The organism is Pelagibius sp. CAU 1746, from assembly GCF_039839785.1.
In the GTDB taxonomy this organism is placed as follows: Bacteria; Pseudomonadota; Alphaproteobacteria; order Kiloniellales; family Kiloniellaceae; genus Pelagibius.
The window spans coordinates 2,861,881-3,316,680 of the sequence record NZ_JBDOQT010000001.1 but is presented as its reverse complement, the minus strand read 5'-3'; the positions used below and the strand labels follow the sequence as shown (position 1 = coordinate 3,316,680).

The 454,800-nt window shown below is 65.4% G+C and carries 423 protein-coding genes, 10 tRNA genes, 1 pseudogene, 1 CRISPR repeat array and 1 riboswitch (1 of these 436 only partly in view); of the genes and pseudogenes, 220 read left to right on the top strand and 214 right to left on the bottom strand.

The window, feature by feature from the left end; all coding sequences use genetic code 11:
- Positions 1-131 precede the first annotated feature (131 nt).
- The 9 genes from AAFN88_RS15785 (at position 132) to AAFN88_RS15745 (ending at position 11,786) form a co-directional block, all read left to right on the top strand.
- On the top strand, positions 132-788 hold the full coding sequence (locus tag AAFN88_RS15785) for a protein-L-isoaspartate O-methyltransferase (RefSeq protein ID WP_347521351.1): 657 nt from the start codon (positions 132-134) through the stop codon (positions 786-788).
- 191 nt (positions 789-979) lie between these two features.
- Positions 980-2,368: a TolC family outer membrane protein gene (locus tag AAFN88_RS15780; protein ID WP_347521350.1), complete on the top strand. Its 1,389-nt coding sequence runs from the start codon at positions 980-982 to the stop codon at positions 2,366-2,368.
- Between the two features lie 156 nt (positions 2,369-2,524).
- A complete protein-coding gene (locus tag AAFN88_RS15775) occupies positions 2,525-3,442 on the top strand; it encodes a DUF2497 domain-containing protein (RefSeq protein WP_347521349.1) in 918 nt (305 codons plus the stop codon).
- Between the two features lie 188 nt (positions 3,443-3,630).
- Complete coding sequence (locus AAFN88_RS15770) at positions 3,631-6,327, top strand: valine--tRNA ligase (RefSeq protein ID WP_347521348.1); 2,697 nt, start codon at positions 3,631-3,633, stop codon at positions 6,325-6,327.
- Between the two features lie 53 nt (positions 6,328-6,380).
- Positions 6,381-6,806, top strand: a complete 426-nt coding sequence (locus AAFN88_RS15765) for a DUF6314 family protein (RefSeq protein ID WP_347521347.1) — start codon at positions 6,381-6,383, stop codon at positions 6,804-6,806.
- A gap of 53 nt (positions 6,807-6,859) precedes the next feature.
- Positions 6,860-7,477 carry a biotin transporter BioY gene (locus AAFN88_RS15760; protein WP_347521345.1) on the top strand — a complete coding sequence of 206 codons (618 nt, stop codon included), beginning with the start codon at positions 6,860-6,862 and terminating at the stop codon, positions 7,475-7,477.
- Positions 7,478-7,669: 192 nt separating this feature from the next.
- Positions 7,670-9,403: a dihydroxy-acid dehydratase gene (ilvD, locus tag AAFN88_RS15755; protein ID WP_347521344.1), complete on the top strand. Its 1,734-nt coding sequence runs from the start codon at positions 7,670-7,672 to the stop codon at positions 9,401-9,403.
- A 22-nt stretch (positions 9,404-9,425) separates the two neighbouring features.
- Positions 9,426-10,949, top strand: coding sequence for a M81 family metallopeptidase (locus AAFN88_RS15750; protein WP_347521343.1), 1,524 nt, complete (start codon positions 9,426-9,428; stop codon positions 10,947-10,949).
- 261 nt (positions 10,950-11,210) lie between these two features.
- Entirely contained in the window at positions 11,211-11,786 is a 576-nt protein-coding gene (locus tag AAFN88_RS15745; RefSeq protein ID WP_347521342.1) for a PilZ domain-containing protein, read from the top strand.
- 6 nt (positions 11,787-11,792) lie between these two features.
- Here the strand turns inward: AAFN88_RS15745 and AAFN88_RS15740 are convergent, their stop codons facing one another.
- The 3 genes from AAFN88_RS15740 to erpA all read right to left on the bottom strand — a co-directional run bounded on the left by AAFN88_RS15740 (position 11,793) and on the right by erpA (position 13,775).
- The gene (locus AAFN88_RS15740; RefSeq protein WP_347521340.1) at positions 11,793-12,572 is read right to left on the bottom strand and encodes a rhomboid family intramembrane serine protease; all 780 of its coding nucleotides are present in this window, start codon (positions 12,570-12,572) and stop codon (positions 11,793-11,795) included.
- A 6-nt stretch (positions 12,573-12,578) separates the two neighbouring features.
- Positions 12,579-13,358 carry an exodeoxyribonuclease III gene (gene xth, locus AAFN88_RS15735; protein ID WP_347521338.1) on the bottom strand — a complete coding sequence of 260 codons (780 nt, stop codon included), beginning with the start codon at positions 13,356-13,358 and terminating at the stop codon, positions 12,579-12,581.
- Between the two features lie 69 nt (positions 13,359-13,427).
- The gene (erpA, locus tag AAFN88_RS15730; protein WP_347521337.1) at positions 13,428-13,775 is read right to left on the bottom strand and encodes an iron-sulfur cluster insertion protein ErpA; all 348 of its coding nucleotides are present in this window, start codon (positions 13,773-13,775) and stop codon (positions 13,428-13,430) included.
- 178 nt (positions 13,776-13,953) lie between these two features.
- Here erpA and AAFN88_RS15725 point away from each other — a divergent pair, with 178 nt between their 5' ends.
- The 17 genes and pseudogenes from AAFN88_RS15725 to AAFN88_RS15645 all read left to right on the top strand — a co-directional run bounded on the left by AAFN88_RS15725 (position 13,954) and on the right by AAFN88_RS15645 (position 30,408).
- A complete protein-coding gene (locus AAFN88_RS15725) occupies positions 13,954-15,171 on the top strand; it encodes a deoxyguanosinetriphosphate triphosphohydrolase (protein WP_347521336.1) in 1,218 nt (405 codons plus the stop codon).
- Positions 15,168-16,922 carry an arginine--tRNA ligase gene (gene argS, locus AAFN88_RS15720; RefSeq protein ID WP_347521335.1) on the top strand — a complete coding sequence of 585 codons (1,755 nt, stop codon included), beginning with the start codon at positions 15,168-15,170 and terminating at the stop codon, positions 16,920-16,922. The genes AAFN88_RS15725 and argS overlap by 4 nt, the downstream gene beginning before the upstream one ends.
- Positions 16,923-17,981 carry an SPOR domain-containing protein gene (locus tag AAFN88_RS15715; protein ID WP_347521334.1) on the top strand — a complete coding sequence of 353 codons (1,059 nt, stop codon included), beginning with the start codon at positions 16,923-16,925 and terminating at the stop codon, positions 17,979-17,981.
- Positions 17,981-19,015 (top strand): beta-N-acetylhexosaminidase, encoded by a 1,035-nt coding sequence (nagZ, locus tag AAFN88_RS15710; protein ID WP_347521333.1) that lies wholly within the window; start codon positions 17,981-17,983, stop codon positions 19,013-19,015. Before AAFN88_RS15715 ends, nagZ begins: the two co-directional genes overlap by 1 nt.
- Positions 19,015-19,716, top strand: a complete 702-nt coding sequence (locus tag AAFN88_RS15705) for a site-2 protease family protein (protein WP_347521332.1) — start codon at positions 19,015-19,017, stop codon at positions 19,714-19,716. Before nagZ ends, AAFN88_RS15705 begins: the two co-directional genes overlap by 1 nt.
- A 42-nt stretch (positions 19,717-19,758) precedes the next feature.
- Positions 19,759-20,568, top strand: a complete 810-nt coding sequence (locus AAFN88_RS15700; RefSeq protein WP_347521331.1) for a ScpA family protein — start codon at positions 19,759-19,761, stop codon at positions 20,566-20,568.
- Positions 20,569-20,828: 260 nt separating this feature from the next.
- Positions 20,829-21,362, top strand: a pseudogene (gene scpB / locus AAFN88_RS15695) (SMC-Scp complex subunit ScpB); the annotation flags it as partial.
- Between the two features lie 467 nt (positions 21,363-21,829).
- Positions 21,830-22,897, top strand: a complete 1,068-nt coding sequence (locus tag AAFN88_RS15690) for an ABC transporter ATP-binding protein (RefSeq protein ID WP_347521330.1) — start codon at positions 21,830-21,832, stop codon at positions 22,895-22,897.
- A 91-nt stretch (positions 22,898-22,988) separates the two neighbouring features.
- Entirely contained in the window at positions 22,989-23,237 is a 249-nt protein-coding gene (locus AAFN88_RS15685; RefSeq protein WP_347521328.1) for a twin-arginine translocase TatA/TatE family subunit, read from the top strand.
- 50 nt (positions 23,238-23,287) lie between these two features.
- Positions 23,288-23,794, top strand: coding sequence for a Sec-independent protein translocase protein TatB (gene tatB, locus AAFN88_RS15680; RefSeq protein ID WP_347521327.1), 507 nt, complete (start codon positions 23,288-23,290; stop codon positions 23,792-23,794).
- Positions 23,791-24,681 (top strand): twin-arginine translocase subunit TatC, encoded by an 891-nt coding sequence (gene tatC / locus AAFN88_RS15675; RefSeq protein ID WP_347521326.1) that lies wholly within the window; start codon positions 23,791-23,793, stop codon positions 24,679-24,681. The genes tatB and tatC overlap by 4 nt, the downstream gene beginning before the upstream one ends.
- A gap of 98 nt (positions 24,682-24,779) precedes the next feature.
- Positions 24,780-25,850 carry a YeeE/YedE family protein gene (locus tag AAFN88_RS15670; protein ID WP_347521325.1) on the top strand — a complete coding sequence of 357 codons (1,071 nt, stop codon included), beginning with the start codon at positions 24,780-24,782 and terminating at the stop codon, positions 25,848-25,850.
- Between the two features lie 241 nt (positions 25,851-26,091).
- Positions 26,092-27,384, top strand: a complete 1,293-nt coding sequence (serS, locus tag AAFN88_RS15665; RefSeq protein ID WP_347521324.1) for a serine--tRNA ligase — start codon at positions 26,092-26,094, stop codon at positions 27,382-27,384.
- The gene (gene surE, locus AAFN88_RS15660) at positions 27,377-28,159 is read left to right on the top strand and encodes a 5'/3'-nucleotidase SurE (protein WP_347521323.1); all 783 of its coding nucleotides are present in this window, start codon (positions 27,377-27,379) and stop codon (positions 28,157-28,159) included. The genes serS and surE overlap by 8 nt, the downstream gene beginning before the upstream one ends.
- A complete protein-coding gene (locus AAFN88_RS15655; protein WP_347521687.1) occupies positions 28,156-28,842 on the top strand; it encodes a protein-L-isoaspartate(D-aspartate) O-methyltransferase in 687 nt (228 codons plus the stop codon). Before surE ends, AAFN88_RS15655 begins: the two co-directional genes overlap by 4 nt.
- Entirely contained in the window at positions 28,839-30,062 is a 1,224-nt protein-coding gene (locus tag AAFN88_RS15650; RefSeq protein WP_347521321.1) for a M23 family metallopeptidase, read from the top strand. The genes AAFN88_RS15655 and AAFN88_RS15650 overlap by 4 nt, the downstream gene beginning before the upstream one ends.
- Positions 30,063-30,081: 19 nt before the next feature.
- Positions 30,082-30,408, top strand: coding sequence for an antibiotic biosynthesis monooxygenase (locus AAFN88_RS15645; RefSeq protein WP_347521320.1), 327 nt, complete (start codon positions 30,082-30,084; stop codon positions 30,406-30,408).
- Positions 30,409-30,473: 65 nt separating this feature from the next.
- On the opposite strand, the gene AAFN88_RS15640 is transcribed toward AAFN88_RS15645, so the two are convergent.
- Entirely contained in the window at positions 30,474-31,349 is an 876-nt protein-coding gene (locus AAFN88_RS15640; RefSeq protein ID WP_347521319.1) for an ATP-binding protein, read from the bottom strand.
- 234 nt (positions 31,350-31,583) lie between these two features.
- Between AAFN88_RS15640 and yajC the strand changes: the two genes are divergently transcribed.
- The 5 genes from yajC to AAFN88_RS15615 all read left to right on the top strand — a co-directional run bounded on the left by yajC (position 31,584) and on the right by AAFN88_RS15615 (position 37,116).
- The gene (gene yajC, locus AAFN88_RS15635) at positions 31,584-31,958 is read left to right on the top strand and encodes a preprotein translocase subunit YajC (RefSeq protein WP_347521318.1); all 375 of its coding nucleotides are present in this window, start codon (positions 31,584-31,586) and stop codon (positions 31,956-31,958) included.
- A gap of 41 nt (positions 31,959-31,999) precedes the next feature.
- A complete protein-coding gene (gene secD / locus AAFN88_RS15630; protein WP_347521317.1) occupies positions 32,000-33,574 on the top strand; it encodes a protein translocase subunit SecD in 1,575 nt (524 codons plus the stop codon).
- A gap of 278 nt (positions 33,575-33,852) precedes the next feature.
- On the top strand, positions 33,853-34,794 hold the full coding sequence (secF, locus tag AAFN88_RS15625) for a protein translocase subunit SecF (RefSeq protein ID WP_347521316.1): 942 nt from the start codon (positions 33,853-33,855) through the stop codon (positions 34,792-34,794).
- 48 nt (positions 34,795-34,842) lie between these two features.
- Positions 34,843-35,220: an Mth938-like domain-containing protein gene (locus tag AAFN88_RS15620; RefSeq protein WP_347521315.1), complete on the top strand. Its 378-nt coding sequence runs from the start codon at positions 34,843-34,845 to the stop codon at positions 35,218-35,220.
- 102 nt (positions 35,221-35,322) lie between these two features.
- Positions 35,323-37,116 carry an adenylate/guanylate cyclase domain-containing protein gene (locus AAFN88_RS15615; RefSeq protein WP_347521314.1) on the top strand — a complete coding sequence of 598 codons (1,794 nt, stop codon included), beginning with the start codon at positions 35,323-35,325 and terminating at the stop codon, positions 37,114-37,116.
- A 72-nt stretch (positions 37,117-37,188) separates the two neighbouring features.
- Here the strand turns inward: AAFN88_RS15615 and AAFN88_RS15610 are convergent, their stop codons facing one another.
- Positions 37,189-37,773, bottom strand: coding sequence for a superoxide dismutase (locus AAFN88_RS15610; protein WP_347521313.1), 585 nt, complete (start codon positions 37,771-37,773; stop codon positions 37,189-37,191).
- A 257-nt stretch (positions 37,774-38,030) separates the two neighbouring features.
- Positions 38,031-38,627, bottom strand: a complete 597-nt coding sequence (locus AAFN88_RS15605) for a urate hydroxylase PuuD (RefSeq protein ID WP_347521312.1) — start codon at positions 38,625-38,627, stop codon at positions 38,031-38,033.
- Between the two features lie 202 nt (positions 38,628-38,829).
- On the opposite strand from AAFN88_RS15605, the gene AAFN88_RS15600 reads away from it, so the two are divergent.
- Positions 38,830-39,669 (top strand): phytoene/squalene synthase family protein, encoded by an 840-nt coding sequence (locus tag AAFN88_RS15600; RefSeq protein ID WP_347521311.1) that lies wholly within the window; start codon positions 38,830-38,832, stop codon positions 39,667-39,669.
- 108 nt (positions 39,670-39,777) lie between these two features.
- Here the strand turns inward: AAFN88_RS15600 and trmFO are convergent, their stop codons facing one another.
- Both trmFO and AAFN88_RS15590 read right to left on the bottom strand, forming a co-directional pair.
- On the bottom strand, positions 39,778-41,166 hold the full coding sequence (gene trmFO / locus AAFN88_RS15595) for a methylenetetrahydrofolate--tRNA-(uracil(54)-C(5))-methyltransferase (FADH(2)-oxidizing) TrmFO (RefSeq protein WP_347521309.1): 1,389 nt from the start codon (positions 41,164-41,166) through the stop codon (positions 39,778-39,780).
- Between the two features lie 60 nt (positions 41,167-41,226).
- A complete protein-coding gene (locus tag AAFN88_RS15590; RefSeq protein WP_347521307.1) occupies positions 41,227-42,489 on the bottom strand; it encodes an adenylate/guanylate cyclase domain-containing protein in 1,263 nt (420 codons plus the stop codon).
- 158 nt (positions 42,490-42,647) lie between these two features.
- Between AAFN88_RS15590 and AAFN88_RS15585 the strand changes: the two genes are divergently transcribed.
- Both AAFN88_RS15585 and AAFN88_RS15580 read left to right on the top strand, forming a co-directional pair.
- On the top strand, positions 42,648-43,847 hold the full coding sequence (locus AAFN88_RS15585) for an efflux RND transporter periplasmic adaptor subunit (protein WP_347521306.1): 1,200 nt from the start codon (positions 42,648-42,650) through the stop codon (positions 43,845-43,847).
- 9 nt (positions 43,848-43,856) lie between these two features.
- Complete coding sequence (locus tag AAFN88_RS15580) at positions 43,857-47,027, top strand: multidrug efflux RND transporter permease subunit (RefSeq protein ID WP_347521304.1); 3,171 nt, start codon at positions 43,857-43,859, stop codon at positions 47,025-47,027.
- A gap of 3 nt (positions 47,028-47,030) precedes the next feature.
- On the opposite strand, the gene AAFN88_RS15575 is transcribed toward AAFN88_RS15580, so the two are convergent.
- The gene (locus tag AAFN88_RS15575) at positions 47,031-47,528 is read right to left on the bottom strand and encodes a GNAT family N-acetyltransferase (RefSeq protein ID WP_347521302.1); all 498 of its coding nucleotides are present in this window, start codon (positions 47,526-47,528) and stop codon (positions 47,031-47,033) included.
- Positions 47,525-50,377, bottom strand: coding sequence for an excinuclease ABC subunit UvrA (uvrA, locus tag AAFN88_RS15570; RefSeq protein WP_347521301.1), 2,853 nt, complete (start codon positions 50,375-50,377; stop codon positions 47,525-47,527). Before uvrA ends, AAFN88_RS15575 begins: the two co-directional genes overlap by 4 nt.
- Positions 50,378-50,644: 267 nt before the next feature.
- On the opposite strand from uvrA, the gene AAFN88_RS15565 reads away from it, so the two are divergent.
- The 6 genes from AAFN88_RS15565 to AAFN88_RS15540 all read left to right on the top strand — a co-directional run bounded on the left by AAFN88_RS15565 (position 50,645) and on the right by AAFN88_RS15540 (position 58,798).
- Positions 50,645-51,148: a single-stranded DNA-binding protein gene (locus AAFN88_RS15565; RefSeq protein WP_347521300.1), complete on the top strand. Its 504-nt coding sequence runs from the start codon at positions 50,645-50,647 to the stop codon at positions 51,146-51,148.
- Between the two features lie 240 nt (positions 51,149-51,388).
- Positions 51,389-52,546 carry a TRAP transporter substrate-binding protein DctP gene (gene dctP, locus AAFN88_RS15560; RefSeq protein WP_347521299.1) on the top strand — a complete coding sequence of 386 codons (1,158 nt, stop codon included), beginning with the start codon at positions 51,389-51,391 and terminating at the stop codon, positions 52,544-52,546.
- Positions 52,543-54,855 carry an ATP-binding protein gene (locus tag AAFN88_RS15555; protein WP_347521298.1) on the top strand — a complete coding sequence of 771 codons (2,313 nt, stop codon included), beginning with the start codon at positions 52,543-52,545 and terminating at the stop codon, positions 54,853-54,855. Before dctP ends, AAFN88_RS15555 begins: the two co-directional genes overlap by 4 nt.
- A 459-nt stretch (positions 54,856-55,314) precedes the next feature.
- Positions 55,315-58,011 carry a DNA gyrase subunit A gene (gene gyrA, locus AAFN88_RS15550; RefSeq protein ID WP_347521686.1) on the top strand — a complete coding sequence of 899 codons (2,697 nt, stop codon included), beginning with the start codon at positions 55,315-55,317 and terminating at the stop codon, positions 58,009-58,011.
- A 50-nt stretch (positions 58,012-58,061) separates the two neighbouring features.
- Positions 58,062-58,613 carry a pantetheine-phosphate adenylyltransferase gene (coaD, locus tag AAFN88_RS15545; RefSeq protein WP_347521297.1) on the top strand — a complete coding sequence of 184 codons (552 nt, stop codon included), beginning with the start codon at positions 58,062-58,064 and terminating at the stop codon, positions 58,611-58,613.
- 109 nt (positions 58,614-58,722) lie between these two features.
- A tRNA-Lys gene (locus tag AAFN88_RS15540) sits at positions 58,723-58,798 on the top strand.
- A gap of 45 nt (positions 58,799-58,843) precedes the next feature.
- On the opposite strand, the gene AAFN88_RS15535 is transcribed toward AAFN88_RS15540, so the two are convergent.
- Complete coding sequence (locus AAFN88_RS15535; RefSeq protein ID WP_347521296.1) at positions 58,844-59,419, bottom strand: GNAT family N-acetyltransferase; 576 nt, start codon at positions 59,417-59,419, stop codon at positions 58,844-58,846.
- Between the two features lie 295 nt (positions 59,420-59,714).
- Between AAFN88_RS15535 and AAFN88_RS15530 the strand changes: the two genes are divergently transcribed.
- A complete protein-coding gene (locus AAFN88_RS15530; protein ID WP_347521295.1) occupies positions 59,715-60,914 on the top strand; it encodes a ferredoxin reductase family protein in 1,200 nt (399 codons plus the stop codon).
- A gap of 112 nt (positions 60,915-61,026) precedes the next feature.
- Here AAFN88_RS15530 and AAFN88_RS15525 read toward each other — a convergent pair whose 3' ends face one another.
- Positions 61,027-61,293 (bottom strand): hypothetical protein, encoded by a 267-nt coding sequence (locus AAFN88_RS15525; protein WP_347521294.1) that lies wholly within the window; start codon positions 61,291-61,293, stop codon positions 61,027-61,029.
- Positions 61,294-61,644: 351 nt separating this feature from the next.
- Between AAFN88_RS15525 and AAFN88_RS15520 the strand changes: the two genes are divergently transcribed.
- Positions 61,645-61,863 (top strand): hypothetical protein, encoded by a 219-nt coding sequence (locus AAFN88_RS15520; RefSeq protein ID WP_347521293.1) that lies wholly within the window; start codon positions 61,645-61,647, stop codon positions 61,861-61,863.
- 138 nt (positions 61,864-62,001) lie between these two features.
- On the opposite strand, the gene AAFN88_RS15515 is transcribed toward AAFN88_RS15520, so the two are convergent.
- The 5 genes from AAFN88_RS15515 to AAFN88_RS15495 all read right to left on the bottom strand — a co-directional run bounded on the left by AAFN88_RS15515 (position 62,002) and on the right by AAFN88_RS15495 (position 64,682).
- Positions 62,002-62,451, bottom strand: coding sequence for a hypothetical protein (locus AAFN88_RS15515; protein WP_347521292.1), 450 nt, complete (start codon positions 62,449-62,451; stop codon positions 62,002-62,004).
- Between the two features lie 232 nt (positions 62,452-62,683).
- On the bottom strand, positions 62,684-62,992 hold the full coding sequence (locus tag AAFN88_RS15510; protein ID WP_347521291.1) for a hypothetical protein: 309 nt from the start codon (positions 62,990-62,992) through the stop codon (positions 62,684-62,686).
- Positions 62,993-63,212: 220 nt separating this feature from the next.
- The gene (locus AAFN88_RS15505; protein WP_347521290.1) at positions 63,213-63,689 is read right to left on the bottom strand and encodes a hypothetical protein; all 477 of its coding nucleotides are present in this window, start codon (positions 63,687-63,689) and stop codon (positions 63,213-63,215) included.
- A 4-nt stretch (positions 63,690-63,693) separates the two neighbouring features.
- A complete protein-coding gene (locus AAFN88_RS15500) occupies positions 63,694-63,951 on the bottom strand; it encodes a TraR/DksA C4-type zinc finger protein (protein WP_347521289.1) in 258 nt (85 codons plus the stop codon).
- 497 nt (positions 63,952-64,448) lie between these two features.
- Positions 64,449-64,682 (bottom strand): hypothetical protein, encoded by a 234-nt coding sequence (locus tag AAFN88_RS15495; protein WP_347521288.1) that lies wholly within the window; start codon positions 64,680-64,682, stop codon positions 64,449-64,451.
- Between the two features lie 216 nt (positions 64,683-64,898).
- On the opposite strand from AAFN88_RS15495, the gene AAFN88_RS15490 reads away from it, so the two are divergent.
- The 4 genes from AAFN88_RS15490 (at position 64,899) to AAFN88_RS15475 (ending at position 67,827) form a co-directional block, all read left to right on the top strand.
- Positions 64,899-64,985, top strand: a tRNA-Leu gene (locus AAFN88_RS15490).
- Positions 64,986-65,038: 53 nt separating this feature from the next.
- Positions 65,039-65,125 (top strand) — tRNA-Leu (locus AAFN88_RS15485).
- Positions 65,126-65,245: 120 nt separating this feature from the next.
- The gene (locus AAFN88_RS15480; RefSeq protein WP_347521287.1) at positions 65,246-66,127 is read left to right on the top strand and encodes an alpha/beta hydrolase; all 882 of its coding nucleotides are present in this window, start codon (positions 65,246-65,248) and stop codon (positions 66,125-66,127) included.
- A 218-nt stretch (positions 66,128-66,345) separates the two neighbouring features.
- A complete protein-coding gene (locus AAFN88_RS15475; RefSeq protein ID WP_347521285.1) occupies positions 66,346-67,827 on the top strand; it encodes a DUF502 domain-containing protein in 1,482 nt (493 codons plus the stop codon).
- Positions 67,828-67,839: 12 nt separating this feature from the next.
- Here the strand turns inward: AAFN88_RS15475 and AAFN88_RS15470 are convergent, their stop codons facing one another.
- Positions 67,840-68,328, bottom strand: coding sequence for a PAS domain-containing protein (locus AAFN88_RS15470; protein ID WP_347521283.1), 489 nt, complete (start codon positions 68,326-68,328; stop codon positions 67,840-67,842).
- A 165-nt stretch (positions 68,329-68,493) separates the two neighbouring features.
- A complete protein-coding gene (gene recG, locus AAFN88_RS15465) occupies positions 68,494-70,578 on the bottom strand; it encodes an ATP-dependent DNA helicase RecG (RefSeq protein WP_347521282.1) in 2,085 nt (694 codons plus the stop codon).
- Between the two features lie 60 nt (positions 70,579-70,638).
- On the opposite strand from recG, the gene AAFN88_RS15460 reads away from it, so the two are divergent.
- The 7 genes from AAFN88_RS15460 (at position 70,639) to AAFN88_RS15430 (ending at position 79,919) form a co-directional block, all read left to right on the top strand.
- A complete protein-coding gene (locus tag AAFN88_RS15460; protein WP_347521281.1) occupies positions 70,639-70,917 on the top strand; it encodes a succinate dehydrogenase assembly factor 2 in 279 nt (92 codons plus the stop codon).
- Between the two features lie 31 nt (positions 70,918-70,948).
- Positions 70,949-74,464, top strand: coding sequence for a transcription-repair coupling factor (gene mfd, locus AAFN88_RS15455; RefSeq protein ID WP_347521280.1), 3,516 nt, complete (start codon positions 70,949-70,951; stop codon positions 74,462-74,464).
- A gap of 161 nt (positions 74,465-74,625) precedes the next feature.
- The gene (locus tag AAFN88_RS15450) at positions 74,626-76,212 is read left to right on the top strand and encodes an ABC transporter substrate-binding protein (protein ID WP_347521278.1); all 1,587 of its coding nucleotides are present in this window, start codon (positions 74,626-74,628) and stop codon (positions 76,210-76,212) included.
- 87 nt (positions 76,213-76,299) lie between these two features.
- Positions 76,300-77,322 (top strand): ABC transporter permease, encoded by a 1,023-nt coding sequence (locus AAFN88_RS15445; RefSeq protein ID WP_347521685.1) that lies wholly within the window; start codon positions 76,300-76,302, stop codon positions 77,320-77,322.
- Positions 77,319-78,251 carry a nickel transporter permease gene (gene nikC / locus AAFN88_RS15440; RefSeq protein ID WP_347521277.1) on the top strand — a complete coding sequence of 311 codons (933 nt, stop codon included), beginning with the start codon at positions 77,319-77,321 and terminating at the stop codon, positions 78,249-78,251. The genes AAFN88_RS15445 and nikC overlap by 4 nt, the downstream gene beginning before the upstream one ends.
- Before the next feature lie 10 nt (positions 78,252-78,261).
- Positions 78,262-79,110: an ABC transporter ATP-binding protein gene (locus AAFN88_RS15435; protein WP_347521276.1), complete on the top strand. Its 849-nt coding sequence runs from the start codon at positions 78,262-78,264 to the stop codon at positions 79,108-79,110.
- A gap of 23 nt (positions 79,111-79,133) precedes the next feature.
- On the top strand, positions 79,134-79,919 hold the full coding sequence (locus tag AAFN88_RS15430) for an ABC transporter ATP-binding protein (RefSeq protein ID WP_347521274.1): 786 nt from the start codon (positions 79,134-79,136) through the stop codon (positions 79,917-79,919).
- A 133-nt stretch (positions 79,920-80,052) separates the two neighbouring features.
- Here AAFN88_RS15430 and AAFN88_RS15425 read toward each other — a convergent pair whose 3' ends face one another.
- Positions 80,053-80,703 carry a DsbA family oxidoreductase gene (locus AAFN88_RS15425; protein ID WP_347521272.1) on the bottom strand — a complete coding sequence of 217 codons (651 nt, stop codon included), beginning with the start codon at positions 80,701-80,703 and terminating at the stop codon, positions 80,053-80,055.
- Positions 80,704-80,842: 139 nt separating this feature from the next.
- Here AAFN88_RS15425 and AAFN88_RS15420 point away from each other — a divergent pair, with 139 nt between their 5' ends.
- The 6 genes from AAFN88_RS15420 to AAFN88_RS15395 all read left to right on the top strand — a co-directional run bounded on the left by AAFN88_RS15420 (position 80,843) and on the right by AAFN88_RS15395 (position 86,325).
- Positions 80,843-82,501, top strand: coding sequence for an acyl-CoA synthetase (locus AAFN88_RS15420; RefSeq protein ID WP_347521271.1), 1,659 nt, complete (start codon positions 80,843-80,845; stop codon positions 82,499-82,501).
- A gap of 2 nt (positions 82,502-82,503) precedes the next feature.
- Entirely contained in the window at positions 82,504-83,271 is a 768-nt protein-coding gene (locus tag AAFN88_RS15415; RefSeq protein WP_347521270.1) for a glucose 1-dehydrogenase, read from the top strand.
- A gap of 17 nt (positions 83,272-83,288) precedes the next feature.
- Entirely contained in the window at positions 83,289-84,485 is a 1,197-nt protein-coding gene (locus AAFN88_RS15410; protein WP_347521268.1) for an acyl-CoA dehydrogenase family protein, read from the top strand.
- Positions 84,482-85,540 (top strand): phosphotransferase family protein, encoded by a 1,059-nt coding sequence (locus tag AAFN88_RS15405; protein WP_347521266.1) that lies wholly within the window; start codon positions 84,482-84,484, stop codon positions 85,538-85,540. Before AAFN88_RS15410 ends, AAFN88_RS15405 begins: the two co-directional genes overlap by 4 nt.
- Positions 85,537-85,905 carry a DUF6285 domain-containing protein gene (locus AAFN88_RS15400; protein ID WP_347521264.1) on the top strand — a complete coding sequence of 123 codons (369 nt, stop codon included), beginning with the start codon at positions 85,537-85,539 and terminating at the stop codon, positions 85,903-85,905. Before AAFN88_RS15405 ends, AAFN88_RS15400 begins: the two co-directional genes overlap by 4 nt.
- 219 nt (positions 85,906-86,124) lie before the next feature.
- Complete coding sequence (locus AAFN88_RS15395) at positions 86,125-86,325, top strand: hypothetical protein (RefSeq protein WP_347521262.1); 201 nt, start codon at positions 86,125-86,127, stop codon at positions 86,323-86,325.
- A gap of 92 nt (positions 86,326-86,417) precedes the next feature.
- Here the strand turns inward: AAFN88_RS15395 and AAFN88_RS15390 are convergent, their stop codons facing one another.
- From AAFN88_RS15390 to AAFN88_RS15365, 6 genes are all read right to left on the bottom strand, one after another.
- Complete coding sequence (locus AAFN88_RS15390; protein ID WP_347521261.1) at positions 86,418-86,795, bottom strand: PilZ domain-containing protein; 378 nt, start codon at positions 86,793-86,795, stop codon at positions 86,418-86,420.
- 137 nt (positions 86,796-86,932) lie between these two features.
- The gene (locus AAFN88_RS15385) at positions 86,933-87,700 is read right to left on the bottom strand and encodes a PAS domain-containing protein (RefSeq protein WP_347521260.1); all 768 of its coding nucleotides are present in this window, start codon (positions 87,698-87,700) and stop codon (positions 86,933-86,935) included.
- A gap of 32 nt (positions 87,701-87,732) precedes the next feature.
- Positions 87,733-89,154, bottom strand: a complete 1,422-nt coding sequence (locus tag AAFN88_RS15380; RefSeq protein ID WP_347521259.1) for a CoA transferase — start codon at positions 89,152-89,154, stop codon at positions 87,733-87,735.
- Complete coding sequence (locus AAFN88_RS15375; protein ID WP_347521258.1) at positions 89,151-89,354, bottom strand: DUF2783 domain-containing protein; 204 nt, start codon at positions 89,352-89,354, stop codon at positions 89,151-89,153. Before AAFN88_RS15375 ends, AAFN88_RS15380 begins: the two co-directional genes overlap by 4 nt.
- A 13-nt stretch (positions 89,355-89,367) precedes the next feature.
- A complete protein-coding gene (locus AAFN88_RS15370; RefSeq protein WP_347521257.1) occupies positions 89,368-91,002 on the bottom strand; it encodes an FAD-dependent oxidoreductase in 1,635 nt (544 codons plus the stop codon).
- A gap of 177 nt (positions 91,003-91,179) precedes the next feature.
- Complete coding sequence (locus tag AAFN88_RS15365; protein ID WP_347521256.1) at positions 91,180-92,136, bottom strand: MBL fold metallo-hydrolase; 957 nt, start codon at positions 92,134-92,136, stop codon at positions 91,180-91,182.
- A 236-nt stretch (positions 92,137-92,372) separates the two neighbouring features.
- On the opposite strand from AAFN88_RS15365, the gene AAFN88_RS15360 reads away from it, so the two are divergent.
- Both AAFN88_RS15360 and AAFN88_RS15355 read left to right on the top strand, forming a co-directional pair.
- Entirely contained in the window at positions 92,373-93,965 is a 1,593-nt protein-coding gene (locus tag AAFN88_RS15360) for a gamma-glutamyltransferase (RefSeq protein ID WP_347521255.1), read from the top strand.
- Positions 93,966-94,083: 118 nt separating this feature from the next.
- Positions 94,084-95,433 (top strand): TAXI family TRAP transporter solute-binding subunit, encoded by a 1,350-nt coding sequence (locus tag AAFN88_RS15355; protein WP_347521254.1) that lies wholly within the window; start codon positions 94,084-94,086, stop codon positions 95,431-95,433.
- 49 nt (positions 95,434-95,482) lie between these two features.
- Here the strand turns inward: AAFN88_RS15355 and AAFN88_RS15350 are convergent, their stop codons facing one another.
- The 3 genes from AAFN88_RS15350 to AAFN88_RS15340 all read right to left on the bottom strand — a co-directional run bounded on the left by AAFN88_RS15350 (position 95,483) and on the right by AAFN88_RS15340 (position 98,295).
- Complete coding sequence (locus tag AAFN88_RS15350) at positions 95,483-96,157, bottom strand: SCO family protein (RefSeq protein WP_347521253.1); 675 nt, start codon at positions 96,155-96,157, stop codon at positions 95,483-95,485.
- A 55-nt stretch (positions 96,158-96,212) separates the two neighbouring features.
- Positions 96,213-97,514 carry a selenium-binding protein SBP56-related protein gene (locus AAFN88_RS15345; protein WP_347521252.1) on the bottom strand — a complete coding sequence of 434 codons (1,302 nt, stop codon included), beginning with the start codon at positions 97,512-97,514 and terminating at the stop codon, positions 96,213-96,215.
- A gap of 364 nt (positions 97,515-97,878) precedes the next feature.
- Positions 97,879-98,295: a hemerythrin domain-containing protein gene (locus AAFN88_RS15340; RefSeq protein WP_347521250.1), complete on the bottom strand. Its 417-nt coding sequence runs from the start codon at positions 98,293-98,295 to the stop codon at positions 97,879-97,881.
- A 255-nt stretch (positions 98,296-98,550) separates the two neighbouring features.
- On the opposite strand from AAFN88_RS15340, the gene AAFN88_RS15335 reads away from it, so the two are divergent.
- Positions 98,551-98,979: a DUF3574 domain-containing protein gene (locus AAFN88_RS15335; protein WP_347521248.1), complete on the top strand. Its 429-nt coding sequence runs from the start codon at positions 98,551-98,553 to the stop codon at positions 98,977-98,979.
- 12 nt (positions 98,980-98,991) lie between these two features.
- Here AAFN88_RS15335 and queF read toward each other — a convergent pair whose 3' ends face one another.
- The 7 genes from queF to AAFN88_RS15300 all read right to left on the bottom strand — a co-directional run bounded on the left by queF (position 98,992) and on the right by AAFN88_RS15300 (position 103,983).
- Complete coding sequence (gene queF / locus AAFN88_RS15330) at positions 98,992-99,450, bottom strand: preQ(1) synthase (protein ID WP_347521247.1); 459 nt, start codon at positions 99,448-99,450, stop codon at positions 98,992-98,994.
- A complete protein-coding gene (locus AAFN88_RS15325; protein WP_347521246.1) occupies positions 99,447-100,034 on the bottom strand; it encodes a sugar O-acetyltransferase in 588 nt (195 codons plus the stop codon). Before AAFN88_RS15325 ends, queF begins: the two co-directional genes overlap by 4 nt.
- Positions 100,035-100,051: 17 nt before the next feature.
- Positions 100,052-101,260: a D-alanyl-D-alanine carboxypeptidase family protein gene (locus AAFN88_RS15320; RefSeq protein ID WP_347521245.1), complete on the bottom strand. Its 1,209-nt coding sequence runs from the start codon at positions 101,258-101,260 to the stop codon at positions 100,052-100,054.
- 114 nt (positions 101,261-101,374) lie between these two features.
- Entirely contained in the window at positions 101,375-101,971 is a 597-nt protein-coding gene (locus tag AAFN88_RS15315; RefSeq protein ID WP_347521244.1) for a SagB/ThcOx family dehydrogenase, read from the bottom strand.
- A gap of 4 nt (positions 101,972-101,975) precedes the next feature.
- Complete coding sequence (locus tag AAFN88_RS15310) at positions 101,976-102,905, bottom strand: glyoxylate/hydroxypyruvate reductase A (RefSeq protein ID WP_347521243.1); 930 nt, start codon at positions 102,903-102,905, stop codon at positions 101,976-101,978.
- A 13-nt stretch (positions 102,906-102,918) separates the two neighbouring features.
- A complete protein-coding gene (locus tag AAFN88_RS15305; protein WP_347521242.1) occupies positions 102,919-103,230 on the bottom strand; it encodes an EthD family reductase in 312 nt (103 codons plus the stop codon).
- Positions 103,231-103,251: 21 nt separating this feature from the next.
- Positions 103,252-103,983 carry a TetR/AcrR family transcriptional regulator gene (locus AAFN88_RS15300; RefSeq protein WP_347521240.1) on the bottom strand — a complete coding sequence of 244 codons (732 nt, stop codon included), beginning with the start codon at positions 103,981-103,983 and terminating at the stop codon, positions 103,252-103,254.
- 231 nt (positions 103,984-104,214) lie between these two features.
- Here AAFN88_RS15300 and AAFN88_RS15295 point away from each other — a divergent pair, with 231 nt between their 5' ends.
- The 10 genes from AAFN88_RS15295 to metA all read left to right on the top strand — a co-directional run bounded on the left by AAFN88_RS15295 (position 104,215) and on the right by metA (position 115,671).
- Positions 104,215-105,558, top strand: a complete 1,344-nt coding sequence (locus AAFN88_RS15295) for an NAD(P)-dependent oxidoreductase (RefSeq protein WP_347521239.1) — start codon at positions 104,215-104,217, stop codon at positions 105,556-105,558.
- Between the two features lie 21 nt (positions 105,559-105,579).
- Complete coding sequence (gene preA, locus AAFN88_RS15290) at positions 105,580-106,857, top strand: NAD-dependent dihydropyrimidine dehydrogenase subunit PreA (RefSeq protein WP_347521237.1); 1,278 nt, start codon at positions 105,580-105,582, stop codon at positions 106,855-106,857.
- Positions 106,858-106,863: 6 nt separating this feature from the next.
- Entirely contained in the window at positions 106,864-108,111 is a 1,248-nt protein-coding gene (locus AAFN88_RS15285; RefSeq protein WP_347521235.1) for a Zn-dependent hydrolase, read from the top strand.
- Between the two features lie 73 nt (positions 108,112-108,184).
- Positions 108,185-109,006 carry an ABC transporter ATP-binding protein gene (locus AAFN88_RS15280; protein ID WP_347521684.1) on the top strand — a complete coding sequence of 274 codons (822 nt, stop codon included), beginning with the start codon at positions 108,185-108,187 and terminating at the stop codon, positions 109,004-109,006.
- On the top strand, positions 108,996-109,922 hold the full coding sequence (locus AAFN88_RS15275; RefSeq protein WP_347521234.1) for an ABC transporter permease: 927 nt from the start codon (positions 108,996-108,998) through the stop codon (positions 109,920-109,922). Before AAFN88_RS15280 ends, AAFN88_RS15275 begins: the two co-directional genes overlap by 11 nt.
- Positions 109,919-111,124: an ABC transporter permease gene (locus AAFN88_RS15270; RefSeq protein WP_347521233.1), complete on the top strand. Its 1,206-nt coding sequence runs from the start codon at positions 109,919-109,921 to the stop codon at positions 111,122-111,124. The genes AAFN88_RS15275 and AAFN88_RS15270 overlap by 4 nt, the downstream gene beginning before the upstream one ends.
- A gap of 91 nt (positions 111,125-111,215) precedes the next feature.
- Entirely contained in the window at positions 111,216-112,223 is a 1,008-nt protein-coding gene (locus AAFN88_RS15265) for an ABC transporter substrate-binding protein (protein ID WP_347521232.1), read from the top strand.
- 398 nt (positions 112,224-112,621) lie between these two features.
- Positions 112,622-113,134, top strand: coding sequence for a transglutaminase-like cysteine peptidase (locus AAFN88_RS15260; protein ID WP_347521231.1), 513 nt, complete (start codon positions 112,622-112,624; stop codon positions 113,132-113,134).
- A 65-nt stretch (positions 113,135-113,199) separates the two neighbouring features.
- On the top strand, positions 113,200-114,612 hold the full coding sequence (locus AAFN88_RS15255; RefSeq protein WP_347521230.1) for an FAD-binding oxidoreductase: 1,413 nt from the start codon (positions 113,200-113,202) through the stop codon (positions 114,610-114,612).
- 141 nt (positions 114,613-114,753) lie between these two features.
- Positions 114,754-115,671, top strand: a complete 918-nt coding sequence (metA, locus tag AAFN88_RS15250; protein ID WP_347521229.1) for a homoserine O-succinyltransferase — start codon at positions 114,754-114,756, stop codon at positions 115,669-115,671.
- A 33-nt stretch (positions 115,672-115,704) separates the two neighbouring features.
- Here the strand turns inward: metA and AAFN88_RS15245 are convergent, their stop codons facing one another.
- The 7 genes from AAFN88_RS15245 to hydA all read right to left on the bottom strand — a co-directional run bounded on the left by AAFN88_RS15245 (position 115,705) and on the right by hydA (position 124,500).
- The gene (locus AAFN88_RS15245; protein ID WP_347521228.1) at positions 115,705-116,946 is read right to left on the bottom strand and encodes an aminotransferase class V-fold PLP-dependent enzyme; all 1,242 of its coding nucleotides are present in this window, start codon (positions 116,944-116,946) and stop codon (positions 115,705-115,707) included.
- A 22-nt stretch (positions 116,947-116,968) separates the two neighbouring features.
- Positions 116,969-118,237 (bottom strand): amidohydrolase family protein, encoded by a 1,269-nt coding sequence (locus AAFN88_RS15240; protein ID WP_347521227.1) that lies wholly within the window; start codon positions 118,235-118,237, stop codon positions 116,969-116,971.
- A 12-nt stretch (positions 118,238-118,249) separates the two neighbouring features.
- Positions 118,250-119,191, bottom strand: coding sequence for an ABC transporter permease (locus AAFN88_RS15235; RefSeq protein WP_347521226.1), 942 nt, complete (start codon positions 119,189-119,191; stop codon positions 118,250-118,252).
- 12 nt (positions 119,192-119,203) lie between these two features.
- The gene (locus AAFN88_RS15230; protein WP_347521225.1) at positions 119,204-120,253 is read right to left on the bottom strand and encodes an ABC transporter permease; all 1,050 of its coding nucleotides are present in this window, start codon (positions 120,251-120,253) and stop codon (positions 119,204-119,206) included.
- Complete coding sequence (locus AAFN88_RS15225) at positions 120,243-121,823, bottom strand: ABC transporter ATP-binding protein (protein WP_347521224.1); 1,581 nt, start codon at positions 121,821-121,823, stop codon at positions 120,243-120,245. Before AAFN88_RS15225 ends, AAFN88_RS15230 begins: the two co-directional genes overlap by 11 nt.
- A 127-nt stretch (positions 121,824-121,950) precedes the next feature.
- A complete protein-coding gene (locus tag AAFN88_RS15220; RefSeq protein ID WP_347521223.1) occupies positions 121,951-123,006 on the bottom strand; it encodes a BMP family protein in 1,056 nt (351 codons plus the stop codon).
- A gap of 51 nt (positions 123,007-123,057) precedes the next feature.
- Positions 123,058-124,500 carry a dihydropyrimidinase gene (gene hydA / locus AAFN88_RS15215; protein WP_347521220.1) on the bottom strand — a complete coding sequence of 481 codons (1,443 nt, stop codon included), beginning with the start codon at positions 124,498-124,500 and terminating at the stop codon, positions 123,058-123,060.
- Positions 124,501-124,850: 350 nt separating this feature from the next.
- Between hydA and AAFN88_RS15210 the strand changes: the two genes are divergently transcribed.
- The 4 genes from AAFN88_RS15210 (at position 124,851) to AAFN88_RS15195 (ending at position 129,626) form a co-directional block, all read left to right on the top strand.
- Positions 124,851-125,714: a nitrilase-related carbon-nitrogen hydrolase gene (locus tag AAFN88_RS15210; protein ID WP_347521219.1), complete on the top strand. Its 864-nt coding sequence runs from the start codon at positions 124,851-124,853 to the stop codon at positions 125,712-125,714.
- Positions 125,715-125,840: 126 nt separating this feature from the next.
- Positions 125,841-126,263: a DUF4399 domain-containing protein gene (locus AAFN88_RS15205; protein WP_347521218.1), complete on the top strand. Its 423-nt coding sequence runs from the start codon at positions 125,841-125,843 to the stop codon at positions 126,261-126,263.
- A gap of 218 nt (positions 126,264-126,481) precedes the next feature.
- The gene (locus AAFN88_RS15200; RefSeq protein ID WP_347521217.1) at positions 126,482-128,278 is read left to right on the top strand and encodes a radical SAM protein; all 1,797 of its coding nucleotides are present in this window, start codon (positions 126,482-126,484) and stop codon (positions 128,276-128,278) included.
- 88 nt (positions 128,279-128,366) lie between these two features.
- Complete coding sequence (locus AAFN88_RS15195; RefSeq protein ID WP_347521215.1) at positions 128,367-129,626, top strand: sodium:proton antiporter; 1,260 nt, start codon at positions 128,367-128,369, stop codon at positions 129,624-129,626.
- A gap of 15 nt (positions 129,627-129,641) precedes the next feature.
- Here the strand turns inward: AAFN88_RS15195 and AAFN88_RS15190 are convergent, their stop codons facing one another.
- On the bottom strand, positions 129,642-130,286 hold the full coding sequence (locus tag AAFN88_RS15190) for an RT0821/Lpp0805 family surface protein (protein ID WP_347521214.1): 645 nt from the start codon (positions 130,284-130,286) through the stop codon (positions 129,642-129,644).
- On the bottom strand, positions 130,283-130,834 hold the full coding sequence (locus AAFN88_RS15185; RefSeq protein ID WP_347521213.1) for an RNA polymerase sigma factor: 552 nt from the start codon (positions 130,832-130,834) through the stop codon (positions 130,283-130,285). Before AAFN88_RS15185 ends, AAFN88_RS15190 begins: the two co-directional genes overlap by 4 nt.
- Positions 130,835-131,070: 236 nt before the next feature.
- Here AAFN88_RS15185 and AAFN88_RS15180 point away from each other — a divergent pair, with 236 nt between their 5' ends.
- The 4 genes from AAFN88_RS15180 (at position 131,071) to AAFN88_RS15165 (ending at position 134,232) form a co-directional block, all read left to right on the top strand.
- Positions 131,071-132,018 carry a Hint domain-containing protein gene (locus AAFN88_RS15180; protein ID WP_347521212.1) on the top strand — a complete coding sequence of 316 codons (948 nt, stop codon included), beginning with the start codon at positions 131,071-131,073 and terminating at the stop codon, positions 132,016-132,018.
- Entirely contained in the window at positions 132,018-132,404 is a 387-nt protein-coding gene (locus AAFN88_RS15175) for an RT0821/Lpp0805 family surface protein (RefSeq protein ID WP_347521211.1), read from the top strand. The genes AAFN88_RS15180 and AAFN88_RS15175 overlap by 1 nt, the downstream gene beginning before the upstream one ends.
- 9 nt (positions 132,405-132,413) lie before the next feature.
- Entirely contained in the window at positions 132,414-133,085 is a 672-nt protein-coding gene (locus AAFN88_RS15170) for a Fe2+-dependent dioxygenase (RefSeq protein ID WP_347521210.1), read from the top strand.
- A gap of 100 nt (positions 133,086-133,185) precedes the next feature.
- The gene (locus AAFN88_RS15165) at positions 133,186-134,232 is read left to right on the top strand and encodes a Hint domain-containing protein (RefSeq protein ID WP_347521208.1); all 1,047 of its coding nucleotides are present in this window, start codon (positions 133,186-133,188) and stop codon (positions 134,230-134,232) included.
- A 61-nt stretch (positions 134,233-134,293) separates the two neighbouring features.
- Here the strand turns inward: AAFN88_RS15165 and doeB are convergent, their stop codons facing one another.
- The 3 genes from doeB to AAFN88_RS15150 all read right to left on the bottom strand — a co-directional run bounded on the left by doeB (position 134,294) and on the right by AAFN88_RS15150 (position 136,832).
- Positions 134,294-135,289: a N(2)-acetyl-L-2,4-diaminobutanoate deacetylase DoeB gene (gene doeB, locus AAFN88_RS15160; protein WP_347521207.1), complete on the bottom strand. Its 996-nt coding sequence runs from the start codon at positions 135,287-135,289 to the stop codon at positions 134,294-134,296.
- Between the two features lie 20 nt (positions 135,290-135,309).
- Complete coding sequence (gene doeA, locus AAFN88_RS15155; RefSeq protein ID WP_347521206.1) at positions 135,310-136,488, bottom strand: ectoine hydrolase DoeA; 1,179 nt, start codon at positions 136,486-136,488, stop codon at positions 135,310-135,312.
- A gap of 254 nt (positions 136,489-136,742) precedes the next feature.
- Positions 136,743-136,832: transfer RNA gene (locus tag AAFN88_RS15150), tRNA-Ser, on the bottom strand.
- A 322-nt stretch (positions 136,833-137,154) separates the two neighbouring features.
- Here AAFN88_RS15150 and AAFN88_RS15145 point away from each other — a divergent pair.
- Genes AAFN88_RS15145 through AAFN88_RS15120 form a run of 6 tightly spaced genes read left to right on the top strand, consistent with a single transcriptional unit; the run spans position 137,155 to position 142,452 of the window.
- The gene (locus AAFN88_RS15145; RefSeq protein WP_347521205.1) at positions 137,155-138,339 is read left to right on the top strand and encodes a substrate-binding protein; all 1,185 of its coding nucleotides are present in this window, start codon (positions 137,155-137,157) and stop codon (positions 138,337-138,339) included.
- 51 nt (positions 138,340-138,390) lie between these two features.
- Positions 138,391-139,134: an isochorismatase family protein gene (locus AAFN88_RS15140; protein WP_347521204.1), complete on the top strand. Its 744-nt coding sequence runs from the start codon at positions 138,391-138,393 to the stop codon at positions 139,132-139,134.
- A 10-nt stretch (positions 139,135-139,144) separates the two neighbouring features.
- Entirely contained in the window at positions 139,145-139,870 is a 726-nt protein-coding gene (locus tag AAFN88_RS15135) for an ATP-binding cassette domain-containing protein (RefSeq protein WP_347521203.1), read from the top strand.
- Positions 139,871-139,872: 2 nt separating this feature from the next.
- Positions 139,873-140,574 (top strand): ABC transporter ATP-binding protein, encoded by a 702-nt coding sequence (locus AAFN88_RS15130; RefSeq protein WP_347521202.1) that lies wholly within the window; start codon positions 139,873-139,875, stop codon positions 140,572-140,574.
- 13 nt (positions 140,575-140,587) lie between these two features.
- Positions 140,588-141,445, top strand: coding sequence for a branched-chain amino acid ABC transporter permease (locus AAFN88_RS15125; RefSeq protein WP_347521201.1), 858 nt, complete (start codon positions 140,588-140,590; stop codon positions 141,443-141,445).
- A complete protein-coding gene (locus tag AAFN88_RS15120) occupies positions 141,442-142,452 on the top strand; it encodes a branched-chain amino acid ABC transporter permease (protein ID WP_347521200.1) in 1,011 nt (336 codons plus the stop codon). The genes AAFN88_RS15125 and AAFN88_RS15120 overlap by 4 nt, the downstream gene beginning before the upstream one ends.
- On the opposite strand, the gene AAFN88_RS15115 is transcribed toward AAFN88_RS15120, so the two are convergent.
- Together AAFN88_RS15115 and AAFN88_RS15110 are read right to left on the bottom strand one after the other, a co-directional pair.
- Positions 142,427-142,930, bottom strand: a complete 504-nt coding sequence (locus AAFN88_RS15115) for an isoprenylcysteine carboxylmethyltransferase family protein (RefSeq protein WP_347521199.1) — start codon at positions 142,928-142,930, stop codon at positions 142,427-142,429. The two genes, AAFN88_RS15120 and AAFN88_RS15115, sit on opposite strands and share 26 nt — an antisense overlap.
- A gap of 5 nt (positions 142,931-142,935) precedes the next feature.
- Positions 142,936-144,051 carry a 3-oxoacyl-[acyl-carrier-protein] synthase III C-terminal domain-containing protein gene (locus tag AAFN88_RS15110; RefSeq protein WP_347521197.1) on the bottom strand — a complete coding sequence of 372 codons (1,116 nt, stop codon included), beginning with the start codon at positions 144,049-144,051 and terminating at the stop codon, positions 142,936-142,938.
- A gap of 211 nt (positions 144,052-144,262) precedes the next feature.
- On the opposite strand from AAFN88_RS15110, the gene AAFN88_RS15105 reads away from it, so the two are divergent.
- The 11 genes from AAFN88_RS15105 (at position 144,263) to AAFN88_RS15055 (ending at position 154,340) form a co-directional block, all read left to right on the top strand.
- Entirely contained in the window at positions 144,263-144,703 is a 441-nt protein-coding gene (locus AAFN88_RS15105) for a hypothetical protein (RefSeq protein WP_347521196.1), read from the top strand.
- A 236-nt stretch (positions 144,704-144,939) separates the two neighbouring features.
- Positions 144,940-145,194, top strand: a complete 255-nt coding sequence (locus AAFN88_RS15100; RefSeq protein ID WP_347521195.1) for a hypothetical protein — start codon at positions 144,940-144,942, stop codon at positions 145,192-145,194.
- 307 nt (positions 145,195-145,501) lie between these two features.
- A complete protein-coding gene (locus tag AAFN88_RS15095; RefSeq protein ID WP_347521194.1) occupies positions 145,502-146,725 on the top strand; it encodes a lytic murein transglycosylase in 1,224 nt (407 codons plus the stop codon).
- 99 nt (positions 146,726-146,824) lie between these two features.
- Positions 146,825-147,817 (top strand): septal ring lytic transglycosylase RlpA family protein, encoded by a 993-nt coding sequence (locus tag AAFN88_RS15090; protein WP_347521192.1) that lies wholly within the window; start codon positions 146,825-146,827, stop codon positions 147,815-147,817.
- Between the two features lie 108 nt (positions 147,818-147,925).
- The gene (locus AAFN88_RS15085) at positions 147,926-149,074 is read left to right on the top strand and encodes a D-alanyl-D-alanine carboxypeptidase family protein (RefSeq protein ID WP_347521190.1); all 1,149 of its coding nucleotides are present in this window, start codon (positions 147,926-147,928) and stop codon (positions 149,072-149,074) included.
- Positions 149,071-149,736 (top strand): dTMP kinase, encoded by a 666-nt coding sequence (gene tmk, locus AAFN88_RS15080; protein ID WP_347521189.1) that lies wholly within the window; start codon positions 149,071-149,073, stop codon positions 149,734-149,736. Before AAFN88_RS15085 ends, tmk begins: the two co-directional genes overlap by 4 nt.
- Positions 149,733-150,830 carry a DNA polymerase III subunit delta' gene (locus AAFN88_RS15075; protein WP_347521188.1) on the top strand — a complete coding sequence of 366 codons (1,098 nt, stop codon included), beginning with the start codon at positions 149,733-149,735 and terminating at the stop codon, positions 150,828-150,830. The genes tmk and AAFN88_RS15075 overlap by 4 nt, the downstream gene beginning before the upstream one ends.
- 72 nt (positions 150,831-150,902) lie before the next feature.
- On the top strand, positions 150,903-152,456 hold the full coding sequence (gene metG, locus AAFN88_RS15070; RefSeq protein WP_347521187.1) for a methionine--tRNA ligase: 1,554 nt from the start codon (positions 150,903-150,905) through the stop codon (positions 152,454-152,456).
- Positions 152,456-153,268: a TatD family hydrolase gene (locus AAFN88_RS15065; protein WP_347521186.1), complete on the top strand. Its 813-nt coding sequence runs from the start codon at positions 152,456-152,458 to the stop codon at positions 153,266-153,268. Before metG ends, AAFN88_RS15065 begins: the two co-directional genes overlap by 1 nt.
- Positions 153,269-153,292: 24 nt before the next feature.
- Positions 153,293-154,069 (top strand): MBL fold metallo-hydrolase, encoded by a 777-nt coding sequence (locus AAFN88_RS15060; RefSeq protein ID WP_347521185.1) that lies wholly within the window; start codon positions 153,293-153,295, stop codon positions 154,067-154,069.
- A gap of 10 nt (positions 154,070-154,079) precedes the next feature.
- A complete protein-coding gene (locus tag AAFN88_RS15055; RefSeq protein ID WP_347521184.1) occupies positions 154,080-154,340 on the top strand; it encodes a DUF3303 family protein in 261 nt (86 codons plus the stop codon).
- A gap of 183 nt (positions 154,341-154,523) precedes the next feature.
- Here AAFN88_RS15055 and AAFN88_RS15050 read toward each other — a convergent pair whose 3' ends face one another.
- Positions 154,524-156,473: an ABC transporter substrate-binding protein gene (locus tag AAFN88_RS15050; protein WP_347521183.1), complete on the bottom strand. Its 1,950-nt coding sequence runs from the start codon at positions 156,471-156,473 to the stop codon at positions 154,524-154,526.
- A gap of 241 nt (positions 156,474-156,714) precedes the next feature.
- Between AAFN88_RS15050 and AAFN88_RS15045 the strand changes: the two genes are divergently transcribed.
- The 14 genes from AAFN88_RS15045 to cas6 all read left to right on the top strand — a co-directional run bounded on the left by AAFN88_RS15045 (position 156,715) and on the right by cas6 (position 173,965).
- Positions 156,715-157,176, top strand: a complete 462-nt coding sequence (locus tag AAFN88_RS15045; protein WP_347521182.1) for a GNAT family N-acetyltransferase — start codon at positions 156,715-156,717, stop codon at positions 157,174-157,176.
- Positions 157,177-157,510: 334 nt separating this feature from the next.
- On the top strand, positions 157,511-157,897 hold the full coding sequence (locus AAFN88_RS15040; RefSeq protein WP_347521181.1) for a DUF1127 domain-containing protein: 387 nt from the start codon (positions 157,511-157,513) through the stop codon (positions 157,895-157,897).
- Positions 157,898-158,128: 231 nt separating this feature from the next.
- The gene (gene panB, locus AAFN88_RS15035) at positions 158,129-158,953 is read left to right on the top strand and encodes a 3-methyl-2-oxobutanoate hydroxymethyltransferase (RefSeq protein ID WP_347521180.1); all 825 of its coding nucleotides are present in this window, start codon (positions 158,129-158,131) and stop codon (positions 158,951-158,953) included.
- 2,403 nt (positions 158,954-161,356) lie between these two features.
- The gene (gene cmr1 / locus AAFN88_RS15030) at positions 161,357-162,622 is read left to right on the top strand and encodes a type III-B CRISPR module RAMP protein Cmr1 (protein WP_347521178.1); all 1,266 of its coding nucleotides are present in this window, start codon (positions 161,357-161,359) and stop codon (positions 162,620-162,622) included.
- Complete coding sequence (locus AAFN88_RS15025) at positions 162,619-164,622, top strand: type III-B CRISPR-associated protein Cas10/Cmr2 (RefSeq protein WP_347521177.1); 2,004 nt, start codon at positions 162,619-162,621, stop codon at positions 164,620-164,622. The genes cmr1 and AAFN88_RS15025 overlap by 4 nt, the downstream gene beginning before the upstream one ends.
- Positions 164,615-165,718, top strand: coding sequence for a type III-B CRISPR module-associated Cmr3 family protein (locus AAFN88_RS15020; RefSeq protein ID WP_347521176.1), 1,104 nt, complete (start codon positions 164,615-164,617; stop codon positions 165,716-165,718). Before AAFN88_RS15025 ends, AAFN88_RS15020 begins: the two co-directional genes overlap by 8 nt.
- Positions 165,715-166,632, top strand: coding sequence for a type III-B CRISPR module RAMP protein Cmr4 (gene cmr4, locus AAFN88_RS15015; protein WP_347521175.1), 918 nt, complete (start codon positions 165,715-165,717; stop codon positions 166,630-166,632). The genes AAFN88_RS15020 and cmr4 overlap by 4 nt, the downstream gene beginning before the upstream one ends.
- Positions 166,629-167,042 carry a type III-B CRISPR module-associated protein Cmr5 gene (gene cmr5, locus AAFN88_RS15010; protein ID WP_347521174.1) on the top strand — a complete coding sequence of 138 codons (414 nt, stop codon included), beginning with the start codon at positions 166,629-166,631 and terminating at the stop codon, positions 167,040-167,042. The genes cmr4 and cmr5 overlap by 4 nt, the downstream gene beginning before the upstream one ends.
- A 2-nt stretch (positions 167,043-167,044) precedes the next feature.
- Positions 167,045-168,175 (top strand): type III-B CRISPR module RAMP protein Cmr6, encoded by a 1,131-nt coding sequence (gene cmr6 / locus AAFN88_RS15005; RefSeq protein ID WP_347521173.1) that lies wholly within the window; start codon positions 167,045-167,047, stop codon positions 168,173-168,175.
- Complete coding sequence (gene csx16, locus AAFN88_RS15000; protein WP_347521172.1) at positions 168,172-168,477, top strand: CRISPR-associated protein Csx16; 306 nt, start codon at positions 168,172-168,174, stop codon at positions 168,475-168,477. Before cmr6 ends, csx16 begins: the two co-directional genes overlap by 4 nt.
- Positions 168,478-168,488: 11 nt before the next feature.
- On the top strand, positions 168,489-169,415 hold the full coding sequence (locus tag AAFN88_RS14995; protein ID WP_347521171.1) for a hypothetical protein: 927 nt from the start codon (positions 168,489-168,491) through the stop codon (positions 169,413-169,415).
- A gap of 155 nt (positions 169,416-169,570) precedes the next feature.
- Positions 169,571-170,503: direct repeats of the CRISPR family, unit length 37 nt; unit sequence GTTTCTATCCCTGACGGATCAGGGCGCAGGCTGCAGC.
- Between the two features lie 164 nt (positions 170,504-170,667).
- A complete protein-coding gene (cas1, locus tag AAFN88_RS14990) occupies positions 170,668-172,734 on the top strand; it encodes a CRISPR-associated endonuclease Cas1 (RefSeq protein ID WP_347521170.1) in 2,067 nt (688 codons plus the stop codon).
- A 20-nt stretch (positions 172,735-172,754) separates the two neighbouring features.
- On the top strand, positions 172,755-173,042 hold the full coding sequence (cas2, locus tag AAFN88_RS14985; protein WP_347521169.1) for a CRISPR-associated endonuclease Cas2: 288 nt from the start codon (positions 172,755-172,757) through the stop codon (positions 173,040-173,042).
- The gene (gene cas6 / locus AAFN88_RS14980; RefSeq protein WP_347521168.1) at positions 173,030-173,965 is read left to right on the top strand and encodes a CRISPR system precrRNA processing endoribonuclease RAMP protein Cas6; all 936 of its coding nucleotides are present in this window, start codon (positions 173,030-173,032) and stop codon (positions 173,963-173,965) included. Before cas2 ends, cas6 begins: the two co-directional genes overlap by 13 nt.
- Before the next feature lie 260 nt (positions 173,966-174,225).
- On the opposite strand, the gene AAFN88_RS14975 is transcribed toward cas6, so the two are convergent.
- A complete protein-coding gene (locus AAFN88_RS14975) occupies positions 174,226-175,068 on the bottom strand; it encodes a hypothetical protein (protein ID WP_347521166.1) in 843 nt (280 codons plus the stop codon).
- 631 nt (positions 175,069-175,699) lie between these two features.
- Between AAFN88_RS14975 and AAFN88_RS14970 the strand changes: the two genes are divergently transcribed.
- From AAFN88_RS14970 to AAFN88_RS14940, 7 genes are all read left to right on the top strand, one after another.
- Complete coding sequence (locus tag AAFN88_RS14970) at positions 175,700-181,693, top strand: DUF3320 domain-containing protein (RefSeq protein ID WP_347521164.1); 5,994 nt, start codon at positions 175,700-175,702, stop codon at positions 181,691-181,693.
- Positions 181,665-182,510, top strand: coding sequence for an ion transporter (locus tag AAFN88_RS14965; RefSeq protein WP_347521163.1), 846 nt, complete (start codon positions 181,665-181,667; stop codon positions 182,508-182,510). Before AAFN88_RS14970 ends, AAFN88_RS14965 begins: the two co-directional genes overlap by 29 nt.
- Positions 182,511-182,609: 99 nt before the next feature.
- On the top strand, positions 182,610-183,338 hold the full coding sequence (locus AAFN88_RS14960) for a hypothetical protein (protein WP_347521162.1): 729 nt from the start codon (positions 182,610-182,612) through the stop codon (positions 183,336-183,338).
- A 35-nt stretch (positions 183,339-183,373) separates the two neighbouring features.
- On the top strand, positions 183,374-184,207 hold the full coding sequence (locus AAFN88_RS14955; protein ID WP_347521161.1) for a peptidoglycan-binding domain-containing protein: 834 nt from the start codon (positions 183,374-183,376) through the stop codon (positions 184,205-184,207).
- Between the two features lie 133 nt (positions 184,208-184,340).
- A complete protein-coding gene (locus AAFN88_RS14950) occupies positions 184,341-184,673 on the top strand; it encodes a hypothetical protein (RefSeq protein WP_347521160.1) in 333 nt (110 codons plus the stop codon).
- A gap of 471 nt (positions 184,674-185,144) precedes the next feature.
- Entirely contained in the window at positions 185,145-185,588 is a 444-nt protein-coding gene (locus AAFN88_RS14945) for a hypothetical protein (RefSeq protein WP_347521159.1), read from the top strand.
- Positions 185,585-186,514 (top strand): hypothetical protein, encoded by a 930-nt coding sequence (locus tag AAFN88_RS14940; RefSeq protein WP_347521158.1) that lies wholly within the window; start codon positions 185,585-185,587, stop codon positions 186,512-186,514. Before AAFN88_RS14945 ends, AAFN88_RS14940 begins: the two co-directional genes overlap by 4 nt.
- A gap of 260 nt (positions 186,515-186,774) precedes the next feature.
- On the opposite strand, the gene AAFN88_RS14935 is transcribed toward AAFN88_RS14940, so the two are convergent.
- The 7 genes from AAFN88_RS14935 to AAFN88_RS14905 form a co-directional block, all read right to left on the bottom strand.
- Positions 186,775-187,488, bottom strand: coding sequence for a hypothetical protein (locus tag AAFN88_RS14935; protein ID WP_347521157.1), 714 nt, complete (start codon positions 187,486-187,488; stop codon positions 186,775-186,777).
- 119 nt (positions 187,489-187,607) lie between these two features.
- A complete protein-coding gene (locus AAFN88_RS14930; protein ID WP_347521156.1) occupies positions 187,608-188,723 on the bottom strand; it encodes a competence protein CoiA family protein in 1,116 nt (371 codons plus the stop codon).
- Between the two features lie 621 nt (positions 188,724-189,344).
- Entirely contained in the window at positions 189,345-189,659 is a 315-nt protein-coding gene (locus AAFN88_RS14925; RefSeq protein WP_347521155.1) for a DUF6634 family protein, read from the bottom strand.
- A gap of 103 nt (positions 189,660-189,762) precedes the next feature.
- Positions 189,763-190,371 (bottom strand): helix-turn-helix domain-containing protein, encoded by a 609-nt coding sequence (locus AAFN88_RS14920; protein ID WP_347521154.1) that lies wholly within the window; start codon positions 190,369-190,371, stop codon positions 189,763-189,765.
- Between the two features lie 107 nt (positions 190,372-190,478).
- Positions 190,479-191,231, bottom strand: a complete 753-nt coding sequence (locus AAFN88_RS14915) for a metallophosphoesterase (protein ID WP_347521153.1) — start codon at positions 191,229-191,231, stop codon at positions 190,479-190,481.
- Positions 191,232-191,414: 183 nt separating this feature from the next.
- Positions 191,415-192,158 carry a hypothetical protein gene (locus AAFN88_RS14910; protein ID WP_347521152.1) on the bottom strand — a complete coding sequence of 248 codons (744 nt, stop codon included), beginning with the start codon at positions 192,156-192,158 and terminating at the stop codon, positions 191,415-191,417.
- Between the two features lie 14 nt (positions 192,159-192,172).
- Entirely contained in the window at positions 192,173-192,454 is a 282-nt protein-coding gene (locus AAFN88_RS14905) for a hypothetical protein (RefSeq protein ID WP_347521151.1), read from the bottom strand.
- A 120-nt stretch (positions 192,455-192,574) separates the two neighbouring features.
- Here AAFN88_RS14905 and AAFN88_RS14900 point away from each other — a divergent pair, with 120 nt between their 5' ends.
- Complete coding sequence (locus tag AAFN88_RS14900) at positions 192,575-192,895, top strand: helix-turn-helix transcriptional regulator (RefSeq protein WP_347521150.1); 321 nt, start codon at positions 192,575-192,577, stop codon at positions 192,893-192,895.
- A 249-nt stretch (positions 192,896-193,144) separates the two neighbouring features.
- Here the strand turns inward: AAFN88_RS14900 and AAFN88_RS14895 are convergent, their stop codons facing one another.
- Complete coding sequence (locus AAFN88_RS14895) at positions 193,145-195,409, bottom strand: AAA family ATPase (protein WP_347521149.1); 2,265 nt, start codon at positions 195,407-195,409, stop codon at positions 193,145-193,147.
- A 17-nt stretch (positions 195,410-195,426) separates the two neighbouring features.
- Between AAFN88_RS14895 and AAFN88_RS14890 the strand changes: the two genes are divergently transcribed.
- Complete coding sequence (locus tag AAFN88_RS14890) at positions 195,427-195,825, top strand: hypothetical protein (RefSeq protein WP_347521148.1); 399 nt, start codon at positions 195,427-195,429, stop codon at positions 195,823-195,825.
- Here the strand turns inward: AAFN88_RS14890 and AAFN88_RS14885 are convergent.
- The 5 genes from AAFN88_RS14885 to AAFN88_RS14865 form a co-directional block, all read right to left on the bottom strand.
- Positions 195,822-196,313 carry a hypothetical protein gene (locus AAFN88_RS14885; protein WP_347521147.1) on the bottom strand — a complete coding sequence of 164 codons (492 nt, stop codon included), beginning with the start codon at positions 196,311-196,313 and terminating at the stop codon, positions 195,822-195,824. The genes AAFN88_RS14890 and AAFN88_RS14885 overlap by 4 nt on opposite strands.
- Positions 196,300-198,708, bottom strand: a complete 2,409-nt coding sequence (locus tag AAFN88_RS14880; RefSeq protein ID WP_347521146.1) for a hypothetical protein — start codon at positions 198,706-198,708, stop codon at positions 196,300-196,302. Before AAFN88_RS14880 ends, AAFN88_RS14885 begins: the two co-directional genes overlap by 14 nt.
- Positions 198,668-200,203, bottom strand: a complete 1,536-nt coding sequence (locus AAFN88_RS14875) for a tyrosine-type recombinase/integrase (protein WP_347521145.1) — start codon at positions 200,201-200,203, stop codon at positions 198,668-198,670. Before AAFN88_RS14875 ends, AAFN88_RS14880 begins: the two co-directional genes overlap by 41 nt.
- Positions 200,200-201,417, bottom strand: a complete 1,218-nt coding sequence (locus AAFN88_RS14870) for a site-specific integrase (RefSeq protein ID WP_347521144.1) — start codon at positions 201,415-201,417, stop codon at positions 200,200-200,202. Before AAFN88_RS14870 ends, AAFN88_RS14875 begins: the two co-directional genes overlap by 4 nt.
- A 246-nt stretch (positions 201,418-201,663) precedes the next feature.
- Positions 201,664-202,305, bottom strand: a complete 642-nt coding sequence (locus AAFN88_RS14865; protein ID WP_347521143.1) for a hypothetical protein — start codon at positions 202,303-202,305, stop codon at positions 201,664-201,666.
- Positions 202,306-202,651: 346 nt separating this feature from the next.
- On the opposite strand from AAFN88_RS14865, the gene AAFN88_RS14860 reads away from it, so the two are divergent.
- On the top strand, positions 202,652-203,176 hold the full coding sequence (locus tag AAFN88_RS14860; protein ID WP_347521142.1) for a hypothetical protein: 525 nt from the start codon (positions 202,652-202,654) through the stop codon (positions 203,174-203,176).
- A gap of 21 nt (positions 203,177-203,197) precedes the next feature.
- On the opposite strand, the gene AAFN88_RS14855 is transcribed toward AAFN88_RS14860, so the two are convergent.
- Positions 203,198-203,716, bottom strand: coding sequence for a hypothetical protein (locus AAFN88_RS14855; protein ID WP_347521141.1), 519 nt, complete (start codon positions 203,714-203,716; stop codon positions 203,198-203,200).
- 209 nt (positions 203,717-203,925) lie between these two features.
- Here AAFN88_RS14855 and AAFN88_RS14850 point away from each other — a divergent pair, with 209 nt between their 5' ends.
- Positions 203,926-204,573, top strand: a complete 648-nt coding sequence (locus tag AAFN88_RS14850) for a CARDB domain-containing protein (protein WP_347521140.1) — start codon at positions 203,926-203,928, stop codon at positions 204,571-204,573.
- 87 nt (positions 204,574-204,660) lie between these two features.
- Here the strand turns inward: AAFN88_RS14850 and gph are convergent, their stop codons facing one another.
- Positions 204,661-205,377 (bottom strand): phosphoglycolate phosphatase, encoded by a 717-nt coding sequence (gene gph / locus AAFN88_RS14845; protein ID WP_347521138.1) that lies wholly within the window; start codon positions 205,375-205,377, stop codon positions 204,661-204,663.
- 107 nt (positions 205,378-205,484) lie between these two features.
- Between gph and AAFN88_RS14840 the strand changes: the two genes are divergently transcribed.
- Positions 205,485-206,150: a hypothetical protein gene (locus tag AAFN88_RS14840; RefSeq protein WP_347521136.1), complete on the top strand. Its 666-nt coding sequence runs from the start codon at positions 205,485-205,487 to the stop codon at positions 206,148-206,150.
- A 66-nt stretch (positions 206,151-206,216) separates the two neighbouring features.
- Here AAFN88_RS14840 and AAFN88_RS14835 read toward each other — a convergent pair whose 3' ends face one another.
- A complete protein-coding gene (locus AAFN88_RS14835; protein WP_347521135.1) occupies positions 206,217-206,762 on the bottom strand; it encodes a PAS domain-containing protein in 546 nt (181 codons plus the stop codon).
- 125 nt (positions 206,763-206,887) lie between these two features.
- Between AAFN88_RS14835 and mazG the strand changes: the two genes are divergently transcribed.
- Positions 206,888-207,742 (top strand): nucleoside triphosphate pyrophosphohydrolase, encoded by an 855-nt coding sequence (mazG, locus tag AAFN88_RS14830; RefSeq protein WP_347521134.1) that lies wholly within the window; start codon positions 206,888-206,890, stop codon positions 207,740-207,742.
- Between the two features lie 91 nt (positions 207,743-207,833).
- Here the strand turns inward: mazG and AAFN88_RS14825 are convergent, their stop codons facing one another.
- A complete protein-coding gene (locus AAFN88_RS14825; protein ID WP_347521683.1) occupies positions 207,834-208,928 on the bottom strand; it encodes an NAD(P)-dependent oxidoreductase in 1,095 nt (364 codons plus the stop codon).
- A gap of 91 nt (positions 208,929-209,019) precedes the next feature.
- Here AAFN88_RS14825 and AAFN88_RS14820 point away from each other — a divergent pair, with 91 nt between their 5' ends.
- From AAFN88_RS14820 to AAFN88_RS14810, 3 genes are all read left to right on the top strand, one after another.
- Entirely contained in the window at positions 209,020-209,238 is a 219-nt protein-coding gene (locus tag AAFN88_RS14820; RefSeq protein ID WP_347521133.1) for a hypothetical protein, read from the top strand.
- 177 nt (positions 209,239-209,415) lie between these two features.
- Positions 209,416-209,802, top strand: coding sequence for an SET domain-containing protein-lysine N-methyltransferase (locus tag AAFN88_RS14815; RefSeq protein ID WP_347521132.1), 387 nt, complete (start codon positions 209,416-209,418; stop codon positions 209,800-209,802).
- Positions 209,803-209,936: 134 nt separating this feature from the next.
- On the top strand, positions 209,937-210,563 hold the full coding sequence (locus tag AAFN88_RS14810) for a hypothetical protein (protein ID WP_347521131.1): 627 nt from the start codon (positions 209,937-209,939) through the stop codon (positions 210,561-210,563).
- Positions 210,564-210,594: 31 nt separating this feature from the next.
- On the opposite strand, the gene AAFN88_RS14805 is transcribed toward AAFN88_RS14810, so the two are convergent.
- Both AAFN88_RS14805 and AAFN88_RS14800 read right to left on the bottom strand, forming a co-directional pair.
- Positions 210,595-212,076 (bottom strand): PLP-dependent aminotransferase family protein, encoded by a 1,482-nt coding sequence (locus AAFN88_RS14805; RefSeq protein WP_347521130.1) that lies wholly within the window; start codon positions 212,074-212,076, stop codon positions 210,595-210,597.
- A 115-nt stretch (positions 212,077-212,191) separates the two neighbouring features.
- Positions 212,192-212,566, bottom strand: a complete 375-nt coding sequence (locus AAFN88_RS14800; protein ID WP_347521129.1) for a hypothetical protein — start codon at positions 212,564-212,566, stop codon at positions 212,192-212,194.
- A gap of 195 nt (positions 212,567-212,761) precedes the next feature.
- Between AAFN88_RS14800 and AAFN88_RS14795 the strand changes: the two genes are divergently transcribed.
- From AAFN88_RS14795 to AAFN88_RS14780, 4 genes are all read left to right on the top strand, one after another.
- Complete coding sequence (locus AAFN88_RS14795) at positions 212,762-213,934, top strand: extracellular solute-binding protein (RefSeq protein ID WP_347521128.1); 1,173 nt, start codon at positions 212,762-212,764, stop codon at positions 213,932-213,934.
- 168 nt (positions 213,935-214,102) lie between these two features.
- A complete protein-coding gene (locus tag AAFN88_RS14790) occupies positions 214,103-215,188 on the top strand; it encodes an ABC transporter ATP-binding protein (RefSeq protein WP_347521127.1) in 1,086 nt (361 codons plus the stop codon).
- 52 nt (positions 215,189-215,240) lie between these two features.
- Positions 215,241-216,152 (top strand): ABC transporter permease, encoded by a 912-nt coding sequence (locus tag AAFN88_RS14785; RefSeq protein WP_347521126.1) that lies wholly within the window; start codon positions 215,241-215,243, stop codon positions 216,150-216,152.
- Positions 216,149-217,027, top strand: coding sequence for an ABC transporter permease subunit (locus AAFN88_RS14780; protein ID WP_347521125.1), 879 nt, complete (start codon positions 216,149-216,151; stop codon positions 217,025-217,027). Before AAFN88_RS14785 ends, AAFN88_RS14780 begins: the two co-directional genes overlap by 4 nt.
- A 12-nt stretch (positions 217,028-217,039) precedes the next feature.
- Here the strand turns inward: AAFN88_RS14780 and AAFN88_RS14775 are convergent, their stop codons facing one another.
- The 18 genes from AAFN88_RS14775 to AAFN88_RS14690 form a co-directional block, all read right to left on the bottom strand.
- Positions 217,040-217,477, bottom strand: coding sequence for a hypothetical protein (locus tag AAFN88_RS14775; RefSeq protein ID WP_347521124.1), 438 nt, complete (start codon positions 217,475-217,477; stop codon positions 217,040-217,042).
- A gap of 130 nt (positions 217,478-217,607) precedes the next feature.
- A complete protein-coding gene (locus AAFN88_RS14770; protein ID WP_347521123.1) occupies positions 217,608-218,336 on the bottom strand; it encodes a transporter substrate-binding domain-containing protein in 729 nt (242 codons plus the stop codon).
- A gap of 136 nt (positions 218,337-218,472) precedes the next feature.
- Positions 218,473-219,792, bottom strand: a complete 1,320-nt coding sequence (locus AAFN88_RS14765) for an aspartate aminotransferase family protein (RefSeq protein ID WP_347521122.1) — start codon at positions 219,790-219,792, stop codon at positions 218,473-218,475.
- A gap of 138 nt (positions 219,793-219,930) precedes the next feature.
- Positions 219,931-221,049, bottom strand: coding sequence for an alanine dehydrogenase (ald, locus tag AAFN88_RS14760; RefSeq protein WP_347521121.1), 1,119 nt, complete (start codon positions 221,047-221,049; stop codon positions 219,931-219,933).
- Between the two features lie 184 nt (positions 221,050-221,233).
- Entirely contained in the window at positions 221,234-222,037 is an 804-nt protein-coding gene (locus tag AAFN88_RS14755) for an inositol monophosphatase (protein ID WP_347521120.1), read from the bottom strand.
- A 141-nt stretch (positions 222,038-222,178) separates the two neighbouring features.
- Complete coding sequence (gene groL, locus AAFN88_RS14750; protein ID WP_347521119.1) at positions 222,179-223,828, bottom strand: chaperonin GroEL; 1,650 nt, start codon at positions 223,826-223,828, stop codon at positions 222,179-222,181.
- A gap of 15 nt (positions 223,829-223,843) precedes the next feature.
- Positions 223,844-224,131: a co-chaperone GroES gene (gene groES, locus AAFN88_RS14745; protein WP_347521118.1), complete on the bottom strand. Its 288-nt coding sequence runs from the start codon at positions 224,129-224,131 to the stop codon at positions 223,844-223,846.
- A gap of 149 nt (positions 224,132-224,280) precedes the next feature.
- Entirely contained in the window at positions 224,281-225,621 is a 1,341-nt protein-coding gene (gene hflX, locus AAFN88_RS14740; RefSeq protein ID WP_347521117.1) for a GTPase HflX, read from the bottom strand.
- Positions 225,622-225,735: 114 nt separating this feature from the next.
- Entirely contained in the window at positions 225,736-225,993 is a 258-nt protein-coding gene (gene hfq, locus AAFN88_RS14735; RefSeq protein ID WP_347521116.1) for an RNA chaperone Hfq, read from the bottom strand.
- Positions 225,994-226,191: 198 nt separating this feature from the next.
- On the bottom strand, positions 226,192-226,890 hold the full coding sequence (locus AAFN88_RS14730) for an HAD family hydrolase (RefSeq protein WP_347521114.1): 699 nt from the start codon (positions 226,888-226,890) through the stop codon (positions 226,192-226,194).
- The gene (locus AAFN88_RS14725) at positions 226,887-227,750 is read right to left on the bottom strand and encodes a D-amino-acid transaminase (RefSeq protein WP_347521113.1); all 864 of its coding nucleotides are present in this window, start codon (positions 227,748-227,750) and stop codon (positions 226,887-226,889) included. The genes AAFN88_RS14730 and AAFN88_RS14725 overlap by 4 nt, the downstream gene beginning before the upstream one ends.
- A 62-nt stretch (positions 227,751-227,812) precedes the next feature.
- Positions 227,813-229,189: a Trk system potassium transporter TrkA gene (gene trkA / locus AAFN88_RS14720; RefSeq protein ID WP_347521112.1), complete on the bottom strand. Its 1,377-nt coding sequence runs from the start codon at positions 229,187-229,189 to the stop codon at positions 227,813-227,815.
- 27 nt (positions 229,190-229,216) lie between these two features.
- The gene (locus AAFN88_RS14715; RefSeq protein WP_347521110.1) at positions 229,217-230,608 is read right to left on the bottom strand and encodes a sigma-54 dependent transcriptional regulator; all 1,392 of its coding nucleotides are present in this window, start codon (positions 230,606-230,608) and stop codon (positions 229,217-229,219) included.
- Complete coding sequence (locus tag AAFN88_RS14710; RefSeq protein ID WP_347521109.1) at positions 230,601-232,952, bottom strand: PAS domain-containing sensor histidine kinase; 2,352 nt, start codon at positions 232,950-232,952, stop codon at positions 230,601-230,603. The genes AAFN88_RS14715 and AAFN88_RS14710 overlap by 8 nt, the downstream gene beginning before the upstream one ends.
- 3 nt (positions 232,953-232,955) lie before the next feature.
- On the bottom strand, positions 232,956-234,404 hold the full coding sequence (gene ntrC / locus AAFN88_RS14705) for a nitrogen regulation protein NR(I) (RefSeq protein WP_347521108.1): 1,449 nt from the start codon (positions 234,402-234,404) through the stop codon (positions 232,956-232,958).
- Positions 234,401-235,555 (bottom strand): ATP-binding protein, encoded by a 1,155-nt coding sequence (locus AAFN88_RS14700; protein WP_347521107.1) that lies wholly within the window; start codon positions 235,553-235,555, stop codon positions 234,401-234,403. The genes ntrC and AAFN88_RS14700 overlap by 4 nt, the downstream gene beginning before the upstream one ends.
- 1 nt (position 235,556) lies before the next feature.
- A complete protein-coding gene (gene dusB / locus AAFN88_RS14695; protein WP_347521106.1) occupies positions 235,557-236,585 on the bottom strand; it encodes a tRNA dihydrouridine synthase DusB in 1,029 nt (342 codons plus the stop codon).
- A gap of 291 nt (positions 236,586-236,876) precedes the next feature.
- A complete protein-coding gene (locus AAFN88_RS14690; RefSeq protein WP_347521105.1) occupies positions 236,877-237,677 on the bottom strand; it encodes a cytochrome c biogenesis protein CcsA in 801 nt (266 codons plus the stop codon).
- A 123-nt stretch (positions 237,678-237,800) separates the two neighbouring features.
- Between AAFN88_RS14690 and AAFN88_RS14685 the strand changes: the two genes are divergently transcribed.
- Genes AAFN88_RS14685 through AAFN88_RS14670 form a run of 4 tightly spaced genes read left to right on the top strand, consistent with a single transcriptional unit; the run spans position 237,801 to position 240,683 of the window.
- Positions 237,801-238,967, top strand: a complete 1,167-nt coding sequence (locus AAFN88_RS14685; protein ID WP_347521682.1) for a bifunctional 2-C-methyl-D-erythritol 4-phosphate cytidylyltransferase/2-C-methyl-D-erythritol 2,4-cyclodiphosphate synthase — start codon at positions 237,801-237,803, stop codon at positions 238,965-238,967.
- A gap of 19 nt (positions 238,968-238,986) precedes the next feature.
- A complete protein-coding gene (locus AAFN88_RS14680; protein ID WP_347521104.1) occupies positions 238,987-239,463 on the top strand; it encodes a phosphatidylglycerophosphatase A in 477 nt (158 codons plus the stop codon).
- Positions 239,463-239,957 (top strand): CinA family protein, encoded by a 495-nt coding sequence (locus tag AAFN88_RS14675; RefSeq protein ID WP_347521103.1) that lies wholly within the window; start codon positions 239,463-239,465, stop codon positions 239,955-239,957. The genes AAFN88_RS14680 and AAFN88_RS14675 overlap by 1 nt, the downstream gene beginning before the upstream one ends.
- Positions 239,958-240,683, top strand: a complete 726-nt coding sequence (locus AAFN88_RS14670; RefSeq protein WP_347521102.1) for a CPBP family intramembrane glutamic endopeptidase — start codon at positions 239,958-239,960, stop codon at positions 240,681-240,683.
- 15 nt (positions 240,684-240,698) lie between these two features.
- Here the strand turns inward: AAFN88_RS14670 and AAFN88_RS14665 are convergent, their stop codons facing one another.
- The 13 genes from AAFN88_RS14665 to eno all read right to left on the bottom strand — a co-directional run bounded on the left by AAFN88_RS14665 (position 240,699) and on the right by eno (position 252,322).
- On the bottom strand, positions 240,699-241,019 hold the full coding sequence (locus AAFN88_RS14665; protein ID WP_347521101.1) for a hypothetical protein: 321 nt from the start codon (positions 241,017-241,019) through the stop codon (positions 240,699-240,701).
- A 135-nt stretch (positions 241,020-241,154) separates the two neighbouring features.
- Complete coding sequence (locus AAFN88_RS14660) at positions 241,155-241,625, bottom strand: type II toxin-antitoxin system RatA family toxin (RefSeq protein ID WP_347521100.1); 471 nt, start codon at positions 241,623-241,625, stop codon at positions 241,155-241,157.
- 34 nt (positions 241,626-241,659) lie between these two features.
- Entirely contained in the window at positions 241,660-242,622 is a 963-nt protein-coding gene (gene lipA, locus AAFN88_RS14655; protein ID WP_347521099.1) for a lipoyl synthase, read from the bottom strand.
- A 33-nt stretch (positions 242,623-242,655) separates the two neighbouring features.
- Entirely contained in the window at positions 242,656-242,793 is a 138-nt protein-coding gene (locus AAFN88_RS14650) for a hypothetical protein (RefSeq protein WP_347521098.1), read from the bottom strand.
- Positions 242,794-242,821: 28 nt separating this feature from the next.
- Positions 242,822-244,225, bottom strand: coding sequence for a dihydrolipoyl dehydrogenase (lpdA, locus tag AAFN88_RS14645; RefSeq protein WP_347521097.1), 1,404 nt, complete (start codon positions 244,223-244,225; stop codon positions 242,822-242,824).
- 251 nt (positions 244,226-244,476) lie between these two features.
- The gene (locus tag AAFN88_RS14640; RefSeq protein WP_347521096.1) at positions 244,477-245,124 is read right to left on the bottom strand and encodes a hypothetical protein; all 648 of its coding nucleotides are present in this window, start codon (positions 245,122-245,124) and stop codon (positions 244,477-244,479) included.
- Complete coding sequence (locus AAFN88_RS14635; protein ID WP_347521095.1) at positions 245,121-245,750, bottom strand: hypothetical protein; 630 nt, start codon at positions 245,748-245,750, stop codon at positions 245,121-245,123. Before AAFN88_RS14635 ends, AAFN88_RS14640 begins: the two co-directional genes overlap by 4 nt.
- Entirely contained in the window at positions 245,747-246,370 is a 624-nt protein-coding gene (locus AAFN88_RS14630) for a hypothetical protein (RefSeq protein WP_347521094.1), read from the bottom strand. Before AAFN88_RS14630 ends, AAFN88_RS14635 begins: the two co-directional genes overlap by 4 nt.
- Before the next feature lie 29 nt (positions 246,371-246,399).
- Positions 246,400-247,749 carry a pyruvate dehydrogenase complex dihydrolipoamide acetyltransferase gene (locus AAFN88_RS14625; protein ID WP_347521093.1) on the bottom strand — a complete coding sequence of 450 codons (1,350 nt, stop codon included), beginning with the start codon at positions 247,747-247,749 and terminating at the stop codon, positions 246,400-246,402.
- A gap of 24 nt (positions 247,750-247,773) precedes the next feature.
- On the bottom strand, positions 247,774-249,156 hold the full coding sequence (locus AAFN88_RS14620; RefSeq protein WP_347521092.1) for a pyruvate dehydrogenase complex E1 component subunit beta: 1,383 nt from the start codon (positions 249,154-249,156) through the stop codon (positions 247,774-247,776).
- Between the two features lie 64 nt (positions 249,157-249,220).
- A complete protein-coding gene (pdhA, locus tag AAFN88_RS14615) occupies positions 249,221-250,171 on the bottom strand; it encodes a pyruvate dehydrogenase (acetyl-transferring) E1 component subunit alpha (protein ID WP_347521681.1) in 951 nt (316 codons plus the stop codon).
- 261 nt (positions 250,172-250,432) lie between these two features.
- Positions 250,433-250,774 (bottom strand): septum formation initiator family protein, encoded by a 342-nt coding sequence (locus tag AAFN88_RS14610; RefSeq protein ID WP_347521091.1) that lies wholly within the window; start codon positions 250,772-250,774, stop codon positions 250,433-250,435.
- A 270-nt stretch (positions 250,775-251,044) separates the two neighbouring features.
- Positions 251,045-252,322 carry a phosphopyruvate hydratase gene (gene eno / locus AAFN88_RS14605; RefSeq protein WP_347521090.1) on the bottom strand — a complete coding sequence of 426 codons (1,278 nt, stop codon included), beginning with the start codon at positions 252,320-252,322 and terminating at the stop codon, positions 251,045-251,047.
- Positions 252,323-252,614: 292 nt separating this feature from the next.
- Here eno and kdsA point away from each other — a divergent pair, with 292 nt between their 5' ends.
- On the top strand, positions 252,615-253,475 hold the full coding sequence (kdsA, locus tag AAFN88_RS14600) for a 3-deoxy-8-phosphooctulonate synthase (RefSeq protein ID WP_347521089.1): 861 nt from the start codon (positions 252,615-252,617) through the stop codon (positions 253,473-253,475).
- 133 nt (positions 253,476-253,608) lie between these two features.
- Here kdsA and AAFN88_RS14595 read toward each other — a convergent pair whose 3' ends face one another.
- The 4 genes from AAFN88_RS14595 to tpiA form a co-directional block, all read right to left on the bottom strand.
- On the bottom strand, positions 253,609-254,586 hold the full coding sequence (locus AAFN88_RS14595; RefSeq protein WP_347521087.1) for an SH3 domain-containing protein: 978 nt from the start codon (positions 254,584-254,586) through the stop codon (positions 253,609-253,611).
- Positions 254,587-254,623: 37 nt separating this feature from the next.
- Positions 254,624-256,249: a CTP synthase gene (locus AAFN88_RS14590; protein WP_347521085.1), complete on the bottom strand. Its 1,626-nt coding sequence runs from the start codon at positions 256,247-256,249 to the stop codon at positions 254,624-254,626.
- A 235-nt stretch (positions 256,250-256,484) separates the two neighbouring features.
- Positions 256,485-256,838: a preprotein translocase subunit SecG gene (secG, locus tag AAFN88_RS14585; RefSeq protein WP_347521083.1), complete on the bottom strand. Its 354-nt coding sequence runs from the start codon at positions 256,836-256,838 to the stop codon at positions 256,485-256,487.
- A gap of 199 nt (positions 256,839-257,037) precedes the next feature.
- Positions 257,038-257,781 carry a triose-phosphate isomerase gene (gene tpiA, locus AAFN88_RS14580; RefSeq protein WP_347521082.1) on the bottom strand — a complete coding sequence of 248 codons (744 nt, stop codon included), beginning with the start codon at positions 257,779-257,781 and terminating at the stop codon, positions 257,038-257,040.
- A 248-nt stretch (positions 257,782-258,029) separates the two neighbouring features.
- On the opposite strand from tpiA, the gene AAFN88_RS14575 reads away from it, so the two are divergent.
- Entirely contained in the window at positions 258,030-259,910 is a 1,881-nt protein-coding gene (locus AAFN88_RS14575) for a SurA N-terminal domain-containing protein (RefSeq protein WP_347521081.1), read from the top strand.
- A gap of 5 nt (positions 259,911-259,915) precedes the next feature.
- Positions 259,916-261,427 carry an anthranilate synthase component I gene (gene trpE / locus AAFN88_RS14570; protein WP_347521080.1) on the top strand — a complete coding sequence of 504 codons (1,512 nt, stop codon included), beginning with the start codon at positions 259,916-259,918 and terminating at the stop codon, positions 261,425-261,427.
- 326 nt (positions 261,428-261,753) lie between these two features.
- Here the strand turns inward: trpE and AAFN88_RS14565 are convergent, their stop codons facing one another.
- Together AAFN88_RS14565 and cueR are read right to left on the bottom strand one after the other, a co-directional pair.
- Entirely contained in the window at positions 261,754-262,950 is a 1,197-nt protein-coding gene (locus AAFN88_RS14565; protein WP_347521079.1) for a divergent polysaccharide deacetylase family protein, read from the bottom strand.
- 121 nt (positions 262,951-263,071) lie between these two features.
- On the bottom strand, positions 263,072-263,467 hold the full coding sequence (cueR, locus tag AAFN88_RS14560; protein WP_347521077.1) for a Cu(I)-responsive transcriptional regulator: 396 nt from the start codon (positions 263,465-263,467) through the stop codon (positions 263,072-263,074).
- A 186-nt stretch (positions 263,468-263,653) separates the two neighbouring features.
- Between cueR and AAFN88_RS14555 the strand changes: the two genes are divergently transcribed.
- The 6 genes from AAFN88_RS14555 (at position 263,654) to lexA (ending at position 268,747) form a co-directional block, all read left to right on the top strand.
- Positions 263,654-264,241, top strand: coding sequence for an aminodeoxychorismate/anthranilate synthase component II (locus tag AAFN88_RS14555; RefSeq protein WP_347521075.1), 588 nt, complete (start codon positions 263,654-263,656; stop codon positions 264,239-264,241).
- Positions 264,242-264,257: 16 nt separating this feature from the next.
- Positions 264,258-265,295, top strand: a complete 1,038-nt coding sequence (gene trpD, locus AAFN88_RS14550) for an anthranilate phosphoribosyltransferase (protein WP_347521074.1) — start codon at positions 264,258-264,260, stop codon at positions 265,293-265,295.
- Positions 265,292-266,113, top strand: coding sequence for an indole-3-glycerol phosphate synthase TrpC (gene trpC, locus AAFN88_RS14545; RefSeq protein WP_347521073.1), 822 nt, complete (start codon positions 265,292-265,294; stop codon positions 266,111-266,113). Before trpD ends, trpC begins: the two co-directional genes overlap by 4 nt.
- Before the next feature lie 9 nt (positions 266,114-266,122).
- Positions 266,123-266,599 (top strand): cyclic pyranopterin monophosphate synthase MoaC, encoded by a 477-nt coding sequence (gene moaC, locus AAFN88_RS14540; RefSeq protein WP_347521072.1) that lies wholly within the window; start codon positions 266,123-266,125, stop codon positions 266,597-266,599.
- Complete coding sequence (gene glp / locus AAFN88_RS14535; RefSeq protein ID WP_347521071.1) at positions 266,600-267,829, top strand: gephyrin-like molybdotransferase Glp; 1,230 nt, start codon at positions 266,600-266,602, stop codon at positions 267,827-267,829. It begins immediately after the preceding gene.
- A gap of 183 nt (positions 267,830-268,012) precedes the next feature.
- Positions 268,013-268,747 carry a transcriptional repressor LexA gene (gene lexA, locus AAFN88_RS14530; RefSeq protein ID WP_347521070.1) on the top strand — a complete coding sequence of 245 codons (735 nt, stop codon included), beginning with the start codon at positions 268,013-268,015 and terminating at the stop codon, positions 268,745-268,747.
- A gap of 24 nt (positions 268,748-268,771) precedes the next feature.
- Here the strand turns inward: lexA and AAFN88_RS14525 are convergent, their stop codons facing one another.
- A complete protein-coding gene (locus AAFN88_RS14525) occupies positions 268,772-270,937 on the bottom strand; it encodes a ComEC/Rec2 family competence protein (RefSeq protein WP_347521069.1) in 2,166 nt (721 codons plus the stop codon).
- Between the two features lie 184 nt (positions 270,938-271,121).
- Here AAFN88_RS14525 and gltX point away from each other — a divergent pair, with 184 nt between their 5' ends.
- Both gltX and AAFN88_RS14515 read left to right on the top strand, forming a co-directional pair.
- A complete protein-coding gene (gene gltX, locus AAFN88_RS14520; protein WP_347521068.1) occupies positions 271,122-272,543 on the top strand; it encodes a glutamate--tRNA ligase in 1,422 nt (473 codons plus the stop codon).
- Positions 272,544-272,652: 109 nt separating this feature from the next.
- Entirely contained in the window at positions 272,653-273,966 is a 1,314-nt protein-coding gene (locus AAFN88_RS14515; protein WP_347521067.1) for a citrate synthase, read from the top strand.
- 72 nt (positions 273,967-274,038) lie between these two features.
- Here AAFN88_RS14515 and lpxB read toward each other — a convergent pair whose 3' ends face one another.
- The 53 genes from lpxB to AAFN88_RS14250 all read right to left on the bottom strand — a co-directional run bounded on the left by lpxB (position 274,039) and on the right by AAFN88_RS14250 (position 328,033).
- Positions 274,039-275,199 (bottom strand): lipid-A-disaccharide synthase, encoded by a 1,161-nt coding sequence (gene lpxB, locus AAFN88_RS14510; protein ID WP_347521066.1) that lies wholly within the window; start codon positions 275,197-275,199, stop codon positions 274,039-274,041.
- Complete coding sequence (locus AAFN88_RS14505) at positions 275,196-276,038, bottom strand: UDP-2,3-diacylglucosamine diphosphatase LpxI (RefSeq protein WP_347521064.1); 843 nt, start codon at positions 276,036-276,038, stop codon at positions 275,196-275,198. Before AAFN88_RS14505 ends, lpxB begins: the two co-directional genes overlap by 4 nt.
- Positions 276,038-276,829 carry an acyl-ACP--UDP-N-acetylglucosamine O-acyltransferase gene (gene lpxA / locus AAFN88_RS14500; RefSeq protein ID WP_347521062.1) on the bottom strand — a complete coding sequence of 264 codons (792 nt, stop codon included), beginning with the start codon at positions 276,827-276,829 and terminating at the stop codon, positions 276,038-276,040. Before lpxA ends, AAFN88_RS14505 begins: the two co-directional genes overlap by 1 nt.
- Positions 276,829-277,299, bottom strand: a complete 471-nt coding sequence (gene fabZ, locus AAFN88_RS14495) for a 3-hydroxyacyl-ACP dehydratase FabZ (RefSeq protein WP_347521061.1) — start codon at positions 277,297-277,299, stop codon at positions 276,829-276,831. Before fabZ ends, lpxA begins: the two co-directional genes overlap by 1 nt.
- Positions 277,292-278,326, bottom strand: coding sequence for a UDP-3-O-(3-hydroxymyristoyl)glucosamine N-acyltransferase (gene lpxD, locus AAFN88_RS14490; protein WP_347521060.1), 1,035 nt, complete (start codon positions 278,324-278,326; stop codon positions 277,292-277,294). The genes fabZ and lpxD overlap by 8 nt, the downstream gene beginning before the upstream one ends.
- Positions 278,327-278,335: 9 nt before the next feature.
- On the bottom strand, positions 278,336-278,914 hold the full coding sequence (locus AAFN88_RS14485; protein WP_347521059.1) for an OmpH family outer membrane protein: 579 nt from the start codon (positions 278,912-278,914) through the stop codon (positions 278,336-278,338).
- Between the two features lie 5 nt (positions 278,915-278,919).
- Complete coding sequence (gene bamA / locus AAFN88_RS14480) at positions 278,920-281,160, bottom strand: outer membrane protein assembly factor BamA (protein ID WP_347521057.1); 2,241 nt, start codon at positions 281,158-281,160, stop codon at positions 278,920-278,922.
- 93 nt (positions 281,161-281,253) lie between these two features.
- A complete protein-coding gene (gene rseP / locus AAFN88_RS14475) occupies positions 281,254-282,390 on the bottom strand; it encodes an RIP metalloprotease RseP (RefSeq protein ID WP_347521055.1) in 1,137 nt (378 codons plus the stop codon).
- Positions 282,391-282,565: 175 nt separating this feature from the next.
- On the bottom strand, positions 282,566-283,768 hold the full coding sequence (locus tag AAFN88_RS14470; RefSeq protein ID WP_347521054.1) for a 1-deoxy-D-xylulose-5-phosphate reductoisomerase: 1,203 nt from the start codon (positions 283,766-283,768) through the stop codon (positions 282,566-282,568).
- 1 nt (position 283,769) lies between these two features.
- Positions 283,770-284,558 (bottom strand): phosphatidate cytidylyltransferase, encoded by a 789-nt coding sequence (locus tag AAFN88_RS14465; protein ID WP_347521053.1) that lies wholly within the window; start codon positions 284,556-284,558, stop codon positions 283,770-283,772.
- A 9-nt stretch (positions 284,559-284,567) separates the two neighbouring features.
- Entirely contained in the window at positions 284,568-285,305 is a 738-nt protein-coding gene (locus tag AAFN88_RS14460; protein ID WP_347521680.1) for an isoprenyl transferase, read from the bottom strand.
- 54 nt (positions 285,306-285,359) lie between these two features.
- Positions 285,360-285,917 carry a ribosome recycling factor gene (frr, locus tag AAFN88_RS14455; protein ID WP_347521051.1) on the bottom strand — a complete coding sequence of 186 codons (558 nt, stop codon included), beginning with the start codon at positions 285,915-285,917 and terminating at the stop codon, positions 285,360-285,362.
- Between the two features lie 3 nt (positions 285,918-285,920).
- Positions 285,921-286,667 (bottom strand): UMP kinase, encoded by a 747-nt coding sequence (pyrH, locus tag AAFN88_RS14450; RefSeq protein ID WP_347521049.1) that lies wholly within the window; start codon positions 286,665-286,667, stop codon positions 285,921-285,923.
- A gap of 207 nt (positions 286,668-286,874) precedes the next feature.
- Entirely contained in the window at positions 286,875-287,801 is a 927-nt protein-coding gene (gene tsf, locus AAFN88_RS14445) for a translation elongation factor Ts (RefSeq protein ID WP_347521047.1), read from the bottom strand.
- A gap of 143 nt (positions 287,802-287,944) precedes the next feature.
- On the bottom strand, positions 287,945-288,826 hold the full coding sequence (rpsB, locus tag AAFN88_RS14440) for a 30S ribosomal protein S2 (protein WP_347521046.1): 882 nt from the start codon (positions 288,824-288,826) through the stop codon (positions 287,945-287,947).
- A gap of 251 nt (positions 288,827-289,077) precedes the next feature.
- Entirely contained in the window at positions 289,078-289,575 is a 498-nt protein-coding gene (locus AAFN88_RS14435; RefSeq protein ID WP_347521045.1) for a DUF2059 domain-containing protein, read from the bottom strand.
- A gap of 115 nt (positions 289,576-289,690) precedes the next feature.
- On the bottom strand, positions 289,691-293,149 hold the full coding sequence (gene dnaE / locus AAFN88_RS14430) for a DNA polymerase III subunit alpha (protein WP_347521044.1): 3,459 nt from the start codon (positions 293,147-293,149) through the stop codon (positions 289,691-289,693).
- A gap of 65 nt (positions 293,150-293,214) precedes the next feature.
- Positions 293,215-293,922: an ABC transporter ATP-binding protein gene (locus tag AAFN88_RS14425; protein ID WP_347521043.1), complete on the bottom strand. Its 708-nt coding sequence runs from the start codon at positions 293,920-293,922 to the stop codon at positions 293,215-293,217.
- The gene (locus AAFN88_RS14420; protein WP_347521042.1) at positions 293,915-295,162 is read right to left on the bottom strand and encodes a lipoprotein-releasing ABC transporter permease subunit; all 1,248 of its coding nucleotides are present in this window, start codon (positions 295,160-295,162) and stop codon (positions 293,915-293,917) included. Before AAFN88_RS14420 ends, AAFN88_RS14425 begins: the two co-directional genes overlap by 8 nt.
- A gap of 3 nt (positions 295,163-295,165) precedes the next feature.
- Positions 295,166-296,494, bottom strand: coding sequence for a proline--tRNA ligase (gene proS / locus AAFN88_RS14415; RefSeq protein ID WP_347521041.1), 1,329 nt, complete (start codon positions 296,492-296,494; stop codon positions 295,166-295,168).
- A 193-nt stretch (positions 296,495-296,687) separates the two neighbouring features.
- Positions 296,688-297,179, bottom strand: coding sequence for a hypothetical protein (locus AAFN88_RS14410; RefSeq protein WP_347521040.1), 492 nt, complete (start codon positions 297,177-297,179; stop codon positions 296,688-296,690).
- 348 nt (positions 297,180-297,527) lie between these two features.
- Positions 297,528-298,082, bottom strand: coding sequence for a DNA-3-methyladenine glycosylase I (locus AAFN88_RS14405; protein ID WP_347521039.1), 555 nt, complete (start codon positions 298,080-298,082; stop codon positions 297,528-297,530).
- Positions 298,083-298,091: 9 nt separating this feature from the next.
- A complete protein-coding gene (locus AAFN88_RS14400; RefSeq protein WP_347521038.1) occupies positions 298,092-298,355 on the bottom strand; it encodes a DUF1467 family protein in 264 nt (87 codons plus the stop codon).
- A gap of 13 nt (positions 298,356-298,368) precedes the next feature.
- Positions 298,369-298,773 (bottom strand): methylmalonyl-CoA epimerase, encoded by a 405-nt coding sequence (gene mce, locus AAFN88_RS14395; protein ID WP_347521037.1) that lies wholly within the window; start codon positions 298,771-298,773, stop codon positions 298,369-298,371.
- Between the two features lie 161 nt (positions 298,774-298,934).
- Positions 298,935-300,614, bottom strand: coding sequence for a ribonuclease J (locus AAFN88_RS14390; protein WP_347521035.1), 1,680 nt, complete (start codon positions 300,612-300,614; stop codon positions 298,935-298,937).
- A gap of 4 nt (positions 300,615-300,618) precedes the next feature.
- Complete coding sequence (locus tag AAFN88_RS14385; protein ID WP_347521034.1) at positions 300,619-301,404, bottom strand: type III pantothenate kinase; 786 nt, start codon at positions 301,402-301,404, stop codon at positions 300,619-300,621.
- A gap of 26 nt (positions 301,405-301,430) precedes the next feature.
- The gene (locus AAFN88_RS14380; protein WP_347521033.1) at positions 301,431-302,216 is read right to left on the bottom strand and encodes a biotin--[acetyl-CoA-carboxylase] ligase; all 786 of its coding nucleotides are present in this window, start codon (positions 302,214-302,216) and stop codon (positions 301,431-301,433) included.
- Positions 302,213-303,655: an NADH-quinone oxidoreductase subunit NuoN gene (gene nuoN / locus AAFN88_RS14375; RefSeq protein ID WP_347521032.1), complete on the bottom strand. Its 1,443-nt coding sequence runs from the start codon at positions 303,653-303,655 to the stop codon at positions 302,213-302,215. Before nuoN ends, AAFN88_RS14380 begins: the two co-directional genes overlap by 4 nt.
- A 13-nt stretch (positions 303,656-303,668) precedes the next feature.
- Positions 303,669-305,204 (bottom strand): NADH-quinone oxidoreductase subunit M, encoded by a 1,536-nt coding sequence (locus AAFN88_RS14370; protein ID WP_347521031.1) that lies wholly within the window; start codon positions 305,202-305,204, stop codon positions 303,669-303,671.
- Positions 305,205-305,211: 7 nt separating this feature from the next.
- A complete protein-coding gene (gene nuoL, locus AAFN88_RS14365) occupies positions 305,212-307,158 on the bottom strand; it encodes an NADH-quinone oxidoreductase subunit L (RefSeq protein WP_347521030.1) in 1,947 nt (648 codons plus the stop codon).
- Between the two features lie 15 nt (positions 307,159-307,173).
- Entirely contained in the window at positions 307,174-307,485 is a 312-nt protein-coding gene (gene nuoK / locus AAFN88_RS14360) for an NADH-quinone oxidoreductase subunit NuoK (RefSeq protein ID WP_193370549.1), read from the bottom strand.
- 4 nt (positions 307,486-307,489) lie between these two features.
- Positions 307,490-308,104, bottom strand: a complete 615-nt coding sequence (locus AAFN88_RS14355) for an NADH-quinone oxidoreductase subunit J (protein ID WP_347521029.1) — start codon at positions 308,102-308,104, stop codon at positions 307,490-307,492.
- Between the two features lie 114 nt (positions 308,105-308,218).
- A complete protein-coding gene (nuoI, locus tag AAFN88_RS14350) occupies positions 308,219-308,707 on the bottom strand; it encodes an NADH-quinone oxidoreductase subunit NuoI (protein ID WP_347521028.1) in 489 nt (162 codons plus the stop codon).
- 16 nt (positions 308,708-308,723) lie between these two features.
- The gene (nuoH, locus tag AAFN88_RS14345; protein ID WP_347521679.1) at positions 308,724-309,767 is read right to left on the bottom strand and encodes an NADH-quinone oxidoreductase subunit NuoH; all 1,044 of its coding nucleotides are present in this window, start codon (positions 309,765-309,767) and stop codon (positions 308,724-308,726) included.
- Between the two features lies 1 nt (position 309,768).
- Positions 309,769-311,844: an NADH-quinone oxidoreductase subunit NuoG gene (gene nuoG / locus AAFN88_RS14340; protein WP_347521027.1), complete on the bottom strand. Its 2,076-nt coding sequence runs from the start codon at positions 311,842-311,844 to the stop codon at positions 309,769-309,771.
- Positions 311,845-311,855: 11 nt separating this feature from the next.
- Complete coding sequence (gene nuoF / locus AAFN88_RS14335; protein WP_347521026.1) at positions 311,856-313,142, bottom strand: NADH-quinone oxidoreductase subunit NuoF; 1,287 nt, start codon at positions 313,140-313,142, stop codon at positions 311,856-311,858.
- Positions 313,143-313,763, bottom strand: coding sequence for an NADH-quinone oxidoreductase subunit NuoE (gene nuoE, locus AAFN88_RS14330; RefSeq protein ID WP_347521025.1), 621 nt, complete (start codon positions 313,761-313,763; stop codon positions 313,143-313,145).
- Positions 313,760-314,938 carry an NADH-quinone oxidoreductase subunit D gene (locus AAFN88_RS14325; RefSeq protein WP_347521023.1) on the bottom strand — a complete coding sequence of 393 codons (1,179 nt, stop codon included), beginning with the start codon at positions 314,936-314,938 and terminating at the stop codon, positions 313,760-313,762. Before AAFN88_RS14325 ends, nuoE begins: the two co-directional genes overlap by 4 nt.
- Complete coding sequence (locus AAFN88_RS14320; protein WP_347521022.1) at positions 314,938-315,573, bottom strand: NADH-quinone oxidoreductase subunit C; 636 nt, start codon at positions 315,571-315,573, stop codon at positions 314,938-314,940. The genes AAFN88_RS14325 and AAFN88_RS14320 overlap by 1 nt, the downstream gene beginning before the upstream one ends.
- A 39-nt stretch (positions 315,574-315,612) precedes the next feature.
- Entirely contained in the window at positions 315,613-316,161 is a 549-nt protein-coding gene (locus AAFN88_RS14315) for an NADH-quinone oxidoreductase subunit B family protein (RefSeq protein ID WP_347521020.1), read from the bottom strand.
- Entirely contained in the window at positions 316,152-316,517 is a 366-nt protein-coding gene (locus AAFN88_RS14310) for an NADH-quinone oxidoreductase subunit A (protein ID WP_347521018.1), read from the bottom strand. The genes AAFN88_RS14315 and AAFN88_RS14310 overlap by 10 nt, the downstream gene beginning before the upstream one ends.
- Positions 316,518-316,918: 401 nt before the next feature.
- A tRNA-Asp gene (locus AAFN88_RS14305) sits at positions 316,919-316,995 on the bottom strand.
- 400 nt (positions 316,996-317,395) lie between these two features.
- Positions 317,396-317,471: transfer RNA gene (locus tag AAFN88_RS14300), tRNA-Val, on the bottom strand.
- Positions 317,472-317,572: 101 nt separating this feature from the next.
- The gene (locus AAFN88_RS14295; protein ID WP_347521016.1) at positions 317,573-317,845 is read right to left on the bottom strand and encodes an HU family DNA-binding protein; all 273 of its coding nucleotides are present in this window, start codon (positions 317,843-317,845) and stop codon (positions 317,573-317,575) included.
- A gap of 194 nt (positions 317,846-318,039) precedes the next feature.
- Complete coding sequence (gene lon / locus AAFN88_RS14290; protein ID WP_347521015.1) at positions 318,040-320,451, bottom strand: endopeptidase La; 2,412 nt, start codon at positions 320,449-320,451, stop codon at positions 318,040-318,042.
- Positions 320,452-320,620: 169 nt separating this feature from the next.
- Complete coding sequence (clpX, locus tag AAFN88_RS14285; RefSeq protein WP_347521014.1) at positions 320,621-321,886, bottom strand: ATP-dependent Clp protease ATP-binding subunit ClpX; 1,266 nt, start codon at positions 321,884-321,886, stop codon at positions 320,621-320,623.
- 318 nt (positions 321,887-322,204) lie between these two features.
- Entirely contained in the window at positions 322,205-322,873 is a 669-nt protein-coding gene (locus AAFN88_RS14280; protein ID WP_347521012.1) for an ATP-dependent Clp protease proteolytic subunit, read from the bottom strand.
- A gap of 178 nt (positions 322,874-323,051) precedes the next feature.
- Positions 323,052-324,494, bottom strand: a complete 1,443-nt coding sequence (gene tig, locus AAFN88_RS14275; protein ID WP_347521010.1) for a trigger factor — start codon at positions 324,492-324,494, stop codon at positions 323,052-323,054.
- A gap of 122 nt (positions 324,495-324,616) precedes the next feature.
- A tRNA-Leu gene (locus AAFN88_RS14270) sits at positions 324,617-324,701 on the bottom strand.
- 120 nt (positions 324,702-324,821) lie between these two features.
- Entirely contained in the window at positions 324,822-325,178 is a 357-nt protein-coding gene (locus AAFN88_RS14265; RefSeq protein WP_347521009.1) for a hypothetical protein, read from the bottom strand.
- 140 nt (positions 325,179-325,318) lie between these two features.
- A complete protein-coding gene (locus tag AAFN88_RS14260; RefSeq protein ID WP_347521008.1) occupies positions 325,319-325,588 on the bottom strand; it encodes a hypothetical protein in 270 nt (89 codons plus the stop codon).
- A gap of 111 nt (positions 325,589-325,699) precedes the next feature.
- Positions 325,700-327,244 carry an NAD(P)H-hydrate dehydratase gene (locus AAFN88_RS14255; RefSeq protein WP_347521007.1) on the bottom strand — a complete coding sequence of 515 codons (1,545 nt, stop codon included), beginning with the start codon at positions 327,242-327,244 and terminating at the stop codon, positions 325,700-325,702.
- Positions 327,245-327,280: 36 nt separating this feature from the next.
- Complete coding sequence (locus AAFN88_RS14250) at positions 327,281-328,033, bottom strand: aldolase/citrate lyase family protein (RefSeq protein ID WP_347521005.1); 753 nt, start codon at positions 328,031-328,033, stop codon at positions 327,281-327,283.
- Between the two features lie 679 nt (positions 328,034-328,712).
- On the opposite strand from AAFN88_RS14250, the gene AAFN88_RS14245 reads away from it, so the two are divergent.
- On the top strand, positions 328,713-329,519 hold the full coding sequence (locus AAFN88_RS14245) for a hypothetical protein (protein ID WP_347521003.1): 807 nt from the start codon (positions 328,713-328,715) through the stop codon (positions 329,517-329,519).
- A 24-nt stretch (positions 329,520-329,543) separates the two neighbouring features.
- On the opposite strand, the gene AAFN88_RS14240 is transcribed toward AAFN88_RS14245, so the two are convergent.
- Both AAFN88_RS14240 and AAFN88_RS14235 read right to left on the bottom strand, forming a co-directional pair.
- The gene (locus tag AAFN88_RS14240; protein ID WP_347521678.1) at positions 329,544-329,879 is read right to left on the bottom strand and encodes a helix-turn-helix transcriptional regulator; all 336 of its coding nucleotides are present in this window, start codon (positions 329,877-329,879) and stop codon (positions 329,544-329,546) included.
- Positions 329,880-330,198: 319 nt separating this feature from the next.
- Positions 330,199-330,275, bottom strand: a tRNA-His gene (locus tag AAFN88_RS14235).
- A gap of 199 nt (positions 330,276-330,474) precedes the next feature.
- Between AAFN88_RS14235 and AAFN88_RS14230 the strand changes: the two genes are divergently transcribed.
- The 4 genes from AAFN88_RS14230 (at position 330,475) to AAFN88_RS14215 (ending at position 334,837) form a co-directional block, all read left to right on the top strand.
- On the top strand, positions 330,475-331,662 hold the full coding sequence (locus AAFN88_RS14230) for a pyridoxal phosphate-dependent aminotransferase (RefSeq protein ID WP_347521002.1): 1,188 nt from the start codon (positions 330,475-330,477) through the stop codon (positions 331,660-331,662).
- Positions 331,663-331,900: 238 nt separating this feature from the next.
- On the top strand, positions 331,901-332,239 hold the full coding sequence (locus AAFN88_RS14225) for a P-II family nitrogen regulator (protein WP_340119155.1): 339 nt from the start codon (positions 331,901-331,903) through the stop codon (positions 332,237-332,239).
- Positions 332,240-332,338: 99 nt separating this feature from the next.
- A complete protein-coding gene (gene glnA / locus AAFN88_RS14220; RefSeq protein WP_347521001.1) occupies positions 332,339-333,748 on the top strand; it encodes a type I glutamate--ammonia ligase in 1,410 nt (469 codons plus the stop codon).
- A gap of 492 nt (positions 333,749-334,240) precedes the next feature.
- Positions 334,241-334,837 (top strand): transglutaminase-like cysteine peptidase, encoded by a 597-nt coding sequence (locus AAFN88_RS14215; RefSeq protein WP_347521000.1) that lies wholly within the window; start codon positions 334,241-334,243, stop codon positions 334,835-334,837.
- A 30-nt stretch (positions 334,838-334,867) separates the two neighbouring features.
- On the opposite strand, the gene AAFN88_RS14210 is transcribed toward AAFN88_RS14215, so the two are convergent.
- Positions 334,868-335,230, bottom strand: coding sequence for a hypothetical protein (locus tag AAFN88_RS14210; protein ID WP_347520999.1), 363 nt, complete (start codon positions 335,228-335,230; stop codon positions 334,868-334,870).
- Positions 335,227-335,682, bottom strand: a complete 456-nt coding sequence (locus AAFN88_RS14205; protein ID WP_347520998.1) for an acyl-CoA thioesterase — start codon at positions 335,680-335,682, stop codon at positions 335,227-335,229. Before AAFN88_RS14205 ends, AAFN88_RS14210 begins: the two co-directional genes overlap by 4 nt.
- A gap of 168 nt (positions 335,683-335,850) precedes the next feature.
- Here AAFN88_RS14205 and parE point away from each other — a divergent pair, with 168 nt between their 5' ends.
- Together parE and AAFN88_RS14195 are read left to right on the top strand one after the other, a co-directional pair.
- On the top strand, positions 335,851-337,851 hold the full coding sequence (gene parE / locus AAFN88_RS14200; protein WP_347520997.1) for a DNA topoisomerase IV subunit B: 2,001 nt from the start codon (positions 335,851-335,853) through the stop codon (positions 337,849-337,851).
- Positions 337,852-337,920: 69 nt separating this feature from the next.
- On the top strand, positions 337,921-339,228 hold the full coding sequence (locus tag AAFN88_RS14195) for an MFS transporter (protein WP_347520996.1): 1,308 nt from the start codon (positions 337,921-337,923) through the stop codon (positions 339,226-339,228).
- Here the strand turns inward: AAFN88_RS14195 and AAFN88_RS14190 are convergent.
- Together AAFN88_RS14190 and AAFN88_RS14185 are read right to left on the bottom strand one after the other, a co-directional pair.
- Complete coding sequence (locus tag AAFN88_RS14190; RefSeq protein ID WP_347520995.1) at positions 339,225-339,932, bottom strand: alpha/beta fold hydrolase; 708 nt, start codon at positions 339,930-339,932, stop codon at positions 339,225-339,227. The two genes, AAFN88_RS14195 and AAFN88_RS14190, sit on opposite strands and share 4 nt — an antisense overlap.
- A gap of 82 nt (positions 339,933-340,014) precedes the next feature.
- On the bottom strand, positions 340,015-340,620 hold the full coding sequence (locus tag AAFN88_RS14185) for an isochorismatase family protein (protein ID WP_347520994.1): 606 nt from the start codon (positions 340,618-340,620) through the stop codon (positions 340,015-340,017).
- Between the two features lie 123 nt (positions 340,621-340,743).
- On the opposite strand from AAFN88_RS14185, the gene AAFN88_RS14180 reads away from it, so the two are divergent.
- Positions 340,744-342,315, top strand: a complete 1,572-nt coding sequence (locus AAFN88_RS14180; protein ID WP_347520993.1) for a DEAD/DEAH box helicase — start codon at positions 340,744-340,746, stop codon at positions 342,313-342,315.
- Here AAFN88_RS14180 and AAFN88_RS14175 read toward each other — a convergent pair.
- Positions 342,312-342,854 carry a GNAT family N-acetyltransferase gene (locus tag AAFN88_RS14175; protein WP_347520991.1) on the bottom strand — a complete coding sequence of 181 codons (543 nt, stop codon included), beginning with the start codon at positions 342,852-342,854 and terminating at the stop codon, positions 342,312-342,314. The genes AAFN88_RS14180 and AAFN88_RS14175 overlap by 4 nt on opposite strands.
- A 96-nt stretch (positions 342,855-342,950) precedes the next feature.
- Between AAFN88_RS14175 and AAFN88_RS14170 the strand changes: the two genes are divergently transcribed.
- Positions 342,951-343,193, top strand: a complete 243-nt coding sequence (locus AAFN88_RS14170; RefSeq protein WP_347520989.1) for an Lrp/AsnC ligand binding domain-containing protein — start codon at positions 342,951-342,953, stop codon at positions 343,191-343,193.
- A gap of 4 nt (positions 343,194-343,197) precedes the next feature.
- Here AAFN88_RS14170 and AAFN88_RS14165 read toward each other — a convergent pair whose 3' ends face one another.
- The gene (locus tag AAFN88_RS14165; RefSeq protein ID WP_347520987.1) at positions 343,198-343,617 is read right to left on the bottom strand and encodes a hypothetical protein; all 420 of its coding nucleotides are present in this window, start codon (positions 343,615-343,617) and stop codon (positions 343,198-343,200) included.
- Positions 343,618-343,691: 74 nt separating this feature from the next.
- Positions 343,692-344,396, bottom strand: coding sequence for a cytochrome P460 family protein (locus AAFN88_RS14160; protein ID WP_347520986.1), 705 nt, complete (start codon positions 344,394-344,396; stop codon positions 343,692-343,694).
- Between the two features lie 235 nt (positions 344,397-344,631).
- Here AAFN88_RS14160 and AAFN88_RS14155 point away from each other — a divergent pair, with 235 nt between their 5' ends.
- Positions 344,632-345,807, top strand: coding sequence for a 3-phenylpropionate MFS transporter (locus tag AAFN88_RS14155; protein ID WP_347520985.1), 1,176 nt, complete (start codon positions 344,632-344,634; stop codon positions 345,805-345,807).
- Positions 345,808-345,813: 6 nt separating this feature from the next.
- On the opposite strand, the gene upp is transcribed toward AAFN88_RS14155, so the two are convergent.
- The 5 genes from upp to AAFN88_RS14130 form a co-directional block, all read right to left on the bottom strand.
- Positions 345,814-346,458: a uracil phosphoribosyltransferase gene (gene upp, locus AAFN88_RS14150; RefSeq protein WP_347520984.1), complete on the bottom strand. Its 645-nt coding sequence runs from the start codon at positions 346,456-346,458 to the stop codon at positions 345,814-345,816.
- A 167-nt stretch (positions 346,459-346,625) separates the two neighbouring features.
- Positions 346,626-347,144 carry a tetratricopeptide repeat protein gene (locus tag AAFN88_RS14145; RefSeq protein ID WP_347520983.1) on the bottom strand — a complete coding sequence of 173 codons (519 nt, stop codon included), beginning with the start codon at positions 347,142-347,144 and terminating at the stop codon, positions 346,626-346,628.
- 4 nt (positions 347,145-347,148) lie between these two features.
- A complete protein-coding gene (locus tag AAFN88_RS14140) occupies positions 347,149-347,649 on the bottom strand; it encodes a cytochrome P460 family protein (RefSeq protein WP_347520982.1) in 501 nt (166 codons plus the stop codon).
- A 706-nt stretch (positions 347,650-348,355) separates the two neighbouring features.
- Positions 348,356-350,527: a mechanosensitive ion channel domain-containing protein gene (locus AAFN88_RS14135; protein ID WP_347520980.1), complete on the bottom strand. Its 2,172-nt coding sequence runs from the start codon at positions 350,525-350,527 to the stop codon at positions 348,356-348,358.
- A 254-nt stretch (positions 350,528-350,781) separates the two neighbouring features.
- Positions 350,782-351,177: a cytochrome c family protein gene (locus AAFN88_RS14130; RefSeq protein ID WP_347520978.1), complete on the bottom strand. Its 396-nt coding sequence runs from the start codon at positions 351,175-351,177 to the stop codon at positions 350,782-350,784.
- A 282-nt stretch (positions 351,178-351,459) separates the two neighbouring features.
- On the opposite strand from AAFN88_RS14130, the gene AAFN88_RS14125 reads away from it, so the two are divergent.
- The 9 genes from AAFN88_RS14125 (at position 351,460) to AAFN88_RS14085 (ending at position 358,503) form a co-directional block, all read left to right on the top strand.
- Entirely contained in the window at positions 351,460-351,933 is a 474-nt protein-coding gene (locus AAFN88_RS14125; protein ID WP_347520977.1) for an SUF system Fe-S cluster assembly regulator, read from the top strand.
- Between the two features lie 47 nt (positions 351,934-351,980).
- Positions 351,981-353,432 (top strand): Fe-S cluster assembly protein SufB, encoded by a 1,452-nt coding sequence (gene sufB, locus AAFN88_RS14120; protein WP_347520976.1) that lies wholly within the window; start codon positions 351,981-351,983, stop codon positions 353,430-353,432.
- A 12-nt stretch (positions 353,433-353,444) separates the two neighbouring features.
- Positions 353,445-353,840: a hypothetical protein gene (locus tag AAFN88_RS14115; protein WP_347520974.1), complete on the top strand. Its 396-nt coding sequence runs from the start codon at positions 353,445-353,447 to the stop codon at positions 353,838-353,840.
- A 5-nt stretch (positions 353,841-353,845) separates the two neighbouring features.
- A complete protein-coding gene (sufC, locus tag AAFN88_RS14110; RefSeq protein WP_347520973.1) occupies positions 353,846-354,598 on the top strand; it encodes a Fe-S cluster assembly ATPase SufC in 753 nt (250 codons plus the stop codon).
- Between the two features lie 8 nt (positions 354,599-354,606).
- A complete protein-coding gene (gene sufD / locus AAFN88_RS14105) occupies positions 354,607-355,926 on the top strand; it encodes a Fe-S cluster assembly protein SufD (RefSeq protein WP_347520971.1) in 1,320 nt (439 codons plus the stop codon).
- A 2-nt stretch (positions 355,927-355,928) separates the two neighbouring features.
- Positions 355,929-357,197 carry a cysteine desulfurase gene (locus tag AAFN88_RS14100; RefSeq protein ID WP_347520969.1) on the top strand — a complete coding sequence of 423 codons (1,269 nt, stop codon included), beginning with the start codon at positions 355,929-355,931 and terminating at the stop codon, positions 357,195-357,197.
- The gene (gene sufU / locus AAFN88_RS14095; protein ID WP_347520968.1) at positions 357,197-357,667 is read left to right on the top strand and encodes a Fe-S cluster assembly sulfur transfer protein SufU; all 471 of its coding nucleotides are present in this window, start codon (positions 357,197-357,199) and stop codon (positions 357,665-357,667) included. Before AAFN88_RS14100 ends, sufU begins: the two co-directional genes overlap by 1 nt.
- Positions 357,668-357,683: 16 nt before the next feature.
- On the top strand, positions 357,684-358,085 hold the full coding sequence (locus tag AAFN88_RS14090) for an SUF system Fe-S cluster assembly protein (protein WP_347520967.1): 402 nt from the start codon (positions 357,684-357,686) through the stop codon (positions 358,083-358,085).
- A gap of 79 nt (positions 358,086-358,164) precedes the next feature.
- A complete protein-coding gene (locus AAFN88_RS14085; protein WP_347520966.1) occupies positions 358,165-358,503 on the top strand; it encodes an iron-sulfur cluster assembly accessory protein in 339 nt (112 codons plus the stop codon).
- Between the two features lie 7 nt (positions 358,504-358,510).
- Here the strand turns inward: AAFN88_RS14085 and AAFN88_RS14080 are convergent, their stop codons facing one another.
- On the bottom strand, positions 358,511-359,758 hold the full coding sequence (locus AAFN88_RS14080; protein ID WP_347520965.1) for a glycosyltransferase family 87 protein: 1,248 nt from the start codon (positions 359,756-359,758) through the stop codon (positions 358,511-358,513).
- A 227-nt stretch (positions 359,759-359,985) separates the two neighbouring features.
- On the opposite strand from AAFN88_RS14080, the gene AAFN88_RS14075 reads away from it, so the two are divergent.
- The 11 genes from AAFN88_RS14075 (at position 359,986) to AAFN88_RS14025 (ending at position 372,125) form a co-directional block, all read left to right on the top strand.
- A complete protein-coding gene (locus AAFN88_RS14075) occupies positions 359,986-361,836 on the top strand; it encodes a hypothetical protein (protein WP_347520964.1) in 1,851 nt (616 codons plus the stop codon).
- Positions 361,837-361,950: 114 nt separating this feature from the next.
- Positions 361,951-363,000 (top strand): glycosyltransferase family 2 protein, encoded by a 1,050-nt coding sequence (locus AAFN88_RS14070; protein WP_347521677.1) that lies wholly within the window; start codon positions 361,951-361,953, stop codon positions 362,998-363,000.
- Positions 363,001-363,225: 225 nt separating this feature from the next.
- Positions 363,226-363,435, top strand: coding sequence for a Flp family type IVb pilin (locus AAFN88_RS14065; RefSeq protein ID WP_347520963.1), 210 nt, complete (start codon positions 363,226-363,228; stop codon positions 363,433-363,435).
- A gap of 153 nt (positions 363,436-363,588) precedes the next feature.
- Complete coding sequence (locus tag AAFN88_RS14060) at positions 363,589-364,095, top strand: prepilin peptidase (RefSeq protein WP_347520962.1); 507 nt, start codon at positions 363,589-363,591, stop codon at positions 364,093-364,095.
- 96 nt (positions 364,096-364,191) lie between these two features.
- Entirely contained in the window at positions 364,192-365,085 is an 894-nt protein-coding gene (gene cpaB / locus AAFN88_RS14055) for a Flp pilus assembly protein CpaB (RefSeq protein ID WP_347520961.1), read from the top strand.
- Positions 365,086-365,099: 14 nt separating this feature from the next.
- Entirely contained in the window at positions 365,100-366,458 is a 1,359-nt protein-coding gene (locus tag AAFN88_RS14050; protein WP_347520960.1) for a type II and III secretion system protein family protein, read from the top strand.
- Between the two features lie 10 nt (positions 366,459-366,468).
- Positions 366,469-367,188 carry a CpaD family pilus assembly lipoprotein gene (locus AAFN88_RS14045; protein ID WP_347520959.1) on the top strand — a complete coding sequence of 240 codons (720 nt, stop codon included), beginning with the start codon at positions 366,469-366,471 and terminating at the stop codon, positions 367,186-367,188.
- Complete coding sequence (locus AAFN88_RS14040) at positions 367,188-368,498, top strand: P-loop NTPase (RefSeq protein WP_347520958.1); 1,311 nt, start codon at positions 367,188-367,190, stop codon at positions 368,496-368,498. The genes AAFN88_RS14045 and AAFN88_RS14040 overlap by 1 nt, the downstream gene beginning before the upstream one ends.
- A gap of 5 nt (positions 368,499-368,503) precedes the next feature.
- Entirely contained in the window at positions 368,504-370,147 is a 1,644-nt protein-coding gene (locus AAFN88_RS14035; protein WP_347520957.1) for a CpaF family protein, read from the top strand.
- A complete protein-coding gene (locus AAFN88_RS14030) occupies positions 370,144-371,154 on the top strand; it encodes a type II secretion system F family protein (protein WP_347520956.1) in 1,011 nt (336 codons plus the stop codon). The genes AAFN88_RS14035 and AAFN88_RS14030 overlap by 4 nt, the downstream gene beginning before the upstream one ends.
- Positions 371,151-372,125 carry a type II secretion system F family protein gene (locus AAFN88_RS14025; protein WP_347520955.1) on the top strand — a complete coding sequence of 325 codons (975 nt, stop codon included), beginning with the start codon at positions 371,151-371,153 and terminating at the stop codon, positions 372,123-372,125. Before AAFN88_RS14030 ends, AAFN88_RS14025 begins: the two co-directional genes overlap by 4 nt.
- Before the next feature lie 15 nt (positions 372,126-372,140).
- Here the strand turns inward: AAFN88_RS14025 and cls are convergent, their stop codons facing one another.
- On the bottom strand, positions 372,141-373,589 hold the full coding sequence (cls, locus tag AAFN88_RS14020) for a cardiolipin synthase (RefSeq protein WP_347520954.1): 1,449 nt from the start codon (positions 373,587-373,589) through the stop codon (positions 372,141-372,143).
- A 28-nt stretch (positions 373,590-373,617) separates the two neighbouring features.
- Positions 373,618-376,761 (bottom strand): PAS-domain containing protein, encoded by a 3,144-nt coding sequence (locus AAFN88_RS14015; protein ID WP_347520953.1) that lies wholly within the window; start codon positions 376,759-376,761, stop codon positions 373,618-373,620.
- Between the two features lie 196 nt (positions 376,762-376,957).
- On the opposite strand from AAFN88_RS14015, the gene AAFN88_RS14010 reads away from it, so the two are divergent.
- Positions 376,958-377,215, top strand: a complete 258-nt coding sequence (locus AAFN88_RS14010; protein ID WP_347520951.1) for a hypothetical protein — start codon at positions 376,958-376,960, stop codon at positions 377,213-377,215.
- Positions 377,216-377,233: 18 nt separating this feature from the next.
- On the opposite strand, the gene AAFN88_RS14005 is transcribed toward AAFN88_RS14010, so the two are convergent.
- The 6 genes from AAFN88_RS14005 to AAFN88_RS13980 all read right to left on the bottom strand — a co-directional run bounded on the left by AAFN88_RS14005 (position 377,234) and on the right by AAFN88_RS13980 (position 385,976).
- Complete coding sequence (locus tag AAFN88_RS14005) at positions 377,234-378,310, bottom strand: SPOR domain-containing protein (RefSeq protein WP_347520950.1); 1,077 nt, start codon at positions 378,308-378,310, stop codon at positions 377,234-377,236.
- 142 nt (positions 378,311-378,452) lie between these two features.
- A complete protein-coding gene (locus AAFN88_RS14000) occupies positions 378,453-380,564 on the bottom strand; it encodes an ABC transporter ATP-binding protein (RefSeq protein ID WP_347520949.1) in 2,112 nt (703 codons plus the stop codon).
- 11 nt (positions 380,565-380,575) lie between these two features.
- Positions 380,576-381,463 (bottom strand): ABC transporter permease, encoded by an 888-nt coding sequence (locus AAFN88_RS13995; RefSeq protein WP_347520947.1) that lies wholly within the window; start codon positions 381,461-381,463, stop codon positions 380,576-380,578.
- 11 nt (positions 381,464-381,474) lie between these two features.
- Positions 381,475-382,407 carry an ABC transporter permease gene (locus AAFN88_RS13990; RefSeq protein ID WP_347520946.1) on the bottom strand — a complete coding sequence of 311 codons (933 nt, stop codon included), beginning with the start codon at positions 382,405-382,407 and terminating at the stop codon, positions 381,475-381,477.
- A 158-nt stretch (positions 382,408-382,565) separates the two neighbouring features.
- Positions 382,566-384,281: an ABC transporter substrate-binding protein gene (locus AAFN88_RS13985; protein WP_347520944.1), complete on the bottom strand. Its 1,716-nt coding sequence runs from the start codon at positions 384,279-384,281 to the stop codon at positions 382,566-382,568.
- 462 nt (positions 384,282-384,743) lie between these two features.
- Positions 384,744-385,976 carry an alpha/beta fold hydrolase gene (locus tag AAFN88_RS13980; protein WP_347520942.1) on the bottom strand — a complete coding sequence of 411 codons (1,233 nt, stop codon included), beginning with the start codon at positions 385,974-385,976 and terminating at the stop codon, positions 384,744-384,746.
- Between the two features lie 161 nt (positions 385,977-386,137).
- Between AAFN88_RS13980 and AAFN88_RS13975 the strand changes: the two genes are divergently transcribed.
- The 5 genes from AAFN88_RS13975 (at position 386,138) to AAFN88_RS13955 (ending at position 390,581) form a co-directional block, all read left to right on the top strand.
- On the top strand, positions 386,138-386,749 hold the full coding sequence (locus AAFN88_RS13975) for an NUDIX domain-containing protein (protein WP_347520941.1): 612 nt from the start codon (positions 386,138-386,140) through the stop codon (positions 386,747-386,749).
- 121 nt (positions 386,750-386,870) lie between these two features.
- Complete coding sequence (locus AAFN88_RS13970; RefSeq protein WP_347520940.1) at positions 386,871-387,881, top strand: cysteine synthase A; 1,011 nt, start codon at positions 386,871-386,873, stop codon at positions 387,879-387,881.
- A gap of 48 nt (positions 387,882-387,929) precedes the next feature.
- The gene (locus AAFN88_RS13965; RefSeq protein ID WP_347520939.1) at positions 387,930-388,637 is read left to right on the top strand and encodes an alanyl-tRNA editing protein; all 708 of its coding nucleotides are present in this window, start codon (positions 387,930-387,932) and stop codon (positions 388,635-388,637) included.
- A gap of 52 nt (positions 388,638-388,689) precedes the next feature.
- Positions 388,690-389,565, top strand: a complete 876-nt coding sequence (gene sseA / locus AAFN88_RS13960; RefSeq protein WP_347520938.1) for a 3-mercaptopyruvate sulfurtransferase — start codon at positions 388,690-388,692, stop codon at positions 389,563-389,565.
- Positions 389,566-389,567: 2 nt separating this feature from the next.
- Complete coding sequence (locus AAFN88_RS13955; protein WP_347520937.1) at positions 389,568-390,581, top strand: GNAT family acetyltransferase; 1,014 nt, start codon at positions 389,568-389,570, stop codon at positions 390,579-390,581.
- Here AAFN88_RS13955 and AAFN88_RS13950 read toward each other — a convergent pair.
- From AAFN88_RS13950 to AAFN88_RS13930, 5 genes are all read right to left on the bottom strand, one after another.
- Positions 390,568-391,647 (bottom strand): radical SAM protein, encoded by a 1,080-nt coding sequence (locus tag AAFN88_RS13950; protein WP_347520936.1) that lies wholly within the window; start codon positions 391,645-391,647, stop codon positions 390,568-390,570. The genes AAFN88_RS13955 and AAFN88_RS13950 overlap by 14 nt on opposite strands.
- 140 nt (positions 391,648-391,787) lie before the next feature.
- The gene (locus tag AAFN88_RS13945) at positions 391,788-392,537 is read right to left on the bottom strand and encodes an amino acid ABC transporter ATP-binding protein (protein WP_347521676.1); all 750 of its coding nucleotides are present in this window, start codon (positions 392,535-392,537) and stop codon (positions 391,788-391,790) included.
- 83 nt (positions 392,538-392,620) lie between these two features.
- The gene (locus AAFN88_RS13940) at positions 392,621-393,937 is read right to left on the bottom strand and encodes an amino acid ABC transporter permease (RefSeq protein WP_347520935.1); all 1,317 of its coding nucleotides are present in this window, start codon (positions 393,935-393,937) and stop codon (positions 392,621-392,623) included.
- Positions 393,938-393,953: 16 nt separating this feature from the next.
- Positions 393,954-395,144, bottom strand: coding sequence for an amino acid ABC transporter permease (locus AAFN88_RS13935; protein WP_347520933.1), 1,191 nt, complete (start codon positions 395,142-395,144; stop codon positions 393,954-393,956).
- 125 nt (positions 395,145-395,269) lie between these two features.
- Positions 395,270-396,289 carry an amino acid ABC transporter substrate-binding protein gene (locus AAFN88_RS13930; protein WP_347520931.1) on the bottom strand — a complete coding sequence of 340 codons (1,020 nt, stop codon included), beginning with the start codon at positions 396,287-396,289 and terminating at the stop codon, positions 395,270-395,272.
- 375 nt (positions 396,290-396,664) lie between these two features.
- Here AAFN88_RS13930 and metC point away from each other — a divergent pair, with 375 nt between their 5' ends.
- From metC to AAFN88_RS13890, 8 genes are all read left to right on the top strand, one after another.
- Positions 396,665-397,906, top strand: coding sequence for a cystathionine beta-lyase (gene metC, locus AAFN88_RS13925; protein ID WP_347520930.1), 1,242 nt, complete (start codon positions 396,665-396,667; stop codon positions 397,904-397,906).
- A gap of 51 nt (positions 397,907-397,957) precedes the next feature.
- A complete protein-coding gene (hisI, locus tag AAFN88_RS13920; RefSeq protein WP_347520928.1) occupies positions 397,958-398,356 on the top strand; it encodes a phosphoribosyl-AMP cyclohydrolase in 399 nt (132 codons plus the stop codon).
- Positions 398,357-398,360: 4 nt separating this feature from the next.
- Positions 398,361-399,155, top strand: coding sequence for a molybdate ABC transporter substrate-binding protein (gene modA, locus AAFN88_RS13915; RefSeq protein ID WP_347520927.1), 795 nt, complete (start codon positions 398,361-398,363; stop codon positions 399,153-399,155).
- Positions 399,156-399,191: 36 nt separating this feature from the next.
- On the top strand, positions 399,192-399,884 hold the full coding sequence (gene modB, locus AAFN88_RS13910; protein WP_347520926.1) for a molybdate ABC transporter permease subunit: 693 nt from the start codon (positions 399,192-399,194) through the stop codon (positions 399,882-399,884).
- Positions 399,885-399,898: 14 nt separating this feature from the next.
- A complete protein-coding gene (modC, locus tag AAFN88_RS13905; RefSeq protein ID WP_347521675.1) occupies positions 399,899-401,023 on the top strand; it encodes a molybdenum ABC transporter ATP-binding protein in 1,125 nt (374 codons plus the stop codon).
- A 99-nt stretch (positions 401,024-401,122) separates the two neighbouring features.
- Positions 401,123-401,371 (top strand): hypothetical protein, encoded by a 249-nt coding sequence (locus tag AAFN88_RS13900; protein ID WP_347520925.1) that lies wholly within the window; start codon positions 401,123-401,125, stop codon positions 401,369-401,371.
- A gap of 101 nt (positions 401,372-401,472) precedes the next feature.
- A complete protein-coding gene (locus tag AAFN88_RS13895) occupies positions 401,473-401,748 on the top strand; it encodes a hypothetical protein (RefSeq protein WP_347520924.1) in 276 nt (91 codons plus the stop codon).
- A 150-nt stretch (positions 401,749-401,898) separates the two neighbouring features.
- Positions 401,899-402,039, top strand: a complete 141-nt coding sequence (locus AAFN88_RS13890) for a hypothetical protein (RefSeq protein ID WP_347520923.1) — start codon at positions 401,899-401,901, stop codon at positions 402,037-402,039.
- Between the two features lie 21 nt (positions 402,040-402,060).
- On the opposite strand, the gene AAFN88_RS13885 is transcribed toward AAFN88_RS13890, so the two are convergent.
- The 9 genes from AAFN88_RS13885 to AAFN88_RS13845 all read right to left on the bottom strand — a co-directional run bounded on the left by AAFN88_RS13885 (position 402,061) and on the right by AAFN88_RS13845 (position 408,777).
- Positions 402,061-402,354, bottom strand: coding sequence for a ferritin (locus AAFN88_RS13885; protein ID WP_193370465.1), 294 nt, complete (start codon positions 402,352-402,354; stop codon positions 402,061-402,063).
- 145 nt (positions 402,355-402,499) lie between these two features.
- Positions 402,500-403,816: a DUF2254 domain-containing protein gene (locus tag AAFN88_RS13880; RefSeq protein ID WP_347520922.1), complete on the bottom strand. Its 1,317-nt coding sequence runs from the start codon at positions 403,814-403,816 to the stop codon at positions 402,500-402,502.
- Positions 403,817-403,925: 109 nt separating this feature from the next.
- Positions 403,926-405,305: an aspartate aminotransferase family protein gene (locus AAFN88_RS13875; protein ID WP_347520921.1), complete on the bottom strand. Its 1,380-nt coding sequence runs from the start codon at positions 405,303-405,305 to the stop codon at positions 403,926-403,928.
- A 13-nt stretch (positions 405,306-405,318) separates the two neighbouring features.
- Positions 405,319-406,839, bottom strand: coding sequence for an NAD-dependent succinate-semialdehyde dehydrogenase (locus AAFN88_RS13870; RefSeq protein ID WP_347520918.1), 1,521 nt, complete (start codon positions 406,837-406,839; stop codon positions 405,319-405,321).
- A gap of 160 nt (positions 406,840-406,999) precedes the next feature.
- On the bottom strand, positions 407,000-407,485 hold the full coding sequence (locus AAFN88_RS13865; RefSeq protein ID WP_347520916.1) for an Lrp/AsnC family transcriptional regulator: 486 nt from the start codon (positions 407,483-407,485) through the stop codon (positions 407,000-407,002).
- Between the two features lie 120 nt (positions 407,486-407,605).
- Positions 407,606-407,682: transfer RNA gene (locus AAFN88_RS13860), tRNA-Arg, on the bottom strand.
- A gap of 83 nt (positions 407,683-407,765) precedes the next feature.
- On the bottom strand, positions 407,766-408,071 hold the full coding sequence (locus AAFN88_RS13855) for an ETC complex I subunit (RefSeq protein WP_347520915.1): 306 nt from the start codon (positions 408,069-408,071) through the stop codon (positions 407,766-407,768).
- A gap of 146 nt (positions 408,072-408,217) precedes the next feature.
- On the bottom strand, positions 408,218-408,733 hold the full coding sequence (locus tag AAFN88_RS13850; RefSeq protein WP_347520913.1) for a VOC family protein: 516 nt from the start codon (positions 408,731-408,733) through the stop codon (positions 408,218-408,220).
- Positions 408,701-408,777: transfer RNA gene (locus AAFN88_RS13845), tRNA-Pro, on the bottom strand. Before AAFN88_RS13845 ends, AAFN88_RS13850 begins: the two co-directional genes overlap by 33 nt.
- A 133-nt stretch (positions 408,778-408,910) precedes the next feature.
- Between AAFN88_RS13845 and AAFN88_RS13840 the strand changes: the two genes are divergently transcribed.
- Both AAFN88_RS13840 and AAFN88_RS13835 read left to right on the top strand, forming a co-directional pair.
- On the top strand, positions 408,911-409,993 hold the full coding sequence (locus AAFN88_RS13840) for a glycosyltransferase (RefSeq protein ID WP_347520911.1): 1,083 nt from the start codon (positions 408,911-408,913) through the stop codon (positions 409,991-409,993).
- Positions 409,930-411,153 carry an O-antigen ligase family protein gene (locus tag AAFN88_RS13835; protein ID WP_347520910.1) on the top strand — a complete coding sequence of 408 codons (1,224 nt, stop codon included), beginning with the start codon at positions 409,930-409,932 and terminating at the stop codon, positions 411,151-411,153. Before AAFN88_RS13840 ends, AAFN88_RS13835 begins: the two co-directional genes overlap by 64 nt.
- Here AAFN88_RS13835 and AAFN88_RS13830 read toward each other — a convergent pair.
- Complete coding sequence (locus tag AAFN88_RS13830; RefSeq protein ID WP_347520909.1) at positions 411,148-411,912, bottom strand: polyphosphate kinase; 765 nt, start codon at positions 411,910-411,912, stop codon at positions 411,148-411,150. The genes AAFN88_RS13835 and AAFN88_RS13830 overlap by 6 nt on opposite strands.
- Before the next feature lie 340 nt (positions 411,913-412,252).
- Between AAFN88_RS13830 and AAFN88_RS13825 the strand changes: the two genes are divergently transcribed.
- The 7 genes from AAFN88_RS13825 to AAFN88_RS13795 all read left to right on the top strand — a co-directional run bounded on the left by AAFN88_RS13825 (position 412,253) and on the right by AAFN88_RS13795 (position 420,192).
- Complete coding sequence (locus AAFN88_RS13825; RefSeq protein WP_347520908.1) at positions 412,253-414,304, top strand: hypothetical protein; 2,052 nt, start codon at positions 412,253-412,255, stop codon at positions 414,302-414,304.
- Positions 414,305-414,314: 10 nt separating this feature from the next.
- Positions 414,315-415,538 carry a hypothetical protein gene (locus tag AAFN88_RS13820; RefSeq protein WP_347520907.1) on the top strand — a complete coding sequence of 408 codons (1,224 nt, stop codon included), beginning with the start codon at positions 414,315-414,317 and terminating at the stop codon, positions 415,536-415,538.
- Positions 415,539-415,686: 148 nt separating this feature from the next.
- Entirely contained in the window at positions 415,687-416,895 is a 1,209-nt protein-coding gene (locus AAFN88_RS13815; protein ID WP_347520905.1) for a hypothetical protein, read from the top strand.
- 55 nt (positions 416,896-416,950) lie between these two features.
- A complete protein-coding gene (locus tag AAFN88_RS13810) occupies positions 416,951-417,505 on the top strand; it encodes a sigma-70 family RNA polymerase sigma factor (RefSeq protein WP_347520903.1) in 555 nt (184 codons plus the stop codon).
- Positions 417,505-418,137, top strand: coding sequence for a hypothetical protein (locus AAFN88_RS13805; protein WP_347520901.1), 633 nt, complete (start codon positions 417,505-417,507; stop codon positions 418,135-418,137). The genes AAFN88_RS13810 and AAFN88_RS13805 overlap by 1 nt, the downstream gene beginning before the upstream one ends.
- Positions 418,138-418,143: 6 nt before the next feature.
- Positions 418,144-419,826 carry a S8 family serine peptidase gene (locus tag AAFN88_RS13800; RefSeq protein ID WP_347520900.1) on the top strand — a complete coding sequence of 561 codons (1,683 nt, stop codon included), beginning with the start codon at positions 418,144-418,146 and terminating at the stop codon, positions 419,824-419,826.
- Between the two features lie 126 nt (positions 419,827-419,952).
- Positions 419,953-420,192 carry a hypothetical protein gene (locus AAFN88_RS13795; protein ID WP_347520899.1) on the top strand — a complete coding sequence of 80 codons (240 nt, stop codon included), beginning with the start codon at positions 419,953-419,955 and terminating at the stop codon, positions 420,190-420,192.
- A gap of 4 nt (positions 420,193-420,196) precedes the next feature.
- Here the strand turns inward: AAFN88_RS13795 and mtgA are convergent, their stop codons facing one another.
- From mtgA to thiB, 5 genes are all read right to left on the bottom strand, one after another.
- On the bottom strand, positions 420,197-421,003 hold the full coding sequence (mtgA, locus tag AAFN88_RS13790) for a monofunctional biosynthetic peptidoglycan transglycosylase (RefSeq protein ID WP_347520898.1): 807 nt from the start codon (positions 421,001-421,003) through the stop codon (positions 420,197-420,199).
- Positions 420,996-423,218 carry a DUF2336 domain-containing protein gene (locus AAFN88_RS13785; RefSeq protein WP_347520897.1) on the bottom strand — a complete coding sequence of 741 codons (2,223 nt, stop codon included), beginning with the start codon at positions 423,216-423,218 and terminating at the stop codon, positions 420,996-420,998. Before AAFN88_RS13785 ends, mtgA begins: the two co-directional genes overlap by 8 nt.
- A gap of 345 nt (positions 423,219-423,563) precedes the next feature.
- A complete protein-coding gene (gene thiQ / locus AAFN88_RS13780) occupies positions 423,564-424,286 on the bottom strand; it encodes a thiamine ABC transporter ATP-binding protein (protein ID WP_347520896.1) in 723 nt (240 codons plus the stop codon).
- Positions 424,279-425,874: a thiamine/thiamine pyrophosphate ABC transporter permease gene (gene thiP, locus AAFN88_RS13775; protein ID WP_347520895.1), complete on the bottom strand. Its 1,596-nt coding sequence runs from the start codon at positions 425,872-425,874 to the stop codon at positions 424,279-424,281. The genes thiQ and thiP overlap by 8 nt, the downstream gene beginning before the upstream one ends.
- 21 nt (positions 425,875-425,895) lie before the next feature.
- Positions 425,896-426,909, bottom strand: a complete 1,014-nt coding sequence (gene thiB / locus AAFN88_RS13770; protein WP_347520894.1) for a thiamine ABC transporter substrate binding subunit — start codon at positions 426,907-426,909, stop codon at positions 425,896-425,898.
- Between the two features lie 54 nt (positions 426,910-426,963).
- Positions 426,964-427,072, bottom strand: a riboswitch (TPP riboswitch).
- Positions 427,073-427,250: 178 nt separating this feature from the next.
- On the opposite strand from thiB, the gene adhP reads away from it, so the two are divergent.
- Positions 427,251-428,273, top strand: a complete 1,023-nt coding sequence (gene adhP / locus AAFN88_RS13765) for an alcohol dehydrogenase AdhP (protein ID WP_347520893.1) — start codon at positions 427,251-427,253, stop codon at positions 428,271-428,273.
- Positions 428,274-428,408: 135 nt separating this feature from the next.
- The gene (locus AAFN88_RS13760) at positions 428,409-429,161 is read left to right on the top strand and encodes a GNAT family protein (protein WP_347520892.1); all 753 of its coding nucleotides are present in this window, start codon (positions 428,409-428,411) and stop codon (positions 429,159-429,161) included.
- Here AAFN88_RS13760 and AAFN88_RS13755 read toward each other — a convergent pair.
- Positions 429,145-429,531, bottom strand: coding sequence for a DoxX family protein (locus AAFN88_RS13755; protein ID WP_347520891.1), 387 nt, complete (start codon positions 429,529-429,531; stop codon positions 429,145-429,147). The two genes, AAFN88_RS13760 and AAFN88_RS13755, sit on opposite strands and share 17 nt — an antisense overlap.
- Positions 429,532-429,764: 233 nt before the next feature.
- Between AAFN88_RS13755 and AAFN88_RS13750 the strand changes: the two genes are divergently transcribed.
- The 3 genes from AAFN88_RS13750 to AAFN88_RS13740 all read left to right on the top strand — a co-directional run bounded on the left by AAFN88_RS13750 (position 429,765) and on the right by AAFN88_RS13740 (position 432,472).
- On the top strand, positions 429,765-431,351 hold the full coding sequence (locus AAFN88_RS13750) for a peptide chain release factor 3 (protein ID WP_347520890.1): 1,587 nt from the start codon (positions 429,765-429,767) through the stop codon (positions 431,349-431,351).
- Positions 431,352-431,378: 27 nt separating this feature from the next.
- Complete coding sequence (locus tag AAFN88_RS13745; protein ID WP_347520889.1) at positions 431,379-431,714, top strand: DUF1491 family protein; 336 nt, start codon at positions 431,379-431,381, stop codon at positions 431,712-431,714.
- A gap of 518 nt (positions 431,715-432,232) precedes the next feature.
- Complete coding sequence (locus AAFN88_RS13740) at positions 432,233-432,472, top strand: hypothetical protein (protein WP_227010797.1); 240 nt, start codon at positions 432,233-432,235, stop codon at positions 432,470-432,472.
- Between the two features lie 136 nt (positions 432,473-432,608).
- Here AAFN88_RS13740 and AAFN88_RS13735 read toward each other — a convergent pair whose 3' ends face one another.
- From AAFN88_RS13735 to AAFN88_RS13725, 3 genes are read right to left on the bottom strand one after another with little or no spacing between them, the layout of a single operon-like run.
- A complete protein-coding gene (locus tag AAFN88_RS13735) occupies positions 432,609-433,082 on the bottom strand; it encodes a DUF192 domain-containing protein (protein ID WP_347520888.1) in 474 nt (157 codons plus the stop codon).
- Between the two features lie 54 nt (positions 433,083-433,136).
- On the bottom strand, positions 433,137-434,279 hold the full coding sequence (locus AAFN88_RS13730; protein ID WP_347520887.1) for an acetoin utilization protein AcuC: 1,143 nt from the start codon (positions 434,277-434,279) through the stop codon (positions 433,137-433,139).
- A gap of 12 nt (positions 434,280-434,291) precedes the next feature.
- Positions 434,292-435,248, bottom strand: coding sequence for a nucleoside hydrolase (locus AAFN88_RS13725; protein WP_347520885.1), 957 nt, complete (start codon positions 435,246-435,248; stop codon positions 434,292-434,294).
- A 436-nt stretch (positions 435,249-435,684) separates the two neighbouring features.
- Between AAFN88_RS13725 and AAFN88_RS13720 the strand changes: the two genes are divergently transcribed.
- From AAFN88_RS13720 to AAFN88_RS13655, 14 genes are all read left to right on the top strand, one after another.
- Positions 435,685-436,179: a Na+/H+ antiporter subunit E gene (locus AAFN88_RS13720; protein ID WP_347520883.1), complete on the top strand. Its 495-nt coding sequence runs from the start codon at positions 435,685-435,687 to the stop codon at positions 436,177-436,179.
- On the top strand, positions 436,179-436,463 hold the full coding sequence (locus tag AAFN88_RS13715; protein ID WP_347520882.1) for a monovalent cation/H+ antiporter complex subunit F: 285 nt from the start codon (positions 436,179-436,181) through the stop codon (positions 436,461-436,463). Before AAFN88_RS13720 ends, AAFN88_RS13715 begins: the two co-directional genes overlap by 1 nt.
- A gap of 4 nt (positions 436,464-436,467) precedes the next feature.
- A complete protein-coding gene (gene mnhG, locus AAFN88_RS13710; RefSeq protein WP_347520881.1) occupies positions 436,468-436,797 on the top strand; it encodes a monovalent cation/H(+) antiporter subunit G in 330 nt (109 codons plus the stop codon).
- Positions 436,794-437,792 carry a DUF4040 domain-containing protein gene (locus AAFN88_RS13705; protein WP_347520880.1) on the top strand — a complete coding sequence of 333 codons (999 nt, stop codon included), beginning with the start codon at positions 436,794-436,796 and terminating at the stop codon, positions 437,790-437,792. Before mnhG ends, AAFN88_RS13705 begins: the two co-directional genes overlap by 4 nt.
- Positions 437,792-438,148: a cation:proton antiporter subunit C gene (locus AAFN88_RS13700; protein WP_347520879.1), complete on the top strand. Its 357-nt coding sequence runs from the start codon at positions 437,792-437,794 to the stop codon at positions 438,146-438,148. The genes AAFN88_RS13705 and AAFN88_RS13700 overlap by 1 nt, the downstream gene beginning before the upstream one ends.
- Positions 438,145-439,638, top strand: coding sequence for a monovalent cation/H+ antiporter subunit D family protein (locus AAFN88_RS13695; RefSeq protein WP_347520877.1), 1,494 nt, complete (start codon positions 438,145-438,147; stop codon positions 439,636-439,638). The genes AAFN88_RS13700 and AAFN88_RS13695 overlap by 4 nt, the downstream gene beginning before the upstream one ends.
- 25 nt (positions 439,639-439,663) lie before the next feature.
- Complete coding sequence (locus tag AAFN88_RS13690) at positions 439,664-441,166, top strand: proton-conducting transporter membrane subunit (RefSeq protein ID WP_347520876.1); 1,503 nt, start codon at positions 439,664-439,666, stop codon at positions 441,164-441,166.
- A 31-nt stretch (positions 441,167-441,197) separates the two neighbouring features.
- Entirely contained in the window at positions 441,198-441,464 is a 267-nt protein-coding gene (locus tag AAFN88_RS13685) for a hypothetical protein (RefSeq protein WP_347520875.1), read from the top strand.
- Positions 441,457-443,175 (top strand): Na(+)/H(+) antiporter subunit D, encoded by a 1,719-nt coding sequence (locus AAFN88_RS13680; RefSeq protein WP_347520873.1) that lies wholly within the window; start codon positions 441,457-441,459, stop codon positions 443,173-443,175. The genes AAFN88_RS13685 and AAFN88_RS13680 overlap by 8 nt, the downstream gene beginning before the upstream one ends.
- A 446-nt stretch (positions 443,176-443,621) precedes the next feature.
- Positions 443,622-444,899 carry an amino acid ABC transporter substrate-binding protein gene (locus AAFN88_RS13675; protein WP_347520872.1) on the top strand — a complete coding sequence of 426 codons (1,278 nt, stop codon included), beginning with the start codon at positions 443,622-443,624 and terminating at the stop codon, positions 444,897-444,899.
- Positions 444,900-444,987: 88 nt separating this feature from the next.
- Entirely contained in the window at positions 444,988-445,890 is a 903-nt protein-coding gene (locus AAFN88_RS13670; protein ID WP_347520871.1) for a branched-chain amino acid ABC transporter permease, read from the top strand.
- A 3-nt stretch (positions 445,891-445,893) separates the two neighbouring features.
- Positions 445,894-447,042 (top strand): branched-chain amino acid ABC transporter permease, encoded by a 1,149-nt coding sequence (locus AAFN88_RS13665; protein ID WP_347520870.1) that lies wholly within the window; start codon positions 445,894-445,896, stop codon positions 447,040-447,042.
- Positions 447,039-447,785: an ABC transporter ATP-binding protein gene (locus tag AAFN88_RS13660; RefSeq protein ID WP_347520869.1), complete on the top strand. Its 747-nt coding sequence runs from the start codon at positions 447,039-447,041 to the stop codon at positions 447,783-447,785. The genes AAFN88_RS13665 and AAFN88_RS13660 overlap by 4 nt, the downstream gene beginning before the upstream one ends.
- Complete coding sequence (locus tag AAFN88_RS13655; protein ID WP_347520867.1) at positions 447,785-448,654, top strand: ABC transporter ATP-binding protein; 870 nt, start codon at positions 447,785-447,787, stop codon at positions 448,652-448,654. Before AAFN88_RS13660 ends, AAFN88_RS13655 begins: the two co-directional genes overlap by 1 nt.
- 14 nt (positions 448,655-448,668) lie before the next feature.
- Here AAFN88_RS13655 and AAFN88_RS13650 read toward each other — a convergent pair whose 3' ends face one another.
- On the bottom strand, positions 448,669-449,505 hold the full coding sequence (locus AAFN88_RS13650; RefSeq protein ID WP_347520866.1) for a helix-turn-helix transcriptional regulator: 837 nt from the start codon (positions 449,503-449,505) through the stop codon (positions 448,669-448,671).
- Positions 449,506-449,709: 204 nt separating this feature from the next.
- On the opposite strand from AAFN88_RS13650, the gene AAFN88_RS13645 reads away from it, so the two are divergent.
- Positions 449,710-450,921: an ABC transporter substrate-binding protein gene (locus tag AAFN88_RS13645; protein ID WP_347520865.1), complete on the top strand. Its 1,212-nt coding sequence runs from the start codon at positions 449,710-449,712 to the stop codon at positions 450,919-450,921.
- Positions 450,922-451,165: 244 nt separating this feature from the next.
- Here AAFN88_RS13645 and AAFN88_RS13640 read toward each other — a convergent pair whose 3' ends face one another.
- Genes AAFN88_RS13640 through AAFN88_RS13625 form a run of 4 tightly spaced genes read right to left on the bottom strand, consistent with a single transcriptional unit; the run spans position 451,166 to position 454,437 of the window.
- Positions 451,166-451,921, bottom strand: coding sequence for an ATP-binding cassette domain-containing protein (locus AAFN88_RS13640; RefSeq protein WP_347520864.1), 756 nt, complete (start codon positions 451,919-451,921; stop codon positions 451,166-451,168).
- Positions 451,872-452,600: an ABC transporter ATP-binding protein gene (locus AAFN88_RS13635; protein WP_347520863.1), complete on the bottom strand. Its 729-nt coding sequence runs from the start codon at positions 452,598-452,600 to the stop codon at positions 451,872-451,874. Before AAFN88_RS13635 ends, AAFN88_RS13640 begins: the two co-directional genes overlap by 50 nt.
- The gene (locus AAFN88_RS13630; RefSeq protein WP_347520862.1) at positions 452,597-453,538 is read right to left on the bottom strand and encodes a branched-chain amino acid ABC transporter permease; all 942 of its coding nucleotides are present in this window, start codon (positions 453,536-453,538) and stop codon (positions 452,597-452,599) included. Before AAFN88_RS13630 ends, AAFN88_RS13635 begins: the two co-directional genes overlap by 4 nt.
- Entirely contained in the window at positions 453,535-454,437 is a 903-nt protein-coding gene (locus AAFN88_RS13625) for a branched-chain amino acid ABC transporter permease (protein WP_347520861.1), read from the bottom strand. The genes AAFN88_RS13630 and AAFN88_RS13625 overlap by 4 nt, the downstream gene beginning before the upstream one ends.
- A 264-nt stretch (positions 454,438-454,701) precedes the next feature.
- Here AAFN88_RS13625 and AAFN88_RS13620 point away from each other — a divergent pair, with 264 nt between their 5' ends.
- Positions 454,702-454,800 carry the start of an amidase gene (locus tag AAFN88_RS13620; RefSeq protein ID WP_347520860.1) on the top strand. It continues 1,230 nt past the right edge of the window, so 99 of the gene's 1,329 nt are visible here — the first part of the coding sequence; its start codon is at positions 454,702-454,704; the stop codon falls past the right edge of the window.

Here is a 454,800-nt window from a genome sequence, read left to right as displayed (position 1 = left end):
CAAGCTGGCTGCGCGTCCCGGACGGCGGCGGTTCTGGCGCGTTGTTTTCGGGCGCTCGGGCGCTTATAACCCAAGGCCGTAGCGGCCTGTGGGCCGCGGCAGAGCGAACGGCCAGAGCGACGGTTGGTGAGATGACGGAATTCGCAGCAGCACGCCTCAATATGGTGGAGAGCCAGATCCGCACCAATAAGGTGACGGACCAGCAGGTCATTGCGGCATTCGAGGCGGTGCCAAGAGAGCTTTTCGTCGGCGAAGGCAAGCGCGGCTTTGCCTATGTCGACGAAGACCTTGAGGTGGCCGCCGGGCGCTACCTGATGGAGCCCATGGTGTTGGCGCGCCTGTTGCAGGCCGCCGGGCTTCAAAGCGGTGATATCGCCCTGGATATCGGCTGTGCCACGGGGTACTCCACCGCCATTCTGGCGCATCTGGCCGAGACGGTGGTCGGCGTCGAGTCCAGCCGCCAGCTCGCGGACCAGGCGAATCGCACGCTCAACGCGCTCGACGTCGACAATGCGGTCGTCGTGGAAGGGGCACTGGACGCCGGCTATCAGAAGCAGGCGCCCTACAACGTCATCGTCTTCCAGGGCGCCGTGAGCGCGGTGCCGGATACGGTCAAGCGGCAGTTGAGCGACGGAGGCCGCCTGGTGGCGGTGGTCAATGACGAGGCCGGCATCGGCCGCGGCACACTGGTTTGCCGTTCGGGGGACAGTTTTTCGGCGCGGGTTCTTTTTGACGCCGCCACGCCGCTGCTGCCGGGCTTCGAGCGCGAGGTCGGTTTCGTCTTCTGAGACGGCTCCTTGGCGGGAGGGTCCGGGGATGGGCCCTGCGCGCGATGCGTACTTGAAGAACGGCCTGTCGCGGCTCAACTAAGGAATGGGGCCGGCCTGGGGATAGGCCGGTGATCTCATTCGCGATATGGGGAAGCGGACGCATGCGATCGAGAAAGGCAGTGCGGCGGGGAGGTGCTTTTGCAGGGGCCTTGGTCGCTATTCATGGGGTCGTGGTCCTGGGGGGCCTGGGTGCCGCGCCGGCAGCGGCGCAGAGCCTTAACGAGGCGCTGATCCAAACCTACCAGTCCAATCCCACGTTGAGCGCGGCGCGGGCCCAATTGCGCGCAACCAACGAAAGCGTGCCTCAGGCGCTGTCGAACTGGCGCCCTCTGGTCGAGCTGCAGGGCAGCGGCGGCAAGGCCTACGACGAGAACATCCGCCCCACGGACGACGGCGAGGGCCGCAGTCCGGCCAGCGGCGAACTGGTCGTGACCCAGCCGCTGTACCGCGGCGGCCGCACCGTCGCCGGCACCGAGCGGGCCGAGAACCAGGTGCTTGCCGAGCGCGCCCGGCTGGAGTCGACGGAGCAGGACGTCTTGCTCAGTGCCGTCACCGCCTATGCCGACGTCTGGCGCGACCAGTCGGTGCTGACGCTCAACGTGAACAACGAGCAGGTGCTGGCCCGCCAGCTCGAGGCGACTCAAGACCGCTTCGACGTCGGTGAACTGACCCGGACCGACGTGGCGCAGTCGGAAAGCCGTCTCTCCAGCGCGACCGCGGATCGCATCGGCGCGGAGGGCAACCTCTCTTCCAGCCGCGCCACCTTCGAGAACGTGATCGGCGTCTACCCGCAGAGCCTGGATCAGCCCGCCCTGCCGACCGAATTGCCCAGAACCCTGGATGACGTGGTCAGCGCCGCGGAGAGCAACAACCCCAGCGTCCGGGCGACCAACTACGACGAACGCGCGGCCCTGCGCTCGGTGCGTGAGGTCGAGGGCGAGTTGCTGCCCTCGATCAACCTCGAGGGTTCCGTCGGTTATCAGCACGAGCGCTCGTCGCGCACCAGCGAGGGCGCCAGCGCCGAGGTGCTGGCTGTGGTCTCGGTGCCGCTCTACCAGCAGGGCTCGGTTTCCAGCCGGGTCCGGGAATCCAAGCAGGTGGCCAGCCAGCGCCGCCTGCTGGTCCGTGAAGCGCTCCGCCAGGCGCGCGAAGACGCCACTTCGGCCTGGGAGAGCCTGCTCACCGCGCGGGCCCAGATCAGCGCCCTGGAACAGAGCGTGCACGCCAACGAGATCGCCCTGGAGGGCGTACGCCAGGAAAACGCCGTGGGCGCGCGTACGGTTCTTGACGTGCTGGACGCCGAGCAGGAACTGCTGGACGCCCAGGTCAGCCTGGTCAGCGCGCAGCGGGACGAAATCGTCGCCAGTTTCCGGGTTCTCAGCGCCATCGGCCGCATGACGGCCAGGGACCTGGCCCTCGATACCGCCGTCTACGATCCGGAATCCGACTATAACGCGGTGCGCGAGAAGTGGTTCGGCCTGGACGCGCCGGGGGCGGACGTCGAGAGCTTCGATGGCGGCCTGACCGGGGGGCAGTGAGACCGCGCCCAGGAAGGGCGGGGCGCCAGGGCGCCAGGGCGATATTCGCGGCGGTTTGGTTAACAGAAAATTTCCGCTTTCCGGTTATCCAATGTTACAAGACCTTTGCCGTAAAGAGGCGGCCGGGGCTTTTGGAGACTGATTGGCCGGAGTGGTATGAGCGAGCCGGAAGCGCAAAACGAACCGACGATGGAGGAGATTCTCGCCTCCATCCGCCGGATTATCTCTGAGGACGAGACGGAAGAGGGCAAGTCTGATGAAGGCGCTGCCCCGGCAGCGGCGCCTGCGCCTGCCGAAACGGCATCCGCGCAGCCTCCCGAGGCGGCCGCCGCTCCCGCGCCGCCGCCGGCCGCCGCCGCGGAGTCCGACGGGGCCGACAACATTCTCGACCTGACCAAGATGGTCGCCGAAGACGGCAGCATCGTCGACCTGACGGCCCAGCAGGAGGCCGAGGCGGAAGCGGCGCCCGAAGAGGCGCCCGCCGATGCAGAGCCGCAATCCGAGCCGGAGTCCGAACCCGAGCCCGAAGTGGCGGCGGAAGCGGCTGACGCTGCCGCTGACGCGGAGGAGTCCGCCGCCGCCGCCGAGGAAACCCAGGCCGAAGGCGAGGAAGAGGAACCGGCGGAAGAACTGCTGAAGCCGATGGATTCCGCCGAGGCGGAGGAAGTTCCGGACGAGCCGGCGCAGGAAGACGACGACGGCTTCGACGCGCCCGCCGAGGACGCCGCCGAGGACGCCGCCGAAGAGGCGGTCGAGGAAATCATGGCCGAGGAGGCGCCCAGCGAAGCCGCCCTGGGCCAGGAACTGGCGCCGGCGGACGGCGGCAGCGAGTACGTCTCGGCGGCGACCGCCGCGACCGCCACGGCCTCCCTGGCCGCGATCAGCAAGGCCGCCATGGCCAACCGCCAGGGCGATGCCGTCGCCATCGGCGGGGGGCGGACCCTCGAGGAACTGGTGCGCGAGTCCCTGGCTCCTGAACTGAAGGGCTGGCTGGACGAAAATCTCCCCGATTTGGTAGAACGCATCGTTCGCGAGGAGATCCGCAAGATGGTACGCCGCGCCGAGGATCAGTAGGCTCCCCGGTAACCCCTTTAGATTTCAGGGAATTCCGGGCGGTCGGGGGCAATCCCCGATCCGGTGCCGGCCTGCTGCTATGGCGCTTTCCCGCACCTTCTGTTAGACCCCTCCGCTGAATCGAGCGTTCCCGCCATTTCCCGCAGCCGGGGGCGCCCCAAAGCGACAGTTCAAGAGGATCGCCAGCAATGCTGGAAAAGACCTATCGGCCCGACGAGGTCGAGGATCGGCAGTACGCCCGCTGGGAGGCCGCCGACGCCTTCTCGGCCAAGTTCGACGGCAGCAAAGAGCCCTTCACCATCATGATCCCGCCGCCCAATGTCACGGGCAGCCTGCACATGGGTCATGCGCTCAACAACACCATTCAGGACATTCTGGTCCGCTACCAGCGCATGCAGGGCAAGGACGTGCTGTGGCAGCCGGGCACCGACCACGCCGGCATCGCCACCCAGATGGTGGTCGAGCGCCAGTTGGGCGAGGAAGGCGTCGAGCTGGACCGCGGCCTGCCGCTGGCTCCCGGCAACACCAAGCACATCGGCCGCGAGGAGTTCATCGAGCGCGTCTGGAAGTGGCGCGACCAGTCCGGCGGCACCATTCTGAAGCAGCTCCGCCGCCTGGGCGCCTCCTGCGACTGGCAGCGCGAGCGCTTCACCATGGACGAGGGGCTCTCCGAGGCGGTGCTCAAGGTCTTCGTGACCCTCTACCGCGAGGGCCTCATCTACCGCGACAAGCGGCTGGTGAACTGGGACCCGCGCTTCCATACCGCGATCTCCGACCTGGAGGTCGAGCAGAAGGAGATGAACGGCCACCTCTGGCACTTCCGCTACCCCATCGAAGGGGAAGAGGGCCGCTTCATCACCGTGGCGACCACGCGGCCGGAGACCATGCTGGGCGATACCGCCGTGGCCGTGCACCCGGACGACGAGCGCTACAAGGACCTGGTCGGCAAGTTCGCCATCCTGCCGCTGGTCGGCCGGCGCATTCCCATCGTCGCCGACGACTATGCCGATCCGGAGCAGGGCTCGGGTGCGGTGAAGATCACCCCGGCGCACGACTTCAACGACTTCGAGGTCGGCAAGCGCCATGACCTGGAGATGATCAACGTCTTCGACCGCGACGCGCGGATGAACGACGGCGTGCCGGAGGCCTACCGCGGCCTCGACCGCTTCGACGCGCGCAAGAAGGTGGTCGCCGACATGGAGGCCGAGGGCCTCTTGGAGAAGATCGACGACCACCGCCACATGGTGCCGCACGGCGACCGCTCCCACGTCGCCATCGAGCCCTACCTGACCGACCAGTGGTACGTGAACGCAGCGGAACTGGCGAAGCCCGCCATTGCCGCGGTGGAGCAGGGCGAGACCGTGTTCGTGCCCAGGCAGTGGGAGAAGACCTATTACGAATGGATGCGCAACATCCAGCCCTGGTGCATCTCGCGCCAGCTCTGGTGGGGCCATCAGGTGCCGGCCTGGTACGGGCCGGACGGCGAGGTCTTCGTCGCCCACGATGAAGCCGAGGCGGCCGAGGCCGCCGAGAAGCACTACGGCAAGACGGTGGATCTGACCCGCGACAGCGACGTGCTGGACACCTGGTTCTCCTCGGCGCTCTGGCCCTTCTCGACCCTGGGCTGGCCGGAGGAGACCGAGGCGCTGGGGCGCTACTACCCGGGCGACGTGCTGGTCACCGGCTTCGACATCATCTTCTTCTGGGTGGCCCGCATGATGATGGCCAGCCTGCACTTCATGGACGGCAAGGTGCCCTTCCACACCGTCTACATCCATGCCCTGGTGCGCGACGAGAAGGGGCAGAAGATGTCGAAGTCCAAGGGCAACGTCATGGATCCCCTGGACCTCATCGACAAGTTCGGCGCCGACGCCGTGCGCTTCACCTTGACGGCCCTGGCGGCCCAGGGGCGCGACGTGAAGCTGGCGGAAAGCCGCATCGAGGGCTACCGCAACTTCTGCACCAAGATCTGGAACGCGGCGCGTTTCTGCGAGATGAACGAGTGCCGCTACGAGCCCGGCTTCGACCCGGCGGCGAACGGCCAGCGCGTCAACCGCTGGATCGTCAGCCAGCTCGCTCAAACCGAACCTAGAGTGCGCCGCGCCATCGAGGACTATCGCTTCAACGAGGCGGCCCAGGCGCTCTACCAGTTCATCTGGAACACCTACTGCGACTGGTACCTGGAGTTCGCCAAGCCGCTGCTGCAGGGCGAGGACGCCGCGGCCCAGGCGGAGACCCGGGCGACGGCCCAGTGGGTGCTGCACCAGGCGCTGTTCCTGCTGCACCCCATCATGCCCTTCCTCACCGAGGAACTGTGGCAGCAGACCGGCCCCGGTGAAGGTGGGGGCGAAGCGAGCCTGATGACCACCTCGGCCTGGCCGGTCTTCGCCGAGAACCTCACCGATGCCGAGGCCGACGCGACCTTGGGCTGGGTGGTACGCATGATCGGCCAGATCCGCGCCGTGCGCTCTGAGATGAACGTGCCGCCGGGGGCGCGAATCGCCCTCATCGTCAACGACGCTTCCGCCGGGTCCAAGGCGCGGGTCGGCGACCACGAGGCGCTGATCAAGACCTTGGCGCGGGTCGAGACCATCGCCTTCGACCAGCCGGTGCCCCAGGGCTCGGTGCAGGACGTGCTGGACGAATGCTCCCTGGTGCTGCCGCTGGCCGAGGTCATCGACCTGGACCAGGAGCAGGCGCGGCTGAAGAAGGAAATGGACAAGCTGAAGGGCGAGATTACCAAGCTCGACAAGAAGCTCTCCAACGAGCAGTTCCTCGCCAAGGCGCCCGAAGAAGTGGTGGCCGAGCAGCGCGAGCGTCTGGCCGACAGCCAGCAGACCATGACCAAGCTGCAGAGCGCCCTGGAGCGTCTCGCCTCTGCATAAGCCGGTGGAGGACATCTGTGGAGTCCGTGGGAAATTTCATTCAAATCAGTGATTTGAAGGAGTTTCTTCAAGGTTTATGGCGCCTGGAGCGACGGCTCGACGACCGCCGGGCCGGCCAGCAGGGCCGGCTCAGCGGCCAGGCTCTTTTCGCGCCGCTGGAGGGGGATCTGCTTTACCGGGAGGAAGGCCGGCTGACGATCGGCGACCATGTGGGCCCGGCGGAGCAGTCCTACCGCTATGCCTTTCCGGCGCCGGGCCAGGGCACTCCGACTCGCGCGGCGGTCCACTTCCGCGACGGCCGTTTCTTCCACGATCTCGATCTGTCGCGCGGCCTTTGGGCCTGCACGCATCTTTGCGACCCGGACCGCTACGAGGGCGAATTCTCGGTTCCGGACGCCGATAGCTGGCGCGTGATCTGGCGGGTGACCGGGCCGCGCAAGGACCTGACACTTGACAGCACCTATCGCCGGGCGCTGTAAGAGGGGCAGCGAATTCGCTCGAATCATCTTTGGCAGCAAGGGGACGGCATACGATGACCATGATTGACCTGCAGGAGCGCCACGACACCTTGGCGGCGGCACTGTGGCCCAGCCAGGGCAGACTGGCGGAGATGAACGGCGTGCTGCGGGCTTCCTTGCTGGCGGTTGTCGGCTCTCTGTTCCTCTGGGCCTGCGCCAAGATCCAGGTGCCCTTCTATCCGGTGCCGCTGACCATGGGCACCTTCGGCGTGCTGGCCATCGGCATGGCTTTCGGCTGGCGCCTGGGCGCGGCCACCGTGATCCTCTACCTGGCCGAGGGCGCCATGGGCCTGCCGGTCTTCGCCGGCACCCCGGAAAAGGGGATCGGCCTGGCCTACATGGCCGGCCCGACCGGCGGCTACCTCTTGGGCTACGTGATGGCGGCGGCGGCCTGCGGCTGGCTGGCCGAGCGCGGCTGGGACCGCAGCGTGGTCACTGCGGCTCTGGCCATGCTGGTGGGCAACGTGGTCCTTTACCTGCCGGGCGTGTTGTGGCTCGGCGTGCTGTTCGGCTGGGACAAGCCGATCCTGGAATGGGGCCTCATCCCCTTCATCCCCGGCGACGTGCTGAAGCTGGCCCTGGTGTCCGCCAGCCTGCCGCTGGTCTGGAAGCTGCTCGCCAAGCGCGGCTGACGCTTTCCGGGCTGCAGATTGCCTGAGGAGGGGCCGGCCGCGCCGGCCCCTTCGCGTTTCCGGCACATTTCCGTTTCCACCTGAACGCATGGCGGCATTCGCATTTCGCGGTGGTGGCGCCCCTGCGCGCCCGCTATGCTCCGCGCCAAATCATGAAAATCCCTAAGGGATCAAGAGAGGGAGCGTTCCACCATGCCACTCGATTCCAAGTCGACCTTCGACAAATCCAAACTGCCGAGCCGCTACGTCTCGGTCGGACCCGAGAGCGCGCCGCATCGCTCCTACTACTACGCGATGGGCATGACCGAGGAGGAGATCGCCCAGCCCTTCATCGGTGTGGCGACCTGCTGGAACGAGGCGGCGCCCTGTAACATCGCTCTGTCGCGCCAGGCCCAGTCGGTCAAGCGCGGCGTCAAGGCCGCCGCCGGCACTCCGCGCGAGTTCTGCACCATCACCGTGACCGACGGCATCGCGATGGGTCACCAGGGCATGAAGTCCTCCCTGGTCAGCCGCGATCTCATCGCCGATTCCGTCGAACTGACCATGCGCGGCCACTGCTACGACGCCCTGGTGGGTCTCGCCGGCTGCGACAAGTCGCTGCCCGGCATGATGATGGCCATGGTGCGCCTCAACGTGCCTTCGGTCTTCATGTACGGCGGCTCCATCCTGCCGGGCCGCTACAAGGGCAAGGACATCACCGTCCAGGACGTCTTCGAGGCCGTGGGCGCCCATTCGGCGGGAAAGATGTCCGACGAGGAACTCCACGCCGTCGAATGCGCGGCCTGTCCCTCCGCGGGCTCCTGCGGCGGCCAGTTCACCGCCAACACCATGGCCTGCGTTTCGGAGGCCATCGGCCTGGCGCTGCCCGGTTCCGCCGGCGCTCCGGCGCCATATGAGTCCCGCGACGCCTACGCGGAGGCTTCGGGCCATGCGGTGATGCACGCGCTGGCCCAGGGCATCCGCCCGCGCGATATCGTCACGCGCAAGGCGCTGGAAAACGCCGCCCGCGTGGTCGCCTGCTCCGGCGGCTCGACCAACGCCGGCCTGCACCTGCCGGCCATCGCACACGAGTGCGGCATCGACTTCGATCTGCAGGAGGTGGCGGAGATCTTCCGCTCCACCCCCTACATCGCGGACCTCAAGCCCGGCGGCCGCTATGTCGCCAAGGACCTCTTCGAGGTGGGCGGCGTGCAGGTCATCATGCGCGCGCTGCTGGACGGCGGCTACCTGCACGGCGACTGCATCACGGTCACCGGCAAGACCATCGAGCAGCAGCTCGAAGGCGTCGTCCTGCCGGCGGACCAGGACATCGTGCGGCCCTGCTCCGACCCCATCACCCCGACCGGCGGCGTGGTCGGCCTGCGCGGCAACCTGGCGCCGGAGGGGGCCATCGTGAAGGTGGCCGGCATGAAGAACCAGAAGTTCCGCGGCGCGGCCCGTGTCTTCGACTGCGAAGAGGATGCCTTCAAGGCGGTCGAGAACCGCGACTACAAGGAGGGCGAGGTGATCGTCATCCGCTACGAGGGCCCCAAGGGCGGCCCCGGCATGCGCGAGATGCTCTCCACCACCTCGGCGATCTACGGTCAGGGCATGGGCGACAAGGTGGCCTTGATCACCGACGGCCGTTTTTCCGGCGCCACGCGCGGCTTCTGCATCGGGCACGTCGGCCCGGAAGCGGCGGTCGGCGGGCCCATCGGGCTGCTGGAGAATGGCGACATCATCGTCATCGACGCCGAGGCCGGCACCATCGATGTCGAGCTCTCCGACGAGGAATTGGCCAAGCGCCGCGAGAAGTGGCAGCCGCGTCAGCACGACTACCAGTCCGGGGCCATCTGGCGCTACGCGGCGACCGTGGGCCCGGCCTACAAGGGCGCCGTCACCCATCCCGGCGGCGCGGCCGAGACCCACTGCTACGCGGACATCTGAGGACAGGGAAGAGTCAGGGACCATGGCCCGCATCGCCTTCGGCGGTTTCCAGCACGAGACCAACACCTTCGCGCCGTCGAAGGCGACCTATGACGACTTCCTCAAGCCCGGCGCCTGGCCCGGACTGACGCGCGGCGCGGCCCTGTTCGACGCCATCGCCGGGATCAACATCCCGGTGGCGGGTTACGTCGAGGCGGCCAAGGCCCAGGGCCACGAACTGCTGCCGCTCACCTGGACCAACGCCACGCCCTCGGCCCATGTCACCGAGGACGCCTACGAGCGCATCGCCGCCATGCTGCTGGAAGACCTGGCGGCGCTGAAAGATATCGACGCGCTCTACCTCGATCTGCACGGCGCCATGGTGGCCGAGCATGTCGACGACGGCGAGGGCGAGCTGCTGCGCCGGGTGCGCGATCTGGTCGGCCCCGACCTGCCGCTCGTGGTCAGCCTGGACCTGCACGCCAACGTGACGCGGGAGATGGTCGAGTTCTCCGACTGCCTGGACATCTACCGCACCTATCCGCACGTCGACATGGCGGCCACGGGGCGGCGCTGCGCCCAGCACCTCGACGCCCTGCTGAAGGGCGAGGGCGGGCGTTTCAAGGCTTTCCGGCAGATGCCCTTCATGATCCCCTTGACCAGCGGCTGCACCTACGAGGGGCCGGCCAAGGAGGTCTACCGTGAGGTGAAGCTGCTGGCCCAGGAACCGGGCGTCACCGCCGTCTCCTTCGCCTGCGGCTTCTGCCCGGCGGACTTCCCCGGCGCCGGCGCCTCGCTTGTCGCCTACGGCACCTCTCAGGAAGCCGCCGACGAAGCGGCGGCGAACCTCTACGAGGCGGCCATCGAGCGCGAGTCCGCCTTCGCTCTGGAGGCGCTGAAGCCGGCCGAGGCGGTGCGCGAGGCCATGCGCATTGCCCGCCATACGGACAAACCCGTGGTGCTGGCCGATGCCCAGGACAATGCCGGCGGCGGCGCCAACTCCGATACCACGGGGCTGCTGCGCGCACTGATCGAAGAGCGGGCCGAGGGTGCGGTGCTGGCCAACCTTTACGACCCGGCGGCGGCGGAAGCCGCCCACGCGGCGGGCGAGGGAGCGGAGGTCGCGCTGGCCCTCGGCGGCCGCTCCGGGGTGCCGGGCGATGCGCCCTATGAAGGTATCTTCAAGGTCTTGCGCCTCGGCGATGGTCAATGCACGGGCACCGGCCCGTTCTACAAGGGCGCCCACATGAAGCTGGGCCCCACGGCGCTGTTGGAGAAGGACGGCGTGAAGGTGGCCGTGGCCTCGGCCAAGGTGCAGCTCGCCGACCAGGCCATGCTGCGTCACTTGGGCATCGAGCCCTCGGCCCAGCGGATTCTGGCGCTCAAGTCCTCCGTGCATTTCCGTGCCGATTTCCAGCCGCTCTCCGAGGCGGTGCTGGTGGTGGTCTCGCCTGGACCGGTTGTTCTCGATAACCGCGAACTGGCTTTCCGGCGTCTGCGTCCCGGTCTCAGGATCATGCCCTGCGGCCCGGTCTTCACGCCCGCCGGTCCGGTGGCGGCGGACTGAGCGCCCGGCCAGGGGCCTGAACCGGCGGTTCCTCCGGGTAAAAATGCCTGGATTCCCAGCGGTTTTGGCCCCCGTTTTCCCGGCATTTTCAACGATTTGTGCTCTTCGCCACTTGTTAACAGACCGGCGTGATACTTGGCCGAGCGGAGGAGACCGGGACCTTGTCCCTTTGGGACGGGTGCCGGTGATTCAGAGAGGCCGGTCCCCGGAGCAGACAAGGCGGGGCCGGGGCAGGTGGCTGCGATGGTGGAACTGACCTTAGTGGAACAACAGGTTGCGTTGAACCAGCCGGGCAGGCTGCAAAGCGGCGACCGGAGCTTGGACTGCGTGGTGGTCCGATTGTCGCGCAAGGGCGCCCAGGTCCGTTTTGAGGGGCCGCTGCCGGACGCCGGCGAAGTTTTCCTGTCCATCGAAGGTTTCGGCCAGCTCTCCTGCTCTCTTGTCGATAGCGACGACGGCTATGCGGATCTGCGTTTCGAAGGCGATCCCGAGACCCAGGACGCGGTCTTTCAGGAACTCCTGGCGCAGATGGGCGACGAGGAAGGCCGCCGCCGCTATCTGCGCCGCTCGGTGCTGTGGCCGGGAACTTTGAAGTCCGGATCCGAACAGCTCGACTGCACCATTCTCAACATGTCCCTGGGCGGCGCCAAGGTGGCGCTGGGTCAGGAGCGCGATTGCAGCGGCAGTGTCACTCTGTTCGGCGACCGCTTCGATGGCCTGGACGCCACGGTGGTATGGCGGCGCGGCCGGGTGGTCGGCCTGCAGTTCAAGGTAGAGCCGGCGAAGGTCGCCCGCATCCTTGGGGACCTGTTGCCGGCCATCAAGGCCTCGGCCTGAACCACACTACTTTCGGAAGCCGTGCTTCTTGCGCGGTGAATCGGGTCCGCCGCGGCGCTGCCAGGCGGCGCCGCGCCTGAGCGTCACACCCTCCGGCGGATCGCCCAGGCCGAACAGCGGCACGGCTCTGTAGCGGAAGACGAAGATCAGCAGCAGCCCGGCGACGAAGCCGCCGATGTGCGCCCACCAGCCGACGTTCTGCGCCGAAGGGCCGGCGAAGGCTGCGAAGAACTGAAATCCGAACCAGAAGATCAGCAGCAGCCAAGCCGGCAGGTAGAGCGGGATGAAGCCGATGGGCACCAGCACCCGCGATCTGGGATGCAGGATCAGGTAGGCGCCCAGCACGCCGGAGATGGCGCCGCTGGCGCCGATCAGCGGTGCGGCCGCAGTGGGCTCGACGGCGACCTGCGCCAGGGCGGCGGCCACGCCGCAGGCCAGGTAGAAGGCCAGGAAGCGGCCGTGCCCCATGGCGTCCTCGACGTTGTCGCCGAAGACCCAGAGATAGAGCAGGTTGCCGCCCAGGTGCGCGAGACCGCCGTGCAGGAACTGATAGCTGATCAGTGTCAGCAGCGGATCGACCAGCTTGAGGCCGGGGGCCAGTTCGGCGCTGCCCACCAGGGTCGCGGGGATCACCCCCAGGCCGTAGACGAGTTGCAGGTTCGAGTCGGGCGGGCCCGAGACCTGGAAGAAATAGATCAGCGCGGTGACGGCGATCAGCGCCCAGGTCGTCCAGGGCCGCGCGATCAGATAGCGCGGCGTGGTGTCGTGCAGCGGAATGAAGGGCATCGGCCCTTACGCCGGATCGCGCAGGCGGCAGACCACCGGAGTGTGATCGGAGGCTTTGGCTTTGCCGCGTGGCTCGCGGTCGATGTCGCAAGCCTCCAGCCGGTCGGCGGCCTGGGGCGACAGCAGGAAGTGGTCGATCCTCAGGCCGTGGTCGTTCTGCCAGCCGCCGCCCTGGTAGTCCCAGAAGGTATAGAGGTGCGGCTCGCGGTGCAGCGCGCGCAGGGCGTCGGTGAAGCCCAGATTCAGGAGGGTGCGGAACCGGCTGCGGCTCTCCGGCTGGGTCAGGGCGTCGCTCGCGAAAGCCGTGGGGCTGTAGACGTCCTCGTCCTGGGGGATCACGTTGTAGTCGCCGCCCAGCACCACCGGCTGCTCGCTGGCCAGCAGGCTCTCGGCGTGCCTGACGAGCCGCTCCATCCAGGCCAGCTTGTAGGTGAATTTCTCGGTCTTGATGGGGTTGCCGTTCGGCAGGTAGATCGAGGCGACGCGCAGGCCGTTGATCGTCGCTTCCAGGTAGCGCGCCTGCTCGTCCTGCTTGTCGCCGGGCAGGCCGGCCATAACGTCCTCGATCGGCGTCTTCGAGAGGATGGCGACGCCGTTGTAGGTCTTCTGGCCATGGGTGGCGACGTTGTAGCCCAACTCCTCGATTTCCAGGCGCGGGAAGTTGTCGTCGATGCACTTCAATTCCTGCAGCAGCACCACGTCCGGCTTGGCCGATTTCAGCCAGTCCAGCACGTTGGGCAGGCGCGCCTTGATGGAATTGACGTTCCAGGTGGCGATGCTTGTCATGACCGAAATTCTTTAGGCGATGTGGCGGTGCCGGTCAAAGCGTCGAATCGCGACCGGCTGCGAAGGAGGTCAAATGGCAAAGGAGGAGCCGCAGCCGCAGGAAGACGTGGCGTTGGGGTTCTTGATCTGAAAAGACGCGCCGCCGAGATCCTCGACGAAGTCGACCTGGGCGCCGTTCAGCAGCTCCAGGGAGGTCTCATCGACCACCGTCACGACGCCGTCGCGCTCGAAGGTGCGGTCGTCGGGGTTGACCGTGTCGTCGAAGGAGAAGCCGTACTGGAAGCCCGAGCAGCCGCCGCCGGAGACGGCGACGCGCAGCATCAGGCTCGCCTGACCTTCCTGCTCGATCAGGTGGGCCACGCGCTTGGCCGCACGCTCGGTAAGCGAGAATTCCAGGCTGTCTGCCGCTGTGGTCATAACATTCCCTCGATCCTTGGCCGGCTTTTCCGGCCCCGGATCGCCTGTGGTTGACCATCAAGATGTAGGGACTTCCCCTGGCTTGTCAAATCACCGCGTGGCGGCCCCAGGGAAGCCCCTCAAAAGGCGCAGAAAACCGCCATTGCGTAACACATCCTGAAGCCGTAGGTTCGCGCCCATGTCGCGCCCGGATATGCCCCTGCCGAGTCTGCCCGCCGCCTTCGCCTGCCGGCCGGAGGACAGCCGCGGGCGCGATATCGCGGAGCCCGAAAGCCCGACCCGGACCTGCTTCCAGCGCGACCGCGACCGCATCGTCCATGCCGGCGCCTTTCGCCGCCTGAAGTACAAGACCCAAGTCTTCGTCTATCACGAGGGCGATTACTACCGTACGCGCCTGACCCACTCCATCGAGGTGGCGCAGATCGCCCGCTCCATCAGCCGCGCCCTGGGCCTCAATGAGGATCTGGCCGAGGCCGTGGCGCTGGCCCACGACCTGGGGCACACCTGCTTCGGCCATGCCGGGGAGGACGCGCTGAACCAGGCCATGGCACCTTACGGCGGCTTCGATCACAACGAGCAGACCTTCCGCATCCTGACGTTGCTGGAGCAGCGCTATGCGGAGTTCGACGGCCTGAACCTGACCTGGGAGACCCTGGAGGGCATCGTCAAGCACAACGGCCCGCTGACCGGCCCCGCGGCGCGGGTCAAGGAGGGGGAGGGCGAGACGGTGCCGGCCACGGTGGCCGCCTACTGCCGCGACAAGCGCGACCTGGAGGTGGCGACCTTCGCTTCCGCCGAGGCCCAGGTGGCCGCTCTTTCCGACGACGTCGCTTACAACAACCACGACATCGATGACGGCTTGCGCGCCGGTCTGTTCTCGCTGGACGACCTGCGCGACCTGCCGCTGGTCGGCCCGGTGCTGGCCGAGGTCGAGGCGCGCTACCCGAAGCTGGAGGAAGGGCGGCTGATCCACGAGACCATCCGGCGGGTCATCGATCACATGGTCTCCGACCTGCTGGCCGAGACGCGCCGGCGCATCGCCGAGACCCGGCCGGCATCGGCCGCGGCGGTGCGCGCCCTGGCGGCGCCGCTGGTTGCCTTTTCCGACGAGATGCGCCAGAACGACCGCGCGCTGCGATCCTTCCTCTTCGCCCGCATGTACCGCCACTACAAGGTCAACCGCATGACCACCAAGGCCAAGCGGGTGGTGCGCGAGCTGTTCGAGCACTACCTGGCCCGGCCCGACTGCCTGCCCGACGAGTGGCAGGCCGCGGCGCGGGACCTGGCGGAACCCGAGCGGGCGCGGCTGGTGGCCGACTACATCGCCGGCATGACCGACCGCTACGCGCTGGACGAGCACGTCAAGAATTTCGATCTTCGAGTCAAGAACGCATGAACGTTTTCAGATACTTCAAGGACATTGTTGTTTGTGAGCTTGAGCAGATGGCCGGGGCCGGCGAGCTGCCCTCCGGGCTCGACACCGCCCGGGTGGCGGTGGAACCGCCGCGCGAGCGCGGCCACGGCGATCTCTCGACGAACGCGGCCATGGTGCTGGCCAAGGCGGCGGGCAGGAAGCCGCGCGACCTGGCCGAGGCCCTGGCGGCGCGCCTTGCCGAGGTGGCCGATGTCACGGAAGTGGAGGTGGCCGGGCCCGGCTTCATCAATCTGCGCCTCGACCCTGCGGTGTGGTACGCGCGCCTGGCGGAGATCCTGAAGGAAGGCACCGCCTACGGCGCCAGCGACATGGGCGCCGGCGAGGCGGTGAACGTCGAGTATGTTTCCGCCAACCCGACCGGGCCGCTCACGGTCGGCCACGCCCGTGGCGCCGTGGTCGGCGACGCCCTGGCCGGGCTGCTGGCCAAGGTCGGCTACAAGGTGACCAAGGAGTATTACATCAACGACGCCGGCGGGCAGGTCGACACCCTGGCGCGCTCGGCCTATCTGCGCTACCGCGAGGCCCTGGGCGAGGATATCGGCGAGATCCCCGAAGGCCTCTATCCCGGCGATTATCTGAAGGACACCGGCAAGGCCCTGGCCGCACGCGACGGCGACAAGTGGCTCGGCAAGGACGAGGGCGAATGGCTGCCCGTGGTGCGCCAGTTCGCCATCGATTCCATGATGGACCTGGTGCGCGCCGACCTGGATTTCCTGGGCGTCCACCAGGACGTGTTTTCCTCCGAGCGCAAGCTGGTCGAGGCCGGCGGCGTGGAGGAGGTGCTGAAATTCCTCGAGGCCCGCAGTCTCACCTACACCGGCGTGCTGGAGCCGCCCAAGGGCAAGACGCCGGAGGACTGGGAGCCGCGCCCGCAGCTTCTCTTCAAGGCGACGGAGTTCGGCGACGACGTCGACCGGGCGCTGAAGAAGTCCGACGGGTCCTGGACCTACTTCGCCGGCGACATGGCCTATCACCTGGACAAGTTCCGCCGCGGCTTCGCGACCATGATCGATGTCTGGGGCGCCGACCACGGCGGCTACGTGAAGCGCATGACCTCCGGCGTGAAGGCCCTGACCGAGGGCCAGGGCGAGCTGGACGTGAAACTCTGCCAGCTGGTCAACCTGAAGCGCGGCGGCGAGCTGGTGAAGATGTCCAAGCGGTCCGGCACCTTCGTCACCCTGCGCGAGGTCATCGAGGAAGTGGGCAAGGACGTGGTCCGCTTCATCATGCTGACCCGAAAGAACGACGCGACCCTGGATTTCGACCTGGTCGAGGTCATGGAGCAGTCCCGCGACAACCCGGTTTTCTATGTCCAGTACTGCCATGCCCGCTGCTGTTCGGTGCTGCGCCACGCAGCGGCGGAAATGCCGGGAGTTTCCCTAGATCCTGTGTCTTTGGCGGGCGCGGACCTCAATCGCTTGACCGACTCGGGGGAGCTTGATCTGATTAAGCTCTTGGCGGAATGGCCCCGTCTGCTTGAAAGCGCGGCGGATGCTCACGAACCACATCGGGTGGCCTTTTATCTCTACGATCTGGCGGGCGCCTTCCACGGCCTCTGGACCAAGGGCAAGGACAATGCGGAATTGCGCTTTCTGCTGCCGGACGATCCGGCGATGACGGCGGCGCGCCTGGCTCTGGTGCAGGCGACTGCTTTCGTGATCGCTTCGGGTCTGGAGATCTTCGGTGTTACGCCGGTTGAGGAGATGCGCTGAATGGCGAACGAGCCGGGACGCGGCCGGAACGGCGACGACGACGAACTGACGGCGGGCTCGCCCCCCTTCAGCGATGAGGGCATGCGCCGCATCATCTACGGCCGGGACCGCGGGGCCGACAGCCGCAGTACCGCCTTCGACGAGGACACTGCCGAGCTGGAGGCCGGCCTGCGCGGGCGCCGCAGCCTGGTGCCGATCGTCACCGCCCTGGCGGCGGTGGCCTGTTTCGGCGCGATTGTCTGGTACGCCTACACCTGGGGGACCGGCAAGATGGCCAGCGAGGAGCTGCCCGTGGTACGCGCCGAGCCCATGCCTGAGAAGGTGAAGCCGGAGCAGCCCGGCGGCATGGAGGTGCCCTATCAGGATAAGCTGGTGCTGAATGACGGCTCGGCGGAGGGGGAGGGACGCCAGGTGGAGCGCCTGCTGCCGGCCCCCGAGACGCCGCAGCCCCCCCAGCCCCTGCAGCCTGAACCCCTGGAGAACTCCGCCGAGGCGGCACCTTCCGAGATGGCCCGGGCGGGCGGCGAGGACTCGGCGCCGGCCGAAGCCGCCGAAGCCCCCCTGATGGCCGAGGCCCCCGAAGCCGCCGGCGAGGATCCGGCGGCAGCGGAAGCGCCCGTGGAGATGGCCGACGCCGGTGTCCTCAAGCCGATCCCGAAGCCGGAGACGGCGACCCCGGACGACGGCGACCAGATCGCCGCGCTGCTGGAGCAGGCGCCGCTCGAGACGGCGAATGGAGCGGCGGCGCCCGAGAAGGCGGCAGGTCCGGTGGCGACGCAGGCGGCCCCGGATCAGACGGCGGCCCTGACAGCGGGCGAGGTGGTGCTGCAGCTTTCCTCGGTGAAATCCGAGGCGGCGGCGACCCAGGAGTGGGGGCGCCTCCAAAAAGCTCACCCCGAGCAATTGGGCGGTCTCAGGCTGGCGCTGGAAGCAGCGAAGGTGAAGGGAGTGACCTATTACCGTGTCCAGACCGGGCCTTTCGCCAGCCGAGACGCGGCGGCCAAGGTCTGCGCTCAATTGAAAGCCCGCAACCAGGACTGCCTCGTCACACAACGCTGATGCCCAACACCGCCGACCTGCCGACGCCGACCGCGGCCATTTACGGATGCGCGGGGCTTAGTCTCAGCGCCGCTGAAGAAAGCTTCTTCCGCGCCGCCAATCCTTTCGGCTTCATTCTCTTCCAGCGCAATTGCGAGTCGCCGGATCAGGTGCGCGACCTGGTGGCTGCCTTGCGCGCCAGCGTCGGGCGCGACGACGCTCCGGTGCTGATCGATCAGGAGGGCGGGCGTGTCGCCCGGCTGAAGCCGCCGCACTGGCGTGCCGCGCCGCCGGCCAGCTTCTTCGGGCGGCTGGCCAGCCACGACCGGGAGCGGGCTCAGGAGGCCTTGAAGCTGAACACCCAACTGCTGGCCGCCGAGCTGACCGACCTGGGCATCGATGTCGACTGTGTCCCGCTGCTCGACCTGCAGTTCCCGGGTGCCCACGACGTCATCGGCGACCGCTCCTTCGGCGGCGATCCGGAACTGGTGGCCGATCTGGGCCGTGTGGTCTGCGAGACCATGCTGGCCGCCGGGGTCATGCCCATCGTGAAGCACATTCCCGGCCACGGCCGCGCTCGTGTCGACAGCCACAAGGGTCTGCCGGTGGTCGGCACCGCCAAGGCCGAACTGGAAGCCACCGACTTCAAGCCGTTCAAGGCTCTGGCCGACGCCCCCTGGGCGATGACCGCCCACGTGGTCTACAGCGCGCTGGACGCCGAGCGCCCGGCGACGACATCACCCGGCGTCGTCTCGCAGGTGATCCGCGGCGAGATCGGTTTCGACGGCCTGCTGCTGTCCGACGATCTCTCGATGGAGGCCCTGAAGGGCAGTCTCGGCGAGCGCGCCGAGGCCTCGCTGGGGGCCGGCTGCGACGTCGCACTGCACTGCAACGGCAAGCCGGACGAGATGGAGCAGGTGGCCGCCGCCGTCGGCCCGCTGACGGCAGAGGCCCAGCGCCGTATCGCCGCCGGCCGGGCGCGCCTCGGCTCCCCCGAGGCGGTCGATGCCGCGGCCTTGCTGCGGCGCCTGGAAGCGATCATGAATATCGCCTGATGCCCCTTCTCGATATCGACTTCTCGGCGCAGGCCTACACCATTTCCACCTGGATCCTGCCGATCCTGCTGGCGATTACCCTGCACGAGGCGGCGCACGGGATCATCGCCTGGTCCTATGGCGACGATACGGCCTACAAGCTGGGGCGGGTGACCCTCAACCCGCTGAAGCACATCGATCCCTTCGGCACCATCGCGCTGCCAATCCTGCTCTACGTTTCGCCGCTGCCCTTCGTCTTCGGCTACGCCAAGCCGGTGCCGGTCGCTTTCCACCGCCTGCGCAAGCCGCGCCGCGACATGGTCTACGTGGCCGCCGCCGGGCCGCTGTCGAACCTACTGCTGGCGGTCATCTCGGCGCTGCTGTTCCACCCGGCCGGCTTGTTCCCCGACCCGGCGGCCGATTGGCTGCGCCAGACGCTGCTGAATTCGATCTTCCTGAACCTGGTGCTGGCGGTCCTCAATCTGCTGCCGCTGCCGCCGCTGGACGGTGGGCGCATCGCCGTGGGGATTCTCCCCCTCAGCCTGGCCGTGCCGCTGGCGAAAATGGAGCGCTACGGCCTGATTCTGCTGGTGGCGGCCTTCTTCCTGCTGCCCTACGCAGGGCGGGCCTTTGGTGCTAACCTGTCGTTCTTCGACACGGTGATTCGCACGCCGGTGATGTGGCTGATGCCGTTTTTCACTTGGCTGGCGGGTCTGTCCTAGGAGAACTGCAATTTTTGAGGGTCCGAATGAGGAGTTCCAGCCGTGAGTGAGGTGGTTCCCTTCGAGGAGGGGATCGAGGGCGCGCGCAGCGCGACCCGCGACCGGCTGCTGCTGGAACTGGACGGCTATGCCGGTCCGATCGACGTGCTGCTGGAACTGGCGCGCGACCAGAAGGTCGACCTGAAGCATATCCGCATCCTGGACCTGGCCGAGCAGTACCTGGAATTCGTGAAGGAGGCGCGGGCGATCCGCCTTGAACTGGCGGCCGACTATCTGGTCATGGCGGCCTGGCTGGCCTACCTGAAGTCGCGCCTGCTGCTGCCGGAAACCGGCACCGAGGAGGAGCCGAGCGGCGCCGAGATGGCCGCCGCCCTGAAGTTCCAGATGCAGCGCCTGCAGGCCATGCGCGACGTCGGCGAAAAGCTGATGGCGCTGCCGCAACTCGGCAACGACAGTTTCTGCCGGGGGACGCCGGAGCGCGTGAAGACCCGCACCACGACCACCTACGATGCGACGCTGTTCGACCTGCTGAAGGCCTATGGCCGCCAGCGTGCCAAGGCCGGCCCGAAGAACCTGCAGATCCGCGCGACCGAGCTTTTTTCCGTCGATCAGGCGGTGACCCGACTGTCATCCATGCTCGGCGCTATGCCGGGCTGGCGTACGCTGTCGACCTTTCTGCCGCCCGAACTGCAGATACATGGCGACCCGCTGCTGCGGCGATCCGCCCTGGCGTCGACCTTCGCCGCGACCCTTGAGATGTGCAAGGCAGGCAAGCTGCGCATTCGGCAGGATGGTAGCTTCGGGCCCATCTATCTGCGCAGCGCCGCCGAGGAGCAACAGGAGCAAGCATGAACTCCGAAACCCCAGAAATCGAAACGCCTGAGGCGACCGAGACGGAGGATTCCGGGCCGGAAACGCCGGAGACCCCGGCCGTCGAGGCGGACACCGAGGGCGCGGAAGATGGCGAGGTCGCTGCGGCCGCCTTGGCGGTGGAGGGCGCCGACGACCAGATGCAAGAAGACCACGAAGAGGGCGACATCGCCGCCGCCGCCGAGGATGAGTCCGGCGATGAGTCCGGGGAAGCTGAGGCAGCCCCGACCGACTTCGACAACCTGCGCCTTGTCGAGGCGCTGCTCTTCGCCTCGGCGGAGCCCCTGGCCCCGGCCCAGCTCGCCCGCTTCCTACCTGAAGATGTGAAGATGGAACCGCTGCTGGCCGGCCTGGAGGCGCTCTATGCCAACCGTGGCGTGAACCTGGTGAGGCGCGGCGGCCGCTGGGCTTTCCGCACCGCCGAGGATCTCGCGCCGCGCATGGAGTTGGAGAACAAGGTGGTGCGCAAGCTGTCGCGCGTCGCCCTGGAGACCCTGGCGGTGATCGCCTACCACCAGCCCGTCACCCGCGCCGAGATCGAGGAAGTGCGCGGTGTCGCACTCTCCAAAGGCACTCTCGACGCCTTGTTGGAAATCGGCTGGATCCGGCCCAAGGGACGCCGCAAGACGCCGGGCCGCCCCGTCACCTGGGGGACCTCGGACGCCTTCCTCGACCACTTCGGCCTGGAGGGGCTGGATGCTCTGCCGGGCGTCGAGGAGCTGAAGGCCGCCGGTCTGCTCGATACCCGCCCGGCGCTGACCGCGCTCGGCGACCGGGGGCTGCTCCCGGCCGCCGGCGACGTGATGCCGGAAGAGGTCGACGAGGACGAGGACGACGACGAGAGCGAGATCATCGAAGGCAGCGAGCGGGAGCTGCTGGAGGCGACCTTCGGCGAGGAGATGCTGCCGCAGGAAGTCGATCTCTCGGAGGCTGAGGAGGACGGCGCCGAAGACGGCCTGGAGGACGAGGTTCTGGAGGCGGCCGGCGACGACGCCCGGGACGATGCCGGGGACATCAGCGCCGGGGGCGCGGAAGACGGCGATCTCGAAGAAGGAGAAGGCGACACGGAAGTCGCGGCGGAAGAGGACTTCGACGAAGCCGACGACGAGCTGGAAGACGAGCTGGAAGAGGCCGCCTTCGCCGGGGACGAGGAAGAGGACACCGCTGACGAGGCGGAGGATCGAGACGAACCCCAGCGGAGCACCGGTTGACCCGCGCGGCCGGCCGATCCTGAGCGCCCCCCATGTCGTCGCTATCCCTGGAACACGTGAGCCATGCCTTCGGCGACCTGCTGGCGGTCGATGACCTCAGCCTGACGCTGGAGCCGGGCGAGGTGGTCTGTCTGCTGGGCCCCTCGGGCTGCGGCAAGACCACGGCGCTCCGGGTCGCCGCGGGCTTGGAGACGCTGCAGCAGGGGCGGGTGCTGATCGATGGGGAGGTGGTCGCCGGCGAGGGCCGCGAGCGGCCGCCCGAGGAACGCTCCGTCGGCTTGGTGTTCCAAGACTACGCTCTCTTTCCCCACCTCTCCGTGGCCGACAACGTGGCCTTCGGGCTGCGCCGCCTCGCTGCCGCCGAGCGCCGCGCCCGGGTGGGCGAGGCGTTGAAGCTGGTCGGCATGGCCGCCTCCGCCGAAGCCTATCCGCATATGCTCTCCGGCGGCCAGCAGCAGCGCGTCGCCCTGGCGCGGGCCCTGGCACCGCGCCCGCGGGTCATGCTGCTGGACGAGCCCTTTTCCAACCTGGATGCCCGGCTGCGCCAGCAGGTGCGCGATGATACCCTGCACGTTCTCAAGCAGAGCGGCACCACCACGCTGATGGTCACCCATGACCCGGAAGAGGCCATGTTCATGGCCGACCGCATCGCGCTGATGCGCGATGGGCGCATGGTTCAGCAGGGCACGCCGGCCAATCTCTACTACGAGCCCGCGGATTCCTTCGTTGCTTCTTTTTTCGGTGAAATCAACCAATTGGACGGTGTTGTTAAAGCGGGAGAGGTGGCGACGCCCTTTGGTGCGGTGGCGGCCGGCGGCTTGCCGGACGGTAGCCCCGTACAGGTTCTAATCCGCCCGGAGGCCTTGCATCTGACGCCCGTGGACGATGGCTGCCCGGTGCCGCCGCACAGCGTGGCGGTCATGGCCGCCCGCCTCATGGGCCGTACCAGCCTGATCCACCTGCGCAGCCTTGAACTGCCCGAGGGTTCGCCTCATTTCCATGCCCGGGTGCCGGGGCGCTTTCTTCCCCCCGAAAGGCAATGTTTGGCGGTGGCCCTGGACCGGGCGCAAGCCTTTGTTTTTCCCCGTGAGGGCCGTTAACTCTCCTGTCCAGGAGCGTTGCGGCGGCTGGGGCTTTTTGCGATAGTCCGCCTCAATAGGCGGTTAAGACTAAAATTAGGGAGATCCCGGAATGGGAACCTTTAGTATCTGGCACTGGCTCATCGTGCTGGTAGTTGTGCTCGTTCTGTTCGGCGGCGGCGGCAAGATTCCCAAGCTGATGCGCGACATGGGACAGGGCATCAACGCCTTCAAGAAGGGCCTCAAGGAAGAAGGCAAGAAGAAGGAAGAAGATACGGCCGGCGACAGTCCCAAGGTCATCGACCAGGACGGCGCGGCCATGTCGTCTTCCGAGGAAAAGGACAAGGCGGCCAACGGCTGAGGCCGGGCCGGCCGCGTCCTTGCGCCATGCCTTCGCGATGATGGGCGCCCATGTTTGATATCGGTTGGTCCGAGATGGCGGTGATCGCCTTGATCGCCCTTGTCGTAATCGGACCGAAAGATCTTCCCAAAACGATGAAGACCATTGCGCATTGGATGCGCAAGGCTCGATCGCTCACGCGCGAGTTCCAGTCCGGTATCGACGAGATGGTCCGCGAGGCGGAACTGGACGACGCCAAAAAGGCCCTGGAAGCGACCCGCGGGGGCAATCTGCAGCGCACGCTCTCCAACGCCCTCGACCCGGACGACGAGGTCGGCGGCGAGGTGCGCGCCATCGAGAAGGAAGCGCGCAGCGAGGGCGGTTCTCCGTCTTCCGAGGCGGGGCAGGGCGAGGAGAGCAATGCCGAGAAGGCGGCGGCCAAGATGCCTTCGGCGAACGTGGCGCCTGCCCACTCCCTGACGCCGCCGGGGGAAGACTCCCCGCAGGCCGGCACTGCCGAGGGTGGAGGCGAGCCCGCTCCGGCCTCCGGTGACGAAGGGTCCAAGAAGACCGCATGACCACCGTGACGGACAACCCCGACGACAAGAAGATGCCGCTGCTCGACCATCTGATCGAGTTGCGCCAGCGGTTGCTTTATTCGGTGATCGCGTTGCTGTTGGTCTTCCTGGTCTGCTTCTTCTTCGCCGAACAGATCTTCCAGTACCTCTCGCAGCCCCTGGCCGACGTCATGATCGCCAATGACGTTTCGGAACGCTATCAGCGCATGATCTTCACGGCGCTGACCGAGGTCTTCTTCACTTACGTGAAGGTGGCGTTCTTCGCGGCGGCCTTCATCTGTTTTCCGGTCTTCCTGGTGCAGTTCTGGCTCTTCGTGGCGCCGGGCCTCTACAAGCACGAGAAGTCGGCCCTGGCGCCCTTCCTGGTGGCGACGCCCTTCCTGTTTTTCCTGGGGGGGTCGCTGGTCTACTACATCATCTTCCCCTTCGCGGCGGAGTTCTTCATCGCTTTCCAGGTGCCCGCCAGCGAGAACTCGCTGGCGATCGAACTCGAGCCGAAGGTCAACGAATATCTCTCGTTGATGATGCAGCTCATCTTCGCCTTCGGGCTGTGCTTCCAGCTTCCGGTGGTCATGACGCTGCTGGCGCGCGTCGGCCTGGCCACTTCCAAGGGCATGGCGGCCAAGCGCAAGTACGCCATCGTCGGCGTCTTCATCGTCGCGGCGGTCTTCACGCCGCCGGACCCCTTGAGCCAGCTCAGCCTGGCGGTGCCGATCGTCCTGCTCTACGAGATCTCCATCATCATGGCGAAGATGGTCGAGAAGAAGCGCGCCGAGGCCCAGGGCGAGGACGAGTACGGCGACGACGACCTCGAGGACTTTGACGGCGAGGACGAAGGCGCCGAGGCCAAGGACGGGGACGACGATAAGGTCCCGCCGGCCCCCTGACCCGCTTTCGCGACCGGGGTATGTGACCTGAATCAACGCCGCGGTAGGAATTGTCCGCTAATAAAGTGGAAATTCCGACTGTGGCAGGCTCTTTCCCCATGGATATCAACTGGATCCTCGACACGACCGGTGACACCGGGGCCGCGGCCCTGGTCGGTCTGACGGTGGGGATCATCTTTGGCGTGTCCTCCCAGCGCAGCCGCTTCTGCCTGCGCGCCGCCACGGTGGAGTTCGCCCGCGGACGGCTGGGCCCGCGCATGGCGGTGTGGCTGCTGTGCTTCTCGACGGCGGTGTTCTGGACCCAGGCCTTCGCCCTGTCCGGCCTGGTGCCCTTGGAGCAAGCGCGCTGGCTGTCCGCGCCCGGCTCGTTGTCCGGGGCGATCCTGGGCGGCCTCGTCTTCGGCGCCGGCATGGTGCTGGCGCGCGGCTGCTCCGGACGGTTGCTGGTGCTGGCCGCCGGGGGCAACCTGCGGGCGCTGCTTTCAGGCCTGGTCTTCGCGGTGACGGCGCAGATGTCGCTTTACGGCGTCTTGGCCCCGGTGCGCGAGGCCCTGGCGCGGCTGTGGCTCACCGGGCCGGCCAACATCGAAATCACCAGCTTTCTCGGCCTCGGCCCCTATGCCGGCGTCGCCATCGGCGCCGTGCTGGCGCTGATCGCGCTGGTCGCCTCTTGGCGCTCCGGCATCGCCTGGCCGGTACTGGTTTTCGGCTCTGGCGTGGGTTTCTCGGTGGGGGCGGGATGGCTGCTGACGGCCATGGTCTCCAGCCAGGCTTTCGACCCGGTCTCCGTGGAGAGCCTGACCTTCTCCGGCCCTTCGGCCGATACGCTGATGTTCTTCATGACCGCCTCCGACACCGTCGACTTCGACGTCGGGCTGATCCCCGGCGTGTTCGTCGGCGCCGCCCTGGCCGCGCTGCTGGCGCGCGAGTGGAAGCTGGAGGGCTTCGAAGGCGCCAAGTCCATGCGCCGTTATCTGAGCGGCGCGGCCATGATGGGGTTCGGCGCCATGCTCGCGGGCGGCTGCGCTATCGGCGCCGGCGTCACTGGCGGCTCCACTTTCGCCCTCTCGGCATGGCTGGCGCTCACCGCCATGTGGGTGGGGGCGGTGTTGACCGACCATCTGGTCGACCAGCCGAAAGCCGGCGCCCGCGGGGCCGCGGCGGTCTGACGCGTTAACTTCCGTAAACGCCCGTTCTTCAGATATCACTTTAAGTTGGCGGCACTTTTCGAATCGGAACATCGGTTTCGACTCTGGCCTTGGGGCGGACGCTAAAGCTAAGCCCTGGATTCCTGTAGTATTTTTCGGGCGTTTCGGGGACGAATCGGGGCAGTCGGGCGTGGACAGGGGCGCCGGCTGGGCCGTATAAGTGGCCCGATTCGCCTGTAACAAACCCGAGTCGCGTGCCCCTATGTACGACATCAGATGGATCCGTGAAGAGCCCGACGCCTTCGATGCGGCGATGAAGCGCCGCGGGCTGGAGCCGCTCTCGGCGGAGGTTCTCGCCCTCGATGCAGAGCGCCGCGAGGCGCAGACCGGGCTGCAGTCGATGCAGACCCGGCGCAACGAGGCGTCCAAGGCCATCGGCGAGGCCAAGCGCAAGGGCGAGGACGCCGCGGCGCTGATGGCCGAGGTGGCGGGCCTGAAGGACAAGATGGCCGCGGCCGAGGAAGACGAGCGCCGGCTTGCCGCCGGGTTGCAGGACCTCCTGAGCGGCCTTCCCAACGCGCCGCTGCCCGAGGTGCCCGACGGCGAGGACGAGAGCGCCAACGTCTGCTTGCGCAGCCATCTGGAGCCGCGCCGCTTCAACTTCGCGGCCAAGGAGCACTACGAGCTGGGCGAGGCGCTGGGTTATCTCGACTTCGAGGCGGCGGCCAAGCTCTCCGGTTCGCGCTTTGTCGTCATGCGCGGCAAGGTGGCGCGTCTGCACCGGGCGCTGGCGCAGTTCATGCTGGACCTGCACACCACCGAGCACGGCTATACCGAGGTGGCGCCGCCTTTGCTGGTGCGTGACGAGATTCTCTACGGCACCGGGCAGCTTCCGAAGTTCGCCGAGGACCAGTTCCGCACGACCAACGACATGTGGCTGATCCCCACCGCCGAGGTGCCGCTGACCAATCTGGTGGCGGGGGAGATAATCGCTGCCGAAGGCCTGCCGCTCCGGGTCACGGCCCTGACGCCCTGCTTCCGCTCGGAAGCGGGCTCTGCCGGACGCGACACCCGCGGCATGCTGCGCCAGCATCAGTTCGAGAAGGTCGAGATGGTGTCGATCACCACGCCGGAGCAGTCGGCCGACGAACTGGAGCGCATGGTGAACTGCGCCGAGACGGTACTGCAGCGCCTCGGCCTGCCGTACCGCACCATGGTGCTGTCGACCGGCGACATGGGTTTCGCGGCGGCCAAGACCTATGACGTGGAGGTGTGGCTGCCCGGTCAGGATGCCTATCGCGAGATCTCGAGCTGCTCCAACTGCACCGACTTCCAGGCGCGGCGCATGAAGGCGCGCTTCCGGCCGGCCCAGAGTGGCAAGGGGGGCGAGAAGGGCACGCGCTTCGTTCACACCCTGAACGGCTCCGGCGTGGCGGTGGGGCGCTGCCTCATCGCGGTGATGGAGAACTATCAGCAGGCCGACGGCTCCATCGAGGTGCCCGAGGCGCTGCGACCCTACATGGGCGGCCTGGAGGTGATCGCTGCCGATGGCTAAGGGCGGGATCAATCTCAAGAAGGCGCGGGTGCTGATCACCAACGATGACGGCATTCACGCGCCGGGCCTGAAGGTCCTGGAGAAGCTCGCCAAGACCTTGAGCGACGACGTCTGGGTGGTGGCGCCGGAGACGGAGCAATCGGCGACCAGTCATTCTCTGACCCTGCGCCGGCCGCTGCGCGAACGGCGCCTTGGCGCCAAACGCTTTTCCGTCGACGGCACGCCGACCGACTGCGTGCTGGTCGCCCACCACCGTATCATGGCGGATCATCCGCCCGACCTCGTGCTCTCCGGCATCAACGACGGCGGCAATCTGGGCGAGGACGTGACCTATTCCGGCACCGTGGCCGCGACCATGGAGGCGGCGCTGCTCGGTATCCGCGCCATCGCCTTCAGCCAGCAGCGCCAGGCCGACGGCGCCGTGCGCTGGAAGGTGGCGGAGAAGTTCCTGGGAAAGATCGTGCGCCGCCTGACGGCCATGGAATGGCGGCGCGACCTGCTGGTCAACGTGAACTTCCCGGCGGTGGCGCCGGACGAGGTGCAGGGCATCCACGTCTGCCGCCAGGGCCGCCGCGATCAAGGCACTACCGTGACCGAGGGAGAGGACCCCTCGGGCCGCCGCTTCGTTTGGATCGGCGGCTACCAGGTCGACGAGTCGCGGGACAGGGATACCGATTTGGCGGTGACGGCGCGCGGGGGGATATCCGTGACGCCGCTGCACCTGGACCTGACGCACCGGGGGACAATGAAGAAGATGCAGGGGATCTTCGACTGATGGTGGCGTCGCGCAAGATCCGTCTGGTCATGGAATTGCGCCGCGCCGGGATAGCGGATACCGACGTCCTTTCCGCGATCGAACGCATTCCGCGCGAGGCCTTCACGCCTGAGAGCTTTCGCCATCAGGCCTACGAGAACATGGCCATCCCCATTGGCCAGGGACAGACGCTCAGCCAGCCCCAGGTGGTGGCCCTGATGACGCAGGCGCTGCGCGCCAGCCGGCGCACCAAGGTGCTGGAGGTCGGCACCGGCTCCGGCTATCAAGCCGCCGTGCTGTCGCGCCTCTGCCGCCGGGTCTACACCATCGAGCGCTTCAGGGAGTTGCTGCAGATCGCCGAGACACGCTTCGCGTCGTTGCGTCTGCACAACATCACCACCCGCCATGGCGACGGCTGGAAGGGCTGGCGCGAGCAGGCGCCTTTCGACCGCATCATCGTGACGGCTGCGGCTGTGGACGTGCCCGGAGCTTTGGTCGATCAACTGGCCGAGGGCGGCCTCATGGTCCTTCCGGTCGGCCGGACTTCGCGCGACCAGGCGCTGCTGCGGCTGACCCGCACGGCCGACGGCCTGGTCGAGGAACACTTGAGCGACGTGCGCTTCGTGCCCTTGGTCGAAGGCGTGCCCGACGACGGCGTGGCTTTGGGGTCCGGTTTCATTCAACGCAGCGAGGGAATGGCATGAGCAGGCCCCGGCGATGGTCGGCTTGCCTGGTTCTGGCTGCCGCCGGCGTGCTGCTGGCCGGCTGCTTCGCCGCGCCCAACTACCGCCCCGTCGGATTCGTGACGCCGAAGGACCCGCCGCCGTTGCCGCAGCGCAAGCCGGTCCCGCCGGCGAGCCTGGCTGCCTGGGGCCAGCCGGTGGAAACCGCCGCGGCCCAGCCCCTGGCGGCGGCGCCGTCGGCCGCCGTGGAGGTGCAACAACTGGCGCCCTTGACGGCGGTCAGCCAGCCGGTCCCGATGCCGGCGGCCAAGCCGCTCGCGGCGGCGCAGCCTGCGGCCGTTCAGCAGGCCTCGGCGATGCTCGCCGGCGGCCGTTACGTGGTCGCCAAGGGCGACAGCCTCTACGGCATCGCGCGGCGTTTCGGTTTGCCCATCCGCGCGGTTATCGACGCCAACAAATTGCAGCCGCCTTACGCTCTTTCCGTCGGTCAGGCACTGACCATTCCACAGGCGCAGGTGCACGAGGTGGCGGTCGGCGACACGGTCTACAACATCGCCCGCCGCTATAATGTCGACCGCAGCGAGCTGGTGCGCCTCAACGGCATCCAGCCGCCCTACAGCATTCCGCTGGGCCAAAGGCTGATCCTGCCGACACCGGACTCCGCCGCTGGCGCCGAGGCCACCGCCGTCGCCTATGCGCCGCCCGAAGCCACGCCGCCGCAAGCCGCGCCGCAGGCGGCGCCGCGCGATCTGCCCGAGGCGCCTGCGAACGAGGGGCAACGCAAGCCGCCGCGCTCCAAGGCGGAGACACGGGCCGCCCTGGCCAATCCACCGGCCCGCGCCGGCTCCGCTTTCCACTGGCCGGTGCAGGGGCGGGTGCTGTCCTCCTTCGGCGCCAAGGAGGGCGGCGAGCACAACGACGGCATCAACATCGCCGCGCCGCGCGGCACGCCGGTGCGCGCCGCCGAGAACGGCGTCGTCGCCTATGCCGGCGAGGAGCTGAAGGGGTTCGGCAAGCTGCTGCTGATCAAGCACGCCAGCGGCTGGGTGACCGCCTACGCCCACAACGAGCAACTTCTGGTCGCCGCCGGCGACCGCGTGAGCCAGGGCCAGACCATAGCCCGTGTCGGCAGCAGCGGAAACGTCGAGCGCCCGCAGCTGCATTTCGAGGTGCGGCGCGGGACCCGCGCGGTCAATCCGGAAACTCAACTCGCGCCGCGCACCGCCTCGGCGGCGAACTAGCCTGCCGGGAGCAGAGTCCATGCACGCTGTCATCTTCGAGATCTGGCCCAAGGCGGAATACAAGGGCGCCTATCTCGACATCGCCGCCTCCCTGCGCGCCGAGCTGGAGCAGATCGACGGCTTCATCTCGGTAGAGCGGTTTTCGAGCCTCACGGAGGAGGGCAAGCTGCTCTCGCTGTCGTTCTGGCGCGACGAGGAGTCCATCGCCCGCTGGCGCAGCCAGAGCGGGCATCAGGCCGCGCAAGGGCGGGGACGCCGCGAGCTCTTCGCGGACTACCGCCTCCGGGTCGCCTCGGTCGTCCGCGACTATGGCCCGCACGACCGTGACGAGGCGCCGCAGCCGTAAAGCAAGAGGCGTACAAGAGCCGGCGCCTCGAAACTCCGCCGCCGCGCCCGGGACAAGCCCCGGCCTCAGTCGTCCAGGCGCTTGCCCAAACGGCCGGCCAGATCCTGGATGTACTGCCAGGCGACGCGTCCCGAGCGCCCGCCGCGGGTGACCGACCACTCCTTGGCTTCGGCGTGCAGCTGATCGTTCGGCAGGTCCAGGCCGTAGCGTCTGGCGTAACCCTCGATCATCGCGAAGAAGGTGTCCTGGTCGCAGTTGTGGAAGCCGAGCCAGAGGCCGAAGCGGTCCGAGAGGCTGACTTTTTCCTCCACCGCCTCGGAAGCGTGGATCGCGGTCGATCGCTCGTTCTCGATCATATCGCGCGGCATCAGGTGGCGGCGGTTGGAGGTGGCGTAGAAGATGACGTTGGCCGGGCGCCCCTCGATACCGCCCTCCAGCACCGCTTTCAGCGACTTGTAGCTGGCATCCTCACCGTCGAAGCTCAGATCGTCGCAGAACAGTACGCAGGGGCGCTTGACGCCGCGCAGATGGCCCAGCAACTGCGGCAGGCTGGGGATGTCCTCGCGGTGGATCTCCACCAGGGCCAGCCGGGGCGAGTCTCCGCGGTCGTCGTTGACCTTGGCGTGGACGGCCTTCACCAGGGAGCTCTTGCCGGCGCCGCGCGAGCCCCACAGCAGGGCGTTGTTGGCGGGCAGGCCGTCGGCGAAGCGCCGGGTGTTCTGGTACAGAGTCTCGGTCTGGCGACTGATGCCTTGAAGAAGCGTGATGTCGACCCGATTTACATGGTGAACCGGGTCCAGCCGGTCGCGTTCGGGGTTCCAGACGAAAGCGTCGGCTCCGTCCATGTCGACCGCCGAAGAAGGGGCGGGGGCGAGTCGCTCCAAAGCCTCGGCGATACGCTGGAGAACCGGGAGGAGGTTGTCAGGGTCTGGGCTGTTCATCTATGCTCCAAGGAACAAACTTTAACAGGCTGAAATTGGCCGCGAAATCTATTGCGGCTCGGGCTTTCGGTCAAGCGGCCGGGCGGTGAGCGGGACGGGATCCCCGCCGGCGCGCGGTGGCGTTGCAATTCGCGCGCTTGCCGTTATAGTCCGCCGGTCTGACTGCTCGGAAGAGGTCTAAGTATGCTTATTTCGCCCGCCTATGCCCAGGCTGCAGGAGCCGGGGGAGCGGATATGTTCACGTCGCTCCTGCCGATTTTCCTGATCATCATCGTTTTCTACTTCCTGCTGATCCGTCCGCAGCAGAAGAAGGTCAAGCAGCATCGCGAGATGGTCTCGGCGCTGCGCCGTGGCGACAAGATCGTCACCGCCGGCGGCCTCATCGGCACCGTAACCAAGGTGGTCAACGAGACCGAGGCCATGGTCGAACTGGCCGAGGGCGTGCGGGTCCGCGTGATGCGCCATACCATCCAGGAAGTGCTGAGCAAGACCGAGGCCGCGCCCGCCAAGGGTGAGGGGGGCGCCAAGCCCGCCAACGACCAGGGCAACAAGCCCGGCGGCCTGCTGGGCAGCCTCTTCGGCGGCAAGAAGCCCGACAACAAGTCCTGAGTCCTCCCTGAGGCCGGGACCGCTCTGGAAAGCGCTCTTCGATGGTCCATCTTCCGCGCTGGCAAGTCATTCTGATCCTCCTGGTGGTTGTGCTGGGCGTGATCTATGCCTCGCCGAACCTGCTGTTCAGCCGCGACCAGGCCAACGAACTGGCCGTGGACGCCGGTTGGGTGCCGCATCAGCAGATCAGCCTGGGACTCGACCTGCGCGGCGGCGCCCACCTCCTTGCCGAAGTCGACCTGGATTACGTCTTCACCGAGGATCGTGAAAACCTGGCCGAGGATATCCGTCGCGAGTTCACCCGGGACAACATCGGCTACAGCGGCCTAGGCGATCTGGGCGAGAACGTGGGCGTGACTCTGAACAGCCCGGCCGACGCCGACAAGGCGCGCGATGCCGTCGCCGGCCTGAGCCAGGGCCTGCAGATCGACATCGACGACGCCGGCGTCATTCGCGTGGCCTTCACCGAGGCGGAGACGCGCGCCCGCGCCAACCAGATCATGGCCCAGGCCATCGAGGTGATTCGCCGGCGCATCGACGAGTTGGGGACCCGCGAAGCCTCGATTCAACGCCATGGCGACGACCGCATCCTGATCCAGGTCCCCGGCCTCGACGACCCGCAGCGCCTGAAAGAGATCATCGGCAAGACGGCCGTTCTGACCTTCCGCTTCGTGAACGAGAACGTGCGTCCCGGCGGGCCGGTGCCGCCGTCTTCGGAAGAGCTGCCAGCCGCCGACAGCGGACGGCCGGGCCTGCCCGACAGCTATGTGGTCAGCAAGCGGATCATGGTCTCGGGCGACAGCTTGACCGGCGCCAGCGCGACCTTCGATCAGGGGCGGCCGGTGGTGTCCTTCGCCTTCGATGCGCAGGGCGCCAAGCGGTTCGGGGAAGCCACACGCGACAACGTCGGCAAGCTCTTCGCCATCATTCTCGACGACCAAGTGATTTCAGCGCCGGTGATCAACGAGCCGATCCTCGGCGGGCGCGGCATCATCTCCGGCAGTTTCACGACCCAGGAAGCCCAGGATCTGGCGCTGCTGCTCCGCGCCGGGGCGCTGCCGGCGCCGATCACCTATCTGGAGGAGCGCACGGTGGGGCCGGGCCTGGGTGCCGACTCCATCCTCGCCGGCGAGATCGCCTCGGTACTGGGGCTCGTCTTCGTGATCATCTTCATGGTCGGGGCCTACGGCCTGTTCGGCGCCATGGCCAGCATGGCGCTGGTTGTGAACCTTGTTCTCTTGATGGCCGCGCTTTCGGTGCTGCAGGCCACGCTGACCCTGCCGGGTATCGCCGGTATCGTGCTGACCATCGGCATGGCGGTCGACGCCAACGTGCTGGTCTTCGAGCGCATCCGTGAGGAGATGCGGTCCGGGCGCGGCCCCGTTACCGCGGTGGATGCCGGCTACCGGCGCGCCATGAAGACGATCTTCGACTCCAATCTGACCACGCTGATCGCCGCGGTGTTGCTGTTCCAGTTCGGCTCCGGCCCGATCAAGGGCTTCGCCGTTACCCTGTCGCTGGGGCTGATCACCTCGATGTTCTCGGCCATTATGGTCACGCGCCTGATGGTGGTCGCCTGGCTGCGCAGCCGCCGGCCGCAGGCCCTGGCGCTCTAGTACCCACTATCAGGATTAAGTGCATCATGAGATCGTCTTTTCGACCGCACCCGTTAGGAGCCGCGCGCAGCGCGATGCGGTGCATCGGGCAAGCGTGGCGACGCGGCGGATGCGGAGAGAAAAGCGACCCTACGGGCGGCCGGGGGCGGCCCGTGGACGTCGTCGCGACGGCTTGCCGATGCACCGCATCGCCTGCGCCGGCGCGCCTCGCCACGGGGCGCCACCGGCCGTCTCATGACGCACCTAATCCTGATAGTGGGTACTAAGGAAGCGACGTTATGGCTCTTATCCGCAAGCTTCCGATCGAACTGAACATCGGGTTCATACGCCGCCGCGCCTTGTTCCTGGTATTCTCGATGGCGCTTATGCTCGGCTCTGTCGGCGTGTTCCTGACCCAGGGCTTGAACCTGGGTGTCGATTTCCGCGGCGGTATCCTGATGGAGGTGCGCACGCCGCAGCCCGCCGATCTGGGCGAATTACGCAGCCGCTTGGGCGGACTGGGCCTCGGCGAGGTTTCGCTGCAGCAGTTCGGCGAGCCGACCGACGTGCTGATCAACATCGCCAAGCAGGAAGGCGACGAGGAGCAGCAGATCCAGGCTATCGAGGCGGTGAAGGAGGCCCTCGGACCGGGGGTCGAGATGCGCCGGCAGGAGTTCGTGGGGCCCAAGATCGGCGACGAACTGAAGGAAGCCGGTTTCCTGGCCACGGTGCTGGCGCTGCTCGGCATCGGTTTCTACATTTGGCTGCGCTTCGAGTGGCAATTCGGCGTGGCCGCACTCATCGCCCTGGTGCACGACGTCATTGCGACCGTCGGGTTCTATTCGCTGACCCAGATCGAGTTCAATTTGGCGACCCTGGCGGCGGTGCTGACCATCGCCGGCTATTCGATCAATGACACCGTCGTGATCTTCGACCGCGTGCGCGAGAGCCTGCGCCGCTACAAGAAATTGCCGCTGGGCGAGGTGCTGAACAAGGCCATCAACATGACCCTGTCGCGCACCGTCCTGACGTCCTTCACCACCCTGCTGGCCCTTTTTGCGCTGTTCTTCTTCGGCGGTGAAGTCATCCGCGGCTTTACCGCGGGCCTGATCTGGGGTGTGGTCATCGGCACCTATTCGTCCGTCGGACTGGCGGTGCCGCTGCTGACCTTCATCAAGGTGCGCCGAGGCGGCGCCGACGAGGAAGACACCGAAGCCGAGACGGCTGAGGCGTCGTCCTAGGCCGAGGGGCCCGTAACGACCAAGGGGCTTGCAGCGAAAGGAGCGGCCATGGACGTCACACCGCTCATCCCTCAAGGACGGCAGATCATCGAAAGCTACGGCGGCGGCGGCTTCACCGTCACCGGCGAGGCCTACCGCGGCTCGATCCTGGTGCTGCCGGACTGGACCGGCGCCTGGCCCTTGGGTGGGATCGACGAATTGAACCTTGAAAGCTTGGAGCCTGTGCTGACGGCCGAACCTCCGGTGGAGGTTCTGCTTCTCGGCTGTGGCGCCGCCATGGCTTTCATCGAGCCCGAGCTGCGGGAGGCGGCCCGGGCGCGCGGCGTCGCGCTCGAGCCCATGGACACCGGCGCGGCCTGCCGCACCTACAACGTGCTGGTGGCCGAGGACCGGCGGGTCGCCGCGGCTCTCATCGCCGTCGACTGAGGCCGCAACTTCCGGGCGACGACTTTCTCCTGTCGCTCAATTCAAAATAAACGATTAGACTAGGCGAGACGACGGGATTTGGCTCCGGTAAGGGAGGGGGCCATGGTACGGCGGCTTGCCGCAATACTCGCGGCCGATATGGCCGGCTACAGCCGGCTGATGGAGGCCGATGAAGCGGGCACCCTGGCCCGGCTCAAGACGCATCGCATCGAGTTGATCGATCCGGCGATCGCCAAGAACTGCGGCAGTATCATCAAGACCGGCGGCGACAGCCTGTTGGTCGAGTTCCAGAGTGTCGTCGAAGCGGTGAACTGCGCGGTCGAGATCCAGCGCCGCATGGCCCGGCGCAATGCGGACGTGGCGCCGGACCGCCGCATCGAATTCCGCATCGGCATCAACTTGGGGGACGTGATTGCAGAGGAAGGCGACATCTTCGGCGATGGCGTGAACCTGGCCGCGCGGCTGGAGGCCATGGCGGAGGTGGGCGGCATCTGCATCTCGCGGGCGGTGCGCGATCAGTTGGGAGAGCGCCTGGATGTCGGTTTCGAGGATCTGGGCGAGCAGAGCGTGAAGAACCTTTCGCGCAAGGTTCGCATGTTCCGCGTCCTGCTGGACAGCGACCAGAACGCTACTCCCAGCCCGGCGCCGGACGCGGCGGCCGTGACCGCAGCCGGCGACATGCCGTCGATCGCCGTGCTGCCGATGGTCAACATGAGCGGCGACAGCGAGCAGGAGTTCTTCGCCGACGGCTTGACCGAGGACATCATTACCGGCCTTTCGAAGTTCCGCGAACTCTTCGTCATCTCCCGTACCTCGGCCTTTGTCTACAAGGGCAAGACCGCGAATATCCAGAACGTCGCCCGGGCCTTGGGCGTGCAGTACATACTCGAGGGCAGCGTGCGCAAGGCCGGCAACTGTGTGCGCATCACGGTGCAGTTGATCGATGCGGCGACCGACCGCCACATCTGGGCCGAGCGCTACGATCGCGACCTGGAGGACATTTTCGCGATCCAGGATGAGATCACCACGACGATCGTCGGGATACTGCCGGGACGCATCGAGGCGGCAAGCCAGGAGCGGGTGAAGCACAAGCGGACGGACAACATGGCCGCTTACGAAAGCCTGCTGGCGGGCAAGGTGTTGCATCACCGCTCGAACCGGGAAGCCAATGCCGAGGCGCTGCGCCTGTTGGACCGCGCCGTGGCCCTCGATCCGAACTATGCCCATGCGCACGCCTGGCGAGCCTGCGTTTTGGGGCAATCCTGGGTCTATAGCTGGTGCGACGACCGCGACGAGACTTGGGAGCGTGTGGGCGAGGCCCTGCAGACCGCGCTTGGGCTGGACGACAACGACAGCGACGTGCACCGGATCCTCGCGGCCACCAGCATCGCTCATGGAGATTTCGACAAGGCGACCTATCACGAAGAGCGCGCTCTCAGTCTCAATCCCAACGACGATCTTATCGTGGTGCAGAACGGCGAGCTGCTGACCTGGCTGGGGCGGCCGGAAGAGGGCATCGAGTGGATCAGGAAGGCGATACGGCTGAACCCTTATCATCCGGAGCGATTCTGGAACCATCTCGGGCGCGCCCATTTCGTCGCGCGCGACTATGAGGAGGCGATTACGGCCTTTGGCAGAATCTCGCGCCAGGATCAGTTTCACCACGCGTTCCTGGCGGCGGCTCATGCTCTGCGGGGAGACGGAACGGAAGCGGCGGCGCAGGCGGCGCAGGTTCTGGAAATCGATCCGAACTTTACGGTGGAAGCTTATCTGGCCACGCTGCACTACAAGGACGAAAGCGATCTCGAGCACCATCGCCATGGCCTGCTCGAGGCAGGGCTGCCCGAGTCAGCCGCGCGTGCAGCGTCGGCCGAACGCCATCGTGTCGGGGAGTGAGCTGGCGGCAGGCGCGCGAAAAGGGGCCCCGCCGGGAGGTGGGGCCCCTTTCGTTTCTCGCCTGGAGCGGGATCAGGCGGCGTCGAAGTTGGCCGCCGCGAAGTCCCAGTTCGCCAGGTTGTCGAGGAAGGACTGCAGGAAGTCCGGCCGACGGTTCTGGTAATCCAGATAGTAGGCGTGTTCCCAGACGTCGCAGGTCAGGATCGCGGTCTGTCCGTTGGTGATCGGGGTTTCCGCGTTGGCGGTGGTGACGATCTTCAGGTCACCGCCTTCCTTGACCAGCCAGACCCAGCCACTGCCGAACTGGCCGACGCCCTTGGCCTTGAACTCCTCCTTGAACTTGTCGAAGCTGCCGAAAGCCTTGTCGATGGCCTCCGCCAGGGCGCCCGACGGCGCGCCGCCGCCGCCCGGCTTCATCGAGTTCCAGAAGAACGTGTGGTTCCACACCTGGGCGGCCTGGTTGAAGAGGCCGCCGGAGCTGGACTTGATGATCTCTTCGAGGGACTTCTTGGCATCGTCGGTGCCCTCGGTGAGCTCGTTCAGCTTGGTCACATAGGCCTGATGGTGCTTGCCATGGTGGAAGCTCAGGGTGTTGGCCGAATAGTGCGGCTCCAATGCGTCTTGCGCATAGGGCAGTGAAGGAAGCTCGAACGCCATGCCAATCTCTCTCTCGATCCTGTGTTATCCAACAAAAACCCGTGCGGCCTTGTCCAGGCCGGCGCGGGTTGTTCTCCTATTAGGGACAATTAATCAGTTACGCAAAAAGTTCCAGTAGCAATCGCCGGAAGTGGCGTGCCGCAGCGTGAATTTTTGAATTCGCGGGCTGGCAAACGGACCGGAGCCTTGCGACTCCGGTCCCAGGGCATTCATTTTCGCAGTGTTGCCTGCGCTGCTGCCCAGAAAATGTGCAGGCTCTAGAAAAGGTTCTGTGCCGAGACCATGGCAAACAGCATCGGCACCGACAACAGGGTGTTGGTGCGCGAGAACAGCATGGCGGTGCGCGCCGACTGGGCTTTGCTGTCCGCATCGGCCTCGACAATTCCGAGGGCCCGCTTCTGGTTGGGCCAGATGACGAACCAGACGTTGAACCACATGATGGCGCCCATCCACATGCCGATGCCGATCATGCTGTGTTTTGGCACACCGTCGATGAGACCCAGCAAGAGCGCTTCGAGGATGTAGCCGTTGAAAGCGGCTAGGATAAGGCCTGTCACGATGGTTGCCATGGCCCCCCAGCGGAACCACCATAGAGCGGCTGGTGCGATGACTTTGCCGATGGCCGGCTTCTGCTCGTCGGGAATTTTCCCCATGTTGGGAATCTGCACGAAGTTGAAGTACCACAGCAGCCCGATCCACATGACGCCGCTGAGCACGTGCAGCCAGCGGAAGAAAAAGGCGCCGAACGCGTAGCCGTCGTAGCCTTGAATGCTGTAATAGATTACGAACAGAATGACCGCAAAGACGCAGCCTGCGATTACCGTGCTTCTGAGTGAGGTGAGTATCCCAGCCATTTACACTCTCCTATGTTATCGTCCGCCGCTTACTCTTTGATAGCGCAGGGATGATTTTATTTTTTCTTGCTGTGTCGGTGAATCTCGCAAATAGAATGGTTGGAGTCGCCTTGGTAAAGTCTAGGGTTTACTTCATGACTTGCCAAGAGGGCGCCCCAACGGTTTCGGTCCGGGCAGCATCGGAACGCAAAGGCCCTCCGCGATGAAAGGTCTTTCCGCCTGCGGCGCCCTCGTCGAGCGCCACGACCGCGACCGCTACCTCGCCAGCCTCTTCGCGCCGGAGGCCGAGCGCGAGCATCTCTTCGCTCTCTATGCCTTCAATCACGAGGTGGCGAAGACGGCGGAGGTGGTGAGCGAGCCCATGCTGGGACAGATCCGCCTGCAGTGGTGGCGCGAAGCCCTGGAAGGCATCTACGCGGGAACTCCGCGCCAGCACGAGGTCGTGGTGCCGCTGGCGCAGTGCATTGCGGCCAAGGGCCTGCAGCGCGGCCTGCTGGAGCGGGTGATCGATGCCCGGGAGTTCGACCTGGATCCCGAGCCGCCGGCGGATCTCGACGCCTTGCGCGGCTATGCCGAAGGTACCTCGACGGCGCTGCTGCGCCTGACCCTTCAGGTCCTGGAGGCGGAGGACGCGGCCAGTCTCGAAGCCGTGGAGCACCTGGGCCCCGCCTGGGCCTATCTTGGACTGCTGCGGACGCTGCCGCTGCACGCCCGGCAGAAGCGGCTCTATCTGCCGGCGGACCTCTGTGCCGATGCCGGCGTCGACCTGCAGGCGGTCTTCGAACTGCGCACCTCGCCGGCCTTGCGGCGGGTCACCGGCGTGCTGCTGGATGCCGCGGGGCAGCATCTGAAGGCGGCGCGGCGCAGCGCCCGCGAGGTGCCGCGCAGGGCCTTGCCGGCGCTGCTGCCCGCACGCCTTGCCGATCTTTACCTGAAGCGCCTGCGAAAGGCCGGCGGCGACCCCTTCGCCGCCGCCGTGCAGGCTCCGGCACCGGGCCGTGTCTGGCGCCTGGCCTGGGGCAACTGGCGCGGGCGGTATTGAGCAACGCACTTGCGGCTCCACCCCCCACCTAACCTCCCCCCCATCAAGGGGGGGAGGTTAGGTGGGGGTGATTACCTCGCCACCGCGCGTCGTCGAAAGGAAATGAACTTACTCCGCGGCGGCCGCGCTCTCGCTGCGCCAGGCATCGAGGTCGGCCAGGGCGCGGGCCGAGTAGGCCGGCTTGCGGTCCTTCTTCTTCACCTTGCGCTTGCCCTCGGGCGGGGTCAGCGGCGGGAAGAGGCCGAAGTTCACGTTCATCGGCTGGAAGGTGTCGGCTGCGGCGCCACCCGTGATGTGCGCCAAGAGGGCGCCGTGCGCGGTGGTCGGCGGCGGCGGCGCGAAGGGCTTGCCCAGGCGTTCGGCGGCGGCAAAGCGCCCCGCCAGCAGGCCGATGGCCGCGGACTCCACATAACCCTCGACGCCGGTGATCTGCCCGGCGAAGCGCAGGCGCGGCTGCGCCTTGAGGCGCAGTTGGCCGTCCAGCAGCTCCGGCGACTTCAGGAAGGTGTTGCGGTGCAGGCCGCCCAGGCGCGCGAACTCGGCGTTCTCCAGGCCGGGGATCATGCGGAAGATGCGCGTCTGCTCGCCGTACTTCAGCTTGGTCTGGAAACCGACGATGTTGTACAGCGTGCCCAGGGCGTTGTCCTGGCGCAGCTGCACCACCGCATGGGGCCGCGCGTCGCTGTGGGGGTCGTGCAGGCCGACCGGCTTCATCGGCCCGAAGCGCAGGGTCTCCGGCCCGCGCTCGGCCATGACCTCGATGGGCAGGCAGCCCTCGAAGTAGGGCGTCGACTTCTCCCAATCCTTGAACTCGGTCTTCTCGCCGTCCAGCAGGGCCTGGATGAAGGCCTTGTACTGCTCTTCGCTCAGCGGGCAATTCACGTAGTCGGCGGTGCCGCCGCCGGGTCCCGGCTTGTCGTAGCGCGACTGGAACCAGGCCTTGGAGAAGTCGATGGACTCCTTGTAGACGATGGGCGCGATGGCGTCGAAGAAGGCCAGGTAGTCGGTGCCGCTCAGCGCGCCGATGGCTTCGCCCAGGGCCGGCGAGGTGAGGGGGCCGGTGGCGACAATGACCGAGTCCCAGTCCTCCGGCGGCAGGCCGTCGACCTCGCCACGCTGGATGGTGACCAGCGGCTCGGCTTCCAGGGCCGCGGTGACACGGTCGGAGAAGGCCACCCGGTCGACCGCCAGGGCGCCGCCGGCGGGCAGCTTGGTGGCGTCGCCGGAGGCCATGATGAGGGAGCCGAGGCGGCGCATCTCCTCGTGCAGCAGGCCGACGGCGTTGTTCTCGGCGTCGTCGCTGCGAAAGGAGTTGGAGCAGACCAACTCGGCCAGCCCCTCGGTCTGGTGAGCGTCGGTCTTGCGCTCCGGGCGCATCTCGTGGAGGACCACCGGCACGCCGGCGCGGACGATCTGCCAGGCAGCCTCGCTGCCGGCCAGGCCGCCGCCGATGACGTGGATGGGTCCGGGGATGGGGGGCGCTTTGGTATCTGTCATGGCCGGACCATAGCGCCGCCGGTGCTCCACCGAAAGCCCCGGATAACGCCGTTTAGGGCTTCAGTCCTGGCCGGGCAGGCCGGCAGTATCGGCCAGGGTGAAGACCTCCTGGGGGTCGGCGATGCCCTTTAGTTGGTGAAGGCCCAGGCTGCGGGCCGCGCCTTTCCAGCTCGCCGCGAAATCGGCGGAGAAGACCAGGGGCAGGTGGAGGGCCTGATTCAGCGCTTCGATGCGGCTGACCAGGTTCACCGCCGGACCGATCACCGTAAAGTCCAGGCGGTCCGCGGCGCCGATATTGCCGTAGAGGACATCGCCCAGGTGCAGCGCGATACCGGCACGGTAGGGCACCAATCCCAGGCTCTCGCGGTGCAGACGTTTGTTGTGGATGCCCTGCAGTGCGCGGCGCGCTGCCTGCATCGCCGCCTCGCAGGCGCTGCAAGTGGCCGCTTCACCGGCTTCGCCCGTTGGGAAGATTGCCAGAATACCGTCGCCGATGAACTTCAGGATCTCACCGCCGGATTCCACGATTGCCACGCCCATGATCTCGAAATACTCGTCGAGCAAATCGACGACTTCTTCCATGGTGAGGGACTCTGAGAGCTCGGTGAAGCAGCGCAGATCGGAGGTCAGGAGCACCGCATTGATGCGTTCCGCGTGCCCGCGGCGGATGGTACCTGCCAGGACCCGTTGACCGCTGCGCGTGCCGAGATAGGTCTCCATCAGCGTCTGAGCGGTGACATAGGCGTGGCGCAGCTCGAGCAGCAACCCGAAGGCGGGCAGGGTGGCCTCCACTGTGGCAATGTCGCAATCGCTGAAACCGCCGTCTTGCTTGCTGGAGAGGGTAAGGCCGTTGACCTGACCGTTGCTGAAGGGCAGCGGCCGAACGGTGTAGTCGCGGTAGCCGTTGCCGTGGAGTTCCTCAGTGATGGGAAAGTCCAGTGGGCAGCCGGGCTGGCCGAGGCGCCGCCGGACGGCGGGCCCGCCGTCGAAGACCTGCTTGATGGGGCTTTTGAGGAAAAACTCGGTGTGTTCGATTCCGTGTACCCGCGGGATCTCGACCACGGCCTGCTCCCCATCTTCCCACAGCACCGTTCTGGCGCGTAGCTGCGGGTGGAGTTGGGGTAGGTGCAGGGTGGAGCGGTCGACCGGGATGCCGACGGCATCCAACTCGCGGAGGAATCCCTCAAAGAGTTGGCTGATACGGCTCGGCTGCAGCCGCATGGCGAAGAGCCAGTCGATCACCGGCTGCGCCCGTTCGCGGCCCTGGGTACAGAGCTGGGGCGTCAGGACCGTGTCTTCGGTGGGGCTAGGACTCGTCGTCAAAGCTGCGCTCATCCAGCAAATCTGCGGCTTCCGGCCGGGCTATGCAAGCGACGCAATCCCCCCTTTCCAAGCGCGATCTTGCATTTGCTGCGGCGCGGTATAAGTAAACTGCTCAGTTTCCTGCCGACGCGGGGGGCGTCTGAGTGAGAGGCAGTAGCATGCAATCGACCGAGAAATCCGAGGGTTCGCGGGTGGCGCGGGCTGTCCTTAGTCTATTGAGGAGCGCCCTGGGCGTTGCTCTCCTGGGCCTGCTGGCCGCCTGCGGCGAGCAGGGCAGCGGTGCGGCCCAGCAGCCGGCGGCGCCGCCCGCGGTCACCGTGGCCAAGCCGGTGGTCCGCGACATCGTCGAGGACGACGAGTTCGTCGGCCGTTTCGAGGCCGTCGACGAGGTGGATTTGCGGGCCCGGGTGGGCGGCTACCTGGAGGAAGTGCACTTCACCGACGGCGCGGTCGTGGCCCAGGGCGACCTGCTGTTCACCATCGACCAGCGGCCTTACCGGGCCGCGGTGGGCGAGGCGGAGGCGAACCTCAAGATCGCCCGCTCGCAGGTGGAATACACCAAGAAGCAGTTGGAGCGTGCGCGCGAGCTTTCCACGCGCGGCAACATCTCTGTCAGCGCACTCGACGAGCGCCAGCAGGAATACGTCGCCGCTCTGGCCCAGGTGCAGGGCGCCAAGGCGGCGCTCGACAGCGCGAGGCTGGATCTGGAATACACCGAGATCCGCGCGCCCATCTCCGGGCGTATCGACCGCAACCTCATCTCGGTCGGCAACCTCGTCGTGCCCGACGACACGACGCTGACCACCATCGTCGCCATCGACCCCATCAACTTCTATTTCGACATCGACGAGCGTTCCTTCCTGGCCTACGCCCGCGACGCCAGAGCGCGCGGCGTGGCACTGCAAGAGGGCGCGGGCGCGCTGCCCGTAACGGTGCGGCTCGCCGACGAGCGAGACGGCTCCTTCGGCGGCACCTTGGATTTCGCCGAGAACAAGGTCGACGAGGATACGGGCACCATGCGGGTGCGCGCGGTTCTCGATAATCCGGAGCTGGTCTTGCAGCCGGGCCTCTTCGGCATCATCAATATCCCTGGCTCGCTGCCCTACCGAGGCGTCATGGTGCCGGACAGCGCCATCAGCGCCGACCAGGACAAGCGCCTGGTCTATGTAGTGGACGAGGCCGGCAAGGTGTCCCGGCGGGAGATCCGCCCCGGCCCTCTTCTGTACGGCTATCGCATCGTGCGCGAAGGCCTGACCGGCGAGGAGACCATCGTGGTCGAAGGACTGATGCGGGTGCGTCCGGGAGTCACCGTGACGCCCGAGTTCAAGGAATTGCCGCAGGTCGCCGCGGCAAAATAAGGGACGGCCATGCGCTTCGCACATTTCTTCGTCGACAGGCCGATCTTCGCGACGGTGCTGTCCCTCGTTCTGGTCATCGTCGGGCTGATCGCTTACGGCCAATTGCCGGTTGCTCAGTATCCCGAGATCGCGCCGCCCAGCATAGTGGTGCGCGCCAGCTATCCCGGGGCCGACGCCAAGACCGTGGCCGAGACCGTGGCGACGCCGCTGGAGCAGGAGATCAACGGCGTCGAGGACATGCTCTACATGTCCTCCTATTCCACCGCCGACGGCAGCATGTCGCTGACCATCACCTTCAAGCTGGGGACCGATCTGGACCAGGCCCAGGTGCTGGTTCAGAACCGCGTGTCCATCGCCGAGCCGCGCCTGCCTGAAGAGGTGCGCCGCTTGGGCGTGACCACCACGAAGTCGTCGCCCGACCTGATGATGGTGGTGCATATGCTTTCGCCGGACGAGAGCTACGACCAGCTCTACGTGTCCAACTACGCGCGCGCACGTGTGCGCGACCTGCTGCTGCGTATCGACGGCGTCGGCGACCTGCTTCTGTTCGGCGAGCGCGAGTTCGCGCTGCGTGTCTGGCTCGACCCGGACAAGCTCTCGGCCTATGCCCTGACCGCCGCCGACGTGGTGGGCGCGCTGCGCGAGCAGAACGTGCAGGTATCCGGCGGCTCCATCGGTGCCCCCCCCAATCCGGGCCAGAACGCCTTCCAGTACGTGGTCACCACTCAAGGCCGGCTGCAGGATCCGCGGGAGTTCCGTTCGGTCATCGTGAAGTCGGGTGAGGACGGCCGCCTGATCCGCCTGCAGGACGTGGCGCGGGTGGAGCTTGGCGCCCGCGAGTACATCACCAACAGCTACCTCAACGGAAAGCCTGCCGTCGCCCTGGCCGTCTTCCAGCGGCCCGGCACCAATGCCCTGGAGACCGCCGAAGCGGTGAAGGCGACGATGGAGCGGGTCAAGCAGGACTTCCCGCCGGGCATCGACTACACCATCGTCTACAACCCGACGGAGTTCATCGCCGAGTCCATCGACGCGGTCTACAAGACTCTCTTCGAGGCGGTGATCCTGGTGGTGCTGGTGGTGCTGGTCTTCCTGCAGTCCTGGCGCACGGCCTTCGTGCCCATCGTGGCGATCCCGGTATCGCTCATCGGTACCTTCGCGGTGATGCAGGCCTTCGGCTTCTCCATCAACATGCTGACGCTCTTCGGCATGGTGCTCGCCATCGGCATCGTCGTCGACGACGCCATCGTGGTGGTGGAGAACGTGGAGCGCAACATGCGCCTGGGTATGAGCCCGCGCGAGGCGGCGCACCGCACCATGGACGAAGTCGGCTCGGCCATCATCGCCATTTCCCTGGTGCTGGTGGCGGTCTTTGTGCCGGTCGCCTTTATCCCCGGTATTACGGGCCAGTTCTATCTGCAGTTCGCCCTGACCATCGCGGTGACGACGATCATCTCGGCGGTCAATTCCCTGACCCTGTCGCCGGCACTCGCGGCGATCCTCTTCAAGCCGCATGGCGGCAAGCCTTCGCGCTTCCCGCTCGCGGTCGTGGGCCGTCTGTTCGCCGATGCCTTCAACAAGGGTTTCGACAGGCTGAGTGAACTCTATGGGGAGGTCGTGCGTTTCCTGGTCGGCCGGCGCAGCGCCCTCGCGGCCATGCTGCTGGTCTTCGCCGGCCTGCTGGGCGCCACGGTCTACATGCTGCAGACCACGCCGCGGGGCTTCATTCCGACCATGGATGAAGGTTATGCCATCGTGGTGATTCAGCTGCCCGAGGGCGCTTCCCTGGCGCGCACCGACGAGGTGGTCCAGGAAGCTTCGCAGATCATCCAAGGTACGCCCGGTGTGCGCAACGCCGTGGCCTTCGCCGGTTTCTCCGGCGCCACCTTCACCAACGCCACCAACGCGGGCGTCATCTTCGCCGGCTTCGACCCCTTCGAGGAGCGTCTGGCCAAGGGCCAGCCCGCCGGTGCGATCATCGGCCAGCTCTACGGCGGCTTGCAATCGATCCGCGAGGCCTTCGTCATCGCGGTGCCGCCGCCGCCGGTGCGCGGCGTCGGCAATTCCGGCGGCTTCAAGCTGCAACTGCGCGAGCTGAACAGCGCCGACATGGACCGGGTGCTGGGCGCGGCCTACGCCATCATGGGGCAAGCCTCCCAGACCCCGGGCGTGACCGGCGTCTACACCACTTTCAGTTCTTCCTCGCCGCAGTTCTACCTGGACATCGACCGGCGCAAGGCGCGCATGCTTGACGTGCCCATTCAGAACATCTTCGACACCCTGTCGATCAACTTGGGCACCTCCTATGTGAACGACTTCAATGCCTTCGGCCGCATCTACCAGGTACGGGCCCAGGCCGACCAGCAGTTCCGCATGGAGAAGGAAGACATTCTGCGCTTGAAGGTGCGCTCGGCCCGCGGCGCCCTGGTGCCGCTCGGCACCCTGGTTGAGATCAAGGAGGTCGCCGGCCCGAATCTGGTGCAGCGCTACAACATGTTCGTTTCCGTCCCGGTGCAGGGCAATGCCGCGCCGGGAGTCTCCTCGGATCAGGCCCTTCAGGTGATGGAGAACCTGGCCAGGCAGGTGCTGCCCCCGGGCACGGACTTCGAATGGACGGATCTCGCCTATCAGGAGCGTAATACCGGCAACACCGCCGTCTTCATCTTCGCGCTTTCCGTGCTCTTCGTATTCCTGGCTCTGGCGGCCCAGTACGAGAGCTGGAGCCTGCCGCTGGCAATCATCCTCATCGTGCCGATGAGCGTGCTTTCGGCCCTGGTCGGCATCACCCTGCGCGGCTTCGACAACAACATCCTGACCCAGGTCGGCCTCATCGTTCTGGTGGGCCTGGCGGCGAAGAACGCCATCCTGATCGTCGAGTTCGCGAAACAGGCCGAGGACAACGGCCATAGCGCGGTAGAGGCCGTGGTGGAGGCCTGCCGTCTGCGCCTGCGTCCGATCCTGATGACCGCCTTCGCCTTTATCCTGGGCGTGGTGCCCATGGCGATCGCCACCGGCCCGGGCGCGGAGATGCGCCAAGCCCTGGGCGTCACGGTTTTCTCGGGCATGCTGGGCGTGACCTTCTTCGGCCTCTTCCTGACGCCGGTGTTCTACGTGACCATCCGCGGCATCACCCGGCGTCTCAGGCCCGCGAGGACCGATGAGGTGGCGCCGGCGGAGTAGGGACTAGTCGCCCGCGGCAAACTCCTTCAACGCCTCGCCGTCGAAGCGGAAGTAGACCTTTTCCGCCAGCCGGCGGGCGCCCAGGCGGTCATAGAGGGCGAGGGCGCGGGGATTGTCGGCCTCGGCGGTCCAGTCCAGGCGCACGCAGCCGCGTTCGACGGCGATCCCAGCCAAGCGGCGCAGCAGGGTCCCGCCGATGCCCAGCCCGCGCGCCGTTTGCGGAACGAAGAGGTCCTTCAGAAAGAGCTGGCCGCCAAGGTCCGGTGCGGGGTGGAGCACCGCGAAGCTGGCAAAGCCGACGGCCTTGCCGCCGGCCTCGGCCAGCAACACTTCGATGTTGGCTTTCTCAGACAGCACCTCGTTCCGGACGTGCGCGGCCATGGCCTCGCGCGGCGCCGCCCTGTCGCCCCAGTAATGCACGTCGCTGAGGTAGAACAGCTCGGCGAGCGCCGCCGCGTCGGCGGCCGTCGCCAGGCGGCAGTTCACGGCGGCTTGGCTCATGCCCGCTTCTTCTTCGGCTTGGCGCTGCGCAGATAGGGGGCCAGGTAGTGGCCGGTGTGGCTCTCGGCCACCTGGGCCACGGCCTCGGGCGTGCCGGCGGCGACGATGCGCCCGCCGCGGTCGCCGCCGTCGGGCCCCAGATCCAGGATCCAGTCGGCGGTCTTGATGACCTCCAGGTTATGCTCGATCACCACCACGGTGTTGCCCTGATCGACCAGGGCCTGCAGCACCTCCAGCAGCTTCTTCACGTCTTCGAAGTGCAGGCCGGTGGTTGGCTCGTCGAGGATGTAGAGGGTGCGCCCGGTCGCGCGCCGGGACAGTTCCTTGGAGAGCTTCACGCGCTGCGCCTCGCCGCCGGAGAGCGTCGTCGCCGGCTGGCCGATGTGGATGTAGCCCAGGCCGACCTTCTGCAGGGTCTCCAGCTTGCTGCGGATCGAGGGCACGGCCTTGAAGAACTCCACGCCCTCGTCGACGGTCATGTCGAGGATCTGGGCGATGGATTTGTCTTTGAAGTGGATCTCCAGGGTCTCGCGGTTGTAGCGCTGGCCCTTGCAGACGTCGCACTGCACGTAGACATCCGGCAGGAAGTGCATCTCGATCTTGATGACGCCGTCGCCCTGGCAGGCCTCGCAGCGCCCGCCCTTCACGTTGAAGGAGAAGCGGCCCGGCTTGTAGCCGCGGGCGTTGGATTCCGGCAGGCCCGCGAACCACTCGCGGATCGGCGTGAAGGCGCCGATGTAGGTGGCGGGGTTGGAGCGCGGGGTGCGGCCGATGGGCGACTGATCGATGTCGATGATCTTGTCGAGGTACTCCAGCCCTTCGATACCCTCGTGCTTGCCGGGGTTGGCGCGGGCCTTGTGCAGGCGCCGGGCCAGGGCCTTGTAGAGGGTCTCTATGATGAGGGTCGACTTGCCGCTGCCCGAGACGCCGGTGACGCAGGTGAAGGTCCCCATGGGGATCGCCGCCTCGACGTCCTGCAGGTTGTTCTCCGTGGCGCCCAGGATCTTGATCTCCTGGCCGGGATGTCCCTCGCGGCGGTGGCGCGGCACCTCGATCTGGCGCAGGCCGGTCAGATACTGCCCGGTCAGGCTTTCCGGGTTGTGCATCACCTCCTCGGGTTTGCCGATGGCCACGACCCGGCCGCCGTTGACGCCGGCGCGCGGGCCCATGTCGATCAGGTAGTCGGCGGTGCGGATGGCGTCCTCGTCGTGCTCCACCACGATGACGCTGTTGCCCAGGTCGCGCAGGCGCTTCAGCGTTTCCAGCAGGCGCGCGTTGTCGCGCTGGTGCAGGCCGATCGAGGGCTCGTCCAGCACGTAGAGCACGCCGGTGAGGCCGGAGCCGATCTGCGAGGCGAGGCGGATGCGCTGGCTCTCGCCGCCGGAGAGGCTGGCCGAGCCGCGGCTGAGGGTCAGGTAGTCCAGGCCAACATCGACCAGGAAGGTCAGGCGCTCGTTGATCTCCTTCAGGATGCGCGCGGCGATCTCCTGGTCCTTCTTGCCCAGCTTGGCGTTCAGGGCGCCGAACCAGGCGGCAGCCTTGGCGACGGAGAACTCGGCCACCTCGCTGATGTGCAGCTTGTCCAGCTTCACCGCCAGGGCCTCCGGCTTCAGGCGGTGGCCGCCGCAGGCTTCGCAGGCCTTGTTGCTCTGGTACTTGCCCAGGTCGTCGCGGACCCAGTCGCTGTCGGTCTCGCGCCAGCGCCGCTCCATGTTAGGGACCACGCCCTCGAAGGGCTTCGTCGTCTTGTAGCTGCGCAGGCCGTCCTCGTATTTCATCGTGATGGCGGTCTTGCCGGAGCCGTGCAGGATCACCTCGCGCACCTTGGCGGGAAGCTCCGCCCAGGGCGTGCGGGTCGAAACCTTGTAGTGCCGGGCGATGCTGTCCAAGGTCTGCTGGTAGTAGGGTGAGGGCGTGGCCGAGCGCGACCAGGGCGCGATGGCGCCGCCGCTCAGGGTCGCCTTGGGGTCCGGCACCACCAGGTCGGGATCGAAGAACAGGGTGATGCCCAGGCCGTCGCAGGAGGGGCAGGCGCCGAAGGGGTTGTTGAAGGAGAATAGCCGCGGCTCGATCTCCTCGATGGTGAAGCCGGAGACCGGGCAGGCGAACTTGGCCGAGAAGGTGGTGATCTCGCCGCCTTTCTTTGCCTCTTCGGTGAAGGCCAGGCCGTCGGCCAGGTTGAGGGCCGTCTCGAAGCTGTCGGCCAGGCGCGTTTCGATGCCCTTGCGCACGATCAGGCGGTCGACCACCACCTCGATGTCGTGCTTGCGCTTCTTGTCGAGCGCCGGCGCATCCTCGATCTCGTAGAGCTCGCCGTCGATCTTCACGCGCTGGAAGCCGCGCTTCTGCAGCTCCGCCAGCTCTTTTCTGTACTCGCCCTTGCGCCCGCGCACGATGGGGGCCAGCAGGTAGAGGCGGGTGCCTTCGTCCATCTCCATCACCCGGTCGACCATCTGGCTGATGGTCTGGCTCTCGATGGGCAAGCCGGTGGCCGGGGAATAGGGCACGCCGACCCGGGCGAAGAGCAGGCGCATGTAGTCGTAGATCTCCGTCACCGTGCCCACCGTGGAGCGCGGATTCTTCGACGTGGTCTTCTGCTCGATGGAGATCGCCGGGGAGAGGCCCTCGATGGAGTCCACGTCCGGCTTCTGCATCAGCTCCAGGAACTGGCGGGCATAGGCCGAGAGCGACTCGACATAACGGCGCTGGCCCTCGGCGTAGATGGTGTCGAAGGCGAGCGACGACTTGCCGGAGCCCGAAAGCCCGGTGATCACCACCAGTTCGTTGCGGGGCAGGGTGACGTCGATGTTCTTCAGATTGTGCTCGCGCGCGCCGCGGATCGCGATCACGGGACCTTCCAGGCCTTTAGGCATTACTTCGGCACAGCCTCTCGGTGGGCTCTCAGGGGGGTTCGGGTTCGTCGGATGACCGATGGTTCGGGATACCGGTGGCGATGGGCCGCCGATAACGTCAATATGGAGGATGGAAGGCGGAAAATCGAGTCGCGGATGGGCCGGGCCGTCTTGTGGATAAGGGATTGCTGACAGGGCCCTGCCAGGACGTTAGAGTCCGCCGCCACTTGAGGTCGAAATGCGCAGAAACTGGAGAGAATCGGTATGGCGGGGAGCGTGAATAAAGTCATTTTGGTGGGCAATCTGGGCCGCGATCCGGAGATCCGCAGCACCCAGGACGGCACCAAGGTCGCCAATCTGTCCCTCGCCACCTCGGAAACCTGGCGCGACCGGAATTCCGGGGAGCGCCGTGAGCGCACCGAATGGCACCGGGTCGTGATCTTCAACGACAAGCTCTGCGAGGTCGCTGAGAAGTACCTGCGCAAGGGGTCCAAGATTTATATCGAGGGCCAGCTCCAGACCCGCAAGTGGACCGACCAGCAGGGTGTGGAGAAGTACACCACCGAGGTGGTGCTGCAGCGCTTCCGCGGCGAGCTGACGATGCTGGACGGCCGCCAGGACGGCGGCGGCGGTGGCTACAGCGACGACGGCGGGCCCGGCGGTGGGTCCGGCGGCGGCTTCGGGGGCGGCGGCTCTGGCGGGGGCGGCTTCGGTGGCGGTTCCGGCGGCGGTGGCGGCAGCGACCTGGACGACGAAATTCCCTTCTAGCATCGGTCCGGAACCGGGGCGCTTCCGGTTGACGGGGCCGGCGTGGGGCCGCCGGCCCGGGCCGCCGGATGGGATTGAGAAATCGGCATAATTTCCTGGGATCTGGGGCGGCGCGGTCGTCCTGGGCCGGGTTAACCATTTTCCCATGGTTTCTCCGCATATTGCTTAGTTCGCGAACTCTCGGCAGCGGTCACCCGTTTAGGACGTGCCCGGATGCCGTAGGCGACGGAGCCCTATGCCATGACCACTGAACGCAATCCGCGCGCCGGCCGTCGCGCTTTCCTTGCCGGTACGGCCGCTGGACTCGCTGTCGGGGCCGGTGCCGGCGCCGGCCTTGTCTGGGCCGCGGGCCGCCGTGCCTCCGGCGGCGCCCCCGCCGTCATCTCCGGCCGCGAGGTCGGCACCACCTGGAAGATCCAGACCTCCTGGCCGGGCGGCGTCGGCCTGGAGGTTTTCAAGGCCTGGTGTGCCAGTATCGTCGAGAAAACGTCAGGAGAGCTGGCTTTCGAGGGCTACGGCGCCAACGAGCTGGTGGGCGAATTCCAGCTCTTCGATGCCCTGCGCCGGGGCAACATTCAGGCGATGAACTCCTTCACCCAGTACTGGTCCGGGCGCATACCGGCGGCGGTCTTCCTTGCGGCCTATCCCCTTGGCCTGCGCCAGCCGCATGAGTGGGAAGTCTTCTACTACGGTCTCGGCGGGCTGGAGATGGCGCGCGAGATCTACGCGCCTTTCGGCATGTACTACCTGGGACCGGTCCGCCACGGCGCCAACATCATCCATTCCAAGAAGCCGATCCGCTCGATCTCGGATTTCCGCGACCTCCGCCTGCGCATGCCGGGCGGCATGGTGGCCGAACTGTTCCAGGCCGCCGGCGCCAAGACCACCATGCTTCCGGGCTCGGAGATCCTCGACGCCCTGGCCAACGACGTGATCGATGCGGCCGACTACGTGGGGCCCGCGGTCAATCTGGCCCTCGGATTCCAGAAGGTCGCCAAGTATGTCTCGATGGGGCCGCCGGGCTTCATGTCGATCTACCAGCCTGTCGACCTGATGGACATCACGGTCGCCTTGGAAAGCTGGCGGGCCCTGTCGGCGGGCATGCAATCCTTCCTGGAGGACGAGGTGCGCATCTATTCGCAGCAGCACCACGTCACCATCGAAAGGGCCGATCAAGCGGCCTGGGAGAAGTTCGGCGACGCCGGCGTCGAGGTTTCGCGGCTGAGCGATGAAGACGTCACGGCTTTCACCAAGCTCGCGGTGCCGCGCTGGTTCGCCTGGGCCAACCGGGACCCCGACGCGGCGCGTGTCTTCCGCACTCATCTGGACTACATGATGTCCGGCACTTTGGGCTACGTGACGCCGGAGATGATACAGGGTTTCCGGTTGAACACATGACGGCGACACGGCGCAGTCCGGGACAGCAGCGCTATCGGCGCTTGTTGACCTTGCTCAAGCGGCCGCGGGATTGGCGGCGCGGGCTGGACAAGGATCTGCGGTTGCTCCTGACCATCGTGCTGATCGGCGCCACCGTGCTTGCCGCCAGCTTTGCGACCATCCGTGAGGTCGAGCGCAACCTGCTGCGCACGGCCGCGACCGGCGCGGCGGTTCACTGGGCGGAGTTTTTGCAGTCGCACCTGCGTGGCCTGGAGGAAATTCTCGCCGCGGGTCTCGTTTCGCAGGAGGACCAGCGCATCCTCGAGTTCGCCGGCGCGGCCGGCGGCGTGCGGGATTACCAGGTCATCCGCCCCGATGGCTTGGTCGCGCTGTCGAACTGGTCGGGGGATTTCCGCGGCGCCACCGACCCCGAGACCCTGCGCGCGGTCCTGGAAGACCACCGCACGGTGGTAAAGGTCATCGAAGAAGGGATCGAAGGAGAGGAAGCGGTCATCGGGCAGGCCTATGTGCCGCTTGCCTCGGGGACGGGCAAGGCCGGCGCCTTGAAGGTCGATGTCGACGTGACAAGCCAGGCCGAGCGCTATCGCCGCCTGGGCAACAGCGCCTTCACGGCGCTGGTCGCCCTATTGCTGCCGCCTGGCGGATTGGCGGGGTGGCTCGTCGCCCGCAGTATCCTCGACCGGCGGCGCTCCGAGCGCCTTCAACGCCAGCGTGGCATGGTGCTGGAAGCCCTGGCCCGGGGCGTCGGCCTGGAGCGCGTGTTGTTGCGGATCGCCCGCTCGGTCGAAACCCACCAGCCGGGGGCGCTGTGCTCCATCCTCATCCTGGATCCGAGAGGCGACAAGGTCGCGGCCTGCGTCGCGCCCCAGGACCGGCGGGGTAGCCCGTGCCCCGTCGACTGCCCCGTAGAGGCTTTGCCGCAGCTCTTTGCCAAGAGTCTGGCGGCGGCAGGGCCTTCTGCGATCAGCGTCGACGCCGACGGTGCGGTCTGGTCGTTGCCGCTGCGGGCGACCTCCGGGCGCCTTCTCGGATGTCTGGTGCTGCAGTTCCTCGGTACCCAGCAAGTGCGCGCGCCGGACAGCGACGGTCCCGAGTTGGTGTTGGCCCAGCTTGCCGCCTTCGCGGTGGAAGCGCGCCGCGCCGAGCGCGAATTGGCGGAGATGCGTCAGCGCAACGAGTTGATTCTCGGCGCTGCGGCCGACGGTATCTTCGGCGTCGATGCGGCTGGACGAGTCAGCTTCGCGAACCCCGCGGCGGCGCGCATCCTGGGCCGGAAACCGGCCGAGATCATTGGCGCGGAGGCCGACTTGATTCTACGGGGTTCGGACGGCGATGCACCGCAGGCGCGGCCGGTCGCCGCGGCGCTTTCGGACGGCAAGGCCCGCCACGTCGAAAAGATGAAGATCCGCGGTGCCGGAGGAAGGTTGCTCTCGATCGAACTGGTGGTGACTCCCATCGCCGGCCCCCTGTCCAGCCTTTGCGTGGTTGTCGTCTTCCACGACATCAGCGCGCAGATCGCCGCCCAGCAGGACCTCTTCCGGGCCAAGGAGGAGGCGGAAGCGGCCAGCCGCTCCAAATCGAGCTTTCTCGCGCACATGAGCCACGAACTGCGCACGCCGCTCAATGCCATCATCGGCTTTTCCGAGGTTATGGTGCGCGAGACCCTGGGGCCGCTCGACAACGCGCAGTATCGGGACTATGCGCAGCACATCCATTCCTCCGGCGCCCACCTGCTGTCCTTGATCAACGACCTTCTCGATCTCTCCAAGATCGAGGCCGGCAAGCTGGAGCTCTGGGAGGAGGAGGTCGACCTGCGCTCCCTCTTCGAACGCTGCCGGGTGTTCGTCGGCGAGGCGGCGCAGCACAAGGGCATTGCGCTGAGCGTCGATTTGCCCACGGACCTGCCGCCGGCGGTCTGCGACGCGCGCAAGATCAAGCAAGTCGTGGTCAATCTGCTGTCCAACGCGATCAAGTTCACGGAAGCCGGCGGCCGCGTCATCATGGAGGCAGAGCGCGATGGCGATGCCGGGGTGGTGATCCGCGTTTCCGATGACGGGATCGGGATCGCCGCGCATGAACTGAAGAATGTCATGGCTCCCTTCGGACAGGCCCGCGAAGCCCTGATCCGGGACAACGAGGGGACCGGCCTGGGGCTGCCGCTGGCCAAGGCGCTTGTCGAACTGCATGGCGGCAGCTTGGCGCTCAGCAGCCGTGTGGGCCAGGGGACCACCGCGACCGTGCGTCTGCCGGGGCGCCTGCGGCCGGCGGAAGGCGGGCAAAAGCGGTCGGCCGACGGTATGAACGGCTGAGCCGGCGCCGCTTCGGCGCCGGGAAAATCCGGTTATCCGGCTCCGTCGAAGAGCCTTCGAACGGCGATCCGTCAAGGGGCCGCTCGCCGCGTGACGGGCGGTTTCCGCCGGTCGCCGATGGGGTGATTGTAACTTATTGAATTATATGATTTTTTGCTAAAGCTTTCGCGGGCGAGAAAGTTGTCGTGGCGGAGTGGGGTTGCTATAGTTGAACCAGCGATTCGCGGGGGATTCCCGCAGGTTATCCGGGGGCTTCAGCTTTTGGGATTCCTGCCCGTCGGGGATCGGGGAACCCCCGGCCGATCCATCGTTTGTCCGAGGTAAATTCGGGCCCTGCGGGGCCAGGCAATCCGTTGTTCGGGCTTGGGGCCCGGGCGTCTTTTCAAGGCAGTACTCTTGTCCGATCCGTCACAGCCGACTTCCGATTTCGACATAACGCCGGTCACCATCGAGGAGGAGATGAAGCGCTCCTACCTCGATTACGCCATGAGCGTGATCGTGGCCCGGGCGCTGCCCGACGTGCGCGACGGCCTGAAGCCCGTGCACCGGCGCATTCTCTACGCCATGAAGGAGGCCGGCTACGATTGGAACCGGCCCTACCGCAAGTCGGCCCGCGTGGTCGGCGACGTCATGGGTCAGTACCACCCGCACGGCGACAGCGCCATCTACGACACCATGGTCCGTCTGGCGCAGGACTTCTCCATGCGCCTGCCGCTGATCGACGGTCAGGGCAACTTCGGCTCCATGGATGGCGACCCGGCGGCGGCCATGCGCTACACCGAGGCGCGCCTGACCCGGGCGGCCAGCGATTCGCTGCTGCAGGACATCGACGAGGACACCGTCGATTTCCAGGACAACTACGACGAAACCACCAAGGAACCGATCGTCCTGCCGGCGCGGTTCCCCAATCTGCTGGTCAATGGCGCCGGCGGCATCGCCGTCGGCATGGCAACCAACATCCCGCCCCATAACCTGGGTGAGGTGATCGATGCCTGCTGCGCCTACATCGACGACCCCGAGATTTCCATCGACCGGCTGATGGAGCTGGTGCCCGGACCGGACTTTCCGACCGGCGGCATGATCCTGGGACGCGCGGGCATCCGCGACGCTTATCACACCGGCCGCGGTTCCCTGCGCGTGCGGGCGACCACCTCCATCGAGGAAGTCCGCAAGGACCGGCATGCCATCGTGGTCACCGAGGTGCCCTACCAGGTGAACAAGGCGCGCATGCTGGAGCGCATCGCCGAGATGGTGCGCGCCAAGACCATCGAAGGCATCGCCGACCTGCGCGACGAGAGCGACCGCCAGGGCCTGCGCGTGGTCATCGAGCTGCGCCGCGAGGCCGAGCCCGAAGTCGTGCTGAACCAACTGTTCCGCTATTCGCCGCTGCAGGGCTCTTTCGGCTGCAACATGCTGGCCCTCAACAGCGGGCGCCCGGAGCTGTTGGACCTGAAGGCGATCATTTCCGCCTTCATGGACTTCCGCGAGGAGGTCGTCACCCGGCGCACCGCCTTCCGGCTGGGCAAGGCGCGCGACCGCGCTCACCTGCTGGTCGGTCTGGCCATCGCCGTGGCCAACATCGACCCGGTGATCGAACTGATCCGCGCCGCGCCGGACCCGGTGGCCGCGCGCGAGGGCCTGATGGCCCGCCGCTGGCCGGCGCAGACCGTGGCGCCGCTCATCGAGCTGATCGACGAACCGGGCCGCCAGGTGGAAGACGACGGCACTTACCAGCTTTCCGAGCTGCAGGCCCGCGCGATCCTGGAGCTGCGCCTGCAGCGCCTGACCGGCCTGGAGCGCGAGAAGATCGCTCAGGAACTGGAAGAGATCGCCGTCGAGATCAAGGAGTATCTGGAAATCCTGGCTTCGCGGGCGCGCTTGCTGGAAGTGCTGCGCGGCGAGCTGATCGACATGAAGGATCGCTTCGCGACCCCGCGGCGCACCCAGATCGTCGAGGCCGGCTTCGAGCAGGAAGACGAGGACCTGATCCAGCGCGAGGACATGGTGGTCACGGTCACCCACGGCGGTTACATCAAGCGCGTGCCGCTATCGACCTACCGCGCCCAGCGCCGCGGCGGCAAGGGGCGCGCCGGCATGGCGACGCGCGACGAGGATTTCGTCAGCAAGGTCTTCGTCTGCAACACCCACACGCCGGTGCTGTTCTTCTCTTCGCTCGGCATGGTCTATAAGTTGAAGGTCTACCGCCTGCCGATCGGCTCGCCGCAGTCGCGCGGCAAGGCGCTGATCAACCTGTTGCCGCTTCAGGAAGGCGAGTGGATCACGACCTTCATGCCGATGCCCGAGGACGAGACCACCTGGGATCGCATGTTCGTGGTCTTCGCCACCTCGGCAGGCTATGTCCGCCGCAACAAGCTCTCCGACTTCGTGCGCGTCGCCGCCAACGGCAAGATCGCCATGAAGCTGGAGGAGGGCGACGGAGAGCTGGTTTCCGTGCGCTACTGCACGGACGGCGACGACGTGCTGCTGGCCACCGCCGGCGGGCGCTGTATCCGCTTCGGCGTGAACGATGTGCGTGTCTTTGCCGGGCGTAGTTCCACCGGCGTGCGCGGCATCAAGCTGGGCAAGGGCGACAGGGTCATTTCCATGTCGATCCTGCGCTCCGGCGAGGCCGTCAGCACCGAGGAGCGCGACGCCTATCTGCGCTATGCCAATGCCAAGCGGCGTAGCGAGAACGGCGGGGCGGAAAACGGTTCTTCGGAGGCCGGCGCCGAGATCGAGCTCAGCCAGGAGCGCCTCGACGAGCTGGCCGAGGCCGAGCAATTCGTGCTTTCGGTCGCGGCCGACGGTTACGGCAAGCGCACTTCGGCCTATGAGTATCGGGTCACCGGCCGCGGCGGCCGCGGCATCGGCAATATGGACCTGGCGCGCGGCGGCGGCGAGGAGTCGAGCGTGGCGGCGGCTTTCCCGCTTGAAGAGAGCGATCAGATCATGCTGGTGACCGATGGCGGCAAGCTGATCCGCAGCCCCGTCGAGGACATCCGTATCGCCGGGCGCACGACGCGCGGCGTGATGCTGTTCCGTATCGACAAGAGCGAGCGTATTGTATCGGTGGCGCATCTCTCCGAGGATGACGACGAAGAGGACGAGGCCGGCGGCGGCGCGGACGGCGTCGCGCCCCCGACGGAAGAGGCCTAGGCAAGAGGCGACCTTCACGAGTTTAGGGCGATGAGAAGAGGGCCCGGAACATGAGCGCTCCCCTGGTCGGTGTCTATCCCGGCACCTTCGATCCGATCACCAACGGCCACCGCGACATCATCGGCCGGGCCTGCAAGGTGACCAACCGACTGGTCATCGCCGTGGCCCGCAACGCCGGCAAGGGGCCGCTGTTCTCCATCGACGAGCGGGTCGAGATGGTGCGCGACGAGATCGCGGCCATGGACACCCATGGCACCGAGGTCCAGGTGCGCGCCTTCGACAACCTCTTGATCGATTTCTGCCACGAGGTGGGCGCCAGCCTGCTGGTCCGGGGCCTGCGCGCCGTCTCGGACTTCGAGTACGAGTTCCAGATGGCGGCCATGAACGCACGGCTGGATTCGCGCGTCGAGACGGTCTTCCTCATGGCCTCGGAGCGCCAGCAGTTCATCTCCTCGCGCTTCGTCAAGGAAATCGGGCGCCTGGGCGGCGACATCAGCAGCTTCGTCAGCCTGCCGGTGGCCGAGCGCCTGCGCGACCGCTTCGACGTGGAGGCGCGCAGCGGGACCGACAAGCGCCGGCAGATTTTTCGCGACGAGGACTAGCCGGGGCGCGCGCCCGGGCCGGTCGGGAGCGTCTTTGGTTGACCGGCAGGGACGTGCCCACTATGGTGCGCCCGCCGCGCCCGGAAAAGGGCGCAATTCCCTCTCTTGGGGGCCCGTAGCTCAGTTGGTAGAGCACCTGACTTTTAATCAGGTTGTCGCAGGTTCGATCCCTGCCGGGCTCACCACCAAACCCAAGATTGTGGGGAAGCGGAGCCCGCTTCCTGCCCGTTTCAGGGCTTCACCATCAAGATCCACTCGCTGCCGGGGCTGTCCCAGCCGTCCTTGACCATGGCCCGCCGGCTCGCCTCGCGGTAGCCGCAGCGCTCATAGAGAGCCTGGGCGCCGGTGTTGTTGTCGGCGACCACCAGGCTCATGCCCTTGGGTCCGCGATAGCGCTCCGCAAACTGCAGCAGGTGACGGCCGATACCGTGCCCGCGCAGCTCGCGCCGGGTCGAGAGCACGTAGACGTAGCCGGTGCCCGGTGCTTCGTTCTCGAGTTCCTGCAGGGGCACGAAGAGCGGCGGCAACTCCGGGTCCAGCGGGGCGGGGGGATCGGGCAGCGGCCGAACGATGACGCAGCCGGCCGGCTCTCCGGCGGCCTCGGCGATCCACACATGCCGGTAGGAGATGCCGGAGTCATCGCTCAGGATTCGGGCGCGCCCGACGTCCCAGGGTGTTTCTTCGGGACCGGCCATCTGCGCCCAGATGCATTTCGGAATGTCCTCGCCGGCACGATTGATCAGGGGCAGCAGAAAGTCTACGTCCTCCGGCCGGCCCCGGCGTACGGCGAGATCCTTTGGCGGCATGGCGGTTCGAACCCTCCGCGCGGCGCAGTCCCAGGGCCATGATACAGCCCTCGGGCCGCGAGGGGGAGCCGCAGCCGTCGCCGGTCGTGTGCGTCTTGCTGCGTGGAGGCCGCTGGTTCCTGACAGACGCCTCGACTTCGGTTAGTCTCGCGCGAGCAGCAATGGGAGGCGGTCAATCAAGGCGTTCGCGCTGGTCATCTTCTATATGGCGATAATGCTCCTCCCCTTGGCGCTCGCATGGGGCGGGGGGCTGCCGCCGCGCCCGCTTTGGGATGAATTGGCGGCAGGCGCCGGGATGCTGGCCTATGCGGTCATCCTGGTGGAATTCGTGCTGTCCGGACGCTTCCGCAGCATTTCCGCCCGGCTCGGCATGGACGTCACCATGCGGGTGCATCAGCTCTTCGCGCGCACGGCCTTGGCGCTGGCGCTGCTCCACCCTTTCCTTTACCGGGGGGCCTTCAATCCGGCGCTGCCCTGGGACGCGACCAGGCAGTTCACCCTGACCGACGATTTCGGGGCGTTGGCCAGCGGTATCGCCGCCTGGGTGCTCCTGCCCGGCTTCGTGCTGCTGGCGATGGGACGGGACCGGATCGGCTTCAGCTACGAGACTTGGCGCTGGATGCATGGTCTCGGCGCCGTCCTGATCGCCGGGCTGCTGCTGCACCACACCTTGGCGGCCGGCCGCTACAGCACCGAGGCTCCGCTCGCCGTGCTTTGGGCCGTGCTGCTGGGTATCGCGGTGTTGTCTCTGGTCAATGTCTACGTCTTCAAACCACTGCTGCAGCGCCGCCGCGCCTGGACGGTGGCATCTGTCAAGCCGGCGGGGCTGAAGACCTGGGAACTGACACTCCAGCCGGATGGCCATGACGGACTGTCCTATGAGGCCGGGCAGTTCGTCTGGCTCAACGTCGGCCACAGTGCCTTCTCGCTGCGGGAGAATCCTTTCTCGATCTCCTCTGCGCCGGGGACAGGGCCGGCCCTGCAGTTCGTCATCAAGGAACTCGGTGACTTCACGCGGACCCTCGGCCAGGTGGCGCCGGGAACGCGCGCCTACCTCGACGGACCGCACGGCAACCTCGTGGTCGCGGGCCGCGGAGAGCCGGGGATCGCCTTGCTTGCCGGCGGCGTCGGCGTCGCGCCGCTGCTGGGCATCTTGCGCCAGCTCCGCCTGGAGGGCGACACGCGCCCGACGTCGCTGGTCTACGGCAACCGCGTTGCGGAGCAGATTTCTTATCGCGACGAGCTCGACGCCCTGGCCCGCGACCATGGCACGGAGGTCGTTCATGTCTTGTCGGAACCGCCCCGGGACTGGCAGGGGCGCATCGGGATGCTCGATGCTGCGGTGGTGCGTGAGTTGTTCTCGGCGCCGGAAAAGAGAGATTGGCTCTACGTTCTCTGCGGTCCGCCGGCCATGATGGCGGCGGTGGAGGACTGTCTCATAGATCTTGGCGTGCCGGCGCGCCAAATTCTCTCGGAGCGTTTCACTTATGACTGACTGGCTGACGAGAATGCCCGCGCGCCGCCGCGTGGTCTTGTTGTTCTGGCTGCTGAATGCCGCGTTGCTGCTGGCGCTGCTGGTTTTTGCGCTGCGCTGAGCGATCTTGGGCTCAGCGGCCGTCGTCGGCGCCGTCGCGGTCGAGCAGCATGAGGTTGGCGGCCAGCGAAACCGAGCCGAACGTGATGAAAAGGCCGAAGAACAGCAGGAAGACGACCAGCCAGGGAGCTTCGCTGTTGAAGGCCAGGCTGCGCAGCCCGGCCAAGTCGCTGGCCAGGATCGCCAGGCCGAAGAGCGCGCCGGCCCCCAGGCCCGTGGCGAGGTGGCGTGCCACGAAGCGCAAGGCGGTCTTGTCGTTGGGGCTCAGCACGGCCGTCATGTCCTCGTCGCGGCGGGTCTCCTAGCTCTAAGAATTGGTCCGCCGCCCGACCCCGGCAAGGGAAATGTCGCCGCGCGGATTGTCGCAGCCCGACGGGTTCGGTCCGGGTGGCCCCGGACCGGGTGACCTCGATTCGGGAGGCTGCGGTCCGGCGGGCAGAGCTGCCGCGAGGGCGCGCTGGGCGTGCGAAAGCCCACAGACCGCCGGGCGCGGGGAGTGCAGGTTGGGATCTGGTAAGTCCCTCTTATTCCGGACGTATTCGGGAAAATTTTGGCGGGCAGTTTAGTAACCGAACGTTAAAGGAAGACGTGCAGGCTAGTGACCGTGCGAAAGCATGAACGAGGTTGAGCAATGACCAGTCAAACTACCTTCGATGCGGCGCGTTGGATTCTCGATGCATTCCGTGCGGGTATCTTCGCGCGGGTGAACGCGAATGGTGATCTGGCGCTGGACGTTGTCAACGCCTGCCCCAAGGCCACGGAAGAGCTTCTGAGCCGCCTGAGCGGCAATTCCGAAGCCGTCATCCTGCAGATGCCCAAACCGGATAGCGACGTCCTCTATTTGAACTAGGACGCCTCTACCCGACCTAGGGTGCCGCCTGCGCCAGCGGCCTTGCCAACCGGCTGTAACCGGGGCCTTTCTTAGCCTGCCGTCTTGGAATGCGCGATGTGCCGGAGAGGCGCGGGCCGCGCGTCGAAGGGCGCCGTCTCAGGCGACGCCGTTGATCTGAACGTCGTGGTCGAGAATCAATGCGCGCAGCATCTCCAGGCCCTTCTCCAGTTCCTCGTATTCCTGGCGCGCCAGGGCCAGTTCCTCCACCGCTGTCTTGCGGCTGCACTGGGTGCGCGGCATTTCCATCAACGCGGCGAGATAGCGTCCCTTGGCGTGCGCGGCGCGGCGGACGAGGGCGCGGATCTCGCTCTGCTTCAGCTGCACCAGCACGGACATGATCTCGCGCTTGGAGTGCTCCTGGATCGTATCCTCGATCTGTTCGACGAAGGCGCCGGCGGAAAGCGGTTCGGGATCAGGCTCCGGCACCGCCAAGGCGTCCTCCAGCATGCGCAGGCGTTCTTTGGGCTTGCCGCTGGTGCGGTGGAACCACTGCAGGCTGCCGCCTCTATCTTGGCTGTCGTGTGCGATCAAGTCTGCCAGGGTCATTCGCGGTCTCCCGGTTGCCGCCCCCGGAAGGGGTCAGGGGGTCACCGGAACAGATGCAAGCGCCGGGCCAGATTGCCGGGCGCGGCGGAGCGCGAGACTGTGCGGTTTTCCCGGGAAGACCTAGGTATTCTGTCGGACCGGCGGGGGAAGCCGGCGGGCCTGACCCGGCAAAGGCAGATGCAGGCCGGCAGGATCTGCCGGGTGCTCCGGACGCCGGCGGGCTAGGAAAACGCTATTCCGCGGCCCATCGGCGGTGCAGGTCTCCCGGAAGATCGTCATTGGCCGCCTGCGGCAGCCAGGCAGCAGCCTGCGGGGCCGCGGCGAGCTTGCGCACCCGCGCCCGCACACGGCGCAGGCCGAAGCGGTTCTGGCGCCGCCGGCGCCAGCGGCGGGCCAGGCGCCAGGTCACCACGCTGCCGATGATCACCGCCCACATGACGGGATACCACCAGGGCAGAAGCGCAATGAGGTCGTGCATGACCTGGTAGTACGGGTCGGATTCCGCGTTGGGACCGTAGATCCACTGCAATACCGCCAACATCTTACCGCCTTCTCCCTTCGGATGCCTTCAACGGCCCGATTGGTTAAATAACTATGAAGGAAATTTTCGGGATTTTTAGAGAAAAAGTCAAGAAAACATTTATGATTCGTTAACCATATTCTTCTGTATTCGAGTAAATATTGAAATAAATACAATGTAAGAACTTATTGAAGGGCGGTTTAGTGGCGTTGTTCGCCCCATTCAGGGCAGTGTAGAGAGGCTATTCTTCGGGGAAGCCGCAGGCCCAGCGATTGTAGCGTTCCTTGGCCGGAACGCCTGGCTTGGCCGGCTCGATGTGGCTGAGGCCGACGACGATACGGTCCTGGGAGCCCTCGATGGCGGCGGTGGTGTCCATGTAATTCAGCCGGCCACGGAAGTATTGGCGGGGGTTTTCCGGCAGGATGGTGAAGGAGGGCATCTCCGAAATCAGGCCGCTGGCCCGGTCGAGAAGGAAGAGCTCCACCGGGCGGCCGACGTCCCACACCGGCGCCCCGATGGTGACCAGCAGCATTTCCTGGCTCTTGTAGCCGCCGGTCGCGCCGTCCAGCAGGTAGCCCCAGCCACGCCAGCACTCGGTTGCCGGCGTGTGCTCCTGCGCTTCTCCCGGCAGCGGCGCGGCGGCAAGGGCAACGGCCAGGGCGCAAACCAAGGGCTGCGCCACGAGGCCGCGGGAAAGCGAAAGCTTCCTTCGGATCATCGAGTCAGTCGCCTGTCCCGCTGCTGGCCCCGGTGCTGGCGCAGTCGACGCAGGTGGGCAGGGTGGGATCGAGCTCCAAGCGGCGCAGGGGAATCTGCTCACCGCAGGTCACGCAGTAGCCGTAGTCGCCGGCGTCGATGCGCTTGAGGCTCGCCTCGATCCGCTGGAGCTCCAGCTTGCGGCGGCGCTCGGCCTCCAGGGACATCGCTTGGTTCTGCAGAGCGTCCATGCGCGACAGCCTGCCGACCCTCGTTTGGTCCAACTCAACGGGCTTCCGGCTGTCGGCGCTGCTCTGTGTCAAATCCAGGAGTTCGCTGCGACGCGCGATCAGGCGATCGCGAAAGTCGGAAACATCGAGCTGGACTGGTTCATCCATAAGTCATGATGACCGTGCCACATTCACAGGACAAGGGTCTTTCGAGCGTTTCGGACCGCGCCCCCCGGGAGGCAGCCGCGAGGGCCCCGGCCTGCGTCATGGCGCCAGACGCGCAGGCGCCGCCGGCGGCCGGTCCAACAGAACGTGAGGTTGGGGAGACTAGGGTAAGGGAGCCTGCAGGATAACCGAGAACCCCGGCCGTCTTCGGGGGTTGGTAGACATGAAGTCGTACAGGGAGGCAGGGACCCGATGTCCTGCAGGCTCACCCTACATTTAAGACTAAATTCTGAACCGGGGGAAGGGGGGTGATCTTTTTGTGTCAAGCCGCAGGTTTTTAGGCCTAGAGACTTGGGATCAAAAGAGAAGCCCGATTCGCCGTAGGGTCACTCCCGCGGCCCTCGATGATGCGCATCGTCGTGGCCACGACGGTTTGAGTAGAAGACCAGGAACATCAATCCACCGCCCAGCGCCAGCGACAATACCGACCCCAGGGTCAACGCCAGCAGACCGTGGAGGCTGATGTCGACGTCGCCGAGGCTCCACCAGAGGTAGATGCCAGCCAGCAGCGTAACCAGGAGGAAGACGGCGAGAAGGGCGATCGTAACGGCGGTTTTCATGGCTAGGGGCTCGGCTTTCATGGGGGCTGCGGGAACTGGGCTGGACCGGGTGTGCTGCGTCCCGGGGCGGCGATGGTGGCGTCTCGGCGCGACCCGCGTCCAGCCCTTTTTCAGCTCGTTCAGAAAGGCGGTTTAGGGGCCGAATTTTCCATTGCCCTTTTGGGCGAGAACGTTATAACTCCCGCTCCGAGCCGGTGGCCATGCCAGCGGACATCTGCGGCTGTGGCGGAATCGGTAGACGCGCAGCGTTGAGGGCGCTGTGGGGGAAACCCCGTGGAGGTTCAAGTCCTCTCAGCCGCACCAAACGTCCGGGCTCTGGTAAAGTAAGGGTGGTTTTCCACCTTCTAAACAGCGATGCGGCTGTGGCGGAATTGGTAGACGCGCTAGCTTCAGGTGCTAGTTTCCGTACGGAAGTGGAGGTTCGAGTCCTCTCAGCCGCACCAACCCCTCCCCGGGATCTTCCGGGAGGGCCGGGCGGAAGCCCACCCGATCTTCCCCAGACAGATTGACGCCTTCGCCCAAAGCGTCCAGCCTTGCAAGGCCATAGCAGGGTGGGGACCCGAATGTTCGAAGGCTTCGAAAGCCGGCGGCTCGCGGTGAGCGAGACCGAAATCAATCTGCGCATCGGCGGCACGGGGCCGGCCCTGCTGCTGCTGCACGGCTACCCGCAGACCCACGTCATGTGGCACAAGATCGCGCCGACCCTGGCCGAGCGCTTCACGGTTGTCTGCACGGATCTGCGCGGCTATGGCGACAGCGGCAAGCCGGAGAGCGGCCTCCCGGATTCAGAACCGGACCATTCCGCCTATTCCAAGCGGGCCATGGCCCGCGACCAGGCCGAGGTGATGACGGCGCTGGGCTTCGAGCGCTTCAGCGTGGTCGGCCACGACCGCGGTGCCCGCGTCACCCATCGCCTGCTGCTCGACCACGGCGCGCGCGTCGACAAGGCGGCGGTCCTGGACATCGTGCCGACGCTGGATATGTACGAGCGCACCGACCGCTTCTTCGCCCAGGCCTACTATCATTGGTTCTTCCTGATTCAGCCTTATGATCTTCCCGAGCGCATGATCGGCGCCGACCCGGACTACTACCTGGAGCGCAAGATCGGCGCCTGGTCGAAGGTCGGCGGCTGCTTCACCGGGGAGGCGCTGGCCGAGTACAAGCGCTGTTTCCGGGACCCGGCGACCATCCACGCGACCTGCGAGGACTACCGGGCGGCGGCGGGCATCGACCTGGAGCACGATCGTGCCGACCTTGACCGGAAAGTCCGCCCGCCGCTTCTGGTGTTGTGGGGTCAACTGGGTGTCATCGAGCGGTGCTACGATGTCCTCGGCCTCTGGTCGCAGCGGGCCGAAGAGGTGTCCGGCCGGGCTCTGCCCTGCGGACATTTCCTCGCCGAGGAGGCGCCGGCGGAGACCCTGGAGGCGCTTCTGGAATTTCTTTAGTTCCGGAAGGCCGACTCCGCGGCGCGCGGGTCATGCCGCAAACTCTGGTACTTTGGGGACGGGGCCCCATATCATAGCCCCTATTGAAGGTCGTCAGGGGTAGCCCAGGGGTTTGTTTGTAGTTCTTCGATCCCTGGTCCATCTGTCGGGACGTGATGGTTAGGCAGCGGGCGGCAGGGGCGCCGCCGCGCCGGCGTTATAGGAAGGAGCCACATCAGGTGGCCGAGACGAACAAAAGCAAGAACGGCGCGACCGCACGGCTGCGCAACTACTTCCTGGCGGGGGTGCTGGTCACGGCGCCGATCAGCATCACATTCTGGCTGACATGGCGGGTGATCACTTTCGTTGACGATCACGTCACGCCGATCATACCGCCGAAATGGAACCCGGAGACCTACCTGCCTTTCGGCGTGCCGGGATTGGGCCTGATCGTCGCGCTGATCGCGCTCACCCTCATCGGCTTCCTGGCAGCCGGTTACGTCGGCCGCATGACAATGCGGATCGGCGAACGGATCGTCGCCCGCGTCCCCATCGTCCGTTCGGTCTATAGCTGGACCAAGCAGGTCTTCGAGACCGTGCTTTCGAAGTCCTCCGTCGCCTTTCGCGAGGTGGTGCTGATCGAATACCCGCGGCCCGGCTGCTGGGCTGTCGGCTTTATCACCGGCCAGACGGTGGGGGAGGTGCAGCGCCTCACCGCGGCGACGGTCTACAACGTCTTCGTGCCGGCGACCCCCAACCCGACCACGGGCTTTCTGCTTTTCGTGCCTCAGCAGGACGTTCATCACCTCGACCTGACGGTGGAGGAAGGCATCAAGCTGGTGATTTCCGGCGGCATCGTGGTGCCGGACCAGGAGGGGTTGGAGGGCGCAGAGGGCGCCGAGGCCGCCAAGGCGAGGGTCGAGGCTTATGCCGCCTCGCAGGGCGATACGACGGTGGCCGGCGAGGCGGCGGGCGCGGAGCCGGAGGCTGCGGCACCGCGCCGGCGGCGGCGCCGGCGCGAGGCGGAGGCCGAACCGCATCGTCCCGGTTTCATCCTGCGGCTGCGCAACTACTTCTTCGCCGGCATTTTGGTGACCGCGCCCGTTGCGATCACGGCCTGGCTGGCCTGGGAGTTCGTGTCCTTCGTCGATGGCAAGGTGACGCCCTACATCCCACAACAGTGGAATCCCGAGACTTACCTGCCGTTTTCCATTCCGGGGCTCGGCGTGGTGATCGTGGTACTGGGGCTTATCATGATCGGCTTCCTTACCGCGGGCTTCGTCGGCCGCAGCCTGATTCACGCCGGCGAGAGGCTGCTGGCGCGCATGCCGGTGATCCGCAGCCTTTACAGCGCGGTGAAGCAGATCCTCGAGACCGTTTTCAAGGAGCAGTCGAAGGCCTTTCGCGACGTCATCCTGCTCGAATACCCGCGCAAGAATTGCTGGGCCGTCGGCTTCATCACCGGACCGGCGGAGAGCGGCATTCAGGAACTCACGCCGGACGATACCGTCAACGTCTTCCTGCCGACGACGCCCAACCCCACCTCGGGCTTCCTGCTGTTCCTGCCGCGCAAGGAAACGCAGATCCTGTCCATGTCGGTGGAAGAGGGGCTGAAGATGGTGGTTTCCGGGGGCATCGTCACGCCCCCCGACCCCAAGACGCCGGCCGGCAAGGCCGGGGCGGAAGCGGCGGTGGCGCCGCCGCTGGCGAAGAGCGGCTGAACGGCGACGGCCTCAGGCCGCCGGCTTGCTCATCGTCAGGGTCTCCAGGCGCGCGCAGTTGGCCGCACCGAGCACGGCGTCGATATTCTCGCCGTCCGAGGACAGCGGGAACAGCGTGCCGCGCAGCCGCACCTCCTCACCGTTCTCCTCGAAAACTTCCGAGACCTTTACGGGGATGCGCTGTTCCAGGACGTGATCGACGTAGCGCACCGAGCGGGCGATCACCGAATCCGCCGGGCAGTCGCGCACGTGGCGTTCGGCTTCCTTGGACCAGTTTTCCGGCAGCCGGGCATTCTCCAGCAGCCGAGGGCCGACGAACAGGAAGGCGGCGTCCTCGGGCGGCTTGCTGGGGCTCATGACGAAGCAGTCGCACCAGTCGTCGCCGAGTTCCACCGGATCGATGTCGGCGGTACAGGGGAAGGCGCGGTCGCGGCGCAGGTAGTTCCAGTATTCCTCGATCCGCTCGATGAGGCGGCGTTCGCTGCTGACGAAACCAGTCATGGTCCAAAAACTGCTCGTTGTGGCACGGGGGGCCCAGTCTTCGGCGAAGCTGCCTAAGAAGGCCTTAACCTCAGGGCCGAATTCTTCTTAAGGTGGGCATATAACGAAGAAATATTCTATTTTCAATTGATCTGCGGCAAAGGCTGATTCGCGCCGTCCGTGTGGCTAGCCCGAGCGCAGGTACTTCACCGCCGCATCGCGCTCGAAGAGATAGAGCAGCACGCGCAGGGCCTGGCCGCGCTCTCCAGCCAGTTCCGGATCCTTGTCCAGGATCAGCCGGGCGTCGTCGCGGGCGGTGGCCAGCAGGTCGCCGTGCACCGCCAGGTCGGCGAGGTGGAACTCCGGCAGCCCGCTCTGGCGCGTGCCCAGCAGCTCGCCGGCCCCTCTCAGTCGAAGATCTTCCTCGGCGATGCGGAAGCCGTCGTCGGTCTCGCGCAGGATCTTCAGGCGGGCCCGCGCGGTCTCGCCCAGCGGTCCCTGCCACAGCAGCAGGCAGGTCGACTTGCCGCTGCCGCGCCCGACCCGGCCGCGCAACTGGTGCAACTGGGCAAGGCCGAAACGCTCGGCATGCTCTATGACCATGACCGTGGCGTTGGGCACGTCGACGCCGACCTCGACCACCGTGGTGGCGACCAGCACGCCGGTCTCGCCGGCGGCGAAACGGGCCATGACGGCATCCTTCTCCGGCCCCTTCATGCGCCCGTGCACCAGCCCGACCCGCTCGCCGAGGCGCTGCTGCAGGGCGCGGTAGCGGTCCTCGGCGGCGGCCAGGTCGCTGTTCTCCGATTCCTCGACCAGCGGGCAGATCCAATAGACCTGGGCGCCGCGCTTGAGGGCGCGGTCGACGGCGTCGATGACCTCTGGCAGGCGGTCGAGCGAGAGCGTCGCGGTGTCGATGGGCTGGCGCCCTGGCGGCCGCTCGGTCAGGCGTGAGGACTCCATGTCGCCGTAGGCGGTCAGCATCAGCGTGCGCGGGATCGGCGTGGCGGTCATCACCAGCACGTCCACCGCCTTGCCCTTGCCGGTGAGGGTCAGGCGCTGGTGAACGCCGAAGCGGTGCTGCTCGTCGATCACCACCATGGCCAGGTCCTTGAAGGCGACGTCCTCCTGGAACAGGGCGTGAGTGCCGACGACGATGGCGGTCTCGCCGGCGGCCAGCTTCTCCAGGATCGCCCGGCGGGCCTTGCCCTTGTCGCGCCCGGTCAAGAGCGTCAGTCCGACCCCGGCGGCGCGTGCCAGGGGCTCGATGGTCTGGAAGTGCTGGCGGGCCAGGATCTCCGTCGGTGCCATGAGGGCGGCCTGACCGCCGGCCTCCACCGCTGTCAGCATGGCCAGCAGGGCCACCACCGTCTTGCCGCTGCCGACGTCGCCCTGCAGCAGGCGCAGCATGCGGTGCTCGGCGGCCATGTCGGCGCTGATCTCGGCCAGGGCCAGGCGCTGCGAGCCGGTGAGCTGAAAGGGCAGGGAGGCGATCACCTTGTCGCAGAGATGGCCGTCGCCCTTCAGCACCCGCCCGCGCTGCTTCAGTTGGCGGTCGCGCACCAGGGCGATGGCGAGCTGGTTGGACAGCAGCTCGTCGTAGGCGAGGCGCCGGCGCGCCAACGCCAGCGGCGAAAGGTCGGCCTCGTCGCGCGGGTTGTGGGCGCGGCGCAGCGCCTCGCGCCAGTCGGGCCAGCCCTCGCGGCCCTTGAGGCCGCGGTCGAGCCACTCTGGCAGCTCGGGCAGGCGCTCGAGGGCCGCGTGGACCGCTTTATTCACCACCTTGAGACTCAGGCCCGCGGTCAGCGGGTAGACCGGCTCGACCGCCTTCAGGCGCCCGGCCTCCTCCGGCGGGGCGATGTGATCCGGGTGGGTCATCTGCAGGCGGTCGTTGAAGACCTCGACCTTGCCGCTGACCACCCGGGTCTGGCCGGGTGGCAGCATCTTCATCAGGTAATCGCGGTGGGCGTGGAAGAACACCAGCTCCAGGCTGCCGCTCGCATCGTGGCAGGCGATCCGGTAGGGCTGGCGCTTTGTCGGCGGCGCCCGGTGCTCGTCGACCTCCACGGTCAAGGTCGCGATGCGCCCGGGTATCGCCTCGGCCAAGGGCGGACTGTAGCGCCGGTCGATGATCCCGCTGGGCAGGTGCCAGCAGAGGTCGAGGACCGCCGGACCGCCGGTCAGGCTCTCGAACAGCTTGGCAAAGCGCGGCCCGACCCCGGAGAGGCTGGTGGCGGGCGCGAAGAGCGGGAAGAGAATTTCAGGGCGCAAGGGGAACCGGCCGGGAAGAGCCTGACAAATGGGGTTGATGGCTCTATATCCTAGGTCGCTATGAGCGAAACCGAAACCATCGAGAACCGCCGCAAGCGTCTGCGCTTCCGTAGCTGGCACCGCGGGACCAAGGAAATGGACCTGCTGATGGGCAGCTTCGCGGATGCTCATCTGGACGCTTTGGGCAAGGACCAGCTCGACCGCTACGAGGCCTTGCTGGACGTGCCGGAACCGGTCGTCTATGACTGGATTCTCGGCCGCGCGGCCCCGCCGGCCGATTACGATCATGATGTGACCAAGCTGCTGCTGGCCTTCGAGTTTCACGCGCCGGGCCGCTGACGTCCCTTTGCATTAGAACGCCTGAGAATTGATGACGGAATCCGTGAGCGCCGACTCTCCTTTAGAGGCGGAGTCCGCCTCGCGCCCGACCCTGGCCTCCGCGCCGCCGGGAATCGACGCCCTGACATTGGCCGGCCTGCTGGCCGACTCCACGCCAAACGGCCTTGGCCGCCGCTGGCTGCACGTGGCCCTGGACGATACCCAGGCCCAGCGCATGGCCGAGAGCCTGGCTTTCTTCGCGCCGCAGGTGGAGCCCCTGATCTTTCCGGCCTGGGACTGTCTTCCCTATGACCGGGTGAGCCCGCACCGCGACATCGTCGCCCGGCGCCTGGACGCGTTGACGCGGCTGATGGAGCCGGTGGGGACACGCCCGCAGGTCGTCATCACCACCGTGAACGCCTTGCTGCAACGGGTGCCGCCGCCGGAGGCCCTGGCCGGGCGGGTCATGCTGCTGGAGGCCGGGGCGACCATTCCGGCCGACCGCTTGCACGGCTTCTTCGCCGAGAACGGCTACTACCGGGTCGAGACCGTGGGCGAGCCGGGCGAGTTCGCGGTGCGCGGCGGCATCGTCGACGTCTTCCCGCCGGGCCAGGAGCAGCCGCTGCGCCTGGATTTCTTCGGCGACGACCTGGAGAGCCTGCGGCTCTTCGATCCGCTGAGCCAGCGCACCACCGGCCAGGTGGAGCGCCTGACCCTGAAGCCGGTCAGCGAAGTGATCCTGGACCCCGGTGCGGTGGAGCGTTTCCGCACCCGTTACCGCGAGCTGTTCGGCGCCACCCGCGACGACCCGCTCTACGAAGCGGTGAGCGCGGCGCGCGCCCATCCGGGCATGGAGCACTGGCTGCCGCTCTACCACGATCGCCTGGTGACCCTTTTCGACTATCTGCCGGGAGCCGGTGTCACCCTGGATTACCAGGCGACCGAATCGCGCGCGACCCGGCTGGAGACCATCCAGGACTTCTATGACGCCCGCAAACACCTGGAAGGCGGCGGCGAAAGCGGCGGCTGGGTCTACAAGGCCTTGGAGCCCAAGGCGCTGTATCTCGATGCCGAGGAGTGGGACGCGGGCCTGGCGGGACGGCCGGGCGGTCAGTTCAGTCCTTTTGCCGCCCCGGAGGGCGTGGCGGTCCGCGATGCCGGCGGCCGCCCCGGCCTGGACTATGCGGAGCAGCGCGCGGCCGCCCAGACCGGCGGGACCCAGGGCCAGATCTATGACGCCGTCGGCGCGGACGTACAAAAGGAGCTGGCGGCGGGCCGGCGGGTGGTGTTGACGGCCTTCACCGCCGGGGCGCTGGACCGGCTGGCCCATCTGCTGCAGGAGCACGGCGGCATCTCCGGGGAGCCAATGCAAGGCTGGGCCGCTCTGGAGAGCTTGCCTGCCGACAAGGTGGGCCTGGCTGCCTTGCCCCTGGAAAAGGGCTTCCGCTACGGCGGGACGCTGTTCCTCAGCGAGCAGGACATCCTGGGCGAGCGCATCGCCCGCGCCGCCCAGCGCAAGCGCCGGGCGGAGAACTTCCTCACCGAGATTTCCGACCTGCACGAGCAGGATCTGGTGGTTCACGTCGACCACGGCGTCGGCCGCTACGAGGGCCTGCAGACCCTGGAGGTCGGCGGCGCGCCCCACGACTTTCTGAAAGTCGTCTATGCCGGTGACGACAAGCTCTTCGTGCCGGTGGAGAACATCGAGGTGCTGTCGCGCTTCGGCTCGGAGAACGAGGGCGTCGAGCTGGACCGTCTGGGCGGCGTCGGCTGGCAGTCGCGCAAGGCGCGCATCAAGGAGCGCATCAAGGAGATGGCGGAGGCGCTCATCAAGGTGGCCGCCGCGCGCGCCTTGAAGACGGCGGAAGCCATGGAGAAGCCGGAAGGCCTCTACGACGAGTTCTGCGCGCGCTTTCCTTTCCCGGAAACCGAGGACCAACTGCGGGCGATCGAGGACGCGCTCGGCGATCTGGCCGCGGGAAAGCCCATGGACCGGCTGGTCTGCGGCGACGTCGGCTTCGGCAAGACGGAGGTGGCCCTGCGCGCCGCCTTCCTGGCGGTGATGACCGGCAAGCAGGTCGCTGTCGTGGTGCCGACGACGCTGCTGGCGCGCCAGCACTTCCGCACCTTCAAGGAGCGTTTCGCCGGCCTGCCGGTGCGCGTGGCCCAGCTTTCGCGGCTGGTCGGCGCCAAGGAGGCCGCGCAGAACAAGGAAGAGCTGGCCAAGGGCCGGGTGGAGATCGTGGTCGGGACCCACGCGCTGCTCAGCAAGTCGATCGCCTTCAAGGACCTGGGCCTGCTGATCGTCGATGAGGAACAGCACTTCGGCGTGAAGCAGAAGGAGCGCCTGAAGGCGCTGCGAGAGGATGTCCACGTGCTGACCCTGACGGCGACGCCGATCCCGCGCACCATGCAGATGGCCATGTCCGGGGTGAAGGAGATGAGCATCATCGCCACGCCGCCGGTCGACCGCCTGGCGGTGCGCACCTTCGTGCTGCCCTACGATCCGGTAATCGTCCGCGAGGCGATCCTGCGCGAGCACTACCGCGGCGGCCAGACCTTCTATGTCTGTCCGCGGGTGAAGGACCTGGCCGAGCTGCAGGAGCGGCTCGCCAAGCTGGTGCCGGAGGTGAAGGTGGCGGTGGCCCACGGCCAGATGCCGCCGACCCAACTGGAAGAGGTCATGACCGACTTCTACGACCGCAAGTTCGACATCCTGCTATCGACCAACATCGTCGAATCCGGCCTCGACATTCCCACCGCCAACACCATGATCCTGCACCGCGCCGACATGTTCGGCCTGGCTCAGCTCTACCAGCTGCGCGGGCGGATCGGCCGCTCCAAGGTGCGCGGTTATGCCTACCTGACCCTGCCGCCGGGACGCATTCTCTCGGCGGCGGCGGAGAAGCGCCTCCACGTCATGCAGACCCTGGACAGCCTGGGCGCCGGCTTCCAGCTCGCCAGCCACGACCTCGACATCCGCGGCGCGGGCAACCTGCTGGGCGAGGAGCAGTCCGGCCACATCCGCGAGGTCGGCATCGAGCTCTATCAGCAGATGCTGGAGGAAGCCGTGGCCACGGCGCGGGCCGGCGGCAAGGCGGCGGAGGCCGCCGCCGAGAGCTTCACGCCCCAGATCAACATCGGGATGCCGGTGCTGATCCCCGAGAGCTACGTCGCAGACTTGCATCTGCGGCTCGGGCTCTACCGGCGCCTGTCGTCCCTGGTGGACCGGGCGGAGATCGACGCTTTCGCGGCGGAACTGGTCGACCGCTTCGGCCCGCTGCCGGCGGAGGTGGACAACCTGCTGCAGATCATGACCATCAAGCGGCTGTGCCGCGAGGCCGGGGTGGAGCGCCTGGACGCCGGGCCCAAGGGCGCGACGGTCACCTTCCACAACAACAGTTTCGCCAATCCCGCGGGGCTCATCGCCTTCATCCAGAAGCAGGCGGGGGAGGTGAAGCTGCGGCCCGACCACACCCTGGTCTACCGGCGCGCCTGGGACGGCGAAGACGCCAGGGTGCGCGGCGTAAGGCTCATGCTCGACGAATTGGTCAAACTCGCAGCGTGAAAGTGATTGTATTGGTACAAAGTTGCCGTTCGGGGATGCGATCGGCTATGGACCGAGCCATTGGACTGGTTACAATGGCCCCCCTTGCAAGCAAGGGCTGCAAAGAATTCCATAGAGTTTTCAAGGCCTCCTAAAGGAGGCGACATACAGGGAGACTTAAATTGAGGAAGCTATTCGCCTGTGTCGTGGCGGCGTTGGTCGCTGTCGCCGCAGTCCCGACTTCCGCCAAGACGCCTCGGGACGCGCTCGTCATGGCCTTCACCATTGACGACATCATCACCTTGGACCCGGCGGAGATATTTGAGTTCACGGCCGCCGAGTACGCCGGCAACACCTATGACCGCCTGATCGGCTACGACCCGGACGATGTCTCCAAGATCTTCGGCGGGGCGGCCGAATCCTGGACCATTTCGGACGACGGCAAGACCTTTACCTTCAAGATGCGCCCGGGCATCAAGTTCGTCTCCGGCAATCCGATGACCGCGGAAGATGCGGCTTTCTCGCTGCAGCGCGCAATCATCCTGGACAAGTCGCCGGCATTTATTCTGACCCAGTTCGGCTTCACCGCCGATAATGTGGCGGACAAGATCAAGGCGGTCGACGACATGACCCTGGTCATCGAGACCGACCAGGCCTATGCGCCGACCTTCGTGCTGTACTGCCTGACGGCGACCATCGCCTCGATCGTCGACAAGAAGGAAGTCATGGCGCATGCCGAGGACGGCGACATGGGGTACGCCTGGCTGAAGACCAACTACGCCGGCAGCGGCCCCTTCAAGCTGCGCCAGTGGAAGGCCAACGAATCGCTGACCCTCGACCGCAACGACGGCTACTGGGGCGGCGCCCCGGCCATGAAGCGGGTCATCATCCGCCACATCGTCGAGCCTGCCACCCAGCAACTGCTGCTGGAAAAGGGCGACATCGACATCGCGCGCAACCTCGGTCCGGACCAGCTTGGCACGGTGCGGAAGAACCCGGACATCGTCCTGCAGGACGGCGTCAAGGGCGCGGTCTACTACCTGGGGCTCAACCAGAAGAACCAGTACCTCTCCAACCCGAAGGTGCGGCAGGCGCTGAAGTACCTGGTCGATTACCGGGGCATGGAAAGCACGGTGGTGAAGGATCTGATGAAGATCCACCAGGCTTTCCTGCCGAAGGGTTTCCTGGGCGCGCTGGAGGCGACTCCCTTTACGCTGGACGTCAACAAGGCCAAGCAACTGCTGGCCGAAGCCGGCTATCCCGACGGCTTCAAGGTGACCATGGACACCCGCAACATCTCGCCGATCCTGGAGATGGCGCAGTCGATCCAGGCCACCTTCGCGCAAGCGGGCGTCGAGCTGGAGATCATTCCCGGCGACGGCGGGCAGACCTTGGGCAAGTACCGTGCGCGTAATCACGACATCTATATCGGTCGCTGGGGGCCGGACTATCAGGACCCGCACACCAACGCCGATACTTTCGCGCGCAACCCGGACAACTCCGACGATGCCAAGTCCAAGCCGCTGGCCTGGCGCAATGCCTGGGACATCCCGGAGATGACCAAGATGGCCGATGCCGCCATCCTCGAGCGCGATCCGGTCAAGCGCGCGGAGATGTACCTGGAGATCCAGAAGAATCACCAGGCGACGTCGCCCTTCGTCATCATGTTCCAGCAGACGGAAGTCGCGGGTGTGCGTGCCGATACCAAGGGATTCATCATCGGCCCGTCCTTCGATTCCAACTTCTACAGCAAAGTGACCAAGGAATAGTCCGAGAGGGATATCGGGACTCGACCCTTCGTGACTGACCGGACGGACAAGCTGTCCAGGGCAGGGGCGGGCTTTGGAGGCTCGTCCCTGCCGTCACCTTTGCGGACCGTCGTCAGCGTGACGACGACGGTCATGCTCACTTTTCTCGGCCTTCTGATGGTGACTTTCATCATCGGCCGCGTCGTTCCGATCGATCCGGTACTCGCCATCGTCGGCGACCGGGCGCCGGAGCACGTGGTCGAAAGGGTGCGAGAGGAACTGGGCCTCAACAAGCCGCTCTACGAACAGTTCGCGATCTACGTCTGGAACGTCCTGCGGGGCGATCTCGGCGTGTCGGTGCTGACCGCCAATCCGGTGCTGGAGGACATCAAGCGGGTTTTCCCGGCGACGCTGGAACTGGCCACGGTGGCGACTCTCTTCGGCGTGCTGCTGGGCGTGCCCATGGGCGTGCTGGCCGCCGTCTACCAGGGCCGCTGGCCTGACCAGGTGATCCGCGTGGTCGGCCTGCTCGGCTATTCGATCCCGGTCTTCTGGCTGGGCCTCATGGGGCTGCTGATCTTCTACGCGCGCTGGCCCTGGGGCGAACTGGTGCCGGGGCCCGGCCGCGTGGACGTTTTCTACGACGGCTTGGTGGATCAGGTGACCGGTGTGCTGCTGATCGACTCGGCGATGGCGGGCGAGTGGGAGGTATTTTGGAATGCCGCCTGGCATCTGGTTCTTCCGGCGGCCATCCTCGGATACTTCAGTCTGGCCTACATCAGCCGCATGACCCGCTCCTTCATGCTGGAGCAGTTGAGCCAGGAATACGTCACCACCGCGCGGGTGAAAGGCGTGAAGGAGTGGCGTGTGATCTGGGTGCACGCCCTCGGCAACGTCTGGGTGCCGCTGGTCACCGTGATCGCCCTCAGCTACGCCAATCTTCTGGAAGGCTCGGTCCTGACGGAAATCGTCTTCGCCTGGCCGGGCCTGGGCTACTACCTCACCCAATCCCTCCTGAAAGCGGACATGAACGCGGTGCTCGGCGCCACCATGGTGGTCGGCGCGGTCTTTATCGGGGTCAATCTCTTGTCCGATCTGCTGTACAAGCTTCTTGATCCGAGGGCGCGATGAGCAGCGGGATCGACAAGCTGCCGGCGGAGGGCTGGCGCGCCTGGCTGCTCAGCTCCTCGCCGAAGTCGCGCCATCAGGCCCGGCTCGGCCGCACCTACATCGCCTGGCTGTCCTTCCAGGGGAACCACTTGGCGATGCTCGGCCTGGGCATCGTCCTGACGCTGATCTTCATGGCGATCTTCGCGCCGCTGATCGCGCCCTACAACCCCAACGCCCAGGTGCTGGCCGACCGCCTGCAGTTCTTCTCGGCGGAGCATTTGTTCGGCACCGACGAACTGGGCCGAGACATTTTCTCTCGCATCGTCCACGGCAGCCGCCTGACCCTCTACATCGTCATCCTGGTGGCCATCATCGCCGCGCCGATCGGTTTGGCGGTCGGCACCACGGCGGGCTATCTCGGCGGATGGACCGACAAGGTGCTGATGCGCATCACGGACATTTTCCTGGCCTTCCCGAAGCTGGTGCTGGCCCTGGCCCTGGTGTCGGCGCTCGGGCCCGGTATCGAGAACGCGATCATCGCCATCGCCATAACCTCCTGGCCGCCTTATGCGCGTATCGCCCGGGCGGAGACGCTCACCATCCGCAATTCCGATTTCATCGCGGCGGTGCGTTTGCAGGGGGCCGGACGGGCACGCATCATCTGGTCGCACATCGTGCCCCTCTGCACGTCATCGCTTGTCGTGCGCGTGACCCTGGACATGGCGGGCATTATCCTCATTGCCGCCGGCCTCGGTTTCCTGGGCCTGGGCGCCCAGCCGCCGCTGCCGGAGTGGGGCGCCATGATCTCTTCGGGCCGCAAGGTTCTGCTCGACCAGTGGTGGGTGGCCACCATCCCCGGCATCGCCATCTTCATCGTCAGCCTGGGCTTCAACCTGCTGGGCGACGGTCTGCGCGATGTGCTGGACCCGAAGAGCGGAGGCCAGGCATGAGGGACGGATCATGAGCGAGAAACCGCTGCTCGCGATCGAGAACCTGCACGTCAGTTTCCCGACCCGCAAAGGACTGGTGGAGGCGGTGCGCGGCATCGACCTGTCCCTGGGCAGGGAGAAACTGGGAATCGTCGGCGAATCGGGGTCCGGCAAGTCGTTGACCGGGCGATCCGTCTTGCGCCTGGTGCCCAAGCCAGGCGTGGTTCGCGCCAGCCGCCTGGAGTTCGACGGTATCGATCTGCAGCGGGCCAGCGAAGCGCAGATGCGCGAGATTCGCGGCCAGCGCATTTCCATGGTCATGCAGGATCCCAAATTCTCGCTGAACCCGGTGATGCGTGTCGGCGAGCAGATCGCCGAGGCCTACCGCACCCATCAGAAGGTGCCGCAAGCCGAGGCCAGGCGACGGGCGCTCGACATGCTCGCGGCGGTGCGCATCCGCGATCCGGAGCGCGTCTACCGCGCCTATCCGCACGAGGTCTCCGGCGGCATGGGCCAGCGGATCATGATCGCCATGATGCTGATCCCCGACCCGGACCTGCTGATCGCCGACGAGCCGACCTCGGCCTTGGACGTCACCGTGCAGCTCCAGGTGCTGGCGATTCTGGACGACCTGGTGACGCAGCGCGGCATGGGCCTGATCTTCATCAGCCACGACCTGAACCTGGTGGCCTCGTTCTGCGACCGGGTGGTGATCATGTACGCGGGCCGGGTGATGGAGGTTTGCGATGCCAAGAACCTGGCCGCCGCGCAGCACCCCTACACGCGCGGCTTGCTGAACTGTCTGCCGTCGATCGATGGCGGCGGCGGCGATCTGCCGGTGCTCGAGCGCGATCCCGCCTGGATGGAGCACGGGCTGTGACCGGTAACGCGCCGATTTCCCCGATGATCGATGTCCGTGACCTCGACGTGACCTTCGGCAAGGGAGACGACGTGGTGCGGGCGGTCCGCGCGGTCAGTTTTCAGGTGCCCGAAGGTGCGACCTTCGGGCTGGTCGGCGAGTCGGGTTCGGGCAAGTCGACGGTATTGCGGGCGCTCAGCGGCCTCAATCCGCATTGGAGCGGACAGGTTTCGATTGCCGGCCAGGCACAGACGCACAAGCGGGACAAAGCCTTCTACAAGCTGGTGCAGATGGTTTTTCAGGACCCCTACGGTTCCCTGCACCCGCGCCACACCGTCGACCGCATCCTCATGGAGCCGCTGTCGATTCACGGCTTCGGCGACCCGGACCGGCGCATCGAGCAAGTGTTGGGCGAGGTCGGCCTGGGGCCGTCTTTCCGCTTCCGCTATCCGCACCAGCTCTCCGGCGGCCAGCGCCAGCGCGTCGCCGTAGCCCGGGCGCTGATCCTGGAGCCGCGCATCCTGCTGCTCGACGAGCCGACCTCGGCGCTCGACGTCTCGGTGCAGGCCGAGGTGCTGAACCTGCTGCAGCGCCTGAAGAAGGAGCGGGGGCTGACCTACATCCTGGTCAGCCACGACCTCTCCGTGGTCGCCCATATGTGCGACGAGCTGGCGGTGATGAACAATGGCGCCGTGGTCGAGGAATTGTCGGTCGAGCGCCTCAAGAGCCACGCGCCGGAGCATCCCTACACGCGCCAGCTCATGGTGGCCAGCCTCGGCTACGACCGCGCAGCCATCGATCGCTTCGAGGACTTCGGGGTGGAGGGGTAAGGAGGGTTACCCCTTACCCAGCTTCGTCTAACTTCGCTTCGTTCAGTAACGCTGCGCAACCTTCCCCCGCAAGGGGATCGGGTTTTCGTGGTTTGATCCTCTCCCTCTCGTGGGAGGGTGAGGGGGCTCTTGGTTATTCCGCCGGCGCTTCGCTCGTCTCTTCGCGGGCCAGGTCCAGCATCTGGGCCAGGATCTTGGGCGGCTGGGCGCCGGCCAGGGCGTGGCGGCCGTTGAAGATGAAGCAGGGCACCCCGTCGATGCCCAGGCCGCGGGCCTGGCGGTCTTCGTCCCGCAGTTCGGCCTTCAGGGCGTCGCTCTCCAGGAAGGCGCGGGCCTCCATCGGGTCCAGACCGACGCTCTCGGCCGCGGCGGTCAGTATCTCCACGTCGCCGATGTCCTCGCCGCGGAAAAAGTAGGCCTGGAACAAGGCCTCCACCAGCTCGGTCTCCTTGTCCTGGCCCGCGGCCCAGCGGATCAGGCGGTGGGAAGCGATGGTGTTGGGGGTGCGCTTGATGGCCTCGAAGGCGAAGTCGACGCCGTCTTCGGCGCCGGCCTCGCGGATGCGGTCGTAGACCATGCCGGCGTTCTCGGTGCTGCCGAACTTCATGGAGAGATAGGTCTGGCGGTCCATGCCTTCTTCCGGCATCTGGGGGTTGAGCTGGAAGGTCCGCCAATGAATGGCCACCTCCAGCCCCGGGCGTTCGGCCAACGCCTTTTCCAGGCGCCGCTTGCCGATCAGGCACCAGGGGCAGATGGTGTCGGAAAAGATGTCGATGTGAATCATGGAATCTTGCCTCTCTCCCGCTGCCTGCGGGCTTGACCTGCCGGGTCTTGACCTCAACCATACCGCAGCCGAGGCCCCCCAGGCAAAAGACGGCTAGGGCGCCGGAGGTCACGAAAGCTTGAAATCCGGGGACGTATCGATGGAGACGCTTGGGGCGGAGTTGAGTCAGGACGCAGCGGCCGGCATCTATGACCAGGGCCTGGACCGCAATGCGGCCAATTCGGCGCCGCTGACGCCGGTTACTTTCCTGAAGCGCGCCGCCGCGGTCTATCCGTTGAAGACCGCCGTGATCCACGGCACGCAGCGCTTTACCTACGCCCAGTTCCACGAGCGGGTCTGCCGCCTGGCCTCGGCGCTCAAGCGGCGGGGCCTGACGCGCGGCGACTGTATCGCCGTAATGGCGCCCAACATCCCGCCGATGCTGGAGGCCCACTACGGCGTGCCGATGATGGGCGGGGTGCTGAACTCCCTCAACATCCGCCTCGACGCCCGCACCCTGGCCTTCATCCTGGAGCACGGCGAGGCCAAGGTGCTGCTCACCGACCGGGAGTTCTCGCCGGTCATCAAGGAGGCCCTGGAACTGACGCAGGCCAGGCCCCTGGTGGTCGACATCGACGACCCGCTGGCCGAGGGCGGCGAACTGCTGGGCGCGCTCACCTACGAGGATCTTCTGGCGGAGGGCGATCCCGCGGAGACCTTCGACGACCCGCTCGACGAGTGGCAGGCGCTGTCGCTGCTCTATACCTCCGGGACCACCGGCAATCCCAAGGGCGTGGTCTATCACCACCGCGGCGCCTACCTGAATGCCGTGGGCAACATGCTGACCTTCGGTCTGGGAAGAGACTCGGTCTACCTCTGGACCCTGCCGATGTTCCACTGCGACGGCTGGACCTTCACCTGGGCGGTGACGGCGGCCAACGCCACCCATGTCTGCCTGCGCAAGGTCGATCCGGCGGTGATATACCCCTTGATCCGCGACGAGGGCGTGACCCACATGTGCGGCGCACCCATCGTGCTGACCCTGCTGGCCCATGCCCCGGCGGCGGTGAAGGTGAAATTCCCGCAGACGGTCGATTGCGCCACCGGCGGCGCGGCGCCGCCCAGTGCGGTGATCGAGGCCATGGAGGCCAACGGCTTCCGTGTCATCCATCTCTACGGCCTGACCGAGTGCTACGGCCCGGCCACGGTCTGCGCCTGGCAGGACGAATGGGCCGGCTACGACCTGCAGAAGCGCTCGGGGAAAATGGCGCGCCAGGGCGTGAATTACCTGACCCTGGAGGCCGCCGTGGTCATGGACCCGGAGACCATGACACCGGTGCCTCGCGACGGCGAAACCCTGGGCGAGATCATGCTGCGCGGAAACACGGTGATGAAGGGCTACCTGAAGAACCCCAAGGCCACCGCAGAGGCCTTCCGTGGCGGTTACTTTCACACCGGCGACCTGGCGGTCTGCCATCCCGACGGCTACATCGAGGTGAAGGACCGCTCCAAGGACGTGATCATCTCCGGCGGGGAGAACATCTCCAGCCTGGAGGTGGAGGAGGCGCTCTACCGCCATCCCAAGGTGCTGGAGGCCGCCGTGGTGGCGCGCCCCGACGAGAAGTGGGGCGAGTCCCCTTGCGCCTTCGTCACTCTGCATGAGGGCGAGAGCGCCACGGCGGAGGACATCATCGCCTTCTGCCGCGAGGCGCTGGCCCATTACAAGGTGCCGCGCAGCGTGGTCTTCGGGCCGTTGCCCAAGACCTCCACCGGCAAGATCCAGAAATTCGTGCTGCGCGAGCGGGCGGCGGAGCTGTGACCATGCCCTTGGAGATCTTCGACCTCTCGGGCAAGGCGGCGATCGTCACCGGCGCATCCAGCGGGCTCGGCCGCCACGCGGCACGCTGCCTGGCGGCGGCGGGCGCGAAGGTTGCCATCGCCGCGCGGCGCGTGGAGCCCTTGATGGAACTGGAAAAGCAGATCGAAGCTTGTGACGGACGTGCACTTCCGCTGCGCCTCGACGTTACCGACCCGGCCTCGGTGAGCGACTGCATGAAGGCCGCGGAGACCGAGCTGGGGCCAATCTCGATCCTGGTGAACAATGCCGGCGTCGCCGTGACCCAGGCGGCGCTGGAGGTCGAGGAGGGCGATTGGGACCGGGTGGTGGACACCAACCTGAAGGGCGCCTGGCTCATGGCTCAGGCGCTGGCCGAGCACATGATCCGCCTCGGCCATGGCGGTTCGATCATCAATACCGCCTCGGTGCTGGGCCTGGCGGGAGCAGCGCAGATCCCGGCCTACTGCGCCTCCAAGGGCGGCCTCGTCAATCTGACCCGCGCCCTGGCGGTGGAGTGGGCGCGCCACGGCATCCGCGTGAACGCCCTGGCCCCCGGCTACATCGAGACCGAGATCAACCGCGACTTCCTGGCCAGTGCGGCAGGGGAGGCCCTGCGCAAGCGCGTGCCGCTGCGCCGCTTCGGCACGCCGGAGGACTTGGAGGGAGCCTTGTTACTCCTGGCTTCGGAAGCCTCGCGCTACATCACCGGCAGCGTTATCGTCATCGACGGCGGCCAGTCGGCGGCCCTTTAGTTCTTCGAGGATCGGAAATGGACTTTTCTCTGGCGCCTGAAGTCGAGGACCTGCGGCAGCGGCTGCGCGCATTCGTCGACCGCGAGATCATGCCCTTGGAGGCCGACCCCGCGGCCTACGACGAGCACGAGAACATCGCCCCGGCGAAGCTGGAGGCCCTGCGGGGCAAAGCGAAAGAGGCCGGGCTCTGGGCGCTGCAGATGCCCAAGGCGCGCGGCGGGCAGGGGCTGAATGTCGCCGGCATGGCGGCTTGCTATGAAGAGATGGGCCGCTCCATCTTCGGCCCGGTGGTCTTCAACTGCGCGGCGCCGGACGACGGCAACATGATGCTGTTGGAGAAGACCGCCACCGAAGAGCAGAAGGCGCGTTGGCTGCAGCCCATCGTCGACGGCAAACTGCGCTCCGCCTTCGCTATGACCGAACCCATGCCCGGGGCCGGCTCGGACCCCGGCCTGATGTTGAGCCGCGCCGAACGTCATGGCGACGACTGGGTGTTGAACGGCCACAAGTGGTTCATTACCGGCGCCGACGCGGCCGAACACTTTATCGCCGTGGTGCGCACCTCGGAGGATCAGCGCAAGGGCCTGACGGCCTTCCTGTTCCACCGCGACACGCCGGGCCTGGAAATCGTCCGCCGCATTCCCATCATGGGGCCGGAGGAACACGGCGGCCACTGCGAGCTGCGCTTTAACGGCCTGCGGGTGCCGGACAGCGACCGCCTGATGAACGTCGGCGATGGATTGAAGGTAACGCAGATCCGTCTCGGTACCGCGCGGCTCACCCACTGCATGCGCTGGCTCGGCATGGCCAAGCGGGCCTTGGAGATCGCGCGGCCGCACGTCGCCGAGCGACAGAGCTTTGGCGTTCCCTTGGCGGAGCACGAAGGTGTGCAGTGGCTGCTCGGCGAGGCGGCCATGGCGATAGAGGTCGGCCGGCTGCTCACCATGCGGGCGGCGGTGAAGCTGGACGGCGGCGATTTTGCCCGCAAGGAAATCTCCATGGCCAAGATCCAGGTCGCCGACACGCTGCACGAGGCGGTCGATACGGCGATCCAACTGCTCGGCGCCAAGGGTTACTCCAAGGACACGCCCTTGGAGTGGATGTACCGCTATGCCCGCCAGGCGCGCCTGGTCGACGGCGCTTCCGAGGTGCACAAGATGGTGCTGGCGCGGGCTTTTCTGAACGACGGCCTGGATTTCTGGGGCTGGGAATGACGGCGCCTCTGGAGGAATCGCGCCTGGCCGAGCGCAAGGCGCCGCTGGAAGCCTATCTGGCCACGGCCGCGGAAGCGGAAGCCGTGGAAGTGGTCGATGCCCGGCCGCTCAGCGGCGGCGCCATTCAGGAGAACTGGCTGTTGGATCTCACGATCCGCAGCGGCCCCATGGCGGGTCCGCTTGAGGCGGTGCTGCGCACTGATGCGCCCTCGTCGGTCGCGGTCAGCCGCAGCCGGGCCGAGGAGTTCGCCCTGCTGAAGGTGGCGCAAGACACCGGGGTGACGGTGCCCGAGCCGCTGTGGCTCTGCGAAAACCCGGCGGTGCTGGGCAAGACCTTCTACATCATGCGCCGGGTGGCGGGGACTGCCGCGCCGCATCGCCTGATGAAGGAAAGCGACCTGGGCGGTGATCGCGACGAGTTGGCCGGCCGGCTGGGCATGGAGTTGGCGCGCATCCATTCGGTGACGCCGCCGCGCGAGGAGCTGGCTTTTCTGGGCACGCCCTCGGCGGACCCGGCGCTGGAGGCCGTGATGCGCTACCGGGCCCATCTCGACGCCCTGGGCGGCGGTTCCCTGGCGCTGGAATGGGGGCTGCGCTGGTGCGAGCTGCACGCGCCGGAGCCTCAAGGCCCGGTCCTGGTGCATCAGGATTTCCGCACCGGCAACTACATGGTCGACCGGCACGGCCTGACCGGAATCCTGGACTGGGAATTCTGCGACTGGGGTGATCCGATGAGCGACATCGGCTGGTTCTGCGCGGCCTGCTGGCGCTACAGTCATCCGGAACTGGAGGCTGGCGGCATCGCCCCGCGCGGTCCTTTCTATCATGGCTACGAAGCGGTCTCCGGCCGGCGCGTCGACCCTCAGGCGGTGGCCTTCTGGGAGGTCATGGCGCACATCCGCTGGGCGGTGATCGCCCTGCAGCAAGGCGAGCGCACTCTGTCGGGCGGCGAGGAATCCCTCGAACTGGCCCTCACCGGCCGGATCTATCCGCCAAGGGTCGAGGAAGAAATTCTTCGCAGCTGTGCCCCGGAACATTGGAAGGCAATCGGATGAGTGCAGAGCAAGGCAAAGGAGGCGGCGAAGCCGGTAGCGCTCGCCTGCTGCATTTGGCGCGCGGCGAACTGCTGGACAAGGTCTTGCCGGACCTGGAGGGCGACGCGCGCTATAGCGTCCGATTGATCGCCAACGCCATCAAGATCGCGGCACAGGATATGGCGCGCGGTGCCGAGGATTCCGCGGCAACGGCCCACGAGTTGGAGACTTTCGCGGAGGCGATGGGGGATGTGGCCGTGGCCGGCCCGCAGGAGGCTCGGGAGGCGATCCGCGACGCCCTGCGCAGGGGCGATCTGGACGGCAGCCCCGACCTCTACGAGCTGTTGGAAGAGATCACCAGGCGCCGTGGCGCCCGCTTGGCCTAGGCAATAGCCAATTTTCGCGCAAAAGTGGTATGGCTTTGCGGATGCGCCCTCGATCGCGGCGGAGGACGATCCCGGCTTAGCCATTGAAGCGGAAGTTGAATTCGAGTTACCCCCAAGTTCCACAGGCTGCCGCCGGGCGGTCTCGTTGACAGGCTCAGGGGGGGCTGCCAGCATCCTGCACAACCGTCAGATAAAGCGCAGAAAATAAGGCAAATCCAATTGACCAAGTTTGGCCCGGGGAGCCGCGCAACGTTCATCAGCCCCTATCTTCGTCGCCCCCTTCGCTCCCTCAACAAGGTGCTGAGTGAGCGCGACGATCAGGATGATGCCGAGGTGCAGCAGCAGTCAGCGAGCGACGCGCATCATACGGGTTCTTCAACCTGGGGACGGATGCAGAAATCGGTGGCGGCCTCCGACTAGGCCCCGGCGGGGCAGTGTGCGGGCGGTAGATCCGCTGTCTGCGCTCCTACCATGAAATAAAATGGGATGACGGCGAGAAGCCGGATGGACAGCTAGCCGGCGAGGGCCTGCGGGTGCTGCTCCAGGTCGACGATGTTGCGGATGCAGATCGAGATCAGACCCAGCGAATCCTCTGAGAAATCGAACTCTATGCCGATTTCCCTGTCGCTCTGCCACACGGTGGCGCAGTGGACGGGTTCGTTGCCGGGGTGGCTGAGTTCGACCGTGGCGTCGCCCGGCATGGGCAGCGGCGGCGTTGCGTCGTCGAAGATCAGCTTGGCGCCGCCCAGAGAGATATCGGCGACGGTACAGGGGAGGACTTTGCCGTTGACGGTGGCGGCCAGGACGAAGCTCTTCTCGGCCGCATAGCGCGGCCATTCACGACGGTTTTGCGTCAGTGCTCTGGCGACGGAAATTCCCGATTTGGCCAAGGTTCTCGCCCATCCATTTGTTGAGCCGTACCGCGGCGGTTTCGTTCGCCGCACCCTGCAAAAAAGGGTGACCCCAGAATCTTAACAATTCGTTAGCAAACTGACGGCGCGTCTTGCCGCGGTGCCCGATGTCCTCCTCAGTCCTCCTCGCGGCGGAGCAGGCAATTGCCCAAAATGGGATTGCAGTCCGGCAAGATGGCCGAGGCGGTAATCAGTTTGTCGATTTCCCCGGACTCGTTGCAGAGCGGCAGGAAGAGCCGTTCGAAGCGAATCCTTCGGCCATCGTGCTTGATGTATGCGCCGCTCATGTAGGCTGGCGTGGCTTGATCGACGACTTCATTCAGGACATCCAGGATGGATTTGCCGGTGTCCCCGAAATCGATCTCGTCGAGATAACGCCCGCTCACATCGCAGCCGTACCAGGAGACGATGTTGCTTCCCATCATGCGGATGCGGTAACGGCGTGGAGCCGTCTCGACGTCCAAGAGCCCCATGTGCGGCAGCACGGTGTTGATTTGCGTTGGGTCGATGTCGCTGCGGGCCGGCGCGAGGCGGCCGCGGCGAAGTTTCTGCCAGTTGCTGTACAGCAATTTCAGCACATCGGCGCGCAGCCGCTGCTCGAAGGAACTGCTCGCAACCTGTAACACCGCTCGCTCGCCGAGATTGCGCCGCCGGCGCGTCAAACTCCTGCAATCTTCCCCTACCGATCCGGTGTGCGCAACCGCCACATCACTGCGGAAGGACAATACGATTACCGTCGTGTGCAACAGCTCATTCATTTGCCGTGCTGTCGGCTTGTTAAATACGTCTGCATATAATGCAGAGAGAACGTCTTGCGGATTTGTGAAGCTGGCGGCGACCGAAGGCAGCGCGCGATGCCGCCAAGAACCGCGGCGGTCCAACATGGTGGAAAACGGTCTTGTGATCGTGAGACGACTCAGGCTGTCCGGTCCGGCCAGCGCGGCGGGTGGCTGCCCAACGGTACCGAGGGACGCTCCCAGCGGGCGGGAGTCTGCGAGAGCAGGGCGGCGTGGCGGATGGCGCGCAGCCGCCCGAAGCCGGACTCGCTCTCTTCGAAGAGGTCATCACTCGGCGCCGGATCGGGGCAGTCGAGGCCGCCGGCGACGCGGCCCAGGCTCTGCAGCCAGCGCCCGGTGCGGGCCAGCGAGACGCGCACGTGCCAGGACCCGCCTTCCACGGCGCGGCGCTTCAGGCCGGCGATGGCGCCCAGCGCCATGAGGTGGCCGGAGGCGTGGTCGAGCGCCTGGCAGGGCAATTCCTTCGGGCCCTCGACCTCGGCGGCCTCGGCCTCGGCGTGGTTGATGCCGCTGGCGGTCTGGACCAGAGAGTCGAAGCCGCGCCGCGCGGCCCAGGGGCCGGCGTAGCCGTAGGCGCAGAGCGTGACGTAGACGATGCCGGGACGCAGGGCGGCCAGGGCCCCCGGCGAGAAGCCGCGCCCGGCGATGGCGCCGGGGCGGTAGGCCTGAACGAAGATGTCGGCCTGCTTGGCCAAAGCGGTGAGGGCCGCGCGCCCGTCCTCCGTCGCCAGGTCGGCGTAGGCGGAGAGCTTGCCGCGTCCGTAGTCCTTCACCGCGGCCGGAATGAACGGCAGCTTCGGCGAGGCGATGCGCATGACCTCCGCACCATGCGCCGCCAAAGCCTTGCAGCCGACCGGTCCGGCGACGATACGCGTCAGGTCCAGCACCCGAAGACGGCCCAGAGGACGCTCGGCCTCGCCCAAAGGCTGCGGCGGCGCGTCGCCGATACGCTCCAGGCCGACCAGTGGCTGATCGGCGAGGGCGGCGCCCTGGGGCGTCGCCAGCCATTCTTCCGGGCTGCGCATCATGGTGGCAACCAGGCCGCGTTCCGCCGCGGCGTCTTCGAAGTTCGCGGCTTTCCAGCCATCGAATGCTGCCTGGACCGACTCGCGCGCGTAGTCGCAGCCAAGCAGCGCCAGCACGCCGTCGCGGTGGTGCGGGAAGTTGGTGTGTATGCGCACCCAGCGGCCGTCGCCGCAGCGGTAGGTGCCGGCGATGGCGTCCCAAACGCGCCCCGGAGGATTGCCGTCGGTGGAGAAGTAGCGCTCGCTGCGGTATTCCAACGCCGCGTGCTGCATGTCCACGGCAATCTCCTGGCGCCGGCCGCCGCGCAGCGTCCAGAGGTCGGCGGCGGCGGCCGCGACGGCGGCGATGCTGGCCTGGGCCACGGTGCCGACGGCGAAGCTGGAGGGCAGCACCGGCTCGCTGCCGGTGAGGGAGACGTTGGCGGCCAACTCCGCCGGCAGGCCGACGCCGGCCAGCAGGTCGCGCAGGACCTGCGCCGGGGGCGGTGGCGCTGTGCCGGGAAAGGGGCCGCTCATGCGTTCGGCGCGGAGCGGGCAAGCGCGATGGCTTCGCTCAGCACCGTGTTGTCGCCGATGTGGTTGGCCAGCAGCAGGATAAGCTTGGCGTTGACCTTGGCGCTCTCGGCCTCGTCCAAATCACGGTGCAGCTCGGTCAGCGCGGCGTAGAACTCGTCCGGCGCGCCGATGTTCGGGTCGGTGACGAGGTGCGAAGGCATGAAAGGGATACTCCTAGGACAAGACTTCGGCGCGGCTGCGCGCGACGGCCTCGCAGTCTAGCACGGACCAGCTCTGCACGACATGCTGGTCGGGGCGCACCAGGGTGACGCTGCCGGGGGTGGCGCCGTAGCGGGCTTCGAAGAGGCCGTCGCAGTCCTGCCAAGACTCGGCATCCTGGCAGCCCTGCCGGGCGATAACGAGGCTTTGCAAGTCGGGGTGGTTGCTGGTCAAAGCGGCGAGCTTGCTCCGCTCATCTGCGGAGAGGGGCCGATCGGTGAAGTAGATGCCGAAGAAGCCGCCTTGAAGCTGGTGCAGCAGCCAGGAGCGCTGGTTGCCGCGCTGCAGGGGCGCGTCGGGGCAGGGGCTTCCCGGGACGAGCAAATTGGGGCCCAGCGGTCCGGGGCCGTCGTGCGGCGGACAGTAGGCGCGCGACAGGCGCCCGCTGTTCACCAGGGCGCGGGCGAAGGGCAAGTCGGCAGCCAGCTCCAGCGTCGCATCGCGGAAGGCGCGGCTGACCGCGTTCTTCGGAGTGATGAAGTCGGTGCTGCGGGTGGAGTGCAGGATGTTCTCGTCGGCGGCGGGAACGCGCTCCGCGTCGTAGCTGTCGAGCAGGCTATCCCCGGCACGGCCGTCCAGCACGGCGGCCAGTTTCCAGCAGAGATTGTCGGCGTCCTGCACACCTCCGTTGCCGCCGCGCGCGCCGAAGGGCGAGACCTGGTGGGCGGCATCGCCGATGAAGAAGACGCGGCCGTGGCGGAAGCGATCCAGCCGGCGGCATTGAAAGGTGTAGACGGAGACCCACTCCAGATCGAAATCAACCTCTTCGCCCAACATGGCCTTGAGGCGCGGGATGACGTTCTCCGGCTTCTTCTCCTCCTCCGGGTCGGTGTCCCAGCCGAGCTGCAGGTCGATGCGCCAGACACCGTCGGGCTGCTTGTGCAGCAGGGCCGATTGGCCGGGATGGAAGGGCGGATCGAACCAGAACCAGCGCTCGCTCGGGAAGTCGGCCTTCATCACCACGTCGGCGATGAGGAAGTGGTCCTGGAAGACCTGGCCGTCGAAGGAGAGGCCGAAGCAGCGCCGCACCCGGCTGCGCGCGCCGTCGGCGGCCAGCAAGTAGTCGCAGGTAAGGCTGTAGGCCCCCTCCGGCGTCTCGATGCTGAGCGTCGCCTTGTCGCCGTCCTGGGAGACCTCGGTGACCCTGTTCTTCCAGCGCAGGTCGACCAGGCCGCTCTCTTCAGCGCGCTCGACCAGCCACTCCTCGGGGTAGTATTGCTGCAGATTGACGAAGGCGGGCCAGCGGTGGCCGCCTTCCGGCTGCAGGTCGAAGCCGTAGATCAGGCTGTCCTTGAAGAAGACCTTGCCGCGGTTCCAGGTCACGCCCTTGGTTTGCAGCTTGTCGCCCAAGCCTAGGCGGTCGTAGATCTCCAGCGTGCGCTGGGAAAAGCAGATGGCGCGGGAGCCGAAACTGACCGTGTCGTCGTCGTCCAGCACCACCGTGGGCACGCCGCGCGTCGCCAGGTCGACGGCGGCGGTGAGGCCCACCAGACCGGCGCCGACGATGATCACCGGATGGTGGGCAAAGCCCGCATCCTGATCGGCGGATCGCCGATAGGGATAGCGCGGGTTCTGGTAGGTCTTCGGCATGGCGGTCAGTGACGGAAGCTCAACAGTCTGTGCATCTTGCCTCGCCCTTCGAGACGGCGCTGAAACGCCTCTTCAGGGTGAAGCAAGATGTGAAAGTGAAGAACCTCAAGCTGAGGAGCGAGCGCCAGCGAGTGTCTCGAAGTGCGAGGGTCTTCATAGCTCAATACCTCAGCGGCATCAGCCCTGCTCGAGCGCCTGCCACATCTCCTGATCGCGCTCGGCTGTCCAGATGCGCGGGTCCTTGATGCCCGAGGCCTCGTCGTAGGCGCGGGTGACGTCGAAGGGCATGCAATGCTCGAAGATCACCCACTTGCCGAAGTCCGGCTCCAGCTTGGCGAAGGTTTCGCGGTAGATGTCCTTCAGTTCCTGTCCTTCGGCGACACCCTTGGCGACGGACTGATACATCTGGGTCAGGAAGGCCTGGGTGCCGGCGATGCCCTCTTCGCATTCCTTCGCCGACTTCAGCGCCGCGCCGCGGCCCGGCACCAGCTTCTCCGGGCCGAGCGCGCGCAAGTTCGCCAGGGTCTGCGGCCAGTCCTGCAGGTAGGCGTCGCCGGTGTAGGGCGTGGCGCCGTATTCCACCAGGTCGCCGGCGAAGAGCACCTTCTCTTCGGGCAGCCAGACCACCGTGTCGCCCTTGGTGTGACCGCGGCCGAGTTGCAGGATCTGCACCTCGCGCTTACCCAGGTAGAGGGTGAGGGACTTCTCGAAAACCAGGGTCGGCCAGGTCAGGCCGGGGACGGTCTCCACCGACTGGAAGAGGCGCGGGAACCTTCCGACCTCGGAATCGTAGTCCTGTTGGCCGCGCTCGACGATCAGGTCGTAGGTGTCGCGGCTGGCGATGATGTGCTCGGCGCCATAGGCCGAGGCGCCCAGCACGCGCACGGCATGGTAGTGGCTCAGTACCACGTACTTGATCGGCTTGTCGGTCACCTCGCGAATGCGTTCGATGACGCCCTTGGCCATGACCGGGGTCGCCTGGGTGTCGATCACCATGACGCTGTCGTCGCCGACGATGATGCCGCTGTTGGGGTCGCCCTCGGCGGTATAGGCGTAGAGGCCGTCGCCCAGTTCGTCGAAGGTGACCCGCTTTTCCTCGAGGTCCGCCTGGGATGCGAAAGCCTTGCCGCTCATGTCTCTTCCTTTCCTTCGCCGCCTGCGGCGCTCGGGCCTCCAGGCCGGAGGCGGCGCCGCGCAGGGTTTCGTTGCTCTTTACGCCATAAAGGGTCCCCATGGATGTAACCGTCAAGACGCCCCGCGGTGTCCGGGGCCCATTTTACCTTGCCGGCTGGCCTCCGAGCGGCCCGCGATTTACCTTTGCATGAGTAGAATCGGGGCGCGTCGGCCGTCAAGGATGGGGGAACTCTGAAGTGAACGAGAACGTCGAGCAGTGGCAGGTCCGCAAGGCCGCCGTCACCTCGGGAGAGGGCGCCGTGGCGTCCCAGCACTGGCTGGCGGCACGGGCGGGGGCGGCCCTGCTGGCCGAGGGCGGCAACGCGGTGGACGCCGCCGTGGCCTGCGCCATGGCGCTCAACGTGGTGGAGCCCTGGATGTGCGGCCTGGGCGGCAGCGGCTTCATGGTCATCTGGCAGGCCAGGGAGAAGCGGGCGCGGGTGGTCAACTTCCAGGGCGTGCTGGCCCAGGGCATCGACAGCGCCGACTATCCGCTGGATCCCGCCGAACCCCTCTCGCTGATGCTCTATCCCGGGGTGAAGGACCGCGCCAACGAGCGCGGCTACGGCTCCATCACCGTGCCCGGGGCCGTCGCCGGCCTGGGCCATGCGGTCGCGCACTACGGAAAGCTGCCCTGGGCGCGGGCGCTGGCCCCGGCCCTCAGCTTGGCCGAACGCGGGCTGCCCATCGACTGGCACGGCACCCTGCAGATCGGTCTCGCCATGGACCTGCTGCGCCGCGATCCGGCGGCCGCCGAGCTCTACCTGCCCGGCGGCGCGCCGGCCCAGCCGGAGAGCCTGCGCCCGCTGCCGGCCCTGACGGCGACGCTTCGGACCCTGGCGGCGGAAGGGCCGCGCGCCTTCTACGAAGGCCCCCTGGCCGCGGCCATCGCCGCCGACCTGCAGGCCGGCGGCTCGAAGATCACCGCCGGCGACCTGGCGGCCTACGAAGCCGAGGAACTGGAGCCCCTGAGCGGCAGCCATCGCGGCGCCGAGGTCCACACCGCGGGGGCGGTCTCGGGCGGCCCGCGCCTGCTCGACATGCTGGGTTCCGTCGAGACCAATCTGAGCCCCGGCGCGGTGGTGGGGCCGGAGACCTGGATCGCCTACGCACGCGGTCTCGACGCGGCCTTCGAGACCCACAAGATGAAGGTCGGTCTGGACCAGCAGGGAGGTTGCACCTCGCACATGAGCGCGGTGGACGCCGAGGGCAACATGGTGGCGCTGACCTACACCCTGCTGAACCGCTTCGGCAGCGGTGTGGTGCTGCCTTCGACCGGCATGCTGATGAACAACGCCGTCGCCTACTTCGACCCGCGCCCCGGCAACCCGGTGTCGCTGGCCGGCGGCAAGCGCATCAATTCCTCCAACATGTGCCCGACCATTGCGACCAGGGACGGCGAGGCGATCTTCGCCGTGGGTGCTTCCGGGGCCAACCACATCGTGCCCTGTACGGCGCAGCTCACGGCCCTGCTGCTGGATTACGGCATGAGCCTGGAAGAGGCCTTCCACACGCCGCGCATCGACGCCTCGGCGCGCGGCTCGGTCCGCGCCGACCCGGCCATGGGCGAGGCGGCGCTGGCCGAGCTGAAGAAGGTCTTCCAGGTCGAGGTCGCCCAGCAGATGGTCTTCCCCAAGCTCTATTCCTGTCCCTCCGGCGTCGCTCGCGACCCGGCGACCGGGCAATGCTGGGGCATGGCCGACAAGTCCCAGCCGGTCGCCGGCGCCGCGACGCCGGCGCCTTTCAATCTGGAGGAAGAGGGCGTGAAGGCGCAGACGCCGCGGGCTTAGGATCTTTCGCAGCGCAGCTGAAAACGTTGTCGACGGACGCCTAACGCTTCCCCGCCCTCGCGAAAATCGACTATCCTTTCCCGATCTTTCTTGCCGGATACCGAGGAGAACGACCCGTATGGCTGCCAGCAGCCAGATGCAAGCCAAGATGCGCCGGTTGTTTCGAACACTTTGGACCCAGATCGCCTATGTGGTTCCGGCGATCTTGATCCTCGTCGCGGGCTTCGTCTTCGCCTATCAGTTCGTGCGACCGGCGCCGCCGGACCGGATCGTCATGGCGACCGGGAACAAGGAGGGCGCCTACTTTGCCTTCGGCCAGGCCTATGCGGAGCGCTTCCGCAAGGAGGGTTTCGAGCTCGACCTGAGCCAGACGGCCGGGTCGGTCGACAATCTCCGCCTGCTCACGGACGAGGCGGCCGAGGTGCCGGTGGCTTTCATGCAAGGCGGCATCGGGACGCCCGCGGATTATCCGGCGCTGGAGTCGCTCGGCAGCCTCTATTTCGAGCCGATCTGGGTTTTCGTGCGCGGCTCCGCCGCACCCGGCCGGCTGACCGGGCTCGTTGGCAAACGCATCGCGGTCGGTTCCGCCGGCAGCGGCACCCGCGCGGTGGCCCTGCCGCTCCTCAAGGATAACGGCGTGACGGGCGAGACGTCCGAGCTGGTCGAAATCGACGGCAGTGAGGCTATCGACGCACTCCGGGCCGGCGCGGTCGATGCCGCCATTTTCGTCGGCGGCGCGGCCTCGCGAACGATCGGAACGCTGCTTGCCATGCCGGGCGTCTCGCCGATGAGCTTCGAGCGCGCAGATGCCTATGTCCGGCGCTACGGATACCTTTCAAAGGTCGTACTGCCGATGGGTACGCTGGATCTGACGAAGAACCTGCCGGGGCAGGATCTGGTTCTCCTCGCGCCGACGGCGACGATCGTCGTCACGCCCGAGATGCACCCGGCGCTTGTCGACCTGATGCTCCTGACGATGCGGGATACCCACCGGCAAGGCGGCTATCTGGAAGCGCCCGGCGCCTTTCCGACGGGGAATCACGTCACCTATCCGCTGGCGCCGGCGGCCCGGCGCTTTTACGAGCGCGGCCCGCCGTTCCTGCAGCGCTACCTGCCGTTCTCGGCGGCCAACCTGATCGACCGGCTCTGGGTCATGATCTTGCCGCTGCTGACGTTGCTCTACCCGCTGATGAAGATCCTGCCGCCGGTCTATAGCTGGCGCATGCGCGCGCGGGTGAACCGCTGGTACAAGGAGCTCGAGGCGCTGGACGACCGCCTGAACGACGGGTCGATCGGCCGCGCCGAGGCGGCGGCGCAGCTCGATGACATCGAGCGTTCGGTCGAAAAAGTGCACGTCCCCCCCGGCTTCGCCGACCGCGCCTATACGCTGCGCATGCATATCGACTACCTGCGCCGCAAGGTCGACGGCCGAGGCGCGGAAAAGGCGCCGCCGGTGGCGGCGGACTAGCCGCGGGCGCCCTTCGCTGATCGCCGTGGCGCCGCTTCGAAGGTAGGCCTCAGCTCCCTTCCATCTGCAGGGTCTTCAGGTCGTTCATCAGCAGGCGGGGGTCGAGGAAGTCGGCGCTGTAGATGTTGCGGACGTAGCCCTCTCCGTCGACCAGGAAGACGCGCAGCAGGTGGGCCAGCGGGCCGCTGGGGTCGTCGGGATCGGCCTTACGGCTCACCGGCTGGTGATAGGCTTTCAACACCGGCGCGATGGCGGCTTCGCTCTGCGAGGTGAGAAACAGCCAGTCCGGTGCCCCGGCGCCGGGCAGCCGCAGGGCCCGGCCGTGCTCGGCCATGCGCGCGGGCGTGTCGTAGGCGGGATCGAAGCTGAGGGAGATGAGCTGCAGCCGCTTCGCCAGTCTGGAGTCATCGGCGGCGAGCATCTGCAAGTCGGCCATGCGGGTCAGGGCGATGGGGCAGACGTCGCCGCAGCGCAGGTACATGAAGGCCAGGATGGTCAGGCGCCCCTTGAAGAGCGCGGCCAGATCCACCGGCCTGTTGGCTTCGTCCAGCAGCTCGGCATCGGCGGCCTTGCCGATGCGCGGCAGGTCGTAGCTGCCGGGCGGCGCCAGCTCGTAGACGTAGGCATCGGCCGGGCCTTCGATCTTAAGGGTGGACTCGTGGGCCGCGGCAGGCGCAATCGCCGCCGCCAGCAGCGCCGCGCCCAGGAACCACAGGGGTCTCATCCGCATCTCGCGATGGCGCGGGAGGAAAGACCCAATGCCTTTCCTCCCGGAGACATCAGTAGGTGTAGAGCGCCGATGAGCCGAAGCGCATCAGGTGCGGCCGGCCGAGGCCCGCTTCCAGGAAGTCGATCTCGAAGCGCGGCGTCAGTTCCTTGCCGTCCCAGAAATAGGCCTTGAGGAACTGCTCGTTGTCCTCGCCGGTCTTGTCCCAATTGGCCAGCAGCGAGGACGTGTAGTAGAGCCGCTTGCCGTCCCAGCTCTGTGAGACCATGTTCACCTGGCTGCCGATCTTCTTCTCGTGGATCAGCTTGGGTGCGTGCGGATCGGTGACGTCGTAGATGCGCGTCATGCCGTCCATGAAGCTGTCGACGAAGAGGGTCGAGTCGTCGGCCGAGAGGCTGATGTCGACCGGCAGCGGCAGCTTCGCCGGATCGCCGATCTTGCCCACCGACTTGGCGTGCCACTTCTGGTTCTGGTCCTCGTAGACCAGCCAGATTTCCGAGGTCAGCGCCGTGGAGGTGAAGGCATAGTTGTGGTCCACGCCCCAGGCCCAGCGTACCTCAAGCGGCACCCCCGGCACCTCGAAGACCTGGCGCGGCTTGCGGGCGTGGAAGTCCCAGAGCACCATGGAGCCCCCGAACTTCTTCATCGCTTCCGGGTCGTTCACCACTTCGCCCAGCGGGCGCATGTAGTTCTCCCAGCCGGTGAAGGAGGAGGACAGCATGACGTTGCGCCGCGGCAGCACGCGCGCGTCATAGCCGTAGCCGTCCGCCTTCTCGCCGTTGATCGCGCCCATCGGATTGGCGGCGGTGGGCATCCAGTGGGTGGCGATGTAGTCGCCGTCGTTGGTGTACTCGACCAAGGCGGTCTGCCCGGTCTTCTTGGAGTTCGACAGGCCGGAGATCAACATGCGGCCGGGCAGGGCATAGGCGCCGTGCGGCCCGACCACGCCGCCGCTCTTGGTCACGAAGTCGTCGATGGTTTTCACCAGCTTGGGATTGGAAGGGTCGGTGACGATGTCGAAGATGAAGATCTTGTTGCTGTCCAGGCCGGAGACCCAGTAGTGGCGGCGGTCGTCGGTGAGGCCGCCGTGATGCGCCTCGTGGCGCCCGCCGACGGAGTCGACGTCCACCACTTTGCCGAAGGTCGGCGAGCCGGAGCGCACGTCGACGGTGACGATCTTGTCGGAACCGTCGCCGACACCCTCCATGCCCAGGGTCCAGACATAGACGTACTCTTCCTCGCCGGTGATTTTCGCCATGTAGGGCGACTGACAGGTCTCGTCGGCCCGTGCGGAGGCAGGGAGCAGACCCGGAACAATCAGCAGGCTCGCCGAAAGAAATATCATTGCGGGCATGATACGGCGTCCTGCCGCCCGGTCATGGCGCGGCGGAGTTTCACTTAGGGAAATACGAAAGTGCGCTGTCATGGCGGAGCCTCCATCTGACGCCCTCGGGCGAAAGGGAGCGCTTGGCGGACAAGCGGACCGGGCTCGCCTCAGGGCATTTGCGCGGCTCCGTCATTTAATCAAAGTCGCTTGCGGCGAGCCACTGCCGAATGCGGTCAGCTCCGCGAAATGGTGGTGCCTTCCACTCCCGCGCGCGCGCCGAGGCGGGGCAAGCCCGTCCTGCGTGAGTGAATGGCCGGATGGCCAGGCTGCGATAGGCGAAGTCCCGCGGTGACTTCCCGGCAAGGTGGCCGCGCGAAATGTTCAGGCCGCCCTAGTCGGGCAGGGTCAGGTCGTTGGATTGCAGGAAAGATTTCATCTTCAAGTCGCCGCGCACCACGTCATCGACGAGGAAGGTCATCATTTCCTCGCAGCATTCCTCGAAGGCTTCCTGGGATTCGATCTTGCCGCAGGCGCGGCGCACCGCCTTGGCGCGATCGAGCAGGCGCTGATGGTACATCGCGTGCGTTTTCGCATCGGGATAGCCCCAGCGCAGCAGCAGGGTTTCCTCGCGCATGAAGTGGTTCTGGGTCAGCGCGAAGAGACGGTCCAGGAAATGCTCGACCTTCGTCCGGTTGCCCGCCGCCGCGGCCGCCCGCGTCGCCTTCATCAGTTCCAGCATCGCACGATGGTCGCCGTCGATCTCCGGTACTCTCAGTTCAAAGCTTTCAAGCCAATCGAATCGTTTCACAGGGGGTCGCCGCCAGCCGTCCTCAGTAGAATTGCTCAAAGACCATATAAACTTTATGGAGATTGCACCGGGCTCGGGAGGACTTCAACAGGAATCCGCGGATGTTATGGGAAAATGCGGCACCCAAGCTTCTTCTGGTAGTATTCAGCGACACGGCAAGGCTTACCGGTAGTGGCGACGGGTCTAATTTGCCGGGAAGACGCGCGGCGACGGTTCGGCCGTCGGGTGCCTCGGGGCCGTGAGAGAGGATGGAAGATGCATGCCGGCAGGGTTCTGATTACCGGGTTGTGGCTGCTGGTGTTGGCCGCCGGCCTGCCGGGCGGCGCCCAGGCGCAAGGGGGACTGAGTTGCCGTGCCGAAGCCTCGCCCATGGCGCGGGTCGAGCTCTTCTTCGGGCTGCAGCGCCAGGACGGTACGCTGGTCGGCGAGGCCGAGTGGGCCGCCTTTCTGGACCAGGAAGTGACGCCGCGCTTTCCCGACGGCCTGTCGGTCTTCACCGCCCGCGGCCAGTGGCGCCACGACACCGGCCGCATCGCGCGCGAGACCTCGAAGATGCTGGTGATCCTCTATCAGCCCTCCGCCGAGAGCGAAGCGGCCATCGAAGCGATCCGCGCCGCCTACAAGGAAGGCTTCGACCAGGAGAGCGTCATGCGCCTGGACGGTTCTTCCTGTGTGTCGTTCTGAACGCCGGGGGCTTCACCCTCTGCCGCGATAGGGAGCCACGCCCTGGTCGGGCAGCCAGAGGTCCTTCGGCGGCGCGCCGGTCTGCCAGAAGACGTCGATCGGCATGCCGCCGCGCGGATACCAGTAGCCGCCGATGCGCAGCCAGCGCGGGGCTAGTTCCGTCACCAGGCGCCGTCCTATGGCGACGGTGCAGTCCTCGTGGAAGGCGCCGTGGTTGCGGAAGGCGCCGAGATAGAGCTTCAGCGACTTGGACTCCACCAGCCAGGCCTCGGGCACGTAGTCGATCACCAGATGGGCGAAGTCGGGCTGGCCGGTCATGGGGCAGAGCGAGGTGAACTCCGGTGCCGTGAAGCGCACCAGGTAGTCGATATCCTGCTGCGAATTCGGCACCCGCTCCAGCACCGCCTTGTCGGGGCTCTCGGGCAGGGCGGTGGCTTGGCCGAGCTGGGTCAGGCCGCTGGTGTCGGTCATGGCCGTTCCTCCGTGATCTGCCTGATCACCTTGGCAGGATTGCCCGCCGCGACGCAATCGGCGGGAACGTCCCTTGTCACCACGCTGCCGGCGCCGACCACCGCGTTCTCGCCGAGGGTTACCCCGGGCAGCAGGATGGCGCCGCCGCCGATCCAGACGTTGCGCCCCAGGATCACCGGCCTGGCGGTTTCCATGCCCGCCGCCCGCGCGGCGGGATCGAGCGGATGCTCGGCGGTGTAGATCTGCACCGCCGGGCCGATCAGCGTCTTGGCGCCGATCTCCACCCTTGCGCAGTCGAGGATCACACAGCCCGCGTTGAGGAAGGTCTCCTCGCCCAGGTAGGTGTTCACGCCATAGGCACAGCGGAAGGGCGCTTCAACGAAGGCCCCGGTGCCGAAGCCGCCGAGCAGGCCCTTCAGGATTTCGCTCGGCGGGTCGGCCTCCATGGGCTCCGAGCGGTTGTAGGCGTAGACCGCGCGCCGCGCGCTTTCGCGCAGCTCGATGAGTTCCGGGTCCATGATGTTGTAGGGTAGGCCGGCGAGCATCTTCTCGCGCGCGGTGGCCGGGGCGTCCGGACGGTTCATGCTAGCGCCTGCTCATCTCAGCGCCACAAGGCCTGGGGGTTGTTCAGCAGCTTGGGCGGCACGGCGAGGCAGTAGACGCTGAGCTCCTGCAGGCGCCGGCAGGCGGAGCCCGCCTCCTGCCGGTCCAGGTCGACCAGCAGAGCGCTGTAGCGGTGGGTGGCGAGGCTGGTGCGCGCGATGACCGCGCTCTGGCCGCCGCTGACCACGTCCTTGATCGCGGCCCGGTTCTCGGCGATGCGGCTGTTGGCCTGGTCCTTGCTGACGAAGGAGCCGAAGACCAAGCCCCAGCCCGGCAGTTCGCCGTCCATGAGGTCGGCGGTCTTGGCGTTCTGGGAGACGGGACAACGCGGGCCCGGCAGCACATAGGGCGCGCTGCCGGCGGCGCGGCGCGGCAGGTCGTCGAGGGTCAGGGCGGGGCCGGCGGCCGGCCGCGCGAAGCCGTCGTTCATCAGCCGGGTCATGCGCGCGTTGCGCTGCCCGCCGGTGACGCCGCCCAGCACCACGCCGATGAGGCGACGTCCGTCGCGCGTCGCCGCGGCCAGCAGATTGTAGCCGGAGCCGCAGGTAAAGCCGGTCTTGATGCCCTCGGCACCGGGGTAGCCGCTTTTCCAGCCGTTGGTCGAGCCGCCGCCCAGGCCGCCGACCGAGACGAAGGACTTGCTGAACAGGCCGAAATGCTGGGGATGGTCGCGGATCAGCGCACGGGCCAGGATCACCAGGTCGCGCGCCGTGGTCACCTGCGCCGGGTCGGGCAGGCCGGTGGGGTTTGCGAAGACGGTCTGGCTCATGCCCAGGGCCTGGGCCCTGCGGGTCATCGTGGCGGCGAAGGCGGCCTCGCTGCCGCTGATCGCCTCGGCCAGGGCCACCGCGGCGTCGTTGGCCGAGCGCACGATCATGGCCTGCAGCAGTTGACGGACGGCCACCTTCTGTCCGCTGTGCAGGCCCAGCCGGGTGGGCGGCTGCGCGGCGGCGTGCCCGGAGACGGTGATTTTCCGGTCCAGCGTCAGGCGGCCCTCGGCCAGGGCCTCGAAGACCATGTAGGCGGTCATCGCCTTGGTGACGGAAGCGGGATACCAGGGCCGGGTGGCCTGCTGCTGGGCCAGCACCGCGCCGGTCTCGGCCTCGACCAGCAGCCAGGCGGACTCCGCGCGCACGCTCCCCGCCGCCGCCACGCTGCACCACAGCGCCACGGCGGTCAGGACGGCCCGGCCCCAACCATTGCGCATGCTGTTCCTTCCCCCGGCCCAACAGCAAAGCGGGCACGATAGAGTGCAGCGGCGCGGATGAGAAGCCCCGTGGCCGGCGCTAGCCCCAATGCCTTGAAAGCTAATACTCTTGCTTCAGGATTGGGGCGCCGGCCAGCCGAGGCAGAGGTAGAGCAGGGGGGCGAGGGGTGGCGCCAGGCCGAGCGCTTGCGACGTGGCCCCATCCTCAAAACCGGCGATCAGCACGCCGCCCAGGCCTTCCGCCGCGGCCTGCAGCAGGGCGTTTTGCGCCGCAGCACCGGCTTCGATGTAGACGTAGCGCGCGCCGCGTGCGCCGGGCGGCGGCTGCGCGGCGAAGTGGCGGGTGACGGCTTCCATGTCGGCATGGAATGCCAGGACCGCCGCCGCGCTTCCGACCCAGGGCTGCTCCTCCAGGGCCGCGGCCTGCAGGGCCAGCCGGTGGTCGCCGGCCTTCAGGAGTCGCGGCGCGTCTTCCGGCGTCACCTCGTAGAGCCCCGCTTCCAACCCTTCGACGTTCCCCGCCACCAGTCTCAAGCTCAGCGGGTAGAGGGCGTGAGCCGAAGGCGCCGCGCGCTGGCCTTCCGCGCCGGTCGCGCCCTGCGCCGCCCGGACCAGCCGTTGCAGTGTTTCAAGCGGGACGGCCCGCGCGGCAAAGGCGCGGACGCTGCGGCGCGCGGCGAGGGCGTCCTGCAGCGACAGATCGCTTGTCATGCGGCTAGTATCCCTGCTTCAGGTCGACCATGTCGGGCACCGCCTTGCCGGCCATGAAGAGTTTCAGGTTCTCGGCGATGACCTTCGCGCCGCTTTCAGGGTCGATGAGGCTGGCGATGTGCGGCGTCAGCAGGATCTTCGGATGGGTCCAGAAAGGGTGGTCCTCCGCCGGCGGCTCCACGTGCAGAACGTCCAGAGTGGCGCCGCCGAGCTGGCCGGAGTCCAGCGCCGGGATCAGGTCTTTCTCCACCAGGTGGCGGCCGCGCCCGACGTTGATAAGGCAGGCGCCCTTGGGCAGCTTGGCGAAAAGGCGGCGGTTCAGGATGCCCTCGGTGGCCGGGGTCAGCGGCAGCAGGCAGACGAGGATCTCGCTGCGCGCCAGGAAATCGTCGAGCTGGTCTTCGCCATGCAGGCACTTGATGCCGTGCAGGCGCTTCGGGCGCCGCGACCAGCCGCGCACGGCAAAGCCCAGATCGACCAGGGTGCGGGCCGCGTCGGCCCCCATGTTGCCCAGGCCCATGATGCCGACGCTGCGTTGGGGGGCCGGCGGGGTGATGATCTGATCCCAGGCCTTGCGGCGCTGTGCCGCCTCGATGTCCGGCAGGCGGCGGTGGAAGCGCAGGACGTGCAGGGCCAGGTATTCGCGCATGCGCTGGCGCAGGTCGGAGCCCACGGTGCGGATCACCGGCAGGTGCAGGGGCAGTTCCGGATCGGCCAGCAGGTGGTCGATGCCGGCGCCCATGGAGACGATGCACTTCAGGTTGGGGAAGGCCTTGAGGCCGCCGGCCGGCGGTTTCCAGACGACGGCGTATTCGACCTCCGCCTTGTCGCCCGGATCCTCCCACAGCCGCACCTCGACGTCGGGCAACAGCTCCTGCAGGGCATCGCGCCACCACTCGGCGCGGGCGTTGCCCAGGCGCACCACCACGGTCATCGCGGGATGCTCCTCAAGCGGTGGGCGTGAAGGGGTGCTCATCGACGACGATGCGCTTGCGGTCTTTCACATGCGCCAGGGAGTCGGCGGCCACGGCCTTGCCGTGGTCGGTGCCGTAGGCCGCCAGCATGGCTTCCTCGCTGTCGAACCACAGCTCGCTGATGCCGTCGTAGTCGCTGCCGTTCTCGCGGGCGATGTTCACCTGGTAACGCTTCAGTCCGTCGAGCTTCAGCGCCAGGGGAACGTGCTCCTTCAGCATCCAGTCGGAGAAATCCTGAAGGGTCATGTCGTCCCTGCGCGTCAGCAGGATTACCGCCTTGATCATCTCGTTTCGCTCTCTCTGTATCTATGACCCGATGCCGGGCCGGTAAGACAGGCCGCAGCCGCGCAGCACCAGGCGCACCACGGTCTCCGCCGCTTCGTCGTAGTCCTTGGCGGCAAGCTGGCGCCGTCCGACCAGGGCGCCAACCTGCACTTCGAAGTCGGCGTAGTGCTGGGTCGCGGCCCAGATGATAGAGAAGAGGTGTACCGGGTCGACAGGCTCGATCCGGCCCGCCTCCGCCCAGGCCTCCAGCACCTTGGCTTTGTCCTTCACCAGATTGCGCAGCTCATTCTTCAAGAAGTCGCGGGTGTGGCGCGCGCCGCGGATCATCTCGTTGGCGTAGACCTTGGAGGCGAGGGGGCGTTCGTGCGAGTGGCGGATCTTGGCGCGGATGTAGGCGGCCAGCGCCGCCGCCGGGTCGCTGTCTACGGTGATCCGGTCCAGCTCGCCCAGCCAAAGGCCGAGGATGTCTTCCAGCACCGCATGATAGAGCGCCTCCTTGGTGCCGAAATAGTAATGCACGTTGGCCTTGGGCAGCCCCGCCTTCGCGGCGATGGCCGCGGTGGTGGCGCCGCGGTAGCCTTGGGTCGCAAAGACTTCTTCGGCGGCGGAGAGGATCAGGGCGCGGTTGCGCAGGCGGATATGGCCGGGCCCCGACTCGTCCCTGGAGGACTCTTCCTTTCCGCCTTCTCTGGCGCCGCTTTCCTTGGCCGGGCTTTCCTTCCCGTCTGAGCCCTTGGCCACCGTGTCGGACATCTCCGCTCCCAATTCCTCGCCCCTTTCCCGGCCCGCTTCGGTAGCCGGTCGCGCGGCCACGTTCGATATGACGAATCATGCCGATTATCGCCCTTGGCGGAAGGCGAATCAAAACCTGACCAAGTGGTCAAATTTAATTGACCGCTTGGTCAGGACAACGCTACAGTCAAGACCAACAAGGACGCAAGGCGCCGCAAGAGCGTTTGACGTCAAATGATCAGGGAGTTCACGATGGGGAACCAGCCGGACATCCGGGCCGGGCGTTTGCCGGAGTCCGCCTATGCGGAGAATTTCGGCGACGTTCATCCGCCGCTCGACCGCAAGGCGGCGCTGATCGAATCCAGCCGCTGCTACTTCTGCTACGACGCGCCTTGCGTCGAGGCCTGCCCGACGGGCATCGATATCCCGAGCTTCATCCGTAAGATCTCGACCGACAATGTCCGTGGCGCTGCGCAGGACATTTTCGACGAGAACATCCTGGGCGGTGCCTGCGCGCGGGTCTGTCCGACGGAGATTCTGTGCCAGCAGGCCTGCGTGCGTAACACGCAGGAGGCTAAGCCGGTGCAGATCGGCCTGCTGCAGCGCTATGCCACCGATGCGGTGATGGACACCGGGGACCATCCGTTCTCCCGCGCCGGGAGGAGCGGCAAGACCGTTGCCGTGGTTGGCGCCGGTCCGGCGGGTCTGGCCTGCGCCCACCGCCTGGCGGTGCTGGGCCACGACGTCGTGATCCTGGAGGCCAAGCCGAAGCCCGGAGGGCTCAACGAATACGGTATCGCCGCCTATAAGGTGCCGGATGCCTTCGCCCAGCAGGAGGTGGACTTCGTGCTGCAGATCGGCGGCATCGAGATCCGCAACGATCAGGCTCTGGGCCGCGACTTCACGTTGGCCGACCTGCGCCGCGACTATGACGCCGTCTTCCTGGGCATGGGCCTGGGCGGCGTGCGCCAGCTCGACCTGGAGGGCGAGGACCTGGAAGGCGTCCACAACGCCGTCGACTACATCGCCGAGCTGCGCCAGAGCCAGGATCTGAAGTCCCTGCCGGTGGGCCGCAAGGTGGTGGTCATCGGCGGCGGCAACACCGCCATCGACATCGCCGTGCAGAGCAAGCGCCTCGGCGCCGAGGACGTGACGCTGGTATACCGCCGCGGGCCGGACGCGATGTCGGCGACCGACCACGAACAGGAATTCGCCCAGGTCAACGGCGTGAAGATCAAGCACTGGGCCCAGCCGCGCGAGATCCGCGGCATGAACGGCCACATCACCGACGTGGTTTTCGAGTATACTCAACTCGACGGCGGTGGGCGCCTGGCCGGCACTGGCGACGTCTTCAGCCTGCCGGTGGACATGCTGTTCAAGGCCATCGGTCAGACCCTGTTGCCGCAGGCCAACGGCGGCAGCGAGCTGCTGGAGATGGACGGCGCCAAGATCGCCGTGAACGAGGCGCGCCAAACGTCGCTGTCCGGCGTCTGGGCCGGCGGCGACTGCGTGGCGATCAGCGAAGACCTGACCGTCGCCGCCGTGCAGGACGGCAAGCTGGCCGCCGAGGCCATCAACAGCTTCCTGCGTTCGTGAGGCAGGAGAGGGAGACGAGACATGGCTGACCTTCGTTGCGATATCGCCGGCGTGAAGTCGCCCAATCCTTTCTGGCTGGCCTCCGCTCCGCCGACCGATAAGGAGTACAACGTCGTGCGTGCCTTCAAGGCGGGCTGGGGCGGCGTGGTGTGGAAGACGCTGGGCGAGGACCCGCCGGTGGTGAACGTCTCCTCACGCTACGGCGCGATGAGCTACAACGGCACCCGCATGGCCGGCTTCAACAACATCGAGCTGATCACCGACCGGCCGCTGGAGGTGAACCTGCGCGAGATCAAGCAGGTGAAGCGCGACTGGCCGGACCGTGCCATGGTGGTCTCCCTCATGGTGCCTTGCGAGGAAGAGAACTGGCGCGCCATCCTGGCCCGGGTGGAGGACACCGGCGCCGATGGCGTGGAGCTGAACTTCGGCTGCCCGCACGGCATGTCGGAGCGCGGCATGGGCTCGGCGGTCGGCCAGGTGCCGGAATACATCGAGATGGTGACGCGCTGGTGCAAGGCGCACACCCGCATGCCGGTCTTCGTGAAGCTGACGCCGAACGTGACCAATATTCTGGGGCCGGCCCGCGCCGCCAAGGCCGGCGGCGCCGACGCGGTGTCGCTGATCAATACCATCAACTCCATCGCTTCCGTCGACCTGGATGCCATGGCGCCGACGCCGACGGTCGACGGCAAGGGCACCCACGGCGGTTACTGCGGCCCGGCGGTGAAGCCGATCGCCATGCATATGGTGGCGGAGATCGCCCGCGATGCGGAGACCGCCGGCCTGCCGATTTCCGCCATCGGCGGGATATCCAACTGGCGCGATGCGGCGGAGTTCATCAGCCTGGGCGCCGGTTCGGCGCAGGTCTGCACCGCGGCCATGCACCACGGCTTCAAGATCGTCGAGGACATGATCGACGGCCTCGGCTACTGGATGGATGAAAAGGGCTACAAGACCCTGGACGATTTCCGGGGCGCCGCCGTGCCCAACGTCACCGACTGGCAGTATCTCAACATCAATTACGAGATCGTCGCCAAGATCGATCAGGAGCTCTGCATCAAGTGCGGCCTCTGCCACATCGCTTGCGAGGACACCTCCCATCAGGCGATCGCCGCGCAGAGACAGGACGGCCAGCGCCGCTACGAGGTGATCGACGAGGAATGCGTCGGCTGTAACCTTTGCATGCACGTCTGCCCGGTGGAGGGCTGTATCTCCATGGTCGAGGTGGACAACGGCAAGGGTTATCTGAACTGGAAGGAAGATCCGCGCAACCCGATGAACCAGAAAGCGGCGGAGTAGGCGGCAATGGACGGAATGAATCCGAAGAACCTGAAGGTAAACGGCGACCGCCTGTGGGACAGCCTCATGGAGATGGCGCAGATCGGCCCGGGCGTGGCCGGCGGCAACTGCCGCCTGGCACTCAGCGACTTCGACAAGGAGGGGCGCGACCTCTTCGTGCGCTGGTGCCAGGAGGCCGGCTGCTCCATCGCCGTTGACAAGATGGGCAACATCTTCGCCCGGCGGCCCGGCAAGAACCCCGATCTGCCGCCGGTCACCACCGGCAGTCATCTGGACACCCAGCCCACCGGCGGCAAGTTCGACGGCGTCTTTGGCGTGCTGGCGGGCCTGGAGGTCATCCGCACCCTCAACGACAACAACATCGAGACCGAGGCCCCGGTCGAGGTGGCGGTCTGGACCAACGAGGAAGGCTCGCGCTTCGCTCCGGCCATGGTGGCCTCGGGCGTCTTCGCCGGGGTCTTCGACCTGGACTACGGCCATTCCCGCGCCGACGTGGACGGCAAGACCATCGGCGAGGAGCTGCAGCGCATCGGCTATATGGGCGACCAGACGCCGGGCGAGCATCCGATCCGCGCCTTCTTCGAAGCCCATATCGAGCAGGGGCCGATCCTGGAGGCCGAGAAGAAGACCATCGGTGTGGTCACCGGCGCCCAGGGTCAGCGTTGGTTCGAGGTCACCCTGACCGGCGCCGAATCTCACGCTGGGACCACGCCGATGAACCGCAGGAAGGACGCCCTGGTCGCGGCCTCCAGGCTGGTGACGCGAATAAACGAGATCGCGCTGGCCCATCCGCCCCACGCGGTCAGCACCGTGGGCATGATGCAGGTCAGCCCGAACTCGCGGAACACCATTCCGGGGAGCGTCTTCCTGACGGTGGACCTGCGCCACCCCGAGGACGAGACGCTGAGCGCCATGGAAGCCGAGTTGCGCTTGGCCTGCGACGAGATCTGCGGGCCGGCGGGGATTGCCGCCGATGTCGACATGATCTGGTATTCGCCGCCCATCGCCTTCGACAAGGACTGCGTCGGCGCCGTCAGGAAGGCGGCCGGAGAAGCCGGCTACGAGAACATGGAAATCATCTCCGGGGCCGGGCACGACGCTTGTTATGTGAGCCGCGTGGCGCCCACGGCCATGATCTTCGTGCCCTGCGAGGACGGCGTCAGCCACAACGAGAGCGAAAGCGCGACGCCAGAGGATCTGGCCGCGGGCTGCAACGTGCTGTTATACGCCATGCTGGAGCGGGCCAGTGCTTGACCTTTCGGCCCGAAAAGGTCGGAATGGCCGCAGCCCCGGAAGAGGGTGGTAGATAATGGCAGTCGAGGCGGTGATGCAGCGGGAAGCGGTGATCGAGAACCCGGCCGGGCAGGCGGCGAAACCTGTCATAGAGGTTGAAGATCTCTCGCTAACCTTCCAGACCGCCGACGGTCCTGTCTATGCGCTCTCCGAGGTCAATCTGACGGTCGAGGCCGGGGATTTCGTCTCCTTCATCGGCCCCTCGGGCTGCGGCAAGACCACCCTGCTGCGGGTCATCGCCGACCTGGAGCGCCAGACCGCGGGCCGGATTTCCGTCAACGGCGTGACGCCGGAAGAGGCCCGCCTGGGCCGCGCCTACGGCTACGTCTTCCAGGCCCCGGCGCTCTATCCCTGGCGCACGGTGGAGCGCAACGTCATGCTGCCCCTGGAGATCATGGGGATGAGCGCGGCGGAGCGCAAAGACCGGGCGGCGCGCTACCTGGACCTGGTGAACCTGAAGGGCTTCGAGAAGAAGTTCCCCTGGCAGCTTTCCGGCGGCATGCAGCAGCGGGTCTCCATCGCCCGCGCGCTCTCCTTCGAGCCGGAGCTGCTGCTGATGGACGAACCCTTCGGCGCGCTGGACGAGATTACCCGCGATCACCTGAACGAGCAGCTTCTGCGCCTCTGGGAGCGCACGGGCAAGACGGTGGTCTTCGTTACCCACTCGATCCCCGAGGCGGTCTTCCTCTCCTCCAAGATCGTCGTCATGTCGCCGCGCCCGGGCCGCGTCACCGACATCATCGACTGCAACCTGCCGCCGGACCGCACCCTGGACGCCCGCGAAAGCCAGGAGTTCGCCGAGATCGCCCACCGAGTGCGTGAGGGGCTGCGCGCGGGGCACAGCTATGACGACTGAGGCGCTCAACCCGCCTCATGCTGCCGCGCCGGGATGGTTGTCCCGCGTCTTCGCCGGCCGCGGCGGCCCGCTCGCCGTCGTCGTCTTCTTCCTCTTCGTGCTCTGGTACCTCGGCACCGTCTGGCTGAATGCCCCGCTGCTGATCGACGGCTACGAGCGCCGTGACGTCGACTGGTCCTTCTCGCAGCTGGTCGAGGACTCCATGGCCATGGAGCGGCCGATCCTGCCGGCGCCGCACCAGGTCGCCGTGGAACTCGACAAGTCGATCCTGGGGCGCAAGGTCACCTCCAAGCGCAGCCTCGTCTACCACGCCTGGGTGACGCTCTCCTCGACACTGCTCGGCTTCGTCATGGGCACGGTGCTCGGCATCGTGCTGGCCGTCGGCATCGTCCACGTGAAGACCCTGGACCGCAGCCTCTTGCCCTGGGTCATCGCCTCGCAGACCATCCCGATCCTCGCCATCGCGCCGATGATCATCGTGGTGCTGGGCAATATCGGCTTCACCGGCCTGGTGCCCAAGGCGCTGATCTCCATGTACCTCTGCTTCTTCCCGGTGACCATCGGCATGGTGAAGGGCCTGCGCTCGCCCGACCCGCTGCAGCAGGACCTCATGCGCACCTACTCGGCCAACACCAACCAGGTGTTCTGGAAGCTGCGCTGGCCCTCCTCGGTGCCCTTCCTCTTCGCCAGCCTGAAGGTGGCCATCGCCATCTCCCTGGTCGGCGCCATCGTCGGCGAGCTGCCGACCGGCGCCCAGGCCGGGATTGGGGCTCGTTTGCTGGTCGGCTCCTACTACGGCCAGACCGTGCAGATCTGGGCGGCGCTGCTGACCGCCGCCGCTATGGCCGGCCTGCTGGTCGCCGCCATGGGCGGGCTAGAGAAGCTCGTGCTGAAGCGCATGGGGGTGCAGGGATGAAGATCGCCGCCCGGCTGCGGACTGACCTCTGCTGTCTGCTTTATGTTGGCTGCACCTTGGTGGCCTTTTTGCTACCCGTGGATATCTTTCAGCTCAGCAGTGAGCAGGGGCCACTCTCCCTAGGTTGGTTCGATGAATGGAGCGGCGGCGGTTTTCTAGTAGTGCCTGTTATTGCGGCTTTCTTGTTGATTGCATCCTATCTTTGGATGCGTCCGAGCCCTTCCAAAGCCTCTGTTCTGCTGACCTTAGCCGCCGTTCTCGGAACCATTCCACCACTCCTGGTCATCGGGCGCGCGTTCTTCCCGTTTTTTGATGACTCTTCGGTTCTTGCCGCCCCCATCGGTCCTGGCGCACTCGGCATCTGGCTTTATGTCTTTGGTCTCGGCTTCCTGGTGTGGAAGGCGTTGACGCTGCTGTCGCAGGCGGCCTCGCAGCGGGAGGCGCCGCGCGCCCTTGGCCTTTTGGTGCCGGCGCTCTTCGGGGCCTGGCTGATCTACCTCTGGCAGGTGCTGGTGACCGGCTTCGGCGTGCCCTCGGTGCTGCTGCCGGCGCCCTCGCTCATCGCCCAGGTTTTCGCTGCCTCCACCCACACCCTCTGGGCCGACTTCTACCAGACCTTCCTGAAGTCGGTGCTTTCGGGCTTCGCGCTCGGTTGCGGCAGCGGCTTCCTGGTGGCGCTGCTGGTGGACCGGGTGCCCTTCCTGCAGCGCGGCCTGCTGCCGCTCGGTAACTTCGTCTCGGCGCTGCCCATCGTCGGCGTGGCGCCGATCATGGTCATGTGGTTCGGTTTCGATTGGCAGTCCAAGGCGGCGGTGGTGGTCATCATGACCTTCTTCCCCATGTTGGTGAATACCATCGCAGGGCTGCACGCCACCCAGGCCATGGAGCGCGACCTCATGCGCTCCTACGGGGCCAGCTACCTGCAGACCTTAATCCGAGTACGGCTGCCCAATGCGCTGCCCTTTATTTTCAACGCCCTCAAGATCAACTCCACCCTTGCGCTGATCGGCGCGATCGTGGCCGAATTCTTCGGCACGCCCATCGTCGGCATGGGGTTCCGCATTTCCACGGAGATCGGCCGCATGAACGTGGAGATGGTCTGGGCGACCATCGCGGTGGCCGCGGTCGCCGGGTCCCTGTTTTACGGCCTGCTGGCGCTTGCCGAGCGGGCCACCACCTTCTGGCATCCGTCCTACAGATAACAGGGGAATAACAAAGGGGGCGTGGCCGGCGATGAGGCGAAGAAGCCTGCTTAACATAAGAACGAACCTTCATAAGAAGAGGAGAGGCGTAATGAGTAAATTCTACAGGAAAGCTCTGGGCGCGGCGGCGGGGGCGGGACTGCTGCTGGCCGCGGGCAGCGCCGCGGCGGCGGACGCCGTGACCATTCAGCTCAAGTGGGTCACCCAGGCCCAGTTCGCCGGCTACTACGTGGCTCAGGATAAGGGCTTCTACAAGGAAGCCGATCTCGACGTCACCATCAAGCCGGGCGGCCCGGACATCGCTCCGCCGCAGGTCATCGCCGGCGGCGGCGCCGACGTCATCATCGACTGGATGCCCTCCGCCCTGGCCTCGCGCGAGAAGGGCGTGCCTCTGGTGAACATCTCCCAGGTCTTCGAGAAGTCGGGCATGATGCTGACCTGCCGCAAGGACAGCGGCATCACGTCGCCGAAGGACTTTCCCGGCCACACCCTGGGCGTCTGGTTCTTCGGCAACGAGTATCCCTTTCTGTCGTGGATGGCCAAGCTCGGCATCCCGACCGAAGGCGGCAATGATGGCGTGACGGTATTGAAGCAGGGCTTCAACGTCGACCCGATCCTGCAGAAGCAGGCGGCTTGCGTCTCGACCATGACCTACAACGAGTATTGGCAGATCATCGACGCCGGCCTGACCGAGGAAGATCTTATCGTCTACAAGTACGAGGACCAGGGTGTCGCGACACTGGAGGACGGCCTCTACGTGCTGGAAGACAGCCTCAAGGACGCCGCTTTCGTCGATAAGATGGCCCGCTTCGTGAAAGCGTCGTTGAAAGGCTGGGACTACGCGCGCCAGCATCCCGACGAGGCCGCGGAGATTGTGCTCGAGAATGACGCCACCGGCGCCCAGACCGAGAAGCACCAGAAGCGCATGATGGGTGAGATCGCCAAGCTGCTGGGCAGCGAGAAGCTGGGATTCCTCGACCCGGCCGACTACGACCGCACGGTGGATACCTTGCTCTCCAACGAGTCGACCCCGGTGATCACCAAGAAGCCGGAAGGCGCCTGGACCCACGAAGTTTGGGAAAAGGCCATGGGGATGTAGCTGATCCCGGAGAACCGATTGGCAAACCCGGACCGAGGTTCGGGGGGAGGGGGGAGCGCCGGGGCGCTCCCCCTTTTTTGCGGTGCCGCCGCGGGTGGCTGGATAGGCGCAGCCGGGCCCTTCACCCAATCGATGCGGGATCGGCGGCGGCGCTGTTAGCGCAGTTGGAGGAAGCTGCCGCCGCAGGGTTGGAGTGCGCCGAAAGATGCAAACAACGGTAGCGGAAGACCGTGCGTTGCATCGGTCGAGATTTCTTCTGCAAACAACTCCCGGCTGCTTCACCTCCTTCTCGATCTGGGTTGATACTACGCAGAGCCCGCGGTGCGGCAGGCAATGCCGCGCCCTCGGGGCAGGGGTCTTCACCTTCGCCGGATCACGGTGTGATCGGGGGGCGTCGTATGAGGAGCCTTGCCGCCGTTCTGTGCTTGCTGCTGGCCACTCCGGCCGCAGCGGATTCCTTTTATCCATCGCCTCCCGCCTATACCGAACTGCTGGCCAGGCAGCCGGATCTGGCGTTCAACGACTGGGCCACTTGGCCCCTGGACATGGGCTTGCTGCGGCGGGTCAACCGCGCTGTCAACGCAGCGATGACCTATCGGCCCGAGCGCGAAGACGTTTGGGGAGAGGGCGCGGACTGTGAAGACTACGCTCTTCGAAAACTCATCCTGCTGCTGCAGGCCGGCGTGCCGCGCGGCGCCCTGCGGCTCGCCATCGTCCGCGTCAAGGGGCGCGGCCACGCGGTGCTGGTGGTCCGCGATCTTTGGGTGATGGACAGCCTGCGTGACGATCTCATCCGTTTGGATGGCGGTGCCCTGCGGCTCGAAGCCTGGGAGGTCGAGGGTGGCCGCTGGAGCCCGGCGGGCGGCTTCGCGACCCTGGCCGAGCATATGCGTTGGGCGGGCGTGCGATAGGTGGACCGGAGATCTGCCGTTCGCGGCAACCTTGGCCACCGTCGGCCTATTGATCGGAGGAAATAATGAGTGCATTTGAATTCGCGGCGCGGGATGCCGCGACCGCGGCAGTCGATTCAGCCGCAATCGAGGCCCTGGAGCAAGACCTTCGGGGAACCGTCCTGCTCCCCGCCTCGGCGGGCTACGATGAAGCGCGGCATATCTGGAACGGGATGGTCGACCGCCGCCCGGCGATGATCGTTCGCTGCGCGGGAGCGGCCGACGTCGCGACCGCGGTGAACTTCGGCCGGGAACGCGATCTGCTCATCGCCGTGAAGGGCGGCGGCCACAATGTCGCCGGCAATGCCGTCTGCGACGGCGGCCTGATGATCGATCTTTCCGCCATGCGCGAGGTGCGCGCTGACCCGGAGCAGCGTCGCGCCCGGGCCGGCGGCGGTGCGACCTGGGGCGACTTCGATGCAGAGACGCAGGTCTTCGGCCTCGCCACCACCGGCGGCCTCATCAGCGCGACGGGGGTCGCCGGGCTGACCCTGGGCGGCGGTATCGGCTGGCTCAGCCGCTCCTATGGGTTGGCTTGCGACAACCTCGTTTCCGTTGACGTGGTGACGGCCGCGGGCGGAAGGGTGAGGGCGAGCGCGGAAGAGAACGCCGATCTCTTCTGGGGGCTCAAGGGCGGCAGCGGCAATTTCGGGATCGCCACCTCCTTCGAGTTCCGGCTGCACCCCGTCGGCCCCTTGGTCTTCGCCGGCATGACCCTCTACCCCCTTGATGCGGCGCGGGATATGCTGATCTGGTTCCGCGATTTCATGCAGCAGGCGCCCGATGCCTTGGGCGGTCTGGCGGGATTCGTTACCGCCCCCGACGGCACGCCGGCGTTTGCCCTGATCGGCGTCTATTGCGGCGAGCCGTCGCAGGGCGAGGCGGTGCTGAAGCCTCTGCGGGAAGCTCGGCGGCCCCTGCTCGACACCTTTGCGCCGTCACCCTATCGTAAGATTCAGACTCTCTTCGATGCGAGTTCGCCGCCGGGATTGCGCTACTATTGGAAGTCCAGCTTTCTGGACAGCCTGCCGGAGGAGGCGGTTGCCGTCGCGGTCGGCCGGGCCCGCGAGTTTCCCTCGCCAAACTGCAAAATCTTCGTGGAGTTTCTTGGCGGCGCCGTTTCGCGGATCCCCCGGGAGGATGCGGTCTTCGACCATCGGGACTCGCCCTACAATCTGCTGATCATCGGCGGCTGGGACGATCCGGCGCGGGACGACATCTGCCGCGCCTGGGTGCGCCAGACTTGGCAGGCCATGCGGCCCTTCGAGACGGAGGGGGTCTATGTGAATTATCTGGGGACCGAGAGCGACGAGGGTGCAGACCGCCTGGCGGCGGCCTACGGGCCGGGAAAGTACGACAGGCTGGTGGCGCTGAAGCGCAAATACGACCCGGCGAACCTCTTCAGGATGAACCAGAACATCCCGCCCGGCGCCGGATAGCGGCACGGGGGCCTTGGCGTGGTATCGCAAAAACCCCTTTTGCAGGGGTAGTTTATGTTCCCGCCGGTTCATGTATAGTCCCGGTCGCCGCCGCCCACAGCTCCGGGCTGGCGGCCAGGAGCCCCAGTACCGAATTCAGATATGCCTATCAAGATTCCCCATGACCTGCCGGCCCGCGAGTCGCTTGAACGCGAGGGCGTGCTCATCATCCGCGACACCGATGCCATCCGGCAGGACATCCGCCCGATGCGGATCGCGCTGCTGAACCTCATGCCGAAGAAGATCGAGACGGAAACCCAGATTGCCCGGGTCCTCGCCGGTACGCCGCTGCAGGTGGAGATGACGCTCTTCGCGCCGGAAGGTTATGTGCCGAAGAACACCCCGCGCGAGCATATGCTGGACTTCTACCGGCCCTGGCAGGACATCCGCGGCGAGAAGTTCGACGGCCTGATCGTCACCGGCGCGCCCATCGAACAGCTCCCCTTCGAGGAAGTGACCTACTGGGACGAGCTGTGCCGCATCTTCGACTGGTCGCTGACCCATGTGCACGGGCTCTTCGCCCTGTGCTGGGGCGGGCAGGCGGCGCTCTATCATTTCCACGGCATTCCCAAGCACCAGCTACCGGAAAAGCGCTTCGGCGTTTTCACCCACCGGGTCCTGGATCACACCTCGCTGCTGATGCGCGGGCTCGACGACGAGATCCACATTCCGGTCTCCCGGCACACGGAGAACCGCCGCGAGGACCTGGAGGGGCACGACGACCTGGAGGTGCTGATCGATTCAGACGAGGCCGGGCTTTGCCTGGTGCACGACAAGCGCCTGCGCCAAGTCTACATGTTCAATCACTTGGAATACGATTCGACGACGCTGGACGCGGAGTATCGCCGCGATCTGGAGAAAGGCGAGTCCATCTGCCTGCCGCGGCATTATTACCCCCACGACAACCCGTCGGAGCAGCCGGTCAACACCTGGCGCGGCAATGCCCATCTGCTCTATTCCAACTGGATCAACTATCTCTACCAGACCACGCCCTTCGACCTGGCGAAGATCGGGACCTAGTTCGGTAGCCGCCGTTGCCGGCGGTCTCCTCGCCTAGAGCGAGGCTTCCAGGGCCTTGATCAGCTTGTCGATCTCTTCCGGCGAGGTGTAGTGCACGAAGGAGAGGCGCAGGACGCCCGTCTCCGGATCGATCCCCAGTGCCTGAACCAGGCGGTAGGCGTAGAAGTTGCTGACCCCGGCGGCGATGCCGCGCGCGGTCAGATCTTGCAGCACGGCCTCGGCCGGCTTGTTCTTGGGATGAATGGCGACGGTCGGCGCGCGCTCGGCCGGGTCCGTGGGGCCGAGCACGCGGAGGTCGTTGCGCTGCCGCAGCCAGTCGAGCAGCGGGGCCAGCAGCGCCTTCTCCTGCGCTTCCATCAGGCTGTGCACCCGGCGGCCGCGCTCGGCAGCCTCGATCACCCTGTTGTCCGGGCCATCGAAGTGGTGATCGTGCAGGGCGTCGAAGTAGTCGGCGATGCCGGCGGAAGCGGCGATCTGCGCGTGGTCCGGGCCGGCGGGCGTCAGGCGCTTCAGGACGCTGCCGGCGTTGAAGAAGTGCGCCTGGTTGGGCAGGCGTTCGGCGAGCTCCTTCCTCACCACCATGAGGCCCTGGTGCGGCCCATAGGTCTTGTAGAGCGAGAAGAGGTAGATATCGGCGCCCAGGGCCTTCACGTCGGGAAAGCCGTGCGGGGCGTAGGAGACGCCGTCGACCACGGCGACGGCCCCGGCGGTCTGCACCTTGGCGCAGATCTCCGCCACCGGATTGATGTGGCCGACGATGTTGGAGCAGTGCGGGAAGGCGACCAGCTTGGTCTTCTTGGTCAGCACTTCGTCGAGGTCGGCCAGATCGAGGCGGCCGCTTTCCGGGTCCACCTGCCACTCGCTGACCACGATGCCGCTGTCCGCCAGACGCCGCCAGACGCCGGAGTTGGCCTCATGGTCCTGGTTGGTGACCACGATCTCGTCGCCCTCGTCCAGCATCTCCCTGAAGGCCTGGGCCAGCACGTAGGAGTTCTGGCTGGTCGAGGGCCCGAAGTGGACCTCGTCGGTGGCGACGTTCAGGTAGCCGGCCAGCCGCGCCCGTGCTTCGTCCATCTCCTCGCCCGCGCGCCTGGAGGCCGGGAAGGGGCCATAGGGCTGCACCTTGGTCTCCCGGTAAAAGCGGGTGAGCCGCTCGATCACCGGCCCGCAGGCATAGGACCCCCCGGCATTCTCGAAGAAGGCCCAGTCCTTCAGAGAGGGCTCGGAAAATGCGGGGAACTGGGAACGGACGAAGGAAAGATCGAGGATGGGCAAGGGGGAGTTCCTTGAATGGGGGCTATTTCAGGAAATCGATAGCCGGATTCCCCAACACCTTCAACTGTGCCTTCACCGGCGGGGTTTCGGCAATCACCTTGCCGCGGCGGATGACGGCGAGGCGGGCGGGTTTCAGGCGCAGGGCCTCGAGCACGTCCCGGGCCTGCAGGATCACCATGTCGGCGTGGCAGCCGGGGGCGAGGCCGTAGCCCTCCAACTGCATCACCCTGGCGCCGTTCTCGGTGACGGCGGCGAAGCAGGCCTGCTGCTCGGCGACGCCGGTCATCTGGCCGACGTGGAGGCCCATGTGCGCGACCTCGAGCATGTCGTGGCTGCCCAGGGAGTACCAGGGGTCCATGACGCAGTCGTGGCCGAAGGCGACGTTGATGCCCTCCCGCAGCAGTTCCTTCACCCGGGTCATGCCGCGGCGCTTGGGGTAGCTGTCGTGGCGGCCTTGCAGGGTGATGTTGATGAGCGGGTTGGCGACGGCATGAACCTCCGCCTCCTTCATCAGCGCCATCAGTTTGGTGACGTAGTAGTTGTCCATGGAGTGCATGGAGGTGAGGTGGGAGCCGGTGACGCGGCCCTGCAGTCCCAGGCGCTGCGTCTCAAAGGCCAGGGTCTCGATGTGGCGCGACAGGGGATCGTCGGACTCGTCGCAGTGCATGTCGATCATGAGGCCGCGCTCGGCGGCGACCTCGCAGAGCAGGCGCACCGAAAAGGCCCCGTCGGACATGGTGCGCTCGAAATGCGGGATGCCGCCCACCACGTCGACGCCCTTGTCGAGGGCGCGCTTCAGGTTCGCCGGCGACTTGCCGTAGCGCAGGTAGCCGTCCTGGGGAAAGGCGACGAGCTGCAAGTCGATCCAGTCCTTGACCTCCTCGCGGACTTCCAGCAGCGCGTCGACAGCCAGCAAGCGGTCGTCGCAAATATCCACGTGGCTGCGGATCGCCAGCGTGCCGCGGGCGATGGACCAGCGGCAGAGGGCCAGCGCGCGTTCCTTGATGGCCGCGAGGGTCAGGTCGGGCTTCAGCTCACCCCAGAGGGCGATGCCTTCCAGCAGGGTGCCGCTCTGGTTCAGGCGCGGCAGGCCGAGGCTGAGGGTCGCATCCATGTGGAAGTGACTGTCGACGAAGGGCGGGCTGACCAGATGGCCGGCGGCGTCGATGGTTTCGGCCGCCTCGGCCTCGATGTTGGGCCGCACCTCGGCGATGCGGCCGTCCTGGACCGCGATGTCCTGGCCGGTCTCGCCGGAGGGCAGGGTGGCGTTGCGGACGATGAGATCGAGCATGGTCTCCTCCTCCTAGCGTTCGCCCTTGCGGAAGGGCACTAGTAGGGCCTTCGGGTAGGCGGCGCGCCGCGACATCACGATCATGGCGAGGATCGAGAGGATGTAGGGCATCATCAGGAAGAACTGGTAGGGGATCACGGCGGAGGAGGCCTGCTGCACGCGAATCTGCAGGGCCTCGAAGGCCGCGAAGAGCAGGGCGCCGGCCAGCGCCTTGCCGGGCCGCCAGGAGGCGAAGATCACCAGGGCGATGCAGATCCAGCCGCGCCCGTTGATCATCCCGATGTAGAAGGCGTCGAAGACCGAGATGGTGAGGAAGGCGCCGCCCACGGCCATGAAGGCGCTGCCCAGCATGACGGCACAGGTGCGCAGGCGGTGCACGTCGATGCCCTGGGCCTCCACCGCCATGGGGTTCTCGCCCACCATGCGCAGAGCCAGGCCGAGCGGCGTGCGGTAGAGGCCATAGCCGACGATGGGCACCAGGACGAAGGCCAGGTAGGTGAGCGGGCTCTGGGTGAAGAGCACTTCGCCGATGTAGGGGATTTCCGAGAGGCCGGGAATAGGGAAGGGCTTGAAAGGATCGATCTTCGGCGGCGTGGTGACGTCGGGCAGCAGCATGCGGAAGGCGAAGTAGCTGAGCGAGGCGGCCAGCAGGGTGATGCCGATGCCGGTGACATGCTGCGACAGACCCAGGTAGACGCTGAAGACCGCGTGCAGCAGCCCGAAGAGGGCGCCGGCCGCCGCAGCCACCAGCACCGCCGTCCAGAGATCGCCGCCCTGATAGACCCACATCCAGGCGACCATGGCGCCCATGGTCATGATGCCCTCGATGCCCAGGTTGAGAACGCCCGCGCGCTCGCAGATCAGCTCGCCCAGGGTGCCGAAGATCAGCGGCGTGGCCATGCGCACCAGCGCGCCCCAGAAGCCCAGCGTGACGAAGATGTCGAGCAGTTCCATCGCGCTGGCTCCCTACCGCAGCCGCGGCCGGAAGCGCACGAAGAGCACGCTCGCCAGCACCAGCAGCAAGGCCGTGGCGGTCAGCACGTCGGCCAGGTAGTTGGAGATCGACATGGCCCGGCTCATGGCGTCGGCGCCGTTGTAGATGGCGGCGATGAAGATGGCCGAGAGGATGACGCCCAGGGGGTGCAGGCCCGCCAGCATGGCCACGGCGATGCCGGTGTAGCCGAAGCCCGGCGAGATATCGAGGGTGAGGTATCCTTTCAGCCCCGCCAGCTCGCAGACTCCGGCCATGCCTGCAAGGCCGCCGGAGAGCAGGGCGGTGCGCAGCACCGTGGCGCCGATCGGCATGCCGGCGAAGGCCGCCGCATCGGGATTGTAGCCGACGGCGCGGATCTGGAAGCCCCACTTGGTGAAGCGGATGAAGGCCCAGGCGAAGACCGCGAAGGCGATAGCCCAGATGAAGCCCTGGTGCAGGCGCATGCGCGGCACCAGGGGGCCGAGCACGCCTTCGTCGATGATCGGCGCGGCCTGGGGCCAGCCCATGGCGAGCGGGTCCTTCCAGGGACCGAACAGCAGGTAGTTGGCGAAGAGCAGGACCACGAAGTTCAGCAGCAGCGTGGTCACCACCTCGTCGACGCGCAGTTTCAGTTTCAGGATCACCGGGACCAGCAGCAGCAGGCCGCCGGCGACGGCCCCCACCAGGAAGAGGAAGGGGATCATCAGGTAGGGCGGCAGGGTGACGAGGCCGGTGCCGAAATAGGTGGCGGCCAGAGCGCCGGCATAGAGCTGGCCCTCGCCGCCGATGTTCCACAGCTTGGCCCGGAAGGCCACGGCGGCGGCCAGGCCGGTGAAGATCAGCGGCGCCGCGCGGGTCAGGGTTTCGGTGAGGGCGAAGGTGGAGCCGAAAGCGCCCTTCACCAGCGCCGTGTAGGCCGGGACGATCGGCGCGCCGGCCCAGAGGATCAGCAGGGCGCAGAAGGCGAAGGCCAGGACGACGGCGGCCAGCGGCGCGGTGATGTTCAGCCAGAAGGGCACATGCGCCCGGGGTTCAAGCCGCATGGCCGCGTGCTCCTTTCCCGCGCTCGAACGCGCCGTGGCCGGACATCAGCAGGCCCAGGGTTTTCAGGTCGGCTTCCTCCACCGCCACCGGCGTGGAGAGGCGGCCCTGGTAGAGCACGGCGATGCGGTCGGACACCCGCAGCAGTTCCTCCAGATCCTCGGAGATCAGGATGATCCCGGCGCCTTGGGCGCGCGCCTCGAACAGCAGCTCCTGCACCTTGGCGGCGGCGCCGACGTCCAATCCACGGGTGGGCTGGTTGGCCAGGATCACTTTGGGCTGCTCGCTGAGGACGCGGGCCAGAATGACCTTCTGCATGTTGCCGCCGGACAGCGCCCTCGTGGTGGTGGTCGCGTCGGCGCCGCGGATGTCGAAGCGTTCGATCATCGCCTGGGCGTTGCGGCGGATGACGCCGCCTCTCAGGACTCCCAGATTGCAGAAACGCTGATCGCCGGCGGCTTCCAGAATCAGGTTTTCCTCGACGCTCAAATCGCCGATCACGCCGGTGGCGTGCCGGTCTTCGGGAATGCGCCCGACGCCCAGGCGCTGCATGGCCAGCGGCGAGGTCTCTTTGACCGGCTGGCCGAGGATCTCGAAGGCGCCCTCGTCGGGCAGGGCGGTGCCGGAGATGAGCGCGGCCAGCGCCCCCTGGCCGTTGCCCGAGACGCCGGCGATGCCCAGGATCTCGCGCCCGCAGAGCAGGAGGTGCAACTCGTCCAGCAGGGCCTTGCCCCGGTCGTTGCGCAGCGTTACGCCCGCCATTTGCACCACCACCGGGCCGAGCGGCTGCGGTTTGCGCTCCGGCATCTCGATGGCGTGTCCCACCATGGCCTCGGCCAGGGCCTCCTTGCTGGTTTCCGCGATGGGGAAGTCGGCCACCAGCTTGCCCAGGCGCAGCACCGCCACCCGGTCGGCCACGGCCATGACCTCGTTCAGCTTGTGGGAGATGAAAATGATGGAGAGCCCCTCGGCCACCATGGTTTTCAGGGTGGCAAAGAGGGTCTCGACCTCCTGCGGCGTCAGTACCGCGGTCGGCTCGTCCAGGATCAGTACGCGGGCGCCGCGGTAGAGCGCCTTCAAGATTTCTACCCTCTGACGCTCACCGACCGAAAGGTCGCGCACCAGGCGCTTGGGGTCGACGCTGAGGCCGAAGTGCTCCGCCAGCTCGGCGATGCGCCGGCGCGCCTTTCCGGTGTTCTGGCGCGGCGCGAGCAAAGGTTCCGTGCCGAGCACGATGTTGTCCAGCACCGTCAGGTTCTCGCCCAGGGTGAAGTGCTGGTGGACCATGCCGATGCCGGCGGCGATGGCGGCCTTGGGCGAACCCGCGGGCAGGCGCTTCCCGAAGGCTTCGATGTGCCCCTCGTCGGCGACGTAGTGGCCGAAGAGGATGGACATCAGGGTGGTTTTGCCGGCGCCGTTCTCGCCCAGCAGGGCCAGGATCTCGCCGGGCATCAGGTCCAGCGAGATGGCGTCGTTGGCGGTCAGTCCGCCAAAGCGCTTGGAGATGCCGTTCAGGCGCAGAACCGGCTGGGCGCCGGCGCCCAGCGGCGCGGTGTCATCGACTGCTGGCATTGCCAGTTCCCCCTGGCCCCGAGGTTCCGGGGCATCTGCCGCCCAATCATAGCGCAAGCGTGACGGAGCGGCACCGTTCTATCGGCGCCGCCCCGAATTTGATCCGCCTTCGGCCGGAATGCTGGCCCTAGAAGGTCGATTTCGGCTCGTCGTCGTTGATCTCGACCACCAGGTCGCCGCCCTTGATCTGGGCCGCCAGGGCGTCGATCTTGGCCTTGGTTTCCGCCGGAATCTTGTCCTCGAACTCGTAGAAGGGCGAGAGGGAGGCGCCGCCCGCCTTCATCATCGTCCATTCCTTGTAGTTCTCGGCCTTGAAAGTGCCGGCCTTGACCTGAGCGATGGCGTAGTCGATGGCCGGCTCCATGTGCCACAGGGCGGAAGCCACCACCACGTCGGTGCCGTTCTCCAGCTTGTTCATGTCGTTGACGTTGCCGAAGGCGACGATGCCCTTCTCACGGGCCGCGTCGACCACGCCCGCACGCTCGGCATAGAGCACGTCGACGCCGGACTCCACCTGGGCGAAGGCGAACTCCTTGGCCTTCGGCGGGTCGTACCAGGAGCCGATGAAGGAGACCTTGAACTCCACGTCGGGATTGACCGACTTGGCGCCCGCCATGAAGGCGTGGAACAGGCGGTTGACCTCGCCGATGGGGAAGCCGCCGACCATGCCGATCTTGTTGGTTTTCGTCATGGTGCCGGCCACCACGCCCATCAGGTAGCAGGGCTCGTGGATCCAGTTGTCGAAGACCGAGAAGTTGCTGCCGTGCTCGACGCCCGGATCGCCCATCAGGAAGGCGATCTTGGGATAGTCGTCGGCCACCTTGCGCGCTTCGCGGCTGATCCCGAAAGCCTCGCCGACGATCAGGTCGACGCCGCCTTCCGCATACTCGCGCATCACGCGGACGTAGTCGGTGTTCGGCACCTTCTCGGAGAAACTGTACTCGATCTCGCCGCGCTTCTCGGCAGCGGCCAGCGCACGGTGCAGGGTGCCGACCCACTTCTGCTGGATCGGCACGGTGTAGATGCCCGCCACCTTGATCTTTTCCTGGGCCTCAGCCGGCTGTCCGGCCAGGCCCAGTACCACTGCGGCCGCGGCGGCCAGTCCGACGGCCTTCAGGACCCCGCGCCGGCCCGTCTTGCCGTCACCTGCGAAGAACCCGCTTTTTCTCGTCGAAAACGTCATGCCCCCTGTCTCCCGTTTTTTTGAAGTTGCTTATCTCAGTATACAGCCAGCCTACATGCGATCGACAGCCACCGGTGTCTTGGCTTCGCGCTGGCGCTTCACGGCCTCGTAGTAGGGTGCGAAGGTCGGGCGGTCGATGTAGCGCCCGGCGCCGCGTTCGGTGCGGATGTCGCCGTCCTGGTAGACCACCTTGCCTTGGCTGATGGTGACGGTGTTGATGCCCTTGACGGTCATCCCCTCGAAGATGTTGTAGTCCACGTTCTGATGGTGCGTGTCCTTGGAGATCGTACGCTCCTTCTCCGGGTCCCAGATCGCGATGTCGGCGTCGGCGCCGACGGAGATCGAGCCCTTGCGCGGATAGATGTTGAAGATCTTGGCCGCGTTGGTGGAGGTGATCGCGACGAACTCGTTCATCGTCAGACGGCCCGAGTTGACGCCGTGGTGCCAGAGGACGTGCATGCGGTCCTCGACGCCGCCGGTGCCGTTGGGGATCTGCGTGAAGTTGTTGTGGCCCATGCGCTTCTGCGGGGCGCAGAAGCAGCAGTGGTCGGTGGCCGTGGTCTGCAGCATACCGGCCTGCAGCCCGCGCCACAGCGCCTCCTGGTGCTCCTTGGGGCGGAAGGGCGGGCTCATGACGTGGGCCGCCGCGGTGTCCCAGTCCGGGTCGCGGTAGACCTCGTCGTTGACCAGCAGGTGGCCGGCCAGGACCTCGCCGTAGACCCGCTGGCCCTCGTTGCGCGCCCGGGTGATGGCCTGCAGGGACTCCTTGCAGGAGTTGTGGACGATGTAGAGCGGCACGTCGAGCACCTGGGCCACGCGGATGGCGCGGTTGGCGGCCTCGCCCTCGACCTCCGGCGGGCGGGACAAGGGGTGGCCCTCCGGCCCGGTGATGCCGAGCTTCAGGATCTCGTTCTGCAGGTGGAAGACCAGCTCGCCGTTCTCGGCGTGGACGGTGCAGATGGCGCCCAGCTCGCGCGCTCGGCTGAAGGAGTTCACCAGCACCTCGTCGTCGGCCATGATGGCGCCCTTGTAGGCCATGAAGTGCTTGAAGGAGTTCACGCCGTGTTCGGTCGTGAGGGTCTTCATGGCCTCCTTCACGGTCTCGTCCCACCAGGTGATGGCGACGTGGAAGGAGTAGTCGCCCGCCGCCTTCTCGGCCCAGCCGCGCCAGGTGTGGTAGGCCTCCATGACGTCCTGTTGGGGACTGGGGATCACGAAGTCGATGATCATGGTGGTGCCGCCGACCATGCCCGCGGTGGTGCCGGAGAAGAAATCCTCCGAGGCCACGGTGCCCATGAAGGGCAGCTCCATGTGGGTGTGCGGGTCGATGCCGCCGGGCAGCACGTAGGCACCGCCGGCGTCGATCACCTCGGCGTCGCCCGGAGCCTCCAGGGACTCGCCGATGGCCACGATCTTGTCGTCCTGCGTCAGCACGTCGGCCCGATAGGAATGGTCGGCGGTGACGACGGTGCCGCCCCGGATCAAGATGGCCATGGTGGATGTCCCTCCTAGGTCCCTGTTTCTTTTTGCCACGAGCGGCGCCTCCGATGCGCGTTCCGCGCGGCGTCGCTCTTGTCCCTGCCGGCAAGCCCGGGCCGTTCGAGGGCCTCTCAGAAACTTGTCCGTTTGGTCAATTTTGCACCATGTCGCGGGGCGATGCGAGTCCGCTTTTTGGCGGTAAAGCCCTTTTCTTCTCCCGCTTACACGCCCGCGAACGGCTTCGTGGCGAAGAAGCCCTTGCAAGAGAACCTGACCGGATGGTCAAATCCTTCGCGGCGGGCCCGTGTCCGCCGCCGCGAAGACGCGTTACGAAAGACGCCGAAGACAAACTGGGAGACTGACAGATGGCGACGGTGAGGGCGGGCCTCATTCAGATGGCCTTGAAGGCGGAAACCGGCGAAAGCCCCGAGGCGATCCGCGACAAGATGAACGAGGCGCATCTGCCGTTGATCGACGAGGCCGGCAAGAAGGGCGTGCAGGTTCTCTGCCTGCAGGAGGTCTTCAACCAGCCCTATTTCTGCCCCAGCCAGGACGCCAAGTGGTACGGCGCGGCGGAGAAGATCCCCGATGGGCCCACGGTGAAGCTGATGCAGGAGTACGCCAGGAAGCACTCCATGGTCATCGTGGTGCCGATCTACGAGGAGGATATCACCGGCGTCTACTACAACACCTGCGCGGTGATCGACGCCGACGGCAGCTACCTGGGCAAGTACCGCAAGACCCACATCCCCCAGGTCGCCGGCTTCTACGAGAAGTTCTTCTTCAAGCCCGGCAACTCCGGCTGGCCGATGTTCCAGACGGCCTACTGCAAGCTGGGCGTCTACATCTGCTACGACCGCCACTTCCCGGAAGGCTGGCGCGCCCTGGCCTTGGCGGGGGCCGAGTACATCGTCAATCCCTCGGCCACCGTGGCCGGCCTCAGCCAGTACCTCTGGAAACTGGAGCAGCCGGCCTCCGCCGTCGCCAACGGCTGCTACATCGGCGCGGTGAACCGTGTCGGCACCGAGGCGCCCTGGAACATCGGCAAGTTCTACGGCTCCAGCTACGTGGTCGACCCGCGCGGCGAGTTCCTGGTGGAGGCCAGCGAGGATCAGGACGAGCTGGTCACCGCCGACATGGACATGGACAAGGTGCGCGAGGTCAGGAACCTCTGGCAGTTCTTCCGCGACCGCCGGCCGGAGGCCTACGGCCCGCTGACGCAGATCTGAGGCGGGTCGGGATAAGCTCTTTTTCGTGCTTTCTTCTGGACTTGGGGGCGTGCATTTCTTGTGCTCGCCCGCTTCGGCGTTAAGTCCGAAGTAATGGGAAATCGTTCACGAGGAGAGAAGCAAGAAATGCGCAGTATCATCCTGGCCGCCGCGCTGACTCTGGTAGCCGGCCCGGCCCTGGCCGGTGAAACATCCGCCCCCGAAGGTGCCGAGCTCTATTTCATCTCACCGCAGGACGGCGCCACGGTCTCCTCGCCGGTCACCGTGCGCTTTGGGCTGAAAGGTATGGGCGTCGCTCCGGCCGGCACCGAAAAAGAGAAGACCGGCCATCATCATCTGCTGATCGATGCCCCGGCGCCCGGCGGTGCGGCGCTGAACGAGCCGATCCCCGCCGACGACCATCACAAGCATTTCGGCGGTGGCCAGACGGAGACCGGCATCGAGCTGGCGCCGGGGGAGCATAGCCTGCAGCTCGTGTTGGGGGACTGGAGCCACATCCCGCACAACCCGCCGGTCATGTCGGAGCGAATCACCATCACGGTGAAATAGCCGCGCCAGGTCCGGCCAAGCCGGAAGGCGGTGCCGGAGGCGGCCTCTTTGCGTGGAGCCTCCGGACCGCCGTTTCCGGTTTTACTCCCCGTAAAACAGTCATTTACGTGAATTGATCGTCCGGCGGCAGGCTGTGCGAAGTGATCCGCCGCTTCACCCTAGGTTTGCCATGCAAAATGCGGTAGTTTCAATAATTATGGCCGCAGTTGGGGACGATTATGACTACCGATGGCCGCAAAAAACGATTTGTTATCGAACTAATTAAGCCGTCGCACTATGACGACGACGGCTATGTCATTCAGTGGGCCAAGGCCTGGGTGCCGTCCAATACGCTGTCCAGCCTCTATGGCATCACCCTGGACGTGATCGACCGCAAGCTGCTGGGCGACGATGTCGAAGTGGTCCTCAACGGCTACGACGAAACCAATACCATCATCCCGATTCCGGAAATCACCGAGCGCCTCAAGGCGCCGGACACCACCGGCGTGGTCTGCCTGGTCGGGGTGCAGTCGAACCAGTTCCCCCGCGCCCTCGACATCGCCCGCCGGTTCCGCGCCGAGGGGCTTCAGGTCGCCATCGGCGGCTTTCATGCCAGCGGCTGCATCGCCATGCTGCCGGAGCTGCCGCCGGACCTGCAGGAAGCGCTCGACCTGGGCATCACGCTTTATGCCGGCGAGGGCGAGGGGCGGCTGCACGAGTTCTATCTCGATGCCCTGAAGGGCGAGCTGAAACCGATCTACAACTACATGAGCGACCTGCCGGGCATGGACGGCCAGCCGACGCCCTATCTGCCGGAGGCCATGGTGCGGCGCTACGGCGGCTCGGTGGCCTGCTTCGACGCCGGGCGCGGCTGCCCCTTCCAGTGCTCCTTCTGCACCATCATCAACGTCCAGGGCCGCAAGTCGCGCTTCCGCGAGGCCGACGACGTGGAGCGCCTGGTGCGTGCCAACATCGAGCAGGGCATCTGCCGCTTCTTCATCACCGACGACAACTTCGCCCGCAACAAGAACTGGGAAGCGATCTTCGACCGGCTGGGCGACCTGCGCGAGGAGACCGGCCTGCCGTTCTCCATCATCATCCAGGTCGACACCCTGTGCCACAAGATCGAGAACTTCATTCCCAAGGCCAAGCGGGCCGGGGTGGCACGGGTCTTCATCGGGCTGGAGAACATCAACCCCGACAACCTGATGGCGGCCAAGAAGCGGCAGAACCGCATCACCGAGTACCGGGCCATGCTGCAGGCTTGGCGCGAGCAGCAGATCCTGACCTACGCGGGCTACATCCTGGGCTTTCCGGCGGATACGCCGGAGAAGATCGTCCACGACATCGAGGTCATCAAACGCGAGCTGCCCATCGATATCCTGGAGTTCTTCTGCCTGACGCCGCTGCCGGGCTCGGAGGATCACAAGAACCTCTACATCAAGGGCGTCCCCATGGACCCCGACATGAACATCTACGACCTGGAGCACGTCTGCACCGGGCATTCGCTGATGTCGAAGGAGGAGTGGCAGGGCATCTACAACAAGGCCTGGGAGCTTTATTACTCCGAGGAGCACCTGGAAACGCTGATGCGGCGCATGGTCGTCAGCGGCAACAAGCCGGAGCGCATCTGGGCCCACGCCCTGCAGTTCGCCGGCTGCATCCGCTACGAGAAGGTCCACCCGCTGCAGGGCGGTTACTTCCGCCGCAAGGTCCGCACCCAGCGCCGCTCCGGGCTGCCGCTGGAATCGCCCTTGGTCTTCTATCCGCGCCGCCTGTGGGAGATGGTCACGACCTACGGCCCCTTCGCCTGGTTCGCCCTGCGGCTCTGGCTCAAGTGCCAGCAGATCAAGCGCGACCCGGCGACCCAGAGCTACAGCGACCTTGCCCTGACACCGGTGACCGACCATGGCGAGGACGAGGAACTGGAGATGTTCGCCCATACCGAAGCGGCCCAGGCCGCCGTCGCCAAGGCGCACAAGGAGACCGAGGCGCGCGAGAAGCACGCCAAGCAGGCCGCCGACGCGGCGGAGTGACTCTCAAACCCCGGCCCTTTCCCAATTCGTTGCCGCGCCGCGGCAAAGCGGATAAGAACCCTCTGGGCAGAAGCTGAAAGAGGGCGCCATGGAGCTGTCGATCTTCGATCTCATCGCCGTCCTTTTCGGGCTGGTCGCGCTTTTCGGCTACATCAACCACAAGGTCCTGGGCCTGCCGCACTCCATCGGCCTCATGGTCATCGCCCTGGGCGCCGCTCTCACCTTGGTGGCTTTCGAGCTGGTCTTCCCGGCGACGGATGTCGACGGTCCGGTCACCGCCGCGCTGCGCCAGGTCGATTTCGACGATACCCTGCTGAAGGGGATGTTGAGCTTCCTGCTCTTCGCCGGCGCCCTGCACGTCGATCTCACGGCGCTGCGCAGCCGTCTGGCGGCCATCACGGCCATGGCGACCCTGGGCGTGCTGATCTCCACCTTCGTCGTGGGTACCTTGGCGTGGCTGGTCTTCGGCCTGTTGGGTCTGGAAATCCCCTTCATCTGGGCCCTGGCTTTCGGTGCGCTCATCAGCCCCACCGATCCGGTGGCGGTGCTGGGCGTCCTCAAGACCATCAAGGTCCCGGCTTCGGTGGAGGCCAAGATCGCCGGCGAATCGCTCTTCAACGACGGCGTCGGCGTGGTGGTCTTTCTCATCGTGGTGGCCATCGCCGCCGGTGGGCCGCACGCCGAGGTCGGCCCCCTGGAGGTGGCGCGGCTCTTCGCTCAGGAAGCCGGGGGCGGGGCCGTGCTGGGCGCCGTCGCCGGCTACATCGCCTACCGCGCCCTGGGCAGCCTGGACGAGCACAATCTGGAGATCATGATCACGCTGGCCCTGGTGACGGTGACCTATGCCCTGGCCCACTTGATTCACGTCAGCGGGCCGCTGGCGGTCGTGGTGGCGGGGATTTTCATCGGCAACCACGGCGTCGCCTACGCCATGAGCGAGAAGACCCGGGAGCACCTGCTGAACTTCTGGGAGCTGCTGGACGAGATCCTGAATTCCCTGCTGTTCCTGTTGATCGGCCTGGAGGTTCTGGTGGTGCGCGTCGACCTGATCTCCGCCGAGGCGGCGCTGCTGGCCATCCCCATCGTCCTGCTGGGGCGCTTTTTCGGCGTGTCGATCCCGCTCACCCTGCTGTCGCTGCGCCAGAGCTTCACCAAGGGCGCCATTCCGGTGCTGGTCTGGGGCGGCCTGCGCGGCGGCATCTCCGTCGCCCTGGCGCTGTCCTTGCCGGAAGGCCCGGAGAAGGCGCCGATCCTCGCCATCACCTATGCCGTGGTGATCTTCTCGATCATCGTCCAGGGACTGACCTTCAGGGCCGTGGTGAAACGGTCCTTGAAGGGGGACGCCTAGAGCAGGCCAGGGCGCCTAGCTCTCGTAATACAGGTCTTCGACCTTCACCCAGGCACCGTCGCCGGAACGGCAGGCGATGGCGCGGGACTTCTGCTCGACATCGTTGGCCACCTTGGACGCCAGGTACTCCCGGCACCAGTGGTTCGATTTGCTGCGGTAGGTGCGCACCGGCACGACCTGGCCATGGGCGCCGCTGTCGGGGTTTTCCCAGGCCACCGGCTGACCGGAGGCCGAGTGCTCCAGGGCCTGCGAAATGGCGGCGGCCAGAACGCGCTGGTCCTCCGCCTGGCGGGCGGCGACCGCTTCCAGCTCGCTGCGCAGCCGGTATTCTCCGGCCAGGTAGCCGGTCAAGGAGCCGACCACGGCCAAGGCTATGGCGGCGGCGAGGGCGAAGCGTATGGAAGGGACAGTCCTGCGTTGCCGCCGCGCCCGCTCGGAAAAGCCGCGGTCGATGGCCCCGAGCAGCGCCACGGGCGGCGGGGCCTCGGCGGCCTCCTGATAGGCGGCGCGGAGCAGGGCGCGATCGTCATGCAGGGCGCGGACCCGGGCCAGAGCATCGGGGTCCTGCTTCAGGCGGCCCGCGACGTCGGCCATGGCCTCGGGCGCCAGTTGGCCGTCGACATAAGCGTCGATGGTTTCGGGATCGAGACGCTTGCTCATTTCGCGCCCTCTTCCAATTGAGATTCCGTGTGATCCTGCCGCGCTGCGGCGGCGGGGGGTTCGTCGGACAGATGCTCGCGCAATGCCGCTCTCGCACGCCCCAGACGGCTGGTTACCGTGCCGATCGGCAGGCCGGTAATGGCGGCGACATCCTTGTAGGAACGCCCTTCGACACAGACCAGCAACATGATCGTCCGCTGATCGTCGGGCAGACGCTCGACGAAGCGGCGCACGGCCTCCAGGGCGGCGCGATTCTCCTGATCGCGGCGGCCGTCGCTGCTGAGCGCCAGCTCGTCGCCCAGGGTTTGCAACTTGCGGGCCCGCGCGGCGGTGTCGCGCAGAGCGTTGCGGTGAAGGTTCTGCGCGATCCGGTACATCCAACTGTCCAGCCGGGTGCCGATTTCCCACTTATCGAGGTTGGCGATCGCCCGCTCGCAGGTGGCCTGAACCAGGTCGTCCCCGTCGGGAATCGATCCGGTCAGTCCGTAGGCGAAACGTCGCAGTTGTGGCAAGACGGCGATCATTTCCTTCCTGATGCCCTCGTCCAAGCGTTGTTCCCTCCGCCAGCAATGCGCGCCCGGCCCGCGATGCCGCTCTCCAACGTTCCAACAACACCCGGGGGCGCAGTTTCATCCCTCCGGAGTGGACAATTTTCCGATGTGAAGCAACTTTTTTCCAGATTATCGACGGAATCGGGATGAAATGGCAGACTTGCGGGTTATTGATGTATTCCGGGGCTCTCCGCGGGCGCCCCGCTTCACCCCTGGCAGAGGGATTCGTTGCCATGAAACGCCGGAATAAGGTCATTTTGACCCGTCTGATGGCGACCACCAGTATCGTCGCCCTGACGCTGACGGCCGCGCCGGTCGTCTTGGACCCCGATATTGGCGGCGCCGGCCTGAGTTACGCGGAATCCGGGAGTTCCTGTTTTCTGGCCGGCACCAAGGTGCTGATGGCCGACGGCAGCCAGCGGCCCATCGAATCGCTGCGTCCCGGCGACCTAGTGCGCGGCGGGCGCGGGGGCATCAACCGCGTGGTGGCCGTCGAGACGCCGCGTTTGGGCGCCCGGAGGCTGTACGCCTTCAATGGCGGGCGGGCTTTCGTCACGGCGGAACACCCCTTCCTGACCATGGCGGGCTGGAAGGCTATCGATCCGACCGCGACGGCCCGCGAGAACGCCGCGCTAAAAGTGACGGCGCTGCTGGCCGGCGACCTGCTGACCATGGCGCGGCAGGCGGTTCCGCAGGGCGCCGCCGACAACTTGGCGCGGGATAGCGAGATCGAGTTCTGGCTGCAGCCGCTCAACAGCGTGACCGCCTGTGCCGCCGCCCCCGAGACCACGGTCTATAACTTGCTGCTCGACGGCGACCATAGTTACATCGCCGATGGCTTTGTCGTTCACAACAAAGGGGATGACGACGGTGGTGACGACGGCGGCGACGACGGTGGCGACGATGGCGGGGAAGGCGGCGACGACGGCGGCGACGACGGCGGCGATGACGATGGCGGAGAAGGCGGCGAGAGCGGCGACGACGGCGGCGAGTCGGGCGAGAGCGGCGAAGGCGGTGAATCCGGCGACGACGACGATGATGATGATGACGAAGACGAAGACGAAAGCGGTGAAAGTGGAGAGCGTGGCGGCGACGACTTTTTCCCGGGAGATCCTGGGGAGGCGAGCGATGACCTCTCGCCGGATGAAGAGGCGGACCTGATCGAGCGGGGATGGCAGTGATGGCGGTGCGCGGCAAAGCCAGCCTGGCACTGCAGTCCACGGCCGGCGCCGTCACCTTCCTGCTGCTGGGTGCCTGCGCGCAGTCGCCGTCGTCGGACCGGGGAGACCCGGTCTACGACGCTCTCGCGCCACGCGCGGAAGTGCTGGCACGCAATACGGTCCAGGAAGCTCTGGAGTCCGCGCGCAGCAAGACGACACTATCTTGGAACTATATCGAAGACGGCAGCTATGGCGAAATAACGCCCTTGCGCACCTATCGCAGCTCGGCCGGCTTCTATTGCCGGGAGTACGTCGAAGTGGTCAATGCGGGCGCGAACGGGCGGGCTCACCGGCAGCGCACGGCCTGCAGGGACGGTGATGGCTTGTGGAAGCCGATAAGATCATAGGTTGGGCCCATGCTTGCGACGATCGATGGGGTGCTGGACTGGCCTGCCCTGAAGAAAATCAGGCAGGCCATGAAAGAAGGCGAGTTCGTCGATGGCCAGAAAACCGCCGGCTTTCGCGCCAAGCGGGTCAAGCATAACGAGCAACTGAGCCCCAAGGACAGCAGCCGCAAGGTCATCGACAGAATGGTGCTCGATGCCTTGATGGGCAGTGCGGAGTTTCAGCGGGCCGCCCTGCCGAAAACCGTCCATCGTCCGCTGTTCAGCCGGTACCGCCCGGGCATGGATTATGGCCTGCACGTCGACGACGCCTTGATGGGTAACCGCGACCGGCTGCGGAGCGATCTCTCCGTCACCGTTTTTCTCAGCAGTCCGGAGGACTACGACGGCGGAGAACTGGAGATGGCCAGCCCCTACGGACCGCAGGAGGTGAAGCTGCCGGCGGGCTCGGCCGTGGTCTATCCCTCAAGCACTTTGCATCGGGTGAAACCTGTGACTGCGGGCGAGCGTCTCGCAGCGGTCACCTGGGTGCAGAGCTACGTCGCCGACCCTTCGCGGCGCGAGATGCTCTACGATGTCGATAGGGTCCGCCGCCGCCTCATGAAGGCCGACCCGGATTCCGAGGAAACGGATATCGCCTTCAAGGTCTACGCCAACCTGCTCCGCATGTGGTCGGATCCTTAAGCCCGGAAAAATTTCAGCGATCGAGTTCCCGTTGCGGGATCGTTTGCCCGCCGTGAAGTGTTGTCGAGACATCAGCCTTTTCACGAATGGGAGATCGCAAATGTCTGCCGGAAAAAGCACCACGCATATTCGGCTTCTGGCCAGCACCAGTATTCTGGGCCTCGCCCTGGCCGCGACGCCACTGTCCCTCACAATCGACTGGCAGGGAGCCGAGGTTGCCCTGCAGACCGCCGAAGCCAAGAGCTGTTTTACGGCGACAACCCTCGTGCTCATGGCCGGCGGCAGTGAAAAGCGCATCTGCGATATCAAGCCCGGAGATCACGTGATCAGCAGCTCGGGGAGGGCGAACCGCGTCGTAGCCGTGGAGCGCCCGCATCTGGCCGGGCGCAAGCTCTACGGCTTCAACGGCGGAGAAGCTTTCGTGACCGAGGAACACCCGTTCCTTACGCCGGCCGGCTGGAAATCAATCGCGCCCGCGGCAACGGCGGAAGAGAACCCCGCGCTGAAGGTGGGACGGCTCGGCTGTGGCGACCTGGTCGCCGTGGCGGTGCCGGCTTGCAATGCCGTTTCCGGCAACCTCGCCCTGGCCTGCGAACTCGATACGGTCCTGCTGCCGTTGGAGCGCATACACAGCATCGAAGCGGACCCGCAGCTTCGTGTCTACAACCTCCTCCTTGACGGCGATCACACCTACATCGCCAACGGGTTCGTTGTTCACAACAAGGGCGGCGAGTCAGGCGGCGGAGGCGATCGCGGTGGCGACGACCGCGGCGGGGGCGAGCGCGGTGGCGACGATCGCGGGGGCGGTGAGCGCGGCGACGACGATCACGGCGAGGGCGGTGAATCGGCCTCCGGAGAAGACGACGGCGATCACCGTGGCCGGGGCCGTGGCCGCGGCCGTGGTCAGGGCCGCGGAGGCGATGACATCGCCGGCGAACACGGCGAACACGGCGAGCACGGTGAACATGGGGAGCACGGCGAAGCGGGCGAAGACGGGGAGTTGGTCGAAACCGAGGACGGCGACGATCACCGCGGCCGCGGCCGCGGCCGTGGAGCCGACGACAGCTTCACCGAACAGGAGATCGAGGGCGAGCCTCTGCCGCCGGATCAGGAAGCCACAGCCGTCGAGAACGGATGGCAGCGATAACCACAGAAGTCGCGGAAAGAGCCGCGCGCGGCCCCCTGCGCGCGGTTTCGCCGGCAGGGCCTCAGTCGGCCGGGACGGCGATGACCGCTAGGGTGTCGCCGCTCTGGACCAGGCCGGGGTAGTGCCGCCCGGCGACCACGCCGTCGCGGTAGGCGGTGTATTCGACCGGGCGCCAGCCGCTGCGGTCCAGGTCGTAGACCCTGGCGATCACGTCGCCCTCGCTGACGGCCGCTCCGAGGTCGACCATGAACTCCAGCATGCCCGCATGTTCGGAGGTGACGAAGCAGCGTTCGTCGGGCATGTCGAGCTGTGCGCTCGGCTGCATCTCTGCCTGCCCCGGCAGAATGCCGACGTGCCGCAGGACATTTCGCAAGCCGCGCTTGGCCACCGCAACGCTGTGGGGGGTGGTGCTGCCGCCGCCGCCGAGCTCGGTGGTGACGAAGATCTTGCCGCGAGCCTCGGCCTCCGTATCCAGCATGCCGACGGCATCCAGCTCCAGCATGATCATGGAGTAGGGGGCGTTGAAGGCCTGCATGGCCGCCGTACAGCGCGCCTCCAGCGCCGGGTCCTGGGGCAGGCGGTGGCTGGCCGCGTAGGGGACGAACTCCAGCGTCTTTCCGCCGGAGTGCAGATCGACGATGACGTCGGCCAGGGGTAAGAGGGCCGTGGTGACGTAGTCGGCGATCTTTTGCGTGATGGTTCCGTCAGCTTTGCCGGGAAACAGGCGATTGAGGTTGCCGCCGTCTATGGGTGAGGTGCGCCGCCCGCTGCGCACCGCCGGGTGGTTCATCATCGGCAGCAGGATCACCCGGCCGGAGATCGCCGCGGGCTCCAGGTTCAAGGCCATATCCAGCAGGGCGATCGGGCCTTCGTACTCGTCGCCGTGGTTGCCGCCGGTGAAGAGCGCCGTCGGACCGTCGCCGTTCTTGATGACGGTGATCGGGATGAGGATGGCGCCCCAGGCGGAATCGTCGCGTGAATAGGGCAGCTTCAGATGCCCATGTTGGACGCCGTCTTGGTCGAAATCTAGGGAACAGGAGATCGGATTGATGGCCATGACGTACCTGGTGTTGATGACTAGTCCTTGACGAAAAGCTTGCGCGGCACCTTGGCCAGGCAGCGCGCGCCGCTTTCGGTGATGACAATGCTCTCCGTGGTCTCGAAGCCCCAGTCGTCGAGCCATAGTCCGGTCATGAAATGGAAGGTCATCCCCGGCTGCAGTTCGGTGGTGTCGCCGGCACGCAGGCTCATGGTGCGCTCGCCCCAGTCCGGCGGATAGCTGAGGCCGATGGAATAGCCGGTGCGGTTGTCCTTCTCGATGCCGTAGCGCGCCAGCACGGCGAAGAAGGACTTGGCGATATCCTCGCAGCTACGCCCGGGCCGGGCCTCGGCAAGGCCCGCTTCCATGCCTTCCAATACGGCCTTTTCGGCTTCGATGAAGTTCGGCGTCGGCTTGCCGAGGAAGACCGTGCGCGACAAGGGACAGTGGTAGCGCCGGTAGCAGCCGGCGATCTCGAAAAAAGTTCCCTCGCCGGACTGCAGGGGACGATCATCCCAGGTGAGGTGCGGCGCCGCCGCGTCAGACCCCGAGGGCAGCAGCGGCACGATGGCCGGATAGTCGCCGCCGGTCTCTTCTGTGCCCCGGGCGCCGGCATGCAGGATCTCGGCCACCAGGTCGTTCTTGCGCATGCCCGGTTCGATCACTTCGAAGATGCGCGCGTGCATGCGCTCGACGATGCGCGCGGCATTTTCCATATAGCTCAGTTCTTGCGGGGACTTGATCGCGCGCTGCCAGTTCACCAGGGAGGTGGCATCCAGAAAGCTCGCGTTGGGCAGGCCCTTTTGCAGCGCGGCGAAGGCCGCGGCGCTGAAATAGTAGTTGTCCATCTCCACGCCGATGCGCCGCTTGTCCCAGCCGCGGCGCGCGATGATTTCCGCAAGCGCCTGCATGGGGTGCCGCTCGGTGGATTGCACGTAGTGATCGGCGTAGCTCTCGATGCGGTCCGGCGCCAGCCAGGTCGTGCGGCGGGCGCCGTTTGCGTCCTGGGAACGTCCGAACCAGACGGGGGCGTCGTCGACCGGCAGCACCACCGCCTGATGTACGTAGAACGACCAGCCGTCGTAACCGGTCAACCAAGCCATGTTGGAAGGATCGCTGACGATCAGGGCGTCGATGCCCTGGCGCTCCATCGCCTGTTGGGTCTTCTCGACACGGGCCGCGAACTCCGAGCGGCTGAAATGCAACGTCGGTACCATACTTGCTCCTGCGAGGGCGGCTGTCGCCGGAATTGGGCGGGCCGCCGGAAGGGCGGAAGTCTAGGGGAGCGCGGCCAGGTCTTGGAAGCCTCCAAGTCGGGCGCCGCTTGGATTCGGACTATCCTTCCATTGAGCCTCTGATAGCCGGCGCGGCCTTTCCGTTCGCGGCATGGATTGGCTCATGGGCGACGGCGCGCAAGAAACTCATGGAGCGGCCGGCGGCGACCCGGTGGGGCGCATCGCCAGTGCCTTGGTGGCGGAGGGGGTGGGATTCGAACCCACGATGGGCTTCCACCCATGCCAGTTTTCAAGACTGGTGCCTTAAACCACTCGGCCACCCCTCCCCCCGGGGCCCGAAGGGCCCGGAAACTTCCAGACGCCCGAAGGGCCCGGAAACTTCCAGACGCCCGAAGGGCCCGGAAACTTCCAGACGCCCGAAGGGCCCGGAAACTTCCAGACGCCCGAAGGGCCCGGAAACTTCCAGGCGCCCGAAGGGCCCGGAAGACGGCGGAGAGTTAGCAAAGCCACTGCCGCCTGCAAACCCCCAAATGGGGCAAAGCGGCTTCGTCGAACCGTCAAGGTGTTGCAGCGCAACAGGAACCGGGCCAAACTCTCCGCCGGAACAATGCGCTACAACGCAATACAGGCAATTCAGGGGATGCGGTCATGATCAAGATTTCTCGACGTCGACTTCTGGCCTCCGGCGCGGCGGCGGCCGGTGCCGCCGCCGGGGCGGGCGCGCTGCCCGGATTGGCCACGCGGGTTCTGGCGGCCGATCCCATCCGGGTCGGCGCGGTGCTGCCTTTCTCCGGCGGCCTGGAGCTCTTCGGCAACCAGGCCAAGCTGGGCCTCGATCTGGCGATGAAGGAAATCAACGACGCCGGCGGCATCCTGGGCCGCCCCCTGGAAATTCTCTACGAGGACAACAAGACCGATCCCAAGACGTCTGTGGAGAAAGCGCGCACCTTGATCGGGCGCGACGGCGCGGTGGCGCTGACCGGCCCGATCCTTTCGTCTTCGCGCGACGCCATGGCGGCGACGGTGGAACGCTCGAAGGTGCCGCTGCTCTACGCCACCAACTACGAGGGCGGCGCCTGCAGCCGCTATATCTTCTCTTTCAACACCGTGCCGAACCAGGAACTGGGCCAGTTGCTGCCCTACATGCACGAGAACTTCGGGGGCAGCACCTACTGCTTCGGGGCCGACTACGTTTGGCCGCAGCGGCAGTTCGAGACCGCGAAGACCATCATCGGCGGGCTCGGCGGCACCATCGCCGGCGAGGAGTTCACGCCCTGGGGCGTGAAGGAGTTCGCACCGGTCATCCGCCGCATCGCCGACAGCGGCGCCAAAGTGCTGCTCTTCGCGCTGCCGGGCGGCGACGGCATCACCTTCATCAAGCAGGCCGAAGCTTTCGGTCTCTTCGAAAAGGTGACGGTGGCCTTCCTGGGCTTTGCGGAAACCTACCTCGGCGCTTTCGGGCCCGGCGGCGGCCAGAACATGTGGGTGACCGTGCCCTTCGTCGCCTCCGGCACGCAGCCTGGGGTGACGGACTTCGTTGCGCGCATCCGCGCCCAGGCCGGCGGCGAGGTGCCGATCTCCCACTATGTCATGACCCACTACAACGCCGTGAACGCATTGCGCGACGCCTTGGTGCGCAAGGGCGAAGTGGGCCCCGAGGCGGTGGTTGACGGTCTGGAAGGCCTGACCGTCTCGACGCCGGCCGGGCCGGTCAGCATCGGCAGCGCCGACCATCACGTGACCCTGCCGATGTTCCTCGCCAAGACCGAGGGCAGTGGGCTGGTGACCGTCGAGGACTTGGGCCGCATCGCGCCCGAAGCGGGTTGTAGCTAGGCGGGTTGCAGCTAAACTGCCCTCTGGATCTGCCATCTGAAGGAGGCTGAGATGCCGGATAGCGCCGATATTCCTCTCCTGGCGCGCCAGGTGGCCGCCGCCTTGCCGGTGGCCCCGGTGAGCTTGCGCCTGGGCGAAGAGGCTGTAGGCCTAGTGATCGTCGACGAAGTCAACGGCTTCGCCACCGTGGGCGCCGGCAATCTGGCGCCGCCGGTGGAGAACCCGCAGGTCACGGCGATGGTCTCCGAGACCGATCGTCTGGCCCGCGCCTTCACGGGGCAGGGCTGGCCGGTGCTGGCCTTTCTCGACACCCACGTGCCGGGCAAGCCGGAGCCGCCCTATCCGCCGCACTGCGAGGCTGGGACCGGCGAAGAGGAACTGGTGCCCGAGTTGAAGTGGCTGGAAGAGGACGCCAAGGCCACCCTGGTGCGTAAGGACTGCATCAATGGCTTCGTCGGCGCGATCCGGGAGGACGGCAGCAACGCCGTGGTCGACTGGGTCAACACCAACAAGCTGCAACGTCTCCTGGTGGTCGGCATCTGTACCGACATCTGCGTCATGGACTTCGTCCTCACGCTGCTGTCGGCGCGCAACCACGACCTCATGCCCAGCCTGAAGGACATCTCGGTCTATGCCGGGGCCTGCGCCACCTACGACCTGCCCAAGGACGTGGCGGCGAACCTGGGCCTGCCGGAGACGGCGGCGCATCCGCAGGACCTCACCCACCACATGGGGCTCTATTTCATGGCCTCGCGCGGCGCGGAGATTGTCGGCGACGTCGTGCTGGCCGGCTGATCATTTTTCGATGACCGCTCTCTTGGAAGTCGCCGAGGTCGAGAAGGATTTCGGCGGCGTCCGTGCCGCGGCAGGACTGTCGCTCAGCCTTGGGGAAGGGGAGATGCTCTGCCTCATCGGCCCCAACGGCTGCGGCAAGACCACGTTGTTCAATCTGGTGACCGGGGCGCTGAAGGCCGACAGCGGCAGCCTGCGTTTCGCCGGGGAAGATCTGCGCGGCAAAGAGCCTTACGAGATCGCCCGCCTGGGCATCCTGCGTAAGTTCCAGGTGCCGGGAATCTATCCGGACTTGCCGGTGGCGGAGAACCTGACGGTCGCCCTCGTTGGCAGCGCTGATGAGGGCGAAGCGCGCCTGGCCGAGCTGCTCGACCTGGCACGGCTTGCCGACAAACGCGGCCTGCCCGCCGGCAGCCTGGCGCACGGCGAGAAGCAGTGGCTGGAGATCGCAATGGTGCTGGCGCGGCGTCCGCGCCTGCTGCTGCTCGACGAGCCGACCAACGGCATGACCCCGGCGGAGACCGCCGCCACCGTGGCCCTGATCCGCGACCTGCACGCCCGCTTCGGCTGTGCCGTCCTGGTCATCGAGCATGACATGGGCTTCGTGCGCGATCTCGGCTGTCCGGTGGCGCTGATGGTGCGCGGGCGCATCGAGCGCCGCGGCAGCTACGAGGAACTGCAGGCCGATCCCCTGGTGCGCGAGGTCTATCTCGGCGCGCCGGACCTGGAGAGCGCCTGACCATGTTGAAAGTGCGGGGGCTGGAGAGCGGCTATGGCGGCAGCCGGGTGCTGCGGGGGGTCGACCTGGACGTGGCCGAGGGCGAGAGCGTCGCCCTGCTGGGGCGCAACGGCATGGGCAAGACGACCCTGCTGAAGACCCTCATGGGCCTCTTGCCGGCGTCCAAGGGGGAGATCCGCTTCGCCGGGCAGCGCCTGGATGGCCGGCGGCCGGAGCAGGTGGCCCGCGCCGGCATGGCTTTCGTGCCCCAGGGGCGTGAGATCTTCGCCGAGCTGAGCGTCGAAGAGAACCTGCTGCTCGGCGCCATGGGGCGCGGCGGTTTGGGCGCGGCGGTACCGGAAGCGATTTACGCGCGCTTTCCCATCCTGATGGAACGCCGCCACCAGCGCGGCGGCACGCTCTCCGGCGGCCAGCAGCAGCAGCTCGCCATCGGCCGCGCCCTGGCCGGGAACCCGAAGCTGCTGCTGCTCGACGAGCCCTCCGAGGGCCTGCAGCCCTCCATCGTTTTGGAGGTCGCCGCGGCGCTGAAGCGCGAGGCGGCGGAGCAGGGGCTGACTCTCATCACCGTGGAGCAGAACGTCGACTTGGCGCTGCGCGTCGCCGGCCGCTGCCTCTTCATCGAGAACGGCGCCATTGTCGCCGAGGCCGCCAGCGAGGACCTGCGCCGCGACCCGGCCGTCCTCCACAAGCACCTGGCGATCTGAAGGGCAGGGGAAGATGGACCAGGCGCTTCTCCTGCTGCTCGATGCCGCCAACTACGTGCTGGTCATCGTGCTGGTGGCCATGGGCCTCGTCATCGTTTTCGGCCTCATGCGCGTCATCAACATGGCGCACGGCGAGCTCTTTCTTCTCGGCGCCTACACCCTGGTAATGCTGCAGCAGGCCGGCGTCTCCTACTGGGTCGGCCTCATCGCCGCGCCGCTGTTGGTCGGGTGCGTCGGGCTGCTGATGGAAGAACTGGTGATCCGCCACATCTATCACCGCTTCCTCGACACCATCCTCGCCACCTGGGGCCTCTCCATTATGATCAAGCAGGGAGTCATACTGCTGTTCGGTCCCGGCGCGCAGTCGACGGCGGCGCCTTTCGCGGCGCAGCTCGACCTGTTGGGCACAGCCTATCCGGCCTACCGCCTCTTCATCATGGGCGTGGCGCTGCTTGTCGTCGGCGGGACCTTCTACCTCTTCTTCCGCACCCGCTTCGGCCTGGCCGCGCGGGCGGTGATCGCCAACCGCGACACCGCAGCCTGCCTCGGCCTTTCGACCCGCGCCTTCGACCGAGCGACCTTCGCCTACGGCGCGGCGCTCGCCGGCCTCGCCGGCGCCGTCATGGCGCCGATCATGAGCGTCGACCCGCAGATGGGCCTCGGCTTCCTCATTCCCGCCTTCCTCTCGATCCTGGTCGGCGGGGCCGGGCACCTGGGCGGCCCGGTGCTGGGCGCGGGCCTGATCGGCGCGACCGACAGCGTCACCGCTAGCCTCTGGTCGCCGGTCCTGGCCCAGGTGGTGGTCTTCACCATGGCGGTCATTGCCATCCGGATCTTCCCGAGCGGTATCCTGGGGGGCGCTCGCAAGTGAAGGCCCTGCTGAAAGACCGGCGCAGCGCCGTCGACCTCGCCGTCTGGGGTGGCCTGGCGGCGCTGCCGCTTTTCATGGGCGCCTGGCAGGTGGGTCAGATCGCCCAGTACCTGACCTACGGCATCTTCGCCATGAGCCTGGCGCTCATCTGGGGGCAGTGCGGCCTGCTGTCCTTCGGCCACGCCGTCTTCTTCGGCCTCGGCGCCTACGCCATGAGCCTGACGACCCTGGGCATGCTGCCGGGCTGGCTGGAAGGTTGGACCTCCAGCTACCTCGGCGTCGCTCTGGCGCTCCTCGTGCCGGCCATTGTCGCCAACATCCTCGGGCGCTTCCTGTTCTATGGGCGCGGGCTGCAGGGCGCGCAGCTTGCCATCGTCATGCTGGCGGTGGCGGTAGTGGCCGAGCGCATCATGACCCGCTGGTCCTACGCCGGCGGCATGAACGGCCTGATGAGCGTGCCGCCGGTGAACCTCGGCGCCTTTGGCCTCACCTACGAACTTTACGATCCCCTGCCGCTGTTCTACGGCACGCTGATCGCGGCGCTCGCCGTCTATGTCCTGCTGGAGGCCTTGGTGCGCTCGCGGCGCGGGGTGGTGCTGCGCGCGGTGGGCGCCGACGAGGCGCGCACCGGCTTCCTGGGCCACGACACCCGCTCGGTGAAGCTCGCCGTCTTCACGCTCTCGGCGGCGGTCGCCGGCTTCGCAGGCGCACTCTTTGCCGGTCAGTTCGGCTTCGTTTCGCCGCCGCTCATCGGCTTCGGCCTGTCGACCGAGGTGCTGATCTGGGTGGCGCTCGGCGGGCGCCGCGCGCTCATCACCGCCTTCCTTGGCGCCATCGTCGTGCGCCTGGCGGAGAATGCGCTCGGTGACCTGCTGGGCCCGGCCTGGCTGCTCGGCCTCGGCCTGCTCTTCGTGCTCTGCATGATCTTCCTGCCGCGCGGCCTGCTGGGCGAGGCCTATGCCCGCGTCATTGGGGCCTGCGTCATTGGGGCAAAGGGCGGCCGCTGAGAGCCCGCTCCTCGCAGCGGATGCGCCAGGCGAGGACGGCGGCGTTGGCGAGGGAGAAGATCACCGCGATCTCCCAGGCGCCGAAGGCCAGCGGCAGCACGGCGATCTCGCCGGCCACCACCAGATAGTTGGGATGTCGCAGGAACCGATAGGGTCCGCGCCGCACCAGGGGGGCGCCGGGCAGGGTGATGACCCGCGTGGTCCAGTAACGCCCGAGGCTCGCCAGCACCCAGAGCCTGAGTCCCTGCAACCCCAGGAAGGCGCCCAGCAGCGCCCAGTCCGGCAGCCGGTCGGCCGGTATGAAGGCGGCGAGGGCGGCGAACCACAGGACGTGCACCGCCACCAGAAGCGGATAATGTCCGGCGCCGCTTTCGATGGCTCCCTCGGCTTTCAGGCGGCGGGTGTTGCGGCTTGCGTAGACCAGCTCCGCCAAACGCTGTGCGGCCACCAGGATCAGCACGGCCCACAACACGCTCACCGATCTCAGGCCTCAAGGATCTGGAAGCCGGCGGTGAAGCCGGGGCCCAGCGCGGTCATCAGATAGCGGCCCTCGAGGCCGGCCCTGCGCATGCGCTCCAGCACGAAGAGCACGGTCACCGCCGACATGTTGCCGTAGTCGCGCAGCACCGAGCGCGCCTCGGCGAGACCGCCCTCGGGCAGGTCGAAGACCTCCTCCAGGGCGGCGATGACCTTGGCACCGCCGGGGTGGCAGATGTAGCCGTCGATGTCGGCGTGGCTGAGGCCTTGGCGCGCCAGGAAGGTCTCGGCGGCAGGGCCCATCTGCTCGCGGATCAGGGCGGGGATGTCGCGGGAGAACAACACGCCCAGGCCGTCGTTCTCCATCTCCCAGCCCATGACATCCAGGGAATTCGGCCAGGTGTGCTCGCCGCCGGCCCCCAGGCGCAATCCCGTGGCCGCTCCGTCGCTGCCGGGCTTGGCGGCTTCCAGCAGCACCGCCGCGGCGCCGTCTCCGAAGAGGGCGGTGGCGATGACGTTGCTCTTGGAGGGATCGTTGGCGCGGAAGGTGAGGCCGCAGAGTTCCACCACCAGGCACAGCACCTTGCCGCCCGGGCGCGTCTGGGCCAGCGCCTTGGCGCGGGCCAGGCCGAGCACGCCGCCGGCGCAGCCGAGGCCGAAGATCGGCAGGCGCATGACGTCGCGCCGGAAGGCCAGTTTTTCCATCAGCCGGGCGTCCAGGCTGGGAGTGGCGACGCCGGTGGTGGAGACGACGACGAGGCCGTCGACCGCCTCCAGCGGCACGTCTGCCTGGGCCAGGCAGCTCTCGGCGGCCTCGGCCAGCAGCGTGACGGCGTTGTCGATGAAGAGGTCGTTGCGCGTCTTCCAGTCGCTCGGCGTCAGGTACCACTCGATCGGCACGCAGGAATGGCGGGTCTCGATGCCGGCGTTTCCGAAAGCCGGCAGCAGTCGTTCGATGTCGAGCCGCCGGCCGCCGAAGAGGCCGCGCACCCGGCGCACCACGTCCTCCTGGCGCAGCACAAAGGGCGGTACGGCGCTGGCGACGGCGGTGACCGCCACCTGGGGAGGGAGGGATTTCCTTTGATCCGGGCGGTTCTGCGGCGGGGCTTCGAGGTCCAGCATCTTGCCTGCGTCTCCCTGTGCTGATTACGGCGATCCCGCGGTTCTCGCCTCATCAATCTTCTACGTGGTTTTCAGGCCCCGGGTTTCACTTAGGGGGAAGCTGCGGGTTAACGCCCCTTAAGCATGGCTCTTAACGTGAGGCTAGTGGAATGGCGTTAGTCTCATGTCGGCTCAGGATGAGCCTTCTGTTGCCGCGGCCTGGTAGGTAGCCATGGGTAAGTGGTTCTTTTTCTTCGCTTTGCTGGCCCTTTCGGGCTTCGCAGCCGCCCCCGCCGCCGGGGCGGCCGAGCTGATGTCGACCCATCCCAGCCATTATCGCAGCTCCGGCGAAGCCGTGAACGGCGGGTCCACGTCGATTCTGGGCCGCACCAAGCAGGTGCGCGCCGGATCCCGCGTGATCGTGCGCGACGAGGGCGCGCTGCTGGAACGCTGGGTCCTTAACACGGATCTCAGCCGCGCGTGCAACCGTCGTCTTTTTCGCCAGAAACGCGACCAGTTTTTGGTCGGAATCGTCGACGGGCGCACTTACGGCGCCGCCGTCGGCGGTCACGGCAGCCTGTTGGACCGCGTAAAAATGGCAGAAAATCAAGTGGTTTACCTGTTCCGGGGGCAGGGAACGACGGACTGCCGGGTCTATCATCGGACGAAGTGAAGGTTTTACCGAAATTCGAACTTTCGTTAACCTTTTGTTTACCATGCGGGCGCGATACTCAAATCACGGTTCATCGACCGTCTCCTGAAATTGATTGCATCGACCTCTCGAAAGCCCCGCCTTCCCCGGCGGGGCTTTTTCTTTCCGCTTGCGTGCGGCGGCGACCGATCCCCGGCTTGCCGTTTCGGGGAGTGGCGGCTAGATAGAATTTCCTTTGGCCAACAGGACTGTGATTCATGCGACTTCTCCGCACCACCTTCGCCTTATGTGCCCTGTTGCTGCTGGCGGCCTGCTTTGCGCCCAGCAAGGCGGATCTCCTGAAGAAGGCAAAAGGGGTGAGCACCCGCGCCGAACTGGAAGAGGCGCTCGGCGAGCCCAGCGACGTTTCCAAGCTCGGGCCGATCGAGAAGTGGTCCTACAAGGCCTCCGACGGCACGGTGGTCTTCGTCCTCGCCGGTGATACCGTGACCATCGAGGTCACCGAGAACTGAGGCCGGCGACGCGGCTTCGTTCACACGAGCTCCTGCGGGCCGCTCCGGCTCCGAACCGTTGCTGCGACTGCGGAACGGGCAATGCGGCATGGCCGGCGCGGTGAAGCGGGCCTCGGGAGATTCTGCCTTTACGGAAGCTTTACTGCGGATTGCCAAGGTTAATGGGCTTATGGCACAAGTGCTCGGCGGTGCCTGCCTGCCCGGCGGCACCCGGCGCCGGGAGTCTTTTCGCAGCGTGGGAGATCACCAAGTGAGTTTTTGGAACCGGATCCTGCGCGCGGGAACCTTTGCATTGGCAATCGCTTCGATGGCACCGCTTGCCGCTTGCGCCCAGGGCGATGCCGCCGAAAACCCGCCGCCGGCTGCGGGCGGGACCCAACTCGCGCAGAGCGAGGCAGAGGACTTCGATACCTGGCTTGCCGGCCTGAAGCAGGAGGCGGTCCGTCGCGGGATCCGCGCGGAGACGGTGGAGGCGGCCCTGGCCGGGGTGGAGCCGCTGCCGGAGGCGATCCAGCGCGACCGCAGCCAGCGTGAGTTCACTCTGACCTTTACGCGCTATATGCGCGGCGCGGTGACCGAGGGGAGGGTCGCGAAGGCGCGCGAGCTGCTGGAGCAGAACCGGGCGCTGCTGGAAGAGGTAGCGGCCAAATACGGTGTCCAGCCGCGATTCCTGGTCTCCTTCTGGGGCCTGGAGAGCAATTTCGGCCAGCACACCGGCGGCTATTCCGTGGTCGCGGCCCTGGCGACCCTGGCGCATGAGGGGCGGCGGCACGACTTCTTCCGCGCCCAGTTGCTCGACGCCCTGCAGATCCTCGACGAGGGGCACATCAGCGTGTCCGAGATGACCGGCTCCTGGGCCGGCGCCATGGGGCAGTTGCAGTTCATTCCCTCGACCTTCGTGAACTTCGCGGTCGACTACGACGGCGACGGCCACCGCGACATCTGGCACAGCTTGCCCGACATCTTCGCCTCGGCGGCGAACTACCTGTCGCAGGAAGGCTGGAAGGGCGATCGCACCTGGGGACGGCAGGTCGCGCTGCCGGAGGGTTTCGACTACGGCCTGGCCAGCCTCGGCGAGCGCAAGGCGCTTGGTGAATGGGCGGCGCTGGGGCTGCGCCGCGAGGACGGCGGGCCGTTGCCCCGGGTCGAGGGGGTCGAGGCCTCCCTGGTCCTGCCCGCGGGTCAGCGCGGCCCGGCTTTTCTCGTGTATGAGAATTTCCGCACCATCCTGGTGTGGAACCGATCGATCCTCTATGCCCTTTCGGTGGGGCATCTGGCCGACCGTATCGCCGGGGCGCCGGCGCTCAGCGCGGCCTCGCTGCCGGATGAGGAGCCGATAAGCCTGAAATCGATCGAAGAGATGCAGGCTCTGTTGAACGCCAGAGGCTATGAGGCCGGCAAACCCGACGGGCTGGTGGGGCCGAAGACGCGCGAGGCGTTGCGTGCCTTCCAGGCGGCCCAGGGGCTGCCGGCCGACGGCTATCCGACCAAGGAAGTGATCGATTTACTGCGGCGCACCGGCGGGCAGTGACGGTCCGGGCGGGGACTGGCCGTCCGGGCTCGGGTTGTTTCGCCAGGAGATGCGCCTTAAACTACCATATCGAGTGGGGATACTGATGCGGAGCACAAGATGATGGCCAGAGGGCTGACATTTGGGGTCCTGCTGCTCGGCCTGCTCGGCATTTTGGCCGGCTGCGCGGAAACCGAGCTGGCGGTGCACAATGCCAAGCGCCTGCAGACGCCGGAACCGGCCCCCTCGCAGCCCGGCAACTACAAGGTCGGCCGGCCTTATCAGATCGCCAACGTCTGGTACTACCCGCGCGAAGACTATGGCTACGACGAAACGGGGATCGCGTCCTGGTACGGGCCGGGCTTCCACGGCAAATCGACGGCCAACGGCGAGGTCTACGACCAGAACGCCATGACGGCGGCGCATCGCACCCTGCCGATGCCTTCCGTGGTTCAGGTCACCAATCTGGAGAACGGACGGTCGGTGAAGGTGCGGATCAACGACCGCGGGCCCTTCGCCCACGGACGTATCATCGACATGTCCAAGCGCGCGGCGGAACTGCTGGGCTTCGTCAAGCAGGGCACGGCGAAGGTGCGGGTGCAGATACTGGAGATCGAGAGCCGGCAGGCGGCGCTGGAAGCCGGGGCCGGCGAGGCCGTGGCCGGGACCGCCCCGAAGGCCGCGCCGGTGGAGAGCGTCTCGGTTCAGGAGCTGCCCCCGATCGGCGTTTCGGCGCCCGAGCCTGCCGCCGGCGCTTCCGGTGCGACGGAGACCGCCGCGGCGCCCGCTGCGTCACAGACGGCGGCGGTGAGCGAGCCGGCGCACCTGCGTACCGCCACCACGACCATGCCGGAACCGGTGGTGACGCAGGAGCGGGTGCGTCCCACCTCGATTTTCGTCCAGGCCGGCGCTTTCAGCCAGGTCGCCAACGCGGTGCGGCTGCGCGCCCGGCTGTCGTCCTTGGGCAACGTGCAGATCGCCAAGGCACTGGTCGGCGATGCCAGCTTCTACCGGGTCCGCCTGGGGCCGATGGCCAATGTCGATCAGGCGGACCGGACTTTGGCGCTGCTGCTCAGAAACGGCTACAACGATGCCCGGGTGGTGGTCGATTGATCGGGCGGCCGTCTTTCGTTGTTCCGCTGACATTTTTTCGGCGGATTCTCGACCTAGACTGCGGCTCCACCGCGTCCGTTCCTTAGGTTCACCGGAGTAAGTCAACCGATGCTACGCCTTACGAAGTTTTTCCTGACCCTCGGTTTCACCGTTGCCGCCGGCCTCTCGGTCCTGGGCCCGGCCGCCGGTGCGACCATCGAGACGCAGGCGGAAGAGGCATTCCTGGTCGACTTCGATACCGGCGCCGTGCTGCTGAACAAGAACGGCGACGTCCGAATGCCGCCGTCGTCGATGAGCAAGATGATGACCGCCTATATGGTCTTCGATCGCTTGCAGGACGGACGCCTGTCGTTGGACGACAAGCTGACGGTGAGCGAGAAGGCCTGGCGCAAGGGCGGTTCCAAGATGTTCGTCGAGGTCGGCAACCAGGTCCGCGTGGAAGACCTGCTGCGCGGCGTCATCATCCAGTCGGGCAACGATGCCTGCATCGTGCTGGCCGAAGGCCTTTCCGGCAGCGAGGAGGCCTTTGCCGAACAGATGACCGCGCGGGCGCGCGAAATCGGCCTGTCCGGGAGCAATTTCGTCAATGCGACGGGATGGCCCGACGACAACCACTACGTCACCGCGCGCGACCTTGCGACCCTGGCCAAGCGGATCATCATGGATCACGCGGAGTACTATCACTATTACTCCGAGAAGGAATTCACCTGGGCCGACATCCGTCAGGGTAACCGTAATCCGCTGCTCTACAGGAACGTCGGTGCCGATGGCCTGAAGACCGGCCACACGGAGGCGGCCGGCTACGGTCTCACCGCCTCGGCGGTGCAGAACGGACGGCGCCTGATCCTGGTGGTCAATGGCCTGCCGAATGTTCAGGCGCGCGCCGACGAGTCGGATCGCCTGATCTCCTGGGGCTTCCGCGAGTTCAACAACTATGCGCTCTTCAAGGCGGGTGAGACGGTCGACGACGCTCCGGTCTGGCTCGGCGCCGAGGACACGGTGCCGCTGGTCATCGCCGATGAATTGAAGGTCACGCTGCCGCGCAACGACCGCAACGGCATGCAGGTCTCGGTGGTCTACGATTCGCCGATCCCGGCGCCGATCCCGGCGGGTCAGGAGATCGCCAAACTGCGCGTGTCCTGGCCGGGCGGGGTTCCGGTGGAGGTGCCGCTGCGGGCGGGCGAAGAAGTTGAGCAGCTCGGCGCTTTCGGCCGCATTGCCGCCAGCATCAAGTTCCTGCTCCTCGGCTCTCCGTGAGCGCCGAAAGTCCGCAAGCGCTCGGCCGCTTCATCACTCTGGAAGGCGGCGAGGGTGCCGGCAAATCGACCCAGCAGCGCCGCTTGGCCGCCTGGTTGCGTGAGACCGGCCTGGAGGTGATCGAAACGCGGGAACCGGGCGGCAGCCCGGGCGCCGAGGAGATCCGCGCCCTGCTGGTGACCGGCGCCACCGGGCGCTGGGATGCGGTGACGGAGACCCTGCTGCACTTCGCTGCGCGCCGCGACCACTTGGCCAAGATCATCTGGCCGGCCTTGCAGCGCGGTGCCTGGATCGTCTGCGACCGCTTCGCCGATTCCACCATGGCCTACCAGGGGTACGGTCAGGAGCTGGGCCGCGAGACGGTGGCCGCCCTCTACGATCTGGCGGTCGGCGATTTCCGCCCCGACCTGACCTTGGTGCTGGACCTGCCGGTGGCCGAAGGCCTGGCGCGGGCCAATGCGCGCAATGGGGCCAAGGCCGGCGGCGAAGACCGCTACGAGAAGATGGATCTGGGCTTTCACGAGCGTCTGCGCCAGGGCTTCCATGATATCGTGGCCCGCGAGCCGGGGCGCTGTCTGCTGATCGACGCCGCCGGCGACGAAGAGGCCGTGGCCGCAAAGGTCCAAGCCGCGGTACGAGAGCGTTTGGGAGTGGCGGGGTGAGCAAAGCCAAGGACAGCGACAAGGACGATGCCTCCTGGCCGCATCCGCGCGAGACCGCTGTCTTGCGCGGGCAGGAGGCGGCGGAGAGCGTGCTGCTGCGCGCCCACGCCTCTGGCCGGCTGCCGCATGCCTGGCTGCTTTCCGGGCCGCGCGGCGTCGGCAAGGCGACGCTCGCCTACCGCTTCGCTCGCTTCCTGCTGTCGCCGGAGGCCCAGGGTGGCGGTCTGTTCGGCGATGCTCCAGAAAGCTTGGCGGTGGCGGAGGACGACCCCGTGTTCCGCCGGATTGCCGCTTCCGGCCACAGCGACCTCATGACCCTGGAGAAGGGGCGCGATGACAAAGGCAAGCCGCGTAATGTGATCCCGGTGGAGGACGTGCGCCGCCTGTTGAGCTTCGCCCGCATGACCGCCGGCGAAGGCGGTTGGCGGGTGGCCATCGTCGATGCCGTCGACGAGATGAACCGCAACGCGGCCAATGCCCTTTTGAAGGTCCTGGAGGAGCCGCCGCCGCGCTCCTTACTGCTGCTGGTCAGCCATGCGCCGGGCAGCCTGCTGCCGACCATCCGCTCGCGCTGCTGTCAGCTGCCTCTGGCTCCGCTCAGCGAGGAGGTCGTGGCCGAACTGCTGGGGGAGCATTGTCCGGAGCTGGCGCCGGAGGAACGTCAGGCCCTGGCGCGCTTGGCCGACGGCTCCATCGGCAAGGCCCTGGCCCTGGCAGCCCACGGCGGCCTGGACCTCTACCGGGAACTGATCGATCTGTTGGGCACCTTGCCGCGCCTGGACGTGCCGCGCCTGCACAAGCTGGCCGAGAAATGGGGGCAGGGGCGCGACCCCCAGGCCTTTCAGACCGGCATGGAGCTGCTGATCTGGTGGCTGGGGCGCTTCATAAGGGCCGGCTCCACCGGGCGGCCGGCGCCGGAGGTGGTGCCCGGGGAGGCGGCCCTGGCCCGGCGCCTGCTGGAGGGCCGCCCCCTTGCGCATTGGCTTGGCCTATGGGAGAAGATCAGCCGCCTTTTCGCCCGGACGGAAGCCGCCAATCTCGACCGGAAGCAGGTGGTGCTGACCGCCTTTCTGGATCTGGAGAACGCGGCGTAGCGCCGGGCCTTTGCTGTCGGGGCCCCCTTTGGAAGAGCTGGGGGCGGCAGCCGAGTTCGTTGGAGACCCGCGATGACGGCAGGAAAGCCGGCCTTTTACATCACGACGCCGATCTACTATGTGAACGACAACCCGCACATCGGCCATGCCTACACGACGCTGGCCTGCGACGTGCTGGCGCGCTTCAAACGGCTGGACGGTTTCGATGTGCGTTTCCTGACCGGCACCGACGAGCACGGCCAGAAGGTCGAGAAGTCGGCGGCCGCCGCCGGAATCGACCCGCAGAGCTTCACCGACCGGGTGTCGCAGAACTTCCGTGACCTCTCGGCGTTGTGGGGCTTCACCAACGACGACTTCATCCGCACCACCGAGCAGCGCCACAAAGACGCCTGCCAGGCGCTGTGGAAAAAGCTGGTCGAGGCCGGCGACATCTACCTGGGCAGCTATGCCGGCTGGTACGCCGTGCGCGACGAGGCCTACTACGCCGAGAGCGAACTGGAAGACGGCCCGAACGGCAGCAAGATCGCGCCCTCCGGGGCCGAGTGCGAGTGGGTCGAGGAGGAGTCCTACTTTTTTAGGCTCTCGGCCTGGGGAGACCGCCTGCTGAAGTTCTACGACGAGAACCCGGACTTCATCCTGCCGGCCAGCCGCCGCAACGAGGTCATCAGCTTCGTGAAGGGCGGCCTGAAGGATCTCTCGATCAGCCGAACCACCTTCTCCTGGGGCATTCCGGTGCCCGACGCGCCCGGCCACATCATGTACGTCTGGCTCGACGCGCTGACCAACTACATCACTGCCGTCGGCTATCCCGACGTGGACTGCGATCTCTTCAAGACCTACTGGCCCGCCGACGTGCACATGGTCGGCAAGGACATCCTGCGCTTCCACGCGGTCTACTGGCCGGCCTTCCTGATGTCCGCCGGCATTGCGCCGCCCAAGCGCGTCTACGCCCACGGCTGGTGGACCAATGAGGGTCAGAAGATCTCTAAGACGGTTGGTAACGTCATCGTGCCTTCGGAGCTGGTCGCTACCTATGGCTTGGATCAGGTGCGCTACTTCCTGCTGCGCGAGGTGCCCTTCGGCAATGACGGCGATTTCTCGCACAAGGCCATGGTGGGGCGCATGAACTACGATCTGGCCAATCAGTTCGGCAACCTGGCCCAGCGCGTGCTCTCCATGATCGCGAAAAACTGCGAGGCGCAGGTGCCGCAGCCCGGCGACCTGGCGGCGGAAGACGAAGCCCTGCTGCAGGCGGCGGCCGACCTGCTGCCGGCCTTGCGCGCCGATATGGACCGCCAGCTGTTCCACAACGCCCTCACCAAGGTCTGGGAAGTGGTCGGCGAGGCCAACCGCTACATCGACCACGCTGCGCCCTGGACCCTGAAGAAGACCGACCCGGCGCGCATGGCGACGGTGCTCTATGTCCTGGCCGAGACCATCCGCCGCTTGGCGCTGCTCACCCAGCCGGTGATGCCCGGCGCCACGGCGAAGATGCTCGACCAGCTTGCCGTCGATCCGGGCGCGCGCAGCTTCGCCAGCCTGGAGGACCGCCTGCGGCCCGGCACGGCGCTGCCCAAGCCGGAAGGCGTGTTCCCGCGCTTCGTGGAGGAGGAGGCTTCAGCCTGATGGCGGAGGCGGCGCCCGCGACGGCGGAACGGCCCCTGGTCGATTCCCACTGCCATCTCGACTACCTGGAGCGGGACGGCGAGATCGAGCCGGTGGTGGCGCGCGCCCTGGAGGCGGGCGTCGGCACGATGGTGACGATCTGCACCAAGCTCAGCGAGTTCGACCGCATCGAGGCCATCGCCCGGCGCTTCCCGCGGGTCTACTGCTCGGTCGGGGTGCATCCCCACGAGGCCGGCAAGGAAGGCCAGGAGACGCCCGATCGCCTCATCGAGCTGGCGGCCCACGACAAGGTGGTCGGCATCGGCGAGACCGGGCTGGACTATTACTACGAGCATTCGCCGCGTGAAGCACAGCAGGTAAGCTTCCGCAGCCACATCGCCGCGGCGCGCGAGACCGGGCTGCCGCTCATCGTGCACGCCCGCGACGCCGACGACGACACCGTTGCCGTGTTGCAGGAGGAATACGCCAAGGGCGCCTTTCCGGGCGTCATCCACTGCTTCACCGCCGGGCCGGAGCTGGCCAGGGCAGCCCTGGAGATCGGCTTCTACATCTCGCTCGCGGGGATCGTCACCTTCAAGTCGGCCGAGAGCCTGCGCGACACCGTGCGCGAGGTGCCGCTCGACCGACTGCTGGTGGAGACCGACGCGCCTTACCTGGCCCCGGTCCCCAAGCGCGGCAAGACCAACGAGCCGGCCAACGTGGTCTACACCGCCCAGGCCCTGGCCGAGCTGCGCGGCGTCGCGGCGGCGGACTTCGCCGACACGACGACGGAAAACTTCTTCCGTCTCTTCAGCCGCGCCGCGCGGCCCTGAGCCGATGACTGGGCTAACGACGCGATGAAGGTCACGCTCCTCGGCTGCGGCGGCTCCGGCGGCGTGCCCCTGGCCGGGCGCGAGACCGGCGGCACCTGGGGCAAGGCCGACCCCGCCAATCCCAAGAACCGCCGCCGCCGCGTGTCGTTGCTGGTCGAAGAGGCGGGCACCCGCATTCTTATCGACACCTCGCCGGACCTGCGTGCGCAGATCCTCGACAACGACATCACCGCCCTGGATGCGGTGCTCTTCACCCATGCCCATGCCGACCACTGCCACGGCCTGGACGAGCTGCGCGGCCTGGTCTACGGCCGCGGAGCCCCTCTTGACGCCTATATGGACGCGCGCACGCGCGCGCTGCTGACCGGGCGCTTCGATTACGCTTTTCTCTCGAGCCAGGATGCCGACGCGCTCTATCCACCGCTGATGCGCGACAACGTCATCGACGGACCCTTCAGGATCGGCGGCATTGAGATACGTTCTTTCGTGCAGAACCACGGACCGGACGTCTCTCTCGGGTTCCGCCTGGGCGACGTCGCCTATTCGACCGACGCCAAGGCCCTGGACGAGGAAGCCTTCGCGGTGCTGGCCGGCGTGAAGCTCTGGGTCGTCGATTGCCTGCGCGACGCCCCGCACCCGACCCATTCGCACACCGAGCAGACCCTGGAGTGGATCGCCCGGGTGAAGCCCGAGCGCGCCATCCTCACCCACATGAACGAGCAGCTCGACTACGACGAGCTCAAGGGCCGCTGTCCGCCCGGCGTCGAGCCCGGCTACGACGGCCTTGTGATCGAGGTCTGAGGGCTTCCCCATGCGCTTCATGGTGATCGAGACCTTCCGCAACACCGCTGCGGTCTACGCCCGCCTTGCCGAGCGCGGCCGCATGATTCCGGCGGGCGTAAGCTATGTCGACAGCTCGGTGGAAGAGGGCGGCGGACGCTGCTTCCAGCTCATGGAGTGCGAACGCAGGGCCGACCTCGATCCCTGGATCGAGGCCTGGGCCGACCTGGTCGACTTCGAGGTCGTGCCGGTGACCGACAGCGCGACGGCGGCGGCGCGGTTCAAGGGCTAGTGGCGAGCTTGCGGGCGTGGCAACGGTACTTCCATTCCCCCACCGTCATGCTCGGGCGTGACCCGAGCATCCATTGGAGAGGCCGGGCGCCAAGCGGCTCCCATGGACCCTCGCATCAAGTGCGAGGGTGACGAAGGAAGCAGGTGGCAGCGCCAGTGCGACAACTGCCGGCACTGCCTCGCACTACCTGTCGAACCAGAAGCGCTCCGGGCGGTACATGCCGAACTGCGCGCCGGGATCCCAGTTGTAGATGCCTTTCTCCGGCACGTTGCGCAGGGCCGAGGCTACGACGACGGGCTGCGGCACCTCGGCGATCAGGCCGATGGTGTAGATTTCCTCGGCGTGGATCTGCAGTATCTCCTTCCAGGCGGCGACCTTCTCCTCGACCGACTTGGCGGCAATCCACCGGTCGTAGAGCTCCATCAGCCGCTTGGGCTTCTCCATGTCGACGGGTTCCCCGGCGCTGCCGCTGGTCTCGGCGTACTGGCCCCACATCGGCCATTGCAGGCTCTGCTGGTGGACCGGCACGAATTCCTCGGGGCTGCTCAAGGGGGTCGGAATCCCGTTCTCGTAGCCGAACCACATGGACATCATCGTGTCGCCGGCGAAGACCCGGTTGCGCAGCACATCACGCTGTGACGGCTTGGTGAAGAGCTTCACACCGATCTGGCGCCAGGAGTCGCCGATCAGCTCCAGCACGTCCACCTCTTCGGTGTTCTCGCCGGCGGTCTCGACGATGATTTCGAGGGGCCGGCCGCTGGGCATCAGGCGGATGCCATCGCCGTTGCGCTTGGTCAGCCCGATCTCGTCCAGCAGGGCGTTGGCCCGCTCGGGGTCGAAGGCGGCGTAAGCCTCGCGGTATTCGGCTTCGTAGAGCGGACTGTCCGGAAGCACCGAATTGTTCCCTTCCAGGCAGAGGCCGTAGTAGATCACCTGATTGATCTCACTGCGGTTGATGCCGAGGGACAGCGCCCGGCGGAAGCGGGCGTCCCGGTTCAGCTCGCGCCAATCCGGATCGGTGGTGTTGAGATTGGGGTAGAGGGCGAGCTGCGACCCGCGCACGGTCTTCCACAGGCGGACATCGTAGTTGCTGCGCTCCTCGGCGGCCTTCAGGAAGGTGTAGTCGGAGAAGTTCAGGCTGCGCGATTGCAGGTCGGCTTCGCCGGCCGCGGTCTTGGCGGGGACCAGCGAGCCGTTGACCACGTCCATGATGAAACGGTCGGCGTAGGGAAGCTGCTGCCCCGCGGCGTCGATGCGGTGATAATAGGGATTGCGCTCGGCGATGAAGCGCGTCGACGGCGGCGCGACCACGTTGTGCCAGGGCTGCAGCGTCGGCAGGTCCGGATTGGTGGCGCGGTACATGTTGCCGATGCGGTTGTGCAGCTGGGCCCAATTGCGGGCGCTGGCGGCCTCGATGGCGGCTTCGATGGCGGCGGCGTCGCCGTATTTCGGATGGAACTGCTTCAGGTAGTGCGCTGGCACGAAGAGGTCGAGCGGCCGCGCACCGGCCATTGCCGGGATCAGGAAGGGATTGGGCTTGGACCAACTGTAGCGGATCGTCGTCTCGTCGATCACCTCGACGACCGGCAGTTCGCCGTCGACGCGCAATGTGACGTCGGGGCCGACCGGCGAGAGCTCTTCATTGTTGGCGACGTCTTCCCAGTAGTAGCGGAAGTCCTCGGTGGTGAAGGGCGCGCCGTCGGACCAGCGATGGCCGTCGCGCAGCTTCATGGTGAAGATGCGTCCGTCCTCCACCTCCAGCCATTCCAGGATGTCCGGCTCGATCTCCAGCTTCTCGTTGTAGCCGACGAGGCGTGCATAGCCGTAGACGATCAGCAGCCGCACGTCCTTGTCGCGGCCGACCAGCATGCGAATGTCGCCGCCGGGCTTGCCGACCGAAAGATCGGGGCCGCTGATCGAAATCCGCGGTACGGCCGGCAGGCGCTCGGCGATCGCCGGCAGCTTGCCGGTAGCCACCGGCTGCGCCAGCGACGGGGTTTCCTTTAGAGCCGCGATCCGAGGGGCTTCAGGGGCCTGGTAGCGCACGACATCGGCCTGGGCATAGCCGGCAAGCAGGGCGACCACCCCAAAGGCAGCCAGCGCCCTGGCCTTCCACAAGAACTGGTAGAACATCAAGCGAGTCCCTGAACGCATTGTTATTATGGTGACTTTCCCCAAGCAGTCCGGATTATAGAGCGCCTTGAAAGAAAGCGCCATTTAAGAAGCGCCGACCCGAATGCGTGGTTGTATTCGGGGCATTCGCTCTCTTAAAAGAGGCTGATCGGTCGTCTGCCATACATCGCCCTCCGGCTGTTTCTTGCCGAAACCCATTGGCGGTTGTCATGAGGGGAGGCGGCCGCAAGGAGCAGGCTAGATGAACCACTGCTGGTCCCAGGACGGCTTCGAAGTCAATACCGATCCGGCGCGGTTGGACCTGGGGGTCATGCACGACTTTCTGCGCAGCGCCTACTGGTCGGTGGGAATTCCGCGCGAGACCATCGAGAGGGCGGTCGCCGGCTCCATGAACTTCGGGCTCTATGGTCCCGGCGGCCAGATTGGCTACGCCCGGGTGGTCAGCGACCGCGCCACCTTTGCCTGGATGTGCGATGTCTTCGTGCTGGAAGCCTATCGGGGGCGGGGTCTCGGCCGCTGGCTGATCTCCTGCGTCATGGCCCACCCCGAACTGCAGGGCCTCAGGCGCTGGATGCTGGCCACGGCCGACGCCCATGGCCTCTATCGGCCTTTCGGTTTCGAGATTCCGGCCGAGCCGGAAAGGTTAATGGCTCGACGCAAGAGCGATACGGAGCCCCCGTCGAAGCTGCGCCCGGTATCCTGAACGACGGCCCAGCGGCGCCCCGCGAGGGTTCGGCAGGGCAGGGCGGGCGTTTGGAGGCGGCGCACAGTGACGCACCGCTGCGGGAGCCATCGGAAACCCGCAGAATTCTCATAGTAAGCTGATTAACATTAACTTTTTCTTTAAGGTGCCATGAGGTAACCGCAATGCTGCGGTGCAACATATGCGCTCGTCGCATGGCTCGCCGAGGTCCATATTGATCTCATCGACGGCACCGGCTCGGAACCGCTCCCCCAAAGACCGAGCAATAGCGTGCCGCTCCGAACCGGATATGCCGCCTCTGGCGGGCGGCTTTTTGAGGATTGAGAAAATGGACATGAAGCAGTTCAACAACATTCAGGACCCCATCGCCCGGGCCGAAGCCATGCGCGCCCAGGCTGTCGCCGAGATCGTTCTCGAAGCCATCGAGGGCCTGCAGGACCTTTTCAAGGCGGGTAAGGCCAAGCTGTCGGCTTATCTGGAATACCGCCGGACCTATGACATCCTTTCCGCCATGACCGACCGCGAGCTGGATGACATCGGCATCGGCCGCAGCGACATCGAAGCGGTGGCGCGTGGTTTCGATCCGCGTGCGCAGGAGGCCGAGGCTTCCATGGGCGACGCCCTGGCCCAGCGTCTCGCGCTCGCCAAGGCCTTCGACAAGGCCGAAGAGGCCGCTGCGCCCGCCGCGAACAGCGACCATCGGACGGCGGCGGCCGCCTAAGGCGCCACTGCACGATCCAATACCCGCCGGGGACGCTCTTGTCCCCGGGCCGGCAAGAGGGCTGCGCTGCGCGCGGCCCTTTGTCGTTTGCGGCCGAGTTCGTTTGCGGTTGCGCGGATACGGGCCCTGGCCATGACCGGCGGAGCCCTTTAATACTGCGCTGCAGCAGAGACTGCGGCCGGCGAGCCGGCCGCTGCCAGGATATGAACCGGGAAGGGAAAGGGAGTCGCGATGAGCGGAACGGGACGGATCAGGTCGGTGACGCTGCCGGAGATCGCCGGCCGGAAGGGCGCGGAGCCGATCGTCTGCCTGACAGCCTATACCACCTCCGTCGCCGAACTCGTCGACCGCCACTGCGAGATCGTCCTGGTGGGCGACAGCGTCGGCATGGTGCTGCATGGCCTGCCGTCGACGCTCGGCGTCACCCTGGAGATGATGATCCTGCATGGCCAGGCCGTGCGCCGCGGCCTCAAGCGGGCTCTGATGGTCGTCGACCTGCCGTTCGGGACCTACGAGGAGAGCCCGGCGCAGGCCTTCCGGACCGCCGCGCGGGTCATGGCGGAGACCGGCTGCGAGGCGGTGAAGCTGGAAGGCGGCGTCACCATGGCCGAGACGATCCGCTTCCTGGTCGACCGCGGCGTCCCGGTCATGGCCCATATCGGTCTGACGCCCCAGGCGGTGAACGCGCTGGGCGGCTACAAGGTCCAGGGCCGCGGCGCGGATGCCGAGCGCATCCTGGCCGACGCCAAGGCCGTGGCCGAGGCCGGCGCGTTCTCCGTGGTGCTGGAGAAAGTGACGGCGCCTTTGGCCGACCGCATCTCCGCAGAGATCGCGATCCCGACCATCGGCATCGGCGCTTCGGTGAACTGCGACGGCCAGGTGCTGGTCATCGAGGACATGCTGGGCATGTTCCAGGAGTTCCAGCCGAAGTTCGTGAAGCGCTACGCCGAGCTGGGCCGCGACGCGGAGGCAGCCATCGCGGCCTTCGCCGGAGATGTGCGCCAGCGGCGCTTTCCGGGCCCGGAGCACGTCTTCGAAGACGCCAAGGCACGCTGAGGGTAGGACGGACTCGAACTTGCCCGCAGCTATACGTTGGCTCCCCTTTGGAGGAGGCGCGGTGGAGTCACGCTAGGTGAGGTAGGTCGGCTAGGTGTAGCTAGTGAAACTGATGCATCTGAATTACAGACTGCATGATTTCTAACTACCTGATGTTTAACTAATTTCTATTCCGTGGTTCTGTTCGCCAGCCCCGTTTGCCGAACTTTATTGCTTTCTTGTTGTATCTGTTTTTATCCCCTTGACCCGATCTAATTGGGGGGGCTAGCATTTTCTTCGTTGGTTCCTAACCCAGCAGCTAAAAGAAGCATTTTCTTTAAGCAGCAGAAGGAGTTAGAGAACCAGTGTTCGATTTCATCGTTGCCCTTCCCAGAAAATTTGCGTTGCTCGTGTCGGCCTCGTTGGGCCGTGCTCGGCTTGTGATCTTGTTTATCGTTGAACCTGAGGATCGAAATCGCTGGTGATGACCGTGTCACTTACTTCCGTGGGCTGTGACGGCCAGGTGCTGGTCATTGAGGACATGCCGGCATGTCCCAGGAGTTTCAGCCGAAGTTCGTGAAGCGTTACGCCGAGCTGGGCCGCGACGCGGAGGCGGCCATCGCGGCCTTTGCCGAGGACGTGCGCCAAGTGGCGCTTTCCGGGCCCGGAGCACGTCTTTGGGGAGAAGACGTAGGTCGGCTGCAGAGGGCGCCAGTTGCGCGAGGCCGCAGCAGGCCACGTTTAGCTGCACGTTCCTTAGTGCTGGAGTGCTGGGAGAGCGATTACTCATGCAGGCCATTTCCTGTGAACAAAACCAGCCCGAGGCGGAACATCTAGATATTGTGGCAGACACTAGGGATGGCGTGCTTAGCATCCCATTGTACAAGATTTTGTGCACAATATCACCGTTTTACCCCCCAGCCATGTGGGTAAGATGCCCTTGACACCCGGCAGAGATTAGTTCTTCTTTTTTGTTGGAAATCGCCAAAGCGCCAAATCAATGCATTCGCATTTTTTTGGCTACCATAGAAGGGACTTTGGCGATCCGATGAATCAGCTTCTCTTTCTCTTACATAATTTCACATTGAAACTGTCTGCTTCATGGGGGCAGGCAAAGGTGAAGTTTTCGCTGCAGTTCGGACCGGATCGGTCTGGAGACTCTGGTGATCGATAAGCATAGTGATGAAACCAAGACTTCGACATGTTGAGCTTTGTGCATGACAATCTCAGTCTGGCTTCACAACTTTCAAACCCTTCTCGTAGGTCTAGTAGGTTTTGCTGGAGTTATTCTGACGCTGATCTGCAATGCGCGACTCGCTCGATCTCAAAGACGGGGCGAGCGGCTAGATGAACGAAAGTCACTGCGGACAGCTCTGAGAGAAGAACTTCGGATCATTCGTGAAGCCCTTGGGCGTGAAGATCTGAAGCAGGGCGGAGGCGGTGATTTCCTCATCCCAACTGGATCACTAGATCCAATATTCAGAGCTTCGTTGAACAAGCTGCATTTGTTGTCGCCTGAAGAGGTGCAGGTGTTACTGGACGCATAGCTCACTATCGAAGCCTACCAAGATTCATTGTTTCTATTTTCAAAGCCGGGATTGATCGCTGATCGCTACCATGCGGTTCCTGCAAAAAATCATAGTGCTGTTGGCGCGTTAGCGCGAAGCACCCAAGAGCGGATTGATGAGGCTTTGAAACAACTGCCTGATCACCCAAGCCACTAAAACAGTGTCGTATAATATTCCAAAGAGTCTCTTTCCGGCCGATGATGCTGGGTGAGTAAGTGGTCACAAGCTGCGTTAAAAGGCGGTTTTTGAGCAGGCCGTCAATTTCAAGCTGTTGCATGAAATCTAGCTTGCCAACGATGCACGAACGGCCGGGCGCTGAAGCAACATTTTTCGGCCAGTTGTGCTCGATACCTGCGTTGTCCGACCGGCCTGCTGTTGCGGGTGGATCTTGGGCGTGCACTGGCGGACTGCGGTGGTGGTACAGGGCTCCGAGCACCTGGATTGCTCAAGACTGGGTGTTCTGCTGCCAACTCTGCGTGGCATCGTCTTCAGTGGGCCGCCAGAAGCTCACTTCGAGCATACCCAACGCTGCAGGTGAAGCTGGTAAATATATAGTATATCATATTGCACAGGTTGCTGTGCTGAGCGAACCAATCATATATGCCGACTAGCGATGCTCAAGGAGGTTTATTCAAATAATATTGCTAGCGGCGATATCTCCGCAAAATAAAGGCCTTGTCGCGGCTAGGTATAGGAGCGAATTGTCATTGTCCATGTAATGGACAGGCACGATTTTTAAATAGTTATAATTTGGTTCTCTTGATCGTTTCGTGAAATTCAAACTTGTGCTGGGTCCGGGCACATTTGTCCGACCAGGATAAGGAGACAAATTCATTCAGGCATAGGGGGCTGGATCTTGGGATTTGTCGAGAGGTCTATAGAGGCGACCTTCGAGGTCGTGACTCCAATGTTCTTAGGGGACGCGGAACAGGGCGCGTCCCGTATCCGCGAAAGCAGCATCAAGGGCGCGCTGGCGTTCTGGTGGCGTGCGCTTCATTTCCCAGAATTTCTTGCCGATGTGGAACCTGGCACTCATCAGCGAAGAAGCGCCTTTGCGGCTTTGAGGGACCGGGAGCAGCACCTCTTTGGCGGTCCCGAGCGTCAAGGTCTCTTTCTGCTCAGGGTGATCTCCCAGCCAAAATCAAAGAGTGCCGGAGAAAGCGTCAGGGATAGGCCTGGAGCAGTATACTTGGGTTACGGCTGTATAAATGTGAAGGGAGCGGACCTTCCCAAGATCGGTCGAGATTATTTTGAAGCCGGTACGTTGTTCACGCTGCAATTGCTCTTTCGCCCCACCGCGAACGAAGAGGATCTTGCGGAAATCGTTCAGGTGCTCCGCGCCTTCGGCCTGATCGGCGGTCTCGGGTCACGTGTCAGGCGAGGTTATGGGTCTGTGGCCCTGGTATCCCTGAAGACGAAAGGGCTGACGGCTGATCTTGGTTTCGAGACACGCCCTGAGACCCGTCAAGCCTACATCGACGACCTGACGGCGCTTGTGCGTAGCCAGCGGTCGCTGGATGTCCAGGGATCCGCTTTGGACGTGACCTGTTTTGCGCGTGAAACTGAGTGTCGAATTTTGGAAACGAAGGGTCAGGGACCTTTCGACGCTCTCGATGAAATCGGGCAGAGCTTGCAGCTTTACAGGCTCTGGGGCAGAGACGGAAAGATAAATGGGAAGCCTAGGGAGGAGAACTTCCGGGCCGACCATGATTGGTTCAAGGCAGGAACTGGGCGTGGCAACCGAGACTACGCCGGCGTAGCAGAAGAGCGACTTCCGGAACGCGCAGCTTTCGGCCTACCTCATAACTATTATTCAAGGGACGGTGGCCCGAAGGGCAAAGGGTTTAGCATCACCGTCGGTGCCGGCCACGAGAGTACTGCAGATCGCCGCGCCAGCCCTCTCTTCATACACATTCATAAATTGACGGCGGGCAAGCACTTGGTTTGCCTGTTGCACTTCCCCACACGTTTTCTCCCTCCGAAGAACGAGCAAACAACGGTATCGCTGATTAAGGTGGTCAGGCAAACGAAAGACTACGTCTATGATGCAGCTGTGGTTTCGCGGTTTCTTGAAAGGTTTCCCGGTTCCGAGGTCGATCTGCTGGGGAGAGGAAAGCCGTGACAGACCGGAAAGAACTGCTTCATTTCTCCCTGAGTCCGGTTCAGGGTTTCATTGCTGATGCACGGCGCACGCGCGATCTTTGGGCAGGGTCCTTTCTGCTCTCCTGGCTCTCCGGTCAAGCCATGGCCGCTCTCGTTGAGAAACAGGGAGAGATTATCTTTCCCTCGGTGGATGGCGACGAACTCTTCGAAGCGGTTTCGACGGCTCAGGCCGGTGCAGCGCCGAGCGCGACACCGTTTGTCGGGTCGTTGCCGAACAGATTTAAGGCAAATGTTGAACGCGTAGACGGTGATCCGGGGGAGATTTGCAAAGGGGCGGTGAGGGCTGCCTGGCAGAGGCTAGAGGCTGCCGTATATGACCAGTTCGTGGCCGAGGCAGCAGAGTCCCATGGCAACAATACGCAGGATATCTGGGACCGGCAGGTTAACGGTTTCTGGGACATGACCTGGGTTACCGGTGCGGATCCGGGTGACAGCTCTGACGGGAGCTGGCTGGATCGCCGCAAAAACTGGCGTAGCCACTACGGCGGCAGGGCGGCGGCGGAACCGGGAGACCTCTGTCGCCTTATGGGGCACCTGCAGGAAATCTCAGGGTACCAAAGAATCGGCAAGGAGGAACGGGAAAGGCAGAACGCCTTTTGGCAGGCCATGGCTTCGGCCAAAGGCATCGGCGCGCTTGACTTGAAAGCCGATGAGCGTCTCTGCGCCATCGCCCTTATCAAGCGCCTGTTCCCTCGGCTCGCCACTATCGAAGCAGTCATCGGCTGGAAGCCGGGCGGTGCAGGCATGGATATCGTGCATTGGCCCTCCGTCAGCTACATCGCTGCCGTCCCCTGGTTGAAGGCGGTAGAAAAGAAGCTGAGTGGAGGAGAACAAAGCGAATTCTGGATGCAGGCCCAGCAGTATGTCACCGAAGACTTTATGGGGGAAGCCGCAACGAAGGATTTCGGTTTACCAAGCAACGGCTTGTTCAAGCTGGATGGCCACTTGCTGCACCAAGACGGCATTGCGGCTTGGCCCTTGGAAGACTTCGCCGGTACGGACGATAATCAACGCAGAGCGTCACGGGCCCACCTGGCGGACGGCCTGAAGCAGGTGCAAAGTCGCGTCGGCAACGGAACCCGCGTTGCCGCGAGCGAATTCTATGCGTTGCTGCAGATGGATGGTGACAGGATCGGGAGCGCCCTTCGCCTGCATCAGGATGTGGTGAGGGACGGGCTGGACCGCTTCACCAAAGCCGTGAAGAGGTATTTCGGCCGGCCCAACGAGAGCAACGGCGTGTTGATCTATGCTGGCGGCGACGATGTTTCGGTTTTCCTGCCACTGGACACGGCCCTTCAGGCGGCACAGAGCCTGCACGGTATTTACAGCGAGGCCTTTGCAGAGGCGATCAAGCAGTCGACTGGTACAAAGGCCGATCCGGCTGACTTCACAATGTCGGCTGCTATCGTGCTCGCACAATACAAGATACCGCTGCGCCGGGTGGTCAGCCATGCCCACACTATCCTGGATGACGTGGCCAAAGCGCAAAACGGGCGAGACAGCTTAGCGATCAGCATTTTAAAGCCGGGCGGTGAGTCGTTCGGTTGGGTCTCTGCCTGGTCGGGAACGGCTGGATCTCCCGTCGAGGTCATGGCCGAGCTGGCAATGACGCTGAATGTCCAAAGACACATCCCATCCAGGTTGTTCCACAATCTGAAGACTCGCTACCTGCCTCTGTTCGAAGAGACGGAAGACCGTGCCGACGGCGATCCTGCCGATGCTCTTCGGAAGCCAGAGGTCGTCCGCAGCTTGGTTCAAGCTGAACTGGTGGCCTCGCAGATTAAGGATGGTTTTAGGGAAGAGGTTCGTGAGCAATTACTGACCATCGGTCGGCCCTTGGTCCGCAAGCACGAGGGCACTGTACCGACCGACGGTTTTGATTTTGACGGCGGGCTGGTAACCCATTTTTTCTCCGTCGAAGGTCGTTGGCGTCTGTTAGGGGAGGGCGAAGGTGACTGAGGCTGTCTATCTGCAAATCGAGGCCCTCGACACTTTGATGTTCCGCGACGGCCGGCCTTTCAATCAAGCCGACGCCGGTGCCTCTGAAGCCACCAGCGTGTTTCCCCCGCATCCCCCGAGTGTTGTCGGCGCAATCCGGGCGGCGCTGTGGCGGTTTCTAGGAGGTTGGGACGAGACCCGTCTTGGCGATGGAACGAACTGGCAGGATCCGGCGACGAACCTGGGTCCGTTGCGGTTTGCGGCGCCTGTCGTCCACTTTCGGAACACGTTGGTATTCCCCGCACCGATGCACCTGGTTAAGGACGGAGAAGGCCATTCGACCCGGCTTTTGCCGGGGCCACCATTGCAATGCGATTTGGGCACTGTACGCCTGCCAATCCCAGAGGAGCCACTTGAGGGATTCAAGGGTGCGGAGGACGTCTGGCTGACATCACGCGGACTGGAAGCGGTCCTCGCGGGAGGCATGCCTGCGCAGGACGACTGGGTCGCGATAGAAGAAATATGGCAACTCGAAAGCCGCGTAGGCATCGGGATCGATACGTCGACGCGCCGCACCGACACGACGAAGGACGCCGGCGGCCGTCTCTATATGGCGAGCCACGTGCGCTTGTCCGGCTCGGCAAGCCTGATTGTCGGGTATTCCGGCTGGAACGGCGCGTCGCCCTTTTCCGAGTCCGGTGGCTTGATTCCCTTCGCCGGAGAGCATCGCATGGCCGGGATCGTCCCGGTGGACGCTCCGCCGGCGCTGCCGAAGGCACCCCGCATGCTGCCGCAGCACGACGGCAAGACCCTTTATACGGCCTACCTGCTGTCCCCCTGTGTGCTGGACGGCCTGGGGGAAGTAGAGGCCTCCTTGAAGGGAAGCGTCGTGAGCGCTTGCCTGGGCAAGGCGGAGCCGATCGGCGGCTGGGATTCGCAATCGCGCTGTCCGGTCGCACTGAGACCGGCACTGCCGGCGGGATCCATCTGGTTCATGGAATCGGACGAACCGCCTGAAGAGATATTGGCCCTGCATGGCAGCCATATCGGGCTGGCGCCGGAGTGGGGCTTCGGACAAGTGATGATTGGAGCATGGGAAGATAAGAGGCTGTCATGACCGCACCTGAGCAAGGGGCTGGAGAGGCGCGAGAGCCCGGAGAGGCAATGCGCAGCGCGATGGTCGGGCTCATCGCGGAAACGAATGTACACGTGGGCATAGGCCAGGCCATCGGAGCCCTGGACCTGCCCGTCGCGCGCGAGCGCATCACCGACTATCCCTTCGTACCTGGCTCGGGCGTGAAGGGTGCCTGGCGCGTCTGGGCCGAGGAGCGGGCTGGTCTCAGTCGAGAGTGCTGCGATGATCTCTTCGGGCCGAAGAGCCAGTCCAGTGCGGACGGGGGCGACGAGAAAGGCGCTGGAACCGTATTGATGAGCGACGCTCGGCTATTGCTGCTGCCGGTGCGCTGCCTTTCCAGCTCCTACAAGTGGGTAACCTGTCCGCTCATATTGGATCGCTTGCGGCGCGACGCGGCGCGCGGCGGCCGTCGGGAAGTGACTTTTGAGTTGCCGGTGGTGGAGGAGGGGGGCTATCTCGGCGCCGGGGGCGACAAGGAGGTCGTCGGCCTGGAAGAGCGTGAGTTTACCCGCGAAGCAAAGGTGCAGCCGGGTGTCCTGGAGGCGTTGGTTTCAGTGATCCCCGGGGCGATCCGGAAAGACCGTCTGGAGGCCCGTCTCGTCGTCCTGAGTGACCACGACTTCGTTTGGTTTGCCCGCTATGCGCTACCTGTCATGGCCCGCAATGCGCTGGATGAGAACAAGATCGTGAAAGAGGGGGCGTTCTGGTACGAGGAGAGTCTGCCGCCGGATACCGTCATGTACCTGCTGTTGGGCCAGCGTCGGCCCGGCAAGGTGGCCGCGCTCGCCGGTGTGATCGCCGAGGACAAGGCCTACCTCCAAATGGGCGGCAACGAAACGATTGGGCAGGGCTGGTTCAAAATGGCTGTCGTTGGCGCACGGGAGGCAGATCAATGAGTCAGAGCCTTGCGCAAAAACGTGCCGGCCACGCCCTGGACCAAATTCAAAAGATGCATCGGAAGGACGAATACGGCAACTACGTCGCCTACGTGAAGGCGTTGCCCGCTGCCATCATCATGAGCGGCCTGGGTCAGGCGCTGGCCATGGAGAAGGCGCGGGGCCCTGAAACGAAGACCGATAAAGTCAGCCGTGGCCATGCCAATCTCTACTACCACTTGAATACTTGGCTGTGCAAGGACTGGCAGGACAGTCCCTACAGTCGTGGCAGTGACGTTCTGGAAGAGATCACCAGGAAGAGCGAGGCCGATTACATCCGCGCACAGGCTGAAGCCCTGGCCTATCTGGAGTGGCTGAAGAAGTTTGCCGTCGCCACCCTGCGGGACCCCGGCAACGTGGACGGTGGCTGACCATGGAACCTTTGAAGTGCCCTCACTACGCAGGCAAGAAGCTTCGCGGAGTCACGCAGCATGGCAATCGCGGGCTCTTTTTCGCTAAGTTCTTCGACCAGTGGAACAGTGAATTCACGAAGATTGCCGAGCCGGAACCGGACCGGGACAGGAAGATCGACTATCACGGCGGCAAGATGAACTGGGTCTTGAGTCAGTTTCACGACCGGCCCCCCGGGAAAAGTGGCCGTTTCAAGGTGAAGGACCCAGAGCGGGGAGGAGGGAGAAAAGTTGGTAACGCGGCGGAGATTGCTGCGGCGGTGCAGCGGCTCTGTGATCTCGCGCTCGCCCTGAACCGCGATGACCCGCGGCCCGGGCCATTGTGCCTGGTCACCACCGGCCCATTCGTGACGGGTATGGGGCTGGCGCATCCGTTGGAGAACGGCTTTCTTTGGCATCACACCCTGGGGATCCCCTACCTTCCGGGCCCTTCCGTCAAAGGGATGATCCGTGCCTGGGCGGAGCACTGGGAAGACGATATGAAGACTGTCGACCGGCTGTTCGGCCGCGACGATGCGCATGCTGATGGTCCGGCGGCCGGCGCGCTGATCGTATTCGATGCCTTGCCAACAGCCCCGGTTTCCCTCATGGCCGAGGTGATCACGCCCCATGACGACGGGTGGCGGATCAACGAGGCAGCCACGCCGTCGGACTGGAACAACCCCAACCCGATTCCCTTTTTGGCGGTGGCGCCCGGGGCACAGTTTCAGTTCGCCGTCGCACGTCGGCATAATGCGGAAGCGAATGACCTGGAGACCGCCTACGACTATCTGGAGGCCGCGCTGGAATGGATCGGCGCTGGCGCCAAGACGGGCATCGGCTTCGGCCGGATGGTGAGTGATGAAGCCATGGCGGCTATGGAGGAGCGGCAAGAGGTTCTGCGGCAGGCAGAAATGCAGCGGGAACTGGCTCAGAGAATCGAGGCCCGGCAAAGTTATCCCATCGGCACCAGGGTGCGCTTCGACGGAATCAACTGGGAACTGACAGAGCCGCACAGGTTGGGGTCTGGGCAAAGGGTCAGGCTCTTCGAGACTTCCGAAGGAAGCGCGTCGGTAGAAGAGGACGAGATCGATGAGTGGGATGTCCAGGGGTGACGGTCTATTTGGTAACCCGCCATTGCGGCGCGCTCGATTGGGCCCGGCGCCGGGGCATTGAAGCACAGCGGGTCGAGCATTTGGATATCGACCTGGTCCAACAGGGAGACTGCATTCTGGGGACGCTGCCGGTTTCCCTGGCAGCCGAGGTCTGCGCTCGCGGTGCGCGCTATTTTCATCTGACGCTGGAAGTGCCGCCGGAAATGCGGGGCCGTGATCTGAGCGCCTCCGAGATGGAGGCCTTCGGGGCGAAACTCTACGAGTATTTTGTCGAAAGGCGTCTGGCCGACGGCGATTTCTAGGGGGAGGGAAGATGGGGGCGATACTGTGGAAACTCAGCCTGGTGGTCGTCGGCACATTGGTGCTGACGCTACTGGCCTTTACTTTCGAGGCGTTGCTGGGCCATTTGTCTGAGACCTTCTCCATCGTCACGAAGTCCTCGGGTTTCGCAAGCTATCTCGTGGTGTTTGGCATCGCCTGCTTCCTTGCGTTGGGCTTCATGGGCGGCATGGTCCATTGGATGGGGCACTTCGCCAACCCCATTGCATTCTTCCGGGCTGTGGATGAGCATGCGGAGCGCGGGCGCCAAGTGCTCATCCTGCCGCTTTCTGGCATGAAGAATCGGGAGTTCAATCAGCAGGCGGCCGTCACGGCGCTCGAGAGCCTGACGCACGTGGACCTTGAAACGATCTGCCGGGGCGGCGCGGGTGATCAGGTTCTGCAGCAGGCTATGCGGCATCCCTGGGTTCAGGGATTCCGGGCTTTGTTTCCACACAGGGAAACGCTGCGGCGTCTCTATGTGATTCCCTCGGACGTCGGCGATGCGGCCTCAGCGCCTGATGCCTGGCGTTTCGCGAAGGCCGTATTCGATCTGCTCGATACACGCGAGCCGAAGATTTTCTTCGTCGGCGGGCCTGGTGAGATTGTTCCCATCGAGCGGTCTGCCGTGACGGGCGCGCCCGGCCGCGAGTCCACGCTGTGCACGACGGGCGTGAACTACGGTGACTATCATGCCTTGCAGGTGGCCTTCCGCGCGGCGATCCGCCATGCCGGAGCGGCCGGCTTTGCAAAGCGCAGCCTCTGCATCGATATGACGGCGGGCACCAAGCAGGTTTCGGTCGCTGCCGCCGTTGCCGCCTTGAACACGCAGGCACTGTTCAGCTATGTCGGGAACGACGGCCGCCTGCACCTCGATACGGCAATCCTCGACCCCGGCTTGTTTTCCGAGGAATTCATCTGAGTGGGGCCGCCCCGGCCTATTCTTCAGTCTTGCTGGGACGGCCGATGAGGCCACCTCTCATCCTGCAGGAATGGACATAGGACCCGTCTGCCTGACGGGTCAGGGCTGCTGCTTGGACCCGGCGACTGGTTCGAGACTGAGATGTTCTACGCCACGCTTCTGTCCCTGACGAATCAGGGCGCAGGCTCCAGCCCAGCAGGCTGCTGTGAATCCGACCCAGGAGTTTCTATCCCTGACGGATCAGGGCGCAGGCTGCAGCCCAATCGCTGCCCAGGGGCAGAGGAGAAGAGAGTTTCTATCCCTGACGGATCAGGGCGCAGGCTGCAGCCCATGACTGACCTGGTGAAGAGAGAAGATGGTTTCTATCCCTGAGGGATCAGGGCGCAGGCTGCAGCACGATGCACCACGCGACTGGTCGCAGTCGATGTTTCTATCCCTGACGGATCGGGGCGCAGGCTGCAGCGACAATGCGTGGCCACTCCCCATCGGACGAATGGTTTCTATCCCTGACGGATCAGGGCGCAGGCTGCAGCTGTTTCTGAAACCCAGAAGACCTCGCCGGCCGTTTCTATCCCTGACGGATCAGGGCGCAGGCTGCAGCGACGGCAAACAACATGCGCAACTTCGGCCGGTTTCTATCCCTGACGGATCAGGGCGCAGGCTGCAGCCGAGTCGGTCAACGTCGCCGGCCTCAGTTCGCGTTTCTATCCCTGACGGATCAGGGCGCAGGCTGCAGCGCAGCCCAACATTGAACTCAAGTCCCTCGCTGAAAAAGGTTTCTATCCCTGACGGATCAGGGCGCAGGCTGCAGCGAGCAAATGACCGACACACAGGAATTGGAAGGTTTCTATCCCTGACGGATCAGGGCGCAGGCTGCAGCGAGTAATCACAACAGGAGGCCTGTCATGGCCGTTTCTATCCCTGACGGATCAGGGCGCAGGCTGCAGCTGCCATCGCGGCTTATAACGCTGAGCTCCATGAGCTGTTTCTATCCCTGACGGATCAGGGCGCAGGCTGCAGCTGCAGAATCCGAATGTGGCGGCCTTCGTCGGTTTCTATCCCTGACGGATCAGGGCGCAGGCTGCAGCCCCCACACCTGTATCACCCTGACGAACAAGGCGGAATGGCAAAAATATCCAGACCAAGATCCTCACGTCGGGCTCATCCTCGTTAAAATGCCAAACAACCTGTATCGGCAGAGGCAATTCTTTGATAAAATACAACTTTGTAAAGAATATTCCAAGGCAAATGGATGATGGCCAGGCAACGCAAGCGGCCTGCCAGCCACGGCCCCCGCGAGCCGCGGCTCTGCGATGCCGACCTCTTCGACGAGGCCGTGGCCCTGGAGCGACTGGAGAGCGCCTGGGCCAAGGTGTGGTCCAACGCCGGCGCGGCGGGTGGCGACGGCATATCTGTGAAGGCCTTCTTCCCCGGCGCGGCGCAGCGGCTGCGCCGCCTCGCAGAGGCGCTGCGCGACGGCCGCTACCGGCCGGGCCCGCTGCGCCATCTGGACATCCCCAAACCCGGTGGCGGACTGCGGCCCCTTGCCATTCCTTGCGTCGTCGACCGCATCGCGCAGACCGCGGCAGCGGACGTCCTGACGCCGCTGCTGGACGCGGAGTTCGAGCCGGCCAGTTTCGCCTATAGGCCGGGCCGCTCTGTGCAGCAGGCGGTGCAGCAGATTGCACGCGCCCGGGAAGACGGCTTCACCTGGGTAGTCGATGCGGATATTGAGCGCTACTTCGAGACCATTCCCCATGACGAACTGATCGCGCGCTGGCGTGACTCGGTCAGCGACGGACCGCTAACGGAGTTGATCTGGACCTGGATCTCCCATGCGGCACCGCAGGGGCGCGGCTTGGCGCAGGGTTCCCCGCTGTCGCCCCTTCTGGCCAACCTCTACCTCGATCGCCTGGACGAGGCGTTCTATGACAAGGGAACGCGGCTGGTTCGGTTTGCCGACGACTTCGTCGTTCTCTGCCGCAGCAGCGGCGGGGCGGAAGAGGCCATGGCCAAGGTCGAGGGACTGCTCGCCGAACGCGGGCTGGCGCTGAACCGGCAGAAGAGCCGTATCGCCGATTTCAATCGCGGTTTCAGGTTCCTGGGACAGTTGTTCGTGCGCTCCATGGTGATGAAACAGGCGCCTGAGGATGCCGACGCCGAAGCCGTCGACAGGGTGCTGCGGCGCATCGCGCGCCACGACAGTGCGGCGGAGGCGGATGCGGCGGCCGAGCAGGCCGACGAGGACCGCCAGGAGGCGCTCGGCTATTCCCCCGGCTTGCGCAACCTGCATATCAGGACGCCGGACCGCCGCTTGGGTGTTCGCAACGAGGCCTTCTGCGTGGAGCAGGGCGAAGGACAGCCGGGGGCAGACGTGTCCTGGCGGGAAGTGATCGCGATCCCGCACCAGGACGTCGACCGGATCGATCTGGCCCCCCGCGTGCCGGTGACCGAGCAGGCGCTGCGCCATGCGCTGGCCACGGACACCATGGTGGCGCACGTGGACGGCCGCGGCAGGACGCTGGGCTGGACCAGTTCCAGTCTCGCGCCGCGTGCCGGCCGGCACATGGCGCAGGCGGCAGCCTACCTGGACCCTGACCGGCGGCTCGCCCTCGCGCGCCGCTATGTCGATGCAAGACTGCGCAATCAGCGCGCCGTGCTGCGGCGCATCGTAGCAGGGCGCCAGTCGGTACCGCCGCCCGTGCAGGACGCCCTGGTCGCGCTGAACAGCCTGATCGGGCGCGGTGCCAAGGGCCCCCTCTACGCTGCACCGGACATCGCATTTCTCATGGGCAAAGAAGGCGAAGGAACGGCCCGGTGGTGGCGGGCGGTCAGCGTCCTGGCGCCTGCGGGCTTCACCTTCGCACAGCGTGATCGGGAGGGGCAGGACGCCGCGAACATCTGCCTGAACTTTCTGGCCTGGCTGCTGGCCCGCGACGTGTCGGTGGCGGTCATGCGCGCCGGCCTGCATCCGGGCTTCGGCGCCCTGCACGCGGTGTCGGACCACCGGGATGCCTGCGTCTTCGATATGATGGAGATCTACCGCGCGCATCTCGTGGGCGGCCTGTTCGTCTACTGCGCCAGCCGGCGTTTCGTGCGGGGTGACATGTTCACCCAGCAGGAGTCCGGCCTTCGCATGAACCGGGCGGCGGGCGATGCCCTGATCCGCGCCTACGAGGCCCGGGTGAACGGCAGGATCAAGAGCCCTGTGCGCGGCCGCCGAATCACCTGGCGCCGGCTGATGGTGGAGCAGGCCTTTGCCTTGGCGGCGCACCTGGAAGACGGCAGGGATTTCGAACCCTACGTCATGGACTACTAGGCAGAAGCAGGGGAACGGCCATGTCCGAAACGGTCCTGACCATCGTCATCTGCTATGATGTGGTGAGCGCCGGACCGCGGCGCCGGATCGCGAAGCTGCTGGAGGAGCGCATGGTTCGGGTGCAGCAATCCGTCTTCGAGGCCAGGATGACGGCGAGGGCGGCGAACCGCCTCTTCGATCGGGCCAGGAGGATGGCCGAGGAGGAGGACTCCCTGCGCATGTATGTGCTGCCCAGAGACGGGCTGACCCGCAGCCGCGCCGCCGGCGGCGCGCCCCTGCCGGAAGAGGGGTCGTTTTGGATCTTGTAGGCGGCGATGCGGTCAACCAGCGGCTTCTGGCCCCCAAACAGGCGGTATCGGGCGAAGTCCTGGCAGCCCTGTGGTCGTTCGAGCAGACGGTCGTGGTCCTACCGGGACTAGGCGCCCTGCAGAATGCCGGCAATCTTCTCCAGAAGGTGCGTGGTGCTTTCGGGGACGCTCTCCTTGCCGGCGCTTCGGAACCTGTACGGGCGCACCAGCCCTGCAATTGGCACCCGCCCTGCGCCGCCGAGGTGTTCTTTGGCCGCAAACCCTGCCTGCGTGTTGCGGCGCATGACAGCGAGATACCCAAGCCTTTCGTCCTGTCCAGCGAGCGAGTGAATCAAGATCTGCATGTGAAGCTCGCGGTCTTCGGTTTTGCATCTGCCTGGGCGCGCGCCACAAGCCTCGCGCTTGCCGAGGCGCTGCGTAACCGGGTGCTCTGGGCGAAGATGGCAAAGGATCTTTCGGTGTTCCTGCCGAAACGGATAGAACTGGGCAGCATGCGTAGCTGCGGTTGCCATGGCCTCGGACTGGGTAGCGCTCCTGCCGCCCTGAGAATGGATTTCCATTCGCCTGTCGATGCAGAGAGAGGTTCGGCATTCGAGCAGCCGGAGATTCTCCTGCGTCGCCTGCTTCGCCGTGTCGCTCTTCTTGCCCGCTGGCATGATGTCGATCTCGAGGCCGATTGGGATGCGCTCGAGAAAGCCATCGGCGGCATTCAAGTAAACTTTCTGGATTATGCCGGACCTGCCGACGGTCGTGCCCGGCGGCGTGGTGGGCACCGATTGAAGAACCGGCTCATCGAACTACCGTCTCTGGAACTCTCCGGCGATATTCACCTGCTCTGGCCCTATATTGCCATCGGGGAGACGGCACACATCGGCCGTGGCGCATCGCTCGGGCTTGGCCGCTACCGACTGACGCCGGCCTGAAGGTCATATTTGGCTCTGTCGCTCATTGGCGAGATGTGGTCCGGGCGTTCAAGTGCGAGGAACCCGATGCAGGAAACGGTTGGTTACAGCGCTTAAGGAAAGAACAGTGCGTGTTCTTGCAATAGTGCTGGTATTGGCCATTTCATCCTTCGCCCACGCCGCGATTTACACGCCTTCTCCGCCCGTAGGTCGCGCAGGTTCGTCAGTGTTGAAGAGCCAAACTGAATCGCTAGTCTTGCGCCAGGAGGTGGACTAATCGCTTAACTGTCCATCTCGCAATCGACTTCCGTGATGAAAGCGACCTCTTCGGGAGCCTGTACCCCGTCCGCATCCATCACCGCTACCATTGCCCTAAACAGCCGCTTGCTTGCCACCGAATCTTCTCGGCGATTCAGTCGCACTAGACACTCGCCTACGGCGGTTATATCGGGGCACAGCTTGCGGATGTAGCGATCAAGTGCCGCGCGGTCTGATTCCTCAAAAGGCAGACCTTGCCGGTCGCACGCATCGGCAGTGAAATCCAGCATGCGTTCCACCTCGTAGTCGTGGAGGTGTCCGTCGCTCCGGCTCAACGCAGCAAGGATGCAGAGTTCGTCGGCGCAGGCCGCTCTCTGCGACTCACCAGGTCTTGGCTCTGCGCGCTTCGGAGCGGTAATTGCTCCAACTGGCAGAGGAAGCCTGATGCCCAGATCGTCAAAGTACTCAAGCGGCTCCCAGATCACGCCGTCCCAGTCAATGATCGAGACGATGCGATCGGTGCGGAAACTCCGGACGGCCTTGCGCTCGTGGCAAAACGCTCGCATCAGATAGTGGCCGCCTTCGGTTGGCCGAAAGCCATTGAGCGTGATGCGACGCCGCGTCATCGCATTTCGGGAATCTCGGTACTCCATCGCAAAAGACAGGCCACCGACGGCACCATCGTCCAGATCTGCCAGGGGATCAGTTGGCGTCTTGTCGGTTAGCAGGGCCTCGAAGTTGAACGGTCCCTCGGCGTCTTCCGCGAACACATCGTCACTGTCCGTCAGCGCGGGCTCAAAATCCGGGATGACGGTGACCGAGCGTAAGGGCCGCGCCGTGATGAGCTTAAGGACTTGCACGTACATAACTTTCCCCTAAAGGCCTAGCACCTTCGTGCCATAGTTGAACATCGTAAGGGCGAAGACACGTCGTAATCAAGACGCTTAGAGAAATCAGTCGGAGAGGTCGGCGGCGCAGAGCGACGATCCCGCTTTGTCCAAGTTGCAGTCGACCCGTCTCCCGGCGAACACGAGGACAGGCCGCACCGCCGAAATCCCTGCCGGACCAGCTTCGTCGCGGCGCAGGCTTTCGGGACGAGTGCAGCGGGTAGACTAGCTTTTCGGCTGACTCAACATTAACCATTGAGAGAATGACATATCGATTACTCTCTCTTAGGATGGCCTTGGAGCGGACCAGGGGAGTTGGCCGGTCATCAGGTGGCAGTGGGGAGGGCAGTTTGGGCTGTCTGCGCCGAAGAACCGCGTCGTGAATGATCGTCGACAGGCCAGCCTGTAGTCCTTGCCGCGAACTCGGCGTTTCGCCGTGGCGCGCAGGACGCCATTGGGTGCAGCGGCCAGCAGATCGTAGGGCCTTCCCTTGTCATAGCGCAACGCAAGGGAGGCGCCCGTGAACGAGATTAACCAAGCCGGCTGGTCAGCAGCGGCAGATCAGGATCCGGACGCGCCATTGGGCGAGGGTCAGTCCGCAGGTGATCACATGCCAGCCGCATCACCGGTCGAGATCTCGGCCTCGATCGCCCAGCAGATCACCTACGCCACCCAACAGAACGACGTTGCGGTCATTGCCGATCTGGGGCTTGCCAACCACGGCGAAGAAGACCTCGAGCACCTGGTGCTGACCCTCGAGGTCGACCCGCCGCTCATCGCCGAGAAGCGCTGGCGCATCGACCGCCTGGCCGCCGGCAGCGAGCTGCGGCTCAGCGACCGAGGCGTGTCGCTTTCCGGCGCCAGCCTTTCGCGGATCACCGAGCGGCGCCGGGCCGAGCTCTCATTGCGCCTCACCCGGGGCAAGGAGATCCTGGCCGAGGAACGGCGCGAGATCATCGGTCTCGCCCACAACGAGTGGGGCGGGGCCAGCCATATGCCCGAGCTGCTGGCCGCCTTCGTCATGCCCAACGACCCGGCGGTGGCGCGCCTCCTCAAGGAGGCTTCGGAAGTATTGCGGCGCTCGGGCAAGAACCCCTCGCTGGAAGGCTACCAGCAGAAGTCCAGGAAGCGGGTCTGGGAGATCGCCGCGGCGCTCTGGGCTGCCGTGGCGCAGCGCCGGCTGACCTACGTGGAGCCGCCGGCCAGCTTCGAGCGCCAGGGCCAGAAGATCCGCACACCGGGCGAGGTGCTGGAGACGGGGCTGGCCACCTGTCTCGACAGCGCCGTGCTCTTCGCCTCGGCGCTGGAGCAGGTCGGCCTCAATCCCATGATCGCCTTTACCGACGGCCATGCCATCTGCGGGCTCTGGCTGCAGCCCCAGACGCTGCCGGGCCTCACCACCGACGACGCCTCGGAACTGCGCAAGCACGTCGACCTGAAGGAACTGCTGCTCTTCGAGACCACGGCAGTGACACAGGACCCGCCGATGAAGTTCTCGAAGGCCATTGAGGCCGGAAATGGCGAGATCGCCGAGGCGGTGGAGGAGAAATTCGTTTACACCCTCGATCTCCGCCGTGCCCGTCAGCAGCAGATCTCGCCACTAAGCACCGAAAGGGAGATCGATGGTGGCGAGGGCGAGAGCGAGGCGGTCGTTTCCGAGGGCATGGAGGAGGCACCCGAGCTCCCCGGTTTCGATCTCGGCCTGGAGACGGGCGAAAAGCCGGACACGCCCGAAGACCGGCTCGACCACTGGAAGCGCAAGCTCCTCGACCTCACCAAGCGCAACCGCCTCTTGAACCTGAAGCCCTCGAAGACGGCGATCCCGCTTATCTGCCCCGACCCGGCCGCCCTCGAGGACAAGCTCGCCGAGGGCAGGAAGATCTCGGTAAAGCCCCTGGTGAAGATCTCGCAAGAGGGCGAGGGCGGGCGCGATGCGCAGCTCTTCCAGCAGAGGAGCGGCGAGGACTACGTGAAGCGGTTTGCCGAGGAGGCGCTCGCCAACAACGAGTTGGTTTCCGAGCGCGACCAGAAGGAGCTCGACGCGGGCCTGATCCAGCTCTACCGCAAGTCCAAGTCGGACCTGCAGGAAGGCGGCGCCAACACGCTCTTCCTGGCGCTCGGCATGCTGAAATGGAAGCAGTCGGAGGACGAGACCCGCAGCTACCGCGCGCCGCTCATCCTGGTGCCGGTGACCCTCGAGCGCCGCAGCGCCGCCTCCAAGGTGAAAATCACCGCGCACGACGATGAGACGGTTTTCAACATGACGCTCCTGGAGATGCTGCGCCAGGACTTCGACCTGCGTCTGCCGCAGCTTGAGGGCAAGCTGCCGGAGGACGAGGCCGGCGTCGACGTCACACTCATCTGGAACACAGTCCGCAAGGCGGTGCGCGACATCAAGGGCTTCGAGGTGGTCGAGGAGGTGGTGATCTCGACCTTCTCCTTTGCCAAGTACCTCATGTGGAAGGACCTCTCCGACCGCACGGCCGAGCTGAAGGAAAGCCCCTTCGTCGAGCACTTGATCGACCACCCGCGCGATCCCTACGAGGCCTCGGCCGAGTTCCTGAAGCCCTCGGAGATCGACGAGAAGATCGACCCCTCGGAACTCTTCATGCCGCTGCAGGCCGACTCCTCGCAGATCGTCGCGGTGCAGGCCTCTTCCCAGGGCGGCGACTTCGTGCTGGAGGGCCCGCCGGGCACCGGCAAGTCGCAGACCATCGCCAACATGATCGCCCACAACCTGGGCCTCGGCCGGCGGGTCCTCTTCGTCTCGGAGAAGATGGCCGCCCTCGAGGTGGTCTACCGCCGCCTGGTCGACAAGGGTCTCGGACGCTTCTGTCTCGAGCTACACTCCTCCAAGGCCAACAAGAAGGACGTGCTGAACCAGCTCGACCAGTCCTGGAGCGCGCGCGGCGAGGAGACCGCCGAGCACTGGCAGACCGAGGCAGCGCGCCTCAAAAAGCTGCGCGATGATCTGAACGGACTGGTAAAGGCGCTCCACAGCCCCGGCCAGACGGGGGTCAGCCCGCGCGCGGCCATCGGGCGGAGCCTGCGCTTTGCCGAGCGTCATCGCCTGGAGCTCTCCTGGGAGGGCGGCCTGGAAGCCGACCGGGCCCGGGACCGCGAGGGGCTCGCCCGCCTGCAGGACATCGCCCGGCGCCTGGGGCTCGAGCGCGGCCAGATCGGCCCGCAAGAGGCGAAGGCCTTCAAGGAGCTGCGTCAGGAGGACTGGTCGAATGCCTGGCAGGCCCGTTTCGTCGAGGCCGCGCGCCGGCTCATCGGCCGCATCGATGCCGTGCTGGCGGCCGCGGGGAACTTCGCGGGGCCGGCCGGCCTGCCCGTTCCAGGGACGCGCCTCGCCGGCCTCGAGGGGCTTGCGATGATCGCCCTGCTGCTGCCGGCGGCCGCGCGCCACGACCTGGGTTTCGCGCTCACCGGCAAGGGCGGGCAGGTGCTGGAGGACCTGGGCCGCGCCCTCGATAAGCTGGAAACCTATCGCAGCGAGAAAAAGAAGCTCTCGCTCACCTACAGCGACGAGGCCATCGCCGCGGCCGAGGTCGAGGCCTGGAAAGGGCAGTGGCTGGCCGCCGGCAACAAGATCTGGCCCTTCGGCGCCCTGGCGCGCCGCGGTGTCGCTTCGCGCATGAAGAAGGCCGCGGCCTTGAAGAAGCGCCCGGCGCCGGCGGGTGATCTCGATGTCCTGGAGAAGCTGCAGGCGATCAGGGCAGAAATGGAGGCGACCGTCCGCGATCTGCCTGCAGACGCGCCCTGGAAGGGCCTCGAGAGCGATATCGAGCGGGCCCGCGAGGCGGCGGTGGCCGGGGCCAAGCTGCGCGAGGGGGCGACGCGCCTGGCCGAGGGTGCCGACCAGCTGATCGCCGTGCGTGAGACCCTGCGCAAGCTGGTCTCGGAGGGCCAGGACCTCATCGATGCCGGCATGCCGATCGCCGAGGCCGGCCGGAGGCTGGCCGAGGAGATGCAGGCCTTCAAGCAGGCCCTTGGCGACTACGTGGCAGAGGCGGCCGCCGAAGCGCGCAGCGTCACCGAGCTCGGGGTGCTGAAGGATGAGGCTCAAGGGGTGCTCGATCTGCAGCAGCGCATCAACGTCTGGTGCCGCTGGCAGGCGGTCCGCAACGAGGCCCTGGCCGCCGGCCTCGAGGACCTGGTGGCGGGTCTGGAGAGCGGCCTGGTCCCGGCCGAAGAGACCGAAGAAGCCTTCAAGACCGCCTACTGCCGGTGGATCGCCGGGCGCCTGGTGGACGAGCGCGAGGAGCTGCGCACCTTCTCGGCCTTGGCCCAGGAGCAGAAGATCGAGGAGTTCCGCAAGCTCGACCGCCGGATGGCGGATCTCGCCATCGACTACATCAAGGCGCGGCTTTCCGGGGACATTCCGGGGCGTCACGAGCCCAAGCAGCCGCCGGGCTACGGCGTGCTCGCCCGCGAGATCCAGAAGAAGGCGCGCCACATGCCGGTGCGCCAGCTGGTCGGCGAGCTGGGCGAGGTGCTGACCACGCTCACCCCCTGCCTGCTCATGAGCCCGCTCTCGGTCGCCCAGTTCCTCGCCGCCGGCAGCCAGCCCTTCGATGTGGTGATCTTCGATGAGGCCTCGCAGATCACCGTGTGGGACGCGATCGGCGCCATTGCCCGCGGCATCAACGTCATCGTCGTGGGCGATCCCAAGCAGATGCCGCCGACCTCCTTCTTCGAGCGCGCGGCCTCGGAGGACGCCGAGGAGGAGAGCGGCTTTGCCGACGACATGGAGAGCATCCTCGACGAGGCGCTGGCCGCCCGGATCAAGTGGCACCGCCTGACCGGGCACTACCGCAGCAAGCACGAGAGTCTCATCGCCTTTTCCAACCACCGCTACTACGGCGGCGATTTGGTCACCTACCCCTCCAACGACACCAAGCCGACCGCGGTCTCCTTCCGCAAGGTCAAGGGCATCTATCAGCGCGGCAAGGGGCGCACCAATCCCGACGAGGCCAAGGAGGTGGTGGCCGAGGTGGTGCGGCGCCTCAAGGATCCGGCCTTAAGCCGGCTTTCGATCGGCGTGGTCACCCTCAATTCAGAGCAGCAGCGCCTCGTCGAGGAGTTGCTGGACGATGAGCGCCGGCAGGACCCGGGTCTGGAAGCCTTCTTCGGCGACGATGCGGTGGAGCCGGTCTTCATCAAGAACCTGGAGACGGTGCAGGGTGACCAGCGCGACGTGATCCTGCTCTCAGTCGGCTATGGCCCCACCGTGCCCGGCGCGCAGACCATGTCGATGAACTTCGGCCCCTTGAACCGCAAGGGCGGTGAGCGGCGCCTCAACGTGGCGATTACCCGGGCCACCACCGAGGTGATGATTTTCGCGAGCTTCGATCCCTCGATGATCGATCTGACCCGCACCTCGGCCGCGGCGGTGCGCGATCTGCGCCACTACCTGGAGTTCGCCGAGCGCGGCCCGGCGGCGCTCGGCGAGGCGCTCAAGTCGGTCGGCGGCACGGACAGCTTCGACTCCGACTTCGAGGAGGCGGTGGCCGAGGGCCTCAGGCGCCGCGGCTGGGACCTGCACAGCCAGATCGGCGTCTCCAAGTTCCGCATCGACCTCGGCGTCATCCACCCGGACTGGCCGGGCCATTACCTTGTAGGCCTCGAGTGCGACGGCGCGACCTACCATTCCTCGCCCTCGGCGCGCGACCGCGATCGGGTGCGCCAGGCGATCCTCGAAGGGCTCGGCTGGCGCCTCCTGCGTATCTGGTCGACGGACTTCTTCATCGACCCCAAGGGCACCCTGGAGCGTATCGACGAGGCGCTCCAGAAGCTGCTGGAGGAAGACCGCGCCCACGTGGAGACGGCCGAAGGCGCGGCGACGCCGCCGGCGGTGGAGGGCGACGGCGCCACCGAGGCGCAGGAGAAACTCGAGGCGGAAGTTGGAGAAGATGAGGCGCCCACCGTCGAGGATGAGGTCGAGGCCGCGCCGGAAGATCTCGGGGAAGAAGCGGGCAGGTCTCATGACTCGGAGCCGGCGGAGGCGGTGCGCGCCTTTGCCCGCCAGTCCGGCGACCCGGCGCTGGACGGCCGCGGCGCTCTGGACCGGGTCGGCCCGGAGCTCTCGCCCGAGCGCTTCTACGACCCGGACTATCTGGAGGTGCTGCGCCGCCTGGTTCTCGCGGTCATCGATGGCGAGGGGCCGGTGACCTTCGACTTCCTGGCGACGCGCATCGCGCGGGAACATGGATTCCAGCGCACCGGTGCGCGCATCCGCCAGCAGGTGGCGGCCGCGCTCGGCCGCCAGCGCCGGCAAAGCCGGGGCCCGGGCACGGAGAAGGTCTACTGGCCCGACGGCCAGGAGCCGCAGAAGGTCACCGGCTTTCGCGGCCTGAACGGCACCCCGGCGCCGCGCCACTGGGCGGAGGTGCCCGACCCGGAGAAACTCGGCCTGGCAAGACAGGTACTCGAGGAGTCCAAAGAGGCGGACCGGGCGGCGGTCATGGCGCGGATCATCGGCCTGGCGAGTTTGCGGCAGAAAACCCGCGAGGAATTCGAGGGGCTGTTGAGACGCGCAGCGGAACTGAATGAAGAAGACGAGGGGGGAGATGGCGGCGCCGGCAGAGAGGAGGCTTGAGCCGGAAGGGCTGACGGGGCTGGCAGGGCGTTGCCGGCGCTGGCTGAGGGCCGGTTTCGACGGCGGCGCCGCGGACCAGCCGGGCAGCATCTATCTGGCGCGCTTGGTGGTTTTCGTGATCCTGGTGGGCTCGGTCCTGGCTATGGCGGAGACCGAGCCGAGCCTCTGGCGCGACCGGGACGTGGCCGCGGCCCTGCACCTGCTCGACTGGGCCCTGCTGGTCTTCTTCGTGCTGGAATACCTGCTGCGCTTCTGGGCCGCAGGGGAGATTGCGGCCTGGCGGGGCTGGCGCGGCCGCCTCATCTGGATGACGCGGCCCTGGCACCTCTTCGATCTGGCCCTCATCCTGGTCTTCCTGCTTCCCTTCCTCGGCGCGGAGGTCTTCATCTTGCGCCTCCTGCGCCTCGGGCGGATCTTCATGGTGCTGCGTCTGACGCGGCTCACCGCGGCCGGACAGCTGCTGGGCGCCTGCATTTTTGCCCGGCGCTACGAGCTTCTGGTCAGCGTGATGATGGCCTTCTTCTTGATGGTGGTGGCCGCGATCTGCCTCTACCTGGTGGAAGGGACAGCGCAGCCGGAGGCCTTCGGTTCGGTGCCGCGGGCGCTGTGGTGGGCCATGGCGACGCTCACCACGGTGGGCTATGGCGATGTCTACCCGGTGACGCCGCTCGGTAAGATCCTGGCCGGCCTGGTTGCTTTCATCGGCATCGGCGTCATCGCCATCCCGACGGGCATCGTCGCCGGGGCCTTTGCCAACGCCATGGCACGGGCCCCTGCGGGTGCCGGCGGCGAGGAGGCCGGATCCGAAGGAGAATAGTTCCGGGATGAGGGAGATGTCTGAGGTGAGTTGGTTTGCGGTGCGCTGGCGGCGGCCGGGTGAGCCAGCAGCTCTCGGGGAGCTACAGGGAGTGTCCCATTGGTCGATCTTTGTCTGCTGACACGATGGAGCGGCCTCGCCGGCATCATGCTTGCGGGACTGATCCATCCGGTTTTTAACTTCGATGCGGCGGCTGAAAGCCTTGCAGCCGGAGTGAAAGAGGATCCGGCCTATTCATTGGTCGTTGCCGCCGAAGACACCAGGCTGGCCTTGAAGACCTACGACCATGAGACGTTCATGGAGCTCCTGAGCCATAATCCGGGAGTGGTGGACTACCTCTATCCGAATGGCTTTACGCTGCTCGAGGAGGCGGCCTACGTGGGAAATCTTCCGGCCGTGGAAGCCTTGCTGCTACGCGGCGTTGATCCGGATTTCGGCAGGTTCCGGCCCCTGTCCCTGGCCCTGCCGGGCCTCGCAATGGATCTGCGCGTGCCCGCGCAATCTCCGGTGACGCGGGGGACCTTCTATCGGATCATCATCGTGCTCCTGGAAGCCGGCGCGGACTACCGCTTCCTGGAGGGGCTTGAGACCGCTTTCATGGGTGAACCATGGTCCTTCGTCGAGGGCCTGGTGATGGACGTCTGCGATCCGAAACATTATTCGGTGGATCACCTCGCCGTCTTCCGGGAAGCGGACATTCACTTCCGCCTCGAGCGCAAGTTTCTGCGCAACATGAAGAAGATCCGAGCCCTGGCGAAGATCGGGCTCGCAAACCCAGCCTGTGTTGCATACTTCGACAGCCGGATCATCCCGCTGGAGAAGACCTGAGGCCCGAGCCGGGACAGTTGCAAACATTCGAGGGTATGGAAATGAGAAAGAGGGGGCATAGTGGTTTTGTAGCGACGGCACTTTTCATCTCGCTGCTGTCGGCGCTGCCTGCCGGCGCGGCCAGTGGGTTGGCTGGAAATAGCGAAGCGCGGCCGGCTTGGGCGGATCCTCGTCACCCGGAAATCGACTACCGAACCGCCGTCTTTCTTTCTGGTCACCAGTCAGGAGACAGCATGAGTGGTTGGTGGATGGTCGGAGAGGAAAAGTCCCGGCTCGACGACAGCCTGACCACCATCGCCAAGAATGTCTCACAGTTCGATATGAACAGAAGGAACGGGCAGATGCTTCTCCTGGCGCGCTGCCATGAAGGGCGCACGGCCTTGGCCTTCGTCGGCGCGGACATTCGGATCGGGCATGTCGATGACTATGGACTTTTCCTCGATCATCGCATCGACGAGCAACGCGCCGACCGCAAGCGCTGGACGCCTCTGTCTTCAGGGCGCGGCGCTATTCTGTTCAGCAATCGAGCTGTGAATTTCATGCGGCATATCAAGCATGCCGAAAAGCTCTATCTGCGAATCAAGACCAAAAGAGCGGGCATCTACGACGCCGATTTCAGCATGGCAGGCGCAGAGCGGGCGTTTCAGGCGGTGGCGGTGGCTTGCGGCTGGGATCTCTGGAACTACGCCGTTGAGGATTACAAGGAGATCCAGTTGCTGCTTAAATCGGCGGGTTTCGATCCGGGCGAGACGGAGGGGCGTTGGAGTGAGGGGTCAGAGAAGGCCCTGGCGGAATTCCAGGCCTCAGTCGGTTTGCCGGCGAGTGGACTGCCCGACTACGAGACAATCAAGACGCTCGGATTTCATTAGATATCGGTTGTTGAGCAAGCGGGCGAGCAAAGAGAGCCTTCAGTTGTGGCCTCGCGCGATGTCATGCGAAGAGGGCGACGGGATAACAGGGGTCTGAGCCAGGATTACAAAGGGAAGATTGATGAGAGGAATCGTGTTTGCCCTGCTGGGTGTGGGGCTGATCTGGAGCGGCAGCGCGATCGCGCGGGATATCCCGCGAGACGGAAAAATCGAAGTGCCGAGCAAGGAGGAGGCCATCGCGCTCTGCAGGAAGAACCCTTACATTGACAACAATATCCTGCTGGCGAGCTGTGTGCAGATCGAACAGCAAAGCGCGCAGCGCATTCTGGGGATGATCTCGAAGGATCGGGACTCCGCCTCCGTTGCCTACTGGAACTGCGTGAAGAACCCCTACATCGACAACTTCCAGCTTCTGGCCGGCTGCATGGACCAGGAGCTCGAGGCAGCGAAATTCTTGGGCCAATAAAACCCGCGCGACGGGAGGCGGCCTCAATAGACTGGACGATCTGGGGGATGCTCGTTTTAAAATACTGATTCGCAAGGTTTCTCAACCGCAGCGAAAGAGAGGGTCGACATCCGATCTGTCAAAAGTTAGCCTTTTACAGGGGTCTCCAACGGTTTCGGGTTGGGGTTATGGTAGGCGCTTCTACCGAGGGGTGGCCGGCCGTGGATCGGGCCGCAAGGTTATACCGGCGTCCGCAAAACAAAATCACAGCTGATATATCCGCCTTTATGCGCAGGGGCATTGGGCTCGCCTTATGCTTGCCTGGTTTAGCCTCATGCGGCGCTCGACAGATGATAATCTTCTGGCAAGAGTTTCTTGCCCACGGTGAGGCCGACGTTGCGGTGCCGGTGCGGACCGCTGGTCAATGCGGGCCCTATTTCCCTTCCTTTTTCGCCAATTCATTTTGAATTGAACCTGCCGCAGGAGAAACAGATGCGTTTCGAGATTGTTGTTTCAATCGTTTTCTCGGCCAGTCTAGCCATGACAAGCGCTGCGAGTGCTGGGGGAGCTGACGGCGGAAAAACCTCCAATGGGATGTCCGCGAGCGCTGTCTCTGCCTCTTTGGACCTTGCCGAGCACAGCCCAAGCTTCATTGAAGCTGCAGCCAGCCTTCTTACGAAGGGAACCGATTACGTCAGCTCCGGCGTTGCGAAAGCTGGCAGCATTACCGTTGGTTATGTCGTTGGGTTTTTGTCTGACCCCATCACCCTCATCAGCGAAGACCCCGACTATGTCAATGACTGGGGCGACTTTCGCGACGCTGTTGATGTCGCTGTTGAGGCGAAAGAGCAAGGCGTCGCAGGCTTCACGACGGGCGGCAGCGCCGTCAGGCAAGGTATGTTCACTGTGGAGGAGCTGAAGGAGTACGGGCTGTGAAAAAAGTTCTCCTGCCTGCACTCGTAGCTATCGCTCTGGGAGCCTGCACCCAATCGGCGCCGCCGGCGAAGATCACCCCCGACCCACTGGCCTTCAAGCAGGTCGTGTTTTCGCTCGCGGGAACGCGACTGGAGGGCGAGCGTGTTGAGCATCGATTGATCCGAACTCTTGAGAGGTTCTTTTCGGGCTTGAACTCCGGGGAGGCTTCGGGCCTTGTGAGCCTTACTACTGAGCAATTCTCGCTTGTCACATACTATGGGAAGGGGAAGTCGAAATCGTATGACCTGAGCGCGCTCTCCGATCTTTCGTCGAATCCGGAACTTGGGCTCTACTTCTTTCGTGCGAACGAGTATGTGCCAACGCAATTCAGGAAGACCTCTGAAGGCAAGTTTTTTGTAGCCATCCGAGCAGATCGCCGGTCGACGGAGTTCTCGCGCGAATACGTTATGTTCGCAACGCTTGATGAGTCGGGCGATAGGTTGGAGGAGCTGGTTGTCCAGCCGGTGCTGGACACCGACTATGCCGGGGAAGCGAAGATCTTCGTCATAAAGAACCGCTCGCCGGGCGCGATCGTTGATCGCTGGGAGGACATGTTAAGGCTGGTAGGGCCGGATGAGGCGGTGACTTCACTCCGCTCAACGGATTCTGGTGGTGTGAAACGGGATGAATCCAACCATTCGGTAGTGTTCGTCTTTTCCCGACCATTACCGCCAAATGCGGAAGTCAGGGTTGAACATCAGTTCAAGCTGACCCGGGATAATCGTTGGCTTCGTCCCTACCGATTCTTTTATTCATTTGATGAGCCGGGAGATTTTCAACTGATTGAAAGTAGTTCCCGGGCGGGAGGCCCGATACCCCGGACGATAACGTATCGAGTCTTCGTGGATGGGACCATGGCTGGAGAGAGAACTGTAGAGACCTACTAAGAGGTCAGCTGCGCCCTGGGTTTGTGTGCTTGGCGTGCTTTGGCTGCGATGTGGGGAGAGAAAGCTCAGGCCGTGTAATCTTTGTTGGGCGCGAGATCCGTGCTTACCGGAATAGTGACAAGGCGCGCTTTGTGCCAGTAAGCAGCATGGCCGATCTGCCGATCAGGCTATTCACTTCGTCGCGGGTTTCATCTTCGTCGAGTATGAAAAGGTCCGCCAGTGGCGGAATTCCCGCAATGGAGGCCGTGCAGGCGTCCCGCCTATTCGCGGCCGGCGCCCCAGTTGCGTGCGGGGTCGTTGCTGCGGTTGTTTTCGAAGAGACTGGGCTTTTCGAAGACGCGGCGCTCGCCGTCGCGGCCGGTCCAGGAGATGACGACCTTGTAGTCGCCGGTCTTTCTCGAGTTGCTGGTGTAGCGGGTGACAGTCTTGGAGACCTCGATGCCATCCAGGGTCATGCGGTGACTACCGGGCCCGCAGTGTTCGAAGATGACCTGGTCGAGCAGTTCGTAGGTGAAGTCAGCCTCGCGGATCTCCTCGGGGTTCTCGATCGGGCGCCGGGCAGCGGCACGTGCCGCGTTGCGGGCCTCCTGCCTGGCGAGAAGGCCGGCTTCATCGTTGGCGTAGGCAAGCAGCTGGTCCGGTGATTCGGGGGCGGCATTCTTGCCCTTTAGAGGAAAGGCGCCGCGCAGATAGAGATCGGCGATGAGGGCGGCGCCCTTCGGCGTCACACGTTGTTTACCCCAGTCGTCCTCCTTGAAGATCCCCTCGAGATCGGCAAGGCGAAGCTCCCGCCCGGCAAGTGTGGTCGCCGGGTCTTCCTGGCCGATGGACAGGACATTGTCCGGCTCGCCGAGTGAGGCCTCAAGGAGTTCCACCTGGGCGTCCTTCAGCACCTGACGCGCCGCGCGCGGCTTGACCCCGGGCAGCAGGGCGATGGTATCGGTCAGCGAGAGGTAGAGGTTGGTATCGATCATGCGGTCTCCATCCTGGAAGCAGCGGAGCCGGGCGCCAAGGCCGGCGGGCCTGCGGTGATAGCATTGCCGGGGGCGTGGTGCCAGCGATCGCCAAGCTCTCCCCTCACAGGGCTTCATCATCAATCTTGATCCTGGAGGTCGTCTCTTGAAAGATCCTCATTCTTGGGTCCTCGTGTTTCGTAAACAACCCATCTCTCGGACCACGCGTTTTCGATCGCCTGTCTCCAGGCGGCGTCAATGCGGATCGAGAATTTGTGGAGCACCCTGGCCCAGCTGTTGACGGAAAAGGCATAGTGGCGCCCGTACAGTTGGCCGCAATGGGTGCAGCCGTTGCTCAAGTATTCTTCGTTCATGGTCTTGCTGAAGCGGTACTTGATTTCGCCCAGGCCCAGATCTGAAGGGAGGTGGCGCAGCAGGACTTTCACAAGGTCGGGGAATTCACCAAAGTTAGCGAGTGAAAAATAGACTGGAGACGGGCCAAAGCAGATTTCGATCCTGGAGACGACAAGCGTCTCCGCTCCACAGGCCCAGCAATCATCCTCTGCCCCAAACAAGAATACGGTAGCCTCCCCGTCGCGCGGCAGACCAAAGCGGAATCGCCCACCGAAGACCGCTTGCAGGAACGCTTCCATGGCAAAGGCCTGGCTCCAGAGCGACGGGTGTCGGCGGTCGCGAGCAGTCGTACTTATCGAACCCGGAATCAACGCCAGAAACCCTTCTTCGAGGTTGCCGCCGATGCAGATGGCAGGAAGCTCCCGCGTAACCGGAAACCCGGGCTGGCGAAGCAGCCACAATCCGCGAATTCCAGAGTCCTTGTAGCGCTGCTGCCGCCGCAAGGTTTCCTCGTTTGTCTGGCCTGACCATTGGATCTCGATCGCGACCCTGTACTTTCTCTTCTGGGCAAGGACGTCCGCCTTCCATCCTGCGCCGGTTGGTGTTGCGCCGCTTACTTCGGTATCAGCCTGCCAACCGGCTGCTCGGGCGGCCATGACGACTAGGCGCTTCAAGTCCCAATGCGCCTCGCCTTCGGGGGCGCTGGCGCAGAGGCCGGCGACCTTGTGAGCGAAGAACTGCGTGCCGAGCCGCGATGTCTTCGCTATCACCAGGGAATTGCAGCATGGCATTCGTAGGTGCCATCTGCTCCTGTTCTCGGCCTTGAGGTTTCTCCAGTCATGAGGGTCGAAATCAAAGGCGTGAAGATCCTTTCCGGCGTCATCCAGGCAGCGAAGCGGCATGAATCCCTCCTCCAGAGGCCTTTATCGTCAGCGAGGCGTTTTCGCGATCTGACGGAAAGGCAGTCCATCCCTTTTCGCTGCCGTTCAGCTTCGGAGGCGCCCCACCGGCTGCGGCCTTGGCCCTTGCCAGGGAGTGTGAGTGCCTTCGCCGGCGCATCATGAAGATCACAAATGCGCGGTTCCTCGCGATCGGCAGCGAGACTCGTTCCAGATTTTGCGGATGGGGACGGCTTGAATGCCGCTTGTTGCTTCTTGCTCTGCGGGGGCTCGTTACTCCGGCGCTCCAATTTTTCTTGGCCCATCCAGGCGATACCATTTGAGTCGCGATTCGCTGCTTGAGTCAACCCTGTTGGATGTCTCATGCACACCCTGGTGTTCCTAGGTAGTCGCAACGGGAGGGGACGGACCTATCAGCACCTGACAACGGTATGCGGTTTAGGGTGGGCAGGTGAACGACAGTCTGTGCTTCGCGCCCGACCGGCTCGAGGCCCATCGAGAAGGGAAGAAGCGGATCTCGCAGGCCACAGCGACGCGGCCTCGGCAATTTCGCGGCGCAGTCTTTTCTCCAGTTCGTCTGTCATGTCGTTATCTCCTGTGGGCATCGATTCGCCCTGCCGGAGACTATTGGCGTGTGTTGAGGAGATCTTCCCAGGGTACGCCGAGACGGTAGAAACGAGACAGGGTGCGCGCCGAGGTGCGATCCGGGGCAAGCCAGAGCAGGGCGCTTGTTTGAATGAAGTCACCGTCCACGAGTTTCGGATGGCCAGTCACCAGGCCTTGCAGTAGGACGAAACGTCCTTCGGCAACGACGCACCAGTAGTCGAGGAGAGGCGCTCTCGTAAGATCTTCTTCTGTGGGGCCTTCGCCCCGCTCCAGCCTTTCGAGTGCCGCCTGGGCCTTGCGTATCTTCTCTAAGAGAGATTTTTGCTCGGTCATCGCTGCGGTCTCGGATCAGCAGTGCTTTGCAGAGATTTCTTGGTGTTTGCGCGCAAAGTCCCTTCGCGACTGGTTGTCCGGCCCATGCATAAGTTGCGGTGCATCACATCAGGACAAGTTCACGCGCTAATGCGGCAACTCGCTCTGGGGGGCAGCCCGCCAGCAGCCAGTCGCGGGGGGACAAAGGCGCAGGCGCATCGGCCATAACCAGGTCGCTTTGCGGCGTCGTGAAGAAACGGACTACTGACAGCGGGTGGGCTTCAGGGTCGAGCGTATGCAAGATCTTCTCCAGGCCTGGCAGCGCTTCTTTGCCGTGGAACTGAAACCGTGGCAGCAGCCATCGACCTCGAGGGATGACCCCATAGAGCGATCGGCGATGCAGACGGTTCTGGATGGTCCCACGGTGAACGCCGAGAAGGCGTGCTGCCTCTCGTATTGACAATGCTTCAGCGATCATCGCGACGTACTCTGCCATCGTGCGCTCAAGCGGCCCTCTGCCGTGATACTCACGCTCAGAAAGATCGAATCCGCCTGCCAAGTAGGCCGCTTTCTCAGCTGCACTCAGCGGGTGGGTCACCTTCGGTGTCTGGAGTTTGCGCTGACTGGCCACTTCCTCGAGCACAAGCCATACAAACGCCTCTGCGTTCGTGTGCAGATCAAGTGCAGCCAACTCTTCATCGAGGACTTTCATCACCTCTTCTATCTCGGTCACTACAGTTTCCTCAGCGCGTTGTCGACGTCTTCCCGGCGGGATATAGCGAGCTGAGCCTCCAATAGACTGGCGCTTGACAGCGAACCGCGAGGGGGGCGGCGTTCCTCTCAGAGAGGCACGGTCAGATCGGCGCGGAAGCGCGGGTTGGCTTCATGGGGCAAGTATCCTCTGGGATTGCAGATCACTCGGGTCCTTCCGATTGAATAGTCGCAGCTCTCGTGGGTGTGCCCGTGAATCCAAAGCTCAGGCTGCCACTCCTCGATCAGGGCTGTTAGGTTGCTGCAGAAATAGGGATTGTACGGGTCGCCCCGGAACTTCTCGCTGATTGAAAGCGGCGAGGGGAGAAAGTGAGACACGATCACAGTAGGGCCCGAGAACCGACGATTGAGCTCACCCTCAATGAATCGCCGAGAGGCTATATGACGTGCGGCTGCGTGACGCGTGCTGAATCGCAGGCGTCGGCCCATGTCATCGCTTACCGTAATCCGCCTAAAGTCATTGATATGCCAATCGGCGAGGTTCATCGCGTAGCGGCGCTCGAATCCGTGTCCCAACAACTTGAAGTCTGACCACAAAGTGGCCCCAATGAAGCGGACTCCGGCTATCACGGCCACGTCGTCTTCCAGGAAGCGGACGCCACGCTTCCTGGCCGTCTCGCGACATCTTGCGACAGTTTCATCAAGATCTTCTCGGTACGGCTCATGGTTCCCGAGAACGTAAACTGTCTTCTCCGGCGGAAAGGTTTCAGCCGCCCAGGTGACGCCAAAGTCCCGCAGCCAGATATCGCCGGCAAGGACAATCACATCCGCATCAATTGGCGGCGGCGAAAAATCCGCGAACTCGAGGTGGAGATCACTCAATATGCCTATATTCACGGCGCTCCATTCCCGCTTCGGCTGATGACGTAACTTTGGTCCACATCCGGAACCGGAGTCGTGAAGTTACCGCTGAAGCAAAGCGTCCTGGCTCGTGGAGCCGGCACACCTTTCGATGACAGCACCCGCACATCCCGTCGAGCTTCAGGTCTCTGGCGGAGGTGTCACTCACTTCTGAAGCTCTGGATAGGCCAAGCGGCTAAGAGCATGAATGTTACCTTCACGATCGAGTTTGTCATGGGCATCGCAGAGTGTCAGAATCCAGGTTCGATCCCCACGCAACTTCCCTTCGGCGCCACACGCCAAGCAGGTGAACTCGGACGCCAGTTCAGCGTAGTCCACGATAACCGACAGCACTTCGTTCGACGCCACGTACCAGCGCAACGTGCCAAATTTCTCTTTGATTTGGGAAGTCTGGTATTTCTCCAGAATGGCCCGGTCCATCCAGTGCTCCGCCTGCGACACAGCGCGCTCCAGCAGGGGGAGCCATCCTGCCGGACAGCTCCGGGCGTGGCGTCCAATCCATGATCGCCCGGCAAGAAAATCGACACGACGTGCCCAGTCACGCCAATCCTGGGGCGCCGGCAGCAAATCCGCACGCAGTTCCCTGCGGATAACCTGCTTCAGATTGTCACTCTCTGGCCAAGGTCCCTCGGGCGGCACGTCGTTGTTGTCGGCAAGAGCATCGGAAAATGCATGGGATGCGGCCGCGATTTCGTTCGAAGAGTGTGGGCCTACCGATAGCAGCAAGCGGCGGACATTGTCCAAGCGCAGGTCTAACTGGTCCTGTTCGAATTCTCGACCGTCACCGTCACGCTGCCGGATATCTTCGGCCCAGGACTGGGCCTGGCTCACTTCGATCACGAGGGCCAGCACGCGGATGCTATCGGGGCAGCTGCTGATGTCTTCCATATTCACGACGACCTCTATTGGGGCGTCGGATGTGCGGACTGCGATCCCTGTTCCCGTATGATCTCGGTCTCGTTCACCGAGGCCGCCAGGTACAAAAAGATTCCAACAGTGATGGTGCGGGTCGAGAATGATATGCCGACTTCAGCGGCGGCTTCCCCGAGCGCGGCGATGAGAGCTACAGGATCGTCCTGGGTTCTCCCGGTTTCGAGCCACGACTCCACCATCGTCCGGACTTCACCCTTCAGTTCGTCCGTCAATTGTCGGCTGCGTTGGAAGGCGGCCTCGTTTGCTTCCATCGGGTATTCTCCCGTTGCCCCGCGAGCGAGCGCTGAGGGGGTGGCGACTCCAAAATATTCGATTTTCGAATATTCCGCAAATCGATTTACTGGATTCGGCTCCATCTGGAGCCGATTCGCATGTCGAAAGAGAAAACAGAAGAAATCAAACAATCCCGTCAGAAGCCCCTACGAACTCCCGGCCATATCGCGGTCCGCAAGTATCTGAAGGAGGCACGCCAATACGCGGGAATTACACAAGAAAGTCTGGCCGCGAGGTTAGGGTGGCGGCAGGGGGATGTATCGAAGGTCGAGATCGGTGAACGACGCCTCGACGTGGTTGAGCTTATTCAGGTTGCAAGAGAAGTTGGATTCGACCCTTGTGACTTGGTCAATGCAGTTGACAAAGCAGTGCCGAAGTCAGGGAAGAAACGGCAAGCACGGAAGCGCCCAGCACCCTGAAGCCGAGCATTCTCCGCGAATGCGGCGTCTGGAGCAATCTGACTAAGGGGCTCTGCCCCTCGCGCCTGCAAGCGCGGCCTAGAGCGGACCGGGGCCGCGTCTGCCGCAGGGCCGTTGGCCCAGCGGCAATCGCAACCCAGGTCCGCCCGCCCGCGCTTTCCGTTGCTACCCCCGGTCCTCGCCGGACAGGCAGGGTTGCAGCAGGTGTGCTGCAACCCTGCCATCAAGATGGAATGCCCCGCAGCGTTCTCAGTCGGGGTGGTCGAAGGTCAGGGTGGTGAGGCGCGCGTTTGCCTTTGGCGCGGTCTCGACGGCGGACCTGAGCAAGTCGACATCGCCAACCAGCACGACGGTTTCGATGGCGCGTGTGACAGCTGTGTAAATCAAGGACCGATCTAGGAGGCGGGACTTGGTTATCGGCACGACAACACGACGGAATGCCGAACCTTGGGCCTTGTGGATCGAGATCGCCCAGCCGAGGAAAAGCCGCTCCAGATCATGAGCCCGGACCTCGTCTTCAGCGCCATCGTCGAACTCGAGCCAGGCGCCATGCTCTGTAGGCCGGCGGACGATCCCCAGCGCACCATTCATGAAGCCGGCATGGATTGGATCGCCGGTCTTCGGATCCACCATGGGCCGTCCGTTGGCGTCCTTGAGTGGTCCTTTGCCGTAGTCATTCCGAAGCCAGATGACTTTGCTACCGACTGAAAGCCCCCAATCTTGGATTCGGGGCTGATGGGCCATGTAATGGTGCTCGATCGCACGGTTCAACACCTTAGATCCGGCCGGGCCGCTTTTGGTTGGGCACAAGACCTGGATGTCTTGGCTGTGCAGAGCATCAGTGCGTAGGGGAGGGGGTGGTGAACCCGCAAGCGCCCGGAATACCGCCAACGTAGTCGCGCCGATGGCGGGGGTGTCCGCCGGCGCCAGGTACACGCCTGGCGCGGTCGGTCTGTCCGGATCGAAGTGCGGAATGTCTGGTAGGCGCCCCCCACGGATAGCACCAGCAATGGCAGGTATGCCCGTCGCGGCGCTCTGCCGATGGATGACGTCGAGTTCAACATGGGGGATCACGCCGGAGTCGACCATTCGGTGGAACAGCAGACCGGGCCCGATCGGCGGAAGCTGGCCAGGATCACCGATAAACAAAAGGTCAACCTCTTGCGGCACCGCAGCGAGGACCCGATAGACCGACGGCACGTCGAGCATCGAGGACTCATCGAAGATCAGGAGGCCATGCGTGAGGGACCGCTTGCCGGTCTCGAGTTCGCGGAGGAACCGGGCGACAGTCATCGCCTCCCTGCCTGTGGCCTCGGCGATCCGTTTCACAGCGCGGCCGGCGAGAGCGACCTGCGGATAGGAGAACCGCTTACGCTGATGGGGCGGCATGGCATGACGCCGCCGCTCAGAGGCGGCCAGGATAGCTTTGACGGTTGTGGTCTTTCCGGTGCCCGCGCCGCCGGAGATGATGCTTAATGGGGACGAGACCGCCATGTGGACGGCCTCCCGCTGGCGGGGCGCCAAGCGGTAGCCTTCAGCAGCCTCCACTTCGCCTATGGCTTCCGCCAATTCTCCAGCGGATGGACCGACGACGTCGCGCGCGAGGCGCACAGCGAAGCTCCGCTCGATTTCGCGTTCCATGAACCATGCTGCCCTGCTCTGCAGCAGGTTGTCGTGACGGCTCAGCACCCGGCCGACCTCTATGGCGAGATCTATCGCCCTAGTGGCCAATGGCGCGGCAGCCATCCCGAGGAGCGCGCGTAGCCGGGCTTCGACCTGTGGCCTGGTCGCGGCGGTGTGCCCCAAGTGGAATCGACCGGCGAGAGCCTCCTCTACGGCTGCCAGCAACCGTCGCCTGTCAGTTAGCCCCATACCCAGCCTCAGGGCCCTCGTGTCGACAGATCGCCAGGGCTCCAGGAGATAGAGTTCATAAGGGTCGGCCTGGATCCTGGTGATGGCATTTCGACCCCAAAGGGACGCGGCGGCGGCTGCAGTCCGAGGGCTGACTCCATATCGGTCAAGCCACTGGAAGACCTCGACCTCCTCAGAGAGGAGGCCGAAGCCATCGACAATTGCGACCGCCCGCTGGGGGCCGACGACCTCGGCAAGGAGAGCATGGTCGCGTCGCTTGATTGCATCGTAGAGACGCTCGCCGACGATGTCCCATAAGCGGCTCGCAGTGGCCCAGCCGATGCCTTCGAACTGGCGACCGGTTGCCAGATACCGGATGAGCGCCTTGCCTGAGGGCAGGAGGGGCAGCGCCAGCCGTGCACAGATCTGAGGGCCGAACTCCTCGTGTGCATTTTCAAATCCGGTAACGCGCCAACGCTCGCCCGGTTGGGGCGGCCGGCCGAGGGCCGCACCCGGGATAACGGCGCGCCGAAGACATCCGGCATCGCCGCGCCCGATCAGGATGCCGCCGCCGACAGGACTTGCATGAAACGAGGTCACAGTAAGTTCGGCCGAGACTTCCGCGGAAGCATCCTGCTGAGTGCAGCCTTCTTGCGCGATCACGACGGTAGTTTTCCCGTTTGGGCCATCAGGCGTTCAAGCCGGCGAAGGTGCTCCAAGTCCCGGCGCAGGGATGCGTTTTCGGCCAGGAGGCGGAGGTTCTCGGCCTCGAGGTCAGCTCGGTCCTGGTCAATCTTGGACTTTTCCTCGCGGCGGAGCTCTGCCTGGTCGAGGCGGTTGAGATGGCGCTCGCGGTCTTTTCTGTCGGCAGCGTCGAGAAGATCAGCGCATCGAGGATTGTTCCTGAAAACCTTGCGGTCAAAGCCGCATTCTGCGGCGAGGCGCGACTGGTTGAGCTCTGCGCCATAGCGGGGCAGGGGCCGATCTTCCTCCTCGTATCGCCCCAGGACAGCGATCAGCGTCTGGACGTGCTCCTCTGCTACCTGCCGACCGCTCTTTCCGGTCCCGCTGGCCATTAGCGCTTCGTCCTGGTGCCGCCAGAGTCGCTCCCGGAGCCTATTGGGCGAACCTCCGCCGACGGCATCGCGCCGAGCGCCCGCAGCTCGTCCATGGTATCCCGATAAGATTCGAAGAACCGTTGCCATGCCTTCATGCCACCCATCTCGCCAACGGCGAGAATCAGGGCCTTGTGCGAGGCGATCAGAAGGTCGCGCTGTCCCGTCAGGGCTGCGATCTCGGCCTCCTTTTTGGTGATCCTAGCGGCGAGGTTGGTCTTCGATTGTTTGTTTGCCTTCTCCATGACCGATCGCAACTCGGTCTGCTTCTTCTGGTAGGTCTCGAGCATCTGGCGGCGCTCTGGCCGGCGGGTAATGTCTGAGGCGTGCTTTAGGACTCCGTCCATCCGTCGCACGGCCCCGCGGGCCGTGACCGTCTCGTTGTCCAGGAGCATCGCCTCCAGCACCTCTTCCAGGAGTTCGAGCGGACTGGGTCGGTCAGTCTTCTGCACGGGGAAGTCTCCGGGCGGTGTCCATGATTGTGGTGCCGGCCTTATCTTCGATCGAGCGGAAGAGATCGGGGCCGTCAGGGAAAGGCTTGGTGCCCGGGCGGGCAGCGAGCGCCTTCTCAATGTTTTCCAGGCGCGTCCTCGCATGTTTCAGCTGGTTTTGCCAACCAACATTGCGTGCTGCGGGTGGCATCGCTTCGATCTTGTCGATCACGCGGACCAAGCGATCCCGCATTCGCTCGAGATTGTGTTGCTCTTCAGGGACATCCGATCGGGCCAGATGCCGGCACCCATTAAAACACTCGATGTGGCGAGGGCAGGGGTCGACTGTGAAGCTGTTGAGGCAGAATCCGTAGGGCGTCACGTGCAGGCCGTCGGCCTCTGCGTCCAGGTAGTCGAAGGCAGCATCGTCACCAAGCTCGCACTGAATGCGTCGAAACTCGTCGACGACGGGGCCGTGGACCTTATCGCCCATGATCAACCGCAGCGCCTCCTGAGCGCGCGGTCCCATCCTCTCTTCGGCCGCCGAAGGGATATCGATGGCCTCGAGGTCCTCGGCTAGGCTGCGATGGTCGTACTCGTAGCTCTGGGCTACGCTTTTCCGGAAGCGCTTTGTGATGATGGTGTCGGCGACCCCGAGTCGGAAGAGCTCTCCATTCTGCAGATGCCGGAGCATGTGGGTGTCGATCTTGAACGTCATGTCCTCTTCGGTCTCGCCATACCGGGTGAATAGATTGTCTTCCTTCAGACCGAGGTGGTTTTGGAGGTCCGCGGGATCGACGCGACCGTTGGTGAAATATCGGATCACATCAAGAACGCCATCATTCCGGTTCTCAATCAACGCTCTGATGGGCATCAGGAACATCAGTTCGTACGGGTAGAACTTCCTTCCATCGGACAAGGTGAACGGCTCGACGTCTGGTAGCTTGGTTGGCATGTGCTGGCGAACCATGTCTTCGACCTCACCGATCCGGAAGAACGTCTCACCCCACATGCCGCGTCCGGACATAGTGTCGCCGCAGGCGTTCCGCGGAACGATGAGGCCGTCCTTGACATACCTTGACCAGGTCTTACGAATGTTCTCGTTTGGTTTTGCCCCCCGCTGCCTATGCATTAACTGGTGGGACCACATCTCGTCCAATACCGCTGTATCGTAGGTGGACCGGTATTTTTTTACGAGCTCTGCGGGCAGGGGCTCGTCCGTGAACTGGATGCTTCCACCAAACCGCGTAAAGATCTCCGTGGCCGGCAGCAAATCATCGACATCAAACTCTGGCAGCAATCGTCCGGTCTCTGTCTGCCTATGGAGGCGATCACGCAAAGGCTTGGTCAGGTGGGCAACGCCGTTGAGCGTTTCTAGCACAACGTCCCGATACATCTCAGGCACATGCTGGGCCGTTTCATAAAGGACGACACCCTCAGCTCTTTCATCTTCTTCGCGCTTCTCCGCGAAATGCCTGATCATGAGTGAACGTGAAATGCCACCTCGATCGCCGGCAGGCCGGCCATTGATGTCCACGTACTCGCGCCAACGCTCCCAATCGTATGGAATCATGCTATTCTCGCCGACACGGAATCCGGTGACGATGCCGATCTTTATCTGAGCAAACCGAATTGCATCTGAGAAGCTCTTTGGTTCGGTGGTGAAGACGATCCTGACGAGCTCCCAGAAGGCCTTCTCCCCAGGCAGGCGCCCAGACCGTTTGCGCTCCTGCAGCTCGCTGCGCATCCGGTCGAGGCTTCGATGGCTGTTCTCGGATTTGCGGAGACTGTCGACGCGAACTTGGGCGGCTTTCGCTTCTTCCGTCGGGAAGGGGGTACAGAAGCGTGCGAGAGGGCCTTGATCCGTCAGGTGATGCGCGTCAATGACCGTCCGGATAACCATAGCGAAGTTGGAGGCCAGCTTGCCTGAGGCACCAATGCCAAGAGCGACGTTATATGCCAGTTGAACGTCACTTCCCGTGATTTTCCATGGATCCTTCACTCCAACGCATGCCGCGAGAACACGGATGAAGCGGCCCACATTGTCGGTAGCATGTTTTGGCTTGTTCTTCTTGACGAGAAGCTCGTTGATCACCGTGGCCTGAAAGAGCTCTCGCCACGAAGGCGCCATGGCTGCCGGGGGTAGGGGCGACAGATCCTTTCGTGCGCGCATCTCATTTAGAACAGGTAGGGCTTTGCCGTAGGGACCGAGATCCGACAACCAGGCAGTTGGTGGAGGTACCATGCCGACAAGCGCTGTCAGGTTCCAACGTTGATCCTTCACCACCTTGCCACCAGAATCGCACACGAGATCCCAGACAAGACCTTGCTCGAGGGCCAGTCGCTTGCCGGTCTCGATAAACGACCGGTAGAACTCATTCATTTTCATCGTCCCGCTGAGCTTCAATGTCGACAATCACTTGCTCCGCAGCCTCAATCGTGCGCCGCAACTGGGTGTAGGCAGGAGACTCTTCATTATCTCTGGACGCCTTTGCGAATTCGAGCACCACGGGTCGCAAGCCGTCTGTGACTTCCCTATGAATTGCTTTATCGTTCACCGGCATGAAGTTCCGGCAGGTGTAGCAACTGAGAACGGGATTCTTGATGCACAGCGATTGGCCTTCGGTGCAGCCGCCGATGCCCGCGATGGGAATTCCGTGTGGAATACCGCCGATCTGCTTGTCGGGCGGCAGCCGTAGTAGGGCGGCCTTATCGATCGTCTTTGTCCTGACGACCTCCGCGACCGTGGCGTAAATTGGGGAAAGCCCCAGGGCCTGATTGATGCGCTGCGCCTGCGTGGGAGAGGTGTCGAAGTACACGGTAGCGGTTTTCGCATCCGAATGCCCCATGAATTCCGAGAGCGCGATATGCGAGGTCCCTGCATCAGCAAGACGCTGTGCCGCTGAGTGACGGAGATCCGTTGCTGTCCAAGCTTCCCCAGTTATGCGCTCGAGAAGGGCCCTGATCCGCCTGGACACTTCGGCCGGCGTGAGACGAAAGAAGGATTCGGCCGGGACACATTCAATCGGGTCATCCATCAAACTGCGGCGGTCTTTGTACTCGGTGACAATCGGACACCACTCGCGTTTCACGCGTCGGGAGACCCACCTGCGCTTCGATTGATCCCGCTGCTTCGCCAGGGGGGCCCTGTAGTGGACGGCGCCTGTGTTAAAGACCCGAACATCTGCGGTTTTGATTCGAGCAATCTGCCCGGGTCGGAATGCGTGCTGGTTGTTGACAATCAGCACGCAGGCTTCGCGCAGTACCTCAGTATCGACCCGTTCCGGAGAAGCTGCGACGATGGCAGCAAGTTCGTCGAAGTAGTCAATGACGAGCGCCTGCTGGTCGACCGGCACGAAACAGTCACCCGTCCGAACGGTCTTATAGATGTCCGTTTTCGGCGAAGGTAGCTGGGAGACGTACGCGGTGAGCGCCGGACTCCAATGTCCCACATTGAGGCGACACAGCGAACGAAGTGCAGTCCGTAGAGAGTTTGCTTCGCTCACGCTCACCACTGGCATGATTTGGGTCACCCATGTCTCCCGGACTTCGTGCGGAGCCAACACTACCAGGCAGTCCAGGATCTCCTTGCCGAAGCGCTCGGCAACGCGGCGCAAAGCGCTGAAGTAGTAAAGCACGCTGGACGGATCGGTCCGCACGAGGAGATCGGCAAAGACATGCTTCATCAACTCTCGGTGAGATGTTCCAAACGCGTCAAACGCCATCGATGTTGTTCTGCCGTCGTGCTCTACTTTCCACTCATCCTGGGTCGTGAGGTCCCTGATCGAGTGGAACGTATCGAGGAAGTCGTCGTAGTAGCGGAGTGCAGATGGAAGCGCCGGCAGTTGGTTGATGACGGCTTGCACGTGGTCCGATGGAATTTTTGGCAGGCTGCCGGGGAGGGCTGTCATCCCTTTTCTCCGGTGAGGCCGCGGAGCGCATCTACGTAACTGTCGAAGCTTTCATTCCAGACATCCGCCAGGGAGGTTTCGAAGTAGGCGCGCGCATAGTGCCGGGGCATCTGCGACGTGGGTGACCAGCCGAAGAAAACTCGCAGTTTCTCGATCGCCGTATCCAGATCCACGCCGCCGGAGACGTATTTCGCAAGACGGACGACGGCCGCCGTGTGACGGAGGTCATGCGGGCTTACGCTGGACTTCCCGCGGTCGGAGAGAACCTTGAGCGCGCGCTCCGAGAGGTTCGCGGTGATGACCGAGAACACCTTGGCCAGGCTCTGCGGCGCCAGCGGCTTCCGCTTCTGCGAGTTGAGAAGGAACGAGTGGTAGGGATTTCGACGGTAGTTCCGGACGTAGATATCCACCAGATTCACGATCTCTCGCGAAAGCGGAAGCTGCCGCCGGGAAGAAGCGGTTTTCAAGCCGGGCGCGCTGTGTCGAGGGTCCTCATCCTCATAGGGCGTCTCGTCGATATTGATCCAGTATCGAGTTGCACCGGTTGCCGGGTCGTAGTCGTCCTTGACCGCGTCGGCGGGCAGGATAAGAACCTCGCCGCGACGCAGGCCAAGGTGCAGAAGCATGAGGAAGATGAGGTAGTTGCGGTACCTTAGCGCATCCGTGCGGAAGGGATTGCGGGCCGATTTCGGATTAAAGAGCTCGTACAGCTCCTCCACGACCATGGCTGGGAGGGCCCGGATCGGAGCCGGCGGCCTTGGCGGCGTCGGTGCGATCTGGCCGTAGAGGCGCTCCAGGCGCAGGAGGTTTGCTGAGATCTCCGCCATTCGGTCCGAGGATGCCTGCCCGAGATGCGCGACGACGTCGTCGACGAACCTGAGAGCCGATTTCCAGGTGGCGTCCCGGTCCACGCCCTGGACCGCGCTTTGGTTCCGGAGTTTTGCCAAGAAACCTCCGAGGGCGGCCTCCAGGCTGTCGAACTCCAGCGCGCTGATCATCGCGTCCAGCTGGTCGCTGCCGGCCTGTTCAGCCACTGCCTGGTACAGCGCCTCGACAGCGCCGAGATGACCGGCGCGCGTGCCGTCCTCAACACCCGCAAGCAGCACATCCGCCCAGACGGTCGCCCAGAAGCGCGGCAGCTGGCGCTCGTCGACAAGCAACCAGCCGGAGAGCGTCGGGGGAATATTTGGGTGGCGCAGTCGGAGCTTCGGCATGGGCACGCAAGGTAGAGCTGCCTTGCGCGGAATTCAACCGATTAAAGTAGCTTATTCTAGAATATCCGTTGCACTCTGGAGTCTGCTTCAGATCGCCATTGTGCAACAGTCCAGAAAGTAGCGTCCCTTCCCATAATATAAATTATGCGCAAAATAGAATTCCAAGCTGGGGCGCGGACGCTGCCCTGTCCGGCTGTCGCCGAGGAGCCCTGTCCGGCTCTCGCCGCGGGCGCCGTGGGCCGTCCCTCACTGCGGAAATGGTGTCCTGAGCCCCGTTCCGCGGCAGCTGCTGCAGTCCGCGCTCCCGCTGCGTCCCGATCCGCTGCACGGCAGGCAGCATGGGCAGGTTTCGTCGAGCCCGTACTTGATGACCTTCACCAGGAAGGATCCCGGCACGAGGTAGTCGCCGCATATCTCCGACAGGAGATCGAAAGTCTCGCTTGCGAAGTCCATGAGGTCAGGCAGGTGTTCACGCAGGTAGTCGAGCGCTTGGTCGGCAGCCCAGGCCTTCTCGCCTTCGATGTGGCTCAGCGCATCGAGGCGCTCGCCGATCCAGGCCTTGCGCCGGCAGTAATCGATGCGCCGGCAGAAATCTTCTCCGCCCCCGGGCGCATAGCGGCGCACCAGGCGTGCGGCGAAGGATCCGGGCAGGCTTAGCACCCCCCGTTTGAAGTCCCGCCATCGCTCCAGCGCGCCGCGCCGCTGCGCCTCCGTTCCGGGCTCTTCCGGGCCGCTGTCGTGCAGAATGCGCCCTTGTTGGTCTTCCGGAAGCTCCGCGAGATCGCGCGCGATCTTGCGGTCGAGCGCGGCTTCATTCAGCAGCAGCAGTTGCGCCAGTTGACTCCGCCCGAGGTCCTTCCCCCAACCTTCCTCGAAGATATCGGTCATCGCTTTCCCCCGTTCCTCTTTTCCGCCATCGACGGCAGATGCGCGCCGGCGAACCCTAGGCGTCGAAGCTATCAAGGGTCGTAAGTTATATGAAGCTGTATCGCTAAGAGCGCATTTCGGACAACATCGGGTCTTATCCGGCCGGCCGGAAATTGGGGTGCCGCATTGCGCCGAGTGCACTCATTACGATATCTTTTGGCGCAATCAATATCCAAGAGTTGATAAAACGGGATCGTCGATGCGGGGGTTTTTCTTAGTTATTTCATTGTTTTCGGTGCTGGTCTTGTCGGGTTTGGCGGAGGCTGGACGCCTTTCCGCGCCCGGTCCGAACCCGAGTTGGAGTCGAATGCAGAAGTTCGAGTGGTACCTGGGCTACATGGCGCGGGCCGCGAGGACTTGCGGCAACTTCAATGCGGCCGACAAGCTGCACGCCCTCGCCCGCATGACGCCTTACGGCGGGGCGGGCCTTAACACGGTTACGGGAGACGGCTTCGCCGGTCCGGTCTGCGGAGGCATCAACCGGGAAGCCGGCGAGATGGCGGCCGATGCAGAGCGGATCCGCGCCTATATCGAGGATACCTACGACTGCAAGGGTGAAGGCTGCCACGGTCAGGACTTGAGCGACTGGCAGTTCCACGCTTGCGGCAACTCCTTGAAGAGCCACTTCGCGATCCTCGGATTGGACGACGACGATATTCGCGCCGTCACCATGCTCGACCCGAAGAAGACGGGATCCGATGCCGACTTCCAGGCGCGGGTCCAGTTCCATTCCTGTCAGGGTTCGCTCTACATCGATTTGACCAAGCACTGCGTCATGGAGAACAAGCAAACGCGCGGCGACTGCTCGTTCGACGGTATCGAACGCTACTGATAAAAAGCGTTTGAATTCAATTTAATCGGAGAGCTTTTTTACTTCAAACGCGAAGTGCCGGGCGTGGCTGTCGCCGACGTAGACGTCGATGGAGTGCGGCCCGACGGGATCTCCTTCCGCTATGCACCAGCGGCTCGATATCCAGCCGTCCTTGTCCGGCGCCGCGAACTCCTCGGTGGTTGCGGTGGTGCGGTCGGCAGAGTAGCGATGCGGGCTGTAGCTGTCGTTCTCACCGGTCCAGAAGTCAGGTGCGGACGGCAGCTTGAGAACCTCGCGGTACCGGACCAGCGCCGGCGCGCCGGCCAGGCGCAACCGCCAGCCGAAGCAGGCACGGTCGGGCAGATAGGGGACGATATCGGCCTGGACGCTGCGCAGATTGCCCTCGCCGTCGGAAACCGACACCAGGAACTCCGCCTCCGTTACCTCGGCGCTTAGCGCCGACGACGGGCCCGCCAGCCAGGCGCAAGCGGCCATGGCCAGCGCCGCCGGGCAGGCCCGGCTGAAAAGCCGGAGCCGTCCGGCGCAGATACCCGCGTTCATGTCCTGCCTCCCTGAACCGCCAATCCACGGCCGCCCCCAAGCCCGCAGTATAGCCCGCAGTATAGCCCGCCGGCGCCCCGCGCCCTAGATCCGGACGCGTCCCGCTTTTTTCGCGTTTTCTCTCGTGAACCTTTTTCACGGCGCCTGCGACTACCGGGTGAAGAACGACATTTAGCCGCACCAAATATTTGATTCATTGGAGAAAATTTATGAACACCTCCCTCAAGCGCAGCATTGCCGGTTTCGCCGCGGCCAGCGCCCTCTCCGTCACTCTCGCCGCCCTCGCCGGCGGTGCTGCGGCCCAGGTGCAGCAGCGTGGCCCCGACACTCTCACGCCGGGCCTGCCCGACATCACCACCTCGGGCGGCTATATCGGCAACAAGAAGTGGACCGATGGCGGCGTCGTGGTGCTGGACGACATGGGCCCGGTCATCGCGACTCAGGTCGGTCCGAAGAAGGATATGTGCCGCTTCGTGCAGATGGACTATCAGCCGGGCAACAAGGGTCTGACGGACGCCGGCGCCTCGGTGGCCAAGGTCTATCGTGGCAACACCCTGGTGAACACCGACAACTTCGCCGCCGGATACCTGGCGGCAGGCCAGTGGCGGCCCTTCGAGACTTGGCAGATGGACCTGGCGGAAGGCACGAACACCGTGCGCCTGGTCATGGACGTGAACAAGCAGGTGGCCGAGAGCAACGAGAGCAACACCTTCGGCTCGCGCATCAACGTGAAGCTGGATTGCGACGGCGACGGCTTCATCGCCGGCAAGCCGGTCGGCGGCAACCTCAAGGTCAAGCCGGTTCAGCCCGATCCGGATCCGAAACCGCGCAAGCTGCGCCTGCAGCCGCGCGGGTAAGCGGCAGTTCTCCTCCCTGCCCGCTTGATCCAAGCCTCCGCCGGCGGCCTCGAATGGCCGCCGGCGGTTTCTTGTCTCGAACCGGGATCAGGACGCCAGGTTGCGGGAAAGCGCCGCCACCAGCCCCGGCAGCTCGGCAAAGTCGCTGAACGCGGCGTGGTGGGCGATCTGTGTCACCGGAGACTTTCGGTAACCCTCGGTGTAGAGCACGAAGGGCACGCCGGCCGCAGCGGCGGTGGCGGCGTCGACCTCGCTGTCGCCGACGTAGATGATCGCGCCGGGGGCGGCCTGCAACCGGCCGGCGGTGTGGCGCAGCGGCGCCGGGTCGGGCTTGCGCGTGGCCAGTGTATCGCCGCCGGTCAGGGTCGCGATGAAGCCGGCGATGCCCAGGATTTCCACCATCTTGCGGGCCGGAGCCTCGGGCTTGTTGGTGCAGATCCCCAGGCGGTGCCCGGCGGTGGCCAAGGTCTCCAGCGCCCCGGCAACCCCCGGATAGAGCTTCGACCGGTCCGCCGGTGCGGCTCCATAGATCTCGATGAAGCGCGGCAGGGCGGTGTGCAGGGTTTCGGCGTCGGACGCCTCGCCCACGGCGCGCAGCACGCGCTCCAGCAGCACCGGCACGCCGTTGCCCACGAAGCCGGTGATCGTCGCCAGGTCCAGCGGTGCGTGGCCGCGCTCGGTCAGGAAGACCGACACGGCGGCGTGGATGTCCGGGATGCTGTCAACCAGCGTGCCGTCCAGATCGAAGACGATGGCGTAGGGTCCGGTGCCGGACAGCACCGGTGAAGACGAAACTAGGGACATGTGCCTAATCAATCAAATGCGATGAACCGGGTAACCATGTGGCGCGACTGACGGGGTAACGCAACACCCTCCGAGATTTATCGGAGTTGGCCAGAAGGATCAAACCCATGCGCAAGAGCCCTGTCACGACGATCGCCCTCGCGGCTTTTGCCGCAACCACCATCAGCAGCGCCATCGGCCTCGGCTGTGTCGCCCAGGAACGCAACGATCATTCGCACCGCCTGCCCGCCCAGGTGAGGCAAACCCAGGCCGAGCCCCTGCTGCTGAAGCCCGTGAAGCCGTCGCGCCCGACCCGCGAGCACAGCCTGGAGCGCCGGCGCGGCGCCGAGCCCGCCAAGACGATCGCCAGCGGTCCCGCCAAGGGCGGCCCCGATACTCCGGGCCAGTTGGCGAACCTGGTGGTCATCCCCTACTACAACAACTCCGTCGGCCTGCCCGAAGGTTTTCCCGAGCACAGCTATTGCGTCAAGAAGCCGACCGGGGGCACGCCGAACCAGATCAAGTTCTGGGTCCGCAATGCCGGCGGCAGCGACAGCGGCAGCTTCCAGTGGACGCCCAGCTTCCCGACCGCCGGCGCGGCCCCCGCGCAGATCATCGCCAACGTGCCGGCCAACGGTCAGGTTCTGGTGACGCAGAATCTTCCGATGAACTGCTACAACGGCAATTTCTCGGCGCTCTGCCAGTTCTCGATCCATCTCGACGATCACGATGAAGTCGAGGAATGGAGCGAGGCCAACACCTATGACAGCTATTGCGTCAGTCCGGCCGGCTGAGGCAACGATAAGCGACCGGCAAAGCAGCGGCGGTCCCTTGGGGCCGCCGCTTCGCCCTGCCCCGTCTCAAAAGGCCATCCGCGGCAGCACGTCGTTGTCGATACGCAGGACCTGCTTGTCCTTCACCGCGTTCACGCCGAGGCTGCTCCGGTCGTTCTCGATACGCGACAGGCAACCGATCACCAGGCGGCGATCCCCTTCATCGGTGCGGAGCGGCAGGCGGACGATCTCCACCCGCAGGTAGCTGCGGTCGCTATAGTTCAGACCTTCGATGGAGCGCACGCAGACCCCTTGGGTCAGGACTTGGTCGAATATGCCGCTGACGGTCTGCAGGTCTTCGCCGTGCAGCAGTTCATCGAGGAAATGGTTGGTGTTTTCGAAACCCATGACCTCGCGGATGCCGGTGCCCGAGAGGCGAAAGAAGAAGCGCCCGGTATCCCTGATCTTCTCGACGATGAAGATATGCGGCAGCAGGGTGGGAACCGCGGCAGGATCGAAATTGCTGCGCCGGGGTACGCCCCCGCCGTGCGCCGCGAGACTCTGCCAATAGGCATAGAAGTCGCGGGAAACGCGGCTGAAAAAGAAATCGTCCCTGGCCGGTTCGGCGAGCACTCAGTTTTCCCCCATGTCTTCATCCATACCGCAGAAACTCTTTGCTTTTTGTTAACTGCTCGGGCGGGCGCGGCAGGGCTGCTTACGGGGCTTTTCCCGAAGGCGTTCTAGGCTACTCTTCGGTCATGGCCGAAAACGATTCCCCCTGCCGAAAGCCGGCTTCCTCCCGCCCCATCGATCGCCTGCTTGCCGTCATGGCGCGGCTGCGCGACCCGGAGGGCGGCTGCCCCTGGGACCTGGAGCAGAACTTCGCAACCATCGCCCCCTACACCATCGAGGAGGCCTACGAGGTTGCCGACGCCATCGAGCAGAACGACATGGCGGCCCTGCGGGACGAACTGGGCGACCTGCTGCTGCAGGTGGTTTTTCATGCCCGCATGGCCGAGGAGGCCGGGCACTTCGCCTTCGACGACGTGGCCGAGGCGATCAGCGACAAGATGGTCAGCCGCCATCCCCACGTCTTCGGCGACCACGACGCCGACACGCCCGACGACGTGAAGATCACCTGGGAAGCCCAGAAAGAGGCCGAGCGGCGGGCCAAGGCGGCCCGGGAGAACGGTGGCAAGGGCGGCGCCTTGAGCGCCCTGGACGGGGTGACCGCCGCCCTGCCGGCTCTGCTGCGCGCTGAAAAGCTGCAGAAGCGCGCCGCGCGGGTGCGCTTCGACTGGCCCGAGGTCGGCCAGGTCTTCGACAAGCTGCAAGAGGAAGTCGGCGAAATCCGCGAGGAAATCGCCGCCGGTGGCGATCCAGACCGCCTGGAGGACGAGGTCGGCGACCTGCTGTTCGTGGCGGTGAACCTCGCCCGACACCTGAAGGTCGATCCCGAGTCTGCCCTGCGCCGGACCAACGCCAAGTTCGAGCGCCGCTTCCGCACCATGGAGGCCGAGCTGATCGGGCGCGGCGAGAAAGCCGAGGACCAGAGCCTCGACGCCCTGGAAGAGCTGTGGCAGGCCGCCAAGCGGGCCGAGCGCCGCGACTGATCCGCCGGGGGGCCTGCCACTTGGCCTAAGTGCCGTTGCTGGCCGGTGGTTTTCCCGCCGCCGCGCGGAGGTCCCCCCTGTTCCGGAAATCTCAGTCGTTGGCCAGCAGGTGCATGAGGCTGGAGGTGTCCCAACGCTTGCCGCCGCGGGCCTGAACCTGGGCGTAGAGCTGGTCGACCAGCGCCGTGACGGGCAGGCGCGCACCGTTGTTCTGCGCCTCGGCCAGGCAGATCCCCAGATCCTTGCGCATCCAGTCCACGGCGAAACCGAAATCGAACTCGCCCTTGCACATGGTGGCGGCGCGGTTGTCCATCTGCCAGGACTGGGCGGCGCCCTTGCCGATGACGTCGATGACCTTGTCCATGTCGAGGCCGGCCTTGAGGCCGAAGTTCATGCCTTCGGAAAGCCCCTGCAACAAACCGGCGATGCAGATCTGGTTGACCATCTTGGTGAGCTGACCGGCGCCGGCCGGCCCCATCAGCGTGACCGCACGGGCGAAGGCGTCGATCACCGGCTGCGCCCGTTCGAAGGCGGCCGCCTCGCCGCCGCACATGACGGTGAGCTGACCGTTCTCCGCCCCCGCCTGGCCGCCGGAGACCGGGGCGTCGATGAAGGCGATGCCCTGCTCCTGCCCGGCGGCGGCCAGTTCGCGGGCCACTTCCGCCGATGCGGTGGTGTTGTCGACCAGGATGCTGCCGGAGGCCATGCCCGCGAAAGCGCCCTCCGGGCCAAGGATGACGCTGCGCAGGTCGTCGTCGTTGCCGACGCAGGAGAAGACGATCTCCGCCCCTTCGGCCGCCTGGCGCGGCGTCGCGGCCGCGGCGCCGCCGTGTTTGGCCGCCCAGGCCTCCGCCTTGGCGGCGGTGCGGTTGTAAACGGTCACGTCATGGCCGGCCGCGGCCAGGTGTCCGGCCATGGGGAAGCCCATGACGCCAAGCCCGAGGAAGGCAACCTTGGTCATCTCGATCGATCTCGCCTGCTTGCTGGTTTCGAGGGACGCCGGCCGCGGCAGTTGCCGCCGCGCCGGTGAAGTGCGGGCGGAGCCTACTTGAGAGCGGCAAAGGCCTGCAAGCGGCACGACCGAAGGCCCGCCGCCCGCCCGCGGCTTCGTCCATGGGCAAGTGGTATGACCACTTATGCAGCCTTGGTATACCAGACTTGCAAAAATTATAGTGCAATGCAGCATTCTTCGCTTGGCGTGGTATACCACAGATTCTATATATTATTCAGCTAGTTCATTGAGCGTATATCTACGCAGTCAGATTGAGAGAAGAAGCATGTTTGCGACCGCAACAAAGCCGTCTCCGTTCCGGGTCATCGAGGATCTCGGTCAGTGGATCGCCCGTATTACCACTGTTCTGGCGGACGCCATGAACGCTTACCACGTCTACTCCCGGCTTTCCGGCCTCTCCGCCAGCCAGCTCGCGGCCCGCGGCATGACCCGCGAGGACATCTCCCGGGCCACTTTGGAAGCACTCGACGGCCGCCGCTTCTGATCCTCTGACGGGACGAATCGGGAGGCTCGGGAGCGGAAAGCGCCGCGCCCCCTTTGTATGTTCTGCTGGGTATGTCCTGCGGCGCGGGCCGGTCCCGCGCCGTTTGCTTTTGCCCCTGCTTGATTCTCGCGCCGCCTATGCAACCATGCGTCCTTGCCGACTGTTGGGGGTGTTGGGATGTTCAAGCTGGCTATGGTGCCGGGAAAAGGGCGTGGGTTGTTGGCCGAGCGGCCGATTGCCGCCGGCAGTTGCCTGGAGCGCGCGCCCGCCGTGCGTCTCGGGGCCGGAGACCGGGCCCTTCTCGACCAAACCGCCTTCTTCGCCTACTACTTCGCCGAGCCCCGGCATTTCGGCTCTCGGAGCGCGCACGACGCCCTGGTGGTCTTCGGCCGGCTCACATTCTGCAACCATTCAGAGAGTCCCAATGCCGTCGTGCACTGGGAAGAGGATCGGGACGGCCTCTGGGCAGTCCTGGAGGCAATCGCCGATATTGCCATCGGAGAGGAAATAACCTTGTTCTATACCAATATATCGGAGTATTCAGCGTCCGATCTATTTATTTGAAAGCATATATTACAGGTATTTTTCTAAAAGACCCTGCAGTTTCTCGAAGGCGTCCGCCTATCAGTTTGCTTTCAATGCAGATTTGCTTTTTGGAAAGGAAACTTAAACGACCGCCTGCTTGAATAGCGGGTCTCGTGGAGTGGATTGCGCCTGTGTGTTTTTCGGCGCTTGGGGTTCAACTTATGGTGTTATCGTCAGCACAAGCCGCTGCGGTCGCCGACGACAGTCAGCGGGGCGCTGCTGCTAGCGTCAGGGCGGCGGACGGCAAGCGGGTCGGCAGGGGCGCCGGGTTCACCGGCACCTATCGCCTGCTCGTGCGTGGCAAGAACATCAACGGCAACACTCTGTTGGCCACTGATTATCTCAACCATTTCAATGAGATCATCATGCTTTTGGAGATGGTTCCTTCGATGCCGGAGTGCTTCGAGGATGCCCTCGAATGGCAGCCCAAGAGCTATGCGGACCACTTCCGGGACAGCTGCTTTTCCGATGCCGAGCTGGCGATCCTGGCCTATGAAAATGCGCCGCGGAACTATCGGCAGGCGTTCGACGCCACCATCGATCAGATGGACCGTCTGGTGCTGGAGGCCCTGCCCCGGATCAAGAAGCTGGTGGAAGCGGGCGAGGACGGTCCGCTTCAGCTTGGGATCGACGGCGTAACGCGCAAGCTGGAAAGCTTCGTCGATGTCGCGTCCTCGATCATCAACGGGAATATGGACACCCTCGATCAGGCCCAGATCGACAAGGTCATGAACGGCTGACCAGCCGGGCGCGTGGCCCTTCCCTCTCCCGCTATTCCCGCTTCTGCATCGATCCCGCAACCAGCCGGCTGAGCGCCTGCAGGCCCGGTCCGATGCGTTCCGGCTCGATGGAGGAAAAGCCGAGGCGCATGAAGTTGCGCGGCGGTTTCTTCGAGAGGAAGTGGGCCGAACCGGGTTCGATAACGATGCCTTCCTGAAGCGCTTCGCGCGCCAGGATGTCGGTGTCCAGGCTCTTTGGCCCCTCCAGCCAAAAGCTGGTGCCGCCGCAGGACGGCCGCCGTGCGAAGTTCGGCAGGTAGCGCTCCAGGGCGTCGCCCATGATCTCCCAGCGGGTGCGGAAGTCGCGCTGCAGGCGGTGGACCAGGGCGTCGTAGTGGCCGCCGGCGATGAACAGCGCCAGGGTGCGCTGGTTGTTGGTCGCCGGGTGACGCAGCATCAGGCGGCGCAGCATGCGCGCCTCGTGGATGAACTCTTCGGCGCCGACCATGTAGCCCATGCGCAGGCCCGGCCCCAGGTACTTGGAGAAGCTGCCGATGTAGATCACCCGCCCGCTGCGGTCCATCGCCTTCAGGGCTGTGGTCGGGGCGTGCAGGAAGTTGGACTCCGACTCGTAGTCGTCTTCGATGATGAGGAAGTCCTGACGCTGAGCCCGCTCCATCAGCGCCATGCGGCGCTCGAGGGGCAGCGTCACCGTGGTGGGCGATTGGTGGCTGGGCGTCACATAGGCACAGCTACAGCCGTCGAGGCGCCGGTCGACCACCATGCCGTCCTCGTCCACCGGGATCGGCCGCAGTTCGGTGCCGTTGATCGCGAAGATGTTGCGGGTGTCGACATAGCCGGGGTTCTCCACCGCCACCACCTTGCCTTGCCCGGCCAGCAGTTCGGCGATCAGGAACAGGGCGTTTTGGGCCCCCAGGGTGACGAGGATCTCCTGCGGCTGGGCCTTGATCCCCCGGCGCGGCAGGACGCGGGTTCGGATCTCCTCGATAAGGCGCGGATCGTCGTCGTTGAAATTGTCCTCGGTCCAGCTCTGGATCGCCTCGACGCCAAGGGCCTGACGCGAACACATGCGCCAGGTCGACACCGGGAAGAGCTTGGGGTCGGGCTGGCCGTAGATGAAGGGATAGGGATAGCGGCGCCAGTTGCGCGGCTTGTTGACGTGCTGTTGCTCGGAAGGGCGCAACCGCAGCCGGTTGAACCAGTCGACGTCCGCGCTGCGTTCGGTTTCCGGGAAGCTGACCTGGGCGTCGATCTGCTGGAACACCATGTCGGTGTTGACGAAGTAGCCGATGCGTTCGCGCGAGATCAGCAGGCCCTCATCGGCCAGGGCCTGGTAGGCCAGGACCACGGTGTTGCGCGATACCCCCAGGGAGTGGGCCAGGCGCCGGCAGGAGGGCAAGGGGTCGCTGCCCGACAGACGGCCGTCGAGAATCGCGTCGATGAGCTGGCGGCGTAGCTGTGCCTGAAGTCCCAGGTCGCCGTCGTGGCGGACCGGAAAAATAAAGTCGCGCAAAATTTACCCGCGCCCCGCGCGGCCTCCATTGCCGGGCGCCGGGCCCGGAGGTGCAGTGGAAGGCGGTAGATTAGGAGGCCCTCGGGTCCGCCTCAAGCCCAGCCTGCATAAATCGTCAGGGTTGCTTGATGCCTTTAGCGATCTCCCAAAAGTGGTAGGCTGCGGGCAGCCCCTCCTCCTCGCACCAGGCGCGATGGCCGCCCAGGCCGCGGTTGCTCCATTCGCGGTCGGCCTCGACCCAGCCGCGGATTCTCAGGCGCCGGGCGGCTTCGGCGTCCAGGCCGGCGCGCGCCGTTAGGGCCGCGAGCTCTTTTCGGAAGCCCGCTTCGACCGCGGGTGTCAGGGTGCCGCAGTAGCTGGTCACCGCGTAGTCGTACACGGCGCGGGTCAGGTCGCGTCCGGAGGCGGCGGCATCGTTCGACGGGACGATCGACGCCGCCGCGGCTGCGAAGACGGCGGCACGGCAAGTTGCGGATCCCCATTCGTACACAGCTGGCCCCATCTACTGTCTGGAGTTGGCCTTGACTTGCTTTCTCGGCGACTGCCAGAGTTAAACCCAGGGTCAAACACCCGGATAACAAGACAGTTGACCGGTAGGGCGGTGATCACCGTAACCGCAAGACTGTCACAAAAACCAGTCGCTGGAACACTACATTTCCACGTCAACGCATTGGGGAGAACTCGCGTGAAAAGGACCGGAAAGCCAACCAACAGCGAGAAGACGCACCGCGCCGTGCGGGACTTCTCGCGCCGCACGCTGCTGAAGCAGGCGGCGGCCGGCGGCGCCATCGTCGCCGTCGCACCCGCGATCGTGAGCCGGGAGACGCTTGCCTCCTCGGGTGAACTGATCGTCATGAATTGGTCCGACTATCTGCCGAAGTCCTTCCTGGAAGGCTTCGAGAAGAAGACGGGCATCAAGATCAAGCACACGCCTTACGGCTCCAACGAAGAGCTGTTGAACAAGATGCGCGCCACCAAGGGCCGCGGTTTCGATCTGGTCGGTCCGACCGTCGACCGTGCCGGCGAGTGGAAGCCGCTGGGCCTGCTGCAGCCCTTCGACATGAACCGTATCGATACCTCCAAGGTCGTTCCGGGCCTGCTCAAGGGCTCGACCGATGGCTGGACCTGGGACGGCGGCAACCACCACCTGCCCTACCACTGGGGCACCGAGGCCCTGGCTTGGCGCACCGACAAGTGGAAGCAGGACTATGCGAACCTGTCTTACGGCGATCTCTGGCTGCCGGAGTTGAAGGGCAAGGTCATGGGCCGCCCGCATTCCATGATGCTGGGCATCGGCCTCTATCTCGATTCTTCCGGCAAGGTCCCGTCCAACCGCATGCTCGACGCTTACAAGGACGAGGCGACCATGCGGAAGATCTGGGACGAGATCACCAAGTTCGCCGTGGAGCACAAGCCCTGGCTGAAGCAGTTCTGGAACGACGCCGACGCTCAGATCAACGGCTTCATGCAGAACGACGTGGTTTTGGGCCAGACCTGGGACGGTCCGCCGCTGCGCCTGAAGAAGGAAGGCAAGCCGGTGACCTACATGGCGCCGCAGGAAGGCGCCCTCACCTGGCTCGACGGTCTCGCCATGCCCATCGGCGCAAAGAACATCGACGAGATCTACGAGTACATCAACTACGTCTACGATGCCGAGGTGAACGGCCTGATCGCCAACGAAACCGGCTACAATCCGGTGGCCATCGGCGCCGAGAACTACCTCTCGCCCGAGAGCAAGAAGGCCTTCAGCGAAGCCTATCCCGACGACGCCCTCGACCGTCTGTGGTGGTGGCCGCCGTCGGAGCCCTGGTACACCGAGATCCGTGCCGAGTACCGCGATAAGTTCGTTGCGGCCTGATCTTCGGAACGGGTAACGAGTGCAGTGGTTACGGGTCCCGGTCTCCCGACCGGGACCCGATTCCCGTAGAGGGAAAAACGGGGTTACAGCGTCCGGCGAAGAGACGCGATTTTGAGGCAGCTACCCTGCAGTCAGCGGCAGGGAACGATACAGGGGGGACGGGCTGGTATGAGCGCGGATGTCGAGCTCGATCACATGACGATTCGCTTCGGCGAATTCACGGCGGTCAAAGACGCAAATCTGAAAATCGAAGACGGAGAGTTCTTCAGTTTCCTCGGCCCTTCGGGCTGCGGCAAGACGACGATCCTGCGCGCCATCTCCGGCTTCCTGGAGCCGACCGAGGGCGAGGTGCGGATCGGCGGCAGGAACATGAAAGGCATCGGCCCGAACAAGCGCCCGACGGCGTTGATCTTCCAGAACCTGGCGCTGTTCCCGCTGATGACGGTGGCCGACAACATTGCCTTCGGCTTGGAGGTGCGCGGCGTCAGCAAGTCCGAGCGCCGCAAGCGGGCCGACGAGCTGCTGGATCTCATCGCCCTCGGTGATCAGGGAAACAAGAAGGTCAGCGAGCTGTCCGGCGGCCAGAAGCAGCGCGTGGCCATCGCCCGCGCCCTGGCGGTGGAACCCAACGTGTTGCTGCTCGACGAGCCGCTTTCGGCCTTGGACCTGAAGCTGCGCCAGCACATGCGCACGGAGCTGCGCGCCATCCAGCAGCGCGTCGGCATCACCTTCATCTACATCACCCACGACCAGGGCGAGGCACTGACCATGTCGGACCGCATCGCCGTCATGAGCCAGGGCATCATCCAGCAGGTCGGCACCGGCACCGAGGTCTACGAGAATTCCCAGACCGCTTTCGTCGCCTCTTTCGTCGGTGAGAACAATCCCTTCCACGGCCAGGTGGTCGGCACCGAGGGCGGCGACGCCCTGATCGACACCAGCTTTGGGCGCCTGCGCGGCCGCAACCTGCGCGGCCTTCGGACCGGTCAACCGGCGATGCTCTTCGTGCGTCCCGAGTCCATGTCCTTCGCCAACGGCGACGCCGAAAACGTCATCGAGAGCCAGGTGCTGCACAGCGAATTCGAAGGGTCTTTCTTCTCGGTTTTCCTGCGCGGCGAAGGGCCTAAGGACATCGTCATGTCGATGACCAACTCCGGCGATCTGCCGCAATACCGGGAAGGCCAATCGGCCCGAGTTGCCTTCAAGGCCGAACGGGCCTTGGTGCTGCCGGTGGGGGAAGTGGCCGATGAATAGAGCTCTCCTCTACACCGCTTCCCTCTGTTTTGCGCCGGGAGGCTGACGGCTGATGAGTGGTTTCTTTCAGCGCAACGGCGCGGCGATTTCGACCTACCTGCTGCTGGCGGTTTTCTTCTGGGTGGTCATGATGATCGTCCTGCCGCAGGCTTATATGCTGAACTTCTCTTTCCGCCACGATCTGTTGCCAAACCAGATTGGCGGGCCGAACGACGTCTACACGCTCAGCAACTACGAATACCTGCTGTTCGGCCGGCCGGGCGACGAGGAACTGTTCAACTACCTGCACTTGACGGTCTTCCTGCGCACCATCATCGCCTCGATCTTCGTCACGCTGCTGGACTTCGCGCTCTGCTATCCGATCGCCTACTACATCGCCCAGGTTGCCAAGGGCGGCTATGCACGCTCCATGATCCTGCTGTTGATCCTGCCCTTCTGGGTGAACGAGATTCTGCGGGCCTTCGCCTTCCGAATCCTCTTCGGCACGTCGGGCGTCATTAATGCCTTTCTGCAGACCATGGGAATTCTGGACGAGCCTATCGACTTCCTGCGCGCCGACGTCGCGCTCTACGCGGGTCTGTCCTACGCTTATATCCTCCTCATGGTCTTCCCGCTCTACAACGCCATCGAGAGCCTGGACCATAACCAGGTGGAGGCTGCGCGCGACCTGGGCTCGCCGTGGTGGCGCATCCACTGGCGGGTGGTCATGCCGCACGCCAAGCCGGGCATCGCCTCGGGCTGCACCCTGGTCTTCATGCTTTCGGCAGGTGCCCTGGCAGCGCCGCAGATCCTCGGCGGGCCATCGAGCCTGTGGTTCACGCAGATCATCTACCAGTGGTTCAACACCGGCGGCAACTGGGCCCAGGGTTCGGCCTATGCCATCGTGCTGTTGCTCGCTTGCCTTGTCTTCGTGCTGACGGTGATGAAGGTCTTCAAGGTCAGCCTTGGGGAGATCGCGCGATGAGCTCCCAGGGCCTCCAGAAGTTGATGGTCTCCTTCTATATCCTGCTATTTTTCCTGTTCCTCTTCGCGCCGCTCTTCATGATGGGCGCGGCGGCCTTCAACGACGTGGAGTTCCCGCAGGTTATTCCCTGGGAGGGCTTCACCCTGCGCTGGTTCCCGGCGCTGTTCGACGACGACCTGATGATCGAGGGTTTCGTGAACTCGATCTGGATCGGCATCGGCGTCATGGCGCTCTCGGTGCCCATCGGCTTGGCCGCCGCCATCGTGATGACACAGGTGCACAAGAAGCTGCAGACGGTCTACTACACCGTGGTGGTTTCGCCGGTGCTGATGCCCGGCGTCATCCTCGGCATCTCGACCCTGGTGTTCTGGGACAAGCTCGGTACCTTCATGGAAGCCGAGTACGAGAGCTTCTATTACAGCGGCATGTTCCTGACCATCATCGGCCAGTCGACCTTCATTTCCGCCTACACCATGCTGATTTTTCTGGCGCGCCTGCAGCGCTTCGACCGCACCCAGGAGGAAGCGGCCCTCGACCTCGGCGCTACCCACGTCCAGGTCTTCTGGAAGGTACTGATCCCCTTCCTGCGGCCGGCCATCTTCTCGGCCATGGGTCTGGCCTTCCTGACCTCCTTCGAGAACTACAACACCACGGTCTTCACCATCCAGGCCGAGAGCACCCTGACCACCGTTCTGGCCGGCAAGGTGCGCATGGGCACCCAGCCGGACCTGGCCGCCCTGGCCGTGCTGATTATCGCCGTGACCCTGGTCGGCGCCGTGGCCATCGAGATTGCGCAGCGCCGCGAGCAGCGAAAGGAATGGGCGGCCAAGGCCGCCGCTGCCAAGGCCGAGCGGGCGGCGGAAGTCGGCGGATAGAGGCTTTTGGCGTCAATCCTTGCCGCCGCCGCCGCCATCGCGGGTGGAAGAGCCGCGGGGCGGTTCCGGTGGCGGTATCTCGGTCAGGAGAAAGGTTTCCCGCGTCTCGTTCCACTCCACCTTGATCGGCTTGCCGGGCGCGTGCCGCAAGGTCTGGCTATAGGTCACTCTGTCGACGTTGCGCACTTCGATGTTGATCACGCCATCCAGCTTGTCCAGGTCGAAACGGGCGGTACGTTCGTCACCGGGCCGCAGCTTCGGCGCTTCCATCAGCACTTCGCCTTTGCCGTTGGTCACGACGTAGTCGCCGCGCGGCAGGTTGGAGTAGCTGGCCGCGTCGAGCCGTAGGTCCGGCGGATCGATGGTGTCGATTGCGGAGCAGGCCGTGACGACGCCGGTGAGCATCAGGACCGCCAGAAGAGACCTGGCGGGCAAAGTCCTCTCGATCATTCCAGTGATCCCCCTCCCGAGAATGATCGCGGAAGTTTAGCTGCCCGGGTCTATTACGACCATCCCTCAAAAGATGAAATCCGGCACGCTTGTGTGTAAGGCTGCCGGCAAGCGGCCGGCCAGCGGGCCCTCAGCGTGGGACCTGCAGCTTGCCGCTGACGCCATGCTTGTCGATCAGTTCCGCCACCAGGCCGACGGCCTTGGCATCGGCCGTAAAGGCGTCGAGGAAGGCCTTGAGGGCGGCGTTGCGCGGCTTGGTGCCGATGGCTTGGCCGACCGTGGAGAAGTTGCCGTCCAGAACGCGGGAGCCCGGCAGGCTCGCGGCGTTGTCCAGCAGGGCGGGCTTCAGGCCCGCCAGGGCGTCGAGGTTTTCGTCAACGAAGAGTTCGAAGGCGCCGCCCAGGCCCTCGGCGCGGCACAGCTCCGCGTGCTTCAGGCTGCGGCTGAGGTAGAGGTCGTAGGCCGCCCGGTTGGCGACGGCGATGCGCAGGCCCGGACGGTCGACGTCCTCGATGGCCTTAATCGGCGAGTCCGGCGGCACCAGGTAGCCGCCCTCGATCTCCACGTAGGGCTCGCAGAAGGCGATGCTTTCGGCACGTTTGGGTTCCACGGCGATGAGGCCGATGTCCCACTCGTCGTGCTCCAGTGCGTCGGCCAGTTCGCCGGGCATCGGATAGGTCCGGTAAGCGACCTCAACGCCCAGACGCCGCGCCGCCTCCGCGGCCAGGTCCGGCGCGACGCCCTGCGGCTCTCCGGCCGGCCCCTTGCCGGTCACCAGCAGGATGTTGCCCAGATTGATGCCGACGCGCAGCTTTGTCGGCTCGCTTAGTTCAGCCCGTGCCGCATCGAGATTGTCCATACCTCGTCGTTCTCCAAGCAGTCTTTGTCGCCGGCAACGATGCGCGATCATACCGCTGAAATCAACGCCCGCGCTCTAATGCGGAACGGCCCGCGCGAGAAGCGCGGGCCGTCCTTACCAACTCTGCCGTCAAGGCTCAGTGCTTGGTGAGAACGCCGCGCAGCTTGGTGAAGATCTCGTCCAGGTGGTTCTCCTCGCAAACCAGCGGCGGCGAAACCAGCACGCAGTCGCCCGTCAGCTTCACCATGCAACCGGCATCATAGAGCTCCTGCATCACTTCCAGGCCGCGGACGCCCGGGCTGCCCTTCGTCGCCAGGTCGACGCCGCCGATCATGCCATAGCCGCGGATGTCGGTGACCACCGGGAGGTCCTTCAGCGAGTAGAGCGCCTCCAGGAACTTCGGGCTCATCTTTGCCGCGCGCTCCACCAGCTTCTCCTCCTCGAAGATGTTGCGGGTGGCGATGGCCGCGGCGGAGGCCACGGGGCAGCCGGAATAGGTATATCCGTGGAACAACTCGATCGCGTTCTCCGGCGCCGCGTCCATCAGGGTCTGATGGACTTTGTCGTTGACCGCGACGGCGCCCATGGGCACCACGCCGTTGGTCAGGGCCTTGGCCATGGTGACCATGTCCGGCATGACCTCGAAGCTGTCGGCGCCGAACTGCTTACCGGTGCGCCCGAAACCGCAAATCACTTCGTCGAAGATCAGCAGGATGCCGTGCTGGTCGCAGATCTCACGCAGCCGCTGCAGGTAGCCCTTGGGCGGTACCAGCACGCCGGTCGAACCGGCGATTGGCTCGACGATGCAGCAGGCGATGGAGTCCGCGCCGTGCAGCTCGACGAAGCGCTGCAGGTCGTCGGCGAGCTCCGCGCCGGTTTCCGGCTGGCCGACGACGAAGTTGTGCTCCGGCAACTGGGTGTGGCGCAGGTGGCAGGCGCCGGGCAGCCCCAGACCGAAGGCTTTCTTGTTGTTGATCATACCGGCGACGGTCAGGCCGCCGAAGTTGACGCCGTGGTAGGCGCGCTCACGCCCCACCAGGCGCAGGCGCTGCCCCTCGCCCTTGGCCTTGTGATAGGCCAGCGCGATCTTCAGCGCCGTTTCCACCGCTTCGGAGCCGGAGTTGGAGAAGAAGATATGGTCCAGGTCGCCCGGAGTTACCGCCGCGATGCGCCGGGCCACCTCGAAGGACGCCGGATGGCCGAACTGGAATGGCGGCACGTAGTCCATCTTGGTCAGCGCTTCGTTCACCGCTTCCGCGATCTCGCGGCGGCCGTGGCCGGCGGCGACGCAGAACAGACCGGCGGACCCGTCGATCACCTTGTTGCCGTGGTCGGTGGTGAAGTACATGCCCTCGGCGCCGGTCAGAATGCGCGGGTTGGCCTTGAAATGGCGGTTGGCCGTAAAGGGCATCCAGTGCTGTTCGAGCGAATTCGGAATCGGCGGAATGAAGTTCATCGGCCTGGCTTTCCTAGGTTTTTCGGGTTGTTAGGGCACCTCATCGCGCAGTCTAGCGCCCCCGGGAAAGGGGCAGCTAGACCCAATTAGCGGCGATTCGTGAGGCCAGCGGAGGGCCTTCCGGCCCCCTTTCCCGCCTTACAGCCCCAGGGCCTCTTCGGCCGCCACGTAGTCCATGCCATGGGCTTCGGCCACCGCCTTGTAGGTAACCTTGCCGCCGGCCACGTTGAGCCCTTCCTTCAGGTGCGGGTCGTCGGCCAGGGCCCTGCGGTAGCCCTTGTTGGCCAGCGCCAGGGTGAAGGGCAGCGTGGCGTTGTTGAGGGCGAAGGTCGAGGTGCGGGCAACCGCCCCCGGCATGTTGGTGACGCAGTAGTGGACCGCGCCTTCCTCGATGTAGGTGGGATCCGAGTGGGTGGTGCCGCGCGAGGTCTCGAAGCAGCCGCCCTGGTCGATGGCGATGTCCACCAAGGCCGAGCCGGGGCGCATCTGGCGCACCATCTCGCGGGTCACCAGCTTGGGCGCCGCGGCGCCCGGCACCAGTACGGCGCCGATCACCAGGTCGGCGCCGACGACATGGCGTTCGATGGCGTCGACGGTCGAATAGATGGTGTTCAGCATGGGGCCGAACTGCAGGTCCAGTTCGTAGAGGCGTTCCAGCGACCGGTCGATCACCGTGACATGGGCCTCCATGCCCATGGCCATGCGCGCCGCGTTGGTGCCGGACACACCGCCGCCGATGATCACCACCCGCGCGGCGGCGACGCCCGGCACGCCGCCCAGCAGCATCCCGGAGCCGCCCTGCTCCTTCTCCAGGCAGTGGGCGCCGACTTGCACGGACATGCGTCCGGCGACCTCGCTCATGGGCGCCAGCAAAGGCAGGCCGCCGCGGGCGTTGGTCACGGTCTCGTAGGCCACGGCGATGCAGCCGGAATCGATCAGGCCCTGGGTCTGCTCCAGATCCGGAGCCAGATGCAGGTAAGTGAAGAGCAGTTGGCCTTCGCGCAGGCGGGCATATTCGGCCGGCTGCGGCTCCTTCACCTTGACGATCATCTCAGCCTTGGTGAAGACGCTTTCCGCGTCTGCCGCGATCTCGGCGCCCGCGGCCTGGTAATCCGCGTCGGTGAAGCCGATCCCCGCGCCGGCCCCGGTCTCGACCATTACCTTGTGGCCGTGGTGAACCAGTTCGCGCACCGAGGATGGCACCAGGCCAACCCGGTATTCGTGGTTCTTCACTTCCTTTGGCACGCCCACGAGCATCTGACTTGTCCTCTCTGTCTTTGCGGCCTGGTATTCCATCGGCCTTGTCATTGACTAAGCATAGGCGCCGGAAACGGAGATCGACCGCCCGGCGCTCAGCGGCACCCTAGGCGGTTCAATGGTCTACTTCCAGAGCCAGTTTTTCTCAGGGGGTGAGGCCAGCGGATGCCACCTTCGGCAGGCTTCAATCGTCCAGCAGTGTCCCGTAGAGGGCGTCCCAGCTTGCCCGGTCAGGCGCCATGAGCAGGCCCAGGTCGCGGTAGCGGCCAGCGGTATAGGGCGTGCCGTCGAAGCAGAGGGCGGTGCCGCCGGCCTCCTGGTGCAGCAGCGTGCCGGGGACGTGGTCCCAGGGCATCAGGCGGGTGAAGAGCGAGAAGTGGGTCTCTCCGGCGGCCAGGCGCAGGTACTCCGCCCCGGCGCAGCGCAACGACTTCACGGCCTTCACCCGGTCGCGGCGCTGATCGACCCGCCGGGCCAGTTCCTTGGGCGCGTAGCTGGAGGCGTGGAGGCTGCCGGTCATGCGCGCCGGCGTATCCGGCGCGGCGACCCGCAGGCGGCGTCCGCCCATCCAGGCGCCGCTGCCGCGCTCGGCGACCCCGAAGCGGCCGCTGACCGGCTCCAGGATCCAGGCGGCCTCACTCTCGTCTCCCTGGACGAGCGCGACCATGATGGCGAAGGCCTCGCGGCCGTGCGCGAAGTTGCGGGTACCGTCGATGGGATCGATGATCCACACCGGGGCGTCGGCCGTGACCTGTTTCATCAGCGTGGGGTCGGCGTGGACCGCCTCCTCCCCCACCACCAGGGAGCCCGGCAGCAGGTCCTTGAGGCGGGACGTGAGCAGGTTCTCCACCGCCACGTCGACCACCGTGACCAGCTCGCCGGCGGCTTTCTCCTCGATCTCGTGTGCGGCGAGGGCCTGAAAGCGCGGCAGCACGTCCGCCGCGGCGATTTCCTCGATGACGGCGGAAACTTTTGCGATATCGATCAAGAGGGCTCCGGAGCGGCGAATCGTAGGGCGGGACCTGGAAGATAGCTTGCCGGCCGGCCCAATGAAATGTGCAAGCGGGAAAGAAAAAGGGCCGCGGCGAAACCGCGGCCCTTGATCTTTTCGCCTGGATGGCGGGGCTGCTTAGAAGCCCATGCCACCCATGCCGCCCATGCCACCCATGTCGGGAGCCGCAGGCGCGGCGTCCTTCTTCTCGGGGGCGTCGGCGACCATGGCTTCGGTCGTGATCAGCAGGCCGGCGATGGACGCCGCGTCCTGCAGCGCGGTACGCACGACCTTGGTCGGGTCGATGATGCCGGCCTTGAACATGTTCACGAACTTGCCGTTCTGAGCGTCGAAGCCCAGGGCCGCGTCCTTGGCGTCCTGGATCTTGCCGACGACGATCGAGCCCTCGTGGCCCGCGTTCTCGGCGATCTGGCGGATCGGCGCCTGCAGCGCGCGGGCCACCAGTTCGATGCCGACACGCTGGTCGTCGTTGACGCCTTCCAGCTTGGAGAGCACCTTGGCAGCGTTCAGCAGAGCCGTACCGCCGCCGATGACGATGCCTTCCTCGACCGCGGCGCGGGTGGCGTTCATCGCGTCTTCGACGCGATCCTTACGCTCCTTCACCTCGACCTCGGTGGCGCCGCCGACGCGCAGGACGGCAACGCCGCCGGCCAGCTTCGCCAGACGCTCCTGCAGCTTCTCACGGTCGTAGTCCGAGGTAGTCTCCTCGGCCTGGGCCCGGATCTGCGTGCAGCGGCCCGCGATTTCCTTCTTCTTGCCGGCGCCGTCGATGACGGTGGTCTCTTCCTTGGTGATGACCACGCGCTTGGCCGAGCCCAGCATGTCGAGGCTCGCGCTCTCGAGCTTGATGCCGAGATCCTCAGAGATCACCTGGCCGCCGGTGAGGATCGCAATGTCCTCAAGCATGGCCTTGCGGCGGTCGCCGAAGCCCGGGGCCTTCACGGCGGCGACCTTCAGGCCACCGCGCAGCTTGTTCACCACCAGGGTCGCCAGGGCTTCGCCCTCGACGTCCTCGGCAATGATCAGCAGCGGACGGCTGGACTGCACGACGGCTTCCAGCAGCGGCAGCATGGGCTGCAGGCCGGAGAGCTTCTTCTCGTGCAGCAGGATGTAGGGGTTCTCCATCTCGCAGACCATCTTGTCCGCGTTGGTGATGAAGTATGGCGACAGGTAGCCGCGGTCGAACTGCATGCCCTCGACCACGTCCAGCTCGGTCTCGAGAGACTTCGCCTCTTCCACCGTGATGACGCCTTCCTTGCCGACGCGCTCCATCGCCTCGGCGATCATGGTGCCGATTTCGGCCTCGCCGTTGGCGGAGATGGTGCCGACCTGGGCGACTTCGCCGGTGGTGGAGATCTTCTTCGACTTCTTCTGCAGCTCGGCAACCACGGCCTCGACGGCCAGGTCCACGCCACGCTTCAGATCCATCGGGTTCATGCCGGCGGCAACCGCCTTGGCGCCCTCGCGCACGATCGACTGCGCCAGAACGGTCGCAGTGGTCGTGCCGTCACCGGCAATGTCGTTGGTCTTCGAAGCAACCTCGCGCACCATCTGGGCGCCCATGTTCTCGAACTTGTCGGAGAGCTCGATCTCCTTGGCCACCGTGACGCCGTCCTTGGTCGTGCGCGGAGCACCGAAGGACTTGTCGATCACCACGTTGCGGCCCTTGGGACCGAGGGTGACTTTCACGGCGTCGGCCAGAATGTCGACACCACGCAGCATGCGCGTACGGGCGTCGGCGCCAAACTTAACGTCTTTCGCAGCCATATCTGGTTCTCTTCCTTATTGCATAACGCCCATGATGTCGGACTCGCGCATGATCAGCATGGTCTTGCCGTCCAACTTCACTTCGGTTCCGGACCACTTGCCGTAAAGGACCTTGTCGCCCTTCTTGACGTCCAGAGCATTCAGCTTGCCGTCGTCGCCCCGGGTACCCGGGCCGACAGCAAGGACCTTGCCTTGCATGGGCTTTTCTTTGGCCGTGTCGGGAATGATGATGCCACCGGCGGTTTTTTCTTCTTCCTCCAGCGGCTCGACCACGACACGGTCATGCAGCGGCCTGAATTTCATGGAACTTCTACCCTGTCTGGTGTGTATGGGAGTGGCGCGGACCCGTCAGAAGCCTCGTCGGCTCGCCAGGAAGTCCCCGCCGATTGATCTCTGTTAGCACTCACCGACGGCGAGTGCTAACGAGCATATAAAAGCCTGGGGAAGCAGAGTCAACCGCCGGAGGCCAAGTTCCTGTCAGCGATCTGGGGTTCAGCCGATTGGGCGGCCAAAATATCATGGTTTTCAATGCAAGAGGCGAACTTCTTAAGAAAACGATCCAAGTCCCGGGGCGCCAGCTTCGCGTCTACCTCAGTGATCAGTTCGCGGTCCTGCCGCCCCACCACCTCGCCATGGTCGTAGAGCCAGGCCAGGGCGGCCCCCTCTTCCAGTTTCATGACGATGGTGACTTGGCGCCGCTGCGCCGATAGGTGCCGGTCGATGAGGCTGAGCACCTCCTCGCACCCCTCGCCGGTCAGCGCCGAGCAGAGCACGCTCTCGCCCTGGCCGGCGACCCGCTGGGTCAAGTGGCCGCGCTCGGCCGAGGCCAGCAGATCGGCCTTGTTCAGCACTTCCAGCACGTGGCCGGTGCTTTCGTCGATGCCCAGATCGGCCAGCACCGCCAGGACGTCGGCCTGTTGGGCCTGGCTGTCGGGGTGCGACACGTCGCGCACGTGCAGGATCACGTCCGCCTCGGTCACCTCCTCGAGGGTGGCCCGGAAAGCCGCCACCAGGTCGGTGGGCAGCTCGGAGATGAAGCCCACGGTGTCTGACAAGATGATGTTCTGCCCCGACGGCAGGACCACCCGCCGCATGGTCGGGTCCAGGGTGGCGAAGAGCTGGTCGCGGGCCAGCACCTTGGCTTCGGTCAGGCGGTTGAAGAGAGTCGACTTGCCGGCGTTGGTGTAGCCGACCAGGGCGACCACCGGATAGGGCACGCGCTGCCGGGCGCCGCGGTGCAGGCCGCGGGTGCGCTGGACCTGGCCCAGTTCCTTCTTCAGGCGGGTGATCCGTTCTGTGATCAGGCGGCGGTCGATTTCGAGCTGGCTTTCGCCCGGGCCGCCCATGAAGCCGAAGCCGCCGCGCTGGCGCTCCAGGTGGGTCCAGGACCGCACCAAGCGGGAGCGCTGATAGGTCAGCGCCGCCAATTCGACCTGCAGCTTGCCTTCCTTGGTGCGTGCCCGTTCGCCGAAGATCTCCAGGATCAGGCCGGTGCGGTCGATGACCTTGCAGTCCCAGGCGCGCTCCAGGTTGCGCTGTTGGACCGGGGTCAGCGACGCGTCGACCACCACCACGCCGATTTCCAGCAGACGGATGTCGCCGGCCAACCGCTCCACCGCGCCGCCGCCGATCAGGGTGTTGGGGCGGACCTGCTTGACCGGAACCACTTCGCTGGCCGCCACCTCCAAGTCGATGGCCGCGGTGAGGCCGACAGCCTCCTCCAGCCGCGCGGCGGGCGCGCGCAGTCCGGGCTGCATCAAGTCGGGGTGCACAACGAGGGCACGGTCGGTCATGCGGGCTGGCGGCGCTCCACGCCGCCCCTTTCCTTCAGGTCCTGCATCTTCTGGGCTTTGCTGCCGGCAGATGCCGTCTCAGGCACGCCCTTCGGGGTTCCGACCGTTCCGGGATCAGCTCTCGGCGGCCTCTTCTTCCTTCGTCGGGTCGAAGAGCTGGACCGGAGTCGCCGGCATTACGGTCGAGATGGCGTGCTTATACACCAGCTGCGAGTGGGCATCGCGGCGCAGGAGAACAGAAAAATTATCAAACCAAGTCACAATGCCCTGCAGCTTCACGCCGTTAACGAGAAAGACAGTCACAGGGACCTTGTTTTTCCGAATGTGATTGAGAAATACGTCCTGCACGCTTTGGTTTTTCTCAGCGGCCATTTTCGCACCTTGTTCTTGTTCTTAACGACGGTCGTCTGTTTTTATTCTGGCCCTTGCGAACCTTTCGTCAAATCCCTCTGCGATGTAGAGATTCGACCGGATCGCGTCGCGCCCGAGCGCGCCCCAGAAAGCTCTTCCTAACATGGCTTCTGGGAAATGAAAAATCATCCTGTTGGGTAGCGGAAGCGCCGAATTCTCTTACGAGAAATCCCTTATTTGCTGTTCAACCTTGCCGTTTTCAAGCGCGGAAAGGGTGAGCTGGGCGAAAGTTTTGCAGTCGCTCACATGGCCGCCCAGGGGCAAGTTGCCGAACTCCCCCTCCCCCGGCGGTTCGGCGCGCACCAGGATCGCCGTGCAGCCGCTGTTGCGGGCGCAGAGCACGTCGATATCCGTATCGCCGACGAACCAGACCTGCGGGCCCGGGGCGATGCCGCTGCCGGCCAGGGCGAAGTCGATCACCTCTCGCGCCGGCTTGTCCCGGGCGGCATCGGCCGCGCCGACCAGCGGCCCGAAATAGCGCTCCCAGCCCAGTTCCGCGGCTTCCAGGCGGAGCAGGTGCCCGCGCTTGTTGCTGACCACGCCGAGCAGTAGATCTTCGGCCGTGGCCAGGCGGCGCAGCATGGCGTCGGCGCCGGGCAGCGCTCTCAACTGCTGCAGGTGGTCCGCTTCATAGGTGCGGTAGAAGACCTCCGTCGCCTCCTCCGCCCGCATCCCGAACAGCTCGGGAAAACTGTCGCGGGCGGACTTGCGAACGTTGCGCTTGGTCTCCTCCAGGGTCCAGGGCCGCTGCCCCAGGGCCTCGAAAGTGGCGGTCATGGCGTGGTGGATCACCGCCCAGCTGTCCACCAGGGTGTTGTCCCAGTCGAAGAGGACGGCTTTGGGGGGCGGCGGGGTCATGCAGACTGCTTCAGGCTCTGCATGTAGTCGATGTAAACCTGGCGCAGCTTACCGGTCAGGATACCCGGATGGCCGTTGCCGATCGGCTGGTCGTCCAGGGAGGTGATCGGCAGCACCAGCGAGGTGCTGGAGGTCAGGAAAGCCTCCTTCGCCGCCTTGGCCTCTTCCACCGAGAAGGCCCGCTCTTCCAGGTCATAGCCTTCGGCCCGGATCAGCTTCAGCAGGGTGTGCCGGGTGATGCCGCCCAGGATCGAGTGGGTGGCGTCACGGGTCACGACCTTGTTGTCCTGGGTGACGATCCAGGCGTTGGTCGAGGTGCCTTCGGTGATCATGCCGTCCCGGTCGACCTGCCAGGCTTCGTAGGCGCCCGCCTCGACCGCCGCCTGCTTGCCGAGGATGTTGGGCAGCAGCGAGACCGACTTGATGTCGCAGCGGTCCCAGCGCTGATCGGGCACGGTGACGACTTTAAGGCCGTCTTCCAGCAGTTGCGTGCTGTGCGGCTTGGTCTGACGCGTGGTCATGACCAAGGCCGGCTTGGCGGCCTTGGGAAACTTGTGATCCCGCGGCGCTACGCCGCGGGTCACCTGCATATAGAGGAAGCCGTTGGACAGCCCGTTGCGGCGCATCAGCTCGCGCGAGATCAGCTTCAACGCCGGCCGCGTCATGGGCTGCGCGATCCGCAGTTCGCGCAGAGAGCGATCCAGGCGGTCGAGATGCAAGTCTTCGTCCACCAGGATACCGTTGTAGACCGGCACCACCTCGTAGACGCCGTCGGCGAACTGATAGCCGCGGTCTTCGATGTGCACGGCGGCGTCACGATGCGGCACATAGCGGCCGTTGACATAGGCTTGACGGGGCATCCGCGGCCTCTCCTTTCGACTCTGCTTTCGACTCCGGGAAACGGGAAAGCTCGGGCGCGATCCTAGAAAAACTCGAGCTTCACGGCAAAGAGCTTCTCGACCTTCTTCACCGTCTCGGAGCGTGCGAAGATGACCACCAGGTCGTTGGGCCGGGTGACCGTGTCGCCGCGGGGAATGATCACTTCGTCGCCGCGCACGATGGCCCCGACGATGACCCCCTCGGGCAGCCGCGCCTCGCGGATCGGCACCCCGACCAGGCTGGAGGTCTCCAGCGCTTCGGCCTCGATGACCTCGCCGAAGTCCTCGCTCAAAGAGTGCACCGAGCGGATACGCCCGCGGCGCACGTGCTGCAGGATCTTCGAGACGGTGATGGCGCGCGGGCTGACCACCGTGTCGATGCCCAGGGTGCCCACTAGCGGCCCATAGGATGTCTTGTTGATGAGGGTGACGGCGCGCTTGCAGCCGTAACGCTTGGCCAGCAGCGAGGTCAGAATGTTGACCTCGTCGTCATTGGAGACCGCGATCACCGTTTCGGCAATGGCGGCATTGGCCTCGTCCAGGATCTCGGTATCGAGGGCGTCGCCGTGGATCACCACGGTCCGCTGCAGCGCTTGGGCGACGGTCTCGGCGCGGCGTTTGTCGACTTCGATGACCTTAAGATTGACCTGAGGGTGGTTCTTCTCCACCGCGTGGGCCAGGTTGAGCCCGATGTTTCCGCCGCCGACGATGATCACCCGGCGCGCTTCCTTCTCCTCGTGGCCGAAGGCGGCCATGGTCCGTGCGAGGTGCGAGGTGTCGGCGACCAGGTAGACGTCGTCGCCGGCGCGCATTTCGTCGTCGGGGGTCGGCACGAAGCCCTTGCCCTCGCGCGAGATGCCGATGATCACTATGTGCAGATCCGGGAACAGCGCCGTCAACTGCCGCAGCGGCGTGTTGATGACCGGCGTTTCCTCGCTGCAGTGCAGCCCGACGAGACTGACTTTTCCGTCGGCGAGCGGCTGCACGTCGAAGGCGCCGGGCAGTTGCAGGCGCCGTTCGATGGCGCGCGCGACCTCGATCTCAGGCGAGATGATGACGTCGATCGGCATATGGTCGCGGCTGAAGAGATCCGACCACATGGGTTCCAGGTAGCTCTGGTGGCGCACGCGGGCGATCTTCGTCGGCACCTCGAAGATCGAGTGGCAGATCTGGCAGGCGACCATGTTCACTTCGTCGGCGTAGGTCACGGCGATGACCATCTCCGCGTCGGAGGCGCCGGCGCTTTCCAGCACGTCGGGGTGCGACGCGAAGCCGACCAATCCTTTGACGTCGAGAGAATCGGTGATCTTCTCGATCAGTTCGCGGGATTGGTCGATCACCGTCACGTCGGCGTTTTCGCTCGACAGATAGCGCGCGATGTTGAAGCCGACCTGGCCGGCACCGCAGATAATGACTTTCATATCCTAGATGGCTCCGCTGTCGCTCATTCAGGCGCGTTCGACCGTGCCGACGCCGAGAGAGCGCAGTTTGCGGTGCAAGGCCGAGCGTTCCATGCCGACGAAATTGGCCGTACGGGAAATATTACCGCCGAAGCGCATGACCTGGGCTTCCAGGTATTTGCGCTCGAAGACCTCTCGAGCTTCACGCAGCGGCAGAGACATAATCTCCTCCCCCGTTTCCCCCGGTAAGGAGGCCGGCGAGGAGGCTCCGATCTCCGGCGGCAGCATGTCCGGGCGCACCGGATCCTGCACGCGGCCCGGAGCCATGATCAGGACCCATTCGATGATATTGCGGAGCTGACGCACGTTGCCGGGCCAGTCGTAGGCGCGCAGCGCCGCCAAGGCATCGTCGCTGAGGTTGCGCGGCGGCAGACCCGCGTTCTCGGCCGCGCGTTCCATGAAGTAGTCGACCAGTGCGGGGATATCCTCGCGCCTTTCGCGCAGCGACGGCACCTCGATGGGCACCACGTTGAGGCGGTAGAACAGGTCTTCGCGAAATTGACCCTCGGAGATCAGTGCCGGCAGATCGCGGTTGGTGGCGGCGATGACGCGGACGTCCACCGCGATGCGGTTGTTGCCGCCGACCCGCTGGAAGGTCTGCTCCTGCAGCACGCGAACGATCTTGCCCTGAGTTTCCAAGGGCATGTCGGCGACCTCGTCCAGGAACAGGGTTCCGCCATGGGCCCGCTCGAAGGTCCCGAGTTTGCCCGTATCCTCGCCGTCGTCCGGGTTCGGTTCGATGCCGAAGAGCTCCGGCTCCAGGCGGTCCGGATGCATGGTCGCGCAGTTCAGGGCTACGAAGGGCGCCGAGGCGCGGTGCGAGCAGGTATGGAGCTGCCGGGCCACCACTTCCTTGCCGGCGCCCGCCGGGCCGGTAATCAGCACGCGGCTGCCGGTCGGCGCCACTTTGCGGATCGCCTGGCTCACATGATGATACCAGGACGATGAACCGATCATATCCTCCGACTGGCCAACGCGCAGGCGCAGTTCCTCATTCTCGCTGCGCAGGCGCGCGGCCTCGATGGCGCGCTGTACGATCAGCAGCAGGCGGTCGGACTTGAAGGGTTTCTCGATGAAGTCGTAGGCACCCAGTTTGATGGCGTTGACCGCTGTCTCGATGTTGCCGTGACCCGAGATCATCACCACCGGCACCGAGGGGTACTCCCGCTTGATGACATCAAGGATTTCCATGCCGTCCAGCGTCGAGTTTTGCAGCCAGATATCGAGAATGACGAGGCTCGGCCGCTTCTGGCGCAGCATTTCCAGAGCGGTGTCGCTGTTTCCGGCATCCCGGGTTTCGTAGCCTTCGTCCTGCAGGATACCGGTGATCAGCATTCGAATGTCGACTTCGTCGTCGACGATGAGGATTTCGTCACCCATGTCCTGCAGCTCTTTCCACAACCGGCGCCTCGGCTTCGTTCTCGGACAGCCCAGCGCCGCTATCTACCACTTCTTCGCGCAAGGGGAAAATGAGACTGACGATCGCGCCGCCTTCTTCCCGGTCCCGGAGAATAAGATTGCCGCCATGATCCTCCATGATCTTCTTCACAATTGCGAGTCCGAGTCCAGTGCCGCGCTCGCGGGTCGTAACGTAAGGTTCGGTAAGGCGATTGCGATCCGCCTTTGGCAGGCCCTTGCCGTTGTCGCAGATGTCGACGGTGCACTGGCTGTCTTCGCTGTGGATCGATACCGATATCTGCCCAGGCGGTGCCGCCTCGCCTTCTTGGATATGCCGTCCCTCGATGGACTCGATGGCGTTCTTCAATAGGTTGGTCAAGGCTTGGCCAACCTGACGGCCGTCGCAGGCAAGGATGATTTTCTCGGCCGGCGGTTTGAAGTCGAAGCGCAGGTCCTGGCGCGCCGTGCGTTGCAGGAGGACGGCTTCTCCCACCAGCTTGCAGATGTCTTCCTTGCGAATGTCGGGGGTCGGCATCCGCGCAAAGGCCGAGAATTCGTCGACCATGCGGCCGATGTCGCCGACATGGCGGACGATCGTGTCGGTGCAGATCTTGAAGGTGTCGGGGTCGTTGGTGATCTGGTTCACATATTTGCGCTTCAGCCGCTCTGCGGCAAGTTGGATCGGCGTCAGCGGATTCTTGATCTCGTGGGCGATGCGGCGCGCGATATCTGACCAGGCCGCTTTTCGTTGCGCGGACAGCAACTGGGTGATTTCGTCGAAGGTGACGACGAACCCCATGATGGCGCCGTGTTCCAGTTCTGCGGAGATGCGCACCAGAAGCACCCGCTCCGAGCCGCTGGAATCCGGGATCGAAAGCTGCCGCTCGACGAGCTTGCGCGGGCGCCTGCGGGCGCGCGCGAGCAGGTCGTCGATCTCCGGCATCACCTCGGTCAAGGTATGACCGCGCATGGATTGGAACTTCTTGCCGAGAAAGTCGCAGGCCATGCGGTTGGCGAGGTTGATGTGGCCGTGCTCGTCCAGCCCGAAGACCCCCGCCGAGACGCCGCCCAGCACCGCCTCGATGAAGCGGTTGCGGTTATCCAGTTCCTCGTTGGCCTCCAGGAGGGCGTCTTGTTGCCGCTCCAGTTGCCCGGTCATCTTGTTGAAGGCGCGGGAGAGGTTTCCGATCTCGTCGCGGCGCGGCGGGCCCTGGACCCTGGCCTTGAGATCGCCTTTACCGACTTTCTCGGCCGTGGCGATCAGGCTGCCAATGGGGCCGGTGAGCTGGTTGGCGAAGGCCAGGCCGATCCATACCGCCACGAGCAGCAGCAGCAGGGCCACCACCAGGAAGATTAGCGCGAAGGTGATCTGCAGGCTGAAGCGGTTGCCCTCCAGGTCCTCGTAACGCTGCACCGCCCAGCGGGTACTCTCCATGTGCCCGACGACCCGGGAGTCGACCAGGCGGCCGACGTAGAGATAGGCGTCGGCGGCCAGGTCCAGGCGAACCAGGGCGCGCACGCGGTCCTCTTCCTCCGAAGTCATGATGGCCATGCCTTCGTTACGGGCGCGCTCGAAGGCCCACTCGGGAATTTCCGGGTTGAAGGCCAGCAGGAAGCTCGAGGAGCGGGCCAGCATCCGTCCGGAGCTGTCGTAGACCGCCGCTTCCGTCAGGTAACGCTGATTGGCCTGCCGGGTCATGACGTTGTTGAAGATCGCCGGGTTGTAGACCAGCGAGGGTCCTCCCCGGTTCAGCACCTGGGCGATCGCCAAGGCGTCGGCGGCGATTGCCTGCTGGTGCTCGTCCAGATAGGCGGCGGCGACGGCGCGCGAGTTCTTGATGGCCGTGGACACCCGCTCGCTGAACCAGAACTCCAGCCCCAAGTCGAAGATAATGACCGAGAAGGCCGCGACCAGGATGGTCGGCGCCACGGCGACGACCGAGAACAAGGCGACCAGCCGGCCGTGCAGGCGCGAACCGGCCCGCCCCTTCTTACGCTCGATCCAGAGGATGGCCAGGCGCCGGGTGATCAGCGCGGCAAGGCCGAGGATGATGACCAGGTCGGCCAGGAGGAGCAGGAGAATATGGTCGGTATCGGCGGTCGTCGAGAGGTTGCCGGTCATCGCGACGAACGTCGCCGTGCCGCAGACCAGCGCGCCGATCAGGAGAATCAGCGCGACCGTCCGTTCAGCCTTGATGCGTCCCAGCCATTCCAGCAGGCGGCCGAACCGCGGGCGCGCCGCCCCCTCTTCCGCGGGCGGAGCGCCCGGTCGGGTTCCGCCGCCCGCGCGGGGGGTGAGTTCACCGGTCTGTTGTATATTAGCCACAGGCTATTTAAGGCCGCGAATCACCTGGATGTCCAGGTCCCGAATCTTTTTCCGCAATGTATTTCGGTTCAAGCCCAGCAGCTTTGCCGCCCGGATCTGATTTCCCCTTGTGGCGGAAAGCGATAGCTCGATCAAGGGGCGCTCGATCTCGCGCAGGACACGGTCGTAGAGGCCGGAGGCCGGCAGCCCGTCCTCGTGTGCGGCAAAATAGGCACGCAGATGTTGCTCCACGGCACCACTCAGCGACTCGGCCGGCGGCGGGGCGGCGGCATGCTCGGCCGCCTTGCCTTCGCTCAGCTCGCTCTCGATGACGTCCCGGTCGATGGTCTCCTGGCTGTAAAGCACCGTCAGGCGGCGCACCAGGTTCTCCAGTTCACGCACGTTGCCGGGCCAGTGATAGGCCTTCAGGGCGTTCATCGCCTCGGCGTCGATCGACTTGGCCGCCAGGCCCTCGTCTTGCGCCGCGGCGAAGAAGTGGCGCACCAGTTCGGGGATGTCCTCGCTGCGCTCGCGCAGCGGCGGCAGGCGGATGGGCACGACACTGAGGCGATAGTAAAGGTCCTCGCGGAACAGCCCTTGGCGGACCATCTGCCGCAGGTCGCGGTGCGTGGCGGCGACGATGCGCACGTCGGCGCGGATCGGCGTGCGCCCGCCGACCGTGGTGTACTCGCCTTCCTGCAGCACGCGCAGCAGCCGCGTCTGGGCCTCCAGCGGCATGTCGCCGATCTCGTCCAGAAACAGCGTGCCCCCGGTGGCCTGCTCGAAGCGGCCGTAGGAACGCACGGTTGCGCCGGTGAAGGCGCCTTTCTCGTGGCCGAAGAGCTCGCTTTCGATCAGCTCGCGCGGGATGGCGGCCATGTTCACGGCCACGAAGGTGCCGCGCCGGCGCTTGCCGTAGTCGTGCAGCGCACGGGCCACCAGCTCCTTACCGGTGCCGGACTCGCCGTAGATCATCACCGTCAGGTCGGTCGGCATGAGCCGGGCGAGAACGCGGTAGATCTCCTGCATCGCCTGGGAGCGGCCGATCAGCGGCAGTTGCTCCTCGCCCTCCTCCGCCAGCGCCTTGGCCTGGCCTTCGGTGCCGGCCGGTTCCGAAAGGGCGCGGTCGACCACCGAGATCAACTCGCGCAGGTCGAAAGGCTTGGGCAGGTATTCGAAGGCGCCGCGTTCGGTGGCTTTGACGGCGGTCAAGAGGGTGTTCTGCGCCGACATCACCAGGATGCGCAGCCCCGGGCGCAGCTTCTTGATGCGGGGGATCAGGTCCAGGCCGTTCTCGTCGGGCATCACCACGTCGGTGATGATCAGGTCGCCTTCGCCTTCATTCACCCATTGCCACAGAGTGGCGGCGTTGCCGGTGGTGCGCACCACATGGCCTTGGCGGCCCAACGCCTGGGTCAGAACGGTGCGGATCGCGCGATCGTCGTCGGCGACCAGGATGGTGGCGCCGCTCATGCCGCGGGCCCGCTGTCTCTGTCGGCTTCGTCGGGGCCGGTTTCCCGCGGCACCATGGGCAGCATCAGGCGGAACAGGGTGCGCCGCGGCTGGTTGTCGAATTCGATCACGCCGCCGTGGTCGTCGATGATCTTGGCGACCAGCGCCAGGCCCAGGCCGCTGCCCCCTGCCTTGGTGCTGACGAAGGGATCGAAGAGATGGGGCTGGATATCCTCGGGAATGCCGGGGCCGTTGTCCTGGATCATCACCTGCAACGGCAGATCGACGCGGCTGCCGCTGCCGGGAATGGCAAGGCGCACGCCCTGTTGATAGCGGGTCGAGAGGGTGATCTCCCCGCCCTCCTTCGGCACCGCTTCGGCGGCGTTTTTCACCAGGTTCAGGATCGCCTGAATCAGCAGGTCGCGGTTGCCGTAGACCGGCGGCAACGAAGGGTCGTAGCTCTCGATGAACTTCACATGACGGGCAAAGCCGTTTTCCGCCAGGCGGCGGACACGCTCCAGCACCACATGGATGTTGACCGGTTCGCGCGCGAGGGGCTGGGTGTCGGAGAACATCTCCATGCGGTCCACCAGCTCGACGATGCGGTCGGCTTCCTCGCAGATCAGGCGGGTGAGCTGATGATCCTCGGGCTCGGCGTTCTGCTCCAGAAGCTGTGCGGCGCCGCGAATGCCGGAGAGCGGGTTCTTCACCTCGTGAGCCAGCATGGCGGCCATGGCGGTCACGGAGCGGGCGGCGTTGCGGTGCACGAGCTGGTGGTCGATCTTGCGGGCGATGGAGCGCTCATGAACCGAGACCACGACGCTGCCCGGCCGGTCGCCCAGGTTGGCGGCGTCGATGGAGACGAAGTGCGAGCCGATTTTCGGGCCGGAAAGCGTGATGCCGTACTCCGAGACCGAATAGCCGCCATCGCGCACCTGATGAATCAGCCCGAAGACAGGACTGTCGTCCGGCAGGAATTCATTCAACGGCCGTCCCAGCAGCGTGGAGGTCGAAGAGGCGAAGAACTGCTCGGCGGCCTGATTGACGAAGGACAGGCGGTCCGCACCGTCGATCACGAAGAGAGGCACAGACAGGGCCGAAAGGATCGAGCCGGGGTCCGGGCTGCCGCTGCGTGCGGTCTTGCGGGCGAGGACATCGGAAACCTTGGCCATTCTATGCCGCCGCTTTCGCCACTGTGCGCCCGGTCCGGGAAGTGCCGTCCAAGACCGGTGCGAAGAGCGCACGAATCATCCCCTTCACCTGCTCCGGATCGTCCTCCCGGTTCATGCGGGCTCGGAACTCGGCGGCGCCGTCCAGCCCCTTGGCGTACCAGCCAAGGTGCTTGCGCGCGATGCGCACGCCATGACGGCAGCCGTAGAGCGAAAGAAGACCTTCGTAATGGTCCAGCATCACCTCAAGGCGGCGCGCCGGCGCGGGATCGGCCAAGCGCGTGCCGTCCTGCAGGTAGTCCATCACCTGGCGCAGAAACCACGGCCGGCCGTAGGCCCCGCGGCCGATCATCACGCCGTCGGCGCCGGAGCGTTCCAGGGCCTCGGCCGCGCCCTCCACCGTCACGATATCGCCGTTGACTACGACCGGCAGTCGCACCGCATCCTTGACCTGGCGCACGAAGGTCCAGTCCGCCTCCCCAGCGTATTTCTGGCAACGGGTGCGGCCGTGCACGGTCAGCATCTTCACGCCACAGTCTTCGGCAATGCGCGCGATCCGCGGCGCGTTCCGGTTTTCGAGGTTCCAGCCGGTGCGCATCTTCACGGTGACGGGCAGATCGACCGCCGCGACCACCGCGGCCATGATGCGCCCCGCCAGGGCTTCGTCCTGCATGATCGCAGAGCCGCAGGCCTTGTTGGTCACCTTCTTGGCCGGACAGCCGAAATTGATGTCGATGACGGCGGCGCCACGGTCGGCGTTGAGCTTCGCCGCTTCGGCCATGACCTCCGGGTCGCTGCCGGCAAGCTGTACCGAAAGCGGATATTCCGCCGCGCAGTCGTCCGACATCTTGCGGGATTCTTTCACTGAGTCCTGCATCTGCCGGATCATGGCGTTGCTGGCGATCATCTCGGAAACCACCAGTCCCGCGCCGAACTGCCGTACCAGGCGGCGGAACGGCTGGTCGGTGACGCCGGACATGGGCGCCAGGATGACCGGCGCCTCCAATTCCAGCTTTCCAAGGGTGATGCCCATCCAGTTCCTCATTCGACGCAAGGGGGCCGCAGGGCGCCTGCTTCGCCGGGGCCGCAGCCGCCTTCTTGGCGCTTTGCCGTCGATCGGAGCAGGCTCCCGTCCTTTGCCGGGCGGATTGATGCACAAAAAATAGGCGCTGTCACGAGAGATTACCCCTTCGAGCAGGCGTTCGGCGCCGGAATGCGCGAAAATCGTGCAACGAGCGGCTCTGCTGCCGACAGACGGCTGCAAGCCGCGGGGAAGTTACGCGGAGGCCGGCCCGCGAGGCCGTAGGGCGGGAAGGTGCGCCGATCAGGCCAGCAGGATATCGCTGACGAACTTCACCCCCAGATAGGCCAGGGTCAGCAGCAGATAGCCGACCAGAACCAGCCGCGCGGCGCGGCGTCCGCGCAGTCCGCTGCGATAATGCAGCAGCAGCAGCCCGCCGATGACCAGGAAGGCGAGAATGGAGAACAGCGTCTTGTGATTGAAGGTCAGGAAGGCCCCCGACGTCACGTAGAGCTCCGAGATGCCGGTTGCGATGCCGAGCCCCAGGATGACCTCGCCGGCCGCCAGCAGGCGTACCTCCAGGCGTTCCGAGTCCGCCACGGAAGGCAACATGCGGGTGAAGGCGTTGGGCGCCCGGCGTTTCAATGCGCGCTCCTGCACGAAGACGCCGGAACTGGCCACGGCGGCCAAGGTGCAGAGCGCATAAGTGGTGACGGACACGGTGATGTGGGCGATCAGCCAGCCGTCGGGGCGCCCCGTCAAAGGGGCTGCGCCGGACACCATCCCGAAAGCGGTGGCCAGGATGCCCAGGACCAGCAGGTAGGGCAGCAGCAGCGGCGCCAGGCGAACCGCCTCGCGGCTGACCATGACCAGCAGGCCGAAGAGGCCCAGGGTTGCCGCCACGGCGAGCCAGAGGGCCGTCGCCAGGCCGGTCTGCCACTGCGCGCCCAGGGAGACGATGCTGAGCGCCGAGGTGCCGGCCAATGCCGCTCCCAGCAGCAGCCAGAAAACCGCGTCGGCGCGCGCCGCCTGGCGCACAAAAGGCAAGAGCGCCGCGGGCAGCAGCGATGCGAGGGCGGAGAGCGACAAAACCATGCTATTCATGGCCCCTATATATCACCTCTTGGCCGCGCCACCAGAGGGCACTAGGGTCGGCGCAACGAGAACACAGCAAGACGCGCGGAGTCCCGCACCTTGACCAGCCCTTCCGGGAAGACGGCCGATGCACTGGCCGACGTGCTGATCGTCGCCGCCGGCCGCGGCCAACGCTTCGGCGGCAGCCTGCCGAAGCAGTATGCGACCCTGGCGGGAGTCCCCCTGCTGCGCCATACCCTGCGGGCTTTCACCGCGCACCCGGCGATTGGCCGGGTCCGGGCGGTGATCCATCCCGACGACCGGGATCTTTACGACGCGGCGGCCGAGGGATTGTGCCTGGCGGAGCCGGTCGCGGGCGGCGCCAGCCGCCAGGAATCGGTGTTGCGCGGGTTGGAGAGCCTGGCCGAAGAAGCGCCGGCGCGGGTGCTGATCCATGACGGGGCTCGTCCTTTCGTCTCCGCAGCGGTGATCGACCGGGTGCTGGCCGCTCTCGAGGACTCTCCCGGCGCCATCGCCGCCCTGCCGGTGGTCGATACCTTGAAGCGGGACCGGGAGGGGCATATCGCGGGCACTCAGGACCGTTCGGGGCTGTGGGGTGCGCAGACGCCGCAGGGTTTCCGCTACGCGGAGATCCTGGCGGCCCATCGCGCCGCAACCGGCGAGGAACTGACCGATGACGCGGCGGTGGCCGAGCGTGCCGGTTTGGAGGTGGCATTGGTGGAAGGCAGCCGGGAGAATATCAAGGTGACATCCCAGGACGACCTGCGCACGGCGGAGCACTGGCTGCGCGGCGCCCCAGGGCAAGTGGGGGCGGAAACCCGTGTGGGGCAGGGCTTCGACGTGCACGCCTTCGGGCCGGGCGATCATGTGACCCTTTGCGGCGTCCGTATCGATCACGACGCCGGTCTGGTCGGCCATTCGGACGCCGACGTGGGACTGCACGCGCTGACCGACGCCATCCTGGGCGCACTCGGCGCCGGCGATATCGGCAGTCACTTCCCGCCCAGCGACCCGCAATGGAAAGGCGCGGAGTCCGGCAGGTTCATCCGCCACGCCCGCGACCTGGTGGCGGCGCGCGGCGGGCGCATCCTGCACCTCGACGTGACGCTGATCTGCGAGCGGCCCAAGGTCGGCCCGCACCGCGGCGCCATGGTGGCGCGGGTGGCCGAATTGCTGGACTTGCCGGCCGAGCGGGTCAGCGTCAAGGCGACCACCACCGAGAAACTGGGTTTCACTGGCCGCGGCGAGGGCATTGCCGCCCAGGCGGCCGCCACGCTGGCCCTGCCGCCGGCGGATTGAATCCGATAAACTAGGACCGATGAGCGCCCCCTCCCCCTGGCTGCCTTCTTCTCTGCTCGCCACCTGGTTCGGCGCCGGGCTTCTGCCCTGGGCGCCGGGGACCTGGGGGTCGCTGGCGGCGCTGCCCTTCGGTGTGGCGCTGTTCTGGCTTTCGGGACCCTTCGGACTGCTGCTGGCCACGGCCGCGGTTTTCGCGATCGGGCTTTGGGCTGCGGACAGCTACGAGCAGGTCGCAGCGATCAAGGACCCCGGCGCCATCGTCATCGACGAAGTGGCGGGCCAATGGCTGGCCCTCATTCCGGCCGGGCTCAATCCGGTGGGCGTGGTGCTGGCTTTCATCCTCTTCCGCGCCTTCGACGTGGCCAAGCCCTGGCCGGTCGGCTGGGCCGACCGCCACCTGAAAGGCGCCTTCGGGATCATGGCCGACGACATCATCGCCGGGCTCTACGCCGCGATCCTGGTCTATGCCCTGCTGTGGCTTTGGGAGAAGGTCTAGTGTTTAGCGATCAAATGCTGCAGGAGGCCGAGAAGGTTCTGACGCTCTACCGCCGGGCCGGCAAGAAGCTGGCCACGGCGGAGTCCTGCACCGGCGGGCTCATCGCCGGCTGCCTGACGGAGATCGCCGGATCCTCCGACGTGGTCGACCGCGGCTTCGTCACCTACTCCAACGAAGCCAAGGTGGAGATGCTGGGCGTCTCCGCGTCTCTCCTGGAGCCCCCGGGACCGGGCGCGGTCAGCGCCGAGGTCGCCGTCGCCATGGCCACGGGCGCACTGCATGCCTCCCAGGCCGACGTTACCGTCTCGGCCACCGGCATTGCCGGGCCCGGCGGCGCCACGGAGACCAAGCCCGTCGGTCTCGTCTATCTCGGCTGGGCCTCGCGCGGCGGCGGCGCCCAGGTCCTGCATCAGGTCTTTCCCGGCGACCGCGCGGCGGTCCGCCTGGCGACGGTGCGCGAGGCGCTCAGGCTCCTCACGGAGGCCCTGGACTGAATGCTGCCCCCGCGCCTGCCTGCCCTGCCGCCCTCGCCGCTGCGCTTTCGCGATTTGCTGCTGCTGGTGGTGATCGTGGCGGCCAGCATCTTCACCTTGCCGCTGCTGCTGACCCTCTTCGCGCCAGGGACCGACTTCACGGCGCTGCCGGTGGTGGCCGGTCTTTTCGTCGGCCAGTCGGTGTTGATGCTGCTTCTGACTTGGCTGGCGGTGCTGCGCCCGAACCGCCTCAGCCTTGCCGAGATCGGCCTGCGGCCGACCTACCAAGGCTGGTACCGCTACGCGGTGGCCGGCGGTGTGCTCTGCGTTCCGGCGGTTTCCGCGGCCAACCTGCTGCTGCAGACCCTGATGGGGACACCGTTGGAGAACCCGCAACTACAGGCCTTGGCGCCGCAGGGTTTCGATTGGGCGAGCCTCATCGTCATGCTGCTGCTGGTCGGTGTGCTGGCGCCCTTCGTCGAGGAAATCATCTTCCGCGGACTGCTGCTCGGCTGGCTGCGCCGCCGGCTGGGCTTCGTCTATGCCGCACCGGTCAGTGCGATCCTCTTCGCGGTGTCTCACGGTCTGCCGCAGTTGGTGCCGGCCCTCTTCATCATGGGGCTGGTGCTGGCGGCCTTTGCCTGGCGCAGCGGTTCGCTCCTGCCCGGCATGGTCGTACACGGCGTCTTCAACAGCATCATGACGCTCATGCTCTACGTCGGGCTGGCGGGGATGGAAGGGTTCTAGCGCTGCCGATATCCCTTAGGCGGTGTCGTCCGAGGCTTCGGCAAGGCGTCCCGGGGCCGGACGCAGCGTGGCTGGAAAGAAACCTGACGGCGGCGGCGGGAATACCATGAGGAGGTAAATTGCGGTGAACAGCGCCGCTGCCAGCAATCGTCCGGTCCAGCGCCGCGGCCGGGACGTTATTGGATACTCAACAAGCAGGGTAAGAGCGTCGGCGGCCTGATCGGCCGGGACCCGGAGCGCGATGCCGCCGAAAGCATGGGTCTTTGTCCAATCCGCCGAGGCAAAGTACCAGGTGTCGGGAAAGACCTCGATCCCGGCAGCGCGGAGCAGCGCCATGGCCTGGGCCGCTTCGCCTTGCCCATAGGCCCAACCGACCGTGACCAACGCGGATTTCTTCACATCGCCTGCCGTTGTCTGCCCTCTTGAGAGGGAAGAATAGCACAACCAGCCGGCGATTTCGCCGATTGAATACTAGGAGCTTGCGGAACTCGACGAAGGTGCCGCATCGGGCAGGCCGTAGAGGTCGCGGGCACGGGTTTCGAAGGCGGCGACCATGCGGCGCACGGCTTCGTGGAACAGGCCCTCGATGACCTTCTGCAGCAGCTTGGAGCGGAACTCGAAGTCGACGTAGAAGTCGATCTCGCAGCCTTCCGGATGGTCCAGGAAGATCCAGTGGTTCTCCAGGTACTTGAAGGGGCCTTCCGCGTAGGTGACGTCGATGCGCTGCGCGGCAGCGTCGGGCACCACGCGGCTGGTGAAGCGCTCGCGGAACATTTTGAAGCCGATGATCAGGTCGGCGACGATCAGGCTGTCCTGGTGCGTCTTGATACGCGCGCCCAGGCACCAGGGCAGGAATTCCGGGTAGCGCTCGATATCCACCACCAGCCGGTAGAGCTGGTTCGAGGTGTAGGGCAGCACCCGCTTTTCTTTGTGAACCGGCATAGCGGAAAAATAGAAGCCTTAGCTTGCCAAGCCTTTAACCCGCCGCGGCCAACTTGGCTTCACGGGCGGCGCGCAGCCGGGCGAAATCCTCGCCCGCGTGGTAGGAGGACCGGGTCAGCGGCGTCGCCGAGACCATCAGGAAGCCCTTGTTGTAGGCCATGGCCTCGTACTGCTTGAATTCCTCGGGGGTCACGAAGCGGTCGACCACGTGGTGCTTGGGGGTCGGCTGCAGGTACTGGCCGATGGTCAGGAAATCGACGTCGGCCGAGCGCAAGTCGTCCATGACCTGCAGCACCTCGGATTTGCTCTCGCCCAGGCCGACCATGATGCCGGACTTGGTGAATATCGAGGGGTCGAGGCGCTTGACCTCGTCCAGCAGGCGCAGCGAGTGGAAGTAGCGCGCGCCGGGCCGCACCTCGGTATAGAGCCGCGGCACGGTCTCCAGGTTGTGGTTGAAGACGTCCGGCTTGGCGGTGACCACGACCTCCAGGGCGCCGTCCTTGCGCAGGAAGTCGGGCGTCAGGATCTCGATGGTGGTTTCCGGTGCGGCTTCGCGGACCGCGCCGATCACCTGGGCGAAATGCTCGGCGCCGCCGTCGGCCAGGTCGTCGCGGTCGACCGAGGTGATGACCACGTGCTTCAGGCCCAGCTTGGACACCGCCTGGGCGACGTTGGTCGGCTCGAAGGGATCGAGGGCGTCCGGCTTGCCGGTCGCTACGTTGCAGAAGGAGCAGGCGCGCGTGCAGATGCCGCCCATGATCATCATGGTGGCGTGGCGCTGCGCCCAGCACTCCCCGATGTTCGGGCAGGCCGCTTCCTCGCAGACCGTGTGAAGGTTGTTGTCCTTCATGATCTGGCGGGTCGCCTGGTATTCGCGGGAAACCGGGGCCTTCACCCGAATCCAGGCCGGCTTGCGCTTGACCTCCTGGTCCGGCTTGTGAGCCTTCTCCGGATGGCGGAGGCGCGGGGTTTTGGTTGTCGTTTCGCTATCACTCATTGTGTCGTCCTGATTGCAAAACCTTGTTTGCCCTCACTGCAGCAGCAAAATGGTGCCGCCCACGGCGGCCGACAGCAGAAAGACCGCACCCGCCAGTTGAGGATACCTGTGGAGCAGGAATAGCAGCCCGATCGCACCAAACCCCAAGGCGATATAGAGCGCTGCATTCATTCGCCGGTCCGCCTACCCTCTTCCGATGCTACATGTGGATGACGCGGCCGTAGGCGTCAAGCACCGACTCGTGCATCATCTCGGAGAGGGTCGGATGCGGGAAGACCGTGTGCATCAGCTCGGCCTCCGTGGTCTCCAGCCCCATGGCCACCACGTAACCCTGGATCAGCTCCGTCACCTCGGCCCCCACCATGTGGGCGCCCAGAAGCTGGCCGGTCTTGGCGTCGAAGACGGTCTTGACCATGCCGTCGGGCTCGCCCAGGGCGATGGCCTTGCCATTGCCGATGAAGGGGAAGCGCCCGACCTTCAGCGTGTAGCCGGCCTCCTTGGCCTTCTTCTCGGTCAGGCCGACGCTGGCCACCTGCGGGTGGCAGTAGGTGCAGCCGGGGATCTGCTCCTTCTTCATGGGGTGGACGTCGTTCAGGCCGGCGATCTTCTCGACGCAGATGACGCCTTCGTGCTCAGCCTTGTGGGCCAGCATGGGCGGCCCGGCCACGTCGCCGATGGCATAGATGCCGGGCTCCGCGGTGCCGCCGTATTCATCGATGACGATGCAGCCGCGGTCGGTCTTCACTTTGGTGGTCTCCAGGCCGAGGTCCTCGATGTTGCCCTGCACGCCGACGGCGGAGATGACGCGGTCGACGGTAATCTCGGACTTCTTGCCGGCCTTGTCCTCGACGGTGGCGGTGACGTTGTTGGTCCCCTTCTTGACGCCCGTCACCTTGGCCTCGGTCATGATCTTGAGGCCGCGTTTCTCAAGCTGCTTGCGGGCCAGCTTGGAAATCTCCTCATCCTCCACCGGCATGATCTGCGGCATGACCTCGACCACCGTCACGTCCACGCCCATGGTGTGGTAGAAGGAGGCGAACTCGATGCCGATGGCGCCCGAGCCGATGACCAGCAGCGACTTCGGCATGGCTTCGGGCACCATGGCCTCGAAGTAGGTCCAGATCAGCTTCTTGTCCGGTTCGATGCCCGGCAGGGCCCGCGGGCGCGCGCCGGTGGCCAGGATGATGTGCTTGGCGGTCAGGTCGCTGACCTTCTTGCCGTCCTTGGTCACCACCAGCTTGCCTGGGCCGTTCAGCTTGGCCTCGCCGTCGACCACGGTGACCTTGTTCTTTTTCAGCAGATGGCCGACACCGCCGTTGAGCTGCTTGGAGACGGCGCGCGAGCGCGCCACGACCTTGGCGGCGTCAAAGCCGACATTGCCGGCGGTGAGGCCGTAGGCATCGGCGTGCTGCATGTAGTGGTAGATCTCCGCAGAGCGCAGCAGCGCCTTGGTCGGGATGCAGCCCCAGTTGAGGCAGATGCCGCCCAGGTGCGCCTTCTCGACCACGCAGACCTTCATTTTCAGCTGCGCGGCGCGGATCGCCGCCACGTAGCCGCCCGGTCCGCCGCCGACGACGATGAGATCGAAATTCGTATCAGCCACAAAAGCTCTCCTCTAGGCCCGGAAGCCATACTCCGTTGTCATCCCGGGGCTTGACCCCGGGACCCATTGCCGGTCGTGCATTGCACAGTCCCGCGATTTTGCGTTCTCGGTCTCGCCTGCCATGCTCAGGAATACCACCACGGCCTCGGCTGCGGAGAGGGCATTGGGTCCCGGCATCAAGTGCCGGGACGACAGCCCCGAGGTGTCCGGTGGTGCGCATTTCCTGCGGGTAACGAGTGAATGCCTCTGCCTCATCCCGGCGGGTTCCAGATGTTGGGATCCGGCGCGCGGCCGGTGATCAGGTGAATGATCAAGGGTACGGCGCCATTGCTGCCGTCCTTCGACTTCAGGGCGCTGAGCATGCCCGCCTGGGCGTCGAAGACCGCGCGGAACGGCGCGATGGAGGACAGCAGATCGAAGCGCCAAGTGCCCTGCTCTTCCTTGAAATGCACGTTGACCGGGATCGGCGAGCCCTTGAGGTTGGAGATCGGCGCCTGAGCGTCGTCGCCGTTGATGGTGAAGCCTTCGGCTTCCAGCTTCTCCACCTCGTTCATGTCGAAGGCTCTCTGGTTCACCGCGTAGGCGACGGGATCGCCGTCCTTCATCTCGCGCAGTTGCTCGGCCTTCATGTTGTGGCGCAGCATCAGCACTGAGATCTGGTCGAGCAGCGGCAGGGCCTGAACCTCGTCCGCCTCCATGGTCAGCGCCCGATCCAAGGTCTGTTTCAGGAAGGCATGGGTATCCGAGGACGTCAGCGCCGAGGCCTTGGCCCCGTCGCCGTCGATCAGCGCCTGCTTGTAGGCGGCAAAGCTCTGCGCAACCGCCGCCGGGTCGGACTGCGCCGCGGCCGGCGCGGCCAGCAGTATCAGCAGGGTTGCGATGACGAGACGCAGGCTCATGACGGCGGGTTCCAGATCTCCGGCCCGGGTTTCTTGCCCGTGGAGTATTCCAGCAAGGTCAGGATGAACTCGTCTTCCGACATGCCGGCCTGCTGAACCGCGTACTCGATCCCGATGCGCGCAAACTCGAGCATCTTCTTCAGGTTCAGGTGCCAGTCGCCGTCCTCCTTGAGGAACTCGACCCTGTAGGGAGTCTCGCTGCCGTCGGTGCGCAGCAGTGCCCCCGTCGCGAGGTCCCCGGCCACCTGGAAATTGCCAAGCCGGATACCGGCGGTGCCTTCCTTGCTGATCCAGCCCTGCTCCACCGCGTAGGCGATGATGTCGCCGCCGCTCATCTGCATCAGGCGCTCGCGCTCAACACTGTGGCGCAGCAGCAGGATGGTCAGGCGATCGGCGATGTGCACGCGGTTGAGGGCCGCATGATCGAGGGTCAAAGCCTGGTTGGCGTAGTGCCGGTAGAGGTCGCGCGAGCCCTGCGTGACGATTTCCGCCGCCTTTTCGCCGTCGGTCGCCAGCAGGGCGGCCTGGTAGGCCGCGAAGGTTGCCGACACATTGTCCTGCGGCGCCGCCTCGACCGGCGCGGCGGCCAGCAACAAGAAGGCAACGATGAGGGAACGCAGGCTCATGACGGCGGATCCCAAATCTCGGGGCCGGGCTTCACGCCGGTGCCCTGCTCCAGCATCAGCAGGACGAATTCGTCTTCGCCGAGGCCGGACTGCTGGACGGAGTACTCAAAGGCGGTCCGGGTCAGGTCCATCAGGGCGACAAGATCGAGCAGCCATTTGCCGCCTTCCCTCACGAACTCCATCTTGAAGGCACTCTTGAGGCCGTCCGGCCGCAGGATGGTGCCGCTGGCGCGGTCGCCTTCGATCTGATAGTGGCCGAGCCGAAGCTGCGAAGCGCCGCTGCGGCCGATCCAGCCGTGATCGACCGCATAGGAGACGATCTGATCGCCAGACATTTGCTGCAGTTGAGTGCGGTCCAGGTTGTGGCGCAGCAGCATGGCGTAGAGCCGGTCGGTCAGGTGAATTTCATGCAGGCCGGCGCGGTCCAGGGTCAGCGCGTGATTCGCCAGGTTGCGGAAGTAGTCCCGCGAGTTCTGCGTGACGACACTGGCCGCCGCCTCGCCGTCGGCTTCCAGGATTGCGACCTTGTAGGCCAGGAAGCTCTCCTTCACGTCGTCGAGCGGCTCGGCCGCCGCGGGCAGCGGCAGCAGGAGGAACAGGAGTACCAGCAGGCGTCGCATGGGATGTCCCCCTTAGGGTCTGGCCGCCGCTACAGCAGCATGGAAAGCGGATCCTCGATCAGCTTCTTGAAGGCCGCCAGGAACTCCGCTCCGACCGCGCCGTCCACCACGCGGTGGTCGACCGAGAGGGTGCAGCTCATCACCGTGGCGACGCTCAGCGCGCCGTCCTTCACCACCGGACGCTGCTCGCCGGCACCCACCGCCAGGATGCAGCCCTGCGGCGGATTGATGACGGCGGAGAACTCCTTGATGCCGAACATGCCGAGGTTGGAGACCGAGAAAGTGCCGCCCTGGTACTCCTCCGGCTTCAGCTTGCCGTCGCGCGCGCGCCCGGCGAGGTCCTTCATCTCGTTGGCGATGGCCGCCAGGCCCTTGCCCTCTGCAGCCTTGATGATCGGCGTGATGAGGCCCGAGGGGGTCGCCACCGCCACCGAGACGTCGGCGTGCTCGTAGAACAGCAGGCCGGACTCGTCGTAGGAGGCATTGGCCGCCGGCACCTGCTTCAGGGCCAGGGCGACGGCACGGATGACGAAGTCGTTGACCGAGATCTTGTAGGCGTCGGAGCGGCTATTCAGCTCCTTCCTGACCTTCAGCAGTTCGTCCAGCTCGCAGTCGACCGTGAGATAGAAGTGCGGTACCTGCTGCTTGGACTCGGTGAGGCGCTTGGCGATGGTCTTGCGCATGCCGCTGAGCGGCTCCTGCGTGTAGGCCATGCCCAGCATGTCGGCCAGTGCCTTGGCGCCGGGGCCCGCGGCGGCGGGAGCCGCAGCAGCTGGTGTTGCCGCCGGAGCCGCGGCGGCCGCCGGCGCGGCGGCGCCAGGCCCAATGCTCTTCGGGGCGGCCTCGACGTCGGCCTTGACGATGCGGCCGTGCGGGCCGCTGCCCTTGAGCGCCGCCAGGTCGACGCCCTTGTCCTTGGCGATGCGCCGGGCCAGCGGGCTGGCGAAGACGCGGCCCTCGGGTCCCGAAGACGCTGCCGGCGCGGGGGTGGCGCTCTGGGTCACCGCGTCGGTGACCTGGGGATTGACCGTCGGCGGGGTGACGCCGTTGCCGGCGGCCGCGGGTTTCGCCGCTTCGACTTCGGGGGACTTTGGCGCGGGCGCCTCCGGCGCTTCGGCGATGGCCGAGGCGTCCTCGCCCTCTTCCAGCAGCACGGCGATGACCTTGTTCACCGGCACCCCGTCGGTGCCTTCGGCGACCATGATCTTGCCCACGGTGCCCTCGTCGACGGCTTCCACTTCCATGGTCGCCTTGTCGGTTTCGATCTCGGCGATGACATCGCCCGAGGTCACCTCGTCGCCTTCCTTGACCAGCCACTTGGCCAGCGTGCCCTCGGTCATGGTCGGCGAAAGCGCCGGCATCAGGATATTGATCGGCATGTCGCTATTCCTCCCCCGCCGGGCTCAGCCGCGGTAACAGACTTCTTTGGCGCCGGCGGCGATGGTGTCGGCCTGCGGCAGCGCCAGCGCTTCCAGGTTGGCGGCGTAGGGCATCGGCACGTCGGCGCCGTAGACCCGCTTGACCGGTGCGTCGAGCCAGTCGAAAGCCTGTTCCATGACGACCGAGGCGACTTCCGAGCCGATGCCGGCGTAGCCCCAGCCTTCCTCGCAGGTCACCAGGCGGTTGGTCTTCTGCACCGAGGCGATGATGGTTTCGCTGTCCAGGGGGCGCAGGCTGCGCAGGTCGATGACCTCCGCGTCGATGCCTTCCTCCGCCAGCTTCTCCGCCGCCTCCAGCGCCTTGCCGACCATGATCGAGAAGGCGGTGATGGTGACGTCCTTGCCCGGCCGGGCGATGCGTGCCTTGCCGATCGGCACGGTCCAGTCGGCGCTGTCCGGCACGTCGAAGCTCTGGCCGTAGAGGATCTCGTTCTCCAGGAAAATGACCGGGTTGTCGTCGCGGATGGCGGATTTCAGCAAGCCCTTGGCGTCGGCCGCCGAATAGGGTGCCACGACCTTGAGGCCCGGCACATGGGCGTACCAGGAGGCGTAGCACTGGGAGTGCTGGGCCGCGACCCGCGCGGCGGCGCCGTTGGGGCCGCGGAACACGATCGGCGAGGAGACCTGGCCGCCGGACATGTAGTGTGTCTTGGCCGCTGAATTGATGATCTGGTCGATGGCCTGCATGGCGAAGTTGAAGGTCATGAACTCGACGATGGGCCTGAGGCCGTACATGGCCGCGCCGACGCCCAGGCCGGCGAAGCCGTGCTCGGTGATCGGCGTGTCCACCACGCGCCGGGCACCGAACTCGTCGAGCAGGCCCTGGCTGACCTTGTAGGCGCCCTGGTATTCGGCGACCTCCTCGCCCATGAGGAAGACACGGTCGTTGGCGCGCATCTCTTCGGCCATGGCGTCGCGCAGGGCCTCGCGCACCGTCTGGGTGACGGTGGGGCCGGTCCACTCCGGCTCCGCCTCCGGCGAGGGTTCCTTCGGCGGCGCGGCGTGGGTCCTGCCGGACTCCTCCTTGGGGGCTTCCTTGGCCTGGGGGTCCGGCTGCTTGGCTTCGGCCTTCTTGGGGGCCTCGGAGATCGCGGAGGCGTCCTCGCCGTCCTCCAGCAGCACGGCGATCACCTGGTTCACCGGCACGGCGTCGGTGCCTTCCGGCACCATGATCTTGCCGAGCACCCCTTCGTCGACGGCTTCCACTTCCATGGTCGCCTTGTCGGTTTCGATCTCGGCCAGGATGTCGCCCGACGATACCTCGTCGCCTTCCTGCTTCAGCCATTTGGCCAGCTTGCCTTCGGTCATGGTGGGCGAGAGCGCCGGCATGAGAACTTCGATTGGCATATCCCCTCCGGGAAGTCGTTCAGGGCCAAGGCCCCGCGCTGATCTCTTGTTGCGTCAGACGCCGTCAGGCACCGACGTAGACATCCGTGTAGAGCTCCGAGACATCCGGCTCCGGGCTGGTCTGGGCGAAGTCGGCGGCCTCGGAGACGATGGCCTTCACTTCCTTGTCCAGTTCCTTGAGCTTGGCCTCGTCCATCACCTTGCGCTCGATCATGATGCCGCGCAGGCGCTCGATGGGATCGCGCTCCTGGCGCACCTTCTGCACCTCTTCCTTGGAGCGGTACTTGGCCGGATCGGACATGGAGTGGCCGCGGTAGCGGTAGGTCAGCATCTCCATGATGTAGGGCCCCTTGCCGGAGCGGGCGTGGGCCAGGGCCTTCTCCGCCGCCTCGCGCACGGCCAGCACGTCCATGCCGTCGACCTGCACGCCGGGAATGCCGTAGGCCTGACCGCGGTGATAGAGCTCGGTGGACTTGGCCGAGGACCGTTCCGTGGAGGTGCCCATGCCGTACTTGTTGTTCTCGATCACGTAGACCGCGGGCAGCGACCAGAGGGCGGCCATGTTGAAGGATTCGTAGACCTGGCCCTGGTTCAGCGCGCCGTCGCCCAGGTAGGTGACGGAGACCGCGTCTTCATCCAGATAGCGGTGGGCGAAGGCGAAGCCGGTGCCCAGCGGCACCTGGGCGCCGACGATGCCGTGGCCGCCGTAGAAGCGCTTGTCGTGGCTGAACATGTGCATGGAGCCACCCTTGCCCTTGGAGTAGCCGCCTTCGCGGCCGGTCAGCTCCGCCATGACCCCCTTCGAGTCCATGCCGCAGGCCAGCATGTGGGCGTGATCGCGGTAGGACGTCAGCACGGTGTCCTTGGGGCCCATGGCCGCCTGAATGCCGACGACCACGGCCTCCTGGCCGATGTAAAGGTGGCAGAAGCCGCCGATCAGGCCCATGCCGTACATCTGGCCGGCCTTTTCTTCGAAGCGGCGGATCAGCAGCATGTCGCGGTAATACCGCTGCATCTCCTCGACGCTGGCCTTCAGCGGCGGCGCGGCTGCCTTGCGTTTGCCGCCGCCACGCGTGCCCGTCGATTTGGTGTTTGCCATCAGGGGACTCCCAGCCTTCGCGCAAAGGAAAGGAGGCGGTCCGAGGCCGCCTCTCAAGCTGCACTTTAACTTAATGCCGGGAGAAGTTCAATCATAGTTAACTTACTGAGTTATATTATAAAAAGTGCAATAAACCGAAAATAAGTTAAACGCTGTGTTTTCCGGTAGCCGGCCCGTTTAGGGCCTGCCGCCGGATCGCCTCAGCTCCGCGTCCAGAAAGATAATATGATCGTTCGGCAGGCCGTAATTCAAGATCGCCTGTGCCCGCTCTTCCAGCAAGTCGGGATCCAGATGGTCGCGGCGCAGCAGGCCGACGCGGTGTTCCAGTTCGCTGCGCTGGGCGGCGATACGCTCGGCCGCGGCCTCGGTCTGGGCTTTTTCCTGCTTCAGCATGATCCAGGCGTAGAAGCCCCGGTCGCCATGCAGGGCGTGGTAGGCGAAGTAGGCGACCATGCAGGCGGCCAGCACCTGAGGCGCCGCCTGGCGGGCCCTTGACTTTATTTCGCGGAGCAATCTCATGTCCGGAGCGAATCACATCCCGATTCGCCCGGTCAAGGCAAAAAGAGTCAAAGATTCCAAATAGATTCAAAAAACGACTCGAAAGCGCTGAGGTTCGCGTTTTGGACTCAAACCCGGAGTCGCCTATTGAACCTGGGCGCGGGGATCAAGCGGGTAAGGAGCCCCTCCTCCCGTCACCCTCGGCCTTGTGCCGAGGGTCCAGGGCCAATGAAGGGCCGGTTGCCCTGGATGCTCGGGACAAGCCCGAGCATGACCGCAGGTTAAAGGGCGTCAGCCGCGCAGCACGCTCCGGCCGGCATAGATCGCCGCGGTGTCCAGTTCTTCCTCGATGCGGATCAGCTGGTTGTACTTGGCCAGGCGGTCGGAGCGCGACAGCGAGCCGGTCTTGATCTGGCCGCAGTTGGTGGCCACCGCCAGGTCGGCGATGGTGGCGTCCTCGGTCTCGCCGGAACGGTGCGACATGACCGCGGTGTAGCCGGCGCAGTGCGCCGTCTCGACGGCCTCCAGGGTCTCGCTCAGGGTGCCGATCTGGTTGACCTTCACCAGGATGGAGTTGGCGACGCCCTTGGCGATGCCGTCGCGCAGGCGCACCGGGTTGGTGACGAAGAGGTCGTCGCCGACCAACTGGACCTCGCCGCCCAGGCGCTCGGTCAGGGCCGCCCAGCCCTCCCAGTCGTCCTCGCTCATGCCGTCCTCGATGGAGAGGATGGGGTAGCGGGCGCAGAGATCGGCCAGGTAGTCGACCATGGCGCCGGGCTCCAGTTCCTTGCCCTCGCCGGCCAGCACGTACTTGCCGTTCTTGAAGTACTCGGTGGAGGCGCAGTCGAGGGCCAGCATGACGTCGTCGCCCAGCTTGTAGCCGGCGGCCTCGGTGGCGCGGGCGACGAAGCCCAGGGCCTCGTCGGTGGAGGCGAGGTTGGGGGCGAAGCCGCCCTCGTCGCCGACGTTGGTGTTGTGGCCGGCGTCCTTCAGGCCCTTGCGCAGGGCGTGGAAGATCTCGGAGCCCGTGCGCACCGCCTCGGCGAAGCTCTCGGCGCCGACCGGCATGATCATGAATTCCTGGATGTCGATCGGGTTGTCGGCATGGGCGCCGCCGTTGACGATGTTCATCATCGGCACCGGCAGGGTGCGCGCGAAGGTCCCGCCGACGTAGCGGTAGAGCGGCAGGCCCGCCTCCTCCGCCGCTGCCTTGGCCACCGCCAGGGAGACGCCGAGGATGGCGTTGGCGCCCAGGCGGCCCTTGTTGGCCGTGGCGTCCAGCTCGATCAGGGTCTGGTCGATATGCACCTGGTCCTCGCCGTCCAGGCCCGAGAGCACGTCGAAGATCTCGTGATTGACCGCATCCACCGCGTTGAGGACGCCCTTGCCGCCATAGCGCTTGGCGTCGCCGTCGCGCAGTTCCACGGCCTCGTGGGCGCCGGTCGAGGCGCCGGAGGGCACAGCGGCGCGGCCGAAGGCGCCGCTCTCCAGGGTGACGTCCACTTCAATGGTCGGATTGCCCCGGGAATCGAGGATTTCCCGAGCCTGAATATCGATGATTGCGGTCATGTCCCTCTCGGCGTTCTTAGGATTCATCATTCCCGAGGGCCGGCGTTCGGCCAGCGCATCGGGGGAAAGGCATTTGCGCCTGACCTATAGGCGAGCGGAGAGGGATTGTCGACCGGCGAGCGGCCTTGCCTCACAAGAAGCTGCTGAACATTCGCTTCCGGCCGCCATTTTCTCGCCTCCGATCAGCCGCCTTCCCTTGCCCTCTTCCCCTCTTGCGGCCTCCAGGGGCTGGGGTTAAGAAGCTGCGGCGGCCAAGGCCGCTCCTTTCCCGTCTCGCCAGAGGATCTCCTTCATGCAACTCACCCTCCGCAAATGGAACCTGTCGATCGGCAGCGGCCAGAAGCTCTTCTGCATACTGGGGCTCAACGTGCTGGAGGACCGGGACCTGGCGCTGGAGACCGCCCGCCACCTGAAGGAGGTGACGGCGGCCCTGGATCTGCCCTTCGTCTTCAAGGCCAGCTTCGACAAGGCCAACCGCTCCTCCTTCAAGAGCTACCGCGGCCCCGGTATGGCGGAGGGCCTGAAGGTCCTGGCGGAGGTGAAGGAGACCTTCCAGGTGCCGATCTGCACCGACCTGCACGAGGTCGAGCAGGCCGAGCCGGTGGCCGAAGTGGCCGACCTGGTGCAGATCCCCGCCTTCCTGTGCCGCCAGACCGATCTGGTGGTGGCCGCCGCCCGTGCGACCCTGAAGAACGAGGGGCTGTTGCACGTGAAGAAGGCCCAGTTCCTGGCGCCCTGGGACTGCCATTCCCTGCTGCGCAAGATCGAGGAGGCCGCCGCCAAGGACATGACCATCCTCTGCGAGCGCGGCTCTTCCTTCGGCTACAACAACCTGGTGGTCGACATGCTGGCGATCCCGGAGATGCAGAGGCTGGGCGTGCCGGTCACCATGGACGCGACCCACGCGGTGCAGTTGCCCGGCGCCCGGAAGGACGCCGACGGGGTGGCCAGCGGCGGCCGGCGCGAAGGCGTCGCGGTCCTCGCCGCCGCCTCCGTGGCGGCGGGCGTCGACGGCATGTTCCTGGAGTTCCACCCGGACCCGGACAAGGCCCTCTGCGACGGGCCGAGCTGTCTGCCGCTGTCAGGCGCCGCCGAGTTGCTCGGAAAGCTGAAGGCCCTGCACACCGCCGTGCACGGCTACAACGCTTACTAGATCGGATCACGTTTAGGCGGAATCACATTGTGGTTCCGCCTAAACGTGTGAATCCGATCTATCTCAAAGGTAAAGAGCAGATTCACAGGGCCGGTGGATCGCCTTCGGCGATTCCAGCCGACCCTGAGCTGCTCTAGCCGCCGTAGATGACCGCGTCGGGGACCTCGTAGCGCTCCTCGCCAAGACGCAGGAGCTGTAGATCGCCGAGGCGCTCGACGGAAATCTCGCCGGCGCCGTTGGTGTAGACCGGCTTGCCCTCCTCGAAGAGGAAATAGCGCTCGGCCCCCTCCCCGATCCTGATCCAGAGGCCGGCGTAGCCTGGCTTGCGCTCGCGGATCACGCCGAAGTCGCAGGAGGCGGTCGGCTGGCCCGCAAGCGGTGCGCAGGGCAGCACGCCGGTTGCGTCGAAGCGCTGGCCGTTGCCCGCCAGGTTCCGGCGGTCGGGCTCGCGCGGCGGCGTCCCCTCTCGCAGGAAACCGCCGGCCGCCCAGCCCTGTTGCCCCTCGCGCAGCGTCTCGACCCGGCACCAGCGCGCGTCGCCGCTCATCCGGCAGCCGAGGTTGCGCACCACCTCGCCGTTGCCGAGCGCGCCGATCACGCCGTGCTCCCGCGACGGTCCGGCCCTGAGGCGCAGCGCGCTGCCGACGCCATGCACTTCCCAGTAGTCCGGTCCGCCGGAGAGCCCGTCGGCGAAATCGCTGGCGGGCAGCAGGCTGACCGACAGCTTGTAGTCGGCGATCTCGCCTCGGCGCGCGGCGTTGCGCATCAGGTAGACCGTGATCCGGTAGGCACCCGGCTGGGAGAGCACAACCTCGCCGTAGTTGCCCTGGGTCGAGCCTATGAAGGCGGCTTCCTTGGCGCCCGGCGCCGAGATGTTGAAATAGTTGGCGGGGTTGCTGGTCTCCAGGCCGACGCCCAGCTTCTTTCCTTCGACGGCGGCGACCTCGTAGATGGCGATCTCCGCCCCCTGCAGCGACCCCCGCAGGGTCACGTCCTCGCTGCCCGACGGGAACTCGACCGTCTCGCTGGCGATCTGGGCCGCCGCCCCGCCGCCGCCCGCCGCGGCAAGGAGGAGGCTGGACAGCGCCACTAGGCGTGAGAGAAAGCGCATGGCGCTCCTTTGGTCGCAGTTCGCCAAACCGGAGCCTCTAGACCAGGCGGGACTGCTCGACGGCGGCGGCGACGAACGATGTGAACAGCGGATGCGGATCCAACGGCTTCGACTTCAATTCCGGATGGAACTGTACGCCCACGAACCAGGGGTGTGAAGGCAGCTCCACGATTTCCGGCAAGACGCCGTCGGGCGACAGGCCGGAGAACTCCAGACCCGCTTTCTCCAGCATCTCCCGGTAGTTGATGTTCACCTCGTAGCGATGGCGGTGGCGTTCGCTGATCGACTCGCTGTCATAGATCATGCGGACCTTGGAGCCATCCTTGAGGACGCAGGGATAGGCGCCCAGACGCATGGTGCCGCCCAGATCGCTTTCGGTGTCGCGCCGTTCGACCGCGTTGCCGCGCGACCACTCGGTCATCAGGCCGACCACCGGGTCGACGGGGCTGCCGAACTCGGTGGAGCCCGCCTGCGGCAGGCCGGCCAGATTGCGCGCCGCCTCGATGACCGCCATCTGCATCCCGAAGCAGATGCCGAAGTACGGGATCTGGCGTTCGCGCGCGAAGCGCACGGCGGCGATCTTGCCCTCCGCCCCGCGCTCGCCGAAGCCGCCGGGCACCAGGATGCCGTGGACTCCTTCAAGCTGCTGAATGGTGCCGTCGCTCTCGAAAATCTCGGAATCGAGCCAGGAGACCTTGACCTTCACGTTGTTGGCGATGCCGCCGTGAGCGAGCGATTCCGCCAGCGACTTGTAAGCGTCCAGCAGGCTGACGTACTTGCCGATAACGCCGATGGTGACCTCGCCGTCCGGCTCGTTGACGCGCTGGGTGACATAGTCCCAGCTCGACAGGTCGGGCGGCGGCGCGTCCAGTTGGAAGTGGCGGCAGACTTCGTCGTCCAGTCCCTCTTCGTGATAGGCCCGGGGCACCGCGTAGATCGACTTCACGTCGAGCGCGGGGATCACCGCTTCCTCGCGCACATTGCAGAACAGAGCGATCTTGCGGCGCTCGTCCTTGGGAATCTCCTGTTCGGCGCGGCAGACCAGGATGTCCGGCTTGATGCCGACCGACTGCAGCTCCTTGACCGAGTGCTGGGTCGGCTTGGTCTTCAGCTCGCCGGCCGCGGCGATGAAGGGGATCAGCGTCACGTGGAGGAACAGGCTCTGCTCGCGCCCCAGTTCGTTGCCGAGCTGGCGGATGGCCTCCAGGAAGGGCAGCCCCTCGATGTCGCCGACGGTGCCGCCGATTTCGCAGATCACGAAATCCTCGTCGGTCAGGTCCGCGCGCACGAAGGCCTTGATGGCATCCGTGACGTGCGGAATGACCTGCACCGTCGCGCCAAGATAGTCGCCGCGCCGTTCGCGCGCCAGAACCTGAGAGTAGATTTGCCCCGTGGTCACGTTGTCGCTCTTGCGAGCGGGCACGCCGGTGAAGCGTTCGTAGTGACCGAGATCCAGGTCGGTCTCGGCACCGTCATCGGTGACGTAGACCTCGCCGTGCTGATAGGGCGACATGGTTCCCGGATCCACGTTCAGGTAAGGGTCGAGCTTACGAAGCCGGACCTTGAACCCGCGAGCCTGCAACAGCGAACCGAGCGCCGCTGCGCAGAGACCTTTTCCGAGGGAGGAAACCACGCCGCCGGTGATGAAGATGAACCGCGCCATGGGCGAACACTATTGAACAATCATGAGGGAGTAAGCAAGCCTTCCTAGGATGACTCTGCGATGGCGCAGGTCCGGAATTGAAAACCCCGCCGGAATCCTGGCGAAGTTCATCGCTCTTGGCAGGCCACGCCGTCAGCGTGGCCCAGTCGGTGGGGTGTCGGAACCCCTCGCGGGACCAATGGCGCGTGCGAATCCAAGCGCGCCGGGCGCGCCGATTCGTCCGCGGCGTTGCCGGTTATTGGGTCGGAACGGTGGGTTCGCTCGGCCCGGCCGGCGCCGGGACTGCCGGTGCGGCGGTCCCCGAGGGGCCCGTCTGGCCCGGCAGGGTGTCGAGGATCGACGTCGGTTTGTCGGCGCCCGCCAGGATGGTCAGCAGAACGCTGGTCGCCATGAAGCCGGCCGCCAGGATCGCCGTGGTCCGGGTCAGCAGGTTGGCCGTGCCGCGGCCGGTCAGGAAGCCGCCCATGCCGCCGCCACCGCCGCCACCGCCGCCGATGCCCAGGCCGCCGCCCTCGCTCCGCTGCAGCAGCACCACGCCGATCAGCGCCAGCGCCAGAAGAATGTGAACAACCAGAAGTACTTCTACCATGATGACTTTTACCTGCTGGCTTGCCTGCGGGCCCGCCGCGCCTCTCGCGCGGGCGCCGGATCGGGTCCCCAGCGCCGATGAGGGGGGCTGGCTTCGCCCGGCTATGTAATGGTTCCGGCCCGGAAAGACCAGAGAAAACAGTCAGAAAATGGGCCTTTCCGGCTGCCGGCAGGCCGCGATGCGGCCACCCTGCCCCGGCTCAGGCGCTGCGGGCGATGGCCCAGAAATCCTCGGCCTTCAGGCTGGCGCCGCCGACCAGGGCGCCGTCCACGTTGGCCTGGGACAGCAGCTCGGCGGCGTTGTCGGGCTTTACCGAGCCGCCGTAGAGGATCCGCACGCTCTGGGCCCCCTCACCGACCAGCCCGACCAGCAGGCGCCGGATCTCGGTGTGGACCTCCACCACGTCGGCCGGGGTCGCCGTACGGCCGGTGCCGATGGCCCAGACGGGCTCGTAGGCCACCACCAGGCGCTCGGCCTCCATGCCGGCGGGCACCGAGCCCTTCACCTGGCGGGCAATGACGTTGAGGGCCTGGCCGGCATTGCGCTCCTGCTCGGTCTCGCCGACGCAGACGATGGGCACCAGCCCGGCGGCCAGAGCGGACTCGGCCTTGCCGCGCACCTGGACATCGGTTTCGCCGTGGTCCGCCCGGCGCTCGGAATGGCCCAGGATCACGTAGCTGCAGCCGATGTCGCGCAGCATGGGGGCAGCGGTATCGCCGGTATGAGCGCCGGCGGCGGCGCCGTGGCAGTCCTGGCCGCCCAGCGCGATGCGGCTGCCGGCCAGTTGCTGCGCCACCAGCCCCAGATAGGGAAACGGCGGACAGACCAGCAGTTCGGCGCTCGACTCCCCTTGCCCATCCAGCGCCTTCAAGCCAGCAGCGAGGGCCTTGGCGTCCTCGGTCAGGCCGTTCATTTTCCAGTTGCCGGCAATCAATGCTCTCATCGCAGCTCCCCCGAGTGCCTCCTGTCAGGATTTGGGTGTCATCAGGCCGCGCCTAACTAGCACAGGGTTTTGGGCATGGCCATGCCCGGCGCTGCCGCAAAAATGAGGCGGAATTGCGTATTGCCGGGGCCAGGACGCCTTTCTACACTGCCGCGCCCGCTACGCTGGTCACCGCCCCGAGGCCTCCGGCCCGGACGCGGCCCGCAGGCTGGCCGTCCCACGAACCGCAGTGAAGTCGTTGTATTGCCATGAAAGCCCGTAACCTGCTCATCAAGATCGTCACGGTCATCCTGTTCAGCCTGCTGATCCTGAGCTTCGCCGTTTGGGGCATTGGCGACATCTTCCGCGGCGGCGGCCAGGCCCAGGTGGTGGCCGAAATCGGCGGCACGGTTATCGAACAGCGCGACTTCTCCAACGAGCTGTCGAGCGAGGTGGCGAACCTGAACCGCCGGCTGGGCACGCAGCTCACCGGGGACCAGGTGCGCGCCTTCGGGATCCCGCAGCAGGTGCTGAGCCAGATGATCAGCCGGGCCGTGCTGGACGAGAAGGCCCGGCGCATGGGCCTGTTGGTCACCGAGCAGCAGATGAAAGAGCAGGTCATCGAGAACCCGGCCTTCCAGGACGGCGCCGGCAACTTCGACCGTAACCGTTTCGCCACCTTCCTGCGCCAGATCGGCATGAGCGAGCAGGGCTATATGGCGCAGGTCAGCGACGACACCAAGCGCCGGCAGATCGTCGGAGCCGTCATCGAGGGCGCCGCGGCTCCGGTGAGCCTGGCCGAACAGGTCTTCGCCTACCGTGAGGAGCGCCGGGTCGCCGACTACGTGGAGATCCCCCAGGCGGGCTTCGACGACCTGGAGGCACCCGACGACGCGGCGCTGCAGACGGTTTACGACGAGGCGTCGGGACGCTTCATGAAACCGTCCTACAAGAGCGTCTCTCTGGTCTTCCTGAACCTGGCCGAGGCGGCATCGAAGGTCGCCGTGCCCGAAGACCGGCTGATCGAAACCTTCGAGACGCGCAAGGCGGAGTTTTTCCAGCCCGAGCGGCGGAGCGTGAGCCAGGCGGTGCTGCCTGACGAGGCCGCGGCCCAGGCCCTCGCCGACAAGTTGGCGGAAGGCGGCGACTTCGCCGCCGTGGTGGAAGACGTCACCGGGCGCGCGCCGGTCGACCTGGGCCAGGTGACCCAGGACAATCTGCCGGACGAACTGAGTTCAGCCGTTTTCGCCCTGGATATGGGGCAGGTCACCGCGCCGGTCCAAAGCGCCCTCGGTTGGCACGTGCTGAGCGTCTCGGCGATTGAACCGGCCAAGGAAGCCGACTTCGAGGAACACCGCGACGAACTGCGCAAGGAAGTCGCGACCGCCGAGGCCGTCGAGGTGCTGATCGGCATCGCCAATCAGTTCGACGAGGAACTGGCCAACGGCTCCAGCATGGAACAGGCCGCCGGCTTCTTGAATCTCGAGGTGCGCGAAATTCCGGCGATCGACAGTCAGGGCCGCAATCCTGAAGGGGAAATGGTGCAGGACCTGCCGCCGCTGGCCGGTTTCCTCTCCACGCTTAATCCCCTCCAAGCCGGCGAATCCAGCACCCTCAAGGAGTCCAGCGCCGGCGACTTCTTCATGGTGCGGGTCGACGGCGTCACCCCGGCGGAGAAGAAGCCACTGGAAGAGGTCCGTGAGGAGGTGGTCGAACTGTGGCAGGCGCTCGAGCGTGAACGCCTGGCGCGGGAGAAAGGCGAGGCCATCGCCGATCGCCTGAAGTCGGGCGAGGATCTCGCGGCCGTAGCGGAGGCCGAGGGGCTGGAGGTACTGGAGACGCAGGCGGTGACGCGCAACGAGAGCGACGCGCAGCGCATCCCTCACCCGCTGATCGCCCAGCAGCTCTTCGAACTCGCTGAGGGCGAGGCCGCGACCTTCAGTGTTCCCGGCAGCCAGATCGTCGTGAAGCTGAAGGAAGTTCTGCCGCCGGCCGAAGAAGGCCGCGACGCCCGGCTGGCGCAGTTGGAAGAGCAGCTCACGGCGTCCCTGCAGGACGATATTTTCCAGCAGTTCCTGGTCGCCCTGCAGCAAGACTTCGACGTCACGGTGAACCAGCGCCTCGTCGATGCGGTCGTCGCGGGATTCTAGCTTCCATGCTGACGGAACCAGACTTTACCGCCTTTGAGGCGGCCTATGATGCCGGGCGCGCGCAGGTCGTGTACACGGCGCTGATCGCCGACCTGGAGACGCCCGTCTCCGCCTTTCTGAAGCTCGCCGAGGGCAAGCCCAACGCCTTTCTCTTCGAATCGGTCGAGGGCGGCTCCATTATCGGGCGCTATTCCTTCCTGGGAATGCGCCCCGATATCATCTGGCGTTGCCATGGCAGCGAGGCGGAGATCAACCGCAAGGCCCGCTTCGAGGCAAACAGCTTCGAGCCCTTGGACATGCCCGTACTGGACAGCCTGCGCGCGCTGATCGAGGAGTGCCGCTTCGAGTTGCCTGAGGGTCTGCCGCCCATGGCCTCCTGCCTGCTGGGCTACATGGGCTACGACACGGTGCGGCTGATGGAAGATCTGCCGGAGGAGAACCCGACCGCCATCGAGGTGCCCGACGGCCTCTTCATCCGGCCGACGGTGGTCGCGGTCTTCGACCGGGTCGAGGATCTGGTGACGGTCTTTACGCCGGTCTGGCCGCGCGACGACGTCTCGGCGCGCGCCGCTTACGCTCAGGCCTGCGAGCGCCTGGCCGACGTGGCCCAGGACTTCGAACGGCCCCTGCCGCAGCGCCGCGACGTCATCGCCGATTTGGAAGAGCTGCCGGGGGCCAGCGCCAACATGACGCAGGCGGACTACCAGGCCATGGTCTCCAAGGCCAAGGATTACATCCTGGCAGGCGACATCTTTCAGGTGGTGCTTTCGCAGCGCCTCTCCCTGCCCTTCAAGCTGCCGCCCTTCGCGCTCTACCGCGCGCTGCGCCGGCTCAACCCTTCGCCCTTCCTCTTCTTCATCGACTTCGGCACCCACGCCATCGTCGGCTCCAGCCCTGAGATCCTGGTGCGCCTGCGCGACGACACGGTGACCATCCGTCCCATCGCCGGCACCCGCCCGCGCGGCGCCACGCCGGCAGAGGACCGCGCGCTGGCCGAGGACTTGCTGGCCGATCCCAAGGAACTGGCCGAGCACCTTATGCTGCTCGACCTGGGCCGCAACGACGTCGGCCGCGTCGCCGAAGTCGGCAGCGTCAAGGTGACGGAGAAGAACGTCATCGAGCTCTACAGCCACGTCATGCACATCGTCTCCAACGTCGAAGGCAAGCTGGCCGAGGGCAAGGACGCCATGGACGCACTGATCGCCGGCTTCCCCGCGGGCACGGTTTCCGGTGCGCCGAAGGTGCGGGCCATGGAGATCATCGAGGAACTGGAGCCGGAGCGCCGCGGCATCTACGGCGGCTGCGTCGGCTATTTCGGCGCCGGCGGGGCCATGGACACCTGCATCGCCCTGCGCACCGCCGTGGTCAAGGACGGCACCATGTTCATCCAGGCCGGCGCCGGCATCGTCGCCGACTCCAAGCCCGAGTCCGAGCATCAGGAGTGCTGGAACAAGGCCCGCGCCATCCTGCGCGCCGCCGAGGAAGCGGTACGCTTCGCCGCCCGGCGCGGCAACTAGGGCTTTTCTCCGGCACTCGTCGCGCCGAATTAACCTTTTGACGACGAGTTGAGCGCATTCTGAAGGCGTGAATTGTCTTGCCGGTTCTCGCGAATCGGGTGGATAGTTCAGATCTGTTTCAACAGCTGAAAGGAGGTGATCCAATGTCGCATGAGATTTCGGTGAAGTCGCAGGGCCTTGGATGTTTTACGGGTTTGATGGAGCAGCCTTCGTCCGACTCGTAACGCCTTCGAAGCGGATCCCGTTCTCGGGGTCCTCGACTGAACCAGCTCATGGAGGGGCCGCAGCGATGCGGCCCCTTTTGAGTTTCTACTCCCCGGAACTTTCTAAGGGAGAGCCGCCGAACGCCGTTCCGCGCCCGCGGTCTGTTGCATGGCGAGGCTCTGGCGGTGCCGTACGATGGCGGAGATGGGCACCAGGACGAGGCCGCGCGCCTGCATTTCGGGAATCCACTCCCTCAGCGCCGCGACGGTGCCGTCGTGGGGATGGCCGATGCCGACGGCGTAGCCGCGCTCCCTTGCCCGTTGTTCCAGGATCGCGAGCTGCCGGTGGATCGCGGCCGGATTGGCCGGCTCGTTGTCCAGGAAGACATCGCGCACCGCGTAGGGCACTTCCGCCCGCGCTGCCAATGTCGCGGCGACCGAGTCGGCGGCGGTGAGTGAATCGAGGAACAGCAGACCCCGCGCCTTCAACTCGCCCATGACCAAAGCCATGCCCTCGGGCGCGGCGGTGAAACGGCTGCCCATGTGGTTGTTGATGCCGACGTAGCCGTCGAAACGTGCCAGGCCCCAAGTGAGGCGTTGCAGCAGTTCGGCGCGCGGGATGTCCTCGCGCAGCACGTTGGGGCCGGGATCCATCTCGGCGCTGCGCGGCGCCATGGGGACGTGCAGCATCAGTTCGTGCCCAGCGGCCCGTGCCTGTGCCGTCATCTCCGGCAGGTCATGGGCGTAGGTCATGAAGGACAGGGTCAATGGTCCCGGCAGCGCGATGGCATTGCGCGCGCCGCGCCGGTTGACGCCGACATCGTCGAGGACGATGGCGATCATCGGACGGCCCTGCGCCGGCGCAACGGCCACGGCATGCTGCTGCCATAGAGGTGGCCCGGTGACGCCGCGATCGGGAACAGGGATCGCCGGCAGTTGCCGCGCCGCGCCGCTGTCGTTCTGCCAGTCGCTGGGGATGTTGGGCAACGGCGCCGGCGCCTCGGCGGTCTGTTCGGCGCGCAGCACCTCGTGGTACTGGGCCTCCAGGGCTTCGCGGTCGATCTCGGGCGCCGCGGCCACGACGCGGGGGTCGGGGCGTGAGGGCTTGGGGGCCGGAGGTGCCGGGGCTTCGCGCAGGGCACTCTGCAGCCCGGCCGGCGACGGGCCCAGCAGACCCTGACGATCCAGGAAAACTCCTGCGATCGCACCCAGCAGCAGACCGATGAGCAGCAGCCCGGAGACCGCGGCGGTGTTCCACAGCGCCTCACCGCTCGGCTTGCGGCGGCGCCGCCGGTTCTTATGCGAATCGCCCTTCGTCATGGCCGGCGGAGCCTATCACGCGATGGTTAACGAAGCTGTGGCGAAAGATGCGAGGTCCCGGCTACGGAGGCGCCGCGCGCCGCCGGCCAGCGGAAACGGGAGCGGCGCCTCGAAAGGCGGTTCACCCCGCCTTGCCGGCGAGGCCCTGGAGGATCGGGCATTCCGGGCGTTCGTCGCCGTGGCAGCGTTCCATCAGGTGCAGCAAGGTCTCGCGCATCTCGGTCAGCTCGGCGATCTTGCGGTCGATGTCTTCGACCCGGTGCCGCGCGAGCGCCTTCACTTCGGCGCTGGAGCGGCTGCGGTCGCGCCACAGCGCCAACAGGCTGCCGACATCTTCCACCGAAAATCCCAGGCTCCGCGCCCGCTGCACGAAGCGCAGGGTCTCGACGTCCTGCCTGCCGTAGACCCGGTAGCCGGAGGCGGTGCGCTCGGCGGGCTGGATCAGGCCGACGGACTCGTAGTAGCGGATGGTCTTGGCCGGGACCCCGGAATGTGCTGCGGCGGTGCCGATGTTCATGAGTCTGCTCCCTGGCTGAGGCGATTTGGTGGAGATTCAACCTTCTAGTCACTGTAAGGTCAAGCCAAGGCCTTGACCAGGGCCGTCAGCGGCGATTTGCCCGCTTTCCGTAGCGCCCGCCGGCCTGTTATAAGTGGGAACCAAAAGGCGAAAACAAGAGTTAAAAGCGCGGCGCAAGCATCTGAAATGTTTCTGCTAATCGATAACTACGACAGCTTCACCTACAACCTCTTCCACTTCCTGGGGGAATTGGGGGCGAAGATCGAGGTGCGCCGCAACGACAAGATCACCGCGGCGGAGGCCCTGGCCTTGCAGCCCCAGGGCATCGTCATCTCGCCGGGCCCCTGCGATCCGGACAAGGCGGGCGTCTGCCTGGAACTGATCTCGGCCGCCGCCGGTAAAGTCCCGCTGTTGGGCGTCTGCCTGGGCCACCAGGCCATCGGTCAGCACTTCGGCGGCAAGGTCGTGCGGGCGCCCGAGCCGATGCACGGCAAGCTGAGCCAGGTGACGCACGAGGGCAAAGGCGTCTTCGCCGGGCTGCCCTCGCCGCTCACCGCCACGCGCTATCACTCGCTGACCATCGATCCGGCGAGCTTCCCCGGCGACCAGCTGGAGGTTACCGCCACATCCGACGACGGCGTCATCATGGGCCTGCAACACAGGTCGCTGCCGATCTACGGGGTGCAGTTCCATCCGGAGAGCATCGCTTCCGAGCACGGTCACGCCTTGCTGCGCAACTTCCTCAAGCTTGCCGACCCGGCCGCGGCGGCCTGACGCGGAGGCGCTGCGGATGACCGGAGACATGCCCGACCTCAAGGGGCTGATCGGCAAGGTCGCGACCGGCGGCAGGCTGGCGCGCGACGAAGCCGAGCAGGCTTTCGACATCATGATGTCCGGCAACGCCACCCCGGCGCAGATGGGCGGTTTCCTGATGGCGCTGCGCGTGCGCGGCGAGACGGTTGAGGAAATCACCGGCGCCGCCACGGTCATGCGCTCGAAGATGACCACCGTCAGGCGGCCCGAGGGCGCCATCGATATCTGCGGCACCGGCGGCGACGGCACCGGCACCTACAACATCTCCACCGGCAGCCAGTTCGTGGTCGCCGCCTGCGGCGTGCCTGTCGCCAAGCACGGCAACCGCGCCGCTTCCTCCAAGAGCGGGGCCAGCGACGTGCTGGAGGCGCTCGGCGTCAACATCGAGGCCGACTTCACCCTGGTCGAGCGCGCCCTGGTTGAGGCGGGGACCTGCTTCCTCATGGCCCAGCGCCATCACAGCGCCATGCGCCACGTCGGCCCGACGCGCGTCGAACTGGGCACCCGCACGATATTCAATCTGCTGGGCCCGTTGTCCAACCCGGCCAAGGTGAGACACCAGCTGATCGGCGTTTTCGCGCCGCAGTGGCTGGAGCCGCTGGCCGAGGTGCTGCGCGACCTGGGCCACGAGCGCGCCTGGGTGGTGCACGGCGCCGGCGGCATGGACGAGGTCTCCACCTTGGGCCCGACGCAGGTGGCCGAGCTGAAGGACGGCAAGGTCGCCACCTTCGAGATCACGCCGGCCGACGCCGGCCTGCCGGTCGCCAAGATGGAAGACCTGGTCGGCGGCGACCGCGAGCACAACGCGGCGGTGCTGCGCGCCATGCTGGAGGGCGAGCACAGCGCCTACCGCGACATCGTGCTGCTGGGCAGCGCCGCGGCGCTGGTCATCGCCGGTAAGGCGGGCGACCTGAAAGAAGGCGTGGCCCTGGCGGCGGACGCCGTCGATTCCGGCCGCGCGCTGGAGGCGCTGAACCGCTTGGTGCGCATCACCAACGAGACGGTGCCGGCATGAGTGCCAAACCCAAGAGCGACGTCCTGCAGAAGATCTGCGCCGACAAGCGCGACTGGATCGCCGCCCGCAAGGCCGTGACGCCGCTGGAGGTGCTGGAAGAGCGCGCCGCCGCGGCCTCGGCCCCGCGCGGCTTCCGCGCCGCTCTGGAGGCCAAGGCCGCCAGCGGGGCCAACGCGCTCATCTGCGAGATCAAGAAGGCCTCGCCCAGCAAGGGCCTGATCCGCGCCGATTTCGACCCGCCACGCCTGGCGGAGGCCTATCTGGCCGGCGGCGCGGCCTGCCTTTCGGTGCTGACCGACGAGCCCTACTTTCAGGGCGCCGACGGCTTCCTGGTCATGGCGCGCGACGCCGTGCCCCTGCCCTGCCTGCGCAAGGACTTCATGCTCGATCCCTACCAGATCGTCGAATCCCGCGCCTTGGGCGCCGACTGTATCCTGCTCATCATGGCCGCCCTGGAGGACGCCCAGGCGGTGGAGCTGGAAAGCCTGGCCCTCGACCTCGGCATGGACGTGCTGGTCGAGGTGCACGACGGAGAAGAACTGGACCGCGCCCTGAAGCTGAAGTCGCCGCTGGTCGGCATCAACAACCGTAATCTCAAGACTCTCGCAGTCGATTTGAAGACCACCGAGGAGTTGGCGCCGCGCGTGCCCAAGGACCGCCTGCTGGTGGCCGAGAGCGGCCTTTACAAGCCGGCCGACCTGGCGCGTATGACCGCCGCCGGCGCGCGGGCCTTCCTGATTGGCGAATCCCTCATGCGCCAGGACGACGTCACCGCCGCCACCGCCGAGCTGGTGCAGGGCCGCGTTCACGCGGCGTAAGGAAAAGCGATGGCCGAATTCACCCACTTCGATGCCGAGGGCAAGGCCGTCATGGTCGACGTCTCCGACAAGGACGTGACCGAGCGGACCGCCACGGCCCAGGGTTCCGTGATCATGCAGCCCGAGACCCTGGCGATGATCCGCGACGGCGGCGTGAAGAAGGGTGACGTCCTGTCGGTGGCGCGGCTGGCCGGGATCATGGGCGCCAAGCGCACGCCGGACCTGGTCCCGCTGTGCCATCCGCTGGCGCTCACCTCGGTGAAGGTCGACCTTACCCTCGACGAGGCGCGCAACGCCGTCGACATTACGGCGACCTGCAAGTTGAAAGGGCGCACCGGCGTCGAGATGGAAGCGCTCACCGCCGTCAGCGTGGCGGCGCTCACGGTTTACGACATGTGCAAGGCGGTCGACCGCGGCATGCGCATCACCGAAGTGCGCCTGACCCACAAGGCCGGCGGCAAGTCCGGCACCTATGAGGCTTCGTAGATGATTTCCGTGGCCGAAGCGCTGGAGCGTATCCTCAAGAACTTCGCTCCTCTGCCCGCCGAGACGGTGAGCATCGCGGAAGCCTTCGGCCGGGTGCTGGCCGCCGAGGTGCGCGCGCGGGTGACCCAGCCGCCGCACGCGGTCTCCGCCATGGACGGCTACGCGGTGCGCGCCGCCGATGTCGCCAGGGTACCGGCGACGCTGAAGGTCATCGGCGCGGTTCCGGCCGGCGGGCTCTTCGAGGGCGAGATGAGCGCCGGCGAAGCCGTGCGCATCTTCACCGGCGCGCCCCTGCCCGCGGGCGCCGATTCCATCGTCATCCAGGAAGACACCGAGGCCGGCGACGGCCCAGATGGCGAGCGTTGGGTCACGGTCAAGGAATCCTGCAAGCCCGGCAACTACGTGCGGCCCGCCGGCCTCGACTTCGCCGAAGGCGATCCGGGACCGCGCGCCGGACGTTTGCTCGGCGTCCGCGACGTCGGCCTCATCGCCGCCATGAACCACCCCTGGGTTCAGGTCCGCCGGCGCCCGCGTGTCGCCATCCTTGCCACCGGCGACGAAGTGGTGATGCCCGGCGAGCCGCTGGGCTCCAGCCAGATCGTCAGCTCCAACGGTCTTGCCTTGGCGGCCTTCGTGCGCGCCTGCGGCGGCGAGCCGGTGCAGCTCGGCATCGCGCCGGACAAGGAAGAGCAGTTGGCGGCGCTCGCGGCCGGCGCCAAGGGCGCCGACCTGCTGCTCACCACGGGCGGCGCCTCGGTGGGCGAGCACGACCTGGTGCAGAAGGTGCTGGGCGAGCGGGGCCTGGAAATCGATTTCTGGAAGATCGCCATGCGCCCGGGCAAGCCGCTGATATTCGGCCAACTGGGCGGGACGCCGATGATCGGCCTGCCGGGCAACCCGGTCTCCGCCGTGGTCTGCTCCCTGCTCTACGCGCGCCCCGCGCTGAACGCCCTGCTGGGCCTTGATCTACCGCCCCATCCGCTGCAGCAGATGGTGCTGGGCGCCGATCTCGGACCCAACGACCGGCGCCAGGACTATCTGCGCGCCACCGTCGCCGAGAATGGCGACGGACGGCGGACGGTGACGCCCTACGGGCGCCAGGACTCCTCCATGCTGGCGCTGCTGGCGGCCGCGGACGGTCTCATCGTCCGGGCGCCCCACGCCCCCGCCGCTGCCAAGGGCGACCTGGTCGAGGTGCTGTCCTTTCCGGATATGGTTCCCGGTCTTTAGGCGCTGGCGTTTCCGTCAGGCCGCCGCTCGCCGCAGGGGCGGATGGCGGCACCTGACCGATTCCTGACATAGCCCTTGACCTCATATGAGAACTAAACTAGAACATGTGCCCAGGTTTTTGTTTTGTTCCATATTTTGTGTCGCTTCGAAGACGAATGACGACACCCTGGGGTGTATCGATCCATGCTCACCAAAAAGCAGCACGAACTCCTGCTCTTCATCCACCGCCACTTGCAGAAGCACGGGGTCTCGCCGTCCTTCGACGAAATGAAGGATGCCTTGGCCCTGAAGTCGAAGTCGGGCATCCACCGGCTGATCACCGGCCTGGAGGAGCGCGGCTTCATCCGCCGCCTGCCGCACCGGGCCCGGGCCGTGGAGGTGCTGCGATTGCCCAATGACATGGCCGGCGAGGCCGAGGAAGCGGCGGCGGAATCGGCGCCCCAGGGCGGCGACGCCCGCGGCGGCTTCGCCCCCAAGGTCATCCGGGGCGGGTTCTCCTCGTCGATCCCCGGCGCCCAGGCCGCCAACGACAGCGACGCGATCCAATTGCCGCTCTACGGCCGGATCGCCGCCGGCACGCCGATCGAGGCCTTGCGCGACTATTCGAACTACGTCGACGTGCCCTCCTCCATCATGGGCAGCGGTGAGCACTACGCCCTGGAGGTCGACGGCGATTCGATGGTCGACGCGGGCATCCTGGACGGCGACACGGTGATCATCGAGCGCTGCGAGAGTGCCGAGAACGGCACCATCGTGGTGGCTCTGGTCGACAACGAAGAGGCCACCTTGAAGCGGCTGCGCCGCAAGGGCGGCGCTATCGCCCTGGAGCCGGCCAACAAGAACTACGAAACCCGGATCTTTCCGCCCGAGCGCGTCGCCATCCAGGGCCGTCTCGTCGGCTTGCTAAGGCGCTACTAGGACTCCCGCCGATCTCTTCTGCGCCTATCTCTTCCGCCAGGTGTTGCGCGCCGGATAGGGCGACCAGGGCCGTGCGCCCTGCTGTCCGGCCACGGTCCTGACGACGGGGCCTCCCGGTCCCAGCCACACCGCCTGAGCGCCCTGGCGCCAGAGATCGAAGCGATCGATGACCACCAGCGGCCCGCGGCAGGGCTGGCGTCGCAGCGGCTCCAGGCTGACCAGGACCTCGGCCAGGCGGCAGTCGTCGGCCGCGCCGCGCGGGTCGCGCAGCACCGCCAGGGTCGAGCCCTTTTCGCGGTAGAGGCAGCCGAGGGGATCGCAGTTCAACCCGGCAGCGGTCCCTTCCCCGAGGCCCGGCCAGGCGAGGGTCTGGGTCGCGAAGGACTGCCGCGCCCAACTGTCGAGCACGAAGCGGCTGCCGCGCGGCCAGGCGACCCAGAGGGTTCCTTCCGGGTCGCGCAGGCCCGCTTGCCGGCCATCGCCGCTGACCAGCAGGCTCGGCGGCTCGAAGCTCAGCGGAGAGAGCGCCCCGGCGAGGACCAGCGCCAACCCCAAGCACCGCCACGGCCGCTGCCAGAGGCAGAGCCATAAGCCGCCCAAGACCGCCAGCCCCAAGCCCCAGTCGGGCATGGGCGGGACCTGCAGGCTGGCCGCCGGCCAGGCCGCGACCGTCCCGGCCAGGCCGAGCAGCAGTTGGATGCCCCAGCTCATGGGCACGAGGCCCAACGCTTCGCCGCCGAACGGCATGAGCAGCAGGGCCAGCACGGCCCATGGCATGATCCAGAAGGCGGTCAGCGGCACCGCCACCAGGTTCGCGAGGAGGCCGTAGAGCGCCAGGCGCTGGAAGTGAAAGGCGGCGAAGGGACCGGTGGCGAGGATGGCGATGACCGAAGTCGCGGCGACGCCGGCGAAGTAGGCGATCAGCTTTACACCCGGCCCCCGTGCCGCGCGACGGCGCGAGCGGCGTCCCTCCCAGGCTTCGTAGGCGGCGATGAGCGCCGTGACGGCGGCGAAGGACATCTGGAAGCTGGCCGACATGAGGCTCTCCGGTGCCGTGACGAGGATCACCGCGGCCGCCCAGGCAACCAGGCGCAGAGAGAGCGCACGGCGGTCCAGCAAGACCGCCAGAAGAACCACGGCAACCATGAGGAAGGCGCGTTGAGCCGGGATGCTGGTGCCCACCAGGTTCAGGTAGACGAAGGCCCCGGCCACGGCGGCCACCGCCGCCCACTTCTTGATCGGTTGATGCAGCGCCAAGCCGGGGACCAGGGCCAGCCCTGCGCGGAGAAAGAAGAACAGGCAGCCTGCCGCCAGGCCCATGTGAAGGCCGGAGATGGCCAGCAGATGGGCCAGGCCCGCTGCGCGCATGTCGGCGCGGACCGCCTCGCTGATGCCGCCGCGCTGTCCGGTGATCAACGCCACGGCGACCGCGCCGGCTTGTCCGTCGATCCGTGCGGCGATCCGCTCGGCGACGGTCTGGCGCAGCCCGGCCCACCAGCGCGCCCAGGCCGCGGACGCGCCGCTGCTCTGCGGCGGGGCCAGAATGTCCGCTTTGCCGTAGGCGAAGCCGATGCCGCCGAGGCGCTGGAACCAGGCCTGGCGCGCGAAGTCGAAGGCGCCCGGCAGGGCCGGCGGGCTCGGCGGCCTGAGGGATGCGCGCAGACGAAGGCGGCTGCCCGGCAGCGGCGCGGCTGCCATTCCGGCCACGGTGACGCGCAGTCTCGCCGGCAGGGCGTCCTCCGCCAGGCCCTGCATCGCGAGGGGCCTGAGGTGGAGGCGAAAGCCGCGTGTCCGTGGCTCGCTTGCCAGAACCTCCGCCGTCAACTCGGCCGGCCCCCAGGCGCGCTCCAGGACCGGCGCGGCGACGAGTTGCGTGCGCAGTTGGGCCAGGGCGAAACCGGCGGCCACGGCAAGCAACGCGAGGAGCGCGAGGGTGAGGCCCGGTGCCCGGCGGAGGCTCCAGGCGGTGAGGAGAAATGTCAGGACGGCAGCGGGGCCGAGCCAGGCGGGTGGTTCCGACGGACTCCAGAAGTAGGCGCCGATACCGGCGCCCAGCAGTACCGGCACCCAGAGCGGCCAGCGGCCGCGCTCGGCCAGCAGGTTGTCCCGGGCCCGCCCGGCCGGCCCTGGGATGTCGTGCGCTGCGGGTCGCTGCTGCCCGCTTTCCCCTGTGCCGGGCAGCGTCCGCATCGCCGGCTCTCCCGTCAAATTCGCCGTTAACCTTGGCGATTGTAATATCTGTGAATTACGCGCAAAAGAGGAATAGCGGCCGTTTGCCGAGGGTCTTCCGGCGTGGTAAACCGCGCCATCTCATTTCGGGCGGGGGGCAGCAGCTTCCCTGCCCTCACACCCCGTACCAGCTAGCGATAGAGTGATGACCACCGACACCAGTACCGTCGTGACGCGCTTTGCGCCCTCGCCCACCGGCTTCCTGCACATCGGCGGCGCCCGCACGGCGCTCTTCAACTGGCTCTTCGCCCGCCATTGCGGCGGCCAGTTCCGGCTGCGCATCGAAGACACCGATCGAAAACGCTCCACGCAGGAGGCCATCGACGCAATCCTCGACGGCCTGGACTGGTTGGGCCTCGATCATGACGGCGACGTCGTCTATCAGTTCTCCCGTGCCGAGCGGCACGCGGAACTGGCGCGCGAACTGCTGGCCAACGGCAGGGCCTATCACTGCTACTGCTCGCCGGAGGAGCTGGAGGAGATGCGCGCCACGGCCCGCGCCGAGGGGCGTCCCATGCGCTATGACGGGCGCTGGCGCGACCGTGATCCTTCCGAGGCGCCAGCCGGGATCGACCCGGTGGTGCGCCTGAAGATGCCCCAGGAAGGTGAATCGATGATCGCCGACCTGGTGCAGGGCGAGGTGACCGTGCGCAACGACCAGCTGGACGACATGATCCTGCTGCGCGCCGACGGCACCCCGACCTACATGCTCTCGGTGGTGGTCGACGACCACGACATGGGCGTCACCCACGTGATCCGCGGCGACGACCACCTGACCAATGCCTTCCGCCAGACGCAGCTCTACCGGGCCCTGGACTGGGAACCGCCGCTCTTCGCCCACATCCCGCTGATCCACGGCCCCGACGGCGCAAAGCTGTCCAAGCGCCACGGCGCCCTGGGGGTCGAGGCCTACAGGGACATGGGCTATCTTCCCGAAGCGCTGCGCAACTACCTGCTGCGCCTGGGCTGGGGCCACGGCGACGACGAGATCATTTCCACCGAGCAGGCGATCGAATGGTTCGACCTGGCGGGCGTCGGCAAGTCGGCGGCACGCTTCGACTTCGTGAAGCTGGAGAGCCTGAACGGCCACTATCTGCGCGAGGCCGCCTCGGGGCGTCTCGTGGAGCTGTTGGTGCCGCAGTTGGAGAAAACCCTGGGACGGCCGCTGTCTGAGCAGGCTCGGGCGCGCCTCGCGGCCGGTATGGATGGCCTCAAGGCGCGGGCGAAAAACCTTGTCGAACTTGCTGAAAATGCGATATTTTACGTCATCGAGCGACCGCTGAGTCTGACTCCCAAAGCAGACAAGATCCTCAAGCCTGAAGCGCGTGCCCGTTTGGGTCGCATGCACAGCAGCCTGAGCCAATTGCCGGAGTGGAACGAGGCGGCCATCGAGGCGGCGGTGCGTGCCTTTGCCGAGGCCGAGGACTGCAAGCTGGGCGACGTGGCCCAGCCCCTGCGGGCGGCGCTCAGCGGATCGAATGTATCGCCGGGAATCTTCGAGGTCGCCAGCATCCTGGGTCGGGAGGAATCCCTGGCCCGGATCGCCGATCAGAGCACTTCTTCCTAGCGCTCTATGTTGCGCCGCGGCAATTGATTGAATCGGTCCGGTTCACTATGCTCGCGCCAACATCGGGCACCCCCTGACGGGGGGCACTTTTCAGTTGAGGGATGGGACTATGAACGACGCCAAACCGACCGCCAACAGGGCCACAGTGACCCTGACGGACAACAGCACCGGGAAGAGCCTGGAACTTCCGGTTTTGGACGGCAGCGTCGGCCCGCGCGCCATCGATGTCAGCAAGCTCTATGCCGAGACGGGGATGTTCACCTACGACCCCGGCTTCACTTCCACGGCGAGCTGCGATTCCGATATCACCTACATCGACGGCGAAGTCGGCATCCTGATGCACCGCGGCTACATGATCGAGGACCTGGCCGAGCACAGCGACTTCATGGATGTCTGCTACCTGCTGCTGCATGGTGAACTTCCGAAAGCCGATGAAAAGACGGCATTCGAGAAATCAATCACTTATCACACCATGCTGCATGAGCAGATGAACAATTTCTTCCGTGGGTTCCGGCGTGATTCGCACCCCATGGCCGTCATGGTCGGCGTGGTCGGCGCGATGTCCGCCTTCTATCATGACTCCACGGACATCAACGATCCGCATCAGCGCATGGTCGCCTCGCACCGGCTGATCGCCAAGATGCCGACCATCGCCGCCATGGCCTACAAGTACTCCGTCGGCCAGCCCTTCGTATACCCGCGCAACGACCTGCACTACGCCGAGAACTTCCTGCACATGATGTTCTCTGTGCCCTGCGAGGAGTACAAAATCAGCCCGGTGCTGGCCCGCGCCATGGACCGCATCTTCATCCTGCACGCCGACCATGAGCAGAATGCCTCCACCTCGACGGTGCGCATCGCCGGCTCCAGTAACGCCAATCCCTTCGCCTGCATCGCCGCCGGTATCGCCTCCCTCTGGGGCCCGGCGCACGGCGGCGCCAACGAGGCCGTGCTGCAGATGCTGGGCGAGATCGGCCACAAGGACCGAATCCCCGAGTTCATCAAGCGCGCCAAGGACAAGGACGACCCCTTCCGCCTCATGGGTTTCGGCCACCGGGTCTACAAGAACTACGATCCGCGCGCCAAGGTGATGCAGAAGTCCTGCCATGAGGTGCTGGGTGAGCTGGGCATCAACGACCCGATGCTGGAAATGGCCATGCAGTTGGAGAAGATCGCGCTGGAGGACGACTACTTCGTCGAGAGGAAGCTGTTCCCCAACGTGGACTTCTATTCCGGCATCATCCTCAAGGCCATGGGCTTCCCGACCTCGATGTTCACCGTGCTCTTCGCCGTGGCCCGCACCGTCGGCTGGGTCGCCCAGTGGCGCGAGATGATCGAGGATCCCAAGCAGCGCATCAGCCGCCCGCGCCAGCTCTACCACGGCGCAACCGAGCGCGCCTACGTGCCGCTCGACAAACGCTGAGCGGCCGCTATACGTCGAAGAAAGGGCGCCCTGCACCGGCAGCGGCGCCCTTTTTCATTCTCGGCCGGAGAGTTACGCCTTCAGGCAGGACAGGATGCGCCGGGCGGCGGCCCGGCTGGGGCGGCCTTCGGGCGGGGTCAGGGCTTCGACCACGCCGCTGCAGCCGTCGCGTTGCGCGGCGCGGGCTGCAGGGTCGGTGAGCAGACGTTCCACCGCCGGCAGGATCTCCGCCGCCCGGCAACGGCGCTGCAGGAACTCCGGCTGCACCTCCCGCCCGGCGATCAGGTTGACCAGGCTGACGAAGGGCACGCGCAGCAGGGAGGGCGGCAGCAGCCCGACGACGCCGGCAAAGCGATAAGCCACGACCGTCGGCACGCCCGCCACGCCGAGTTCCAGCGCCACGGTCCCGGAGGCGGCCAGGGCGGCCGTCGCCTCGTCGAAGGCTTTGGCCTTGGCTTCGGCGCCACGCACCACGGCGACCTCGACGGGCCAGTCTTGCACCTGCGCCTGCACCATGTCGGCAACGGTTTCCACCGTGGGGATTACGACCCGCAGGTCAGGATGCCCGGCCGCCAGGGCGCGCACGACTTCGGCAAAAACCGGCAGCAGTTTGCTCACCTCTCCCCTGCGGCTGCCGGGCAGCACGGCCAGACAGAGTCCCCGCGCGGTATCGCGGTACCGCGAACCGGCGTGGGACTCGACCACCGGATGCCCGACGAAGTGCGTAGGCAGGCCGTGCTTCTCGAAATAGGGCGGCTCGAAAGGCAGCAATGCCAGCAGATGATCCAGATAGCGGGAGACCGATTTCGCGCGCCAGGCCTTCCAGGCCCAGACCTGCGGCGCAACGTAGTGGATCAGCGGAATGCCCTGCCCTTTCAGGCGCTCCGCGATCTCCAGCGTGAAGCTCGGCGAGTCGATGGTGACGACGGCATCGGGGCGCAGTTGCTTCACCGCGGCGACGGTCTGGCGCATGCGTTTCAGGATGGTGAAGAGATGCGGCAGGACTTCGATGAGCCCCATGACTGCCAGCTCGTGGATCGGGAAGCGGCTCTCCAGCCCCGCCGCAGTCATGGCCTCGCCGCCGATGCCGGCGAAGCGTACACGCCCGTCTGTCTCCTCACGCAGGGCCGCCATGAGGCGCGCGCCGAGCAGGTCGCCGGAGGGCTCGCCGGCGATGAGGAAGATCAGCGGACCTTCTCCTTCTCCGCCGTCGGAGTTTTCGGGCCTGCTCATCCGGCGGCGGCGCCGGCCGCCGCATCGAGCGTAATCCCGACGATGAAAAGCCCGGCGCGGTCCGCGGCTTCGACGACGGCGGGCAGGTCGACCACCAGGGTGCCGTTGGCCTCCACGGCGATGCCGCGCAGCCCTGCGGCGGCGGCGCCCTCCACCGTCTTCACGCCGATGGTCGGCAGATCGGCCCGGCGTTCCTGGCCGGGCTTGCTGAGTTTCACGAGGACGCCGCCGGGGCCGGCGCGGCGCAGTGGGCCGCAGCGCTCGAGCAGGGCATCGGTCCCCTCCAAAGCTTCGACGCCGAGGACCAGGCCGTCCTGGATGACGGTGGCCTGGCCGACGTCGGCGGCCCCCATGGCCCGGACCACCTCGATGCCGCGGCGGATATCGCGCCAGGCAGTCTCGTCGGGCTGTTCGCGGCCGAAGCACCCCTCGGCGGCCAGGAGGTCGTGGACGAACTCGTCGATCCCGCGCAGGACGAAGCCCTCGGCTTCAAGGCCCTTCACGACCGCACCGAGCAGGCCGTCGTCGCCCAGGCTGTTGAAGCCGATCTTCGCGAGGAACTTGAAGGTCTTCAGGTCGGGACGCAGTTCGGTCATGCTCGGCCGTTTGACCGCGCCGACCAGCACCAGTTCCGTAACACCGGCCTCCTTCAAGGCCTGCACCGCCTTCTCGCTTTGGCCCATGCGGATCCAGCGGTGCTCCGTGCCCACAACGGTGGCCGGATCCGTGTGGTGCTCGATGGCGACGACGAAGGCGCCGCGGCCGCTGGCCTGACAGACGTCCACCAGCCGGCGTGGGAGGGACCCGCCGCCGGCAACGATACCGAGCGGCCCGGTCATCAGTCTTCTTCCGGCTGCAGGATGGGGCGTGAGGTTTCCGCGCGCAGGAAGCCGACCAGCGCGTCGATGGTTCCTCTGCCCCCGTATTGCTCGGCCACCGCGTCGACGCGTTCGGCGAAAGTGCCTTCGGCGCCGAAGAGATGGTCATAGGCCTTCATGAGCATCTGGATTTCCTTGCCGTCGACGCCGGCGCGCTTCAGGCCCACCAGATTGAGCCCCGCCAGGATGCCGGGCCGGCCCATGACCATGCCAAAGGGGATGACGTCGCTCTTGGCGCCGGCCATGGCGCCGATGATGGCGTTGCGGCCGATGCGCACGAACTGCTGGGCGCCGGAGAGACCGCCCATGATGACATAGTCCTCCAGCACCACGTGACCGGCCAGAGTGGCGTTATTGGCCATGATTACGTTGTTGCCGATGCGGCAGTCATGGGCGACGTGGCTGCCCGGCATGAAGAGGCAGCCGTTTCCGACCTCCGTGATCATCCCGCCGCCTTCCGTGCCGGGATTCATGGTCACATGCTCGCGGATCACGTTGTCGCTGCCGATGTGCAGCTCAGAGGGCTCGCCCTTGTACTTCAGATCCTGCGGCGGCTGGCCGATGGAGGAAAAGGGATAGATGCGCGTGCGCGCACCGATCGTGGTACGCCCGTCGATGACGACGTGACTGTTGAGCTGGACGCCTTCGCCCAGGGTCACGTCGGGACCGATCACGCAGTAGGGGCCGATGGAACAGCCGTCGGCGATCTTCGCGCCGGAGTCGATGACGGCTGTCGGGTGAATTTCCGGCATCAGTATCCCACAATCATGGCGGAGTAGCTTGCATTGGCGACCAGAGTGCCCTCTACGAGGGCTTCGCCTTTGAACTTCCAGACGCTACGGCGATTTTGTATCCGCGTCACCTGAATGCGTACGGAATCGCCGGGCACCACAGGTTTGCGGAAGCGCGCCTCGTCGATGGTCATGAAGTAGACCAGCTTGCCGTGAGCCTCCTTGCCCAGAGTATACATCACCAGTGCCGCGGCGGTCTGGGCCATGGCCTCGACCAACAGGACGCCGGGCATCACCGCCTGCTCCGGGAAGTGGCCCTGGAAGAAAGGCTCGTTGATGGTGACGTTCTTGATACCCGTCGCACTCTCGCCGAGGACGATGTCTTCCACCCGGTCGATCATGAGGAATGGGTAGCGATGCGGCAGCAGCGCCATGATGTCATGGACGTTCAACGAGCCGATCTCTTCCTGCTCTGAGGTCTCTTTATTCATCCTTCTTCTTGCCTCTTGCCTTCAACTGGCGCTCCCACAGGGCCACGAGCCGGAAAAAGTCCCGAACCGGCCGCGCCGGGCTGCCCAGAACCGTCATTCCGCTGGGAATGTCCCGCATCACCCCGGATTTCGCGCCGATCTGTGCGCCGGCCCCTACCTTCAGGTGGCCGGAGATGCCTGCCTGTGCGGCGACGGCGACGAAGTCCTGCAGGACCGTGCTGCCGGCGATGCCCGACTGGGCCACAAGCACGCAACCACGACCGATGCGCACGTTGTGCCCGATCTGTACGAGATTATCAATCTTCGCCCCGGCTCCGATCACCGTGTCCGGACCGGCACCTCGGTCGATCGTCGTGTTGGCCCCGATTTCAACCCCGTCTTCGATCAGCACCCGTCCCAACTGGGGCACGTCCACAAAGCCCTCCGGGTCCATGGAAAAGCCGAAGCCGCGGGTGCCGATTCGCGCCCCGGCGTGAATCTGACAGGCCCGGCCGATGCGGCAGAAGGCCAGGGAGACATTGGGGCCGACGACGGTGCCGTCGCCGATCGCGACCGATTCGCCCACCACGCTGTTCGCCTCGACGCGGCAGCCTCGGCCGATCTCCGCACCCGCCGCGACCACGACGCCCGGGCCGATCTCCGTGCCCTCACCGATCGCGGCGCCCGGATCGACGACCGCGGAGGGATGAAGGCCCGGGCGCGGCTGCGGCGCCGGGTAGAAGGCTTGAGCCACCTTGGCATAGCCGCGGTAAGGCCGCTTGGTCAGGAGCAGGGTCATGCCTTCGGGGGCACGTTCGGCGAACTCGGGATCGACGATGCAGGCACCGGCCTTGCTCTCGGCGAACTGGCCGATGTAGCGGCGATTGTCGAGGAAACTGACGTCGTCAGGGCCTGCCGTGTCCAGCGGGGCGACATCGGACAGCCTGCGGTCGCTCGCGGTCCCCGGCGGCAGCTCGGCCTCCGCGATGGCGGCAAGTTCAGCCAGGGTGAAGGGCCCGGCATTATCGAAGAAACTGCGGTCTGCCATGGGCCACCTTTAGTTGGCTACGTCTGGAAGGGCGACGTCGGATAGGCGGGAATTGAGGCGCTTCAACGCTTCCTGAGTGAAGTCGAATTCCGGCCGGACCAGGATAACCGTGGTCTTGGCAAGGACCAGGTCGAGATTGTTCTCCCGGGCGATGTCCTGGGAGATCTGAACCAGCACCTGCTGCACCTGGCTCATGCCGCGGCTGAAGATCTGGTCCAGTTGGCGGCGCTGTTCCTGCGCCTCGCGTTGCAGGGCGACGCCTTCGTCCTCCAGCTTGCTGCGTTCCTCGGCATAGGCCGACGGCGATAGGGAGGCGCGGCGCTGGGCCAAGTCGATGTCGGCCGCGCGCAGCGCCTGCTCGCGGGACTGCATGTCGGCTTGGGTGGCCTCGCGCATGGCCTCGATTTTCTGGGAGAGCGACTGCACCGCCACCGATTCGCGCAAGACGGCCTGGATGTCGATGATTCCCACCAAGGGTGCCCGTTCGACCTGGGACCAGGCCGGAGTGAAGGGCGGCGCGGCGAAAAGCGCCGCCAACATCAAGAGCGTTGCGGCCAGACGCGGCGACCAGCGGCGGAGCCTCGACATGTCTCTTAGAACTGCGTTCCGAAGCTAAAGCTGAAGAGTTCGGTTTCGTCGAAATCTTCCTTGATCACGGCAACGCCCAGGTCGACGACGACCGGACCGAAGGGTGAATTCCAGGAAATACCCGTGCCCACGGTGACGCGCGGAGAACTGGAGTCCTGCAGGTTCACGGGAATGCTGTTGTCGTCGATATCCCAGGCAGCGCCAACATCTGTGAACAGCCGGCCGCGGATATCCAGATCGAACGGCAATGCCAAGGGGAAGGATGCCTCGACGGTGCCGGTGTAGAAATTCTTGCCGCCCAGGGAGTCGTTGGTATTGGCGTCGCGCGGGCCAACACCGCCGTACTCGAAGCCGCGCGGCGCGCCGCCGCCCTTGAAGAAGCGGTCGGAAATGCGGGTGTCTTCGCCAACGCCGTAGATCGTACCGCCCGATCCCCTGACGCTCAGAGTGTAGTCTTCGAAGACGGTATAGTAGTAACCCGCTGTCGCCGAGGCGCGGATGAAGGAAGCGTCGCCGCCGAGCCCGAAGAACTCGGTGCGCAGGCTGCTGATGATGCCCTCGCGCGGATCGAAACGCGAATCCCGTGTGTCGTAAGTCAACTCGTTGCTGATGCCTGAGCGCAGGGTTTCGCCTTCTTCCGAACGGACCAGAAGAGAGGCGGCGCTGTGAACATCCGTGATGTCCCGGTTTTCCAGCGTGTAGCGGACGACGTTGCGCAACTCGTCGGTAATGTTGAAACCGGCGCGCAGCGAACCGCCGAGGCGCTCTTCCTCGTAGCCGCTCTCGTCAGTGCGATCATCGGTCGTGCGGTAGAGATCGATGCCGGCAGCGAGGTTACGGTCCAGGAAGTAAGGTTCGGTGAAGCTGAAATCCAGTTCGGTCGCCTCACCCGCCAAGGTGAAGCCGAGGCGCAGATCCTGGCCACGGCCAAGCAGATTGCGTTCACGGATACCGATGTTGCCGATCGGGCCGTCTGAAGAGGAGAAGCCCGCGCCGAAGGTGACGTCACCGGTCGACTGTTCCTCCACCGCGACTTTGACCACCGTGCGGTCCGGAGCGCTGCCCGGTTCGTTCTCGACCGTGACCGTCTTGAAGAAACCCAGGTTCTGCACCCGCTGGCGCGAGCGGCGCAGCTTCGAGGTGTTGAAGGCGTCGCCCTCGACCAGGCGAAATTCGCGGCGGATCACCCGGTCCAGGGTTCGGGTGTTGCCTTCGATGTCGATACGCTCGACGAAGACTTTGGGGCCTTCCTGAATGTCGTAGACGATGTCGATCGTCAGGTTCTCGCGATCGCGCTGCACGCGCGGACGGATGTCGACGAAGGCATAGCCGAGATCGCCGACGGCGTCGGTCAGAACCTCGATGGTCTTTTCGACCTCGCTGGCGTCGTACCAGTCGCCCTCTTCGGTGGTGACCTCGCTGCGCAGGGTTTCCGGATCCAGGTTGCGCAGGCCGGTTTCGAGGCCGATCCGGCCAAAGCGGTAGCGCGGCCCCTCTTCCACCGTGAAGGTAACGATGAAATCCTGCTGGTCCGGCGTCAGTTCCGCCACGACCGAGGCGACGCGGAAGTCTGCATAGCCTTCATTCAAATAGAAGCGCCGCAACATTTCGCGGTCGAAGGTCAGGCGATCCGGATCGTAGGTGTCCGAGGTCGTGAAGAAATTCCAGAACGAGGCCTCCGACGTCGTCACCTCGTCGCGCAGCGTCGAATCGGAGAATTCACGGTTGCCGATGAAATTGATCGAGCGGATCGAGGTTAGCGGCCCTTCGTTGATCTCGAAGGCCAGGTCGACCCGGTTCTGCTCCAGCTGAATGACCTTGGGTTCGACGGTCGCGGCGAAGCGGCCGGAGCGGCGGTAGATTTCGAGAACGCGGTTGGTGTCGGATTGCACCTTGGTACGGGTAAAGACGACGCGCGGCCGCAGTTCGATCTCCTGCGCCAAGGTATCGTCGTCGATGCGCTGGTTGCCCTCGAAAGCGATGCGGTTGACGATCGGGTTCTCGCTGACCACGACGATCAGGGTGTTGCCTTCGCGCTCCAGGCGCACGTCGGCGAAGAGACCGGTGGAGAAGAGATTCTTCAGCGAGTCGTCCAGGCGCACAGGATCGAAGGGATCCCCCGGATTGACCCGCATGTAGGAGCGTACAGTCGCCGCCTCAATGCGCTGCGTGCCTTCCACGCGGATTGCCTCGATCCGTCCGCCGGACAGAATCGACTGCGCAAAACCCGTATCAGGAGTTACCAACCACGCTGCACTGGACAGCAGATACGCCAAGACGACGACGAGCAACCGTCCGCGACACACGTCCCTTGTCCTTCCCCCGTGGCGCTGGTGCGTTTATGTGCCCAGGCCTTTGACAAAATTCACTAAACTGTCGATCCGAAGCAGATCGTTCCAGGTCACGAAAACCATTAACGTCAATACCAGAGCCAGGCCGATCCGGAAACCGTATTCTTGTGCCCTTTCGCCCAGCGGCCGTCCCCGCACTGCCTCTATGGCGTAGAACAACAGATGTCCGCCATCCAGCATCGGCACCGGGAACAGATTGATGAGTCCCAGGTTGATGGACAGCATCGCGGCGAAGTGCACCATCGTCAGGATACCCAGTTCCGCCGCCTGACCCGACATTTGGGCGATCCGGATCGGCCCGCCCAGTTCGTCGGTTCCGCGCGTGCCGCGAACGATCTGGCCCAGGGCCGTGAAAGTCTGGTCGACGATGGAGACGGTTTCCCTGGCGGCCTGCCAAAGCGCACTCAGCGGGCCGTGCCGGGTGTACTCCGGAGCGCCGCCACGCAGGCCCAGCAGGCCTACTTCCTGCGTCTCGCCCAGGCCGTTCGGGCGCTCGACCCGGTCCGGGATGGCGAGAAGGTCGACCGCGCGGCCGCCGCGCTCCACGGTAATCCGCAGTTCTTCACCGGGCCGCAGTGCGACTATACGTTGCAGTTCCTCGAAGCGCGCAACCGTCGCGCCATCCACGGCGATCACCTTGTCGCCGGCCTGAAACCCGGCGGCCTCGGCAGCGGAGCCCTGGTTCACCTCTCCCACCACGGCGGGCGTGAAAGGCTGGCCATAGAACATGAAGAGCGCCGCCAGGACGACGATGGCGAAGAGGAAGTTGGCGATCGGTCCCGCCGCAACGATGGCGGCACGCTGGCCCAGCCGCTTGTGCGGGAAGGCAACCGACCGTTCGGCCGCGCTCATCTGCTCGCTGCCGTCGGCGGGCATGCTCGCGGCATTGGCGTCACCGAACATCTTCACGTAGCCGCCGAGTGGAATGAGACTGAATTTCCAACGCGTACCGGCCCTATCGTCCCAGCCGAAGATCTCCGGGCCGAAGCCAATGGAGAAAACCTCCACCCGCACACCGTTCCAGCGGGCAATGAGGTAGTGCCCCAGTTCGTGTACGAAAACGAGGGCAGTCAGGATGATCAGGAACGGGATGCCGAAGCCGTAGAGTCCACCAGAGAAATCCATGAGTTACAGCGCTGTCCTACTGTTAGTTGTAAGGAAAGAGCGGTAGCCCGCTTCGTTCTGGAGACCCCGAGGCTCCACCCCGGGACGACGCCGGTCCCTGGTCCCTGCGATGGCTTGCGGGAACGTCAGCTAAATACCGCAAAATGGTTATCAAAGAAAGGACTTGGGGTAGGATTTAGGCACCTGGAGCCCGTGCTTCAAGCAGCCCCTTGGCTGTCATCCGGGCCCGGCTGTCCACAGCATCGACCTCCTCCAGGCTGTTCAACTCCACGGCGGGGTGAGCCTCCAAGGCGCGCTCGACGACCTCCGGGATTTCCAGGAAACCCAGCCTTCCCGCCAGAAAAGCCGCCACGGCTTCCTCGTTGGCGGCGTTGAGTGTGACCGGCGCGGTACCTCCGGCCCGGAGCGCGGCCCGCGCCAGGCGCAGGCTGGGAAAGCGCGTCTCGTCCGGCGGCTCGAAGGTCAGCCGGCCGATGCTCGCCAGATCGAGGCGCTCCACCGGCGTCGCCATGCGCTCCGGCCAGGCCAGGGCATAGGCGATCGGCGTGCGCATATCCGGCTGGCCGAGTTGGGCCAGGACCGAGCCGTCGACGTAGGAGACCATGGAGTGGATCACCGATTCCGGATGGACCAGGATATCGATCCGCTCTTCGGGCATGTCGAAGAGGAAGTGAGCCTCGATGAGTTCCAGCCCCTTGTTCATCATCGTCGCCGAGTCGACGGAGATCTTGGCGCCCATATCCCAGTTGGGATGGGCAACGGCCTGAGCCGGCGTCACCGACGCCATGTCGGCCCGGCTGAAGGTGCGGAACGGCCCGCCCGAGGCGGTCAGGATCAGCTTGTCGACGCTCTGCGGCTGCTCCAGGTCGAGGACCTGGAAGATCGCGTTGTGCTCCGAATCCACCGGCAGCAACTGGGCGCCGCAGCGCCGCACTTCCGCGGTCATCAGGCTGCCGGCGCAGACCAGGGTTTCCTTGTTGGCCAAGCCGACGACGGTGCCTTGGCGGATAGCTGCCAGGGTCGGCGCCAGCCCGGCTGCGCCGACGATGGCCGACATGACCCAGTCGGTCGGCCGCCCCGCCGCTTCGGCCACGGCCGCGGGTCCCGCCGCCACTTCGATGCCGCTGCCGGACAGAGCCTCTTTTAGGTCCGCGTAGGCGCTGTCGTCGGCGACGACCGCCAGGCGGGCGCCGAAACGCTTAGCCTGCATGGCCAAGCGCGCCACCGAGCGGTTGGCGGTCAGGGCCTCAATGGAGAAGGCGTCGGGATTGCGCTCGACGAGGTCGAGGGTGCTGCAGCCGATCGAGCCGGTGGAGCCGAGGATCGAGAGGCGCCGCGGCTGGTCGGCGCGGCTGGGCGATGTTGACGCCAAAGACATCTCAGAAGTGAGCCCCTACTACCCAGAAGTACACGAATGCGACCGGAAAAACCGCCAGGAGCCCGTCCACGCGGTCCAGAATACCACCATGTCCCGGAATTATGTGACTGGAATCCTTCACGCCGAAATGTCGCTTGCACCAGGATTCCAGAAGGTCCCCCCCTTGCGCAACAACCGCGAGGACCATGCCGCCGACCACCAGCAGCATGGCCTCCCGTCCCAGGAAGCCGGCGGCCAGGGCGCCGACCAGGCCGGCGGCCAGAGCGCCGCCGATCAGGCCCGCCCAGGTCTTGTTGGGGCTGATCTTCGGCGCCAGTCTCGGCCCGCCGATGCCGCGCCCGGCGAAGTAGGCGCCGATGTCCGTCGCCCAGACCACGGCGAGCAGCCAGATGACCACTTCGAGTCCCTGTTCCGGCACGCTGCGCAGCCAGAGGAAAGCCATGCAGGCGAGGCCTATGTAGAGGGTGCCGAAGAACACGAAGAGCAGGGTTCCCCGGCCCTTGAAGCGATAGAGGGCGGCCGAACCGGCGGCAAGAGAGCCGCCGAGAAGGAAAAGAAAGACCGGCAGAGAATGGAACAGCGCGAACCCCGCAGTGGCGAAGACCACGACCGCGATGACCAGCAGGCCCGGCCAGCCGAGCTGCCCGGCGTTGCACATCCGCGCCCACTCCCAGCCCATGAGGCCGGCGGCGATCACCACCATCGCCGCGAACCAATAGCCGCCGAACCAGATGGCCAGCAAGACCAGCGGCGCCAGGACGAGCGCAGAGATGATCCGCGTGATCAGCAAGGAGATATCCTAAAGGGATTCCGCAGCCGCGCCGTAACGCCGCTCGCGCCGCCGGAATTCGGCCACGGCGGCTTCCAGGTCACTCTTGTCGAAGTCAGGCCATAGCTTGTCGACGAAGAACAGCTCGCTGTAGGCCGACTGCCAGAGCAGGAAGTTGCTGAGCCGCTGCTCCCCGGAGGTGCGGATCACCAGGTCGGGATCGGGAATGCCCGCCGTCAGCAGGCCGGCGGCAAAGGTGTCCTCGTCGATATCCGCGGGCTCCAGTTCGCCAGCGGCGACGGCTTCGGCCAGCCGCCGGGCCGTCGCGGCAATTTCCTGGCGTCCGCCGTAGCTGATGGCGATGACTAGGTCGAGGGCCTGGTTCTCCGCCGTGCGTTGCTCGGCATCGGCGATAAGGCGCACGATGTCCCGAGGCAGGCGTTCACGCTCGCCGATGACGCGCAGGCGGATGCCGTTCTTGTGGAACTCCGCGATCTCGCTCTGCAGGTAGCGCCGCAGCAGGCCCATGAGATCTTCGACTTCGCTCATCGGCCGGCGCCAGTTCTCCGAAGAGAAGCCGAAGAGCGTCACAAAGGGAATCCTCATCTCCAGGGCTCCGGCGACGCAGCGGCGCACCGCCTCCGCGCCCTGACGGTGCCCCAGCGTACGCGGCAGGCCGCGCGCGTTAGCCCAACGCCCGTTGCCGTCCATGATGATCGCAACATGGCGCGGCGAGCCTGGATTCGGAGTGAGGCGTGCGTCGTCCATAAACTTGATCACTGGGCTTTCGTCGTTCGGCACTGAAGGGGGCGCCGCGCGACCCTAAACTTGAAGAATTTCCTCTTCCTTTTGGGCCAAAGCCGCATCGATACCCTTGATGTGTCCGTCGGTAAGGCTCTGGATCTCCTCGGACCAGAGATGATGCTCGTCCTTGGAGATCTCGTGGTCCTTTTCCATCTTCTTGAGCATCTCCATCCCGTCGCGCCGCACGTTGCGCACCGCCACGCGGGCCTGCTCGGCGTACTTGCCGGCGATCTTGGTCAGCTCGACGCGCCGTTCCTCGGAGAGCGCGGGGATCGGCACGCGGATCAACTGGCCGTCGCTCGCCGGATTGAGGCCCAGGCCCGACTCGCGGATCGCCTTTTCCACCGCGCCGACCATCCCGCGGTCCCAGACCTGTACGGTGACCATGCGCGGCTCCGGCACGCTGATGGAGCCGACCTGGTTCATCGGCATGGAGGCGCCGTAGGCGTCGACGTGAATGGGCTCCAGCAGGCCCGCGGAGGCGCGGCCTGTCCGCAGGCCCGCGAATTCCTTGTGCAGGGCGTCGATGGCGCCGTCCATGCGGCGCTTGATATCGCTTAGATCAGGATCTGCCACGGGTCATTCCTCGTTTCTCACCAGTGTAAAACAGCCCTTGCCGGACAGGACCTCGGCGAAAGCCCCCGGCCTGTATATTGAGAACACAAGGATAGGGATAGCGTTTTCGCGGGCAAGAGAGATGGCGGCATGGTCCATGACGCCCAGGTCCTCGGTCAGCACCCGCATGTAGCTCAAGGTATCGTAGCGGGACGCCTCCGGGTTCTTGGCGGGGTCGGAATCGTAGACACCGTCCACCTTGGTCCCCTTCAACAGCACGTCGCAGCCCATCTCGGAGGCCCTCAGCGCCGCCGCCGTATCGGTGGTGAAGAAAGGATTGCCGGTGCCGGCGGCGAAGATCACCACCCGCCCCTTCTCCATATGGCGCTCGGCGCGGCGGCGGATATAGGGCTCGGCCACGGTGGCCATGGGGATCGCCGACAGTACCCGGGTGTCCACCCCGGCGTTCTCCAAGGCGTTCTGCAGGGCCAGCGCGTTAATCACCGTGGCCAACATACCCATGTAGTCGGCGGACGCCCGCTCCATGCCTTGGGCGGCGCCGGAGACGCCGCGGAAGATGTTGCCGCCGCCCACCACCAGGCAGACCTCTACGCCGAGCTGGCGGACCTTGGCCACATCGGTGGCGATCTGGGCGACCATGTCGGGGTCCAGCCCGTATTCGCGCCCGCCCATCAAGGCTTCGCCCGAGATCTTCAGAAGAACGCGTTTGTACTTGGGGGGGCTATCGAGCCGGGTCTGCGATTTTGACATGAGCCCCTTTGAAGTCTGGCAGGGAGAGGACAGAGTGCGACTGCGGGCGCCGGAGAAAACCGCCGGTTAAGGCGCCGGCCGGCGAAAGCGCGCACATGGTAATGCGGCCGGCCGATTCACGCCAGCGGAGCGATGACGCCGCCGCGAGCCACCGCCAATTGCCAGGGCAATATGGCGATTTCGCGGCGACGCCGAGGCCTTTTCGGCTCAGCCGCCCAGGGTGGCGGCAACCTCCGCGGCGAAGTCCTGCTCCTCGCGCTCCACGCCCTCGCCGAGCTGGAAGCGCACGAAGCCGGCGATGGAGACCGGCGCGCCGATGTCCTTGGCCGCGTTTTCCAGGACCTTGCTGACCTTGTTCTCGCCGTCGATGACGAAGACCTGCTCCAGAAGGCAGACCTCCTCGTAGAACTTGCGCAGGCGGCCTTCCACCATCTTGGCGATGATGTCCTCGGGCTTGCCGCTGGCGCGGGCCTGCTCGCTCAGGACGTCGCGCTCGCGGTCCAGGGCCGAGGCGTCGACGCCGTCGCGGTCCACGGCCTGCGGCTGGGCGGCGGCCACGTGCATGGCCAGCTGCTTGCCGAGAGCTTCCAGCTTATCCTTGTCGCCGCTGGACGCGAGGCCGACCAGAACGCCGATCTTGCCCAGGCCCGGCGCGGTCTGGTTGTGAATGTAGGAGCAGACGATACCCTCGTCGACGGTGATGCCGGCGGTGCGGCGCAGCGCCATGTTCTCGCCGATCTTGGCGATCATGGCGGTCAGCTCGTCGGCGACGCTGTGGCCGGCGCCCGGATAGGCCGCGGCCTGGATCTTGTCCAGATCGCCGCCCTGAGCCAGGGCGACCTGCGCCACGTTGCGCACGAAATCCTGGAAGGAATCGTTGCGGGCCACGAAGTCGGTCTCGGAATTGACCTCGACCACGGCGCCGGAGGTGCCCTCGGCGGCGATGCCGACCAGCCCTTCGGCGGCCACCCGGCCAGCCTTCTTGGCCGCGGCGGCCAGGCCCTTCTTGCGCAGCCAGTCGACCGCGGCCTCCAGATCGCCGCCGGTCTCGGTCAGCGCCTTTTTGCAATCCATCATCCCCGCGCCGGAGGACTCGCGCAGTTCTTTGACCAGCGCCGCTGTGATTTCAGCCATGACGGAACCCTTTTTCTTTTTAAGTCGCGAACGCCCGGGAGCAACCGTCCGGGCAGGTTCTATAGGAATTTCTACGCCGCGCGGGGAAGCCGGCCCGGACGACCCACCTGGGCCGGCCGGCTTCCGCTGCGTCTGGCGCCGGCTCACGCCTGCGGAGTGGTTTCCCCGGCGGGCGCGTCCGTCTCGGCGGCGGCAGGCGCCTCGGCCGGCGCCTCCGGAGCAGCCTCAGCGGCCGTTTCCGGCGCGGCCTCGGCGGCACTCTCGGCCGCCGGCTCTTCCGGCAGCTTCTCCACCGGGCCCTCGACGGCCTCGCCGGCGTCGCCGCCGCTGGCGGTCATCTCGGCCTGGATGCCGTCCAGCACCGCGTCGGCGATCAGGTCGCAGTACAGGCTGATGGCGCGCAGGGCGTCGTCGTTGCCCGGCACCGGGAAGGTCACGCCGTCCGGATTGGAGTTTGAATCGAGCACGCCGATCACCGGGATGTTGAGGTTACGCGCCTCGTCGACGGCGATGTGCTCCTTGTTGGTGTCGATGACGAAGAGCACGTCCGGCAGGCCGCCCATTTCCTTGATGCCGCCCAGCGCGCGCTCCAGCTTGTCGCGCTCGCGGGTAAGCACCAGCAGCTCCTTCTTGGTCAGACCGCTCTGCTCCGAGGCCAACTGCTCCTCGACAGTGCGCAGGCGCCTGATGGAGTTGGAGATGGTCTTCCAGTTGGTGAGCATGCCGCCCAGCCAGCGGTGGTTGACGTAGTACTGGCCGCAGCGCTTGGCGGCCTCGGCGACCTTCTCGCTGGCCTGGCGCTTGGTGCCGACGAAGAGTACACGGCCGCCGCCGGCGACGATGTTGCGCACGGTGACCAGGGCCTGGTTCAGCAGCGGCAGGCTCTGCTCCAGGTCGATGATGTGAACGCCGTTGCGGGCCCCGAAGATGTAGGGGGCCATGCGGGGATTCCAGCGGCGGGTGGTATGTCCAAAGTGAACGCCAGCTTCGAGGAGCTGACGCATCGAGGGGCTCGGAAGCGCCATAAGATCTTCTCCGGTTGGTCCACCGCGGGCCTGTCATCTGGCCCCTGGATTGCCGCAAAATGGCGGAAATCCTGGGGTTTCAGACACCGGAGCGACTGTCGGGATTTCTCCCCGAAGGCCGCAATGCCCGCGTGTGAGATTGAAAGTGCGCGGGTGATACCCCCTGGGCCCTCAAGAATCAAGGGAAAAAGGCCGGAATCCCGCCCCCCGGCAGCGGGCTGCGGCCGGTGCCGCGGCGGCCCTGGGCAGGGCTAGATCCTGTAGCCCTCGGCCTTCAACCGGTCGATGATCCGCCGGCGGACCTCCTCCCCGACGGCCATGCCCCACTGATGGCTGGCGCCCATGGCTTCCTGGGTCACCAGCGGCAGTTTCTGTACCACGCTGCGCCCTTCCGGGGTGCGGTAGAAGGCCAGCAGCGCGGCGACCTCCTCCTCCGTCAGATAGGCATCGTAGATGGGGATGGTCTGCTCCAGGAAGGCGTCGATGGATTCCCGGAAGGCTGCCTCGGCCTCCTTGAGCGCCAGATCCCAGACTTCCTCGGGAACTTCGGGCAGGACCTCGCTCAGCACGGCCTTCTGGTGCTGCAGAACGTCCGGCAGCACCTCCCGAAGCAGGGCTTCGGTCTGGCTGGTCTCCAGCAGCTCGCGGATCATGTCCAGCTTCCTGGACTGTGCCTCCGCCGCGCCGCCCATGGTCAGCCCGGCCAGGAGAAACAGACAGACCGCGGAAATTCTCGCAAGAGCCGCCATTGGCCCCTCCTATGTTCACTTCAGGGGCGCAGTCTAGGGGCTGTGGAACGAAGGCTTGGTTAACAATGCGCTAGTTAATGGGCCTTGAGGAGCCCCTGGAAGAGAGCCCGGAGGGCTAGCGGTCCTGCATGACCACGCCGGGCACGGCCTTGATAGCCTGGCGGATTTCCGGCGAGAGGCGGTAGGTCTGGCCCAGGTCGAATTCGACCTCCTGGTCCTCCAGGGAAATGACGAGGCGGACCTTGCCCCGGCCCCTGCCCTCGCGGTCGAGCAGCGCCTTGAGGCTCTCCAGGGGGGCCGGGGAGCTGAGGTGGATGTCCAGGCCCTTGGAGGCCCGCGCGGCGGCGTTGTCGAGGGGCTCCAGGGACTGGGCCGTCAGGCGGGGCTCGTCGCCCTCGCGCGGTTCGGCGGAGACCCGCAGCAGCAGGGTCTGCCCGCTTTCCAGCAACTCCCGGTACTGGCCCAGGGTTTCCGAGAACAGCGTCACCTCATAGACCCCGGTGGCGTCGGAGAACTGCACGAAGGCCATGCGGTTGCCCTTACGGCTGTTGATCTCCCGCTTGCTGTTGAAGATCCCCGCCAGGGTGTAGAGGCCCGAGGCGCCGCTCTCCTTGAGCTGCACGTAGGTCGTGGCCTGCATCTTCTCCAGGGTGGCGCCGTAGGTGTCCAGCGGATGGGCCGAGAGATAGAAGCCGATGGCGCCGAACTCGTAGCTCAGGCGCTCCATCTCCGGCCAGTCCTCGCGCGGGCTCAGTGGCAGGGGCGCTGGCTCCGTATCGCCGGCGGCGCCGAAGAGGCTCACCTGATCGCTGTCGCGCTCGTTGGCGGCGGCGCTGGCGTGGCGCACGATGGTTTCGGCGGCCTGATAGACCTGGGCGCGGTTGGGGTTGAGGCCGTCGAAGGCCCCGGCGCAGGCCAGGTTCTCGATCTGGCGCTTGTTGATCAGCTTGGCGTCCAGACGGTGGGCGAAATCGGCCAGGCTCTTGTAGGGACCGTTCTCGTGCCGCTCGGCGGAGACCGCAGCCATGGCGTTGGCGCCGACATTCTTCAGCGCCGCCAGCGCATAGCGGATCGCCGGGGGGCCGTCGTCCTGCGGTTCGACGTCGAAGTCCGGCTCCGAGCGGTTGATGTCCGGCGGCAGCAACGGGATGTCGAGGCGCTGAAGCTCCTGGCGGAAGACGTTCAGCTTGTCGGTGTTGCCCATGTCGTAGGTCATGGACGCGGCAAAGAACTCCACCGGGTGGTTGGCCTTCAGATAGGCGGTCTGATAGGCGACCAGGGCGTAGCCGGCGGAGTGGGCCTTGTTGAAGCCATAGCCGGCGAACTTATCGACCAGGTCGAAGACGTAGTTTGCGCGTTCCTTGGTGACGCCCTTCTCCATGGCGCCTTTCACGAAGACGTCGCGCTGGGCGTCCATCTCCGCCTTGATCTTCTTGCCCATGGCGCGGCGCAGCAGGTCGGCCTGGCCCAGGCTGTAGCCGGCGAAGACCTGGGCGATCTGCATCACCTGTTCCTGGTAGATGATGACGCCGTAGGTGTCCTTCACCACCGGCTCGATGGTCTCGTGCAGGACTTCCGGCTGCTCGTGCCCGAACTTGCAGGCCACGTACTTGGGGATGTTCTCCATCGGGCCCGGGCGGTAGAGGGCCACAAGCGCGATGATGTCCTCGAAGGTATTGACCTTGGCTTCGCGCAACAGGCTGCGCATGCCCGAAGATTCAAACTGGAACACGCCGACGGTGTCGCCGCGGCTCATCATGTCGAAGGTCTTCTGGTCGTCCAGCGGAATCAACGAGAGGTCGACCTCGATGCCGCGGCGGGTCAGCAGTTCGCAGGCCCGCTGCAGCACGGTCAAGGTCTTCAGGCCCAGGAAGTCGAACTTCACCAGACCGGCCTGCTCGACGAACTTCATGTTGAACTGCGTCACCGGCATGTCGGAGCGCGGGTCGCGGTAGAGCGGCACCAATTGGTCCAGCGGCCGGTCGCCGATGACCACGCCAGCGGCATGGGTCGAGGCATGGCGGTACAGCCCCTCGATGCGCAGGGCGATGGTGATCAGCTTGTCGACCGTTTCGTCTTCGCGGCGCATCTCGCGCAGCGTTGGTTCGCCGTCCAGGGCCTGTTGCAGGGTGACCGGGTTGGCCGGGTTGTTGGGCACCAGCTTGCAGATGCGGTCGACCTGGGGATAGGGCATTTGCAGCACGCGCCCGACGTCGCGCAGCGCGGCGCGGGCCTGCAGCTTACCGAAGGTGATGATCTGCGCGACGTGGTCGTAGCCGTACTTGTTCTGGACGTAGCGGATCACCTCGTCGCGGCGGTCCTGGCAGAAGTCGATGTCGAAGTCCGGCATCGACACGCGCTCGGGGTTGAGGAAGCGTTCGAACAGCAGGGCGAAGCGCAGCGGGTCCAGATCGGTGATGGTCAGCGCCCAGGCGACCACGGAGCCGGCGCCGGAGCCGCGCCCGGGGCCGACGGGGATGTTCTGCGCCTTGGCCCACTTGATAAAATCGGCAACGATCAGGAAGTAGCCGGAAAAGCCCATCTCCTGGATGACTCCCAGCTCGAACTCCAGGCGTTCGCGGTAAGGCTTCGCGGCAGCCTCCCGCGCGGCCTCGTCCATGTCCGCGGTGAAGACCTGCTTCTTCAGCCGCGCTTCCAGGCCGGCCTCGGACTGGGCGATCAGTTCTTCTTTCTCGCTACGCCCGCCTTCCGTCGCGAAGGGCGGCAGGATCGGATTGACGAATTCGGGGAAGTAGGCGCAGCGCTCGGCCACCACCAAGGTGTTGTCGATGGCCTCCGGCAGATCGGCGAAGAGTTCGCGCATCGCCGCCGCGCTCTTGAAGGCGTGGTCCGGGGTCAGGCGGCGGCGGTCGCCCTGCGCGATGTAGGCGCTCTCGGCGATGCAGAGCAGCGCGTCATGGGCCTCGTAGTCGTCCGCCGTCGGAAAGAAGCACTCGTTGGTGGCCACCAGCGGCAGGTCGTGGGCATAGGCCAACGCCAGCAGGCCCGGCTCGATGGTCTCCTCCACCGGCAGGCCGTGACGCTGTAATTCCACATAGAGCCGCCCGGGGAAGATCGCCACGAGGCGCTTCAGGGCCGCTTCAGCGGCGTCCTTCTGTTCGGCGGCGAGCAGCCGTCCGACGGCGCCCCCTGCCCCGCCGGTCAGCGCCAGCAGACCCTCGGCGTGCTCCTCCAGCACCTCCAGGCTCACCTGGGCGGCTTCGCTGGGCTCGCTTTCCAGGAAAGCCCGCGAGACCAGCCGCATGAGGTTCTCGTAGCCCTTCTGGTTCTGCACCAGCAGGACGATCTGGTCGGGGGCGGGCGCGGTGCCGTTGCGCGGCTCGGCAGGCTCGCGAGTGATATGGAGCTGGCAGCCGATGACGGGCTGGATGCCGGCCTTCTGGGCGGTCTGGGCGAACTCCAGGGCGCCGAAGAGATTGCCGCTGTCGGTCACCGCGACCGCCGGCATCTGCTGGTCCTGGCACAGCTTCACCAGGCCCTTGACCGGGATCGCCCCCTCCGAGAGCGAATAGGCGGAATGCACCCGCAAATGGACGAAATCAGCGCGCGGCATGGATGTAGTTTGCCCTCAAGCCCCGAGTCGCGCCATGGGGACAAATGTCGTTTTCTGAGGGTAACTCACCCCTCGACGATATGCCCGTGCTCCAGGCGCAGGACCCGGTCCATACGCTGGGCCAGCTCCATGTTGTGGGTGGCAATGACCGCGGCCAGACCGCCGTCACGCACCAAGCCCATGAGCTGGGCGAAGACCCCGTCGGCGGTGTCCGGGTCCAGGTTGCCTGTCGGCTCGTCGGCCAGCAGGATCGAGGGATCGTTGGCGAGGCCCCGGGCGATGGCCGCGCGTTGCTGCTCGCCGCCGGAAAGGCGCGCCGGGCGGTGAGTCAGGCGCTCGGCCAGCCCCACGGAGGTCAACAACCGCGCCGCCTTCTCCTTGGCCTTGGCCTTGGGTATCCCGGCAATCATCTGCGGCAGCACCACGTTCTCCAGGGCCGAGAACTCCGGCAGCAGGTGGTGGTACTGGTAGACGAAGCCGATGGCCCGGCGGCGCAGCGCCGTGCGCTGGGCGTCGGAGAGATCCAGGCAAGCCGCTCCGTCGATCAGCACCTCACCCTCGTCGGGCCGCTCCAGCAGGCCGGCGATCTGCAAGAGGGTCGACTTGCCGGCGCCCGAAGGACCAACCAGGGCGACGATCTCGCCGCCACTGACCTTGAAGGAAGCGCCTTGCAGGACCTCCAGCTTTTCGCGGCCCTGCTTGAAGGTCCGGCGGACTCCGGCAAGCTCCAGGCCCTGGCCGTTCCGGCTGCCGACCTTGCTGAGATCACTCATAGCGGAGAGCCTCGACCGGATCGAGCCGCGCCGCCCGCCAGGCCGGATAGAGCGGCGCCAGGAAGGATAGCGCCAGAGCCAGGCCGACGATCAGGACCACCTCGCCGACATCGACCACCGCCGGAAGCCGGGAAAGGAAATAGATCTCCGCCGGGAAAAGCCCGATGCCTGTCAGGTTCTGCAAGAACTCCCGGATAGTCTGGATGTTGTCGGCAAAGAGAAAGCCCAGGACGAAGCCAAAGGCCGTGCCCACCACGCCAATGCTGGCGCCGCTGAGGAAGAAGATGCGCATGACCATGCCGCGGGTCGCGCCCATGGTGCGCAGGATGGCGATGTCCCGGCCCTTATCCTTGACCAGCATGGTCTGGCCCGAGAGTACGTTGAAGGCGGCCACCACGATGATCAGCGAGAGGATGAGGAACATCACGTTGCGCTCGGTCTGGATGGCGCCGAAGAAGGCGGCGTTGGAGCGCTGCCAGTCCACCGTCCGATAGTTCGGTCCGAGGGCGGCTTGCATTGCGTTTAGGGTCGCCCGCGTGTGATCTGGATCGTCGACGAAAACCTCGATCGCATTGACCGCCTTGGGCAGACGATAGAAGAGCTGCGCTGCCTCGAGCGGCATGTAGATAAAGCCGTTGTCGTATTCGTACATGCCCACGTCGAAAAGCGCGGCGATGCGGTAGCTCTTCAGCCGCGGCACGGTACCGATGACCGTGGTGTTGCCCGACGGCGAGACCAGGGTGATCCTGTCGCCGACCCAGACGCCCAGGGACTGCGCCAAGCGCTGGCCGATGAGGATGCCGTCGTCCTTGCCGTAGTCGTCCAGGCTGCCGGCGGCGATGTTGTCGGCCAGGATCGGCCGCGCCGCCACGTCTTCCGGGCTCATGCCGCGCACCAGGGCGCCGGTGGCGGAACCTTCGACAGTGACCATGACCTGGCCCTGCACCTGCGGGGTCACGGAGACGACCCCGTCGACCGCCATGAGGCGCCTGTCGAGATCCTCGAAATCCTGGATCGCCGGCCCGTTGGAAAAGACGGTCAGATGGCCGTTGACCCCGAGGATCCGGGACAGCAGTTCCTGGCGGAAGCCATTCATCACCGCCATGACGATGATCAGCACCGCCACGCCCAGCATGATGCCCAGAAAGGAGAAGACGGCGATGACCGAGACGAAGCCTTCCTCGCGGCGGGCGCGCAAGTAGCGCCCAGCCACCATGCGCTCGAAGGCATTGAACACCATGCCTTAGCCGACCAGCTTGGCGATGGCGGCCTCGGGCGAGAGTTCCTCGCGCTCGCCGTTGCCGCCGCGCCGCTTCAGTTCGACGACGCCGTTCTTCAGGCCGCGCGGCCCGACGACGAGCTGCCAGGGCAGGCCGATGAGATCCATGTTGGCGAACTTGGCGCCGGCCGCCGCGTCGCGGTCGTCGTAGAGCACCTCGATCCCGGCTTCGGAGAGCTGACCGTAGAGTTTGTCACAGGCGGCGGTGCAGTCCGCATCGGCGGCGCGCAAGTTGACGAGGCCAACCTTGAAGGGTGCCACGGACTCCGGCCAGATGATGCCGTTGTCGTCGTGGCAGGCCTCGATGATGCCGCCGACCAGCCGCGACACGCCGACGCCGTAGGAGCCCATCTGCACCGGCACGCTGTCGTCGTTGGGCGTGGTGACGTAGGCGTTCAGCGGCTCGGAATACTTGGTGCCGAAGAAGAAGATATGGCCGACCTCGATCCCACGGCCGACGTAGCGGCGCTCGGCGGGCACTTCCTTCTCGAAATGAGCCTGGTCGTGCTTCTCGTCGGTGCGGGCGTAAAGGTTGGTGTAGTAGTCGACGATCTTCTCGACAGCGGCGCTGTCGCTGTAATCGACGGCGGTACCCAGGACGTCCTGGTCGAGAAACTCGCGGTCGCAGAAGACCTCGGACTCGCCGGTCTCCGCCAGCACGATGAACTCGTGGCTGAGGTCGCCGCCGATCGGCCCGGTGTCGGCCTCCATCGGAATCGCCTTCAGGCCCATGCGCGCGAAGGTGCGCAGGTAGGCGACGAACTGCTTCTGGTAGGCGCGCCGGCCCGCCTCGTAGTCGATGTCGAAGGAATAGGCGTCCTTCATCAGGAACTCACGCCCGCGCATGACGCCGAAGCGCGGACGCACCTCGTCGCGGAACTTCCACTGGATGTGGTAGAGACCCTGGGGCAGGTCGCGGTAGCTCTTGGCACCGTTGCGGAAGATCTCCGTGATCAATTCCTCGTTGGTCGGCCCGTAGAGCATCTCGCGCTCGTGACGGTCGACGATGCGCAACATCTCCTTGCCGTAGTCATTGTAGCGCCCCGACTGCTTCCAGAGATCGGCCGACTGGATCGTCGGCATCAGCAGTTCCTGCCAGCCGGCGGCGTCCTGCTCCTCGCGCACGATCTGTTCGATCTTGCGCAGGACCCGATAGCCGAGCGGCAGCCAGGAGTAGATCCCGGCGCTGGCCTGGCGGACCATTCCGGCGCGCAGCATGAGCCGGTGGGAGACGATCTCCGCCTCCTTCGGGGTTTCCTTCAGGGTCGGCATGAAATACTGCGAAAGGCGCATACCTGGCTCGTATCCTATTGTCTCATCCCGGGACCGGGCCGGCCCCAGGCGAGAAAATGACCGGGAAACCGCCGCTTCGCAAGGCCTGCCGGGCGCCGATATCTCAGGGGAAGCTGTGAAGGCTGTATAGGGCAGCCCCGGGGCCTTGTCCACGCCGCCTTAGACGGGGCACAGCGCCCGGCGCCCCGAAGGGTCACTGCCCCTCGGCGCGGTCTCGCAGGATGCGCTGGCAGCGGGCGGCCAGTTCGGCTTCTTCCTCGCTCTGCAAGGGCTGGCCGTTGAAGATGGCCCGCCCGCTGGCGACGTCCACGACGACCTCGCCGATGAAGATGTCGCCCTTGTAGTTGATACCGTTTGCGGGGAGGCCGTAGCGCTCGAAGAGGCTTACCTCGATGGGGATCACCACCGCCTCCGGCAAGACCAGCCCCCCATCTCCGTTCGGGCCCCCCTCCAGGTCGGCAGGCGCCACCGGCTTTCCGCGCACGTCGCGGCCGGGTTGGTAGGCCACGTCCGGCGCCGGAAAATGCCGGGAGAGCCGCCCGCAGTCGGCCTTGGAGATGGTCAGGTAGCCGTCTTCCGCGGCCGCCGGAGAAACCGGACCCAGAGCCGTGAGGCCCCCCGAGATCATCGATAGTGACAGGAGAGTGCCCTGCAGGCGGCGCAGGAGCGCGGTTGGAGGTTTCATGGGACTCAGCCTATGGGCGGGCATTTAACAAAGCGATAAACAGGCCGAAGAAGCGATTCCCGGTAACGTTGAATCATGTAATTCAAAACACCCATAAATACTAGCTGCGCGCAATTGTTGCAATGCACAACGGGTCGCCAGCATAATATTGTTAGAAAAAGGGTGACGGAGGTCTCCGAATGGGATATTACACAGGCCACTAAGAACTGCGCGAAATAGCGCAGCGCGGTCCAAGTTTAGGGTGGACACGCCTTCAGGCAGGCTTTCGGGGCTGCCCAAGATCAAAAGAGCCTGAAAAGCAGGCCTCAATACTGAACAGGGAACTGGCGAAGGCAGGCTGCGGCTTGCCTATTTTTTTGCCTTCTTCGCTCCCGGCATCCAGGGCGGAGAAATCCGCGCGATCCGCCGGTAGATCGGGCAGGTCTCACGATGGGCGCCGGGCAGATATCCGGTACTCATCAGGAACTCCCCGACGATCTCACCACCGGTGAACTTGAAGGTCTTGCGGAACAGCTTCACCCAGTCGGCCTTGTCCAGGGGATGGTGGGACTCGATCCAGCCTTTGAAGGAGCCGTAGTCGGCGCGCAGTTCAACGATGCGCCGGGCATTGGCGATGGCGGCATCGACCTTCAAGCGGTTGCGGATGATTCCGGCATCATTCAGCAGACGGGTGCGATCCCGCTCACCGTAGGCCGCAACCTTGTCGACATCGAAGCCGTCGTAGGCGGCGCGGAATCCCTCCCGCTTCTTGAGCATCAGCTCCCAGGACAGCCCCGCCTGGTTGATCTCGAGAATCAGGCGCTCGAAGAGGACCGCCTCGTCGTCGACCGGAAAGCCGTATTCGCGGTCGTGATAGTGCGCATGAATGGGGTTGCCCGGCGCATAGTCGCAATAGCTGCTCATCCGGGGCCCTTACTTCGGCGCGCTGGTGCCGAGCGGCGTATACTCGCGGAAAACGATCCAGCCCTGGTCGATGACCACATAGACGCCGGCCCAGATCACCGCGGCGATGATCGTGGTCGCCAGCACCTTGCGCCACATCATCGGTTTTTCCGGCGCGCCGGGCTCGTGGCCGGGCTCCGGATCCTCGGCCCGGTGCACGCCCCACGGCAGCACCGTGAGCAGCACCACCATCCAGATCATCCCGTAGACGAGAAGGCCGGTGAACCAGGTCATGGCCGCGGACTCCTCACGCCTGTTCCAGCTCGACCAGCGTGCCGCAGAAGTCCTTGGGATGCAGGAACAACACGGGCTTGTCGTGGGCGCCGATTTTCGGCTCGCCGTCGCCCAGCACCCGCGCGCCTTCCGCTTTCAGGCGGTCGCGTGCGGCAATGATGTCGTCGACTTCGTAGCAAATATGATGAACGCCGCCGGCCGGATTGCGCTCCAGGAAGCTGGCGATGGGCGAGCTATCGCCCAGAGGATGAAGCAGCTCGATCTTGGTATTGGGCAGATTGACGAAAATCACCGTCACCCCGTGGTCGGGCTGAGGCATGGCCGCGGAGACCTCCGCTCCCAGTATGCCGCGGTAGATCCCGGCGGCCGCTTCCAAATCCGGCACAGCGATGGCCACGTGGTTCAACCTGCCGATCATCCCCTATTCTCCTCCTGGTTTTCGCTAATTTGTGGTTCCTGGCCGTTCAACGCAAGCCCCGCTGCGGGCCCGGACGGCAGCCTGCTGACAACCCTGGTCAGGAAGGAGTGGAAACAAAGGACGGGCCAACCGCCGGCCGAGACCGTCGCCCCGATATCGCGTCACTCGAAACGAATGACATGGACCATGGTCATGGGCTTCTTGCCGAGCAGGCGGTTCACGGTCCGGCGCACGGCCAGGCGTGCCGCCTCCTCCACCGCGGCGTCGTCCTTGCGCTCGCGCCGGCCGAGACGCTGGACCGCCTCCTGAATGGCGATCCCCACCGCCGCCAGGTCTTCCTCCTCCTCGTGCTCTTCGAAGAGGCCGACGGTGGAGATGTCCGCTTCGCCGTCCATCTGGCCGCGCTCGTCCAGCACCAGCGTCACCGCCACGGCGCCGTTGAACATCAGTTTCTGGCGCCCCTTGATGACAGGGCTGTTCTGCGACAGCAGGCGTCCGCCGTCGTAGATCAGCCGGCCGTTGGACACCTCGTCGACGATGCCCGCGTCGCCCGGCGCAAGGCGGATGACGGCGCCGTTGTGCCCGACGACCTGCTGCGGCACCTGGCACTGCTTGGCGATCTCGGCATGGGCCATGAGATGCCGGGCCTCGCCGTGGACCGGCACGGCGACCTGCGGGCGCACCCACTGGTACATCTGGATCAGCTCGTCGCGTCCCGGGTGGCCGGAGACGTGAATGTCATGGTCATGATCGGTGATGACGTCGATCCCGGCGCGGGCCAGGGAATTCTGCAGCTCGAAGATGGCGGTGTCGTTGCCGGGGATGACCCGCGAGGAAAAAACCACGGCATCGCCCGCCGATAGACCGACGTGCGGATGATCGCCGCGGGCGATGCGCCATAGGGCGGCGCGGGGCTCGCCCTGGCTGCCGGTGCACAGCAGCAGCACCTCCCCGCGCGGCAGGTAGTCGATCTCTTCCTCCGAAAGGAAGGGCTGGTGTCCGGTCAGATAGCCGGCCTCGCGCGCGCAATCGACGATGCGGTGCATGGAGCGGCCGAGCAGGCAGACCCGGCGCCCGCAGTCCTCGGCGACGCGGATCACCGTTTCCAGGCGTGCCACGTTGCTGGCGAAGCAGGCCACGGCGACCCGCTGCTTCAACCCCTTGACCACCTGCAGCAGGTGCTCGCGCACCTCCGCCTCGGAGCCCGCCTCTCCCCAGACCATGGCGTTGGTGGAATCGCCGACCATGGCCAGGACGTTTTCCTCGGCCAGGGCTTTCAGGCGCGCTTCGTCGTAGTTGTCCCCCACCAGGGGATCAGGATCCAATTTCCAATCGCCGGTGTGCAGGACCGTGCCGGCGGCGGTACGGATCACCACGGCGTTGGGTTCGGGGATCGAGTGGGTCAGAGTGATCAGCTCGATCTCGAAGGGACCGACGGAAAAGGTGCCGGAAAGCGGCACTTCTGTCAGCGGGACCACATCCAGCAGGCCGACTTCCGCCAGTTTGCGCCGCAGCAGGGCGGCGGTGAACTTGGTGGCGTAGACCGGGCAGCGCAGCTCTTCCCAGAGGTAGGGCACGGCGCCGATGTGGTCTTCGTGGGCGTGGGTCAGTACCAGGCCGGCCAGGTCGTCGCGCCGTTCCGCGATGAAGGCGGGATCGGGCATTTCGACGTCGATGCCCGGCAGCCGCGGATCGCCGAAGGTGATGCCGCAGTCGACCATCAGCCAAGCGCCCTTGTGACCGTAGAGGTTGAGGTTCATCCCGATCTCGCCGGTGCCGCCCAGGGGCACGAAGTAGAGATCGTCGGCGCCGAGATCCTTGCCGCTGTAACCGTCGCTCATGCGCTCAGCTCCCGACTTGCGCTTGGGCGTTGGCGGCATGGATCAGGCGCAGCCCGCGAAGCGTGAGATCTGAATCGACCACCTCGATGACCGGCGTGGCCTCCGAATAGAGGGTCGCCAAACCGCCGGTGGCGATGACCTTCATGGGACTGCCGTACTCCTCCTTGATGCGGGCCGTCAGGCCCTCGATGAGGCCGACATAGCCCCAATAGATGCCCGACTTCATGGCCGGGACGGTGTCCTTGCCGATGACCCTGCCGGGACGCTCGATCCTGACCCGGGGCAACTGGGCCGCGGCCCGATAGAGCGCATCGACCGAGTGTTGGGCGGAAGGGGCGATGACACCGCCCTCGTAAGCGCCCTCGGGGCCGACGATATCGAAAGTGGTCGCGGTGCCGAAGTCGATGACGATCAGCGGCCCGCCGTAGGCGCGGTGCGCGGCCAGGGCGTTCACCAGGCGGTCGGCGCCGACATTCTCCCGGTGATCCATATGAACCTCGATGCCCAGATCCACCGCGGGATCGCCGATGACCAACGGCGTGACCTTGAAGAAATCCGTGCAGAGCGTGTTCAGGGTGAAGCTGGCCGCCGGCACCACGTTGGCGATGATGGCCCCGGTCACGTCGGCGGCCTTGAGGTCTTGCAGCGCCATGAGCTGGGTCAGCCAGACCGCGTACTCATCGGCCGTGCGCTTGGCGTCGCTGGAGGCCCGCCACTTGGCCTTCATGGTATCGCCTTCGAAGAGCGCGAAGACGACGTTGGTATTTCCGGCATCGATGGCGACGAGCATGGCGGTGCCCCTTCCCTTCCCGGCCCTCAGCCTTCGCCCGGCAGGTAGACTTCGCCGGCGGCGATGCGCCGCGTGCTGCCGTCCGCCAGGGCCAGCAGCAGGGTCCCGTCGCCATCCAGGCCGGTGAAGGTGCCGTGCAGGGTCTCGCCCGGCAGCCGCACCTCGATCCGCTCCTTAAGGCCCTGGGCGTGGCGCAGCCAGGCCTGGCGCACCGGCTCGAAGCCATCGTCGAGCCAGATGTTGACCCAGGACAGCATATGGCGGGCGAAGGCTTCCAGCAGGTCAACCGCCGAGACGCTGGGCGGGCAGCCCTCGAAATGCAGGCTGGTCGCCGGCAGGCGGGTTTCCGACGGATAGGACGCTACGTTGGCGCCGATGCCGATCACCAGCCAGTCCAGGTTCTGTCCGGCATCGCCGTTGGATTCGAGCAGGATGCCGGCCGCCTTGCGTCCGTTCAGCAGCACGTCGTTCGGCCACTTGTAAGTGACTTCGATCAGCGGCGGCGCAACGCTGCCGATGGCGTCGCCGAGAGCCACGGCGGCAATGAAGCTGAACTGCGCTGCCGTCGACAAAGGGCAGTCGGGACGCACGATCAGCGACAGGAAGAGGTTGCCCGAAGCGCTGGCCCAACTGCGGCCCTGCCGGCCGTAACCGCCGGTCTGGCAGCGCGCCCAGACCAAGGTGCCGTCCTCGGCGCCCTCCGAGGCAAGCCGCTTGGCCTCCCGGTTGGTGCTGTCGACTTCTTCCAGCGCCACCAGCCGATAGGCTGGCGGCAGACGCGGTGTGCGGTTCCGGTCCGGTTCCGGGATCATCCGGGGAACAGCGACGCCGCCGCCATGGCCGTCCCGTCAAGCAGCGGGGCGATGCCCACCGTCAACAGGATGATCACCAAGCTCGTGCCGACCAGGATGACGGTCATCTCCCGCCCTATGGGGCGGTCGAAAGCTTCGATCGGATCGTCGAAATACATCAGCTTGACGATGCGCAGATAGTAGAAAGCGCCGATCACCGAGGAGAGCACGCCGATCACCGCCAGCACGTAGAGCTGTGCCTCGATGGCTGCAAGGAAGATGTAGAACTTGCCGAAGAAGCCGACCAGCGGCGGGATGCCGGCCATGGAGAACATGAAAATCGCCAGCGCCAGGGCCATGCCGGGGTTGGTCTTGCTGAGGCCCTTCAGATCTTCGATCCGTTCGACCATGACATCCTTCTGACGCATGCAGAGGATGCAGGCGAAGGTGCCCAGGTTCATGACGATATAAATCGTCAGGTACAGCAGGATGCCGTTGACGCCCTCTTCCGTGCCGGCGGCCAGGCCGATCAGTGCGTAGCCGATATGGCCGATGGAACTGTAGGCCATCAGACGTTTGATATTGGTCTGACTGATGGCCGCGAGGGCGCCGAGGATCATGGAGGCGACGGAAACGAACCAGAAAATCTGCTGCCATTGGTCCACCAGGTCGCCGAAGGGGCCGATCATGACGCGCACGATCAGCGCCATGGCCGCTACCTTGGGGGCCGTGGCGAAAAAGGCGGTGACCGGCGTCGGCGCCCCTTCATAGACGTCCGGTGTCCACATGTGGAAGGGCACGGCGGAAATCTTGAAGGCGAGGCCGGCGGAAAGGAAGACGATGCCGACGATCAGGCCCAGAGAAGGCGTCTGCCCGGCGGAAAACTGGGCCGCAAGACCGTCGAAGGAGGTCGTCCCCGCGAAGCCGTAGATCATCGACATGCCGTAGAGCAGCATGCCCGAGGACAGCGCGCCCAGCACGAAGTACTTGAGACCCGCCTCGCTGGAGCGCAGGTGATCGCGCCGGAAGGCCGCCACCACGTAGAGCGAAAGACTCTGCAACTCCAGGCCAAGGTAGAGCGCCAGCATGTCGTTGGCCGAGATCATCAGCATCATGCCGAGCGTCGCGAAGAGCACCAGCACGGGGTATTCGAAGCGCGCCATGTCCTCGCGCTCGATATAGCGCAGCGCCATGATCAGGGTGACGGCAGACCCCACCAGAACCAGCAGCTTCATGAAGTCGCCGAAGGCGTCGGCGATGAAGAGCCCGCCAAGCGCGCTCTCGCTGCGGCCCATGGCAACGGCGATGATGACGAAAACCAAGGCGAAACAGGCAACGGTCAGCGAAAGGACCAGGCGTGTGCCCTGGTTGCCCCGGAAGACTCCCAGCATCAGGAGAATCATACCCGCGCAGGCCAGGAAGACTTCAGGCAGCGCGGCGGTGAGGTTCAGGTCGGACATTTTCTCGCCTTTCCTAGCGCTGCGCCCAGAGATCGGCCAGGGTCGTCGGCCCCTCGGCCCGCGCCAGGGCCGTTTCATAACCGTCGATCAGCCGTTCGACCGAGGGTGACATCACGTCGATGAAGGACGCCGGATAGATGCCCATCCACAGCACCAGCGCGAGGAGCGGTGCGAAGACCACCTTCTCCCGCCAGTTGAGGTCGAGGATCGCCATGAGATCTTCCTTGGTCAACCTGCCGAAGATGATCCGCCGATAGAGGTAGAGCATATAGGCCGCCCCCAGGACCATGCCGCTGGCCGCCAGCAAGGCGACCCAGGTGTTGGCCTGGAACGCCCCAACCAGCACCAGGAACTCTCCAACGAAGCCGCTGGTCCCCGGCAGGCCGACCGAGGCCAGCATGAAAACCATGAAAACCAGTGCATAGCCCGGCATGCGGCTGACCAGTCCGTCGTAGCGCTCGATCAGGCGCGTATGCATGCGGTCGTAGATCACGCCGACGCAGAGGAAGAGCGCTGCCGAGACGACGCCGTGGGACAGCATCTGGAAGATCGCCCCTTCGATGCCCTGCTGGTTGACGACGAAGATGCCGATGGTCACGAAGCCCATGTGGGCGACCGAGGAATAGGCGATCAGCTTTTTCATGTCTTCCTGGGCGAGCGCCACCAGGGAGGTGTAGATCACGGCGACGATGGAGAGCGAGAACACCAGCGGCGCGAAGAAGGCCGAGGCCTCCGGCATCATCGGCAGCGAGAACCTCAGAAAGCCGTAGCCGCCCATTTTCAGCAGGACGCCGGCCAGGATGACCGAGCCCGCCGTCGGCGCCTCGACGTGGGCGTCGGGCAGCCAGGTGTGCACGGGCCACATCGGCACCTTCACCGCGAAGGAGGCGAAGAAGGCCAGCCACAGCCATTTCTGCATGGAGGCCGGAAAACCGTGGGCCAGCAGCGTCGGAATATCGGTGGTGCCGGCGTCGTAGTACATGGCGAGGATCGCCAGCAGCATGAGCACCGAACCGGCCAGGGTATAGAGGAAGAACTTGAAGGCCGCGTAGACCCGGCGGCCGCCGCCCCAGATACCGATAATCAGGAACATGGGGATCAGCACGCCTTCGAAGAAGACGTAGAAAATCACCAGGTCCAAGGCGCAGAACATGCCGACCATCAGCGTCTCGAGCACCAGGAAGGCGACCATGTACTCCTTCACCCGGACCTTGACCGCATCCCAACTCGCGAGGACGCAGAGCGGCGTCAAGAGGGTGGAGAGCAGGACGAACATCATGGAGATGCCGTCCACACCCATGTGATAGCTGATGTTGAAGGCCGGGATCCACTCGACCTGCTCGACGAACTGGAAGTCGGCGCTGGTGCGGTCGAAGTTGAACCACACGAAGAGCGAGACGACGAATGTCACCAAGGACGCCCAGAGCGCCATGGAGCGGGCGTTCTTGGCCGCCAGGGCCTCGTCCTCGTGACGCACGAAGAACAGGATCCACAGCGCGCCGGCAAGCGGCAGGAAGGTGATCGTCGAAAGAATTGGCCAGCTGGTCATTTCTGGATCACCCCAATTGACTCAGGAAATACCAGGTGACCAGGACGAAGACCCCGATCAGCATGGCGAAAGCATAGTGGTAGACGTAACCGCTTTGCAGCAGCGAGGTGCGGCGCGAGGCGTTCTGGGTGGTCGCCGCGACGCCGTCCGGGCCGAAGCGGTCGATGACGCCGCCGTCTCCGCCCTTCCACAGGCCGAAGCCGATGAGGCGGGCCGGTCGGACGAAGAGACGGTCGTAGAGTTCATCGAAGTACCACTTGTTGAGCGAGAAGAGATAGAGAGGGCGCAGCGCCTTGGCCGTCTTTGCCGGCAGCGCCGGTGCGGCGATGTAGAAGACATAGGCCAGGGCGATCCCGCCGAGGCCCGCGACCAGGGGCGAAAGCTTGACCCACAGCGGCACGTGGTGCGCCGCCTCCACCGAGTCGTTGCCCGGCAGCACTTTCAGCGCCTCGCCCCAGAAGGCTTCCATATGGTGGCCGACGAAGTATTCGTAGGCGGCCAGGCCCGCGAAGACCGCGCCGAAGGCCAGTACATAAAGCGGCACCAGCATGACCTGTGGCGACTCGTGCACGTGCGACATGACCTCCTTGGAAGCGCGCGGCGTGCCGTGGAAAGTCATGAACATCAGGCGGCAGGAATAGAAGGCCGTCATGAAGGCCGCCACCACGCCCATGACGAAGGCGAAGGTGCCGTGCGTGGTCTGCGAGGCGTAGGCGGCCTCCACCACGATGTCCTTGGAATAGAAACCGGCGAAACCGAAGACGCCGGGGATGCCGATGCCCAGCAGCGCGATGGTGCCGATCCACATCAGCAAGTAGGTTCCCGGGATCAGCTTGTAGATGCCGCCCATCCTGCGCATGTCCTGCTCGTCCGACATGGCATGGATCACCGAACCGGCGCCCAGGAACAGCAGTGCCTTGAAGAAGGCGTGGGTCATCAGGTGAAAGATGCCCGCCGAATAGGCCGAGACGCCGAGAGCGAAGAACATGTAGCCGAGCTGCGAACAGGTCGAATAGGCGATGACCCGCTTGATGTCGTTCTGGGTCAGGCCGACCGAGGCGGCGAAGAAGGCGGTCAACGCGCCGACGTAGGTCACCAGCTCCAGCGCCGTGGGGGCATATTCGAACATCGGCGAGAGGCGCGCCACCATGAAGACGCCGGCGGTCACCATGGTCGCGGCATGGATCAGGGCGGAGACCGGGGTCGGGCCCTCCATGGCGTCCGGCAGCCAGGTGTGCAGGCCCAACTGCGCCGACTTACCCATGGCGCCGATGAACAGCAGGATGCAGATGATGGTCAGCGCATGGCCGGAGATGCCGAAGGCCTCGAACTGGGCCTCGGCCATGCCCGGCACGGAAGCGAAGACCTGGTCGAAGCCGGCAGTACCGAACAGCACGAAGGCACCGCAGATGCCGAGCGCGAAGCCGATGTCGCCCACGCGGTTCACGAGGAAGGCCTTAATGGCGGCGGCGCAGGCGCTGGGCCGCTCGTACCAGAAGCCGATCAGCAGATAGGAGGCCAGGCCGACGCCCTCCCAACCGAAGAACATCTGCACGAAGTTGTCCGCGGTCACCAGCATCAGCATGAAGAAGGTGAAGAGGCTGAGGTAGGCGAAGAAGCGCGGCTTGGCATTGTCGTGCGACATGTAGCCGATGGAGTAGACGTGGACCATGGATGACACGCCGGTCACGACCACCAGCATCACGGCCGTCAGGGTGTCCACCTTCAGCGCCCAGCTCACTTCGAAGGTGCCGGAATCGATCCAGGTGAAGAGTTCCGTTACCCGCGCGTTGTGGGCGAAGGCCACGTCGTAGAAGACGACGCAGGACAGCACCGCCGAAACCAGCAGCAGACCGCTGGAGACGTACATGGAGGCGCGGTCGCCGATCAGGCGCCCGAAGAACCCGGCGATGATGGCGCCGAGCAGCGGCAGCAGGACGATAAGTTGATCCATGAGAGCGGCCTTCCCCTAGCCCTTCATCATGTTGATGTCTTCGACTTCGATGGAGCCCCGGTTGCGGAAAAAGACCACCAGGATCGCCAGGCCGATGGCCGCCTCTGCGGCCGCGACGGTGAGGACGAAGAGCGCGAAGATCTGTCCGACCAGATCCTGCAGGTGAGTCGAAAAGGCCACGAAGTTGATGTTTACCGCCAGCAGCATCAGCTCGATGGACATGAGGATGATGATGACGTTCTTACGGTTCAGGAAGATGCCGAAGATCCCCAGGGTAAAGAGGATCGCGGCAACGGTCAGGTAGTGCCCAAGGCCGATCTCGAACATAGCTCTATACCCCGCTCCGGCTGGGAACCTGCTTGATCTCGACCGACTCGGCGCGGCTGCGCGAGACCTGCTTGGCGATCGACTGCCGGCGAACGCCCTCACGCTGACGCAGGGTGAGCACGATGGCGCCGATCATGGCGACCAGCAGCACCAGACCGGCCGCCTGGAAGAGATAGATGTAGTCGGTGTAGATGACCCCGCCGAGCGCGCGCGTGTTGTGCAGGTCGCCGGCCGGGGCCGTCGGGTGCAGAGCCGCCGTCTCGGCAGCCGGCGAGACGACCCAGGCGCCGCCCACCATGACGAGCTCGACCAGCAGGATCAGCCCGATCATTCCCCCCAGGGGCAGGTACTGAAGGAAGCCCTCGCGCATGCGCACGAAGTTGATATCCAGCATCATGACCACGAAGAGGAACAGCACCGCCACGGCGCCGACGTAGACGACCACCAGGATCATGGCTAGAAACTCGGCGCCCATCAGCACGAAGAGCCCCGCCGAGTTGAAAAAGGCGAGGATCAGGAACAGTACCGAATGTACAGGGTTGCGGGCGCTGACCACCATGACGCCGGCGGCGACGGTGACCGCGGCGAAGAGATAGAACGCCAGGGCCTGAATGATCATGCTACAAACCTCCCGGCCTTCTTCCGGCCGGCAGAGATTCCAGCCTCTTGATTCACTTGCACGGTTGCTCCCCCAATCAGGTCGCTGCCCCGCTGTCGCTCGAGGACTTCTGCCTCAGCGATAGGGCGCATCAAGCTCCAGGTTCTGGGCGATCTCGGGTTCCCAGCGGTCACCGTTCGCGAGCAGCTTTTCCTTGTTGTAGAACAGCTCTTCGCGGGTTTCCGTGGCGAACTCGAAATTCGGCCCCTCGACGATGGCGTCCACCGGGCAGGCTTCCTGGCAGAAGCCGCAGTAGATGCACTTCGTCATATCGATGTCGTAGCGCGTGGTGCGCCGGCTGCCGTCGTCGCGCGGCTCCGCCTCGATGGTGATGGCCTGAGCCGGGCAGATCGCCTCGCAGAGCTTGCAGGCGATGCAGCGCTCTTCCCCGTTGGGATAGCGCCGCAGCGCGTGCTCACCGCGAAAGCGCGGACTCAGCGGCCCCTTCTCATAGGGGTAGTTCAGCGTCACCTTCGGCTTGAAGAAATAGCGCAGGGTCAGCGACATGCCCGAAAAGAGCTCGCTGAGCAGAAGGCTGCGCAGGCCACGGTCGATCATGCCCATATCTAGTCTCCTGCCGTCATGTGTTCGGCACCCAGTCGAAAGCCACCAGCACGCCGGCGGTCAGCACCACCCAGAACAGCGAGAATGGGAGGAACACCTTCCAGCCCAGACGCATGAGCTGGTCGTAGCGGTAGCGCGGGAAGGTCGCCCGCACCCAAAGGAAGAAGAACAGGACCACGCAGATCTTCGCGATCAGCCAGATCGGCCCCGGGATCCAGGTAAAGGGCGCGATGTCCACCGGCGGCAGCCAGCCGCCGAGGAACAGGATCGCAGTCATCGCGCTCATCAGGATCATGTTGGCGTATTCGCCCAGGAAGAACAGGGCGAAGGTCATCGAGGAGTATTCGACGAAGAAGCCGGCCACCAGCTCCGACTCGCCTTCCGGCAGGTCGAAGGGCGAGCGGTTGGTCTCCGCCAGCACCGAGATGAAGAAGATGACGAACATCGGCAGCATGGGCAGCCAGAACCAGCTGAACAGGCCGTAGTCGCCCTGCTGCGCCATCACGATGTCGGAAAGGTTCAGCGAGCCCACCAGCAGCAGCACGGTGATGATGACGAAGCCCATGGAGACTTCGTAAGACACCATCTGCGCGGCCGAGCGCAGGGCGCCGAGGAAGGGATACTTCGAGTTGGAAGCCCAGCCCGCCATGATGACGCCGTAGACGCCCAGCGAGGAGATGGCGAAGAGATAGAGAATGCCAACGTTGATATCGGCCAGCACCAGGCCCGCGTCGAAGGGGATCACCGCCCAGCCGATCATCGCCAGGATGAAGGTCAGCATCGGCGCCATGAGGAAAACGATGCGGTTGGCGCCCGACGGCAGAATGGTTTCCTTGAACAGCAGCTTCACCGCATCGGCGATGGGCTGCAGCAGGCCGAAGGGCCCGACCACGTTGGGCCCCTTGCGTAGCTGCATGGCCGCGATGACCTTGCGCTCCGCGTAGGTCAGGTAGGCCACCGAAAGCAACAGCGGGATGAGAATCGCAACGATCTTGATCAGGATGTAAGTCGCCTGGCCGATGGGATCGTTGAGGAGCCAGGCGTAGGCCAGATCGAACATGTCAGCCATGAGTGCCGGTCCCCTTCCTGACGCCAAGCGAGAAGGCCTCTGTACACTGCGCCATGGTCTCGGAAGCACGGCTGATCGGGTCGGTCATGTAGAACACCCCCACCGGCGAGGTGAAGGGTGTCGCCTCCATCTTGCCTTCCTTACCGAAATCGCCCCAGGCGGCTGCCTCGACCTGATCCACCGCGGCGAAGACCGGGTTGATCTCGATCAGCCGTTGGCGGACCTCGCCCAGGTTATCGTAAGGCAGCCGCTTACCCACCACCTCGGACAACGCCCGGAGAATGGTCCAGTCCTCGCGCGCCTCGCCCGGCGGGAAGGCCGCCAGGCGGGCGAGCTGCACCCGTCCCTCGGTGTTCACGTAGGTGGCATTCTTTTCCGTGTAGGCTGCGCCCGGCAGGATCACGTCGGCACGGTGCGCGCCGGCATCGCCGTGGTGGCCCTGGTAGATCACGAAGGGTCCCTTGCCCGCCTCGCCCAGACGGCCCATGTCGAGCTCGTCGGCGCCCAGCAGGAAGAGCGCCTCGATGGCGCCCTCCTCGCAGCCGGCGAGAATGGCGTCGGTGTCGCGCCCGCCCTCGCCCGGCAGGAAGCCGAGGTCCAGGCCGCCGACCCGCGCCGCCGCGGTGTGCAGCACGTTGAAGCCGTTCCAGGTATCTGAAACCATGCCGCTGCTCTCGGCGATCTTGCGCGCGGCGGCCAGCACCGCGGCGCCGTCGGCGCGCGCCAGCGCCCCCATGCCGAGAATGATCATCGGCCGCTCGGCCTTCCGCAGCACCTCGGCGAAGGCGCTTTTGCCCTCGGCGATCTCCGCCAGGCTCTCGGCCCCGGCGCCCAGGTAGTCGTAGCCGTAGGTCAAGTCGACCTGCTGGCCGATGAGGCCGATCTTCACGCCGCCCTGAAGGAAGCGCTTGCGCAGGCGGGCGTTGACCATCGCCGCTTCCCAACGCGGGTTGGCGCCGACGATAAGGATCGCATCGGCGGACTCGATGCCGGCGATGGAGCTGTTGAAGATGTAGCCGGCGCGGCAGGAGGCGTCGATCTTGGCCCCGTCCTGGCGGCAGTCCAGGTTGGGAGAACCCAGCCCGGCCATGAGGTCCTTCAGCGCCAGCATGGACTCGGCGTCGCAGAGGTCGCCGGCGATGGCGGCGATCTTGTCGCCGGAAAGGCCGCTCAGGCGCTTGGCGATGGCCTTGAAGGCGACATTCCAGGAAACGGCCTCCAGGCGGCCCGACTGGTTGCGCAGATAGGGCCGGTCGAGGCGCTGGCGCGACAGCCCGTCACAGGCGTGGCGGGTCTTGTCGTTGATCCATTCCTCGTTGATGTCCTCGTGCAGGCGGGGCAACACGCGCATCACTTCGCGCCCACGGGTGTCGACGCGGATGTTGGACCCCACCGCGTCCAGCACGTCGATCGAGTCCGTCTTGCGCAGTTCCCAGGGCCGGGCCACGAAGGCGTAAGGCTTCGATGTCAGCGCGCCCACCGGGCAGACGTCGACGAGATTGCCCGAGAGCTCGGAATCGATGGCCTGTTCCAGGGTGGTGATCTCGGCGTGCTCGCCGCGGTTCACCAAACCGATTTCCTCGACGCCGGCGATCTCGGTGGCGAAACGCACGCAGCGGGTGCATTGGATGCAGCGGGTCATGATCGTCTTGATCAGCGGGCCCATGTACTTCTCGGAGACCGCGCGCTTGTTCTCGTCATAGCGGCTGCGGTCGAAACCGTAGGCCATGGCCTGGTCCTGCAGGTCGCACTCGCCGCCCTGGTCGCAGATCGGGCAGTCGAGCGGATGGTTGATCAGCAGGAACTCCATGACGCCGTTACGCGCCTTCTTCACCTTGTCGGTGTCGGTCTTGATGACCATCCCCTCGCCCACCGGCATGGCGCAGGAAGCGATCGGCTTGGGCGCGCGTTCCATCTCCACCAGGCACATGCGGCAATTGCCGGCCACCGAGAGGCGGTCGTGATAGCAGAAACGCGGGATTTCGACCCCGGCGAGTTCGCAGGCCTGCAGGACGGACAGGCCGTCCGCGACTTCGATCTCCTTGCCGTCGATCGTCAGCTTCGGCATCGCTTGTTCCCCTACTCCGCTGCCGCCATGGACTGCTTACGCTCCTTGATGCGGCGTTCCACTTCCGGGCGGAAGTGGCGCAGCAGGCCCTGGATCGGCCAGGCCGCGGCATCGCCGAGCGCGCAGATGGTGTGCCCTTCGACCTGATAGGTCACATCCAGCAGCGTATCGATTTCTTCCAACTCCGCCTCGCCGCGCACCAGGCGGGTCATCACCCGGTACATCCAGCCCGTGCCTTCGCGGCAGGGCGTGCACTGGCCGCAGCTCTCGTGCATGTAGAAGTGCGACAGCCGGGCGATGGCCTCGACGATGTCCGTCGACTTGTCCATGACGATGACCGCCGCGGTGCCGAGGCCCGACTGGGCCTCGCGCAGCGAATCGAAGTCCATGAGGATGTTCGAGCAGGTCGAGGCCGGCAGACAGGGCACCGAGGAGCCGCCCGGGATCACCGCCAGCAGGTTGTCCCAGCCGCCGATGACGCCGCCGGCGTGTTTTTCGATGAGCTCCTTCAAGGGGATGCTCATCTCTTCTTCCACGTTCAGCGGCTTGTTCACGTGGCCCGAGATCGAGAAGATCTTGGTGCCGGTGTTGTTGGGCCGGCCGAAGCCGCTCCACCAGGAAACGCCGCGGCGCAGAATCTCCGGCGTGACGGCGATGGTCTCGACATTGTTGATGGTGGTCGGGCAGCCGTAGAGGCCGCAGGCCGCCGGAAAAGGCGGCTTCAGGCGCGGCTGGCCCTTCTTGCCTTCCAGGCTTTCCAGCAGCGCGGTTTCCTCGCCGCAGATGTAGGCGCCGGCGCCGCGGTGCAGATAGATGTCGTAGTCGTAGCCGCTGCCGCAGGCGTTCTTGCCGATCAGCCCCGCGTCATAAGCCTCGTCGATGGCCTTCTGGATCTGCGAGCTCTCGTGATAGTACTCGCCGCGGATGTAGATGTAGCAGGCCGAAGCGCCCATGGCGAAGCCGGCCACCAGGCAGCCTTCCAGCAGACGGTGCGGGTCGTTGCGCAGGATCTCGCGGTCCTTGCAGGACCCCGGCTCGGACTCGTCGGCGTTGACCACCAGATAGGCCGGGCGGTCGCCGCGGTCCTTGGGCATGAAAGACCACTTCAGGCCGGTCGGGAAGCCGGCGCCGCCGCGCCCGCGCAGGCCCGATTCCTTGATCTGCTCGACGATGTTGTCGCGGCCCAGCTCCAGCAGGGCCTTGGTGTTGTCCCAGACCCCGCGGCGCTTGGCCCCGGCCAGGGCCCAGTCGTCCTGGCCGTAGAGATTGGTGAAGATGCGGTCCTTGTCCTGCAGCATCTAATCGCCCTCCCCCGGCTCGACGACTTTCAGCAGCGTCTGCGGACCGCCTTCCGGTGCCGAGGACAGCCGCCCGGTCTGCGAGCCGACCGTGACCTCCTCGCCGGCACGCAGCTCGTCGATGATCTCTTCCATGCGCTCGGGCGTGAGGTCTTCGTAGTAGTGATCGTTGATCTGCACCATGGGCGCGTTGGCGCAGGCGCCCAGGCACTCTACCTCGACAACGCTGAACATGCCGTCCCCGGTGACCTCGCCGATACCGACACCCAGCTTCTTCTTGCAGGCGTTGGTGAGGCCGTCGGAGCCGCGCAGCCAACAGGGCGTGGTGCGACAGACCTGGATGAAATGCTTCCCGACCGGCTTCAGGTTGAACATCGTATAGAAGGACGCGACCTCGTAGACGCGGATCGGCGCCACTTCCAGGTAGCCGGCGACGAACTCGATGGCCTCGCGAGACAGCCAACCGCCGTTCTGGCGCTGCGCCAGGTCGAGCAGCGCGATGGTGGCGCTGGCCCGGCGATCTTCCGGGTAGCGCGCGCAGATGGTTTCGGCCCGCGCCGCGTTCTCCGGGGAGAAGCTGAAGCCTTCGCTCTGGGGTTCGGGATAACTGCTGATCTTCATCGGTCGACTTCCCCGAAGACGATATCCATGGAACCGAGGATGGCGACGCTGTCGGCCAGCATATGGCCGCGGCACATATAGTCCATCGCCGCCAGGTGAACGAAGCCCGGCGCCCGGATCTTGCAGCGGTAGGGGCGGTTGCCGCCGTCGGCCACCAGATAGACCGCGAATTCGCCCTTGGGCGCCTCGACCGCGGCGTAGGTGTCGCCCGGCGGCACGTGGTAGCCCTCGGTATAGAGTTTGAAGTGGTGGATCAGCGCTTCCATGGAGCGTTTCATGTCGCCGCGCTTGGGCGGCGTGATCTTGTGGTCGGCGACCTGCACGGGACCGCCCGGCATCTTCTCGATGCACTGCTCCATGATGCGCAGGCTCTGGCGCATTTCCTCGATGCGCACCAGATAGCGGTCGAAGCAGTCGCCGTTCTTGCCGACGGGAATGTCGAATTCCAGCTCTTCGTAGCAGTCGTATGGCTGCGACTTGCGCAGATCCCAAGGCACGCCGGAGCCGCGCAGCATGGGGCCGGAGAAGCCCCAGTCGTTGGCTTCTTCCTTGCTGATCACGCCGATATCGACGGTGCGCTGGCGGAAGATGCGGTTCTCGGTCAGCAGGCCTTCCATGTCGTCGATGACCTTGGGGAAGGTTCCGCAGAAGGTCTTGATATCGTCCAGCAGCCCGGCCGGCAGGTCCTGGTGCACACCGCCGGGGCGGAAATAGGCGGCGTGAAGCCGCGCGCCGCAGGCCCGCTCGTAGAACTCCATGAGCTTCTCGCGCTCCTCGAAGCCCCAGAGGATCGGCGTCATGGCGCCGACGTCGATGGCGAAGGTGGTGATGTTCAGTAGGTGATTGAGGATGCGCCCGATCTCGCAGTAGAGCACGCGGATGTACTGGCCGCGCTTGGGCACCTCGATGCCGAGCAGGCGCTCCACGGCCAGGGCGAAGGCATGCTCCTGGTTCATCGGCGCCACGTAGTCCAGGCGGTCGAAATAAGGCACCGCCTGCAGGTACGTCTTGTACTCGATGAGCTTCTCGGTGCCCCGGTGCAACAGACCGATGTGCGGGTCGGCACGCTCGATCACCTCGCCGTCCATTTCCAGCACCAGGCGCAGCACGCCGTGGGCGGCCGGATGCTGCGGACCGAAGTTTAGGGTCAGCGGCTTGATCTGTACCTCGGGCATCAGGCGCCACTCCCCTCGCTCTTGGTCTCGCTCGGCGCCGGCTCGGCCTTCTCGTCGCCCGGCAGCCGCAGCATACCCTCCCAGGGGCTCATGAAATCGAAGCGGCGGAATTCCTGGGGCAGCTTCACCGGCTCGTAGACCACCCGCTTCTGCTCTTCGTCATAGCGCACTTCCTTGAAACCGGTCAGCGGGAAGTCCTTGCGCAGCGGATGTCCCTCGAAACCGTAGTCGGTAAGAATGCGCCGCAGGTCGGGATGGCCGGAGAAGAAGACGCCGAACATGTCCCAGACTTCGCGCTCCAGCCAGATGGCCGAGGAGAAGACGCCGCACACCGAGGTCACTGCCGTGCGCTCGTCAGTCGACAACTTCACGCGGATGCGCTGGTTCAGCTTCAGCGACAACAGGTTGTAGACGACCTCGAAACGCTCGGCCTGGTCCGGGCGGTCCACCGCCGTCACGTCGACCAGTTGCTTGAACTGACAGTTCTGGTCGTCGCGCAGGAAGGTCAGTACTTTGACGACCGCGTCCCGTTTGATGTGCAGGTTCAGTTGGTCATAGGCGATGTCGACTGCCAGCAGATCGTCACCGATCGCTGCGTCGAGAAAGTCGCCAAGGTCTCGCAGCGCTTCGTTCATCGAACTTCCGATTATTCCCGTGCCACAGACAGCAAGCGATCAACGAGCAAGGGCCGCGCTCCGCTTGATCTTCTTTTGAAGTTGGATCACGCCGTAGAGCAGCGCCTCCGCCGTCGGCGGGCAGCCGGGAACGTAGATGTCCACCGGCACCACGCGGTCGCAACCGCGCACGACGGAATAGGAGTAGTGATAGTAGCCGCCGCCGTTGGCGCAGGATCCCATCGAGATGACCCAGCGCGGCTCCGGCATCTGGTCGTAAACCTTGCGCAGGGCCGGCGCCATCTTGTTGGTCAGCGTGCCGGCGACGATCATCACGTCGGACTGGCGCGGGCTGGGGCGGAAGACCATGCCGAAACGGTCGAGGTCGTAACGGCTGCAGGCTGTGTGCATCATCTCGACGGCACAGCAGGCCAGACCGAAGGTCATCGGCCACAGCGAGCCGGACTGGGCCCAGGCGGCGAGCTTGTCCATCTGAGCGACCACGAAGCCCTTGTCGGAAATCTCCGTGGCCACTTGGCTCAACACCGCATCCTGCCGTTCGCCCGGGGGCAACGGCGCGCCGGCCTTCTGCAGCGTGTCTACTCCCATTCGAGAGCCCCCTTCTTCCATTCGTAGACGAAACCGACGGTCAGAATTCCGAGGAAGATCACCATCGACCAGAAGCCGAAGACGCCGATATCGCCCAGGGCCACGGCCCAGGGGAAGAGGAAGGCGACTTCCAGGTCGAAGATGATGAAAAGGATGGCGACCAGATAGAAGCGGACGTCAAAGCGGCTGCGCGCGTCGTCGAAGGCCTCGAAGCCGCACTCGTAGGCCGAGACCTTCTCCGAGTCGGGCCGTTGGCGCGCGACGATATAGGATGCGGCCACGATGACCACCGAGAGTCCGACCGCAATGCCGAGGAAGATCAGGATCGGCAAATATTCCGCCAACAAGGCATCCATGCGTCACTCTCCTAACCCGCCGTTCTTGGCGTGTCGTTTTGCCGGGCCTGGACAACTGTCCAGAAACGTTAATCCGGCGTGCGTTTACTGCCGCAAGGGATGCGTCATTGCAAGGTCAATCATCGCAGGCAACCCAACGGCTTCGCGTCGGGTCCGAATATAGATCGGAAGGAATTGCCGGAAAAGCGCCAATCCCTTGAAATGATTGCTGCCAGGGGAAGAATCGGCCCCTTCCGGCGCCGGGCTGACGCGGCGGTAGAGCGCCGGTCTGCGGGATGAACCGGCGAGCGCCTGCCCGGCCCCCGCACCCGCCGCGCCGCGGCGTCATGGCCGGCATGACGCAGCGATCCCCCCGGCGCTGCCGGAGGGCTTGAATTCAGCCAAGTCTTCAAGAGGGGAAATGGCGGGAGTGACGGGACTTGAACCCGCGGCCTCCGGCGTGACAGGCCGGCGCTCTAACCAACTGAGCTACACCCCCGTGTCCGGGAGGCGGTGATGTACTCCACCGCCCCCAGGGTGTCAAGCGGTGCCGAGGACTTCGGGACCGCTTTTTTCGTCTTCGGCCCTCCCCTGGCCTGGCACAGGAGCCCGCGCTTTCCGCCGGCCGGGCGCGCCGGGGCCGAAAACGCCGCGAGAGGCGGCACGCGGCCACTATTCCACGGAAATCTTAAAGCCGGGGAAAGAGCGCCGTGCCGGGACCGATGCCGCTGGGCTCCGCGGCGGCGTCCGAGAGGCTTGAAGAGGGCGAGTCGGCGTCGGGGCGGTCTCCCGCTGCCTCTGCTCTCACGAGGCTCTGCGGCGCCCTGAGGCGGGCCCCGCTTCCGTCACCGCCGCCAGGCAGAGCCCGGAGCCGGCCGGAGAAAAATCAAACAAGGAAATGGTGGGCGGTGACGGGATCGAACCGCCGACACTCGCGGTGTAAACGCGATGCTCTGCCAGCTGAGCTAACCGCCCGGTAAAAGCTATCTACACCAAAACACGGTCTTCTGAAAATAGGACCGGCCGCCTCCGAATCAACGGGGCGGCCGGGTCTGAGAAGCAGAAGGCTTCGGGCGTCAGTTGACGGCGTCTTTGAGACCTTTGCCCGCCTTGAACTTCGGTTGATTGGACGCGGGGATCTGAATCCGCTCACCCGTGCGGGGATTGCGGCCTTCGGAAGCAGCACGCCGGGTGACATTGAAAGTACCGAAGCCAACGAGGCGCACTTCGGTCCCCGCCTTCAGGGAATCGGTGATCGCGTCGAACACGCCATCAACGGCCTTCGTAGCATCGGCCTTCGACAGACCGGTCTTGTCAGCGACAACTGCTACCAGATCATTTTTATTCACGTTAAACCCCCCTCCTAACAGTAGGGAATAGGATGTGCAGAGAGATAAAGGAACCGCTCCGAGGAGGTGCGAATTGTAGATCGCGCCATTCAGGGGCGTCAACGTGAGAAGGGCGGAAAAGCAAGGGTTTTAGCCAATTTCAGGCTAAAGCACCCCTGCATTCCCAAAACGAATCGAAGAATACCCCTTTCCGATTAGTGGGTGAGCACGCCAGACGGCGCATCACCCCCTTGCGGCGCCCGAGTCGCTTGCACGTCCTCGTCCGATTCGTTCCACTCGATCGGAGTCAGTTCGTTGACCAAGGCCCGCTTCAACACTTCGTCGCAATCGGAAACAGGAACGATTTCCATCTTGCGCTTCACGTTGTCCGGAATGTCGGCGAGGTCCTTCTCGTTCTCCTGTGGAATCAGCACCGTCTTGATGCCGGCACGCAGCGCCGCGAGAAGCTTTTCCTTGAGCCCGCCGATGGGCAGCACGCGCCCGCGCAGCGTCACCTCGCCGGTCATCGCCACGTCGCGGCGCACGGGATTCTGGGTCAACACGGAAACGATCGCCGTCACCATGGCGATACCGGCCGAAGGACCGTCCTTCGGCGTCGCGCCTTCAGGGACGTGGACGTGTATGTCACGCCGCTCGAAGAGCGTCGGCTTGATGCCATAGGTTATGGCGCGGCTCTTCACGAAGGACTCCGCTGCCTGGATCGACTCCTTCATGACGTCGCCCAGTTTGCCGGTGGACGTCACCTTGCCCTTGCCCGGCAGCATCACCGCTTCGATGGACAGCATCTCGCCACCGACTTCGGTCCATGCCAACCCGGTGGAAACGCCGACCATGTCCTCCAGTTCCGCCTCGCCGTAGCGGTAGCGGGCAACGCCGGCGTACTTGTCGAGATTGCGGCGGTCCAGCTTCACCGTCTCGGCCTTGCCGATGGCGATTTCCTTCACCGCCTTGCGCACCAGATTGGCGATCTCCCGCTCCAGGTTTCGCACGCCGGCTTCGCGGGTGTAGAGGCGGATCAGGTCGCGCAGCGCCTGCTCGGAGATAGACCACTCGTTCTCCTTCACGCCGTGATCCTTCATCTGCTTGGGGATCAGATAACGCTGAGCGATCTGCACCTTTTCATCCTCGGTATAGCCGGGGATGCGAATCACCTCCATGCGGTCGAGCAAAGGCCCGGGCATGCGCAGCGTGTTGGCCGTGGTCACGAACATCACGTCGGAAAGATCGTAGTCGACTTCCAGATAGTGGTCGTTGAAGTTGCTGTTCTGCTCCGGATCCAGAACCTCGAGCAGCGCCGAGGACGGATCGCCGCGCCAATCGGCGCCCAGCTTGTCGATCTCGTCCAACAGGAACAGCGGGTTCGAAGACTTGGCCTTCTTCATCGACTGAATGACCTTGCCGGGCATCGAGCCGATGTAGGTACGGCGATGGCCGCGCACTTCGGCCTCGTCACGCACGCCGCCCAGGCTCATGCGCACGAAGTTGCGTCCGGTCGCCTTGGCAATCGACTTTCCGAGCGAGGTCTTGCCGACGCCCGGAGGGCCGACGAGGCAGAGGATCGGGCCCTTGACCTTCTTCATGCGCTGCTGCACGGCGAGATATTCGAGAATGCGCTCCTTGACCTTCTCCAGGCCATAGTGATCCGCATCCAGGATCTCCTGCGCATGCTTGATGTCGCGCTTGACCTTGGTGCGTTTCTTCCAGGGGATCGAGAGGATCCAGTCGAGGTAGTTGCGCACCACGGTGGCCTCGGCCGACATCGGGCTCATGGAGCGCAGCTTCTTCAGTTCCGCCAGGGCCTTCTCGCTGGCTTCCTTGGTCAGCTTGGTCGACTTGATGCGCTCTTCCAGCTCAGCCAGTTCGTCGCGACCGTCCTCGCCCTCGCCCAGTTCCTTCTGAATCGCCTTGAGCTGCTCGTTCAGATAATACTCGCGCTGGGTCTTCTCCATCTGCCGCTTCACGCGGTTGCGGATGCGCTTTTCGACTTGCAGCACGCCGATCTCGCCTTCCATGAAGGCATAGACCTTTTCCAGGCGGTCACTGACGGTTCCGCTTTCCAGCAGTTCCTGTTTCTCGGGAATCTTCAGCGCCAGGTGCGAGGCGACGGTGTCGGCCAGCTTGGAGAAGTCGTCGATCTGGTTGATCGAGACCAGTACCTCCGGCGGGATCTTCTTGTTCAGCTTGATGTACTGTTCGAACTGCGAGACCACGGTGCGCGCCAGCGCGTCGAGTTCCCGGTCGTCTCCGGCATCGTCCTCGATCGGCTCGGCGTAGGCCTGGAAAAATTCTTCGGTGTCGGCGTACTTGCTGATGCGCGCGCGCTGGCCGCCCTCGACCAGAACCTTCACGGTCCCGTCGGGCAGCTTCAAGAGCTGCAGCACCGTGCCAATGGTCCCGACGGAGTAGATGTCAGCCGGCGTCGGATCGTCCTGAGACGCGTTCTTCTGGGTGACCAGGAGAATCTGCTTGTCGTCCTTCATAACGTCTTCGAGCGCGCGCACCGACTTATCGCGACCGACGAAAAGCGGCACGATCATGTGCGGGAAGACCACGATGTCGCGCAGGGGCAGCACCGGGAAGAGGTTACCGCGAGCAAGTTCCAGCATATTACCTCGTGAGAAACAGAGGGGCGTTTATCGTAAGCAGGCGAGAAACATCGCACGCCCGTAGACAGGACGCCCGAGAATAGCGGGTTCGTATTTAAAAATTGTAGATTCTCGCCCAGACTTCAAGGCCACCTGGATAACCTGCAATCTATGATTGCAGAACAACCGCTTAAGCGCTCGTTCCCAGGTCTTCGCGACGATCGGTATAGATGTAAAGGGGTTTGGCGCGCCCATCGACGACCTCGCGGTTGATGACGATCTCCTCGACATTCTCCAAACCAGGCAGGTCATACATGGGGTCCAGCAGGATGCTCTCCATGATGGAACGCAGCCCGCGGGCCCCCGTTTTACGCGCAATGGCCTTGCCCGCAATCGCGCGCAAGGCGTCTTCCGTGAACTCCAGGCGGACGTCTTCCATCTCGAAGAGACGCTCGTATTGCTTCACCAGAGCGTTCTTCGGCTGGGTCAGGATCTCAATGAGGGCACCCTCGTCCAGATCCTCCAGGGTCGCGACCACCGGCAGGCGGCCGACGAACTCGGGAATCAGGCCGAACTTCAGCAGATCCTCCGGCTCCACGTCCTTCAGCACCTCGCCGGTCTGGCGGTCGTCCGGGCCGCGCACGTCGGCGCCGAAGCCGATAGAGGTGCCCTTGCCGCGGCCCGCGATCAGCTTGTCGAGGCCGGCGAAAGCACCGCCGCAGATGAAGAGGATGTTCGTGGTATCGACCTGCAGGAACTCCTGCTGCGGGTGCTTGCGGCCGCCCTGCGGCGGGACCGAGGCCACCGTGCCCTCCATGATCTTCAGCAGGGCCTGCTGCACGCCCTCGCCCGAGACGTCACGGGTGATCGAGGGATTGTCCGACTTGCGGCTGATCTTGTCGACCTCGTCGATGTAGACGATACCGCGCTGCGCGCGCTCGACGTTATAGTCGGCGGACTGCAGCAGCTTCAGGATGATGTTCTCCACGTCCTCGCCGACATAGCCTGCCTCGGTCAGCGTGGTGGCATCGGCCATGGTGAAGGGAACGTCCAGAATGCGCGCCAGCGTCTGGGCCAGCAGCGTCTTGCCGCAGCCCGTCGGGCCGACCAGCAGGATATTCGACTTCGCCAACTCGACGTCGGCCGATTTGGCGCCGTGCGCCAGGCGTTTATAGTGGTTGTGGACGGCCACGGAGAGCACCCGCTTGGCATGCCCCTGGCCGATCACGTAGTCGTCGAGGACGGTACAGATGTCCTGCGGCGTCGGGACGCCGTCGCGCGACTTCACAAGAGTGGTCTTGTGCTCTTCCCGGATGATGTCCATGCACAGTTCGACGCATTCATCGCAGATGAACACCGTCGGACCGGCGATGAGCTTGCGCACCTCGTGCTGGCTCTTGCCGCAGAAGGAGCAGTAGAGAGTGTTCTTGGAGTCGCTGCCGCTGGACTTTGTCATACCGCTACAACTAGGCGTTTGTTTGTCATTACGCCATGTTAGTCAAACGCCCCGCCCCCACACAATGACAAAAACCGCAGGATTTGAGCTATACGGGAGGGCCTGGCTCCGAGCCTTGGCTAACAGGACAATTTGAGCCTAATTCGAAGGGCTCAACAATTTATTAACGAAAGGGGGAACCCGCCCTTTTCCGGGAAACAAGTAGTTAGCGAACATGCTTTCCGCCGCTGCCCCGGAGCCAGCCCGCCAAGGGCGCGGCTCCGCACTTTTTTCCGTCCATCCGGACCGGACACGGCGGCGGGAAACAGCCCGCCGGGGTCAGCTCTTGTCGCCGCTGCCCCCTGGCGTCGGCGATTCGCCGGCCGGGCGCTGGCTGACCACCTCGTCGATCAGGCCGAAACTCTTAGCCTTTTCGGAATCCATGAAGTTGTCGCGCTCCATGGCGTTCTCGATGGTCGCCAGGTCCTGGCCGGTATGGTGGACGTAGAGCTCGTTCAGCCGATGACGGGTCCGCAGGATCTCCTCGGCGTGGATCTGGATATCCGTCACCTGACCCTGGAAACCGCCCGAGGGCTGGTGAATCATGATCTTGGAGTTGGGCAGCGCGAAGCGCTTGCCCTTGGCGCCGGCCATGAGCAGCAGCGAGCCGGCCGAGGCCGCCTGCCCGATGCAGACGGTCTGCACCTCCGGGCGGATGTACTGCATGGTGTCGTACATCGCCAGCCCGGCGCTGACCACGCCGCCGGGCGAGTTGATGTAGAAGAAGATGTCCTGGGTCGGGTTTTCCGACTCGAGATAGAGCAACTGGGCGCAGATCAGACTGGCCACGGCATCGTGCACCGGGCCGGTCAGGAAGATGATGCGCTCCTTCAGCAGGCGCGAATAGATATCGTAGGCCCGCTCGCCCCGGCTGGTCTGCTCCACGACCATGGGGACCAGGGTATTCATGACCAACTCATGGTGATCGCGGCTGAACAGATCGCTCATGGACATTCCTTGATTCTGTTGGTTCCCGCCCGCCGCAGCGGACCTCGGGGCCCCTCGATAAAGTCAGGAGAGCACATTTAAGGTCTGCCGGCGGCCAGGGAAAGCCCCTCGTGGAGTCGCCTCCGCGAAAAACCCTCCCGCCGCCTCGCCCAAGGCCCTATCGGCCCCGGCCGGCCCCTCAGGCGCCGTCCTCACCCGCCTCGTCGCCCTCGGCCTTCTTGGCCTTGGATTTAGAGGCCGCTTTCTTGGCGGGCTTCTTCTTCGCCGCCTTCTTCGGCTTCTCGGAGGCTTCGGCCGCCGCCTTTTCCTCTTCCTCGCGGAGCTGGTCCGGCGTCACCTCGCGCTCGTTGACCTTGGCCAGATCGATGATGAAGTCGATCACCTTGTCCTCGAACAGCGGCGCGCGCAGTTGGGCCAGAGCCTCCGGGTTGTTGCGGTAGAACTCCAGAACCTGCTGCTCCTGCCCGGGATGGCGCTGAGCCTCCTGGAACAGTGCGCGGTTGACCTCGTCCTGGGCCACTTCGATCTGGTTCAGACGGCCGACCTCGGAAAGCAGAAGGCCCAGGCGCACGCGACGCTCGGCGATGTCGCGGTATTCCGCCTTCATTTCCTCGTCGTCCTTGCCCTCGTCGTCCGGGTCGACGCGGCCGTGCTCCCGGTCGTGCTCGACCTGGCGCCAGATGGCGTCGAATTCCAGATCGACCATGCTTTCGGGCACCGCGAAATCGTGGTTCTCGGCGAGCTGGTCGAGGATTTCGCGCTTCATACGCATGCGCGACAGCCCGTCGTAATCCTGGGCCAGGCGCTCCTTCACCTTTTCCTTGAGATCGTCCAGGCTCTCGGCGCCCATCGACGTCGCCAGCTCGTCGTTCAGCTCGGCCGGCACCGACTCGCGGATCTCCTTGACGGTGCACTCGAAGACCGCCGGCTGACCGGAGAGCTTCTCGTTGCCGTAGCCTTCCGGGAAGGTCACGTTCACGGTGCGCTCTTCGCCCACCGCGGCGCCGATCAGCTGGTCCTCGAAGCCGGCGATGAAGGTGTTCGAGCCGAGTTCCAAATGGTGATCCTCGCCGGCCATTCCCGGCAGCGCCTCGCCGTGCACGGTGCCCTTGAAGTCGATCACCACCACGTCGCCGGACTGCGACGGACGCGCCGTCTCCAGCGGCTTGGACTCCTTACGGCTGGCGGCCAGGCGGTCCAGAGCGGAGGTCACCTCCTCTTCCGGCACCACGATCTTCACCCGCTCCAGCTCGATCTTGGAGAAGTCCATCGGTTCGAACTCCGGCAGCAACTCGACCGCCATGGAGTATTCCAGATCCTTGCCGTCCTCGAAGGAATCGATCTCGATCTTCGGCTGCACGGCCGGGCGCAGGCCGCGCTCGTTGATGGCCTGGGCCGAGGAGTCGGTCACCGCGCGCTCCAGCACCTCGCCCATCACCGAGGGCCCGTAGCGCTGCTTCAGCAGCTTGATCGGCGCCTTGCCCGGGCGGAACCCGGGAACCTTCACCCGCGCGCTGATTTCACGAAGCCGGTTTTCGACTTTCTCATTAATTTCTTTGGCTTCAATGACGACCTTAAAGTCGCGCTTCAAGCCTTCGCTGTTAACTTCCGTGACCTGCATGTTCGGCTAGGCCTTCCTCAGCCTCGTCTTGAATGATGATTCGCGGGGAAACTCAGCCGCCTGGGGACCGCCCGGGCCGGCAAACTCTATAGTGAGAGAAACCCTCAACTTCCGCTTGGCGCTGGTGCGGGCGGAGGGACTCGAACCCCCACGGATTGCTCCACTGGTACCTAAAACCAGCGCGTCTACCAGTTCCGCCACGCCCGCGCTTACCGCGGAGGGCCGATGTATAACATCGCAGCCGGTCGCGCAATAGCAAGCGGCGCGCGAACGCGCCCGGAATTCCGGGGAAAGCCGCAATGTGGATATCGGGAGGGCCGAAACGGCTTAGGAGCTGACCGGCTCGCAGAAGTGATCGAGGAAGGTCTTCATGCCGAGCACCCGCGGGCCGTCCTCGAAGGGCCGGTGACCCGGCTGGTCGATGCGTAGGTCGTAGCGCACATGGGTCATGCCCAGGATCTCGCAGAGGCCGATGACCGTGGCGGTCTCCTGGCGGCCGCTGCCGTCATCATGGCGGAAGACGCGCCCGGCCTTCACCTGGTCGGGGTTGGCGCCGCGACGGGAAAAGAGGCTGCGGCGGTCGCCGCTGCCGCCCAGGGCACCGGAGAGATTCTGCCAGAAACTGCTGGAGCGGGGTGAGGCCTGCGCCGCCGTCTGGCTCTTGCTTTGCCGCGTCGTAATCATGATGTGGCGGACTTTAGAGGCAAATCTTTGAGATAGGATTAATGTCTGGAAACTGTTGCGGACCTTCCGCGCCGGGCCTCGGTTTTCGCCTGGGCGGACAAGAGGATGCGCAGCCGCAAGGCGGCGTCACGCCTCTTGCGTCAGGCGTCCTGTTTCTCGGGCGTGATGGCGTCGCGGAACCGCTCGGCGAAGGTCTGCAGGCCAAGGGTGCGGCGCTCTTCGTACTTCGCCAGGCGGGCGCGCTCTACGGAGACGTCATAGGTCACGTGAGGAATGCCCAGGGCATCCGGGCCGACATCGACCACCTTGGCGATCTCGACGATGTTGCCTTCGTGGGCCAGTTTGTAGACGGAGCCGACCTTGACGGCCTCCGCCTTCAACGGTTGCTTGAACCAGTGGTCTGCGAGCATGATCTCAATACCTTTTCAATCAAGGCCGGCCCCCGACCGAACACTCCTTTCAGCACGAGGTTGCATATTACACGCGCAGACGTGAAACTTTCGTTAACGAATACCGTGGAACTATCTAAAACTATTGAATAAATTCCGTTCCTGGTCCGCGCCGCAAACAGCGAGCCAAAGCCCGCGCAAAACCTCAGGTAGGGCGGCCGGCAGATCCTCGGCAACGAGCCCGGGGCCGCGCTCCGCGGCGGCCCGCCCATGGATCCAGACCGCCGCCGACGCCGCCTCGAAGGCGGCCATGCCTTGGGCCAGCAGCCCCCCGATCATGCCTGCCAGGACGTCGCCGGTCCCGCCCGTCGCCAGCCAGGGCGGCGCCACCGCGGTGATCGCGGTGCGCCCGTCCGGTGCCGCGACGACGCAGTCGGGGCCCTTGAGCACGACCACGGCGCCGCTGCGGGCGGCCCCGGCCCTGGCGCGTTCCAGCCGGTTCCCCGAAAGGTCCGGAAAGAGCCGCCGGAACTCGCCGTCGTGGGGAGTCAGCACCGTCGCACCGGCTGCATTCGTTCGAATTCCCCACCACAGCGCCGCCGGATCGTCCTGAAAGACGCTGAGGGCGTCGGCATCCAGCACCACCTGCTTGCCCGCCGCCCCCTTTCCTGCTTCCAGGGCGGCCTCGGCGCGGGCCCGTGTCTGCGGCGTCACGCCGTTGCCCGGCCCGACCAGCACCGCATTGCGGCGCGGGTCCTCCAGCGCCGCGGCAAAATCGGCGGGATCCGGCGCCGCCAGGGTGATGACGCCGGGATTGGAAATGGCGTAGATCGGCAGGCTGGCGGCATCGCAGGCCACGGAAACCAGTCCGGCCCCGATCCTGAGGCCGGCCCGGCAGGCGAGTTGGGCCGCTCCGGTCATGGTGGCCCCGCCGGCGACCAGCAGGTGCCCGGCGTCGTACTTGTGGGATTGGGTGCTCCGCCAGGGATAGCCGCTCAGCCACAGCGCCGGCGCGTTCTCGAAGCTTTGCGGGGCGATCTCCGCCAGGACAGCAGCGGGAATGCCGATATCCGCCAGGATGACATCGCCGCAGAATTCTCTTTCAGGAACAAGTAGATGAGCGGGTTTCTTCCGAAAGAAGGTGACAGTCTTGCTCGCCCGGAAGGCAAGGCCCTCCAGGGGGTCTGCGCCATCCCCCGGCAGGCCGCTCGGCACATCCACGGCAATGACCGGAAGGCCGAGGTCCGCGACCTTGCGGGCCAGCTCGGCCGCCGCGCCGTCCAGGGCGCGGGTCAGTCCGGCGCCGAAGAGGGCGTCGACCACGACCTCGCCGGACCTCGGCTCCACCCTGTCCAGGGGTTCCACCGGGCCGCTCCAGGCCGCCGCCGCGCCGGCGGCGTCGCCCTTCAGCTTGTCGACGCCGCCCATCAGGGCCAGGCGCACCGGCCAGCCCGCGGCCTGGAGGTGGCGCGCCGCCACGAAACCGTCGCCGCCGTTGTTGCCGGGGCCGCAGAGCACTAGGACCGGGGCGATGCCGCGCCGGGCCATGACCGCCCCCGCGACCGCCGCACCGGCGGCCTCCATCAGCACGGCACCGGGCGTCCCGCCGGCGATGGCCAGGCCGTCGGCGCGGTACATCTGCTCGGTGGTGAGGAGGGCCACTTCGAGAGGCTGCATTCCTAAATCTACCTGCCGCGCGGTGTCATGGGGCGGCTAGTCCCGGCCAGCCGCTTCGTTCAGGGCCGCCACGCTGGCGAGGGCTCCTTCGCGCAGCATCGCCAGGTCGACATCCGCCATGACCAGGTCGTAGCCCGCCTCATAGAGGGCTTTCGATGTCCGTCCCGGCGTGGGAATGCCGCCCAGCAGGCAGCCGGCGGCCTTGGCCGCCTGCTCCACGCGGCTGATGGCGGCGCGTACATCCGGATGGTCGGGCTCGCCCAGGTGTCCCAGGCTTCCCGAAAGATCGAAGGGGCCGATGAAGATCATATCCAGGCCTTCGACCCCGGCGATCTCCGCGACAGCCTCCACCGCCGCACCGGTCTCCACCTGACAGATCACCAGCAGGCTGCCGGCGATGTCCCGCACGTAGCCCTGCCAGTCGTCGCCGTAGCGTGCGGCACGTACGATCGGCGCGGCCATGCCCCGGGTTCCGCGCGGCGGATAGTGACATGCGGATACGGCCGCCTCGGCCTCGGCCTTGGAGTTCACCGCCGGCACCATGACGCCTTGGGCCCCGGCATCCAGCACCCGCTTGATCCAGGCGGCATCGTTGGCCGGCACCCGGACCAGAGGCGTACAGCCGCTGCCTTTCAACGCACGCATGACCGCCAGGGCGTCGCTCAGGTCCGCCGATCCATGCTCGAGGTCGATCATGGTGCAGTCGTAGCCGGCCGCAGCCATGATTTCCGTCGCCGTCGGGTTGAACAACTCCGTCCAGTAGCCGAAGGCCGGCGTTCCGTCGCGCATCCTTGTCTTCAGAGATTGGCTCACCCTGCCCCCTTACTTCCTCAAAACACTGATATTCCTTAGCGCTGCGGCCGGTCGACGCGGCCCGACTCGCGAGCGCGCCAGCTTAGCGCCAACCGAACCGCCGGCGATAGAGGTCCCGCGCCGCTGCGGGCGCCAAGTGCCGCGGGCGCCAAGTACTGACAAGGATTCTTCCGAAGAAGCGGGACTTTTAGTGCCGGCAGCGGGCCTGGCCAATGTTTGCGCCAGGCCGGGCGCAGAGATTGCAATATTGACCCGCCTCGCCCCGTAAGAAACTGAAGCTTCACCTTGACCACAGCCATGTCACAGGCCAACTCGGCGGCGAGACCATTTGTGCACAGCCCGAGAGTTCTTTGCCCATAAAATAAAAACCAAACTCCTGCTGGATAATATTTCTCATTCTTCAAAATATTAATTCTTTGTAAGTAATTTGTTTCACGTGAAACGACCCTCACAACTATGGTTTACGGGATATTAAAACTTTTACTTTATTTGTTCTTTACGACGCTTAACCTTTGCAGAGAGCCCTCCGGTGCCCGCGCGTTTTCCGCCCCGAACGCTCAGCAACCATTTGAATCTTCCTTCTTTCCCGGATTTCCTGCGGTTTTTCCGCCGCCTCGCGACGCCTGCCTGCGCGGCCGCGCTGGCATACTCAGCGATGCCGCTTCCCGCGGCGAGCCTTGCCGACGGTTTCGACCTGGCCTTGCGGGGCAGCGCCGAACCGATCGGGGAGTTGTCGGCCCACCGCGACGTCGGCCCCTTCGCCCTGACGCTGCGCCACAGCGAATACCTAGCCTATCTCAACCGCGACTACCGGGACAGCGACGGCGAGGAAAACCCTCTCGTGCGCCGGAGCGAGATCGGCGCTACCGGCAACCTGGATCTCGGCGCCCGAAGCGCACTGCCCTACGGGCTGGGCTTCGCGCTGGATGAGTGGGAAAACGGCGAGCGTGAACTACGTGTCACCGGGCAAGGAGGCCTTGTCCTTGGCGGCATGCGAGCCGTTCACCGGCTCACCTTGGCCGCCCGCTACGGCGCGGATGGGGGTGCAAGCCCCAACGGCGGCGGCCGTCTCAGCCTGACTGGAGAGGCCTTCGGCGGCCGGCATGATGGCGTCGTCGAATACGATGTGCTGCCGCAGAGGCGGATTACCCGCCTGGGCCTGAACTCCGACTGGCGTTTGGAAGATGGCGGCGTGGTGGTGGCCGGCTTGGACCACCGGCCGCTGGACCGGGTTTCCGAAGCCCGCTTCGGCTTCCGCCGTCCGCTCGGCGCCTTCGAGATGACTTCGAACGTCGCGGCCGACAGCACCGGGGCTTACAGTCTGGGACTGAGTTTCTCGTTGGCCCTGAACGACACGCCGGAAGCGCCGGTCTGGCGCCTCTCGTCGATGCTGTCGGCCCTGCGTACGGCAAGTGGGGCGCCGCCGGACCAAGCCGGCAGCACCTTTCTGGGCGGCGACTGACCCCGGCGCGCCGCCGTCCCTGGCCTAGTTCGGTTCTACGTGATGGAAGGAATGAAAGGTCTCCAGGCGCTTCAGCACCGCGTCGAGGCGGGCCTGGGCCGAAGCCATGTCCTGGGCGATCAAGCCGACTTCCTGGCGCAGCACCTGGACCTCGTCGTCGATGGCCTCGGTCGGGCCCTCTCCGAAACCGGTGAGCAGCCAAGCGGGGCTGACGCCCAAGGCGCCTGCGATCATCGTCAGTTTGTTGGAGCGCGGTTCTGAGCGGTCGTTTTCCCAGCCCTGCCAGGTCGCCGTCTTCACCCCCAGGCGGCGCGCGGCCTGGGCCACGGTCAGACCGGCGGCCTCGCGGGCACGTCCGATGCGCCCGCCGATGGTGTCGGACTCGTCCAGGGCGTGGAGTTGGTTGTGATCCTCGGTGATGGTTGAATCCTCCAGCGGTTTCGCTCGGGGACCGGTGATCCCCTGCCGCGCGCTGCGGCACTCACGGCCATGAACCCGTCATGGACGCACAATAGCGGCGGTGTTGGCTGTGCCCCGACCTTACGGCCAGCGCCCGCTTTGTCAACTTAAGGGGCCGGCGGCCGGATTTCCGCCGCCGCACCGACGAGGAATTTCATGGAAGCGTCATCGCTCCGCCCCTCAGGGCCGATCGGCGTGCTGACGAAACTGTGGGAAGGATTGGGGTGGCTGATGGGATTTGAACCCACGACCTCCTGGACCACAACCAGGCGCTCTAACCAACTGAGCTACAGCCACCATCGGACCTTGCCGCGCTGACGGGCGCGGCGCGTCGGATGGGCGTGTTTAGACCTCCGGCCCGCAGCCGTCAAGAGCGCGCTGATCCTCAAGTTTCCGCAGTGCCGGGCGCCTTCTCAGCCGCCTTGCGGCCCCTGCCCCCTCTGCCATAGTCTGCTGCCGAATTTCCGGTTACAGGAACAAGCCTGGAGGGGCGGATATGGTGAAGACCGCGGCCGCGATCGCGCGGCTGGGCACGGAGAGCGCCTTCGAGGTGCTGGCGCGGGCCAAGCAACTGGAGGCCCAGGGGCGCGACATCATCAACCTGGGAATCGGTCAGCCCGACTTCCAGACCCCCGAGCATGTGGTGGAGGCCGCGGTCAAGGCGCTGCGCGACGGCCACCACGGCTATACCCCGGCCAACGGCATTCCCGAGCTGCGCGAGGCGGTGGCCGAGGACCTGGAACTGCGCCACCGTGTCAGTGTCGATCCGGCCAGTGTCGTCGTCGTGCCAGGCGGCAAGGTCACCATGTTCTTCGCCGTCCTGATGTTCGGCGAGGCCGGCGCCGAGATCCTCTATCCCAATCCAGGTTTCCCGATCTACGAGTCGGTGATCAATTTCTCCGGCGCCAAGGCGGTCCCGATCCCGCTGCGCGAGGACAACGGCTTCGCCTTCTCCGCCGAGGAGGTATTGAGCCTGATCACCCCTCGGACCCGCCTCATCATCCTGAACAGCCCCGCCAACCCGACCGGCGGCGTGACGCCGCGCGAAGAGGTCGACCGGCTGGTGGCGGGCCTGGAGGCCCATCCCGAGGTGGCTATCCTGTCGGACGAGATCTACAGCCAGATGCTCTATGACGGGCGCGAGCACGTCAGCCTGCTGCAGTACCCGCAGATCCGCGACCGCGTGATCATGCTGGACGGCTGGAGCAAGACCTACGCCATGACCGGCTGGCGCCTGGGCTTCGCGGTCTGGCCCAAGGCCCTGGCCGAAGCCGCCACGCGCCTGGCCATCAACTGCCATTCCTGCGTCAACGCGCCGACCCAGTTCGCCGGGATCGCCGCGCTGCGCGGCCCCCAGGACGCGGTGGCCGAGATGATGAGCGCTTTCGACATGCGCCGACGCACCATCCACCGGGTGCTGAACGACATTCCCGGTGTCTCCTGCGTGGAGCCCGCGGGCGCCTTCTACGCCTTTCCCAATGTGTCCGGCACGGGCATTCCCGCCAAGACCCTGGAAGTGGAGTTGCTGGAGCAGGCCGGGGTCGCGACCATTGCCGGCACCTCCTTCGGCCGTTTCGGCGAAGGCTATCTGCGCCTGTCCTACGCCAATTCGCAGGAAAACATCCGGGCGGCTCTGGACCGCATCGCCGGATATCTGGGGAACCGAGAAGCGCGGAGCGCGTGACTAGTTTCTGCCCAAACCGCCTATTTCTTGGGCAGCACAAAGCGGCATTTTAGTGCGGTTTTCACGGACGCCCCGGCAGAACCCCAGGTTTTGCCGGGGTCCGGCCACTTGGCACGGCTCCTGCTAACGCGATAGTGGACGCTGCTTCGCCAGCGAACGGAAGTGCCGACAGGCCAGAGCCAGCCAGCTTGAGAAAATCACACTATAGATAGAGAGAGACACGGGGCCCGTACACGCGATGAAGAAGATCGAAGCGATCATCAAGCCGTTCAAGCTCGATGAGGTAAAGGAAGCGCTGCACGAAGTCGGAATCAAAGGCATCACCGTGACCGAGGCCAAGGGCTTCGGCCGGCAGAAGGGCCATACGGAGTTGTACCGCGGCGCCGAATACGTCGTCGATTTCCTGCCCAAGGTGAAGGTCGAGGTGGTTCTGGAGGACGATCTGGTCGAGCGCGCGGTGGAGGCCATCCAGCAGGCCGCCCACACCGGGCGCATCGGCGACGGCAAGATCTTCGTCAGCGCGATCGAGGAATCCATCCGCATCCGCACGGGGGAGCGCGGCGCCGCCGCTGTCTAAACCGGCACGCCCGCCGGACTGTGCCGGCGGACTTGCGGGCCGGGGACAGCCGGCACCAGTAACGTCAATCACGGTTCTTAGAAAACGGAAAGAGCATCCATGTCTGACGCCAAAACCATCCTTGAGATGATCAAAGAGAAGAACATCTCCTACGTCGATTACCGCTTCACCGACCCGCGCGGTAAGTGGCACCACGTCGCCATGCATGTGAATGCCATCGACGAGGACGCCCTCACCGAAGGCATTATGTTCGACGGTTCGTCGATCGCGGGCTGGAAAGCGATCAATGACTCCGACATGATCCTGTGCCCGGATCTCAGCACCGCGGTGATGGATCCCTTCTCCAACATGTCGCAGCTCATCCTCTTCTGTAACATCGTGGAGCCTTCGACCGGCCAGCTCTATGGCCGCGACCCGCGTTCGACCGCGGTGCGCGCGGTCGAGCACCTGAAGGCGACGGGGATCGGCGATTCTTCCTTCTGGGGACCGGAAGCCGAGTTCTTCGTCTTCGACGACGTGCGCTATGAGGTGTCCCAGCACCGGACCTCCTACTTCCTGGACTCCAACGAGGGCCCCTACAACTCCGGCGCCGAGATGGAGTACGGCAACCTCGGCCACCGCCCGCAGGTCAAGGGCGGTTACTTCCCTGTGCCGCCGGTCGACTCGGCCATGGACCTGCGCGCCGAGATGCTGAAGGTCATGGGCGAGATGGGCCTCGACATCGAAAAGCATCACCACGAGGTGGCGCCGTCCCAGCACGAGTTGGGGACCAAGTTCGCGCCGCTGGTGCAGGCCGCCGACGGCATGCAGATCTACAAGTACGTGGTCCATCAGGTCGCCGATCAATACGGCAAGACGGCCACCTTCATGCCGAAGCCCGTGGCCGGCGACAACGGCTCGGGCATGCACACCCACCAGTCGATCTGGAAGGGCGGCCAGCCGCTTTTTGCCGGTGACGGTTACGCCGGCCTCTCGGAGATGTGCCTCCACTACATCGGCGGCATCATCAAGCATGCCAAGGCGTTGAATGCCTTCACCAACCCCTCGACCAACAGCTACAAGCGCTTGATTCCTGGTTTCGAGGCGCCGGTGCTGCTCGCCTATTCGGCGCGCAACCGTTCAGCTTCCTGCCGCATCCCCTATGGCGAGAGCCCCAAGGCCAAGCGTGTCGAGATCCGTTTCCCGGATCCGGCGGCCAACCCCTACCTGGCCTTCTCGGCGATGCTCATGGCCGGCCTGGACGGCATCAAGAACAAGATCCATCCGGGCGACCCGATGGACAAGGATCTCTACGACCTGCCGCCGGAAGAACTCGCCGGCGTGCCGACGGTCTGCGGCTCCCTGCGCGAAGCCATGGAGGCCCTGGAGGCCGACCACGAGTTTCTGCTGGCCGGCGACGTCTTCACCCGCGACCAGATCGACGGTTACATGGATCTGAAGTGGGAAGAGATCTACGAGTTCGAGCACGCCCCGCATCCGGTCGAGTTCAAGATGTACTATTCCGTCTGATGCGGTCTGATTGACATCGAGGGGCGCAAGGCGCGCCCTGACCGAAAGCAGGCCCCGCCGGTTCAGCGCCGGCGGGGCTTTTTCTTGAGCCGGCGCCCACTGGCGCAGCCGCCCGCCGGAAGAGCAAATTGGTTAAGGAGAAGTAAAGAGGCGGCCGAAATCACAGCAGCGATCTTTGTTCATCACACTTCTGCCGTGAAGCGGTCACTCAATCATCACAAGAAGCGAAAGAGGTATTGAGATAGGATTCTCAGTGCCAGCCACTCCAAAAGCGCGTAACTGGAGCGGAATCGCACCCATAAGCGGAAAATCGCCTGAGAAAGCCAATATTCTTAGTACGTAAAGCGAGAACACTAATTTTTTATTAAAATATTCCGAATATCACGACTTTATAATTTCAATGTCATACAATACCCCCGAATAAATCACGCCCTAAAAACAAGTATCGCGCTACTCCTCTATCAAACGAGTTACTACGTTTGGAGTAGCCTCTTGCTGTCACGACGACACCTGCTCATGGGCCTGTGCGGCGCCGCCGCCGCGGCAACCTTCGCCGCTCCCGTCGAAGCCGCGATGACCGGCTTGCCGGCCCCTCTTCCGAAATCCTCCACCATGTCGGCCGGCAAGCTGATCCCAGCCCCCTCGGCCTGGTTCTCCCTGCTGCGCCGGCACCCGGACCTGGACCCGGCGGCGGCGCGCTTCGGCCCCCTGAAGCTCTCCCTGGGCCGGGCGGCCCAACTCGCCAAGGTCAATAAGGAGATCAACGCGCGCATTCAGTTCCGCGATGATACCGGTCAGGACTTCTGGGAGATCGGCGACCGGGCGGGAGACTGCGAGGACTATGCGATCCGCAAGCTTCAGACCCTGATCCGGCAGCACAGCTTTCCGCGCGGGGCCCTCACCCTGGCCGCCTGCCGGCTGGACCGCGGGCGCGGCCATGCGGTGCTGTTGGTGCACAGTGACCGAGGCGTCTATGTCTTGGACAATCTGACTCATCGGGTGATGCCGTGGCGGGACCTGCCCTACCGCTGGGTCGCGCGGGAGGAACCCGGCTCCCCTTTTCGGCTGTGGCGGTCGCTGGCTGCTTGAAGCGGCCCGCCGGGGAACCTGCCGCGCCCCTCAGCGCAGCCTGACTGTGACGACCGCCCCGCCGTCGCCGTGGACCGAATCGTGGGCGCGGATCACCACTTCATCGACCTCCGGCGGGACGGTCACGCCGCCCAGAGCCCGGGTGAAGGGCTGTTCTTGCTCATGGGGATGCAACAGGACCCGGGTCCCGAGGACGCGTCCGTCCCGGGTCTCCACCTGCCAGCGATCGGCGTAATGCTCCCAACCTTCGTCGCCATGGCGCACCGTGACCCGGAAGCGCCAGGTGCCGTCGCTTTCCTGTACGGCCTCGGCCGCGACCACGTCGGCTTCTCCTGCTTGGACCGGGCTCATGGACAGGAGCATCAGCAGGCCGGCGGCGAGCAAGCGTCTCATGCGGCCCCCTCTTCGGCTGCGGGTGGCACAGGCCCCTCGGGGACGGGTCTGGGCCTGCCGTTGTCGTCGATGGCGACCAGGGTAAAGGTCCCTTGCGTGACCCGGACATGCTCGTTGGGCCCGCTGGCGCTGATGCTGCCGCGCAGCGCCCAGGCCTCGACATGAATGGCCATGGAAGTGCGCCCGACACGGATGACCTCCGTATAGGTGCCCAGCACATCGCCGACGTAAACCGGAAGGTGGAACACCATGGCGTCCACCGCCACCGTCGCGACACGCCCGCGGGCGCGCGCGCCGGCGGCGATGCCGGCGGCGATGTCCATCTGCGACAGGACCCAGCCGCCGAAGATGTCGCCGTTGGGATTGGCGTCGGCGGGCATGGCGAGCGTCCGCGTGGACAAGCCGCCCCTCGGCTTGTTCCCCTGGGGTGGCATTTCATTTTCCGAAGGCATGGACAGGCCGTCCCTCACTTACTAGATATGCGCCAGCCGGGCACCCACGACCTAGATACTGGGGCTCGAGATACGCTACCCTACTCCATCGGCGATTCTCTTGTCCCGATTCGCCATGCGCCGGGGCGCTTTTCCGGCCATCACATTTCTTTCACAGCACAGGCCAAGATGGCGGACCTCTTCCAGACGACCTCAAAGAAACCCTCAGGCAAACAATCAGGCTATTCCGCGAAGGACATCGAGGTTCTGGAGGGGCTGGAACCCGTCCGCCGGCGTCCCGGCATGTATATCGGCGGCAACGACGAGCGCGCCATGCACCACCTGGTGGCGGAAGTGCTCGACAATGCCATGGACGAGGCCGTGGCCGGTCACGCCACCCGCATCGAGTTGGAACTGAAGCCCGGCAACGTGGTGGTAATCAGCGACAACGGCCGCGGCATCCCGGTCGACCCGCACCCCAAGTACAAGCCGAAGTCGGCGCTGGAAGTGATCCTCACCACCCTGCACTCGGGCGCGAAGTTCTCGCAGAAGGCCTACGCCACGTCCGGCGGCCTGCACGGCGTCGGCGTCTCGGTGGTCAACGCCCTCTCCGACGAGATGACCGTAGAGGTCGCGCGCGACCAGAAGCTCTACGTGCAAAGCTACAGCAAGGGCAAGCCGACGACGAAGCTCAGCAAGGGCACGCCGGTCAAGAACCGCCGCGGCACCACCATCCAGTTTCACCCCGACCCTTCGATTTTCGAAAAGGATGCGAATTTCCACCCGGCGCGGCTCTATCGCATGGCGCGTTCCAAGGCCTACCTCTTCCGCGGGGTGGAGATCCGCTGGAGCTGCGATGCGAGCCTCATCGCCAAAGGCGACGACACCCCGGACAAGGACAATATCCACTTTCCCAACGGCCTGGAGGACTTCCTGGCCGCCAGCCTGGACAAGCGCAAGACCCTGACGCCCGAGCCCTTCGTCGGCGAAGCCAAGTTCCCCGACGATCAGGGCCGCGTCGAATGGGCGATGTCCTGGCCGATGGACGAAAACGGCTTCCTCAACTCCTACTGCAACACGGTGCCGACGCCCGAAGGCGGCAGCCACGAAGCGGGCTTGCGCAGCGGTCTGCTGAAGAGCATCCGGGCCTATGCCGATTTGATCGGCAACAAGAAGGCCGGCAACGTGAACTCCGACGACGTCTGCGGCGGCGCCTGCATCATGCTGTCACTCTTCATCCGCGACCCGCAGTTCCAGGGCCAAACCAAGGAAAAATTGGCCACGGCCGCCGCGACCAAGCTGGTGGAAGGCTCCATCAAGGACCATTTCGATCACTGGCTCTCCGGGCATCCCGAACGCGCGCGCCTGTTGCTGGAGCGTATCGTCGAGCGCTCCGAGGAACGCCGCCGGCGGCGTGCGGAGAAGGAGCAAAGCCGCAAGACGGCGACCCGCAAGCTGCGCCTGCCGGGCAAGCTGTCGGATTGCAGCCGCAACCGCTCCGAAGGCACCGAAATATTTCTGGTCGAGGGCGATTCGGCCGGCGGCTCGGCGAAGCAGGCGCGCTCGCGCGAGACCCAGGCGGTGCTGCCGCTGCGCGGCAAGATCCTCAACGTCGCCAGTGCCTCGGCCGACAAGCTGAAGGGCAACCAGGAGATCTCCGACATTACCCAGGCGCTGGGCTGCGGTTCGCGCGGCAGCTTCGAGGTCGACAAGCTGCGGTACGAGCGCATCATCATCATGACCGACGCCGACGTCGACGGCGCCCACATTGCCTCGCTGCTGATCACCTTCTTCTATAAGGAGATGCCCGGCCTCATCGAAAGCGGCCGGCTCTACCTGGCGCAGCCGCCGCTCTATCGCCTGACCCAGGGCGGCGAAAGCGTCTACGCCATGGACGACAAGGAGAAGGACAAGCTGGTCAAGTCGCACTTCAAAGGCCGCGGCAAGATCGAGGTCAGCCGCTTCAAGGGCCTGGGCGAGATGCCGGCCCGGCAGTTGAAGGAAACCACCATGGATCCGGGCAAGCGCACCCTGCTGCGCGTGACCATCGTCGGCGCCGAGGACGCCAACCCGGCGGCGGAAGAGAAGAAGGCGGCCGACCTCGTCGAGCGGCTGATGGGCCGCAAGGCGGAAACGCGCTTCGCCTTCATCCAGGAGAACGCGCGCTTCGTCGAGGAACTGGACGTCTAGCCACCCCCCTCGAACGGGCGGCGGCGATGTGCTAAATCAATTCCTGCTCTCGACAGGAACGGCCTCGCGATGACCAAAGCCTTCGCACCGATCACCGCGCTGCTGCTCAGCGTCGCTCTTCTGCTCATGGGCAACGGGCTGCAGGGAACTCTGCTGCCGGTGCGCGCCAATCTCGAGGCCTTCTCCGACACCGATATCGGCATCCTGGGGTCGGCCTACTTCCTCGGCTTCGCCAGCGGCTGCCTCTACGGTCCGCGCCTCATCAGGCGTGCCGGACACATTCGGGCCTTCGCCGCCCTGGTCGCCGTCGCCTCCTGCGTGGTGCTGGTACACTCGATGTTTCTCAACGCCTACCTCTGGTGGGCCCTGCGCGCCATGACCGGCTTCTGCTTCGCCGCGCTGTATATGATCATCGAAAGCTGGCTGAACGAGAAATCGACCAACGAGACCCGCGGCTTCGTCTTCTCGCTCTACACCATCATCAACCTGACGGTCATCACCATCGGCCAACTCATGCTCGGTCTGGACCGCCCGGAGAATTTCCCGCTTTTCATCCTCGCCTCGATCCTGGTCTCCCTCGCCGCCGTGCCGGTCGCCATGACCAAGGCGGAAGCACCGGCGCCCGTGCAGAGCGTGCACATCCGCTTGAAACATCTCTACAAGCTCTCGCCCGTGGGCGTCATCGGCTGCCTGGCCGTGGGCCTGGCCAACGGTTCCTTCTGGGCGCTGGCGCCGGTCTTCGCGCAGGAAAAAGGCGCCAACGCCTGGGGCGTGGCCATCTTCATGAGTATCGCGGTGATCGCCGGCGCCCTGGGTCAGTGGCCCCTCGGGCGGCTTTCCGACAAGACGGACCGCCGCCGCGTCATCATCGCTGCCGCTTGCGGCTCCGCCCTGGCCGGTCTGCTCTTCGTCTTCTGGTCGCCACCCTGGGGCCAAGGCGCCTTTGCCCTGATCTTCCTCTTCGGGCTCTTCGCCTTTCCGATCTACGGCCTCAGCGTCGCCCACATGAACGACTATGTGGAGCCCGACGGCTATGTCGAGGCCGCCAGCGGCCTGTTGCTGATTTTCGCTCTGGGCGCCGTCGTCGGCCCGCTCGTCGCCTCCAGCCTGACGCGCGCCTTCGGCCCCGACGCGCTCTTCGGCATGACCGCGGGGGTGCAGCTCTGCCTGGCGGCCTTCACCGTCTACCGAATGCGCCAGCGCGCGCCGGCGCCGGAGGAAGAGCACGTCGCCTTCACGGAGTCCCTCACCCTGGCGCAGACCGTCTCCACGGTCGATACCCTGGCCGAGGATGCGGAGGAAGCGTCGGCAGAGGAAACCGGCCCCGAGGAAACCGGTCCCGAAGAAACGGACGGAGCCGCCGGCCCGCGGCCCTAGTCTTCCGCCGTCAACCAGCGCCGCAGTTCGCCGTTCACCGCCTCGGGGCGTTCCAGGGTGGCCAGGTGGCCGCAGTCCTCGATCACCGCCAAACGCGCGCCGGCGATCCCGGCAGCCATGGCCTTGTGGTCGGCCAAAGGCGTCAGTGCGTCCTCGCGCCCGCAAAGCACCAGGGTCGGCACATGGATCTTTACGAGCGCCGCGGTTTGGTCGCGGCGCCCCATGATCGCGCGCTGCTGGCGGATAAAGGCCTCCTTGCCGACATGCTGGGCCATGCGGGTGACGGTGCCGGTCAAGGCCGGATCGCCCAGCCGTTCCTCGTGGATGAACAGCGGCAGCAGACGCGGCGTGACGCCTTTGAACTGTCCCTTCTCCGCCAGTTCGATAAGGCCGCGCCGCCGCTTGCTCTCCTCCGGTGCGTCCGCCTGCGCCCGGGTATCGAGAAGGGCAAGGCGCGTGACCCTTTCGGGCGCCCGGGCCACGACTTCCAAGGCCACGTAGCCGCCCATCGAGAGTCCGGCCAAGGCGAAACGCTCCGGCATGGCCGCCAGTACGCTCTCGGCCATGGCCTCTATGGTGTCCTGGGTCGTCAGGTCCGCGACGCGGCAATCGGCAATGTCGGAGAGCGCAGCCACCTGCGGCTGCCAAAGGGCCGCATCGCACAGCAGGCCGGGCAGCAGGGCTAGGGGAACTTTATCGGTCATACGGAAAGAATCTTACGGTGGGTCATGCGAAGTCGGCGGGACGGTCATTCTGAGCGATGGACGCGACGGCGGCAACGCCGCGTTATCGGACCGGGCTCCCCGCCGCCCAAGCCGCACAGACGGCCCCTGCGCTCTGCACCACGGCGCCGGCGCGGACCATGCGCGCCAGGGCAAGGCGGCGGTTGATATCCACCCGCGAAGCCACGGCATCGCCGATCACGGTGACGCCGACCCCCTTGCCGAGAAGCGACAGTACGGTCTGAAGAACGCAGACATGCGCCTCCATGCCGGCGACGAAGCAATGGGTGAGCTCCTGCGCCTGCAGCGCGCTGCAGAAGGCCGGCTCGCGCGCCGCAGCGAAATGGATCTTCTCGACAACCTCCTCCGGCCGCAGCAGATCGCGCAGTTTCGGAAGCGTCGGCCCCAGCCCGCGCGAATACTGCTCAGTCGCAAGTATCGGCCAGCCGGATACTCGGGCCGCGCGGATCAATGTGCCGGCGCGGGCCACGACATCGGGCGTCTCGACAATCGCAGGCGCAAGGCGTTCCTGGATATCGACCAGAAGTAGTCCCGCCCCCTTGAAAGTCTGCCCGGAATGCACCACTTTAGCCTCTGAAATATTAACCATATAAGTTGCAGGATATAGGAAGAATATTTTAAGGCCAACGCCGCCGGCGTGATTCGCCAAAGAATTTCGGCAGTTAACGGCCAGTTATGATTGACATTACAAACCTAAAACCTATGATCCGGCCAAAGTTCGATTGCCAGAAGCTCAATCGACGAAGCTACCCCAAACCGAAAAACGGATTGCATGACGTTCGAAGATCTTGGACTGAGTCCAGAGGTCCTGAGGGCCGTTCAGGACGTGGGTTACACCACGCCGACCCCCATTCAGGAGAAGGCCATCCCTGTGGTGCTGATGGGACGCGATGTCCTCGGCTGCGCCCAGACCGGCACCGGCAAGACCGCCGGCTTTACCCTGCCGATGATCGACATCCTGTCGAGCGGCCGGGCCCGTGCCCGCATGCCGCGCTCGCTGATCATCGCGCCGACGCGTGAGCTGGCCGCCCAGGTCTCCGAGAACTTCGAGCTCTACGGCAAGCACGGCAAGCTGTCGATGGCGCTGCTGATCGGCGGTTCCTCCTTCGTGGAACAGGAGCAGAAGCTGGACCGCGGCGTCGACGTGTTGATCGCCACGCCGGGCCGCCTGATCGACCTCTTCGAGCGCGGCAAGATCCTGCTGGCCGACGTGAAGATCCTGGTGATCGACGAGGCCGACCGCATGCTGGATATGGGCTTCATGCCCGACGTCGAGCGCATCGTCGGCCTGTTGCCCAAGATCCGCCAAACCCTCTTCTTCTCGGCCACCATGCCGCCGGAGATCCGGCGCCTGGCCGACAAGTTTCTGATGAACCCGAAGGAGATTTCCGTCGACCCGCCGGCCTCGGCCGCCGAGACGGTGACCCAGGGCCTCATCAAGCTGCGCGGCGCCGCGAAGGAAAAGCGCGCCGCCCTGCGCAGCATCATCAGAAGTGAAGGGGAAGCGGTGAAGTCGGCGCTGGTGTTCTGCAACCGCAAGCGCGACGTCGATATCGTTTACCGCTCGCTGGAGCGCCACGGCTTCTCGGTTGCCGCCTTGCACGGCGACATGGCGCAGCCGGTGCGCATGGAAACGCTGCAGGGCTTCAAGGACAGCAATGTCCAGATCCTGGTCTGCTCCGATGTGGCCGCGCGTGGCCTGGACATTCCGGCCGTCTCCCACGTCTTCAACTTCGACGTTCCCTCCAACCCGGAGGACTACGTCCACCGCATCGGCCGCACCGGCCGCGCCGGACGCAGCGGCAAGGCCTTCACCCTGGCCCTGCCGGAAGAAGGCAAGTACCTAGACAACGTCGTGCGCATTATCGGCGTGAAGATCCCCGAGGTCGCCCTGGAGGACGCCGATAGCTGGAGCGCGGAAGACGCCGAGAGCGCCGACCGCGGCAGGGGCCGCGGCGGCCGGCGCCGTGGCGGCAAGAGTTCGGATACCAGCCAGCGCGGGCGCGGTGGCCGGCGCTCCGCCAAGCGCAGGGACGACGGTGAGGAAGCCGTAGCCGACTCAACGATCACGCAGGAACCGCCGGCTTCCGAAGAAGAAGAAACCGAAGAGACGCAGGCCGCGGACGTCCGGGAAGAAACCGAGATGAAGGAAGTCGTCCCCTTCGGCCGGCAGCGCGAGGAAGGGCGGAAGCCCGCAGAAGCGCGCGGCGGTGACAAGGCCGGGAAACGCGGCCGCCGCTCTCGCAAACTCGACGACGACGATGACGACGAACCGCAGCCCGGCGAGACCGCCTTCGGCGATCATGTGCCGGCCTTCATGCTTCGTCCCGCGAAGGTCGCCTAGCCGCCTTCTCCGATCCGTCGAACCATGCAGAGGCGCGGACCGTTGCTGTCGACGCCACGCGCCTTTTCCTTCGCGCGCACGGCACGCAGCTCCGGTCCGGCATCGGCTTCGTCCAGCGGGACAAATCCCAAACTTTCATAGTAGGGCCGGTTCCAGGGCACATCGCGGAAGGTCGTGAGACTGACGCTGCGGCAGCCCCGGGCCAGAGCCCAGGCTTCCAGCGCAGCGATCATCAGAGCGGCCAAGCGATGGCCGGCATGGTCGGGCAGGACCGAAACTTCCGCCAGGAATCCTTGACCGTCCAGGATGTTGCCGATGGCCAATCCGGCCAGAACACCGCCGCTTGCCTCGACCACCCACAGGCGACTGTCGCCGATAGCCTCAAGATACTCTGACTCGTCGGTCGGCCGCCCCTCGGCGATGCGCGCCATGCCGATGGCCGCAAAGCGCGCCGCCGCAGCCTGCTCAACAGCGCCCAGGGACCCTGCGTCCTCTGGCCGGGCCAGGCGAACGGTATAACCCTCGCCCCCTCGTCTCATGGTTGGGCAGCCGCGCCGAAGCGGCTATGATGCGGCGGGCAATGTTCCTTAGCGGGACCAGGCCCGTCGTAGGCGGGCGAAAGGGTATAGGGTGCCATGCAAACCATCTTCATCATGATCAAGTGCGACCTCGGCAAGGCCTATTCGGTGGCCGACGAGTTGGTCCAGGACGTCGAGCAGGTCTCGGAGGTGCATTCCACCTCGGGACAGTACGATCTGCTGGTGAAGTGCTATCTGGAAGACGGCGCGGATATCGGCCATTTCGTCAACGAGAAGATCCAGACTCTAACCGGCATCAAGGACACCTTCACCCTCATCGCCTTCAAGGCATTCTCCTGATCCCTCACACGCTACGGATCGTAACCGGCTTGCCGTCGGCGATCCTGTCGGACACCCAGGCACCGAGATCGCGCAGCATTGCCGTGAAGGCCTGGCGTTCCGCCGGCCAGTCCCGCACCGAGTTGAACTGGGTATAACCGTAGCCGCCGCTGTAGGGCCAAATCGCCTTCGGGCTGTCGGCGTGGGAGACCTGCCGCGCGGCGTCCTGCAAGTCCTCGCGCAGCCGCCCCAAGGCATCGCCCTGGACCACCGTGATGCGCTGCTTCACCGAAAAGGCCCCGATCAGGAGAACCAGGGCCTCGAAGACGTCGCCGTCCATATACAGCGAATCCTCTGCCCAGTCGCAGCCTTCGGGCGGGCCGGGGTGGAACTCGGCCAGGTAACCCCCGATGCCGGGCCGGTAGGGAATCAATCCAAACTGCATGGCCTATTTTGGCGCAGCCCCGGCGGCGCGCGCAACGCCGTCAGTCCCCCCTGCCTCCTATGCCCAGCAACAGGTCACGGCGAGCTGCGGAAGGATTCCGGGACGTAGAACAGGTGGTCCTCTTTTTCCCGGGCCAGGTGGCAGGCTATGCAGAACTCGACCCGAGCGGCTCCCGGCCCCTCGGTTCGCCCGGCCAACTCGCCGGCACCGGTGATCACGCTATAGCGCCAGTCGCCGGTGACGTAGCTGAAGCCCGCTGGCATCTTCTCCATGACGTAGAGCGGTCCTGGCTGAACCTCTCCCTTCTCGGTCACGATGAAACTGTCCTTCGCGACGATCGAGCCCACCGGGAGACGGCCAGCCGTCCCCGCCTTCCCATAGCCGCGGGCGATGTCGTTGGCGTAGTTGTTCACATAGCGCCGCCCGTGGGTCGACGACCCGTAGGGAGCCGTGTTGAACCTGGCCCAGCCTTGATAGGACGCGGCGGCGGCGTCACCGCTCGCGGCGTAGCGCCGGGCCATCTCCGCCTTCAGACCGTCGTAGATGGACTCGGCCTCAGCGGCGGACAGAATCGCGGGATTGCTGACGCGGAAGTGCCGGCGGGGCCGTTCCGGCGGCCCGCTGAAGCGATACCCCCGCGGCTCCGCCGCGGCCGAGGCCTCGCTGCCGCTGAAGCCCGGTTCTGTCACGGGTTGCGAGGAAGCCGTTTGGGCGCCGGCGAGAATCGCCAGGACGACAGCCAACCGGCTGGTGTTTTGGACCCACTTCGGGACCGCCATGAGAAATCTCCTTCCTCAATGATCGCCCCCCTTACGTGATGACTGGCTCTACGGTCTTGATTCTCCTGAGATATAGAGCGCCACATGCTCACCGCTCATCAAACGATCGTGATGACGTCGGACCCTCCGGCGCTATCCTGCGGCCTGTGCTTTCAGCTTGCGCGGAGCGCTTCGAGTCGATAGCTGCTGACCGTCCTTTTCCCCGTTGCGGTCGCCGGAACCTCCTCCCAGGCTCATGTCTCCCCAGGCCCTTTCCCTTCGTTTCGCCTTCTACTACGGCGCCGTCTTCCTCGCCGTCGGTTGCTATCTTCCATTCTGGCCGCTGTGGCTGGAGTCGCGCGGCTTCAGCGCGGCTCAGATCGGCACGCTCCTGGCCTTGGCGGCCTGGGTGAAGGTGGCCGCCAGCCCGGCGTTGGCGCACCTTTCCGACCGGGCCGGCTGGGGTAAGGGAACCATCGTTCTGCTGTCCGGGATCAGCCTGCTGGCCTTCGCCGCCTTCGTCCCGGCCGCGGGCTTTGTCTGGATCCTGGCGGTCCAGGTCGTCGTCGCCGCCAGCTTCCCCCTGCTGGTGCCGCTGGGCGAGAGCCAGACCCTGGCCGCCGTCTCCCGCCATTCCCTGGACTACGGACGGATCCGCCTGTGGGGCAGTCTCGCCTTTATAGCCGGCAGCCTCGCCGCCGGGCGCTTGCTGGGCGCCTTTTCCGCGGACTGGGTGCTGTGGCTGATCCTGGCGGCCCTGGTACTGACCTTCGCCGCCGCCGTAGCGCTGCCCGGACGCCAGCACAACCGCACGGCCGCGGAGCCTGCCGAGGACCGCTCCCTGCGCCGCCTGCTCGGCTTGCTGCGCCGCCCGGGCCTGCTGGTCTTCCTTCTGGCAGCCGCCCTGATCCAGGCCAGCCATGCCGCCTACTACGGTTTCTCCAGCCTGCACTGGCGCGCCAGCGGCATCGGCGAGACCACCATCGCCCTGCTGTGGACCGAGGGAGTGGTGGTCGAGATCCTGTTCTTCGCTGTCAGTCGCCGCCTGACGCAGCGATTCTCGCCGGTAACGCTGCTCCTCGCTGCCGGCCTTCTCGGCAGCCTGCGCTGGGCGGTTACGGCCGTCACCATCGACCTCGCCCTGCTGGCGGCGGTGCAGACGCTGCACGCGGCCACCTTCGCCGTGACCCACTTGGCGGCCATGCACTACATCACCCGGGCAACGCCCGCGGCGCTCTCCGCCTCCATGCAGAGCTTCTACTCGGCGCTTTCCGGGGGCTTGGCCATGGGCGGGGCCATGCTGTTGGCGGGCCGCCTTTACGAGACCGGCCCGGGCTTCGCCTTTTTCGGGATGGCCGCGGTTGCCCTCGCCGCCTCGGGCTGCGCTCTTGCGGCCGGCCGGCTCGGCAGGGCGGCTCCGGAAACGGCCTGAGCGGCTTTACTTGGTGCCGAAGATGCGGTCGCCGGCGTCCCCCAGACCGGGCACGATGTAGCCCTTGTCGTTCAGCTTCTCGTCCACCGCGGCGGTGAAGACCGGCACGTCGGGATGGGCCTTGCGCAGTTCCTCGATCCCCTCCGGCGCGGCCACCAGGCAGACAAAGCTGATGTCCGCAGCGCCGTCCTTCTTCAGCATGTCGAGGGCGGCGACAGCGGTGTGGCCGGTGGCCAGCATGGGGTCGACCACGATGGTCAGGCGCTGGCCCATGTCCTTGGGCACCTTGTAGTAGTATTCCACCGCTTCCAGGGTCTTGGGGTCGCGGTACAGGCCGACGTGCCCTACAGAGGCCGAAGGAATAAGGTCCAGCATGCCGTCCAGGAGGCCGTTGCCGGCACGCAAAATGGTGATGAGACAGGGTTCCGGGCGGGCCAGAAGGGGAGCTGCGGTCTTGGCCACCGGCGTCTCGATCTCGATCTGCTTCAGCTCCAGGTGCCGGGTCACCTCGTAGGCCAACAGCAGGCTGATTTCCCTCAAAAGACGCCGGAACTCCGGCAGGGCCGTGTCCTTCTCTCGCATGATGGTGAGCTTGTGCTGCACCAGAGGGTGGTCGACCACGGTGACCTCTGGGGTGACGTCTGCCTGCATGTCCCTGCCTTTTCCTTGGTCTTTTTGGGGGTAACGACGGAGTTAGTAGAATGCCCGGAGTGTTAGAAGACCGAAACGATTCTGTCGAGCCTCTTCATTTCCCCTGCCTCGGCACCCCAAAGGCGCAGAGCCCTCCGCAGCATGACACCGCGGACGGCGGGCTGTGGTCACTGCGTAGCTGCGCGCAGGCGCAAGGCGAGACGGGCTGCCTGCTCCCGCTGCCCGGCGGTGAGACTGTCATGGAGTTCGTTGCGTCGTCTTGCCGCCCAGCCCTGCCCCTGTTCCGCCGCCAGGCTGAACCAGGCCAGGGCGCGCACGTCATCGCGGGGAACCACTTGTCCCTGCGCAAGGAACTCACCGAGGTTCATCTGGGCGACGGGGTCGCCGCCGCGGGCCGCGAGCCGGTACCATTCAATCGCGGCGGGCAGGTCCCGCACTACGCCAGGGCCGCCTGTTTCAAGCAGCCCGGCAAGGGCTACCTGCGCGGAAGCGTCTCCCGCCTCCGCAAGAGGCAGCCAGATCTCATAGGCGTTTCTGTAGTCGCCAGCGTCAAAGGCGGCGAGCCCATCGGGAAATTCAGAGGTTTGCGGCCACGCCGGCTGCGGTCCCGAAACAGCCAGCAGGCCGATCGACAAGAAAATCCGGTTGGCGGAGGTCCGCCACGAACCGCGGCGGTACCGGCGCATGGTGCTATTTGACGCGGTATTCCTCTGGCAGGAGCATTACGCTGTCCTGCTCCGGAGCCACAGCAATGTGGCAGCCTATACAGAACTCCACGTTCGCGGAGCCTTGCCCGTTCGTGGTTCCAGCAATCGCGCCATTGGGCATCACCATGGTGTAGCGCCAGTCGCCGCTGTCTGAATTAAAGCCAGCCGGCATCTTTTCCATCATGAAGAGCGGCCCGACAGAAACCTCGCCCTTCGCATTCACCATGAAGCTGTCCTTTGCCAGCTTTGCGCCCGGCGGGAACGCCCCGGCCTCCTCATAGGCACCGTAGGCCTTTGCGGAAGCATTGGCGTAATTCTGTACGTAGCGGCTGCCGTGGGTGGCCGAGACGTAGGATTGCGTGCTGTAGCGCCGCCAATTCGAATAGCCCGAGGCATCGCCCTTGTCCGACTTGGCGTAAGCAGCCTTCATCGTCGGGAAGAGGCAATCGTAGACCTTCACCGCCTCTTCATCCGTCAACTCCACGGCTGTCGCCGCACCGCAAGGGTTGCAAGGATTGCAGGGGTTTGCCGCTGCACCGGGGTTGCAAGGATTTGCCGCAGCACAGGGATTACAGGGGTTTGCCGCTGCACAAGGATTGCAGGGATTTGCCGCCGCAGCACAAGGATTGCAGGGATTACGCGGCTTGGCGACCGCGCAGGGGTTGGCCGCCGCTGCGGTCTGCAGCCGCGGCACTGTGCAAGCCGCGGCGCTGGCACCCCCCCCTGCCGCGCAGGGATTGCAAGGGTTGGCTGCTGCACAAGGATTGCACGGACTGGCTGCCGCGCAGGGGTTGCAGGGGTTGGCGGCGGCACAGGGGTTGCAGGGATTGCAGGCCGCTTCTGCAGGCGGGGCCGTGAACACGGCGGTCATCGCCGCGCCGCCTAGGGTAGCACCGCCCAGCATAAGCAAGGGGATCATGCTGCTAGACAGAAGCATCTTCTTCTTTGATTTCATCGCGCCCTCCCAAACGGACTCCGCGCCTGAAGGTGCCGTCGGCGTAGACGCGGTCTTCCGCACTAAGTCGCCATGCTCTCAGCCTAGGGGGCAGCTACAGCCGTGTTGAATCACGCTCACTCACTTTCTTGTGAAAACAGGGGTGTTGGATTTGCGGCCGCAGGGCGATATCTGAGGCTTCTCAGGCAGGCCGGCACGATGGCCGTATCTCTCCAGCGGTCCAAGGCGTTGGTGATCAAGCTTTCGCCCCTTGTGCGCCAGCGCGCTCCTCTGCTTCTGCTTCGGCTGCGGCAACCGCCGAGGCCGCTGCCTTCTCCGCCGCCGTACGCTCCTCCGGCTCCATGTGCTCGGCACCGGGCACATTCACCGTGACGCGGCGGTCGGCGAAGCGGATGCCTTCCTCCGCGAAGGCCTTCTGCACCGCCTGGAACACCGCCCGGCGGATGAGAAACTGCTTGCCCGGCTTGGCCATGAACTTGCCGCGCAGGACGAAGGCGCTGTCATCGGTCTGCAGTACGCCCTGCGATTTGAAGGGCTGCAGGAAATCGGGACCCATTTCTTCGTCCTTCAACAGATCCTGGCCGATGCGCTTGAAGATCTTGCGCACCTTTTCCAGGTCGGTGTCGAAGGGCACGCGGAACTCCAGCTTCATGATCGCCCAGTCGCGGCTGTAGTTGGTCAGGTGCTGGATCTCTCCGAAAGGTATGGTGTGAAGCGCGCCGCGATGGTGGCGCAGACGCAGGGAGCGCAGCGAAATCTTTTCGACCGTGCCCTTGACGCTGCCGACGTCGATGTACTCGCCCAGCCGGAAAGCGTCGTCGACCAGGAAGAACACACCCGAGACGATGTCGCGGACCAGGGTCTGCGCTCCGAAGCCCACGGCCAGTCCGACCACGCCGGCGCCGGCCAGCAGCGGGCCGATGTCCACACCCAGGGAGGAGAGCACCAGCATCACCGCCATGACGACGATGGTGATCTGGATGGTGACGCGCATCAGCGGCAGCAGGGTGCGGACACGCGATACGCCCTGCCCGCCCTGCTCTCCAGGCTCCGGCGCGCCTTCACCTTCCTGCCCGGCGCCTTCGGTCGCCAGCCGGCGGTCAATGGCGATGCGCGCCATTTCCCACAGCACGTAAGCCACCAGGGCGGTCAGGCCGATGTCGACCAGGGCCCCGGCAATGCGCGAGCCGACGCTGGCCTCGGCAAGGCTCAGGAAGTCGAGGCCCCAGATGCGCAGCAGGAAGAGCGCCGCGAAGAGGTAGAGGGCGAGACGGGCAGCCCGCAGCCCCACGATGCGCAGCTGTCCCCCGGCATTCTCGGCCGCGGACTTCTGTGCCTCCAGCCGCAGGGCGCCGCGCAGCAGAACCGCATCGATGTGAGGCACGAAGAGCACGGTGAGCAGGCTGCCGAACACGGAGAGATAGGAAACCGGGTGACCGGTGAAGGCGACCACGACAATCGCGAGATAGAGCAGCACGACATAGCCCGCCGCGATACCCGGCCAGCTATCGGCGAACAGCCCCCGCAGACGTCCGTTGGCATTCCGGTCCCAGGCGAGATCGCCGGCGATCCATCGCCGGCCATGCAGGATCGTGTAGACCAGGGTGGCGAAGAGCGCGAAGCCGACACCAAAGGCAAGTGCGCGCTGTGCGTTCTCAGGCAGGCTCAACTGGCCCAGCAGGCTGGCGGTCAGAAACCCGAAAGCGGCGATGAATGCCATCACGATGTTTTGGCGGTGCAGGTAGCGGGCCCCATCGTCCGGCATCCGCGCGAGGCGCAGCGCCGGATAGCCGGGCGACAGCATCACATGGGAGAAGATCGTGAAGAAGCGCACCGCGACCACTGCGGTCAGGTAGGTCATCACCACGTTGCGGGTCACCTCGTTGCCCTGCCAGAGCGCAAAGAACAGCAGCAGCGCGCCGGCCACGAAGGCAAGGAGAAAGACCGCTTCCAGGACCAGACGCATCAGCAGACAGCCAAGCAAGGCCATGCCGGCATCCGGCCCGGGCCTGATGGCCTGTTCCCAGATACGGCGCAGAATGCGGCGAGCCAGCAACTCCACGCCGCCGCCAGCCAGCATCATCAAGGCAAAACCCAGGGCCAGCCAGTAGAGCGCGACGCCGGACCCGCGATCGTTCAGGTAGCGGAAAGCCGCGGCAACACCTCCCGGGATCTCCGGAACGGCCCTGAGCATGGCCTCGAAGTTGCCGCGAAACGCCTCCGCGAGATCGCGCCATCCCAGCACCATGGCGGCCATGTCGGGTTCCGCGGCGTCTTCGGCCTGTTGCGCACTGGCATCCAGTCTCTCGAGAAGAAGCTGCCGCACCTCGGCGTCGTCCAGCCGGGCGACGAGGTCGCGCACCGCCGCTTCTGAAAGCGGCTGGCCGGAAGCACGCAGTTGCTCCAAGGCGGCGGCTCCGCCGGTGCCGCCGCCGGCATCTTGCCCCGAGGACGCCTGCGGAGACAGGAAAGCCACGATGAAACAAAACAGGAGAACAGGCCTGAATCTGCGCAAGGACTCCCCCCAATACTTGTCTCCATGACTATAGGCACAAATCGAGGTTGAGCCCAAGAGGTCCGGCGGCTCCCGGCCTCGCCGAAACGCAAGAAGCCGGGCGCGAGCCCGGCTTCCGGCGGCTGATATCTGGCCGAAGCTGCGGCCTATTCGGATTTGCCGAACCGCTTCAGGTAGGCGATCACGTCGGCCCGCTCCTCTTCCTTCTTCAAGCCTGCGAAGGCCATCTTGGTCTTGTCGACGAGATCCTTGGGCTTTTCCAGAAACGCACTGAGATTGTCTTCGTCCCAGGTCTGGCCGTCGGCCCCGAAAGCCTCCATCGCCTTGGAGTACCGGAAACCCTCGACCGTGCCCGCCGTGCGTCCGACGACGTTGAAGAGCGAGGGACCGACCTTGTTCTTGCCCTCTTCGACGGCGTGGCAGGCTTTGCACTTCCTGAACACCTTCTCACCCTTTGCCGGGTCGCCATCGGCGAAAGCCGGGCCGGCAAGCGCAGCGGCAAGGATGATGGGAAGGATCGAAAGGGCACTCCTGACGCGCATGTCACTCTCCGGGTTCGTTTGTCCATCCTGCTTTGCGGAGCCCGTGGCTCTCGTCCGGGCGGATCAACCTATGGGAGACGGCGGCTCGAAGGCAAGTCCCCGGGGCCTGGTTGCGCGCCCGCCGCCGCGGCATAGCGGCCACGCGCGGCGGAAGCCAAGCGGCGCCGGGATATTGGGAATCGCAAAGGAATTTCTCCCTTTTTGGGTAAGGAAATCTCTTGATTCGCCGCGGAAATCATATACATAAATCCATACCATATTGGTATGAATTGAGGCGATGGCATGTTCCGCTTGAACCGGCTGACCGACTACGCCGTGGTCGTGATGTCCCAAATGGCCCTGCGCGGCGAGGAGACCCGTTCGGCGCAGCAAATCTCCGAAGATACCGGGGTGCCGCTGCCGACGGTGTCGAAGCTGCTGAATCTGCTGGGCCGCGCCAAGCTGGTCATCTCCCAGCGCGGCGCCAGTGGCGGCTACACCCTGAGTGCCGGGCCGGAGGAGATCACCGTGGCCCAGATCATCCAAGCCATGGAGGGCCCGATCGCGCTCACCGCCTGCGTCGACGGGGCCGAGGAATCCTGCGATGCGGAGTCCTTCTGCCCCATGCGCGGCAACTGGAACAAGGTCAACGGCGCGATCCGCCAGGCGCTGACCTCGGTCACGCTGGCCGACATGATGGTCTTCCCGCCGGCCTTCGGCATCGCGCCGGGCGTCGGCGACGACACCGGGGCGCCAAGCCCGGCGGGCAAGCAGTAATCGGAAGAATGCGGCACAAGCATTTGCCTTTGCAGGAGAGTGAGTAGATGGCAGCTACTGTCGAGACTGTCGAACAGGTCAGAGCCCTCGATAAGTACAAGTACGGCTTCGTCACCGACATCGAGGCGGAGACGGCACCCAAGGGCCTGAGCGAGGACATCGTCCGCTTCATTTCGGCCAAGAAGAACGAGCCGGAATGGTTGCTGGAATGGCGCCTCAAGGCCTACCGCCACTGGCTGACCATGCCGGAGCCGGAGTGGGCCAAGGTAAAGTTCCCGCCCATCGACTATCAGGATTCCTACTACTACTCCGCCCCCAAGGCGCCGGGCGACGGCCCGAAGAGCCTGGACGAGGTCGACCCCAAGCTGCTGGAGACCTACGAGAAGCTCGGCATCCCGCTCAGCGAGCAAAAGGTGCTGGCCGGCGTGGCGGTGGATGCCGTCTTCGACAGCGTCTCGGTGGCGACGACCTTCAAGAAAAACCTGGAAGAGGTCGGCGTCATCTTCTGCCCGATTTCCGAGGCGGTGAAGAACCACCCGGAGCTGGTGAAGAAGTACCTCGGCTCCGTGGTGCCCTACGGCGACAACAAGCACGCCTGCCTGAACTCGGCGGTCTTCACCGACGGCTCCTTCGTCTACATCCCCAAGGGCGTGCGCTGCCCCATGGAGCTGTCGACCTACTTCCGCATCAACGCCCAGAACACCGGCCAGTTCGAGCGCACGCTGATCATCGCCGACGAAGGTTCCTACGTTTCCTACCTGGAGGGCTGCACCGCCCCGCAGCGCGACGAGAACCAGCTCCACGCCGCGGTGGTGGAACTGATCGCCCTCGATGACGCCGAGATCAAGTACTCGACGGTGCAGAACTGGTACCCGGGCGACGAAGAGGGCAAGGGCGGCATCTACAACTTCGTCACTAAGCGCGGCGCCTGCCGCGGCCGCAACTCCAAGATCTCCTGGACCCAGGTGGAGACCGGCTCGGCCATCACCTGGAAGTATCCGAGCTGCATCCTGCAGGGCGATAACTCGGTGGGCGAGTTCTACTCCATCGCCATCACCAACAATCACCAGCAGGCCGACACCGGCACCAAGATGATCCACCTGGGCAAGAACACCCGCTCGCGCATCATCGCCAAGGGCATCTCCGCCGGGAAGTCGGACTCCACCTACCGCGGGCTGGTGCGCATCGGCGCCAGGGCCGAGGGCGCGCGCAACTTCACCCAGTGCGACTCCCTGCTGGTCGGCGACAAGTGCGGCGCCCACACGGTGCCCTACATCGAGAGCAAGAACCGCCGGGCCATCGTCGAGCACGAGGCGACGACCTCGCGCATCAGCGAGGACCAGCTGTTCTACTGCCGTCAGCGCGGCATGTCGCAGGAAGACGCCGTGGCCCTGGTGGTCAACGGCTTCTGCCGCGAGGTGCTGCAGCAGCTTCCCATGGAGTTCGCCGTGGAGGCCCAAAAGCTGGTCGGCATCTCCCTGGAAGGCAGCGTCGGCTAACCGGGTAGAGCCATGACAGAGGAAACCATCACGCTCTACAGGCCGACCGGGTCGAACGAGCTGGCCTTGGTCCGCGAAGCAGACTTCGCCGGCTTTCCGCCACGCCTGCCGGAACAGCCGATCTTCTACCCCGTGACCAACGAGGCCTACGCCAGTCAGATTGCGCGGGACTGGAACACCAAGACCGGCGACGGGCTCGGCTTCGTGACGCGCTTCGAAGTCCGCAAGGCCTTCCTCGACCAATTCGACCGCAAGGTGGTCGGCGGCGCGGAGCACGAAGAATACTGGATCCCGGCCGAGCGCCTGGACGAGTTCAACGCCAACATCGTTGGCAAGATCGAAGTGATCAGAGAGTTCACGCCCGCGGACCGCGAAGCGGCTGAGGGCAGGAAGACAGAGGACGCGTAGATTTCATGCTTGAGATCAAGAACCTGCACGCCACGGTGGACGGCAAGGAAATCCTCAAAGGGATCGACCTGACGGTCAATGCCGGCGAGATCCACGCCATCATGGGCCCCAACGGCTCGGGCAAGTCCACACTCTCCTACGTGCTGACCGGCCGCGAAGGCTACGAGGCCACCGAGGGCGAAGTCCTGTTCAAGGGACGGAACCTGCTGGATATGGAACCGGAGGAGCGCGCCGGCGCCGGCGTCTTCCTGGCCTTCCAGTACCCGGTGGAGATCCCCGGCGTGCCCAATACCACCTTCCTGAAAGAGGCGCTGAACTCGGTGCGCCGCGCCCGCGGCGAGGACGAGCTGGATGCCATGCAGTTCGTCAAGCTGGTGCGCGAGAAGACCAAGATGCTGCACATGAGCGACGACATGCTGAAGCGCGCCGTCAACGTCGGCTTTTCCGGCGGCGAGAAGAAGCGTAACGAGGCGCTGCAGATGGCGATTCTGGAGCCCAGCCTGGCGATCCTCGACGAGACGGACTCCGGGCTCGACATCGACGCGATGAAGACCGTGGCGGACTCGGTGAACCTGCTGCGCCGGCCCGACAACGCCCTGCTGGTTATCACCCACTATCAGCGCCTGCTGGATTACATCGTGCCGGACCACGTGCACGTGCTGGCGCACGGCCGCATCCAGAAGAGCGGCGGCAAGGAGCTGGCGCTGGAACTGGAGAAGAGCGGCTACGCCGCCTTCACCGAGACCGCGGCGGCCTAGAGACTGCGATGAGCACCGAGACCTTCACCGAACATTACGGCGCCCTGCGCGACGCCCTGCCCGGCCAGGACCTGCCCTGGCTGAGCCGCCTGCGCGCAGACGCCTTTGCGCGCTTCAGCGAGGCGGGGTTGCCGACGCCGCGCCAGGAGAGCTGGAAGTACACCAGCCTGCGCCCCATCGAGAAGGCGGGCTTTGGGGCCGACGGCGCGCCGCGCGCCTGCATCTCCATCGACCGCGCGCCCAGCTTGCTGCCTTCGGCCTCCGAGCACCACCGCCTGGTCTTCGTCGACGGCCACCACCGCGGCGACCTCTCGACCGTCGGCCCGCTACCCGCGGGCGCGGAGCTGACCACCCTGCGGAAGATTCTGGGGCGTGATCCGGCTTGGCTGGAAGCGCACCTCGGCGCCCGGGCACAGGATGACAGCCAGGCGCTGGTTGCGCTCAACACTGCCATGATGATGAACGGCTTCGTGCTGCGCCTCGCCAAGGGGACGGTGCTGCACGACCCCATCGAGATTGTGCACCTGGGCGGCGCCGGCGAAGGCCCGTTGGCCTACCACCCGCGCAACCTGGTAGTCCTGGAAGCGGGCAGCCAGGCAACGCTGATCGAGCACTACACTCATGTGGGCCGGCAGCCCTACTACACCAACAGCGGCACCGAGGTGACCCTGGCCGAAGGCGCGGCCCTGCATCACTACAAGCTGCAGGCCGATGCCCTGAACGCCTTCCACACCGCCACGGTCCATGCAGAGGTCGCCGCCGGCGCGCTCTACGACGCCTTCGGCATGACCACCGGCGCGCGCCTGTCGCGCAACGAGGTCGCCGTGCGCCTGGCCGGCGAGGAGGCCAACTGCCATCTGAACGGCGCCTACCTGGTGCGCGGCGAGCAGCACGTGGACAACACCACCAGGATCGACCACCTGGTGCCCAACACCGCCTGCAGCGAGATCTTCAAGGGCGTCATCGACGACAGCGCCCGCGCCGTTTTCCAGGGCAAGATCACCGTGCACCGCGACGCCCAGCACACCAACGGCCACCAGCTCTCCAAGGTGCTGCTGCTGTCCGACAAGGCGGAGATCGACGCCAAGCCGGAGCTGGAGATCTACGCCGACGACGTGGCCTGCAGCCACGGCGCCACGGCCGGCGATCTGGACCACAACGCCCTGTTCTACCTGCGCGCCCGAGGCATCCCGGAAAAGGCAGCGCGGGCCATGCTGATCGAGGCCTTCCTGGCCGAAAGCGTCCATAACATCGCCGCCCAAGGCCTCTGCCCGGCGTTGATGTCGTCCATCGGCCACTGGCTGGCCGGCCGCCGGGGAGATCTCTAGTCATGGCCACCGCCGAAACCCTGCGTACGCCCACCGCCGGCGACAACTCCGTCCTGGCCTTCGACGTGGAGCGCGTGCGTGCCGATTTCCCCGTCCTCAGCCAGAGCGTACACGGCAAGCCGTTGACATACCTGGACAGTGGCGCTTCAGCTCAAAAACCTGCCGCTGTTCTGGAGGCCATGGACGAGATCTACCGTACCTGCTACGCAAACGTACACCGTGGCGCCTACTACTTCAGCCAGCACCTGACCGACCGCTACGAAGGCGTACGTACGAAGGTGGCGCACCTGCTCAATGCCGCTTCCGACCAGGAAATCGTCTTCACCCGTAACGTCACCGAGGCCATCAACCTGGTGGCCCACAGCTTCGGCAACCGGCTTTCGGCCGGCGACGAGGTGGTGATCACGGAGATGGAGCACCACGCCAACATCGTGCCCTGGCAGTTGCTGCGCGACCGGGTCGGAATTAACTTGAAAGTAGTTCCGATTGCCGACGACGGCTCCTTCCGCCTCGACGCCTACGAAAGTATGCTTGGACCGAAAACCAGGCTGGTTGCGATCACCCACACTTCCAACGTGCTGGGCACCGTGACCCCGATGAAGGAGATCATCCGCCTGGCCCACAAGGCCGGTGCGCTGGTGCTGGTGGACGGCGCCCAGGCGGTGGTGCACAGCAAGGTCGACGTGCGCGACTTGGACGCGGACTTCTACGCCTTCACCGGCCACAAGCTCTACGGCCCCACGGCCATCGGCGTGCTCTACGGCAAAGCCGACCTGCTGAAGGAAATGCCGCCCTTCCTGGGCGGCGGCGACATGATCCGCTCGGTCAGCTTCGCCGAGACCACCTACGCCGATCCACCTCACCGCTTCGAGGCCGGCACCCCGCCCATCGTCGAGGCCATCGGCCTGGGCGCGGCCATCGACTACGTGAACGGCATCGGCATGGAGGCCATCTCGGCCCACGAGGCCGGCCTCCTCGCCTACGCCACCGAGCGCCTGAGCGCGGTCGAGGGACTGACCATCTACGGCACCGCCAAGGAAAAGGCGACCATCGTATCGTTCACGCTGGACGGCATTCACCCGCACGACATCGGCACCATCGTCGACCGCGAAGGCGTCGCCATCCGCGTCGGCCACCACTGCGCCCAGCCGCTGATGGACCGCTTCTGCATCCCCGCCACGGCGCGCGCCTCCATGGGCCTCTACAACACCACCGGCGACATCGACGTGCTGGTGCGGGCGCTGGAGAAGGTGAAGGAGCTCTTCGGGTAATGGACGACCTGCTGCGCGACCTCTACCAGGAAGTGATCCTCGATCACGGCAAGCACCCGCGCAACCTGCGCCACCCCGAGGACGCGAACCGCCAGGCGCGCGGCTATAACCCGCTGTGCGGCGACCAGGTGACCATCTACCTGGTGGAGGACGAGAACGGCCGCATCGCCGACGTGGCCTTCGAGGGCAAGGGCTGTGCCATCTCCATGGCCTCGGCCTCGATGATGACCGAGGTGCTGCGCGGCAAGACGGAGGCCGAGGCGCGCCGCCTCTTCGGCGACTTTCACCGCCTCTGCACCGAGGACGGCTTCACCCTGGAGCAGGCCGCCGCCGAGGACCGCGAAGCCCTGGAACGCCTGCAGGTGCTCTCCGGCGTGCGCGCGTTTCCGGTGCGGGTCAAATGCGCCACCCTCGCCTGGCACGCCATGACGGCGGCCCTGGATGGCGAAAACCAGGTGACGACGGAATAGAACAGGAAGCGAAACGATGAGCGATCATCCCCTAGGCATGGACACCTTCGGCCTCGGCGCCGCGCCCGAGGGGCTCACCGCCCGCGCCGGCGCGCCGCTGCAGCCCGGCCTACCCGTGGCCGGCAAGGAGCAGGTCGAGGACGCCATCCGGCAGGTCCACGACCCTGAGATCCCGGTGAACATCTACGACCTGGGCCTGATCTACACCCTGGACATCCACCAGGACGGCTCGGTGGCCATCGAGATGACCCTGACCGCCCCGGCCTGCCCGGTCGCCGGCGAAATGCCCCAGCAGGTCGCCGAGGCGGTGGCCGCCACCGAGGGCGTCGGCGAGGTGCAGGTGACGCTGACCTGGGACCCGCCCTGGACACCGGAGCGCATGTCCGAGGACGCCAAGCTGGCCTTGGGAATGTTCTAGGAAAATCAACATTGTGTGACCCCCTTTCACCGCCGGAAGGGACTCCTTATATTTCTTGGGTAGGAAACGGGTAAGACCAATGGCTATCGCGAACCTGATCACTCTGACCGACGCGGCCGCGGATCGCGTGAAGGCGCTCATCGCCAAGAGCGACGAGCCGGTGCTCGGCCTGCGCGTCGGCGTCAGCACCAAGGGCTGCTCGGGTATGAGCTACGTGGTCGAGTACGCCAAGGAGCAGCGCAAGCTGGAGGACGTTGTCGAGGACAAGGGCGTGAAGATCTTCATCGATCCCACCGCCGTCATGTTCCTGCTGGGCAGTGAAATGGACTACGTCGAGGACAAGTTCCACTGCGGCTTCGTCTTCACCAATCCCAACGAGAAGGGCCGCTGCGGCTGCGGCGAATCCTTCCACGTCTGAAGAGGAATCAGGAGGCCAACCTCTGGCTTGACTTCGCCCAGACGAAGCCGCGCCGGCTCTCCCCCTTCACCGCCCGGGCATTCCGGGCCAGCAAACAAACGAAGCAAGACAGCAAGATCAGCGCGCCGACCGGCAGGTGGACGGCATTGAGCCAGAACACGGTCGAAGGCAGGCTCCAGGTGGCGGCGAGCGCAATCCGCTCTCCCGGCAGGAAGCCATCACGCAAGCCCCGCAGCGTCACGAGCACCACTGCGAGCATCACCGCCGTCATGTCGTAGTCGAAGGCGTAGGGCGAAGCCAGGAACGCACCGACGGCGATAACGGCGAACTTCAGGTCGGCGTCCGTGGAACGCCGGAACACCCAGACCACGCCGGCCAAGGCAACTCCCGACATCAGGATCTGCGCCGCATTCCGCAGCAGGGGCTCGGCGTCGATCAGCCGCATCCCGATATAGGCCGACGGCATCATCTTCAGATAGGGCGCCGTGCGCTCCGTCAGGATCTCGGACTGAGTCGGGACAACCAATTCGAAGTACGCCTCCCAGGCCCCCCAGCCGAAGACCGCGATGCTGATCCCCACCAGCACCAGCGTGGTGAGTCCGGCCGCGGCGATGGCTGTCCACTGGCGGGCGGCCAAAAGTGCGAAAGGCAACAACAAGCCGAGTTGCGGCTTGATCGTGAGGATGCCGAACAGAATGCCGGCGAGGACCGGCCGCGGCCCGAGCAACCGCAGTCCGCCGATCAGCAGTGCGCCGGTGAGAAATCCGTTCTGACCGGAGGTCAAGCATTCGAAGGTCGCCGGCGCGGCGAGCAGCGCCACCGCCACGAGAGCGGCCTGCTGGCGGCCGCTTGCCGCGGCCCAGAGGTAAAGAAGCAAGAGAACCAGCGACCACGCCGCGAGGGCCCAAAGATACGACAGAGCCCCCAAGGGCCAGACCAGCAGCAGCATATGCGGCGGGTAGGACCAGTTGTAGTCGGTGACCTCATGGTCAAAAAGACGCTCCTGATAGGCATGGTAGAAGGATACGTCGAAGACCTGGGGAACCAGGCCGTCCAATACCGCGGAACCGGCCGTCCAGTAGTTCACGAAGTCCCGGCCGACAGGCCGCAGGGTGAAGTCGAAAAGCCCCTCTTCGAAGTAGGAGAAGTAATCGAAGGCGGCAAAGCCGCTGTAAGCGAGGGAGACCAGCAGCAGAAAGGCGCAGAGCAGCTTGTCGTTCCGGGCAGCGGCCGGACTTCCCAGGGCTTCCACCATATGCCGTCCGCCTTCTCTCGCGCTGCTCGTTCAACGGTCTTCCCGCCTTCGTTGCGCTTCGAGCGATGACGGAAATGGCCGTGCCTTGTTGCCGCCGATCGTAAGCACGAATAATTAAGAGCGCCTGAAACGTCAAAATTGTTCTTTGTTAATCATTATTTAGCGCGCACCTAGCAGCATGGCCGCGCGATCCCGCGCTTTGGCCTGTTCTTCTCGAGAGGCATCCAATGCCGAAGCATTCACCGCCTGTCCTGGCCAGAGGCAACACCCTGCTGGCCCTTATGGCCCTCGTCGCCTTCTGGGCGCTGACTCAAGGCGGCCTCGCCCTGCTCCGAGATGTTTCCCTGGCCGACTCCCAGTTGTCCGGACCGGACTCCTATATGCGCATGGTCCGCGTGACGGAGCTGTACGACAGCGGCGCATGGTTCGACGGCACCGTCGACCGCGCCAACGCTCCCCATGGCGACAGGCTGCATTGGACGCGGCCTTTCGATGTGCTCATCCTGACTCTCGCCCTGCCCTTCCAGCTGGTCATGGAAAGCGATAGAGCGCTTTACTTCGCCGGCTTGACGATTTCGCCCCTGCTTCAACTGGCAACGGCTTTTCTGCTGATCTGGGCGCTGCGTCCGGTGATCCGGCCCGAAACCTGGTTCCTCCCCGCCATCGCGCTGCTTCTGCAACCCGGTGCGGTGGCCTATTCCACCCTCGGGCGCGCCGATCACCACAGCCTGATGCTGCTCATGTTCGTGGTTGTCGCCGGCTTGATGCTGCGCGCGCTAAGCGACCCGCGCGACCGGCGCAGGGCCATGCTTGCCGGAGCCGCGGCGGGTTTCGGGATTTGGATCTCGGTCGAGTTTCTGCTGACCGCCGCCGTTTGCCTCGTCGCCCTGGGGGTGCCCTGGCTCTTCGGAGAGCGCGGGAGGGCACAGCAGAACCGCTCGTTCGCCCTCGGCATGAGCGGCGTTCTCCTGATCGCTCTCTTCGCCGAGCGCCCCTTGGGACACCTCTTCGACCCGAGTTACGATCAGGTCTCGAGCGCGCAGTATGTTCTCGGCGCCGGCGTCCTGCTGTTCTGGTCGGTGGTGGAAATGATCGAGAAGCGCCGAGGCACGATGGCGGGACTCGTCAACAGAGCCGCCATCGGCGGCGCAGGCGGCGGACTTATCGCGCTCCTGCTGATCTTCTTCTATCCGCTGTTCTTCGCCGGCCCGATGGCCGAAGTCGACCCCCGTATCGTCCCGATCTGGCTGGACCGCGTCGGGGAAATGCTTCCGTTGATGCCGGATGACCGCAAGAGCCTCGGTAAGCTCATTCTCTATCTCGGCGGCATCATTCTCGTCGCTGTGCCGTTCCTATGGGTGCTCTTGAGAGAACGAGGTACCCCGCGGTTCTTCATCTATCTGTTCGTCGCCCTTTGCTGCCTGGCTTTCGTGCTGGTTTCCCTGCAGCACATGCGGTTCGCCGGTTATGCGGAACTCGGTTTCCTCATGGCCTTCGCAATTGTCCTCGACCGCTTTCTGGTCGCGAGCGCCCGTGTCACCAATGACCTGGCCCGCGGCCTGCTGCGCGGAGGCGTCATCTCCGCGCTGCTGATCGCCCCCTTCCTGATCGGCGTCACGATCATGGCGGCACCTGCAACCGCCGATGACGCCGATGAAAAATCCGACAAGGGCTGCAGTGTCCGGGAAATCGCCGACTACCTGAAAACCGAACCGCGCTGGGCCGCGGCCCCACAGACCGTCCTGGCGTTCATGGATATCGGGCCCGAGCTTCTCTACCGCACGGACCACCGGGTCATCGGCACGCCCTATCATCGGAACGGCGAGGGTATTCTCGATGGCCACCGCTTGCTGGCCGGCGGGGACCTTGCTGCGGCCCGCAGCCTCTTCGAGGACCGCGGCGTGGACCTGGTTCTAATCTGCGGATCGAAGGCGGAACGGCTGTTCTATGCCCCGGCTGAGGGCGAGGACAACCTGTATCAACGCCTGGATCGCCGCGAGCCTCCTGACTGGCTGGCAGCCGTGGAACTGCCGGGCACACTACAGAATCATGCCCGCCTCTACCGGGTGCTGCGCTGAGTCAAGGGCGCCGCGGCCAAGCCGGCCGCCCGTTAGGGAAATCTTGAACCGGGCCTGCGACAGTAGCCTGCAGAAACCAAGGCGACAGCCTGGGAACCAGCAGGTATGCGCGAGATGTCACCAAATCCGGTCCATGAGCAGCTAAATGCCCTTGCCGAGGCTTGGCCGCGGGACGCAGTACGCGTCGCCGTACTGCTGCCCTGCTACAACGAGGAAGCGGCCATCGGGCAAGTCGTCCGGAGCTTCCGCGAGGCGCTGCCGGAAGCCGATATCTACGTCTACGACAATGCCTCTTCCGACCGGACCGGCGAAGTCGCAGCCCAGGCCGGCGCCCGGGTCGTGCGGGAAACCCTGCGCGGCAAAGGTAACGTCGTACGGCGCATGTTCGCCGATGTAGATGCCGACATCTACGTTCTGGCCGACGGTGACGACACCTACGACGCCGCTGCTGCGCCTAAGCTGATCGAAACGCTATGCCGCGAACAGCTCGACATGGTCAACGCCGCGCGCCGCAATACCAGCGACGAGGCCTATCGCCGCGGACACCGTTTCGGTAACCGCTTGTTTACCACGATGGTCAGCACGCTGTTCGGCAAACGCTTCGACGACATTCTCTCCGGCTATCGCGTGTTCTCGCGCCGCTTCGTGAAGTCCTTCCCCGCCCTCGCCCAAGGCTTCGAGATCGAGACTGAACTCACCGTTCATGCTTTGGAACTGCGCATGCCGGTCTGCGAGGTGCAAACCGCCTACAAGGAGCGCCCCGAAGGATCGGAAAGCAAGCTCAGCACCTTCAAGGACGGTTTTCGCATCCTGATGACCATCCTTCGCCTGACAAAAGAAGAGCGCCCCTTGCCGTTCTTTGCCGGAGCCGGCGCGATCCTGGCATTCTTCTCCATCCTTCTCGCCGTCCCCCTGCTGGCCACCTACATCGAAACCGGACTGGTGCCGCGGCTTCCAACGGCCGTCTTGGTCTGCGGCTTGATGATCCTCGCCTTTCTCAGTCTGGCCTGTGGCTTCATTCTCGATTCCGTCGCGCTCGGCCGGCGTGAATTGAAGCGCTTGCATTACCTGCATCTTCCCGCTCCCCCGCGCCTGGCCGCGCCAAAGCGGCAGTCGGAGCCTAGAGAAAGCGCCTCTTCTACGCCCGTTTCTTGCGCAGGATAAGTTCTTCCGACCGAGACAAGCTTTTGATTCTCAAAGCATACGGTAAAGTAAACCAAATTTTATCTAATTATACATCCAAATTAACAAAGTATTATTAGAATAACGCATTGCAATGATGTCTTTATTTCTAGATCTGAACAAAACAAAGCTTTCGCATTTTACTATTTGTTAATGCGATGAGCGGATTATCACACGTGGATATGCGTGCATTAGGAGGTCGCAATCATGTTCGAAACGATCAAGTCTTTTCTTTCTGACGAGTCTGGTGCTACGGCCATCGAGTATGGCCTGATCGCCGCCCTGGTGTCGGTGGCGGCTATCGCGGCCCTGCAGTCCCTTGGTGGGTCCCTGCAGAGCATCTTCGGCGTCGTGTCCAACGAGCTGAGCGATGCCGCCAACAACGCCACCGCTGCGCCGACTAGCCCCACCCCGTAATAGGGGCAGATCGGCGGCCCACCCGGGCCCGCCGTACTCGGCTTGAGGTGATAGGCCCGGGGCAATGCCCCGGGCCTATCTTCTTTCGGGCAGCCTGTGCGATTCCTGTGATATCGCGCGGGCCGCAGCGGAGTTTACCCGAAAGGTTGGGTGATGGACTTCTCCGACGCCACCGCGCGTTTCACGATTCTGGCGTTTTCCGGCCTGCTCATCGCCGCCGCGGCGAGCGATTGGCGGAACTTTACTGTGCCGAACCGCTACAGCCTGGCGATGGCGGCCTTGTATCCGTCTTACGTAATCGCTTCCGGTGGCGACATCGACTGGGTCGGTGCTCTCATCTATGCGGCTGTGGCTTTCGTGGCGGGGTTCTTGCTATTCACTTTGCGGCTCTGCGGTGGCGGTGACATAAAGCTCTTCGTGGCCGTCACCCTTTGGACCGGCCCCGCTTTGATGATGCCGATGGTGTTCTACACCAGCGTCGCCGGGGGACTTCTCGCCGCCGGCATGTGGCTGAACTTCAAAGTCAACCGCTCTGCCATGCCGGCGCACCTGGTCTACGCCTCGCGGAATACATCCTTCAGAAAGCAACCCATGCCCTATGCCGTCGCCATCGCCGTCGGCGGCCTTTTCGTGGCGCTGCAGCTCTTGGCGCGGGTCTAGAGCATGCGCCCGCGAGCCCACACCCTCACTGTTGCCGGAGCGACCGGCTTCGGCGCCAGGCCTTCCACGGCCGCCGGCGCCTCGGAGGACTGAACCATGTCACTCAGGACCATCATCCTCGTCGTTGCGGCGCTGCTGATCACCGTCGTCACGACCTTCGTGGCCCGCAGCTGGCTCGACGCCCAGCGCGCACAGCCCGTCGTCGTCGCCCAGCAGGCACCCGCCCCGCAAGGGGTCCAGGTCCTCGTGGCCAGCATCACCCTGCCGACCGGCGTGTTCATTCAGGAAGACCAGCTGCGGTGGCAGATCTGGCCCGATGACGATATTCCCGAAGAATACATCACGGACAAGGAATTCAAGATCGAGGACTTTTATGGCGCCGTCGTCCGCCGGGGGTTCACTCCGGGCGAGCCGGTCACTCCCAAGCGCGTCATCCGGCCGGGCGAGCGTGGCTTTCTGGCTGCGGTTCTGCGGCCCGGCTATCGGGCCATGGCAATCCGCGTGAACGCCACGTCCGGCGTCAGCGGCCTGGTTTTCCCTGGCGACCGGATTGACATCATTTTGACACATACCGTGGTCGATCGCACGGGCGCCGAGGCCATCGAGCGGAGGGCCAGCGAGACGGTACTGGAAAACGTCCGGGTGCTGGCCATCGACCAGATGGTCGACGAGGAAAAGAACGAGCCGATCTACGCTAAGAACTTCACCGTAGAAGTGACGCCAAAGCAGACGGAAATGCTCACCGTCGTGCGGGAGCTCGGCGCCTTGTCGATCAGTCTGCGCAGCCTGGCCAAGGACGAGGAGGAGCTCGAACGCCTCGCCACCTCCCAGGAGGATCCTCAGGACGAGCCGGACCCGGAGCGGGGCCACACCTACACCTGGGATAGCGAAGTCAGCCGTCTGGTCGGCATGCGTGACGGAAAGCAGGGCGGCAATAAGAAGGTTGTTAACATTACGCGTGGTAATGAGGTCCAGGAGCTACGCTTCTAGGAATGGGTATCGTTATGCGCATGATTTCAAGGCTTTGGCTTGCCGCCGCCATTGTGCTTTCGGCGAGTCTCCTGCCGCTGCCCGGACAGGCCGCCCTGCAGGGTCGGGCTGTGCCGACCAATGGCGACCCTATCGCCATCGAGATCGGCGAGGGCCAGCTGCTGCGGCTCGACCGCGGCATGGCCTCGGTTTTTATCGCCAACCCCGGCATCGCCGACGTCAGCGCCAAATCCGACCGCCTGCTCTACCTCTTCGGCAAGGCGGTCGGCACGACCACCCTCTTCGCCCTGGACAGCAATGACAACGTCATCGCCAACATCCAGGTCAACGTCACCCACAGCCTCAAGCGCCTGCAATCGGCGTTGACGGACCTGGTCCCCAACGGAACGGTCGTCGCCTCCTCGGTCGACGGCGCGATCATCCTCTCCGGCGCCGTCGAGACCGCTACCGAGTCCGAGAACGCGCGCCGTCTGGCCTCCCGCTTCGTCGGCGAGGGTGGCGAAGTGATCAACCGCCTCGCCGTCACGGCACCGAACCAGGTGAACCTGCGCGTACGCATCGCTGAGGTCTCCCGCGAGGTCATCAATCAGTTCGGCTTCAACTGGGACATCCTCTATGACGGCGCCTTTCAGTTCGGCTTGCAATCGTTTCCGCCGGTGGCCGGCGTCAACGCCATCTTCGGCGGCGGCAACATCGGTGACGTCTCGATTGACGGCCTGCTCGACGTCCTGGCCGACGACAACCTGGTGTCCATTCTGGCCGAACCGAACCTGACAGCCGTATCCGGCGAGACCGCCAGCTTCCTCGCCGGCGGCGAGTTCCCGATCCCGGTGTCGCAGGACGAAGACACCATCACCGTCGTCTTCAAGCAGTTCGGCGTCAGCCTGGCCTTCACGCCGACCTTGCTGGGCCGGAGCCGTGTTTCCATGAGGGTGCGCCCCGAAGTCAGTCAGCTTTCCACGGCGGTCCAGGTCGTCGCCGGCGGCCTGTCGATCCCTTCCCTGACGACGCGCCGCGCGGAGACCACGGTGGAACTTGCCTCGGGCCAAAGCTTCGCCATCGCCGGGCTCATCCTGGACAATACCCGTCAGGAGAATCACAAGATCCCTGGCTTGTCCGACCTGCCGATCCTCGGCGCGTTGTTCCAGAGCGACCGCTTCCAGCGCAACGAGACCGAATTGGTGATCATCGTCACCCCCTACATCGTGCGTCCGGTCGACGCCGAGCAGCTGCGCACGCCGGTCGATCCTTATCGCGCCGCCCCGCTCGCGAAGAACGACAAAGGCCCGACGCGCCGAACCGTGCCGGTCGACCCGGCGCAGGCGTCGAGCCTGGGCGGCGCGCAAAAGAACACCGGTTTCATCCTGGATTAGGGACTCCGCAATGCTGAGCCATAAGAAATCCGGCTTTACCGCCCTCTTCTGTCTGGCGCTCGCCACTGCTGGCTGCGCTGGCGACCCGGATCGCGATCCAGGCGCACAGAAGGTCGCCGACGCCATCAATTCCGTGTTCTACAACGGCAAGTGGCAGCAGGTTCCGGCGACGCCGGAAAACCAGGCAGAAACCATCATTTTCGAGCAGCGCGTTTCCTTCGACGACAGCGCAGCGGTCCTCGATCGCAGGGCGCGGCGCGCCATCGTGCGCCTGCTTGAGGAAGCGGCGCCGAATCCGAACAGCCTGATCAGCCTCAGCGTCGCCGGCAGCGGCAGCGCCCCGGCAACTTACGACCGCTTGACGCTGCAGCGCCTGGAGGCCGTCCGGCTGGCGCTGTCCGACCTTGGCTACCAAAGCACCCTGGCGAATACGGCGGAAGCCCGTGTCGGCGCCCTCGCGGACGACGAGGTGGGCCTGACGGTGACCAAAGTCATGGCCATCCTTCCGGACTGCAACCAGCCGCAACCCCTGGAACCGGACAGGCCGGACTTCACCCGAGGGTTCGGCTGCGCCAATGCCTATAACCTCGGCGTCATGGTCGCGGATCCGGCGGACTTGGAGCGCGGCCGCACGCTGGAGCCGGCAGACGCCGAACGGCATAGCGAGTCCATCCTGCGCTACCGCGTAGGCAAGGAGGACGAGCTTCAGGAAGAGGACACCGGTTCTTAATGAGCATGGCTGACCGCATCTTGGAACAGCACCCGGCCGAATCGATCGCCGCCGAATGTGTCGCCTTCGTCGGCGACAATCAGACGCACTCGGTCGTTGCCTCGGTGCTGAAGGAATACTTCGCAGAGCCGCTGGTTCGCGACGGCGGCCCGAATCAGGCGATCGAGTACCTGGGGGGGACCGTTTCACCCGCCCTGCTGATCGTCGACGTCTCCGAAGCCGTCTCGCCGCAAACCGCCATGTTGTCGCTCACTGCGGCGGTTCCGGACGGGACCAAGGTTATCGGGATCGGCAGCGTCAATGACATCGCGGTCTACCGCGAAATCGTCGACTCCGGCGCCAGCGACTATCTGGTGAAGCCGCTGACGGAGAAGGTCCTGGCGTCGGCGCTGAACCGCACTGAGGAGTCCCAGCAGAGCCATCATCAGAGCGAAAGCGTTCCCGAGCAGAAGGCGCGTATCGCGGTCATCGGCTCGCGCGGCGGGGTTGGCGCCAGTACGGTCGCCCTCAACATCGCCTGGATCCTCAGCGAAGAGCGTAAGTACAAGACGGCCCTGGTCGATCTGGATCTGGAATTCGGTACCATCGCCCTCGCCCTCGACCTGGAGCCGACCCGCGGCCTGCGTGAGGCGCTGGAGAACCCGGCGCGCGTCGACGGCCTGTTCATCGCCAGTGCGACCGCCAAGCTGACGGACCATCTTTCGATCATGGCGACCGAGGAGAACCTTACCTCCGAGGTCCAGTACAATCCCAATGCCGTGGACGCCCTTTTCGAGGCGCTGGGACGAATCAACGACAACATTGTCGTTGACGTCCCCCGCTCATCCTACTCCGTGCGGCGTCGGGTCTTCGAGGCGGCGACCGAGATCGTCCTGGTGACGGAGCTCTCTCTCGGCGGATTGCGCGACTCTCTGCGCCTGCTCCGCGGCATCCAGGAAGTGGCGCCGGACACGCCGCTGCGGGTCGTGGCCAACCGTGCCATGGGCCCCAAGCAGGCGATGCAACTGAAGGATTTTCAGAAGGCGCTGGAGCACAAGGTCGACCTGGTGTTGCCGGACGAGCCGAAGGTCTTCAACGCCGCAGCCAATACCGGCAAGCCTCTCGCCCAGACCAATTCCCGTGCGAAGGTCTGTAAGGCGCTGCGCAAGCTCGTCAGCGAGCTTCATCTGCCTGAGCAAGACGACGAGCAGGACAAGGCCAAAGGCAAAGCCAAGGGCAAGGTCAAGATGAAGCGCGGCAAGGCACCGGATAAGAAGACTGCCTCGCAAAAGAAGAAGCCGGGGCTTTTCGGCCTCTTTAAGAAGGGCTGACGGTCGTGGCGGGGGTTATCAACGAAGACAAGGCGCCCGCCGCGAGCGAGCAAGGGGTCTCGGACGAGAATCTAGAGGCCTATCGCCGGCAGCTCCAGCCCAAGGTTCTCTCCCTCATCGGGGACGACGACCTTTCGTCGATCCCGCGCCCCGAACTGGCGTTGCGGATCGGCAACCTGCTTACCTATGAGATCGAGCGCAGCGGCACCAAGCTTGGGCTGCTGCAGCGGCGCAAGCTGGTTACCGGCCTGATCGACTGGCTTCTGCAGTGCAATGCCATGCAGCCGGACGAACGCCAGGAGCTGATGAACAGCAGCACGGTCCCGGAAGCGCAACCCGGATCGGCCACGCCGCCCGAGGGTCACGACCGAGCCAAGGCGACATCTCATAGTCCCACCGTGACCGCCGCCAAGAACAAGGTCCATCCCCTGGTGATGGAGCGTCTCGACGTCTCGGCCGCCTCTCAATTGCCGCGGGAGGACCTGACCCGCCAAATCGGTGAGATCGTCCGGGAGATCGTCCTCGACGAGAAACTCAACCTCAACGCTCCCGAACAGCAGTCCATCGTCGACATCATGCTCGACGATATGCTGGGCCTGGGGCCGCTGGAGCCGCTGCTGGCCGACGAAGCCGTTACCGACATCATGGTCAATGGACCCAAGCAGGTCTATGTGGAGCGCCGTGGCAAGCTGGAGCTGACAGACGTCACCTTTCAGAACGACGAGCACGTTCTGAATATCGCCCGGCGCATCGTCTCGCAGATCGGGCGCCGCGTCGACGAAACGACGCCCCTTGTAGATGCCCGCCTGCTTGACGGCAGCCGCGTCAATATCATCATCCCTCCCCTGGCGATCGACGGACCTTCCATCTCGATCCGTAAGTTCTCCAAGAAAGGCATCACCTTGGACGTGATGCAGAGGCAGAATAACGTCTCTGCCGCGATGGCAACGGTCCTGAAGATCGCCGCGCGCAGCCGCCTCAACATCCTGATCTCCGGCGGCACCGGTTCGGGTAAGACGACGCTGCTGAATGCCATGTCTCAGTTGATCGATCCCGGCGAGCGGATCGTCACCATTGAAGACGCCGCCGAGCTTCAGCTCCAGCAGCCCCACGTGGTCCGGCTGGAAACCCGGCCGCCGAACCTGGAGGGCAGCGGCGAGATCACTATGCGGGACCTGGTGAAGAACTCCCTGCGTATGCGTCCCGATCGGATTATCCTGGGCGAGGTTCGCGGCGCTGAAGCCGTTGACATGCTACAAGCCATGAACACCGGCCACGACGGCTCCCTCGGAACGCTTCACGCCAACCGGCCGCGCGAGGCCATGACCCGCCTCGAGAACATGATCGGCCTAGCCGGTATCAACTTGCCGGCCAAGGCGGTGCGCACGCAGATCGCCTCCGCCGTCGATTTGATCGTCCAGGTCTCGCGCATGCGCGACGGTATGCGCCGCGTAACCCATGTGGAAGAGATCGTCGGCATGGAAGGCGAGATCATCACGACCCAAAACCTCTTCACCTATGAATTCCAGGGCGAAGGTAAGGACGGCCTGCTGCTGGGAAGCTACAAGTCCTCCGGCCTTCGACCCCACTTCACGCCCAAGGCCGCCTACTTCAGTCTTGATAAGCCGCTGCTCGAGGCCATGGGATGAACGTAGACCTTCCCATGCAGCTCGGCTCGGTGCCGATCGAGTGGGTGCTGATGAGCCTCCCGGCCCTCGGCGCGCTCGTGCTGTTCCTACTGGTCTTTGGGGGCGGCGGCGCGGCCAAGCAGACGCGGCGGCGCATCAATCGCGTCAGGGAAAGCAATGCCCCTCAGATGACGCCGGAGCAGATCATCTCGATCCGCCGTGCCACCGGCGAAAGCGGCATTCCGATCGTCGACAATCTCATCAAGCACCTCATTCCGCAACCTGAGAAACTTCGCCTGCGTCTGGCCAGCGCCGGCCTCAAAACCACGTTGGGAAACTACGTGCTGACGTCGATCCTGTTGGGATTATTCACCTTCGGTCTCTTGAAATTCACCAACACGGCGCCGCTTCTGTTGAGCGCGCTGGCCGGCCTGCTGGCCGCCGTGCTGCTGCCCCATGCTGTCGTCGGCTTCCTGCTGAGGCGCCGCCGGAACAAGTTCATCGCTAACTTCCCCGAGGCCATCGACCTCATGGTCCGCGGTTTGCGCTCCGGCCTGCCGATCACCGAATCGATCCGCACCGCCGGGGCCGAGATTATCGCACCCGTCGGGACGGAACTGCAGAATGTCACCGACTCCGTGCGCCTCGGCGCCAAGCTGGAGGAAGCGCTCTGGGAGACATCGCGCCGCCTGGACATTCAGGAGTTCAACTTCTTCACCATCGCCCTGGCGATCCAATCGGAGACCGGCGGCAATCTGGCAGAGACCCTGGCCAACCTCTCTGACGTGCTGCGCCGCCGCCGGCAGCTCAAACTGAAGATCAAGGCGCTGTCTTCCGAAGCCAAGGCCAGTGCCTATATCATCGGGTCCCTGCCCTTTATCATGGCGCTCCTCATCTATCTCATCAATCCGACCTACATCGCGGAGCTCTGGATCGACCCCCGCGGCATGTTCCTGGTCGGCATCGGCCTGACCAGCTTCGCCGTCGGCGCCGGCGTTATGTACAAGATGGTGAAGTTCGAGATATGACTTTCGACGATCTTCTGCCCCGCGGCATGTCGGTCGAGGACCTCTTGGTCGTCATGACTTCGCTGTCGGTGCTGGTCAGCATCCTCGCGGTATGGTTCGCCCTGCTGCACAGGGATACGGCGGCCAAGCGCGCCCTGCTGATCGCCAGACAGCGCCAGGACATGCGCGTCGGCGTCATGACGCCGCGCCGCCGCGAAGCCCACGTCGGCAGCATGACCTTCATGCGCCAGGTGGTCGAACGTCTGAAGGTTCTGCGCAGCGCCCAGGCCAACAAGGTGTCGGAGAAGCTCACCAAGGCCGGCTGGCGCAGCAAGGATGCCCTCGTCCGCTTCTTCTTCTTCAAATTCGCCCTGCCCTTCGTCAGCGGCGGCATCGCGGTGTTCATGCTCTATGGTTTGGACGCCTACCACCTTCAGCCCATAACCAAGGCGGCGACCGCTCTGGGCATCACGGTCCTGGGCGCCTACCTTCCGGACATTATGGTCTACAACCAGGCCTCCAAGCGGCGCGAGGCGATCCGCAAGTCCTTGCCCGACGCGCTCGACCTGATGGTCATCTGTGCGGAAGCGGGTCTCAGCCTGGACGCTACCCTGATGCGCGTTTCGGAGGAAATGGAGAAGACGTCGCCGGAGCTTTCTGACGAATTCGGCCTGACCGGCCTGGAGCTCGGTTTTCTGCCCGACCGCCGCACGGCCATGCAAAACATGGCCAAGCGATCCGACCTGTCGGTGCTGCGCGGCGTGGTCGGAACCTTGGTTCAGGCCGAACGCTACGGCACGCCTCTGGCTCAATCCCTACGGGTGCTTTCAGCGGAATCCCGTGAGGAGCGCGCCATGAAGGCGGAGGAAAAAGCAGCCCGGCTGCCCGCCCTGCTGACGGTGCCGATGATCGTCTTCATCCTGCCTCCGCTCTTCGTCGTCCTGATCGGTCCGGCCATCTTGCGGACGATCGACGCGCTCAGCAATATGTAGGCGCCGCCGCAGCGCCTACAGCACTGGCCCCAGCAGCCTGGACAGGCTGACTCCGATGCGGAACCAGATGGGTTGATCGTCCAATTCGCCGGCCGCGACCTTTCGACTTTGCGCGAAGTCCTCCAACAGCATCTTCTCGATCTGCAATGCGAAGCGGTGATCCCAGATCAGGATCGACAGCTCGAAATTCAGGCGGAAGGATCGATTGTCGAGGTTCGCCGTGCCGACCGACGCCAGGGTATCGTCAACCAGCAGGACCTTCTGATGGAGGAATCCGGGCTGATAGCGATAGATCTGGATCCCCACACGCTCGGCGGCCGGGTAGTAAGCAAAACCCGCCATATGCACGATCCGGTGTTCGGCCCGCCCGGGCAGCAAAAGACGAACCTCAACCCCGCGCAGGCGCGCCAGCTCCAAGGCAGCCATGATCTGTTCGTCCGGCGCGAAATAGGGACTGGCCAACCAGATCCGCTTCCTGGCGCTACGGATCGCCTCCAGGAAGAACAGCTCGCAGCTATCCTGCAAATCGGCCGGCCCTGTCGGCAGGGCCAGCACGGCGACATCGCTCTGCTGCGCAGCCTCGGTCTCCCAAGCCAGCTCCGGGACTTCTCGGGTAGCCCAAAACCAGTCCTCGACGAAGGAAAGCTGGACCGCCTGCACCACCGGCCCGAAAATCCGCAGATGAGTATCCCGCCAAGGCCCGTAGCTGACGTTCCGCCCCAGATATTCATCTCCAAAATTCAATCCGCCGACAAAAGCTTCGCGGCCGTCCACCACCAGGATCTTACGATGATTGCGGAAATTCAGTTGAAAACGGTTGACCGGCCCCTGGGTCGTCCCGAAAGGGGCAACTGTCGCGCCCGCATCCTGGAGTTCCCTGACATAGCTGCGCGGCAAACCATAGCTGCCGATCTCGTCGTAGAGCAGCAGGACCCGCAGGCCGTCTTGCGCCCGCCGGGCCAGGCGCGCCTTGAGATCCCTTCCCAGGTCGTCGTCGCGCAGCAGGTAGACTTGCAGCAGGACATAGGCGCGCGCCGCGTCGATAGCCGAGAACATGGTCCCATAGGCGGCCTCGCCGTTCTTCAAGATCTCCACTTCGTTGCCTCGGCAGAACGGCGTTCCGGCGAGTTTCTCGAAGACCGGCAACGACTCGGCCCCCTGTGGCAACGCGGCCCTGTGCTGCGACGCCAGGCGCTGCTGCAGGGTCGCTGCCACGTGGTGAATTTCCAGGTCGCCGGAGCGCCGGGCAGCGACGTAGCCGTGGAACTTACCACGCCCGAAAACCCAGTAGAGCGGCAGCGCGACATAAGGGAAGGTGACCAGCAGGATCGACCAAGCCACCGCCCCCTGCGCCGTGCGAGTGCGCATGGCGGCGTGCAGTGCAGAGGCGATACCGGACAGGTGTATGAATACCGCCAGTCCGCCAAGGCCCAGCGATAGGTTGTCCGCAAACCAGCCAGTCATCGATGCCTCAAAACCTGTCGCCCGACGTTCAGGACACCTGCGCCTCCGACACTGCGAAGTCTTCGAGGAGGTTACGCACGGCAAGTGCCAAGGCTTCCGGATCGACGGGCTTCTGAAGCGTCGGGAAGCCCTCTTCGGTGATCTCCCGCATCTCCTCCTCGCCCTGATCCGCGGTGACGATCAGGACCGGCACCATCCGCTTGCAGAGGACCCGCAACCGGCCGGCTGCGCGCACGCCGTTGCAGGCGTTGGGCAGGCGGTAGTCGGCGATAATCAGGTCGAAGGCGTCGGGTGCGGCGGCCACGATGTCGGCCGCGGCGTCGTAGTCGCCCGCCGCCGCCACCCGGCATCCCCAGGACTCGAGCGCACGGACCATGCCTTTTCGCACTTGGCGGTCATCGTCGATAACCAGCACCGTGGCGTTCGACTTTACCCCCGCGCGGTCCCGCTTGCCGCTCCTGTGAGACAAAGCGACCGACTTCCCAGTCAGGTCCAGCTGTACCGCAAACACACTTCCCTGGCCACGCACCGAATGCAGGAAGATTTCATGCCCCAGGGTGCTGGCCAGACGCCTGACGATGGAGAGACCAAGTCCGATCCCCCGCCGGCGTTCGCGTGCCGGGTTGTCGAGCTGGTGGAACTCCTCGAAAATTCTCTGCCGCTCTCCCTCCGGGATTCCCAGTCCCGTATCCCAAACCTCGATACGCAGCTTGTCGTTTCTGCGCCGGCAGCCGAGCAGCACCCGGCCCGCCGGGGTATATCGCACCGCGTTGGAGAGCAGGTTCCCGAGAATTCGTTCCAACAGGTTGGGATCGCTATAGACGACCTGGCTGGACGGCACCATCTTCAGTTCCAGGCCGCGTTCGCGCGCCTGCGGTCCATAGACCCGGACCATACGATCCAGGAGCTGCTGCACAGGAAACTGCATGAAACGGCATTCCAGCTTGCCGCTTTCCAGCTCCGAGACATCTTGCATGGCATTGAGCAGACGTCCCGCCGCGTTGGACGCTTCTCGCAGGTCACTGATGATACCGTGGGTTTCGTCATCGTCGGCAGTAGCCGCCAGCGCCGCGACGAAAAGCTCGATGGCATGCAGCGGTTGCCGCAGGTCGTGGCTGGCCGCCGCGAGGAACCGCGTCTTGGCCTGGTTTGCCTGCTCGGCGATTTCCCGCGCCCGCTTGAGCTCGGTGATATCGGTAGAGACGCTGGCCACGCCGCCGTCGTGGGTGCGGCGCTCCGTCATCTGGTAGACGCGCCCGTCGTGCCAAGCGATCTCGAAATCGCCTTCCGCGGCGTGGTGGGCGCGCAGGCGCCGCTGCATCCACGCCTCCTTCTCCGCCTCGCCGGCCAAGCCGGTAACGCACCCCTGGTCGACGTTCACGCGGGCGATCTCTTCGAACGTGGCACCAGGGTAGATATGTCTTCCGTCGCCGATGGCACGGTTGCGATAGGTTTGATTGCAGAGCACCAAACGGTCGTCGGCATCGAAAAGAGCAAAGCCGCCGGAGATCGACTCGATGGCGTCGATCAGGCGTTCCTCCGCCGCCTCGGCCCGCTGCCGCGCCCGCACCTCGGCGCTCTCGTCCTCCGCCACGCCGCGGTAGCCCCTGAAGCGGCCCGTACGGTCGTAGAAAGGCTTCCCGTTGATGCGCCAGTAGAAACGTTCCCCCTCCTTGCTGACGAAAACCGTGCGCAGGTCCTTGATCGACCGCCGCCTCTCGAGCCTCTCGCGCAGCCGGCGCCAATACCCTTCGTCCTCGGCATCGGCGGCGAAAAGCTCCCAGAGGGTCCGGCCCGTCGCTTCGCTCGCCATGGGGCGTGAGCGCCCGGCCTCGGTCTGGACGTCCAGGAAGGAACACAGGCGCAGGCTTTCGTCCATCTCCCAGAAACCGCCGGGGCCCGATTGAGCAAAGTCCTTGAAGCGCTGCTCGCTCTCCTTCAAGGCATCCTCCGCCGCGACCTGTTCGGTCACGTCGAAACGAATACCGATGAAGCCGCCGGTCTCCAGTGGATGGTTGCGCGCCTCGATCCATCGCCCTTCGCTGGTCTTGGTACGGAAGGTTGGATGCTTACCGAAGACATGGGCGACCGCGGCATCGCCGATGCCGTTCAGTTCATCGAAGCCCGCCAAGACCGCAAACTGGTCGCGCTCGAAAGCCAGTTTCATCAGATCGGCATAAGCGGCGCCGGCTTTGAGCGCACCGGCCAACTTCGGATACAGATCACGGTACTTTTGATTGCAGAGCACCAGGCGGCCTTCGCTGTCAAACCAGACGAAGCCGTCCGTCATGCTCTTGATCGCTTCTGACAGCAGCGCCTTGGAGTGCGCCGCCTCCCGCTCGCTGCGCGCCAAGGCCCGCTCAGCCTCCTTGCGCTCGGTTATGTCCGTGCAGATGGTGCCGATGCCCTGCAGCTCGCCACCGGCGCCGATGAGAGGAAACTTGACGGTGAAACCTTCGACGACGCCTTGGCGCAGGGGAATGGTCTCCTCATAGGCCAAGGGCTTGCCCGTCGACAGCACGATGTTATCGGCTTCGGTAACCTTCTCCGCCCAACCCGGATCGACCCCGACATCGATGGGCAACTTGCCTTTGATCTCTGCGTTGGTGACCCCGTAAACCTCTTCGAACCGCTTGCTGACCTGAACGTAGCGGCCCTGGGCATCCTTCAGGCAGATATCGACGGGGGAATATTCGAAGATCGCAGCCAGGCGGTCGGAGCTGTCACGTGGCGTTTCGCTCTCGTGATCTGTCTGCGCCCGAACCGTCAGGGTGGCACTCCAGTACCCGCCTTCGTCCGCCGGCAGCGGCAAGGGGGTCCATTGACAGGCTGCAGCGACGGCCCCCACCCCCGGCACGGCCAGGGTCAGGGTTTCGGTAAAAGCCTCGCCGGCGCCGAACCGGCCGCTCACGCGGCGCTGCTCCAGATCGGATCGCGCCGCCGCCAGGTCGCCCAGGTAGCTTGGAAGGACGGACGGAAACCGGCCGGCAAACAAGCGCTCAAAGGCGCCGTTGCCATAGAGGAGTTCCGGCTCAGCCGCGCCGCCGCGCCACAGGCCCAGAGCCACGGGGACAGGAAGGTGTTCAAAGGCGCTGCCGGTCAGGCCGCCCAGATCAACACCACCCTCAGGCGACCGTGCATCCTCCGGTCCCTGCCGTTTCAGACCATCCATAGAGCCGTCCTACTCTCGCAGTCTGGCAAGATTATAGCGGCAAATCCCCCTAATACACCGGGGATTCCGCCTCCAAGTTGCTGGTATACCGGCATCTTGTCGCCTTAAGGTCCTGCTAACCATACTCAATCTCAAGACGGGCGCGCAGCGGTTAACGAAAGGGAAAGAGGTCCTGACTTAGCCTAGCCGAGGTCAAATGCAAGCAATACCGGAGCGTCCTTCCGTGCCGAAGTACGACGTGAAACTCCAGTTGGATGACGAAGAGCACCAGATTCACCTGGAGATCTATCAGCAGGTCATCTCGGCGCACGAGCAGACCGAAGAAGAAGTCGTCCACCGTGCCAAGCAGCAGTTCCGCCATTGGGCGGAGGGCCGCGGGCCGGAATGGAAGCTTGTCGCCCTAAGGGTGCCTTTCGCAGCGGTCACCGATAGTGAGATCCGCGTCACGCATTGAGGGGAAACCACCCCGCGCCTAGCGCACCACCACGAAGCAGGCCTGCCCGGCATCGATGAGATTGTCGCAGGCCGCCGTCGCGCCTTCCTCCGTGCCAAAGGCGCCGGCCTGGACACGATAGAAGACGCCGCGCTCGCCCAGCTTGGCCTCTTCAACCACCAGCCTCAGGGGCTCCAGAACCTGCGGGTATGCCGCCTGCAGGCGCCGCCACTCACCGACGACGTTCTCCTCTTTCTGAACCGCGGAAACCTGGACCAGAATGCTGCCCGCCGGTGCGTTCCAGGCAACCGCGGCGAAGGCCGCCGCGGCTTCAGCCGTCTCCGGCCGCGCCGCCGCCTCATCCGAGGGTCCCGAAGCGGCCATTTGCAATGACGCCGCCTGCCCCGTCTCCGCGGGATTACCGGCTTCCGGCACCTGCGCCGCCGCCTCCATAGGTTCCAGCGGGGGCTCCGGCCGATCTTGCGCGGGCGGGGAACCGGCCGCTGCCGGGGCTGCCGTCGAAATCGCAGTCGGATCGGCCGCCTCACCGCTCCCGTCCGCGGATTGAGGCACGGGCGCGTCCTTTGGCACGGGCGGGAATTTCGGCGGCGGCGGCAGGCGCGATTCCCGCCAATCCCGCTTCACCGGCGTCGGGGGCTCGGTCGTCGCGGGTGCCACGGCTTGACCTGGCGGCGGCAGTTCCCGGGCGCTGACCTGTTCCACCGGCGCTGCGGTTACCTCGGGCGGCACCGGCCTTCCCGCCGCCTCCGCCCGCTTCCGCGCCCGCTCCCGGGCACGTTCGGCCTCGCTCTTCGGTCCCTCGTCGTTGAACGCGGATTCGAAGGTGAGACGCTCGCTGCTATAGACCACGTCGCTATCGCCGGCGACCAGGCCTTCGGCCAACTCGCCTTCGTCAACCAGTGTCGGACCTGCGTTCAGGTTCAGATCCCGTGACCAAGGCTGCGGCTCGCTGGGCTGGGGCGGCGGCGGTGGCGCTTTGGCCTTCTGGGGCACCAGCGGCGGGTCTGATTCCGGTGGCGGGCCGACCTCTATGGTGCAGGCCGCCAGAAGCAGAGCCGACAGGGTCAGGCAGGCCACGGCCGCCGGGCCGCGCATTATGGTTAATCTTTCCGCCGCATTCATGACGCCGAAGGTACGACCCGGCGCGCGTTCCGGCAAGCGCCGCAACGCCGATACGGCGTGACACAAAGGCGGTAGGCCGGATACCCCGGTGCCCCTCCCCTCAGCGCCGGGCGCCCTACTCCGCCGCCGGGGGCGCGGCATCCTTGGCCATCACGATCACCGGTTTCATCTCCCGCAGCGTCTCCATCGAAAGGTGACAGGCGATCCGGTGTCCAGGCGTGGGCTCGACTACGGGGGGAACCTCGGTTTCGCAGACCGGGCCGATTTTGTGCGGACAGCGAGTGTTGAAGACGCAGCCCGCCGGCGGGTTGGTCACCGAGGGCAAATTGCCTTCCAGAATGATCCGTGTCTTCTCCACCGAGGTGTCGGCGATCGGCACCGCCGAGAGCAGAGCTTCGGTATAGGGATGATAGGGCGGTGCAAAGACTTCGTCGGTGGTCCCCTGCTCGACGATGTGGCCCAGATACATCACCACCACACGGTCGGCCAGGTAGCGCACGAGGCTGAGGTCGTGGCTGATGAAGATCAGGGTCGTGCGGTAGGTCTTTTGAATATCCATCAGGAGCCCGGTAACGGCTGCCTGCACCGAGACGTCCAGGGCCGAGACAGGCTCGTCGGCCACCACGGTGGTCGGGTTGCCGGCGAAGGCCCGCGCGATGCCGACGCGCTGCTTCTGCCCGCCGGAAAGCTGGCGCGGCCGGCGCCTTGCGAACTCACGCGGCAGCTTCACGAGGTCCAGCAACTGCATGACGCGCTGCTCGACCTTGTCCCGATCCGATTCAACGCCGAACTTGCGGATCACCCGGGCCAACTGCGCTCCGACGCTGTGGCTGGGATTGAGAGTGTCGAAAGGGTTCTGAAAGATCATTTGCATGGAGCCGACCTGCTCGGGCGAGCGGTTCTGCACCTCCTCCTGCGAAATGTCCTTGCCGTTGAACACCACCTTGCCGTCGGTTGCCGTCTCCAGGCCCATCAGCACCTTGGCGAAGGTCGACTTGCCGCAGCCGGACTCGCCGACGACAGCCACGGTCTCGCAAGACCGGGCATCGAAAGTGATGCTCTCATTGGCCTTCACGTAACGCACCCGCTTGCCGGAGATCATGGCGGCTATCGAGTTGTCGGTCAGCTCGTAGTACTTCTTCATGTTGTCGATGGAGAGCACAACATCGCCGGCCTCCATCTCGCCGGCCCCGACACCCTCGGGATGATAGCTGTCCCAATCGATGACCTGCCAACGGCGGCAGCGCACATCGTGTCCGGGTTCGTCCGGCACCTGGGTCATGGCCAGGTTCTCGCGATCGCAGAGGCCACCTTGGAAAAAGTCGCAGCGCGGCCCGAAGTAGCAGCCCGGTGGGCGCTGGTGGGGCAACGGCAGTTGACCGCGGATCGGCACCAGGGGGCGCGCCGTCTTGTCCGCGCCCGGCAAGGGGATGCAGCCGAAGAGTCCCTTGGTATAGGGATGGCGCATATGGTCGAAGACCTCGCCCACCGTGCCGCTCTCGACCACCACACCCGAGTACATGACGTTCACCCGGTCACAGGTCTCCAGGATGAGACCCAGGTTGTGCGAGATGTAAACCATCGAGGTGTTGAACTTCCGGGCGATCTGACCGATCAGTTCGATGATGCCGGCCTCGACCGTCACGTCCAGCGCCGTCGTCGGTTCGTCCAACAGCAGCAGCGAGGGATTGGACAGCAGCGCCATGGCGATGACCACGCGCTGCTGCTGCCCGCCGGAGATCTGGTGCGGGTAAACCGACATGATGCGGTCCGGGTCCGGAAGGTTCACATCGGCCAGCATCTGCCGGCACCGCTTGTAGGCTTCCTGCTCGCTGATATTCTCGTGACACAGCGGTACCTCCATGAGCTGCCTGCCCAAGGTCATGGAGGGGTTCAGCGAGGCCATGGGTTCCTGATAGACCATGGCGATCTCGTTGCCGCGCAATTGACGCAGTTCCTCGTCGCTGAAGGTCGCCATGTCGCGACCCTTGTAGAAGACCTGCCCACCGACGATGGCCCCGTTCCCGCCGAGATAGCGCATGATGGCCATGGCCACGGTCGACTTGCCGCAGCCGGACTCGCCGACCAGGCCGATGCTGCCCCCTTGCTCCAAGGTCATATTGAAGTCGATCACCGCGGGAATCTCGCCGGCCCTGGTGAAGTAGGAAATGCACAGGTCGCGGCATTCCAGGACCGGACCGTCGAAGCTGTGGCTTTGGCTCGGCATCTCCCTCTCCCCTAGTCGCGCAGCGAGACTTCACGCAGGCCGTCGGCCAGCAGATTGAACCCCAGCACCAGCGAAGAAATCGCGATGCAGGGGAAGACCGCGAGCATGGGATCGACGATGGCGTACTGCCGGAGTTCGGAGACCATGCCGCCCCAATCGGGGTCGGGCGGCGGCAGGCCGAGGCCGAGAAATCCGAGAGTTCCGATGGTGATCACCACGTAGCCCAGCCGCAGGCAGGCATCGACGATGAGGGGGCCGCGGGCGTTGGGAAGGATCTCCACCAGCATGATCCGCCAGACCGATTCACCACGCGTCTCGGCGGCGAAAACGTATTCACGATTGCGCAGGTCCAGCACCAAGCCGCGCACGATGCGCATGACCCCGGGCGCCGATGCGAAAGTCACCGCGATCACGATATTCGACCCCGACGCGCCGATGGTGGCGATGATGATGATATAGAGGACCAAGACCGGGAACGAGAGGATGACGTTCGCGATAAAGGACAGCACGTCGTCCGTCACTCCCCGGCGATAGCCCGCGGCCAATCCCATGGGGATACCCACCAGATAGGCGCAAAAGGTCGCGAGAGGCGCGTAGAGCAGAACCTGCCGCGAGCCATGGATGATCCGCGAAAGCAAATCGCGGCCAAGATGATCCGTGCCCAGCCAATAGATGCCGGCGCCGTCCATAGAGACAGATCCCGGCGGCGCCAGCGGCAGCCCCGGTTGGTTCGGCGGAAAGGGTGCGAGCACGTCGGCGAAGATCGCCACCAGCGCCCAGAAGACGATGATGCCCAAGCCGATCATTCCGACCCAGCTTTCACGGATCAGAGCCAGCCCCAGGACGAAACGCAGCAGCCGAGAGTCGCGGCGCGGCACGGAAACAGCTTGCTCGGTCATGGCGCCCCCTCCTAGCTGAATCGAATTCGCGGGTTGAGATAGGTATAACCGATATCCGCCAAGGTCTGTGTCATCACGGCGACGAAGACGGCCACCATGGCGCAGGCTTCGATGAGATAGATGTCGCTGTTCAGCGAAGCCTCGTAGAGTAGGCTGCCGAAGCCTTTGTAGGCGAAGGCGACCTCGACGACGATCACGCCGGAGAGTAGCCAGTTGATCTGCAACATGATGACGGTGAAAGGCGCGATCAGCGCGTTGCGCAGCGCGTGCTTTCGGATCACCTGACCATAGGGCAGGCCCTTGAGGACGGCCGTGCGGATGTAGTGCGTCATCATCACTTCGGCCATCGACGCCCGGGTCATGCGCGCCACGTAGCCCCAGTCGTAGATCACCAGGACCATCACCGGAAGAACGAGCTGCACCGGATCGAACCCGTCGGCCATGCCGCTGGTGCCCGGCAACAGAGGCCAGGTGAAGACGAAAAGCCCGGACAGAAAAACGGCGCTGGCGAATTCGGGGACCGAGGTGGTGAGCACCGCCAACACCGAAACGCCGCGGTCGCGGCCGCCGCCTTCGCGCATACCCGCGACGACACCCAGGGTGAGGCCGATCATCGAAGCGATGAACAGCGCGATACCGCCCAGGATGGCGGTGTTCGCGAGCCGCGGCCACATGACGTCGCTGACCGGCACCTTGAAGCGCACGGAGTCACCGAAGTCGCCTACGACGAAGTTGGCCAGCCAGCGCAGGTAACGCCAGACCGCAGGGTCGGTATAGCCGTTGCGCTCCAACCAGATCTCACGCTGTTCCTGCGAGGTGTAGGGTCCGAGAACTTTCGTGGCAACGCTCTCGACATTGATCTCGAGCAGCAGGAATACCAGAATCGATACGACCAGCATGGTCAAAGCCATGGTGCCGAAGCGCCGAACGATAAAAACCAGCATCGCGATCTAGCCTTCCGGTCCCAACTATCTGCTTAGGAGGTTTCGCCGGAGTGTTCCCGGCTACCCCTCGCCCAGGCCGCCTCGCAAGTCCGGCGACAGGGGCCCGCCGCAGCAAAAGGAAAAGGGCCGCGGCACTTCACGACCGCGGCCCTTCTCGTTCAACCCAACCAAACGCTATTAAACTGGTGATAGCGGGTCGGGTGAGTCTGATAGGCTTTGACGTTGTCCTTCGCCGCCGTGAAAACGGAGCGGAAGAAAGGCTGCACCATAACGGCATCGTCCTGGAGGATTTTCTCCACCACCGCCATCTGATCGCGCCGCTTGGCGACATCGAGGATGGACTCCGCCTTGTCCAGGGCCGCATCGAACTCCGGATTGCTGTAGCCGGATTCATTCCAGGGCACGCCACTGCGGTAGGCCAAGCTCAACACCATGGTCCCAAGCGGGCGGTGGGTCCAGGAGGTCAGGCTGAACGGCGCCTTGTTCCAGACTTCCCAGTACTGAGCCGAAGGCATGACGTTGATGGTGATGTCGATGCCGGCCTCTGCGGCGTTCTCCTTCAGAACCTGCACGGAATCCTGCTCCCAGGTGCCGTCGGTGTTGCCGACATTGCAGGTTACTTGGATACCGTTGGGGAAGCCGGCCTCGGCCAGCAATGCCTTGGCTTTCGCCACGTCGCGTTTCAGCGGCGGCAGCTTGGCGTACTCCGGATGAATTTCCCCAACGTGATGGTTCTCGCCAACCGAGCCCATGCCGCGGTGTGCGAGCTTCAGGTTCTGGGCATTATCGGACGCAAGCACCATCGCCTGGCGAACCTTCCTGTTGTCGAAGGGCGCATTGTTGACGTTCATGCGGATGACGCCGGTCTGGGCGGTCACAGCCTGAGAGACCACAACGCCGGGAATGCGCTCGGCAATCTCCAGGGTCGGGATGCCAAGGCGGTAGATCGCATCGACCTGGCCCGATGCCAAGGCGGCGATCGCCGCCGAGTCATCCTCGCCCGTGTCGATGTAGCGAATCTCGTCGAGGTAGACATCGCCGCCCCAATAGGCCTCGCTGCGCCGGCGCAGCACGCACTCTTCGCCGACGGCGAACTTCACCAGCTCGAAGGCACCGGTACCGACGGGGTTCTTGGAGAAGTCGCCGCCGTCCTTGGTGAAGTTCCGGTGCACGATGGCGGTCGGATAGTTGTAGAGGTTCTCCGGCATCGACAGGACGGCCGAGTTCAGATGCAGGCGCACGGTGTGGTCGTCGACCTTCTCGACGGCCCCCTCACTCATGCGTTTGCCCATCTTGGCACTGCCGTCATCGTTCTTTTCTCCGGTGTCGTACTCTTCCGTCATGGCGGAGAAGAGGCCGAGATTGGAGGAACCGGTCGCCGGATCGAGCCAGCGGGTGAAGTTGAACACCACGTCGTCGGCGTTGAAATCGTCGCCGTTGCTCCATTTCACGCCCTGACGCAGCTTGAAGGTCCAGGTCTTCAAGTCGTCGGAGGCTTCCCAGCTTTCCGCCAGATAGGGCCGCGTGATGTTGTCCGGGCCGGTGATGGTCAGGTACTCGATGATATGGCGAGCCTGGTTGGACTTCTGGGTCCAGTCGAAGGTCGCGGGATCGACCATCTCCTGCACCTGCATGGCGACGCGCAGGGTGCCGCCCTTCTTCGGGGTTTCAGCCGCCGCTTCCTGAACCAGGCCGCCGCCGGTCGGGTCGCCGGCGAAGGCGTAGGCCGAAGCCGCGGACACTCCCAGAAACGCCGCCAGACGCACGAACTCCCGTCTGTCTATCCTATTGCTCTCATACTGGTCGCAAAGATTCTTCACGCCGGGGTGCAACGGCTTCCCGTTGATGCTTTCCAACTCGTTCTTCTTCGTCATTTTCTCGGTCTCCCTGTGAGATTTCCTTTGGCCGCCCGGCCGGCGCCTCAGCAGGCCGATCGGCCATTTCTCATGATTCTCAGCGTCTTCGTCTCGCTCGAATCCCGACCACAGCTTTCTGCATGCTGCGCCGAAACATGCATAACCGCCGGCTGGAACTCCGCGGTTCTTGAGAATCGCTCGGCCTCGTCACGAATTGGTCAGTCATGGATGATCGTGCCGGCAGGCCATAAATCACGGCAACAGACACCTCTGCCGGCCAGCGATCGCCCGCAACCTTCTCGCTCCCTCTGCACTTTCAAACGCCCCTCTGCCCTGCCGCCTGGCGACAGACCGTCGCCAAGCCTCGGCTTATTTTGTTTCTTTTCAACGACAAGCCTAACAAACTCTAGTCCTGGCGGAAACCCACGAGTAGCAGCGGTGCGACAGCCAATACAACAGAAGCGACGCGCGGCGGGCAGGTCAGTCGAAACGCCCGTCGGCTTTCGTCTCGATGAGGATTTCGCTTTCGAGAGTGCGGTGGACGGGACATTTGTCGGCAATTTCCATCAGCCTTTGGCGCTCCGCGTCGTCTAGATCGCCGTTGATCCGAATGGTCCTCTGAATCCGGTCGATCTTGCCGCTTCGGGTTTCGCAGGTCTCGCAGTCTTCGGCGTGGATCTTGTCGTGCGACAGGATCACGCGGGTCTTTTCCAGCGCCAGGCCTTTGCGCTCAGCATAGAGCCTCAACGTCATCGAGGTGCAGGCGCCAAGTCCCGCCAGCAACAGGTCATAGGGCGATGGCCCGCTGTCCAGCCCGCCATAGCTCACCGGCTCGTCGGCGCGCAACCGGTGTGGACCCGCCGCGATGCGCTGGGTGAACTTGCCTTCCCCGGTTTCCTCGACCACCACCGTTCCTGTAGCGGCATTCAATTCCGTCGGCGCTTCCTCCCGGCAGATGTAGCGCCCGGCCCAGGCAGCCAGCACATCGGCCACATAGACCGCATCGGCCTTGCGGCTCAGCAAGTGATCGGCGTCGTCCAGGGAGACGAAGCTCTTGGGATGCTTGGCGGCAAGAAAGATGCGGCTGGCGTTGTCGATGCCGACGGTCGCGTCGCGTGGTGCGTGGAACACCATCAGCGCCTTGCGCAGGTCGGCGACGGCCCTTTCCAGCTTATGATTCTCGATATCCTCCAGGAACTGCTTCTTGATGCGGAAGGGCCGCCCGACCAGCAGGACCTCCGCCTCGCCCGCAGCCTCGATCTCCGGGCGTGCCTCGGTGAAGTGGGCGGCGACGTGCGCCGGGTCTGCCGGCGCCCCGATGGTCGCCGCTGCCGTGGCTTCCGGGATCTGCGCGGCCGCCATCAGAACCGCCGCCCCGCCCAAGCTGTGGCCGATCAATAGCTTCGGCGCCGCGTGGGTCCGGCGCAGGTAATCGGCGGCACACAGAAGATCCGCGATGTTGGAGGAGAAGTTGGTGTTGGCGAAATCGCCTTCGCTGGCGCCCAAGCCGGTGAAATCGAAGCGCAGCACGGCGATGCCCTGCATCGCCAGAGCACCGGCGATACGGCTGGCAGCGAAGATGTCCTTGTTGCAGGTGAAGCAGTGCGCAAAAAGCGCGTAGGCCCGCGGTCTCCCGGGCGGCAGGTCCAGACGCGCAGCCAGGATATCGCCACCGGCGCCCGAGAAAGTCACCTTCTCGCTTCTGATCGACATCTCACACCCTTCCCATTTCCGCGTCGTCCGGCGATCGCAACACGGCGGCCCCGCCCAGGCAAGCGGTGGGAATGCCGTTGGGTCCGCCGGCGCGCCTCGGCTAAGGTTGCGCCGCCTCCGTACCGGGGGCCTGCGATAACCCGATAACAGGACCCGTGTTGATGAGCGACGCCACCAAGGACCGCCGTGTCGAAATCCTGGAAAAAACCACAGCCTTCAAGGGGTATTTCCAAGTCGACCGCTATCGCTTGCGCCACCATACCTTCGACGGCGGTTGGACCGGAGAGATGTCCCGCGAAATCTTCGAGCGCGGCCACGCCGCCGCGGTCCTGCTGTACGACCCGGCGCGCGACCAGGTGGTGCTGATCGAACAGTTCCGTCCGGGCGCCTATGCCGCCGGCATGGAGCCCTGGCTGATCGAAATCGTCGCCGGCGTCATCGAGCCCGGAGAGGACCCGGATACGGTCGTGCGCCGTGAAACTCAGGAGGAGGCCGGCTGCACGGTGGGCGAGCTGCTGCCCATCGGACGCTTCCTGACGACGCCGGGCGGCTGTTCCGAGACCGTCGTTATCTACTGCGGACGCATCGACAGCCGCGGCGTCGGCGGCATTCACGGCCTGGATCATGAACATGAAGACATCCGGGTGCTGCCCTTGGCGCGCAGCGAGGCCCTCGCCCGCCTGGCCTCGGGGCAGATCACAAATCTCATCACGGTCGCCGCTCTGCAATGGTTGGCCTTGAATTACACAGATGTTATGCGTATTTGGAAGTGATCTACAGCAAAATGTGTCAAAATGCTGGAGCATCCCTTGAACCCCCTTGGCCGGGGCAGCTACTCTCGCCGGCCAGGCGCCCCCTCTCCGGCGGTGGCGTCTCAGCAAGGAAGAAGAAGAAATGGACGTCTGTGACGGTTTTGTCGGCGCGATCGGCAACACCCCCCTTATCCGCCTGCGCAAACTCTCCGAAGAGACCGGCTGCGAAATCCTGGGCAAGGCGGAATTCCAGAATCCCGGCGGCTCGGTGAAGGACCGGGCCGCCTGGGCGATCATCAAGGACGCCGAGGAGCGCGGGACGCTGCGGCCGGGCGGCATCATCGTCGAGGGCACCGCCGGCAACACGGGCATCGGCCTGGCCCTGGTGGCCCGGGCGCGCGGCTACCGCTGCGTCATCGTCATCCCCGATACCCAGAGCCAGGAAAAGAAGGACATCCTGCGGATTTCCGGGGCCGAGCTGAAGGAAGTGCCCGCCGTGCCCTACCGCGACCCGGATAACTACGTCCATGTCTCGGAGCGCCTGGCCAAGGAACTGAACGAGAGCCATCCCCAGGGCGCCATCTGGGCCCGGCAGTTCGACAATGTCGCCAACCGGCGCGGCCACTACGAGACCACCGGCCCGGAGATCTGGGCGCAGACCGACGGCAAGATCGACGCCTTCGTCAGCGCCGTGGGCACCGGCGGGACATTGGCCGGCGTCAGCCAGGCCCTGAAGGAGCGCAACAAGGACGTTGTCATCGGCCTGGCCGACCCCATGGGCGCGGCCCTTTACAACTACTACGCTCACGGCGAGCTGAAGGCTGAGGGCTCCTCCATCAGCGAGGGTATCGGCCAGGGCCGCATCACCGCCAATCTGGAGGGTATCGAGGTCAACGAGCCCTTCCAAATCCCGGACAGCGAAGCGATCCCTTACGTCTTCGACTTGCTGGAGCGAGAAGGTCTCTGCCTCGGCGCCTCCACCGGCATCAACGTGGCCGGGGCGGTGCGTATGGCCAAGAAGTTGGGGCCGGGACATACAATCGTCACCATTCTCTGCGATGGCGGCATGCGCTATCAAAGCAAGCTGTTCAATCCGGCGTTCTTGCGCGAAAAAGGACTGCCGGTGCCGGCTTGGCTCGGCTGGCGGGGCTGATACCCCCGAAATCGAGGGCCCGATTAGAGAAGCGGAGAGAGGCGAAACATGGAACTGCTGTTCAGGGATGACCCCTACCTCAAGTCCTGCGATGCCACGGTCACGGCGAGCGGGCCGGAGGGCGTACGCCTGGACCGCACGGTCTTCTACCCCACCGGCGGCGGCCAGCCGGGTGACTGCGGAACCCTGATCCTGGAAGACGGCAGCCAACTGCGCGTCATCGATGCGGTCAAGGGCGAGACCCACGAAGACGTGGTCCACGTCCTGGAGGACGGCGCCGCCGCGCCCGCCCCCGGCAGCAAGGTCACGGCGGAAATCGACTGGGACCGCCGCCACAAGCACATGCGCATGCACACCTGCCTGCACCTACTGTGCGCCGTCGTCACCGGGGACGTGACCGGCGGACAGATCGGCGCCGAGAAAGGCCGGCTCGATTTCAACCTGCCCGATACCCAGCTCGACAAGGAGCACCTCACGGCGGAGCTCAACCGCCTGGTCGCGGAGGACCATCCTGTGGCGCCGCGCTGGATCAGCGAAGAGGAGTTGGCGGCACAGCCCGATCTGGTGCGCACCATGTCGGTGAAGCCGCCCATGGGCGGCGGGCGCGTGCGCCTGCTCGACATCGCCGGGGTCGATCTGCAACCCTGTGGAGGCACCCATGTGGCCCACACCGGCGAGATCGGCCGCGTGCGCGTCGGCAAGATCGAGAACAAGGGCCGCCAGAACCGGCGCATCAACATTCTGTTCGACGAATAAGAACCCGCAGCAGCCCGCAGCGGCGGGCCTTCGGGAGGAAGTGAAAGCAACGATGGTCGATTTTGCGAAGGACGCGCTGGTCTCCACCGAGTGGCTGGCCGAGAACCTGGGGGCGCCCGACCTGCGAGTCGTGGACGCCAGCTACTACCTGCCGGGCGAAGGCCTGGATCCCCGCCGCGAGTTCGAGGCGCAGCACATCCCCGGCGCCGTCTTCTTCGACATCGACGACATCAAGGACCCGGCGAGCGATCTGCCACACATGGTGCCGCCGCCGCACATCTTCTCCTCCAAGGTCCGCAAGCTCGGCCTCGGTGACGGGCTGCGCCTGGTGATCTACGACCAGCGCGGCATCTGGAGCGCCCCGCGGGTCTGGTGGACCTTCCGCTATTTCGGCCACCGGGAGGTGGCGGTGCTGGACGGCGGCCTGCCGAAATGGATGAACGAAGGCCGCCCGGTGGAAGACGGCGAGGCGCATCCTGAAGAACGTCACTTTACCCCGCGGATCAACAGCTTCCTGCTGCGCGACCGCAGCCAGCTTCTGGCCAATCTGGAGAGCGGCGGAGAGCAAGTGCTGGACGCCCGCGGCCGGGGCCGCTTTCAGGGCAGCGATCCGGAGCCCCGCCAGGGTCTGCGGTCCGGCCATATCCCCGGCAGCCGCAACCTGCCTTTCGTCGAGGTCGTCGAGCAGACCCGGCAGACCCTGCTGGACGACGACACCTTGAAGGAACGCTTCGCCGAGGCGGGGGTCGACCTTAACCGCCCGGTGATCGCCACCTGCGGTTCCGGCGTCACCGCCGCGGTGCTGAGCCTGGCGCTGCATCGCCTCGGCCACCGCGACGTGGCCGTTTATGACGGCTCCTGGTCCGAATGGGGCCTGGAAGGCGACACGCCGGTCGAAACCGGCCCAGCCACGGCCGAGCAGTCTTGACCTTGCCGGAAATCAGGTCCTACGGCGACGAAGATTTCGCCGGCTGCACCGCGCTGTGGGAGCGCTGCGGCCTCACCTGCTGGTACAACGACCCCGATCTCGATATCGCCCGCTGGCGGTCCAGCAGCAACGCCGAGATCCTTGTTGCCGAAGGCGAAGGTCAGGTTGTCGGCACGATCTGCTGCGGCCATGACGGCCACCGCGGCTGGCTGTACTATGTGGCGGTCGACCCGGCCCACCAGGGTGCCGGCCTGGGGCGCCGCCTGGTGCGCCGCGCGGAGGACTGGCTTGCCGAACGGGGCATCCTGAAGATCCAACTGATCGTGCGGGACAGCAACCGGCCGGTGATCGGCTTCTATTCGGCCGTCGGCTATGCCTACACGCCCCATGCGATCTTGGCGCGCTGGCTGGACCTGCCGAAAGCGCCACCGGAGGGCGTTGCTCTGCCGCCGGAGGTGGAGCTGGCCGCCGGGCGCGACCCCAGGGTCCGCTTCACCATAACCTACCTGGAGATGACCGAGCGCCCGTCCCTGGCCCCGGCGCATCCGCCGATAAAAACGAAATATGCCCTGATGCTGGCCGAGCAGCCAACCGTGGGCTTCTACCGCTATCTCTACAACTCCGTCGGCGGCGACTGGCGTTGGTGGTATCGCCGCCAGATGAGCGACGAAGACCTGGGCGGCATCCTTGCCGACGACAGGGTCGAAGTCTTCGTGCTGTATGTCGACGGCGCCCCCGCCGGTTACTTCGAACTCGACCGCCGCGAGGAACCGACCATCGACCTCGCCTACTTCGGGCTCATGCCACACTGCGTGGGACGCGGCCTGGGGCGCTATCTGCTCCATTCAGCCATCGAGCAGGCCTGGAGCTACGAGCCGGAGCGTCTGACGGTCAATACCAACACCATGGACCATCCGCGCGCCCTGCCCCTCTACCAGCGCATGGGCTTCGTGCCCTACCGCCAGGAGGAGCAGGAAATCATCGACCCGCAGATCAGCGGCATCATTCCGGCTTAGCCGCCTCCGCTCGCCGGCGCTGCAAATTCCGCGCCCGCATTCGCTGCAGCAGCACCTCCCGTTGTTCCGGCGGCCTGTAGTAGGCGCAGCCCCGGCACTGTTCCGGCGGCCGCCCGGCGCTAAGCGCCGCGTCGATTTCCCGGCGCCTGTTCAGCACGGCCTCCACGGGGGTGATGCCCAGTTTCCCCAGTCCATGAGCCGCGGCATCCTTCACCATGCAGCAGCTCAGCAGAGCGCCGTGGCGGTCGACATAGAGACCGCCCCTCACCCAGGGGCAACCGTGCAGTATCGGGAAACGCCTGTGCATCTCGGGATAGAAGTGGCCGCTCTGCGCGGCCTGCCTGGTCATCGCACGCACCTTGGGATCGCTGTTGCGCAGGCGCAAGAGACGTTGCGTGTCCGCCTCGTCCAGGAACTGCGCCGCGACCTCTTCGTCATAGACCTTGCTGAAGGCGTCCATGCGGCTCAGCGGCTGCACCGTCGCGCCGCCATCCATACCGAGTTCCTCGTAGAGCGCGGCAATCTCCGGCAGGCGCTCGACGGTGTGCTTGAGGACAGTAATGGCGAAACCGACCAGCGGCCGGTCCAGACCGCGCGCCCTCCTGGCTTCCAACAGGCGTGCGATGCCGGCCTTGACCTTGGCGAAGCTGCCGCCGCGGATGTCCCGGAACTCGTCCTCATCCGGTGACTCGACGGAAACGTTGATCGCCTCCATGCCGAGATCGAGAATGGCCGCGACCCGCTCCTCCGACAACAGGCTGCCGTTGGTGATCATCGACAAGCGGATGCCGCGCGTTCGTGCCCGCCGCGCCATCGCAAAGAACCCCTTGTGGAGCAGCGGCTCGCCCTCGCCCTGCAATTCGATGTGCTCCACCTCCGGAAAGGCCTCGAGCAGGCGGTCGAAATCCTCGACCGCGAAATCCGTCTGATCCATCTGCCTCCCGCTGCAGAAGCCACAGATGAAATTGCAGCGCGTCGTCGGCTCGAGTTGAAGGAAGGCGACCTTGCCGCGTGACGCCGCGCCGGGCGACCCGCCGTCGCGACGTGCCCCTCGAATCTCACTCATCCTGCTGCCCCAAGGTGTTTGCCAAAGCCATATTACCAATCGCCCGCGAACGGACCGTTGAGACTCGCACTGCGCTGAGAAAGGAAAAGGGCGCCGGGACCCGCAGTTGCGGCTCCGCGGCGCCCTTCGCGCGACGGTGGTTAGTGGTGCAGGATCTGGCTGAGGAAGAGCTGCGTGCGCGCCGACTGTGGATTGTTGAAGAACTCTTCCGGCTCGTTCTCCTCAATGATCTCGCCGCCGTCCATGAAGATCACCCGGTTGGCGACCTTGCGCGCGAAGCCCATTTCGTGGGTCACGCAGAGCATGGTCATGCCGCTCTCGGCGAGGCTGACCATCACGTCCAGCACCTCGGAAATCATTTCCGGGTCCAGCGCCGAGGTCGGCTCGTCGAACAGCATGATGCGCGGATTCATGCAGAGCGAGCGGGCGATGGCCACGCGCTGCTGCTGGCCGCCGGAAAGTTGCCCCGGATATTTGGCCGCCTGCTCGGGGATCTTCACCCGCTCCAGGTATTCCATGGCGACGTCCTCGGCTTCCTTCTTCGGCATCTTGCGTACCCAGATCGGCGCCAGAGTACAGTTCTCCAAAACCGTCAGATGCGGAAAGAGATTGAAGTGCTGGAACACCATGCCGACCTCACGGCGGATCTCGGCAATGTTCTTCACATCGTGGGTCAGCTCAATGTTATCGACCAGAATTTTGCCTTTCTGGTGTTCCTCCAGGCGGTTGATGCAACGGATCATGGTCGACTTGCCGGACCCCGAAGGACCGCAGATCACGATACGCTCGCCGCGGTTGATCGTCAGGTTGATGTCCTTGAGGACGTGAAACTCCCCATACCATTTATGCATGCCGATGATCTGGATCGCCACTTCATCGGAGATCCGCATCTGCGGGGCAGCAGCAACATCAGACATCCAGTTTAGCCTCCTTGTTCGGCCCGCGCCGGGCGCTTGTTGATCCGGCGCCGGCCTTAGCGCTTATGGCCGGTATGCAGTTTCTTTTCCAGGTACGTCGAATAACGCGCCATGCTGAAGCAGCAGACGAAGAAGAGGATCGCCGTGAAGACATAGACCTCTTCCGGCAAGCCCTGCCACTTGGCGTCGGACAGCGACGCGCGCCCGACGCCCAGAACGTCGGTCAAGCCGATGATCACCACCAAGGTCGTGTCCTTGAACAGGCCGACGAAGGTATTGACGATACCGGGGATGGAAATCTTAAGCGCCTGCGGCAGCACGATCAGCCGCATCGACTGCCAGTAACGCAAGCCCATCGCGTCGGCGGCTTCCGTCTGCCCCTTGGGAATGGCCTGCAGACCGCCACGCACCACCTCGGCGATATAGGCCGAGGAAAACAGCGTGACCATGATGAGCACCCGAAGGATCAGATCGAAGGTCGTGCCCGGCGGCAGGAAGTAGTTCAGCATCGTCGAAGCGACGAAGAGTAGCGTGATTAGTGGCACGCCGCGGATGAACTCGATGAACATGACGCAGAGGGTGCGCACGATGGGCATATGCGAACGCCGCCCGAGGGCGAGCAAGATGCCGAGCGGGAGCGAGGCGACGATGCCGGTAACGCCAATAATGGTGTTAAGGGCAAAGCCACCAAGCTTCGTTGTCTCGACGTTCTCCATCCCGACCTGCTCAACCAACACCCATCCGATTGGCTTGAAGAACGGATACACGATCCATGACAGAATCCAGAAGATCAGCCCGAAAATATCCCCAAGAAGAGTCCACACCAACGCGATGGGATTCAGGTTCGAGACGGCATCTCCATACGCCTGGAACGACGGAACAAAGATCCCAGGGTTGTCCATATTGAACGCCGCCGGCCCGATCAGAAGGATGAAAGCGATCAGCGGGAAAATAGCCGTGTAGATGAACCAGTACTTCCGATAGGGGGCCTTATCCCAAAGCACCGGCAGCAGCGCCAAAATGAACAGCACGGCCGTCAGGTTGATGCGCCAGTGCAGGTGGTCCGGGTAGAAGCCATAGAGGAATTGATCGAAACGGATGGCCGGCAAGGCCCAGCAGGCGCCGTCGGCAATCTCCCTGCACCCCTCACGCGAATCGGCGTTGATCACCGAGTCGAAGATGGCCCAGTTCAAGAGCCCCGGCACGATGAGGTAAAGCAGGTAGAGCGAGACCACCGTCAGGATGATGTTGAGCGGCGAGCCCAGCAGGTTCTCCCTCACCCAGGCGATCGGGCCGCTGGTCAGCAGCGGCGGCGGCAGGTCCGGGTGGTTGCCGGGTTCGTAGCTGCGGGGTTGAGTCGCGGTATCAACCATATCGTCGCACCTCCCCTCAGCGTTCCACCAGCGCGATGCGCCGGTTGTACCAGTTCATGAAGGCGGAGATCAGCAGCGAGATGGTCAGATAGACCATCAGTAGCAGGATCATGCACTCCATCTCCTTGCCCGTCTGGTTCAGCGTGATGCCGCCAAGGGTCGCGGTCACGTCCATGTAGCCGATGGCGATCGCCAGCGAAGAGTTCTTCGTCAGATTCAGATACTGGCTGGTCAGTGGCGGCACGATCACACGCAAGGCCTGCGGGATAATGATCAGCCGCATGGTCCAGGTCGGCTTGATGCCAAGCGCGTAGGAGGCCTCGGTCTGGCCATGGCTTACCGCCTGAATGCCGGAGCGCACGATCTCGGCGATGAAAGCCGCGGTATAGAGCGACAGGGCGAGCCACAAGGCCGTGAACTCCGGTTTCAGCACCATGCCGCCCTGGAAATTGAAGCCCTTCAGCGCGGGCGCATCCAAAGACATCGGCATGCCGGCCACGAAAAAGGCGATCACGGGAAGCCCGATGATCGCCGCAACGCCGATAGAAAAGACCGGGTAGATCTGACCGGTCGCTTCTTGGTGTTTCTTGGCCCAGCGGCTGAATATGATCATGCCGGCGATGGCCGCCACGAAAACGATTGCCACGAATGCGAAACCGGGCTCGAAAACCGGGCGCGGCACATAGAAGCCGCGATTGGTCAGGAACACGTCGGCCATCGGGTTGTAGGCATTGCGCGGCACATCCAGCGAAGTGACGATGACGCCATGCCACAGCAAGATTTGCAGCAGCACCGGAACATTGCGCACGAACTCGATGTAGCAGTAGACGAGGCGGTTGATCAGCCAGTTGTGGGACAGCCGCAACACGCCGAGGATGAAGCCCAAAATGGTTGCGAGCACGCAGCCGCAGAAAGCCACCAGGGCGGTGTTCAACAACCCAACGACCGAGGCGCGCAGATGCGTGTCGCGCGAGTTGTAGGGGATCAGCGACTGGTTGATATCGTAGCTGGCGGGAGCTTCAAGAAACTCAAAGCCAAAGGTCTTGCCAAGGGCTTCCAGGTTCTGAACCGCGTTGGTGATGATGAAGGAGAGGAAGAGGAAGACGCCGGCGATCACCAAGATCTGCATGACCACCGCACGGTAGCGTTTGTCCGACCACAGTTGGCCCAACGAAAAGCTTTCAGAATCCTGTTCGATTGCGGCCATGGGTGCTCCCAGCTACGACGATTCCAGGAAGATTTTCATCAAGCGATGCAAAAGCCTAGGGGAACGCCGACGGCTTGCGCCGGCGTTCCCTGGCTCATGTCATGCTTCGATCAACCGTCGAGCGGCTACCGAACCGGCGGCGAGTAAATCAGGCCACCGTCCTTGTACTGGGCGTTGATGCCACGCTCCAGGCCGATCGGCGTGTTCGAGCCGATGTACTTCTCGAACACTTCGCCGTAGTTGCCGACCATCTTGATGATGTTGTAGCCCCACTTGGCGTCGAGGCCCAGCATCTCACCCATGTTGCCTTCGACCCCGAGCAGGCGCCGGATCTCCGGGTTGTCGCTGTTGGCGACCATGTCGTCGACATTCGCGGAGCTCACGCCATATTCCTCGGCGGTGATCATCGCATTCAGGGTCCAGCGGACGACGTCGCCCCAAGGCTCGTCACCCTCGCGGACGAGCGGGCCCAGCGGCTCCTTGGAGATGATCTCCGGCAGGATGATGTGATCGGCCACGTTATCGAAGGCGGCGCGCGAAGCGGCAAGGCCCGAGGCGTCCGTCGTGTAGACATCGCAGCGGCCGGCCAAGTAGTTGGTGCGTGCCTCTTCGTTGGTCTCGATCGGCACCGGCTCATAGCTCATGTTGTTGAGCCGGAAGTAGTCCGCCAGGTTCAGTTCCGTGGTGGTGCCGGTCTGAATGCAGACCGAAGCGCCATCCAATTCCTTGGCGCTGTTGACGCCGAGAGCCTTGGGAACCATGAAGCCCTGGCCGTCGTAGTAGTTGACGCCGATGAAGGTGAGGCCGAGGTCGGCATCACGGCTCAGCGTCCAGGTGGTGTTGCGGGCCAGCATGTCGATCTCGCCGGACGCCAGCGCGGTGAAGCGGGTCTTACCGGTGGTCGGTGTATACTTGACCTTGCTGGTATCGCCGAAGATCGCCGCGGCGACGCCCTGACACACCGCCGGGTCGAAACCCTGCCAGTTGCCGGAATCGTCGGTGAAGGAGAAGCCCGGCACGCCGGTCGACACGCCGCATTGGAGGAAGCCCTTGGCTTTGACGTCATCCAGCGTCGCGGCATTAGCCCCGGCAGCGCCAACTACGGTGAGGGCGCTCGCCGCAAGCAGAACCTTCAATTTAGACATGGAGTAACCTTCCCTGCTGTTCACAGTTTATTGTCTTAAGGTGGACCGCGAGCCCCGCTCTCACAACCTGCATATAGTCGTTAGACAGCCAGCTTCCGGCGGGGTTATTCACGCCACACCCGCGAACCATGTCTCAGTCTTTGAGGAAAGGCAACAGCTTGCTAAACGGGCTGTGTGGAAAAAATACCGGTCCGCCTGCGCCTTCGTCGGAGCCGCGGCGGAAAAGCCGGACCAGGAGACCAGGCTGCATCGCTGCAGATCACCGGTTGCGAAACGGCTTGGCTAACGCGGGGCGATAGGTAAACCTTCGAAGCCCATCGCGCAGCCGGGGCCGGCCGCCCCGACCCCGGCGGAAACCAGTGGATTCCAGTTCGTATGAAGAAAACCGCCGCACGTCATCCGGAAACGCTGCTCTCCCATCTGGGCCGCGATCCGGCATCCCATTTCGGCACCGTCAACACCCCGGTCTACCGCGCCTCCACCCTGCTGCACGACAGCATGGAAGCCTTTCAGGAAGCGGGCCGCCGCGGATTGAAGAAGGGAACAAGTTCCTATGGTCGGACGGGCACCCCGACCACCTTCGCCTTCGAGGAGACCGTCGCCGCCTTGGAGGGCGGCTACGGCGGCATCGCCGTCTCTTCGGGCCTCCAAGCCGTAGCCGTGACCCTGATGACCTTCGCGCAGACCGGAAAGCACTTCCTCATACCCGACAGCGTCTACTTCCCGACCCGCAAGATCTGCCACGACCTGCTGCGGAACCTGGGCGTAGAGACGACCTTCTACGATCCGACACTGGGCGCCGGCATCTCCGAACTGGTGCGCGACGACACGGCACTGATCTACATGGAATCGCCGGGCTCCCTCACCTTCGAGGTGCAGGACGTTCCGGCCATCGTCGCGGCGGCCAAGGCCGCGGGCGCGGTCACCGTAATCGACAACACCTGGGCCACTCCGCTCTATTTCCAGCCCTTCGGGCACGGCGTCGACATCGTGCTGCACGCCGCCACCAAATACATGGTCGGCCATTCCGATGCCATGCTGGGCGTGGTGGTCAGCGGCGAGCAGCACTACGAGCGCCTGCGCCGCACCAGCCAGTATCTCGGCTGCGCGGCGGCTCCGGACGACGTCTACCTGGGGCTGCGCGGCCTGCGCACGCTGGCAGTGCGGCTGGAACGCCACCAGGCCAACGCCCTGGCCCTCACGGACTGGCTGGGCCAGCGCCCGGAGGTCGACCGCCTGCTCTACCCGGCCCTGCCCGGCGACCCGGGCCATGCCCTGTGGAAACGCGATTTCACCGGCGCCTCCGGCCTCTTCGGCTTCACGCTGCAGCCCTGCTCCCGCGAGGCGGTGCTGGCCTTCATCGACGGCCTGGAGCTCTATGGCATCGGCGCCAGTTGGGGCGGCTACGAGAGCCTGATCCTGCTCACCGATCCAGCCAGCATGCGCACGGCGACGCGCTGGGAGCCGGTGGGGCCGACCTTGCGCATCCACGCCGGATTGGAGCACGCCGACGACCTGATCGCCGACCTGGAAGCCGGTTTCGCACGCCTGGCCGCGATCGACCCTAAAGCCGGCGGCGGCGGAATTCATGGTGGAAAAGCCGCCTGCGCAGGCTAAGAGAGTGCCCGCAACCCAGGGAACCCAAAATCCCCTTCAGGAAAACCGACGATGAGTGAACTTACCCCAGAGCTGGACGAGGCCGTCTCCTTCGATGACAAGGGCCTCGTCTGCGCCGTCGCCCAGCAGCACGACAGCGGCGAGGTCCTGATGGTGGCCTGGATGAACCGCGAGGCCCTGGCGGAGACCTTGGCCAGTGGCCAGGTGTGTTACTGGTCGCGCTCGCGCGGCAAGCTGTGGCGCAAGGGCGAGACCTCCGGCCAGACCCAGAAGCTGGTCGAGCTGCGCGTCGACTGCGACGGCGACACCCTGCTGCTGCGCGTCGACCAGAAGGGCGTGGCCTGCCACACCGGACGGCGATCCTGCTTCTACCGCGCCGTCGCCGCCGACGGCAGCCTGACCGAGGTGCTGCCGGTGACCGCGGACCCCGACGAGCTCTACGGAGCCTGATCTCATGACCGCCCGGCTGGCGCGCCTTCTCCGCCTCTGTGGCCTCCTGCTGACCCTCTTCGTGGCCTTGCCGGCCGCGAGAGGAGAAGCCGGCGAACCCGTCACGCTCTTCGCGGCGGCCAGCGCCACCGACGCCGTGAACGAGATTGCCGAGGCCTATGCCGCACGGACCGGAGGCTCGATTCGCCCGGTGGTCGCCGCGTCCTCGACCTTGGCACGCCAGATTTCCCAGGGTGCCCCGGCCGACCTCTTCCTCTCGGCCAACGTGGAATGGATGGACCACCTGGAGGCCCGACGGCTGCTGCTGGACGGCAGCCGCGTCCCGCTGCTGTCCAATCGCCTGGTCCTGGTCGCCCCCGTGGGTTCGCCCCTGCGCCTGCGCCTGGCGCCGGAACTGGACCTCGCCCGGCTGCTGGGCACGGGCCGCCTGGCGATCGGCGATCCCAATCACGTACCGGCCGGCGTCTATGCCCGCCAGGCCCTCGAAAGCCTCGGCCTTTGGGACCAGGTCGCCGGCAAGCTCGCCCAGGCCAGCAACGTGCGCGCCGCCCTGGCACTGGTCGACCGCGGCGAAGCCGCAGCCGGCATCGTCTATGAAACCGACGCAGCGATTTCGCCGCGGGTGCGCGTCGTCGACAGCTTTCCGTCTGCGGCGAGTCCCAGAATTATCTATCCCCTGGCGATCGTCGCCGGGCGCGACCGTCCGGAGGTGCGCCGGGTCTACGAATTCCTGCGAAGCGCAGAGGCCACGGCGATTTTCGGCAAACACGGCTTTACGCGGCCCGCCCTCGGCAGTTAGAGGAATGTCCGTTCACCGAGACCTGCAAGGGACGCGATGTTCGATCTGACCCCGCTGGAAATCGAAGCGCTGGGCCTCAGCCTGCGGGTCGCCCTGTGGAGCGTCTTCGTCAGCCTGCCCTTCGGGCTGGCCACGGCCTGGCTGCTGGCACGCTACGAGTTCTTCGGCAAGACGCTGCTGAACGGCGTTATCCATCTGCCGCTCGTCCTGCCGCCGGTGGTCGTGGGCTATCTGCTGCTGGTGCTGCTGGGGCGCCAGGGTCCCTTGGGCGCCTGGCTGTTCGCCACCTTCGGGATCAGTCTGCCGTTCACCTGGGAAGGCGCCGCCCTGGCCGCCGCCGTCATGGCCTTCCCGCTGATGGTGCGCGCCATGCGTCTGTCCATCGAATCAGTGGATCAGAGCCTGGAGACCGCGGCGCGTACCCTGGGCGCGTCGCGGACCAACGTCTTCGCCACCGTCACCCTGCCGCTGATCATGCCCGGCATCCTGGCCGGCGCGGTCCTGGCCTTCGCCCGCAGCCTGGGCGAATTCGGCGCCACCATCACCTTCGTCTCCAATATTCCCGGCGAGACCCGGACCCTGCCGCTGGCGCTCTACAGCCTGATCCAGACGCCCGGCGGCGAGGCCGGCGCCCTGCGCCTCGCCCTGCTTTCGGTGCTGCTGTCCCTGGCCGCCCTGGCGGCTTCCGAGGCCATCGCCCGGCGCCTGCGGGCCCGGATGAGCGACTGAGGAGGCGGCCCATGATGCTGGAAGTGGACATCGCACGGCGCCTGGGCTCCCTGTCCCTGGAGGCCAGTTTTCAGTGCGAGACCAACGGGATCACGGCGCTTTTCGGTCGCTCGGGTGCCGGCAAGACCACTCTGATCAACACGCTGGCGGGGCTGCTGCGCCCCGAGCGCGGCCGCATCGTGCTGCGGGGCCGGACCCTCTTCGATTCCCAAAAGGGCATCGATCTGCCGCCGGAAAAGCGCCGCTTGGGCTATGTCTTCCAGGAAGGCCGCCTGTTTCCCCACCTCTCGGTGCGCCACAACCTGCTCTACGGCTACAACCGCGCGCCGTCCGGGGAGCGTCCCATCGGCCTCGACCGCGTGGTCGGACTGCTGGGCATCGAGCACCTGCTGGAGCGCCGTCCGCGGGCCCTCTCCGGCGGCGAGAAGCAGCGGGTGGCCCTGGGCCGCGCCCTGCTGGCCAACCCGCGCCTGCTGCTGATGGACGAGCCGCTGGCCGCGCTCGACCAGCCGCGTAAGGAAGAGATCCTGCCCTTCATCGAGCAGTTGAAGAACGAACTGGACCTGCCGATCGTCTACGTCAGCCATTCGATGCAGGAGATCGTGCGCCTGGCCGACACGCTGGTGCTGATGTCGAACGGCCGCATCGAGGCGGTGGGACCGCTGGAGGAGTTGACCAACCGGCTGGACCTGCGCCCCTTGACCGGGCGCTACGAGGCCGGCGCGGTGCTGAGCACCACGGTCGCCGGCCAGGACCGGATGTTCGGTCTCACCGAGCTGCGCTTCGCCGGCGGGCGCCTGCGCGTGCCGCACCTGAACCTGCCGCTGGGCCAGAAGCTGCGTGTCCGGGTTCGCGCCCGCGACGTCTCGATTGCCCTCAGCCCTCCAGAAAATATAAGTATTCTCAATATTATACCTTGCACTATTGAGGCAATTGGTGAGGAAAAGAGTCCCCAGATCGACCTGCAGCTCGACGCCGGCGGCGCGCCCATCTGGGCGCGCATCACCGCCCGGTCGCGCACGGCGCTGGGGCTCAAGCCCGGCCTCCAGGTCTATGCGCTGATCAAGAGCGTCGCCATCGACCGCCAGAGCCTGGGCCGGCGCGACGCCGCCGACCGCTTCCTGAGCGAGGAAGACTGAGGGCGCGACAGTCGCAGGTGCCTGCTGTATGATGCCCGCGGCGGTGTGCAGGTGACCGCGAATTGTCACACTTTGGATGTCAGTGAGCGGGGTTTAATCATGAGCATGCATACGTTGAATGAACTCGCCATCTTTCGCGCCCGCCTGCTCCGCGACCACCATCATCTCGACCGCGGCACCATGGAGGATACGGTGAGTCAACTGGACGCGACGATCATCTCGCGCCCCGCCACCACGCCGGACGAAGGTATCGCCAAGCTGGAGCTGGCCCGCGACATGGCGGCGACCGACGGCCACACCGATCTGGTCAAGCTGATCGAAGGCGCCCTGATGGTGCTGCGCCACTAGGCTGGCCCGCAAAACGGAGTCCACAAGAGCACCCCGCTTGGCTTATGATCACCGCGGCCAACGCCTTTGACTCTGACTGGTAAGAAATCAACGTAGTCACTATGAAAAAGCACGATATCTTGATCGAACCTTGGCGCGGCAATCCGGGGCCGCGCAACCAGAAAGGCTCCGAGGGCTTTCGCTGGACCGTCTCCTACGAAAAGGACGGACGTTTCTATGCCCAGGGCTTTGCCGATTCCCATGCGGAGGCCCGCGCCGCCGCGGAATCCTATCTGAAGGAACAGGGCGTCGATCTCAATTGGCAGGCGGGTCCGAGTTCTTCGGCCAAGGTACTGCGCCCCCGCTCCCGTCCCGCCACCGCGCGAAACGCCCGCTAGCCGCACTCTCGCGTGATTTCCGGGCCCCGCACCGGCACGACCACCGCCGCCGGGGCCTTGCCGACGGCGTCCACCGATCCATTTCATGAACCATGAGCGTCCCATGCGATCTTGCAGGGGTGCCCGGTCTCAGAAAGGGAGCGGACTCCGATGCCCCGACCGTCCCTGGTGATTACCCTGATCGTCCTGACCGCTTTCCTGGCCGGCTGCCGGCCGCCGGCCTATCAGTCGGCACACCCGGACTCGCGCAACTCCGGCCCCTTCTGGGAGCGCGAGGAGCAGCGCGATTGAAACGCCCGGGCCGCAGGGTCCTCAGTGGTGGGAGATGTCCCCTTCCTTGAAGAGGAACTCCTTCAGGTGCTTGTCGAAGTCCGGGCTGTTACGGCGGATCCATTCCAGCACCATCGCGGCATGTTCCATCTCTTCGCGCATGTTGTGCAGGAGAATCTCCTTCAGCTCCGCGTCGTCGCAATCGTCCGCGCGCTGACGGTACCAATCGACCGCCTCCAGTTCCTCCATCAAGGAAACGATGGCTTGATGCAGATGGATGGTTTCCTTGCTCAACCGCTCACGCGGCGCATGCAGGCTGTCGCTGGAAGCTGCCATGGATGTCGTACCCTCTCTCCTGTTTGCTACCCATCACCGGCGTTACGGCAAAGCGGGCCCGCCGGACATTGACCATGGCATAGTGTGCCGGGGACGCCCGGGGACTGCAACGCACAGAAACGCCAATCGGCCATGATGGCAGGGCTTATCGCCGCCGCCCGGCGATGTGATCGCGCAGCTCTTGAACCTTTTCGCAGAAGGCCTTCTTGTCCCGCTCCAGGGTCAGGGCCGACAGGCCGAAGGCTTCGGCGCGCTGGGCTTCTTCCAGGACGACGTCCAGATGGTCCGGGGCCGCGCAGGCAGCCAAGTCGCAGAGCACCTGCATCACCGCCTCCATGACCTCGGCTTTCGCGGCCCCGTCACGGATCACCGGCCGCAGGGCACGCTCCAGCATGGCGCCGAAATCCGGGCACAGGAAGGTGACACGGCCGTCGGCGGTGCTGCACGCCGGATAGTCTGCGGCCGGCCGAGCGGCCGCCAGGGCCAGCAGGCTGCCGAGGTACTCGATCGCGGCCATGGCCGTCTGGGGGTCGTTGATGCCCGGCGAGAGGGCCCGGCAGGCGACCTCCGCCAGCAGCTCAAAGCCGAGGCGCGGATCGCCTGCGTGGCTGCGCTCGAAACCGATCACCACCGTCGCCCGCAGTGCCTTGCAAAGCTCGTCGTCGGCACGGCTGCCGCGTAGCATCATAAGGTTGCGGTGGTCGTGGACGAAGTCGCCCTCCTGCACGCAGAGGCAAATCGTCAGATCCTGCGCGCGGGCCAGGTCGTGCAGGCGCCGCGCATCGATGAGTTGCACGTAGCCGGTGGCCGTCGGGAAGACGGGATTCTCCTCCCCCGCCTTAGCCTCCGCGGACTCGGTCTTGCCTTCCTGCTGCCGGTCCAGATAAGTCTGCAGCACCGTCCGCGCCTGGCGATGAATGCGGTGGATCATGCGGTTGATCTTCAAGGTGTCGGCCACATGATGAATCCACTGCACCAGGTAGCGCAGTGCGTTCAGCACCAGGAAAAGCGCCCCGAAAAAGATCAGCGTGACGCCCGGCCCCGCTACCGCGCCGAAGCCGAAGAGCAGCAGCGCCGCCAGCGCGTAGGTAAAGGTAGCCAGGAAGGTGCCGAGAGCGTTTTGCGTCACCGGGTCGGCCATGATTTCGGGCACCGCGCGCGGCGAGGCCTGGCCGGCGGCGAGGCTCAGCACCAGCATCAGGACCGAAAGCGTCACCGTCGCCACGGTCAGCATGCTGCCAGCCATCAGCTTCAACAGTTCGGTGACTGTCTCCTGTTCCACTTCTGGCAGCCAGTCCAGGCTGTGCGGTGGCAGGAATCCGTCGACGGTGGCAACGAAGGCCGCGGCCAGCGCGGCGATGAGACAATAGGCGCTGGGGCGGAACCACAAGGCGGTACGCACCGCCCGGATCTCGTTCTTTACCCGCGGAATCAGTTGTTCGCCCGATCCGGTGCCGGTCATGACTTCCTCCCCAGCAGCGACAGCGGTGCGGGCCCGAGAACCCGCCTCCGCCATCCCTTAGCCGAAGTAATGCCCTGCCGAAAGGGTCCTTGTGGAGACGGCAGCAGGATCACGCGCCGGCGAAGACCTCCTCCATCGCCTCGCGCATGGCGCCGACGACGATGTCGGCCTCGTCCTGGCTAAGGCAGAGCGGCGGTGCGAAACCCAGGATATCGCCCTGCGGCATGGCGCGGGCGATGACGTCGCGCTTCAACAGGGCCGATGCCACCTTGGGGCCGACCTGACCCGCCGGTTCGAAGAACTTGCGCCTGTCCTTGTCCTCGACCAGCTCGACCGCGCAGAGCATGCCGTCGCCGCGCACCTCGCCGACACGGGGATGATTGCCCAGCGCCTTCTTCATGGCGCTGTTGAAGTAGCCGCCGACCTCGCGCGCGTTGGTCACGAGGTCCAACTCGTCGACCAGCTTCAGGTTGGCGACGCCGGCCGCCGCGCCGATGGGATGCGCCGAATAGGTCCAGCCGTGGCCGATGGCGCCGTTCTCGTCGGTACCCTGCTCCAGCACCTTCCAGACCTTGTCGCCGATGATGGAGGCCGACAGCGGCGCGTAGGCCGAGGTCAGACCCTTGGCCGAGGTGATGATGTCGGGGCGGATGCCGTAGTGGTCGGAGCCGAACATGGAGCCCAGCCGCCCGAAGCCGGTGACCACCTCGTCGGCGATCAGCAGGATGTCGTACTTGGCCAGCACCTCCTGGATCGCCGCCCAATAGCCCGCCGGCGGCGGCACCAGGCCGCCGGTGCCAAGCGCCGGCTCGCCGATGAAGGCGGCGACCGTGTCCGGCCCCTCGGCCTGGATCAGCTTGTCCAACTCGGCGGCGCAATGGGCGGAGAACTCCTCCTCGCTCATGGCGTCGTCCCGGCGGCGGTAATAGTAGGGCGCCTCGGTATGGACCACCTGGGCCAGCGGCAGGTCGAACTTCTTGTGGAACAGCTCCAGGCCGGTCAGCGAGCCGGTCATCAGGCCGGAGCCGTGATAGCCGCGCCAGCGCGAGATGATCTTCTTCTTCTCCGGCCGCCCGAGGATGTTGTTGTAGTACCAAACCAGCTTGATGTTGGTCTCGTTGGCATCCGACCCGGAGAGGCCGTAGTAGACCTTGCTCATCCCCTTGGGGGCACGGTCGATGATCATGCGCGACAAGGTGATCGAAGCCTCGGTGCCGTGGCCAACGTAGGCGTGGTAGTAGGCCAGTTCCTCGGCCTGCTTGGCGATGGCCTTGGCGATCTGCCGGCGGCCGTAGCCGACATTCACGCAGTAAAGCCCCGCGAAGGCGTCGAGCAGCTTGTTGCCCTCGCGGTCGCGGATGTAAACGCCCTCACCGCCGGTGACGATACGCTGCGGCGCCTCGCCGCGCGCGAACTGCGCCAGGTGGGTCGAAGGGTGGAAAAAACACTCCCGGTCCCAAGTCTCCAGTTGATCGTTCTTCAACAACATCTTTCTTCTCCTCTCAGGACCAGTCGCGGCATACGTACTTCACATCGGAAAAGGCCTCAATACCGAGGCGCGAGCCTTCGCGCCCGAGGCCCGATTGCTTCATGCCGCCGAAGGGAATGGGCGCGCCCGTCACCTTGGTGCGGTTGACCGCCACCATGCCGAATTCCAGGGCGCGGCTCATGCGGTAGATGCGCGCCGGCTCCCTGGTGTGCAGGTAAGCCACCAGTCCGAAGTCGGTGGCGTTGGCGCGCGTGATGACCTCGGCCTCGCCGTCGAAAGGCGCCATGGCGGCCACCGGCCCGAACGTCTCCTCCGTCATGATCTTCGCGTCATCCGGCACGTCGGCCAGCACCGTCGGTTTGTAGAACAGCGGCCCCAGTTCGTGCCCCTCGCCGCCGCACAGCAGTCGCGCGCCCTTGGCCAGAGCGTCGGCCACGTGGTCCTCCTGCTTGGCGACGGCGGCGCTGTTCATCAACGGTCCGATGTCGGGATCGTCGAGGCCGAAGCCGAGGGTCAGCGCCTCGGTCCTCGCGGCAAAGCGGCGGCAGAACTCTTCGTAGACCGGCCGCTCGATGAAGAACCGATTTGCGCCCAGGCAGTCCTGGCCGGAAGTCGCGAACTTGGCGCCGATGGCTTCCTCGACCGCCTTGTCCAAGTCGGCATCGGCAAAAACGATGAAGGGCGCATGGCCGCCCAGTTCCAGGCTCAGCCGCTTGATGGAGGGCGCGGACTGTGCGTAAAGCAGCCGGCCGATCTCGGTGGAGCCGGTGAAGGACAGCGCCCTTACCCGCTTGTCCGACGTCCAGGCGCGGACGATGGGCGCCGGCTCGCCGACCACCACGTTGAAGACGCCCGGCGGAAAGCCGGCGCGCTGGCCCAGTTCGGCCAGCGCCAGGGCAGAGAGCGGCGTCTCCTTGGAGGGATGCACCACGACGGTGCAACCCACCGCCAGGGCCGCCGCGGCCTTGCGGGTGATCATGGCGTTGGGGAAGTTCCAGGGGGTGACCAGGGCGGCGACGCCGACCGGCTCGCGCCACAGCTCGACCTCCGCCGAGGGCAGATGCGAGGTCACGCTCATGATGTCCGGACGCTTGGCCTCCTCGGCGAAGTACTCAGCAAAAGAGGCGCCGTAGTCGATCTCGCCGCGCGCTTCGGAGATCGGCTTGCCCTGCTCCAGGGTCATGATGCGGGCGAGGTCTTCCTTGTGCGCCACCATCAGCTCATACCAGCGACGCAGACAGTCGCTGCGTTGCTGCGGCAACAGGGCGGCCCAAGCGGGGAAAGCCCGCTGCGCCGCGCCCACCGCGCGCCGCGCGCCGGCCTCGCCCAAGGCCGCCACCTCGGCGATGGCTGCGCCGTCGGCGGGGTTGGTGACCGCCAGCACGCTGGCCTCGGCGGCCTCGGCGGCCTCGGCGGCCTCGGCCCAGGCGCCGTCGACGTAGGAGCAGCCGGCCAACAGCCCCGGGTCCTCCAAGGCGAAGGCATCCTCGAAGACGGCATTGGACACGGCTCTGCTGCTCGGTGACTGCGGCACGGCGCTTTCTCCTGCAAATCGACGCGACTCTGCGGGGTGATTCGCCGGATCGTAGCGGGCGACTGGAGGAAAGTGGCTCGGAAGTGGCAGTGCCGCGCCGACGATTCAACGCCGCCAGGCCCGACCGGTCAAATAATCTTCGGCCCGGCGATTCGGACCTCTAGTCGTCGCCGTCGCCGCCGCGCAGCAGTTCCAGAGGCGGCGGCGAATCTTTCACCGGTTTGGTGACGACGAAGGTGAAGTAACGCTTCACGCCGATCTTGCTCTCCAGAACCTCGTCGATCAGGTCCTGATAGGCGGCGACATCACGGCAGACGATCTCGATGAAGTAGTCGACGCCGCCCCCGACGGCGACGCAGCGCACGACCTGCGGGATCTCGAGCATGGCATCCTCGAAGCGCTGGAAGTCGGCGGCCTGATGGCTCTCCAGCTCGATCTGGACCAGGAAGTGCGAAGTCGGGGCGATCTTCTCCAACGCCACCTCGGCGCGGTAGCCCTTGATGAAGCCGGCTTGGTCGAGACGCTTCAGGCGATCCCAACAGGCCGCGGGCGAGAGGCTGATCCGCGCCGCCAGCTCGGACTTGGTGATCCGCCCTTCCTCTTGCAGGATGGCGAGTATCTGCAGGTCGCGCTTATCGAGTTTCATAGGCTCCGGAAACGCCGCCGTTCAGACAACTCCATGTTTTTAAGCCAGCTTCAGGTTCCGGTCGATAGGAATCCGAAGAATCTTCGGCTGGGTGTCAACTGCGGTAAATATCGAGAAGATTGGTGCGCCCGGCAGGATTTGAACCTGCGACCCCATGCTTAGAAGGCACGTGCTCTATCCAACTGAGCTACGGGCGCTGGGAGGCTTGCTCCGGGTTTCTGGCGAACCGCGCGGCCCCCGGCAGCAAAGCTGCCCCGTTCAAGGATCGGCGCGGCGTCCCTCAATGGGTCCAGCGGCCCAGGCGGTCGTATCTGAAATTGTCCGCGTAAGCCTTTGGTTTCATTTTTCTTTCGTGCGGCCGCTCGACGCTGTACATGAGGCCTTCCTTCTGAGCGTAGGCGATCGCCTCCTCCAGCGTGTCGAAGCGCAGGCGCAATTGGGCGTGGGTGTCGGCCGAAGAGGTCCAGCCCATCAACGGCTCGACCTCGCGGGCGGCCTGGGGCTCGAACTCCATGACCCACTGCTTGGTGGCGGCCCGTCCCGACTGCATCGCGGTCTTCGGTGGCTGAAAGATGCGCACTTGCATGGTTGCCCCTACACCTTTTGAGGATCAACGTGCTGAAAATCAGCGTTTTTCTTCGGCCCGGTTCCAAGGTCCGGCGCCTCGTGATTCGCGCCGCATGATAGCCGCTGACCGGCCCCGCGCAACGACTTTGATGGCCTCAAAGCCCCTCACAACCGGGCCAGAGCCGGCTCCCCGGTCACTGCGGCGGCCTCGGCGGCGGCGAAGTCGACGTGAATGTGGTTGCCGTCGGGGTCGTGAAGATTGACCTGGATGATCCCAAAATCCGGGATCACCGCGATGCGGATATCCTGGCCACGCGCCCTCAACAGCGCCAGGAACTCCGCCAGACCCTCCGCCCTAAAGGCGAAGTGTTCCAGCCGCAGTTCCCCTTCAGGGGCCGGCTGGCGGGCCACCTCGATCATGTGCACCGCCGCCACATCACCGCAATACAGCCAAGCGCCTCCGAAACCGAAAGCCGGGCGCGGCCCCTCTGTCAGTCCCAGCACCTCCGTATAGAAGGCGCGCATGCCGTCCAGGCGGGCGGTGCGCAGGTTGACGTGATCGAGTTTGGCGAGCGCCATGAGGTCGGTTTCCGGCCGGTCGTGCGCCGAAACTCTATCGGCTCGCGGCAGTTCCGGGAAGATGAAGGGTGGTCGGGGCGAGAGGATTCGAACCTCCGACATCCTGCTCCCAAAGCAGGCACTCTACCAGGCTGAGCTACGCCCCGATGCGCGGAAAACCTAGGGTCTCGCCTCAGCTTTGGCAACGACAAAGCGCCCACCTCCAAGCCCTTTGCCCGAGCCCCCCAAGGCACTAGTATTGCTTGTATTCAAGAATTACAAGAAACCTTAGAGCACTTAATGTCCGACTACATTAACCGTAAAGTTCTCCTCGTCGGGAACGTCTTCGGCCGCGAGATGGGCAACGAGTACTACATGATCATGCCCAAGCTGCTGCATGGCTTCATACGCCTGGGCTGCAACCTGTATGTCTTCAACGACCGCGAAGTGGCGCGCGGCTCGACGCCCTTTCTCTCCACCGGTCCCGGCCGGCGCGCCGCGAACCGCAAACTGATCGAGACCGCCCGAAACTTCCGCCCCGACCTGCTGCTGATGGGCCATAGCGAGCCCATCGAAAACGCAACCCTGGAGACCCTGCGCCGCGAAAACCCCGCATTACGCATTGCCTTTCGCAACGTCGACACCCTGACCGACACCGCCAACCGGGCACGGCTCCTGCGCCGCGCCGACACCGTCGACGCCATTTTCGTAACCTCCGCCGCCCCCATCCACGGCGTGCCCTCCGACTGCCGCGCCAAGGTATATTTCATGCCGAACCCGGTGGACCCGGCGGTGGACACCGGCCGTGCCTTCGCCCGCAGCGACCAGGACTTCGACCTTTTCTTCGCCGTCGGCACCGGCGACGGCAGCGACGAGCGGGTTCGGTTCCTGCTGAAGGCGCTGCAGCGGCTGCCGCAACTGAAAGCCGACATCCGCGGCCTGCCCGGCAGCGCCCCACTGCGCGGCGCCGCCTTTTTGGAGGCCATGAACAATGCCCGTATGGGCTTCAGCATGAGCCGGCCGGACAACGTCTACCTCTACGCCTCGGACCGCATGAGCCAACTGCTGGGGAACGGCCTGCTGACCTTTGTCTCGCGCAGCACCGGGTTTCAGGATCTCTTTGCCGAGGACCAGATCGCCTTCTTCGGCGATTTGGAGGAACTGGTCGGCAAACTGGATTACTTCGCCCGCCACGACACCGAGCGCCGCCGCGTCGCCGAAGCCGGTTGGCGCGCGGCCCATTCCATGTTTGCCTCGCACCGCATCGCGAAGTACATCCTGGAGCGTAGTTTCGCCGAGCCTCTTTCCGAGTCCTATCCTTGGCCAACCGAGAACACGGAATCCACAGCGGATCCAATCCCGCAAGAAAGCTCTATCGCGTAGTCACGCGGATCGAGACGCTCTCGGCGGTCTATATCCTGCTGCTTTGTGCCGCCTTCGTGCTGGAAACGCGCGGGCACCGTAATCTCTTCTATCTCTTGGGCCTGCCGGTCTTCATCATCAATCTCTACGCTTTGAAAGCGCGGGGGCTGTGGCGATCCCACCTGGTGCGGCTGGCTGCGATCTATGTCGGTTATTTCCTGGCCGCCGGCTTTTTCGGCAGCGGCTTCGACTGGGATGAGATGGGCGACCTGTTGCGCGTGGCAGCGCTTCTCGCGGTCTTCTTCGCCATCACCGCGCTGCTGGCGGCCCGCGAGCCGCGCTTGGAATACCGCCTCTACTTCTGCCTCTCGCTGACCGCCGCGGCCAGCCTCTTGGCGCTCTTCGCCGGCGTCTTGAGCGGCCTGGTCACGCCGGGGCTGCGGCTGACCGCATTCGGACTGGCCTCGCACGAAGTCATCGGCGCGACGCTCTACGGCTTCGTAGCGTTGGTTTCGGTCTTCGTCCTGCTGCCGCGCGCCAGCGGCAGAGCTGAGCGCCTGCTGTGGCTGGGCATCGCCGTGCTCTGTGCGATTTTCATGGTCCTTTCCGGCAGCCGCGGCCCGCTTCTGTCATTGGCGGGGGCGCTGGCCATCGGCCTGGTTTCGGCCAACCGTCGAGTGGCGGCGGTGGCCATCGCCTTGGGGGCCGCGGTTCTCCTTGCCGCCGCACTGGCGGAGCTCCGGCCCGTCACAGCACTCTACGAAAGAACGCAGAGCGGGCATTTCGAGCTGTGGCGACAGGCGCTGGCGGCCATTGCCGAGCGTCCCTGGTTCGGTTACGGCAGTCTCACGGACATCATGTTCACCGGAAAATACGGGCCGCAGCGTTCGCCGCACAATCTGCTCCTCGCCAACCAGATCTACGGCGGTCTGCCGGCCACCCTGCTGCTGGCCGCGCTGCTCGGCTACGCCGTGTGGCTCGCCGTGCGGCACCTGCGCCGCGGCCAGGCGATCTATCTGGTCCTGCTGCTCTACGGGCTCGCCGCCTCGTTGTTCGATTCGCGCAGCCTGTTGCAGAATCTGGGGCGTGAGTGGATCACCCTCTGGCTGCCCATCGCCCTCCTGGCCGCCGGAGAACTGCGCGGCGGCAACGGTCCCGAAGCCGCAGACCCAGCGTCATAGACCGTCGGGCAGACTCCCGAACACGGCTCTTGCCAGAGCCTTGGCCTCTTCGTCCATGGGCCGGGGGCCGAGGTCGACGCCCTCTGCCAGGGTCTCCGCGATCAGGCTCAGGGCCTCGATCCGGGCATACTTCTTGTCGTTCGCCGCTATGACGTGCCAGGGCGCCCGCACGGTCGAGGTGCGCGCGATCATCTCCTCGACCGCCTTTTCGTAGTCGGGCCGGCGCTTGCGGTTGCGGAAGTCTTCGTAGGTCAGCTTCCAACGCTTCATGGGATCGGCGAGGCGTTGCTCGAAACGCTTGAGCTGCTCTTCCGGCGTGATGTGCAGGAACAGCTTGACGATCCGGGCGCCGTCATCGATCAGCATTCGTTCGAACTCGTTTATTTCCCGGTAGGCGCGGCGCCATTCCGACCTTGTCGCCAGGTTTTCCACGCGTTCGACCAACACCCGCCCGTACCAGGAGCGATCGAAGACGGAGATGGCGCCGCGGGGCGGCACTCTCTCCCAGAAGCGATAGAGGAAGTGGCGTTCCTTATCCACGTCACGAGGCGCGGCGATGGGCCAGACCTTGAAACCGCGGGGGTCCATGACCGCGCTCATCCGGCGGATCGTACCGCCCTTCCCGCCCGCATCCCAGCCCTCGAAAACGACGATCCCCCGGTCGCCGGTCGCCAGATAGGCCTGCTGGACCTGGCGCAGCCGGAGCTGCAGGTCTGTCAGCTTCTTCTGGTAGCGCTCCTTGCCGATGGACCTGCCCATCGGCACCTCCGAAAACCGGAACGCTCCCTTCCCCCGTGGTTCTTTCATCATCTCAGCACTCGCAACGCGGCCGCCCCCGGCAGCCCCAACCGGCCGGAAAGCTGGAATTTCCTTAGGTTAACCCATCATCTCCGCAGCCCAAAGACGCCACCGCCCCTCCGGGCCCGCAAGAAATTCGGTACTAGGGGTAAGCTCGCTCTTCCTTCGCGGGCACTTTCAGGATAATAGGATGCCCTTGACGTGGGAGAGTCGCCCTTAAATTCGTTCGCCGGGGGGTGGACCGAAAGGTAGGGCAATGCAGGAAAGCAAGCGTGGTGCGCAGGGCACCAGGCGTCCTTTAGTGCTATCCGGCCGCAGGACGGCCGGACGTTCTTATATCTGTTCCACCACCGGGCTGGCCACGATCCTCCTGGCCCTGTCCCTTTGCGGCAGCCCGCCGGCCGCGGCGCAGGGCGACTGGATTCCGGAACTTGAATCCCTGACCTCGGAAACCCGCGGGCGCAGCGACCCCATCGTTATCCTGCTGCCGGCAGACCTGGATCCCGCCGTCTACCGGAGCCTGGCGGTCGAGCTGGACGACCTCGACGTCACCGCCTTCGTCGCGCTCGAGGGTCCCCGCCTGGTGGTCACGCCGCCGGAACCGCTCTCCACCGGCAGCCACAGCTTGCGCCTTGTCGAGCGCAGCGGCGACGGCGCCATCCTGGAGCGCGGTTACTGGAGCCTCGAGATCCGCCATTCCGATCTGATCCGCGATCTCTCGCTGAATGCCGACCTGGCCGGCGAAGTGAACGCCCGGATCGCCGAGAACGGCGTCGACGTTCCTCCCCAGCACGTCACCGGCGAAAGTGCCGGCAACGTCGAGGCGGCGGCTGGCGACGACCACTGGCGCATCACCGCGCAGGGCAACTATCTCTATAACAGCCAGCTCGAACTGGGCATCGACGAGCGCAACCTCGACCTCGGCGAATTCAGGATCGACGGCGACTACGAGCGCGAGAGCTCTTTCGCCGGGTTCACGGTCGGCGATCATGACACCGGCATCGAAAACCTGATCATGTCGGGCTTCTACCGGCGCGGCGTCTCCTTGCGGGCGGGCCTCGCAGACGAACGCCTCACCGTCACCGGCTTCGTGCAGCGCACCGAGGCCATGGTCGGCACCAAGCACGTGCTGGGCATCAGCCACGACGAAGAGCGGGTCGAAGGCGTTTCGGTTTCGGTGCGGCCTGTCGAAGCCCTGAAGGACAACGTCGTCCTGACGGGAACCTACTACACCGGCGAGGGCGGCGACGGCGGCTTCGGCATCGGATCGGAGGAAGCCGTCAACGAAGGCGACGGCTGGTCCATCGCCGCCGACACGCTGTGGTTCGACGAGGCCCTGCGGCTGCGCGGCGAATATGCCCAGACGAGCTTCGATTTCGACGGCAAGGACCAAGGCTTTGACGCGGAAAACGCCGAGGCCTATTCGGTATTGGCCTCCCTTGAGCCGCTGCGCGGCGCCACCCTGGACGGCAGCGTCTTCACCTGGACGATCGGCGTGCAGCGCGACGAGGTAGATACCTTCTTCAGCAGCCTGGCCAACCCTTACCTCGAGCCCGACCGGGAGACGACGTCGGTCTTCTCGGATTTCCTTTGGGACGAGTTCTCGGCGCAGTTGCGGGTCGACCACCAAGTGAACAACGTCGACGACCTGGACTATCTGCCGACCGACCGGAACATCAACGTCTACTTCAACGGCAACTACACACCCTACGTCGAGCCGCTGGAAGACGGTTCCCTGCCATGGTACGGCCAACCCTTCTTCGGACTCTCCGCCTCGTTCTTCGAAATCGACCGCATCGACAGATCACAGGATTTCCCCGACGACGACGCCAACAACTCCACGCGCTCCCTTACCTTGAGCGCCGGTGCGAACTACGAAAGCTGGAACTGGAACCTGTCGCACACGATCTACTCCTTCGAGGATCACGTCGACTTGAGCAGCGACACGCGCAACAACAGCACGGCGCTCAGCGCCTACGTCATGGTCGACGACTGGCTGTCTCTCCAACCCAGTGTCCAATGGGACAACTTCGAGGATCTGGACACCGGCGACGACAATCAGAGCCTGCTGCTGAACTTGGGCGCAAATGTCACGGTGATTCCGGAAACCCTGGACGCCACCCTGTATTATTCTTTGAACCATCGGATGGGCGACGGCGACACACCCGACACCAACAGCCTGAATGGAGAGGTCGTGTGGACGCTGCGCCAGGCGGACGTCAACCGGCTGGGCGTGGCCCTGGCGCTGAGCGGGAACGTCCAGGACACCAACGACGACTTCGATAATCCGGAGAAAGACTTGCAATACCAGGCCTTTACATCCCTTCGTCTGTCGTTGCCCGTGGCCTATTGAGAGCGCTCCGATGAACCTTCGATTTCTCCCTCTCGCTCTCGCGTTCCTCGTCTCGGCAAGCGTGCTGCCGCTCGCGCCCGGCGCCTTCGCCGGCATCTTGAGCGTCGACACGACCCAGGCCCGCATCCCGATTTCCAGCGTCGGGCCCAGCACCGTGACCGTCACCTGGCAGGTGGTCCGCCTTGGCGGCTCCGCGCCTTCCAATCCCGGAACCGTCAGTTCGCCGAGCGGAGCCCTCATCGTCAACGGCACCGTCCTGGCGACCATCCACCGCCCGCTCTCCCGTTTTGCGCCGGGCCCGGCAGCCACCAACGAAAACCTGATCTTCACCGAGACCTTCACCGTGCCGCAAGGCGTGGCCTTCCGCGCCATCAAGTCCGGCGTGCCGATCGTCTACCAGCGGACCTTCACCGACAGCCTCGGGGTCACGCCTCCTCCCAGCTTGTCCGGCACCACGCTGCTGACGCCCTCCGGCCCTGGCTCGGTGCCCTTGAATGTCAGCCGCATGGAGTTGCGCTTCGATGACGACTCGCGCTTCAAGGTCTTGCCAAAGGACCGGCGCCTGCGCGCCGTCGCCCGGCTCAACACCTCGGGGTCCGGCCTGATCCGCGGACAGTGGGAAGTGGCCACCGCGGCGACGACCGCGGGCACGCCCGTCTTCCGCCCTCTGGCCCTGGTCCGTCAGCCGGTCGCCGGCAGCCGCCCGGTCACCATCACCAGCCCGCCGCTGCCCACTCGTTTCGAAGGCAACAACCTCGTGCGGCTCCGGCTGGACGAGCCCGACCCGCTGTTCGACGAGCCGCAGTTGCAGTACTACGTGACGCCCGAAAGCCCGCTGCCGCAGCGCCAAGACCCGCAGCCCATGCTGGTCACCTCACCCAGCCTCGGCACACCGCTGACTCTGACCACGCGCTTTGCCTGGCAGGGCTTGCCGGGGGCGCATCTCTACAAGCTGGAGATCTTCGGCGCGCCGCCGGGCCCTGGCGGCAACGTGGTGGCCAACGACGTGGTGACGGCGGTCCCGCTGGACCGCGCACCGGATACCGAGAGCCTGCGGGGGCTGCGGCCTCTCACCGGGATCGTGGTTCCCGCGGCCGTGACGGAGCTGCGCCTGCAAGGCCACACCCTGGCCCACCTGCCCAACGACCGCCGCTACCTATGGTCCGTCAGAGCCCTGGACGAGGAAGGCGCGGTCATCGGCAGGAGCCCGGCGCGCGAGATATACAAGCCTTGAGGGCGCCCGCCGCTCTTTGAACCACTCCCTCCGTCGCAACGACAAACGGGGAGCAAGAGCAACGGCGGCGGCCTGCCCGGAAGCCGTCCGTCGTCCTTGCACGAAAGCGTTCGAGAGCAAGGACAACCGTTAGCCAAGGAATGTGACCATGGGCGCCCGAAACCTCAGACTCCCCACCGTGCTGGCCGCCACGCTGGCCGCCATGACCATCGCGCTGCCGCAGGCGGAGGCGTATCTCAACGACGTTACCGCCACTCCGGCCAACGCGCGGATTGCAAGCATCGGACCGGCCGCGGTCACCGTGAACTGGAACGTGGAGCGAATCTCGCCCGACGTACCCAATCCGGGCATCGTTTCGTCATCCGCCGTCCAAGTGTTCATCGACGGCGTCGCCGCGGGCAACTTGCCCCGCAAGGTGTCCCAGAGCGCCAAGGGCGAGGTCTACTCGGAGGTTTTGCGTCTCCGGGAGACCGTCCAGATACCCCAGGCAATGGTCTATCGCGCCGTCAAGGAAGGCGCCTCGCTGACCCTGCGCCGCGTCTTTACGGACAGTGCCGACAACAGCACCGAGGACGGCCAGTTCGAAGTGGCGGCGACCGGCGAGGGCTCGGCCGCGCTCTCGGTTCAACGCCTGGAGCTCACCTTCGACGACCATACGCGCAGCCGCGTGCTGCCCAGGGGCAGCGAACTGCGCGTCGTCGCCGAACTCAACACCAGCGGCATCGGCCTGCTGCAGATGCAGTGGGAGGTGGCCACGGCCGCCTCCACCGCGGGCGCTCCGGCGTTCCATCCCCTCGCGCTGGTGCGCCAGGGCGTCGGCGTGGGAGGACGGACAGTGCTGACCAGCCCGCCGCTGCCGACCGGTGAGGAAGGCACCCACCTGGTGCGATTGAGGATGATCGACCCCGAGTTCGGCTTCGACGCGCCTACCCTGCAATACTACATAACGCCCAAGCGCAGCGCCCTGCCCGCGATGGCGCGACGCGATATCCTGCTGACCGGGCCGCGCCCTGGCGCGCCGCTCACCGCACAGACCCGTTTTTCCTGGAACGCCCTGCCCGGCGCCGATGCCTACCAGCTTTCCTTCTTCACCGCCCCGGCCGGCCCGGCGGAGCCGCTGGACCCGGCCCGTGACACCCAAGCGACGGCTGGGCAGATGACCGCCGGAACGGCGCTGGCGGGCGAACCCGCCGCGGCCGGCATCTTCGTGCCCGGCGGGCGGACTTCCGCGAGCCTGGAGGCCTTCACCCTGGCGCAATTGCCCGGCGGCAAGCGCTACCTCTGGATGGTCACCGCAATTGATGCTAATGGCGCTATTATCGGGACCAGTCCCGCGAGGGAGATTCATAAACCTTAGGCGTCCTGCGCCCTCACAAGGGGGCCGTGGCCGCCGCCAGCCACAGGGGCTACTCTTGACAGAAGACGATCGAGAGCTGCTGAGCCGAATGGCGAACGGCGACGAGTCGGCGATGGATGCCTTCTATCGCCTCTACGAGGGGCGGGTTTACCGTTTTATTCGTTCCAAATTGAACGATTCCTTCGATGCCTCCGACGTACTCAACGAGGTCATGTTCGAAGTCTGGCGCAGCGCCAGCCGCTTTGAAGGCCGATCCTCGGTGAGCACCTGGGTTCTAGGCATCGCTCACCACAAGGCGATCGACCGGATCCGGCGGCGCAAGCCAGGAGAGAGCGTGGAGCTGGATCCGGAGATTGCAGAGGACGAATCTCCCAACGCAGCAGAAACACTCTCCGCGGCCCAGGATGCGGAACAGGTGCGGCACTGTGTTGATCAACTCTCAGAGGCGCACCGCAGCGTGGTCCATCTGGCTTTCTTCGAAGACCTCCCCTACGGGCAGATCGCCGACATCGTCGGCTGCCCCGAGGGCACGGTGAAGACGAGGATGTTTCACGCGAAGAAGGCACTGATGAAGTGCCTTGCGGGGCTCAAAGAGATGGGATTGTCATAATGGCTGACAACGGAAAAAGAGACGAGAACCTGGACCTGCTGCTGCCCTGGTACGTCAACGGCACCCTGGAGGCTGGGGAACGCCGGGCGGTCGAGGCCTACCTGGAAGAAAGCGCCCAGGCGCGCGACGAGGTGGAACTGCTGCGCCAACTGCGCCAGCAGGTCAAGGATCAAGCCTTCGAGAACAGCCCGGGCGAGCTGGGCCTGCAACGCCTGAAGCGCGAGATCAAGCAGGACGCCGAACAGCAAAAGGGCAGCGCCGACAGGATGACCGGCAAGGTTCTGACCGTCGCCAGCTTCTGGCGGCCGCTGGCCATCGCCGCCTGCTTGGCCATCGTGGTCCAGGCCGGTGTCATGGTCGGCATGAACAGCGGCCTGATCCCGACCGGCGGCGACGTGACGACCGCCACGGGCGGCGCACCTGCCGTGATGCAGGTGACCTTCGCGCCCGATGCCACGGAGCAGGATATCCGCGAAGTGCTGCAGGCGGCCGGCGCTTCCATCGCCGACGGCCCGACGGCCCTGGGCATCTACAACCTGCGCCTCGTCGATCCCAAGGCCACCACGGTGGAGGAAGCCCTCGCCGCCCTGCGGGCCAACGGCACGGTCGTCACCTTCGCCGAAAGGAACTGACGCGCCATGGCCGCCGCACGCGCAGACCGGCTGACCCGCTTTCGCGGTAGCCTGCTCGGCGGCCTCGTGGCCGTGGCGCTGGCCGTTCTTCTGCCGGCCCAGAACCCGGCCAAGGCGCAGGCCGCGACGACGACCGCCCAGCCGGTCATCATGGGTATCGGCCTCACCGGTTGCGTCGACTTCGGCGACACGCTGAAAGTGCGCGGCCGCAACCTGGGCCGCGCCGCCGGCCGGCTGCTGGTGATCCGCGATCCCAACGTCAGTGTCGCACTCCCGGTTTCCTCCTGGAACAACCGGATGATCCACGCCACGGTACCGAAGAGTAAGACCCTGGAACGCGGCAAGTGGTACATCCTGGGAATTCAGGAAGCGCGCAGCGGCAAATGGCTGTCGGGCCAGGGGCGCCCGGTCCAGATCTGCGAAAGTGCGAACCGGCCCTCGATCGATAGGGGCACCTCCGCCCAGGTCGACCCCGGCCCCGGCCGCGACCCCGAACCGCGGCGGCCTACGCCACGCCGTCCGGCGGCAAGCTCGACCGCCACGCCGCAGGGTCCGCAGCCCGGCGCACCGGCACCGCCGCCTGGTCAATCTGCTGCGGCCGATCCCGACATCGTGCCCGACGAGGTACTGGCCATTACCGCATCGCTGGCCGACGCGACGGCCCTGGCCCAGCAGCTCACCACGCTCGGCTATGCAGTGCGCTCTCTGCAGGAGCTTCCGGCGCTGGGCTTCGCGCTGCTGCGCCTGGGAGTGCCCGGCGGCCAGGACGTGCCGGCGGCCCTCGATGCCCTGCGCCAGACCTTCCCGGCTACGCTTTTCGACGCCAACACGCTTTACGAGCCGGATGCCGCCTCGCAAGCCGGCGGCGCACCGCGGCACTACGCCAAGGCACTGATCGGCTGGCCCGGCGAGGAACGGACTTGCGAAACCTCCGTCGACGTCGGCCTGATCGATACCGCCATCGATACCGGCCATGAAGCGCTGACCGACCGCCAGGTTACGGCGCGAAGTTTCATCGCCGGCGGCGTACCGCCGGCGCCGCCCGACCATGGCACCGCCGTGGCCGCCATCATCGTCGGCGCGCCCGGCAGCAACTCAAGCGGACTGTTGCCCGCCGCCCGCCTTTTCGCGGCGGCGATTTTCTCGTTGCGGGACGACAACCGCATCGTCGGCACCACCGACGCCATCGCGCGCTCGGTCGACTGGCTCGGGCAACAGGGCGTGCGGGTGGTGAACCTCAGTCTGTCGGGCCCGGGCAACCAGGTCATGCGCCTCACCGTGGAGCGCGCCCACCAAAGCGGCATGATCCTGATCGCGGCGGCCGGCAACGAAGGCCCCAATGCGGCGCCGGTGTTCCCCGCCGGCTACGCGCCGGTGGTCGCGGTGACGGCGGTGGACGCGGCGCTGCAGCCCTATACCGAAGCCAACCGCGGCGACTACATCGACCTGGCGGCACCGGGCGTCGATGTCTGGAGCGCCCGCGGCGGCCGGGGCGGCCGCTACAACAGCGGCACCTCCTTCGCGGCCCCCTTCGTCGCCGCCGCAGCGGCCCTCTCCCTCGCCAAGGCGCCGGACGCCTCCCCTCAGACGATCCGCCAGGGCTTGCACCAGAGCGCCCGCGACCTCGGCACGCCGGGCCGCGACAGCACCTTCGGCTGGGGCCTGCTGCAACCCGCGGGCGGCTGCTGACCCTCCGCGCCGGGCGTCTCCACAGCCCTACTAGGTACCGTTCCTGGAACAGCTTGCGAGGCTCACTCGTGCGATCTTGGCGGTTCCACAAACCAGCAGGCCGAGGGAAAAGGGCGAGGAAACGCCATGAGCAAGCCATTCGATATCGTCGCAAGTCGCCTGAAGAACATGCTGGCGCGGATATCGGCCACGGACGCCGATTTCGAGGATCTCTGTGCGCAGCATGCCCGGCTCACCTCAGATATCCGTAAGCTGAACCCGCAGGAAGACCCGGAACACGCCCAGCGTGACGACCAGTTGCGCCGCCGCCGCGCCGATCTGGAGCTGGAAATGTTCGCCATCATGCAGGCGAACACGCGAGTCTGAGTTCTCAGGCCTGACCGCCGACGCAGTCGAGCAAGGGGCCGAGCTGGCGGATGCGGGTGCGGATGACGCTGGCCCGCCGCGCGACGTAGTCGCTGGGCGGCACCGGACGCCACTCCAGGGGATTGGGCAGCACGGCGACGAGCTGCGAGGCCTGGCGTGGCGTCAAATCCTCGGCGCCGCGTTTGAAGTAGTGCCGCGCCGCCGCCTCGACACCATAGATCCCCGGACCCCACTCAGCGATGTTCAGGTAGACTTCGAGGATGCGCTGCTTGGGCCAGAGCAGTTCCAGAGACGCGGTCAGCGGCACCTCCAACCCCTTGCGCAGGATGCTGCGCGACGGCCAGAGAAAGAGGTTCTTGGCGGTTTGCATCGAGATGGTGCTGCCGCCACCGGCACGCTCACCCGCCGCATAGGCCTTGGCCGCGGCTTCCAAGGACTGCCAGTCGAACCCACTGTGCTCGCAAAAAAGATTGTCTTCGGAGGCAACCACGGCCTTGCGCAGATGCGGTGATATTTCATCCCAGGAGGCCCAGCGCCTGTCGAGCCCCTGCCCTTCCGCGAGGCGGATCAGCATCAGCGGCGTCACCGGCGGCGGTGCGACCCGGTACAGCAGGATCAATCCCAAAGGCAACACGACAAAAACCAGCAGCACGACCAGGAGTACGCGCTGGCCCCAGCGGCGCAGGCCGACCGGCATCGTCCGCCACCAGCGCGGCCGCCACCACCGGTCCTTCTGCCGGCTCTTGGTCTTTCCTCCGCCACGCTTCGAAGGACTGCGCGCCGTGGCGCGGCGGCGCCGAGATTTAGCCAAGGAAAGGCTCCCCCTGGCGCGGCGTCCCCTCACCCCAAGTCTCGCGCCACTTGGCCAGCACCTTTCGGGCGATCGGCTGCGGCAGGCGGTCGTACATGCGCAGCACTTCGGCCGCCCGAGCCGGATCCTCGTCGGCGTCTCCACCGCGCAGCGGATCGGTCAGCAGGAAGATCGAACCGAAGAGCAGCTTTTCGATGCCGACAGCGCGGCAGACCACCAGCAGATCCTCTCCCTGGCCGCCATAGACGACACGCTGCAGATGCGGGGCGCGCAGGCCGGTCATCTCCGCGAACAGCAGTTCGAAGAGCGGCAGGTTTCCCTTACGCAACGCCTGGACCATCGGATCGCCGGCAGCGGCCGCCTCGCGGCCCTGGGCCGCCGCCTCGGCAGCCTGCGCCTTGATCGCGCCGGCGCGCATCGCCGCCCTGGCTTCCGGCGTCAGCGGAGGGACGCCGCTCACCTTGATCCGCACGCCCTCGCCCGGCCCCGGGCGCAGACGCGGCAGGTCGGCGGAGCGGTCCGGTGCCGGCGCCGGCTCGGAAACGACGGCAGGAGCAGGCTCCGCCGCCGCCACGCCGTCGGGCAGGTCAACGGCCTGGCGCGCGGCCACCGGATCCTCCACCGCCTGCTCGGCCGACAGCGGGACCAGCAGCACCGGCCCCTGCCCTCCGTCCACCGCGCCGAAGCGCCGCCGGCTCCGCTGCCAAAGTAAGAATCCCAGCAGAAGAATCACGCCGAAAGCGATGAAAATAAGGAGCCGGTACTCATGGAGCCCCGAAGATTCCGGCACTGCCGGTTCGGCCTCTTGGTCCGCCGGTACCGCTGAGTCTATCGCGGAAGCTTGGGCGGCAGCCGGCTGCGCGCGGGCCGCCGCTTCGGCCTGCGCCAGGCGCGCGCGCTCCACCGCCAAGGCGGTCGCAAGGTGCTGGGCCTCCTCACCGCGCGCCGCCAACTGACGCTCCAGCCCGGCCAGGCGGTCTTTCAACGCCGTCAGCTCCCGGACCTCGGCGGAGAGCGATTCGGCGCTGGCTGCCTGGGCGGCGGCACGGCGCTCGGCGTCGCCCAGGCGCGCACGCTGATCGGCCAACTCCGCCTCGAGACGCGCCGTCTCCGCGTCGCGCGCTTTGAGGGCGGCATCGAGATCGCCGACACGGCTGTCCAAGGCGGTCAACTCCTGACGGGCCGTTTCCAGTTCGGCCTCCCGCTCGGACAGAAGCCTTTGCGGATCCGGCTCTGCGGCGGTTTGCGTCGCCGCTGCCGACGGGGCGGGCGGCGGTTCCGGCTTCAAGCCATCGGCGGCCGTTTTCGTGTTCGCGCGCGCGGCCAACTCTCCCAAACTGATGCCCGGCGCCGCGGGCTCCGGGACCGGAGAAGGCCGGCTTTCCTCAGGCGGCAGGCCAAGACCGCCACGGGCCGCGGCCAGGGCAGAGCGTGGTGCCGCCGCCACCACTTCCGAAGCAGCGCGGTCGACCGCGTCGGCCTGGGCCGCCGTCCCAAGCTGGGTCCGGCGCAAGGCCGGATCGAGCAGCAGCCAGCCACGCGTTGCGGCAAAACCGTCGACCTGCGCGACATAGGACTCCCAATCGTGCTGCAGCCGCTCCACCGGCTGCGGCCCGAAAGTCGCCGCCATATCGATGCGGAGCGCGCGGACGGTTTCGAAGACGGCCACCTGCCGGCGGGCGATCGCCCGCCGGGCCGCCGGGTCGCCCTGGGCGATGCGTTGCATGGCGAGCCAGATGTAGGCGTCCTTGGCCTGAAAGAAGCGCGCCAGCAGCGGCCGCGCGAGGGGATCTTCGGCGAGCTTGGCGAGACCGCCGACGGCGCGCAGATGATCCGCCAGCCAGGGCCAATCCTGAGACAGGCTACGCCGCGCCAGGCCCTGCATCAGCACCGGCACTAGTTCGTCGCGCAGTTGCTCGGCGCCCTGGCGCCAGCGGCCGTCCAGATCCCGGTCGATGACGATGCGCTTGTCGTCCAGCAAACCGCTGCTGTGGCCCGGCGGCAGATCGTCCAGGATCAGCCCGCCGCCAGCCAGCAGGCCGCGCAGGATTTCGGCCGTGCCCTGGTAGTTGGCGCTGAGCCGGCGCCAGCGGTCCCGCGCCAGGCTGTTGGTCTCGCGCTCGGCGAAGGCCCCGAAGAAGCGGCCGAGACCGTCGAGTAGCGTGAAGGCGCTCTGCAAATCATCGGGACCGAGGCTGCCTGCGGCCGTCTCCACGGCTCCGGGAGAGGCATCCCGGGCCCAGGGCCCGCCGGCACCGGACAGGACGACGGCGCAAGCCAGGAACCCCGCGAGAACGGCGGGCCGCAGGCGCGCGCATCCCCAGGCGGCCGCTTCTGCCCCGGTTCGAATCCTTTGTGCCGTCCCCATTCCACCTTACTTGGCTGGATATTCTGCGCTGGAGTGCCGCCTACGTGGCGCAAGCCCCGGGCTCACCGGCGCAACGGCTGCGGCCGCACGGAAGGCTCCCTCCGCCGCAAACCTAAAACATCCCCGGGGGGAGCGGTAGGGCAAGCGTCGGGATTTGCCTTTTTGCCCCGCTTCACGGCCGGGGGCGCCCCGCTAGAGGGGGTTGGGACCGAGGAAAGCCCGCAATTCCGGCGGCCCTACCCCTTCCAGGAGGGAGCGGGTTTCCCCGGCCGCCAATACCCGTCCGGCGTGTATGAAGGCGGCAGAGCCGGCGACCCTGAGGGCGTCGTGCGGATTGTGGCTGACCAGCACGACGGTCAGGCCCCGCTCCCGCTGGAGCTGGCGTACCAGATCCAGCATCTCCAGCCGCAGGCCGGGGTCGAGGGCGCTGAAGGGTTCGTCCAGCAGCAACAGCGGCTTTTCCCGCACCAGGCTGCGCGCCAGGGCGACCCGCTGGCGCTGGCCGCCGGAGAGCTGCGCCGGGCGGCGCTGCTCCAAGCCTTCCAGGCCGACCCGCGCCAGAGCCTCGCGCACCGCCGCCCGGTGGCTCGCGTCGAGGCGTAGGCCCGGATCGAGCCCGAGACCCACGTTCTCCCCGGCGTTCAGGTGGGCGAAGAGGTTGTGCTCCTGAAACAGGCTGGTGACCGGGCGCGCCGCGGGCTTCCAGTCGGTGACGTCTTCGCCGCCGATCAGCACCCGGCCGGCGAGCGGCTTGTCGAAGCCGGCGACGAGGCTCAACAGCGTCGACTTGCCCGCGCCGCTCGGCCCCAGCACGGCCAGGCAGTCACCCCGGTCCAGGGTGAGGTCGAAGACCATCTCCATGTCGTCGTAACGGAAGGTCAGTCCCTCCACCTCAAGCATGGGGGAGTCAGACATGGGCATGCCTCTTCAGGCCGCCGAGGCCCCATTCGATGGCGAGGAACAGCGCCAGGCAAAGCAGGGAGAGCACGGCGGCGATAACCGCCGCCTCGCCCATGCGGAAGCCGCCCATGGCTTGGTAGAGCAGCAGCGGCAGGGTGGCGAAGTCCTGGCTGCCGAACAGCGCGATGACGCCCAGGTCGCCGAGGGAGAGCGTCGCCGCGACCGCCAGGGCCAGGGATGCGGGTCGCCGCAGGTTCGGCCACTCGACGAGACGCAGGCGGTTCCAGCCGCCGATGCCGAGGCTCTGGCACAGCCGGTCGTGGCGCTGTGCCTCCTCCATCATCGGCCCGCCGAGGAAACGCACCACGAAGGGCAGCGCCATCAGCGCGTTGACCAGCACGACCAGCGGCATGCCCAGGGCGAAGACATCGGCCACCGGGCGCAGCAGCACGAAGAGGCCGGTGGCCAGCACGAAAGGCGGCACCACGAGGATCAGCGAGGCGCAAAGCTCCAGCCGCCCCGCGGCGCCGGGCCGCCCGAGGCGGTGGCGCAGGATGCGGCTGGAGACCAGGACGGCGCCGCCCAGCAGCAGGGCGATGACGCCCGCCGAGAGCGCGATCGCGAGCGACTGCCCGACGGCGCGCCACAAGCGCGGGTCGGACAGCACGCCGAAGGTCCTGGGGTTGAAGCCGGCGACGGCGACGGCGGCGAGCGGCAGCACCACCAGCGCGAGGGTGACGATCACGGCGAGCGTGTCGACGGCAAGACCCAGGCGCCCGCCACGGTCCGGGCGTTCGTAGATCCGTCCCTCGGTGAGCGTCATGTTGCCCGGCACCGCGAGCTGCAGGACCGCCAAGACGATGGCCCCGCAGAGGCCGAGCTGCACCAGCGCCAGGGCGACGGCGCGGCCGAGGTCGAAGTCGAAGCGCAGCGCCTGGTAGACCGCGACCTCCAGGGTCGTCGCCTTGGGACCGCCGCCCAGCGTCAGCACCACGGCGAAGGAGGTGAAGCAAAGCATGAAGACCAGGCCCGCCGCGCCCGGCAGCACCGTGCGCATGGCCGGCCACTCGATGAGGCGGAAGATGTCGCGCGAGCGCAGGCCGTACTGGCTGGCGACGCGCCAGGTCTCCGGCGGCACCGCTTCAATGGCCTGCAGCAGGATGCGCGCGACGAAGGGCATGTTGAAGAAGACATGACCGATGAGAATGCCGGTCAGGCCGTAGAGGTAGTGCGCCCGCCCGAGGCCCAGCAACTCGGCGGCGTCGTTCACCCAACCGGTGCGCCCATGCACGGCGGCGATGCCGAAGATGGCGACGATGGTGGGGATCACCAGGGAGAGGCTGAAGAGCCGCAGCAGCAAGCCGCGCCCGGGAAAGCGCCGCCGCGCCAGGGCGCGGGCCACGGGCACCGCCAGGGCGACGGAGAGCAGGGTCGAGAGCGTCGCCTGGAACAGGGTGAAGCGCACCACGCGCCAGAGGTAGGCGTCCCCCAGGTTGCCGGCGAGGTCGAGCCCCGGCGCGGCGAGAGCGAGCGCCATGAGCGCGCCGCCCACCACCGCCGCCACCAGGGCGAGCGCGATGCCGGCGGGCAGCCACCAGGGCATAACAGGCAGACCGGAAGCGGGCTACTGGCTGACGGCCTGCAGCCACTCCTCGACCCAGGCCTTGCGGTTGGCCGCCACCTCCTCCGCCGTGAAGAGCAGCGGCTTGGCCGGATCGACCAGCTTGTCATAGGCCGGCGGCAGGCCCTCCGGCAGATCGGTCGCCGGATACATCCACTGCGCCGTCGGGATGTTCTTCTGGAAACCGGGGCTCAGCATGAACTGCAGGAAGCGGCGCGCCAGTTCGGGCGTGTCCGTCGACTTCGTCATCGCCGCCACCTCGACCTGCATGTAGTGCCCCTCGGCGAAGGCCGCCGCCTGATAGCGCTGCTCGTCCTCGGCGATCATGTGATAGGCCGGCGAGGTGGTGTAGCTCAACACCATCGGCGCCTCGCCTTCGAGGAACAGGCCGTAGGCCTCGCTCCAGCCCTTGGTGGTGGTGACGGTCTTCCTGGCCAGCTTGGCCCAGGCCGCCGGCGCCTCATCACCGTAGACCGCACGCACCCAGAGCAGCAGGCCCAGCCCCGGCGTCGAGGTGCGCGGGTCCTCCAGGATGATCTTCAGGTCGTCCGGCGCCTCGACCAGTTCCTCCAGGCTCTTGGGCGGGCTGTCCAGGCTCTCGGTGTCGTAGACGAAGGCGAAATAGCCGTAGTCGAAGGGCAGGAAGGTATCGTCGTCCCAGGCCACCGGCAGCGCCAGAGGATCCGTTGCCACGCCGTGCGGCGCCAGCAGACCGCTGTCGCGCGCCTCGGCCAGGATGTTGAGGTCGAGGCCGAGCACGATGTCGGCCTTGTTGTTCTCCCCTTCCAGGCGCAGGCGGCTGAGGACGCCGATGGAGGAGTCCAGCGCCACGAACTCCAGGGCGCAGTCGCACTCGGCCTCGAAGGCCTCCTTGATGGCCGGGCCCGGCCCCCAGTCGGAGGTGAAGGCGTCATAGGTATAGACGGTGAGAGTCTGCTCCGCCGCCCCGGCCGTTTGGGCAACCGGCAGAGCGGCAGCCGTGATCGCGGCGGCGAAGAGGAAGGTCGAAAAGCGCATCGGTCGCTCCATAGCTCTTATGGGGCGGCTGGCTTTGAGAAACGCGGGTCTGGTGAAGGCCTGTCGCTCAAATCCCTCCGCCGGCATTACCCGGGTCAGGTTCATCGGGTTGTCCGGTCTGCGCCGAACTCTCAGCCCATTTGGGGCACCCCGTTGAGACACCCTCACCATAGGCTCCAGGCCCCGCCGCGGCAAGGCGGCTGCCGCAATCTAAGGCAAACCGCTCACTTGACACTTGAAGCGCCGTAGAGAGACGCATAGGTCTGGTCTAAAGCCCATGGAACTGAAAGAAGCTGATTGATTCTCCGAGTGCTTTTCCACTGCAGTTTGGGAGCAGGACAATGGGCAAATCCATGAGGGCGGCTGTCGTCCGCGAGTTTAAGAAGCCGCTGAGCATCGAAGAGGTACCGGTCCCGGAGGTCACCCCCGGGCAGATCCTGGTAAAGGTAGCCGCCTGTGGCGTTTGCCACACGGACCTACATGCCGCCGATGGCGACTGGCCGGCGAAGCCCAGCCCGCCTTTCATTCCGGGTCATGAGGGTGTCGGCACGGTTGCCGCAGTCGGTAACAACGTCACCTCCGTGAAGGAAGGAGACCGCGTCGGCGTGCCCTGGCTGCATACCGCCTGCGGTCACTGCAAGCACTGCCTCTCCAGCTGGGAAACCCTGTGCGACGACCAGCAAATGACCGGCTATACCGTGAACGGCGGTTTTGCCGAATACGTACTGGCCGATCCCGGCTACGTCGGCCATCTGCCCGACGGGCTGGACTTCGCACCCGCCGCGCCGATCCTCTGCGCCGGCGTCACGGTCTACAAGGGACTGAAGGAGACAGACACGAAGCCTGGCGATACCGTGGTGATCTCCGGCATCGGTGGCCTCGGCCATCTGGCCGTGCAGTACGCCAAGGCGATGGGTCTGCACGTTATCGCGGTCGACATCACGCCCGAGAAGTTGAAGCTCGCCAAGGATGTTGGCGCCGATGCCGCGGTCAACGCGCGGGAGACTGATCCGGTCGCGGAAGTGAAGAAGCTGTGCGGCGGCGCCGAGGGCGTGCTGGTCACCGCCGTCTCGCGCCAGGCCTTCAGCCAGGCCCACGGCATGCTGGGCAAGCGTGGCACCATGTCCCTGGTCGGCCTGCCGCCGGGCTCCTTCGATCTGGATATCTTCGACACCGTGCTGGAGCGCAAGACGATCCGCGGCTCCATCGTCGGCACCCGCATGGATCTGGCCGAATGCCTGCAGTTCGCCGGCGAAGGCAAGGTGAAGGTGCACTACACCACCGAGCCACTGGACAACATCAACAGCATCTTCGATCGCATGCGCGCCAACACCATCGACGGACGTATCGTGATGACGCTCTAGGGAAATCCGGGGGCGAACCCGGGGTTGGAGGGGACCTTTCGAAGTGGCTCCCTCCAAAATCCCGATATGGCCCTTGCGCTGCAGTCCACCCGGCGCCAAGAGGGAGTACCTTGTTCCTCCCTTGTCCGGACTGCCATGACGACCGATATCTACGATCCCCTCGACACCCCCTACGAGACCAATGCCCTGGGCCAGCCCGTCGGCGCCCCCGTGCCGGGATGGACGGCCCGCCCCCTGCCCCCGCGAACGGCCATGGAAGGCCGCTTCTGCCGGGTGGAACCGCTGGAGGCCGCGCGCCACGCCGCCGACCTCTTCGCCGCCAACAGCGCCGATGCCGAGGGCCGCAACTGGACCTACCTGCCCTACGGCCCCTTCGCGGCGCTGGAGGACTACCAAGCCTGGATGGACAACGCCTGCCGGGGCGACGACCCGCTGTTCCATGCCATCGTCGACCTGGAAACGGGCAAGGCCCTCGGCGTCGCCAGCTATCTGCGGATCACGCCGGCCCAGGGCGTCATCGAGGTCGGGCACATCAACTACAGTCCCGCCCTGCAGCGCAGCCCCGCCGCGACGGAAGCCATGGCTCTGATGATGGCCCGCGTTTTCGACGAGCTGGACTACCGCCGCTACGAATGGAAGTGCAACGCCCTCAACGAGGGCTCACGCCGCGCGGCGCTGCGCCTGGGCTTCACCTTCGAGGGCATCTTCCGCCAGGCCGTCGTCTCCAAGGGCCGCAACCGCGACAGCGCCTGGTTCTCGATCCTGGACAGCGAATGGCCGGCGGCCAGGGCCGCCTTCCAGGCCTGGCTGGACCCTGCGAACTTCGACGGCGAGGGGCGGCAGAAGCGCGGGCTGGCGGAATTGCGCGCGCCTACCCTTTCTTCCTGACGATGGCGTCCAGGGACCAGGGGCCGGGGCCGGCGAAGACCAGGTAGAGGAAGACGAAGCAATAGAGCAGCGCCGCGTCGCCGCCGTTCAGCACCGGGAAGAAGCTCTTAGGGGCGTGGGCCACGAAATAAGCGGCGGCCATGGTGCCGGAGCAGATGAAGGCCGCCGGGCGGGTGAAGAGCCCCAGCACCAGGAGGCCGCCGCCAACCAGCTCGACGACTCCGGCCGCGCCGGGCATCGACATCAGCTCCGGCGAATAGCCCGGTGGGAAGTTCAGCAACTTCATGGTGCCGTGCGCCAAAAAGGCGGCACCGGAGGCGACGCGCAGCAGGCTGAGGACGTGGGGGGACCAGGAAGTCAGCGAAGCCATCGAATCTACCCTTGTTGCCAGTGGTTTGGCAGGGCTAACACAGGCGCCCGAGCCGCTGCCAGTAGGACAATTGGGGCAGCCGGGGCGCAAAACCAGCCCGCGGCGGGCTGCCGGGTCAGTTCCTGCCGACCGAAACACCGGGAAACGCTTGTAAAACCGGCGCAAAAGCCCCATTTTCCCGACAGTTCAGGCCCCGAGAGCGCCACCAGACCGCCCCCTTGACCCACTAGAGCATGACCAGTCTTTCAGAAGCCGTCGCCCGGCGGCGCACCTTTGCGATCATCTCCCACCCGGACGCGGGCAAGACCACGCTGACCGAGAAGCTGCTGCTGTTCGGCGGCGCGATCCAGATGGCCGGCGCGGTGAAGGCGCGCGGCGAGCAGCGGCGCGCCCATTCCGACTGGATGAAGGTGGAGCGCGAGCGCGGCATTTCCGTCGCCTCCTCGGTCATGACCTACGACTACGCCGGCAAGACCTTCAACCTGCTGGACACGCCGGGCCACGAAGACTTCTCCGAAGACACCTACCGCACCCTGACGGCCGTGGACTCGGCGGTCATGGTGCTGGACGCGGCCAAAGGCATCGAGGCGCAGACCCTGAAGCTCTTCGAGGTCTGCCGCCTGCGCGACATGCCGATCATCACCTTCGTCAACAAGCTGGACCGCGAGAGCCGCGATCCCTTCGAACTGCTGGACGAGGTGGAGCAGCGCCTGGCCCTGGACGTCTCGCCGGCCTCCTGGCCCATCGGCATGGGACGCTCCTTCCTGGGCTGCTACGACCTGCTGCACGACCGCCTGCTGCTGGTCGAGCGCAGCCGCGACAAGATGGGCGCCGAGGGCGAGTCCTGCAACGGCATCGACGATCCCAAGCTGGACGAACTGCTGCCCGCGGACGCCGTCGCCAAGCTGCGCGAGGACGTGGAGATGGTGCGCGAGCTCTGCCCCGCCTTCGACATGCAGTCCTACCTGGAAGGCCACATGACGCCGGTCTACTTCGGCTCGGCGCTGAACAACTTCGGGGTGCGCGAGCTGCTGCAGGGCGTCGCCGACATGGCGCCGCCGCCGCGCCCGCAGCCGACCCAGGGTCGCGAGGTGGCGCCGACCGAGGACAAGATCAGCGGCTTCGTCTTCAAGATCCAGGCGAACATGGATCCCAACCACCGCGACCGCATCGCCTTCTTACGGCTCTGCTCCGGCCACTTCAAGCGCGGCAGCAAGCTGAAGCATTCGCGCAGCGGCAAGGTCATCAACGTGCACAACCCGGTGCTGTTCCTGGCGCGCGACCGCGAACTGGCCGAGGAAGCCTGGCCGGGCGACATCATCGGCATTCCCAACCACGGCAACCTGGGTATCGGCGACGCCCTGACCGAGGGCGAGGATCTGAAGTTCACCGGCATCCCCTCCTTCGCGCCGGAGCACCTGCAGGCGGTGCGTCCGGTCGACCCGCTGCGCGCCAAGCACCTGGGCCGCGCCCTGCAGCAGTTGGCCGAGGAAGGCGCCGCGCGGGTCATCAAGCCGAACATCGGCGCCGACTGGATCGTCGGCGTGGTCGGCCCGCTGCAGTTCGACGTGCTGGCCGACCGCATCCGCACGGAGTACGAAGTGCCGGTGCGCTTCGAGCCGACGGCGCTGCACACCGCACGCTGGGTGGAGGCGGACGACCCGCAGAAGCTGAAGCGCTTCCTCGACACCAATCAGGGCGCCATCGGCACCGACCACACCGGCGCTCCGGTCTTTCTGGCGCGCAACGCCTGGCACCTGGACCGTGCCGCCGAAGACCATCCGGACCTGCGTTTCCTCAAGACGAAAGAGCAGAGCTGATGTACGGCGCCCCGGGTCTTTCCCGATATGGATGATCGCCTGCCCGCGGAACTGTGGATCAAGGCGCACATCAAGCGTTGCATCGTCGACGGGATCCCGGCCACGGTGGTTCACCGCGGCGAGAAGAACAGCGGCACGCTGATCTTGAAGATCAACCAGCTCGACCGGGGCGTGAAGCTGCTGAACCAGACCCGCGACATGGAGGGCGCCATCGCCTGGATGCCGGCGCTGGGCGGTGAGCTGGTGACGGAAGCCGATGCCGATGCCTACATCGAACGGGCGGTCAAGCGCGACCCGGACGTCTGGGTCGTGGAGATCGAGGAGCGCGACGGCAAGCATCCCTTCGAGGGCAAACTGCTGTAGCAGCCGAAACGCCGCGCAGGCGTCGCGGCCACCTTTTCGTGTGTTCCCGGCGCGCATCCGTACCCACGGTTTCGCCCTCACGGATAGCGGCAATGCCGACGGCGGTTCTTAGCGCGCGCCCTTCCCGAATTGCCGCGCGACAGCGCACATATTTGCGGCTGGTAATATTTTCCCCTGCGGCTTGGTAACGCTTTCGTGCGCGCACGCCCGCGCCGCCGCGGCCTCTTCCCGCAAGTCGCAAAGTCCGCATCTCCTCAAAGCGTTAGTTCACTGCGTCCTGTCCGAAGCGGCGTGTTCGCGCAGACCTTCAAGTGCACGATCCATGCTCCGCAGGCGGGATTTGTCCCACGCCGTTAACTCATGCTTAAGCAGGTGTTAACAGCATCTTCATTCGCACATGAAAGACTCTTTACATCGGCGAAAAGGTTTCGCTGACCGTGGAACAAACGATGAGGCTTATCATGTGGAAGATTTTAGCGCTCGGCGCTGGACTCGCCCTCGTTAGCACCAGCGCAGCGATGGCGCAGCCTCAGTGTGATCAGCGAGACTCCGTACTGCAGGTTCTGCAGCAGAAGTACAAGGAACAGCCTGTGGCCCTCGGCGTCACCCACAACGGTGGCCTGGTCGAGGTGCTCAGCACCGGCAACGGCACCACCTGGTCGATTATCGTGACGACCCCGCAGGGCATGAGCTGCCTGGTCGCGGCCGGCGAAGGCTGGCGTGCGATGGAGCAAGTCGCCCTCGATCCGGAAGCCTAAGAAGCAGCCCGGTTACAGTTGAGCGATACCGGCGCGAGCCGGACAAGAGGACCCTTTGCTGAGGTCGATGCACTCAGGTTCCTCGAGACGTGAACGTCTCCTAGACGGTTGTTAGAGAGTTCCCGGGAACTTTACTTTAGTTGAATGCTGGATGGATCACCCGGTCGCCGGGTTCGATCGCAAGACGTGACGTCGTCCCGGCGTTGAGTTCCAGCACAGCAGCCGCAGGCTGCCCCGATCTGATCGCCCGCAAGGAATGCGGCACCGTGCGCTGCTCGATGCGCAGAATCTCCCCCGCCTCATCGATGAACAGCATGTCCAATGGGATAAGCGTGTTCTTCATCCACATCGCCCGTTCCCGCAAGCCGCCCTCGAAAAGAAACAGCATGCCGGCGTCCGCGGCCATCTGCCGCCGGAACATCAGCCCCTGGGCACGCTGAGGCGTGGTCTCGGCGATCTCCACCTGAAATGTGTGGTTTGCGCCGGCAGCGGTTTCGATGGTGAGTTCGCCGGTCCCGAAAACGACCAGCGAACCGGATTGCGCCACAGCTGGCGGCACCGGCAAGGCAGCGGCGGCAAGCAAAACCAGCAGGGATAAGAACTGTTTCATGCGCTTAGATGTAGCGGCAGCTTCCCGGCGCGTCCAGAGCCACCTGAGCGCCGCTTACGGCGCCAGCACGGCGGTGGCCATCTGCCGGATCTCCGGGCGCAGCGGTCCCGGCCGCGGCGGGTCGGCCAGGGTGGTGAACCAGGCCTCCGGAGGATTGCGGCCCCGGCTGTGGCGCCATTCCAGGGCGCGCAGCACCGCCTCGGCTTCCCGCGGCAGGCGGTCGGGCACCTCGAAGCCATTAAGGGTCGCCCAGACGCCGGCCCAGGCGCGGCCCACCGACCAGGGGTTATAGCCCCCGCCCCCGGTCACGAACAGACGCGGGGTTTGCCTCATGACCTCTGCCACGGCCCGCCACAGGGCGCCGTTGGACAGGGCGAGCCTGCTCAAAGGATCTTCGGCCAAGGCATCGGCACCGCATTGCAGGACCACGGCCTGGGGAGCGAAGTCTTCGATCAGCGGCAGGACCGCAGCCTGCATGAGGAAGTCCAGCTCGCTGTCGTTGAAATCCTGCGGCACCGGCAGGTTGCGCGCTTGCCCGCCCGCGCGGTCATCGAGCGTCCCGCCCCCCTGCGTCCGATCCGCCTGCCCCATGGGCCAGCGCGCGTTCTCGTGGATGGAGAGAGTGAAAACCCGGGGGTCGTCGTGAAAGGCGTCCTGCACGCCGTCGCCATGGTGCGCATCGACATCCAGGTAGAACACCCGCTCCAGGCCGCCATCCAGCAAGGCGAGGATGGCCAGCACCGGGTCGTTGAAGTAGCAGAAGCCGCTGGCCCGGTCCGGGCGGCCATGATGGGTGCCGCTCGCCGGGCTGTAGATCGTGCCCGCAGCCGCGGCCAAGGCGCGCCCGGCCAGGATCGAGGCGCCGCAGGCGGTGGCGGGGCGGCGGAAGATCTCCGGATAGATCGGATTGCCGTTGCGCCCCAGGTTGAAACGCGCCTGCTCTTCTTTCGGCAGGTCTTGCGCCGCCTCGGCGCGCCGCACGGCGTCGATATAGGCCGGCGCATGGAAACGCGCCAACTCCGCCGCCGAGGCGCGGGGGCTGTCGATATAGACATCGCCCGGATCGGCCGCGGGGGGCAGCCAGCCCAGGACGCGGCAAAGATCGATACAGGTCGAGACCCTGGGAATCGCCAGCGGGTGCCGGCCGCCGTAGGTGGAGCGGCGGTAGATCTCGCTGCCGATGAAGCGGGGCCGCATGCGCCGAATGCGCTAAGGCAGGCGCGCCAGCCGCTCGCCGATCAGGTCGTAGAAGCCGGCGGCGTCGATCTGGTTTATCACCCTGCAGTTGGGCGGCGCCGGGGTGACGTTCCACCAATCGACCACCGTCATCCCCATCGTCAGCTCGGATCCCGTCTCGACCTGAACGCTGCAGTCTTTCCCGCCGAAGAGTTCGGGCTTCAGCAGGTAGGCCAGCACGCAGGGATCGTGCAGTGGGCCGCCCGCCTCGCCATACTTCTCCATATCGAAGCGCTCGTAGAAGTCCAGCATTGCCGCGGCGGCGGCGCCGGTGCGGGTGCCGAGCGCGCGCAGCGAGTCGATCCAGGCCTTGGACATCAAGGCTTTATGCGTCACATCAAGCGGATGCATCGTCAACTTGACGCCGGAAGTAAAGACGACCTGGGCGGCGTGCGGATCGACATAGACGTTGAACTCGGCGGCCGGCGTGGTATTGCCGCCCTCGAAGAAGCCGCCGCCCATCATGACGATCTCGGCGATCCGCGGGGCGATGTCCGGCGCCTTGATCAACGCCGTCGCGATGTTGGTGAGCGGCCCCAGGGTACAGAGCGTGATCGTGCCGGCCGGCGCCTCGCGCAGCGTATCGACGATCCAGTCCACGGCGTGACGCTCCTGCAGCGGCATCGCCGGGGCCGGAAGGTCCGGGCCGTCGAGGCCGGTCTTGCCGTGCACGTTTTCCGCGGTCACCAGCGGGCGCACCAAGGGGCGGGCGCAACCGGCGAAGACCTTAACCTCGCGCCGGCCGGCCAGTTCGCAGACCTTGCGGGCGTTCTGCTCCGTCAACGCCAGGGGTACGTTACCCGCCACCACGGTAATGCCCAGAAGGTGGAACTCCTCCGACGCCAGCGCCAGGAGGATGGCGATGGCATCGTCCTGACCGGGATCGGTGTCGATGATGATGGGCCTGGGATTGCTCGGCTGGGCGGCCACGGCGCCTCTCCTGCTGCGCGAAAGTGTTTTTCTGCGGGGGACTCTAATAGAGTGTCCCGCGGTAAGCGATGCCCCATCGCCCCGCGCCGCGCAAGCCTCGCGCGAGCGCGGCCGACGATTCGCCGGACGCCAAAGCGTTCGGGCCGCGGCCCTGGTTCCCGCCCCCGCCTGAGGTCCACACGGCAGACCGGATTCTCACCTGCTGGGCGGCAATTGGTCGAGCTGCCAGACCGGCCCGGCGGCCGCCGCCGCCGCCGAGGCGGAATCGGTTGGTTTTGCGCCGGTTTGTCTTGACCGGCGCGGCTCGGTCAGTAGGCTCGTTCCGCCTAAGAGGGGAATCCCAAGGCAGGGATAAGACAAGGATTAAGTCTCGGGGAGCTGCGGGCTGAGTGAGAATCCTCACCCTGAAAGAGCGGACACGGACGCTGCCGGTCCCATGAAGAGTCCCGCCGCCATATCGCGCGGGGTGCTGGTGCTGCTCGGCTTTCTGGTGGCTGCCTGGCTGCTGTGGTCGGGCCATACCGAACCCTTGTTGCTCGGACTTGGCGCCTTTTCCTGTCTGGCGACGTTGATCGTCGTCTGGCGCATGGGCTATTTCGACAGGGAAATCTTCGCCCTCACCATCAGTCTGCGGCTTTTGGCCTACTGGTGTTGGCTCATCAAGGAGATCGTGAAGTCCAGCCTGGCGGTCGCCAAAGTGGTGCTGGACCCACGCCTGCCGATCAGCGCCCGCTACATTGAACTGAAGGCCAGCGCACCCGGCCCCATCGGCCAGGTGATTTTTGCGAACTCCATCACCTTGACCCCGGGAACCCTGACCCTCGACCTGTACCACGGCGAATTGAAAGTCCACGCCCTGACCCAGCAAGGCGCCGACGACCTGATGTCGGGTGAGATGGATCGGCGGGTCGCAAAGCTGGGGGAGCGTTGATGCTTTACTACGCCGTGATCGTCGCCATCCTCGCTACCATGGCCCTCGCCCTGGCGCGCGCGCTGCTCGGCCCCAGCGTTTACGACCGTGTCCTGGCGGTCAACATGCTCGGCACCAAGACCGTGCTGCTGCTGGCGGTGGCCGCATTCTTCATCGGCCGGCCGGATTTTCTCGACCTGGCGCTGACCTACGCCCTGATCAACTTCATCGGCACCCTGGCGGTCCTGGAGTTTTTCCGCGTGCGCGCCCAGCGCCGCCTGGCCGAAGAAGAGAAGGGGGACTAGCCCGATGGCCATGGCCGTGGACGTTATCAGCTGGATGCTGCTCACCGCCGGAGGGTTTTTCGTGCTGGTCGGCGGAATCGGCGCCCTGCGCATGCCGGACCTCTATACCCGCATGCACGCGGCCAGCGTCACGGATTCGCTGGGCGCGATGCTGGTCCTCAGCGGCCTGGTCCTGCAGGCCGGCTTCTCTCTGGACGCGGTGAAGCTGGCAGCGATTCTCATCTTCATGCTGTTTACCAGCCCGACCTCCGCCAACGCGCTTGCCAGCGCCGCCCTGCTGGCGGGCATCAATCCGGGACTGGCCAAACCGTGGCGACAAGAGCCGCGCTCATGACCGTCTTCACCGTCTTCTTCATCATCTTCCTGCTGACGCTCCTGGTGATCACCGCGCTGGCGATCGTGCAAACGAAGAATCTTTTCGCCGCCGCCATGCTCTCGGGCATCTTCAGCCTGCTGAGCGCCATGGTCTTCTTCCTGCTCGATGCCGCCGACGTCGCCCTGACGGAGGCCGCCGTCGGCGCCGGCATCTCCACCGTGCTGTTCCTAGGCGCTCTGGCACTGACCGCAGAGCACGAGCGGGCCGGCACCGCGGGCCGCCTGGCCGCCCTCGGCGTGGTGACGGTCATCGCCGCGCTGCTGGTCTACGCCACCTTCGACATGCCGCGTCTCGGCGATCCGAACGCCCCGGCTCAACTCCACGTCGCGCCCTGGTACCTTGAGAAGACGCCCGAGTACATCGACGTGCCCAACGTGGTGACCGCAGTCCTGGCGAGCTTTCGCGGCTACGACACCCTGGGTGAGACCTTCGTGGTCTTCACCGCGGGCATCGGCGTGCTCTTTCTCCTCGGCAAGGCACCGGTCGGCCAGCCGAAGGTGTCGCCGGCCATGACCTTCGCCGGCAAGGCCGGGCTGCGTCACTACCAGATCCCGCGGGTGGTCGGCCGTCTGCTGATCCCCTTCATCCTGCTGTTCGCGCTCTACGTCCAGTTCCACGGCGATTTCAGTCCGGGCGGCGGCTTCCAGGCCGGCGTCATCGTCGCCGCAAGCGTCGTGCTCTACGCGCTGCTCGAAGGCGAGGAACAGGCCCGCCTGGCCCTGCCGGCGGGTCTGCTGAAGCTCATGATCGCAGCCGGCCCCCTGCTCTACGGCCTGACCGGCGTGGCCTGTATGCTGCTGGGCGGCAACTTCCTGGACTACTCGGCGCTGGCCCATGACCCGGTGCACGGCCAGCATTACGGCATCCTGATCATCGAGGCCGGCGTCGGCATCACCGTCACGGGCGTGCTGATCAGCATCTTCCATTCCTTCGCGGCGCGCGGAGCGAAATGATGGAAACCCTCGAACTCTACAATTACTGGGTCTTCTCGATCCTGCTGATGATCGGCTTCTACGCCGTGACCGCAAAGCTCAACTTGGTCAAGAAACTCATCGGGCTCTCGCTGTTCCAGTCCGCCGTGTTCCTGCTCTACATCTCCATGGGGCCCGTCGAGGGCGGCACGGCGCCGATCTTCCATGAGAACGCTTCCGACAAGCTGCTTTCCAATCCGCTGCCGTCGGTGCTGATCCTGACGGCCATCGTGGTCGGCATCTCCACCCTTGCTCTCGGCCTCGCCATCATCGTGAGGATCAAGGAAGCCTACGGTTCGATCGAGGAGAACGAAATCAGGGAGCTCGATCGGAAGTGAGCAGCGAAGCCTACCACCTCGCGGTGCTGCAGGTTGTGGTGCCGCTGCTTTCGGCACCCCTCATCATCCTGCTGCGCCCGCGCGGCCTGGCCTGGGCGGCGGCAACCGCGGCCAGCGCCATGGCGTTTGCCGTCGCCGTCATGCTGACGGCCGGCGTGCTTTCCGGGATCGAGTACCGCTATGCCGTGGGCGGCTGGCCCGCCCCCTACGGCATCGAGATCAGGGTCGACGCTCTCACCAGCGTCGCCCTGCTGGTGGTCAGCGGCGCCTCGCTGCTGGCCCTCTTCGCCGGACGGCGCAGTCTCGACGGCGATATCGACGAGGCGCGCCAACCCCTGTTCTACGGCGCCTGGATGCTGGCCTTGGCGGGCCTCTGCGGCATCGTCGTGTCGGCCGATGCCTTCAACATCTTCGTGTTCATGGAAGTCTCGTCCCTCGCCAGCTACGTCCTGATCGCGGCCGGGCCGAACCGGCGCGCCCTGGCGGCGACCTTCAAGTACCTGGTGATGGGAACCATCGGGGCGACGTTCTACCTGATCGGCGTCGGGCTGATCTACATGATGACCGGGACGCTGAACCTCGCGGACATGGCGCAGCGCATCAGCGAGGTCGCGGACCAGCGGCCGATCCTGGCCGCGGGCGGCTTCATCATCGTCGGCCTGGCCTTGAAGGCGGCGGTCCTCCCACTGCACGCCTGGCTGCCCAACGCCTACACCTATGCGCCGCACATCGTCACGGTATTCCTCGCGGCCTGTGCGACCAAGGTGCAGATCTACGTGATGCTGCGCTTCGACTTCCTGGTCTTCCAAGGCAACCTCACCGACCACGACCTGCAGTTCTCGCGTTTTCTCATGCCGCTGGCCCTGCTCGCCATCGTGCTGGCTTCGGGCGTGGCGATGATGGAACGCAACCTGAAGCGCCTGCTGGCCTATTCGTCCGTCGCCCAGATCGGCTATATCATGCTGGGCACGAGCCTGCTGAGCGCCGCCGGACTCTCCGCCGGCATCATCCACATCTTCAACCATGCGCTCGCCAAGGGCGCCCTGTTCCTCGCCGTCGCCGGCCTGGGAATGCACTACCAGGGCCTGAGGCTCGACCAACTGGCCGGAGCTGCCAAGCGCATGCCTTGGACCATGGCCGCCTTCGTCCTCGCCGGCCTCAGCCTTATCGGCCTGCCCGGCACCGCGGGATTCGTCAGCAAGTGGCTGCTGATCTCCGCCGCGCTGGCGGAGGGCAGCCTGGGAATCGTCCTCGTGGCCGTGGTGCTGCTCGGCTCGCTGATGGCCGTTGTCTATGTCTGGCGCGTCGTGGAAGCGGCCTATTTCCGGGCCCCGCAGCAGGCTGTGGCGGATCAGCGCGAGGCGCCGCCGATGCTGCTGGCCGCGACCTGGGCCGCAGTGCTCGCCAACATCTACTTCGGCCTGCAGCCCGGGCTGCCGGTCCAACTCTCACAGGCAGCGGCGGCGTCCCTGCTGCAGTCACTGCCATGAGGCCCGCCCCCATGAGTCCTCTCGCATGAGCCCCGAAGCCTCCATCATCGCCGCGCTGCTCCTGCCCGCGATCGGAACCCTCGGCATCCTGCTGGCGGGGCGCTTCAGTGCCAACCTGCGCGAGGCCGTGACGCTGGTAACCGCGGTCCTGCTGGCCGCCAACGTCTTGAGCCTGTTGCCCGAGGTGCTGGCCGGCGCCCGCCCCGCGGTCCACCTCGCCACCCTGGTCCCGGGCATCGACATCGCGTTCAAGGTCGAACCGCTGGGCATGCTCTTTGCGACCATCGCCTCGGGGCTGTGGATCGTGAATTCGCTCTACTCCATCGGCTACATGCGCGGCAACAACGAGAAGCATCAGACCCGCTTCTACGCCTTCTTCGCGCTCGCCATCGTCGCCGCCATGGGGGTCGCCTTTGCGTCGAACCTCTTCACGCTCTACCTGTTCTACGAAGCCCTGACCCTCTCGACCTACCCGCTGGTGACGCACAAGGGCGACGAGAACTCCGTCCGCTCGGCCCGTGTCTATCTCGGCATCCTCCTTTTGACGTCCATCGGTCTCCTGCTGCCGGCCGTCATCTGGACCTATGGCGTCGCGGGCACCGGCGACTTCGCCGACGGAGGCATCTTGGCCGGCAAGATCAGCGGCCCGGCCGTCGGTCTGCTGCTCGGACTCTTTGTCTTCGGCATCGGCAAGGCCGCGCTGATGCCGGTACACCGCTGGCTACCGGCCGCCATGGTCGCGCCGACGCCGGTCAGCGCCCTGCTGCATGCCGTCGCCGTGGTGAAGGCCGGCGTCTTCACCATCCTGAAGGTCGTCTTCTACGTTTTCGGGGTCGACTTCCTGGCCGCGGCCCCCAGCGCCGACTGGCTGCTCTATGCCGCCGCCTTCACCATCCTGGCCGCCAGCCTCGTCGCCCTGCGCCAGCAGAACCTGAAACGGCTGCTGGCCTATTCGACCTGCTCGCAGCTCTCCTACGTGGTCCTGGCCGCGGCGCTCTTCAAACCGCTGGCCGAAGTCGGCGCCGTGCTGCACATCGCCGCCCATGCCTTTGCCAAGATCACCCTGTTCTTCGCCGCCGGCGCGATCTACACCGCCTCGAAGAAGACGGAGGTTCACCAACTGCGCGGCATCGGCCGGCGCATGCCCTGGACCATGGCCGCCTTCACTATCGGCGCCTTGAGCATGATCGGCGTGCCGCCGACCGGCGGGTTCATTTCCAAATGGTATCTCCTGGCCGGCGCCTACGAGGCCGACAACTATGCCGCCATGGCGACCGTCGTGCTCAGCACCGCTCTGAACGCCGCCTATTTCCTGCCGATCATCGTCCTTGCCTGGTTCGCCCGCGAGGAAGCCTCTCCCGGCAGTGCCGGCGCCGCGGCGACATCGTCAATCAAGAAGGAACACGGCGAGGCACCCTTCCCGGCCGTCCTGGCGCTCACCATCACGGCTGGCCTGACCATCGCCTTCTTCTTCTTCCATCAGCCGGCGGTCAGGCTCGCCAGCGAGATTCCCATGGGTATGCCCTGATGCCGGCGACCACCACGAGGGGGAGACAGTCATGACGAACCCCAAAGACGACCACTGGCTGGCGCGGCCCGAGACCATCCGGCTGCTCTGGAAGGTCTTCATCGTGATCCTGCTGATCGCCGTCGCCCTCCAGTTCGCCTCGGGCAGCGACGGGCATTTCGGCATCGACGGCTGGTTCGGTTTCGGCGCTGCCTATGGCTTCCTCTCCTGCCTTGCCATGGTGCTGGTCGCCAAGGGCCTGGGTTTCATCTTGAAGCGCCCGCAGGACTACTACGGCGGAGGCGGCGGCGATGATTGAAGGACTGTCGCCCGCCTTCATCCTTTTCTTCGGCGCCCTGCTGGTCGGCCTGGCGCGCGGTCATCTGCGCAGCCTCGTGATCCTCGCCGCACCGCTGTTGACGCTCTGGGCCATCTGGCAGGTTCCCGACGGCGCGGTCACGAGCCTGCCTTTCCTCGACTATCAGCTCACACCGCTGGCCGGCAGCCCGCTGCGCCGGCTGTTCGCCACCATCTTCGCTCTCATGGCCTTCACCGGCGGCCTCTTCGCCTTCCGCCAGGCCCGCTGGCAGGAACTGGCCGCGGCCCATGCCTATGCCGCCGGCGCCATCGGCTGCAGCTTCGCCGGAGACCTCGTCACCCTGTTCGTCTATTGGGAGATCATGGCGCTGTTCTCCACCCTGGTGGTGCTCTGCGGCGGCACTCCGGCGGCGCGCCGGGCCGGCTTCCGCTACGCGGTGATGCACCTGGTCGGCGGCGTGATCCTGATGGTGGGCATCGTCGGCGTCATCGTGCAGAGCGGCTCTGTGGCGGTTCAGCCGCTGCGCGCGGTCGATCCCGCAACCTGGATGGTGCTGATCGGCCTCCTGGTCAACGCAGCCGCCCCGCCGGTCTCCGCCTGGCTGGCCGACGCCTATCCCGAAGCGAGCCCCACAGGCTCGGTCTTCCTCTCGGCCTTCACCACCAAGACCGCGGTGCTGGCGCTGATCCTACTGTTCCCGGGCGAGCCGGTGCTGATCGGCGTCGGCCTCTACATGGTCATGTACGGCATCATCTACGCCCTGCTGGAAAACAACGTGCGGCGCATCCTCGCCTACTCGATCGTCAACCAGGTGGGCTTCATGGTGACCGCCATCGGCATCGGCACCGAGATGGCGCTGAACGGCGCGGCCGCCCACGCCTTCGCCCACATCATCTACAAGGCCCTGCTGCTGATGAGCGCCGGTACGGTGGTCTACCGCACCGGCAAGCACCTCTGTACCGACGTCGGCGGCCTTTTCCGCACCATGCCCCTGACGGCGATCTGCGGCATCATCGGGGCGCTGGCGATCTCCGGCTTTCCGCTGACCTCCGGGTTCACCACCAAGACCATGATCTCAGAAGCGGCGGCCATGGAGCATCTCGGGCTGGTCTACATGCTGCTCGCCGCCGCTTCCGCCGGCGTCTTCCTGCATGCCGGCATCAAGTTCCCCTGGTTCGTCTTCTTCCAGAAGGATTCCGGCCTGCGCCCCAAGGACGCGCCCTGGAACATGGGGCTCGCCATGGTGATCTTCTCGGCGCTCTGCATCCTGCTGGGAGTCTACCCGCAACCGCTCTACGACCTGTTGCCCTACCCGGTGGCCTATGAGGCCTATAAACCCGCCAAGGTCGTCTATTACCTGCAGTTGCTGCTGTTCTCCGGACTGGCGTTCTTCCTGCTGTTGCCGCTGATGCGCCGCACGCTCACCATCAGCCTGGACTTCGACTGGTTCTGGCGGGTTCTCTTCGCCAAGGCCGGGGCGGCCGGCTACGCCCTCCTCGGCGCCCTGCGGTCTTGGCTGGACGCACGGCTGCGCGACCTGCGCGGATTGCTGCGTCCGCCGACCCGCTCCCTGCTCGCCCCGAAGCCGGTCGGAGAGGACGTGGCGGAAAGCGCCCGCGACGGTCTGCTGGCCCGCGACTGGGCGATCGGCGCCGCCGCTTTGTGGATCGCCGTGCTGCTCATCGCCTATGCGATCGCCTTGTTCCTGTAACGCGGTCCAGCCGCCAGGGGTAAGCGGTAGAACAATCTAAGGTTCATTCTTAGACGCATCATCGCCTAAGAGTGGTGCCGCAACGGCAGCGGCCGCCGCCAGCCCCACAGGCAAGCGCGCCCCTAGCGATAGGCAACCCCAAGGCCGCTACCGTCCACCGTTCCGGCGAGCGGGCCGGCGAAACCTCGATCTTCGCGGACTCCCGGCGATTCGCCGGATTCGCGGCCTTTTCGGCGCTGCCATTCGCCTGAAGCCCGCCGCCCCGCGCCCGCCCGCCGACCTGGCGAACTTACGGATTCGACGCCGTAATTCCTGCCGTCCAGAGGACCGGTGACTTGCAGGACTTGCGTCCGAACGCCACCCCTCTATTATTCATGCCAACTGCACCGTTGAAGTTGCAGAAATGAACTAAGTGGAAAATCCACTTGGACTAAGGGAGGCCATCTATGAAATCCATCAATACGCCTGTAAAGGCTTGGAATAGCATTGGAGCCCGGACCTTTTCCGGTCTCGTTCTGGCAGGTGCCGCCGCCGGCATGATCGCCGCGGGGCCCGCCAGCGCCAAGGTCGACGGCGACACCATCATCCTCGGATCGGCGATCTCGCTGACCGGCAAGTATTCCTCCAACGGTATCGACACCCAGAACGGCTACGATCTCGCGGTCAAGAAGATCAACGAGATGGGCGGCGTCAAGGTCGGCGGCAAGAGCTACAAGCTCAAGATCCAGTACTATGACGACGAATCGACCCCGGCCCGTACCGCGCAGCTCCTGGAACGCCTGATCGAGCAGGACGGCGTGCAGTACATCCTCGGCCCCTACAGCTCGGCGACCACCATCGCCGCCGCGCCGGTGACCGAGAAGTACCAGGTGCCGATGATCGAGGCCGAAGGCGCCTCGCGCGCCCTTTTCAACAAGGGCTACAAGTACCTCTTCGCGGTGCTGTCGACCTCCGAGCAGTATCTCGCCAGCGCGGTCGGCCTCGCGGCGGAGATCGCCGAGAAGAACGGCAAGAACCCCGCCGACGTCCGCGTCGCGATGGTCTTCGAGAACGACGCCTTCTCCCTCGACGTGCGCGCTGGCGTGGTCGAGGACATGAAGAAGTTCGGCATGAAGACCGTCATCGACGACAAGATGCCGGCCGACCTGTCCGACATCTCCGCGACGCTGACGAAGGTCAAGGCCCTGAAGCCCGACCTGCTGGTCATCTCCGGCCACAACAAGGGCGCCGTCACCGCGGCCCGTCAGATGCAGGAGCTTCAGGTCCAGGTGCCGATGGTCGCCATGACCCACTGCGAAGGCGCCAAGATCGTCCAGCAGTTCGGTGCCGCCGCCGACGGCTATCTCTGCCCGACCCAGTGGGCCGAAACGCTGAGCTACTCCGACGGCTACTTCGGTTCCGCGGCCGACTACGACAAGCTCTTCAAGTCGACCTTCGAAGGCTACTCGAACGTGCCCTACCAAGCGGCTCAGGCTTCCGCCGCCGTGATCGTCTGGAAGGAGGCCTTCGAAGCCGCCAATGCATTCGAGACGGACAAGGTGCGCGACGCCATCGCGGCGACGGACACGGAGACCTTCTACGGTCCGATCAAGTTCTCCGAAGCCGGCAACAACCTCGCAAAGCCGATGGTGCTGCGGCAGATTCAGGGCGGCGAGTACAAGGTTGTCGCTCCGTCCAAGTACGCCTCCGATTCCTTGGTGTGGCCGCGCGAGGCCATGTACTGAGGGTTCGCCCGACTACCCCCGCCCGAAACCATTCGGGCGGGGGTTTTAGCTTCTACTGCCTTCGGGCAATCTCGGGCGAAGGACAGTTATGTTCGACAATCTCGACCTGTTGGCGCTCGCACCGGCGCTCAACATCCAATTGCTGCTGGACGGACTCTTCGTCGGCGCAATCTTCGTGCTCGCGGCCTACGGCCTGGCACTTGTCTGGGGCGTGATGAACGTCAAGAACCTCGCCCAAGGCGAGTTCGTGATCATGGGCGGATACTTCGCCTGGCATCTCAGCACCTTTGGCATCCACCCCATCGCCTCCATCCCGATCGTTTTCGCGATCATGTTCGCCTTCGGCTGGGCGGTGTACCTGGCGATCATCCGCTACGTGATATCCCGCGACCTCTTCACCTCGCTGCTCGCCACCTTCGGCATCGCCCTTGTGGTGCAGCAGGCCCTGAACCTGGCCTACGGTCCGGAGGTGCGTACCGCGGAATCCGGCTTCACCTCCCACGCTCTGTTCGGCGGTCTGGTGACGGTGGCGGAGATCAAGATCGTCTCCTTCGTGCTCAGCATCGGGCTGGCCGCCGCGGTCATCACCTTCATGAAGACCAGCCGCATGGGCCAAGCGATTCGCGCCACGGCGCAGGATCCCCGCGCGGCGAAGATCATGGGGATCGACACCGAGCGGGTCTACGCCTTCACCTACGCACTCAACGCCGCGATCTGCGGCGCCGCGGGCGTGCTTGTCTCGATGATCTGGGTGATTCAGCCTTTCTACGGCATCCCTCACTCCATTCGCGCTTTCGTCATCGTGACCGCGGCAGGCCTGGGGAACATTCCCGGCGTGATCGTCACCGGTCTCGGCCTGGGTGTGGCCGAGCAGTATTCGGGCTTCGTGCTCGGCGCCGAGTTCCAACAGGCGACGCCGCTCATCCTGCTGCTGCTGGTTCTGATTTGGCGGCAAGTCCAGATGGCGCGGCACAGACAGGTGGTGCAATAAGCCATGACCAGCGACAACACACTTCCTTCCGGCACAGGCGCTCCCGACGCGGGAGCCGCCTTGGGCAGCCATTCCAGCAGGATCGAGATCAACCGCGACACCACCCCTTGGTACGTCTATGCGGTGATCGCCGCCGCGGCCCTGCTGGCTCCCTTCGTGTTCCCCGCCTATACGACACAGATCGCGTTTCTCTGGCTGATGATCCTCTTCGCCCTGACCTGGGACATCGCCGGCGGACAGATGGGGTACAACTCTCTCGGAAACATCTTCTTCTTCGGCGCCGGCATGTACATCTGCGCGGTCGTGCAGGTGGGTATGTTCACCGACGTGGGGGCCTATACTTCCGCCCGCGGCGGCGAACAGCTGCAGTTGGACTACTTCGATTACTTTCTCAGCCTCGCCGCCGGCACCGGCGCCGCCGCCATCGGTTGCGCCTTTTTCGCCATCGTGCTGGGGCGTATCGTCTTCGGCCTGCGCGGCCCCTACTTCGCCATCGGCACGCTCGGCATCGCCCTCTCGGCGCGCGAGCTGGTCGGCACATGGGAATGGATAGGCGGCGGCAGCGGCATCGCCATGCCCGTCTATCCGGGCCAGCCGCACGAAAGATCGGTGATCTTCTACATTCTGTTCTTCGTGCTGGCGGCGCTCACCTTCGTCTTCGTGCGTTGGCTCTATTCCACCCGCTTCGGGCTGGCGGTCAACGCGATCCGCGACGATGAGGAAAAGGCCGAGGCGATGGGCATCCATACGCTGCGCCACAAACTGGTGGCATGGTCCGCCGCGGCATTCTTCCTCGGCATGTCGGGAGCGATCTTCGGCAACCTGACGGGCTTCGTGGAACCCCTGGAAGTCGCCTTCCCAGCCGCCACCTTCGGCATCTTCATGGTCGTCATGGCGCTGCTGGGCGGCAAGGGCACCTTGTGGGGTCCGGTGATCGGCGCCACCCTGTTCCACGTCGTCAAGGAAGTCACATGGACCTATCTGCTGGGCTGGCAATGGGTGGCCTTGGGCTTGCTGATCGTCGTCAACGTGGTGTTCTTCCAAGAAGGCATCATGGGCTGGATGCAGCGCAAATGGCCCGAGCGCTTCGGCATCACGGTCGACCAGCGCCTGTCCGATTCCGGCGGCGGGACCACGGAGGCCGGACGATGAACGCGGAATTGATCAGAGTCGAGAATGTCTCGAAGTCGTTCGGCGGCGTCCGCGCCAATCACGACATTTCCATTTCGGTCACGGAGGGCAAGATCACGGGACTAATCGGGCCCAACGGCTCCGGCAAGACCACACTGTTCAATTCGATCGTCGGCTATCACCCGGTCGACCAGGGCTCCATCAAGTTCGAGGGCCAGGAGATTTCCGATCTCAAGGTGCCGGAGATCGCCCGCCTGGGCCTGCTCCGCACCTTCCAGCAGACCCGTATCTACGGCAAGATGGACTGTGTGCGGAACATGTTGATCTCGGTGCCCCATCGCAACCAGGGATTCGTCGACATGTTCAGGGGCTACTCCGGCGAACAGAAGGACAAGGCGGAAGCCCTGCTGGAGTTCGTCGGCCTTTACCAGAAACGCCATCTCATGTCCGGCGACCTCTCCTTCGGACAGCAGAAACTGCTGGAGTTCGCCATGGCGCTGATGAACGATCCCAAGGTCTTGCTGCTCGACGAGCCGACGGCGGGCATCAACCCGACGCTGATCAACGGGCTAATCGACCGCCTGAAGCGGGCCAATGAAGAGTTCGGCATCACCCTGCTGGTCATCGAGCACAACATGCGGGTGATCATGAACCTGGCCGAACACATCTACTGTCTCGCCCATGGAGAGATGCTCGCCGAGGGCAATCCTGACGAGATCCAGAACGATCAGCGCGTCATCGACGCCTACCTGGGGGCGCACTGATGAGCGATCATAGCCAAGACAAGCAACCGATCCGCGGCTATGGCCGGGGCGGCGTCGAAACCGTCATCTCCGTCGAGGACGTCAACCGCCAGGCGTCCCAGTTGGCCAAGGAGGGCATTCCACCCAGCCGGCTGGCCGAGTTGGCGGGGACGGACGGTTTCGTCACCATAGAAAAGCTGCGCGCCGGCTACGGCAAGATGCAGATTCTTCACGACTTCAATCTGCAGGTCGGCAAAGGCCAGTCGCTCTGCCTCATCGGGCCCAACGGCGCCGGCAAGTCGACGGTGCTGCACTCGATCTTCGGTTTCACCAACATCTTTTCCGGCACGGTGAAGGTCAACGGCAAGGACGTGACCAAGCTGTCCCCCAAGGACAAGCTGCGTTCGGCCGGGGTCGCCTATATTCTGCAGGACAAGTCGGTCTTTCCCGGAATGACGGTGGAGGAGAACCTTTGGATGGGCGGCTATCTGATGGACAAGCCGCAACAGGCCAAGGAGAAGGCCGAGCAGATTTTCGAGAAGTACTCACGCCTGGCCGAACGGCGCCGCCACCCCGCGAAGGTCCTCTCCGGCGGCGAGCGGCGCCTGCTGGAGATCTCCCGCGCCCTGGTGATGGACCCGGACGTACTGCTCGTCGACGAGCCCTCCATCGGCCTGGAGCCGCGCTTTATCGACATGGTTTTCGAGATTCTTGAGGACCTGCAGAAGGGCGAAGGCAAGACCATCATCATGGTCGAACAGAACGCCAAGAAAGGGCTGGAGTTCGCCGACATCGGCTACGTCCTGGTCTCCGGCGAGCTGGCCATGGCGGACAGAGGCGACGTACTGCTGGAAGATCCGGAGGTCGGGAGACTGTTCCTGGGAGGCTGACCCCTCCCCGGCCGCTACGAGAGCATCGAAGTCGGCACCTCACAGCGCAGGGCGTCGGCCTCCAGGCCCTGCGGCATGGCGATGTACTCGCAGATCTGCGGGTCGATTGAGGCGTGCGCCGGATCCAGCAGTCCGCAATGGGCCAGCGCACGCTTCCGGTCGACCGTCTTGCCCAGATATTCCAGGACAACCTTCACGGCGGCGGGTTGGTGCGCCTCCGTGCCCGCAACGCCGATCATCAGGCCGAAAAGCTGTGAAAGACGATTGCGGTTCGGCAGGTAGAGGATCGACTGCGAGACCTCGTTTCCGACCACGACTTCGTGGTCGATCATGTGAAGCCGGTCGCCCACCAGAAGCAGTATCCCATCATACTTGAAGATGTAAGGCGTGCTCGCGCGGCTGCCGAAAGGCCTCAGGCGCTCGATGGTCTTGTACTGCGTGAGGTTCTCGGAAGAATAGATATAGACCAGCGACCGCAGGACCATTCCGGGTTCCGACAGCGAGTAGAAGTACTTGAAATAGTAGCCGTGGAACCGCCGGAGCTGGTTGGCATGGCGCGCCGCGGTACCGATCAGGCGCTCGAAGCGGGGCGGCAGGCGCGGCCCATCGTCGCCGCGCACCGGCCTCAGGCGTACGATATTGGCGAACTGGTCGCTCGGCATCAGCAGTTCGTAGTCCTCCACGCCGAAGAAGTCGCAGAGCACGCGAAGGTTCCGCTGACTGGGAAAACTGCTCCCCGAGAGATACTTCGTGAACTGCTGGCGGCTGATGCCGATCTTCCGGCAAACCTCCGAAGTCGAGGCGTGATAGCTGCACAGCAACCGCAGGTTGGCGATGAAATCCGTCCTCAAACGACGCCCTTTCCGACTGACGCGAGTTGACGCATTTTTCTTTCATACACGCGCCAGAGGATCGATACCATGTTTATTGTGCCTGGACCCTGGAAACCCGCAGATTCAGGGCCCTGAATGGGAGGTTCGCTGACGTGCCGCGGCAGAGCATGAATGGAAGCCCGGCACCGGCAGCGGCCAATATGTAGCGGAGAGAGGTCCGAAATGAAACGCAGTTGGCTCACATCGGCCGCCCTGGTGGCGGCCTTGGCGGCGGCACCGGCCGTGGCCCAGGAAACCATTAAGATCGGCGGTATCGCGCCTCTGTCGCCTCCGGGCGGCGTGCAGACCGGAGAATCGCTGCGCGACGGTATGCGCATCGCGGTCGAGGAACTGAATGCCGCCGGCGGCGTCATGGGCAAGCAGATCGAGCTCATCGTCGAGGATACTTCCGGCGTGCCGGAAAAGGGCGTCGCGGCCTTTGAACGGCTGGCCTCTAAGGAACAGGTCGTCGCCGTGACCGGCAGCGCGCACAGCGCGGTCTGCTCCGCCGTCGGCCCTGTGGCCGAAAAGTACGGCACCGCCTTCATCGCCGGCGAATGCTGGTCGGACAGCGTTACCGCGGCCCAGATTCCCGAAGTCTTCCGCATCACCGTCGCCAACTCCCTGGTCTATTCCGTGGCCGCGGACTGGGTCAAGGAAGCCGGTTTCAAGCACGTCGCCGTCATCTCCGAGAACTCGGACTGGGGCTTCGGCATCATCGACGTCTTCGAGAAGAACCTGAAGGACACCGGCGCGAAGGTGACCTCCTTCACCGCCGAGCGCACCGTCAGCGACTTCACCCCGCAGCTCCTGCAGCTCAAGCGTTCCGATCCGCAGCCCGACCTCATTGTCGCCGGCTTCACCGGTTCGAACCTGCTGCTGATGCTGCGCCAGGCCTATGACTTGGGCGTTGCGCCGTCCAAGAACACGGCGATCTTCGCGGCCGGCGCCGACGTGCTGGAGCCGGAATTCTGGAACGTCATGGGCGACGACGGCGTCTACGTCATCGGCAACCCTGCCGGCCTGCCCGGCAAGCCCGACACGCCGCTTTCCCGCAGCTTCGCCAAGGCCTACGAAGACGCCTACGGCCGCCCGGCCAACGCCGTGGCCATGGAAGGCTACGATGGCGTGATGGTCATCGCCGAGGCGATCAAGGCGGCGGGCTCCGCGGATCGTGAAGCGATCCAGGACGCGCTGCGCAAGCTGCAGTGGGACGGCACCCGTGGGAAGATCTACTTCCCGCAGACGGCCGAACCGAAGTGGAAGTTCCAGCAGTGGCCGGAAGTTCCGATCTTCGTGATCCAGTACAGCAAGCCGAACCAGACCCCGGCGGAATCCGAGATCCTCTGGCCGCGGGCTCAGGCGACCACGGACTCGTTGCTGTTGCAGCCGTAAGGTAAGATACCTGCCCTAAGAACTGCCCCACCGGCGCTGCCGGCGGGGCATTTTTTTGCCCGGATGGGAAGTGTCCGGCGAAGGATGGAGGCTTCGAAAGGGGGGAGCCTGGAGCGGATCAGGGTAGATGGATCGGCGAAAGCGAACCGGCGCCCTTGTGAATATGCTCGATGCTATTTGAGTTGGATCGGATCCAGACGTGCAGACGGAAGCACACAGTGATTCCGTCTGCACGTGATCCGGTCTAGATCAGCCAGTCGGCGATAGTGTCGCGATACTCGCGGTCGAACTTCTCCTTGCTGCCTTCCAGCTTGTTCTGGCCCAACTCCAGAACATAGATGTAGTCAGCCACGTCGGTTCCGGCGATGACGTTCTGATCGACCATCAGAATCGTCTTTCCCTCTTCGCTCACCAGCGCCCGAAGGTGGGTGTAGATGGTGTGGGCGCGCTTGGGATCCAGTCCCACGGTCGGCTCGTCGATCAGCAAGAGCTGAGGATCGCTCATCAAGGCGAGCTCCAGCTGCATAAGCCGCTGCTGCCCGCCCGACATCAAACCGGCCCGCCGCGACCTGAACTCCTTCAGATAGGGCGCACGGTCGTAGATCCGCTCCCGCGCCCGCCTGGCCCGGGCTCTCTCGCCCCTGAAGCTCCAGGTCGCCATCTCGACGTTCTCTTCCACGGTCATCTCTTTGAAGATGGCGTGCTGTTGAGCGATATAGGCGATCCCGTGGCGCACCAGATCCTTGGCCGGCGTCTTGATCAAATCCAGCCCCTGATAGGTCAGGCTGCCGCTATGCGGCTTCAGCTGTCCCACGATGCTCTTCAGCAAGGTCGACTTGCCGACGCCGTTGGCGCCGATGATCGTCGTCAGTTGGCCATCGCGCGCCACCAGGTTCAGGCCGCGCAGGATATCGATATCACGCTGATAGCCCGCGTGAAGATTCACGACCTCAAGCGACATGGTGGTCTCCCAGGTAGGCGTCGAGGACGGCGGGGTCATTGCGCACCTCTTCGGGTGTGCCGTCCGCGATGATGTGGCCGTAGGACAGCGTCACGACACGGCGGCAGAGATCGAAGATGGAGCCCATGTCATGGCTCACCAGGATGACCGTCACGCCCGCCGCGTTCCAGTCGCGGATCCTCTCGTACATAAAGGCCTTCAGTTCCGGGTGGACGCCGCCGAAGGGTTCATCGAGAAGAACCAGCTTGGGCGAGAGCATCATGATGCGGCCGAACTCGAGCAGCTTGGCTTGCCCGCCCGACAGACTGCTGGCCCGCTCCGTGGCCAGGCGTTCCAGATTCAGCTCGCGCAGGATCTGCATGGCCCGTTCGACGATGCTTGCCTTACCGGCCGTCCAATCGGTGGCTCCGGGAACGACCAGGTTCTCCAAGACGGTCAGGCGTTTGAAGACTTTCGTGACCTGGAACGACCGGCCGATGCCGAGGCGCGCCAGGGCGCTGGGCGCCTTGCCGTCAATGCGCTGGCCCTGGAAATCGACCCGCCCCGAACTGGCATCGTAGTAGCCGCCCACGATGTTGAGCATCGTGGTCTTGCCGGAGCCGTTGGGCCCGATCAGGCCGACAAGATCGCCGGCTTCGATGGAAAGGTCGACGGCATCCAACGCGACGAGGCCCTGAAAGCTCTTGGTCAGCTGCTTTATCTCGAGCTGCGGACTCATGATTTGTTCCTCTTCGACGGAAAGACGCTCGCCAGCAGTCCGAAGACGCCGTTGGGCGCGAAGCGCAGCATGACAATGGCGACGGCACCGAAGACGACGAGGCGCCATTCACCCATTTCCCGCAGCACCTCCAGCAGGAATTGCAGGCCCACGCCGCCCAGCGCGGCAAAAAGGATGTTGTGGAAGCCGCCGATGACCGCCATCGCCAGGACGAAGCCCATCTCCTGCAGCGACATCATCGACGGTGTGATGAGCTGAATGAAATGGGCATAGAGCCCGCCGGCGAGACCCGCGAAGGCGCTGGAGATCGCGAAAGCCAGGGTCTTCCACAAGGTGACGCGCACGCCCAGGCTGGCCGCTCCGTCCTCGTCCTCGCGGATCGCCTGAAAGAACAGGCCGACGCGCGAGCGCAGCAACAGCGCCATAGCCAGGAGGCAGGCCACCGTGACGGCCAGGAAGAGGTAATAGTAGTCGCTGCGCGTTCCATCCGGGATCAGCGCCGGGGCCTGCAGGCCGAGGCTGCCTTTGGTCACGCCGTGCTCGGCGGTGATGGTGATCCGCAGGATCTCAGCAAAGGCGATGGTGGTGAGACCCAGATAGGCGCCGTGGAGCCGAAGCGTCAGCCAGCCGATGGCGAGCCCCACCAGGGCCGCGATGACAACGCCGGCGATCATCCCGCCCAGGATCGAAAGCCCCAGGTGCTGGCTCAGCAGCACCGCCGAGTAGGCGCCGAGGCCGGCCATGGCGGTCTGCGCAAAGCTGATCCGCCCGACGAAGCCGACCAGCAGCGACCAACTGGCGGTCAGGATCGCGTAATAGAACCCGATGGTCGTGGTGTAGATCCAATAGTCCGGCAACCCCAGCACAGGCAGGGCGGCGAAAGCGGCCAAGAGGGCGATGCAAGGCAGAAAGGCGCGGTGTCCAAACAAGGTGCTCATGCCCGGCGCTCCCGCTTGCCGAAGAGGCCTTGCGGCCGGAACAGAAGGATCAGCACCAGCACCACCAGGCCGTAGGCGTCCTTATAGGCCAGGGCGCGGCTGGTATCGGGGATCAGAACGGTGGCGAAACTCTCCACCTGGCCCAGAATCAGTGCGCCCACGATGGCGCCGGGAATCGATCCCAGGCCGCCCAGGACCACGATGATGTAGGCCTTGATCACCGGGATCACGCCCATGACCGGGGTGACGTTGAAGACCGGTCCAATCAGGGCTCCGGCAGCCGCGGCCAGCGCCGTTCCAATGCCGAAAGCCAGCATCGAATAGCGGCTGACGTCGACCCCGAAGATCTCGGCCGCGCCGCGATCCTGGCTGATCGCCCGCACCGCCTTGCCCATCCAGGTATATCGCAGCACCAGTACGGTCGCGACGATGAGCAGAATCCCCGCCCCGGCGGCAGCCAAGCGATCGCCGCTCACGATCAGTTCACCGATCTCGATGCGCCCGCGGAACAGCGGCGCCGGGCGTTGCGGCCAAGGGCCGAATACCGAGTTCGCCAGATTGAGAAGAAAGACCGACAGCGCGAAGGTGATCATGATCGCGTACTCGTCGGGGCGATCGACCTTTCCCTGGTGCACCGGGCGGATAAGCCCGCGTTCGATCACGGCGCCGGCCGCCATCAGCACCGCCGCTGCGCTCAGGACTGCAACCAGCGGAGGCAGTCCCAGGATGCTGGCGGCGCAGAAATACACGTACCCGCCGAGCATATAGATTTCGCCATGAGCGAAATTGACGATTCGCAGGACACCGAAGATGATCGACAGCCCCAACGCGGTCAGCGCATAGAGGGTACTGATGATCAATCCATTCAGAGCCTGCTCGGAGATTGCTAGCAAAGACATTTTCTACCTTTGACCGCTTCGGACGCGCGCAAATGCGCGGGTTCGCCGCCCCTGAAGAATGGAGGCTGATTTTCCGGAGGCTGTTGGTTCTGACAAGACGGCGGGTCCCAACAACCTGACGCGACTTGACCCCTTTTATTTTCCAGTTCGCTCAAGGCGTGCGGAGGAAGGCGAGCCTCACCCCACGCTTGCCCCCGCTATAAGGAATGGCCCGCAGCCTGCCGGCCTTCCCGACCCGCCGACGTACAACAGCGATCCCAGGACATGCAACTTTCAGCGCTTTCGATAGGCCAACTCCGCCACCTTCTGCAAGAGGGCCATGTCTCGGTCTCCGAGATCGTGGACTCGTGCCTCCAAGCCATC

Coding starts and splice junctions, on each gene's coding strand:
- thiP (WP_347520895.1), bottom strand. CDS start 425,874: ATGCCCTGGTGGCTGCCCGCCGGCATCGCGCTCGCCCTGGTGGCGGCG.
- AAFN88_RS15585 (WP_347521306.1), top strand. CDS start 42,648: ATGCAATCGACCGAGAAATCCGAGGGTTCGCGGGTGGCGCGGGCTGTC.
- modA (WP_347520927.1), top strand. CDS start 398,361: ATGACCGCCCGGCTGGCGCGCCTTCTCCGCCTCTGTGGCCTCCTGCTG.
- AAFN88_RS15515 (WP_347521292.1), bottom strand. CDS start 62,451: ATGACCCTGGCAGACTTGATCGCACACGACAGCCAAGATAGAGGCGGC.
- AAFN88_RS15090 (WP_347521192.1), top strand. CDS start 146,825: ATGATGGCCAGAGGGCTGACATTTGGGGTCCTGCTGCTCGGCCTGCTC.
- AAFN88_RS14620 (WP_347521092.1), bottom strand. CDS start 249,156: ATGCCAATCGAAGTTCTCATGCCGGCGCTCTCGCCCACCATGACCGAA.
- sufB (WP_347520976.1), top strand. CDS start 351,981: ATGGCAGCTACTGTCGAGACTGTCGAACAGGTCAGAGCCCTCGATAAG.
- AAFN88_RS13680 (WP_347520873.1), top strand. CDS start 441,457: ATGATTGAAGGACTGTCGCCCGCCTTCATCCTTTTCTTCGGCGCCCTG.
- thiQ (WP_347520896.1), bottom strand. CDS start 424,286: ATGTCTGACTCCCCCATGCTTGAGGTGGAGGGACTGACCTTCCGTTAC.
- AAFN88_RS13730 (WP_347520887.1), bottom strand. CDS start 434,279: ATGCGGCCCCGCTTCATCGGCAGCGAGATCTACCGCCGCTCCACCTAC.
- AAFN88_RS13945 (WP_347521676.1), bottom strand. CDS start 392,537: ATGCGGATCTCCGATGAAGTGGCGATCCAGATCATCGGCATGCATAAA.
- AAFN88_RS15435 (WP_347521276.1), top strand. CDS start 78,262: ATGAGCGAGAAACCGCTGCTCGCGATCGAGAACCTGCACGTCAGTTTC.
- AAFN88_RS14085 (WP_347520966.1), top strand. CDS start 358,165: ATGGCTATCGCGAACCTGATCACTCTGACCGACGCGGCCGCGGATCGC.
- AAFN88_RS14715 (WP_347521110.1), bottom strand. CDS start 230,608: ATGGGTGACGAAATCCTCATCGTCGACGACGAAGTCGACATTCGAATG.
- AAFN88_RS14460 (WP_347521680.1), bottom strand. CDS start 285,305: ATGGACGACGCACGCCTCACTCCGAATCCAGGCTCGCCGCGCCATGTT.
- AAFN88_RS14825 (WP_347521683.1), bottom strand. CDS start 208,928: ATGCTGCATTGCACTATAATTTTTGCAAGTCTGGTATACCAAGGCTGC.
- trpD (WP_347521074.1), top strand. CDS start 264,258: ATGACCGGAGACATGCCCGACCTCAAGGGGCTGATCGGCAAGGTCGCG.
- pdhA (WP_347521681.1), bottom strand. CDS start 250,171: ATGCAGCGGTATTACCGCGACATGCTGCTGATCCGCCGCTTCGAAGAA.
- AAFN88_RS14970 (WP_347521164.1), top strand. CDS start 175,700: ATGCCAGCCGCATCACCGGTCGAGATCTCGGCCTCGATCGCCCAGCAG.
- AAFN88_RS14400 (WP_347521038.1), bottom strand. CDS start 298,355: ATGACCTGGTTCACCGGCCTTCTCGTCTACGGGATGATCTGGATGGTG.
- AAFN88_RS15300 (WP_347521240.1), bottom strand. CDS start 103,983: ATGTCCGACACGGTGGCCAAGGGCTCAGACGGGAAGGAAAGCCCGGCC.
- AAFN88_RS15280 (WP_347521684.1), top strand. CDS start 108,185: ATGCAGCGGGAAGCGGTGATCGAGAACCCGGCCGGGCAGGCGGCGAAA.
- AAFN88_RS15320 (WP_347521245.1), bottom strand. CDS start 101,260: ATGCGCAATGGTTGGGGCCGGGCCGTCCTGACCGCCGTGGCGCTGTGG.
- AAFN88_RS13895 (WP_347520924.1), top strand. CDS start 401,473: ATGAAAAAGCACGATATCTTGATCGAACCTTGGCGCGGCAATCCGGGG.
- AAFN88_RS14190 (WP_347520995.1), bottom strand. CDS start 339,932: ATGACCGATAAAGTTCCCCTAGCCCTGCTGCCCGGCCTGCTGTGCGAT.
- AAFN88_RS14080 (WP_347520965.1), bottom strand. CDS start 359,758: ATGGTGGAAGCCCTGGGAAGTCCGGCCGCTGCCCGGAACGACAAGCTG.
- AAFN88_RS13985 (WP_347520944.1), bottom strand. CDS start 384,281: ATGACGAAGAAGAACGAGTTGGAAAGCATCAACGGGAAGCCGTTGCAC.
- AAFN88_RS15605 (WP_347521312.1), bottom strand. CDS start 38,627: ATGGCTGGGATACTCACCTCACTCAGAAGCACGGTAATCGCAGGCTGC.
- AAFN88_RS14625 (WP_347521093.1), bottom strand. CDS start 247,749: ATGCCGATCAATATCCTGATGCCGGCGCTTTCGCCGACCATGACCGAG.
- rseP (WP_347521055.1), bottom strand. CDS start 282,390: ATGGATTTCTCTGGTGGACTCTACGGCTTCGGCATCCCGTTCCTGATC.
- AAFN88_RS15525 (WP_347521294.1), bottom strand. CDS start 61,293: ATGACGGCCGTGCTGAGCCCCAACGACAAGACCGCCTTGCGCTTCGTG.
- AAFN88_RS13685 (WP_347520875.1), top strand. CDS start 441,198: ATGACGAACCCCAAAGACGACCACTGGCTGGCGCGGCCCGAGACCATC.
- AAFN88_RS15265 (WP_347521232.1), top strand. CDS start 111,216: ATGAGTAAATTCTACAGGAAAGCTCTGGGCGCGGCGGCGGGGGCGGGA.
- AAFN88_RS15325 (WP_347521246.1), bottom strand. CDS start 100,034: ATGAACCGTCCGGACGCCCCGGCCACCGCGCGCGAGAAGATGCTCGCC.
- AAFN88_RS14130 (WP_347520978.1), bottom strand. CDS start 351,177: ATGCGCGTCAGGAGTGCCCTTTCGATCCTTCCCATCATCCTTGCCGCT.
- AAFN88_RS13975 (WP_347520941.1), top strand. CDS start 386,138: ATGAGCGACGCCACCAAGGACCGCCGTGTCGAAATCCTGGAAAAAACC.
- AAFN88_RS13855 (WP_347520915.1), bottom strand. CDS start 408,071: ATGCAAGTGCGCATCTTTCAGCCACCGAAGACCGCGATGCAGTCGGGA.
- doeB (WP_347521207.1), bottom strand. CDS start 135,289: ATGGCCATCAATCCGATCTCCTGTTCCCTAGATTTCGACCAAGACGGC.
- AAFN88_RS15610 (WP_347521313.1), bottom strand. CDS start 37,773: ATGGCGTTCGAGCTTCCTTCACTGCCCTATGCGCAAGACGCATTGGAG.
- AAFN88_RS15285 (WP_347521235.1), top strand. CDS start 106,864: ATGGACGGAATGAATCCGAAGAACCTGAAGGTAAACGGCGACCGCCTG.
- AAFN88_RS15345 (WP_347521252.1), bottom strand. CDS start 97,514: ATGCCCGCAATGATATTTCTTTCGGCGAGCCTGCTGATTGTTCCGGGT.
- groL (WP_347521119.1), bottom strand. CDS start 223,828: ATGGCTGCGAAAGACGTTAAGTTTGGCGCCGACGCCCGTACGCGCATG.
- AAFN88_RS15615 (WP_347521314.1), top strand. CDS start 35,323: ATGGTACGGCGGCTTGCCGCAATACTCGCGGCCGATATGGCCGGCTAC.
- ilvD (WP_347521344.1), top strand. CDS start 7,670: ATGCCACTCGATTCCAAGTCGACCTTCGACAAATCCAAACTGCCGAGC.
- AAFN88_RS14000 (WP_347520949.1), bottom strand. CDS start 380,564: ATGCCGAGCCAAAGCCACAGCTTCGACGGTCCGGTCCTGGAATGCCGC.
- AAFN88_RS13700 (WP_347520879.1), top strand. CDS start 437,792: ATGGAAACCCTCGAACTCTACAATTACTGGGTCTTCTCGATCCTGCTG.
- gph (WP_347521138.1), bottom strand. CDS start 205,377: ATGTCCCTAGTTTCGTCTTCACCGGTGCTGTCCGGCACCGGACCCTAC.
- yajC (WP_347521318.1), top strand. CDS start 31,584: ATGTTCACGTCGCTCCTGCCGATTTTCCTGATCATCATCGTTTTCTAC.
- trkA (WP_347521112.1), bottom strand. CDS start 229,189: ATGAAAGTCATTATCTGCGGTGCCGGCCAGGTCGGCTTCAACATCGCG.
- AAFN88_RS14700 (WP_347521107.1), bottom strand. CDS start 235,555: ATGGCCAAGGTTTCCGATGTCCTCGCCCGCAAGACCGCACGCAGCGGC.
- AAFN88_RS15165 (WP_347521208.1), top strand. CDS start 133,186: ATGTCTGCCGGAAAAAGCACCACGCATATTCGGCTTCTGGCCAGCACC.
- glnA (WP_347521001.1), top strand. CDS start 332,339: ATGTCTGACGCCAAAACCATCCTTGAGATGATCAAAGAGAAGAACATC.
- AAFN88_RS14180 (WP_347520993.1), top strand. CDS start 340,744: ATGACGTTCGAAGATCTTGGACTGAGTCCAGAGGTCCTGAGGGCCGTT.
- AAFN88_RS15565 (WP_347521300.1), top strand. CDS start 50,645: ATGGCGGGGAGCGTGAATAAAGTCATTTTGGTGGGCAATCTGGGCCGC.
- secD (WP_347521317.1), top strand. CDS start 32,000: ATGGTCCATCTTCCGCGCTGGCAAGTCATTCTGATCCTCCTGGTGGTT.
- lpxB (WP_347521066.1), bottom strand. CDS start 275,199: ATGAGCAGGCCCGAAAACTCCGACGGCGGAGAAGGAGAAGGTCCGCTG.
- AAFN88_RS14245 (WP_347521003.1), top strand. CDS start 328,713: ATGCCGCTTCCCGCGGCGAGCCTTGCCGACGGTTTCGACCTGGCCTTG.
- AAFN88_RS15470 (WP_347521283.1), bottom strand. CDS start 68,328: ATGACTGGTTTCGTCAGCAGCGAACGCCGCCTCATCGAGCGGATCGAG.
- AAFN88_RS14925 (WP_347521155.1), bottom strand. CDS start 189,659: ATGACCGAGCAAAAATCTCTCTTAGAGAAGATACGCAAGGCCCAGGCG.
- AAFN88_RS14090 (WP_347520967.1), top strand. CDS start 357,684: ATGAGCGATCATCCCCTAGGCATGGACACCTTCGGCCTCGGCGCCGCG.
- AAFN88_RS15175 (WP_347521211.1), top strand. CDS start 132,018: ATGGCGGTGCGCGGCAAAGCCAGCCTGGCACTGCAGTCCACGGCCGGC.
- AAFN88_RS14420 (WP_347521042.1), bottom strand. CDS start 295,162: ATGGTGTTCAATGCCTTCGAGCGCATGGTGGCTGGGCGCTACTTGCGC.
- AAFN88_RS14640 (WP_347521096.1), bottom strand. CDS start 245,124: ATGAGCCTGCGTCTCGTCATCGCAACCCTGCTGATACTGCTGGCCGCG.
- AAFN88_RS15335 (WP_347521248.1), top strand. CDS start 98,551: ATGCATGCCGGCAGGGTTCTGATTACCGGGTTGTGGCTGCTGGTGTTG.
- lipA (WP_347521099.1), bottom strand. CDS start 242,622: ATGAGTGATAGCGAAACGACAACCAAAACCCCGCGCCTCCGCCATCCG.
- secG (WP_347521083.1), bottom strand. CDS start 256,838: ATGGTAGAAGTACTTCTGGTTGTTCACATTCTTCTGGCGCTGGCGCTG.
- AAFN88_RS15645 (WP_347521320.1), top strand. CDS start 30,082: ATGCACGCTGTCATCTTCGAGATCTGGCCCAAGGCGGAATACAAGGGC.
- AAFN88_RS14025 (WP_347520955.1), top strand. CDS start 371,151: ATGACTTTCGACGATCTTCTGCCCCGCGGCATGTCGGTCGAGGACCTC.
- AAFN88_RS14470 (WP_347521054.1), bottom strand. CDS start 283,768: ATGTCTTTGGCGTCAACATCGCCCAGCCGCGCCGACCAGCCGCGGCGC.
- glp (WP_347521071.1), top strand. CDS start 266,600: ATGATTTCCGTGGCCGAAGCGCTGGAGCGTATCCTCAAGAACTTCGCT.
- groES (WP_347521118.1), bottom strand. CDS start 224,131: ATGAAATTCAGGCCGCTGCATGACCGTGTCGTGGTCGAGCCGCTGGAG.
- AAFN88_RS13930 (WP_347520931.1), bottom strand. CDS start 396,289: ATGTCTAAATTGAAGGTTCTGCTTGCGGCGAGCGCCCTCACCGTAGTT.
- AAFN88_RS14015 (WP_347520953.1), bottom strand. CDS start 376,761: ATGGATGGTCTGAAACGGCAGGGACCGGAGGATGCACGGTCGCCTGAG.
- AAFN88_RS15640 (WP_347521319.1), bottom strand. CDS start 31,349: ATGAACAGCCCAGACCCTGACAACCTCCTCCCGGTTCTCCAGCGTATC.
- secF (WP_347521316.1), top strand. CDS start 33,853: ATGGCTCTTATCCGCAAGCTTCCGATCGAACTGAACATCGGGTTCATA.
- AAFN88_RS14690 (WP_347521105.1), bottom strand. CDS start 237,677: ATGAATAGCATGGTTTTGTCGCTCTCCGCCCTCGCATCGCTGCTGCCC.
- AAFN88_RS13980 (WP_347520942.1), bottom strand. CDS start 385,976: ATGTCGATCAGAAGCGAGAAGGTGACTTTCTCGGGCGCCGGTGGCGAT.
- AAFN88_RS14410 (WP_347521040.1), bottom strand. CDS start 297,179: ATGAAACCTCCAACCGCGCTCCTGCGCCGCCTGCAGGGCACTCTCCTG.
- lpxA (WP_347521062.1), bottom strand. CDS start 276,829: ATGCCGGAAATTCACCCGACAGCCGTCATCGACTCCGGCGCGAAGATC.
- AAFN88_RS15085 (WP_347521190.1), top strand. CDS start 147,926: ATGCTACGCCTTACGAAGTTTTTCCTGACCCTCGGTTTCACCGTTGCC.
- AAFN88_RS15495 (WP_347521288.1), bottom strand. CDS start 64,682: ATGAAAACCGCCGTTACGATCGCCCTTCTCGCCGTCTTCCTCCTGGTT.
- AAFN88_RS14975 (WP_347521166.1), bottom strand. CDS start 175,068: ATGTACGTGCAAGTCCTTAAGCTCATCACGGCGCGGCCCTTACGCTCG.
- AAFN88_RS15555 (WP_347521298.1), top strand. CDS start 52,543: ATGACGGCGACACGGCGCAGTCCGGGACAGCAGCGCTATCGGCGCTTG.
- AAFN88_RS13745 (WP_347520889.1), top strand. CDS start 431,379: ATGGATGATCGCCTGCCCGCGGAACTGTGGATCAAGGCGCACATCAAG.
- sufC (WP_347520973.1), top strand. CDS start 353,846: ATGCTTGAGATCAAGAACCTGCACGCCACGGTGGACGGCAAGGAAATC.
- AAFN88_RS15530 (WP_347521295.1), top strand. CDS start 59,715: ATGCTGGCCTATGCGGTCATCCTGGTGGAATTCGTGCTGTCCGGACGC.
- AAFN88_RS13755 (WP_347520891.1), bottom strand. CDS start 429,531: ATGGCTTCGCTGACTTCCTGGTCCCCCCACGTCCTCAGCCTGCTGCGC.
- AAFN88_RS15190 (WP_347521214.1), bottom strand. CDS start 130,286: ATGAGCAAGCGTCTCGATCCCGAAACCATCGACGCTTATGTCGACGGC.
- AAFN88_RS13635 (WP_347520863.1), bottom strand. CDS start 452,600: ATGAGTCCGCAGCTCGAGATAAAGCAGCTGACCAAGAGCTTTCAGGGC.
- lpxD (WP_347521060.1), bottom strand. CDS start 278,326: ATGGCAGACCGCAGTTTCTTCGATAATGCCGGGCCCTTCACCCTGGCT.
- AAFN88_RS14230 (WP_347521002.1), top strand. CDS start 330,475: ATGGTGAAGACCGCGGCCGCGATCGCGCGGCTGGGCACGGAGAGCGCC.
- AAFN88_RS15760 (WP_347521345.1), top strand. CDS start 6,860: ATGACCATGATTGACCTGCAGGAGCGCCACGACACCTTGGCGGCGGCA.
- AAFN88_RS15505 (WP_347521290.1), bottom strand. CDS start 63,689: ATGATCCGAAGGAAGCTTTCGCTTTCCCGCGGCCTCGTGGCGCAGCCC.
- tsf (WP_347521047.1), bottom strand. CDS start 287,801: ATGGCTGAAATCACAGCGGCGCTGGTCAAAGAACTGCGCGAGTCCTCC.
- AAFN88_RS14555 (WP_347521075.1), top strand. CDS start 263,654: ATGTTTCTGCTAATCGATAACTACGACAGCTTCACCTACAACCTCTTC.
- AAFN88_RS15315 (WP_347521244.1), bottom strand. CDS start 101,971: ATGACAAGCGATCTGTCGCTGCAGGACGCCCTCGCCGCGCGCCGCAGC.
- AAFN88_RS15130 (WP_347521202.1), top strand. CDS start 139,873: ATGTTGAAAGTGCGGGGGCTGGAGAGCGGCTATGGCGGCAGCCGGGTG.
- trmFO (WP_347521309.1), bottom strand. CDS start 41,166: ATGACAGATACCAAAGCGCCCCCCATCCCCGGACCCATCCACGTCATC.
- AAFN88_RS15685 (WP_347521328.1), top strand. CDS start 22,989: ATGGGAACCTTTAGTATCTGGCACTGGCTCATCGTGCTGGTAGTTGTG.
- AAFN88_RS13655 (WP_347520867.1), top strand. CDS start 447,785: ATGAGCGATCATAGCCAAGACAAGCAACCGATCCGCGGCTATGGCCGG.
- AAFN88_RS15200 (WP_347521217.1), top strand. CDS start 126,482: ATGACTACCGATGGCCGCAAAAAACGATTTGTTATCGAACTAATTAAG.
- AAFN88_RS15740 (WP_347521340.1), bottom strand. CDS start 12,572: ATGCCCTTCATTCCGCTGCACGACACCACGCCGCGCTATCTGATCGCG.
- AAFN88_RS14770 (WP_347521123.1), bottom strand. CDS start 218,336: ATGGACAATCTCGATGCGGCACGGGCTGAACTAAGCGAGCCGACAAAG.
- AAFN88_RS13950 (WP_347520936.1), bottom strand. CDS start 391,647: ATGAGTGAGATTCGAGGGGCACGTCGCGACGGCGGGTCGCCCGGCGCG.
- nagZ (WP_347521333.1), top strand. CDS start 17,981: ATGCCCAACACCGCCGACCTGCCGACGCCGACCGCGGCCATTTACGGA.
- adhP (WP_347520893.1), top strand. CDS start 427,251: ATGGGCAAATCCATGAGGGCGGCTGTCGTCCGCGAGTTTAAGAAGCCG.
- AAFN88_RS14630 (WP_347521094.1), bottom strand. CDS start 246,370: ATGCGACGCCTGCTGGTACTCCTGTTCCTCCTGCTGCCGCTGCCCGCG.
- AAFN88_RS13640 (WP_347520864.1), bottom strand. CDS start 451,921: ATGACCCCGCCGTCCTCGACGCCTACCTGGGAGACCACCATGTCGCTT.
- AAFN88_RS14995 (WP_347521171.1), top strand. CDS start 168,489: ATGGGGGCGATACTGTGGAAACTCAGCCTGGTGGTCGTCGGCACATTG.
- tatC (WP_347521326.1), top strand. CDS start 23,791: ATGACCACCGTGACGGACAACCCCGACGACAAGAAGATGCCGCTGCTC.
- AAFN88_RS13720 (WP_347520883.1), top strand. CDS start 435,685: ATGAAGAGTCCCGCCGCCATATCGCGCGGGGTGCTGGTGCTGCTCGGC.
- cas2 (WP_347521169.1), top strand. CDS start 172,755: ATGTCCGAAACGGTCCTGACCATCGTCATCTGCTATGATGTGGTGAGC.
- AAFN88_RS13690 (WP_347520876.1), top strand. CDS start 439,664: ATGAGCCCCGAAGCCTCCATCATCGCCGCGCTGCTCCTGCCCGCGATC.
- AAFN88_RS15095 (WP_347521194.1), top strand. CDS start 145,502: ATGGCACCGCTTGCCGCTTGCGCCCAGGGCGATGCCGCCGAAAACCCG.
- AAFN88_RS13715 (WP_347520882.1), top strand. CDS start 436,179: ATGCTTTACTACGCCGTGATCGTCGCCATCCTCGCTACCATGGCCCTC.
- AAFN88_RS13630 (WP_347520862.1), bottom strand. CDS start 453,538: ATGAGCACCTTGTTTGGACACCGCGCCTTTCTGCCTTGCATCGCCCTC.
- AAFN88_RS13965 (WP_347520939.1), top strand. CDS start 387,930: ATGGAACTGCTGTTCAGGGATGACCCCTACCTCAAGTCCTGCGATGCC.
- cpaB (WP_347520961.1), top strand. CDS start 364,192: ATGTCACTCAGGACCATCATCCTCGTCGTTGCGGCGCTGCTGATCACC.
- AAFN88_RS14505 (WP_347521064.1), bottom strand. CDS start 276,038: ATGACCGGGCCGCTCGGTATCGTTGCCGGCGGCGGGTCCCTCCCACGC.
- AAFN88_RS14435 (WP_347521045.1), bottom strand. CDS start 289,575: ATGGCGGCTCTTGCGAGAATTTCCGCGGTCTGTCTGTTTCTCCTGGCC.
- AAFN88_RS14115 (WP_347520974.1), top strand. CDS start 353,445: ATGACAGAGGAAACCATCACGCTCTACAGGCCGACCGGGTCGAACGAG.
- AAFN88_RS15415 (WP_347521270.1), top strand. CDS start 82,504: ATGCCCTTGGAGATCTTCGACCTCTCGGGCAAGGCGGCGATCGTCACC.
- AAFN88_RS14575 (WP_347521081.1), top strand. CDS start 258,030: ATGAAAGCCCGTAACCTGCTCATCAAGATCGTCACGGTCATCCTGTTC.
- AAFN88_RS15255 (WP_347521230.1), top strand. CDS start 113,200: ATGAGTGCATTTGAATTCGCGGCGCGGGATGCCGCGACCGCGGCAGTC.
- rpsB (WP_347521046.1), bottom strand. CDS start 288,826: ATGGCGCTTCCGAGCCCCTCGATGCGTCAGCTCCTCGAAGCTGGCGTT.
- AAFN88_RS14670 (WP_347521102.1), top strand. CDS start 239,958: ATGCTGCCCCCGCGCCTGCCTGCCCTGCCGCCCTCGCCGCTGCGCTTT.
- AAFN88_RS13660 (WP_347520869.1), top strand. CDS start 447,039: ATGAACGCGGAATTGATCAGAGTCGAGAATGTCTCGAAGTCGTTCGGC.
- AAFN88_RS14380 (WP_347521033.1), bottom strand. CDS start 302,216: ATGATCCCGGAACCGGACCGGAACCGCACACCGCGTCTGCCGCCAGCC.
- AAFN88_RS13875 (WP_347520921.1), bottom strand. CDS start 405,305: ATGTTGTTGAAGAACGATCAACTGGAGACTTGGGACCGGGAGTGTTTT.
- AAFN88_RS13705 (WP_347520880.1), top strand. CDS start 436,794: ATGACCGTCTTCACCGTCTTCTTCATCATCTTCCTGCTGACGCTCCTG.
- mce (WP_347521037.1), bottom strand. CDS start 298,773: ATGATCGGCAGGTTGAACCACGTGGCCATCGCTGTGCCGGATTTGGAA.
- AAFN88_RS14840 (WP_347521136.1), top strand. CDS start 205,485: ATGCGCAAGAGCCCTGTCACGACGATCGCCCTCGCGGCTTTTGCCGCA.
- AAFN88_RS15065 (WP_347521186.1), top strand. CDS start 152,456: ATGGCGGAGGCGGCGCCCGCGACGGCGGAACGGCCCCTGGTCGATTCC.
- AAFN88_RS15535 (WP_347521296.1), bottom strand. CDS start 59,419: ATGCCGCCAAAGGATCTCGCCGTACGCCGGGGCCGGCCGGAGGACGTA.
- AAFN88_RS14635 (WP_347521095.1), bottom strand. CDS start 245,750: ATGAGCCTGCGTTCCCTCATCGTTGCCTTCTTGTTGCTGGCCGCCGCG.
- AAFN88_RS13885 (WP_193370465.1), bottom strand. CDS start 402,354: ATGGCAGCTTCCAGCGACAGCCTGCATGCGCCGCGTGAGCGGTTGAGC.
- AAFN88_RS14175 (WP_347520991.1), bottom strand. CDS start 342,854: ATGAGACGAGGGGGCGAGGGTTATACCGTTCGCCTGGCCCGGCCAGAG.
- AAFN88_RS14610 (WP_347521091.1), bottom strand. CDS start 250,774: ATGAGATTGCTCCGCGAAATAAAGTCAAGGGCCCGCCAGGCGGCGCCT.
- AAFN88_RS13805 (WP_347520901.1), top strand. CDS start 417,505: ATGGCTGACAACGGAAAAAGAGACGAGAACCTGGACCTGCTGCTGCCC.
- modC (WP_347521675.1), top strand. CDS start 399,899: ATGCTGGAAGTGGACATCGCACGGCGCCTGGGCTCCCTGTCCCTGGAG.
- AAFN88_RS14205 (WP_347520998.1), bottom strand. CDS start 335,682: ATGCCTTCGGAAAATGAAATGCCACCCCAGGGGAACAAGCCGAGGGGC.
- AAFN88_RS14590 (WP_347521085.1), bottom strand. CDS start 256,249: ATGGCGCGGTTCATCTTCATCACCGGCGGCGTGGTTTCCTCCCTCGGA.
- cueR (WP_347521077.1), bottom strand. CDS start 263,467: ATGAACATCGGCACCGCCGCAGCACATTCCGGGGTCCCGGCCAAGACC.
- AAFN88_RS15260 (WP_347521231.1), top strand. CDS start 112,622: ATGAGGAGCCTTGCCGCCGTTCTGTGCTTGCTGCTGGCCACTCCGGCC.
- AAFN88_RS15460 (WP_347521281.1), top strand. CDS start 70,639: ATGAGCGAAACCGAAACCATCGAGAACCGCCGCAAGCGTCTGCGCTTC.
- AAFN88_RS15420 (WP_347521271.1), top strand. CDS start 80,843: ATGGAGACGCTTGGGGCGGAGTTGAGTCAGGACGCAGCGGCCGGCATC.
- AAFN88_RS13740 (WP_227010797.1), top strand. CDS start 432,233: ATGGCGCAGCCTCAGTGTGATCAGCGAGACTCCGTACTGCAGGTTCTG.
- serS (WP_347521324.1), top strand. CDS start 26,092: ATGTACGACATCAGATGGATCCGTGAAGAGCCCGACGCCTTCGATGCG.
- AAFN88_RS14660 (WP_347521100.1), bottom strand. CDS start 241,625: ATGCCGGTTCACAAAGAAAAGCGGGTGCTGCCCTACACCTCGAACCAG.
- AAFN88_RS13795 (WP_347520899.1), top strand. CDS start 419,953: ATGAGCAAGCCATTCGATATCGTCGCAAGTCGCCTGAAGAACATGCTG.
- AAFN88_RS13645 (WP_347520865.1), top strand. CDS start 449,710: ATGAAACGCAGTTGGCTCACATCGGCCGCCCTGGTGGCGGCCTTGGCG.
- nuoN (WP_347521032.1), bottom strand. CDS start 303,655: ATGTCCGACCTGAACCTCACCGCCGCGCTGCCTGAAGTCTTCCTGGCC.
- tpiA (WP_347521082.1), bottom strand. CDS start 257,781: ATGAGAGCATTGATTGCCGGCAACTGGAAAATGAACGGCCTGACCGAG.
- AAFN88_RS14050 (WP_347520960.1), top strand. CDS start 365,100: ATGCGCATGATTTCAAGGCTTTGGCTTGCCGCCGCCATTGTGCTTTCG.
- AAFN88_RS14775 (WP_347521124.1), bottom strand. CDS start 217,477: ATGATCGAGAGGACTTTGCCCGCCAGGTCTCTTCTGGCGGTCCTGATG.
- parE (WP_347520997.1), top strand. CDS start 335,851: ATGGCGGACCTCTTCCAGACGACCTCAAAGAAACCCTCAGGCAAACAA.
- AAFN88_RS15235 (WP_347521226.1), bottom strand. CDS start 119,191: ATGGAACTGCTCGACATCTTCGTCACGCTGGGCTTCTGGGGCGCGCTG.
- AAFN88_RS15350 (WP_347521253.1), bottom strand. CDS start 96,157: ATGAGACCCCTGTGGTTCCTGGGCGCGGCGCTGCTGGCGGCGGCGATT.
- AAFN88_RS14850 (WP_347521140.1), top strand. CDS start 203,926: ATGAACACCTCCCTCAAGCGCAGCATTGCCGGTTTCGCCGCGGCCAGC.
- AAFN88_RS15480 (WP_347521287.1), top strand. CDS start 65,246: ATGTTCGAAGGCTTCGAAAGCCGGCGGCTCGCGGTGAGCGAGACCGAA.
- sufU (WP_347520968.1), top strand. CDS start 357,197: ATGGACGACCTGCTGCGCGACCTCTACCAGGAAGTGATCCTCGATCAC.
- dctP (WP_347521299.1), top strand. CDS start 51,389: ATGACCACTGAACGCAATCCGCGCGCCGGCCGTCGCGCTTTCCTTGCC.
- AAFN88_RS15430 (WP_347521274.1), top strand. CDS start 79,134: ATGATCGATGTCCGTGACCTCGACGTGACCTTCGGCAAGGGAGACGAC.
- AAFN88_RS15355 (WP_347521254.1), top strand. CDS start 94,084: ATGGCTGCCAGCAGCCAGATGCAAGCCAAGATGCGCCGGTTGTTTCGA.
- pyrH (WP_347521049.1), bottom strand. CDS start 286,667: ATGTCAAAATCGCAGACCCGGCTCGATAGCCCCCCCAAGTACAAACGC.
- AAFN88_RS13815 (WP_347520905.1), top strand. CDS start 415,687: ATGGGCGCCCGAAACCTCAGACTCCCCACCGTGCTGGCCGCCACGCTG.
- AAFN88_RS14045 (WP_347520959.1), top strand. CDS start 366,469: ATGCTGAGCCATAAGAAATCCGGCTTTACCGCCCTCTTCTGTCTGGCG.
- AAFN88_RS15100 (WP_347521195.1), top strand. CDS start 144,940: ATGCGACTTCTCCGCACCACCTTCGCCTTATGTGCCCTGTTGCTGCTG.
- AAFN88_RS14900 (WP_347521150.1), top strand. CDS start 192,575: ATGTCGAAAGAGAAAACAGAAGAAATCAAACAATCCCGTCAGAAGCCC.
- nuoF (WP_347521026.1), bottom strand. CDS start 313,142: ATGCTGCAGGACAAGGACCGCATCTTCACCAATCTCTACGGCCAGGAC.
- AAFN88_RS15650 (WP_347521321.1), top strand. CDS start 28,839: ATGAGCAGGCCCCGGCGATGGTCGGCTTGCCTGGTTCTGGCTGCCGCC.
- gyrA (WP_347521686.1), top strand. CDS start 55,315: ATGAAGCGCTCCTACCTCGATTACGCCATGAGCGTGATCGTGGCCCGG.
- AAFN88_RS14255 (WP_347521007.1), bottom strand. CDS start 327,244: ATGCAGCCTCTCGAAGTGGCCCTCCTCACCACCGAGCAGATGTACCGC.
- AAFN88_RS15725 (WP_347521336.1), top strand. CDS start 13,954: ATGTCGCGCCCGGATATGCCCCTGCCGAGTCTGCCCGCCGCCTTCGCC.
- AAFN88_RS14785 (WP_347521126.1), top strand. CDS start 215,241: ATGAGTGGTTTCTTTCAGCGCAACGGCGCGGCGATTTCGACCTACCTG.
- hflX (WP_347521117.1), bottom strand. CDS start 225,621: ATGACCGACCGTGCCCTCGTTGTGCACCCCGACTTGATGCAGCCCGGA.
- AAFN88_RS14210 (WP_347520999.1), bottom strand. CDS start 335,230: ATGAGACGCTTGCTCGCCGCCGGCCTGCTGATGCTCCTGTCCATGAGC.
- AAFN88_RS14280 (WP_347521012.1), bottom strand. CDS start 322,873: ATGAGCGATCTGTTCAGCCGCGATCACCATGAGTTGGTCATGAATACC.
- AAFN88_RS14070 (WP_347521677.1), top strand. CDS start 361,951: ATGTCACCAAATCCGGTCCATGAGCAGCTAAATGCCCTTGCCGAGGCT.
- AAFN88_RS14355 (WP_347521029.1), bottom strand. CDS start 308,104: ATGATCATTCAGGCCCTGGCGTTCTATCTCTTCGCCGCGGTCACCGTC.
- AAFN88_RS15135 (WP_347521203.1), top strand. CDS start 139,145: ATGACCGCTCTCTTGGAAGTCGCCGAGGTCGAGAAGGATTTCGGCGGC.
- argS (WP_347521335.1), top strand. CDS start 15,168: ATGAACGTTTTCAGATACTTCAAGGACATTGTTGTTTGTGAGCTTGAG.
- nuoL (WP_347521030.1), bottom strand. CDS start 307,158: ATGGATCAACTTATCGTCCTGCTGCCGCTGCTCGGCGCCATCATCGCC.
- moaC (WP_347521072.1), top strand. CDS start 266,123: ATGGCCGAATTCACCCACTTCGATGCCGAGGGCAAGGCCGTCATGGTC.
- AAFN88_RS15220 (WP_347521223.1), bottom strand. CDS start 123,006: ATGACGTTTTCGACGAGAAAAAGCGGGTTCTTCGCAGGTGACGGCAAG.
- AAFN88_RS15405 (WP_347521266.1), top strand. CDS start 84,482: ATGACGGCGCCTCTGGAGGAATCGCGCCTGGCCGAGCGCAAGGCGCCG.
- lexA (WP_347521070.1), top strand. CDS start 268,013: ATGCTCACCAAAAAGCAGCACGAACTCCTGCTCTTCATCCACCGCCAC.
- erpA (WP_347521337.1), bottom strand. CDS start 13,775: ATGACCACAGCGGCAGACAGCCTGGAATTCTCGCTTACCGAGCGTGCG.
- nuoE (WP_347521025.1), bottom strand. CDS start 313,763: ATGAAGATCAGCAGTTATCCCGAACCCCAGAGCGAAGGCTTCAGCTTC.
- AAFN88_RS13665 (WP_347520870.1), top strand. CDS start 445,894: ATGACCAGCGACAACACACTTCCTTCCGGCACAGGCGCTCCCGACGCG.
- AAFN88_RS14065 (WP_347520963.1), top strand. CDS start 363,226: ATGTTCGAAACGATCAAGTCTTTTCTTTCTGACGAGTCTGGTGCTACG.
- AAFN88_RS14855 (WP_347521141.1), bottom strand. CDS start 203,716: ATGAACGCGGGTATCTGCGCCGGACGGCTCCGGCTTTTCAGCCGGGCC.
- AAFN88_RS14525 (WP_347521069.1), bottom strand. CDS start 270,937: ATGCGGACGCTGCCCGGCACAGGGGAAAGCGGGCAGCAGCGACCCGCA.
- AAFN88_RS15370 (WP_347521257.1), bottom strand. CDS start 91,002: ATGCCGAAGACCTACCAGAACCCGCGCTATCCCTATCGGCGATCCGCC.
- AAFN88_RS14075 (WP_347520964.1), top strand. CDS start 359,986: ATGCCGAAGCATTCACCGCCTGTCCTGGCCAGAGGCAACACCCTGCTG.
- AAFN88_RS13735 (WP_347520888.1), bottom strand. CDS start 433,082: ATGAAACAGTTCTTATCCCTGCTGGTTTTGCTTGCCGCCGCTGCCTTG.
- AAFN88_RS14170 (WP_347520989.1), top strand. CDS start 342,951: ATGCAAACCATCTTCATCATGATCAAGTGCGACCTCGGCAAGGCCTAT.
- AAFN88_RS14030 (WP_347520956.1), top strand. CDS start 370,144: ATGAACGTAGACCTTCCCATGCAGCTCGGCTCGGTGCCGATCGAGTGG.
- AAFN88_RS14595 (WP_347521087.1), bottom strand. CDS start 254,586: ATGCGCTTTCTCTCACGCCTAGTGGCGCTGTCCAGCCTCCTCCTTGCC.
- AAFN88_RS15600 (WP_347521311.1), top strand. CDS start 38,830: ATGAAAGGTCTTTCCGCCTGCGGCGCCCTCGTCGAGCGCCACGACCGC.
- AAFN88_RS15380 (WP_347521259.1), bottom strand. CDS start 89,154: ATGAGCGGCCCCTTTCCCGGCACAGCGCCACCGCCCCCGGCGCAGGTC.
- proS (WP_347521041.1), bottom strand. CDS start 296,494: ATGCGCCTTTCGCAGTATTTCATGCCGACCCTGAAGGAAACCCCGAAG.
- nuoK (WP_193370549.1), bottom strand. CDS start 307,485: ATGTTCGAGATCGGCCTTGGGCACTACCTGACCGTTGCCGCGATCCTC.
- AAFN88_RS14650 (WP_347521098.1), bottom strand. CDS start 242,793: ATGAATGCAGCGCTCTATATCGCCTTGGGGTTTGGTGCGATCGGGCTG.
- AAFN88_RS15580 (WP_347521304.1), top strand. CDS start 43,857: ATGCGCTTCGCACATTTCTTCGTCGACAGGCCGATCTTCGCGACGGTG.
- AAFN88_RS13840 (WP_347520911.1), top strand. CDS start 408,911: ATGTCCGACTACATTAACCGTAAAGTTCTCCTCGTCGGGAACGTCTTC.
- AAFN88_RS13935 (WP_347520933.1), bottom strand. CDS start 395,144: ATGGCCGCAATCGAACAGGATTCTGAAAGCTTTTCGTTGGGCCAACTG.
- AAFN88_RS15050 (WP_347521183.1), bottom strand. CDS start 156,473: ATGTTCTACCAGTTCTTGTGGAAGGCCAGGGCGCTGGCTGCCTTTGGG.
- AAFN88_RS15510 (WP_347521291.1), bottom strand. CDS start 62,992: ATGTTGGCGGTATTGCAGTGGATCTACGGTCCCAACGCGGAATCCGAC.
- cls (WP_347520954.1), bottom strand. CDS start 373,589: ATGACTGGCTGGTTTGCGGACAACCTATCGCTGGGCCTTGGCGGACTG.
- eno (WP_347521090.1), bottom strand. CDS start 252,322: ATGACCGCAATCATCGATATTCAGGCTCGGGAAATCCTCGATTCCCGG.
- gltX (WP_347521068.1), top strand. CDS start 271,122: ATGACCACCGACACCAGTACCGTCGTGACGCGCTTTGCGCCCTCGCCC.
- queF (WP_347521247.1), bottom strand. CDS start 99,450: ATGACCGACACCAGCGGCCTGACCCAGCTCGGCCAAGCCACCGCCCTG.
- AAFN88_RS13880 (WP_347520922.1), bottom strand. CDS start 403,816: ATGACCGGCACCGGATCGGGCGAACAACTGATTCCGCGGGTAAAGAAC.
- AAFN88_RS14765 (WP_347521122.1), bottom strand. CDS start 219,792: ATGAACTTCATTCCGCCGATTCCGAATTCGCTCGAACAGCACTGGATG.
- AAFN88_RS15275 (WP_347521234.1), top strand. CDS start 108,996: ATGACGACTGAGGCGCTCAACCCGCCTCATGCTGCCGCGCCGGGATGG.
- AAFN88_RS14875 (WP_347521145.1), bottom strand. CDS start 200,203: ATGACAGCCCTCCCCGGCAGCCTGCCAAAAATTCCATCGGACCACGTG.
- AAFN88_RS14870 (WP_347521144.1), bottom strand. CDS start 201,417: ATGCCGAAGCTCCGACTGCGCCACCCAAATATTCCCCCGACGCTCTCC.
- AAFN88_RS14815 (WP_347521132.1), top strand. CDS start 209,416: ATGTTCAAGCTGGCTATGGTGCCGGGAAAAGGGCGTGGGTTGTTGGCC.
- AAFN88_RS14165 (WP_347520987.1), bottom strand. CDS start 343,617: ATGCAGTTTGGATTGATTCCCTACCGGCCCGGCATCGGGGGTTACCTG.
- AAFN88_RS15305 (WP_347521242.1), bottom strand. CDS start 103,230: ATGATCAAGGCGGTAATCCTGCTGACGCGCAGGGACGACATGACCCTT.
- AAFN88_RS14730 (WP_347521114.1), bottom strand. CDS start 226,890: ATGACCCCGCCGCCCCCCAAAGCCGTCCTCTTCGACTGGGACAACACC.
- mnhG (WP_347520881.1), top strand. CDS start 436,468: ATGGCCATGGCCGTGGACGTTATCAGCTGGATGCTGCTCACCGCCGGA.
- cmr4 (WP_347521175.1), top strand. CDS start 165,715: ATGACCGCACCTGAGCAAGGGGCTGGAGAGGCGCGAGAGCCCGGAGAG.
- AAFN88_RS15400 (WP_347521264.1), top strand. CDS start 85,537: ATGAGTGCAGAGCAAGGCAAAGGAGGCGGCGAAGCCGGTAGCGCTCGC.
- AAFN88_RS14860 (WP_347521142.1), top strand. CDS start 202,652: ATGCAGAAGTTCGAGTGGTACCTGGGCTACATGGCGCGGGCCGCGAGG.
- AAFN88_RS14965 (WP_347521163.1), top strand. CDS start 181,665: ATGGCGGCGCCGGCAGAGAGGAGGCTTGAGCCGGAAGGGCTGACGGGG.
- AAFN88_RS15040 (WP_347521181.1), top strand. CDS start 157,511: ATGAAGCAGTTCAACAACATTCAGGACCCCATCGCCCGGGCCGAAGCC.
- AAFN88_RS13670 (WP_347520871.1), top strand. CDS start 444,988: ATGTTCGACAATCTCGACCTGTTGGCGCTCGCACCGGCGCTCAACATC.
- AAFN88_RS14565 (WP_347521079.1), bottom strand. CDS start 262,950: ATGACGAAGGGCGATTCGCATAAGAACCGGCGGCGCCGCCGCAAGCCG.
- AAFN88_RS14780 (WP_347521125.1), top strand. CDS start 216,149: ATGAGCTCCCAGGGCCTCCAGAAGTTGATGGTCTCCTTCTATATCCTG.
- kdsA (WP_347521089.1), top strand. CDS start 252,615: ATGCAACTCACCCTCCGCAAATGGAACCTGTCGATCGGCAGCGGCCAG.
- AAFN88_RS15060 (WP_347521185.1), top strand. CDS start 153,293: ATGAAGGTCACGCTCCTCGGCTGCGGCGGCTCCGGCGGCGTGCCCCTG.
- AAFN88_RS15375 (WP_347521258.1), bottom strand. CDS start 89,354: ATGCCTTCGCACCTCGTCACCGACCCGAACATCGGCGCGCCGGACGAG.
- clpX (WP_347521014.1), bottom strand. CDS start 321,886: ATGACAAAGTCCAGCGGCAGCGACTCCAAGAACACTCTCTACTGCTCC.
- AAFN88_RS14315 (WP_347521020.1), bottom strand. CDS start 316,161: ATGGGAGTAGACACGCTGCAGAAGGCCGGCGCGCCGTTGCCCCCGGGC.
- hydA (WP_347521220.1), bottom strand. CDS start 124,500: ATGGCCATCTTGATCCGGGGCGGCACCGTCGTCACCGCCGACCATTCC.
- surE (WP_347521323.1), top strand. CDS start 27,377: ATGGCTAAGGGCGGGATCAATCTCAAGAAGGCGCGGGTGCTGATCACC.
- AAFN88_RS14405 (WP_347521039.1), bottom strand. CDS start 298,082: ATGAGCAGCTATTGCGACTATGCGCCGGGCAACCCCATTCATGCGCAC.
- AAFN88_RS15575 (WP_347521302.1), bottom strand. CDS start 47,528: ATGAGCCAAGCCGCCGTGAACTGCCGCCTGGCGACGGCCGCCGACGCG.
- AAFN88_RS15750 (WP_347521343.1), top strand. CDS start 9,426: ATGGCCCGCATCGCCTTCGGCGGTTTCCAGCACGAGACCAACACCTTC.
- AAFN88_RS14370 (WP_347521031.1), bottom strand. CDS start 305,204: ATGACCAGCTGGCCAATTCTTTCGACGATCACCTTCCTGCCGCTTGCC.
- AAFN88_RS14515 (WP_347521067.1), top strand. CDS start 272,653: ATGAACGACGCCAAACCGACCGCCAACAGGGCCACAGTGACCCTGACG.
- hfq (WP_347521116.1), bottom strand. CDS start 225,993: ATGGCCGCTGAGAAAAACCAAAGCGTGCAGGACGTATTTCTCAATCAC.
- AAFN88_RS14385 (WP_347521034.1), bottom strand. CDS start 301,404: ATGCTCGTCGCCATCGATGCCGGAAATACCAACGTCGTCTTCGCGCTC.
- AAFN88_RS14195 (WP_347520996.1), top strand. CDS start 337,921: ATGACCAAAGCCTTCGCACCGATCACCGCGCTGCTGCTCAGCGTCGCT.
- AAFN88_RS15425 (WP_347521272.1), bottom strand. CDS start 80,703: ATGATTCACATCGACATCTTTTCCGACACCATCTGCCCCTGGTGCCTG.
- AAFN88_RS15705 (WP_347521332.1), top strand. CDS start 19,015: ATGCCCCTTCTCGATATCGACTTCTCGGCGCAGGCCTACACCATTTCC.
- AAFN88_RS14310 (WP_347521018.1), bottom strand. CDS start 316,517: ATGGATGCCTTGTTGGCGGAATATTTGCCGATCCTGATCTTCCTCGGC.
- metA (WP_347521229.1), top strand. CDS start 114,754: ATGCCTATCAAGATTCCCCATGACCTGCCGGCCCGCGAGTCGCTTGAA.
- AAFN88_RS14945 (WP_347521159.1), top strand. CDS start 185,145: ATGCGTTTCGAGATTGTTGTTTCAATCGTTTTCTCGGCCAGTCTAGCC.
- sseA (WP_347520938.1), top strand. CDS start 388,690: ATGGTCGATTTTGCGAAGGACGCGCTGGTCTCCACCGAGTGGCTGGCC.
- AAFN88_RS13750 (WP_347520890.1), top strand. CDS start 429,765: ATGACCAGTCTTTCAGAAGCCGTCGCCCGGCGGCGCACCTTTGCGATC.
- sufD (WP_347520971.1), top strand. CDS start 354,607: ATGAGCACCGAGACCTTCACCGAACATTACGGCGCCCTGCGCGACGCC.
- AAFN88_RS15310 (WP_347521243.1), bottom strand. CDS start 102,905: ATGACCGTGGTGGTGCGCCTGGGCAACGCCCGCGCCGAGTGGTGGCGC.
- modB (WP_347520926.1), top strand. CDS start 399,192: ATGTTCGATCTGACCCCGCTGGAAATCGAAGCGCTGGGCCTCAGCCTG.
- nuoI (WP_347521028.1), bottom strand. CDS start 308,707: ATGGGCATGATCGACCGTGGCCTGCGCAGCCTTCTGCTCAGCGAGCTC.
- mfd (WP_347521280.1), top strand. CDS start 70,949: ATGACGGAATCCGTGAGCGCCGACTCTCCTTTAGAGGCGGAGTCCGCC.
- preA (WP_347521237.1), top strand. CDS start 105,580: ATGGCTGACCTTCGTTGCGATATCGCCGGCGTGAAGTCGCCCAATCCT.
- AAFN88_RS14250 (WP_347521005.1), bottom strand. CDS start 328,033: ATGCGCGACGGAACGCCGGCCTTCGGCTACTGGACGGAGTTGTTCAAC.
- AAFN88_RS14485 (WP_347521059.1), bottom strand. CDS start 278,914: ATGTCGAGGCTCCGCCGCTGGTCGCCGCGTCTGGCCGCAACGCTCTTG.
- AAFN88_RS15145 (WP_347521205.1), top strand. CDS start 137,155: ATGATCAAGATTTCTCGACGTCGACTTCTGGCCTCCGGCGCGGCGGCG.
- dnaE (WP_347521044.1), bottom strand. CDS start 293,149: ATGCCGCGCGCTGATTTCGTCCATTTGCGGGTGCATTCCGCCTATTCG.
- AAFN88_RS13970 (WP_347520940.1), top strand. CDS start 386,871: ATGGACGTCTGTGACGGTTTTGTCGGCGCGATCGGCAACACCCCCCTT.
- nuoG (WP_347521027.1), bottom strand. CDS start 311,844: ATGCCGAAGCTGACGATCGACGGCAAGGAGATCGAAGTCGCGGACGGC.
- AAFN88_RS15385 (WP_347521260.1), bottom strand. CDS start 87,700: ATGTTGGACCGCCGCGGTTCTTGGCGGCATCGCGCGCTGCCTTCGGTC.
- AAFN88_RS15205 (WP_347521218.1), top strand. CDS start 125,841: ATGCGCAGTATCATCCTGGCCGCCGCGCTGACTCTGGTAGCCGGCCCG.
- AAFN88_RS14930 (WP_347521156.1), bottom strand. CDS start 188,723: ATGCCGCTTCGCTGCCTGGATGACGCCGGAAAGGATCTTCACGCCTTT.
- hisI (WP_347520928.1), top strand. CDS start 397,958: ATGAGTGAACTTACCCCAGAGCTGGACGAGGCCGTCTCCTTCGATGAC.
- ntrC (WP_347521108.1), bottom strand. CDS start 234,404: ATGAGCGGCGCCACCATCCTGGTCGCCGACGACGATCGCGCGATCCGC.
- mazG (WP_347521134.1), top strand. CDS start 206,888: ATGGCCGAAAACGATTCCCCCTGCCGAAAGCCGGCTTCCTCCCGCCCC.
- AAFN88_RS14160 (WP_347520986.1), bottom strand. CDS start 344,396: ATGGCGGTCCCGAAGTGGGTCCAAAACACCAGCCGGTTGGCTGTCGTC.
- AAFN88_RS14790 (WP_347521127.1), top strand. CDS start 214,103: ATGAGCGCGGATGTCGAGCTCGATCACATGACGATTCGCTTCGGCGAA.
- AAFN88_RS13625 (WP_347520861.1), bottom strand. CDS start 454,437: ATGTCTTTGCTAGCAATCTCCGAGCAGGCTCTGAATGGATTGATCATC.
- AAFN88_RS14145 (WP_347520983.1), bottom strand. CDS start 347,144: ATGCGCCGGTACCGCCGCGGTTCGTGGCGGACCTCCGCCAACCGGATT.
- AAFN88_RS15715 (WP_347521334.1), top strand. CDS start 16,923: ATGGCGAACGAGCCGGGACGCGGCCGGAACGGCGACGACGACGAACTG.
- cas1 (WP_347521170.1), top strand. CDS start 170,668: ATGATGGCCAGGCAACGCAAGCGGCCTGCCAGCCACGGCCCCCGCGAG.
- AAFN88_RS15670 (WP_347521325.1), top strand. CDS start 24,780: ATGGATATCAACTGGATCCTCGACACGACCGGTGACACCGGGGCCGCG.
- AAFN88_RS15785 (WP_347521351.1), top strand. CDS start 132: ATGACGGAATTCGCAGCAGCACGCCTCAATATGGTGGAGAGCCAGATC.
- AAFN88_RS14425 (WP_347521043.1), bottom strand. CDS start 293,922: ATGAGTGATCTCAGCAAGGTCGGCAGCCGGAACGGCCAGGGCCTGGAG.
- AAFN88_RS13990 (WP_347520946.1), bottom strand. CDS start 382,407: ATGCTGGTTTTTATCGTTCGGCGCTTCGGCACCATGGCTTTGACCATG.
- AAFN88_RS14225 (WP_340119155.1), top strand. CDS start 331,901: ATGAAGAAGATCGAAGCGATCATCAAGCCGTTCAAGCTCGATGAGGTA.
- trpE (WP_347521080.1), top strand. CDS start 259,916: ATGCTGACGGAACCAGACTTTACCGCCTTTGAGGCGGCCTATGATGCC.
- doeA (WP_347521206.1), bottom strand. CDS start 136,488: ATGGTACCGACGTTGCATTTCAGCCGCTCGGAGTTCGCGGCCCGTGTC.
- AAFN88_RS14100 (WP_347520969.1), top strand. CDS start 355,929: ATGGCCACCGCCGAAACCCTGCGTACGCCCACCGCCGGCGACAACTCC.
- coaD (WP_347521297.1), top strand. CDS start 58,062: ATGAGCGCTCCCCTGGTCGGTGTCTATCCCGGCACCTTCGATCCGATC.
- AAFN88_RS15775 (WP_347521349.1), top strand. CDS start 2,525: ATGAGCGAGCCGGAAGCGCAAAACGAACCGACGATGGAGGAGATTCTC.
- fabZ (WP_347521061.1), bottom strand. CDS start 277,299: ATGAATAAAGAGACCTCAGAGCAGGAAGAGATCGGCTCGTTGAACGTC.
- AAFN88_RS15195 (WP_347521215.1), top strand. CDS start 128,367: ATGGAGCTGTCGATCTTCGATCTCATCGCCGTCCTTTTCGGGCTGGTC.
- tig (WP_347521010.1), bottom strand. CDS start 324,494: ATGCAGGTCACGGAAGTTAACAGCGAAGGCTTGAAGCGCGACTTTAAG.
- AAFN88_RS13890 (WP_347520923.1), top strand. CDS start 401,899: ATGCCCCGACCGTCCCTGGTGATTACCCTGATCGTCCTGACCGCTTTC.
- nikC (WP_347521277.1), top strand. CDS start 77,319: ATGAGCAGCGGGATCGACAAGCTGCCGGCGGAGGGCTGGCGCGCCTGG.
- cmr6 (WP_347521173.1), top strand. CDS start 167,045: ATGGAACCTTTGAAGTGCCCTCACTACGCAGGCAAGAAGCTTCGCGGA.
- metC (WP_347520930.1), top strand. CDS start 396,665: ATGAAGAAAACCGCCGCACGTCATCCGGAAACGCTGCTCTCCCATCTG.
- AAFN88_RS14320 (WP_347521022.1), bottom strand. CDS start 315,573: ATGAACGAAGCGCTGCGAGACCTTGGCGACTTTCTCGACGCAGCGATC.
- AAFN88_RS14725 (WP_347521113.1), bottom strand. CDS start 227,750: ATGCCCCGTCAAGCCTATGTCAACGGCCGCTATGTGCCGCATCGTGAC.
- AAFN88_RS15125 (WP_347521201.1), top strand. CDS start 140,588: ATGGACCAGGCGCTTCTCCTGCTGCTCGATGCCGCCAACTACGTGCTG.
- upp (WP_347520984.1), bottom strand. CDS start 346,458: ATGCAGGCAGACGTCACCCCAGAGGTCACCGTGGTCGACCACCCTCTG.
- AAFN88_RS15690 (WP_347521330.1), top strand. CDS start 21,830: ATGTCGTCGCTATCCCTGGAACACGTGAGCCATGCCTTCGGCGACCTG.
- AAFN88_RS15295 (WP_347521239.1), top strand. CDS start 104,215: ATGGGGAACCAGCCGGACATCCGGGCCGGGCGTTTGCCGGAGTCCGCC.
- AAFN88_RS15365 (WP_347521256.1), bottom strand. CDS start 92,136: ATGAGCGGCAAGGCTTTCGCATCCCAGGCGGACCTCGAGGAAAAGCGG.
- AAFN88_RS15240 (WP_347521227.1), bottom strand. CDS start 118,237: ATGCTCGATCTCATCGTCCGCAACGCCACCCTGCCCTCCGGCGAGACC.
- AAFN88_RS13940 (WP_347520935.1), bottom strand. CDS start 393,937: ATGGTTGATACCGCGACTCAACCCCGCAGCTACGAACCCGGCAACCAC.
- AAFN88_RS15520 (WP_347521293.1), top strand. CDS start 61,645: ATGACCAGTCAAACTACCTTCGATGCGGCGCGTTGGATTCTCGATGCA.
- ald (WP_347521121.1), bottom strand. CDS start 221,049: ATGCTCGTGGGCGTGCCAAAGGAAGTGAAGAACCACGAATACCGGGTT.
- AAFN88_RS14390 (WP_347521035.1), bottom strand. CDS start 300,614: ATGAGCGACGGTTACAGCGGCAAGGATCTCGGCGCCGACGATCTCTAC.
- AAFN88_RS14260 (WP_347521008.1), bottom strand. CDS start 325,588: ATGCTCGCAGACCACTGGTTCAAGCAACCGTTGAAGGCGGAGGCCGTC.
- AAFN88_RS14955 (WP_347521161.1), top strand. CDS start 183,374: ATGGAAATGAGAAAGAGGGGGCATAGTGGTTTTGTAGCGACGGCACTT.
- AAFN88_RS13850 (WP_347520913.1), bottom strand. CDS start 408,733: ATGTCGGAGGTTCGAATCCTCTCGCCCCGACCACCCTTCATCTTCCCG.
- AAFN88_RS14910 (WP_347521152.1), bottom strand. CDS start 192,158: ATGGAAGACATCAGCAGCTGCCCCGATAGCATCCGCGTGCTGGCCCTC.
- tatB (WP_347521327.1), top strand. CDS start 23,288: ATGTTTGATATCGGTTGGTCCGAGATGGCGGTGATCGCCTTGATCGCC.
- xth (WP_347521338.1), bottom strand. CDS start 13,358: ATGACAAGCATCGCCACCTGGAACGTCAATTCCATCAAGGCGCGCCTG.
- AAFN88_RS15170 (WP_347521210.1), top strand. CDS start 132,414: ATGCTTGCGACGATCGATGGGGTGCTGGACTGGCCTGCCCTGAAGAAA.
- AAFN88_RS15225 (WP_347521224.1), bottom strand. CDS start 121,823: ATGCCAGCAGTCGATGACACCGCGCCGCTGGGCGCCGGCGCCCAGCCG.
- trpC (WP_347521073.1), top strand. CDS start 265,292: ATGAGTGCCAAACCCAAGAGCGACGTCCTGCAGAAGATCTGCGCCGAC.
- AAFN88_RS15210 (WP_347521219.1), top strand. CDS start 124,851: ATGGCGACGGTGAGGGCGGGCCTCATTCAGATGGCCTTGAAGGCGGAA.
- AAFN88_RS15230 (WP_347521225.1), bottom strand. CDS start 120,253: ATGCGGCTTGAACCCCGGGCGCATGTGCCCTTCTGGCTGAACATCACC.
- AAFN88_RS15270 (WP_347521233.1), top strand. CDS start 109,919: ATGAAGATCGCCGCCCGGCTGCGGACTGACCTCTGCTGTCTGCTTTAT.
- thiB (WP_347520894.1), bottom strand. CDS start 426,909: ATGCGCTTTTCGACCTTCCTCTTCGCCGCCGCGATCACGGCTGCCGCT.
- AAFN88_RS13830 (WP_347520909.1), bottom strand. CDS start 411,912: ATGGGCAGGTCCATCGGCAAGGAGCGCTACCAGAAGAAGCTGACAGAC.
- AAFN88_RS13865 (WP_347520916.1), bottom strand. CDS start 407,485: ATGAAACTCGATAAGCGCGACCTGCAGATACTCGCCATCCTGCAAGAG.
- lon (WP_347521015.1), bottom strand. CDS start 320,451: ATGCTGGAACTTGCTCGCGGTAACCTCTTCCCGGTGCTGCCCCTGCGC.
- AAFN88_RS14005 (WP_347520950.1), bottom strand. CDS start 378,310: ATGCGCGGCCCGGCGGCCGTGGCCTGCCTGACCCTGTCGGCTCTGCTT.
- AAFN88_RS14665 (WP_347521101.1), bottom strand. CDS start 241,019: ATGGCGCTGCTCCGCGCTGCCGGGATCGAGGTCTTTCCCGACACCTGG.
- AAFN88_RS15045 (WP_347521182.1), top strand. CDS start 156,715: ATGAACCACTGCTGGTCCCAGGACGGCTTCGAAGTCAATACCGATCCG.
- AAFN88_RS13995 (WP_347520947.1), bottom strand. CDS start 381,463: ATGACCGAGCAAGCTGTTTCCGTGCCGCGCCGCGACTCTCGGCTGCTG.
- AAFN88_RS15620 (WP_347521315.1), top strand. CDS start 34,843: ATGGACGTCACACCGCTCATCCCTCAAGGACGGCAGATCATCGAAAGC.
- AAFN88_RS15140 (WP_347521204.1), top strand. CDS start 138,391: ATGCCGGATAGCGCCGATATTCCTCTCCTGGCGCGCCAGGTGGCCGCC.
- AAFN88_RS15410 (WP_347521268.1), top strand. CDS start 83,289: ATGGACTTTTCTCTGGCGCCTGAAGTCGAGGACCTGCGGCAGCGGCTG.
- AAFN88_RS15770 (WP_347521348.1), top strand. CDS start 3,631: ATGCTGGAAAAGACCTATCGGCCCGACGAGGTCGAGGATCGGCAGTAC.
- metG (WP_347521187.1), top strand. CDS start 150,903: ATGACGGCAGGAAAGCCGGCCTTTTACATCACGACGCCGATCTACTAT.
- AAFN88_RS15105 (WP_347521196.1), top strand. CDS start 144,263: ATGGGTAAGTGGTTCTTTTTCTTCGCTTTGCTGGCCCTTTCGGGCTTC.
- AAFN88_RS14010 (WP_347520951.1), top strand. CDS start 376,958: ATGCAAGCAATACCGGAGCGTCCTTCCGTGCCGAAGTACGACGTGAAA.
- AAFN88_RS14155 (WP_347520985.1), top strand. CDS start 344,632: ATGTCTCCCCAGGCCCTTTCCCTTCGTTTCGCCTTCTACTACGGCGCC.
- AAFN88_RS14060 (WP_347520962.1), top strand. CDS start 363,589: ATGGACTTCTCCGACGCCACCGCGCGTTTCACGATTCTGGCGTTTTCC.
- AAFN88_RS13675 (WP_347520872.1), top strand. CDS start 443,622: ATGAAATCCATCAATACGCCTGTAAAGGCTTGGAATAGCATTGGAGCC.
- panB (WP_347521180.1), top strand. CDS start 158,129: ATGAGCGGAACGGGACGGATCAGGTCGGTGACGCTGCCGGAGATCGCC.
- AAFN88_RS14935 (WP_347521157.1), bottom strand. CDS start 187,488: ATGATCGATACCAACCTCTACCTCTCGCTGACCGATACCATCGCCCTG.
- AAFN88_RS13760 (WP_347520892.1), top strand. CDS start 428,409: ATGACGACCGATATCTACGATCCCCTCGACACCCCCTACGAGACCAAT.
- AAFN88_RS14040 (WP_347520958.1), top strand. CDS start 367,188: ATGAGCATGGCTGACCGCATCTTGGAACAGCACCCGGCCGAATCGATC.
- AAFN88_RS14125 (WP_347520977.1), top strand. CDS start 351,460: ATGTTCCGCTTGAACCGGCTGACCGACTACGCCGTGGTCGTGATGTCC.
- cmr5 (WP_347521174.1), top strand. CDS start 166,629: ATGAGTCAGAGCCTTGCGCAAAAACGTGCCGGCCACGCCCTGGACCAA.
- AAFN88_RS14325 (WP_347521023.1), bottom strand. CDS start 314,938: ATGCCCGAGGTACAGATCAAGCCGCTGACCCTAAACTTCGGTCCGCAG.
- AAFN88_RS13800 (WP_347520900.1), top strand. CDS start 418,144: ATGGCCGCCGCACGCGCAGACCGGCTGACCCGCTTTCGCGGTAGCCTG.
- AAFN88_RS15055 (WP_347521184.1), top strand. CDS start 154,080: ATGCGCTTCATGGTGATCGAGACCTTCCGCAACACCGCTGCGGTCTAC.
- AAFN88_RS13900 (WP_347520925.1), top strand. CDS start 401,123: ATGAGCATGCATACGTTGAATGAACTCGCCATCTTTCGCGCCCGCCTG.
- nuoH (WP_347521679.1), bottom strand. CDS start 309,767: ATGTTCGATCTGGCCTACGCCTGGCTCCTCAACGATCCCATCGGCCAG.
- AAFN88_RS14820 (WP_347521133.1), top strand. CDS start 209,020: ATGTTTGCGACCGCAACAAAGCCGTCTCCGTTCCGGGTCATCGAGGAT.
- AAFN88_RS14905 (WP_347521151.1), bottom strand. CDS start 192,454: ATGGAAGCAAACGAGGCCGCCTTCCAACGCAGCCGACAATTGACGGAC.
- dusB (WP_347521106.1), bottom strand. CDS start 236,585: ATGGGCATCACCCTTGGAAAGCTGGAATTGGAGGCGCCGGTCATCCTG.
- AAFN88_RS13820 (WP_347520907.1), top strand. CDS start 414,315: ATGAACCTTCGATTTCTCCCTCTCGCTCTCGCGTTCCTCGTCTCGGCA.
- AAFN88_RS15180 (WP_347521212.1), top strand. CDS start 131,071: ATGAAACGCCGGAATAAGGTCATTTTGACCCGTCTGATGGCGACCACC.
- AAFN88_RS15110 (WP_347521197.1), bottom strand. CDS start 144,051: ATGCTGGACCTCGAAGCCCCGCCGCAGAACCGCCCGGATCAAAGGAAA.
- AAFN88_RS14680 (WP_347521104.1), top strand. CDS start 238,987: ATGAGCGCCCCCTCCCCCTGGCTGCCTTCTTCTCTGCTCGCCACCTGG.
- AAFN88_RS14265 (WP_347521009.1), bottom strand. CDS start 325,178: ATGATTACGACGCGGCAAAGCAAGAGCCAGACGGCGGCGCAGGCCTCA.
- AAFN88_RS14865 (WP_347521143.1), bottom strand. CDS start 202,305: ATGACCGATATCTTCGAGGAAGGTTGGGGGAAGGACCTCGGGCGGAGT.